Source organism: Alistipes onderdonkii (assembly GCF_025145285.1).
Taxonomy (GTDB): domain Bacteria; phylum Bacteroidota; class Bacteroidia; order Bacteroidales; family Rikenellaceae; genus Alistipes; species Alistipes onderdonkii.
Genome location: NZ_CP102251.1, coordinates 2,534,065 through 2,995,437, shown reverse-complemented (window position 1 = coordinate 2,995,437; position 461,373 = coordinate 2,534,065). Strand labels below are relative to the sequence as shown.

Here is a 461,373-nt window from a genome sequence, read left to right as displayed (position 1 = left end):
TTTCAAACTCTACACGATCTACCTCGAACGCCACAAGCAGTAACCCGCCACACATACCAATTACCATGAAACAGACTTTGCGAAGCCTTGCCGGGGGAATTATGCTCCTCGGCATAATGCTGACCGCAGAAGCGGCAGCGGCATCTACCGCCGCAGGCAAGCCCGTCCGTGACTCCGCCGCCCCCGCCGTCGGCGAAGCGGTCACAGTCTATACCGAGGGGGAGGCCGGCTATGCAGGATTCCGCATCCCGGTTATCATCCGCACGGGCGACGGTACATTGATAGCCTTCGCTGAGGCGCGTCGGCACGACAAACGCGACAGCGGCGACATCGACCTGGTGATGCGCCGATCAGAAGATGACGGACACACATGGGGCCCGATCACGACGGTCTGGGATGACGGCAGCAACACCTGCGGCAACCCGGCACCCGCGATCCTCAGCGACGGGCGGATCGTCATGCTCGCAACCTGGAACCGCGGCTGCGACCGCGAACGGCAGATCGAAAACCACACAAGCGTCGATACCCGGCGCGTTTTCGTGCTCCGCTCCGAAGACCACGGACGAACCTGGAGCCATCCCGAAGAGATCACCTCCGAGGTCAAGGCCCCGGAGTGGACATGGTACGCTACCGGCCCGTGCCACGCCATCGTCAAGCGCCGCACACCCCACAAAGGGCGTATCGTCGTGCCGGCCAACCACAAACGGCTGGGAAACGACGGACGGGTCGAATCCTACTCGCAACTGCTCTTCTCTGATGACGAAGGTCTCACATGGCAGTTGGGAGCCGTTTCACAGCGAGGCGGGAACGAAAGCACGGTCGCCGAACTCGCAGACGGCTCGCTGCTGCTGAACATGCGTCACTACGAACGCGGAGACAGCCTTCGGCTTTACGCCGTAAGCCGCGACGGCGGGACGAGTTGGTGCTGCCAGGGAGAGCATCCCGAATTGGTCGAACCGCGATGCCAGGGGAGTTTGCTGAACCTTACACGCGGCGAACGCCCCACCCGACACCTACTCTTCTGCAACCCACACGACCCGCGCCGCCGCCATAACCTCTCGCTGTGCGAGAGCCGCGACAACGGCCGTACATGGATCCATCTGACAACCGTCTGCCCCGGCCCTGCGGCCTATTCCGACCTGGTACGGCTCGACCGCAACCGCATAGGCGTGCTCTATGAAAACGGCGACGAAGACGACCTCTACCGCCGCATCTCATTCACTATCGTCACGCTCCGGCCATGAATCCCCGAATCCTTTTTCTCCCGGTCGTGTTGACCGCTGCCGGCACGGCATCGGCCCGGCACATTCAGACGCCGCCCAACATTGTCGTCATCCTGGCCGATGACCTCGGTTTTTCCGATCCGGGATGCTTCGGGGGCGAGATCGAAACGCCCGTACTGGATCGGCTGGCGGCCGAAGGCCTGCGGCTCACACAACTCTACAATTCGGGTCGCAGTTGCCCCTCGCGAGCCTGCCTTCTGACAGGACTCTATCCCCATCGGGTCGGTATCGGCGAAATGGTGCGCGAACATCGGGAAGCATGGCCCGAAGCTTACCGGGGCTATCGCCAGGACAACAACCTCACCATCGCCGAAGCGCTCCGCGCAGCAGGTTATCATACCGCCATGGCGGGCAAATGGCACATGGGAAAGGCGTATACCCCCGTCGATTGCGGCTTCGACGACTTTTACGGATTCCTCAACGGCGCCATGACCTACTGGAATCCAGAACGTTATGTCCGACTACCCAAAACGGCACCCCAGCGGGATTATGCCCGGGATGAATTTTACGCCACGGATGCCATTACCGACTACGCCATAGATTTCGCGGCACAAGCCCGCGAACGGAACAAACCGCTCTTCCTGCATGTGGCGTACAACGCCCCGCATTTCCCGCTACAAGCTCCCCGCGAACGCATCGATCATTACATGGCGGTCTATCTGAAAGGCTGGGATGCAATCCGAGAAGAACGCGAGGTACGTTTGCGCCAGCTGGGATTGTTGTCCGACGAAGAGCGAGCCGCAGGCCGGGGCGAAGTGCCGGCAAGCCAGTTTATCGACCGCACCCGCCCGATTCCGGCGTGGGACACGCTTTCGGAAGAACAGCAACACGACTTAGCACGCCGTATGGCTATTTATGCAGCCATGGTCGACATCATGGATCGCAATATCGGCCGCCTTATCGAAGCACTGCGCGACAACGGGCAATTGGAAAACACACTTATACTCTTTCTCTCGGACAACGGAGCCTGCGCTGAATGGCATGAGTTCGGATTCGACGGCCGCAGCGGCACGAACTACCACATCCACACCGCCGATGAACTTGCCGGCATGGGACAGCCCGGTACCTATCACCACTACGGCACCGGCTGGGCCAATGTCTGCTGCACCCCGTTTCGCCTCTACAAGCATTTCGCACATGAAGGCGGAATATCATCTCCGAGCATTCTATGGTGGGGCGACCGGGTGAAGCACCCGGGCGGCATCGACCATCAGCCCTGCCATCTCATCGACATCATGGCGACCTGCCTCGATGCCGCAGTAATAGCATATCCCGAGCAGTACGAACAACGCCGGCTGGCACCTACGGAAGGGATCTCGCTCCTGCCCCTTGCTCAGAGGCGGTCGCTTCCCGACCGTCCGATCTTCGCCGAACACGAGGGTAACCGCATGGTACGCCTCGGACGATGGAAACTCGTGGCTTCCTACTACAACGGACAGCAGTGGGAACTCTACGACATCGCGCACGACCGTACCGAACAGCACAACCTATCGGCCCGGCATCCCCGCAGGGTCAATCGGATGGCGCAGCTCTATTTCCGATGGGCCGACGCAAACGGCGTACTACCTTATCCGCAGTTGATGAACGAATACGGCGGACTGGAAATGAAGATTTACAACAAGCGATAAAAAGGTACTACTGCGCAGCCTGCAGCGCAGCGATAAACCTGGGCCACAATACCCACAGGTTCTCGGTCTGCAACCAAAGTTCGCGCGCCTGTGCCTGCACGGAGGGACGTTCGCCCTCGATATCCCGCAGGTAAGCATCGTCGGCAGGGTGCTCGGCGGCCGTAAATTCCCGGAAGAAAGGCGCAAACCGCGTCTTGAAATGCAGCAACTCCCCTTCGGGAAGCGTCCCTTCACGACGGAATGCCGACCAGAGCAGCAATATCCCGCGGCTGGCACATTTGTCCGAAACGTCGTTTATCACTTCGTCGAACAGTTCCTGCTCGTCCATCGCCAGGTAATCGAACGCCAAGAGTTCGCTCCCCTCGAGGTGGTCTTCGGGATCCAGCTCCAGGAGCATCTCCAGCAGCGCCGCAGACATCTCGAAATCGTTGATCAGAAAGTGGTCGATGGCCGAGGCACGGATCAGTTCGAGCGCAGACTGCGAATTGCGGTGGCTCCATTCGAGGTTGATCTCTTCGTCTTCGGGCAGCAACCCCGCAAGTCGCTGGAATGCCTGGTAACGTTCATTGCAGGCATCTTCGACATTCCCCGCGGCCTCCAGCTCACGGGTGTGTGCCAAAACCCTGGTGAAATTATACGGCCCGTCGCCGACGATTTCGAAAGTCTGGTCGGGCGTGGGGTTAAGATATGCTTTTTGCATCGCGGCGCATTTTAAAAATCATGGTTATCAGTATAGCGAGTGTCAGCGCGCCGCCCAGCAGGTAGGCCGCTGCCCGGTCGCGCATGCCGCACATAAGCGGCGATATAAAGACATAGGACATGCAGACATAGGTCATGACCAGCGCCGGCAGGAGCCCCACCCAGCGGTTGCGGCCCCGTTTGTTCAGGTAGGCCGTAATCATCCACAGCGTGACCATCGCCAGTGTCTGGTTCATCCATGCGAAATAGCTCCACATGGCCTCGAACGGCAGGCAGAAAATAATGACCAGCCCCGCACGCGCCAGCCTGCTGACGCCCCACCCGGGTAGGTGTCGGCGAAACGGTACGCCAACGCCGGGAAGCATGGTACGCCTCGGGCGGTGGAAACTCACGGCTTCCTGCCACAACGGACAGCCATGCCCAGGGTACAGCCAACGGGAAAAGGAGAAAACCACGGACGAAGCCCAGCATGCCGGACTTCGGTGCCTTCAGCGACGCCCTTCCCCATCGCGGTACGACCTTTGCAGCACTCTTCCCAAAAAAGAACCGATGAAAAACACCGTCCAACACCATCCGTCCCGCAGACAAGAGGCCGCTCAGGCTGCCGTAAGGCAACCGCAAGGCATGCAGGGAATCCCCGTCACCCAGATCACCCCCGACGACATACTCGCCGAAGGCGGCCCCATCACCCCCGCCACCGAAGACGGGTCGCCCACGCAGCGGCAGATAGAGCAGGACGTGGTGACCGTCAACCCCTCGGCAGACAGCATGGAAAGCCGGGGTTGAATTTCCCGCCGGGGCTTCCCCGGTTGTTTTTACAGGTTTCCGGCGGTGCTTTCCGGACGGGAACCGGATCGAAACATCTATCCCCGAGGCCGAAAAATTTGAGAAAACGGGCGTAATTTTTTATATTTGTGATGACAACCCACGTACCCAACACATTCAGTCGCAAATATACAATATTCAGTCCGCAAGTGCGGCATCGGGAATATGACAATCGAAAAACTGGACGGAACCTCCCCGCGCCTTTACACACTCGTCGCACCTCTGGTCATGCGGCGCAGCGTATTGCGCCAGAACAACAACTATCCGTTCTGGACTTCGCGTTCGCATACGTGGTTCGTCGCCTGGGAAGGTGAAAATGTCTACGGATTCGTGCCGGTGGAGATTACCGACAACGGGATCGCAAGGATCAACAACTACTATGTCTCGGGCGACGACCCGCAGCTGCTCGCGCGGTTCCTGCGGGAGGTCGTCCGGTATTATGGCCGCGACTATACGATACGTTCCGTCACGCTGATCCGCCATGCGGAGATATTCCGCACCGAGGGGTTCGCCGCAATCCGGGAGTGGAAGCAATACGTCGCGATGCAGTACGACAATAAACGTCCGCAGCCATGAACGTCTACGAGCGGACACAGCAACGGCTGAAAACCGTATTCGATCTCTTCGACAACGTCTACGTCTCCTTCTCGGGCGGCAAGGACAGCGGCGTGCTGCTCAACCTGTGCATCGACTACATACGGCGGCACCATCTGAAACGCCGCATCGGGGTATTCCACATGGACTACGAGATACAGTACCGCGACACGGTCGACTATGTCAACCGGACGCTGGCCGCGAACGCCGACATACTCGACGTCTACCGGGTCTGCGTGCCGTTCAAGGTGCTGACCTGCACCTCGATGTTCCAGCAGTACTGGAGGCCGTGGGAAGAGTCCAAGCGGGAACTGTGGGTGCGAGAGATGCCTGCGGACTGCCTCACGCACCGCGACTTCCCGTTCTTCAGGGACGACATGTGGGACTACGAATTCCAGAATTGCTTTGCCGAGTGGCTCCACGCCCGCAACCGGGCGGCACGCACGTGCTGCCTGATCGGCATCCGCACGCAGGAGAGTTTCAACCGCTGGCGCACCATATACAGCGACCGCAACCACCACCGATTTTCGGGCAAGCGGTGGATACGCCAATGGGTCGGCGGCGGAATCTGCAACGCCTACCCGCTCTACGACTGGCTCACGACCGACATCTGGACGGCGAACGGCCGGTTCGGCTGGCCCTACAACCGTATTTACGACCTCTTCTACATGGCCGGCGTACCGCTGGAGAGCCAACGCGTAGCCAGCCCTTTCATCTCGCAGGCGATTTCGAGCCTGCATCTCTACAAGGCCATCGACCCGGACACGTGGGGCCGCATGATCGGCCGGGTCAACGGCGCCAACTTCGCGGCGCTGTACGGCCGGACGGCCGCCGCCGGCTGGCAATCGGTCAAGCTGCCGAAAGGGATGACCTGGGAAGGTTACATGCACTTCCTGCTCTCGACGCTCCCGGAGCGGACACGGAGCAACTACCTCGAAAAGCTCTCCGTAAGCATCCGTTTCTGGCGCGAGAAGGGCGGGTGCCTCCCCGACGAAACCATCGCAAAGCTGCAAAGGGCGGGAATCCGGATTGAAATCGGCGGCAAGAGCGCCTACCGGACGGACAAACGTCCGGTGCGCATGGAATACCTCGACGACATAGACCTGCCCGAATTCAGCCGGCTGCCGACGTTCAAGCGGATCTGCATTTGCATCCTGAAGAACGACCATGCCTGCAAATACATGGGATTCTCGCCGAACAAAAGCGAGACGCAGCGCCGAAATAAAATCATGGAAAAATATGAATCGTTACTGCAACCCTCCGACAAAAGCAACGTACCGGAGCCCTGTCTATGACGTCAGGGCCGTGCCGGTGGAGAAAGTCGTGGCGAACAGCTACAACCCCAACGTCGTAGCCCCGCCCGAAATGAAACTGCTGGAGCTGTCGATCTGGGAGGACGGCTACACGATGCCGTGCGTTTGTTATTACGATGCCGAAAAGGATCTCTACGAACTGGTGGACGGCTACCACCGCTACCTGGTGCTCAAGCGGTCGAAACGCATCTACGAGCGGGAACGGGGCCTGCTGCCCGTGGCGGTGATCGAAAAAGACCTCTCGAACCGCATGGCCTCGACCATCCGCCACAACCGGGCGCGCGGCACACACAACGTAGAACTGATGAGCGAAATCGTCGCCGAGTTGACGCGGGCACAGATGTCCGACCAGTGGATCATGCGCCACATCGGCATGGACCGCGACGAACTGCTGCGCCTGAAACAGATCACGGGGCTCGCTGAGCTCTTCGCAGACAAGGAGTTCAGCCCCGGCGACACCGAGGAAGAGGCTGTGGAGCCCGCAAGAATCATGCGCTGAGCACCGCGTCACGACGTATTCGGGACGGTGGAGGGGAACCGGCACGGGATACGGCACGGAATATCCGCACCAGGGCGTGCGGCGCCGCACGCCCCCGCACACAGCCGGATTCGAAGCCCTGCGAAGGAGCATCGCCGCTCCCCGGGCATGGAGCGAATGCCAGCGGGCAAGGCCGCAGGAAAAGGAGCCCGAAAAAAGTTCCGTAACCGGAGCCGGCGGCCTCACGTCGTCCCGGCGACAGCGACAGGGCGCTGCCGCCGGCAGCAGGGGGAACCGGCAGCAGGGGAAAGGCCGCCCGCGAATTTGCGCCCCGGAACATATTATGCGGACATACCGGAGGTTTGGAATAGTTATTGATGACTTTCGCACCACAATACAAAGTTCCGAACCCCAAGATGTTAAAGGAAGGATTTCTTTTCACGTTCATATCCGCCTTCATGGCGTTGTTTCCGGTGGCGAACCCCGTCGGTGCGGGCTTCCTGGTCAACGGGCTTCTGTCGGGGCTGGACGATGAAGACCGCAAGTCGATCATCCGGAGGATCATCACCGACTATCTGCTCGTCGGGCTGGGCAGCCTGGCCGTCGGGCATTTCGTGCTGACGCTCTTCGGGCTCTCGCTGCCGGTAATCCAGCTGGGCGGCGGGCTGCTGATCTGCCGCACCGCCCTGCAATGGCTCAGCGACTCGGACTCCTCGGTGGGGCACGCGCAGGGCAAGGATGTCAATCCGCTCCACAAAATAGCCCTCGAATCGCAGGTCTTCTACCCGATCACCTTCCCGATCAGCATCGGCCCGGGCAGCGTCTCGGTCATCCTGACGCTGATGGCCTCGGTGAGCATGAAGGACGGCTGGGCCAAAGGGCTGCTCTCCTATGCGATCATCGCGCTGGTAGTCGTACTGATGTGCCTGATCCTCTACCTGTTCCTGTCGCAGGGCGAGCGCATCATACGGAAAATCGGCACCAGCGGCAGCATCGTCATCAACAAGATGGTCGCCTTCTTCACCTTCTGCGTCGGCGTGCAGATCGTCGTGACGGGCATCGCCAAATTATTCCACCTGCACATATAACCGAAAACCGAGCCGGCAATTGACGCGCCCGCACGAAGTTGTCCGGCAGGCAACCCGTAAAAACGATTTATTTTTCTTATTTTGCGGGCCGAAATAAACTATGTAACTATGTCATTCTGGTCTCGACTCTTCGGCCCGGATCACAAGCCCCGGATGGGCGGGTTGGAGATTTTCAAATACATCGGCCCGGGACTGCTCGTCACCGTGGGGTTCATCGACCCCGGCAACTGGGCTTCAAACCTGGCCGCAGGCGCACAATACGGATACACGCTGCTATGGATGGTGACGCTCTCGACCGTGATGCTGATCGTATTGCAGCACAACGTCGCACACCTGGGCATCGCCACGGGCCTCTGCCTGTCGGAAGCGGCATCTGCATACCTCAAACCTGCATGGTCGCGCCCGTTGCTGGGTTCGGCCGTGCTGGCGTCGATCTCCACCTCGCTGGCCGAAATCCTGGGCGGGGCGATCGCATTGCAGATGCTATTCGGCGTACCGGTGCGCATCGGCGCGCTGCTGGTGCTCGTGTTCGTGGTCGTCATGCTCTTCACCAACAGCTACCGGCTGATCGAAAAATGGATCATTGCCTTCGTCTCGATCATCGGGCTGTCGTTCATCTACGAACTGTCGCTGGTAACGATCGACTGGCCGCAAGCCGCCCGGGCATGGGTGACGCCCTCGTTCCCCGAAGGTTCGATGGTCATCATCATGAGCGTATTGGGCGCAGTGGTAATGCCCCACAACCTGTTCCTACATTCGGAGGTGATCCAGAGCCGCCAGTGGAACCTGAGCGACGACGCGGTCATCCGCAGGCAACTGCGCTACGAGTACGCAGACACGATCTTCTCGATGCTGGTGGGCTGGGCGATCAACAGCGCGATGATCCTGCTGGCCGCAGCGACCTTCTTCGTGACAAAAACACCCGTGGAGGAGTTGCAGCAGGCCGATTCGCTCCTGCAACCGCTCCTGGGGCGAAGCGCGACGCATATCTTTGCCGTCGCCCTGCTCTTCGCGGGGATCTCCTCGACGATCACCTCGGGAATGGCCGCGGGCTCGATCTTCGCCGGGATATTCAAAGAGCCCTACGACATCAGGGACAACCACTCCCGGACGGGCGTGATGGTTTCGCTGGTCGCCGCATTCCTGATCATCCTGCTGATCGGCGACCCGTTCAAAGGGCTTATCTACTCCCAGATGATACTCAGCATCCAGCTGCCCTTCACGGTCTTCCTGCAGGTACACCTGACCTCTTCGGAGCGTGTGATGGGCAAATACCGGAACTCGCGGTTCACCAAATACCTGCTCTACGGGATCGGGGCCGTAGTGACCGTCCTGAATGTGATGCTGCTCGTCAGCTTCTTCCGGTAGGCGCGGCACGGCGTCCGGCGAGGATATGCGATATATGCCCTCCGGCAACGGCTGTGGCAGCCGCGAAGGTGCCGCCCGGGCAGCAGGGTGAAATCAAAAAAGACGATTGAGACCTCGAATAAGCCCGTTTATCGGGGGAATTGCCGTTGTGCAATCATCGGATTTTTAGTAACTTGCCCCGATTTTACGGGCTGCCCGTAAAACCAAGGATGCCATCATATGCCAACGTCTTGCATTACAAGATATTACGACATACGACACTATTTTAATGCTGAAAAAGATCATCAAATATACGCTCCGTGCGCTGCTCGTTGTCCTCGTCGTCCTGATACTGGTTCCCGCCCTGCTCTACATACCGGCCGTACAGGATTTCGTTCGGAAGCGCGCGGTCGGCTATGCCTCGCGGGCGCTCGGGATGGATTTGTCCGTCGAACGTCTCCGGCTCTCCTTTCCGCTCCGGTTATCGGTGGACAACACGCTGCTGGTCGACAAGGCCGATACGCTCCTCAGCTGCGGCAGGCTCTCGCTGGATGTCGCCCTGTGGCCCCTGGTTCGGAAAGAGGTCGTCATCCGGAGCTTCGGGCTGGAGCGGGTCGCCGCCCGCTACAAGGATTCGCTGGCGGGCATGGACATGCGCCTTTCGGCGGGCCTGTTGTCCCTGGATGCGGCCAAGGCCGACCTCTCGGCAAATACGGCAGGCATCGCCAGCCTCGTCCTGTCGGATGCCGATGTCCGGCTGGACATAACGCAAGCGGCTCCGAAAGAGGAAGCGGACAGCACGGCCGCACTGCCGTGGACGATCGGCATCGGGAAACTCTCGGTGGACAACCTGGCTTTCGGGATGCGGACGGCACCTGCCGTATCGGAACTCTCCGTCCGCCTGGCCGAAGGCACGGTGGATGAATGCCGGGTGCGGCTCGACAGCCAGCAGGTATCCGTGAAAAGCGTACTGCTGAACCGGGGCGGCTACTCCTACCTGACAGGGCCGGCAGTGCCCGGAAAAGAGAAACAGGAGGCAGCTCCCGCCCCCGGCGGCAGCACGCCGTCGCTCCCCTGGACGGTTCGGGTCGGCAGCGTCGTGCTGACCGGCAACCGGGCGGAATACGGGCTGCTGAACCATCGTCCCGCAGCGGGATTCGACCCGTCGTTCATCGTCCTCTCGACGCTCGACCTGGCGGTCGATTCGATCTACAACCGGGGTGCGGACATAGCCCTGCAAATCCGCCGCATGGCGTTCACCGAGCGCAGCGGGCTCACGGTGAGCGACATGACCGGGGACATCGGCATGGACGCCTCGGGCATATCCCTTGCCGGCGTCACCCTGAAAACGCCCTTTTCCCGGATCGAGGCCAACATCTCCGCCGGGGAGGGGATTCTGGCACTGGCTCCGGATTCGCCACTCAAGGCAGCGCTCACGGCCGACGTGAACACCAAAGACCTAAAATACCTCTATCCGGCGCTGATACCGCCCGTGCTCGACGGACGTATCGTCAGCCTGGCGCTCACCGCAGCGGGGACGCTGGGCGACATCGGAAAAGCCGGGCTGGACATCTCCTCGCCCGGACACGTCGCATTCACGGCGGACGGGGCGGCGAGAAATGTGCTCGATCCCGGCCGCATGGAGGCTTCCGCACGGTTCGAAGGCGATTTCAGGGATATGGCGTTCCTCGAAGCGCTGTTGCCCGACTCCGCCCTGCGGCGGCGCATAGCGATTCCCGACCGCATCCGGCTCCACGGAACGGCCGGCGCAGACAAAGGGGCGTTCTCGGCCGCTTCGACGCTCTCGGCCGACGGCGGGGAGATAGCCCTGCAAGGCCGGCTGGATACCCGCAGCGAGGCCTATGGCATCGAATTACGGTGCGACAGCTTCCCGTTGAACAGGTTTTTGCCGGCCGATTCGCTGGGCCTTTTAGACCTGGCGTTGCAGGCCGGGGGCAGCGGATTCGATCCGCTCCGGGCGCAGACCCGGGGGAACATCCGCCTGCAGGTTGACCGGGCGGAGTTCCGCGGCAGGGATTTCGGAGGCGTGGAGCTGAACGCAAACCTCGAAGGAGGACAACTTTCCGGCCGCCTGTCCGACCGTGACGAGGCGCTGCGGCTGTTGCTGCTGGTCTCGGGCACGCTGACCGAACGGAAACAGGAAGTCAGGCTCACGGGCAACGTCTTCGATTTCGACCTGGCAGAGCTGGGAATCTCCCCGCAGAAAATCGGCGGGTCGTTCGCGCTGGAGGCCGGGGCGTCCGCCTCGGACGCCGGCAGCTACACGGCCCGGATATCCCTGGACAGCATCGAGGTCAGAACCCGGCACCGCACAGACCGCATCCGTCCGACGAGCCTGTCATTGAGCTCCGACACGACGGCGACGCGGGCCAAACTGGCATCCGGCGACCTGTCGCTGGCATTCGTCTCCCCCGGGCCCGTGGACTCGCTGGTTCCGGCCCTGACGCGGAGCGCCGACATACTCGCACGGCAGATACGGGCACAAAGCGTCGACATGGAGGCCCTGAAACCCGCATTGCCCGATTTCAGCCTGAGTGTCACGGCCGGACGCGAAAATATCCTGAATAATTTTCTGAAAACAAAAAAGGTGTCGTTCGGCGCGCTGGACATCGAAGGCGTGAATTGCGACTCCCTGCCGGTATCCCTCCGGATAAAGGCGGAGAGGCTGGCCTGGGGAGGCGTCGTCCTCGACACGCTGACGGCAGGCATCGCGCAGGACGGCCGCCGGCTGGATTATTTCCTCCGCACGGCGAACGTCCCGGGGAACCTGAACAACATAGCCCTCGCAGGGCTGTACGGCCATGTGGCCGGAAATAGGGGCCAGGTAAACCTCTGCCAGAAAAACCGGGCGGGACGCGAGGGGTTCCGCTTCGGGCTGGATGTCGAATGGAACGACAGTCTGGTCAGGGCGGGCGTAACGCCGCCCGACCCGGTATTCGGGTACGAACCCTGGACGGTAAACCCCGGCAATTACCTCGTTTACAGGTATGGCAAAAGCATCGACGCCGACCTCGACATGAGGCACGGCGACCAGCGGTTCGCAATCCGGACGGTTCCCGGAGAGGGGGCGTCCGACGACATCCGGCTGGATATCGCCGGCCTGAACATCGGTTCCGCACTGGGGCTGCTGCCCTCCGCCCCGCCCGTCGACGGGATATTGGGTACGGACATGACGCTGGGCATGACGCCCGACAGCCTGACCCTGCGCGGCGACCTGTCCATCGCGGAGCTGTCGTACGACAAACGGCGGTTCGGCAACGTCGACTTCGGACTCTATTACAAGCAGGATCAGGGACATATGGCCGATGCGCGGCTGACGCTCGACGGCGCCGAGGTACTGACCGTCCGGGGAGATTACCGCGCAGAGCGCGAAAGCCCGCTCGACCTCACGGCGACGATCCCCGGATTCCCGTTGCAGCAGGCCAACGTATTCCTGCCCGACGACCTGATCCGCCTCCGGGGCCGGTTGCAGGCGAAAATCCACGCAGGAGGCGCCGCTGACCGGCCGAGGCTGGACGGGGGCGTACACTTCGCACAGACCGAAATCTGCGTGCCGATGATCGGCACGTCGTTCCGGTTGTCGTCCGACACGATCCGCATTGACGACAGCCGCGTCATATTCGACGATTACACGCTCCTCGCCCCGAACAGCAAGCCGCTGACGATCGGCGGCGAGGTCGACCTGGCCGATTTCAGCCGCATGACGGCCGATCTCGCGCTCCGGGCGTCGGATTTCCAGGCGGTCGACGTAGCCCGGAAAGAGGGGACGTCGGTCTACGGAAAGGCCTACCTCGACCTGGACGCGACGGCCAAAGGCCCCCTGGACGAACTCGTCGTCCGCGGGAACGTAGCCCTGCTGGGCGGCACGGACATCAATTACGTCATGCAGGACTCCCCGATGGACGTGAAGGAGCGTCCGCAAAACATCGTGACGTTCGTCTCGTTCCGGGAACTGGACTCCCAGGGACAGGAAGAGACATCGCAGGCAATACGCATCGGAGGTATGGACGTACTGGTGAATGTCAACATCAACAACGACGTACAGGCGGCCGTAGACCTTTCGGCGGACGGCAACAACCGGATCGACCTGAAGGGAGGCGGCAACCTGACCTATACCATGAATCCGCTGGGCGACGTCCGCCTGTCAGGAAAATATGTGCTTTCGGGCGGAAGCGTACGCTACAATCCGCCCATCATCTCCCAAAAAATCTTCAAGATCACGCCGGACAGCTATGTCGAATGGATAGGGAACATCGCCGACCCGGCTTTCAACATCACGGCCGTGGAGACCGTACGTGCCAATGTCTCCTCGGACGGGCAGGACAACCGTGCGGTGAATTTCGATATCTCCATCAACATCCGCAATTCGCTCGACGACCTGGAGGTCAGCTTCGGGCTTTCGGCCCCCGAAGACCTCACCATGCAGAACCAGTTGAATTCGCTCACGGCCGAGCAACGGGCCAACCAGGCTATGAACCTGCTGATATACAACACCTACACGGGCCCCGGAACCACGGCGAAGGTCAGCTCCGAGAACCCGCTCAACTCGTTTATCCAGAAGGAGCTGAACCAGTGGGCGCAGAACAACCTGAAGGGCGTAGACCTGAGCTTCGGCATCAACTCCTACGGCGAGGACGACCCCAACGGCCAGCGCACCGACTACTCCTACCGGTTGTCCAAAAACCTGTTCAGCAACCGCGTGCGCGCCGTCATCGGAGGCAAGTTCAGCACGGATGCCGACCCGTCGCAGAACCTCAAGGAGAACCTGATCGACGACATTTCGCTGGAATACATGCTGACCAAGCGCGACAACATGTATCTGAAAGTATTCCGCCATACCGGGTACGAAAGCATCCTCGAAGGCGAAATCACCGAAACGGGCGTGGGCTTCGTGATCCGGAAAAAACTGCTGAGGCTGGGCGACCTGTTCAAGTCGACGAAACCCAAAGCGAAAAAACAGAAACGAGATGAGGCCGGCACACATTAGAAATACCTGCATCCTGGTTTGCGCCGTGTTGTCGGTAGCGGCCTGCTCCACCACCCGCCGGCTGGGGTCGGACGAGGTGTTGTATACGGGCGTGAAGAAAATCCGGATCGAACCCGACTCGGGCGTCGTGCTCTCCGCCGCAGCCGAATCGGCCGTGAAGGAACCGCTGTCGGTCGCCCCGAACAACCCGCTTTACAGCCCCTATATCCGCACCCCGCTGCCGATCGGGCTGTGGGCCTACAACTATCTCTACACACCCAGGGAAAAGGGATTCAAATACTGGTTATTCAAACGGCTGGCCAAACAGCCCGTGCTGATCTCGAAGGTGCAGCCCCGGCTCCGGACGAAGGTCGCGGAACAGGTGCTCGAAAATTACGGTTATTTCGGCTCGCACGCCGCAGACTCCCTGCTCTACCGCAAACACGGGCGGAAGGCAAAGGTGTACTATACGCTCGGCATAGCGCCGCCCTGGCACTATTCGAAGATCGCCTACCCGGAGGTGGACAGCGGCATGGAACATCTCATGGACAGTCTCCGGGCCACGTCCCTGCTCCGCGTGGGGGCGCAGTACAACATGGACAGCCTCACGCTCGAACGCAAACGGATCTCCCAGCTGCTGCGCAACAGGGGATATTACTATTTCCGTCCCGAATACCTGGAATACCTGGCCGATACGACTTCCGGTCTGCGGCAGGTCGACCTGCGCCTGAACCTCAAGCCCAACCTGCCGGAGGTGGCGCTCAAGCCCTACCGGGTGGGCGGCATCACGGTGCGGCTGACGAACATCAAACCCGGCCCGACGGACACGCTCCGCCTGCGCAATGCGACGGTCATCGCCCAGCGGCCGATGAAAATCCGCCCCAGGATCCTGTCCAGGGCCCTCACGCTCCGAAGCGGGCAGCTCTTCACGGTAGATGCCCAGAACCGCACGCAGACCGACCTCAACAAGCTGGGCATTTTCCGTTCCGTCAACCTGAGCGTCACGCCGCTCGACTCGCTGCGGGGCTCCGACACGCTGGACGTCGCCATCGACGCGCAGTTCGACTATCCGCTGGAAGCCGCCCTGGAAACGGACGTAACCTCGAAGTCGAACAGCTTCATCGGCCCCGGCATCACCTTCAAGGTCAGCAACAACAACCTGTTCCGGGGCGGCGAAGTCCTCGCCCTGAAACTGAACGGCTCGTACGAATGGCAGACGGGCAACAAAAACTCCGGCGGCCGTTCCTCACGGCTCAACTCCTATGAACTGGGACTGAATGCGAACCTCAGCATTCCGCGGCTGTTGCTGCCGTCGTTCATCACGCGCAGGCTGAAATACCCCGGGAGCACGACGTTCCAGCTCGGGGTCGACCTGATGAACCGCCCCAGCTTCTTCCGGCTGATCGCGTTCAGCGGCTCGGCGGGATACAATTTCCAGACCTCGCCTTACAGCCGCCATTCGCTGACCGTATTCAAACTCACCTACAACAAGCTGCTGCACACGACCGAAGCCTTCGACAAGACGATGGACGAGAACCCGGCCATCGCCATGAGTTTCCGCAACCAGTTCGTACCGTCGATCAACTATACCTATACGTTCGACAAGACCTACGGCAGCACCGGCAACCGCCGCTTCTACTGGCAGAACAGCGTCACCTCGGCCGGCAACATCCTCTCGGGCGTGCTGAGCCTGTTCGGCGAAAAACAGCCCCAGCACCTGTTCGGGAACCGCTTTTCGCAGTTCGTCAAGGAGGTGAGCGAAGTGAAGTTCTACCACCGCATCGGGCGCCGGAACAACTGGCTGGCGACGCGGCTGCTCGTCGGCGTGGGATATGCCTACGGGAATTCCGAGGTGATGCCCTACAGCGAGCAGTTCTACATCGGAGGCGCCAACAGCATCCGCGCCTTCACGATCCGGTCGCTCGGGCCGGGCAGCTACCGTCCCCCGGCCAACGACCGCAACGGCTATCTCGACCAGACGGGCGATTTCAAGCTGGAGGCCAACATCGAATACCGCTTCGGCATCATGGGACGCCTGAACGGCGCCGTTTTCCTCGACGCCGGGAATATCTGGCTGCTGAAAAAAGACCCCAAACGCCCCGGTGCGGAACTGAAATGGAAAGGGCTGCTCAATGAAATCGCGCTGGGCACCGGATTCGGGTTGCGTTACGACATCAGCTACCTGGTCATCCGTGCCGACCTCGGAATCGGCATCCACACCCCCTACCCCAATCCCGACAAGACGGGGTATTACAACATCTCCAGCTTCAAGGACGGGCTCGGGTTCCACCTGGCGATCGGCTATCCGTTCTGAGGGGAGGGGATACGGATACGGCGAGGGCGGCTGGGTATTCTCAGCCGCCCTCGCCCACACCAGTCTTCCGTCCTATCGGGAACGGATTTCCCGCCGCATGAATATCGAGTAGGAAACGGCAAAGCAGACGACGGTCGCGGCAATCAGTCCGGTCAACTGCGCCCACACAACCTTGATGCTCTCGCCCAGAGGCAGCGGACTGGGAATAGCCCCGTCCAATTGCTCCATCGTCAGGGGGCCGAGGCTCCGCACCGAAGGCATGAGCAGCGTCGAAGTGGCATCGTTGAACAGTTCGCTCGGCGCCAGCCGCATCAGCCCCAGGATAAACCGCTGGTAGCTGAGCTGGTGGTAGACCGGAGCCATCTCGGAGGGGCTCAGCGCCCGGGCGACCACGCTGACGATCATCGCATAGAACACACTGAAAAAAAGCCACACGGCGATGGATGCCAGCGCAGAGGTAGCCGCCTGGCGGAAACAGAGCGAGAACAGGATCGCCACCGTAAGCCAGAATGCCACGTAGAAGATCCCGGTAATGATGTACAGGATGATCCTCCAGAACTCCCCGGGGGTCGGAGGAATGCCGATGGCAATCAAGCCGCACCCCATCACCAGAAAGCCCAGTGCGAAGAGCAATACCCCGATGACGATCAGCGCAGCCACGAACTTGGCGTTGATGATACAGTCGCGGTGGATGGGCTGCGACAGCATACGGCTGAGCGTCCCTTTGTTCTGCTCTGAATTAACGGCATCGAAGCCCAATGCGATACCGAGCAAAGGCCCCAGGAAATTGATGAAAAATACGAACGAAGGGAGCGTCCCGTCCGACACCGTGAAGAGTTTCAGGAAGAGGAAGGAGCTGTCCGGATCGTCGGGCTTTATCGCGGCCGCGATATTCGTAAGCGCCGTATACAACGACCCCGCGCAGGTGAGCACGATGATGCTCACCAGAATAATGAACCGCAGGCTGCGCACATGGTCGGCGATCTCCTTCCGGACGATCGTCCAGAACGGGGAATGCACTTTCTGGTCAGTCATGCTGCCCACCCCCTTCCGTAAAATAGCGGTTGTAGACATCGGCCAGATCGCGGTTTTCGCGCCGCAGTTCCTCCAGGCCGATCTGTGCCACGAGCCGCCCCCGGTTGAAAAGCCCGACGCGGTCGCAAACCTTCTGCACCTGCTCCAGGTTGTGCGAAGAGAACAACACGGTCAGTTGCCCTTCGCTGCTGAGCTGTTTTATGAGGGCGATGAACTCCTGCACCCCGGCGGGGTCGATCCCCGAGGTAGGTTCGTCCAGGATGACGATCTGCGGTTGCTTGATAAGCACGTCCGCCAGCCCGAGCCGCTGGCGCATGCCCCGGGAATATTTCCCGGCCTTCTTCTCCATCTGTTCGCCCAATCCGACGCGCTCCATCAGCCGCACGGCCCTGCTGTGCGCCTCGTCGCGCGCAATCCCGTTCAGCGCGGCCGTATACATCAGGTTCTCCACACCGGTCATGTCGTCGTAGAAGCCGACATCCTCGGGCAGGTAGCCGATACGCCTCTTCACCTCGATCGGGTTGTGCGTAGCGTCAATCCCGCAGATGCTGACATTGCCCGACGTCGGTTCGGTCAGTCCGAGCATCATGAGGATGGTAGTCGACTTGCCCGCCCCGTTGGGCCCGAGCAAACCGAAGACCTCCCCCTTCGCCACCGACAGGCAAATACGGTCTACTGCCGTGAAAGCACCGTATTTTTTCGTCAGGTCGGTCAATACGATTACCTCTTCAGCCATGGCCTACCTCCTTCCGTATTTGCGGAAAAGACAATAGACCCCTCCCACGGCAGCCAGGATGACAAGCACGCCGACCCATCCCCAGAACAGGGGCGTCTTCACCGAAATCCGGAACTGCGCATCGGCAGTCACCTCGGGGGTCTTGGCATCCATCACGACCACGTAATCGCCCGGGAGGGCTTTCGGCGAAGCCTTGAGCTCGGCCGTGACGTTGGCCGCAGCCCCGGCCTTCAGCGACGCGATCTTCGACGGCTCGAACGAGAGTTCCCACCCGGCGAGTTTGCGCGAGGAGAGCTGAATGTCCTTCAGCTCCGACGATCCGGTATTGACGACCTCCAGGTCGATACGGCGGGTATCGCCCGCCGTGATGTCGGCGCTCAACAACCCCTTGGGTGTAGTCACCTCCATCTGGAACGTCCCCGTGATGGCGACTTCGAGTGTCAGTTCCGCGGAGGTGGAATTGGTGACGGCACGCACGGGGATTTTATAGGTTCCGGCCTCGGCATTGGCCGCGGGCGTAACTTCGACGGAGATATTCTGGCTGGCATTCGCATCGACCTGCGCCGAGGTCGCCTGCTTATAGTTGGGCTTGAACACCACGTTCCAGCCCCGCGGGGCATCGGCCATCAGCGCATAGAGCTGCCGGTCGGCGGTCTGGTTGCGGAGTGTGGTGCTGAAGGTGAAATTCGATTTGGAATTGCCCTGCATGTTGGGCTGATCGGTCGTGAATTCGCTCTGGTAAGTCCCCTGTTTGGAGACCACGATGGTGAGCGGCAACCGGGCTTCGCCCGCCGAGAGATGGAACTTATAGCTTCCCTTGTTGATCTTCAGCGGGACGTTGACGGTAAGGGTGAAATTCTTTTTTTCGTCGGGCAGGACGGCCATCTGCTCGATATTCCAGCCTCCGGACTTGATGTCGTATTTCCAGGAGGAAGGAAGGCCGCCGAGCGCAATGTTCTCGGTTCGGATTTCATGGCCGTTGTTGATCAGGTCGACGCTGTAATTGATGGAAGCTCCCGGCGATACGACGATCTTCGTATAGGGCGAATAAAGCACCACGCCGGTCGAGAGGGAATCGGCTGCGGCATGTGCCCCGGCCGCGGGAAAGGCTCCCAGAAGAACTGCAAAGAACAACAAATAATTAGTTCGCATAGTCATATAAAATTTGGTTAGTATAAAAAAATTAAATATGAGAGTCGAATCTGAGCTGAAAAGCGCGGGTTAATTATTTGTCTTGATGGGGTTAGATGTGTTTTGGTTATCGTTTGGTATCCGGGGATCAGGCTGCGGGACGGCGGTTACGACAGGGTTTCGCCGCAGTCAAAGGCAAAAAAAGCCCCTGTATCGAAACAGAGGCTTTTATGTGTTCCCGTACAAGGCATCAGAAAACGAACTTCTCGAGTTTCATCTCGCTGAGCTGGTGCAGGCGCGGTACGAGGGTCGTGAAATGCGACGCCTGCTCGTGCGCAGCCAGCGCCTTGGCGTCGCTCCACGTCTCGCAGATCATCAGCACGTCATTGCGCGTAGTGCTTTCGAACAGGTCATAGGCAACGCAGCCCTCGTCCTTGAGCGAAGCCGCCACCAGTTCCCTGGCCGTATTTACCACTTCCTCGCGGTTGGAATCCGTCGTACGGATAAAAACATTCAATCGTATCATTTCTTTACTATTTAAGTTTATAAGGCTTTCACGGCCTCGACGGCCGCATCGTAATCGGGTTCCTCGGTAATTTCGGGCACGAGCTGGGTGTAAACCACCTTCCCCGCCTTGTCGATCACCACCACGGCACGGGCGAGCAACCCGGCCAGCGGGCCGTCGGCCATCAGCACGCCATAGGCGCCGGCAAAACCCGCAGCACGGAAATCCGACGCGGGAACGACGTTGGCGATGCCCTCGGTCGTACAGAACCGGGACTGCGCGAAAGGCAGGTCTTTCGACACGGCCACGACGACCGTGTCGGGCAGCGAAGATGCCAGCTTATTGAATTTTCGCACCGAAGTCGCACAGACGCCCGTATCGAGGCTGGGAAATATGTTCAGCACGACGCGCTTGCCTTTCAGGTCGCTGAGTTTCAGCGGGGAGAGGTCGCCCCTTACCAATTCGAAATCGGGAGCCTGGACGCCGGCCCGGATGAATTCGCCGTCGATATGCACGGGCGTGCCCTTGAATTTTGTCGTTGTCATGGTCTTTAATTTTTCTGTCGTTTCATAAAACGTAAAACCGGCAGGTTTATTGTCCGTCCGGCAACATGCCGCCAACGGAAACCGTACCCGGATGCCGCACCACAAATTTAATTCCTTTTCGGGAAGATTCCAACGGCTATTTCATATTCTTTTCAGGTTTACCGCCCAACTTTGCAGCGACTTAACCGGGTAAGAGCATATTTTTTGTATTTTTGCCCGAACCCGGCCGAAACAAAACGAAACAAACAGACAGACAGACAAGACCGACATGAAAAAGACACTCCTTCTGCTCCTGCTAACGTGCAGCTGCGCAATCGCTGCAGCACAGGAACGCTCGCCGCTGAGGCAAACCGAATTCATCTCCGCCGATTCGCTCGAAGACGAACACGAACTGTTGGAGCGCGTACGCAACATGCCCAACCTCGAAGTCGGCAAGGGCATCACGTTCCGCCCCAAAAGCAACTGGTTCTCGCTGACAATGCGCTTCCGGATGCAGAACATGGTGGGACTCTCGTTCGACAAGGATTTCACGCTCACGAAAACCGATGCGCAGGTCAAGCGCCTGCGCCTGCGCTTCGACGGGTACATCTATTCCCCGAAACTGGTCTATTCGGTTCAGCTGGGATTCACCTCCTACGACACGGAACCGCTGCCCAACGGCAATATGAACATCGTCCGCGACGCAATCGTCTACTACGTCCCGAGTCCCAAGTGGAACATCGGGTTCGGGCAGACCAAAATCAAGGCCAACCGGGCGCGCATTAACTCTTCGAGCGCCCTGCAATTCGTCGACCGCAGCATCGTCAACAGCGAGTTCAACCTCGACCGCGATTTCGGGTTCTTCGGCGAATACAACATGCGCGGGGGCGAGGGCTTCAACCTCTCGGCCAAAGGTTCGGTGACGCTGGGCGAAGGCCGCAACTGGGGCAGTTCGTCCAACGGCGGGCTCGCCTACACGGGACGGCTGGAGCTCTACCCGCTGGGGCGGTTCAAGTCGAAAGGCGACGTGATGGAGGGGGATTTCGAAGGCGAGGAGCAGGTCAAGATACTCGTGGCCGGAGCCTACTCCTACAACCACAAGGCATCGCGCCTGAAAGGCCAGCGCGGCGCCATCATGCCGGACGACGCGACCCGCAACATCGGCTCCTATTTCGCGGATTTCATCCTCAAATACCGGGGCTTCGCATTCTATACCGATTTCATGGGACGCAGCTGCGACCGACCGCTGTTCGACCCCCAGAGCAACGCCTTCGTATACAGCGGGCAGGGGCTCAACATACAGACCAGCTACCTGTTCGACAAGAAATGGGAGGTCGCCCTGCGTAATTCGACGCTCTTCCCCGAGCACGAGGTACAACCCTTTGCGGGGTACAAGCGCTGGAACCAGACGACCGTAGGCATCACCCGTTACATCATCGGCCACAGCCTGAAAGTACAGGCCGACATGTCGTACAACCACCGCAGCGAATCGTTCGACCCCGACTACAACCGCTGGGAAATCCGCTTCCAGCTGGAGCTGGGGCTCTGACCCGGCAACAGGAAAATACGAAAACTCCCGGCTGTTGCCGGGAGTTTCTGTTTCGGGACAGGAACCCCGTTACAGGATTTTCAGCGCGATCCGCGCGCACGCCTCGGCATCGGCCAGGGCATGGTGGTGGTTGGCAAGGTCGAAACCGCACGCCGCCGACACGGTATGGAGCTGGTGGTTGGGCAGGCGGCTGCCGAACGTCCTGCGCGAGGCGCGGCACGTACAATAGAACCGGTAGCCGGGGTAAGGCATCCCGTACAACTCGAACACGGCGCGCAGGCACCCCTCGTCGAAGGGCGAGTTGTGCGCCACGAGCGGCAGCCCCTCGATGCGGGGTGCAATCTCGCTCCATACGGCCGCGAAGTCGGGCGCCTGGGCCGTATCCTCGTAGCTGAGGCCGTGGATAGCCGTGGTAAAACGGCTGTAAAAATTAGGACGCGGGCGGATCAGGCTGTAAAGCGTGTCGACCACCTCGCCGCCACGCACCACGACGACGCCCACCGAGCAGACGCTCGTACGCCGGCCGTTGGCCGTCTCGAAATCTATGGCTGCAAAATCTTTCATCGGTCAGGAGTGAATATCCGGGGCAAAGATACGGATTTTAACGCTTCCCGGTATCGCCGGCAACGAAAAAACGGCCGCCTTTCCGAGGGCGGCCGTCGTTTCTGCCGGAGCGGGTTATTCGGTATACTCGTCGTCCGACGTGTCGGGCGTAACCCACGAGTCGGCCGGCGTCAGCTGCTCGACTTCCGCCTCCGTCAGGAAGGCGTCTTCATCGAACATGATGTCGTCGAAATAGTTGACCGTGCACTGGTAAGCGCCGTAGTTGTATGTCCAGTCCTTGGAGTAGATGCCGAAGATGGCCATGATATCGCCTTTCGCGCCGTCGCGGACGACGGGATACTGGGCGAAACGCGAATAACCGCTCGTGCGCACCGTATAGACACCCTTCTTGTTGGTCGTCGAAGGCAGGGTGCTGTCATAGGTGAAAAGCACCGAACCGTAGAGGTTCGTACCAGCATTGCTGAACGCCCACCGATACCAGACCTTGTTCATCACCGGGCGGATGTCGGTATACATCCACGCGGGATAGATGTTCGACCCTACCGTCCCGTAACGGCACGTAACGCCGCGCAGGATCACCAGGCGCCCGAAATACTGCTGCCCGTTCTGGCCGAAGAAATCGTCGCAGTTGGCCTCGGTGATCTCGAGGATCTCCTTGCCCAGCTCCAGCTGCGTCTCCCCGCCGAGGAATACGCGCTTGCGGATCTCCGTCGGGTCTTCGATGTTCGAGTTGGCATAGAATTTATGTTCGCCCACCTTGTTGTAGGAATCGGTAGGCCCCTCGCCCAGCGACAGCATCATGCGGTAGTTGCCGATATAGAGGCCCGAGACCTTGACATAGACCCAGTTCGAGGGGATCGTACCCGTGGCCTTGTCGAAACGCCCCATCGGATAGGTAAAATAGAGCCCCGTGGTGAGCTTCACCTCGATGGCACCCGAATCGTCCACCAGGTAGAGCGACTTGTAGACGTTGCCCTCCTCGTCGCTCGACTGCACCTTGCCCTTGATGTAGTAATCCAGCCCGTCGGGCGACTGGCCGATCTGTACGTACTTCGTATCGCCCCAGCTCGAGTTGCTGCCCGTACCGCCGAGCGACTTGTGCTCATCGAGGAACATCTGTTTCACATCGGCGATGGAGATATGCTTCATCCCCGCGAAATCCTCGTCGGTATAGACTTTGGCAGGCTTCGGCGCATCGAAATCATTATAGCACCCCGTAACCGCGAACATCACGGCCAGCACGGCGCATAACTGAAATATCTTTTTCATAATCGTCATATCGTATTAGAAGCGGAAATATACATTCAGGTAATAGGTCGTCCCCAGCAGGTAAAAGTACTTCGAATCGAACGGCACGTAATACTGGATCGGCTGGGCGGCCGCACCCTCCTTGTTCACATAGGTACGGCGCGAAAGGCGCATCTGTTCGTAACCGCCCGTACGGATCGTCTGATCGTTGAGGATATTCTTCACCTCGAGGCTGAAGCCCAGCTGGTAGATGCGGTGGATGTACCAGTTCTTGCCGACGCTCAGGTTGAGCGTATAGGCCGAGTCGAATTTCTCCTGCTCGCGCAGGTTCATCAGCGCCGTGTATTTCACGGCGCCGGGGAGCTGTGCCGCCTCGTCGGGGCGCAGTACCGTGGCATAAGCGGCACGGGTACGGCGCGCGGGGTTCATCGAGAGGTAGATACGGTCGTAATAGTTGAAATCGACCGAGGCGAACCAGTTGCGCGGGCCGCGGTAGCTCAGGCCGAGGTTGAGCGCCGTCTGGGGCGTGCTTTCGACGTAGAGGTCGTCCCAGAGCACCTTGTCGCCGCGGAGCACCTCCTCGCTGTTGTCGCGCGTCTGTGTGAAGTTGGCGTCCGACGTATAGCGGTAGTCGCCCAGGCTCAGGGCGCCGTTGAACGAGATGCCGCCCCAGATGGGAACCACGACGCCCACTTCGAGGCCGTAGTAACGCTTGTCGATGCCGCTCATGGCGAAGTTGGTGAACGACGACTGCGTATCGTCATAGTACGAGATGACCTTCGACTGGTCGGCGACCGAGGTATAGTAACCCGAAACGCGCGCCGTGATCCACGGCAGGTTGAGGTTGTACGACAGGTCGACGCCGAGTACCTTCTCGGAATCGAGGCCCGGCGTAGTCGTATTGCGGGTACGCGCCGAAACGAAAGCGTCGCGGAACTGCGGGGGATTGACCATGTAGGCCACATTGGCGTCGATGGCATGCGCACCCGAGAAACGGTACGAGAACTCGCCCTTGAGCTTGTAGGTCAGGTAGTCGAGCGTCTTCGATTTACCGAGCGAGTTGTTCGCGAAGAGTCCCTTGCGCAGCCGGCCGTCGCGCCACATGGCCGTATAGCCGACCTCGCCGCCGAGGCTCATCGTGAAACCGCCGAACGAGGCGTAATACTGCGCCCAGACCTGTGCCTGGCGCAGGTTGGCGTAGTAATCGTAGCTGAACTTGTCGCCTTCCCCGACGCGGCGGGCCTCGCCGTGCTTGAGGTAATAATCCAGGTCGTTCTGCGAAAGCAGCGGGTTGTAGTTGCCGTTGTCGCGCAGGGCGAACTTATCCACGTCGAGCCAGTAGTCGGCGCCGAGCAGGTCTTTCACCTGGTCGTAGTACTCCGTGCGGTTGATACGCGCCGTCAGGCCTCCGCGCAGCACGGACTGGTTGCGGAACGTATGGGCGATGTTGGCCGCGAAGTTGAAATCGCGCTGGTCGGTATGGCGTTCTTCGATCATGTAGATGCCCGAAGCCCCGGACTTGTTGCGGTTGTAGTTCATGCGGAACATGTTGTCGTAATCCATCAGGCTCTTGCTGGGGTCGGTGATCCACTCGCGCATCGAACGCAGCGCAAGGTCGTTGTACGTCCCCAGATCCGAACTCTCGATGCCCTCGGACAACTGGAGGATACGGTTCGTGTAGAAGCTGGGCAGGTAACGGTAGTAGTCGGGGCGCGGGTCGGGGCCATCCGTCCACGTCAGGGCCGAATAGCCGTTCTTGCCGAAGCGGAACGAAGCCGCGGCGGCAAGTTTGGTATTCGACGAAATGTCGAACCCGTAGTTGAGCATCACGATCGGCTCGTGGTAATCGCGCACGCGCGAGTTGCGCAGCTTGCCGTCCTGCTTGCCCACATTGGGGTTGTAATAGTTGTTACTCAACAGGTCGTAGGCTTCCTGCGTCGACGCCTGCTGCGCTCCGCGCTCGGTCGGTGCGCCCAGGATGGTCAGCGCCAGGTTGTGGCGATCGCCGCCGAAACGCTTTTCGACCGATGCGAAGTAACCGTAGGCATTGTAGTACACCCCGTCGACATAAGAGTTGCCGCCCTGGCGGGTCGAGAACGAGAAGGCGTACGACCATCCGTTGTCGAGCAGGCCCGAAGCGTAGGAAACCATCGCGCGGAAGCGGTACATCGAGTTGCCGTTCACGACGCTGGCACGGAAGCCCTTGCGCATCTGCGAAGCGCGCGCATTGACATTGGTCGTGCCGCCGATGCCGTCGATGCCGTAGCCCGACGAGCGCAGCCCGGCGGTATTCTCCTGGTTACGCGTGGCGTCGTTCAGGCCGCTCCACAACGACCAGGGGCCATAGCCCGTCATGGCGTCGTTGAACCGGATGCCGTTCAGGTAGATGCTCGAATACTGCGAATCGTAACCGCGCACGTTGAAACGCATCTCGCTGAATTTATACGAGGCGATGTTGTTGAAGACATCCTTCGACGACGAAAGCGACGAAGGCAGCGACTGCCCGTCGGCCGCCGTATCGGAGTCGAACTCCGCGAACACGGCGTCGTCGATGACATACTGCACATCGGGGGACATCACCACCGAATTGAGGTTCTTGACCATCTTGTCGACACGAACCGCCAGGTCGAGGTTCTCGAACTCGGGGGCTTCGAATTTCAACTGGTATTCCCCTTTGGGCAACTGGTCGATATTGAAATTACCGTGGTTGTCGGTCATGACGGTGACGCCGAGCGGTTCGACGACCACCTTGACATTGCTCAGTGCGACACGGCCGTCACGCGAGACGACCTTGCCTTTGACGCCCCCGTCCTGGGCATACGCCCCGGCACAGGCCAGCGTGAGCAGGATAACAAGTAAAGCTCTGATCTTCATAATTACTTTGTTGGGTTATTTACCGATGTAAATGAATACGGGAAGGTGGTCGCTGTATCCCCCCTGGAAATTGTTGCCCACGAACGTACGCAGCGGGTAGCCCTTGTACTGGCCTTCCTGCTGGAACAGATAGGGGACACGGAAAATATTGCCGTAATATTTCCCCTTGGGGGCACGCTCCAGCTTGAGCGAACCCGTCGAGCCGGTAGCGAGGTTCTCCGACACGACGATATTGTCGAACAGGTTCCACTGGTCGCGGTAGGCAAGCGAACCGATGCCCGCCTTCAGCATGTCGATAAAGGGATTGTAGTATCCGCCCGGTTGGAGCTTGCGGATGTTGCCTTCGGCGCCGAGCACCTCGGTGATACTCTTGTCGGTGGCGTCGTCGTTGAAGTCACCCATCATCACGACCTTGGTCGCGGGGTTGATCGCCAGCACCGAGTCGGCGGCATGGCGCATGATCTCGGCGGCGCGCTCGCGCTTGGGTGCCGAAGCCTCCTTGCCGCCCAGGCGCGAAGGCCAGTGGGCCACCATGAAATAGAACGGTTCCCCGTCGATCGTCCCCCACATCGTCACCACGTCGCGCGTGCGGAAATTCGGCAGGCTCTCCATCGTAAACGGAATCGGGGCGCTGCCCTCGAGCTTGAACACGTCGGGACGGTAGTAGAACGCCACGTCCACGCCGCGGGCATCGGGCGAATCGTAGTGCACGATGCGGTAATTGGCCGGGGCGAGTTTGGGCGTAGCGATCACGTCCTCCATGACATTGCGGTTCTCGATCTCCGAAACACCGATCACCACCGGGTAGTCCTTGTTGATGGCGGCGATGTCAAACAACACGCGCGAAAGGTTATTGATCTTTTTGGTGTACTTGGGCGTATTCCACTTCTTGGGCCCCTCGGGCGTAAACTCCTCGTCGTAAATCTCCGGGTTGCGGATCGTATCGAAGAGGTTTTCGAAGTTGTAGAAAACGACCTTGTAGGGTTTCTGGGCGAAGCAGGCGACGATCAGCGCTGCGAAAAGCCCGGTAAAAAGCAGTTTCTTCATATAGTTCAGATTAATTTATACCCCAGTCCGAGGGATTGTTCTGTGCCTTCACGTCGGCGGCAATGGCCTCGTCGAGCATCGTAAAGAATTTATAACCCGTTTTCTCTTCGATGTCGGCAACGCTCGTGATATATTGTTTTATATTCCCGGTCGTGGTTGAGGAATTTTCAGCCCAATAACCGATTGCCGCCAATTGCGATGCATCGGTAATCTGGTCGATCCGCTTCCCCGTCCTGCCGCTTTTGGTACGTAGCAGCACCTTCCAGCAATACTGTGGAATCGCGACCCGATTCCCCTCTTTATCCGTCGTATATCCCTGTACCCCATAAGTTCCCGTAACATTGTACAAGGTATCGGGATATGAAATATATTTCAGGGTAAGATCTTCCAAATCCCCCCACGACCCGCTATTAAAATCAGGATCCTGAGGCATAATATTGGTCGAATAGAACGTCTGCTCATTCAATAGCGAAGAATAGCTGACATAACGATGGTAGGACATACACTGATGCCCGCGGATAGGCCGCCCATTATATGAACCGCGGCTCAAATCGACCTGAAATTCCTCCGGCACTTCAGGATCGTATTTCCATGCATTAGAACGCTCATATTTTCCAACCCGGTAACAGGAATGGATCGGATAGGCGACCCAGTTGGCGATACGTTTCTTCGTGTCGTAGCAAATCGTAAAGTTACGTGCCGTCACGGTCGAAGAGAGCGGCGCATAATGTGTTACGTAACGGTAGTCGGGAGCTTCGACATAGGCGGGCAATTCCGCCCACGCATGATCCATCGATGCCGGAACCGAGTAGTCCGCCTGGTCGATCGTCAACGTGAATTCGTGTCCGCCGTCGAAAACGACATCGACCGCAGCCCGGCGCGAAGCGCCCGTTTCGTTTTTGTCCAGGTAGAGGTAAATGACCTCGCTTGCGGCGACCAGCTGCGCCGATTTGGTCGTGGCTTGCGTCCTGCGCGACGTCCAGCACCAACTGCCGCCTTCGGTCACGGTGACGGTATAAGCCGTACCCACGGGCCCCGTCAGCACGAGCCGAGGGTCGGTCGCATAGCCTTTGGCCGCGAGCGTGGCCGTCTCCGTATCGAGGAACAGCGCGGAAATATTCGCCGGGGTGGTGTCGTCGGAGGAAGCGCACCGCCCGAAAACCAGCAGGAGCGCCCCGAGCACCATAGCCCGTCCGAAAAGTTTCAATAACCCTTTTGTCAAAATCATGTAGGAATTTGCAGATAAAAATGTCAGGTAGAAAATCCGACAATCATCCCCGGCGGAAGCCAATCCGCCGGGGATGGATTATAGGAAAACACCTACTTTCTTATTTTGAATAAGTAACCGTGATCGCAGTAATACTTACCGCTCCAAGAGTCGGGAATATCGAAAACTGCGTAAGGTTCTTAGCACTGAGGTTGTCAATTACAAACGTAAACGGTTCGTTATTATTTACATCAGACGGAGTCTCGTTGCTGATTGCTATAGCATCCTTCGCAAGTTGCTCTTTCATCTTATCAAGTGTGTCTTTTGTATATGTGTACCCAACCGGAAAAATACCGATAGCACGTCCTTTATAAGGCTCACGAATGGTCACCTCAATCTTCTCAATCGTCCCATCAACGGCAGGAATCTGCACGAACGATCCAAAAGCCGACTTGTCTTTTACATTAATCTGTAAACATTCCTTTCCGCTGCTACCACCAGCTGCTTTACCCGACCATTCGCCGAAAGTATTCGTATATGTAAATTCGGCATAGGCTCCACTTTTCCCGCCGATAGCGATAATATCGTCCAACGTAAGGGTAATCTGCTGGCCGTCCCCGCCCGATCCGGATTTCCCGGCCTGCGAAATCGCAACGGTTTTGGTATCCACAGCGGCACCGGCCTTCATCAGTTTGATGGTCAGCGTGGCGGTGATAGCCTGCTCCGTCATGTTTTCCTTGGGCGTCACGGTTACAACCATCCCGTTTACGGAGGTCGTGAACTGCTCCGATTTATCCGTAGCGGCTTCGATCGTGCAGTCGTCGGCATTGGCAGCCGTGACGGTCACGGTCTTGGCATTGTCCGTCGCCGCGAAAGAAAGCGACGTCGGGTCGAGCTTGGTAATCTTCGGTTCAGCGGGTGCATCACCATCCTTTTCGACCGATACGGCAATCGTGCTAAGCATCTTACTCTGGTTGGTCATACCTAACGTATAACCCTTGACAATAACAACCTGTCCATTAAGGGAAGCATCGACAAAACCATCGGCGGGATATGCCAGAGAGCCCTGCAGATCCGTACCTTCGACAGCTATATTATAGTAATACCCGTCTATCGTAAGCGTGCCCGAATATTCGATATATTTAATAACGGGAGTGGCTGCCGCATAGGCATCGAAAGCGGCTCCGTCGAACTTTTCGGGAGTAGGCTGTGTGAAGGAACCGTCAGATACCTTTTCTATTACCAAGTCGGTTTCAGAGAACTGTACCAACTTACTGTAAGTAGTCGTCTTGCCGGTCACCTTGACAGTCTGGCCAATCGTAGCGGAATAATCTACCACAGGCTTATTATCTTTCCATCCAAGATAGACCAGAATCTTCCCGCTATTGTCCTGAATCAGGAAACTACGTCCGTTAATCGCCACGACTTGTCCCTGCGTAGTATAGGTCGCGCCTACCGAACCCGCAATGACTTCAGCAATGGTCTTCGTTTCAGTTACAGGAGGAGTAATATTGTCCAGGTCGACCTCCGTACCACCGATGCCCTCGAAAAGTTTCACGTCGTCGATACGGTGTGCGGATGTAAGATCCGAAGTAAATTTAATGTAAAGTTCCGAAGGCACCTGTTTCAGCGTGAAATTGGCCGTCGCCAAAGCCCAGGTACCGTGGTTAGAGTGCTCGTCGTCCCCGACAGGGCGGTCATAGGTAATTTCCGCCCAGTTTTCACCGTCTTTGCTCAGATATACATGGAACTCCGAAGTCTTGAAGGCATTGTCCTTATCTTCAAAAATACTACGGTATGAACCGAACGTAAGTTGAAGGTTCTTCTGGGTAGATTCAAGTGCGATTTTCTGAATCTCAAAAACACCGCTCGTTCCGAAAAACATATTGTTGACACCGGAAGCGTCGTCCTTGTACTTCGAATGGCTATCGTTCGAAGGCGAATTCGAACGAACACTTATACCGCTCGTTTTATAAGCAACATTGTCGGCACCCGTACCAGTCTGATTCTTCCAGCCCTCGAATGCATCTGCGAAGGGGAACTTACCATCTGCCCCCTTTTGAGCCTGCTCCTTATCGAAATCGTTAGCATAGATAGCATCGCCCGTGGGGGGGGGTGTAACCCCGCTGCCGTACTGTTTCACGGCTACGGACGACTCGGCCTGGCCCCATTTGCCGAATTCGGGGTGGATAAGCGTGAAGGAGATTTTGCCTTCGCGCAGGTTCGTACCGGCGGGCAGCTCGGAAACCGTAACGGAGATCGTTCCGTTGCCTTTGCCGCTCATCGGGGAAATGGTAGCCCAATCCAGGTTACTTGCAGTAACCGTCCATTCGCAGTTCGCCGTGATGGCAACGGTCTGCGTCGTCGCCGTCTCATCGGTGAAATCAAGCGCCGTCGGATCCGCCGTCAACTTCGGCGTCAGCGACTTGTCATCGTCGTCGGAGCATCCCGTAAATGCCGTGGCAGCCACAAGGAAAAATGCACCGAAGACCAACCTAAAAAGATGTTTACTCATAAAAATAGTTTTAATTAGGTGATTATAAACTAATATCCGTTTGCAAAAATAACTTACGATTCTTCCGTTTTTTAAAGGGGAAACTATTACAAAGATAACTTTTATTTCAAAAATACAAAAGGATTTCGGCATATATTTACTGTTAAGGTTCCGTTACATAGCAAAAAAACGTTCCATGCTGCCTCGGAAAGGACAACCCGTGCGGCATACAGCCTCGCCAGCACCCAAATCAAGGCATCGGCGGAGGCTTCCGTCCGGAACCGGTACCCCCCCCCGGCACACCTTCGGCCAGGCAAAAAAAATTCCGCCCCGGAAACCGGGACGGGCGAAGTTTCAAGGCTGGTTGGCGGATTGCATCGGCAGGAGTCATAAACCGACATCGTTTCCGATGCTGCAAAATTACCCTGCGGCTATTTCATCGTTGCGACAGTCCCGTTACAATCCCGGGAATATGGCATTACACGCACGTTGCAGCAGCCGGCAAAGCCGCTCGACCACACCACCCAGCCACAAAAGCAGCCTGCCCGGACTGTAAACGTCCGGGCAGGCCATGCCGAATAACGGGTTCGGCAACGATTGCAATACGACAGCGGCCGATCCCACACAGCGGCCGCGCAGGGATCACGCCCTATTCCCACTCGATCGTTGCGGGCGGTTTCGAGGAGATGTCGTAGACGACGCGGTTGACCCCTTTGACTTTATTGATGATGTCGTTCGACACATTGGCAAGGAACTCGTAGGGCAGGTGCACCCAGTCGGCGGTCATGCCGTCGGTCGAGGTCACGGCACGCAGTGCGACGCAGCTCTCGTAGGTTCGCTCGTCGCCCATCACGCCGACGCTCTTCACGGGGAGCAGGATAGCCCCCGCCTGCCACACCTTGTCGTAAAGCCCGGCATCGCGCAGGGCGTCGATGTAGATTTTGTCCACGTCCTGCAGGATTCCGACCTTTTCGGGCGTGATGTCGCCCAGGACGCGGATCGCAAGGCCGGGCCCCGGGAAGGGATGGCGCCCGATCAGCTGCTCGGAGATCCCGAGAGAACGGCCTACGCGGCGCACCTCGTCCTTGAAGAGCAGGCGCAGCGGTTCGACGATCCCGAGGTGCATCTTCTCGGGCAGCCCGCCGACGTTGTGGTGCGACTTGATCGTCGCCGAGGGGCCGTTGACCGACACCGACTCGATCACGTCGGGATAGATCGTCCCCTGCGCCAGCCAGCGCACGTCCTCGATCCGGATCGCCTCGTCGTTGAATACCTCGACGAAATCGCGGCCGATGATCTTGCGCTTGGTCTCGGGATCGCTCACGCCGACCAGGTCACCCAGGAACTTGTCGCCGGCCTTCACGCCCTTGACGTTCAAGCCCATGTTCTTATACGACTCGAGCACGTCCTCGAATTCGTTCTTGCGCAGCAGGCCCGAATCCACGAAGATGCAGTAGAGGTTCTTGCCGATGGCCCTGTGCAGCAGCACGGCGGCCACCGACGAGTCGACGCCGCCCGAAAGTCCGAGCACGACCTTGTCGTCGCCCAGTTTCTCCTGCAACTCGCGCACGGTGGCCTCTACGAAACTCTCCGAGGTCCACTCCTGCCTGCAGCCGCAGATACCCACGACGAAATTCTTCAGCAGGTGCGTGCCGTCGGTCGAATGGTAAACCTCGGGGTGGAACTGGATGCCCCAGGTCTGCTCACCCTCGATGCGGAACGCAGCCACGCGCACCTCCTCGGTGCTGGCCACGACCTTGTAGTCAGCCGGCACGGACGTGATCGTATCGCCGTGCGACATCCACACCTGCGTGGTCGCAGGCAGGCCGCGCATCAGCGGGTCACCGGCATCGCCCACCGTAAGCATCGCACGGCCGTACTCGCGGCTGGGCGCAGGCTGCACCTCGCCGCCGAAGGCCGATGCGAGGAACTGTGCGCCGTAGCAGACCCCCAGCAGGGGCAGTTTGCCCTTGATGGCCGAAAGGTCGGGGGCAGGGGCATGCTCGTCCCTCACGGAGAAGGGACTGCCCGAGAGGATCACGCCCCGCACCGAAGCATCCGGCACCGGAATCTTGTTGAAGGGGTGGATCTCGCAATAGACATTCAGTTCGCGTACGCGCCGCGCGATGAGCTGCGTATACTGCGACCCGAAGTCGAGAATCAGGATTTTTTCCATAATATAACGTAAGTCCGACGAATCTGGGTTCATCAATTTCGGAAGGTTTACAAGCCATGAAACTCGCCGGACTCACTCTACGGCGTCTCCGACGCCGGTTCCAGGCTTAATATCCCTCTGAATCTCCCTTTGGCAAGGAAGACCCCGAATCCTTATTATTTTCTTTTTACCGGACGGTTGTAGCTTCCCGCAAGGCGCATCTCCGCGGCGAAAGCCTCGCTCCCGACTTCGCGGATGCGTTCTATGCAACCTCGGCGGTCTGAGCGAAAAACGACCTGAAAAATCCCGGCGATGAAATTATTGAACTTTCCGCAGGTATCCAGCGGCACCAGCGTGCATTCGGCGCAACTCTGCCAGCCGTTCTCCCGGCAGCAGGAACGAACCTTGCACCACGCGGCCTTTTCGTTATCGCGGCACCCCGGACAACTCCCTTTCCGGAATTTCCGGCATGAACCGCAAAAAAGCCCGCAGGCCGCGATCCCGGGATCGGAACTATTCACCGCGGGAATAATTGGGCGTTTCACTCGTGATAGTCACGTCGTGCGGGTGGTTCTCCGTAACGCCGTTCGAGGTGATGCGGATGAACTGCGCACGCTGCAAAGCCGCGATATCCCTGGCACCGCAATAACCCATGCCCGAACGGATGCCGCCGATAAGCTGGAAGACAGCCTCGCTCAACGTGCCCTTGAAGGGTACGCGCGCCACGATCCCTTCGGGAACGAGCTTATTGATATTGCCCTCGCAGCCCTTCTGGAAATAGCGGTCGGCGGAACCCGCCTTCATGGCGTCGATCGAGCCCATGCCGCGGTAGGTCTTGAACTTACGGCCGTTGTAGATGATCGTCTCGCCGGGAGACTCCTCCGTGCCGGCGAACATCGAGCCGATCATCACGCAGTCGCCGCCCGCAGCCAGCGCCTTGACGATGTCGCCCGAATAACGCAGGCCGCCGTCGGCGATAACCGGAACGCCCGTATCTTTGGCGGCCGACGCCGCGGCATAGATGGCCGACAACTGGGGAACGCCCACGCCCGCGATCACGCGGGTGGTGCAGATCGAGCCGGGGCCGATGCCGACCTTGATGCCGTCGGCGCCGTTCTCGATCAGGAACCGTGCGGCCCCTGCCGTGGCGATATTTCCGACCACCACGTCGAGCGACGGATAGGCGGCCTTGATCTCCTTGAGCTTATTGACGATATTCATCGAATGCCCGTGCGCGGAGTCGAGCACCACGGCATCCACATCCTCCTCGACGAGCGCCTTCACACGATCCAGCGCATCGGGCGTGATGCCCACGCCGGCCGCGACGCGCAGACGGCCTTTGGAATCCTTGCAGGCGTTGGGATGATCCTGCACCTTCGTGATATCCTTATAAGTAATAAGCCCCACCAGATGGCCTTCGTCGTCGACCACGGGGAGCTTTTCGATCTTGCAGTTGAGCAGCACCTCCGAGGCGTTGGACAATTCGGAGCTATGCGTGGTGATGAGGCGGTCGCCGGGGGTCATCACCCCCTCGATACGGCGCGACATGTCGCGCTGGAACCGCAGGTCGCGGTTGGTGACGATACCGATCAGCTTCCGATCCGCGTCCACGACCGGAATACCCCCGATCTTGTTCTCTTTCATCAGGTTGAGCGCATCGCCGACCGTATGGTCTTTCGAGATGGTCACCGGGTCGTAAATCATGCCGTTCTCGGCCCGCTTCACCCGGCGCACGTGGGCGGCCTGCTCGGCGATGGACATGTTCTTGTGGATCACGCCGATCCCGCCTTCACGAGCCAGCGCAATAGCCATCGGCGCTTCGGTAACGGTGTCCATGGCAGCGGACACAATGGGGATGTTGAGTTTGATATTTCGCGAGAAACGGGTCTGGACACTGACCTCTCGCGGCAACACTTCCGAATAGGCGGGTATAAGCAGCACATCGTCGAACGTAAGTCCTTCGGGCTGAACCCTTTCATTGATAAAAGACATAATGAACGTGGATTTTTGTTGCTCGCAAATGTAGTGATAATTTTCGAAACGGCCTAATATCCGGGGCAACGCGACGATTTTTTTTATCAACAATTTATCAAAGCCGCCGGGTGCGGGCGAAATCCGGAGCCCCCGGGACAACGCCCGGCCGGCCCCGCGACAGGTAAATACACACGCCTGCGTCCGGGACAGCCCCCGGCGCTCCGGGCCGGGAAGCCGCCCGCGCAGTCCCGTACAAGCCGGAGGGGACGCCCCGCGCCCGGAATCCCCGGACAGCAATCGGGGGCATCCTCCCGCCGACCAATTCCCGGACAGGAAAAATCCCCGGCCTCAGGGTCGGGGATCGAAATTATTCCGTCACGGCGGCCTGCGCACCCGGCGGGGTCAGTACTGCTCCTGCCCGTTGGGGAAATCGCATGACTTCACGTCCGCGATATACTGCGACACGGCGTCCGACATGACAGTATACAGGTCGGCATAGCGGCGCAGGAAGCGCGGCGAGAAACCCTTGTTGATGCCCAGCATGTCGTGGATCACCAACACCTGCCCGTCGCAGCCGTTACCGGCCCCGATACCGATGGTCGGCGCGGAGATTTCGGAGGTGACGCGGGCGGCCAGCGCCGCGGGAATCTTTTCGAGCACGATGCCGAAGCACCCCGCATCGCTCAGCAGGTGGGCGTCGCGGACGAGTTTCGCTGCCTCGGCCTCCTCCTTGGCACGCACGCTGTACGTCCCGAATTTATGGATCGACTGCGGCGTCAGCCCCAGGTGCCCCATGACGGGGATTCCGGCCGAAAGGATGCGGTTGACCGATTCGAGGATCTCTTCGCCGCCCTCGATCTTCACGGCATCGGCCTCGGTCTCCTTCATGATGCGGATGGCCGAGTCGAGCGCCACCTTCGAATTGCCCTGGTAGGTTCCGAACGGCAGGTCGACGACGACCAGCGCACGGCTGACGGCACGCACGACCGAACGCGCATGGTAAATCATCATATCGAGGGTAATGGGAAGCGTGGTTTCGTAACCGGCCATCACGTTGGCCGCCGAGTCGCCCACGAGGATCACGTCGATACCCGCGGCGTCGACGATTCTGGCCATCGAATAATCGTACGAAGTCAGCATGGCGATCTTCTCGCCGCGCTGTTTCATCTCCGTCAGACGGTAGGTGGTCACAGCCCTGACAGTACTTTCTACAGACATAGTTTACTACGAACCCAATGGATTTATTCAACATTTCATTTGTTCGCAAGGTTCCGGTATGGAATCCATCGGATTCGTATTACGGCGTAAAAACGCCGATTCCATATCGACAATCCCTCCAAACCTCCCTTTGAAAAGGGAGACTTATCAACACCTGTAAACCGGGGTGATAGCGCAAGCCGGGTGCAAAGCCAAATTCATCTGCTTTGCCGGGGCGCAGCTAAACCGCGGTTCAGCGCGGCAAAGTTAACGCTTTGGCCGGATTTGGCAAAAAAAATCCCATAAAACGACACCGCCTGAGACCGAAACGTTGATCGAATGCTTCGTCCCGGCCTGAGGTATCTCGATCGCGCCGTGGCACATGTCCACGGCCTGCTGCCCTACGCCCATCACCTCGTTGCCGAACACGAGCGCATATTTCGCGCCCGGCTCCGCCCGGAAGTCGCCGAGCATCACGGCGCCTTCGACCTGCTCGACGGCATAGACCCGGTAGCCTTCGGCGCGCAGGCGGGCGATGCACTCCTCCGTCGTCTTGTGATAAGTCCACGGCACGGTCAGTTCGGCGCCGAGCGCCGTCTTGTGGATGTCGCGGTTGGGCGGCGTCGCGGTGATGCCGCAGAGGGCGATGCGTTCCACGGCGAAAGCATCCCCCGTGCGGAAGAAAGCCCCTACGTTCTGCAACGAACGGACGTTGTCGAGCACCACCGCGACGGGCATTTTCTCCATCGCGGCGAACTCCCCGGCCGAGGGCCGGTTCAGCTCTTCGTTGGTGATTTTACGCATAACGTATGCAAATGAGTGATTTCGGGGTCAAAAGTAGTCAAATAATAAATATTTTACCTATTTTTGGGGTCTCAATTCAAAAGAATTATGTCACTCAAAAAAGTCTTGATGCTGTCGTTCGCCGCCTTTGTCGCGGGAGGAAGCCTCAGCGCACAGAATCTGATCGTCGGCGCCGACTTCGCGACCCGCTTCGACAACCGGGAATACGCCAACAACGATTTCAACGAATCGCAGACGCTCTTCAGCGCCCGCCTCACGCCCCGCATCGGCGTGGAATGGATGGAGAAAAACCGCCTGGTGGTCGGTGTCGACCTGTTGCAGGACTTCGGCAACGACACCCGGTTCCTGACCAAGGCCCGCCCTATCGTATACTACCAGTTCAACAGCAAGAACGTACAGGCCAACGCCGGTATCTTCGACCGCAAGGAGCTGCTGGGCGACTATTCGAGGGCGTTCTTCAGCGACTCGACGGCGTTCTACCACAACCGCCTTTCGGGTTTCCTCGGGCATTATAAATCCACCGAGCGCGAGAATACCTATGTAGAAATGGCGATCGACTGGGAAGGCATGTATTCCGAGCAGTCGCGCGAAATGTTCCGCATCATCTCGGCGGGACGCTATACGCTCGAGCGGGGCTTCTACTTCGGTTATGCCTTCTCGATGTTCCATTTCGCAGGTTCGAAGCTCAACGAGAACGTCACGGACAACCTGCTGGTAAACCCCTATGCGGGCTGGGGATTCAACGCCTACTTCGACTTCGACATCAAGGCCGGGTTCCTCTTCGCCCCGCAGCGCGGCCGCAGCGTAGACCACAACTGGAAAAAACCGTGCGGTGCACAGATCGACTTCGTGCTGACCAAGTGGGGCGTGAAACTTGAGAACAACCTCTATCTGGGCGAAAACCTGCAACCCCTGCGCAACATCGCGGTCGGCGAAGACATCCCCGTCACCTACGGACAGGACGGGCTTTATGCCGGCGAGCCTTTCTACGCGACGACAAAAAATGTCTATAACCGCACGTGGGTCGGCTACGACCGCCGATTCTTCAAGGGCACGCTGGCCGTCGAGGCGGGCATGGTGTTCCACTACGACGGCACGGGCATGGGCACACAGCAGGTCGTGAAGCTCTCGGTGGACATCCAGAAGCTGTTCAACATCGGCCCCAAGGCAAAGAAATAAAGCATACAACAAGCGAAACATACACATATGGCAAGCGAAACAAACGAAACACGGGAGAAGTCGCTGAACTTCCTCGAAGAGATCATCGAAGAGTCGATCGCCAAGGGCGAAACGCGCGTCCAGACCCGTTTCCCGCCCGAACCGAACGGCTACCTGCATATCGGACACGCCAAGAGCATCTGCATCAACTTCGGGCTGGCACGGAAATACGGAGGCAAGTGCAACCTCCGTTTCGACGACACGAACCCCGTCAAGGAGGATGTGGAGTATGTCGATTCGATCAAGCGCGACATCCAGTGGCTCGGGTTCGACTGGGCCGTCGAACGCTATGCGTCGGACTATTTCGACCAGCTCTACGACTGGGCGATCGTACTGATTAAAAAAGGGTTGGCATACGTAGACGACCAAACGCAGGAGCAGATCCGCGAAAACCGCGGTACGGTTTCCGTACCGGGCACTCCGTCGCCGTGGCGCGACCGTTCCGTGGAGGAAAACCTCGACCTGTTCGTCCGCATGAAAAACGGCGAATTCCCCGACGGGGCCAAGGTGCTGCGCGCCAAGATCGACATGGCGCACCCCAACATGCTCTTCCGCGACCCGATCATGTACCGCATCATCCATGCCGAGCATCACCGCACGGGCGACAAGTGGTGCATCTACCCGATGTACGACTATGCCCACGGGCAGAGCGACTCGATCGAGCAGATCACCCACTCGATCTGCACGCTCGAATTCGACGTGCACCGTCCGCTCTACGACTGGTTCATCCAGGCGCTGGAGATCTACCCTTCGCACCAGTACGAATTCGCCCGGCTGAACCTCACCTACACGATGATGTCGAAGCGCAAGCTGCTCAAACTCGTGCAGGAAGGCGCCGTGATGGGCTGGGACGACCCCCGCATGCCGACGATCTGCGCACTGCGCCGCAAGGGCTATACCCCGGCCTCGGTGCGGAACTTCGCCGAGATGGTGGGCGTAGCCAAGCGCGACAACGTGATCGACCTGGGCAAGCTCGAATACTGCGTGCGCGAAGACCTGAACAAGATCGCAGAGCGCCGCATGGCAGTGCTCAACCCGCTGAAGGTGGTCATCACCAACTACGAGGAAGGCAAGACCGAGCTCTTCACGGCGATCAACAACCCCGAGGACGAATCGGCCGGCACGCGGCAGGTGCCCTTCTCGAAGGTCATCTACATCGAGCGCGACGATTTCATGGAGGAGCCGCCCAAAAAGTTCTTCCGCCTGGCACCCGGCGGCGAGGTGCGCCTGCGCTATTCGTACCTGATCAGGTGCGAGGAGGTCATCAAGGATGCCGCGGGCAACATCACCGAGCTGCGCTGCACCTACGACCCGATGTCGGGCGGAGGGTCGTCGAGCGACGGCCGCCGCGTGAAGGGTGTCATCCACTGGGTATCGGCCAAAGATGCCGTGGAGGCCGAAATCCGCTTGTTCAACCCGCTCTTCACGAAGGAGAACCCCGACGACGTGGAGGAAGGACAGACCTGGGAGGACAACCTCAACCCCGAATCCATGGTCAAGGTCACGGGCTACCTGGAGCCGTCGCTGCGCGACATACCCATAGGGCAGGCCGTGCAGTTCGAGCGCGTAGGCTACTTCTGTCCCGACACCGACTCGACACCCGAACACCCCGTGTTCAACCGCACGGTGACGCTCAAGGATTCGTGGGCGAAAATCAACAAGTAGGAAAACACCGAATACTGTTTAAAATAAGACCTCCCGGCAAAACCGGGAGGTCTTATTTTAGGTTATTCCACCGGAAGGCATATCTCCGTCCTGAGTTTTTCCGCCGGGTCACATCATCCGCCCGAAGGTCTTTCGCCCCAAAAGGTAACGCAGGACTACGGAACCGCGGTAAACCTTCCCGGCGACCGTTCCCCTGCACTGCTGCCGAATCTCCTTCCGCTTGCGCGACAGGCTGCCGTGCCAGCGGAGGAAATCGCGCCAGGCGCGGAATACGGCACGGAAATTATCGCCCCGCCCCTGTGCCAGGTACGACAATGCAGCCATCAGGTCGAGCACGGGGCGCACGACGGCCACGACGGCACGCTGTACGGGAGAAGCACACTTGTAGAGCATCGCCAGGTTATTGCGATGGTTGTAGAACACCTTGGTCGGGGAATCGGTCGTCAGCGTCCCGCCGCCGAGGTGGTAGACCGTACTCCCGGGCACGACCCGCACGCGGTAACCCGCGAGCTGCATGCGCCAGCAGAGGTCGATCTCCTCCATGTGGGCGAAGAAATCGTCGTCGAAGCCCCCTAATACGCGGAACACGTCGGCACGGCAGCAAAAAGCCGCTCCGCTGACCCAGAATACGTCGCGGGCATCGTCGTACTGCCCCTCGTCGGCTTCGACCCGCTTGAGGATACGCCCCCGGCAAAAAGGATAGCCCAGGAAGTCGATAAAGCCCCCGGAAGCCCCTGCGTACTCGAATCTCGTACGGTCGAGCCACGAAACCAGCTTGGGCGAAACGACCGCCACGTCGGGCTCACGCTCCAGGACGCCGAGGATCGGCTCCAGCCATCCCCGGGGTGTCTCGACATCGGAATTGAGCAACAGGTAATAATCCGCCTCGACCTGCGCCAAAGCGCGGTTGTAACCGCCCGCAAAACCGTAATTCCGGTCGAGGCGCACCACGGCGACGGTCGGGAACTCCTCCGCCAGCACCGCCAGCGACCCGTCCGTCGAACCGTTGTCGGCGACGACGACCCCGACCCCGGCGGGAGCCGCGGCCACGACGCTCGGCAGGAAGCGGCGCAGATGTTCCGCGCCGTTCCAGTTGAGTATGACGATTTTAACGATTGGCATTCGTGCGTTTGTGTTTCCAGCGGCGGTGCGACCACATCCAGAGTTCGGGATGCTCGCGGATCATGGCTTCCAAACGTCTAACGTAGCGTTCCGTGATTTCGTATTCGGCGACCTCCTCCACACCGTCATAGATCGGTTCGAACGACATCTGGTAACGTCCCCGCTGTAAGCGCTCCATCCGGACGAAATAGACCGGCAGGTTACAGCGCAGCGCCAGTTTCTCCCCGCCGTCGAAGAAGATCGTATCCTGGTTGAGAAAGCGGAACCAATGGCTGTCGGGGCGGCGCGGCGGGTTCTGGTCGGCGATAAGCCCCATCACGAGGTTCTTGCCCTCGATGCCGCGTTCCCGGTTGCGCAGGTAGAAGCGCAGCGAATCCTTCATCGCCACGGTCATCGAATTCTCGTAGTTGCGCAGGCGCTGGTAAAGGCATTCCATCACTTTGCTGCGCAGCGGGTGGTAAACGGCCACGAGCATCTGCGAGCGTTCGTAAAGCCCCCAGTAGGAGCAATACTCCCAGCAGCCGAAATGGGCCGTCATGGCGATCCAGTCGCGGCCGTGCACCTTCGCATAATGTTCCTCGAACCCTTTTACGGTGAGAACCGTACGGCCTTTTTCCTCGCCCATGTGGGCCATATTGACCGTATCGACGAAAATCTCGGCAAGCGTACGGTAAAAACTGCGGCAGACGGCCGCCCGTTCCTGCTCGCTTTTTTCGGGGAACGAGTTCCGCAAATTGGCCTTCACGACCTTCATGCGGTAGCGCAGGCAATAATATATGATGAAAAAGAGCAGGTTTTCAACAATGTAGTATTTGAACCAGTAGGGCATCATGGCAAACACCCGCGCCCCGAGCCACAGGGACTCCAACCATACCTTTTGTACGAAATTCAGCTCTGTACGTTTCATCCGGCAAATCAGCGGTTACGGTTCGACGAAAAGTTTTACGTTGGCGACCTTGGTGCGGATTCTCAGCCAGTTCGCAAGTGTCGTCCGGTCGATGGAGTCGGAAGGGACTTTCGGCGTGACCACGCAGACGAGCGTCGTATCGAGCGGCGTGCCCGAAACGTCGAACGTAATGCCCTTCATCAGCGATATGGCCCTGACGTTCGTGGTCATGGCGCCCACCTCGCGCGAAATGTCGTCCACCTCGACATTCGTGACACGGTAGCGTTTCAGCTGCGCAGCCATCTCGCCGATGCGCCTGTTCTTCTCTTCCAGGAGTTCGAGGTAACTCTGTTGCAGCGACGCCACGTCGATCTTGTCCGTGGTGTTCGCCTGGCGGACGACCAGCTCGGCCTTGTCGAGCCCGAAGCTGCGCATCTGGGTGCGGGCGTTCTCGATCGTCCCGTCGTCGAGCGGCTCCCCCAAGAGCAGCAGTTCGATCTGCGACGGATGCCCGCGGTGCGCGTAACGCTTATTACACTCGATCACGCGCGTATGGGGGAAATTGAATACCTGCGAGACATATTTGTCGGCCGCCGCTTCGAAAAGCGACACCCTGACCATGTGGAACCCGATGACGACGCTCGGGATGAAGGTCACCAGCGTGATGACCATCATCAGCCGCTTCACGTTGCGCTCGCGCACCTTGTCGATGAACGCCTTTTTCTCGTATTTCAGGAACCGCACCATGGCATAGGTCGCCAGGGCGATGAATACCGAGTTGATGAAAAAGAGGTAGAACGCCCCGAAGAAGAAGCGCATCTGCCCCGTGGCAAGGCCGAAGCCCGCGGTACAGAGGGGCGGGATCAGCGCCGTAGCGATCGCCACGCCCGGGATCACGGTCGACGTGCGATCCTGCCGCGTCTGCGCCACGATGCCCGCCAGACCGCCGAACAATGCGATCAGCACGTCGTAGGTCGTCGGCACGGTGCGTGCCAGCAACTCGCTGCTGTTCGACGACAGGGGCGACACCAGGAAATAGACCGTCGAGGTGACGATCGCCACGACGAACATCAGCGCATAATTGCGCAGCGACTTTTTGAGCAGTTCGAAATCGTTGATACCCAGCGAAAGGCCGATGCCCATGATCGGCCCCATGATGGGCGAGATGAGCATGGCGCCGATGATCACGGCGGCCGAGTTGACATTCAGGCCCAGCGACGCGATCATCGTCGCAAAGATCAGTACCCACAGGTTGACCCCGCGAAATACCACCCCCTTGGAAATCGACGCCACGACCTCGTCGCGCTGCGCCTTGTCCTCATCGAGGCTGAAACGCCCCCGGAGGAATTCGCGCATCTCCCCCAGCCATGCCGAGAAAGAGCGTTTGACCCGATGCGTATCGTTGTTATTCATCATATCCGATCTTTTGTTCGTCGCCGTCCCCCTGCGTTTCCCGTCCGGGCTTGGGTTTTCCGGCCAGCACGATCACGAATTCGCCTTTGGGTTCGGTCGTGCGGAAATGCTCCAGCACCTCGGCGACAGTGCCCCGCACGGTCTGCTCGAACTTCTTGGTCAGTTCGCGCGATACGGACACCCGGCGCCCGGGGCCGAACACTTCGGCAAACTGTTCGAGGCATTTCACCACCCGGTAGGGCGATTCATAAAATATCATCGTACGCTCCTCGTCGGCGAGCGCCTGCAACTGCTTCGCCCGCCCCTTTTTCTGGGGCAGGAACCCCTCGAAACAAAACCGGTCGCACGGGAAGCCGCTCTGCACAAGGGCGGGGATGAGCGCCGTGGCACCGGGCAGGGTCTCGACCTCGATGCCGGCCTCGACACAAGTCCTGACGAGCAGGAACCCCGGGTCGGAGATACCGGGTGTCCCGGCGTCCGAAACCAACGCGGCATTGCGTCCGGCGGCAATCGACCCGGCCACCATCTTGACCGTGGCGTGTTCGTTGAACTTGTGGTGCGAATGGAGTTTTTTCTCGATACCGAGGTGTCTGAGCAGGAACGACGTAGTACGCGTATCCTCGGCGAGGATGAAATCCACCTCACGCAGCACATTGACCGCCCGCAGCGTGATATCGTCGAGGTTCCCGATCGGCGTAGGTACGATATAGAGCTTGGCCATGGGGCTATGCGAATTTACGTTCGAGCAGTTCCATCAGGAACTTCGCGCCGTCGGAATTGGCATTCCAGGCATAATTCTCGGCAATGTAGATCATGCAGTCGTCGAAATCGCCGAAGGCATCGAGCTTGTCGAGCGCCGCTTCGTAAGCCCGGGCATCGCCGTCGAACAGGTCGCGGATCATCAGGAACTTGTCGTTGATGCCGATGGCACGCCTGAGGTCGGTGACGGGCTCGCTGCGGCGCAGTTCCGAGGCCATGTCGCGCGGCGGCACAATCGTATCGGCCAGCGTCTGTTTGTCATGGTTGATCACTTCGCCCAGTACGGCCCCGTTATTCGGCGCCCCGTTCCCTGCAAGGGTAATCTCCTCGAAATCGGGCTCTTCGTCGTCATCCCCGGTGTCGGACACGGGCGCCGGACGCTGCGGCACGGACGCCGCATACGCACCTTCGGCAGGGGCCTCATCCCCGGCGAACATACGCGGAGCCCCGGGAGCCGAAGCGCCAGGGCCGGATGCCGGTTCCGGGCTGTCGGTTGCCGGACTGTCGGTTGGAAGCTGCGGCCGCCCGGCCTCGGGTTTTGCGGCGTCCCCCGCGGCAGGTGCCGGAGCAGGCTTTTCGGCCGTCGGCCGTGCAGCCGTGGGTTCGGGATTGTAAAGCGACATGATTACCCGCTGTTTATGGCGGTGGCGCTGGGTCTCCTCTTCGATGCCGAACAAGGTCGGCGCGATCGGCTGCGGCGCTGCCGCAGGATGCGCCCCCGCTCCGGGAGCCGGGTGGGTAACGCCCGTTTCCGCCCGTGCTCCGGCAATTGCTTCCGGTTCGGGCATCCCCGAGGGTGCTTCCCGGTGTGCGGGCTCGTCCCGGGGATCGGTTGGCTCTTGCGGCCCGGATGCCCCCGGCACACGGGCAAACTCCTGCGAGCCGGAATCCCCATGCGATTCGGATGCCGCCGCAATATTTTCAGCCGGCACTTCCTTGCCGGCGCTATTTCCAGTCGATTCGGGCGCAGGGATTTCTTCCGCAGCCGGGGTTTCAGGATCGGGAACCAGCCCGGCAACCGGGAGTTCAGCCTCCGCAGTTTGCCCCGCAGCCGGTTCCGCCGGAATTTCGGCAGGTTCCGCAACACCCCCGGCCGGCTCTTGTCCGTCCGCCGGCACGGAATCCTGCACAGATTCGGCCACCGTTTCCGCCGCCGCGGTATCGCAATCGGGGAAAGCTGCCCCGGGCTCCGCCACGGGCAGACCGGCCTGGGGCGCAATGAACCCGGATTCGGGTTCCGGCCCGGATCCGGAGAGCGACGGCAATTCGGGTTCCGCCACGGGCAGCGGCTCGATCGAAAGCACTTCGCCCAGGTCAAGGCTGACCGGGATCTCCGTCGGGACGGCCTCCTGCCGGACGGCATCGGCCGCAGCGGGTTCCTCCTCCGTACCGAAACGCACAGCCTCGTAGAGTGTCCGCAATTTATCGAGTGCGAGATCCCGCTCGAGGGAGCCGATCTCCTGGGTGGCATTCCAGCCTTCAACAATTTCCGAGAGCTTGCGCAATTCGCTCCGCACGTATTTCAAATCCATAATCCGCACACTTTTTGCCTCCAAAGATAGCAAAAATTTACGAACACACCGTGCAAAACCCGAGATAATATCCCCGAGGGCCTGCGGTGCCGCTGCGGGGCACAAAAAACGGGGATCGACACTCAGCCGATCCCCGTCCGTATGCGGGCGTCGCCCTACTCTCCGAAAATGTGCCGCGCATAATTATACCCGCAGGCATCGTAGATCCGCGCCAGGCGGCGGACACGGTGCAGATAGCCGGCATAATCCTTCCGGTCGAGGCTCCACCCCACTTCGGCCAGCGCGCTCAGGCGCGGCAGAAGCATATATTCGGCATGGGGCCATGTCGCGATATACTCCGTCCACAGGTTGGCCTGCACGCCCAGAATACAAGCCTGCTCGGCAGGCGTGAGCTGCTCGTAAGGATCGAGTTCGTAGACCTTCTCCACGGGTACGTACCCGCCGATGGCAAGGGGTTCGCGGGCCGTATCTCGCGTCTGGTAGTAATCCAGGTAGCAGTTCGTGGTCGGCGCCATGATGGCATGGTTGCCCTGCCTGGCGGCTTCGATGCCCCCTTTCGCACCGCGCCACGACATGATGGTCGCCGTCGGGGTGACATCGCCTTCGAGTATCTCGTCCCAGCCGATCAGGCGGCGTTTGCGGGCATTCAGGAACTTCTCGACGCGCGCCGTGGCGTAGTTCTGCAACTGGCGCGGGCGCCTCAGCCCTTCGGCCTTCATGCGCGCCTTGCAATGCGGGCACTTCTCCCACATCACCGTCGGGCATTCGTCGCCGCCGATATGGATGTATTCCGACGGGAAAAGGCCGACGACCTCTTCCAGCACCCCCTCGATGAATTCGAAGGTCGTCTCCTTGCCGATGCAGAACACCCTATCGTCGATGTCCCAGGTCTGGCGCACCTCGTATTGCTCGCCCGTGCAGCCGAGCCACGGATAGGAGGCCAGCGCACCCACGGCATGTCCGGGGAATTCGATCTCGGGGATCACCGTGATAAAACGCTTCGCGGCGTAGTCCACGATGTCGCGGATCTCGTCCTGCGTATAGTAACCGCCATAGGGCGTTTCGTCGAACTTGCAGTTTTCGTCGTACTCGCCGCCCGGGTCGCGGCCGATCAGCGTACGGCTGCGTACGGAACCCACCTCGGTCAGCTTCGGGTATTTCTTAATCTCGATACGCCACCCCTGGTCGTCGGTAAGGTGCCAGTGGAACACGTTGAGCTTATGCAGGGCCATGATGTCGAGCGCCTCCTTCACTTCGTCGACCGTGAAGAAATGGCGGCAGACGTCGAGCATCATGCCCCGATAGCCCAGGCACGGTTTGTCCTCGATCGTCACGACGGGCAGCTCCACGGCCCGCACGTTGGCCGCACCGTAAGCCGCAGCGGGGATCAGCTGGCGGAGGGTCTGCACCGCATAGAACGCCCCGGCTGCGCTTCCGGCAACAATCTCCGCACGCCCGGGCGTAATCTCCAGGCGGTAGCCATCCGCCGGCATCGCCGCGCCGCACGAGATATTCAGCGCCCCGTCGAGGGGCACGTCGGCATGCCGCACCCGCAACCCTTTGCCGAACACCGGTTCCAGCACTTCGTCGAGCGCCCCGGTCACACAGGCCAGACTGTCGTCGCCGGACAGCAGCACCGCTTCGGTCGAAGCGGTCAGCAAAAAGGTTCCCTGCCCTTTCACGACACGTTCGGGGAGCGGCACCACCGCGACTTCATCGTCGGCGGGGATTACCTTACCGCAGCCGCAGAGGGCGGCACAGAGGACAACGAGGGGTATAAGTCTCTTCATATCGGGCTTGTTTTAAATGGGGTTGCTCAGGAACACAAGGTAAAAATAAGGCAAAAAACGGACAAATCAAAACCCCGGCCCGTTATTCGCACGCCGAAGCCCCCAGCAGCCCCACGTGTTCGACCGACGAACAGCAGATATGGAGCCGTTCGACCGTCTTGGCATACGGGAACTGTTTGAGTTGCTCGTACATCGCCTCCCGGAAAAACCCGTAGGCATGGGCGATGCTCCCGCCGAAAACGATCGCTTCGGGGTCGTAGGCATAGAGAATCATCATCACCAGCCGCCCGATGTGCCCGCCGAATTCGTGCCACAGCGCCAGCGCCGCGGGATCGCCCGCCAGGGCACGCTCGTAGGCTTCCTTGCCCGTCGTGCCGCGGCCTACGAAGAAACGGCTGCTGCAATAGTATTCGTAGTCGCGGTCGAGGTACGGGATGCTCCCGATCTCCCCGGCGCCCGTATCGTGCCCGCAATAGAGTTCGCCGCCGATCACGATCCCCGCGCCGACACCCGTGCCGAGCGCCACGCACACCACGTCGCTGTATGCGCTCGCCTCGCCGAAGCGGCTGACGCCCAGAGCAAAGCAATTGCAGTCGTTATTGACATATACCGGGACGCCGAACCGTTTTTCGAGCAGATCTTTGAGGTACACCTCGCGCCACGACGGGATGCCTACGACATTGTAGACGATCCCGCGCGCCGCATCCACGACCGACGGCACGCCAATGCCGATGCGGGCGACGTCGGGGGTGATGAGCTTCCCGATGAGCGAGGCAATATGATCCACGACCTCCCCTTCGGGGCGGTCGGCTTTGCAGGGTTCGGAGAGCAACCGCACGATGCGGCCATCCTTCACCAGGCCGGCGCGCACGTTCGTGCCGCCCAAATCCACACCAATCCTCATCGCGCAATCAGTTGTTATTTCCGACTTTCGCGACTTTCCCGCCGCGGAATTCCACATGGTCTGCGATCCGGCCGTCGCGCTCGTGTATCCACGTCTCGAAGCCTCGCTCGCCCTCGGTCAGCACAAGGATGCGCACCCCCGGCCGCAGGTTGTTGTAGGTCGTATCGTCGCCCGAAAAACGGCCGTAACCCAGAGCGATGCCCTTCTCGGCCACCACATAGTCGATGTCGTGGTCGTGTCCCACGAAGGTGCCCATCACATCGCCGCACTCGACCATCGCGGCGAACATGCCGGGGTTCAGCGCCCCGGGGCATTCATCCTCGGCGGCACGGCCGACATGCGTATTGTCGGGGTTCCGCCATGCAGCGACGTATTCGGGCAGGGCGATATGGAAAAACGCCAGCGCCGGCAGCGGCTTCCCGCCGTTGGCCGCGGTATAGGCGGCGCTGCGGGCGCGGAACCAGCCCACCTGCTCCTGAGTAAACCAACCGTAGCCGTCGATAGACGGGATTGTTGAATAATCGTGCGAATCGAGGCAGTAGAGCAACGCCGCAGGTTTCTTCGTCCCGGCGATCTCCAGCACCACGTCGGCCAGTTCGCCCCCGGCGCCGAGCGTATTGAGCGTGCCGGCATACGAGGTGACGATGCGGCCGATCTCCGCGCGTGTGAGATCCTGCTCGGCGTCGTGGTTCCCCAGCACCACGCAAAACGGCAGGTTGCGTTCCGCGACGGGCTCCAACACGCGGTGCCACGCTTGGGCGGCGGGCTTGCCCGTCACCACGTCGCCCGTGAAGACCACCAGGTCGGGATGCTCCGCATCGAGGATGTAGCGCATCTGAGCGATGGTTTTTTCCGCCTGCGCCCGGCGGTAAGGCGTACCGAGGTCGAGATGCACGTCGGTGAACTGTGCGATCCGGAATTTGCCGTCCCGGCCGAAATGCAGGGCGGGCGCCTGTGCCTGTGCCGAACACCACAAGGCGACGGCACACATAAGAGTCGTTATCTTTTTCATAGGTAGGTTAGGTTCCTTAGTTTAGTTTCACACTGCCGCTTTTCTCCACGCGGACGGTGCGGCTCTGCCCGTCGCCCCACGTCACCGTCAGGTCGAACGGCACGTTGGTCGTAACGCTCACCGCGGGCACGTCCCCGGCTGAATTGCGGCCTTTGACCTTCAGCCCCACGACACCCTCGGGGCCATAGGGATAGCGGTCGATGCCGTGGGCCTCGGTATGGTTGATGTCCCACACGATACGCCCCTCGGAATAGTCGGATTTGATGCCGAGGATATACTCGATGAACACCGCGATCGGCGGCAGCCCCGCCCAGCCCACGAAGTCCTTGCGGGCCATGAACCCGGGTTCGATCTTCTCCGGGGCATAGTACTCCCAGAAAGTCCCGGTATTCTTCCACACTTCGAATACGGCGTTGAAATGGTTTTCGGCCACCTCCAGCGCAAGGTCATGGTAGCCCTTGCGGTAGAGGCCGTCGATGACCATGTAATTGGCACCCGGCCATACGCCGCCCTGCCAGTAACGGCCCGTCGGGTTGTATTTCGGGTGGTCGGCCGAGAGCGATGGCACGCGGTGCGGACGGTCGAATTCGGCCGTGTCCGCCAGGTGCGCCACCATGCGATCCATCCGCCCCTTGTCCAGCGCGTCGGCCTGCAGGGCCCAGAAGGCGCCGATCCCCTTGGTCGTGCAGAGCGACCCGTCGCCGTAGCGGTCGTAGAGGAAACCCGTCGCGTCGTCCCACAGGTGCTCGTTGACATAGGCGCGCAGCCGTTTCATCTCGTCCTCCATGTCCTCGATCTCCTGCCAGCGTTCGATGTGGAAACCGATGTTGAGCAGCGACTCGTCGACCAGCATCTGCTGCAGGTTGGTATCGAGCCAGACCATGTGGCCGTGCGAGAAGATCGGGTTGTATTCGGGCTTCACGCGGGGCATGTTGTCCATGCCCGTCCCCCATCCGCTCGACCAGTAGGTGCCGTCGGGCCACGTGCGGTTGAGCCGCCACCACTTGGCATAGGCGCACAGGGCGGGGAAAACCTTGTGCAGGCGGTCGATGTCGCCGAACTGGCGGTAATACATCAGTTCGACCCACGGCAGCAGGTTGGGCCCCGTCGAGGTGGGATCGTAGCGCTCGAAGCAGTCGGAGCCGTCGGCACGGATCTCGCGGCAGATGAACCCGTCGGGATGCTGCTTGGCGTAGAAGTTGTCCAGCGTGCGTTGGAACGGGAAAAAGCGGTAACCGTAGCGGGCGAACATCATCATGAACGAAGCGTCCCACATGAAGATATTGCCGTTGTAGGCAATATCGAGGTAAGGCGACACGAACCCGGAGCCCTCCTGCGGCTGGCGGATGTTGCCCACGGCGATCTGCCAGGCATGCCAGTACATCTCGACCTCCTTTTCATGCCCTTCCCACACGGGCGAGGGCAGGATCTTGCGCGCCTCGGCGAACGTCCGGGGTTTGATGTGTTCGGGTTTGGCCGTGCGGAACTCGTTCTCGGCCACGAATACCTCCTTTACATAGGTATTTTTGTAGGGCAGCTTGTAGGGCCCCGATTTGAGGTCTTGCGCCCCTGCCGTGCCCGCTGCGAAGACCAGCGACACGAATGCCGCGATTTGTTTGCGTAGCGTCATAGTATGCGGTTATTTTATCAGTGATTTTATCCTGCGTGCAATCTCGGTATTCATGTAGGTGCCGCAGAACTTGTCGGCGCCCGGGCCGTAGGCGAATACCGGAAGCATGGCGGGCGTATGGTCGTCGGAAACATAGACGCCCGTCACACGCCCCGTATGCTCGTCGCCGTCGACCACCACCAGGCCGCCGGTTTCATGGTCGGCCGTGACGATGACGAGCGTCTCGCCGTTCGTGTCGGCGAATTTCAGCGCCTCGGCAACGGCCAGGTCGAAGCTCAGTGTCTCGATGACCGAACCGGGCAGGCAGCGCGAGTGCCCCGCATAGTCGATCTTGGCGCCCTCGACCATCAGGAAAAACCCTTCGCCGCCGCGTTCCTGCAATTTGGCGATCGAAGCGCGCGTGGCATCGGCCAGCAGTGTCAGGTTGGCCTCCTCGGCCGCATCGTCCATCGCCTCGTCGATGCAGATGACCTTGCCCTTCGCGGCATCGATCCCATCGACTGAACGCACGAAATCGTATTGTTTCTCCAGCTCCCCGACCAGGTCGATCCCGTCCTTGCGGCGCGTAAATTCACGGATGCCGCTGCCGCAGAGCAGGTCGATGCGCCCGTCCATGAGGCAGCGGGTCAGCTCGTCGGCATTGTCGCGCTCGACCGAATGCCCGTAGAAGGCCGTCGGCGTGGCATCGGCAATGTTACCCAGCGTCACGACGCCCACGGGCAGCCCCCTGTCGTGGAAGAAATCGCTCAGCGAGGGATAGGGCACGCCCTCCGGGCTCATCGAGATATGGCGGTTATCGTGGCGTTCGCCCGTGGCCAGGGCGCTGCCGCCGGCAGCCGAGTCGGTCGTGAAGGCATCCAGCGCATTGTTCTGTTGCAGGCCGATATATTTCATCTGCAGGGTCGACAGCCCCTTGTTGGCATAGAAAGCCGCCACGATCTGCGACAGCCCCATGCCGTCGCCGATCAGGTAGATCACGTTGCGAACCCGTCCCCGGCCCCCGTCGTTGCGGTAAGTCGGGGTGTAGACGTCGATGCCCTTGGAGAGTTGCAGCTTGTCGTTCTGGAAGCCCCGGAAATCGCGCGTGGTCTTGTCCAGGCGCTTGGTGCCCGTCACGCCTTCGGCGGCCGTGCGGCGCTCGCCGATCTGGAAATTCTTGTTGCCGAAATCATCGAAGAACGCGGCGCACACCTCGGGATGGTCGGTATTGAGGTAGTCGATACCCATATCATAAAAGGTATAGTAAACCGTCGTCCCTTCGGGGGCGCCCCAGAAACGCACGGGTTTTCCCCAGGCATGTGCGCGGTCGATGACCGTCTCCAGTTCCGCACGCTCGGCCGGGATGATCGAGCCCTTGCCGTTCCACTGCGAATAGTTGCTGAAATCGGCGCTTATCAGGGCGATGCGCTCCAGTTGCGCGGGCGTATAGTCGGCATCCCACACCCCGTCGAAACGGATATAGGAGGGATATTTGCCGAAATCGGCCGGTGCCGGGACACGCCCCGTGACGACGATCCGCACGGCCTCGGGGTTCACCGCCGGGTCGAACACCTCGGGATAGCGGCCCAGCAATGCCGCAACGGCCTGTAAAGTCGGTTCGGTAGCAGACTTGAGCTCGACCATCAGTTGAAGGTGTTCGCCGGAATCCTTCCATGCACGCCCGCCGTTACGCCCGAAGAGCGTCACCAGCGGTTCGACGTAGAGCGCCTCGAAGGTCATCCCGGGCGAAAGGTCTTCGACCTCGTGCCCCACGAGCAGCTTGCCGCCGTGCAGGAACACGTCGGCCTCGATGGAATAGACCTGCTGGGCGTACGCCTGCCAGAAAGGGGCACGGCGGCAATAATCGTTGTGCGAATGGATCAGGATGGGGCGCTCGGCCACAGCCGTGGCGCAGGTGCACAGTGCTGCGAACAGCAGCCAGCTTTTGAGTATCTTTTTCATTGCGGGATGTTATTTTTCGAATTTGACAATGGCCATCACGGGGGCATGGTCGGAGACATAACCGCCACCGAGCGTATCGGGCAGCACCTCGTAAAGGTCGGCGGCGATGCCGTCGCTCACGAAGATGTAGTCGAGCAACGGGCGTTCGGCCTCGGGTATCTGCCCGAAGTCGGAAAAACTCCACTCCGTGCCGGATTTACGGGCGGCGACCTGCTTCACGTCATGCAGCACGCCGTCTTTCTGCACGTGCGCCACGACCGACGAGCCGGGCTCGGAATTGAAATCGCCCGTCAGGATCACAGGCCGATCCCCGCGCAGCGCTTCGATGCGCTCCCTGAGCAGGTTCACGCCTTCGTCGCGGGCGACCTGCCCTACATGGTCGAGGTGGGTGTTGACGAAGAGGAACTCCCTGCTCCCGTCCCTGTCATGCAATACGACCCAGGTTGCCACGCGCTCGCAGGCGCCGTCCCACCCTTTCGAGCCTGCGACGTCGGGGGTTTCGCTCAGCCAAAAAGTCCCGGATTCGAGGGGCGTAAAACGATCCCGCCGGTAAAATACGGCACTGAACTCGCCCGCCTCGGCACCGTCCTCACGGCCGACGCCCACCGCAGCATAGCCGGGCAGCAAACGCTTCAGGTCGCCGAGCTGGTTGGCAAGCAGCTCCTGCGTACCGAAAACGTCGACGCCGTGCGAAGCGATCACCTCGGCGACCCGCCCGCGGCGGAAACGCCAGTTGTCCGCCCCGTCTTCGGGGTTGTCGTAACGCATGTTGAAGGTCATGACGCTGAGCGTCGTGGCCGAACCGCAGGCAGTGAACGCCGCTGCCGCCAGAAGATAGAACAATCGTTTCATAACTTTATAGTTTAATCACCGGGACAATTGGGAAATTCGACGCACAGACGCTCCGCGGGGATCTGCTCGAAGAGAGCCGCTCCGGGCGCCCTCCAGCCCCAGGAGAGATCCTGCCCCTCGTAATCCTCGAAATACATGAGCGTATAGGGATGCAGACCCGCTTCGAGCGCCACGCGCCCGGTCGCCATGACCGAAGCGTGCGACCCGTCGTTGTCGACCACCTTCCGGTCGCCGATCACGAGCACGCTGCCGTCGTCGCTCTTGGTCATGAACTCCCACACGCCCCGTTCGGGAATGCGGATCCAGCCGTTGAAAATATATCCGAAATGGTCTTCCTGCGGGGCATCGGCAATCGACGGCTCGGGCATTGTCCCGGACGCCACGAGCTTCCCCCGGCGAATCTCGTCCACATGCGAGAACACGCCTTCGTAACAGGCATAGGCGACGCCCGGACGCATGGCCGCGCCCGCTCCGGACAGCCCTTTGCGGAATACGGCCTTCTCGGCTTGGAGCGTCAGCGTACGGCTCGGTGCGGCCCCGGGTTTGAATCCCCGCGCCTTGAGCGTCAGCGAGCGGTCGACAACGACGGGCCCGGCATAGAGCGCCGAGGTTTCGTCCGGCTCCGAGCCGTCGAGCGTATAGCGGATTTCGGCCCCGGCCGTCGTCGTGGCCAGGGCGACGGCCACAGGCTCGGTGAAGAGGCTCACGTTCTGCGTGGTATAGGGGATCGAAACGACCTGGCCGCGCGTGAGCGAATAGGGTTCCGCGGCAGCCTCCGTACCGCGCGTGAAGTCAGGACGCTGCCGGAGCGTAAAGTGCAGTTCTCCCCCCTGCATCAGTTGTTCGTAGGTGATGAAATTTTCGGTCACGGGCACTCCGTCGAGCGTCACCGAAGCGATATAGGTATTGCGGCGGGGGTTGTTTGCCGTAACGGTCAGCGTGCGGCCATTGGCCAGGCGCACGACGGCCTTCGGGAATTGGGGGGCGGTCAGCGCAAACTGGTTCGAGCCGGGGCAGACGGGATAGAAGCCCAGGCTGGAGAAGATGTACCACGCCGACATCTGGCCGCAGTCCTCGTTGCCGATGATCCCCGCAGGCGTCGGGGCGTACATCCCGTGCAGCAGGCTGCGCGTGAGCTCCTGTGTCCGCCACGGCTGCCCGACATAATTGTAGAGGTAGGCCATGTGGTGGCTGGGTTCGTTGCCGTGGGCATACTGCCCCATGAGCCCCGTCACGTCGCTTACGTCGAGCTGCATCTCGTCCGATTCGAGCGTAAAGAGCCGATCCAGTTCACGGACGAATGCCTCGCGGCTGCCGAAAAGCCCGGCGAGCCCGTTCACGTCGTGCGGCACGAAGAAACGGTAGTGCCACGGCGTGGCCTCGGTATAGTCGCGCCCCGTGGCGAACTCTTCGAACGGCTCAGACCAGTTGCCGTCCGTCCCGCGGCCGCGGAAGAAACAGGTCGACCCGTCGAAGACATTGGCGTAGTTGAGCGCCCGCTGCGCATACTCCCGGGCGACGTCGTCCCGGCCCATGGCCCCGGCCATGCGGGAGATCGCCCAGTCGTCGTAGGCATATTCCAGCGTGCAGGAGACCGACTCGCGCTTGATATTGGAAGGTATAAACCCCTGTGCCACATAGTAATCGGAACCTTTCTTATTGATGTTCGACGAGCGGATCATCGCATCGAGCGCCTTTTCGGCATCGTATCCGCGGATACCTTTCAGGTAGGCGTCGGCAATGACCGACGCGGCATGGTAGCCGATCATCGTCCCCGTCTCGCCCGACGCGAGCGGCCAGATCGGAAGCTCGCCCGTTATGTCGTACATGTCGAGCATACTGCGGATCATGTCGTTGACTAACGTCGTATCCACCAGCGTCTGCAACGGGTTCCACGCGCGGAAAGTGTCCCACAGCGAGAATGTCGAATAGTAGGCACCGCCCTGCGGCATACGCGCGATGCGCTGGTCGTGACGACGGTACTCGCCGTTGACATCGCTCATCAGATTGGGCGTCAGCTTGGTATGGTACTGCGCCGTATAGAAATTGACCATTTCGTCGCGCGAACCGCCCTCGACGACGATGTCGCCCAGCGCTTCGCGCCACAGCGCGGCGGCACGCGCATGCACGGCATCGAAATCCAGCTCCGGCACCTCGGCGACGCTGTTGAGACGGGCATTCTCAGCGCTGACCGACGACAACCCGACGGCTATCGTAAGCGTTTCGGTCTCCGGCGCAAAGGTCAGCACGGTCTGTTTGTCGCCCAGCAGCCGCACGTCGGCGAAAGGCTCCGAAAAACGGGCGGAGAAAAAGACATACTGGTCGGGCACCCACCCCTGCGTGCGGCGCATCCCGGCGATCTCATCGGGCGCCGTCGTCCGCAATTCGCGCATGTCGACCCGCTCCTCGGCGATCGTGTACATCAGGTCGACGACCACCTGCCGCGGCCCCTTGCCCGTAAAGGTATAGCGGTGCACGCCCGTACGGGGCGCCGCCGTAAGCTCCACCCGGATATTTTCACCGGGTAACTCCACGGCATAATAGCCGCAGGAGGCCTTCTCGTCCCCGTGCGAAAAGAAATAGGGCTGCAGGACGCAGGCGCCGTCGTGCAACACGATTTCGCGCGTGGTGGGATGGAACAGGATGTCGGCCAGGTCGGCACACCCCGTACCGCTGAGGTGCGTATGCGAAAAACCGTCGATGGTCGTATCGTCGTAATGGTATCCGGCGCAGGCGTCCCAGTCCCCGGCACGCGTGTCGGGGCTGAGCTGCACCATGCCGAACGGCGTCGTTGCGCCCGGGTAGGTATGCCCGTGGTAGCCCGTGCCGATGAACGGGTCTACATAATCGACCGGGCCGGCCGGCCGCGGCGCGCACGCAAGGAGCCCGAGGGCCAGCAAGGCGAAGGTAAGTTTTTTGGTCATGGCAGTTTCGGTGTATGCGCCCCGTCCGTAAAGCGTTCCATCAAAGATAAGGATTCCGGGGCGGTATTGCAAACCCCGGCAGCCGTATCTGCGCAGCATCGGAACCGGTCGCAGTTTAGGTTATACAAATATAAGAGAAGAGAAGCGTCCCGTCCGTGGCTATTTGCGCTTTTACATCCTCACATCGCGCAGAACCTTCCTATCCGGCGCCGAAACCCCGGCAGGAGTGCCTTTTCGCCCGAAATTCCGTCCTGGGGCAGAAAATTCCCGAAAAAAAGCTATCTTTACCCTCGAAGAGACCCAACCAGACCATGGCACGCGTAATTTTCCTGACCGATTTTTCCGAAGCCTATGCCCGCGAACTGCTGCTCGGCATGGCCCGCTATGCGCACGACACGGCGCAGGCGTGGAGCCTTTGCCGGCTGCCGTTGTCGATACGCGACAAGTTCGGCATAGAGGCGGTGGTCGAATGGGCCGTGCGGATGAAGGCCGACGCCGTGATCGGGCAGTTCTACAACACGGACAACGTCGGTCTGTTCCGCGAAAACGGCATCATCGCCATCGCGCAGGATTTCAAGAAGCGTTTCACGACGATCCCCAACATCACCGGGCCGCACCACCTTGCCGGCCGCATGGCCGCGGAGTATTTCCTGAAAAAGGGGTTCCGCAACTTCGCCTTCTACGGGACGCGGGGCATCGACTTCTCGGACGAACGCTGCCAGGGTTTCCGCGAGACCATCGAGCAGGCGAACCCCGATTTCACCTTCTCTTCGCTGCGCAGCGGAGCCCAGAACGACCTGTGGTACTACGACACGGCGCAGCTCATCACGTGGCTGCAATCGCTGCCCAAACCGGTGGCTATCATGGCCTGTGACGACAACCAGGCGTACCATATCACCGAAGCGTGCCTCCAGATCGAGGGGGGGGGAAATTCGCGCATCCCCAACGACATAGCCATCCTGGGGGTAGACAACGACGAGACGATCTGCAAGCTCTCCGCCCCGAACCTTTCGTCGCTCAGCCAGGGCGTCGAGCAGGGCGGCTACGACGTGGCACGGCTGATCGACCGGCTGATCCGCAACCCCGAAGCGGAATGGGAAGACGTCATGGTGATGCCGCTCAACATCATCACCCGGCAATCGACGGACATCTATGCCAACAACGACCCGCACATCGCCGAAGTATTGCGCTACATCCATGAGAATATCAGCCAGAAGATCACGGTGGACGACCTGGTGAAACTGGTGCCCCTGTCGCGCCGCCTGCTCGAAACCCGCTTCAAGAAGGGCATGGGCACCTCGATCTACGATTACATCATCCAGACACGCATCGAAAAGATGATGCAGCTGCTGTGCGAAGGGCTGAGCGTATCCGAGGCGGCCGCCGAGCTGGGTTTCTCCGACATCAAGAACGTCTCGCGCACGTTCCGCCAGCTCAAAGGCCTCACCCCGTCGGAATACCGCAGCCAGGTTGCCCCGAAAAGGCGTTAGCACCGTCCCGCAAACAGGTGTCCCGCCCCGGGCATTGCGCACGGAGATCAAAATTCAGGCATATCGGCCGTTTTTTGCGGAGGATTTACTATCTTCGGGGCAAATTAACCGTTCAAACTGAATTTATGTCCTTAAAACCGCTATTCCTATTCGCATGCACCCTGTGCGCGCTGCCGCTCATGGCACAGAAAAACTACACGCTCACCTCGCCCGACGGCACGCTGCAGGCCACCGTCGCCGCCGGCTCCGACCTCCGGATCTCACTCTCGGCCGACGGCGAAACGCTGCTCGCCCCGTCGCCCGTCTCGATGACGCTCGGCGGCGGCGAAGTGCTGGGCAGCAACCCCAAAGTCACCAGGGCCAGGAAAAACACGGCCGACGCACGGATCGCCTCGCCGTTCTACAAGAAGAGCAGCGTCCGCGACCACTACAACGAACTCGAGCTTACGATGCGCGGCGATTACGGGCTGGTAGTCCGCCTTTACGACGACGGGCTGGCCTACCGTTTCACGACCCGGAAAAAGGACGGCATCCTGGTCGAGAACGAGCAGGTCGCCTATACCTTCCCGGGCGATTATACAGCGTACGCCCCCTATGTCGGACACAAGCGGCTGCTCGATTTCGAAGGGCAGTTCCGCAATTCGTTCGAGAACACCTACACCCGTCTCCCGCTGACGCAGCTCGACCCCCGCAAACTGATCTTCCTGCCCGTGCTGGTGGAACTTCCCGGCGGCCGCAAGATGGTCATCACCGAGGCCGACCTGCAGGGTTATCCGGGCCTCTTCCTCAACAACTCGACGGAGGCCCCCGTGCTGAAGGGCGTGTTCGCCCCCTATCCCAAAAAAGAGGAACAGGGCGGCCACAACCAGTTGCAGATGCTGGTCACGGAGCGCGAACCCTATATCGCCGCGACCGAAGGCACCCGGTCGTTCCCGTGGCGCGTAATGGCCGTATCGAAGGACGACAGCCAGCTGCTCGACAACGACCTGGTCTACCGCCTCGCCCCGGCCTCGAAGATCGCCGACACCTCGTGGATCAAACCCGGCAAAGTGGCCTGGGAGTGGTGGAACGCCTCGAACCTCTACGACGTCGATTTCAAGGCGGGCATCAACAACGAAACCTATAAGTATTATATCTGGTTCGCCTCGCAGCACGGGATCGAATACGTGATCCTCGACGAGGGATGGGCCGTGAACAAACAGGCAGACCTGATGCAGGTAGTGCCGGAGATCGACCTGGAAGAACTGGTCGAATACGGCCGCGAGCGCAATGTGGGCATCATCCTTTGGGCGGGCTACTACGCCTTCGAGCGCGACATGGAACGCGTCGTGAAACATTACGCCGACATGGGCGTCAAGGGTTTCAAGGTCGATTTCATGGATCGTGACGACCAACGGATGGTCGATTTCCTGCACCGCGCCGCCGAAGTCTGCGCCGAACATAAGATGCTGCTCGATTTCCACGGCGTATTCAAGCCCACGGGGCTCAACCGCACATGGCCCAACGTTCTCAATTACGAGGGCGTGTTCGGCCTCGAACAGCTGAAATGGTCGGCCGAATCGACCGACATGGTGAAATACGACGTCACGATGCCGTTCATCCGCATGGTCGCCGGGCCGATGGACTATACGCAGGGAGCCATGCGCAATGCCTCGCGCGGCAACTACCGCCCGGTGCACAGCGAACCCATGAGCCAGGGCACCCGCTGCCGCCAGCTGGCCGAGTACGTGGTCTTCGAGTCGCCGATCACGATGCTCTGCGATTCGCCGTCGAACTACATGAAGGAACCCGAGTGCTTCGCTTTCATGGCCTCAGTCCCGACCGTATGGGATGAAACGATGGCCCTCACGGGTTCGGTGGGCGAATATATCGCCATCGCCCGCCGCTCGGGCGACACGTGGTACATCGGCGCCATGACCGACTGGACACCCCGCGAACTGGAGCTGGATATGTCGTTCATCGGCAACGGCAACTACGACATCGAGAGTTTCGCCGACGGCATCAACGCCGACCGGGCAGCCCGCGACTTCAGGAAGACCGTATCGGAGCTGCCGCAGGATCGCAGGCTGAAGATCCGGATGGCCCCGGGCGGAGGCTATGCGGCCCGCATCTACGCACGATAAACCAGACTGCCCGCAATGAAAAGGCAGCGGCCTGCAAAGCGGAAAATCGCAGGCGGAACCGTGCGAAACACCCTGCCTGCGATGACAATATGAAAAGAATTTCGTATCTTTGCGGGGTTATTGAAATCTAACGACAACTAAAATAGAATGGCTTTACAATGCGGCATCGTAGGTTTGCCCAACGTGGGTAAATCGACCCTTTTCAACTGCCTGTCCAATGCGAAGGCACAGGCGGCGAACTTTCCTTTCTGTACCATCGAGCCCAATGTGGGCGTCATCACGGTTCCCGACCAGCGGCTTGTCAAACTGGCGGAGATCGACAATCCCAAGCGGGTGATTCCGACCACGATCGAGATCGTGGACATCGCCGGGCTGGTGAAAGGGGCGTCGAAAGGCGAAGGGCTCGGCAACAAATTCCTGGCCAACATCCGCAACACGCACGCCATCATCCATGTATTGCGCTGCTTCGACAACGGCAACATCACCCATGTGGACGGGTCGATCGACCCCGTGCGCGACAAGGGCATCATCGACACGGAGTTGCAGCTCAAAGACCTCGAAACCGTCGAAAACCGCCTCGCCAAGACGCAGAAGCAGGCCACCTCGGGCGGCGACAAGAACGCCAAACGCGCCGTTGAGCTGCTCCTGCAATACAAAGCCGCACTCGAACAGGGCAACAGCGCCCGCACGGTGGAACTGGAGAAGGAAGACCGCAAGCTGGTCGCCGACCTCAACCTACTGACCGACAAACCGGTGCTCTACGTCTGCAACGTGGACGAGAAAAGCGCCGTGACGGGCAATGCCTATACCGAAGCGGTGAAGGCGGCCATCGCCGGCGAAAAAGCCGAAATGCTCGTCGTCGCAGCAGCGACGGAGGCCGACATCGCCGAACTGGAAAGCTACGAGGAGCGGCAGATGTTCCTCGAAGACCTCGGCCTTGAGGAATCGGGCGTGGCTCGCCTGATAAAATCGGCCTACAAATTGCTGAACCTCGAAACGTTCTTCACCACGGGCGCCGACGAGTCGCGGGCCTGGACATACGTGCGCGGCATGAAAGCCCCGCAGACGGCAGGTATCATCCACACCGACTTCGAAAAGGGATTCATCCGCGCCGAGGTCATCAAGTACGACGACTACGTGGCGCTGGGCTCGGAGAAAGCGTGCCGCGACGCCGGTAAAATAGGCATCGAGGGCAAGGAATACGTCGTGCAGGACGGCGACATCATGCACTTCCTGTTCAACGTCTGACGTCCCCATCCGGCACACCGAAACGCAGCGGACACCCGCAATAAGGACACCCCGGACATGGACACGTTGTGCAGCATACTGTTCTCCCGCCGGACGCAGGGAGTGCTTTTCGGCCTGATCCTCGCCGCTGCGATCCTGCGTAACCGCACGATGTGGATTATCACGGCGGCAATCGTGGGAACAGCCTGCGCGGGCATGGCAATCGTCGCGGCCGCCGGGCTGCGCAGGTGCGGCAGGGCGTGGCGCGATTTCCCGGATACGCCCGAATACGACGCCTACGCCCGGCACAGGGAAGACGAACTGAAACGAAACGACAAAAACAAAATAGAATCATAACATGGCAAGACCCGTAAGAGTGCGCTTTGCACCGAGCCCCACGGGGCCGCTGCATATCGGCGGCGTCCGCACGGCCCTTTACAACTACCTATTCGCCCGCAAGATGGGCGGCACAATGATCCTCCGCATCGAGGACACCGACTCGCAGCGTTTCGTACCGGGCGCCGAAGAGTATATCCTCGAATCGCTCGAGTGGTGCGGCATCCGGATCGACGAAGGCGTCGGCGCGGGCGGCCCCCACGCCCCCTACCGCCAGAGCGAACGGCGTGAGATATACCTCAAATACGCCCTGCAGCTGGTCGAAGCCGGGTGGGCGTACTATGCGTTCGACACGGCCGAAGAGCTGGACGCCCTGCGCAGGGAGGCCGAAGGACGCGGCGAGGCATTCGCCTACAATTACACCGTGCGCGAAAAGCTGGCCACCTCGCTGGCGCTGCCCGCCGAAGAGGTCAGGGCGCGTATCGACCGCGGCGACCAGTGGGTGATCCGTTTCAGAATGCCTGAAAACGAAGTCGTCGAAATGGACGACCTGATCCGCGGCCACGTGGAGGTCAACACCTCGACGCTCGACGACAAGGTGCTCTACAAATCGGCCGACGCACTGCCCACCTACCACCTTGCCAACATCGTCGACGACCACCTGATGGAGGTCTCGCACGTCATCCGCGGCGAGGAGTGGCTTCCTTCGCTGCCGCTGCACTACCTGCTATACAAGGCATTCGGATGGACGGCGACGCAGCCCGCGTTCGCCCACCTGCCCCTGCTGCTCAAACCCACGGGCGGCGGCAAGCTCTCGAAACGCGACGGCGACAAGATGGGATTCCCCGTATTCCCGCTCTTCTGGAAATCCCCCACGACGGGCGAGACCGCGCACGGATACCGCGAGGATGGCTATTTCCCCGAGGCATTCATCAACATGCTGGCGCTGCTGGGGTGGAACCCCGGCACCGAACAGGAGATTTTCTCGATGCAGGAGCTGATCGACAATTTCTCGCTGGAACGCGTTTCCAAGTCGGGCGCACGCTTCCAGCCCGACAAGGCAAAATGGTTCAATGCACAGTACATGCACCATAAGAGCGACGCCGAACTGGCCGCGCTCTACCAGCCGATCCTGCGCGGGCACGGCATCGAGGTCGCGGACGAGGTCGCAGGCCGCGCCGCCGGCATCATGAAGGAGCGCGCCACGTTCATCACCGACCTGTGGGATCTGACGTCGTTCTTTTTCGTGGCCCCGGCCGAATACGAGGAGAAGCAGACCAGGAAATACTGGAAGGGGCAGAACCCTGAAATCCTGCGCGAACTGCGCAGCGTACTGGCCGCGATCGACGATTTCTCGCTGGAAAATACCGAGCGGATCATACACGGCTGGATCGAGCAGAAAGGCTACGGCATGGGGCAGGTGATGAACACGCTGCGCCTGGCCCTGGTCGGCGCCGGCAAGGGCCCCGGCATGTACGACGTGACGTCGTTCATCGGCAAGGAGGAGACCCTGCGCCGCATCGACCATATCCTGGCAACCTTAAAACCCGCAGAATAATATGGTAACTATCGAACAACACGTATGGGGCATGACGCCCGAAGGAGAGGCGATCATCCTCTACACGATGCGCAACGACAAGGGCGCCGAAGTGAAGATCTCGAATTTCGGGGCGGCGATCGTCTCCGTGACGATGCCCGACCGCGAAGGCCGCATGGCCGACGTGGTGCTCGGTTACAAACACCCCGAAGGCTACTTCTTCGACGGGGCCGCCTCGGGCAAGAGCGTCGGCCGCTGTGCCAACCGCATCGCATCGGGACGCATGACCATCGAAGGCAAAGAATACTCGCTGGAGGTCAACAACGGCCCCAACCACCTGCACGGCGGCACGAAAAATTTCGCCAACCGTCTTTGGGAAAGCCGTGTCGAGACCAACCGCGTCGTCATGTCGCTCCTGTCGGAGGACGGCGACCAGAATTACCCCGGCGAGCTGAACGTCGAAGCCGTATTCGATTTCGACGACGACAATGCCCTGGAAATCACCTACCTCGCCAAGACGGACAAAACGACGGTCGTGAACCTCACGAACCACGTCTATTTCAATCTCGCGGGCGACGGAAGCGGTTCGATCCTCGACCACGAACTGCGCCTGAACAGCTCGAAGGTGCTCGAAATGAACGACAAGCAAATCCCGACCGGGAAATTACTCGACGCAGCGGGCACCCCGCAGGACTTCCGCCAATTCAGGCCCTTCCGCCCCGGCATCGGCTCGGAGTTCAACCACATCCGCGATTTCAAGGGGTACGACCATCCTTTCGTCATCGACGGGTGGCAGCCCAACATCCTGGGCGAGGTCGGCGAACTGCGCGAAAAAAGTTCGGGGCGCTGCGTAAAGGTACTTTCGTCGCAGCCCAGCGTGATGGTCTACACCGGCAACTGGCTCGCAGGCGGATGCCCCGAAACCAAGACCGGCGGACGTTACGACGACTACGACGGCGTGGCGATCGAATGCCAGAACTACCCCGACGCCGTGAACCACCCCGATTTCCCGTCGCCGCTGCTCAGACCCGGCGAACTCTATTGCCAGAAGATCGTCTTCCGGTTCGGCACCTTTTAGGCTGTCCCGGCAAAGCGAAAATCCCGGTTTCCGGGCGCACGGCCTCGCACGGCCTTGTGCGGCTTCGTGCGGCCTTGTGCGGCGCCGGTATGCAGTCTGCGTTACCGCATACGGTTCAGACAGCATTCCTTATCATAACAACCAAAATTGGATCTGTTAAGCTTTGCTCCAGGCTGATCGGGGTGGCAGGGCAGGATCAAGCGTAAAAAAGCAGGGCTGCCGAATCGGCAGCCCTGCACCTAATATACAACACGACCGCAGCGCACACAACTCGCTGCGGGTCGAATTGAAGCGTGTTTTTTCGTGCAGGAAACCGGAAACAAAACCGTTGCCCCCGTCCCCCATTCTCCTTCAAAAAAAGATGTGACGACCCGATTTATCAGGTCGTCACATCTTTTCGCCCCACCCCTGAAAAAGTCGGAAGGGAGGGCTTTCCCGGGGAGCGGATTATTTTACGCCGAAGAGTTTCCCTTTCAGCGAAAAATTGTCATACTCGGCCTTGAGCGAAGCCATCAGGTCGCATACCGACTGGATCTTTTCGGCCCGCCATGCGTTGGCGCCGCAGAAGGCATAGCCGTTCTGCAATTTCCCCTTGAAGGCGTTGTAGAGCGCCAGCATGATGCAGTAGGGGCTGTGCGTCACGTCGCACGTCTTGATGCAGTCGAACGGGCAGTTTCGGGGGCGTTTCAGGCCCTCCTTCACCCGGTCGAGGAACGAGCTGTGGATGGCCCGGCCCGGCATGCCCACGGGGCTCTTGATGATCTCGATATCCTGCTGCGTGGCGTCGAGGTAGCTCTGCTTGAAGGCCGGGTCGGCATCGCACTCGTCGGTCGTGACGAAGCGGGTGCCCATCTGCACGCCCTCGGCGCCCAGCGACATGATGCGGTAGATATCCTCGCCGGTGTAGATACCGCCGCCGGCGATGACGGGGATATGGCAGCCGTGCTCGGCCTCGAACGCATGTACTTCGGCGACGATTTCGGGAACGATGCTCTCGAGCGCATAGTGCTCGTCGACAAGCTGCTCCTCCTTATAGCCGAGGTGGCCGCCCGCCTTGGGGCCTTCGACCACGATGGCGTCGGGAATGTACTTATATTCGGCAAACCATTTCTGGCACAGCAGTTTCGCGGCGCGCGCCGACGATACGATGGGTGCCAGTTTGGTTTTGGCTCCTTCGGTAAGGAACGACGGCAGGTTGAGCGGCAGCCCGGCGCCCGAGAAGATGATGTCCGCCTTCTCGGCGATGGCGGTTCTGACCATGTCGGCGAAATTGGACATGGCGACCATGACGTTCACGCCGACGATGCCTTTCGTGGCCTCGCGGGCCTTTTTCAGTTCCTGTTTCAGACCCCAGATCGAGGCCGTACGGTAATCTTTCGAATAGTCTTTGTAAATCACTCCCAGGCCGGCCGACGAAATGACGCCGATGCCGCCCTGGTCGGCAACGGCCGAAGCCAGTCCTGCGAGCGATATGCCTACGCCCATACCGCCCTGCACGATGGGGACGGGAGCGAGCAAATTTCCGATTTTCAATGCTTTCATGTTAAATTGGGATTAGTGCAAACTAAATAACCATGGAGCCAAAGGTACGAAAAATCGGGGCGATTGGTTCCGCACGGGAAGATAATTTAACGCAGGCTTCACATTGCGCAGCCGCAACGGCAGTCTTTTCGGGGCGAGGAGTTCCGGTCGGGCGGTCGTCCAGAAGTGCGAAACGGCTTTTTTTACAGCAAAAAAACGCGGATTTTTGCTTTTTTTTCTAACTTAGAACCGCAAACACCACAAAACCACTAACCTTCAAATCGACAAGTATGAAAAAACTTCTCTTTCCGGTTCTGGCCCTAATGCTATGTATTCCGACCCTCTCTGCCCAAAGCAAGGGAGACAAATATGTCGGCGGAATAATCGGAATAACGACGACGTCGATCAGCATCGACGGCTCCTCCGCATCGCAGACGACATTCGGATTTGCGCCCGAATTCGGTTATTTCGCATCCGACAAGCTGCGTATCGGCGGCTCGATCGGATACCAACTGATTTCGGCTAACGGCGAAACGACGCACGGGCTGACGGCAGGCCCCAGCCTTGCCTATTACGTCAGACTATGCGACCGCTTCTACTACACGCCGCAGCTGGCGGTGGGATTCGCGTTCGCATCGACGGACGGAACCAGCGGATACGGCTTCGATGCAGGGTTGTCGCTCGGAGCGTTCGAAATCAGGCCGTCGTCCCATATCGGATTGTCGATCGGTCTCCTGACATTGGACTACAGCTATCTGTCGTATTCGGGAACGGGTGTGAACGGGGTCTCTTTCCAGCTCGGAATCAGCCCGACGGTCGGTTTCAAATATTACTTTTAGACCGCTAAAACCCGATCCCTGCCTACAGGAACCGGACACCTCTCACCCGGGCGCGGTTGCGGCCGGGGGCTTCGCGCTCGACGATACCGGTCACCACGTCGGCGGCATCGTGCCAGCGATTGGCGCGGAACCGGCGGCGATAGGTCGTCAGGTGGGCGTATAGCTCCGGCCAGCGCAGGTTCCAGCCCCGGGGAAAGCGCACGAGGTGCAGCACCGTGGCCGAATTGGAGAGGATACGCGCCTCCTTGTTGGCGCCTTGGTGGAACCATTCGATGCGCACGGAGGGTGCCAAAGCCTGCACCGAGCGTGCAAAACCACGGCCGCCGTTATTGCTTTCTATGGCCGCCTGCCGCGTATCGGAGCGCAGGAGCATCCCGGCCACGAGCGGCTCGGTGACCTCCATCGGTTCACGCGAATAGACGGCATCGGTGATGTAGACCACCCCGTCGGCATCGACCGCATACGAGAGCGAGCAGAGGTAGTCGTCGCCCGTATCGGCCGTATCGGTATAGTTGGCGCGGCGGACAATCTCGTGCGGCAGCTGGTCGTACTCGGCGAAGTTCAGCCCGTAGAGCAAACCCTCGCGGGACGAGGGATGCCCCTGGTACATACTTTCGAATTGCAGCGGGTCGAGCCGCCGTTTGGCTTCGAGCAACGCACGCCCCTGCTGCCCTTCCCACAACGCCTCGCCAGGGACACGGGGGTCGACCTCGGTAGGCGGCGAGGTTTTCAGCGCCTCGAAATTCAGATGCAGCCATGTGTCGGGGGACAGCCCGTCGAGCTGCGCCCAGCGGGTGAACTCGACGACGGGTTCACGCGCGGCGAGCGTGCCGATAAGGTCTTCTTCGTGCCAGCGTGTGAAGACGATCAGTTCGCGCGAGGCGTTGTGCATGCGCGTCCGCACGACCGAGGTATACCACTCCCAGCAATTGGCGCGGACGATGGGCGAATTGGCTTCGAGGGCATCCTTGTAGAGGTCGTCGAGGATGAAGCAGTCGACGCGGTTACCCGTGAGCGCCCCTTCGCGCCCGACGGAGAGCAGCCCGCCGCGGCGGCCGATGACCTCCACTTCGTCGGCCGTACGGATATAACCGGGCGGCTTCGCCCCCTGTTTGATGGTCGTGGCGGGAAAAAGCGCGGCATATTCGCGCGATTCGATGATACGTTGCACGCGGCGGTTGAATTTCGAAGCCAGCGCCCCGGAATAGGAGGCGATCGCAACGCGCAGGTCGGGATCGAGCCCCAGCACGTAGGCCGGAAGCAGTGTCGTCGCGCCGACGCTCTTGCCGTGCTGGGGCGGCATGGTGACGATCAGACGCCGGATGCGCCCGGCGGCAAAAGCCTCCAGCACACGGTAATACGCCCGGTGGAAGGGTTGCAGCTCGAGGAAGGGATAGACTGCCAGCGCGAATGTGCCGAACGAAGGGGGCACACCCGCAGCGGAGGAGGGAGCCCCGGACGACCCGGCTCCATCCGTGCAGACCGCCCCGCACCCGGGCACGGCGGGCCGGCCGGCAATAGCACCTTGGGCGGGGGAAGCAGGCCGGACGGGCGCGGCGGAAATATCGGGCGCGACGGGCTGGCCGGGTGTGCCGGGTGTGCCCGGTGTGCCGGGCAGATCGCAAGGATCGGGCTGACCGGAGAGTACAGACTGGACGCAGGAAAGGGGCTGGCCGGGCGCGGCGCGAAGGCCGGGCACAGCGGAAATGTCGGGTGCGACGGAAATATCGCCGGGAACGGACTGATCGCAGGGAACTGATTGGTCACTGGGAACGGAAGATCCGGTGGGAACTGGCTGGTCGGGTGCGACAAACTGGACGCTGGAAAGGGGCTGGCCGGGCACGGCGCGAAGGCCGGGGAAATCGGGATCGAGGATGGCGGCAGGTACGAAAACCTCTGCGGAAGGAATTTCCGCAGAGGCCGGGTCGGTTTTAACAGACATTGGTTTGGTTTTTGAACCCTATGCGCGGCGCCGCGGCGGGAGGTTCGGAAGAAAATGACGTTCCGGCGGCTGCGCCGGGCCCGGAGGGATGGCCGGAACGGTTGGGGCGGACTACACGTAGCGCTTCAGCTCGGAGAAATCGAAATCGTTGAGCACTTCGCCCCCGGCTTGCGTGGTGTGGAATTCCCACCAGACAGGCACGAGATCCGTAACGGGGTGCCGTACCCCTTCGGGCAGCGAAACGCGGCCGCGGTAGACGATGACCGACGCCGTGAGGCGGCAGTCCGTATCGCCGAAGCGGAACGCAAGTGAACCCGAAAAATAGTTCCCGCCGTCGATGGCGTCCGACAACCGTGCCGCCGCCTCATGGTAAAGTTCAGATGAAACCGAATACATAGTTGATAATTAGCAAGATTTTTGCAAATAAATTTGCAGGCAGAAATAAATTGTTTAACTTTGCAGGACAAAGATAGGTTAAAATATTGAATTTCCAAATAAAATATTCAATTTTTTAATATAAAATTTTCCGATTAAAAGCTATGAACGAACGGGTAAAACTGATACGGAAACAGTTGGGGATGACGCAAGAACAACTGGCACAGCGGCTTGGCATCGGCAAGGCGGCCCTCTCGATGATCGAGACCGGGAAGGCGGGTCTCTCGGCACGCAACCGGAACATCCTGGTTCAGGAATTGAACGTAAATCCTGAATGGCTCGAAGGCGGCAAGGGCAACATGTTCAACGCCGAACCCGACCTGACAGCTTACATGCACCGCACGGACAATTCGCTGCCGTTGCAGAGCGTGCCTCTCTACTCGATCGAGGGCACGGCGGGGCTGGTACCGCTGTTCGCCGACCAGGCGCAAGCCAAACCCGTGAATTTCATCCACATTCCCAACCTGCCCAAATGCGACGGCGCCATATATATCGTAGGGGATTCGATGTACCCGCTGCTCAAAAGCGGCGACATCGTACTTTACAAACAGCTGGGCGACATCAACGACATCTTCTGGGGCGACATGTATCTGCTGTCGATCGACATCGACGGCGAGGAGTACGTGACGGTGAAATACATTCAGAAATCCGACCGCGAGGGGTATGTGAAACTCGTGAGCCAGAACCCGCACCACGCAGACAAGGACGTGGCAATCAACCGCATAAGGGCAATCGCGCTGGTCAAGGCCAGCATCAGGATGAACTCGATCCGGTAGCGGGCCCGGACAGGGGCGGACAAGCCCCGAAACAGAGGCGGAAGCAGGCACGACGAACGCACACGCCTGCTTGCGCCTTTATCATGCAATGCGGGCAATGCCCTGCGGCTGCCGCAGCGAGCAGGCCGCAGCGAAGCGACTCAGAACGGGGCGCACGCCCGCCCGTCTCTCCCGGGAAACTGTCCCGGCGGCAGCGCACGACGAACGTCGAGGCAAACCCGCTGCCGGACGCCGTACTGCAAAAACGGCACAGCAGAAGCGGGAAGGGCGGAACCCGGAGCCGGGAGCCTGCCACGAAAGAAGATGGATCGGCATCCCGAATCCAAAAAAATTCGTATCTTTCGGAAATAAAACAGACCCGACATGGAACTATCCGATAAAAAATTCGCGGTGCTGATCGACGCCGACAACATCTCGCACCGGAAAATCAAGGACATACTCGACGAAATCGCCAACTACGGCACGCCGACGATCAAGCGTATCTACGGCGATTTCACCGACCCGAAGTTCGCGGCATGGAAAAGCGTGCTGCTCGAGAATTCGATCACCCCGATCCAGCAATACGCCTACACGACAGGCAAGAACGCGACGGATTCGGCGCTGATAATCGACGCGATGGACATCCTGCACAAAGAGTCGGTCAACGGATTCTGCATCGTGTCGAGCGACAGCGACTACACCCGCCTGGCAAGCCGCATCCGCGAATCGGGACGGGAGGTGCTCGGTTTCGGAGAAAAGAAAACCCCCAAGCCGTTCATCAAATCGTGCGACAAATTCATCTATGTAGAGATACTCGGACAGCCCGCACCGGCACCGACAACGGCCGTTACGCCGGCAACGGCGCCGGCAGCCAAAGCTGCGGCACCGAAAAAGCCCGCGAAAAAACATCAGGGGCGCAATGCACCCGAAACAGACATGCCGGAAGCAGCCGTCGCGGAACACGTTGCTGCGGAGGCTGCCCCCGCAGAACCCGCCGCTGCGGAGAAGAAGGCCGCCCCGGCTCCGGATACGGCACAGCCCCAGCCGATCATTCGTCCGATCGACGAGGATTTCAAAACACTGCTCGCAAACACGATCGAAGACGCCGCCGACGACAGCGGTTGGGCCTTCCTCGGAATCGTAGGCGGGGTACTCACCAAGAAGATGCCGGATTTCGACCCCCGCAATTACGGGTACAAAAAACTGTCGCTGCTGGTAAAATCCCTTTCGAAAATAGTCGAGATCGAAGAGCGCCCGTCGGAAAATAAGGAGCTGAAACTCGTTTACGTCCGAAACCGTATCCGGTAGACGTCCAAGCCTGCCCGCCCCGGCAACCGAACCACGCGGGGATCACGGGCGCCCATGCAAAATACGCCGGACAGGCCCCCCGCAAGATTTTCCGGGCCACTATCCCTGCAGGATTTCCCGGCCGGATGCGGCATAACAAACACGTTACGGCAACGAGGCCGCTGCAACGCAATTTTGCAGCGGCCTTTCGTATAACCCCCAATGCGGGTTGCGTGCCCGGAACGGGGGCTGCCCGGATGCTGTCCGGGGCGGGACAGGGCGCATGGGACGGCACGGGAAGTTCGGCGAAGGAAGCGACATAAAAGCGGCGGGAAGAGCCACGGGAACAATGCAAGACCAGCCGAAACAGCAGAAAGAACAACGGCAGGAACAGCGGCGGGGCAAGATGGGAACAGCGGCGGAAGCAACAGCAGGGAGAACGGAAGAAGGCAAATTACAGCGAAAAATCCGGAGCAGCACTTACAATCCGGAAGCAGCATTCGCAAAAAATTTTAATAATAAGGCCGCTATCAAATCGCAACCAAATTCACAAATCCGGTAACAAATAAAACACAAAACGAGCCGCCAAAAGCAGGATTATCAGCAACACGGAGGCGCAAAGAGAAAAACCCGGCGGATACGGGCTGCAAAAAAGTCACCCGTCGTGAACAATTTGACAATAAATTTATATATTTGTGATATTGTTTTCAAAACCCTACTAATCCGAAACAAGACATGGACAAAACCAATGTACGGGAGTTGCAGGATGTCGTGATCCGCTTTTCCGGCGACTCGGGCGACGGCATGCAGCTTACGGGCACGCTTTTCTCAGACACCTCGGCGCTGCTCGGGAACGGGATCTCGACCTTCCCCGACTACCCCGCCGAAATCCGCGCGCCGCAGGGTACCGTGGCGGGCGTATCGGGATTCCAGGTTCACTTCGGCAGCCACCGGGAGCTGAATCCCGGCGACTACTGCGACGTGCTGGTAGCGATGAACCCCGCAGCGCTCAAGGCCAACCGCAAATGGCTCAAACCGGGTGCGACGGTCATCATCGACGGCGATTCGATCACCGAAGACCACCTCAAAAAGGCGTGCTTCGCCACGCTCGACCCCATCGCCGAGCTGAAACTCGACGAGTACAACGTAGTAATCCCCGGCATCACCACGATGACACGCGACGCGCTCCGGGAGACCGGCCTCGACAACAAGAGCGTGACCAAGTGCAAAAACATGTTCGCACTGGGTATCTGCTTCTACCTGTTCGACCGGCCGGAGGCTTACGCATTCAAATACATCGAAACCAAATTCGCAAAGAAGAACCCCGCCATCGCCGAAGCCAACAAGCTGGCCATCCAGGCGGGATACAATTACGCAGCCAATACGCACCAGTTCGCAAACACCTATACCGTAGCGCCCGCACCGCTCGAAAAAGGCACCTACCGCTCGATCAGCGGCAACGTCGCCACGGCATGGGGACTGTGCGCCGCAGCCGAAAAGGCCGGGTTGCCGCTCTTCTGCGGCTCGTACCCGATCACCCCGGCCACCGTAATCCTCGAAGAGCTGGCCAAGCGCAAAGACCTCGGGGTGAAGACCGTCCAGGCCGAAGACGAAATCGCGGGCATCTGCACCGCCATCGGCGCAGCTTTCGCCGGCAACTTCGCCGTGACGACCACCTCGGGCCCCGGCCTGTCGCTCAAGAGCGAGGCGCTGGGACTGGCCGTGATGACTGAGCTGCCGCTGGTGGTGGTCGACGTACAGCGCGGCGGCCCCTCGACGGGACTTCCGACCAAGACCGAGCAGAGCGACCTCTCGCAGGCGCTCTACGGCCGCAACGGCGAGTGCCCCGTGATCGTCGTGGCGGCATCGTCGCCCAGCGACTGTTTCCACTACGCATTCGAGGCCGGGCGCCTGGCCATGGAGCATATGACCCCCGTGATCCTGCTGACCGACGGGTTCATCGCCAACGGCTCGGAGCCGTGGCGCATCCCTGCGATGAAGGACTACCCGGCCATCACCCCGCCGATCGTGGACGAGGCCCCCGAAGGCGGTTTCATGCCCTACGTGCGCAACGAAAACCTGGCCCGCGGCTGGGCATTCCCCGGCAAGACGGGACTGGAACACCGTGTCGGCGGCCTTGAAAAGGACTGCGTAAAGGGTTGTATCTCGCACGACCCGTCGAACCACCAGAAAATGGTGCGCACCCGCGCCGAAAAGGTGGCGAAAGCCGTCGACGACATCCCGGCACAGGCCGTATGGGGCGCCCCGGAAGGCGACCTGCTGGTGGTCGGCTGGGGAGGTACACGCGGACACCTGCAAAACGCCGTCGACCAGATGCGCGCCGAAGGCAAGCGCGTTTCGCTGTGCCATTTCAACTACATCAACCCGCTGCCGCACGGCGTACGCGAGATATTCTCGAAATTCCGCAAGATCGTCGTCTGCGAGCTGAACGAAGGGCAGTTCGCCAACTACCTGCGCCAGAGTTTGCAGGAGTTCCGCTACGAACAGTACAACAAGTGCGAGGGCCTGCCCTTCACGGTTGCAGAGCTTTGCCAAAAATTCGAATCCTTATTGAAATAACGCCATGGCAGAATACAAATACACCCCCGCGGATTTCAAAAGCGACCAGGAGGTACGCTGGTGCCCCGGATGCGGCGACCACGCCATCCTCAGCGCCGTACAGCGCGCGCTGCCCGAGATCGCCGACGCGACCGACACGCCGCACAACCTTTTCACGTTCGTGTCGGGCATCGGCTGCTCGTCGCGGTTCATCTATTATATGAAGACCTACGGGTTCCATTCGGTGCACGGCCGCGCCAACGCCGTGGCCACGGGCGTCAAGGTCGCCAACCCGCGCCTCAGCGTCTGGGTCACCACGGGCGACGGCGACTCGCTGGCCATCGGCGGCAACCACTTCATACACGCCATCCGCCGCAATGTCGACCTGAACGTCATACTCTTCAACAACGAGATCTACGGCCTCACCAAGGGGCAGTACTCCCCCACCTCGAAGCTGGGCAAGATCACCAAGACCTCGCCCTACGGCACGGTCGAAAAGCCGTTCAACCCCGGCGAACTGGTGATCGGCGCCAAAGGCACGTTCTTCGCCCGCTCGGTCGACATGGAGGTGCAGCTTTCGAAGGAGTGCATGGTGGCCGCAGCGATGCACAAAGGCATGTCGGTGATCGAAGTCCTGCAAAACTGCGTGATTTTCAACGACAAGACCCACGCTGCATTCGCCGCCGACAAGGCTACGCGCGCCGAACGTACGATCACGCTGCGCCACGGCGGGAAAATGCTGTTCGGGGCCAACATGGAGAAGGGAATCGTCTTCGAGGACATGAAGCTCAAGGTCGTGACCGTCGGCCAGGACGGCTACACGCTGGACGATGTGCTGACGCACGACGCCCACGAGCGCGACACGACGCTGCACTCGATGCTGGCGGCGATGAAATATCCCGAATACCCCGTTGCCCTGGGCGTGATCCGCGCTGTCGAGGACGCCACGGTTTACGACCGCGAGGTGGCCCGGCAGGTCGAGGAGGTCAAGGCACAGAGCAAGATCCGCTCGGTGGACGAGTTGCTGCATTCGGGCGCCACGTGGGAGATCGAATAACGGACACGACACTGACCGGGGAGCCATCCCGCATATGGGAAAGCCGGCGCTTCAGGCGCCGGCTTTTTCCATGGGGCGGGACAAACAAACGGCAACCCGGAGGAAGGATCGCCCGACACCCTCCTGTATGCCGCAAGCCCCCCCCGCCTGCCGGCACGAAAGCCCCGGACGGCGCAACACCAAGGATGGGGCGGCTCGCCCCAAAGACAGGACAGCGCAACATCAGGGCTGGAGCGGCGCAACCCCAAAAACGGAACCTCGCAACGTCAGGGATGGAGCGGTGCAACCCAAAAAACGAAATCGCGCGACATCAGAGCTGGAGCGGCGCAAGCAAAAAAACGGAGCGGCGCAACGTCGGGTACGAAGCAATGTAACCCCATAGACAGGACGGCGCAACCTTCACGGAGCTCGGTATCTTTCGAAGCCGGAAATCAGCGTCCCGGCAGACGGTTCGGCCATACGCACGGAGCAATATGCAGGGAGACGGCACAGGCCGCACGGGCTTGCAAAGGCAGCGGCGGCAGAAACCTCACCGCGCATTAGCATCCCATACGGACGTAGGTACTACCCGCAAAGACGCGGCAACAGTCTCATAATCCACGTGGCAGGCGAAAAAACGGCTGCGGACGCCTCCGGCCCTACCCTTTATCCGAACGGTAGCAATGGCAATTCAACAGTTGATTTTTTGCGTCCGCTATTTGGAAATAAAAAAATTTCCGTTATCTTTGCACCCACAACGGGGGATTAGCTCAGTTGGCTAGAGCGCTTGCATGGCATGCAAGAGGTCACCAGTTCGACCCTGGTATTCTCCACAACCCCGGTAAGGATGGACACAAGTCCATCCTTATTTTTTTATCGGAATCCGTCCCCTGCATCCACAAATATCCCCTCTATCATCCTGCAGCGACCGGGCGCAGACTGGGCGCGGCACCATCCGGATACGGACAAAACCGCGGGCAGGCTCGGCTCAGGCAAAAAAAGCAATCGGCCACAAAAAAAACGCAATCACCAGTAATACAGGACAATGACAGGCAACGAACGAGGCTTTTGAAAAAAATATCCGCCCTGTACCGACATTATCGGGAACATAGATTTTGACAATTCGGATATTTTACGTTTATTTGCATGAACATATTGACAAATATCAGAACATATACAAGATACAAAGGGGAACATAGCGGGTCGAACAGGGTAAAAATTCCCCTCAGGAATGACTCAGGGGAAAGCCCCCCGGGAAAGGCCTGCGCCGATGCCCGCAGCAAATCGCCCTACGCGCCATGCTATACGCCGATCCCGGCACGGCTATAATCCGGGGATAACACAAAAGCCCGAACGACATGAAATTACAACTCGACCCGAACTCTTCCAAACCGCTGCACCAGCAGGCCGAGGATCTGCTGCGCCGGATGATCCAGCAGGAAGAGTACCGCAAAGGCAAACTGCTTCCCAACGAGGTGGAGCTATCCAAAGAACTGAACATCTCGCGCAACACCCTGCGGCAGGCCATCAACCGGCTGGTGTTCGAAGGGCTGCTCATCCGCAAGAAAGGATACGGGACGACCGTGGCGCCCCAGAACGTGATGAGCAACGCCCGCAACTGGATGAGTTTTTCGCAGGAGATGCACGCACAGGGCATGGTCGTGCAGAATTTCGAACTGCACATCAGCCGCAAGACGCCGCCCGCCGAGGCTTCCGAGTTTCTCAATGCCCCGGAAGGAGCCAGGCTGCTGTGCCTGGAGCGCCTGCGCGGACGCCCGAACCTGCCGTTCGTCTATTTCATCTCCTATTTCAACCCCGCGATCCCGATGACCGGAGAAGAGGACATGGCGCTCCCGCTCTACGAAAACCTCCGGAAGAATTACGGCATCGTCGTCAAGACCTCGCGCGAGATGGTATATGCCCGCAGCGCAAACGCGGAGCTGGCCGAAAAGCTCGACATCAACGAAGGGGAGCCGATCCTCGTCCGCAAACGCTTCGTGCTCGACGTAAACGACACCCCGGTGGAATATAACATCGGCTATTACCGCGCCGACAGTTTCACCTACTCGATCGAATTCATCAACGGCTGACAAATACTACAACCCAAATGAACAAGTCACTCCACAAATTACTGCCCGTCCTGTTCGGTTTCTTCGTCATGGGCTTCTGCGACGTGGTCGGTATCTCGACCAGCTATGTCCAGCAAGATTTCGGGCTCAGCGAAACCCTCGCCGGATTCATCCCCTCGATGGTCTTCATCTGGTTCCTGCTGCTTTCGATTCCGGCGGCCCTCGCCATGAACCGCCTCGGCCGCAAGAACATGGTACAGATCAGCAACGGCATCACGGCCGTCGGTATGCTGATCCCGTTCGTACACTACAACCTTGCCACGTGCATGACGGCATTCGTGCTGCTGGGCATCGGCAATACGATCCTCCAGGTATCGCTCAACCCGCTGCTCACCAACGTGGTCAAGGGGGACGCGCTGACCAGTTCGCTGACCGCAGGCCAGGTCGTCAAGGCCGTCTCGTCGTTCTGCGGCCCCTTCATCGCCGCATTCGCCGCCGGCACGCTGGGCAACTGGCAATACCTCTTCCCGATCTTCGCGCTCATCACGCTGCTCTCGGCCGCATGGCTCATGTGCACCCCCATCCGCGAAGAGGCCGAAGCGCCGCAGGCCTCGCCCGTCGGTGCGACGTTCGCCCTGCTGAAAGACCGCACGGTACTCCTCCTCTTCCTCGGGATCGTCTTCGTCGTCGGCGTCGACGTGGGGATGAATACCGTGGCGCCCAAGCTGCTGATCGAACGCGGCGGTTACCCCGTCGAGCAGGCCGGACTCGGGTCGAGCGTTTACTTCGTCTGCCGCACGGTCGGTGCGCTGATCGGTTCGATCCTGCTGGTGCGCATGAACGACGTGCGTTATTTCCGCATCCACATCTTCGCGGCCATCGCCGCCATGGCCGTCCTCTACTTCGTACAGGGTACCGTGGGAATGCTGGCGCTGGTCGGACTGATCGGCTTCGCCTGCTCGAGCATCTTCTCGGTGATCTACTCGACGGCGCTGAAATGCCATCCGGAAAAAGCCAACGAGATTTCGGGGCTGATGATCACGGGGGTCTGCGGCGGCGCCGTCATCCCGCCCCTGATGGGCTTCACGACCGACCTCCTGGGCAGCCAGACCGGTTCGCTGCTGGTCATTTCTGCCTGTATGCTCTACCTGGCAGGCTGCGCCCTCGCCCTGCGCAGGTTCGCCGCGAAATAGACGGACGCCACGCACCTCATGTATATACATTAAACAGAAAACCATATAACCCAAAGGCGGCCGCAACGGCCGCCGGCAAACATCAACGATGAAAAAACACCTGCACAAACTGATCCTCTTCTCCGCGACGGCCTGTCTGTCGGCATGTACGGCCCAGGAGCCGCTGACGGACTACGTCGACCCGCGCATCGGCACCGCACATTCGCGGTGGTTCTTCTTCACCCCGGCGGCCGTACCGTTCGGCATGGCCAAACTGGCTCCGACGACCGACGGCCACCTGGGGAATCCCAACGGCTGGGAAGCCGTGGGCTACGACTCACGCCACACCTCGATCGAGGGCTTCGCCAACTTCCACGAGTTCCAGGTCGGCGGCGTGGTGGTGGCTCCGACGGTCGGCGAACTTCAGACCGTACCCGGGCCGCTCGACAACCCCGACGCGGGCTACCGTTCACGCTTCGACAAGAAGGACGAGGTGGCGCGCCCCGGCTACTACTCCGTGCTGCTGAAGGATTACGGCGTCAAGGCCGAACTGACGGCCACCGAACGGGTCGGGTTCCACCGCTATACCTTCCCGGCAACGGAGGAGGCGAACCTGATCTTCAACATCGGGACGCGCATGGGCGAAAGCGGCCCGGTGCGCGACGCGTCGGTGACCTACACCGACGACGGACGTATCGAGGGCTGGGTGGTGACCGAGCCCGCCTATGTCGACATTTACCAGAAAGGTGCCACGGTGACAATGTATTTCAGCGCCGTACTCGATGCCGAGCCTGCGGCCTGGGGCGCGTTCAGCGGCGAGCAAACCTTCGTGGGGGAGCGCAGCCGCACAGGCGCCGGAGCAGGGCTCTACCTGCGTTTCGACACCCGCGAGCGTCAGCAGGTGGGGCTGAAGATCGGCCTGTCGTACACGTCGGTGGAGAACGCGCGGCTGAACCTCGAAAAGGAGGCTGCCGGCAAAGATTTCGACCGGGTGCGCCGCGAGGCGAACGACACGTGGGAAGAGGCGCTGGGCCGGCTTCGCGTCGAGGGCGGCCTGCACGATGACCGCGTGAAGTTCTACACGGGGCTGTTCCACGCCCTGCTGGGACGCGGCCTGGCCAACGACGTGAACGGGGCCTATCCGGCCAACGACGGCACGGTCGGACAAATTGCCCTCGACGGTGCGGGCAGGCCGGTGCACGACTATTACAATACCGATGCGATCTGGGGCGCCTACTGGAACCTCACGCAGCTGTGGAGCATCGCCTATCCCGAATACTATGCCGACTGGGTGGCAAGCCAGCTGCTGGTCTACAAGGACGCCGGATGGCTCGGCGACGGCATCGCATGCAGCAAGTACGTCTCGGGCGTAGGCACCAACTTCACGGGGCTCGCCATTGCCGCGGCCTACAACTGCGGCATCCGCAACTTCGACGTGGCGCTGGGCTACCAGGCCGCCCGCAAGAACGAGCTGGGCAGCGAAGGCCGCCCGGCCGGCGCGGGCAAACTGGACGTGGGGAAATTCGTCAGTCAGGGCTATTCGCCCTACCTGCCCGAACTGGGCATGCAGACCACGCCCGACGGCTCGGGATTCGCGGCATCGCATACGCTCGAATACTCGTTCAGCGCCTATGCCGTCGCGCAGATGGCCCGCCAGTTGGGCCATGAGGCCGATTACGAGCAGCTCAAGAAGCTCTCGGGCGGGTGGGAGCTGCTTTTCGACCCCGAAACCAAGTACATCCGGCCGCGGGATCGCAGCGGTGAATTCATCGCCGACTTCGACCCCTATGCGGCATGGGCCGGATTCCAGGAGGGCAATGCCGTGCAGTACACCTACTACGTGCCCCACGACATCGACCGGCTGGTCGAGATGGTCGGCCGCGAGGAGTTCAACAACCGCCTCGACAGCACGTTCCTCATCTCGCGCGAGAGCGTCTTCGGCGGCGGCAAGACGATCAATGCCTTTGCGGGAGTCCATGCCTATTACAACCACGGCAACCAACCGAACCTCCACATCTCGGCGCTGTTCAACTTCTCGGGCAAACCGTGGCTCTCGCAGAAATGGATGCGCACGATCTGCAACGAATTCTACGGCACGGAGGAGATCCACGGCTACGGCTACGGGCAGGACGAAGACCAGGGACAGCTGGGGGCATGGTACGTCATGGCCTCGATGGGGCTCTTCGACGCGAAGGGGCTCACCGCCCCCGACCCGACGTTCCAGATCGGCAGCCCCTTGTTCGACAAGGTGACGATCCGCCTCAACCCCGATTACTACACGGGCAAGGAGTTCGTGATCGAAACGACGGGCAACACGCCGGAGAATTACTATATCGGTTCGCTGGAACTGGACGGCAAACCCTTGCAGAGCGTACAGCTTCCCTTCGCCGAAGTGGTCGGCGGCGGCACGCTGCGGGTGAACCTCGCCGCGGAGCCCAACACCCGGCTGAACAAATAACTACGAAAAATATACCGTCATGGCACAATCGGCACATAATCGCTACGCCCTGGGCGTGGACATCGGCGGCAGCCATGTCTGCTCGGCGGTGGTAGACCTCGCCACGGGGCAACTGTGCGGGGAACCGCACACGGACAAAGTCGACGCGGCGGCCGGGGCCCGCACGATCGCCGGGGCCTGGGCCGCGAACATCCGGCGCACGGCCGCGGCATCGGGCATCGGACGCATCCGGTGCGCAGGCTTCGCCTTCCCCGGGCCGTTCGACTACGAGCGGGGCATTTCGCTGATCCGGGGCGTGCGGAAGTTCGAGCGCATCTACGGGCTCGACGTCGCGGCGACGCTCTACCCGCTGCTGCGGGAGTGCGGCACGGAGGAGTTCCGCTATGTCAACGACGCGGCGGCCTTCGCGCTGGGCGAATGCCTCGGCGGGGTCGCGGACGACGCCGAACGCGTAGTGGCGCTGACGCTCGGCACGGGCGTCGGGTCGGGCTTCGTGGCCGGCCGCAGGCTGGTGACCTCGGGCGACGAGGTGCCCGCCAACGGCTGGGTATACTGCCTGCCGTTCGAAGGGGGCATCGTCGATGAGGCCTTCTCGACCCGCTGGGTATGCGGCCGCTACCGGGAGCTGACCGGGCAGGAGATAAGCGGCGCACGCGAAGCTGCCGAACGCCATGCGGAAGACCCCGCGGCACGGCGCCTGTTCGACGAATACGGGGAGCGGCTGGCGGCATTCGCAGCCCCCGTGGCGGAACGCTTCCGCGCCGACATGCTGGTGCTCGGCGGGAATATCTCGCGGGCCTACCCGCTGTTCGGGCCCGCCATGGAACGCCGGCTCGAAGCCGACGGCCACCGGATCAGGATAGGGCTCCCGGCCCGGCCCGACCATGCCGCCCTGATCGGCGCAGCATCGTTATTCATATAACCAAACAATAGTTATGTCTCTTTTAAGGAAAACAACACAGAACCCACTTCCGGTATGCAAACCGGAAACCGGAAAAAACCAATACGACATCTACCCGACACATGACCTCGGGGCGGATAAGATTTTCTGCGACTACACGTCGCTGGCACGGCGGCTGGCCGGGCAAAAGCAGGTTGTCGTCGACGGCTATGTCGGCGTACGCTTCGACCTCTTCCGGCAGGAGCTGAACCGTGCGCTCACGCAGCTGGGCATCCGCCCCGTGTGGTGGAGCGTCGACGCGGCCCTGCGGCCGCAGGAGGAGATCGAGCGCCTGGTCGCCCCCTATCTGGGCGGCGACGACCCGATCTTCGGCTTCCGCACCCCGCTGCGGCTGGAGGAGTTCTTCGACGGGGAAAAACTGCGGGCGATCGCACCCGACCCCGAGGCGGAGATGAACATACTCGTCGGCACCGGCGCCGCGCTGGCCGGCTGGCAGGGCGAGTTGGTCTATATCGACATCCCGAAGAACGAGATCCAGTTCCGCTCGCGTGCGGGCAGCATCGCCAACCTGGGGGCCACGCAGCCCGAACCCCCGAAAAAGATGTACAAGCGGTTCTATTTCGTCGACTGGGTCGTACTGAACCGCCACAAGAAGGAGCTGCTGCCCCGCATCGGCATAATCGTCGACGGGCAGCGCGAAGGGGAGATCACCTGGGCCGAGGGCACCGACCTGCGCCGCGGCCTGGAGCACCTCGCCGCAAACGGATTCCGCGTCCGGCCGTGGTTCGAACCCGGGGCGTGGGGAGGCCAATGGATCCGCGAACACATCGGCGCACTACCCCACGACGTGCCCAACTACGCATGGTCGTTCGAGCTGATCGTACCGGAAAACGGGCTGATCTTCGGCAGCGACGGCAAGATGCTCGAAGTGTCGTTCGACATGGTGATGTTCCAGGGCGGCGAGCAGGTCGTCGGCAGCGCGTGCTACGACGCATACGGCGACGAATTCCCGATCCGCATGGACTACCTCGACAACTTCGACGGCGGCAACCTTTCGATCCAGTGCCACCCGCAGCGGGAATATATCCGCAGGAATTTCGGCGAGGTACTGACTCAGGAGGAGACTTACTATATCCTCGACACGGCACCCGGGTCGGTCGTATACCTCGGGTTCAAAGAGGATATCGACCCTGCGAAGTTCGAACGGGCGCTGACCGAAAGCTTCGAAAAAGGCACGGAACTCGACGTGCCGCGCTACATCAACGCCGAACAGTCGGCGCGGCACGACCTGTTCCTCATACCGCCGGGCACGCTCCACAGCTCGGGACGCAACAACCTCGTGCTGGAGATCAGCACCACGCCTTACATCTTCACATTCAAGATGTACGACTGGCTGGCGCTCGACCTCGACGGGAAACCGCGCCCGCTGAACATCCGCCGCGCAATGGAGAACCTCTGCTTCGACCGCAAGGGCGAAACCGTGAAACGGGAGCTGGTGTCGCACCCCGCGCTGCTCGACAAGGGGGCGGACTGGGAACTGTGGCACCTGCCCACGCACCGCAACCACTCCTACGACGTGCACCGTTACAAGCTCAACACCTCGGTGGAGGTCGCAACGCAGGGAAAATGCCATGTCCTGAACCTGGTCGAGGGCGAAAGCGCCGAGGTCGAAACCGCGGGCGGCAGCCGCTTCCGTCTGAGCTATGCCGAAACGCTGGTAATTTCGGCGGCGGCAGGCTCCTACCGCATCGTCAACACCTCGGGGCGCGAGATCATGGTCGTGAAGGCTTTTATGAAATAACGGGTATATTCCCGGGCTGCGGGCCGGAACAGGAACCGGCGAGACGATATTATTCGTATATTCATGCAATACGAACCTTAACGTAAGCACATCGCGATGAAAAAAGAGCTGTTAACCCTGTTTTGCGTGGCGGGAATCTCGTTCCCGGCACTCGGCGGCACCTACAATATCGCCCCGAAAGCCCGCGCCACGGCATCGTCGTCGCTCAATGCCGACGGCGATGCCTCGAAAGTCAACGACGGCTACATCCGCCTCGACAATGCGGGCGAATGGGTATCGGCAGCGCAGATGCCCTACTGGCAGCAATTACCCTACCCCTGGATCCGGCTCGACTGGGACGAGGAGGTCACCCTCTCGCGCATCGTCCTCTACGACCGGCCGACGGGCGATGCGCATACGGCAGGCGGCGACCTCTTTTTCAGCGACGGCACACGTATCGGAGTAGTCGGGATCCCGGACAACGGGGAGCCCAAGGTCGTGGAATTCGCGCCCAAACGGGTCAGATGGGTGAAATTCGAGGTCAACGACGCCGTGGGTTCCCATGTCGGGCTCTCCGAGATCGAGGCATTCCCGCCCGCCGAGGCCGGAGGCGATTTCGTCTCGCAGGTCGACCCGTTCATCGAAACGACCAAGGGGCGCTATTTCTTCTTCATCACGGGCAACCAGCCGTTCGGCATGATCGGCGCCGCACCGCTGACCCGCAACCGCAACCAGTACGGCGGGGGCTACAACTACAATTCGACCGAGGTGCTCGGCTTCCCGCAGATACACAACTGGGTGCTGGCCGGGCTTACACTCATGCCGACGACCGGCAACGTCGATCCCACCCTCGGCGAAGGGCACTGGAAATCGCACTTCCGGCACGAGGGCGAAATCGCCCAGCCGGGTTACCACCGCCTCTTCCTGGAGGATTACGGCATCTGGGTCGAGCAGACGGCTACTGACCGCACGGGGTTCTACCGCCTGACCTTCACCCGGGACGCCGAAGCCGGCATACTCCTGAACCTGGGCGGCTATCTGGCGTCGACGACCATGTGCAACGCCCGCGTGCAGCGGGTCGGAGAGCACGAAATCGAGGGCAGCTTCGACACCTACGGCCGCCACTGGGGCGGCCCCGAGAACGTCAGGGTTTACTTCGTCGTCCGTTTCGACCGGCCGTTCGACCGACTCGACGGATGGGTCGGCACACGCCGTTATTCCGGAATCGACTCGCTCGAAGGCTCCTCCGAAATCACCAGGCGCCACCCGCGCGAAGCGCTGAGTTACCTGGACTCCCCCACATCGGGCGTCGCGGCACATTACGGTGTCCGTACGGGCGACCGCATCCATGTCCGCACGGCCGTATCGTACGTCAGTACGGAAAATGCACGGGAGAACCTCACGCATGACGCCACGACCTGGGACTTCGACGCCGTGCGCCGCGCGGCACAGGACGAATGGAACGAATGGCTGGGACGCATCGAGGTAAAAGGCGGCACGCAGCAACAACGGACAAAATTCTACACCGACCTGTGGCATGTCCTGCTGGGCCGCCACAAGATCGACGACGTGAACGGCGAATACCCCGACCTGACGGACGGCCAGCGCGCAGGTTCGTTCACGCGCGACATCCGGGTCAAGACCCGTACGCTCCCGCGCGATGCGGCAGGCCGCGTCGTGCATCACATGTATAATTCCGACGCCTTCTGGCTCACGCAGTGGAACCTCAACGTCCTGTGGGGGCTGGGATGGCCCGAAATGCCCGACGAAATGTCGGCCTCGCTCATCCGCTATGCCGACAACGGCGGGCTGATTCCCCGGGGGCCCTGCGCCGGAGGATATACCTACATCATGTCCGGATGTCCGGCCACGCCGCTCATCGTCTCGGCCTATAACAAAGGGCTGATGCGCAAATGCGACCCGATGCACGCTTTCCGGACGATGCAACGCAACCATATGCCGGGCGGCATGCAGGGAATCGGGGAATTTTACCTCGAACACGGCTACCAGCCGAAAAACGCCGGGATGACGATCGAGTCGAACTTCCAGGATTGGGCGCTCGCACAAATGGCCGTGCGTTTGGGACTGGAGGATGAGGCCGCCTACTTCGGCAACCGATCCCACGGATGGCGCAAGCTATACCGCCCCGACCAGCAGTTGCTCTTCCCCAAGGACGAGCAGGGCCAATGGCTGCACGACGATCCGCTCAGGGGCACCGGCTGGATCGAGGCCAATGCCTGGCAGGCCACCTGGGGCGTATCGCACGAACTACCGACCCTCGCAACGCTCATGGGCGGTTATGACAAATTCTGCGGGAAGCTCAATTATGCATTCGAGCAGGCTGCGCCGCAGGATTTCGTGTTCGGCTACGGACAAGGCTACGTCAGCTACGCCAACCAGCCGGGATGCTCCAACGCACACGTATTCAGCTGGGGCGGGAAACCCTGGCTCACGCAATACTGGGTTCGCCGGGTGAACGAACAGGCTTACGGGGGCACCACGCCCGACCGGGGGTATGGCGGGCACGACGAAGACCAGGGACAAATGGGCGGCGTGAGCGCACTGATGTCGATCGGGTTGTTCAGTACGCGGGGCACGGCCGCTGCCCGCCCCGTATACGAGATCACCTCGCCGGTCTTCGACGAGGTGTCGATCCGTCTCGACAAGCGTTATTACCCGGCCGACCGTTCCGACCGGTTCGTCATCCGCACCTACGGCAATTCGGACAAGAACTGTTATATCCAACGCGCACGCCTCAACGGCCGGGTGCTCAACAACTTCTGGTTCCCGCACGAAGAATTCGCACGCGGCGGCCTGCTCGAGCTATGGCTGGGGCCCGAGCCCAACACCCGCTGGGGAACCGGGAAACTCCCCGAATAGCGGCAGGCATATTCCCCATCGGCGGCGCATCCGTTGTCCGGATGCGCCGTTACTTTTTCCGAACGTCCCGTCCGGGAAGGGGTCGGAGACAATGGGAAAGCAGGGACAACGGAAGGAGCCGGAACAATGCGGGTATCGCAACGCCAGAAATGCCAGACAACGCCGCACGCCACGCGAACCGGCAGGCGGGGGCAACCTGCCGAACAGGCGGCGGGCAGCGGGCGTCACACAGCAGAAAGCAGGCAGCAGGCGACGGGCAGCAGGCGGCAGGCGGCACACGGCAGAAAGCGGGCGGCGGGCGGGCAGCAATCCGTCGGGCAGGCGGCAGCATCGCGCATCGAGAAGATTTCATGTACATACAAACAGCCCGCAACGGCCGCACGATGCACACACCGGCACGGCGGCAGCCCCGGGCACAGGGAATCGGAGATCGCTTCGGAACCGTGCAGACTCGGCTCCGGCAAAAATCATGCAGGCAAACAGGTACTATCCACAGAGATACCGGAAATCCTCCGAATAAGGGAAATACAGCGGATGTTCACAAATTATCATAAAAAAAGAGCTGAAAAAAGTTGTATTTTAAAAATCTATGTATAAATTTGCAGTAGACGTTAATGTTCATACATTATTAAAAATGTTCAACTATTAATCAACCAACCCAAACCACACTAACCTAAACTACTGAACCATGCAACATTTCTATCCAATCATCCATGCCGGCCGGCGACCCCAGCACAGGCTATCGGGCATTATGAGAGGCGGTTTTGTCCTGGTGCTGTCGGCCCTGATGTTGCCGGCGGCGGCAAATGCGGCCGCGGAAAGTTCCGCAACAGCAACTGTCAACCCCCAAAATACAGGGGGGGGGAAATCCGGCGTACGGTATCGGGCATCGTCGAGGACACGCACGGGGCAGCCGTTGCGGGCGCTTCCGTCGTAATAAAAGGATCGTCACGCGGCACGCTGACCGACAACGCGGGACACTACGCACTCGAGGGGGTGGAAGACGGCGACTTGCTGGAAATATCGTTCCTCGGCATGCTGCCGCAGACCGTCAAGGTGGGAGCCGGACGCACTTCGGTGGACGTAGTCCTGTCGGAGGACATGATTGGTCTGGAAGATGTCGTCGTGACGGGCTACACCACGATGAAACGCAAGGACATCACAGGTTCCGTCAGCTCGATCTCGGCAGACCGTATCGAGCGTATCCCGGCCTACAACATCACCACGGCGTTGACCGGCATCGCCGGGATTAGGATGGACGGGGGTTCGATCCGCATACGCGGCACCCGCTCGCGCAATGCCAGCAACGACCCGCTGATCGTCCTCGACGGCATTCCCTACGACGAAACGCTGTCCTCGATCAACCCCGGGGACATCGAGTCGATCGACGTGCTGAAAGACGCGTCCTCGACGGCCATCTACGGCGCCCGCGGCGCCAACGGCGTTATCCTGATTACGACCAAACAGGCCAGACAGGGCAAGACGACGGTAACCTACGACGGGTTCGTGGGTGCAGGCGTCAACAACTGGGGTTCGCTCGACGTAATGGACGCCGACGAATACGTCGCATTCCAGCGCGAGGCGAGCCGTGCGGCAGGCACCTGGCACAGCGAAGCCGACGACGCAAAGGCGTTTTTCGGGATCGAACTGGCCAACATGGGCAAGGTCGACAATGACTGGATGGGAAAGTATTTCAACAAGAAACGCCTGTGGACAAGCCACTCGCTGACCATTTCGGCGGCAACGGACAAAAGCGCCTACAAAATCGCATTCAACTACAAGAACGAAGACAGCCGCTACAAAAACGCGGGGCACGACCACTTTTACCTGACCGCAGACCTCTCGCACAAGGTGCTGCCGTTCCTCAAGGTAGGACTTTCGAGCCGCGCATACTACATCGTCAAGAACGACAAGCCGGATATGTTCAACCAGTTCCTGCACATGTCCCCGCTCACACAGACCCGCAACGAGGACGGCAGCTACAACGTCTACCCCTTCGGCGACCCGTTCGTGAAGAACCCCTACATGAACGAGAGCGACGACGTATATAAGGACAAGACCGAGGAGTGGAAACTCTTCCTGCGCTTCTTCGCCCAGATCGACCTGGCGAAGGGGCTCACGTTCAATACCAACTTCGCATACAGCCCCGCCTTCTCGTCGCGCGGCTATTACTACGACAACCGCTCGGTATCGTATACCGACGAGCGCAACGTGGCCTTCATGCACAACAACCGCAAGGCCGACTGGGTCTGGAACAACGTGCTCAGCTACAAACGCCAGTTCGGCAGGCACAATATCGACCTGACGGCCGTCTATGAAATGCAAAACCGCCAGACGGTCAACGCATCCATGTCGGGCAAAGACCAGGAATCGCCCGCCTACCTGTGGTACAACATGGGACGCCTGACCGATTCGAAAAGCCTGTCCTCGGGCTTCGTCCGCAGCCAGATGGTTTCGGTCGTCGGGCGCGTGCAATACTCCTACGACGACCGGTACATCGTCACCGCGTCGTTCCGCGAGGACGGTGCGTCGCAGCTCTCGCCGGGGCATAAATGGGCTTTCTTCCCTTCGGGGGCCATCGCGTGGCGCATTTCGGAAGAGCCCTTCCTCAAGGACGTGGAGTGGATTTCGAACCTCAAGCTGCGCGCCTCGTACGGCATGACGGGCAACTACTCGATCGCGGCCTATGCCACGGCAGGTACGCTGCACGGCAAATACGCCAATTTCAACGGCGGTGAGCTGCACCGCCCGGGGCTGGAGCCCGAAACCCGCCCGACGCCCGACCTGGAGTGGGAGCGCAACAAGATGCTCGACATCGGCCTCGACTTCGGGTTCCTCAAGGGACGTATCCACGGTACGATCGACTATTACGATTCGAAGAGCTACGACCTGCTCTACCTCAAGGTGCTGCCCTATACTTCGGGCTTCAACCGGGCGTGGACGAACATCGGCGACACCCGCAACCGCGGCTGGGAGGTAAGCCTCTCGACCGTCCCCGTGGAAACGAAGGACTTCCACCTGGGGGTGAACCTCTCGTATTACCGCAACAAGGAGGAGCTGGTACGCCTGCAGGATCCCAAGATGAAGGAAGACATCAACAACGGCCTGTTCGTAGGCTATCCGGTCAACGGCGTACACTATAATTACAAACAGGTAGGCATCTGGCAGGAAAACGAAGCCGACCTGGCTGCGATCTACGGACAGAAACCCGGCGAGGTCAAGGTCGCCGACCTGGACGGCAACGGCAAGATCGACGGCAACGACCGCACGATCCTCGGCACGACACGCCCCGACTGGGTCGGCGGGCTGCAGATCAATGCGGAGTGGAAGAACATCGACTTCTCGGTCGACGTATACGGCGAGTTCGGCTCGCTGGCCCACGACGGCCGCAGCACGAGCGAATGGGCGAACCAGCTCGGGCGCTGGAACACCTACAAGATCGACTACTGGACGCCCGAAAGACCCTCCGACCGACATCCACGCCCGGTCGAAGGACAGTCGATCAAATACCTCGACGCCACGGGCTACTACAAGAACAGCTACGTGAACATCCGCAACATTACGCTCGGCTACACCCTGCCCCGGGCATGGATGGGGCGCGTGGTGAAGAAGACGCGCTTCTATGTGACCATGAACACCCCGTGGCGTTACAGCCAGTTCCAGAACACGGGCGGCATCTCGTGGTGGGAGTCGTTCTATATCTTCGGCGCGAATGTCCAGTTCTAACTTAAAATCCGAAAACCAGACCATGAAAAAGATACTCATCCTGTTTGCGGCGGCACTTACGATAGGGCTGACCGGATGCCAGAGCTTCCTCGAAGAAGAAACCTACGGGTCGACGACCGAGATATTCAAGGAGGAAAACGGCATCAAGGCGCTGGTATACCAGAGCTACACCAAGATCAACAACCTCTACGGCGGCGACGGACAGTGGCCGCTGATGACCGAACTGGGGACGGACATCTACCTGCGCGGCAAGAACCAGGGCGATGTGGGCCTGTGCGACTACTACGGGCTCGACGCCACCAACGGCAATGTGGCATGGCTGTGGAACCACTGCTACAAGGCGCTGTTCAACATCAACCTGTTCTTCGAAACGATCGACCAGACGCCCTTTGCCGACGAGGACGAAAAGAGCCAGTTCAAAGCGGAGATGTATGTCATGCGGGCCCTGTTCCTGTGGATCGTCACCGAGACGTGGGGCGACAGCTACCTGCCGATGACAACCGACGAGACCGAGGGCACCGAAGCCCGCCGTTCGCCCCGCGCGAAGTTCTACGAAGAGATCATCGGCGCACTCGAGACGGCCATCGGGCTATTCCCCGACACGCGCACCACGGAATCGGGGCGCATCGACATGCCCGCAGCCAAGGCGCTGCTCGCACGCATGTACCTCTACAACGAACAGTGGGACGAGGCCGCAGACATGGCATCGCAGGTGATCGGCCACTACGGGCTGGAGCTCTGCCCCTCGCTCAAAGACCTGTGGGCCGACGACAAGACCAACAACGAATTCATCTGGACGACGGAATTCACCGAGGACGACGCCTTCCGCCAGGCCAACGGCTACTGGTCGTGGTATGCCATGTATATCGACCGTTTCCCGGGCGTGCAGACCATGCTCAAATGGACGGGCTACGGCGGCTGCCAGGCGATCCCCTCGACCTACTTCATGGATCTGTTCGACCGCGACGCCGACAAACGCTGGAGCGACCTGCACCAATGGGTATGGTATTACAACGACCCGGCCGACGACCGTTCGGCCTTCCCGCTCAACCAGTGGCGCGAATACATCGACACGGCGCTCTACCTCTGTCCCGACGTACTGCCCGTCGAGGAACACAAGCGCATGGAAAAGACCTTCACGGTATTCGACCGCAACGACATGTTCGACGCCGACGGCATCCCGCAGGATCGCTGGACGTTCATCGGCATGACCAAGTTCTACGACCACACCCGGCCGGGCAACATGTCGGAGCTGTCGGATCGCAGCTACCCTGTGATCCGGCTGGGCGAACTTTACCTGATCCGTGCCGAGGCGCGTATCCGGAGCACGGAGAACCGCGACCTGAAGGGTGCCGCCGAGGACATAACCCAGCTGCGCAAACGCGCCGTCAACCACGAAAAGCCCGAATACGAAGAGGCCATGAAGGTCACCGAAGAGGACATGACGCTCGATTTCATCCTCGAGGAACGCGCCCGCGAGCTCTTCGGCGAGTGGCAGCGGCGGCTCGACCTGAAACGCTTCGGCAGGCTCATCGACCAGGTGAGGATCTACAACCCCGATGCAAAGGACAACATCAAGGAGTACCACGTCGTACGCCCCATCCCGCAGACGCAGTTCGACGGCATGCCCGACTGGAGAACCCTGGGACAAAACGAAGGATATTAAACACCTAATGCAGTAAACGACCATGAAAACCATACTGAAAAAATTCGCAGCCTTCCTCTGCGCGGCACTGGTATTGTGCGCATGCAGCGACGACGACTATTCCGAAGCACATCAGACGCTCATGGCATTGATCCGCCAGGCGGAATCGCTCGTCGAAGAGTCGACGGAAGGGATCGAAGAGGGCGACACGGCCCCCGGATCGAAGAAGGCATTGCAGGCCCGCATCGACCAGGCCTATTACATCATGCACAACACCTCGCGGGACGAAGGCTACCGGAACGCCTGCAAACAACTCGAAGAAGCGATAAAAGCCTTCCGGGAGAACATCGTCAAGGCCGGAATCCCCTATTTCAACGCCGGGTCGAAGATGAACCTCGGGCCCGCAGGCGACTGGGATCTCACGGAAGAGCTGACGTGGGAGATGAAAATACGTTTCGACGAATTCGCGGCGGGCGACCAGAACGTCATCTCGTGCGAACAGGGCAAGGGTGCCATCATGATCCGCAACAACGGCGCGAACCTGCAGTTCTACGTCAACGACGGGAGCTGGAAGGGCGGCACCTGCTGCACGATCGAGCTGAACAAGTGGTACCACATCACAGCCACGTACAAGGCCAACGACAAGATGCACTTCTATCTGGACGGACGGCTGGTAAAGAGCTTCGCGTGCGGCAAGGCCATCGTGGAGCCGACCTGCAACCTGCAGCTGGGCACCGCCCCCTCCTACTCGAACCGCTACATGCGCGGCAACATCCAGCACGTTTCGATCTGGGCGGACGTCCGCACCGAGGCCGAGGCCGCAGCCGATGTGGCATGCGACTTCTCCGGGACTGAGGAAGGGCTGAAAGCCTACTGGCCGCTGACGCTCAACGTCGGCTCGGAGATCACCGACATGACCGGCAGGCATGTGGCAAAAATGACCGACGTAAAATGGACTGACCCCGAATAACCCAAAAATTCCGATATGAAAAGACACAAGCATTCCATCCTCGCCGTATTGGCGGCCCTGCTATGGGGCAGCCTGTCGGCAACACCCTACCGGCCCGTATGGGAAATCGGCCGCAAAGACGGTTCGGCCGCCGAGTTCGCGTTGTACGACGGCGCGTATTCCGACCTTCTGGGCCGGTTCCCCGGCGCGGCGGCCGCGTACGACGTAGGGCGCAGCACACCGGGAGAGATCCCCTACATCCTGCCCGGGCCCCAGGACGGATGGGCCGGCAACGGCAACGGATCGCTGCTGATCCGCTTCGGGGCCGATGCGCAAGCCTCCCGGGCGGAGATGCGGCTGACACTCTACCTGGTCGAATCGCAGGCCTCGTCACCCCCGACGATCGAAATCTCCGCAGGCGGGTTCCGCACCTCGGTGCAGGCGCCTGCCGGGGACGACATCAACTACCCGGATACCAAACGCACCTCGGCACGCGGCCTTGCGATCGAGGCCCTATTGCCGGCCGGGACATTCGGCGCCGGGGAAAACCTCCTCACGATCCGCAATGCCGGCGGCAGCTGGCTCGTCTGGGACGCCATCGTCCTCGAAGCCGACCGCAGCGTGAAATGCACACGCCCCGGCGACGGCATCGCACTCATCGGAAGCCACTCGCAGCCGGGGCTGATTTACGGCCGCACCGAAGAGGAGCTGCTGCACCCGGTGACGCTGACCCTCGTCAACTGGGGCAAGCCCCAGCGTGTCGGATGGAACTACGACGGCAAACCGGGCGGGACGGTCGCACTGTCACGCGGCATAAACACCGTCGAGGTCAACATTCCCGAAGGGTACGAAGGCCGCACGGTGGATTTCGAAGTGCATCCCAACCGCGGGAAAGCCCTGTCGGCGGCGGTGGAAATCGCCCCGGCGGACAAATACACCGTCTACCTGGTGCAGCACACGCACACGGACATCGGCTATACCAAACCGCAGACCGAAATACTCACCGAGCACCTGCGCTATATCGACTATGCCGTAGAATACTGCGACCTGACGGCCGACTACCCGGACGACGCGAAGTTCCGCTGGACATGCGAAGCCTCGTGGCCCGTACGCGAATGGTTGCGCATACGTCCCAAGGCACAGGTGGACAAATTCATCAGGTACGTCAAGGCAGGGCAGATCGAGGTGACGGCCATGTTCTTCAACATGTCCGAGCTGTCGGGCGAGAACAATTACAAGACGTTCCTCGAGCCCGTGGCCCGATTCCGGGAATTGGGGCTGCCGGTCGAAACAGCCATGCAGAACGACGTGAACGGCATCGCATGGTGCCTGGCGGATTACCTGCCCGACCTGGGCGTGAAATATTTTTCGATCGGGTCGAACAACCACCGCGCCCTCGTCCCGTTCGACCGTCCGACACTCTACCGCTGGGAGTCCCCGTCGGGCAAAGGACTGCTGATGTTCCGCAGCGACCATTACCATACCGGGAACTCGTGGGGCATCCACACGGGCGATATGGCCCGCCTGGAAGACGGCGTATTCGGGTACATCCGCAACCTCAAACGCACGGGTTACCCGTTCCCGGTCATCGCCGTGCAATACTCGGGATACCTGACCGACAACTCGCCCCCGTCGATGCGCGAGTGCGACCTGATCCGCGCATGGAACGAACGCTACGCATGGCCGAAGCTACGCAGCGCCACGGCACACGAATTCCTCGGGCGCATCGACTCCCAGTACGGCGACAAGCTGCCCGTATACCGGGCCGCCTACCCCGACTGGTGGACGGACGGGTTCGGGTCGGCGGCACGCGAGACGGCAGCCTCACGCAAAACGCAATCCGACCTGGTCGCCATCGAAGCGATGCTCTCGATGGCCCAAATGGAGGGGACAGGCCAGAGCGGCGGGACACACGAAGAACTGCGCCGCATCCACGAAAACCTGCTCTTCTACGACGAGCACACCTTCGGGGCAGCGGAAAGCATCTGGAATCCCGGATGCGAAAATTCACAGGTGCAATGGGCTGAAAAGGGCTCCTACGTATGGGAGGCGCTCAAAAGCACCCAACTGCTCTATGAAGATGCCATAGGCCGCCTGCAAGGCACCCTCTACCGCTCGACGCACCCGACGCTCACGTTCTTCAACCCGCTCGGCTGGGAACGCTCGGAACTGGCGACAGTCTACATAGACTTCGAACTGATCCCGGCCGACCGCGAGTTCCGGATCGTCGATGCAGCCGGGAAAGCCCTGCGCGTACAGCCCATCCGCTCGCGCCGCGAAGGACGCTATTACGCCATCTGGGCGGAAGGAATCCCCGCCATGGGTTACAAGACCTTCGAAATCGTACTCGGCGACGGCAAGGCCGCGGCACCCCGCCGCACGGAACTCCGGGACAACAGCCTCGAAAACGATTTCTACAGGATCGTCTTCGACCCGGCTTCGGGGACGATCGCCTCGCTCTACGACAAGGAGCTGGGACGGGAGATGGTCGACCCGGACTCGGAATGGAAGCTGGGGGCTTTCGTCTATGAATCGCTCAACGGCGACCGCCGCCAAATGGAACGCAAAGTATTCGACAATTACCGGCGCTCTTCGCTCTCCGACGTGCACTGCCCGGGCGTAACGTCGGGCGATATTTACCAGAGCGTCCGCTTCACGGGCAAAGCCGAGGGATGCGACGAAAAATTCGGCGTGCAGGTCGAAGTACGCCTGTATAACGACGTGAAACGCGTGGAGCTCGGCTACGATTTCATCCGCAACCCCGAAACCGATCCTTCGGCGATCTACGTCGCCATGCCGTGGCTGCTGGAAAATGCGAAACTCACGTTCGACGTACCGGGCGGCGTAGTCCGTTCCGGCGAAGACCAGATCCCCGGCACGAGCGCCTCGTGGAACACCGTGCAGAATTTCGTCGCGGCACGCAACGACGACGCCCAGATTCTCGTAAGCGGCAGCGAGGTACCGCTCTACCTGCTCGGGAAACTGCTCGACGACCCCTATGGCCAGCCCCGCACCTATGAAAAGCCGCATGTCTTCCCGTGGCTGATGAACAATTACTGGACGACGAATTTCCGCGCTTCGCAGGAAGGGGAATTCAAGTGCGGGTTCGTCATCAGCTCAACCCCGGACACCTCGAACACGGCCGCATCGCAGTTCGGCTGGAGTGCACGCATCCCGCTCTGCACCCGCGTCATGCCGGCCGCCACGAAGGCCAACGGCAACACCCGCGACCGCTCATTCCTGCGCAGCGGATGCAGCCATGTGCTGATCACGTCATGCACCCCCGCAGCCGGCGGAGAGGGCATCCTGGTCAACCTGCGGGAAACCGACGGGCAGGCAGGCACCCTCACCCTGCTCGACGCCTCGGGACGCGAACTGCCCTTTACGGCGGCCGATGCGACAGGGCACCCGCTGGACGGCCGAAGCGTCACTTCGCTGGCTCTGAAACCCTATGAAAACCGGTTCGTACTCCTGAAATAGGCCGGAAAAAGGCTACGGCGGGGAATTTCCACCCGAACCGCCCTCCGCAAAGACAGGCTGCATCCGATTCCGGTGCAGCCTGTCCTGTATCCAAGGCTTTTACAGGCAGGTATCCGGCTGTTCACGCTCCGGCAACAGCCAAGGCAATACCACTGTCCACCACCCGCCTAAAGGTCAATGTATTTTTCGATGTGCGATTTTCAGGTTCACAAAAACAGAGATCGGAGCGACTACAATAAGATCGATACCATATATTGCTCCTGCCCCCCAAAGGCTGCCAGGCAATAATAATAGATTGTCAAAAATGAATTTTATTGTGAACGAAACTAAAAAGATAAATCCGATTTGTCCCCACAAAGCAGCACGCGCACTTTCTGTTCGGTTATAAAACCGGTATAAAGACTTACACGCAAAAAAAAGAGCAAGAGAGAATACAAGAAAAATAATATAGTATATTGCAGGGGCAAGACTACTAAACAAATTCCCAACTAAAACTACGGGCAACCATGATGGATAACTAAGAATCGTACTTACAATTGCAAGAACGGTAATAGCAGTATCATTCAACTTTTTCATTTTATAGTTAATTTGAGGTGATAGGTACGCCGGCTGTAATACATTTTTGTAAAAAATCATATAACTCTTTTCCAGTTATCGAATGACCAGATGGAGATCCGAATCCATCTGTATGATAATTCTCATCTTTTATATTATTTATTTTCTTTTTACCCTTACTGCTCAAAAAATCACGAGTAGACCCGAATTGACGCCCCAACACACCTTGGGGATGTGAAAAACCAGAAGGCTGGTGCGCTGCAATATAATCCACAAAACCGATACGATCCTGGTAACCCGCATCGATCAGTGCCTGCGCAATACCGGCCGCATATGCAGCACCCTGACTGTGCCCAACCAGTTTTATCGTTTCGTCATCCGTCAATTCAACTTCCCCGGCAAGTATTTGCTGAACAAGTTTACGTCCGGCCTCAAGTCCCATGTTATAGCGTTTTGAGGCACTGCCGCCTGGTAAAGTTGTGCGGCCCTGCGTATATAAGGCATTCTGATCGTTATACGTATCTATATACAATTCATTGACCGATCCCCAATCATAATAATCCTTTTTGCTGAAATCTCTATTCGGCGCGGCGCTGGCCATCATAACAGATTTCATTTGTGACGGGAGCGAATTACTGAGCATCATAGTCCCTATTATTGCCGAAGTAACAGAACGATTGGGCTCAAATCCACCGACAAAGATGATTAAGCGTCCGTCCGCGTCAATGGCATTTATGGGATTGTTTGCACAGTAGGCATAGGAACCGATATGATAATACAGCTCCGACAATTGATCTGTGCCAAGCCATACGGCACCGTCCGAATCGTACTGACGGGCTCCGTAGTCCAGGTAGGGATTGTTCAGAAATGCCTGAGCCTCGTTGCCGTTGTAGCGGTAGCGGTTGTCCGACAGCAAGCCGTCGTCCCAACGACTGCCGAAGGGATAGTAATCGTTGCGTTCCAGCACTTCGCCATCGCCGTTGACTACCGCACGTACGCTGCCAAGATGGTCGGTCACGAAATAACGGGCTTCGACACCCGTAGCTGTCGCAACAAAACGACCACCCGTGAAGGCACAACTCTCCATCGTCAGGGCTGCGCCATGCTTGGTATATATCAAAGAACCCGAGTAGTAAAGACCGTTGCCCGAGGAGTCCGTCGCCGAGAACTTAGTGCCATCCGAAAGATACGAATATTTTGCAACAATCGTATCGCCATGCATTACTTTTTCGATCAGGTTCAGGTCATTATAGCGGAGGTTCAAACCCGTATGGGAATCGTAAAGCACATTGCCCGCGGAATCGTAGACATACCCTACACCGCTGTAGATCGTGTCGCGAGGGATAACAGGCACGGCAGGATCGGGGGTCGGATCGGGATCGCCAAGAGCGGCAGAGGAAGCAGGTGTTATCCAGGAAGAGGTTGCAGGAGACGAAGCCGATAAATCGTCGAGTGCCGTCAACTGGTTCCCATTATAACGATATACGTAATAATTTTTCAGAATTCCATGCTCATAGCGTTTCAGAAACTTAATATTACCATTGTAATCATACGACATGTAATCTTCGACAAACTGATTATCAAACTCCCCATTAATATACTGATCGGTATCCGTCAGGCGGGAGTGGCTATCATAGGTGAAGGCATACGTGTTTTCGTCGGACTCTCCACCCTGCCGCCATGTCCATTCCGAAATATTACCCGCGTAGCTGGGCGTAGTCTCTCCATACTGAGGATCATAATAGCGCAGATGCGTATCGAACAGCGGGCTGCCGCTGTCCGTGACCTGCATATCCGTCTGCCACCCCTGAAGATTATATGCCATCGTCGTATTCAAACCTCCGTTACGCGTTGTTTTGCCGACCAATTTCCCAAGGTCGTCATACTCATAATCCACAGCCACGGAATTCTCGTAATTTAAAGCCCTGACTTCGCGGATCAAGCGCCTGCGGTTGTCATAGACATATGAGGCAGTCACCATATCTTCATCGGCACCGGCATAAGGCTGGCGAAGTTCTTTGTAGCGCACGACATTTCCCACAAGATCGTAATCGTAGGACGTACGGGAAATCCCGCCTTCGGGATTACGTTCGACGACCTGCATGAGCCTCTTTTTATAATCGTAGAAATAAGTGCGCTCCACATACCGGGGTTCCCCGGCATCGTCACCCAGCACGGCGAGTTTCTCATAGGTTTTCAACCCCTTCGGATCCTGAAGGCCCGCCAGACCCAGTCACCCCCGACCCTGTTCCCATAGATCCGGTACTCCCTGTCGATCCCGAAGACCCGCTCCTCCCGGTCAACCCCGAAGAGCCTTACCGCCCCGTAACATATGATCCGGCCGTCACAAACCTCGCTTTCGGCGTCACCGAACCGCACGATACCGAGCGTTATATTTACGACGAATACCGGCTGGATTCTCCGGCATTCGGCACACATGCGTTCCTTCCCGTCGCCGAGGTGACCGACGAAACCATCCGCAGTACAAACGTCCGCGGGCTGAAAACGCATGAGGAGATTTTCGAAACATTCGACAAATCCGTATTCTCCCCGGCCAGGAAAGCCCCCCTGTCCGCACGCCGGACATTCTACTACGATGCCCGCAACCGGGTAATCCAGTCGGTCGAAACCACCCCGCTCGGTTACGGTTTGCGCATCAGCTACAAATACGACTATTCGGGAAATATCCTGATCCGCGACGAGCAACATAATATTTCCGAAGGCGAACCTCTGAATCTCCGTTATGCCTACACCTACGACGGGCGGGGCAGACAACTGCGCGAGGTAGTTTCCATAAACGGCAAGGTCTGCGCCGACGTTGCGTCCGCATACGACGAGTTGGGACGCCTGCAAACAAAAACCGCCGGAAACGGCTTGGAGACCGAACACAAATACAACATCCAGGGCTGGCTCTCGGGAATCACGCACAGAATCAAAGCCCCATCGGTAAACCTGCAAACCGGGGATACGCTCTGGATTCACAATATTATCTTCACCGAACAACTCAATTATTTCAAACCGCAGGCCGCCAAACCCCTGTATTCGGGAAATATCGCGGAAATATCCTGGAACCGGGGACGTGACGTCATGGGGGATAACACCTATGCTTATTCGTACGACATGCTGGGGCGCCTGACCGATGCCGAGTTGTATAAACGCGAACCGTCCGAAAATTTTCCCGGATTTTCCCCGCTCAGGGACAACACCTTTACCGAGCGCAGGATGGAATACGACCTGAACGGGAACATACGGAGTTTCGAACGCTACAACGGCGATGAAATTCTCAAGTATAAATACCTCCTCGACGGCAACCAACTCGTCCGTGTAAAACACTATCCCGGCACAAAAGACTCGGAGGGAAAGGTAGCCTTCGGCATTGAGGAGGCAGACAATCCCTTCGAATACGACGCGATGGGAAATCTGGTATATGACGGTCAGAATCAACTGAAAATCTCATACGATTTCCTCAACCTGCCGCAAAAAATCGCACCTGCGGAGCTGCATTCGCAGGCGGGAAAACTGTTTTTAGCAAATTATTGTTATCTTTGGAATGGCGAGAAGGTCGCCTCGACTGACGTCCGGGGTAACGGATACTTGTATATCGGAAGCGTCCGTTACAGCTTAGACTCGGCAAAGCCCGCATTCGAGAGCGCTCCCTTTGCCATGGGACGCATTGGCTGACTGGGTGAAGAATACGATACCCGCTATTTCCTGAACGACCATCTGGGGAGCGTGAGGGCGATCGTAAACCAGAACGGGGTCGTTACTGCTGAATACGACTACATGCCATACGGCATGCAGCATAAAAACAGTTCTTTGGCAACGTCGGACGGTAACACGTTCCGATACAACGGAAAAGAATTCCTGTCCAGGTTCTGCGTCGACCTATACGACTCGCAGGCCAGATTGCAGGGTATGAACGCACGGTTCAACTCGATAGACCCGCTCGCAGAAAAATATTTTCCGGTCAGTCCGTATACTTAACAGCTCCGGATACTTTCACAGCCTCCGGAGCGGTTCTATTATACCCGCCCGGGTCGAACGCGACCTGAATCACGGCCTGAACGGGAACATGCGGAGCTTCGAGCGGTACACGGCGACAGACTGTACAAATATGTCTACCATTTAGACGGCAACCTGCTCGTCCATGTAAAAAGCCACCCGGGCCCGCAAGACGAACCCGGGTGTTTCAGCGATCGGGATATACCTACCGGGTACTGAACTTGTAGACACAGACATGGTGGTAGCGCTGGCCGGGGCCGAGCACCGTCGAGGGGAAGCCGGGATGGTTGGGGCTGTCGGGGAAGTGCTGGGTCTCGAGCGCCAGCGAAGCGCGGCGGCCGTAGGATTTGCCGCCCTTGCCGACCAGGGAGCCGTCGAAGAAATTACCGCCGTAGAACTGAATGCCCGGTTCGGTCGTCCAAACCTCCATATAACGCCCCGCAGCGGGTTCATAGACCGTAGCCGCCAGCTCCAGGTCATGGGCGCTCCTGCGCGACAGCACCCAATTGTGGTCGTAGCCGTGGCCGTGGCGGAGCTGTTCGAAATCGGCATCGAGGCGCGACCCGATCGGTGCCGGACGGCGGAAATCCATAGGCGTGCCTTCGACGGGCATCAGGCGGCCGGTGGGGATGAGCGTCGAATCGACGGGCGTGAAGAAATCGGCTGCGATCATCAGTTCATGGTCGTTGATCGGCGGCCCGCCCGCCCCGTGCAGGTTGAAGAACGAGTGGTGCGTGAGGTTGACGACCGTACGGCGGTCGGTCGTGGCCTCGTGTGTGACGACGAAGCTATTGTCGTCGGTCAGCTCGTAGGTCATCGTAACCTTCAGGTTCCCGGGGTATCCCTGATCGCCGTCGGGCGAGAGGCAGGCCAATACGATCTTCTGCGGCGTCACCTCGACGACATCCCACACAACCATGTCGAAGCCCTTGGCACCGCCGTGCAGGCTGTTGGGGCCGTCGTTCAGGGGCAGCGTATACTCCTTCCCGTCGAGCGTAAAGCGCCCTGCGGCGATACGATTGCCGTAACGGCCGATGGTGGCGCCGAGGAACCGCTCTCCGGTTTGATCGACGTAAGCGCCGAGATTGTCGTGCCCCAGCACGATGTCCGCGAAATTGCCGTCGCGGTCGGGCACCCATAATTCGACGACGCGGCCGCCGAAATTGGTCACCGTCATCTCCAGCCCGCGGGCATTCCTCAACGTGTAAAGGTCGGTCGCCTTGCCGTCCACCGTGGAGCGGAAGGCGGCACGCGAGACCTGCGAATGCCGCGCGGAGCCGCATCCGGAAAGCATTCCTGCCATAAAAAATACGATTAATAAGTTCTGTTTCATTTTATTCGGGTTCGGGAGCCCCCGCCCGGGGCCGACGGCGCCTGCCGCCGGGCAGGGTGCTGTCAGTCGGTTACGACGGGGATGCGGATCAGCGTGAACGAGTGCGCCGGGAAGGCATAGGTGAACCGGTCGCCCCGCGCCTGCGCCTCTTTGGTCACGGTTTTCACGGCCTGACGGGTCATCGAGTTCTCGGCCTTGATGTCGGGGCCGTTGACCTCGTATACCGTCGCCTTGCCGTCGAAACGTCCTGTCTGGCAGAGGATGTCGGTCGTGATGGCCTGCTCCCGGTGGCGGTTGGTGACGTTCACGATCACTTCGCCGGCCTCGTTGTCATAGGCCGCCGATACGTCGAGGTAAGGGATCCGCTCCCTGCCCAGCGCATAGGTGTCGCAGTCGACGAAGGTGTCGAGAGACGTGCCGTGGCAATGCGTGGCGAAGAGCTGCAACGGGTAGAAGATCGTCTGGTACCACGAACCATCCTTGGTGGAGAAGATCGGGGCGATGACGTTGACCAGCTGCGCCATGTTGGCCATCTTGACCACATGGGCGTTGCGGACGAAGATGTTGAGGAAAGTCGATACCACCAGCGCATCTTCGAGGTTGTAGACCTCCTCGTTGCCCTCCTCGCCCTTGGCGCGGTACCATACGTTGTACTCGTCGAAGGCGATGTAGATCGGATCCTTGCGTTCGGCCTTGGTCATCGCCTCGGCGATCAGCCCCTCGGTGATGCGGATAGCCTTCTCGGCGAAGCGCGTCGTGGCCATGAACTTGTAATAATCGTTGCTCCGGTTCTCGACGTAGTTGTGCAGGGCGATGTAGTCGGCGTGATTCTTCAGGTACTCCAGCACGGTACGGTTCCAGTCGATCCAGTTGCCGTTGTAGTCGCTCGACCCGGCCACGACAAGTTTGATGTCCCGGTCGATCCACTTCATCAGTTTGGCCGTCTCGAGGGCGAACTTGCCGTAATCCTCGGCGTTCTTGTGCCCCATCTGCCACTGGCCGTCCATCTCGTTGCCCAGGGCCCAGTATTTCACCTTGTGGGGTTTCTCGTAGCCGTTACGGCGGCGCAGGTCGGACCAGTAGGTGCCTTTCTCGACATTGCAGTACTCGACCCAGTTGCGGGCTTCGTCCATCGTCCCCGTGCCGAGGTTCACGCAGAAATAGGGCTCGGTGTCGGCACGGCGGCACCACTCGACGAACTCATCGGTGCCGAACGCGTTGCTCTCGCGGAAGCCCCATGCCAGGTCGATGCGCGTCGGGCGCCCGGCCTGCGGGCCGATGCCGTCCTCCCAGTGGTAGCCCGAGACGAAGTTGCCGCCCGGCCAGCGCACCAGCGATGTGCGAAGCGCCCGCGTCGCTTCGAGCACGTCCCGGCGGTAGCCCTTCTCGTCCGAAAGGGGCGATCCGGGCTCGTAAAGCCCGCCGTAGATGCAGCGGCCGAGGTGCTCGACGAAGTTGCCGTAGATATTCCGGTCGATTTCGCCCTTTTGGCGTTCGATGTCGACCTTGATTCGGGCATTGCCCGTTTTCCCGCGCGCCCAAAGCCCGCCGGGGATCAGCACGGCGGCCACGAGCGCCGCCAGCATGGTTCTTTTCAGATTCATAGTCTTCGGTTTTTCAGGGTTATTCATCCAGCACCACGATCGTATAGGAATAGGGCGCTATGTCGACAGTCTGCGCAGCCCGGGCCGGCAGTTCCCGCCCGACGGGGGCGATGCGGCGCGGCTCTTCGGGGGTGTTCACCGCGTCGAGGTCGCCCGAGAGCGAAACCATGCGGGCTTGGGAAACCTTCCCCATCCCGTCCACACGCAGGCCCACACGCAGCGGCTCGGCACCCGTATTGGCGATATGGAGCACGACGCTCCCCGCCTCGCGGCTGCGGGTTGCCGTCACGTCGAGCACCCCGTCGGCGCCCTCGACCCCGCAGCCGACCGTCAGGGGACGGTGGTGTGCCGCAGCCATCTGCTGCGCATAATAGGGGGGCATCCCCCACACCTGGGACGGGGTGAAGAAAACCTGCCCCTGATCCCAGCCGTTGTCGTTTTGCCGGTAGGGTTGCAGGGCATTGGCCGCGCAGGAGGTCAGCACGAAGTCGCCCATGCGGCGCACGGCGTTCTGAAGCGTGACGTGTCCCAGCACGCGCTGCATGTCGTGGCGGTTGCCGTTCTCCTCGAAGATGGCGCATTTCATCGTGGTGGAGGGGTTCCACCTGAGGAACAGCTCGCGCATACGGCGCAGTTCGGCCTCGACCTCCCGGCCGCTGGCGAGCTGGTCGGCCCACGGATGGTAGTCCCAATAGTCGGCTTTGCCGTCCAGGGCACGGAACGTCCGTTCCATGCTCGGCGAATCGGCACGCCACCACGCCGTGGAGATCAGTTTCACCGACGGGTCTTTACCCTTGATGGCGTCGTGCAGCAGGTTGAAGCGCTCGACATAGTGGTCGTATTCGTCGGCACGGTCGCCGTTGAAGAGCACCTCCTCGTTGCCGATGCCGATATATTTCACGCCGTAAGGCTCGGGGTGGCCGTTCTCGGCACGCCGGCGCCCCCACTCCGACGTCACCGGGCCGTTCAGGTACTCGATCATGTCGGCCATATCCTGGGGCGTCTCTTCGATATTGACCGCAAAGGCCGCCGTGAAGCCCGCCTTCTCGCAGAATTGCAGGAAATCCTCGATGCCGAAGCCGTTGGTCGACCAGCGGTACCAGTGCCCGTGGTAGGGCGGCCGCTTGTCACGGTCGCCGATCATCTTCTTGAAGCGGTAACCGGAAATGTTGATCATCGTACCGCCGTAACGCAGGAAGGTCAGCCCCTGGTCGACCATCGCCTGCCCGATGTCACCCCGCAGCGGCAGGCTGCGGAAGCGGTCTTCGCCCGTGGACATCAGCGTCACCTGATCGGCCTGCACCCTGCCGGGGCGGTCGAGGTAGAGGGCGAAGCGGGCATCCCCGTCCGCTGCGGCGGCAGTCAGTTCGAACGGAAATTTCTTCCAGGCCGCACCGATGCCCGTGATACGCTGCGAGGCATATTCCTTCGTGCCGTCGGCACTCTGCAACGCCACGACCACATCGCCCGACCCGCGCAGGTAGAGGCGCCCTTCGAACGTCTGCCCCTTGCGCACGGCAATGCCCCAGCGGTTCAGTCCGGCATTGGCGATGCCGACGGTTCCCGTCCCGGAGACGAATTCCACGCTCTGCGAGCATGCGCCGTTATAGGCGTCCCCCGCCTCGTGGCGGTAGGCAGCCACGGCACCGCCCGTCGAAAAGGCGTCCCACTGCCGGCTGACCTGCACGGCCGGCGTCGTGCGGAACACGAGTTTGCGCGACGCACCGTCGGCCGTAACCTTCACGTTGCGGAACCGTGCCTCGGAATTCCACGTACGCAGGGCGACCCTGCCCCTGGCCAGCACGGGATCGTCGTCCTCGGCACGGAGCACGCAAGCCCCGTTCAGGAAAACCTGCAACGTGCGGCCGTCGGTCTTGAATCCCAGCCTGTTCCATTGTGCGGGGTCGCACGACACGGCAGCATCGGCGATCGGCGTGAAATTGTTCTTATGCTTGCCCAGCACGACCTTACGGCCGTCGGCCGCAAGGCTTATCTCGTAGCCGTGGAAATTGTCGGCGCCGTTGCCCGGCTCCGAAACCCCGGCCAGCAGGCCGGCATTGTCGCCACCGCCGCCGCGGGTGAATTTCAGTTCGGTCTCGACCTCGCCCGCAGCCATCTCCAGCGGGTCATAGACCAGCTTGGCGCCCGCATGAGCGGCACAGAGCAGCTCGTCGCCGACAACCTGCCACTCCCCTTCGTAGGCCGAGCAGTCATCGAAAAGGGGGTTGGGCACGGGCTCCTCGAAACTCTCGCCGAAGATCCGCTGGTCGTAAAGGCCTCCGTAAATCTCGTGGTTGACGTCTTCGATGCAGGCCCCGTAAAGCCAGGGGGTGACGCTGCCCTCGACTTTCGACGCATCGACCGTGATCGTGGCGTCCGTTGCGCCGCCCGCACAGGCGGCGGCCATGGCGGCACACAAGGCCGCAAGGGGAATTTTTTTCAGGAAACGGTTCATATGTCCGGGTTTTTATTTTACCAGTTCTTTCTGTATCTGTTCGAGCGATTTGTCCTTGGTCTCGGGGAGCTTTATCGCAAAGATAAGGCTGCCGAGGGCAATAAGCGCGAAAAATCCGAAGATATAGGTGCCGCCGACCGAAAGGAAGACGGGGAAGAACCACGACAGCAGCGCCGACCACACCCAGTGGGTCATGCTGCCCAGCACCTGCCCCTTGGCACGCACCGAATTGGGAAAGACCTCGGAAATGACCACCCAGATCGTAGCGCCCAGCGACACGGCGAAAAAGGCGATGTAGCCCATCAGGCAGACAAGCATGTAGTAACCTTCGAAGCGTTCGAGCCAGAACCCGCGCGCCACGAGCACCAACGAGACGAACATCCCCACGGCACCTACGCCGATGAGCTTCTTCCGCCCCACCTTGTCGATGAGGAACATGCCCAGCATGGTGAACGTGAGGTTGGTGATGCCGATCATGATCGACTGCATCATCGCCCCCTCGCGGAAGACGCCCGACATCTCGAACAGGCGCGGCGCATAGTAGAGGATGGCGTTGATCCCCGTGAGCTGGTTGAACGTCGAGATGAGGAACGCCAGCAGGATGGGGATGAAATATTTTTTCCGGAAAAGCCGCTCGCCCGTATCGCCCGCCCCGGCGAGCGAGGCGCGGATCTCGGCCATTTCGGCTTCGACATTCTCGCGCGTGGTGCGTTCGAGTACACGGCGCGCCTCGGCGTCACGGCTGCGGATAAGCAGCCAGCGGGGGCTTTCGGGCACGGTCATCAGCAACAGGCCGAAGGCCAGTGCCGGGACGGCCTCGATGCCCAGCATCCACTGCCAGTCGTGGGGAATCCCCACGATCCAGTAATTGGTCAGGTAGGCGATGACGATGCCCAGCACGATGTTGAACTGGAAGAAGGCCACGAAACGCCCGCGCCAGTGCGACGGGGAGATCTCGGCGATATACATCGGCCCCACGACCGACGAGGCGCCGACGGCCAGCCCGCCCAGGAAGCGGAAGAACATGAACGAATACCAGTTGACGATCACGGCACTGCCCACGGCCGAGATCAGGTAGAGCCACGCGATCACTTTCAGCGAGCGCAGGCGCCCGTAGCGTTCGGCTGGGCCGCCGCAGACCAGGGCGCCGACGATGGTGCCGATAAGCGCCGTGGCGATCGTGAAGCCGTGCGCGAAGTCCGAGAGCGCATAGATCCCCTGGATCGCCTTTTCGGCACCGGAGATCACGGCCGTGTCGAAGCCGAACAAAAGGCCGCCGAGCGAAGCGACGAAGGCGACATAAAACATGAAGCCTTTAACGGATGTTTTCATATCAGGTCGGATTAGTTGGTTTTCAGTTTCGGTTCACGCCGGTTCAGAGGCCGAATTCGATCCGGTTGATCACATGGTTCTGGTAACATTCGTCCAGTTCGACGAAATAGCCGCTCCAGCCCCAGACGCGCACGATCAGGTTGCGGTGCCGCTCGGGATGCACCTTGGCGTCGAGCAGCTTTTCGCGGCTGACGGTATTGAGCTGCAACTGGTGGCCGCCCAGGGCGATGTAGGTCTTGACGAGCATTCCCAGTTTGCGGACGCTCTCCTCGTTGTTGAAGACCGACTGGTCGAACTCGAGGGTCAGCGGCCCGCCGTTGACCACATCCTCCAGACGCGGTTTGGTGAAGGATTTGATGACCGATACGGGCCCGCGCTGGTCGATGAACAGGCTCGGCGAATAGTTGGCGGGGATCATCTCCCCGGCACTACGGCCGTCGGGCGTGGCACCGAGGCCTGCGGCATGAAAAACATAGTACATGGCCGTACCGGTGCCGGCGCGGTAGATGCCGCCCCGCTCGTTGCGGCGCCCTTCGAGCGCACGTGCGAACGATGCGAGCAGGTCGCGCCCGATGGAATCGGCATAGTCGTCGTCCTGCCCCATCTTGGGAGCCTCCCGCCGCAGCAGGCGTTGTAATTCGGGTGCGCCGCGGAAGTCGTCCTCCAGCGCCGAGAGCAGCGTCGGGGCATCGAAACGGCGCTCCTCGAAGTAGAATTTGCGCAGCGCCGCCAGCGAGTCGGCCGCCGTGGCAATGCCCGTGCCGTGCAGGCCGTAGTTGTTGTAGCGCGAGCCGAGCGAAATGTCCTGCGCCCGTTCTATGGTGCCGTCCATCAACAGCGACATCATCGGTGCGGGGGCGATGTAGAGGTTGCGGTGCTTGCGGCAGATGGCGTCGGCCTTTTCGGCGATCTTCCGCTCTACACGGCCGTAGAAGGCCGCATAATCGGGGCATTGCTCCAGTTCGGGCAACACCTCGCGCACGCAGCCGATGAGCGACACGGCGTCGATGTTGGGGATGTCCATCGCATGGTTGGGGATGATGAACTCCCAGCAGGCGGCCACGACATAATTGCGGGCGTCCTGCTCCGAGTACCCTTTCTTCATGAGCCCCGGGACGATCACGTCGTCGTTGCTGTACTGCGGGAATCCCAGCCCCTTGCGGGTGAGCTGCGACCCCAGGAAGAAGATTTCGTCGGGCGTATCCGCGTCGACGCGGATGTTGATCTTGGGGTCGATCAGCTCCAGTTCGCAGCTGGCCCGCAGGCACATCTCCGAGAGGCGGTTGAAAAGGTAGTCGCCGTTTGCGGCGCGGCCGCCCAGCACCATGCTCTGGCCGTTGTCGCCCTGCTGCATACCGGGATAGAGGTCGCTGTCCTTGTTGCATGCGAGGAAGAACTCTTCCACCAGGTCGAACGCCTCCTCCTCGGTCAGCACGCCGCTGTCGATGTCATGGCGGAAATAGGGATACATGTACTGGTCGAAACGCCCCAGCGTATTGTGGTAATTGCCGGCCTCCCAGATCGCGAAATGGAGGATGCGCAGCAGTTGCAGCGCCTCGCGCAGCGACCGGGCGCCGCGCGTACGCACGGCCTCGAGCACTTGGGCCGTATCCGCCTGCCCCGCCTCGCGGGCATGGGCGGCGTAACGCCCCGTAAGCTCCTGCACGGCCTCGATGCAGAGCGCCACCGCCCCCAGGAAGATACGCTGTTCCTGGTCGAGCGAATCGTCCGCCAGGCGGGAAGCGATTTCGGCCTTCCGGGCATCGAGCCCGAGGCGGATGGTGGTTTCGTAGTCGGGCGATATGTTGCAGACCGTCCCGCGCTCGTGGATGTAGTGCGACGCCTTGATCCCGTCCCACTCCTGCGGGGTGAAGATTTCGGGCACTTCGGTAACGGTGCGGGTGAATACGATCTTCTCGCCCGGCAGGATCACGGGCTCTTCGGCACGCATCAGGGCGGCGAGCATCTCCGCCGAGCGCCTCACGGGCGGCATTCCGGCCGCTGCAAACCCGATATTGAGGTTGTCCAGCCCGAGCCGGGCCGGGGTACGGCGCAGGACATGGTGCTCTTTGCGGAGGATATAGCCGCGCAGGTTTTCGATTCTGGGATTCATTGTATGAGTGTTTTAAGATTGTAGTCGCTGAAAACGTCGTGGACACGGGGCTCCGCCCCGGTATCGAAACCGGGGGCATACGTCCGGCCGATCATGGCATACTTCGCCCCGGCGGTCTTGTGGTAGCGCAGGATCTCGACCCGCTCCAGCCCCGGGGCATCCTTAATCAGCAGGCAGGTCTGCAACATGTTCACCCGCGTATCGTTCACCCCGGGAATCAGCGGGATGCGGACGACGAACGGCCGACCCGAAGTGCACAGCCATGCCAGATTGCGCAGGATGGGGGCATTGTCCACCCCCGTCCAGCGGCGGTGCTGCACCGGGTCGGCGTGTTTCACGTCGAACAGCACCAGATCGGCGTGCCCCGCCACCCGGCGGAAAACATCCGGCGCGGCATAGCCGCTCGTCTCGACGGCCGTATGCACCCCCGCGGCCTGCAACGCGGCAAGCACCTCTGCCGCAAATGCGGCCTGCAGAAGCGGCTCGCCGCCCGTGAGCGTCACACCGCCGCGGTTCATGGCATATACCGCCTTGTTGCGCAGCAGTTTGCCGGCCAGCTCCCCCGAGCAGATCGCGTACCCGCACATCGTGCGGCCGTCGCGGCGATCCATATACTGCGGCTCGGGGGAAATGCCCTCGGGATTGTGGCACCAGGCACAGCGAAGCGGGCACCCTTTCAGGAAAACGGTGGTGCGGATACCCGGCCCGTCGTGTATGGCGAACTCCTCGATGCTGAAAACGATCCCTTTCTCCATTGCGCTGTACGATCTTTTGGGCAAATATAAATAAAATTTCGTCATACTGGTACGAACTGGTATGATTTTTTTTTATTTTTCGTACCGGTTCGTACCGATATTACCCGATTTTACGTATATTTGCACGACATTGCGTGTGCAAAGCCATGAAAAACAACGAATCGAAATACAAACAGGTCGTCAACTTCGTCATCGACGGCATCGCCGAAGGGAAGCTCCAGAAGGGGGACTGGATACCCTCGATCAACGAATTCCGCGAGAATTACCACCTCTCGCGCGACACGGTATTCGCCGGGCTGAGCGAACTCAAATCGCGCGGCATCATCGCCTCGACGCCCGGCGTGGGCTACTACATCGCCTCGGCGCGAATCCCCTCGGAACAGAATATTTTCCTGCTCTTCAACGAATTCAACGAATTCAAGGAAGACCTCTACAACTCGTTCATGGAGCACGTCGGCAAAGGCGTAAGCGTAGACCTCTATTTCCACAACTACAACCGCAGGGTCTTCGACGCGCTGGTAACCGACGCCAACGGCAAATACACCACCTATATCATCATGCCGGGCAAGTTCACCGGCATCGGGCCGCTGCTCGAAAGCCTCTCGGGGCGGGTGTTCCTGCTCGACCACTTCCACCCCGAACTGCTGGGCAGGTATTCGTCCGTGGCGCAAAACTTCGAAAAGGACACCTACGAGGCGCTCTGCCACGGGCTGCGGCATATCCGCAAATACGAACGGCTGCTGATGGTGCAGCACGAAAAAAAGGAGCCGCAGGAGCGCTACGACGGACTGGTGCGCTTCTGTGCGGAACACGGGTTCGGGCACGAATACCTCGCCTCGATCCGCGACCGCGAAATCCGCGAAGGCGACCTGTTCATCCTCGTCAGCGACCGCGACCTGGTGACGCTGCTCAAACAGGCCGAGCGGCAGCAGATGATGCCCGGCCGCGAATTCGGCATCATTTCGTACAACGACACGCCGCTCAAGGAGATCCTCGCGGGCGGGATCACCACCCTCTCGACCGACTTCCGCCAGATGGGGCTGACGCTGGCGCAGCTGATCTCCCAGAAAGGCATCCGCAACATCGAGAACCCCTGGATGCTCAACATCCGGCGCTCCCTGTAAAACGGCAGCGGGCTGCAATTCCGGGCACCCTGCGGGCGAAGCGGCGGACTGACGGGCTGACGGGCAAATGAGTCGGCGGACTGGCAGACCGATGAGCTGACGGGCTGGCAGACAGAAGGACTGATGAGTCGGCGGACTGGCAGACCGATGAACCGATGGGCTGATGGGCAGGCAGACTGCCAGCCGTGGGAAAAGGCTTGGGCACACGCCCGAAAAACAAACATCCCGCACATCATATGTCCGGGATGTTTTTATTTCTTTGCCCTGCGCAACTCTTTCGCCCTGCGCTGCGCCTCCTGCGCTTCGGCCCGCTGTTCCAGCACCTCCTTGCGGGATCGGAACTTTTCCCGCCCCGACAAGACCCGCTCTTCATAACGCCGCTGTCTGAGCCTTCCCAACCAGTCGGGCGCCAGCACGACCGAGACATACCCGATCGCCTGTCCCGCGCAGTAACACCCGACCTGCGCCCACAAATTCCCCTCGAACGCCCCGACGGGCAGCACCCGGTATTCCAGCCAGGGAAACAGGGCGAACATCACCAGCAGCATGGCTGCATCGAGCCGTTCGTTGCGCGACCACCCAAGCCTGCGCCACCCTAAGAGGATAGCCAGCAGGTTGATGCACAGCATGGAGGGAATAAGCATCCGGGGCGTAAGCAGCGACACCCCGGGACGGAACAGGATGACATAAAGGCCCGGCACAGCGGGCAAGACGAGCTGTGCGGCAAACAGCCCTATTTTCATTCGTTCGGTTTTCATAGAGATACGGAGATCGGGGCACCCTCCGATACGGCACATCGAATATAGGAAAAAATCCCGGACGGTGCAAATCGCCGTCCGGCTTTTCGTCCGGCAAAGCGAAACAAAATCCCGGCGAGCGAATCGCCGGGATCTGCCTGTGTCCGGCAGGCTCCAAGTCACCGGATACCGGACATATCTGTCCCTCTGGAAGGGATTTGCGGAACGGATCCTGAATTCCCGACGGAACAGGGAACCTCCTCCGCGGGAAGCCTACCCTAACTTCATGACATCGTCGATGCCCATGTCCTTATAGGTGGTTGCCAGCTCCTCGCTGCGGTCGGAAATGACCAGCAGCTTGTCGCCCAGCTTGAGTTCCGTCTTACCCTGCGGCACGAAATACTCGCCGTCGCGGCAGACCATCATCACCAGCGTATTCTCGGGGAGGGTGATGTCCTTGAGCGTATGCCCGCTTTCGAGCATCGTCTCGTTGACCTCGACCTCCGTAAGCGCCGACTTCATGTCCTGGTGCATGTCGACGCTGAAGGCCGACTCGCGCTCCTCATAGGCCAGCCCCAGAAGGTTGGCCATGCCGCTCACCGTAGTGCCCTGCACCAGCAGCGAAATGATCGTCCCCAGGAAAACCACGTTGAACAGCAGCCCGGCATTCTCCACATGCGCCATCAGCGGATAGATGGCGAAGAGGATAGGCACGGCGCCGCGCAACCCGACCCACGACACGTAAAGCCGCGCCTTGGTCGTAAACTTGCGGAACGGGAGCAGGCAGGTGAAGACCGTCAGCGGACGCGCCACAAGGATCATGAACGCCCCGACCAGCCCGCCGAGGATCAGCACCCGGGGTTCGAGCAGTTCGTTGCTGTTCACGAACAGGCCCAGCGTGAGGAACATCACGATCTGCATGAGCCACGTGAACCCGTCGAAGAAGACGGTCAGCGGCCGTTTCTGTTCGAGTTTATGGTTGCCGATAACCAGACCCGAAAGGTAGACGGCCAGGTAGCCGTTGCCCTTGATCAGGTCGGTGAAGGCGAACGAGAAGAAGATGAATGCCAGCAGGAGTACCGAGTAGAGCGAATGGTTGGCCAGTTTGATGCGGTTGATCGTCCATACGGCCAGCCGCCCGATCAGGTACCCGGACAGGGCGCCCACGACCATCTGCACCACGAAAAAGACTACGCTCATACCCAGGCCGACGCCGGACGAGGTATTCGACACGACGCTGATGAGCAGGATGGTCATCATGTATGCCATCGGGTCGTTCGAACCGCTCTCCAGCTCCAGCAGCGGGCGCAGGTTTTGCTTGAGCCCCTGTTTCTTGCTTCGCAGGATGGAGAAAACCGACGCCGAGTCGGTCGAGGACATCGTGGAGGCCAGCAGCAGCGCCAGCGCGAACGGTATTTCGATCCCCAGCCACGGAGCCACCAGCCACACGAAACCGGCCAGCACGAACGCCGTCATGACCACACCGACCGTAGCCAGTACGACGCCCGGGCCGATGATGGGTTTTATCTCCGAGAACTTCGTGTCCATACCGCCCGTGAAGAGGATAATACACAAGGCGATCATACCCACGAACTGGGTCATCTCGACCGAACGGTACGAGATGAAATTCAAACCGAACAACATGCCCACCCCGAGGAACAGCAACAGCGCGGGGGCCCCGAAACGATACGCGACCTTACCGGCCATCACCGCCACGAAGAGCAGCAATGCGCCTACCAATACTACATTTTCACCACTGATGTCTATCATTCTTCTCCGTTTATGTTACGTTATGCTTTATCTACTATGTTCAGCCTGGTCAGCGGCTTGTACTCCAGGTCGGCGTACTCGAACGCCTGCATGGCTGCAAAACTGTTGTCGGGCGTACGGTAGAGGGCCACCGTGAGCGCCGGGACATTCGCGCGTGCCAGCCCCAGCAGCCGGTCTACGGCGCCGTCCTCCACCGACTGCACCACATCGGCACGGACGCCCCGGTCGAAGTAGAGCTCCTCGAAAACGAGGTAGCAATGCTTGTCCTTGTGGAAGGGCACGCCCCCCGAGCCGAAGAGCTGGATCGCAGCCATGACCATCCCCGAGAGGATCAGCAGCCCGCCGATGAAAACGATCGCCGAACGCATGTTGTTCGTGAGCTCCGCCCCGTACATATTGTTCACTACCACCAACGCAACGCCGGCGATGAACAGCACGGCAGCGCGCAACTGGGACTTACGGCGTTTTACCACAACGCCCCCGGGCAAGGCGTACATCGCCTCGCAAATTTTATTCCTATCCATATCTTTTTCATTATTAATCGTTTGTATTTCCTTTGTAAACCGGTAAAATACAACACGCTAAATAATGAGCCGGCGCAGGCGGTAGACGTAGTAGTCTACGGCATGCAGGCCGACGGACAGGTCAGAAGATTTGAATTCCGAGGTTACTTTCACGACACCCGCCTCGAACCGGTTCGCCGCAAAACGGTCGGCGTTCTGGCCGGTTTCGGATCCGCCGCGTTGGGAAACGGGCACGACCGGGGCAGGAGATACTTCCCCCGCCACGCGGGACAAATTCAGGTCGGCATTGTACTCGCGCTCGCAACGCCATTGGTCATGGGAAGCGCGGTCGACCGAAATCGTGACGGCGGCATGCTCCGCAACGGACGCAGGAATCCCCCTGCCGCCCGTTTCGTAGAACAGGCAACACAGCAAGCCCGACAGTATGATCGCGATTTTACGCATGCCTGAATTTCGATCGGCAACAAAGATAAAAAAAATCCGGCAAACATCACGCCTCTGCGGGGCAAAAAGAACTTATTGGGGGATAAAAATATACGTAATCGTCCCTTGCTGGCGTGCCGGGGCGGAATCGTCGATGTTGAAACGCGACCTGCGGGCCGAACCGAGCGCCGAAGAGCGCATGCACTCGTCCCCGCCTTCAACCACCCGGGCGTTCGTCACGTCGCCCGCACGGTTGACCGTAATCTCGACCACCACTTCGCCGCCGCCTTCGCATTTGTAGGCCGGGACGGCCAAGTAGCGGGACGTCCGCACCGGGTCGGTCAGCGAAAAGGAAACCGTGACGCGCCCCTTGACCTTGCGATCCTGGTGCTCGGAATCCTCCCCGGCGCCGCGGCGCTGGCGGATGGCGCGCTCCTCGGCGAGCCCCTGTTCGTAAGCCTCGCGGTTGGCACGCATGCGCTCCTCGGCCGCAGCTGCGGCATCGTTGAGCGCCGCGGCATTGGTACCGCGGTCGTCCCTGAGCTTTTCGTTCAGCGCGTTTTCGTTCGAAACCTGGTTCTGGATGCTCCGCCAGTCGATCGGGTCTTTCTCCTGCCGTTCGCGCGCCAGCCGTTCCAGCCTGTCGCGCTCCTGTTCCAGCTCGGCCAGCGTCTGCAGGTCGATATACATCCCCTGGGTATGGGGCTTGCGGCCGACGACGATCTTCGACGAAACGAAGGCGATCATCAGCACCAGGTAGGCGATGAGTGTCACGCACAACCCGATGCGGTGGTCGTACGTCCACGAACCGGCATCCTGCTTCCGTTTCTCGAAAGGCAGGCGCAGGCGGGGGCGTTTGACTCGTTTTTCCGGTTCCGGCGTCGGCATGGCGTGTTTCCTGTTTTTTCCGCACAAAAATACTGTTTTTTTCCGAAATATCCACCCCCGCCCGCGGCGATGTCGCTATAAACCCTTACTTTTTATAATAACCGCATACGTACTTTTTATTAAGAAAAAATTTTTATCTTTGCGCGTAAATAATCGGAAACACTGCTTATGTCAACAAAACAACAAACGCTGAAGGCCCCGATCTCATTCTCCGGCAAGGGCCTCCATACGGGCGTCAAGGTAACCATGACCGTCAATCCCGCCGAAGTCGACACGGGGATCGTATTCCGCCGCACCGACATCGAAGGGCAACCCATAATCCCCGCACTCTGCGACTACGTCGTAGACACTTCGCGCGGCACGACCATCGAATCGGGCGGCCACCGCGTAAGCACCATCGAACACATCATGTCGGCGCTCTGGACGCTGGGCGTGGACAACGCCGTCATCGACATCGACGCCCCCGAGACCCCCATCATGGACGGTTCGGCCTGCGCCTATGCCAAGGCCATCACCGAAGCGGGCGTCGCCGACCAGGACGCCGAACGCAAATTCTACCACGTGACCGAAAAGATGGTCTATACGATCCCCGAGAAGGGCGTGGCCATCATCCTCTACCCCGACGACGAGTTTTCCGTCTCGGTACACGTGGACTACAACTCGAAGGTCATCGGCAACCAGTACGCCACCTTCAACCCGGGCGACAACTATGCCGAGAAAATCTCGCCCTGCCGCACATTCGTCTTCCTGCACGAACTGGAGCCGCTCATCAAGATGAACCTCATCAAGGGCGGCGACCTGGACAACGCCATCGTCGTGGTCGAAAACCCCGTCCCGGCCGACCAGCTGGAGCACCTGAAAAAGATCTTCGACAAGCCCGACATCGAGATCAAGGCGGGCTACCTCAATAACCTCGAACTGCGCTGCAACAACGAACTGGCGCGCCACAAGCTGCTCGACCTGCTGGGCGACTTCGCACTGCTGGGCGTCCGCATCAAGGGCCGCGTCTGGGCCACCCGCCCCGGGCATTTCGCCAACACCGAGTTCATGAAGCAACTCAAGCACACTATCCGCAAAGCCGGCGAGAAACCCCGTTTCCAGTACGACTGCCGCAAGCCGCCGCTCCACGACATCAACGACATCCGCCACATGCTGCCCCACCGCCCGCCGTTCCTGCTGGTAGACCGCATCTTCCACCGCGACGCGACGGACGTGGCCGGTATCAAGAACGTCACGATGAACGAACCCTTCTTCGTGGGGCATTTCCCCGAAGAGCCCGTCATGCCGGGCGTGCTGATCGTCGAAGCGATGGCGCAGTGCAGCGGCATCCTGGTGCTGGGCGACGTGCCCGATCCGGAGAACTACTCGACCTATTTCATGAAGATCGACGGCGTGAAATTCAAGCGCAAGGTCGTCCCCGGAGACACGCTCCAGTTCGAAATCCACCTCATGGAGCCTATCCGCCGCGGCGTGGCCGTCGTGGAGGCGAAGGCCTTCGTAGGCGAAACCCTCGCATGCGAAGCCGTCCTGATGGCCCAGGTCGTTAAAAACAAAAACAACAAGTAAGCGATGATCAGCAATCTGGCATACATCCATCCCGACGCCAAAATCGGGAACAATGTTACGGTGGAACCGTTCGCCTATATCGCCGGCGACGTCGTGATCGGCGACGACTGCTGGATCGGGCCCGGCGCCGTGATCCACGACGGGGCGCGCATCGGCAAAGGATGCAGGATACATACCGCAGCCTCCGTCTCCTGCCTGCCGCAGGATCTGAAATTCGCAGGCGAGGTCACGACGGCCGAGATCGGCGACTACAACGACATCCGCGAGTATGTGACCATCAGCCGCGGCACGGCATCGCGCGGCAAGACGGTCGTGGGCGACCACAACCTGCTCATGGCCTACGTCCACATCGCCCACGACGACGTGGTCGGCAGCAACTGCGTCATCGCCAACCGCGTGTCGCTGGCCGGCGAGGTCGAGATCGGCGACTGGGTGGTGATCGGCGGCCATGCCGCCATACACCAGTGGACGCGCATCGGCGACCACGCCATGATCCAGGGCGGGGCGCTGCTGGGGCAGGACGCCCCTCCGTTCGTCATCGTACGCAACGACACGATGCGCTTCGCGGGCATCAACAAGATCGGACTCTCGCGCCGCGGCTTCACCCCCGAGCGCATCGGCGAGATCCACGACGCCTGCCGCATCCTCTTCCAGAGCGGCCTGAACTACATGTCGGGGTGCGAGGAGGTCGAGAAGCAGGTCCCCCAAAGCAAGGAGCGCGACGAGCTGGTGAGGTTCATCCGCGAATCGAAGCGCGGCATCATCAAGCCCTACGAAAGCGTATCGAAAGAGGAGTAAAATTTCCGTATAAATATTGGTATATTAGAAATTTTCACTATATTTGCAATGTCGAAAGACAAAGCAAGTGGTAAGGGGACGGGGAGTCCCCTTATTTTATACATATTCACGACCGGTATTCAGCTATGATCGACACAAAAAAGATAATCGAGGCGGCGGAGCGCAACCTGCAGGGGACGGACATGTTCGTCGTGGGATGCACCTGCACGCCCGGCAACGACATCGAGCTGCTCATCGACAGCGACACCTCGGTGGCCATCGACGCCTGCGTCAGGCTCAGCCGCTCGATCGAGGAGGAATTGGATCGCGACGAGGAGGATTTCTCGCTGACGGTGGCTTCGGCCGGCATCGGGTCGGAGCTCAAAAGCCTGCGCCAGTACCACAAGCTGGTCGGCAACACGGTCGAGGTGCTGCTCACCTCGGGCATCAAGGTGCTGGCGAAACTCGACGCGGCCGATGACCAGGGCATCACCCTCTCCTACGAGGAGAAGCAGGCCGTCGAAGGCAAGAAACGCAAGCAACTGGTGACGGTGACGCGCCGCTACGGGTTCGGCGAAATCAAGTCCGCGCGGGAGTGGCTGGATTTCAAATAGACACTCGCGCCGGACAACCCCGGACAAACTGCGGGGAGCCGCAGGCAAAAACAAGCATAAACTGAAAACAAGATAAACGACACAATGGACAATCTCAATCTTATCAGCAACTTTGCCGAGTTCAAAGAGCTGAAGAACATCGACAAGAGCACGATGATCGGTGTGCTGGAGGACGTTTTCCGCCACGCACTGCAGAAACAGTACGAGACGGACGAGAATTTCGACGTCATCATCAACCCCGAGAAGGGCGACCTGGAAATCTGGCGTAACCGCACCGTCGTCGAGGACGGCGCCGTCGAGAATCCCAATACGCAGATCGCCGTGTCGGAGGTCAAGGCCATCGACCCGACCTACGAGATCGGCGACGAATATGCCGACGAGATCAAACTCGCCTCGTTCGGCCGCCGCGCCGTGTTGTCGCTGCGCCAGAACCTGGCATCGCGCATCCTCGACCTGGAGAAGGCCAGCCTCTACGAGAAATATTCGGAGAAGGTCGGCGAGATTGTCACCGGCGAAGTTTACCAGGTGTGGAAAAAGGAGGTGCTGATCCTCGACGACGAGGAGAACGAGCTGATCCTGCCCAAGGCGGAGCAGATTCCCAACGACTTCTACCGCAAGGGGGACACCATCAAGGCTATCGTCAAGTCGGTCGAGATGAACAATAACCAGCCGCGTATCATCCTTTCGCGCACGGCCAACCAGTTCCTCGAACGCCTCTTCGAACAGGAGGTTCCCGAGATCTTCGACGGGCTGATCACCATCAAGAAGATCGTCCGCATCCCGGGCGAACGCGCCAAAGTCGCCGTGGAGTCCTACGACGAGCGCATCGACCCGGTAGGCGCATGCGTCGGCATGAAGGGTTCGCGCATCTACTCGATCGTCAAGGAGCTGCGCAACGAGAACATCGACGTGGTGAACTACACGGCCAACCCGTCGCTGATGATCCAGCGCGCGCTGAACCCCGCCAAGATTTCGAGCATCACCATCGACGAGGAGAAGATGACCGCTTCGGTCTACCTCAAGCCCGACCAGGTGTCGCTGGCCATCGGCAAGGGCGGCCTGAACATCCGCCTCTCGAAGATGCTCACGGGGTATGACATCGACGTATACCGCGAGGTCGAAGAAGAGGACGTGGCCCTCACCGAATTCGCCGACGAGATCGACGGATGGATCATCGACGCCCTGAAGAACGTCGGCTGCGACACGGCCAAGAGCGTGCTGGAGCTGCCCGTAGAGGAGATCGCCGCGCGTGCCGACCTGGAGCTGGAACAGGCACAGAAGGTCGTCGAAATCCTGAAGGCCGAATTTGAAGAGTAACATAAGCAAGAAAGGAAAACACAAGATATGGGTAACGAAAGAAAATTAAGGCTCATTCAGGTTGCAAAGGAGTTCAAGGTGGGACTGAATACCATCACGGACTTCCTGCAGAAGAAGGGCATCAAGAGCGACGGGTCGCCCAATACGCTGGTCGACGCGGAGACCTATGCCGTTCTGGAGAAGGAGTTCGGGGCGAACCGCGCCGCAGGCAATGCACGCGAGTCGATCCGCGAGCGCATCTCCCTGAAGCAGACGACCATCACCCTCGAAGAGGCTAAGAAGCAGGAGCGCGAGGAGGAAAAAGAGGTGGTCATCAAAAGCAACGTAATCAGCGTCAAGGACGAAATCCAGCAGCCGAAGTTCCTCGGCAAGATCGACCTGTCGCCCAAACCCAAGGCTGCGCCGGCACCCGCCCCGAAGGCGGAAGCGGAAAAACCCGCCGCACAGCATCCTGCGGCCCCCGCAGCACCGGCACCTGCCCAGGCGCCCAAGGCTGCCGCACAGCCCGCACCGGCCATGCCTGCGGCCCCGGAAGCCCGGCCGTCGCAGGCAGCCCCTGCCACACCGGCAAGCCCCGCCGCACCCGCAACGCCAGTGCATGCGGCGCCTGCTGCTCAGGCTGCCCAGGCTGCGCCCGCTGAACCTGCGAAACCCGCCGCACCGGCCACGCCGGCACCCGCAGCGCAGGCTCCCGGGCAACCGGACGCCAAGCCCGCAGAAACCCCGGCACCCGCGCCGGAACCGGCCGCTCCCAAAGACAACATCTTCCGTCCGGAGACCGTGACCCTTACCGGGCCGCAGGTACTCGGCACGATGGACGTGTCGGGATTCGTGGCCGGCGGCAAGCACAAGCGCAAGCGCCTGCAAAAGGAAAAGGTCGACGTCAGCAAAGCCCCGAAGGGCAATGCGCAGGGCGGCGGCAACAAGCAGGGTGGACAAGGGGGCCAGGGCGGCCAGAACCGTCCCGGACAGGGCGGGCAAAACCGTCCCGGTGCCCAGAACCAGCCCAAACCGGGCGAAGGCCGTCGCAACAAAAACAAAGGCAAGGCCGCACCCAAGCCGATCGTACGCCCCGAAGTGAGCGACGAGGAGGTTTCGAAGCAGGTAAAGGACACCCTGGCACGCCTGACGGCCAAGGGTGCCAAAAGCAAGAGTGCCAAATACCGCAAGGATAAACGCGACGCCGTTGCCGAGCGTATGAACGAAGAGTTCGAACGCGAGGAACAGGAACGCTCGACCCTCAAAGTCACGGAGTTCGTGACCGTGAGCGAGTTGGCGACGATGATGAACGTGTCGCCCACGCAGGTCATCACGGCCTGCATGAACCTGGGACTGATGGTCTCCATCAACCAGCGCCTCGACGCCGAAGCGCTCGTCGTGGTCGCCGAGGAGTTCGGCTACAAGGTCGAATTCGTCTCGGTCGAGATCCAGGAGGCCATCAACGACGAGGGCGAAGACAAGGAGGAAGACCTCGTGCCCCGTCCGCCGATCGTCACGGTCATGGGACACGTCGACCACGGTAAGACCTCGCTGCTGGACAACATCCGCAAAACCAACGTCATCGAAGGCGAGGCCGGGGGTATCACGCAGCACATCGGTGCGTACAGTGTCGAGCTCAACGGCCAGAAGATCACGTTCCTCGATACGCCGGGCCACGAAGCCTTCACGGCCATGCGTGCCCGCGGTGCCGCCGTAACGGACGTCGCGATCATCATCGTGGCGGCCGACGACAGCGTCATGCCGCAGACGATCGAGGCCATCAACCATGCGCAGGCCGCAGGCGTGCCGATGGTCTTCGCCATCAACAAGATCGACAAGCCCAACGCCAACCCCGACCACATCAAGGAGCAGCTCTCGCAGATGAACTATCTGGTGGAGTCGTGGGGCGGTAAATACCAGGATCAGGAGGTTTCGGCCAAGAAGGGCCTTAACCTCGACAAACTGCTCGAAAAGGTGCTGCTCGAAGCCGAGATGCTCGACCTGAAGGCCAACCCCAACAAGAAGGCGCAGGGCACGGTCATCGAATCGACGCTCGACAAGGGCCGCGGGTACGTCTCGACGATCCTCGTGCAGAGCGGTACGCTCCACGTGGGCGACGTGATCCTGTCGGGCACCTACACGGGCCGCGTGAAGGCCATGTTCAACGAGAACGGCAAGAAGGTCGATTCCGCCGGCCCCTCGACGCCGGTACAGGTGCTGGGACTGAACGGCGCACCGCAGGCCGGCGATACGTTCAACGTGATGGAGGACGACCGCTCGGCACGCGAAATCGCCAACAAACGCGAGCAGTTGCAGCGCATGCAGGGCATCATGACCCAGAAGCACGTGACGCTCGACGAAATCGGCCGCCGTATCGCCATCGGATCGTTCAAGGAGCTCAACATCATCGTCAAGGGCGACGTGGACGGCTCGATCGAGGCCATGTCGGGCTCGCTCATCAAGCTCTCGAAGGAGACCGTGCAGGTCAACGTCATCCACGCCGCCGTGGGACAGATCTCGGAGTCGGACGTGCTGCTGGCCGCCGCTTCGAACGCCATCATCGTCGGCTTCCAGGTACGCCCGTCGGCCTCGGCGCGCAAGCTGGCCGAGAAGGAGGAGATCGAAATCCGCCTCTACTCGATCATCTACGACGCGATCAACGACATCAAGGATGCCATCGAGGGCATGCTCGAGCCCGTGATGAAGGAGGAGATCGTCGCTTCGGTCGAGGTACTGGAGATCTTCAAGATATCGAAGGTCGGCACCGTGGCCGGCTGTATCGTCCGCGAAGGCAAGCTCCAGCGCAACACCCCGATCCGCGTCATCCGCGACGGTATCGTGATCTACACCGGCAAGCTGGGTTCGCTCAAGCGCTTCAAGGACGACGTCAAGGAGGTTACGGCCGGCCAGGACTGCGGCCTGAACATCGAATCGTTCAACGATATCCGTGTCGGCGACATCGTCGAGGGATACGAACAGGTCGAGGTGAAACGCAAATAGCAACGCCATGCTGAAACGTCTGACCGTTTTGCTGTTGTCGCTCTGCACGCTGTGCGGAGCGGCATCGGCCATGCAACCCGGGGAGGGTACCACCGCAAAGGAACAGAAGGCGCTGCAAAAAGCCCAGAAAAAGAAACTCCGCCGGGAAGCGCGGCATTTCGAATCCCTGCGCAATGAAGCCATCGAGAAATTCGCTCGCGGGCACCAGCCCTCGGAGATCAGCACCCCCTCGTTCGTAAACGACTTCTGCATTTCGAACGTCATCTGCGCCGGGGACAACATCACGGGCAACGTGATGCTGCGTTTCGACATCACACCCCTCTACGGGGGGTTCCGCCTCTATATGGGCGGCGAGCGCAACGGCACGGCCGCCTTTGCCAAAGGCGCGGCCTATCCTTCGTCCGACCACTACGGCCGGGTCTACACGATGCGCGGAGGACACCCCGAACACGTCGTCGTCATGTTCTACAACATTGCCCCGGGTATCGACACGCTCGATCGCGTGGACATCAGCATGGGCCTTGCCCTGAATACGCTGAACATCATCACGATGCGTAACGTACCGATTTTCTGGACTTACACGGACAAGGCCATCAGGAACTTTGTCCGCGAAAAATCGGCGAAAGGAAACGCTAACCAAAACCAAAATACAAACTTAAAGTAAAAATGACTACCCAGATCAAATTTACGACCGCCGAAGAGGCCGTCAAGGTTATCAAATCGGGCGACCACATCCACCTGAGCTCCGTGGCTTCAGCCCCCCAATGCCTGATCAACGCCATGTGCGCACGCGGCGAGGCCGGCGAACTGAAGGATGTCCACATCCACCACCTGCACACCGAAGGCCCGGCACCCTATGCCGACGAGAAGTTCGAAGGCGTATTCCAGCTCGATTCGTTCTTCGTGGGCGGCAACGTCCGCAAAGTCACCCAGAGCGGCTATGCCGACTATATTCCGATTTTCCTGAGCGAGACGCAGCGCCTCTACCGCTGCGGCGCAGTACCCTGCAATGTGGCGATGATCCAAGTGTCGACGCCCGACAAGCACGGCTTCGTATCGCTCGGCACGTCGGTCGACGCAACGCTGGCCGCCGTGGAGACCGCCGAGCACGTGATCGCCGTCGTAAATAAATATGTCCCCCGCGCATTCGGGCAGGCCATGATCCACTCGTCGAAGATCGACATCTTCGTACAGGATGACAAACCGCTGATGGAGGCGCACTTCACGCAGCCGAACGCCACCGAAGAAGCCATCGGCAAACACTGCGCCGCCCTGATCGAGGACGGTGCGACGCTCCAGATGGGCATCGGCGCCATCCCGAACGCCGTACTGGCGCAGCTGGGCAACCACAAGAACCTGGGTATCCACACCGAAATGTTCGCCGACGGCGTACTCCCGCTCGTGGAGAGCGGCGTCATCAACGGCGAAGCCAAGAACATCGACAAGGGTAAGATGGTATCGACGTTCCTGATGGGTTCGCAGCGCGTCTACGACTTCATCGACGACAACCCCGCCGTGCTGATGATGGACGTGGGCTACACGAACGACCCCTATATCATTTCGAAAAACGACCGCGTGACGGCCATCAATTCGGCGCTGCAGGTCGACATTACCGGCCAGGTATGCGCCGACTCGCTGGGCACGAAGTTCTATTCGGGCGTCGGCGGCCAGATCGACTTCGTATACGGCGCATCGCTGTCGAAGGGTGGCAAGGCCATCATCGCCATGCCTTCGGTGACCAACAAGGGCATCTCGAAGATCGCCCCCGTACTGTCGCCCGGCGCAGGCGTCGTCACGACGCGCAACCACATCCACTGGTTCGTAACCGAGCACGGGGCGGTAGACCTCTACGGCAAGACGCTGCAGGAGCGCGCCCGCCTGATCATCTCCGTAGCCGACCCGTCGGCACAGGAGGAACTCGACCGTGCCGCCTTCGAGCGTTTCGGCCCGCACCACCACTATGTGAAAGGTTACATGAAAAAGTAATTTTTTTCACATCCGCGAGGCGCCCACTGCAATAGTGGGCGCTTTTTTTGTATCTTTACTCAAACAAAAACGCCCGCACATGAAAAAATATACGTTTTTCCTGCTGCTCATCCTCCTGACAGGCTGCGCCGCGTCCCGCAAGGCCCATGTCAGCGCAACACCCGACGGAAAACAATACGTCGTAATCCTTTCGATGGACGCCTTCCGCTGGGATCTGGCCGGCCGCAGCCATACGCCGACACTCGACTCGCTCGCCCGGGCGGGAACCTATGCCGAAATATATCCGGTCTACCCCTCCAACACCTTCCCGAGCCATTACGCCATGGCCACGGGACTGCATCCCGACCACCACGGGGTCGTGAACAACAATTTCTACGACCGGAAGGCCGGGCGCAAGCTCTCCGTGTTCGACGCGGAGGATGTCCGCCTGCCGGGGTTCTGGAGCGGCGAACCGATCTGGAACACGGCGGAAAGACAGGGCCTCACGGCCAACATCTTCATGTGGCCGGGCAGCGAAGTCCCGATCGACGGACGCCAGGCGACCGTCTGGACTCCCTATTCGTCGAAACCGACCTACTACGAACGCGCCGACTGGGTGATCGACGCCATGACGCGCCCCGAAGCCGAGATCCCGGAGCTGGTGATGTGGTATTTCGAGGAACCCGACGCCACGATGCACACCTACGGCCCCGAGTCGCCCCAGGCAGTCGCCCAGGCCGAACACATCGACTCCGTCCTCCGTTATTTTTTCCGTGAGATCCGGCGTTCGCCCGTCTTCGAGCGTATCAATTTCATCGTCACGGCCGACCATGGCATGGCCGCGCTTTCGCCGGAGCGCTACATCAACCTCATGCCGCTGCTCGACACTACGCAGGTCATACGCACCGTGCCGGGCACCCCGTTCGGGCTGGAGGTGAAAGAGGAGTACGCCGACACGGCGCTTAGGATACTCCGCAGGACGGGGCACATGAAGGCATGGCGGCGCGAGCAGATGCCCCGGCGTTTTCATTACGGCACCCACCCCACCCGCCTGACGAACATCATCGTCATCCCCGAGACCGGATGGACGCTCGACTACGCGGCCGAAGCACGCCCCGTACGCAAACGCGGCACGCACGGCTTCGACAACCGGGATCGCGACATGCACATGGTCTTCTACGCCTCGGGGCCCGCGTTCCGCAAGGGCTACCGGCAGGGCTCGTTCCAGAACCAGAACATGTACCTCATCCTGTGCAGGCTGCTGGGCATCGAGCCTGCGCCCAACGACGGAGAGTGGAAAGAAATAAAGCGGATGTTTCGTGATAAATGATAATAAATCTCTATATTTATGACAGCCAATGAAAGTAAGCACACCTAAGAGCAGACAAGACCTGCATATTAAAAGACACGACCGGGTACTCGAAGTTGGGCCCGGCAATCGTCCTACGTTCCGAGCGGACGTACTCGTGGAGAAGTTCCTCGGCGACGACACCCACCGCTGCGGCGGCCTGCGTATATTCCCCCACCAGCAGCTGGTCAATGCAGCGGCCGAAGCCCTGCCTTTTGCAGACAAGGAATTCGACTACGTAATCTGCAACCAGGTGCTCGAACACAGCGACGACCCGGCACAGTTCCTGCGCGAAGTAACGCGGGTCGGTAAAGCCGGCTATATCGAAACCCCGAGCCTGCTCGGAGAATGGCTTTTCCCAAAAAAATCGCACCGGTGGGTTGTGCTCAACATCGGCGACAAACTGGTTCTCTACGACAAACAGCGCGTACCCGGCAACTATGCCAACGATTACGGAGAACTGTTCCTGAACTACCTGCCCTACCAGTCGCTCCCCTACAAACTGCTTCCCTTCACCGAAGGGGAACTGATGCACGTGCGCTACGAGTGGAAAGACGGCATAGACTTCCTGATAAATCCCACGGACGAATATTACAGCAAGTTCTTCCTCAGGAAATGGGATCGTGAAATGGTCTGCACACTCTTCCCTCCCCGCGGATTCGTGACGGAACTGAGACGCACGCTCCGCGCCGCCGCCCACGTCATAGGCGACAAACTGCGCCGGTCACAGGAACGCAGTTCCCTCTCGCTGGAAGAATACAAAGCCCTCCATCCCGGGGATTTTAAATACCCGGGGGGGGGAAACCCGCCCGTCACAGGGATACCCGGGCATATAAGTGATATTAGCTACGAAAAACATCCGCTAATCCCGGATGGTTTCCGAGGATTTACAAAACAATGCTGTAACCTAATAAGTTACGGCGTTGTTTTTTTATGAGGTAATGATTTAGAAACGCAAGTCTTGAATAAACTTACATCGAGGTTCATCCTGTCAAACAACTCTATACAAATATAGTGAATATCTGATAAAAAAGCAAATAGAATTTTTATCTCTCTATTTTCCGATTTATGGCGTACATCAGCGTCACCGCCGATCATTTTTTCCTTTGAGCGGACTGGATCGGTCTGGAGCGGACATGGGGATCGTTTTCTGAAGGCTTGGATTATCTTGCACATCCTTAACGCAGAAATCACCTAAACCCTCAGCATTATGGATTGCGTCCTTATGGAAACGAGCGCCTATAAAGAGTTGCAGGCGCACCTTCAACGTCTTCTGGAGCGAGTGTCTGCGCTCCATTCCCTCTCCGCCCAACCGACAACTGTCCGGTGGCTTACGGCCGAGGAGGTCTGCAAGGCCTTGAGCATCACCAAGCGGGCCTTGCAATACTACCGCTCCGCCGGCATTATCCCTTATACAGCATTAGGGAATAAAGTACTGTTCCGGGACGACGACATCCGGCATCTCCTGGAAAAGAATCTGATAAAAAGCCTGTAGCATGCCCGAAGAGATCATCACCCGCGACAGCGCCGCGTTCAAGGAACTGTACCGCGACATCGTCAAAGCCATCCGGGCTGTCGATATTCTGATCGACACGCACCGCCCGACCATCGGAAATGAACTGTACCTGACCAGTGAGGAGATTTGCAGCATCTTCAGCATCTCGAAACGCTCCTTGCAGAATTACCGGGACAACCGCCAAATCCCTTATACTACTCTTGGTGGAAAGATTCTTTATCCACAGTCCTCGCTTTATAAACTGCTGGAACAGCATTATATGAAAGCGCAGCGCTGATGTAGCCTGTATAAGGGGAAGATCAAATCACTCTTCCCCTCCTTTTTTGGACGTATAACTGATATAGTTGCTCGGATGGATCACGCATATCTGCCCATCCGGTGTCCCGAAATCAATGAGGATCGGATATTTGTAAAGCGGAAGATAGTATTTCTTTCCGAAGGACTTGCGGATTGCCTCCGCAGCCAGCAGGATTCCCGATTCGGCCGTTATGGGACGATCGTATCCGGGATATAGTCGCATGATCTCCATGCGGCATTTATTGATGTCGTCGAGCGTAAAGACCTCTCCGCGGATGATGCGCAGCAGACGCAAGGTAAGTTCGTATTCGCGGGACAGATTTCGACGTTGGTCGTCGTTTGTAGCTTCCTCCAACTCTTTCTTCAACCGTTCGGCTTTTTCTTCGAATGTGGCCATATTTATAGTTCTTTTTGTGTAATGATTCTGTTGTCGGCAAGGGGCAGTAAAATTCCGAGGCCTTTGCCGTCATTCATCCTGCGGCAGAAAATCCCGGACGTATTTCCTGGCCGTGTAAATGTCGCGTTCGATGATCAGTCCGAACGGCAGACGAAGGGATGCCAGCTCGGAGAGCATCAGGCAGCCCCACTCCCATTCGTGGATATGACAATAACCGAACAGGCGCCAGTCGTCGCCTTCGCGTTCGGCTTCGGTGATGAGCCATGTGCCCGAGCCGCAGGGGTTGAAATACTTGACGAGGACTTCGGCATCCATTCCTTTCCCATCCTGTGAGTGGATAGGATGTTTCTCGAATTTCGAGATGATCTGTTTTGTGAGCAGTGTCATAGAGAATAAAATTTCAGACTGCCCGGAACGCCCGGACAGCAAGAGCCGAATAGCCGCCGTAAGCGACAAAGACAAGGCATTGCCTTGACGTGTCGCTTACGGCGGCTATTTTGCTGGACGGGTCGGCGTAAGATATATGGTGATTCAATATTAAGACGACGATGATTCACTCCGCAAAACTTGCTCGTTTCGTTCGGATTCGCTATATTTGGATTGATGTAATATATCCGAGATCATTAACAATCCTTATACATTTCTACAATGCCTTTACGTGCTTATATAGAAGACAAAGAAATTGTTTCCATCGATCTTAATGACGAAGAATGGAGTGCTTTGAAAGCCCGTCTTAAGGCCAAAAAAACCGTCTTGATACTGCCGTGTTGCGGACAAGAGGGCTTTTTGAGAACGAGCAGCAAAGGCCTGAAGCATTTCGTTCATCTGAAATCTGCAAATCCATGTGATTGGAAACCCGAGTCTGCAGAGCATCTCAAAGCGAAAGTCGCTATCATGGAGGCATGTCGGGAGCAAGGATGGGATGCCATCCCCGAATTTTCCGAAGCGGATTGGAGGGCGGATGTTTTGGCTGTACAGGGAGGTAAAAGGATTGCTTTCGAGGTTCAATGGAGCCGGCAGACTTATGAAGAAACCCGCCTCCGGCAGGAACGGTATAAGGCATCGAACGTAAGAGGTTGCTGGTTTTTCCGCATAGCCCCCAAAGAAATGTCGGATTATGACAAAACTTTAGTTGCAGACAAAGAGACTCCTGCGTTCAAAATATTCAAGGACGAAAATTCAAACATACTTGCCCAAGTAGGGAAAGTTCAAATGCCGTTAAAAGCATTGATAAGTAATTTACTGGCGCGTAAGTTGAAATTTTGCGAGCATATCAGATCAGCGCCCAAGCAGAAGGTTACTATCATCTTTTTTGAAATGAAATGCTGGAAGTGCGGGACGCTGCAATACTGCTATACGGTAGAGCCAAGTCTGAAGAGCGTCTGCAACTGCGATTTCGATGTGGAGCGGTCTTCGTGGGACGATCATGATATAGACAAGCATCCTGGGGTCTATGCCGCGGTACAAGATTTCTTACAGACGGAAGAGGGGCGACAACTCAAGGTCGGCCTGGTAAAAAAACGGTATAGCCGGACGGTTGCCGATAGCTACCTATCGCACGGCTGTTATTATTGCGACGCTATTTTCGGCGATTTCCATCTCATAGAAGAAAAGTTGTATGCTTTCACTGGAGTCTATATTATTATTGACAATGCCTTGATGTCAAAACCTATATGGTGGATTCTCCGTGTGTTCCATCACGTCCTCCTTTCTTTATTGGGGTTATACTTCGGTTCTTTCCGTTGCGGGCGGAACTTTTTCCGCCCGACGTTTACTGCTTCCTCAAGGTGGGCAATGCTCCGGTGAGTTCGTAACGCCACTCTGAACCTGCGTTCTGCAAGGCGGTGTTCATGGCATCGACGGCTTTCTGCCAGGTAACGTCAGTGCCGTCTACCTTCGTGACTTCGGTGTCGGTGCCTACCTTATTGTAGCCGATGCCTTGTTCCTTATTATTCTTCCAGTAGCAGGCGGTCACGGTGGTGGAGTTATATCCACAAAAGCCGCCGATATACACATTGACGGTGCTACTACCTGTACTGGTTACGTTGCCCGTGGCATAGCTGGCAAGGATGCGGCTTCCTCCGTTGAATCCCACCGCACCGCCGACATCGATATTATTTATGGGGGCTATTTCTAAGGTCACGTTGCCCGTGGCATAGCAAGCGGTCATGGTGGCATTCGAATTCGTCTGACCTGCCACGCCGCCGACATCGACCGTTCCCTTCACTGTGGCCGAGGAACTGCATCCGGTGATGGAACCGCCCCATTGAGCCCCCACCACACCGCCGACGTACACCGTGCCGCTGACGCTGCCCGACACCGAGCAGTTTTCAATGGTGCCCCAGCTATATCCTACCACGCCGCCAGTACAGCCAAACATGTGATTGCTTGTTATCTGTATGCCTTCCATCACCACGTTCTTCACCATACCAGCTCTATTGAGATAGCCGAACAGACCCACAAATTGGTCATTTGTCGTAACGGTCAACCCCGTGATGGTATGGCCGCCGCCGTCGAAAGTGCCTTTGTATGAGTTATCGAAGCTTGTGCCTATCGGCGTCCAGCCTTTGCCCGTCAGATCAATGTTTTTGTCGAGGGTAATGTTAATGTCGGTCTTACCTCCGTTCACTAATTCGGCTACATTCATCAGGCCATCGGCGGAGGTCACGGTGTAGCTGCCGTCGCTCTCTATGGTATAGCCCAGGTCTTTTGCCGCAGCGAGGGAGACGGTGTAGGTATATTCACCGCCCGCCTGCCAGTCGGTAGCATTCTTCATCTTATAAACGAAGGTTTTGCCGTTAGTGAAGGTGCACGTAATGAAGGTCCTGCCAGCTGCCACACTTTGCGGGGCTACGAGGGCGATGTAGGTGTTGCTGCCCTTGTCATACGGGGTGATTTTATCTGGATTGTCATTCTCGGTGGAGAGACCCGTCAGCTGCACGGATGCCAGCCCCTCGGTGTAGTCCGTCAGAACGACGGTCACCCGCGCCGTGCGGTGGGTGAAGCGGAGCGTGGGGCTACCATAGGTCACCGTCTGTCCGTCGGCTACGATGAGGTCGCTGCCCTCGAAGTCTTTCCGGGCACTTTGGTTGGCTTTTACCTTCACAGCAGAAGGGGTTGTCTCGCCCTCGGTGTAGGGCCACCACGCTGTGACGGTGATGTCGTTGTGGTTGGTCCAGTAGTACGGGTCGGTGGAGGTCAGCGTGGCGCTGGTGGGGTCGGCGGTGGAGGGCGTCACGTCGTACGTCTTCACCATGCCGTCCATCAGCACTGCCACGCTCTGCACACCCTCCCAATTGCCATCCGCGGGGGCACGGGTGCCGGCGATGGCTTTCGCGGCGGGATTCAGCCCCGTGGCGGTGAAGACGATGGGTGTGCCTTCCGCCCCTTCCGGCAGAAAGCCCGCTTCGTCCTGCGTGCAGGCGGCGAGTGAGAGGGCGAGCGCTGCAAGTGCAAAAAATCTTATCCTCATAATATCTGTTGTTTTATTACTCTGGTTCTTTCCGTTGCGGGCAGAACTTTTTCCGCCCGACGGTTTACTGCTTCCTCAAGGTGGGCAATGCTCCGTTAAGTTCGTAACGCCACTCTGAGCCTGCGTTCTGCAAGGCGGTGTTCATGGCATCAACGGCGTTCTGCCAGGTAACGCCAGTGCCGTCCACCTTCGTGGCTTCGGGGACGATGCCTTCCTTATTATAGCCGATGCCTTGTTCATGATTGTTCTTCCAATAGCCGGCGGTCACGGTGGTGTAGTTATCTCCCAAAAAGCCGCCGATATGCACATTGCCAGTGCCACTACCCGTACTGGTTACGTTGCCCGTGGCATAGCAGGCAAGGACGCTGCTTCCTGCGTTGAATCCCACCAGACCGCCGCCAAGGATATTATTTATGGGGTCTATTTCTATGGTCACGTTGCCTGTGGCATAGCAAGCGGCCATGGTGGCACCCGAATTCGTCTCACCTGCCACGCCGCCGACCTGGACCATTCCCTTCACTGTGGCGGAGGAGCTGCATCCGGTGATGGAAGCCTCCCATTGAATACCCACCACACCGCCGGCGCATATCGTGCCGCTGACGCTGCCCGACACCGAGCAGTTTTCAATGGTGCCTCCCCAGCTAAATCCTGCCACGCCGCCGGCATAGCCCAACCTGTGATTGCATGTTATCTGTATGCCATCCATCACCACGTTCTTCACCGTGCCAGCTTTACCGAGCCTGCCGAACAGACCCACATATTGGTCATTTGTCGTAACGGTCAGCCCCATGATGGTATGGCCCCCGCCGTCGAAGGTGCCGGTGTATGAGTTATAAAAGTTTGTGCCTATCGGTGACCAGTCTTTGCCCGTGAGGTCGATGTCGGCGGTGAGGGTGCAATTTATCGATCTGTCTTTTTGTGCGGCTTCGTTCCATGCCAGCAGGCCGTCGGCGTTATAGACCGTGTAGGTATTGGTGTTGCTATCGTAGATGTAGCCCAACTCGGCTGCACCACTCTCGCCGCCGCCGTCAGCCCAATCACCGATGGTGCAACCCTCTAATGTCAAGCCAGTGGCGTTCACCTTAACGGTATATTTATAGCGGTTGCCCGCTTCTAATACGACGTTGTTCTGTGGACGGAAGTAGAAGGTGCCGCTGCCGAGTTCCACCCGGATGAACGGCTTGCCTGCCGCAACGGTCTGCGGGGCGGTCAGTGCCTCGTAGGTGTTGCCGCTTGCGTTGTAGGTCTTGATGGCGGTCGGGTTACCGTTATCGGCGGACAGGCTCACGAGGCTCACCGTGGCACCGTCCACGCTCGTGAATCCCGTGCCGGGCTTCAGTTCGATTGTCACGCGTGCCGTGCGGTGGGTAAATTCAAGAGTCGGGTTGTTAAATTCCACCTTCCGGTTCTCAGCAGAGATGAAGTCGCTGTTTTGGAAGTCAGCCAGTTTGCTTTGGTCTTCGGCCACCTTCACGGCAGGCATCTGTGTGATGTCGGCATTGTTGAAGGGCCACCATGCCGATACGGTAATCGGGTCGCGGCTGGTCCAGTAGTACGGATCGTTCTCGCGTGAAAGCGTGGCACTCTTGAAATCGGTAGAAGCCGTTACGGTGTATTCCTTTACCGCATCGCCCATCTTGAGTGCCACGGAAGTGACGCCCTGCCAATCGCCGTCCACAGCGGCACGAGTGGAAGGGGCTGCCAGCGGCGTTGCTTCTACGGACAGTCCGGTGGCACGGATGACGACGGGGTATTCACCTTCGGGCAGACGGTTATCGTCAGCAAGTTCGTCCTGCGTGCAGGCGGCGAGGGCGAACAGCAGTGCGGTGGCTGCGGGGATAAATAATCTATGTCTCATAATTCTTTATTCTAATCGATTAATTATTAAAATCCTACAGGTCAGCACCCACATCTCCACCGTCTATATCGTTCCACTTTGCAATGGTGGCTTCGCTGACTTCAAGGACTTTGTTGCGTACCTTGACGGTATAGGTATAGTTGTTGCCCGCCAGCAGTGCGCCTTCGGGCATGGTGAGTGTGGCATGATATTCCTGACCTTTGTAATTCACAACCAACGGCAGGGATGCAACTGTCTGCGGGAAGAGGATGATCGATGACGTGAGATTGCCGTCTGCCAGATTCATGGCCAGTTCTCCGGTCTGTACTCCGTTGTCTGCGGTGGCAATACCGTCGGCCGTGTTGAACGTACCGGTGAGTAACAATCCGTCCAGCGTGTAACGTTCAGGCTTGACCACGCTGAAATCCACGCCGTCGCCCGCCTCGAAGGTAAGGGTTATCCGGCTCATGCGGTGGTGGAAGGAGTTGTCTTCACCGCCTTTGGCGGTTTTGTCGGTAAAGCTTACTACCGGGTTGTTTTTGTCTCCCGTGGCTCCTGAAGCAAAGAGGAAGTCGATGGCAGGCTTGTTCTGCTGCGCCGTGGCATCGGTCGTGGCTGCGAGGATGCCTCCCGCCGCGTTGTACGGATAGTAGGCGCGGAAAGTATGGGTCTTTGTATCTTCGATATAGATAACCTTTCCTTCTGCCTCAAATTTCCCGTTTTTCAAGATGAAAGGCACGTTGCCGTACTGGGTGTCGTTGCCGATGTCGGTGATGCCGATACGGTCGCCGTTGTCCCAGGTGGTTCCGCTGGCGCGGGTGGCGGGGGCGATGTTGGCGGTAAACTGGGCGGCCACGGGGGCACCGTTCAGGTTCTCGTTGTCGTTGTTGCAGGCTGCCAGTGCGAGGGCCAGCGTCGCAAGTGCAAAAAATCTTGTCTTCATTATATCTATAATTTTATTAGTTACAAATCGGCATTTACATCATCACCTTTCACTTCTTCCCAGCCGTTGATTTCGGCTCCGTCCACTTCCATGCCTTCGGGAGTCTCAACCAGCGTTCCGCCGAGGGTCAGCGATGCGCCCTTTCTGGTGTTGAACTCCTTGAGAGCTTCTGTGAGGTCGCTTTTTAGCGTGGTGGGGGTCGGGTTGCCGTCGGCATAGCGGATTTCAGCCGTCAGCAGTTGTTCCGTACCAGTCACACCCAGCAACCGCACCGTGGCTTTCCACTTGCCGGCATCGTCACCTTCGGTTATCTTGGTGAAGGGCAGCACGACGTTTGAAGCGGCTCCGTAGGTATCGGTAGCGAAGTCGAGTGTTCCGGCTGCACCCGTCAGATGGGCAACAATCTCCGTGATGCGTCCAGCGGCATCACCCGTAGGTTCGACGACAAGCGTCAGTTCGCGTACCTGCTGCTTCATTGCGGCGGTCAGCGGATAGTCCTTGTCTTTCTCGATGGTCACCTGTTTCGTATAGGTGAAGAACCATCCAGGGGCATTGTTCACAAAGGCATCCGTGCCTGCCCGGTTTCCCGTGGCTGCGGCAATGGTGGCGGTGGTACCATTTACCGTGATTCCTTCAGCCGGGTTCCACACCGCAAGGGTGTAGCTGCCCGGAGCAAACAGATGGTCGGGGGCATGGGTGGCGGAAGTCTCCGTACCCGTATAGTCGCCCATGGTGACCGTCCATGTGGCAGGGATGTCGATACCTTCACCGCGGGCCGACCAGTCGGCTGTCACCGCAATCTTCCCGTAGTCGGGGTGCGGCGTGTCATAGAGCGTGTCCTTCACGCAGGAAGAGAGCAGCACGGCGGCTGCCATTCCCATCATATTTATATATTGTCTTGCTTTCATATTCTATTCCTCCGTGTTAGAATAACTTCCATACCAATGTCACACCGGCATTGATGGGGCCCCACCAATCTTTTGTCTCGTTGCCGCGGCGTACACGTACACCGTCGATGACTTCATATTTTTCGAAATCGGCATTCAGGTAGCCCAAACCGAGGTTGAAATCAAGAGCCAGTGCCTTGTTCAGCCGCAGCTGGTAGCCGGCGGTGATGCCGCCACCCATCAGGTCGCCCTGCTTGCCTGTTTCGGAGAGCTTGTAGTTGAACTGTCCGGCCTTGAACAGCGCGCCCAGATACCAGGCTTTCTTCTCACCCATATAGTAACGCACTTCCGGAGCCACTTCCCAGAGTGCATAGCGGCGGTCTTTATCATTCCAACTCCAAGAAGTCCACGAGCCGTTTACGGCAATGCCCCATGACGGGCAGATGCGCCATTCAAGTCCTAAATCTGGTGTTAGGGTAGCCCAGCGCAGCAGGTTGGCACGCAGGGAGAGATGATAATCAGTTGTGATTTTGGTTTCCGACGGCGTGTCGGCAAGTGTATTTTGTTGAGCGGCTTTCTCGGCTTCTGCCTTTTCAGCGGCAAGTCGGGCTTCTTCCGCCTTGCGCTGCTCTTCGGCAAGCCGTTCCTGTTCGGCACGCTTCTCGGCTTCCAGTCGTTCGGTTTCCGCCTTGCGTCGTGCTTCCGCATCCGTCGCGGCAGTTCCCTTTACCGGTACCGTCAGGCGCACGGTGACAAAATCACCCTCAGTCGCATGGTTGCGGGTAATGAAATTCTCCTCTTTTATTTCCGCACGAATAATCAGTTCGGATTTCACACGGTTGGCACGGATCTTCGCCGTGGCAAGGTTCTCGGCTTCACTGCCCAGTGAATTACAGTAGCCGTCAACCAATAGCGGCAGCTTGCCGTCAAGAATTGTGGTTTTGTTGTTTTCGATACATTCCAACAGACGGGCAAGTTCCGTGTCATTGCCATTCCAAGGCACGTAGAACATGTCCTTCTGCGGAACGAACCGGAAGGTGTAGGTCGTGTCTGCTTTCTGCTGCGCAATGACAGGAAAAGTTACCGTCATCAGCCACAGAAACAGGGTGAGAAAAGTGATTTTTCTGCTCATATAAACTTGAATTTATTATCTTTGTCTTCTCCAAAGGTAATAAATGCCATTCAGCGCCCAAAATATTACAAAAACTTTTTCTGTTGAAATACAGCGTTTTATAAAAATTGTCGTTTGAGCACTTTTCAAATTGTCGTTTGAGCACTTTTTTGTCGAATTAGCACTTTTTGAAAATGGGCTTCTGAGACCTTTTTCATCGGCTTTTTACCACACAAATTATTCCAGATTTGCTTTTTTCCACTTGGCAGGCGTACATCCTTCCTTCTCGGTAAATGATTTGATAAAGTTACTGCGGGAAAGAAAACCGGAAGACTCAGCCAGCTTCTGTATATTGATTTCCGGATGCTCCTTCAGTATGTTTTTCGCATACTCCAACCGGAGACCGGTTATCCATTCGCGGAATGTCATTTTATACGTAGTCTTGATATAAGCGGAAAGATAGGTACGGTTCGTATGAAGTATTTCGGACAGTTCTTTTATGGTAAGTCCCTGCTGGACATAGCCGTCTGTCTTTATCCAGTTGTCCACCTTCTCTATAATTTCTGTATAGGACACTGGAACTTCCTCTTCTGAAACCATTTCGGGTTCAGTTCCCGAATTTGTCAGAAGTTCTTGTTCAGATTGTATATCCTGCTCAAACGCATTTTCCACCTGTTCATAGAACAGCAGGTAGTTCTGATAGCTGTAGAAAAGATAGCTGTAGAACGGTATTGACGACAAAATCCAAATAAAAACATATTTGTTAGGCAGGAATGTCAGCAATCCGCATCCGACACCGAAGATAACAGTCCAATAGGTAAAGGTGGACAGCCATTCTATATATGCCCCTATATCATCTGCATGCGTGTCATCGAAAATCCTGACGGCTCTGCGGTATGCGACAATGACCCTGCGGGCCAGCACAAGCCCGTAAATCACCAGCCATGCTGCCAAAGCCAGCAATGCAACATTCTGCACGGCGCCACCCGGCAGCAGCAATAATAACTAAAACTATTCGGCGTAGAGCGTATTTCCAACTTTCAGATACTTGCAGATACTTTTGAAAGAGACGAAACCATCGACATCGCCAATCTGTTCAAAGACTGTTTCGGCATTTGGAATCAGGAGGACATTCCGGTAGAGGATATAGTCCTTTCATACAGTGCTCTCGACGGTCGTTTCCTGAAATCGGTTCCGCTGCATCATTCGCAAACCATCCTTACCGATACGGAAAATGAATTCAGAATAAGCGTCCGGCTTCGAATTACAAACGATTTCGTGATAGAGTTACTCTCCAGAAGCACTTCGTTAACCGTTATAAAACCCGCTTCATTACGCCGCAGAGTCGCGGAAATATATGAAAAAGCATTGCATCGCAATATGGACAAATAATATGCAACAGCCCGAAAAGGGGACACTTAGTTAGTATTATGTTTCGATATTTTTGTTATCTTTATCTTGTACTGCCTGTTGCAGGCAATGCAGACATACATAACACGGGAAAGTGTTTGGCTTTATTCTCAGGTAACGAATCTGACAATTCAAAACAAGTAGAGAATAAGCTGATATCCTTACGTCTCAAACAGGCGTGGGCTGTTGCTTATTTATACTTGTGGGCTTTGTCAGAGCCTGTTACCTTAATTCCACACTTGAACCAATAGCGTGGAAGGAGTTGCTCTTTACAGTTATCGCCGGTTGTCAGCTGCAAACAAGGAGGATGGACGGGGAGTCAGGGCGGGCAACGAGATTGCCAAGCATTTTGCCGGTAACAACGTGGACGTCATCATCTATGCCGTGGAGAAGTCGCTTGACAGCTACAAGTTCAACCTGCTGCACTGCAAGCAGACGTTCATCTCGCAGTTGAAGTCCGGCGCGTTGGGAGCGCGTACCATCGACGAGGGGGCTATGGACGAGAAGTCGGGCATGAACTTCTCGGAGTACATGGCGTTGCTCTCCGGCAACACCGACCTGCTCGACAAGGCGAAATTGGAGAAGAAAATCGCATCGCTCGAAGGGGAACGCAAGTCGTGGGGCAAGGGCAAGCGCGATTCGGAGTTCAAATTGGAAGCCAAGACGGGGGAACTTCGCAACAACACGGCGGTCATCAATGCCATGACGGAGGACTGGAACCGTTTCCTTTCCGTCGTCAAGACCGACAAGGAGGGCAACCGCCTGAATGCGGTCAAGGAGGACGGCGTTTCTTCTTCGGATGAGAAGGTTATCAGAAAGCGTTTGCAGGAGATAGCCAAGAACGCCACGACGGGCGGACTGTACAATCCTGTCGGAGAACTTTACGGTTTCCCGATAAAGGTGGTCAGCGAGAGGATGCTCAAAGAGGGGCTGGAGTTTACCGACAACCGCTTCGTGGTGGAGGGGAACTACAAGTACACCTACAACAACGGGCATCTGGCGATGGCTGACCCGGTGGCCGCCGCACGCAACTTCCTGAACGCACTGGAGAAGATACCCTCCACCATTGACCAGTACAAGGCGAAAAACGAGGCATTGGAGAGGGATATTCCGCAGTTGCAGAAAATAGCGGGCAAGGTATGGAAAAAAGAAGATGAACTGAAACAGTTGAAGTCCGAACTTGCCGCGCTCGACCGCAAGATACAGTTGGAGCTTGCGCCGCCCGTGCCCGAAGTCGCCGAAAAGGAGAATGACGGGCAGGAGGTCAAGCCGGATACGGAAGGTGTACGGAACGTACCGTCACAACCAACCGAAGATGCTCCGCAGATACGCAGCCCGGCGAATGACCGAAGTCCGTCTGGGAATTTCATTGCCGATCATATCGTTATCGGACGGGCGGGATTCGTATGCAAACCGAAAGGAATAAAAATGTGAACAAGTGTGCGGATATGTGTGGCAGGATTAGGGATATATCATCCCTTTTCCTGCCTTTTTTCATCAATATGCCATAGTGGCAAGGGAAATAGGGTGTTGAAAGTAAATCGTCACGGCAAATCCGCCATATTTTCAGTATTTTTGCTAATTTTGCAATAAAATAGTTAGGCATAAAAAATGGAACCATCTATATACAGTTATTCACTTTGCATTGCGCTACCGTTGATGTCGTTCTTCGGCTTTTATTTTTTGCTGGCTTCAACCCCGGGAAAAGCCATTTTCAATAATTATCTGCGTTCCCGGCGAATTATGGGGGTAGCCATACTGTTACTTGCAGCCAACTATTCGGTACATTTCTTTTTTGGAATCAGGTTCAAGAATACCGATGCCGCCATCCTGATGAACCTGTCCACCTATTTTTTGTGCTACTGGCTGTTCAGTTCGGCCCTCACCACTCTGCTTGACCGCTTTTATATCACCAAACGTAGGTTACGGACACATATCTGTCTATGGATACTGTTTTCCATCCTTTCCGGCATCGTTCTGCTGTTGTTACCCAAAGGTGGTTTACAGACAACGGCGATGTTTGCCTTGGCCGCATGGTTGGTTATCTATGGGCTGTTCCTGACCCGTAGGCTTCTCCGGGCCTATCACAGGGTCATCCGCATTTTCGATGACACCCGTGCGGACGATATCGGTGCCTATATCAAATGGCTCTCCATTTTCACCTACTGGGCTATCATATTCGGTGTGGGATGCGGACTGCTTACTTTCCTGCCTGATGAATACATCTATATCTGGATTCTGTCATCGGTACCGTTCTACATTTATCTCTTCCTTTGCTATCTGAACTATCTGCTGTTTTACGAACAGGTGGAAAACGCGATGGAGGATGGCATGACTTCTGAAGAGGAAGACCTGTGTGACACACACAAACCGGGAACAGGCACAGAGGCAGGATACCCCTTTTTCCATGCCGAAATAGCGAAAAAAATCAAAGGTTGGATCGATGCGGACGGTTATATCCGGCCCGGCCTTACCATAAAGGAGCTTTCAGATGTGCTTCATACCAACCGCACCTACCTGTCCGGGTACATCAAAACTACGTATGACATGTCGTTCCGCGATTGGATTACCGGACTTCGTATAGAATATGCGAAACGTCTGCTTGCGCGATATCCGAGGTTGACGATAGCCGACATCTCCGAGAAATCCGGTTTTTTGTCACCAAGCCATTTTATAAGGCTGTTCAAGGAAAATGCAGGCTGTACCCCTGTTAAATGGAAGAAAACAGAGGCAGAATAATACGGTGTGTGTGGATGGGGAAAATAGCCCAAGCGACAAAAAATAGCCTGAACGACAAAACCCAAAACGTTCTAAATCACAAAGATGTGCGATTCTGACAATTGAGACATTTTTTATAGGCAAGAATCGGGCTGAATTTAAATCTTTTCGCTTATTTTGTATGTCAAGTCTGGATTGGAAATTTAAAAAGCATATAAAAAATGAGCAAAAGAATCCTATTCTTCATTTTGTTTTCGTGGCTGGCATCGGCAGCTTTTCCGGCTTTTGCGCAGCAGAAAACAGACACAGTTTACACCTTCCGCTTCGTGCCGCAGAAGGACATGTTCTATGTGCCATGGAACGGTAATGGTCAAGAACTTACGCGCCTTCTAGAGTGCATCGAAAGTAACAAACCGGACATAGTGGAGGGACGGCTGCCTCTTTACGTGGACGGATACTGTAATTCCGGCAAGTCGGAACGGGCAAGCCTTGCCATTGCGAAGATACGTTCCAACCGTGTGAAATCAGAGTTGATTACCCGGAAAGGACTGCGTGAAAACAACTTCATCACCCGTAACCATGCCTCGGATGGCGACTTCGTGACGGTGCGTATCATACTGCCGAAAGAGAAAGTGCCGGCTATTGTGGAGGATACACATCCCGGTTACGAGGAAGAAAAGGAACAGTCACTCCGTGAAAACGACAAGGCTACAGAAACAATCCAAGACGCAGAGGAGACAAAGGCATCCTTCGGACAGGAAAATCAGCCTGAATCCGTACTGCCGGCATCATCCACAACTTTGGGATTATCACTGCGTGCCAACCTGCTGCGTTGGGCGACGTTCACGCCCGACCTCGGCATCGAGTGGCGCATCAACCCGTCATGGGGAATATCCGTGAACGGATCGTGGACTTCGTGGTCGTGGAATGAAAAGGACAGAAGATACGCCCTTTGGGAAGTGGCTCCCGAATTCCGCCATTATATAGGTAAGGAGAAGCGTGGCTACCTTGGGGTAATGTTCAAGACCGGGCAGTTCAATTATAAGCTCTCCGCGACAGGTAAACAGGGAGACCTTACGGGTGGAGGCATCACCGGAGGCTACCAACTGAAATTGAACAATGCCCTCTCGATGGACTTCTCCTTAGGGTTGGGCTATATCCATGCCGACTATGACAAGTATGTGGTCATCAACGGCGTGAGGGTAAGGCGCGGCAGCGAAACAAAGAACTGGTGGGGCCCCGTCTCGGCGGGTGTCACCCTGGTGTGGAACATCTTTTAGCGGAAAGGAGGAACAATGAATACAACGACAATCATACGACAGATAAAGGAATATATGGGAGCATACGGAAAGGCTTATGCCTTATTATATCTAATAGGTGCGGTGACCATACTGACCTCGTGCGTGAAGGACGACCTCTATGACACGCCGCACCCCGACCGTGGGGCGGTGGTCGTAACCACGGACTGGAGCGGAAAGAGCACCGAGGCGGACATACCGCAGGCATACACACTGCGCATCGGCGGGAGGGAACAGAACGTGAGCGCGGCGACCAACGTGTTCGACGCGCTGCTCGCGCCCGGTGGCTACGGTCTGACGGTGTACAACTCCCCGAAGGGGGTTAGTATCGACGGAAACAAGGCAACGGTGAATCCGGTGGATCTGACGGGTGCAATAGAGCCGCACCCCGGCTACCTCTTCGCCTCGCACCAGGACATCAGCGTCGTGGCGGACGACACCCTGCACGTCACCGCCCCGATGAGACAATACGTGCGCAGGCTCGACATCGAACTGACCGCCACGGAAGGCGACTACAGCCGTGTACAGTCGGCTACGGCAACGCTCTCCGGCGTGGCTTCGGCAGCGGATATGGCAACAGGCGACCGGAGTGTAGCGGCACAAGTAACAAACGCTTTCAGGCAGGACGACAACAAGTTCACAATCTTTTTCCGACTGCTCGGCATCGTCCCGACGGAAACGCATACGCTGACGGTGGACATCACTTTCAACAACGGTGACACGCAGCGGGTAGTGAGCGACCTTACCGAGGCCATAAGGGACTTCAATAACGGCACCAAACCGGTTAAACTCACGGGTAATCTGCTTTTGCCCGTAGAGGCCGGGGTAACGGGCGCAACCATCACGGGCTGGAACGAGGTAGAAAGCGGCAATGGGGATGCTAACTGACGATAAATATTTTAATCAAAAAAACAAGATTATGACAATGAACATGAGGTTTTTCATTATTGCAGCAGCGGCAACGCTATTGGCTGCGTGTACACAAGAGAACGAGGTACAGAACAATCCGGAGGAAGCACGAATCACGGCAGGCGTGAGCGGGCCGAAGACCCGTGCTGTGGACAACGGGTGGAACGCCGACCGAATCGGCGTGATGGTGGTGGATGCCCCTGGCACGACCACGACCATGGGCGGCAAGTACAAGAACGTGGGATACGCGACCACGAGCACCGGCACCAACGCGGACTTCACCCCGATGACGGCGGGTGGCGGCATCTTCTTCGAGGACGCTTTCCTCGAGTTTACTTTTGCCGCCTACGCGCCTTACGCATCGGGCGCAAACGCCTCCACCCTGCCTGGTACAGACGGGAAGATTACGGTAAATACAAGCAACCAGCCCACGACCACGGAACAGGAGAAGGTGGACTACATCCATGCCACGGGAGCCAAGGCCGATAAAGACAGCCCGACCGTCAGCTTCACGGACAACACCGCCGCGGGCGGCAGCGACTGCTCCTTCAAGCACAAGATGGCCCGTCTTATCCTCAAGGTGCAGGTGTCGAACACCGACGGTTTCGACGACACTGCCGTGCTGGAATTCGCCGACTACAAGCTGGGCGGCCTGGTTCACGAGGGAACGTTCGATGTGAAGACCGGTACCGCCGCGACCGCGGGCAGCGTTGTGAGCGACTGGATGTTACGCCAGTGCACCGGTGCCCCGAAGACGGCCACGGACAAGTGCGTGGCAACCTTTGACGCCGCCACGGGCGTGATGACTTTCACCATGATCCTGCTCCCGCAGACACTCGCCAACGCTTTGGTGCTTGAGATATCTCCCGATGACGGGGAATACCAGAGCTACTCCAACAAGGACATGATCAAACCCGCGTTGGAGGCCGGTTATTCTTATACCTACACCATCACGGTGAAGAAGACGGGGCTGACCCTTAGCGGAAGCACCATCGAAAACTGGAACGACGGTGGTAGCCACGCGGGTGATGCAAAAATGTAGTGTGTCTGAAAGCCACTGCCGTGCATCAGGCGTAAGACGGAGGCACGCCATATATAATAAATGGTGCGGCAGCCCGCGTCGCAACGGGCAGTGGCACAAAACGAAATAAATAAAGACAATATGAAAATAATAAGGAACATAGCGAGAAGGCCGTGGCCGCGCATCGGCGGCTGGTTGCCGGTTATGATGCTCATCTGTGGGGTGCTCGCTTCCTGTAGCAGTGAGGATGAAAGCACCGCGCCCCTGCCCGACGGCAAGTACCCGCTGCAACTGACGGCGGAGGTGGCGCAGCCGCAGACCCGCGCCGGAGGTAAGGATGCGTGGACGGGCGGCGAGGAGATTAGAGTGTCACTGGAAGGCGTGTTTGGTAACAAAACATACGTGATGGACGCATCGGGCAATGCAAGCCCGAAGGATGCCGATAATGCCTTCTATTGGAAGAACACCGATGAAGCCCGCGTCAGTGCATGGACCCCGGACATAGAACCGGAAACGGATATTTCCGACCAAAGTGGCGGGTACGCCGCTTTCGATGTCCTGTACGCCAGTGCCATAGGGCGTTATGACCAAGCCATAAATCTCCGTTTCATCCACCGCATGGCGAAAATCGAAGTAATTCTCAAAGCTGGCGAAGGCATTACGGAAGAGGAGTTGGAGGGTGCGACCGTCACCATTTTCGGAGACCCGCTAACGCACTCAACCGCCGGCTTGGTATCACCGGGTGACCAATCGGACGGCGAGATAAAGCCCTATTACGATGCCGCAACGAAGAAATACGAGGCGTTAGTGCCGCCGCAGGATATGACGGGCAAGCCGCTCATCCGAATCAGCATAGGCAGCAATGACTTTACCTACACTCCCGAAACAGAAGCTGCCGGCAAATTTGGGTTTTTCGGTGGCAAGCGGTATGCCTACACCATCACCGTGAAAGCCAACGGCATTGATGTGCAGTCGGTGACCAGTGGCACGTGGGTTGCAAATGGCGAGGAGAACGTCACCTCCAAAAGGGTAAAGCAAAGATTCACGGCGGATGAACTTAAAATCGGTGACTACTTCTACTCCGACGGTACGTGGAGCGACGGCGGATTGCGCAAAATCTATGCTGACGGCAGCATGCATATAGACTATTATAAACCCGTCCCTTTACGTGGCAAGACAGTCGTCGGCATTGTTTTTCAGACGGACAAGAGCCGTATCGGTAAAAAGGAAAAGGAGAAGTTGGGCGGTGAAAACAAGGCGCATGGACTGGTTATGGCCGTTAAAAACGCAAACGCAGCAGAGAAAGTCATATGGAGCAACGAATCGAGGTACTTGGATTTTCTGAATGACTGCGTATCCAAATCCAATAATTATTCTGACATCAGCGGATACGGCAATTGTGAATCTATCCGTAGTTTAGAGGGCAACTTCGACAAGTATCCCGCATTACAGGCTGTTGATGGTTACAACACGACTTGCCCTGTCCCCACGACCACGACCGGCTGGTATCTTCCTTCCTCTGGCCAGTGGTGGGACATACTGCAGAATCTGGGCGGTTGTCCGGCTTTGGCGGATGGATATCAGCAAACCTCGTCAGACATCAATGAATTCTTCTGGTCGAACCAAGGAAATGTTCCCGACGCTTTGAATAAATGGATGTGGGGTATCGACGGTTGGGACAAATTCTCCTATTACCATCAGTTTTGGTCGTCTTCGAAGTTCAAGGGCAACACAATGCGGTATTGGGTAGCAAATTCTGATGATGGATGGATAAGCTGCCGATGGGGTAATGTTAATTTCCAGCTCTATGTTCGTCCCGTCCTTGCTTTCTAATCTGTTTAATCCATTAAAAATATGAAGATACAAAACATATACCACCTCTTGCAAGCCGCATTGCTCCTGCTGCTTGCCGCCTCCTGCACGCAAGAAGAGTTCCCTGCCGCACAAGACAAGGCGCGGCAACTCACCATCTCCGTTACCGACGGGGGATACAATACATCGGCTGTGGACGGTAAAATCACCCGTGCCGTGGAGAACGGCTACACCACCGAGTTCACCGAGGGCGATGCCTGCGGACTTTTCATGATCCGCGGCTTATACTCGGATAAGAAGATGATTTATTCCAACGTGAAACTCACCGCAGAGAGGGATGCCGCCACGGGAAGCCTCGTTTGGAAGCCCGAGGCCGGTACGACACTTGAGGGAGGGCTGTCGGACGAGGAATACTACCTCTACTACCCCTATAAAGCGGACTTGGACGACACGGTCATAAGCAATCTGTTAGAACTCGCAATTACGAAACCCCAATTACCCTTCTTCTATCCGCTTGTTAATCGCTGGCCGGTGGAGGTCGACCAAAGTTCGTATGCGGATTACACCGCTTCCGACCTGATGACAGCTTCTTGCACACCCACATTGGAAAATGGTAAACTTCGGCTCGATTTCGTCATGGCTCACGAATTACCCTTGGTCGTTATCGAGATGCCGAAGACCGTATATAAGTTTACCGATGCCCGGATTCCCGACTACACCGTGCCTTCTGCCGCCACGTTCACAAGTGCTGCCGAGCCGCTGCGCATGGCCGATGGTACATACCGCTACTTGGTGCCCCCGTCCATGCCTGCTATCTGGGGAAGTTATGACGATGGGGACAGGGAGTTTACCATCAACACGTCCGCACCACACCCTATCAAAGGGGAATACAAGAGATACAAGGTGGACGGCGCAGTGGAAACCATAAGGAACTACATTTTGCAGGTCGGTGATTTCTTCCTCGCCGATGGCAACCTGATGCCGAATTATGCCGAAGCAGACGAAGTACGGACAGTCAATGTGGTAGGCATAGTTTTCCAAACCGACCCGAAGCGTATCGGTCAGGCAGAAAAAAATAAGTTGGGCGGCAATGTCCACGGTCTTGTCATGGCTGTGAAGAATGCTACGACATTCCAATCGTGGGGACTATTTGGTACAGACGAGGATCTGGCGAAATGCGAGACGAAAGCCCGGAACTACAGCGACATCAGTGGTTACGGCAATTGCGAGCATATCCGCGCCAATCGCGGAAACTTCGACCGTTATCCCGCCTTCAAGGCCGCCGACGGCTACAACACGACCTGCCCGGTTCCCACGACTACTACCGGCTGGTATCTTCCTGCATCAGGTCAGTGGTGGGACATCCTGCAAAATTTGGGCGGTTGTACGGCTTTGGCAAAGCCGGATGAACAAGCCTCATCGCAAGACGATGATTTCGGTTGGTCAGGTCAAGGCGATGTTCCCGCTGCTTTAAACGCATGGATGGAGAAAATTGCCACAGACAGCAAGGATAATTTTAGAAGCGGTAGGTGGTTTTGGTCGTCTTCGGAGTACTCGGAATTCTTCGCACGGTACTGGTACGTGCAATCCAATGGTCGCGTGGGCTGTTACTGGGACCGTAAGGACGGCAGCAGCGTCGGTGTGCGTCCCGTCCTTGCTTTCTGAGGAACCGGTGTACTGACGACTGTTTCCAAAAGCTGTTAGGACAGTATTCGGATAAAGAAAGGAGGAAGTGTTGTATGCTCTTCTTTCTGTTGGGATAAGAAGAATAGAAAGATATTGTTGAGTTTTGTTGCAGGTCGAGCTTGCAAGGTCTGCCGTGGTGAGAATTTGCTTTTTTAAAGGATAAGAAGTGATACGTATGGAAAAGAAACGAATGCCATTGCAGCATAAAATCATTTTCGGATATATCATCTTAGTGGCGGTCATAGGCAGTATGATCGCCATTTTGATATATGAGCGGCGGCAGATGCGGGAAGTGGAAGGCAGCGTGGCACGGCTGTGGAGGATGTACGAGGACATACACATCGCCCATCGCCACGTCACCGGGCTTGCCCTGCAAGGCGAGGCTGCGGCAGGATGGAGTGATGCGGAAAGGGACAAATACCATACGCATCGCATGAGAACGGACAGTATGCTCGGCGTACTCGGACAACGGTACTCTACAATCATACCTGGCGGCGAAATAGACACTCTGCGTCGCTTTCTTGCCGAAAAAGATACAATACTCGTGGCGATAATGGAAACTCATAGGGAACAGTGGAAGAGGGCTGCCATGGGCAAGCGGCTGGCAAAAGATCTACCCGGAGCGGTGAAAGAAGCTACCCGCAGAGGCAGTGAAAAAACGGAAGTACTCATCGCAACGGTCGCAGAATCGGAACTCTCCGGCAGCGTCATCACCGAGCCCGGCTAGACGGAACCAGCAAAAACGAGGCTTACCGTCCTGTACGACCGTATCCCGAAACGCTGTACGACCAGCGGGAGAGGAAACTCAAAAAAATGGTTCTCCTCGAACAGTCGAGGAGAACCACCTATCAAAAGTACAATATTCTATCTTCTCTCACCTCTTTGTGTTTACTTTTACGAGAGTAGCAGCGCATTTTTATCCGCTTTACGTTTATCTGCCCGGCAGTTTGCAGATCCTGTCAGGAATTTGCGCGTGTACGCCTTGGCGTCGGATATTCATCTGTCTATTGCCTTTTTAGCCGCTTTCTTCGTTTTAGAAAGTCTTGGTGGAAACACCATCAAAATAATCCTGGAAGATGATAGGTCCTGTGATTGTGCGCTTCGATGTATAGACGAACTTCCGCACAGGACGGAACCACTCGGCATCCACATACAGAATCTGGCCGGTGTACGGCTCCAAAATCGGAAGGGATTTCGATGACCCGCCCAAACGCGGTCCAGTAACCCAAACCCTCTCACCCGGGGCATAGGTATGGTTGGTACTCATTTCTTGGTGAGGTATATAACAGACATTGCCAAAATAGGATCTGCCGTCACCTTCGCCCCACGACCTTGCCTGATACCAGCCGAGCTGGTGGGCGTGCGTGCACTTCTCGGTCAGGTCTATGGCTTCTTCGATGGAGCAGGTCTTCTCTGGAAAGAGGGTACCGCCGGAAGAAGCGTTCATAAGCCCGAGAGCCTCCATAAATGCCATGGCTTCCTTGGCCCAAGGGGCAATGCGGATGTGATCGGAGTATTTATCCAACCCAGAAACGAACTCCGTATATGAGTATACTCCGCACTCTTCTATATACCTAAGGGCACGGTACATCACGGCGGCCATCTCTTGGCGGGAGACAGGGGAGTCGTCTGCCGGGGCTTTTCCGCCAAGAGCCTTGTCCAGGCCAATGGAGGACGCCGTGGCCTCGCTGCCGGTAAGTTCTTTCACGAGATGCTCGGCCAGCGAGTTGAGCTGGCGGTGATTCAGGGGAAGTGTATAATCATTGCCAAGGACACTTTCATCCAAGAGGTTGTCATTGAGGGCGAAGTTCACACTACTCTGGAAGGCAGGACTCATCTTTGAGTCCGACTTTTTTTTGAGAATGAACATCCCCGGCTGTGCCGTGGTCTTCAGAAGGGCACTCTCCTCGAACTGTTTTGTCATGTCGGCCATGGCGTCCCTATAGCTCTCGTATGTTCCCTCTGTGCCGCTTGCCTGCCATTCTGCTTTGGTTATGTGCCTCTGGTCATAGCCTTCGGAGTGTCCGCACCAGATGCAACTGTACCACCATACATGCTGCCCGGCGGAGTTGACTCCGACATAAGCCTGGTCATCAGCAACAGGCTGATCATACTGATGAGCCCGGACCTCCCACGTTGGCCTGTTCATACTGAACACGTGTTTGTCATTGTGTTCGCACTTTCCGCAGATTTTGCAGGAATAATAATATTCCGGCCAATTGCTACAGGTGCCGTACCTGAAAACCTTGTCTGCCGCAGCTACCTTGTCGGTGAATACGTGGCTTGTGCAGAACGGTTTGGCTGCCGTCGCACCGGCTCCCTGTGCGGAGTGCACGTCGCCGGAGTAGGTTTTCAGCGAGAACAGTGTGCGGAAACTCCAGGTCGGACGGCTGAACATCGCCCTTACATCGGCTACAGCAGTCTCCGGGATAAAGAGCGTGGCACGCTGGGTATGGAAGAGGTAACTGAACTCGGGGCAGTAGATATCGCTGTGTTCCGGTGTATAACCCTGCATTACTGCGAATATGGCGCGTATGAACTTTACCGCATCGACTTTGTCGCTGAGCCAGACTTCCCTGATGTTGAATGGGCCTTGTATGGTATTGTTGACGTCCGATGCCACATCTCCATATATGCGCTCGTCATCGGTATCTACGATTACCTTGGTGACAAGCATATTCTTATGCCCGATGAACTCATCTCCGAACTCGCGCATGGCACGGAACGCCGCGTGATACGTATTATTGATGGTTATCACGTCAAGCGGGCTCACATCCGGGCAAGCAGCATCGGCCTCGGCGATTGAATACGCTTTCTGCGATGCGCGGTATGAGTCCTTGTTGAGCTCATAGTCCGTTGGGCTGCTCTGTGCCAGATCACGCATCGAGCCTTTTCCACCGGCTCCAACAGGCATGGATACCTCAATGTCGATGAAGTAAGGAGCGCTGCGCTCGACCTTGGCCTGCACTCCGTTGACTGTGGCGCTGATGCGGCTGCCGTCGATGTAGTAGTCGTTGTCCTTGAATATGTAATCGGTGTCGTACTTGCCCGAAGGATCTACCATGAACTTGATCCGGGCCTTGTATATGAACCCGTCCTTGAAGAACATGTCCCCTTCATCGTCCTCGCGGAAATCCCCGATCCAGTCAATCTCCTGGACTTGGATGCCGCCCGTGGCGGCAAGGTCTCCGAACTCGGTCTTCGCAGATGTGAACTGCATCTCGCGTGCATCGAAAAGCGACATCCCCGGGGTCGGAACCTGTATAGTGAAATCCACTGACTTGATCTTCGGCTTGCTCTGGGCCGAACTATCCAAAGGCAGCAGCAGTGCCGCCACTGAAAGTAGAAATAATATCTTTTTCATGACTCTACTTGCTGCCGTCTACGAAGATGAACCCTTCCGGGAAGACATATTCGTTGTTTATGTACTTGACTTCCAGTAACGGACATTCCGTGAATTCTTGATAGGTCTCCATAAGGAAATTCTCCTTCAGGCTGGAGTTCAGCTTGACAGTCTTGAGCGCTTTGCATCCGGAGAAGCAGAACCCTTCGAATTCCTTGACATTGGAGAGGTCGAGCGAGGTGATGCCGCTGTCCGAGAATGCGCTGTTGCCGACCTTGGTCACGCTCGCCGGGATATCCACATTCTTGAGGTTCTTGCAGCCACTGAACATGGATGAATAAATTTCGCTCAGATTCTCCGGAAGCATCACTTCTGTGAGATTGACGCAGCCCTCGAACATATCGTAACTCATCAGTCCGACGCGGCGTGGGAACTTGACGTTTTTCAGATTTATGCACTTCTGGAAACAGCCGTGGACTTCATCCATGACATCGTTTTCGAAGACTACTTTCGTGAGGTTCTTGCAGCCGTAGAAAGCCGAACCCTGAACTATCTTGACCGAGGCCGGGATTACTATTTCAGTTATAGGAGTCTCGCGGAATGCCGAATTGGAAATCTCCGTCAACGTGGACGGAAGTTTCACGGACTTGATGGCGGTGCCGGAGAAAATATTGCCACGCATTTCCGTCACCGGATATTTTTTACCGTTGTATGTGACATAGTCCGGGATCACGATGTTCTTGCCGGCAACGGCCGTCTTCGCCACTTCCGAGATGAATGCGTGGGATGCGCCGCCGTTGTTGGAGTTGTGCAGGACATACAGGACTCCCTCGATGTCAACCGTAGCACCTGCCCCGACCTCCTCAATCACTTTCCCGGTCTGGCCGGACGCTGATGTCGTGATGCTTTTTTTGTTCGGCTGCGGATCCCAGACGGTCCAGTTGGCTTTGTGGGCGTTCTCATAGCCTCCGTGAGCATTGAAATATGCCTTGGTCTCATCACTGATCCACTTGTCTTTAAGTGTGAAGAGCGGAGTGAGGGATGAGCGGATCAGGGTTTTGTACTCGCGAGAGTCAAGCACGGAGGCGATTTTGTTGTGGATGCCGTTGATGACCCACTGGTAAGTGTCGGCGCCGTATTCTTCTTTGGCTTCGTTGTATTGCTCGACCATCTTGTTCAATGCGCCCACGCGAGCCCAAAGTTCGCCCTTGACGATCTCATCGTATCTCCAATGTGCCGGGGTGAGGGTTTTGATGTAGCCGTCGGCAAAGCAGTCGTCGAGCATCAGAAACTCGGCTACAAGGCTCTGGTTGTCGAGCTCATAGACATTCGGCTGTTTTTCACTCCAGTTCACCTGATCGGATGCCTCTCTCGGCGGCATCACCGGCTTTACCGATTTGATCCCATACGTTGCCTCGACAGGGTATCCGAGTGGCGCAAAAAGAGCAGTGTGGGTCTCCGGCAACCTGACGGTGGGAGCTTCGTCTTCAGCGTTCTTATTGTTGTCCGGCCCCACCATGGCGTCGTGGCGCTTTTGGAGTTCGCTGTCGAGACTTGAAGTGTTACCGGACTTTTCCGGAAGTTTTTTGGGCGCTACTTCCTGTTTGACTTTCTGTTCTATCTTCTTTGCGGCGTTCTTGAGTCTTTCCTTGAAAGACTGCGCAGATGCGCATGGCGCTCCGGAGAGGACAACCAGACTAAGAATAAGAAGTGTACGTGGAATAAGAAGTGTACGTGCGTTCATAAAATATTTGGTATTTAAAAATCCGTTGGCGGAATTAGATTGATAAAAAGATTTATGTATAAAAAGTTGTGCATATTGTTGATATTTAGCAAATTAAAACTTTTCAATAGAAAATATAGTAACACAATATTAGCAAAAAATCCTAACCCATACAAGCAAATAGTCGGCAATTTGGTCAATGAATCAGGGAATATGTCAAGAAGAGGAGTAGTTCTCAGACCTTGAAATAGAGGCATTGAACATGACATCAAAGGCTGTTGGCATTGACAGTGAGTCATTGTTGTTTGCAAAGTTACAGGAATATAGTATTGAAATTCACAATCTTATATTCCGCAGACAATACAATGACAGACGTAAAATTACTTTGTCCCTATGTAATACAATCCGGGAAAGAATAGCCGCAGAAATAGATGGAGGCGAAGATTATTTCTGCATTGATTCAAAACCGATAGAAGTATGTCGTTTTGCTCGTTCCAAGCGTTGCAGAAGGATGATGACGGATAATGAGTTATAAAGGTATGGAAACGGAAATGACATCCACCATGCCGCAGGAAATATACAACCAGCACCTGATGCAGCGTGGAGGAAAATAAGCTTGGGAGGCTATGGCGAATTCCGACCTTAAAATATCCGACCTTGACGAACATGCCGTCATGGGCGCGGTACCTGGGGGCATCAAATGCGGACGTTTGCCCGAAGCGACCATAAGGGAGGATTTGCCGACCATCCTCGAAAAATTCAACCTGTTGCATGAAGGAAAACTTAACAACGCTTCTGCGGTTTTGTTCGGACGTGATTTTTATTATTATCCCCAATGTCTGCTTCGTCTGGCGTGTTTCAAAGGTACGACAATATTGGTATGAAGTAGTAATTTCGTTATTGGATATCGAGGTGATATTTTTTCTCGTGCAATAATTTTATTATTTTTATGCTAGTTATTTGAGATTGTGAACGCCAACGCAAGCAGCAGCAAGTGGAATCGTTGCCTTTTCGTTGCCTCGTCCTATTATATATAAAAAATACAACAGCCCAATTTTTCAGACTATTGCCTTTTTTTAAGGGTCCTAATAGGGTGCCTTGTATCTTATATTCCCTGCCCCTGTGTCGGTAGCGACCAGCGCAGCCAAGGTGTCGGAGAGGTAGGGCGTTGTGGCGCGGGGATGCAAAAATAGCCCTGGAAACCCGAAAAAACGAAGTTTTTTATTTGCTTTCTCGGATTATTTACTATCTTTACTTCAGTTATTTGAGGTGGTGAATATCGGCGTAATATGCGGAAAACAGAGCCGTCGCCTGATCGTTACCTTATCCCATCATAAACCGTGCAAATTTCTAAAGTCCAACCAACTGTATGGATTTAGGGCTAAACCATATAAGAATTGTGTGATAGGTTAAATGTGAGCATATACTCTTTCCCTATGAAATGCCACCCAATCCGTCGCACTACGGATATGGGTGAAGATTATTCTCACAATCGGGACTATATTGGCAAATATTGGAATCGCAAGTATATTCGGGCTATTCAAGCTGTTCTTAATAGTACAAAAGGTAAAATAGGCAAGGGAACATCTTTTTTCAGGAAAGCCTTTGGCGAAAATATCGAAGAGTACCATAAACTCCTTGAGATACCTGAAACCATGATTATTTATCGCTATTTCTTCGAATGGCTTGGGCTTGAAAATGGAGGAAAGAAAATGACTATTGAAATCTTAGGAAATGATTCAATATGCAATGCGTCAACACATTCATGGTGGAAAGCCTTTTGTGATTGCAAAAAATGTATCACCCAAAGAATGGGAAATGACATTGAATATTATTCACAGAAACGATTTTAGCAAATCATACTTACCGGAAACCTTTACATTGATACATTATAGGATATTACGTCAATTATCGACAAGCTATTATCGAACCCAATACGGATCTATATAAACTCAAACAAGTATACAACCAGAATCCGCTAAAAGAATTAAAGCGGAATCAGAAAATAAAAGGAAAGTAAAACTATGTAATACTGTCTGGTATTATAAATGCATGACAAAAGAAAATAAAAGAAAAACCGTCTTACAACATGCTGTAAGACGGTTTTAGTGAGGTCTGAAGCAGACGCACCAGCCCTCGCCGTGGATCAACGACTACGGGCAGTTCTCCATCATGCCTGTACGCGGACGCGACAAGGTCGATGAAGAGAGCCGTCAGAGCTGGTTTTCGCACCAGTCGGAGGAGGCACGCCCCTACTATTATTCGGTATACCTCGCCGACCACGACATCAAGGCCGAGATCGCCCCGACCGAGCGGGCTGCGATCATGCGTTTCACGTTCCCCGAATCGGACGAGTCGGGCGTGGTGATCGACGCTTTCGACCGCGGATCGTACATCAGGGTCATGCACGACAAACGGACTGTCGTGGGATACACCACGCGCAACAGCGGAGGTGTGCCCGACAACTTCAAGAACTGGTTTATCGTGCGCTTCGACCGGAAGATCCGGGATTTCCAGATCTATGACGGGGCGAAACCGGTCGAAGGCGAACAGTTAGTCGGCGAACACGCCCTCGTGCGGGTAGGTTTCGTAACCCACCGCGGCGAGCAGGTAATGGCACGCGTAGCCTCGTCGTTCATCTCCGAAGAGCAGGCCGTACAAAACCTCGGGGAGCTGGGAAAAGATGATTTCGAAACCGTGAAGGCCAAGGCGCAAGCACGCTGGGACGAGGTGCTCGGACGCATCGAGGTTGCGGGAGGAACCGTAGATCAGTACCGCACGTTCTATTCGTGCCTCTACCGTTCGACCTTGTTCCCGCGTAAGTTCTACGAGATCGACAAGAACGGCAATATCCTGCATTACAGCCCCTACAACGGTGAGGTACTGCCGGGATACATGTATACCGACACGGGATTCTGGGACACCTTCCGCAGTCTGTTTCCGCTGCTCAATCTGGTCTATCCGTCGGTCAATGCCGAAATTCAGGCCGGGCTGGCAAACGCTTACCGCGAGAGCGGATTTCTGCCCGAATGGGCTTCGCCCGGACACCGTGGGTGCATGGTCGGAAACAACTCGGCGTCGGTCGTTTCGGATGCCATCCTGAAAGGTGTCACCCCCGAGGAAGACATTGCGACGCTCTACGAGGCGATGCTCGCAGGACGCCGGAAGGTACACCCCACGGTGAGCTCCACGGGGCGCCTCGGACACGAGTACTACAACACACTGGGATACATCCCCTACGATGTGGGCATCAACGAGAATGTCGCACGCACGCTCGAATACGCCTACGACGACTGGTGCATCGCGCAGGTGGCGAAAAAACTGGGAAAAACGAACGACGCTGCGATGCTGGAAAAGGCTTCGCAGAACTATAAAAACCTGTTCGATCCCGAAACGCGCCTGATGCGGGGCCGCAATGCCGACGGGACGTTCCAGACGCCCTTCAGCCCCTACAAGTGGGGCGACGCCTTCACCGAGGGAAACGCGTGGCACTACACATGGTCGGTGTTCCACGATGTCGAGGGACTGATCGACCTGATGGGAGGACGCAAAGGATTCACGCGGATGCTCGACTCGGTCTTCGTCGTGCCGCCCGTCTACGACGACAGCTACTACGGGTTCCGCATCCACGAAATTACTGAAATGCAGGTGGCCGACATGGGCAACTACGCCCACGGAAACCAGCCTGCGCAACACATGATTTATCTGTACGACTACTGCGGGCAACCCGCCAAGGCACAGTGGTGGGCCCGCGAGGTGATGGACCGGCTCTATTCGCCCAAGCCCGACGGATACTGCGGAGACGAGGACAACGGGCAGACATCGGCATGGTATGTATTCTCGGCCTTGGGATTCTATCCCGTATGTCCCGCCTCGGACGAATACGCAGCAGGATCGCCGCTGTTCAAGAAAGCGACCATCCGCCTCGAAAACGGAAAGACCGTGGAAATCGAAGCCCCGGAGAACTCTCCGGAAAACAGGTATGTCGGAAAGATGCGAATCAACGGCCAAGTCTCCCAACGACCGTTCATTGAATACGCCGAAATCGAAGATGGAGCGAAGATACTCTTTGACATGCAGGTTCGAAAGTGATGTTTGTCTCTAAGAATATGAATCTTGCGGACTCCATATTGACAATGGTGTAGATAATAAAATTACAATAAACCGGAACGTAATGTTCCGGTTTATTTTCTATGAAACATGTCCGAAAAGGTGACGGTCTAAAAGCAATTCCAAATTTACAAAGCTGTTCCAGGTTCACTCAAACTCACCCTTGCATAGATATTGGCCGGATCATTCTTTTCTCTATAATAGCTTACACCATATACCTTGTTACATTCCATTCCGATCTCATATAACCAATCATCCAAAGTATAATCCCGATAGAATTCAGAGTTCAGATTCTCCTGCCCATCCGGATTCAATATTTTCTCAATATCCGCACGGCTAAACTTACCTGCCTCGATCCATATCCAAGCGTTTACAAACTCTCCGACTCGGGGAAGAAAGGGGTAATTCCAATCTACATCAACTTCGAGCCAATCTCTAAAATAACGATGTTCCATGCTAAACTTGATATGTGCGCCCATAATGTAGATTTTGAAGTGTGAGTGCCAAATACGTAATACAAATATAGGATTTTTACATCACTCTGCAAATGCTATCGAATTCAGTTTGGCTTATTCTTGGAAATGCAGTTTTATTTCAATGCGGCACAATATGTTGAGAATCTGAATATTTTTTTATCATGAAACAAGGCTGTGATAAGGCTGCAGTTGTGCTGTCTACTTGTTGCAATGACATTAATCTTAACGGACTTAGCTCTGAAGTGTAGAGTAAACTGTCATTCGTCCTGTCTGCCGTTGTTGCAGACCGATTTTGATATTGCTCAAAATCCTGAATTCAGACGAATACTCCCAACCATGCGAAATCTCAATTACATTATCTGCGAAATCTTCGTTTTTTGCGATGTTGTATTTGGCGTTGCTGTTCTTCATAAGCCTGCGTGTCGGCCAAATCCAATACCGTATCGACAATGCCAGAAATAGGATTGGCGGCATGGTTTTGCACTTCATGTTTCTGTTCCGCCTGTCGTTCTGCAACCTGTTGCGTCTCTTTCGGAGCCGGATACAATTCATTGAAAACATTGGCCGAAAACTCTTTTCCCAGCACCGATCCGTTGGCAACGATGCCTGCGTTGTGGTCGATGAAGGTCGCACCGTAAATCCTTCCCACGGGATTTATGCGGAACACGACATCGATACCGTCCGCTTTCAACAGTTGCCGAAACTCTTCCCTTGTATTGTCCGGGCTCATGGCGTCTTTGACTGTTTGCCGCAGCCGGTCGAGTGTCCCGTCCTGCTTCAACGCGCTCTTCGACCGCTCATAATACTTTTGAAGGGCCTTATAGCCGACATCTTTTCCGATACGGCTCGATTTGAACGGCGTGCCGATACCGTAGCCATCGTCGGTCATGGCACCGTAAATCACTCCGGCATAGTCCCGTCCGTCGACGGTTCCCGTACGTTCCTCGACCGAAACATTGAGCAGCTCCAACAGGGTGCGGAATTCTCCATACGACGAGCATTTGTAATTTCGCAGACACGACCGGGCGACGGACGAAATCTGTTGCTTGACATTCCCCTCGGAATAATTCACCTTCCGCAGGCCCTCCCTGTCCGTCAGTCCCTGTCCCTTGACGCTCGGATGCAGACCGTATTTCCGCTCCAAGTCACGCAGAATCTCCATCGAGCGCCGGGCCTCGAAATCGTGCGGGAGTTTGCGGCCCTGCTCATCGACACGCAGTGACACGATATGGAGATGCTCTCTGGAAATGTCCTTGTGCTTGAAAACGATATAAGGCTGTTCGCCGTAACCCATGCGTTCCATGTACTCACAGGCGATTTTCCGGAGCTGTTCGTCTGTCAGCCTGTCCTCCGGTGAAGGGTTCAGCGAGGCATGGAAAACCGTGTTCGTAGTCCTGCGGTTGGCTTCGAGATACGGCATGAAGCTCTCCATGCAGGCGTCAATGTCAAGGCGTCCGCATTTATCGTATGGTTCGAGCATCTTCTGCCAGAGGAGCACTTCGGCTTCATCCTTATCCACTTTCTCCTTGTTATAGCGCAAAGCCCCACCGGGCGAGGAGCCCGATCTTATATTCGCAACCACTCCTTAGCCTGTTTTGCGAGGTTGAGAATCTCGATACTGAGGGCTTTCAGTTCGCGGGTTCGCTGCTCCAGCATAGCGATCTGATGCGGGATAGCAACGTTGGAAAAGTGCGCGTTGATGGCTTTTACGATCTGGTTATAGTTGTTCCCGAGCTTTTGAAATTGGAAATAAAAGTCGTTCAGCCGGGCGATGAACTGCACCTTCGAAGGGTCGCGTTTGACGACGACGAACTCCTCGTTGAAGATTCTTTTGACGATAAACCGGCTGCGGTTATGCTCCAATCCTGCCTTACAAAGCATCTGCTTAAAGCGGATATTCTCTTCCGTGGTGAGTTTGAAATTATACCTGTGGACTCTGGGATCTGTCGTTGTCGGGCGTCCGATCCTCTTTTTCGTGGTTGTCATCAGTCTGGTAGTTTAAGTGGCGTGACTCGGGAACGCCACCCAGCCTCGCAGAGCGAGCACCTTTCGTATGCCGAAAAACTTTTCGGCATACAAAGGTACAGCTCGCTGTTGTCTGGCGACAACAAAAATCCGCGCCGGAGAATCTTTGAGAGAAGTTTTGAAAATCCTCCGTTACGGCTTCTGGGGTGGGTCTGTTCCCAGTGCAATATTACAACCGTTTCGGGGCAAAAAAAAGCCATCGGTGCGGACTGGAGCGGACTGGAGCGGACATCGGAACCGAAGCGTTTTACCCTGTTGTATATTGCGGCAGGATTGATTATTCGGGCAACTACGCGAATCGCAAAATAAGTATCGGTTCAGACGGATACCCGAATCTTTAACCGAGTATCTGCGCAAAGGAACGAAAGGGCGGCAGACCGAATAATCATCCAATTATTCGTCCAAATATAAGGTAGTATATATAAATGATTTGACAGACGCATAGTTACCCAAACAACCATTTAAACACACAAGCAATGAAACAAGCAAGCATTTCGATCTGCAATCAAAAAGGGGGCATCGGGAAATCGACATTTACGATGTTACTCGCCAGTCATCTGCACTACACATTAGGCTATGACGTGCTGGTCGTAGACTGCGACTATCCCCAATGGTCCGTTCAGGCGCAACGTGAGCGGGAACTGTCGCTCATCGAGCATGACGATTACCACAAGCTGTTGCTGGTACGTCAATTCAAAGCGACGGGCCGCAAGCTCTGGCCTGTGCTGAAATGTATGCCGCCTGAAGCCCCCGAAGAAGTCGAGCGGCTGCTGCAAAGCGGCTACCATCCCCGTATCATTCTCTACGACTTGCCGGGAACGGTCAATGCCGAAGGTGTCATTCGGCTGCTCGCGTCGCTGGACGCTGTCTTTGTGCCCATGAAAGCCGACAAGGTCGTCATGGAAAGTACGCTCTCCTTTGCCCGGAGTCTCACCACTAACCTTGCCCAAGATCCGACCCTTACTTTACAAAGCGTCTATCTTTTCTGGACGATGATAGACCGTCGTGAACGAACGCCGCTTTACGATCGATACGAGGCCGTTATCCGCAAGCTCGGGTTGTCGCTTATGACAACTCACATTCCTTACCGCTCGAAGTTCAACAAGGAGCTGCTTGCGGACAATACAGGAGTCGGCCGCTCGACACTTCTGGCTCCGGCGCGAACCTTTGCGTGTGAGGCGCAACTCGAAATCCTCACAGAAGAAATTCTTACACTCCTCAAAATCCGATAACAATGGCCAAGAAACCCAAAATCGAAGTAGACGAAAGTCTTGTAAAACAGGTGATCGCAGGGCAGTTACCTATCACTACAAAGGTCACACGGGTAATTCCGGAACAGATCCCATCCGGAACCGCTACGGACGCAATTCCCGCCGAACCGCCCTCTGTTCCGGAGATCGACACAGAAAAGATTCCGGATGAAACCCCGTCTGTGCCCGCAGCACAAGAGCCACGCCGTCGGAGAACACCACCCTTGTCCGATTATGAACGAATGTTTCTCACTCCTGTGGAATACGGCATCCGAGCCACACTTTATGTCAATGCATCGACGAAGCGTAAGATTCTGGAGATACTTAAAAGAATCGGAGGTGAACGATTATCCGCGACATCATATGTGGATAATATTCTACAGCACCACATCGAAACTTTCCGTGACGATATAAACCGGCTCGATCGTAAGCGGAATTTTGAAAAACTTGTTTAACAATGACTTAAAAATTTCTAATTATGCTTTACAGCTTTTTATCCGAGTCCGGTGTCCTCGACATTTCATTACTCGCTCTTGGCACAGGCATTATCGTTTTGTCAATCTTAGGGCTGCTGCACCTCGGGAAGCGACGAGGTCATAATAAAGCCGGACACTTTTCGGAGCAACCTGACGATTGTGCAATGCCTGCCGTGCAAACGGAAAATAGCGATGGATGGCCCTCGATGGAACAACCTCAGACAACTGAACTTGTATCCGTTGTCGCTGCACCTGAAGATTCTTCAAATCCCGATTCTCCGCCTTCCGAAACGGTCGTATCCGAAAAGCAGGATGTGAAGCCGGAGCGTGTTCCCGTACCGGACATACGATGGCGACATTCGATGACATTGCCCGACTACAAAAAAACATTTCTTGTCCGGGTGGATTACGACCTCCGCGCCTCGCTTTATGTCAGTGCCCCTACGAAACGGAAAATCCTTGAAGTCCTGAAAAAAATCGGCGGCGAGCGACTGACCGCAACATCTTATGTAGATAATATCCTACGGCACCATCTCGAAATGTTCCGCGACGAGATCAACTGCATACATCAAGAACAGAATTACCATAACATCGTCTAAATTCTTTCTGCCATGAACAGCATAATTCTTATTGCCGCCTGCGCCGTATGTTTGGATCAGTTGTTTTTCCGGGGGCGGCTCGCGTCATATGTCGTCGACAATCTGAAAGGCCCGAAGAAAAAACACACCGGGCATAACGCTGCCCCTCACACGCCGAATGCCGGTACTGCACCCCGTCAAACTCCTGAAATTCTCGTGTCAAAATCCTATCGGTGCGGACTGGAGCGGACTGGAGCGGACATCGGCACCGCCCCGGCAGGCGGAGACGCTATATTTGCCCCGGCTTCGGAAGAGAAGTCCGCGATGCAGGGGTGGAACACCCTTGTCGTGCGGCCCTCGATCGGCGAAGACGGCGAACTCTCGGAGCCCGAAGCGCCCGCCGGCGCCCGATTCCCGCTTCCGGCTCTCCCCGCCAGAGCAGAACTCCGTGACGCGGAGGTTCATGCGATGCTCGGAGAGCTGGACTTCGGAGAGAGCGCCGTCATGGGCGATGCCACGGCCGAGGAACGGCAGGCCATCGCCAACTTCGACATCCGGGCCTATGCTTAATTAAAAACGACCTACGACATGAAATGGAATAACGAATACGGCTGACGCCTTTTCCGCAGCAGGAAATACGATGTATCCGGTCGCAGAATGCTCCCAAAGCAGGCTGCGGCCTTTTTCACACCCTTAACCAAACTACTTGAACGATGAAAAAAAGAGCAATTTTCATGATTTTCTCCCTGTGCTCCGCACTCGCCTGCTTTGCACAGGGCAACGGCATGGCCGGCATCAGCGAGGCCACGAACATGGTAACGTCCTATTTCGACCCGCTCACGAAACTGATCTTCGCCGTCGCGGCAATCCTCGGACTGGTCGGCGGCGTGCGCGTCTACTCGAAATTCTCGTCGGGTGACCCGGACGCTTCGAAATCCGCCACGGCGCTGTTTCTCTCATGCGTCTTTCTGGTGATCGTCGGTACGGTCTTACGTTCGTTCTTCCTCTAAACGATGGCGGAATACCAAGTGAACAAGGGAGTCGGCCGTCAAGTCGAGTTTCAGGGCGCGCACGTAATGGTTCTTTGGCAAATGCGTCGATAGCAAGACGTTAGGCAAGTGTTCGATAGCCTATCATCGATCGGCTTATCCGAAAGGGAAACCGGACGGGGAGTATAGCCTGCCGATAAACTGATAAGTCATACAGTTACCAAGTATGCGACTGAATCAGGAGATGAAAGATAGATACGAGGATAAAGTCTGGATTGATTGAACGATAGTCCAAGTGGCACAACTCGAAACTGTGGCGGAAGGTAACTACAGACGCCATACTGTAACACACTCGATTCGACCTTGGAGGGTTGGGTGCAGAACAGGTTACAGCACAACTGCGATAAGCAGAAACGGATGAAAGTCGTATCCGACAATCTATCAAAGCTATGTTGCCGAAGAATTAAACGTGGATTGCCTAACCCGGAATGCCGAAAGGCTATTAGGTTTCAGACCTATGAAAATCCGGTATGGCAACGGAGCCACCGTAGTAGTCCGAGCGAGGGAAAGCCTCGTACATGGCGAAGGGTGGCAGCTAACATTTTTAATACAAATTAACGGATAATGTGTGAGACATTATGAGAAATCCAGAGAGAGTATTAAACAGTCTGTCAGAGCACAGCAAAGTTTCGAGCTACAAGTTTGAACGGCTCTACAGGGTTCTATTCAATTCGGAGATGTTTCTCCTCGCCTACCATAATATACAAGGTAGGCAGGGAAATATGACGGAAGGTTCCGACGGTAAAACTATCGACGGAATGAGCCTGAAACGGATTGAAAATTTGATTGATGCGCTCAAAGATGAGTCGTACCAACCAAAACCGGCAAGAAGGACGTACATCCCGAAGAAAAACGGGAACATGCGACCTCTCGGCATACCGTCTATCGACGACAAATTAGTGCAGGAGGTATTGCGAATGCTGTTGGAAGCAATTTATGAAGGTAGTTTTGAGAACACCTCGCACGGCTTCCGACCCAAACGCAGCTGCCACACCGCACTGATACAGGTGCAGAAGAATTTTACTGCGGCCAAGTGGTTTATCGAGGGCGACATTGAAGGATTCTTCGATAACATCAACCATGATGTACTTATCGGAATCTTGAAAGAACGTATCGCAGACGACCGCTTTATCCGGCTAATGTGGAAATTTTTGAAAGCTGGCTACATCGAAGATTGGACATTTCATAGAACATACAGCGGAACACCGCAAGGTGGCATCATTAGCCCGATACTGGCTAATATCTATCTCGACAAGCTGGATAAGTACATGAAAGAGTATGCCTGTCAATTCGATAGAGGCGACAGACGGGCAATGAACCTTGAGTACAAACGGTATTCCAGGAAAATTTGGTGGCTCGGCACAAAGCTGAAGCAAACCAAGGATAAAGATACTCGGAAGGAACTGATTGACGCGATTAAGCAACATCAGAAAAACAGGATGCACTTACCCTCTGTCGATGAAATGGACGAGGGATATAGACGGATTAAGTATGTGAGGTATGCCGATGATTTTATTATCGGAGTGATTGGCAGTAAATCGGACTGTGAGGCCATCAAAGAGGATATTAAGAATTTCCTCGGCGAGAAACTGAAATTGACGCTCTCCGAAGAAAAGACCTTAATCACGCACGGCAATAGAAAGGCAAAATTCCTCGGCTATGAAATCTATGTCCGACCATTCACGGATAAGACGTTAAGAGGCGAGAAATCGGGAGTACTTATTAAGGCTTACGGCAAAAAGGTAGTGTTGGAAGTGCCAATGTCCACAATGCGGGATAAACTTCTCTACTACGAGGCGATGGAAATTCATCAATTCGAGGGTAAAGCGAAATGGAAACCCACAAGCCGGACAAAGTTGCTACATCTGGACGACCTCGAAATACTGGATGCCTATAACAGAGAAATCCGAGGTTTTGCAAACTATTTTTCTATCGCAAATAACAGTTCACACCTGAATTCTTTCAAGTACATCATGCAATACAGTCTGTATAAGACTTTTGCACGAAAGTACAGTACGACAGCCCGAAAGATTATCGCAAAGTATCGACATCACAAAGATTTTGCGGTTTTCTATGAGGACAAGAAAGGAGGAAAGAAGATGCGGGTATTCTTCAACGGGAGCTTTAAGCGTAAAACAACCGCGATGGACGCGAGTTGTGATTATGTAGCCAACACGATTTTCAATACCACTGTATCAAGCCTTATACAAAGGTTAAAAGCGGGTAAGTGTGAATTGTGTGGCGCAACGGAAAACATTGAAATACACCACGTCAAAAGACTCAAAGACTTAAAAGGCAAAGAGCCATGGAAAATCCAAATGATTGGACGTCAGAGAAAGACGTTAGCTGTATGTATTCCCTGTCACAACAAGATACATCACGGGATAATAGACTGAATATGTTAGTGGAGAGCCGTGTGCGCCGAGAGGTGCAAGCACGGTTCGGAGGCGAGTTCTTGGAAACCTACCGTAGAAATACGGCAAGGCACCGGGTTCTTAGCCTACGGCTCACAGCGCAGTACCTCGTGCTGTTCGTCGCAGGGCTTCTGGGCGTCTTCGTCTGCTTCGCCGGAATGTACATGAGCGGCGTCCCGCAGGGCTTCTGCATCCTCTTCGCCCTCGCAGCCGGCCTTGCCGTCACGGGCGGCACCTTCTACCTGAGCCGCCGTTTCGGCCCCTACGGACTTCAAAAGCTCATGGCCTCGCGCCGGCATCCGCGGCGCATCATCCATCGTCGGGCCATCCGGCGGCTGCTACGCATTCGTATCCCTCGAACCGTAAAACCGTAATCCTATGCGCGGAACCTTGAAAACCTCGACCTTGGAATCGAAATTCCCTTTGCTGCGCGTCGAGAACAACTGCATCATCTCCAAGTTCGCCGACATCACCGCGGCTTACCGCGTCTCGCTGCCCGAACTCTTCACCCTCACGGGCGAGGAGTACGAAGCGCTGCACGGCGCATGGCTCAAAGCCCTGAAGGTGCTGCCGGACTACACCGTCGTCCACAAACAAGACTTCTTTATCGAAGAACGATACACGGCGCCGGAGGACGGCTCCGAGCGGAGCTTTCTCGCCCGCTCTTACGAGCGCCACTTCAACGAGCGGCCCTACCTGCACCACACGTGCTACCTGTTCGTTACGAAGACCACACCCGAACGGATGCGGCAGACGAGCGCCTCGTCCGTTTTGTGCCGGGGTTTCATCGTCCCGCGGGAAATGCGCGACACGGACGCTGTGACGCGCTTTCTGGAAGCCGCGGAGCAGATGGAACGCATCCTGAACGATTCGGGCCTCGTGCACGTCGAGCGGCTAACGGAAACGGAGATCGTCGGCACGGCGGACGACGCCGGGCTGCTGGCCCGTTACTTCGCCCTCTCGGACGAACAGCGTCCGGTCGTCAACGAGGATATCCGTCTCGACCCGGACGTGATGCGTATCGGGGACAAATACCTCTCGATGCACACGCTCTCCGATCTGGACATGCTGCCGCAGAGCGTGGCGACGGATTTCCGCTACGAACGCCTCTCGACCGACCGCTCGGACTGCCGCCTTTCCTTCGCGGCGCCCGTGGGGCTGCTGCTCTCTTGCAACCATGTCTACAATCAGGTGATCTTCCTCGACGACCACGACGAAACGCTCAAGCGGCTCGAAGCCTCGGCCCGGAACATGAACTCGCTGGCGGCCTATTCGCGCTCGAACGCCATCAACCGGGAGTGGATCGAAATGTACCTCAATGAGGCGCACTCGCAGGGGTTGCGCTCCGTACGCTGTCACTGCAACGTCATGGCATGGGCCGAGAGCGAAGCGGAGTTGAAGCGCATCCGCAACGACGTGGGCTCGCAGCTCGCGCTGATGGGATGCACGCCGCATCACAACACGGTGGACGTGCCGGTGCTGTTCTGGGCGGCGATTCCCGGCAACGAGGCCGACTTCCCCGCCGAGGAGAGTTTCTACACCTTCCTCGATCAGGCGCTCTGCCTTTTCAACGAGGAGACCAACTACCGCTCGTCGCTCTCGCCCTTCGGAATCAAGATGTCCGACCGCCTGTCGGGCATACCCCTCCATCTGGACATCTCGGACCTTCCGATGAGGCGCGGCGTCATCACGAATCGGAATAAATTTATCCTCGGACCGTCGGGCTCGGGCAAGAGTTATCTGACGAACCATCTGGTTCGTCAGTACTGGGAGCAGGGTTCGCATATCCTGCTGGTCGACACGGGCAACTCCTACCAAGGGCTCTGCTCGCTGATTCACGCCAAGACCAAGGGCCGCGACGGGGTGTATTTCACCTACACCGAGGAGGCGCCCATCGCCTTCAATCCCTTCTATGTCGAGGACGGAGTGTACGACGTGGAGAAGCGCGAGTCGCTCAAGACGCTGCTGCTGACCCTTTGGAAACGCGAATCCGAGGAGCCGACGCGCTCGGAGGAGGTGGCGCTCTCGAACGCCGTGAACCTCTACCTCTCGAAGCTCCGCACCGACCGCTCCATCGTCCCCTCGTTCGATACCTTTTACGAGTTCGTCGAAACCGACTACCGGCGGCTTCTGGAGCAGAAGCGCGTGCGGGAGAAGGATTTCGACCTCGAAAACTTCCTGAACGTGCTGGAACCTTACTATAAGGGCGGCGAGTACGACTACCTGCTGAACTCCGACAAACAGCTGGATTTGCTGGACAAACGTTTCATCGTCTTCGAGCTGGACAACATCTCCTCGAACCGGACGCTGCTGCCGGTGGTGACGCTCATCATCATGGAGACCTTCATTTCGAAGATGCGGCGGCTGAAAGGAGTCCGCAAGATGATTCTCATCGAGGAGTGCTGGAAGGCCCTCACCTCGGCCAATATGAGTGCATATATTAGGTATTTGTTTAAAACCGTTCGCAAGTATTTCGGCGAGGCGGTCGTGGTGACGCAGGAGGTGGACGACATCATCTCGTCGCCCATCGTCAAGGAGTCGATCATCAACAACGCCGACTGCAAAATCCTTTTGGACCAGCGCAAATACCTCTCGAAATTCGACGGCATACAACGTCTGCTGGGGCTGACGGACAAGGAGCGGGCGCAGATTCTCTCTATCAACCTCTCGAACGATCCTAAACGCCGCTATAAAGAGGTCTGGATCGGACTCGGAGGCGTGCAGTCGGCGGTCTATGCCACTGAAACGAGTGCGGCAGAGTACCTGTGTTACACCACCGAAGAGTCGGAAAAGATGCAGGTAATGGAGCTTGCCGAGAAGCTCGGCGGCGACATCGAAGCCGCCATCCGCCAGCTGGCACGCGAGCGTAAAACGAACACCGAATCTTAATTCTTCCTGTTATGAAACAGTTGCTTTGGATATGCGCCGGTATCCTGCTGACATTGGCCGCCGTGCTCGGAGCTTTCCGCCTCTTCTACGATTACGAATACCGCAAAATCCGTCCCTTGTGCGGCGAATGGCATTCGACGCTCGACGATACGCGGCTGGTGATCGAGCCGTGCGGTGATAAATTCCGGATCACCATCACGCACCGCAGCACGTCCGAAACGCACCTCCTATACTACAAGGATTGCGTCTATTATACGGCCTACGGCGGATGCCGGGTCGATCTCTTTTACACGCCCCCGGCCGATGCACTGCTCCTCGTGCCGGGCGACGCTTTCAAACGAACCTCAAAACTCAAAAACAATGAACAGTAACCAACCGACACCTGCGTCGGCCGTAGCGGCCCTTCAGCAGGAGATCAGAACCCGCACCGAAGTTATCCGCACCTTGGCGGACCTTCGGGAACAACTCGACGCCGACCGTATCTGCGGAGCGTGGCTCTCGGCGGAAAACAACCTCTCGGCCTCGATACGCCGCATCGGCGAGGGCATGTGGCGCATCCTCGTTTTCGACCACGCGCTCTGCTACAAACGCCTCGTACAGGACGGCATCATCTCACTGCGCCGTCACCGCCTCTGGCTCGGGGCCGATGACGGTAACCGCGTGATCTACGATGCTTCCACCGAGACACTCACCATCGGCTGTTACGGACGTTTCGTTCCGGAGGACTGCATCCGGCGGCAGGAAGACGACGCAATCAGTGCCGAAGCGTGCGACTTCAACGAACCGGCCGAATAATGGAGCGTCATTCGGTATTTCCGGGCTGCCCCAGCAAGCAGGGGCAGCCCTTCGGCGGACTCCGCCTACAATTATACGTCCTCAAATCCGACGGTTATGGAATGGAAAGATAGGATCGCGCAGTTATTCCGCCGCAAACCGGACTGGGAAAGGGAACATCGACGCACGCTCATTGCCCGTCATGCTGAAAACCTGCTCCGGGAACGGGATATACGCAGTATGACGGATCTCGTGCGACGGCACCGGAAATCGGATCTGACCATTGCCGGAATCGGGCTGACAATGAATACAGCGACATCCCGCTTTCTCAGGACGCCCGAAGATGCGGCCGGAAAAGATATGCTGGAGCTGATGGAGGCCCTGCGCGGAACGCCGCTTGCGAAAAAGATCGGACGGCGCCTCGCGGACGTTCCGGCAGACACCGCCCACTCCCTGCACGGCCTGCTGGCCATGCACACCTTTCTTTTGGATGCCTATCTGGAGCAGCATCCCGACAGCGGGCTCCGGCAGCCGAAGATAGACGAGGTGCAGGCAGCGGCGCATATCGTAGACCGGCAGTTTCGCGCCGAGACATTCCGCGAGCTGCGCCATCTGGCAGAAACGAGCGGACGTTATATGCCCTCCTGTTACGTCGTACGCCTCTACGACTGGGACGCCGACATGGAGCGGTTGCAAGAGATGCGCGGGCGGCTGGACGGCCCGGCATGTCCGGAAGAGCCGCAACAGGTTCAGCAGCTCCGGGAGTGGATATGGAAGGCCGAGAACCGCATGGTGCGGAAAGCCGAGAGGATATTGGAAAGCGATCCGGAAATTCCCCTGCGGCAAACTTACATCGAGAAACTCGATGCCGAGTTGCAGACGTTGGGATGGTTCGCACGCTTCCCGGAAAAGATCGACAGCCCCTACACCAACCGGCAGCTGCTCGACAAATACGGTATCGAACCGGATAATCCCCGCGAAAAGCAATTCCGGCAGGTCGAAAAAGCCTTCCGGGAATTGGATGCACGGCTCGTACGTATAACCGGGCGGCAGCCCTATGCGGACAATCTGTTCGACTTCCTGCGGCAGAAAGAAGCCAAGCAGGAGAAACATGCTTCCGGGGTACGGCGTCAGGAGATCGTCCCAGTACGGAAAGAAAGTACCGAGCCGCAGGCTCTGGGCCGTCGGATAAAACGATGATGTCCGCCTTCGGGCAAAATATCCTAAAAAATACATTCAATTCAATGAAGCAGAAAATCATTATGCTGTGTCTGTGCCTCGTCTGCACGGGCCTCAGCACATACGCCCAGTGGGTCGTCTCGGATCCTACGAACCTCGCGCAGGGCATCGTCAACTCCACCAAGCAGGTCGTCGAAGCCGCCAAGAACGGCCAGACCATGTTGCAGAGCTTTCAGGAAACCGTGAAGATTTATGAGCAGGGCCGCAAATACTACGACGCCCTGAAATCCGTCAGCAACCTCGTCCGCTCGGCCCGCAAGGTGCAACAGTGCATCCTGCTGGTCGGCGAAATCTCGGACATCTACGTAGACGGGTATCGTCGGATGGTCGGCGACGAGAACTTCACGCCCGCAGAGTTGGCTGCCATCGCCGCAGGCTACGCTAAAATCATCGAGGAGTCGGCCGGGGAATTGAAAGAGTTGCAGGATATCGTGAATCCTACGGACATGTCGCTGACGGACAAAGACCGTATCGACGTGGTGCAGCGTGTCTACGGCGTTTTGCGGCGCCACCGCGACCTGGCGCGCTACTACACGCGCAAGAACATCTCCATATCCCTGCTGCGGGCCGCCCGGAAGCGGGACATGGAGGGTGTGCTCTCATTGTACGGAACCGACGAACAACGTTACTGGTAGCCGACGATGGTACACATGCTTTCCCTTACGGACAATCTGCATACGATTCTCCGGGTGCTTTACGACGACATGATGGCGCTGTGCTATCCGATGTCGCAGGTCGCAATGGCCATCGCAGGGATCGGGGCGCTGCTTCACATCGCCTACCGCGTCTGGCAGTCGATGGCCCAAGCCGAACCGATCGACCTCTTTCCCCTTATGCGGCCCTTCGCCATCGGCATCTGCATCCTGTTCTTCCCGACGCTCGTGTTGGGAAGCCTGAACGGCATACTTTCACCCCTGGTAAAGGCGACGCATTCGCTGATGGTCGGGCAAACACTCGACATGGAACAATGGCAGGAGCGGCGTGAGCGGCTCGAACTCGAAAGCCGCGAGCAGATGCCCCCGGACAGCTACTATGCCGAAGACGAGGAGATGGAACGCGAACTGAATGAACTGGGACTCGACGACCAGACGCAGCAGGCCCTCGATCGTATGAATGAACAGCGTTCCTCATGGTCGGTCAAAGGGATCATCTTCAAATGTCTGGCGTGGGTACTCGAACTGCTCTTCGCCGCGGCGAGCGTTATCCTCGACGTGCTGAGGACCTTTTACCTGATCGTCCTCTCGCTGCTCGGCCCGATCGCTTTCGCCATCTCCGTGTTCGACGGTTTTCAATCCACCCTGACGCAATGGCTCACGAAGTATGTCTCGATTTACCTGTGGCTGCCGATCTCGGACCTTTTCTCGGCGATCATCGCACGTCTGCAAACCCTTTCGATGCGCCACGACGTCGACCTGATGGCCGGAGGCTACAACTGGTATGTGGACTGGTCGAACAGCCTGAATCTGATCTTTATGCTCGTGGCCGTGTGCGGATATCTCTGTATCCCCTCGATCGCCTCGTGGGTCGTGCAGGCAAACGGATTCGCCGCCTACAACAAAACCGTCTCGAAGATGACCTCGCTCGTAAGCGCCGGAGCCGGATGGACGGCCGGCAAAGCATGGGCCGGAGCAAAAGGCGCCGGCTCGGCGGCATTATCGGGCGGTAAGGCCGTGGGGCGTGGTATCATGAACGGCGCCCGGCTTATTTTCCGAAAATAAAATGACTCGTTATTATGGAATTCAAGTGTTTAACGAACATCGAAACATCCTTTCGGCAGCTGCGCATGTACGCTTTCGTCTTCGCCGGAATCTGCGCCGTCGTAACCGTGGCGGCAGTCTGGATGTCCTACTCCTTCGCCGAGCGGCAGCGGCAGAAGATCTACGTGCTGGACAACGGCCGCTCGCTGATGGTGGCGCTCTCGCAGGACCTCGCGCAGAACCGTCCCGTCGAAGCCCGCGAACACGTGCGGCGCTTCCACGAGCTCTTCTTCACCCTCTCGCCCGACAAGGCGGCCATCGAGTCCAATGTCGGACGCGCCTTGCAGATGGCCGACAAAAGTGCCTTGTCCTACTACAAGGTCTTGCAGGAAAAGGGATTCTTCAACCGCCTGATCGCCGGAAACGTCTCACAGATGGTAAAAGTGGACAGCATCCGCTGCAATTTCGACCGCTATCCCTACGAGGTTACGACCTTTGCCCGGCAGCGCATCCTGCGCGAAAGCACCGTCACGGAGCGGTCGCTCGTCACGACGTGCCGTCTGGTGAACGTTTCCCGCTCGGACAACAACCCGCAGGGCTTCATGGTCGAGGCGCTGAACATCGTCGAAAACAAAGACCTCGCGACCTATGACCGCTAAACCGCACTCCCTGCGCTGCCGCATCCGCTGGATGCGGCGGTCGCTGCGACGCCGGCATGACGCGCTCGCACCCCGCATCCGGGAGCGGATCGTACTCGCGGCGCTCGTCCTGCTGCTGCTCCTTTACCTTTGGCTCCTGTTCGCTATGGACATGGTACCGGAGCTGGAGATCGGGCATCCCGAATTATTACATCCAAAACCGTAAACGTTATGACAGAAAACAAGAATCCGGGAAACGACCCCTCGGCGGAGTTCGAACGGCTGCGCAAGCGCAAGGTGCTGCTCTTCGCGGCGATCCTCGGATGTATATTCCTCGTCGCGATGTGGCTTATATTCCGACCTGCGCCCGTCAAGCCTCAAGAAGGGGCCGCGGGGATCAACACGTCGGTTCCGGACGGCAAGGCGCAGGCCACCGTCAGCGACAAACGCAAAGCCGCGGAACAGCTCCGCAGCGAGGAGCAGCAGCAGAGACGCATGATGACACTCGGCGACAACTCGTTCTCGCTGCTGGACGACGGGCTCAAACCTGCCGAGGAGCCTGCACCGGCGGACAACCCCGCACTGCGGGCCTCCGAGGCCAACCGGGCCATGCAGCGGCAGGTGCAGGGCTTCTACGCCGCTCCGCAGCGCAATACCGAAGTCGAAGCCCTGAAAGAGCAGGTCGCAGCCCTGCAATCCCAGCTTGACGCTGAACGGCAACAGCCCGATCCGCTGGAGCTGGCCGAGGAGCAGTACAAGCTCGCCCGGAAATATCTCGGTGGCGGAACGGCCGTAGGTGAAGAAGCTGTTGAGCAGGCAAAGCAGCGGAAGGATTCGCGCCTGTCGGTCATGCGCCCCGTTCGGGAGGGTGAGGTCGAAGCCTCGACGCTCGACCCTCGGGCGGATTTCACCGTCGAGCGCAACCTCGGGTTTCTCACGGCGGCAGGTGGTGTCGCGCATGCCGATATTCCAAGCGTCAAGGCCTGTGTCGCTCAGACGCAGGTTATACGTGCCGGGAGCACCGTGCAGTTGCGGCTGCTGGAAGCCGTGCGTATCGACGGAGTGACCATCCCCCGTAATACGCCGCTATACGGTCTTGCGACAATCTCCGGAATGCGGCTGCAAGTCACGGTGTCGTCCGTCGAATACGGCGGGCGGATCTTCGCCGTCGAAGCCGTGGCTTACGATTTCGACGGACAGCCGGGGCTCAACGTCCCGAACTCCCGCGAGCGGACGGCCCTCAAAGAGGCGCTGGCGTCTGTCGGGCAGACAGCCGGCACGAGCGTAAACGTCACCCGTTCGGCCGGGCAGCAGGTCCTTTCGGAGCTGGCGCGCGGAGGATTGCAGGCTTCGTCGCAGTATGTCGCCGGGAAGCTCCGCGAGGTGAAGATAACCCTCAAAGCCAACCATCAGCTATTATTGATTTCAAAAGAATAGAACACACATGAAAAGAGACCTTATTTATCTGACCCTGATTGTTTCCGCAATCTGGGCCGCACACGCTACGGCGAAGGCCGTGCAGGACGAGCCGCAGCAGATCGAACCCCGAAAGATCGAAGCGGGATTCACCAAGACTGTACACATCCTCTTCCCGTCGCCCGTCACGTATATCGACATCGGCTCGATGGACATCATAGCAGGCAAGGCCGACGGGGCCGAAAACGTCGTGCGGGTGAAGGCGGCCGTGCGGAATTTCGCAGCAGAAACAAACCTGACGGTCATCACCGAAGACGGCGGATTTTTCACGTTCGATGTCCACTATGCCGAGAACCCGGTTGTCTCGACCCTCAATCTTACAGTGCAGGAACCGCAGACGGAAGGTGTGAAGAAACCGGCTGCCGCAGACGATCCGCAGCCGACGGCTTCCGAGGGCCTGGTGCTGCTGCGCGAAGTAGGCCGCGAAAAGCCCGCAACCGTAAAACGCATGTTGAGCGACATATACCGCCAAAACCGTACGGACGTGAAGGGCATTCGTGCGAAGAAGTACGGCATTGAAGTCGAAGTGTTGGGGATTTACGTGTTCAATGACGTGATATACATTCACACCTGCATCTCGAACGACACGAACATCTCCTTCGAGGTGGATGCGCGGCGGTTCATCGTAGCGGATCGCAAACTCGCCAAGCGTACGGCACAACAGCAGACATCGCTCGAAATCCTGCGCGTATGCAACGATCCGGCAGTTGTAAGGGGGCACCAGCGTCAGCGGACGGTATTCGCGCTGCCCAAGCTTACGATCCCCGACGACAAGGTGCTTTTGCTGGAAATCGTCGAGAAAAACGGAGCCCGCCATCAGATGGTGGAGATACCCGCAGGGGAATTGTTGGATGCGAAACTCCTGTAAAGAGACAGGCGGTCGAACCCGATGCGGAAGTTTTTATGCAGCAGTGGGAATATTTCGAATCCGTGCGGCGATCTTACAGGAGCACTTTGCAAGAGGATATTCAGACGTGGTTCCGCACGCTGCGGCTCTGAAAGGCTGTTCGTTTCCGAACAATCAGACACCCCGGTACGGTTTTCAGACCGTACCGGGGTGTCTTTCATGCAGCTTGAGGAAACTCAATATTCATCTTCGTTGAAGAAGAAATCGTCCTTGGAGGGGTAGTCGGGCCAGATGTCTTCGATAGATTCGTAGATTTCACCCTCGTCTTCTATCTCCTGCAGGTTTTCGAGCACTTCGAGCGGCGCACCCGAACGTACTGCATAGTCGATGAGTTCATCTTTCGTTGCGGGCCAGGGGGCATCTTCGAGTTTCGATGCCAGTTCAAGTGTCCAATACATGATTCGGTAAAGTTTTATCTCTCTGAATTTTCCGGAAAAACAAGGCTTTTCCTTACAGGGATGCAAAGGTAAAGCAAAAAAACGATGCCCGCAAACGGAACGATCCCCACGGCCTACATTCCGGACGTTCGAATGTCCTAACATCCGATTTCTACGGATGTGTCCGGCGTATAGGACTATGCGGTATCCCGGGGAGAAGAACCGAAAATCGCAACGAGAATTCCGATCCCCGCAAAGGTTCGTGAATCCGAACCGGAGATATGTCGCCGCCCGAGGTATCCGGGAAGACAGCATGCCGTCGTACAGCCGCCGACGGACTTTTTCCAGACACTGACAGCGTCGTAAAGAATTTCCGCAATGTAAAATCGGATATTATCCGGTATAACCTATATGGAATTTTCGTATCTTTATGGAAACCTAAAACCTATCGAACCATGAAATTCTTCATCGACACAGCCAATTTGGAGCAGATTCGCAAGGCGCATGAACTGGGCGTTCTGGACGGCGTAACGACCAATCCTTCTCTGATGGCCAAAGAGAACATCCGGGGTACGGAGAACTGCAACCGTCATTACGTTGAAATCTGCAACATCGTCGAAGGGGACGTGAGCGCCGAGGTCATAGCCACCGACTTCGAAGGAATGGTGCGAGAGGGTGAGGCGCTGGCGGCACTGCATCCCCGCATCGTCGTGAAACTGCCCTGCACGGCCGCAGGAATACGGGCCGTAAAATACTTCGCGGCGAAGAATATCCGGACGAACTGCACGCTGGTATTCTCCGTGGGGCAGGCGCTGTTGGCGGCAAAGGCCGGAGCGACCTATGTGTCTCCGTTCGTGGGACGTCTCGACGACATTTCCGAAGACGGCGTGGCATTGGTAGCCCACATCGTGAAGGTCTACCGCACCTATGGTTACAAAACGCAGGTGCTGGCCGCTTCGATCCGTCATACGCAGCATATTATCCAGTGTCTCGATGCGGGGGCCGATGTGGCGACATGCCCCCTTGCGGCAATCGAAGGGCTGCTCAGACATCCGCTGACGGACAGCGGGCTGGAGAAGTTCCTCGCAGACCATGCACGCCTGAATGCCTGACGGGTCACCGGCAGCGATAAAACGGCAACGCCCCGATTCGAACATCCGAATCGGGGCGTTGTGGCAATCATTTCTTTTCCAAAAGCCGCTGGAAGGCGGGAGAAGGCTTAAATGCAGGAATGTCGTGTGCCGGAATTTTGATCGTCGTATTCTTCGTAATGTTACGCGCCGTCTTTTCTTTGCGATGCTTAATCAGGAACGTACCAAAACCGCGGAGGAAAACGTTTTCCTTGCGGATCTGTGCGGCTCGCACCTCTTCCATGAAACCTTCCACGACGGCTAAAACGGTCACGGCTTCGACGCCCGTTTCCTGGGCGAGTTGCTTTACGATATCTGCTTTGGTCATTTTTGTAAGTTTTTGTCCGACAAAGATAAACAAACTTCCGAACTGAAAAAAGCCCATCGACAATCCGATGATTATACCAACAGGTTTATTGTATTGCCGCAGAACGGCGCATCGTGATATTAGAAAATAAAAATCCGGGTTCGGACATTTTTAACATGGATACGGATTCATCTCTTCCGGCCCCGTTTCATAGAGGTCGTATCCTTGTCCTCCGCTACGGGAAGTTTCTGTTCTTTTAACGGCCACTGCGAAAAAATATGCTCTTGGCGGACTGTCATCTCTTTCAGTCGTCGGGCGATCTGCTTCCAGTCGTATTCGAAATTCAGCATGACGATATCCTCGCCGAAGTCGATATCATCGAAATATGTGAGTGCCTTGAACGGGCGGATGACATTTGCCTGCGGAAATTTTCGTTCGTAGCATTTGAGCATCTCATAAAACGGGATGCGGGTGGACAGACAGGCGATATCCACGAAATCTTTGAGCCGCGAACCGTCGTCGGCTATCGCAGACAGCTTCATGGCGACGATATCCTCGATGCTGTATAAACGGATTCCGGATTCCGCATAGGGCTGCCGGAGATATGCATATTTGTGAGCTATGCAGTCGATCTTAACGCCGTCGATCATGCCTTTCAGCGTGTCGGGGCGCCTGAAGGCCGTTTGGAATCCGTATCGCTGCGAAAGAAACGCTTCGAGTTCCCCGGCGTCGAACGACTCCGGAGTGAACAGATCCAGATCGACACTCACACGATGCCCCAGATATAAGGCCAAAGCCGTACCTCCGGCCAGATTGAACGCCGCAAGCCGGGGCTCGGTCTCCAACTGTTTCAACAACCCAAGTGTCTGCGGCGCAACTGTCTGCGTGTGTAACATCTCAATTCCTCTTTTTTAAGGCCGAAAGCCGTACATACGAAATTCATATCCTGCGCCGAGAGTGTCGGAACCTCTTTGATGATTTCCCGGAAGCCTTCGATGCCTCCGTAGAGGTCGAACGCCGCGAAGTAGTCCCGGAGCCATCCCCGCTCTATGATGCGCTGCACGACGACCTTACGCGAACGCTGCCAGTCGAACTGCGTCAAGTCATAGTCCCAAAGTAATGTCTTTGAGACCTTGCAGCAGCCTTTATTTCGGATATAGTCATCGAATATGGTCATGAGCCGGAGTTCGTTTCGTTTTACAAAGATACGGATAAGCCGAGAGTAAACCAAAACTTGTTTTGAGTTTACCGAGGCGGAGTATCTTCGGCGAAGCCAAATATACGAATTATCCTGATGATATGCAATTTCCGTGCTTTGTCCGGCACACGTCTTCAAGAGTTGTGTCTTGTCGCTCGTCATTCGTCGCAGCAGACACGGGACAAATCGGATATACACTCCCCGACGAAGGTCGGATACGGTGGTACGGACATCTCCGAACCGATTGTCCCTGTCTGCAGCATAGCGCAAAATTTTCATACGCATAAATAACCGGTTTTTCAGGTGTGGGTCGCCCAGCCGTGAAAGGGACGGTCGATAAAACAGCACGACCGATCCGGACATCCATGATAAACCAATCCGCCGACAACGCCCAGACTTCCGTCGGGATAGCGTTCCTTGAAGAGGAACGAATAGGGCGCGAAGTCCCTGTAAAGTTCGATCTGGCACGGATGATGGGGATTTTGCTCCCAGCGTTCGAGCCGTTGCAGACACTCTTCGAGCGTCTTGTCGCCGATACTCTCGGCGTATTGCACTACCTTATCGTAGTGCTCCTGACACATGATTTTCATAATAATCAAATCTTAGAATTTTGTTTATTTCCCCATTTCGGGGTGTTGTTCCAGAAAGACGATCCGCTGTCGGATATACCGCAGCAGCGGCTCTCCGTCGCCGACAGATTCCATAATGTTGTTCGTTCCGCCAATATCCTTCAGCACTTTCAATGAGAAAGAATTGTGTATCTGCCCCGAATCGAACTGCAAGTCGTGTCCGGACTCGGTAAAGGTGATGCAGACAGGTCTTCCCCGCTTCGTTCTGCCGAAAACCGTGATAGCACCACGCAGGTCTGTCGGATAGAACCCGTCGTTGTTCTCCCAGTCGATCTCAGGAGTCAGGCGGGCGATCTCCGCCATGACCGGCCGAAGCAGCCCTTCCGTCCAATGCGGATCATTCAACCGCTCCCGTTCTTGCTTCAGATGTTCAATCTCCCGATCGATCTCCTTGCGGCGCTTGTCGCACTGCGTTTTATGCAGGCGGTAGCGCGTAATGATATTCTCAATAGCATTATATTATGCATACCAACTGCACCGCAGGGGCTGCCCGTCCCATTTCCACGCAGTACGGTATGAGTCGATGCGGATATAATTTTTCGACAGACGGTGCGTATGGGTCTTGCCCTTGAAAACATCGGGCAGCGGGACGGTCGTTCCGCACATATAGCCGTCTTCGGTAGTTCGCTGGTCGAGCTGCCGCAGGTCTACCGCGCTGCCGCGGATCGCTATGACCTGATAGAAGTCGATATTGGTCTGCTCCCAGCCCCACGACGAGTAGAGGATGTCGCCGACGCGCAGCGAACGTCGGAACTCCTCACTCGACCGCGCTACGGCTTCGTCATGGCGCCGGAAGCGCTCGGCCTCCTGCCGGATACGCTCCATAGCCTTGTCGTATTCTTCCGGGGTGTGGGCCTTGTAGACATACCGGGGGGGGCGCTTCATCCCCGGTGTCCATGCCGCGATACAGCGGCCGTTACGGCCCTGAAACCGGACAAGCGAGATGTTATAGATCAATTCGGGAGCGAAGCCCGTCCCCTGCGCGAGACGCGCGGCGTTCTTGTTGATGCGATAGGTTTTCATTGTATTTCGGATTTAGGGTTCGTTTCTTCTTCGACGATTTGGAACTTGTCGGGATTCCAGCCCTTTGCGAACAGCGCGGCCTGCGCGTCGAGGACGCTCGGAAAGATGCGGCGCCTCTGCCGCGAAAAAGAGATGTATCCGACATAAATACGCCGCACAGGGCTTCTTTGATATTCGAGGTGGCAGCGGCACGGAACGGGCCGATAGTGCAGGAAGCCCCGCATGCGCAGCAGCAGGCCACGTTCGTACTCCTTGTCCTCGCGGCAGCGTTCCCACGCCTCGTATTTGTCGATGCCGTCGGTCAGCAGCGTGTAACCGACAGCCCGGTCATAGCGGGTTCGGCCCTGCCAAAGGCCCTTGAAAAAAAGCGACAGCAGTTCCAGTTCGAGCGTCGGACGGCCTTTCGTGCGCAGCGTTTCTGTCAGGGATACGACCTCGTCGTAACGGAAGTCGAGCGGGCGGATGTTGTTCGCCGCCATGCGCACCATCACCCGCAGGTCGGGGGTAATAGTGATACGTGTTATAATCTGATAGCTCATAATGATATGCAATTAAAAGACCGCAGCTTTAGGGCTGCGGCCTGATTTGACAATACGTGAAGTGTCGTGTTATTTCGGATTGGTCGTGTCCCGGAGCTTCAATCCGAAATCGCCGCAGGCCGTACGCAGATCTTCGCTGAACTTGCTGCTCTCGCAATAATAATCGCCCATCCGTCCGGCCAACTCCTGCAGATCGCTGTCTGTAATCGTCGCAGTATCGTATCCGTGTCTTTCGAGTACCGCACGGTTCAGAAAGGCGATGTCGAACTCCGCATTCGGATCGTCCTTGTTCGGAACGCTTTGCAGCTTCTCAGCGGTGAACCTGTAAATCTCGTCGAGGAACTCCTTCTCCGTCCAGTCCGTATCCTCATGCTGCCGGGAGAACTCGTCGCCCCAGGCAATGAGCGTCGCGGCCGTATCGCGGGAGTTGTCCGAGGGCCGGAATTTCCTGCGCCCAGCTTCATAGGCGATATCGACCAGCACCTCGGCATAGTCGCGCAGGGACACATTGCCCGGAAGCGCTGTGGACTGCCTTTTCATAAAGGCAGTAATGGCCTCGGCATAGATCCGAAGCTGCAAACGGTCGCGCTCCGCGGCGGCTTCGTCGCGGTTCAGCCCGAATTCCGGGGATTCATGGCCATCGAGGAAGTTCTGCAATTCACCCAGCCGGAAAACGTCGTAGCGCGTAGGATATTCCGGCAGGCAGCGTTCCACAAAATCTTCCGTAAGATCGCTTGTCGTCTGCGGCGCAGCTTCGGCGGACGGGATGAAATCGTATTCTTCCAGCCATTCGACGATGCCTTGCAGGGTATCGCAGGAGAGATTTTCAAGCGCAAGCGGGAAATCATCTCCATCCCCGCCGTCCATCAGGCAGACGGGCGTCAGCCCGTCCTCACAAAATTCGAGGGAGATTACATTGCGACAAAGGCCGTCGTGTTCGATTGTAAGAGGCGACTCATAATACTCCTCGTAGGCGAGGCCGTCCGTATCTGCCAGCCGCTCGCGGTCTATCGCATCGGCCTGATAGGTTCCCATGCGCCCTTGCCGGCTGGCGATGACCGAGCGGATCACACCGATCTGATAAGTGCGCAGTTTTTCGAGTGTTTCTTTGTTTTTAATAGTCATAGAGAATCAAGTTATTTATAAGAAAATTCCGGTCTGACGAAATAGCAGACCGTGGTGTGCCGCCCGTGATCCTTGACGAGTTTTACGGGTTGGGGCGCGTTGTAGATGCGCCGCTCTGTAACGGGAGCATCGAGCACATCCCACCCCTCTTGCGATACGGCGGTCTGCTCATCCCGATAGCACCAGACGATGACGGATTTCGGGCCGGGAGCCGCAAATACGGTTCCTTCGTAATCGGAGAGAAAACGTTGGAACTCCTCCTCTGTCCGGAACGAAATGCAATCGCCCCAGTAAAGATCGCTGCTTCGGCACTCCGTATCCTTGTAAAGGCTGATCTTGCGCCATTTCTCGGTCGAGAAATCGCCGTAAAGCGATTCCGGTTCCCGGTATTCCCACAACGGCACCTCGGCGCAGAACCGGACGACTCCGTTGCCGCAGGCGCCGCAATGTCCCCAAGCACAGAAATCCCCCGGCACAGCACCGGAAGGCTTCAGCTCTTGCGGCATCACGGCTGTAAAAGGCCCGCCGCTGACCGCGCAGCCGATGCCGCCGGCTGTCGCCCACACGAAAGGCACGTAAGGGCACAGGCAGATCGAGCGCGTTCCATCTTCACGGACAGCCTCGATCAGGGCATTGCCGTGGAAATCACCGTGGCGCGTGGTATAGCGCACCCGGTCGCCGACCTGCGGGACACGTGGGTTGCGGGTACGTTCGATATGACGCACCAAAGCATTGGCGGCATCTACATCCGCCTGCGTCAGGTGGTGTTCATGGTCGTAAAGCGTATTCATCGACAGCAGCGTTTCGCAGCTGTACCGATCTTCGGCTTTGGATTGTTGCATATTGCTGATAATGAAAGCGCCGCGGCCTTTCGGCCGCAGCGCAGGTTAAACGATCTGTTTTACGTGTTTTAGGCCGCTTCGGCCGGAATCGCTCCCGGGGTTTCCGGCTCCTGTTCGCAGGCCAGCCGTTCGGAGATCATCCGCGCGGCACGGTTCACGTCCGTGAGGATGTCGAACAGGTAGGTCGGCTCTTTATGGAACTCCGCCAGCCAGTCCTTGATATAGGCGGCGCTCTCCTCGCGGGGCGTCGTGGCAAAGCCCAGCATCGCACCGCACAAAGCCGCCGTAAGTTCGGCGACCAACTCTTCGCGGATGTAGTCGGCATCTCTGTAGCAAGCGCCAAAAGGACGGTTCAGACGCTCCGCATGCCCCGTACTGTGCGTGACCTCGTGAAGAAGCGTGGTCCAAAAGGCCGCACTCTCCGGAAACTGCCGTTTTTCGGGGCAGACGATCCGGTCGAGCGTCGGCGAATAGGACGCCCTGTTGCCGGATCTGAGCAGGATGGGACAGAGCCACGACTGCTCCGCCAGCATCCGATCGAGCACCTCGCATGTCAGACCGTCCGAGTAGTCTTTCTGTTCGGTCGGTGTCGTAAGCGAGGAATATCGCTCCGGATGCCGCTCCTGCATATCCGTCTGGTCGATGTTGAAGACCGGGTAATAGCGCATCACGGGCAGCACGTCGTATTGCCGCCGCTGCTCCTGCGGCAGGCGGTAGTATTCCGCCAACTCAATCTTCTTACGGGTCTCTTTGTGGCGGATATAGAGTTTCCAGAAGAAGACCGGAAACGAACCGGAGCCTTTGAGGATATTCAACCCCTCTTCCTTGGCTTGTTTGAAGGTCATAAAGAGCGGCGTACGGTAGCCTGCGATCTCCGAGAGGAACAGCAGCATCAGGATATTCCCGCCCCGGTAGGGCGTGCCGCGCAGGTTGCGCGGGAGTCCGTGCGCAAGATCGGCGATCCACGGCTTGCGCCACGTTTCGGTAAGCGTTTCCATCTTCTTTATCATCAGCTCCGTCAACTGCGGAGCGATCTTTTCAATCAGATTCTTGTTCATTGTTATAGTAATATAAAGACGGAGCAGGCATGACCTGCTCCGTCGGTTGGACATTTCGTTCGCGCTACCGTTATGCCGCCGTTTTCATCTCCTCCGGCATCCGGGTATCGGGTTCGATATCCGGGTCCATCGGAATAATCAACGGCTCCGGCGACGGCTCTGCGTCGGGCATCTCGTCCGGCAGCAGATCCGGGAGTTCCTCGGGCTCGAAGTCCGGAGCCTCCCGCATCGAGACCGCCATCTCCTCGGCCTCGGCCTTCGCCTGCAAGGCGTCAATCTGCTCCTGAAGCCGGGCTTTGCGCTTTTCGTATGTTTCCAGATACTGTTGTTGAACGGCTTGGCTCTGTTCCGCAAAGTTCAGATCTGCAAAGCGGCACATCATTCCCGTCAGGAGCGTTTCGTCCGTACAGCGGTACTCCGGAGCCGCCGAACGGAAGTAGTCCACCAGAAACGCACGGATCAGCGCCGCCTGCTGCTTGGCCGTAATGCGTCCCGCAGCGGCGAACTGCTCCTCGTCGGTCAGGTAAGAGCCCTCCTTGGGCCGGAAACCGCACTGACGGAGTTTCGAATCGCTCATTACGCGCTGCATCACGGCGTAGTAGAACATCTGCTGCTCCTCTTTCTGCAAGGGCTTGTTAGCAACCTTCACATCGAGGAAGACACGCTTCATATCGGTCGTGATATGTTCGTAGCAGATTTCCCGGTAGCGACGCTCCTGTTGGAGCAGTCCCTCCAGCGGCGATGGCGGGACGACGGAGACAAAAACTTTGCGTTCATTGGACTGTCCCTCGTTTATTGTCACTTCCCGCTCTTCGTCCTCGATCTCTTCGTAGCGGAACTCGATATCGAGGTTGCCGATGATGGCGTATTTGCGCACCCGTCCTTCCGAGATGTCGAACTCCAACCGCTGAGTTTCTTCGGCAAACGCCGCCATTTCGGCTTCGTACTCTTCCTGAGCCTCGGAGAACTCCTCTTCCGATTCGAACTCTTCGGCCTGCGGAGCGTCGGGCATCTGAGGGCCTTTGTCGTAGTGATAAACGCTGTATTCCAGCTCTTCGACGTGATAGCCCTCCTGTTCGAGCGCTTCGAGCACCGCGACGGGCGTCGCGCCGTTCGTCGCCAGCGTCGTACGCGGATCGTCCTTGAGGAGTTTCACGGCCTTCAGTACGAGGTACTCGTCATTCTTGCGGAGCATGCACTCGCGGTTCTGGCAGCCTGCGCAGCCGTCTGCACATTCGTCCTTGAACAGCACCTGATTGGCCGTGTTGTGCTGGCAGGAAAGGCACTCCGTCTTATCGAAGTTATAGCTTTCCAGCTTGGTCATGTAACGCTCGTAGAGACGCCGGGCGATCTCCTTGATCCGCGCCGTCTTCCACGAGTTGTAGCACCCCTCGGCGAAATGATCGTCGTAGACCTCCTGCTGGATGTCGGCCGGATATTTGGCGATCTCCGTAGCGACGCCCACCGAAATCTCCTCCTTGTCGAGCATCCCGGCCAGGGCATCGATCAGCTCGCAGAGTTTCAGTCGCGAGCGGATGTAGGCTTCCGACTTGCCGAACTTGCCCACGAGGCTCTCGATCGTATGCCGTCCCGACTGCAGGGCCCGCTTGTAGGCGGCGGCCTCCTCGCGCGGCCGCACGTCCTCGCGCTGCAGGTTCTCCGTGATGGCGGCATCCTCGGCCTCGGCGTCCGACAAATCCCGTACCAAGGCCGGGATGAATTTCAGATTCGCCATGGCCGCGGCCCAGTAGCGGCGCTCGCCGTAGACGATCTCGAAGCCCTCGTCCTTCGGACGCACGCAGATAGGCTGCAGTACGCCCGACTGTTTGATGCTCTCGGCAAGTTCCAGCAGCGTATCCTCACGGAAGTTCTTGCGGGGATTGTAGGTCGAATTGACGATCTTGTTCAGATCCAGCAGCCGGACATCCGTCTCGGGATGGACTGCCGGTTGTTCGGCAGGACTGGTTTCTGCGACAGGATTCACAGCTCCGATATCCGTTGCCTGCGGTTCGGCGGGTTTCATGTCGGGACTCCCGGCTGCAACCGGGTCTTGCGCTTGCGCCGCAACGGCCTCGGAAACGGCCGGCGTCCGAACTGCGGTCTTACCGCTCTGCTTCGATTTCGAATTTGCTTTCGCAGTCTGCATAACATGTAACAGTTTTTACCGTGTGTCTCACGTGTTTTCTGCTCGCACGAATTTTATTGTTTTTATCGCGCAAGCAATGAATAATATGTTATGAGGCTTTATATCCCGAACGGATCGGTTGCCTCGGGAAGAGTCATAAGCCCGCGGCGCAGGCGCAGGGACGGAAAAATACCGCAGCCCCGGCGAGGATGATTTTTCCGCCCCGGAGCCGGAGAGGGAGGCCCGGCCGACCGGCCCGGGATTATCTTTCCCGGGGCAACCGGCAGGATAGGTAATTTCCATTTATCTTTGCCGTGACAAACATCGGAAGCAGCAGCTTCGATGTCATATTGAAACCCGTCATTTCTGGGTATAATCGGATCGAAGCATCCGGCAATATCCTGCATTCGGTCGGATTCATCTCCGTTTCCGGTATATATCTCCGGAAAATTTGCCGGTTCCATACGAACTGTTAATTTTGTAATAGATTCAGTTTATCGGAATGCGTAAATCGGTATTCATACTGCTAACGGTTTTCATGGCCTGCCTGCTCTGCAAGGAGTCGGAGAATATGCCGGGCACCTCTCGGAAATTCATGGATGAAACATTCCTAAACCGTGGGGAGGAGAATTTACTTGCCAGGCAATGGCAATGTGAATATATCTATTCCGATTTAAGTTTCACCAGTGTCTTGCCGGAGGCCAAAAAGACACGCTCGACCGTATCCATGTTCCGGCACGGAGCCCATGGGCGCTTGCGTGCCACGGTTTTATCAATGTGTTGCGTCACATACGGGATTTCGGGCGTCGCAGGACTCGCAGCAAGGGTACACGGAAAAGGTTTCGTGGCCGGCCTACATGCCGTAGACTATTACGTCTATCGCCTGCACCGGCTCATTATTTAGCCATATGGCAAGAAGACTCGCAAAGGCCGGGTAAAAACATGGAATGTCCGGAAAACGGGAAAGTTGTATGTCCTGTTTTCGGGGGAATAAAATGCCCGGCTGTCTCGCGCTCGAAATTCGTTTTTTATACGTGTCGCCCCGATGCATATACGATAAATATCGCTCCGGACGGCTCTGTTCTTTCGGAGAATCCTAAAGATGGAGATTTACGATGTACCGATATGCTGACGCGTTCCGTTGTTCACGACGGAATTTTTTATGTTTTGAAGAGAGCTGTCGTGATCTCACACAACGGCCTGTACGGGTAGATGAAAAGTGTCTTTGGAGGGAGTTTTCGGTATTCCCATATGACGGTATAAACACTCCGGACACCGTTTCCCAACAGTATCCGGAGCTGACAAAATTGTGCTTGCGGTATTTTGCACAGGATAAAAATACGGATTCTTTTCGAAAGCAGCAAGCCGTGCCCCGGTTTTTCAGCTTCCGGCGGTTCATCCTCGAGAATTTGCGTTTCTTATATCGCCGCCCGTTTTAGCAATTTTTCCCGCGGGCCGATATTCGGTTTGTATATTTTAATAGACCGAAAATAATTATTTTGGAGTCCTGAAAAACATAATCTCCGAAAGCTGTATGGTAGAATTGGATAAAAGCCAAAAGAAAATTGCCCGAACACTCATAAGCCGGGCCTTGGAGCGTGAATGCTGTACCTTTCTGGCGAAACTCAAACGACTCCTGCAGGATGAAAAAGCGCAGTCCTGCCATGAGAAATATTTGGAAATATATAAGAGCATACAGACATTCGACAAAGATATAAGTCGTCAGTATGACGGTCTGAACGGCTCCCGCTATGCTTTGACGGTATTCAGCCTTTTCTATAACGGAATCCTTACGGAGAAGGATCTCTCGGAATTCGACGACAGAACCCGGGAAGCGTTCTTGGAGCACAGACGGCAGTGGAATCTGGAGTTGTAAGCCGGCAGCACGGACATATACCGCATATGAACCCGGCATGCAGAACCCGAAGGAGCCTCGCAGAAAAATTCTTTCGGGAATGGAATGCCGTGCACCGAGGGAACCGGCCGAAAAAAATAGCATCACAAAGCTGTTTTTGTGAAAAAATATCTATTTTTGGATCGTGTTAAACTACTAAATTCCATACGACCATGAATGAACTGGTAAAGACTATCGACGAGCTGTATGCGGCATTCAAGACCGACGCAGAGCTTCAGGCGGGAAAAAACAACAAAGCTGCGGGACTGCGCGCCCGTAAGGTGTCGCTGGAGCTTGAGAAGAAACTCAAGGAATTCCGGAAAACGTCGCTTGCGGCAGCTGCCAAATAGCTCGTTTTCATCGCATGACGCAGGGTGTTCTTTCGAAGGACACCCTTTTTTGTCCCGGCGGTTTCGGCCTTACCGGCGGAGGAAATGACGGCAGCCCTGTCGAAGATTCAGCCCCGGAGTTTCCCGTCGGTCGTCAGGGAGGGATTCAACCGCTCCCGAAGGCTCGTATTGCGTTTCAGCACGGACACGTTGCGGACGGCATAAGCCAAGGCTTTCGCAGCACCGATCAGCACGCAGATCTTTTTGGTTCGGGTGATACCCGTATAGATCAGGTTGCGCTGGAGCATCACATAATGGGTCATCAGCACCGGCATGACCACGATCGGATATTCCGACCCTTGGGCCTTGTGGATCGTCGTGGCGTAGGCCAGCGTCAGTTCGTCGAGTTCCGTGACATCGTACTCGACCTTCTTGCCGTCGAAATCCACCGTCAGCATCCTGTCCTCCGTATCCACCTCACGGATATAACCCAGATCGCCGTTGAACACCTCCTTAGCATAGTTGTTGCGCAACTGCATCACGCGGTCGCCCTGTCGGTAGGTGTAGCCTCCGCGGCCGAGGCTCGGCCCCGAAGGATTCAATGCCTGCTGCAACAGCAGGTTCAGGTTCGCGGCGCCCACGACACGGCTGTCATTGTCGAAATATCGCACGGCCAGTGCCGCCATCTGGCGCGCCGTACGGTCGGGGATCAGGTATTGCGAAGCATAGACGCCCTTGCGGCGCTGCCTTTCGCACATTACGTCATAGGGCCAGTTATCGACGCCGTAGAGGAATGGCAGGTCATTGTGCTGCTGCCAATAATCGAGAATCTCCGGCAGCGTATCCGGCCAGTAGAAATTGCGCCGCAGATAGTAATTCTGAAGCGCATAGCGTTTTGTGATTCTTTCAAAGATTTTCATTGGATCAGGTTTTAGGGTTACTCTTCTGCCGCTGCGCCGCAATCCAGTCGGGATTCAGCGTCATACGCCAATCGGGATCGCCATTGCGGTAAGCGAGAAGTTGGGCTGCGTAATCGTGAGCCTCACGGGAATTTTGGGCCCGATAATGAAACATCCATTTCTGACCGCATCGGGGACATTCCCAGACGACCATCGTACCGGCAGAGGTCTCGGCAAGGCCCAGCATACAGGGCACTACGTTATAGTGCGGCGGTTCGAAACCACATTCATAACAGGTATAAATACCGCGGTTATAGCGTCCCTGCGGCGGAACGCGCAGGGACAAAGGAATATCGATCATATAAGTATATGGTTTAGGTGTTCGTATCTTCAGGCGAAGCCGCGACTCCGTCCTCTTGGCAATAGTCGAATTTCATCAGCTTTGCGACACGGGCGTACTCCTTATCGTAATACGTATCGTATTCCTTTTGATATTCCTCCTTGTAATGGGTTCCGCCGTCGGGATCGTCGGGGTCATCGGCTTCGACGAATGTTTCGAAAGGTGCACCGTGTGCGTTCAGCAGCCGTCCGACGGCCAGATCGCAGGCAATATCCATAATCGACGCGTTGATCGCGTCCTTATGGTTACGGTAATATTCGTGTAAATTCATGGTTTCGTTCATTAAAATGTTCTTGGTTTGAGTTATTGTATTTCTGCGGACATCAGGTCGGTGTCCGCAATGCAGATCGGGTTTGTTCCGGGTATTCATTGGGCAGACTCTTTCCGGATTCGGATTTGCTCCTCTGCGAATTGTCTGTTCCACCACGCCTCGCAGGCATCGACAAGCATTTGATACTTCTCTTCGGAAGGTTGTCCATGATGCAGTTTCCGTCTGCGGCCGAGTAAATCATAACCGTAGGATCTCCATTATTGTTTTCTATATCCAGTGGATATTCCGTTCCGGGAATTTGATAAGCAACATCTTCCTGATAGGTCGGATCGTTTGACAGTTCGTCGAGTTGACCGTCTGCACACAGCTCCTTGATCTTCTGGACTGCCGTTTCGAGATTCTCGGCTTCAAAACTGAAATACCGGCAATCTATGACAGTAATTTTTTGATTCCGATAAAATTCATAGCGTTTCATTGCGCGATTATTTGAGGTTAATACTTCGACACTTCCAGTCCTTTTTTCGTCATGCTCATCGAGAAGCCCGCCTCATGGAGCTGTTTCAGTACCGAAGCGTTGCTCTCATGGATAAGAAGCGGATAGACTTGGGAGTAGTTGTCGGCGATCGGTGTGTTGAACGACACCGTGATCCGGTTGTTCCGGGTGATGATTTCCAGCGCACGCCGGAAATCGGATTCCTGCATCTTCATTTGAATGTGTCTTTAACGTTTTTTGAATACGGGACGTAGTTCGCACGGAAAAACTTCGGCTTCCGAAGCCGAAGAACAAATCCGGATGATGTCATCGTCAGAGGGTTCCTCCACGTCGTCATTACCCGAACAGACGACACAACAACCGGACATTTCATAGTCGGGATCGCTCCGGAAGACACGCTGCCCGGGGTGAAAGACCTGCACGCGCGGCAGCTTCTCCCCGTCGAGGGTCTCCGGAAGAGCGATTACTTCCCGAACTGCAAGCCGGGGATGTTTGTCGAAATGCCAGTCTACCTCGGATTCTTCGCCGAGAGTCGTTTGAATCGCACTCAGAACCGTTCCGCATTGTTCGGAAACAAGACGTGCGGCTTCCTTGCCGGAAGCCGCACGCAGGGTAAAAGCCCCGTGGAAGGTATAACAGACCTTCAGTTTGAATTTTCGTCGCATAATGTTTAAGAGTTATTGTTTTCAGACCATTCGTCGACTGTCGTCGCGTCATAGATGCCGTACCGGCGTATTTCAGCGGACGCCTGTCCTTCCCGGAGCAGGGGCTGCCGGGAGACGAACGTTCCGGTGAAGTTTGCCAAAGCCAGCGGAACGAGCCACTGAAAATCGCTGCCACGGCCGCCCATAACCTCGCACGAGTGAAAATCGGCGGGAAGGGTTTCGGAATCGAGCCGAGATATGGTGAAAAGAGCCGGGATGCCGTTGATCTCAGCGTCGCGGAAATCCCTGATATCCGCGAAAGGAATGGATGATTCGTATGCCATGATATGGAAATGACGCCGCCCGCTCGTTGCGGAGCAGGCGGCAGGTTATTAAAGAAAGATTCGGTACCACGCTCCGAGCAGGTAGACGTTACCTTCCACATAGAGCGAGTATAAGTCCGTAGAGACAATCCGCAGGAACAGAGTCCTGTCGCCGTGCAGTTTCCCGATCTGACGCCGGAACGCCTCGGCGGGAAAGGGTTTGCGCGAGATGAACCGTCCGCGGATCTCTGCCTCCGAGGGGAGGTATTCGTACAAGCGGTAATTGAGCGCCAGCCAGCGAAGGATTTTGCGGCGGGTTTTCGCATCGTCCGTCCGCAGTGTGAAACGGTTGAAACAAAGATTGTTCATCGTAAATCGGAGTTAGTTCAGTGACAAGGCCTGACAGAAATAGTCCGTATAATCGAAGTCCAGTCCCAGCCCAGAACAGGCCGTTTCAAGATCGCCGTAGCACAGAGCCCCGGCATCCCGCAGTTCCCGCAGGTTGCGAAGTTCCGCGGTCAAATATTCCTCGGCGCGACGTTCGCCGCAGCGGCACGCAGTGCAGATATTTTCGATAATAATGTTTCGTTCCATAGTCGTTTAAGGTTTAGGTGTGAATTTATTGTCGGAGAGTGCAAGGAAATCGTCGAGCGTGCGGCACCGATAGTCCAAAGAGATCTTTTCGCTGTAATCCGTCTGCCGGATATCGAAAGTATAGGTCAGGCCGTTACGAATGATCTGGCCGTGACTTTTGTCATGAACCCAAACCACATCGGACAGAGCCTCCAACCGGTTGCGGTACCCGGTCATTTTGCGTTCGTTCTCCGCATCGATCCGTTCGAGATTCCGGAAACCCTGCGTGAGGTATTCCACCCAGTCGTCGATCTTCTTTTTGGTGAAGACCCCGATACGGTTCGGAGCGGTTTGTTTGTCGAAAGCCTTGCCGTAGGAGTAGTTGTCCGCATATCGGAAGAACGACCAATCGAATCGGAGGTCGTAATAGGGTTTTGGATAGAAATATTGGCGGACGAGAAACAGGATGCCGTTTCTTCGGAAACCGGTGCACGCCTCCTCGAAATAGTTTTTCAGGCTGTCCTCGGCATGTGTAACACGGTAGAACAAGGCTGCCTCCGGAACGAACTCCTGCACTGTTTCCAATACGGCCGATGCGCTTTGAATAGCCCGCTCTACGTTATCCTCGGCATTGGCGAGCAGCAGCTCGTCGAAGGTCGACTGATCGATCCACTTTCTCATCGCCGGGCCGCCTGCCTGCGGCAGGATTCAGTTTCCCGCAGGTCGTCGTTCAACGTCGGAATAAGGATCGTACACTCGGCATCGGGTCGTCCGAGGAAACATTTCACCTTTACCGATGCCTCCACGCCGTCCCGGGCGTAGGTCTTGAAACGGTAGTCGTAACCCGCCACCGCAATCTCGAATTTCTGATTCTTCATATTCGAAATGGATTTTAGTTTGACATAAGGCCGGCAGATACCCGTTATGAAAAGTGAGAAGCCGGCTTCGGGGCGGGATATTCAGCGACGGCACGGACAAGGCAAATTTTTGAGGGGCGATACGACCCGAAGGGTGGAGATCGTGCCGCAAAAATTTGACGCCGGAACGTGTCCGGCGCTATCTTGCCCCGAGGCCGGCGTTCACAAAGGGATTTTTAATTATTATTCGCGCTGTCTCAAAACAAAAAGAGACTGCTGCGGATGCAGTCAGTCCCTTTCAGCACGAACGGATCAGCGCACCTCGAACTGCGGTATCCGGGAGAGGGTCTTCCGCAACTTCCGGCGGTAGAAGTGTTCCGTAAGCGCGATCAGCTCGTAGGCATCGTAGAACATCTGTCCGTTGACGGCACGGGCGCGGATCATCCGCTTTTTACGGCATTGTTCGAGTTGGTGGCAATCCATACCCAGCACCTCGCAGACCTTGCGGGCCGAGAGGAACATCGGGCGGTCACTGTGGCTCAACAGGTGTTCGAAGAGCAGCGTGGATTGTGTCAGCATGAAATGCGTGCGGAGCAGTTTCTCGAAATACATGGACTCCACCAGATAATAAGATCTTTCTGTTGTTTCAGACATAGTATTATGTGTTAAAGATTATGGATAGCTTTTCTCAAAGACTTTTTCTGCTTATGTTCCATTTCAACACGCTCTATGAAGCGGTTGATTTCAGCCGTCGAAAACATTAGACGACGACCGAAATGGAAACCGACAAGCTGACCCGAAGTGCGATAACGGCGCAGTTGACGATCGCTCATCTTCAAAAGGTCGCATACTTCGTCGACTTCCAGAATAGGCATCCCGCAAAGCATATTACGGTGGCGTTTCATAAAGGAGACATCCTCGCGGATCTCTCGGACGATTTCCAAAATCTCATCGAGTCGTTCCATAATCGGGTTGCAGTAGGTTTTCGCCGCAAAGATGCAATGACCGAATGATGAGTTTATACAAGTATGTAAATACATAATATATTTATATACTTTATCGCAAAGTGTCTACACGGAGAATTTCGTTGCCAGTTTCTCCCGGAGCATGGTAACCTCACGGTCGATCATCGGCGGGGTGACTTTCGCATAGATTTGAGTGGTGGTGATATTTTTATGTCCCAGCATCTTCGAAAGCGTCTCCAGACTCACGCCGTTCGACAGGCAGATCGTCGTGGCGTACGTGTGCCTTGCCAGATGGAACGAGAGTTGTTTGTCGATGCCGCACTTCCGGGCGATGTTTTTCAGGCTGTCGTCGATCGAATCGAGTGTAGACATGGCAAAAACACGTCCGTCGCCGGTCAGGCCCCGGTACTTGTTCAGGATGAACAACGCATACGGCAGAAGTTTGACAACGTATCTGGTTTCGGTCTTCTGGCGGTTCCCGCTGATCCACCACTCGCCCTGCGCATCCTGCTCTATCCGGTCATAGGTCAGCGAGGCCATATCCGCATAGCAGATGCCCGTGAAGCAGGAGAACAGGAACATATCGCGGTTATAGTCCTGACGCTTATACCGCAGCTCGGTAGTCATCATACGCCGGAGTTCATCTTCCGTTAAAAAACTACGTTCCGGATTCGGAGCCGTATATTGATAGAGGGAAAAGGGGTTGCGAGGCATCCAGCCGTTGTTGAACGCGATTTTGACAACGTATTTCAGGCATTTGAGATAACCGCTGACGGTCGTAGGCTTGAGCCCCAGATCGGATTTAAGGTAGACGTGGTATTGCTCGATGAACGACTGTTCCAATTCTGCCAAGGGCATATCGCTCACGTTATACTCCTTACGCATGAAAGTCCGCAGATGGTCGATGGATTTATAGTAGCGGTTCCATGTACCGTGGCAGCGGTCGATGCCGACACGTTTCTTGAGGTCGCCGGTGAATTTCTCGAACGCTTCGAGAAGCAGCCGGTATTTCTCGCCGAAGCCGAGATAGGCATTCTTGACCTTTTCGGCCGTAACGTATGACTCCCGGTCACAAATTGCTTGATAGTGTTTGCCGATCTGGGTGCGGATGTTGTCCAGATGACGGTTGATGCGATCCGCTTCGAGACTACGGCCTTTGGCGCGGCCACCGCTGACCTCCCAAAGCGTTTCCGGGACGGAGAGCTTCGCGCTGAACTGCGCGATGCTGCCGTTGACCGTGATGCGACCCATGACAGGGACGACTTTCTGATCTTTGTCTTTGTTCCTTTTAAGGTAGAACAGAACCTTGAACGTGCTACGCATAAACTCTGCTTTTTAGGGTTGCAAAAATAATTTCAGCAGAGTCGTATGTCAAGATGAATAGAGATGCAAGAAACTGAAAATCACGTTTCTATGAATAATAGAGCAAAAGAAACGAGGTAACGATTTGGAAACCGAAACCTCGTTTAACATTACCTTATTCTACTTTTTTTCTAAAACAAAGGTACTGAAGAAAAGTGTATAATTATTTGATTATCTTTTGCTTTACACTTTTTTATACCTCTGTTTTTTATCCCCGGAACTTCGAAAATGTTTTTCGTATATTTGTATGTGCAATCCCAAATTCCAAAGCCTATGAGAAATTAACGCGCGTATTTTAACCCTTCCACAAGAACTGTTCATGCCGTCCACGCACTAAAAGCGCCGGCAAATACATATAAAAAGCGTTAGCTTTGTACCTTGCTTTCTGAAAATCTGGAAAATTTTAAGAGCAACCGAGGAATGAAGTTTGACGCTCACGTTTCCAACGTGGGCTTCATTCTGTATTTGGTTGCACAGGTTATTCCAGAGCCTCAGAGAGCAAATCAGAGTTTTGTCCCACGTTTTTTATATCTCCACACCCCACAACTCCCACTTAAATATGCCGAGGGACAGGCATCCTGATAATTGTTATGAACAACTATCTCCTGCTGATCGGCATCAGTTGCGTACCTGCCGTAACGGGCATGTGCATCACGCTGCCGCTCTGGCGTCTGAGGCACCTGCGCAACCAAACGATCCATACGCTCGGGCTGACCGTTCTTTTCCTGACCCTGGCAAGTTGCCTGCTGCCGGTAATCACGGGTGAAAATTCGGGTACCGGATTTGCGGCAATCGCCCTGAGCTGCATAAACTTTTTTCTTTTCCGGCACTACGAACGTCTGCTCTACACCTTACGCTGCCCGGGTTGCCGCCACGCGACCCTTCGCGGCCGCGCGGTAAACCGCCGGACTTACCGGCTTCACTGCAAACGGTGCGGACTTTATACCGACTGGCATGAATAACCGAGTGTATGAATAAATTTCATATCATATACATCCAAAACATGCTTATACCAAAGTATCCGCCAGGGGAGTTGGCGGAATACTGGGGCTTATAATTCGATATAGTCGGCCAATCCGGTAAGACTGGTTGGACAGGGGAAATGCAAATTGAAAAGGCGGCAAAAGGAGAGCCCCGCGATTGACAATATCCCGAATTAAAACGCCTCGAACAACAAAGGGCAAAAGGCAGCATCCGCAGGTACAACGCGCCTCGTACCCGGATCGGCCGTGTCGCCCTTTCGGGAAGGTCTTCGGATCTTCCCGATTTTTTTTGCGGACGCAGTTGCCGCCCCGCTAAGCGTAGTTTGTTTTTCCTGCAGCAGCAATGCGGGGACAGGATACAAGAAGCCCCGCATCGAGTCCGCTCCCTGACAAGAAGCAACTATGACCACCTGCATATTGTGCCCGGATTCGAGGATTCGAGGGTTCAAAAGTTCCCGGCCACCGAAGCCCCCGTTTTTCCGTCAGCCGGTTCCGTCGTCGGCCAGCCATACCAGGAAGGGCGGGCAGCAGAAGCCCAAGCGCCCGGAAGATCCGAAAAAGACACCACGCTCAAACGGGGGCTCCTTCGCAATGGGAGGGCTGTGCCAGGCATCCCAACAGAACACCCCGCGCCACACGGAAGAATAAGGCACAGGAAGGCATAGGGAAAGGGACAAGCCTGGGCGCAAGGCGAGCAATTACCCCACGCGGAAAAGGGCATAAAAAAAGGTCAGACCTTACGATCTGACCTTGAAGAGGCGGCTACCTACTCTCCCACGGGAAAACCGCAGTACCATCGGCGTTAGTGAGCTTAACTTCTCTGTTCGGAATGGGAAGAGGTGGAACCTCACTGCTATAACCACCTAAAAGAACGTTTTCGATAAACCGGGACAAAGCAAATCAGTTTGTTTTGTCGTGTGGAGAAAAAGAAGGACGAAGTCCAACATGCTCCATGCTATCGAAGTAGTGCGAGCAGCCTTTTAGTCGCTGCAATCCGTCGCACCCGGTATAAGTTGACATACTTCGGAGATGAGATAAAGAATCTTGTAAAAAAGCCTCTCGGGTAATTAGTACTGCTCGGCTTTGACATTACTGTCTTTACACCTGCAGCCTATCAACGTAGTCGTCTCCTACGCCCCTCAAGGGAAGACTTATCTTGGGGATGGCTTCGCGCTTAGATGCTTTCAGCGCTTATCCAGACCGAACGCGGCTACTCGGCGGTACACTTGGCAGCATAACCGATACACCGGAGGTTCGTCCAACTCGGTCCTCTCGTACTAAAGTCAGAACCCCTCAATCTTCCTACGCCCGCAACAGATAGAGACCGAACTGTCTCACGACGTTCTGAACCCAGCTCGCGTGCCACTTTAATCGGCGAACAGCCGAACCCTTGGGACCTTCTCCAGCCCCAGGATGTGACGAGCCGACATCGAGGTGCCAAACCGCCGCGTCGATATGAGCTCTTGGCGGCGATCAGCCTGTTATCCCCGGAGTACCTTTTATCCTTTGAGCGATGGCCAGTCCACACAGAACCACCGGATCACTATACCCTGCTTTCGCACCTGATCGACTTGTTGGTCTCACAGTCAAGCACCCTTATGCTATTGCACTCTACGCACGGTTACCATTCGTGCTGAGGGTACCTTGGGAAGCCTCCGTTACTCTTTTGGAGGCGACCACCCCAGTCAAACTACCCACCAAACGGTGTCCCCTCTCGAGGGTTAGAACTCAAGTACACAAAGGGCAGTATTTCAACGTCGACTCCACGAACACTGGCGTGCCCGCTTCGTAGTCTCCTGCCTATCCTACACATTGTGTACCCAAATTCAGCGTTAAGCTATAGTAAAGGTTCACGGGGTCTTTTCGTCCCGTTGCGGGTACCCGGCATCATCACCGGGACTACAATTTCACCGAGCTCACGGTTGAGACAGTGTCCAGATCGTTACACCATTCGTGCAGGTCGGAACTTACCCGACAAGGAATTTCGCTACCTTAGGACCGTTATAGTTACGGCCGCCGTTTACTGGGGCTTCGATTCAATGCTTCTCTTGCGATGACATCCCCTCTTAACCTTCCAGCACCGGGCAGGTGTCAGGCCCTATACGTCTTCTTTCGAATTTGCAGAGCCCTGTGTTTTTGATAAACAGTCGCCTGGACCTCTTCGCTGCGCCCACCTCGCGATGGGACCCCTTTTCCCGAAGTTACGGGGTTAATTTGCCTAGTTCCTTAACCGTGATTCACTCGAGCACCTTAGGATACTCTCCTCGACCACCTGTGTCGGTTTACGGTACGGGTGACATATACTATAACTTAGAAGATTTTCTCGGAAGTCGACTTGGGTGCACTATCAAATTGCCCGTAAGCTCTCTGTACTGTCAGGTTTCAGCAAGGACTAACTCTTAATCTGCCCCTATACCTAAGCCCTTTAACCACCTATTCCGTCAGGTGGCGGCACTTACGTTCCTTCGTCTCTCCATCGAGGTATATGTCAGTATCGGAATATTAACCGATTATCCATCGAGATCACCGTTCGGCTTACCCTTAGGACCCGACTAACCCTGATCCGATTAGCGTTGATCAGGAAACCTTGGTCTTGCGGTGTGCGGGTTACTCTCCCGCATTATCGTTACTCATGCCTACATTTGCTTTTCCATACACTCCACCAAACCTCACGGTTCGGCTTCAACGCGGAATGGAATGCTCCCCTACCGCACTTTCGTGCCCAGAACTTCGGTGGTATACTTGATGCCCGTTTATTATCCACGCTTTGCCGCTCGACTAGTGAGCTGTTACGCACTCTTTGAATGAATAGCTGCTTCCAAGCTAACATCCTAGCTGTCTCTGCAGCAAAACATCGTTAGATCAACTTAGTATACTCTTGGGGACCTTAGTTGCTGGTCTGTGTTGTTCCACTCTCGTAACCGGACATTAGCACCCGGTCGCTCACTGCTGTAAATCATACTACTGGCATTCGGAGTTTGTCAGGATTTGGTAGGCGGTGAAGCCCCCGCATCCAATCAGTAGCTCTACCTCCAGTAGACTCTCAATTACAACGCTGCCCCTAAAGGCATTTCGGGGAGTACGAGCTATTTCCCAGCTTGATTAGCCTTTCACCCCTACCCTCAAGTCATCGAGAAGCTTTTCAACGCTTATTCGTTCGGTCCTCCAGTTGGTTTTACCCAACCTTCAACCTGCTCAAGGGTAGATCGCAAGGTTTCGCGTCTACAACCACTGACTAAACGCCCTGTTCAGACTCGCTTTCGCTTCGGCTCCGTGCATCCGTGCACTTAACCTTGCCAGTGATTAGTAACTCGTAGGCTCATTATTCAATAGGCACGCCGTCACGGCACGAAGCCGCTCCGACAGGTTGTAAGCGTATGGTTTCAGGTTCTATTTCACTCCCCTGTTCGGGGTTCTTTTCACCTTTCCCTCACGGTACTGGTTCACTATCGGTCTCTTGGGAGTATTTAGCCTTACCGGGTGGTCCCGGCGGATTCAGACAGGATTCCTCGTGTCCCGCCCTACTCAGGATACTGCTATCGCCTGACGTGCTTACCTGTACGAGTCTTTCACTCTCTACGGATGAACTTTCCAGAACATTCCAGTTCACAGTCATTTGAATATTGCAGTCCTACAACCCCACAGTTGCCGTAACAATTGTGGTTTAGGCTGTTTCCCGTTCGCTCGCCGCTACTTAGGAAATCGATGTTTCTTTCTTTTCCTCCTCCTACTAAGATGTTTCAGTTCAGAGGGTTGGCCCACTTTCGTGTGACAGGCCTTCTGCCTGCCGGGTTGTCCCATTCAGAAATCCTCGGATCAATTCTCGTTTGCAAATCCCCGAGGCTTATCGCAGCTTACCACGTCTTTCTTCGCCTCCAAGAGCCTAGGCATCCCCCATACGCCCTTTATTACTTTCTTACATTTCCGATAACCCCTATTGTAGTTATCGGAACTTTATCTCATCTCCTTAAATATGTCAATGAACGTCGCAAATTTTCATTTGCAGTGAACAGCACTCGGTTCGAACCTACGCCTAAAGCGGTGCTGTTGTGACGTTTCTTTGAAGTGAGCAGCTAAATTACCTTTGAAACAAGGCTCCAGAAAGGAGGTGTTCCAGCCGCACCTTCCGGTACGGCTACCTTGTTACGACTTAGCCCCAGTTACCGGTTTTGCCCTAGGTCGCTCCTTGCGGTCACGAACTTCAGGCACCCCCAGCTTCCATGGCTTGACGGGCGGTGTGTACAAGGCCCGGGAACGTATTCACCGCGCCATGGCTGATGCGCGATTACTAGCGAATCCAACTTCATGGAGGCGGGTTTCAGCCTCCAATCCGAACTGAGATAGGCTTTCGAGATTGGCATCCCCTCGCGGGGTAGCGACCCTCTGTACCTACCATTGTAACACGTGTGTAGCCCCGGACGTAAGGGCCGTGCTGATTTGACGTCATCCCCACCTTCCTCTCGGCTTACACCGGCAGTCCCGCCAGAGTGCCCAGCTTGACCTGATGGCAACTAACGGTAGGGGTTGCGCTCGTTATGGGACTTAACCCGACACCTCACGGCACGAGCTGACGACAACCATGCAGCACCTAGTTTCCTGCCCCGAAGGGAAATCCTGTTTCCAGAATCGTCAGTAACTTTCAAGCCCGGGTAAGGTTCCTCGCGTATCATCGAATTAAACCACATGTTCCTCCGCTTGTGCGGGCCCCCGTCAATTCCTTTGAGTTTCATTCTTGCGAACGTACTCCCCAGGTGGATAACTTATCGCTTTCGCTTAGTCACCGACTGTGTATCGCCGACAACGAGTTATCATCGTTTACTGCGTGGACTACCAGGGTATCTAATCCTGTTTGCTCCCCACGCTTTCGTGCCTCAACGTCAGATATAGTTTGGTAAGCTGCCTTCGCAATCGGTGTTCTGTATGATCTCTAAGCATTTCACCGCTACACCATACATTCCGCCTACCGCAACTACTCTCTAGTCTAACAGTATTAGAGGCAGTTCCGGAGTTAAGCCCCGGGATTTCACCTCTAACTTATCAAACCGCCTACGCACCCTTTAAACCCAATAAATCCGGATAACGCTTGAATCCTCCGTATTACCGCGGCTGCTGGCACGGAGTTAGCCGATCCTTATTCGTACGATACTTTCAGTCACCTACACGTAGGTGAGTTTACCCTCGTACAAAAGCAGTTTACAACTCATAGAGCCGTCTTCCTGCACGCGGCATGGCTGGTTCAGACTTGCGTCCATTGACCAATATTCCTCACTGCTGCCTCCCGTAGGAGTCTGGTCCGTGTCTCAGTACCAGTGTGGGGGGTTAACCTCTCAGTCCCCCTATGTATCGTTGCCTTGGTGAGCCGTTACCTCACCAACTAGCTAATACAACGCATGTCCATCTATAACCACCGGAGTTTTCAACCCGGAGAGATGCCTCTCCGAATATTATGGGGAATTAGTACCAATTTCTCAGTGTTATGCCCCTGTTATAGGTAGGTTACATACGCGTTACGCACCCGTGCGCCGGTCGCCGGCAATTGAAGCAAGCTTCAATCCCGATGCCCCTCGACTTGCATGTGTTAGGCCTGCCGCTAGCGTTCATCCTGAGCCAGGATCAAACTCTCCATTGTATAAAATGTTTTGTTTTTAAATCTTTAGCTCAAATCTCAAAGGTATTGTTTGAAATTCACTCTCTCGCGAGAGTGGAAAACTTTTAGCTGCTCAAATACTTCAAAGAACGCTGTTCAAATATATCGCTATAAAGAACAATTTCTTTCTTTTTGCCGGGTCTGTCCTTTCGGCCTTCCCCGTTGTTCCGACCGCCGATTTTTCAGCGGAAAGTGGTGCAAAGATAAGTCATCTTTTTGAAACCACCAAATCTTTTCGAAAGAATTTTTTCAGAAATTTTCAGAACCTTTTTTCTTATCGTTTCGAACCGTATTTCTTATTCGAAGCGGGTGCAAAGGTAAGTCATTTTTCCGAATCTCCAAAAGATTTTGGAACTTTTTTCAAAATTTTTCAGAACCTGTTTTTTCCGCCCCGGAGCAGTATTTCTCTCTCGAAGCGGATGCAAAGATAAGGGCATTCCGGAGTTATTTCCAAATAATTCCGGGACTTTTTTTCGACAATTTCACCACCTTTTTTACACACGGCTATCGGTCAGCGAGTTAGTTGTGAAAAATTTTTAATATATTTGCAAAAACGAACGGCGGAGACTATGAAACAGGCTTTAATATATATAGGTATGCTTCTGCTGGTCATTTCCTGCGGCCAAAACCGCGATCGCCTGCACACGGGCGACCTGCTCTTCCAGGCCGGAAAAACCACGGAGATGACCGGGGCGATCACGGCCGCGACGGGCGAAGAAGGGCCGCTGAATTTCTCACACGTGGGGATCGCCGTCGTAGGCGGAGGAGCTGATTCGGTGCTCGAAGCCACGACCGACGGCGGCGTCCGGCTCACATTACTGGCGGAATTTCTCGGACGCTCCGCAAAAATCGACGGACACCCGGCAGTAGTTGCCATGCGGTTGAAGGACACGGCCGGCATCGCGGCTGCCGTCCGCCGTGCACGCAGCTTCCTCGGAGTCCCCTACGATTATTCGTTCCGGCCCGGAAGGGAGAAACTCTATTGCAGCGAACTGGTGTGGGAAAGCTACCGCGCCGAAGACGGCACCCCGCTTTTCACGGCGCGGCCGATGAACTTCCGCGCCGCGGACGGAACCCTGCCGCAATTCTGGGCCGACCTGTTCGACCAACAGGGCGAGCAGGTTCCCGAAGGGCTGCCCGGCACGAATCCCAACGACATGGCACGCGAGGAGCTCCTCGAAGAGGTGCACCGTTATTTCTGACCGATGGGCACCGGCACACACCACCATGACACGGCGTTCTCGATCGTCAAGGCCCTCGGCATCGTAGCGGTGGTGATTTCACACGCCGCGATCCTGACACCGCTGGAAACCTTCACCTACTATTTCAACACGGCCGTCTTCTTTTTCGTCGCGGGCTATTTCTTCGAAGACGGACAGACCGCCGCCCCGGGGCGTTTCATAGGCCGCAAGCTCCGGCGCCTCTACCTGCCCTACGCCGTCCTGGGCACGCTCTTCGTGCTGCTGCACAACCGATTCCTGGAGTGGCACCTGATCGCCTACGACTTCAGCGCCCGGGAGGCCATCCTGCCCTACGACACCCCGGAACTGCTCCGGACGCTGGGAAGGGTATTCCTGTTCCTGCACCACGAGCAGATGCTGGCGCCCTTCTGGTTTCTGCAAGGGCTGTTCCTCGGGCTGATGCTCTTTTTCTGCATCACGCTGGCGACCCGGAAACTCGCACCGACGCAGGCCGGGGCAGAGCGGCTGCGCGGGGGCTCCATCCTGTTCCTGTTTACGGTCGCCATGCTGCTCGCCCGCCATCCGTCGGGCATTCCGGGCGAGTGGATCGCCGTCAGGACATTCGCCATTACAGGGATAATCTATCTCGGAAAACTCTTCCGCATCTTCCGCGCGCGGATCCCGCTGGACGGGCGCATCGCAACGCTCTGCCTGGTCATCCTGCTCGCGGCGGCAGCCGCAGGCTGCCGCGTCAACCTCGGCGGGAGACTTTTCGCAAACCCGGTGTTCTTCGTCGTGCTGGTATGCTCAGGATGCTACCTGCTCGTCACCGCCGCAAGCCGCCTCGCGGCATACGGCAACTGGCTGACACGTATGCTGGACTATACGGGACGGCACACGATGGCGATCATGCTTTGGCACGTCCCCGTTTTCAAACTGGTGATACTCTTTCAGATGTGGGTTTGCCACTACCCGCTCCGCAGCCTGGCCTGCCACCCGGTCATTCCCACGGGATCGCCCTGGTGGTGGATACCCTATACCCTGGCCGGGATTGCCGTGCCAATGGTTTTCTGCGTGCTGTACGACCGGCTCAGACGATCCGTTCGACGGTAATGTCGGGATTCTCGCGCAGCAGGTCGATATAGCGGTCTTCATCGGCATTTCCCTTGGCACGGATGACCAGGGTGGCCCGGTAGACGATGCCGTCTGCGCCGCGCTGCGCCTCGACCTCATAGGAGATCACCGCATATTCGCGGCTCTGCAATTCGTTGAACATGTCGTCGACCGCAGCCCGGCTCGCAGCCGAAAAGATCACCATCGTCCTGCGGCGCCCCAATCCCCCGAACACGAGTGTGAGCACTTCCAGCGCGAAGAGCGTCAGCAGAGTAGCCGCAGCCGCCACGATATACATGTGCGCCCCGGCCGCAAGCCCGATGCCCGCCGTGGCCCAAAGGCTCGCCGCCGTCGTAAGCCCGCGCACCAGCTGCCGGTGGATGATGATCGTACCCGCCCCGATGAAGCCGATGCCGCTCACCACCTGCGCAGCGATGCGGCTGGGGTCGAGCCCCACGCCTGTATGCGTCAGGATGTCGGCGAAACCGTACTGCGACACGATCATCATCAGCGCGCTGCCCAGCGCCACCAGAAAATGGGTACGGAAACCCGCATCCTTGACCCGGTATTCGCGGTCGAGGCCGATCACCGTACCGCAAAGGCCCGCCACGCACAAGCGTATGATAAAATCCCACTCCATCTCCATCATCCTGCGGTTTTTGATTTGCAAATCCAAATATACGGAAAATTATCGGGAACGCAAACCGCCCGGGGACACAGGCGGCAGGCAGCCCGGCGTTTCCCTGCAATAACTGCGCAACGGGAATAAAAAGAGGGAGATTTTTCAGCCCCGCGATTGCGGTATGCCGAATTTTTGTTATCTTTGCAGGCTAAGTTTAACTAATTAACTATTTACGACAATGCCGAAAATGAAAACCAATGCCGCTGCGAAGAAGCGTTTTACCTTCACCGGCACAGGAAAGATCAAGCGTAAACACGCTTATCACAGTCACATCCTGACCAAAAAGACGACGAAACAGAAGCGTAACCTCTGCTACTCGGGTACGGTTTCTGCGGCCGACGAGGCCAAAATCAAGAACCTGCTGGTCAAGTAACCGACCTGCGGAATTTATTAACCGGAGCGAATCAGCCCCGAAGAACGCGGGAGAACCGCGTCGCTGACAGCTCTTCAAAAACTTTACAAGTATGCCACGTTCAGTCAACGCCGTTGCATCACGCGCACGTAGAAAAAAAGTTTTGAAACTTGCCAAAGGTAACTTTGGTTCAAGGGGAAATGTTTGGACCGTTGCGAAAAACACGGTCGAAAAGGGTTTGCAGTATGCATATGCACACCGCCAGCTCAAAAAGCGGACATTCCGCTCGCTGTGGATCATGCGTATCAACGCCGCAGTCCGCGCACAGGGAATGACCTATTCACAATTTATCGGCAAACTCAACGCCAAGGGCATCGCACTGAACCGCAAGGTTCTGGCCGACCTGGCGATGAACGAGCCAAAAGCATTCGAGGCAATAGTTAAAGCAGTTAAATAAACCCTTCTGCGAAGGGTTTGCAGCGGCGGACACCTCGGTGTCCGCCTTTTTTGGCATCACAGCGAAACAAGCATGGAAAACTGGAAAAAGACATTCGGGATCATCTGGAGCGGGCAGCTCGCCTCGATCCTCAGCAGCTCGGTCGTCGGCTACGCGATCATCTTCTGGATGAGTATCGAGACCGGTTCGGCCGAGGTGCTGGCGCTGGCAGCAATTGCGGGTATGCTGCCCCAATCGCTGCTGGGCCCGGTCGTCGGGGTCTACGTCGACCGATGGGATCGCAAACGCACGATGATCCTGGCCGACAGCTTCATCGCGTTCTGCACGCTCATCCTGGCCGTGCTTTTCTGGTTCGACGTGGCGCAGATGTGGCATATCTACATCCTGCTGGCCTGCCGCTCCGTGGGATCGGCCTTCCATTCGCCATCCATGCAGGCTTCCGTGCCGCTGCTGGCTCCCGAGGCCCAGCTGACCCGGGTGGCGGGCGTCAACCAGATCATCAATTCGCTGTCGAACATCATCGGCCCGGCATTGGGCGCCGTGCTCATCAGCTTCACGGGCATCGGCAATATCCTGCTTCTGGACGTCGCCGGCGCCATCATCGCCTGCACCTCGCTGCTGTTCGTACACATCCCCAATCCCGTGCGGAGCACACTCAAACCGAATCTTTGGAGGGAGTTCCGCGAGGGATTCAGCGCCATCACCGCCGTACCGGGAATGGCATGGCTCTTCACGCTGACGATCCTCGTGCTCTTCTTCATCATGCCCGTCGGCGTGATGTTCCCGCTGATGACCCTGCAACATTTCGGCGGCAGCACCTATGACATGAGCCTCATTGAGATCGTATGGGGCGGCGGCGCGCTTGTCGGCGGCGCCATCATGGGCGCACGCGTCTACCGGGTCAACCGCATCGTCCTGATCAACCTGATGAACTTCATCGTCGGCGTATCGTTCACGCTGTCGGGTATGCTTTCGCCGGGGGCCTTCGCTCTCTTCGCCGTGCTCTCGTGCATCGAGGGCATCGCGGGCGGCATCTTCAACGCATCGTTCGTGGCAGTCGTACAGACCCGCATCGACGCGGGTGTCCTGGGGCGCGTGATGTCGCTCTATTACAGCTTCGGGTTGCTTCCGTCGGCTATCGGACTGCTCGGTACGGGGTTCCTGGCCGAACAGGTCGGGCTCACCACGACCTTCGTCATCGCAGGACTGGTGATCTGCACGCTCGGACTCACGGCTTTCTGCATCCCCTCGGTCATGCGGCTCGACAGGCAGTCAAAAAGCGCGGAGCACCAGACACAGGCAACAGACGGGAAGTAAATCCCGGTCAAGCCACGGGGCGACAGCAAGAAACCGTATACCCGGGCATCACCGGGGCAAGCGCCCGACAAAACACGCCCGGAAACCCTGCCGCTCGGCAAACAGGCCGCCCGGAAAATAAAAAAGCGGTGCGAATTTTCGCACCGCTTTTACTTTTGCCGCTATGGCTCAGATCGTCACCGTATTCCCGTTGTAAGTAATCGTCGTCAGCAATTTCTTACCGTCGGCGCTCACGGCATACTGCACCGTCACTTTCGGTGAGGGGAAGGCAGTAAAATCATACCCGCCGGTCATCATCGCTTCGATCTTACCCTCCCTGATGCTCGACTTCGTATAGTACTCGACATTCGAGAGCGTCATGCTCAGCTCCAGATGCGTTGCATTGTCCATCGTATAGAACGAAGGGCCGTAAAGCAATCCCTCTTTCACGACGAACTTCTCGCCCACGCAATCCGAATAGGTGAAATTCATGTTCTCGGGCTTCAACGTCATGCGGCCGCCCCAATTCGAAGTGAAATTGCTGCCCGAATCGAGGTAGCAGGCCTGGTTCGCAATGCTGATCGCATAGGCTCCGTTCTCATCGTTGTAGAGCTGCGTGGAACCGCCCACCAGCGAAGCCTTTACCGACGCATTGCCGTTGGTGGCCGTCAGCACCAGTTTTTCGTCGAACGTCACCGTCCAGACCTTTCCGGCCACGGCCTCTTCGAGCAGCGGGGCCTCGCCCGTGTCGATCAGCACGGCACCCTCGCGCGAATAGCCGTCCAGATCCATATATGCAGGATTGAAGGTGATTTTGTAACCGGTGGTCGTCTTTTCGATCGTCGAAGAAGTACCGAGCAACTTGCTCTTGATGGAGACGCCTTCGATTTTCACGTCCTCGAGTTTTTCCACCCCCTGCTTGTCGGCTTCGGCCACGAGCATCGCCATACGCATACCTATGTTGGCCTGCTCGGTCGCCATGGAATACTGGCTGGATGTCCAGTTGTAGATGTTGATCCCCTGCTGAACCGGTTGCAACTTCTTATAGGTGTCGTCCTCGTTGATACACCCGGTGAAAACCATCGACGCTACCGCCGCCGCCACAAACAAAATTTTTTTCATCATATGTAATTTTAATAATACTTTACTCTTATAAACGTCCCGATTCGTAAAATACTGCGCCAAGGCATAAAAAATATGCAAATTATTCTATTTTCATCCGGCAACCCGGACGGACAAACTCCGGCAGCGAGCCTGTCACACGCAACGTACCAACCTCAGCGAACGGCTCTTCCGCCCCGCACCCCTGCCTTCCGGGAGAGGCCGCACACCCATCCGCCCTCCAAGCCGTTTTTCCGGCATCGGACTTCGCCCTCCACCGCCGCGACCCGGCCGGCCGCCCCGGGCACCTCCGGGGGGGGCAGGGTTCCTCCCATCCGGCCCGGGCGTCGCGTCGGGATGTCCGGGTTTTGAACCAGGCGATCCGTCCCCGGCTGCTGCCGTCCGCCTGGCACGCGGAACGCCATCTTCGGCACCCGGCGTTTCTCCGCAACCTTGCAGATGCCTGTTTCCTGTCCGCAGCCTGCGCCGGGACGCCCGCCGCTATAGAGTACGCCGGAACCGGTACGAAAAACATCCCGGAAACCGTCCCTATCGTTTTTTCGGGTTCGATTGCGGCTCAAAGGTACGAATATTTCACTTTTTTTCATTATATTGGCATTGTAATGTATAATATTTGAGCATGAACCCAAAATTCTTATTGCTTATGTCGTTCCTATCGTTTTTCGGATGCGGAAAGAAAGCTCCCGAATACCCTGCCGACACGCTGACTACGCGCGACGGCACGCAAATCACGCTCACCTTTTTCAAACACGCCTCGCTCGCGATCGAGGCCGGGGGAAAATACATCTACGTAGATCCCGTAAGCGGCTATGCCGACTACGCCGCCCTGCCCAAGGCCGACGTGGTGCTCATCACCCACTCGCACTACGACCACCTGGACGTGGCAGCCGTCGAAGCGATCCAGACCCCGCAGACCGAGATACTCTGCGACCGCACGTCGGCCGAGGCGTTCGAGATGAACTGCTACACGATGCGCCCGGGCAGCGTCGCCACGCCGCGCGATTACCTGAAAGTCGAGGCCGTGGCCGCTTACAACACGACCGACGGGCACCTGCAATTCCATCCCAAAGACCGCGAGGACTGCGGCTATATCCTCACCCTCGGCGGCTCGCGCATCTACATCGCCGGCGATACCGAACCCACGCCCGAATTGAAGGCGCTGAAGAATATCGACATCGCCTTCCTGCCGGTCAACCAGCCCTACACGATGACCGTCGACCAGGCCGTCGAAGCCGTCAAGGCGATCCGGCCGACGATATTCTACCCCTACCACTACGGCGAAGTCGAGGAAAAGACCGACATCGACCGTCTCGTACGGGAGTTGGAAGGCGTGACCGAGGTGCGTATCCGGCCGATGGAATAAGGCCGCCCGGCCGGCAAACGGCAGGCGTCCGGGCTCCGGCAAACCGTTCCGCCCCCGGTGCGCCGCACGGCCCCCGGCAAAACCAAAAGGAGTATCCCCCCAAAAGAGGGATACTCCTTTTTCCATCCGGAAAAGCCGGGTTATTTGCACTCCCTGCCGACGATATTGCGCTCGACGACAAACGAAACGATCAGTCCGACACCGCCGAAGCAGAGAACCGACCCGCCGTAGACGATGCTCCGCATTTCGTACGAAGCATCATAGGCACACCAGTTCAGCAACATGAAGGCGAAGAGCAGCCCGAAACCGATGCCCAGTAAAAGGCAACCGGCCTTCAGGGTTCCGGACACCCCGCCCGACACGGGACGCACCGACACGGGAGCGCCGATCCTCACACCCATCGGTACGAACTTCAGGTAGTCGATCAGGGTATTGCCGTCCATTTTATCAATAATCATGCGGCGCTCGCGACGGCACACGAGCAATTCGAAGAACTTGTAGATTCCCAGCGTAATCACGCCTACGACCAAGGGGACAAAAATAAAATCCATCATAATTTTTAAAAGTATTAAAGATTACCAATTCGTTTTTGCGATCTTTGCCTTATTAGACGCAACTCCGCGAAAAAGGTTACAAGTTCCGGAAAAACGGCGTCGGCATGTAACCTTTCCAGGCAAAATGCGTCTAACCAGATAGCAATGCAACAACAGGAGGAACTGGAGCTGATCCGACGGATCGTAAACGGAGAAACCGATCTGTATGCCATCCTTGCCCGGCGGTACGGGCGGGTGGTCTACACGCTGGTTTCCCGCATCGTCGGCTGCGCAGAGGATGCCGAGGAGCTGGCTCAGGACGTTTTCCTCAAGGCGTTCCGCAACCTGCACAGGTTCAACGGGCACAGTTCGTTCCCGACCTGGCTCTTCCGGATCGCCTACAACACGGCGGTCTCCGAGACACGGCGCCGCAAACGCGAATGGGCCTGCATCGACCAGGCGCGGCTGGCGAACCTGCCCGACAGCGAAGCCGAGCGGATGGATGCCTGGGAGGGAAGACAGGAATACCTCGACGCACTGGCCCGTGCCGTCGGAGAATTGGAGCCCGAAGAGCGGGCGCTCGTTACGCTCTTCTACTACGAGGAGTACTCCGTAAGCGAATGCGCCGGGATCACGCAGATGTCGGAGTCCAACGTCAAAGTCCGTCTTCACCGCATCCGCAAAAAACTGTATATACTGGTAAATACGCTACTGCATGGAAACGAAACATAACATAATCCGCCGTGCGCTGGAGCAAGCTCCGGGCACGCAGTTGCCCGAAGGGTTCTGCGTACGCCTCATGGAACGGCTGGAACGCGAATCGGAACGGCGCGAGCGGCGCGAAACATGGTTGCTGGGCACGGCGGGCGTATTCTGCCTGCTGGCGGTGATCGCCGGACTCGCCTGGTATTTATGGTACGAACCTGGCGTCGGGCTGCATCTGCCCGACATGCCCTCACTCCCCGACAGACCCGCGTTGCCCGGCCTGGGCTCCATGCAACTTCCCGAACCGGATTTCCCGGCCGAAAGCAGGCGGCTGTCCCTGTTCTACGTCTTTATCGCCGCGACGTTCCTCGCCCTCGCAGGGCTCGACCTCTGCCTGCGCAGGCGCAGGCACAATGCCGCGAAAACAAACGCACACCCGCACCGATAAACCGGGCACACCGGCAACCGGGCGGATTCCGGGCATGCGGAACACTCCCGGCCGTCGTTCGGCATGCACCGACCCTTATCGGCTGCCGTACGATACCAGACGGCAGACCCACCGCAGAGAATGGACAGCGATCAGCAGACGGCCGACGGCGGACAATGGGCAGAGGGCTGTGAGCAAGGGGCACCAGTGGGCTGTGGGCACCGAACGGCGGGCAGTGAATAGCGGATCGGGGGAAACCGACGGCTGCACAGGAGCCCGCCCACCGACCGAAACAAAAGGGAGGACAATATTGTCCTCCCTTTCCGATAACAAAACCCGCCGGCGTTATTTCTTCGTGTCGGCTTTTTTCGGTTCGGCCTTGACTTTGATCGAAGCAAAACCCTTGACGATATTATCGTCGCTGTTTTTCGTGGAATCGTAGACCACGGTCACCTCCTTCTTGGGCAGGTCGACCTTCACGTCCTTGACGCCCTTGCCGAGCGAGGGGACATTGTTCATGATCTTCTTGACACAGTGTTCACAGTCGATGTCGGTCGTGAAAACCGTCGTCACCGTCTTTTTGTCGGCAGCCTTCTGCGCTGCACACATGCCCACACCCATCACGAGTGCAAGGCACAGCATTAAAATTTTCTTCATCCTGGTGTTTATTTAAAGGTTAATCAATACAAATTGAACCGCAGGCCGATATAGAATTTGCGCCCCATCAGCGGCCCCCATACGTTCATCGAGTTGAAACCCGTCGAATAGGGGTTGTCCGCATTGAGGATCGGGTCGTGCTGGCGGTAGTCGGCGATGTTCTCGCAACCGGCATAGATGTCGAACTTGCCGACCTTGCGGCTTATCTGGGCGAAGAACATCGGGTAGCGCGGCGAATACTTGTCGTCGGCCAGGTCGCCCGTCTGCGTCGGGATGCGCGCAGGGCCGTTCAGCTGTGCCGTCGCGTCGAACACCCAGCGGCGGAATTTCGTGGCGTACTGGATATTGAGCAGCGTCTTGTACTGGCTCACCAGCGGCCGTTCCACGCGGGCGGTCTTTCCGTCGGGGCGGTCGATCGTCATCTCGCTGTCCGTATAACGGAACGTGGCGAAGATGTCCAACCGTTCGACAGGCGTCCACGAAAAGTCGATCTGGTAGGTATCCGTATAGGAACGCTTGTCCGAATTATAGAGCACGATCTGGTCGGCGCTGTACTCCTGGTCGGCGATCACCGAATTGTAGAACTGCGTGCGGAAATAGTCGAAACTCAGCGTTGCGTCGCCGGGACTGACCAGCCCGAAGGTCTGCGTGAGGCTTCCGCCCACCGTAAGTGCCTTCTCCAGCCGGTTGAAACCGTCGAAATCGGGGATTACGATCTGCCGTCCGGTCGCCAGCATACCGATGTTGTCGGTGATGACATTGGTCGAACGGTATCCCAGGCCGGCCGAGCCGCGCAGCGTGGTCGAGGGGGTGATGTTCCAGCGGATATGCCCGCGGGGCGTCACGAAGAACTTGTCATAAAACGCATTGTAATCGCCGCGGATACCCGCCACGACCGAGAACTTGTCCTTGATCGAATAGGTATACTCGGCATAGGCACCCACTTCCTGCTCGTTGCGGTCGAAGTCGTAGAGCGTAGCCGGAGCCGCCGCAATCCACGGGGTGTTGTTGGCAAAACTCTCGCGGTAGTACTGCAAATGTCCCTGTGCACCGACGATCAGCGACGACCGGTAGGTGAAATAGTGGTTGTACATGAGGTTCAGCGAGAGCGTATTCTCATTGCCGCGGTAGTCGTTCAGCCCGAAATAGGCGTTCTCGTTGAAGTGGTCGAAATCGGCCACGAAAGCCAGGTTCGAACGCATCTCATCCTGCTCGTCGGCATCGTAGACCGACGGGCCGACGGGCATACCTATTTTAAAATAACCGTTCGCGCCGCGGTTGCGGATCTTCGAACCGTAGAGGGGCATATCGGCGCCCGTCTCCTTCCAGTCCCAGTTCTTCTCCATCTCGTCGCGCATCGAATTCTTGTAGTCGAGCATACCGCCCAGGCGGTTCTCCTGTACGAATTTCCATCCCCAGCGGATCTGCGTACCGTTATCGGCCGCATAAAGCCACTTGTTGGCCACGTTGATCTGGTCGGAAATCGGCAGGTCGCGGAATCCGTCGTCGTTGTGATCCATCTTGCGGACGTCGGTATCCATCGAACCGTGGAGCAGGATGACGCTCGACAGTTTCTTGTCCTTCGTGACGGGGAACGCCGTCGAGATGTTGGCCTCGGGGCGCAGTTCGTCGTCCAGATAGAGGTTCACGAACAGCCTCTCGTCGTCCGTCGGCTTGCGGTGCTCGAGGTTGATCTGCCCCGTGATGGCCTCATGCCCGGCAGTCACCGACGCCACGCCTTTCGATACCTGAATCGAATTGAGCCACATGCCGGGCGTGTAGCTCAGTCCGTAGGGGGCGCTCAGCCCGCGCATGATCGGGCGGTTTTCGTCGAGTATCTGAGTGTAGGTACCTGCCAGGCCGAGCATCTTGATCTGCCGTGCGCCCGAAATGGCATCGCTGTACCCGACGGTCACCGACGCCGAGTTCTCGAAGCTCTCGGCCAGGTTGCAGCAGGCCATCTTGCAGAGGCCCGCGAACGAGATCATCTCGCCCTTGACGATGCCGTCACGCTTGACGAAGTTGCCGCTCAGGTTACCCTCGACCACCACGTCCTCCAACGCTACGCCTTCGGAAGCGAGTGTGAATTCGATACGCTCCGCACCGCCTGCCACACGCAGCGTGTCGTTCACATATCCCAGATACGAGGCGACCAGATTGTCGTAACCTTTTACCCGGTGGAGCAGGAACGCCCCCTGGGCATCGGTGCTGGCACCGATCGTAGTACCCTCCCAGTAAACCGAAGCGCCCACCAGCGGCTGGTTGTCGGCGTCGCGGACTACACCCCGCAAATCCTGTGCGCAGAGGGTACCGCACACGGCAAGGGAAGAAACAGATAAAATGATTTTGTTGATTTTCATTACATTCCGTTATTGGTTAAAACTATTTGCGGGCGGATGCGCGCAGCATCCGTCCCAAAAAGGTTTTAAGCCAATGCGGGAGGGGCACGAAGCCCTGCGGAGCGCACATGGCCCCGCATGACGAAAGGAGCGCCGCGTTCGGGAAGCGTCTCCCCGAAAAGCTTGAGGTCGGCCGCAACCGGAGCCTCCGCAACCAATGCGGGCGGCAGGTCGGTGACCGTGCAGCGGATGAATTTCTCGTGGTTATCGGAAGAGGAACCCGTATAGAGTTCGATTTCGGTCGAATGGTGGTTGCCGCAGCAGGGAGCCTTCAGCGACTCGCCGGCACCCGCGGCATCGGCGCCGTGCTGGCAGTGGTGGCAGCAGACATGCGACGACATCGTGACGCACTTGCACGAAAGCGACACATACGCAGGGCCGCCCCACGCCGTCAGGTAGATGGCGAGCAGCAACAGCGATATGAGTCTTTTCAATTTCATGCTACCTTTCAAGTTTTCCGTCCGTACGCCGGACACGTGCCGCCGGTTACTCCAGCACGCCGCATTCGGCGAGCTTCGCAGCCCAGGCCTCGGCATCGCGCTGTGCGGTGGCTTCGTCCACGTCGTAACGCTCCAACAACAGGGCGGCTGCATCCCCGGTGGTAAAGTCCTTGCCGCCGAGCGCCTCCCAAAGATAGAGCGACGAATCGTTGAGCGCCAGAATACGGGTCATGTCGGCACCGCAGCGGCCCGGCATGATGATCACATGCTCCCCCGCCATCTCGCGCACTTTGAAATTTTCGCTTATCTTCATTTGTCGAACGTCTAATCCGATGCAAAAGTATAAAAAATTCCGGGAAACACCTAATTTTTCCTACCTTTGTATTCATGGAAAGGGCAGCGGACAAGATATACGACGTGCTGAAACGCTACTGGGGCTTCACCGAATTCCGCCCCGTACAGGAGCGTATCATCCGTTCGGTGATGGACGGGCGCGACACCCTGGCCCTGATGCCCACGGGCGGCGGAAAGTCGCTTACCTACCAGATCCCCGGACTTGCGCAGGAGGGGCTGTGCATCGTCGTGACGCCCCTGATCGCCCTGATGAAAGACCAGGTCGACCGCCTGCGGGCACGGCACATCCCGGCCGTGGCGATCCATTCGGGGCTCTCGCCGCGTGCAATCGACATCGCGCTGGACAACTGTGTCTACGGCGACGTCAAGTTCCTTTACGTCGCCCCCGAGCGGCTCGCGACGGAAGCCTTCCGCCTGCGCGTCGTGCGCATGAACGTATCACTCGTGGCCGTCGACGAAGCCCACTGCATCTCGCAGTGGGGCTACGACTTCCGCCCTTCGTACCTGCGTATCGCCGAGCTGCGCGAGAAGTTGCCCGGTGTCCCGGTGCTGGCGCTCACGGCCTCGGCCACGAAACTCGTGGCCGAAGACATCATGCGCCACCTGCGGTTCGCCGAACCGCATATCCTGCGGAGCAGCTTCGCACGTCCCAACCTTTCGTACAGCGTCCGCCACACCGACGACAAGAACGGGCAGCTGCTGCGCCTGGTACGTAACGTCCCCGGCTCGGGCATCGTCTACGTCCGTACGCGCGAAGGCACCGAGCAGGTCGCCGACATGCTGCGCAGGGAGGGTATAACGGCCGCGGCCTACCATGGGGGCATGGGGCATGCCGAACGCTCGCTGCGGCAGGAGGAGTGGGTCTCGGGCAGGACGCGCGTGATGGTCGCCACCAACGCCTTCGGCATGGGCATCGACAAACCCGACGTGCGCTTCGTCGCCCATTACAGCATGTGCGACTCGCTCGAGAGCTACTACCAGGAGGCCGGCCGAGCGGGCCGCGACGGCATGCGGAGCTACGCCCTGCTGCTGGTCTCGTCGGACGACGGCGAACGCATCGTGCGGCGTTTCGAGCAGGAATTCCCGCCGCTCGAAAAGATCAAGGACATCTACGAACGGGTCTGCTCCTACCTGCAGGTCGGCATCGGCGACGGTGCCCAGGCGTCGTTCCTGTTCAACATCCACGACTTCTGCGCCCGCGAGCACCTCTACTCCGGCACGGTCGTAAGCGCCCTGAAGCTCCTGCAGCAAAACGGGTACATGACGCTGACCGACGCACAGGAGAACCCGGCGCGGATCATGTTCTGCGTGAGCCGCGACGACCTCTACAAACTCCGCGTGCAGCGCGACGAGCTGGATCACTTCATCCGCACGCTGCTGCGCCTCTACAACGGGGTCTTCACCGAATTCCGGCAGATCGACGAGGGCGAGATCGCCACCTGGAGCGGCTATACCGTACAGCGGGTCAAGGAGCTGCTCAAACGCCTCTGGCAGTTGCGCGTGATCCGCTACGTCCCCTCCAACCGCTCGCCGATCCTCTTCATGGACGAGGAGCGGCTGCCCCGCGCCGACCTCTACATCGCCCCCGAGACCTACAAACGGCGGCAGGAGCTGATGCGCGAACGCTTCGAACACATGCTCGCCTACGCCGCGAACGAGACCCGTTGCCGCAGCGCCGTTCTGGAAGGGTATTTCGGTGAAGGCGCCCCTGCGGCATGCGGCGTATGCGACATCTGCCTCGCACACAAACGTGCCGGGAAGCAGCAGGCACAGGGCTGCGCCACGCCGTCGGCCGACGGCGGGCTGCGCGAAAAACTGCGGCAAAGGCTATCCCGCGGGGCAGCCGACCCGCACGAACTGGCCGCGGAATTCCCCGGGGAGGCACAGCAGATAGGCCGGGCGCTGCGCGAATTGCTCGACGAAGGCATCGCCGGCACGGGCAGGGATGGAAAAATCGGGTTAAAATAGGGCCGCAACCGCCCGCGGGGATGTAAAAAATCGCCCCGCATGCCGTTTTCCGGAAATAATTCCGTATTTTTGTGAGAATGTTCCACGGCATGACTACGACAAACAACTTTACGGATAAGATCAGCAACGAGGAGGCCGCAGCGCTTCCGGCCATCGAATTCAGGGGCGAAATACGCATCGTCGACAACGAGCGCGACATCGTCCCCGCCTGCAAATTCCTGATGAAACAACGCGTCATCGGTTTCGACACCGAGACCCGCCCGTCGTTCCGGCCGGGGGTGACGTTCCGCGTGTCGCTGCTGCAACTCTCCACGCCGCAGCTATGCTTCCTCTTCCGGCTGAACAAGATCCCGCTCGCCAAGCCGATCCTGCAGGTGCTCGAAAGTCAGGATATCCTGAAAATCGGCGCCGACGTCGCGGGCGACCTGCGCTCGCTGCGCCAGATACGCCATTTCCGCGACGCAGGGTTCGTCGACCTGCAAACGATAGCCCCCCAATGGGGCATCGGGGAGAAGAGCCTGCGCAAACTCTCGGCCATCGTGCTGGGGCAGCGCGTATCGAAGGCCCAGCGGCTGAGTAACTGGGAGGCCGCGACATTCACCGACAAACAAAAACTCTACGCCGCGACCGATGCGTGGGTCTGCACGGCGATCTACGACCGACTGCTTCACACACCCAAAATCAAACATCCCGAATTATGACACCTCAAGTATACCTGCGCAAAGGCAAGGAAGAATCGCTCATGCGCCGCCACCCGTGGATTTTCTCGGGCGCCATCGACCACATCAAGGCCGAAGACGAATCGGAAATCACGGAAGGCGCCCTGGTCGAAATATACACCCGCACGGGCGATTTCATCGCCCTGGGACACTACCAGATCGGCTCGATCGCCGTGCGTGTGCTTACATTCGACAAGGAACCGATCAACCAGGACTGGTGGAACCGGCGCATCGCCGTGGCCTACGACGTGCGGCGCACGCTCGGGCTCACGGACAACCCCGACACGGACTGTTACCGCCTCGTCCACGGCGAAGGCGACGGGCTCCCGGGGCTGGTCGTGGATATCTACGGCACGGTGGCCGTCATCCAGTGCCACTCCGTCGGCATGTACCTCGCCCGCCAGGACATCGCGCGGGCGATCCTGGCTGCCTACGGCGACCGCATCACGGCCATCTACGACAAGAGTTCGCAAACCGTGCCCTTCAACGCCAAGCTGGGTGCTGTGGACGGCTACCTGTGGGGAAGTTCCGACCATTCGGCGCACGTGGTGACGGAGAACGGCGAGAAATTCCTCGTCAACTGGGAGCAGGGGCAGAAAACCGGGTTCTTCCTCGACCAGCGCGAAAACCGGGAGCTGGTCAAACGCTACTCGAAGGGGCGCACGGTGCTCAACACCTTCTGCTACACGGGGGGCTTCTCGGTCTATGCCATGGCCGGTGGCGCCGAGAAGGTCTGCTCGGTGGACTCTTCGGAACGCGCCGTCGTGCTGGCCACGGAAAACATGAAACTCAACTTCGGCCCGCAGGCCAACTTTACGGAAACGGCCGCCGATGCCGTGGAGTACCTCAAGGACATCGAAGACAAATACGACCTGATCATCCTCGACCCGCCGGCCTTCGCCAAGCACCACAAGGTGCTGGGTAATGCCATGCAGGGCTACAAGCGCCTCAACGCCCGCGCCATATCGCAGATACGCCCCGGCGGCATCCTCTTCACGTTCTCCTGCTCGCAGGCGGTGTCGAAGGAGCTGTTCCGCACGATGATTTTCTCGGCCGCGGCCATCGCGGGCCGCAACGTGCGCATCCTGCACCAGCTGACGCAGCCCGCCGACCACCCGGTGAGCATCTACCACCCCGAAGGCGAGTACCTCAAGGGACTGGTGTTGTATGTAGAATAAGGAAAGACCGCCCCGAACGGACATGGAAAAAACCGCACACCCGACCTACGCCCACTGCCCGATCCGCCATATCGTCGACCGCTTCGGGGACAAGTGGTCGCTGCTGGTACTCTACAACCTCCATACGAGCGGGTGCCTGCGTTTTTCGGAAATCCACCGCCGGACGGCCGACATCTCGCAGAAGATGCTCACATCGACACTCCGCAAGCTGGAACAGGACGGGCTGCTGTCGCGCAAGGTCTACCCCGAGGTGCCGCCCCGCGTGGAATATGCGCTCACGCCCCGCGGCGAGTCGCTCATGCCCCACCTCACAGCGCTTATCGGGTGGGCAGAGGAAAATTTCGACGCCATCCTCGAAGAGCGGGAACGGGAAAAGATATAGCGACGGCCAGGGCCCGCCCGGCAAATCAAGCGAATACCCGCGGACAGCCCCCTGTCGTCAGCCGTCGGCAAAACGTTGTCAGCCGACAGCAAAATAAGGACGCTCCCACAACGAGCAACGGGAAACGCCCATCCGCGGAACCGGGCGCCCCGCAAGCAAGACAGGGGAGCCAATCGCCCCCCCCGGAAATGCGCCCGCAAAGGCATCGGCTGGCGACAACGAGATCGGCATCCGGCACATACCCTCAACAAAAAAAAGTCCCTTCCGGGACTTTTCCTATTTTACCTTTTCATAGACATACACTTCGTGCAGTTCGCTGTCGTACCCCGGGTAGAAACCCCTGACCATTCCCAGCACGATGCGCGAACCCCGGTTCGAAAGTACCAGCAGCTCATCCGTCGCAGGGTCGACGGTCAGCCCCTCGATCTCGCCCGCGCGCCGGAAATCGGACATCATACGGAACGGCAACACCGCAGCATAGCTTTTCCCGTCGCGCAGGTCGGCAATATAGAGGTTGTCCGGCTCGTCCAGGTCGGCATCGCCGTCGTCGGCCGAAATGAGCATCTGCCCGCCGGCCATATATATCCCCTGCTGCCACTGCGGCACCGGGCGCAGGTGGACTTTGCGCACATACTTGCCCGTCGCCAGGTCATAACCGTACAGGTAGCGCCCGTCGACCCAGTCGGCCATCCAGACCATATTCCGGTCGCGGTCTACGGCCAGCCCGCACACCTCGACCTGCCCCGAAGCCGGTTCCCAATCGATCGACCGCTTCCACGTCAGGTCGTCGGCATCGTACACGGCGATCTGGATATTCTCACCCTTGCCGTCTTCGAAAGTCTCGATGCCGGCATAAATCTCACCGTTCCATACGTCGATATCGCCGATATGGTTCGCGGCGAGCGGCAACCCTTCGAACGGCTGCCCGTTACGGGCGACCAGCCGCCCCTGCTTGTCGTACTTGTAGAGCACCGTGCTGCCCGAAACATAATAGTAGTTCGAGTCAGCGGCGATCCCCTGCCGGCCTTCGACCGGGAAAACCCGCGACAGGCGATACTCCCCGCCCAGTGTCTGCGCCCGGAGTGCGGTTCCGGCCGCCAACAGGAGCAATACAAAAAAAGTTCGTTTCATCGTTATCTGCAATACTATTTGGCAATCATATACTTGATACGCCCGGCCTCACGGCCCGGATTTTCGTTCCCCACTCTGCGCCCCTGGATTTCCGTGCTCCAAATCCTGCGCCCCGGATTCACACCCGGCTTCGTACCCCGGCAGCTGTCGTGCCCCCTCTCGGGCCGCGCCCGAAACTCCGTCTCGCCCCGAGGCAACTTCGGCCTTGCTGCCCGGATTTTTTCATCCCCCGGCTACGCGCCCCGGCAGCTGTTATGTACCGCCCCGGCTGCGCCCGCGGCCCGCTCCTCCCCTGAGCGCTTCCCGAGGAGACTTCTGCCTCGACGCCCGGCAACACCTGAAAAGGCCGCCGCCGCGTAGTCGGGATATACGATCGCAAACCCGACGGAGCAAAAACGAGGCCGGAGCCGGAAACCCGCATCGCAGGAACCGCCTCCGGCCTATTCATATCGCGTATCGTCGGGCTTCGCGGAACCGCGCGGGCCACCGGGCTTCACGCATCGGCCTGCGCCGTATCCGGCAATCCCCGCTGCCGGCCCTGCGCCGGTGCGAACCGTTTACTTGCGTTTGGTACGCTGCTGCGCCTCCTGCTGGCGGAGGAGCTCCTCGTAGCGCTGCTGGAACTTCGACTTCTTGCCCTTGCTCCGTTTGGCGGCATTGGCCTGCATGACGGCATGGATCTTATCGTCGTCGACCATGCGGCGGATCAGCAACGTCTGGCCGATGGTAAAGAGGTTCGACAGCAGGTAGTAGTAGCAAAGGCCGCTCGAATAGCTGTTGAACCACAACAGCATCATGATCGGCATCATGTAGACCATCATGAACTTCATACCGGCCATCTGGGGCTGGGACGAAGCCGTCTGCTGGTAGTTGAAATACGAATACCCGAACAGCGACACGGCCATCAGCAAGGCGAAAAGGCTCACATGGTCGCCGTAGAACGGGATCGAGAACGGCAGGTTCACGATACTGTCGTACGACGAAAGGTCGTCGGCCCAGAGGAACGGTTGTTCGCGCAGCTCGATCGAAGCCGGGAAGAAACGGAACATGGCGATCAGGATCGGCATCTGGATCAGCATGGGGATACATCCGCCCATGGGATTGATGCCCGCTTTCTTGTAGAGCTCCATCGTCGCCTGCTGTTTTTTCATGGCGTCCTCCTTCTTGGGGTATTTCTTGTTGAGCTCGTCCACCTGCGGTTTTATCAGGCGCATCTTTGCCATCGAAACGTAACTCTTGTACGTGAGGGGCGAGATGACGAGTTTCACCAGGATCACCAGGATCAGGATGATGATGCCGAAGCTGGCGATATAGTTGCGCAGGAAGTCGAAGACCGGGATCACGCACCAGCGGTTCACCCAGCCGAAGATACCCCATCCCAGCGGGATCAGGCGCTCCATGTGCAGTTCCTCGCCGTCCGCAGCGACGACCTTCTTGAGGATGGCGTATTTGTTCGGGCCGAAATAGAATGCGAAATCATACCCTTCGGTCTGCACCGTATAGGGCACGGTCATCTGCGCCGAAAAACTCTTCAGCAATTCCGAACCGGGAGCCGCCGTATCGAACGCCAGATTGGCGTTGGTGACATTTTGCGGGGCGATGAACGCCGACGAAAAGAACTGCTGCTTGAAAGCCACCCAGTTGACCGATGTGGAGATGCTCTTCGACTTGGATTTTTCGCTCATCCCCAGATCCTCGATCGAGCTCTCGCCCGGGAACCGGTACGAAATCGTCGTGTACATGTTCTCGTTCTGGAATCCCTTTTCGTTCTGGTAGGAATTGTTCGACCAGTCGATACCGATCGACGCCTGGTTGGCCATCTGCGGCGCCATATTCACCAGCCGCACGTTGAAGTCCACGAGGTAGTCGCGCTCGGGCACCTGCTTATTATATATAAGGTACTCATATTCGAGCCAGGCATCCGCTGCCACGGGCAGGCGCATCACCACCCTCCGGGCATCGCCTTCGACCTGCTCGGGCTGCGCCCGGAAGACATAGTCCATCGTGTTGACCTTGACGTTGTTCAACCCGTTCTTCACGTAGAACGAAAGGTCGAACCTGGCACTCGCGGGATCCATCAGCTCGATCAGCTGGTCACGCTTGCCGCGGGGTGCATACTTGGTATAATCCTTGAGCGTCACGCCCGTGATCCGGCCGCCGCGGGTCGAAAAGGTCACGATCATCACATCGTTCTCGACGGTAAACTCCTCCGCCTCCGCGTCACGCGCACCGGCGAGGTATTCGCCCAGCGCAGCGACCTGCTGCCGGCGTACGGCATCGGCGGCATTTGCCGCAGCCTCGGGCGCAGCCGTATCCGAAGCCGCCACGGCCGTACTGTCGGCTACGGGGACTACGGGGCGCGTCGCAGCGGCCACAGAATCCTGATAGGCCTGATACGCGGCCATTTCCTGCTGATATTTCTCTTGCTGTTTGGTATTGAAATAGGCGAACCCCAGGAAAAGCGCCGCCACGACGACAATACCTAAAATTGTTTTTTTATCCATTTAAAAATGTTTCGTTCTTTCGCTGTGATAAGTGTTGTTACTATTTCTTCCCGGCATATTCGAGCGCCGCTCCCACAAATGCCACGAACAGCGGCGAGGGGCTCAACACCGTACTCTTGTACTCGGGATGGTACTGCGTACCGACGAACCAGGGATGTCCCTCGACCTCGACGACCTCGACCAGCCCCGTGTCGGGGTTGATGCCCACGGCCTGCATACCGGCACCTTCGAACGCAGCCATATAGTCGTTGTTGAATTCGTAACGGTGACGATGGCGCTCCGAAATATGGAGTTTGCCGTAGGCCGCCGCGACTTTCGAACCCCTCTTCAGCGTACAGGGATAAGCGCCCAGACGCATCGTGCCGCCCTTGGCCGTCACCCCCTTCTGCTCTTCCATCAGGTCGATCACCGGATGGGGCGTAGACTCCATCTCGCTCGAGTTCGCATCGGCGATGCCCAGCACGTTGCGCGCGAATTCGATCACGGCGCACTGCATGCCGAGGCAGATTCCCAGGAACGGGATCTTGTTCTCACGGGCATAGCGCACGGCGACGATCTTGCCTTCGATGCCACGGTTGCCGAAGCCCGGAGCCACGAGGATACCGGACATCCTGCCCAGCTTCTCGGCCACATTCTCAGCGGTGATCTTCTCCGAATTGACATAGCGCAGCTTGACCTTGCAGTCGTTCACGGCGCCTGCGTGGATGAACGATTCGCAGATCGACTTGTAAGCGTCGGGCAATTCGGTATATTTGCCGACCAGCGCGATCTCGATCTTCTTGGCCGGGTGCTTCACCTTCTCCACGAAGGCCGTCCACGCCGCCATGTCGGGTTCCTTCTCGGCCGGCAGGTTCAGTTTGTCGAGCACCACCTCGTCGAGGTGCTGTTCGTGCATCTTCAGCGGCACTTCGTAGATCGTCGGCACGTCGATCGACTCCATCACGGCGTTGGCGTCGACATTGCAGAACAACGCCACTTTGCGGCGCAGGTTGGTCGACAGCGGATGCTCCGTGCGCAGCACGAGGATGTCGGGCTGCAACCCGTTTTCGAGCAGGGCCTTGACCGAATGCTGCGTGGGCTTGGTCTTCAGCTCGCCCGAAGCGGCCATATAGGGGATCAGCGTCAGGTGCACGAGGGCCGTGCTCTTGTAGCCCAGCGAATAGCGCAGCTGGCGTACCGATTCGATGAACGGCAGCGACTCGATGTCGCCCACCGTACCGCCGATCTCGGTGATGATCACGTCGTAAACTTTCTTCTGCGCCAGCATCTGGATACGGCGCTTGATCTCGTCGGTGATATGGGGGATGACCTGCACGGTCTTGCCCAGGTACTCGCCCTTGCGCTCCTTCTCGATCACGCTCTTGTAGATCTTTCCCGTCGTGACGTTGTTGGCCTTCGACGTGGGCTGGTTCGTGAAACGCTCGTAGTGCCCCAGGTCGAGGTCGGTCTCGGCGCCGTCCTCGGTCACGTAGCATTCGCCGTGTTCATAGGGGTTCAGCGTGCCGGGGTCGACGTTGATGTAGGGGTCAAGTTTCTGGATGGTCACCGAATAGCCTCGGGCCTGCAGCAGGCGGGCGATCGAGGCCGAAATAATACCCTTGCCGAGCGACGATGCGACACCGCCCGTAACAAATATGTACTTGGGTTTGGAAAGTTTCATTACTGACTATATCTATTTATTTTCGTTGTGCTCCTGGTTCTCCTCCTGTGCCTGGCGGTCGATGAGCTTCACCTTCTCGATCGCGGCGGCCATCTCTTCGCGGGCGCGGTCGATCTTGGCCTTCACATCGGCGACGAGCGCCTCGGCGTTCTTCGACTTGGCGAAGAAACCGATGTTGTTCTCCAGCAGGCCGATCTCCTGTTCGAGCTGGCGCACCTTATTGTAAAGGCGCTCGCGCTCCGAACGCAGGCGGTTGCTGCCCGCCGATTTGAGCGTCGAGACCTTCTCGCGGAAACGGTTCATCGAACGGTCGCGCTCCGAACCGCGCAGCGTGTTGAACAGCGCATCGACGGCGGCCTTGTATTTCTTCTGGATGGCATCCTTCTGCTTGATGGGCACGAACCCGATCTCGCCCCAGCGGCGCTGGAACTCGCGGATCACGTCGTATCCGCCGGCCTTGACGTCGGCCGCGGCCATCTCATCGAGCAAGGCGAGTTTCTGCCGGAGGTTCTCCTCGTGCTCGCCGTCCACACTGGCAAAATGCGAAGCCTTGCGCTCGAAGAACTTGTCGCATGCGGCACGGAAACGCTTCCAGATCGCATCCGAATGACGGCGCGACACGGCACCGATCTCCTTCCAGCGGGCCTGCAGGGCGATCAGCTCGTCCGTGGCCTTCTTCCACTCCTCGCTGTTCATCAGCGACTCGGCGGCCTCGCATATCTCGGTCTTCAGCTGCAGGTTGTGCTCCATCTCGGCCTTCACCCCGGCATAGAACTGCCGCTTGGCCTCGAAGAACTTGTCGCATGCCGTGCGGAAACGCTCGTAGATACGGTTGTTGTCCTTCTTGGGTGCGAAGCCGATGGTTTTCCAGGTCTTCTGGATCTCCAGCAGGCGGTCGCTCGCACGGTTCCACTCCTTGCGGGTCGTGAGCGGCTGCGCGGCCAGCTCCTCGGTGGCGGCACAAAGCTCCGTCTTGAGTTCGAGGTTTTTGACCTGCTCGCCCTTGAGCGATTCGAAATGCTCCTGATGCTGTTTGTTGATACGGCTCGACGCCGCCTTGAAGCGCTCCCAGAGCACCTCTTTATATTCATTGGCTACGGGGCCCGTCTCGCGCCACTCGTCATGCAGCTTCTGCAGCTTGTGGAACGCCTCCACAACCGAAGGCTCCAGCACCAGCGCTTCGGCCTGCTCGCAGAGGGCGATCTTCTGCTCGTAGTTCTTCTTCAGGTCGAGGTCGCGCAGCTCCTTGTTGATTTTGATGAAGCTGTAGAAATTCTCGACATGCAGGTTGTAGGTCTCCCACAGGTCTTTGACGTTCTGCTGCGGCACGATGCCGGTCTCCTTCCAGCGCTGCTGCAATTCGCGGAACTTATTGAAGGTATGGTTGAGCGTCTCGTCCGAATTGACCAGTTCCTTGAGCTCCTCGATGATCCCGAGCTTGACCTGGAGGTTCTTCTCCTTCTCGGCCTCGAGGTTTGCGATGAACTCGTCGCGGCGATGGCGGTACTCCTTGAACAACTCCTTGAGCTGTACTTCGGCGCCGTCCACGGCCGGTGCGAAATCCTCTTCGCTGCCCCCCTCCTCGACGAACTTGCGGCGTGCGGCCTCGACCTCGGCGCGGCGGATGCGGTAGAAAGCGATCTTCAGCGCCTCCACATCCCGGCGGATCGACTGCACGGGCTGCTCTTCGAGCATACGCATAAAGAGGGCTACCAGCTCTTCCTTGCCCTTCCCGGCAAACTTGTCCTCGGCGGACGGCGCTTCCTGGGCCAGTTGGTCGGCAGCGGCCTCTTCAGCCGTCTCGCCCTCCAGTTCCAGCCCGGCATCCTGCGCGGCGAGCGCCGCCTCCTCGTCCGCGAAATCCACTTCGGCACCGGCCGGCACGGCCTCCTCGCCGGATTCGGTCTCCACCGCCTCGGCAACGGGCTTGATACGGGCACGCTTCGCACGCGGCGCGGCCTCGGGTTCCGCCACGGGCTCCTCCGCCGCAGGCGCTTCAGCCACGGGCACCTCTGCCGCGGGCGTTCCCGCAACGGATTTTTCCGTCTCGGGTTCTTCTGCCGCGGGTGTTTCCACGACGGGTTCCGCCTCCGCTGCTGCGGAGGCCTCGGTTTCAGGGACTTCGGAAGTCACTTCGGAAGTTACGGTCTGCACATCTTCAGCAGCATCGCTGACTCGCTCCTCGGGAGCAGGAAGATTCGGATTTTCAGTAGCCATCTCAGTACACGTTTTTGATTTCCATATATACGGAAGTATATAAATCTCGCAAATATAACCATTTTTCCCGGGCTACCGAACGATTTAGCCGGAAATTTGCTAACTTCGCCCGAGATATGAGCGGCACGCAACCGCGCCCAATTGCCGCGTGCGATACAAAACCTGTCAACCGGAACCATGAGCCACCGCATCCTGCTTGTCGACGATGAAATCGACATCCTCGAATTCGTGAGGTACACCCTCCAGAAGGAGGGCTACGAAGTATTCACGGCGCAGAACGGCGCCGAGGCGCTGAAGGCCGCCGCCGAGTGCCGTCCGCACCTGATCCTGCTGGACATGATGATGCCCGTCATGGACGGTGCGCAGACCTGCCGTGCCATCCGCCAGGATCCGCAGCTGCGCGACACGATGGTGGTATTTCTCTCGGCGCTGGGCGAGGAGGATCAGCAGCTTACGGGCTTCGGCGTCGGGGCGGACGACTACCTCACCAAGCCGATCAAGATGAAGCTGCTGGTCAGCCGCGTGCAGGCCATCCTCAAGCGGATCGACGCCGAAACCGCGCCGGCGGAACCTGCCGCGGCAGGCATCGCCGTCGACCGCGAGCATTACACCGTGACGCGCGACGGCCACGAGATAGCCCTTCCGCGCAAGGAATTCGCGCTGCTCGACCTGCTCTATTCGTCGCCCGGGAAGCTCTTCTCGCGCGAAGAGATATATACGAAGATCTGGGGCACCGAGGTGGTCGTGGGCGACCGCACCATCGACGTGCACATCCGCAAACTGCGCCAGAAGATCGGCGACGAACGCATCGTCACCATCAAGGGCGTGGGCTACAAATTCGAACCCTGAGCCGGGCCATTCCCGGCGAATGAAACGCATATGGACACACAGAACAAATACCGGCGCATCGTCATCAAGGTGGGCAGCAACGTGCTGACCCGCGACGACGGCCGTCCCGACACCACCCGCATCTCGGCCCTGGTCGACCAGGTGGCCCGGCTCCACCGCGCGGGCACCGAGGTCATCCTGGTTTCGTCGGGAGCCGTGGCCTCGGGGCGCAGCATCCTCGGGCAACGCGCCGGGAAGCTCGATTCGGTCTCCGCACGGCAGCTCTTCTCCGCCGTGGGGCAGGTCAAGCTACTCAACCGCTACTACGACCTCTTCAACGAATACGGCATCGTCTGCGGGCAGGTGCTCACCACCAAGGAGAGCCTCTCCACACGGCGGCAGTACCTCAACCAGCGCAACTGCATGGAGACGATGCTCGCCAACGGCGTGCTGCCGATCGTCAACGAGAACGACACCATCTCGGTCACCGAACTGATGTTCACCGACAACGACGAGCTCTCGGGGCTCGTCGCGGCCATGATGAACGCCGAAGCGCTCATTATCCTGAGCAACATCGACGGCATCTACGACGGCTCGCCCGCCGACCCCGCATCGCAGGTCATCCGCCGTGTGAAACCCTCGGAAGACCTCTCGCAGTACATCGACCCCGTACGCTCGTCGCGCGGCCGCGGCGGCATGGCCACCAAGAGCCGCGTCTCGTCGCGCGCCGCGGCTGAAGGCATCGAGGTCATCATCGCCAACGGCCGCCGCGACGGCATCCTCACCGACCTCGTACTGGCCGCAAAGGATGTGCCCTGCACCCGGTTCGAACCGGCTCCGAGGGCAGCCTCGGGCGTCAAGAAATGGATCGCCAGCAGCGAAGGCTTCGCCAAGGGCGTGCTGCGCATCGACCAGGGCGCCGCCGAAGCCGTCCGCGCCAGCAAGGCCGCCAGCATCCTCGCCGTGGGCGTCACAGCCGTCGAGGGCGACTTCGAGCGCGACGACCTGGTGCGCATCCTCTCGCCCGACGGGGCACAACTGGCCGTGGGACGCATCTCGTGCGACAGCGGCACCGCCCGCCGCAACATCGGACGCAAAGGACTCAAGCCCCTCGTCCACTGCGATTACCTCTACATGGAATAAACGATTATGGACTACGAATCCCTGTTCAAGGCCGCCCGGAAGGCCGGGACGGCGCTGGCCGACGTCGAACCCGAACGCCTCGGCCGCATCCTGCAACACGCCGCAAGGCTCCTGCGCGGGCATACGCCCGCATTGCTCGAAGCCAACGCCCGCGACATCGAGGCCATGCCCGCCTCGTCGCCCATGCTCGACCGCCTGCGGCTGACCCCCGAACGCATCGACGCCATCGCCTCCGACATGGAGGCCGTTTCGCACCTGCGTTCGCCGCAGGGCGAGGAACTGGCGCGCTGGACGCGCCCCAACGGCATGACCATCGTCAAGCGCCGCGTACCGTTCGGCGTGGTCGGCATGGTCTGCGAAGCCCGCCCCAATGTCACGGCCGACATCTTCGCGCTCTGCGTCAAGACGGGCAACGCCTGCGTCCTGAAAGGGGGCAGCGACGCCCGCCATTCCAACGAGGCGATCGCGGCGCTGCTGCACGAAGCACTCGCAGCCGAGGGCATCGACGAAAACACCTTCACGCTGCTCCCCGCGGGGCACGAAGCCGTGGGGGCGCTGCTGAGCGCCGTGGGCTATGTCGACGTAGTCATCCCGCGCGGCGGGGCGGGGCTGATCCGCTTCGTCCGCGAGAACGCCCGCATCCCGGTCATCGAAACGGGCGCCGGCATCGTCCACACCTATTTCGACATCGACGGCGACCTCGAAAAGGGACGTGCCGTGGTCTGCAACGCCAAGACGCGCCGCGTGAGCGTCTGCAACGCCCTCGACTGCCTGGTCATCCACCGCGGCCGCCTCACCGACCTTCCGGAGCTGTGCGCACCGCTGGCCGGGGCGCATGTGACGGTCTACGCCGACGAAGAGGCTTTCGCCGCCCTCGACGGGCACTACCCCGCCGGGTTGCTGGAACATGCCGCCGAAGAGCATTTCGGCACCGAGTTCCTCGACTACAAACTGGCCGTGAGAACCGTCGCGTCGCTCGACGGGGCGCTGGCGCATATCGCCCGCTACTCGTCGCGCCACAGCGAAGCCATTGTCACCGAAAACAAGCAGGCCGCCACGCAGTTCACGCGCAGCGTCGACGCCGCATGCGTCTACGTCAACGTCTCGACCGCCTTCACCGACGGCGGGCAGTTCGGCTTCGGCGCCGAAGTGGGTATCTCGACGCAGAAACTCCACGCCCGCGGCCCGATGGGACTGCCCGAACTCACGACCTACAAGTATATCGTCTCGGGCGACGGACAAATCCGCCAACCTTAAATCCCGATACGACAAAAAAACCTCAAAAAACGGCAGGAAAAATAACAATCCGTAAGCATTTTTTCTGTAAATTTGCATATCCTTAAAATTTGGTGTATATTTAACTTATGATTCGTGAACTTCTGGCCGTAGGATGCGGCGGCGCTGCCGGCAGCATCGTCCGCTACCTGCTTTGCGGCGGAATCATGGCGGGACAGACGCTGCTGGGATTCCCGGCGGGTACGTTCACGGTCAATGCCGCGGGTTCGCTGCTGATCGGCATCCTGCTCGAAGCGACCAGCTCCGAGACGCTCGGATGGCTGCTCATCGTGGGTTTCTGCGGCGGGTTTACCACTTTTTCGACCTTTTCGGCCGACGCGGTGCGCCTGCTGCGCGAGGAGTGTTACACGGCGGCGGCGACCTATGTGGGGCTGAGCGTGGCGGTATGCATTGTTTTTGCAGCCGCCGGCATGTGGATAGGAACGACATTTAGAAATTAACTATAAAGAGAAATGGTAATTTTGGTATTGAACTGCGGCAGCTCGTCGATCAAGTATCAGGTGATCGACATGGAAGCCGCATCGAGCAAACTGCTCGCGAAAGGAATCGTGGAACGCATCGGCCTGCCGGAAGGCGACCTCACCCATAAGCCCGTCGGCAAAGAACCGTTCGAGCTGCACCGCCCCATCCCCGACCACACCACCGGCATCAAACTGGTGCTCGACGCGCTGACCGACCCCGCACACGGCGTCATCGGCTCGCTCGACGAGGTGAAGGCCGTCGGCCACCGCGTGGCGCACGGCGGAGAGTTCTTCCCCGAGAGCTGTATCGTGACCGAGGAGGTGAAATCCAAGATCCGTTCACTGTTCGAAATCGCACCGCTGCACAACCCGGCCAACCTCGAAGGCGTGCTGTCGATCGAGAAAGTCCTGCCGGGCGTCCCGCAGGTCACCGTCTTCGACACCTCGTTCCACCAGACTATCCCGGCCGTAAACTACATGTACGCCCTGCCCCACGCCTATTACGACAAGTACCGCGTACGCAAGTACGGCTTCCACGGCACCAGCCACAAATACGTGGCACAGACCGGTGCCCGGCTCGCGGGCCTCGACTTCGAGAATTCGAAGATCATCACCTGCCACATCGGCAACGGCGCATCGGTCACGGCCGTGCTCAACGGCAAGTCCCATGACACGTCGATGGGCTTCTCGCCCGTGGACGGGCTGGTGATGGGTACCCGCTGCGGCAACGTCGACCCCAGCGCCATCACCTTCATCGGCGAAAAGGAGGGCATGTCCTACGCCGAGGTGAACGAGATGATGAACAAGAAATCGGGCGTTTTGGGGCTCACCGACCTTTCGAGCGACATGCGTGACATCGACCGCGCCTACGACGAAGGGAACCCCCGCGCCATCCTCGCCCGCGACATGCACTACGGGCGCATCCGCAAATTCGTCGGGGAGTATGCCGCCGAAATGGGCGGCGTCGACCTGATCGTCTTCACGGGCGGCGTGGGCGAGAATTCGTGCGAGATGCGCGAGACGGTCTGCACGGGGCTCGAATTCATGGGCGTCGAGTTCGACCGCGCAGCCAACAAGGGCGCCCGCGGCGTGGACAAAATCCTTTCGAAACCCTCCTCGCGGGTCAAGGTCGCCGTCATCGCCACCGACGAGGAACTGGTCATCGCCACCGACACGTACAATCTGGTAAAATAAATAAAAGCACAACACCACAATGATCCAACATCTTACAGAAATCGTCGACGAGGCGAGAAAAAGGGGTAAAAAACGGCTGGCCGTAGCCTACGGCCAGGATTCGCATACGCTGGAAGCCGTCTACGAAGCCTACAAGGAAGGTATCGTGGAGCCCACGCTGTTCGGTGAGAAGAAAGTCATCGAGCAGGTATGCGCCGAAAACGACATCGACATCAAGGCATTCAACATCGTCGACGAGGCCAGCGACGTCAAATGCGTGCAGCAGGCCGTGGCCGCCGTCGTGGCGGGCAACGCCGACGTGCTGATGAAGGGACTTGTCTCGACCGACAAGTACATGCGCGGCATCCTCAACAAGGAAGCCGGGTTGTTCCCCCCGAAGGGCGTGCTGAGCCACGTGTCGATCGTCGAGATGCCCTGCTACCACAAACTGCTGGTCATCTCCGACGTCGCGGTCATCCCGCTGCCCGACTTCAAACAGAAGATCAAGCAGATCGGCTACCTTGCAAAAGTCGCCAACCTGCTGGGCATCGAAACCCCCAAGATCGCCTGCATCGCCCCCTCCGAGCAGCTGCTCCCCAGCGTCATTTCGTCGACCGAAGGCGCCCTGCTCGCCAAAATGGGCGACCGTGGACAGCTGGGCAACGTCATCATCGACGGCCCCCTGTCGCTCGACGTAGCACTCTACAAGGATGTCGCCGAGCACAAGAAAGTCAAAGGTTCGTCTGTAGCGGGCGACCCCGACTGCCTGCTTTTCCCCAACCTGGAGTCGGCCAACGTCTTCTTCAAGTCGGTGACGCACCTCTGCGGAGGCGAACTGGCCGCCATGGTCGCAGGCACGAAGGTGCCCTGCGTACTGACCTCGCGCGGCGACACGAGCAAGACCAAACTCTACTCGATCGCACTGGCTTGCCTGGCCGTAAAACAATAGGCACACACCTACACCAACCTACCAACTACTAACCGGAACCGAATTTATGGGCTTCAAAATCTTAGCGATAAATCCCGGCTCTACGTCCACCAAGGTCGCCCTCTATGACGAGGAGCGGCCTTCGTTGGATCTGACCCTGCGCCACACGGCCGAACAGATCGCACGTTACGCCAACATCATCGACCAACTGGACTGGCGCCGGGAAATGATACTCACGGCGCTGTCCGAACACGGGTTCGACATCATGCAGCTGTCGGCCGTCATCGGACGCGGCGGGCTCGTACGCCCCATCCCGGCCGGCGTATACGAAGTCAACGAAGCCATGCGGCGCGACCTGACGAACGCCACGATGGAACACGCCTCGAACCTAGGGGGATTGCTGGCCGCCGAGATCGCCGCCATGGCGGGCGTCAAAGCCTACATCGCCGACCCGGTGGTCGTCGACGAGATGGAGGACGTGGCACGCCTGAGCGGCCATCCCGACTGCCCGCGCAGATCGATCTTCCACGCACTCAACCAGAAAGCCACGGCACGCCTGCACTGCGACCGCATCGGCATCGTCTACGAAAAGGCAAACCTCGTGGTCGCACACCTGGGCGGGGGCATCTCCGTCGCCGCGCACAAACAGGGACGTGTCGTCGACGTCAACAACGCGCTCGACGGCGACGGCCCCTTCGCACCCGAGCGGGCGGGCAGCCTGCCTGCGGGCGAATTCGCCGACCTATGCTTCTCGGGGCGTTACACGCGCCGCGAAGTCCAGAAAATGCTGGCCGGCCAAGGCGGGCTCGTCGCGCACCTGGGCACCAATTCCATGATGCAGGTCTCGGAGCGTATCGCGCAGGGCGACGAAAAAGCCCGGCTCGTGGCCGAGGCCATGTGCTACGGCATCTCGAAGCAGATCGGCGCCATGGCCGCCGCCATGTGCGGCCGGGTCGACGCCGTCATCCTCACCGGGGGCATCGCCCACAACGAGTTCGTCGTGCGGTACATCGAACAGCACTGCTCGTTCATCGCCCCCGTTTCAGTCTACCCCGGCGAGAACGAACTCGAATCGCTGGTCGCCAACGCACTGGTCGTCCTCCGCGGCACCATCGTCCCGAAGGTCTACGCCTGACGGGCAAAGGAGCTGCGCACGCGAGGGAGCCGCCCATGCGGCAGCGACCGCCAAGGCAGCAACTCCCGGACACCGCATACGCCGTGCGAAACGGCGAACCGCGCGCCAAACAGAAACCGGGCTGCAAAACGGAACCGCGCCGCAACAGAAACGTCCGCCGGATCAATATCCGGCGGACGTTTTTCCTGTGTATATCCGGCAGTGACGGCCAGCCCCGGCAGCCGGCCTATTTGCGGATGAACTGGCGCCTGGCCAGTGCGACCACCTCGCGGAAGGCTTCGAGCCGGAACAGTGCAGAAAGCAGGACGTAGCTGACCACGCCCGCGGCGACTTCGGCCAGCAACCGCAACAACGCATTGCCCGGCACCGCCAGCGCCGTAACCCGCACGAGAGCGTACATCGCCCCGGCCACGAGCAGCATCGGCAGCACCGTGCGCACGAAGCGTCCTGCGCCGAATGACGTGAAACGGGTCGTGGCGAAGAAGTTGATCGCCATCTCGCAGAAGGCGATCACCACCAGCCCCCAGATGACGGCCTGGACGCTGACCGGAATCGTCACGGCGAATACCACCGACATCATCACCTTCTTGGCGACCTCCAGTTTTACGATCAGCGCACCGCCGCTCTTGACTTTCAACACATTGTAGGCCACCAACCCCAGCGGGTAAAAAAGCCCGGCCAGGCATACCGCTTCGAAATAAGGCACCGTCGCCATCCACTCCCCTCCCAGGAAGACGGCGAACATGTCCTCGGCGATGGCCGACAGGCCGAGCATCACGGGGAACATGGCATAGGCCACGACCATGACGATCTGCCGGTAACTTTCGGCCAGTTTCGGCGCGTCGTCCTTGATCTTGGCCAGCGCCGGGAAGGTCACGTTCTGCACGGCCTGCATGGCCGAAGTCGCCGGCTGGTCTTTCAGCTTGACGGCCTGCTCGTACGAGCCGAGTGTCTCCTGCGGATAGAGTTTCCCGAGAAATATCTGGGGCACCTTGTTATAGAGGGTCGAGATGAAATCGGTAGCCAGCAGGCTGAAACTGTACGGCGCCATTTCGCGCAGCGGCCGCCGGCTGCACTTCCCGCAGGGACGCCAGTCGCTCAGCCACCACAACAGCAAGGCCCGCACGGAGGCCTGCAATACGCGCTGCACCACGATGCACCAGATCCCGAACCCGGCCAATGCGAGGCCGATGGCCACCATCCCGGCGATGAACCACGAGGCGAAGGTGACCTTCGAGAGCAGTGCGAAGCGGAATGTCCGGACAAAAATCGTATTCTGGATCGCACATGCGGCGCTCAGCGGCAGTTGGAGGAAGAATACCGGTGCTATCCGCGTGATTTCCGGCATGTCGTAGAACCGCGCGATGCTCCCCGCCAGCGCTACCAGCACCCCGTAAAGCACGAGCGCAACCCCGACGTTGAAGGCGAAGACCGATTTGTAATCGTCGGCCGTAGGTGTCCCCTTGCGGATCAGCGCCTGCGAAAAGCCGCTGTCGGCAATCACGATCGCCACGGCAAGGAAGGCCGTCGGGATCGCGATCACACCCATGATGGCGGGGTTCAGCAGCCGCAGGATCGTAAGGCTCACGGCCAGCTGGAGAAGCATCGTACCGACTTTCTCGGCCATGCTCCACGCCACGCCGCTGGCTACCTTATCCCTGAGCTGCCCGTCCACCGCCTAAGATTTTTGCGCGGCAACGATCTCTTCGTTACGCTTGCGGATATTGAGGACATTGGCGATCTCGACGTACGACGCACCGCCGTCGGGGCCGAAACTGCCGCCCACGATTGCCAGCAGGTCCTGCCCGTCGAGCTTCTGGTGCTGTTCGATGACCTCCAGCGCGTCGATCAGGAAGTGGTACCTGTCCTTCAGCTCCTGGTTGCGCAGGATCGGCACCACGCCGTACGACAGGGCCAGGATACGCTGCGCATGCAGCTGATAGCATACGGCCATCACGGTTTTCTGCCCGCGGAATGCAGCCAGGTAACGGCCCGTACGGCCGGTCTTGGTGTCGAGCACCACATATTTTATCGGCAGGTTGGTCGAGGCACGCACGGCCGAACGTGCCAGCTGCGCCGTGATCTCGTGGTTCACCGAGACCATGTCCATGTCGATCATCGGTTTGAAATGCGTCTCGTCGCGTTCGATCTCGCGGGCGATGCGGGCCATCGTTTCCACCGATTCCACGGGGAAGTCGCCCATCGCCGTCTCGTCGCTCAGCATCACGGCGTCCACGCGCTCGTAAATGGCACTCGCCACGTCGCTCACCTCGGCGCGCGTCGGACGCGGGCTCTTGACCATCGAATAGAGCATCTGCGTGGCGATAATTACCGGGCGCTTGGCGCAAATGCACTTCTCGACGATGCGCCGCTGGGTATTGGGAATCGCCTCGGCAGGCAGCTCCACCCCCAGGTCGCCGCGCGCCACCATGATGCCGTACGACGCCTCGATGATCTCGTCGATGTTGTCGAGCCCTTCGCGGTTCTCGATCTTCGAGATGATCTTGATCTTGCTGCCGTGGGCATCGAGGATGTCCTGCACGGCCTTGATATCCTTGGCGCTGCGCACGAACGAGTGTGCGATGAAATCCACGTCGTTCTTCACGGCCCACTCGATAAACCGGCGGTCTTTCTCCGTCACCGAAGGCAGGTTGATCGACACCGACGGCACGTTGACGCTCTTGCGCGAACGCATGGCGCCACCCACGACGAATTCGCAGGTCAGCTCCTCGGCGGTCTTTCCCACGACACGGATCTCCAGTTCGCCGTCGGCGATCAGCATCCGCGCCCCGACGGGAATGTCATCCACGATATTGGGGACGTTCATGTAAACCACCTTGCGGGTCGTCTTGTCGCTGCCGTCCGAGCCGCGCACGGCGACACGGTCGCCCGGCCGGAAATTGATGCTGTTACCGTATTCGTCGGCGATCGTCGTGACACGGATTTCGGGGCCCTTCGTATCTATCATGATCGGGATGGCCGGGTTAACGCGGTGTACGGTCTCGACAATATGCGTAGCGCCCTCTTCCGAGACATGCGCCGAATTGACACGAACCACGTCCATACCGGCATCGAAAAGGTTTTTCACGAACTCTTCGGTGCAACGGAAATCCGACATTGTTGCGACGATCTTGGTTTTTTTCATTCTATACATAAAAGTATGATGCTAAAATATTAGTATTTCGACATTTCACGTTACGCCCGGTGCCCGCTCCTGCACACGCTCCGCGCGAACAGCCGGGGAGGGGCCTTCCGCACGCACTCCCTCCCCCACCGGGCCGGGGAATGGGGCGCTCCGGGAAGCCGGGGCTTACTCCCTGCCGCGGAGCAACAGGGCCTCGACGCCCAGCCGGTAGGAATCCAGCCCGAAACCCATGATCGAGCCCACGGCCACGGGAGCCAGGAGCGAGACGTGGCGGAACTCCTCGCGCGCGAGGATCGACGAGATGTGCACCTCGACGACCGGCACCGACACCGCCGACACCGCATCGCGCAGCGCCACCGACGTATGGGTATATCCGCCGGCATTGAGCACCACACCGTCGTAGGTGCCGTCGGCCTGCTGTACGGCGTCGATCAGCTCGCCTTCGAGGTTGGACTGGAAATAACCGAACCCGACGGCCGGATAGAGTGCTTCGAGCTCCCCGAAAAAGGTTTCGAAAGTCCGGGTGCCGTAGACCCCGGTATCGCGCCGCCCCTGCAAATTGAGGTTCGGGCCGTTGAGAATCAATATCTTCATCTTCGAGACTGTTTGACACGCACGGCACACCCGGGCGCAATCCGCAGGCAAAGATAGTGATTTTAAAGAATTTTTAATACCTTTGTTCGACATCGCCCGTTAAATAATGATTTCAAACGCCGCCCACGCCCCTGCTGCGGCTCGCACAGGCTTCGTTCCCGTCCCCAGGCGGGAACTCCGCCCCCGGGGCGGCAGCCGCACGTGAAAAACCCGAAAACCCGCACCGGCCGGCGGGGCGCCGCGGCCGGACACACCCGAGAACCATGACCGAATTCGGATTCATAGACCACATAAAAGAACTCTTCGCCGCCCTGCCCGACAACGGGTTCGAAGGGATCGGCGACGATTGCGCCGTACTCCCCGTCGGGGAGGGCGAATCGCTGGTCTTCACGACCGACATGCTCGCCGAAGGCGTCCATTTCCTGCGTTCCGCAACTTCGCCCCGCGAACTGGGGCGCAAATCCCTTGCCGTAAACCTGAGCGACGTCGCTTCGATGGGCGCCCGCCCGGTGGCCACCCTGCTGTCGCTGTCGCTCCCGGCCGACACGGCCGGTACATGGGCCGAAGAGTTCATGCTCGGCTACCGGGAACTCTCCGAAGCGTTCGGCGTCACGCTCGCCGGGGGCGACACGACCCGCTCGGCGGCAGGCATCACGATCAATGTCACGGCCATCGGCCGCATCGCCGACGCACACATCAAGCGCCGCAGCGGGGCACGCCCCGGCGACGCGATACTCGTCGCCGGAGAACTCGGACTTTCGGGCGCCGGACTGCATGACATCCTCGCCGGACGCTACGACACCCCCGCCGCCGCAGCCCACCGTAACCCGCAGCCCCAAGTGGCCGAAGGCATCTGGCTCGGCGCACGCTCCGAAGTACACGCCATGATGGATCTCTCGGACGGGCTGGCCTCGGATATCCGCCACATCATGGAGCGCTCGGGGGTAGGCGCCGCGATCGACATCGGCCGTATCCCCCTCGCCCAAGGGGCGGACGTCGAAACAGCCGCCTGCGGGGGCGAGGATTACAAGCTCCTGCTCACGGCCGACGCGGCGGCCGCCGACAGGCTCGCCGCCGATTTCCGCGCACGCTTCGGCACGCCGCTCCACCCCGTCGGCCGCATCACGGACAGCGGCAAATTGCAGTGGCTCGAAAACGACCGGCCCCGGGCCCTGGACTGGCACGGGTTCACGCATTACTGACCGGGCGCCGCCAACGGCCGCCTACCCGGATTTTCCGGACAGGCAGGGAAAGCCGCATCCCGGCAGGCCCGGCTGTAACACAAAAAAACGGCAGCCCGCCGGGTCGCCGTCAAGTCATACGGATCGGAAAATCACTCCTTGATGATGTACACATGCTCGTCGCTGCGCTGCATGTGATAGTTTTCGCGGGCATACTCCTCCAGATAGTCGTCGTAGCGCAGGCGCTCCAGCAGCGTGCTGTCCTGTTCGATCCTGGCCCGGTAAAACTCCCGCTCCCGGTTCAGGGCGTTGATCTGCCGCTTAATCTTCACCGCATGCAAAAGGTTCCGCCCCACCACGAACAACGTGACGACGACGATGACCGCCGTGGCGGCGATCCAGAACTTTTTGCCTACTTCGAAGCCCATCAGGGTATGTGCATGTATTTATGGGTCTGGATCGAGATATTCCATTTCGGATGCGCCTTCGCATACTCGACGATCGCGGGCATCATGCGCTCCGCAACGCTCCACTCGGGTTGCAGGTAGAGGATGCACCCGGCTCCCACCCGTGCGGCATTGCGCTCGGCCCATTCGAAATCGGCCTCGTCCCCGACGATCACCTTCAGTTCGTGCGCCTTCCCGAACGCCTCGTCCAGCGGCGGTTGCTGCCGCTTGGGCGACAGACACACCCAGTCGAAATACCCCGAGAAGGGATGCGTCCCCGACGTTTCGAGGAATATCTCCAGCCCCTTGCCGTGCAGTGTTTCGGTCAGCACCCCCAGCGGATAAAGCAGCGGTTCGCCGCCCGTGATGACGATCGCCTGCGCAGGACACGCCGTAGCACGGTCGATCACCGTCCGTACGTCGGTCGGGGGATAGAGCCTGGGGTTCCACGTGTATTTGGCGTCGCACCAGCGGCATCCCACGTCGCATCCGCCCAGGCGGATGAAATAGGCGGGTTTCCCGGCATGGAAGCCCTCGCCCTGGATCGTGTAGAAATCTTCGACCAGAGGCAGCTTGCGCCCGCCGTCGAGCAGTTCGCTATCGGTCTTGGAATCCATCTATTCGGTAACCACGTAAATATCCTTCAGGCTGCGTCCCAACTGGTCGTAGTCCAGGCCGTAGCCCACGATGAACTCGTTGCCGATCTCCATGGCGCGGTACTTGATCGGCAGTTGCTTGCGGTAGGAACCCGGTTTGAAAAAAAGCGTGCAGACTTCGATGCTCGCAGGGTTATGCGACTTCAGCTCGCCGATCATGTGCTCGATGCTCTCGCCCGTGTCGACGATATCTTCGACGATGATCACATGGCGGCCTTCGATGCTGTTATTCAGCCCGATCAGGTTCTTCACACATCCCGTCGAGCAAGTGCCTTCGTACGAAGCCAGCTTCACGAACGACAGCTCGTTGTTGAACTCGATTTTCTTGATCAGGTCGCTCATGAACATGAACGAGCCGTTCAGTACGCCCACGAACAACGGCGTCGGCTTGTCGCGGTAGTCCTCGTTGATGCGGCAGGCTACGGCGGCCACGGCCTCGTCGATCTTGGCAGCGGGGATCATGATCCTGAACTTTTTGTCGTGAAGTTTGATGATATCCTCCATTTCAGTTACGGTTATTTGTGCAAAAATAACTATTTGCCTGCAAGAAACGAACGATTCCGACAAAAATAATCCGAAATAATGCAAAACCCCGGAAGGCCGTCGCCCGTTTCCGGGCCGGCAGCAGGCCGGATCGACAACGCATAATTCCGGCAGGAGGCAAGAAAAAACCGTCCCATGCAGAGAGGACGGCCTTTCAATATTACACCTAATCGTACTTACGGGATATTGGGTGTATCCCAGACTTTGGTTTGCGTGCAGCTGATCCGAAGTGTTTCACTGCCGCAGCGCATCCTGAATTCCCCCTCCTCGAGCCTCCATCGGCCGTCATGCCCGACGAAAGCCAGGTCGCTGGCCGGAACAGCGAACGTCACCGTACGGGATTCGCCCGGTTCGAGCGCAACCTTCTCGAAATCACGCAGGCGGATTACATCCGGTGTAAGGCTGGCAACCAGGTCGCTCGAATAGAGCATCACGGCCTCCTTGCCGGCCACTTCACCGACATTGGCCACATCGACCGTGAAGGTCAACACATCGTCGGCACCGAACATGCGGCGGTCGACACGGAAATCGCTATATGCAAATTCCGTATAGCTCAGCCCATACCCGAACGGCCACTGCACATCCATCACAGCATCGTAATTGTATTCGCCCGCCATGGCGGCCATATTCTCGCAAGGCTTGTAATCGTAGGTCGCCAATGCGCCGACCATGCGCGGATAAGTGAACGGCAATCGGGCGCTGAAGTTTGCATCCCCCGCAAGCAGGTCAGCCAGGGCATCGCCGCCGTAATTGCCCGGCAGCAGGATGTCGACCACGGCCTGCGCAAGCGGCTCGATATCGCCTATAACGCGCGGGCGGCCTTCATTGAGGATCAACACAAGCGGCTTTCCGGTCGCCGCAAGGGCCCACACCAGTTCCTTCTGGTTCTGAGAAAGGTTCAGGTCATCCATGTTGCCCGGCGTTTCGCAGTAGGAATTTTCGCCTATACAGGCAATAATCACATCGGCTCCGGCTGCCGCCGACACGGCCTTGTCGATCCCTGTCACGCATTCTTCCTGCCAGTTGTCATAGCGGGACGGCGCATACTCCACACCGGGGACATAGTCCACATGGTCGAATTTATTGCATAAAGCCTCATAGATGGTATTGTAATCTCCGGCAAATTCATCGCAGCGGTCGCCCTGCCACGAATACGACCATCCTCCGTTGAGGCAGCGCATCGAATTGGCATTCGGCCCCGTGAGCAGAATCCGTGCAGACCGCTCCAGCGGCAGCAGGCCGTCCTCGTTCTTGAGCAGTATCTCCGACTCCACGGCAGCCTGCAATGCCACGGCGGCATATTCGTCGCTGGCGAATTCCGGGAAATCGCCGGTATCCCAAAACGGTTTTTCGAAAAGGCCAAGGCGGAATTTCAGGCGCAGCACACGGCTCACCGCATCGTCGATGCGCTCCATGGAGACCTGCCCCTCCTCGACAAGTTCCCTGAGATAAATACAGAAATCCCAACTCGACGGTACCATTGACATATCGATACCGGCATTGACCGCAATGCGCACGGCATCTTTACGGCTCGCAGCAATATGGTCGCGCTCGCAAAGGTTGTAAATATCATTCCAGTCCGTCACGATCAGACCATCCCAGTCGAGCTCCTCCTTGATCCATCCCGTGAGTAACTCCCGGTCGGCATGGAACGGCATACCGCCGTTGCTGGCCGAGTTGACCATCAGCGACAGCGCCCCGGCCCGAATGCACTCCATAAAAGGAGCAAAATACTTCTCCCTCAACACATTGCGAGTCACCGAAGAGGGTGTGCGATCCTTGCCCGACACGGGTACGCCATAGGCCATGAAATGCTTGATGCAGGCCGCGACATGGCGGTCGTCGACACGGTTAGGATCCTCCCCCTGAAATCCGAGCACCGACGCCACGGCCATCTGCGAATTGACGTAAGTGTCCTCGCCGTAACTCTCCCACATGCGCGGCCAGCGCGGATCGCGCCCCAAATCCATGACCGGGGCAAAAGTCCACGGGATCGCACATGCCCGGGTCTCATAAGCCGAAATTTCGGAGCACCTGCGCATGAGTCCGCGGTTGAACGACGCCCCCATATTGATGCCCTGCGGAAAGAGGGTCGCCCCCTGCGTATAGGATGCGCCATGTATCTGGTCAACCCCGTAGATACAGGGAATCCCCAGTTCGTCGAGCGAGCGTTGCTGGATGCGATTGATAAACCTGATCCACACCTCGCGGGGTTGTCCCACACCGAAGGGAATATTCAGGATCGACCCAACCTTATAGCGGCCGATCACCGTATCGAGCAGCGCCTCGCTCAACACCGGGTGCTGCGGGTCGCTCTGGTCGATCACCACCCCGGCCGTCAACTGGCACATCTGCCCGATCTTCTCTTCGAGGGTCATCTTTTGGAGCAGCTCCCCGATGCGGGTTTCTATCTTTTTATCGGGCGCTATGGCCGGGGGTATCCGGGTACATGCGGCCAATCCGCCCAGCAAGCCCAGAAACAAAATCGGAATTTTCTTCATTCTACCGACATTCATTTTTTAACATATTTCACTTTTATGCCGTTTCGCTCCCGCCCCAGTGCGGTTCCCGCACATCGGAAGCCGATCCAATCAGCGGTTCGTCGAAGCATATACCTCGGGAGTTTCCAGGTAGGCATAATAATTCTCCACATTATGGCACGCATCGACATAGAGCCCGGCAATGCTGCCGGCAGGTTTCCCTCCGACAAACAGGGCCGCCTTCACGGTCGTCCCGGCCTCCACGACGAACGGGCTGGAGTAGATGTCCGACCCGGCCGTCGGGTCGCTGCCGTCGAGCGTATAACGCACTTCGGCCGGATATTTTTCCGTATCCAGCGTAACCCGGGCCTTGCGGCCCTCCCTGACGATGCGTGCCGTGATCTCGACATCGTTGCTAAGCGTGAAGGCATTGACCCCACGGGCAAGCAAGCGGGGGATCTGGCTGTTGACACGACGGCGGAAGTCCGCCCACAGACGGCGCTCCCGGGGTGTCCATCCCAATTCGGCAATGGCGAGCAGGCGCGGAAACATCATGTATTCCAAATGCTCGGGAGTACCTATGAACTCGGCCCATGTGCACCCCTGCACCCCGATAATATGCGATGCAGCATTCGGGCGGATGTGCTCGACCGAATCCGGGGCCACATATTCGCCTTTGACAAGCGACTCGTTGGCCGCAGCCCTTTCGGGCGTATCCGGGACAGGTTCGAAGCTATACATTTTCTTGATGGGCGAGAATCCGCTCATCGCCCGCGGCTGCGTGTGCGGATTAGCCTGGTACCAGTCGAAATAGATGATTTCGCCCGGAGACATGACCGCGTCGTACCCGCGGTTGGCGGCTTCGATAGCCCCCCTCTGTCCGCGGTACGAAATCGCAACGGACGTAGGCCGCAGATTGTTCCGCAGTATCTCGTCCCACCCGACCATCACCCGGCCGTGTTCGGCAAGGAATTTTTCGGCATGCTCGATCAGGTAACACTGCACTTCGTCCAGGCCTCCCAGCTCCTTGGCGAGCAACTGGCATTTGGGGCAGGTTTTCCAGGCGACCTTGCGGGCCTCGTCGCCGCCGATGTGTATCCGCCGGGAAGGGAACAGCTCCATGACCTCGGTCAGCACACCGTCCATGAATTCGAAGGTTGCGGGATTGCCCACGCAGAATTCGCCGCTCGTATAGGGTTTTCCACTGCAACACAATTCCGGATAGCCGATGAAAACCTCGTCGGAGTGCGCCGGGAATTCGATCTCGGGAATCACCTCGATATAACGGGCCGCAGCATAAGCCACGATCTGGCGAATGTCATCCTTCGTATAATAACCGCCATAGGCCCCGGGCGTCCCCTCCGGAACGTAGCGCCTGTCGCCGAATTCCCACCACTTGAGCCAGTCGGCCTCCGCCCGGAAAGCCCCGAACCGGGTCAGCAAAGGGTACCTGTCGATCTGAATGCGCCAGCCGCCGTTGTCGGTCAGGTGCAGGTGGAAGACATTGAGCTTGTAACGTGCCATTTCATCGAGTATCTTGAAAACCTCTTCTTTGGCAAAGAAATGGCGCGAAACGTCGAGGTGGATACCCCGGTAACCGAAACGCGGATTATCGGTAATCTTCACACACGGGATACCTTTTGCCGTGAGCAGCTGCAGCAGCGTCTGCCGGGCATAGAACAACCCGGCAGAGTCGACCGCGGTAATCCGAATGCCGTCGCTGCGGACTTCGAGCCCATACCCCTCGCGTGAAAGGTTCGGCGAAGAGGTATCGAGTTCACAAACGACCCTGCCGTCGGCGACACCCCGGACGAAAGACACGCTGTCGGTCTGGAAATAGCCGCCGGTAAAGGTCATCTCCGCGGGCAGGGGAACAAGGTCTGCACCCGGCTGCGGATCGTGGCATGCCACCGCAAAAAGCAGGCTCGCGACAACGGAAATCTCTGAAATGAATCTCATATACGTACGAAATAGAAATTATACTCCCTGCCGGGGAGCCCGGTTGTCCGGGCTCCGCCTAAAAGGGTTGGAATGAATAAAATGGATCAATTAATTATTTGAACGATATCCAGGTGTGTTCCCAGGGTTCGCTCGAAGTATCCTCCAGGACGATCTCCTTACCGAAGGAGGTAATCTTGCGCGAATTATAGATCAGGTTGTCGAAATCTATGCTTGTATAGGTGTTGTTGACGTTTATCCGGGAAGGCTGGCACCCGAGCCCGTCGAGGATCGTCACGTTGCGGAAGACCACATTCTTCATCTCGCAGGACTCGCCCTTGTTGACTTGGCTGGTATAGATCGGGGTGCCCGAAGAATGGATATTATCCACTACGCAGTCTTCGAAGAGCACGTTGTCGATCAGCGCCGGCCCTCCGGCTTCCGAAAAATCGCCCAGTTCCTGCATAATGGCGAGCGCCTGTCCGCGGGCAGCCTCCAGCACGGTACAGTTGCGGATCTCGATATTGCGGATATCGCCCGATGCCCACCATACGTTGCCGCACTCGGGGCCCACGACGATGCCGCGGGCATAGTCGCCCCAGATGATGCAGTTGGTGATCCTGATGTCGTGGACATTGCCATAGGGATCGGCATTGGAACGCACCTTGAGCGTGATGCAATCGTCGTAAGCACGCAACATGCAATCGTTGATCGTGGCCCCGGTGACCGTACACAGGTCGATACCGTCGCCGTTGAGATCCCAGTGGATCATATTGATGTTTTCAATGGCCACGTTATCGGTATTCATGACGCGCAGGCACCAGCTCGGGGCATCGATCATCGTAACGCCTTCGATCCGGAAGTCCGTATAGCCGCCCTCGTGTTTGTTCCCCTGCACGTCGATCATCACATCGGCGTTGGAAAACTCCTCGCCCCAATGGCGCATCTTCTCGCCGGAGATGACGCCCCGGCCTGCAATCGTCACGCCGTTGCCCCTGACCTGTATGTTCTGCGGATAGAGCACCGCCCCTTCGTCGACATAGAGCGTTTGCCCCTCGGTCAGGACGATAATGCCTTCCGTATGCTCACCGGGGCCATAGTAGCTCACATTGCCGCCCGACACCGCAGGCTTCCGTGTATCGGGACGGCTCGGCATGAGGAACAGGTTGTGGTAGCGGTCGCCGTCGAACTCGACCGACACCTTGCGTTTCTCATACGCCGGAAGCGTGAATTCGACCGTATTGCTGCTGGCGCTCTCCTTGGTCGTAATCCCGTACGCCGACGGACGTACGGCCACACGCGAAAATCCGCTGCGTTTTTCGACCTTCACACGCACGGCATCCGCAAAATCGTGGGTAAAGAGCGCATAACACATCGTATCGCGCAGTTTCTTGGAGTTGTCCCAGTCGTTCCATATTTCCTCGTGATGGTTCGGGGAATCGGAACAAAGGGCATTGCGCACCTCGACGGTCTGCCAGCGGCGATCCTTGAGCACGTATACGTTGTAATAGGGATTCGCGTCCCTGAACTTGTCGTCGCCCGGCAGCACCGGGAAGAATTCGCCCTTCGTCAATTCACCGCCCTGTTCACCGTAGGCCGCAACGCGGTAAGCCACATCGTACGTGAACTCCTCTTCCAGTTTCGAGAAGTCTATCTCCAGGTCGATCGTCTGCCCTGCAGCGACACCCTCCCGCAGCATCATGTAACCATCTGCTTCCGAATTGGGGAACCTGACCTTGAACCCCAATTTCCAGGCCGCTGTCTGCCGGGCCATCGGGAAGATGTTGAACTCCGCCCCCGCGCGGCCTACCTCGACCTGTTTTTCCAGCGCCTCACCGAAAGGTTCGGTCTTTCCCGAAGCGATGTAAAGCGCATCGGTCATACGCGGAAGGGAGAGTACGACGGATCGCAGCGTATCGGGGGCATTTACCAGTACCACCTTCACGGACGAGGTAAGCGGTTTGAGCGTAAAACCCTTGCTTATCTGCTGCCGCGTCGCGCATTGCATCCAGATCGCAGGGATTTCGGCGTCGATATCCTCCACACGCAGGATATACTCGGTCGAGTGCGCCCCGGTGGAGGTGTTCGTAAACGAGAGGTTGTCCTGCGAGGCGAATGCGAGCGCCGTCGCCCGGTTGCCGGATGTTTCGATCCCCCGCAGGGCAGCCTGGCTGGGAGCCATTTCCACCTCCGTACAGCGGTTGTCGTCGAAGCAGAAGATAGCCTGCGGCCAGGAGGCGATCCCGTCAGGAGTATACCCGTCCTGAGTGTTGTAATCGGGATTGAAGGCAAACGTATCGTCCTCGGCGCAGGATGCCGAACAGAAGATCGCCGCAAACGCGAATGTCGCCCAAATCTTGTTTTTCATCGTATCGTATTTTTATCGGTTTGACTATTTCCAACCGTCGTTTTGGACGAGGTTGTGATTTTTGAAAAGCTCGGCATCCGCAATCGGATAGAAATTCATCCTGTCCTCCCAGCCGCGCTGCTGGATCACCGACCGCATATAGCTGAACGAGCCATCGTTCTGCGGAGTAATCGTAAGCCCATAAACCTTCGTCGTTTCGGCACCGATCTTCCAGCGGCGGATGTCCCAGAAACGATGCCCCTCGAAGGCCAGTTCCACACGACGCTCGTTGCGCAGACGCTTCACGAAGGCCGCATAATCCGTTTCCGTAATCCCCGGCATATTGTACCGGGCACGGACTGCGTTGAGCGCCTCGCGTGGTGAGAGCGTATACTCCACCTCCCCCTTCATGCCCGTAAAATCGGGGTTCTGCGTAGCGGCAGCCAATGTCTCGGCATAGTTCAGCAACACCTCGGCATAACGGAAGAAGGGAAAGATGTGCTGATAACTCATCTCGCTGCCCGTCACGAAACTCGTCGCCTCGACAATGTGTTTGCGCAGGTAGTACGAAGTCGGTGTAGCACCGTCGAGCGGCCGGCCATTACGGCCGCCGACATACGACTGGACGGGCTGTCCCTTGAACGTCGCCCCGTTGTATATCAGCGTCCTGGCAAAGCGCGGATCGCGTGCCGACGCAACGAACATCCGCGACCGCATCGACTCGTCGTTCCAGTCGAACGGTTCGCCCGTCGCCATATCGAATGCCTCGGCGAGGTTCTGCGACGGGCAGACGCCCGAATTCCCGCCTTCGAAGCCTACCGGGAAATTGGCCGCCTCGAAATCGCTGCTCACCGGGCACCACTTGCCGAAGATCAGCCCCTGCGCATCGGCATTGTTCGTGGTTTCCTCGCTGACAAGCTTGTAAATACCGGCATCTATGAGCTCCTTGGCCGCGGCCGCGGCTTCCAGGTAACGGCCTGCATCACCGCCGGGGTTGTTGAGCGGACTGGCGGCATATAGCAGCATACGCGCCTTGAGCGCCATCGCCATGCCCTTTGTCACACGGGCGACTTCACCCTTTTCCGTCCCCAGATAGGTCTTGGGCAACGACGGGATTACGGCATCGCATTCCGAGACGATCCATCCGGCGGCATCGTCGTATGAGACCGGAACGAGCGTATTGACCTCCTGCATCGTGAACGAACGGTCACCGATCACGATCCGGTTATAGCGCCGGAGCAATTCGAAATGGAAATAGGCACGCAGGGCCCTCACTTCGAACGGATAGTTCTTGAGCTCCGCCAGATTCGTCTTGTAATTGTCCTGATACTGTGCCTCGGGGAAATCATCCGGGCAGTTGTCGAGGAAATAGTTGGCCGCGGCAATAGCCGAATAGAGCGAAGCCCAGCGGTCGTCGATCAGGTTCGTTCCGTTCCAGCTCCCGTCGTAAAAACGTTTGATACCGCCCGTAGACCAGGCGTATACCGCATCGTCGGTCGCAGCGTCGATCATCGTACCTTCGACATCCAGCAACCCTTCCTGCACATACGAGTAGACGTTCGTCGCACTCTGCTTCACGCGGTCGAAGGTCGAGAATTGATATTTCGTCGTCTGGTACACCGACTCGTCGAGTTCCAGGAAATCGCTGCACGCAGCCATCAGAAGCGTGCATCCGGCGAATAAGATCAGGTATTTTTTCATCGTTGTGGCGTATTTAGAATATGACGTTCAGGCCGATCTGGTAGCTGCGTGACGAGGGATACCCCGTGCTGACGTATTCCGGATCGAGAATACCGACATGGTCGACCGAGAAAAGGTTCAGACCGCGGAAATAGAAGCTGCATTCGCGCATACGCAGCTTGCGGGCAATCTTCGACGGCAATTTGTAGTAAGCCTGCAATGTACGCAACTTCAGGAAATTGCCGTTTTCCGTCCATAGTGAACTTTGCGTGTAGTTATTCCCGTTTGCCAATGTGGTCAGGCGCGGATAGCGGCCTTCGGTATTGAAGCGTGACCAGCGGTGCTCCATATAGTACTCCGAAACGTTGCGGTCGTTGCCGTACAGCGGCTGGTAGATGCTCGACAGCGTCGTCTCCAGCGTCGAATGGGCGACACCCTGGAAATAGGCGCTGACACCGAAGCCCCTGTATTTCAGCTCGACGCTGAAGCCGTAATAAATCTCGGGTACCGCGGCATAGAGCTGGTAGGTGCGATCGTAGTCGTCGATCCTGCCGTCCCAGTTCAGGTCGCGGTATTTCACGTCGCCCGGGCGTACCGTATTCTGGTACGAGGAGACCGGAAGCCCCTCCCGGAGCGAACCGTCGGCATTGAAATCGCCGTCCTGGTACATCCCATCGGCCACCAATCCGTAGAACGTCCCTACCGGCTGCCCTGTAATACGCATATAGTCAAAAGGTTTGTATTCCTCTTCCTTGTTGAGTATCTTATTGCGGGCATAGGCGATATTCCCCCGCACGGCATATCCGAAGTCGCCTGTGCGGCGGCGCCATCCCACCGCCAATTCCCCGCCATAGTTGCGCACCTTACCGGTAAAGACGTCGGGCACGCCGACTCCCAGCACGCTGGAAACGGTACCCGCGGCCGACGTCCGGATGTTATGACGCATGTTGCGGAAGAAATCCACCTCAACGCTCAAGCTTCCCAGCAGGCTGAGTTCCAACCCGACATTGGTTTTATAGTCGCGTTCGGGTTCGATCCCCGCAGACGGCAACGCCCCTTGCGCGAGGCTGTTCGACGAAGTGATCCCGGCAAAAATATAACTGTTGCCCGGGCCGTTGAACTGCTTGTCCATGTCATACGACAATCGCGCGTCCATACCCACAATGCCGAACGACGCGCGCAGTTTCAGCAGGTCGACGACACGGCTGTCACGCAGGAACGCCTCGTTCGAGATGATCCATGCGCCCGACACGGCAGGATAGAAGCGGTACTTGTCCCCGTAGGGCATACGGCTGCTCCCGCCGTAAGTAGCGACGGCATTGACCACGTAGCGGTCGTCGTAATTGTAGCCGGCGCTGGCGATATAGTCACGGTACATGTACGTATTGTTGGCTCCGCGGTAACGGGATTTGTTCTCGCTGAAAATCAGACGCCCCGTCACCGTATGTTTTCCGAAAGAACGGTCGTAGAGCACCTTGGCCCACACCGACGCCCGCATGACCGAATAGGAAAGGAAGCTGTCGAATGCCAGTTCGGTATCGTTCCCCTGCGGAACGAATGCCAGGGAAGCGGCATTGCCGTCCGCATCGAAGACCGTCGAGGTATTCGAATAGGCGTATTTGCGTGAGTGCGCATCGGTAATCTCCGCGGAATTGTCATAGGCGACACGCACCTGTACCGAAAGTCCCGGGGTAAGTGCCGACAAGTCCTGATCGATCGTCAGGTCGGCGAACAGCGTACGTTGCAGCAGCGTGTTGTACCCGCCCGCGGCCTTGTCGGCCAGGGGATTGGCGAACAGCTGGCTGCGGGCCCAGCCCCCGCCGGGAACCCGGATCGGGAACGCCGCCGACGGCGTGTCGTACATATCATCGAGCGCGACGCCCGCATTGGGCAGTTGGTATTGCATCAGCCGCCCCATCAGGTTCATCCGTGCGGTCGTGGTTTTCGTGATCGCGGCCTCGAGGTTCGAACGCAGCTTGAGGGAGTACATCTCGATCTGGGTCGAATAGCCATCGTTCAGGTCGGTATTATCCAGCATCCCGCGGTTGGAGTTATAGTTGGCCAGCACGAAATAGCGCATACGGCCGCCGCTCCCGTCGAACGAGAGGTTCAGGTCGTGGTTGAAACCCGCATTGCGGAGTACAGCCTTCCGCCAGTCGACATTGGGCAGTACATCGGTGCGCTCCCCCCGCACCATCGAACGGATGTCGCGCTGCGTATAGCGGGGTGCAAGCCCGTCGTTTTCCAACGCCTCGTTGACAGCCGTCGCATAGGTTGCGGCATCGGCCATATCGGGAACCCGGAACGGGGTCTGCACGCTGAAATTGTAGTCGATGCGGGTACGCAGGCCGTGGTCGCCGCCGCGCCGGGTCGTGACGGCGACGATACCGTCGGCGCCCCGGTTACCGTAGAGTGCCAGCGATGCGGCGTCCTTCAGCACGGTGATGCGCTCCACTTCCTCCCGATCCAGGCAGGCCGCATCGCGTTCGATGCCGTCGACCAGTACGACCACACTGTTCCCGCCGAACGAACCAACGCCGCGCACATTCAGGTCGGGCGCCGAGTCCCATGGCAGGTTCTCGCCCTGGCGCACGCCGAGTCCCGGAATCAGGCCGTAAAGGTTGCTCATCAGGTCGGTACGGCCGCCCGCTTCGATTTCACGTGCCGCAGCGCCGGCGAGCGATGCCGACGCGGAGCCTTTGCGGACGCGCTCGTCATAGCCCACATCGAACAGCACGTCATCGTCCGTCAGGCGGATATGCATCTCGCCACCGCTGACGGCTACCGTGCGGCTCATGCGGTTCAGAAGGGTCAGCGTCATGCGGTCACCCTCCCCGGCATCGACCTCGGCCATGCCGTCGGCGCCCGTAACCGCCACGGGGGTTCGCCCGCGGCCGAGCGTCACGGCAACCTCGCCGAGCGGCTTGTCCCATGCATCGGTCACATACACCTTGACGCGCTGCGCCTGTGCCAGCGGACAAACGGCAGCCAGGAACAGCAGTATGATTGATATCTTTTTCATTGTATGCTCTCTGTTTGTTTAACCATGTATGTCTACCATCCGGCATTCTGAGTCAGGCCGTACCCCTTGTTGACTTCGTTCGAAGGAAAGGCGCTCAGATACCACTTCGGATCAAAGCTGTTCTTCCAGGCGCGGTCGGTTTCGGGAATCGGCTCAGAGAAATTGAACCGGAAATTCGAGGAATCCGTTCCGTCCAGGATCGTCACCCTGATCCCGTAAAGCGTCTGCCGGAAAATATCGGCACGTTTCCAGCGCACGATGTCGAACCAACGGATCTCCTCGAAGGCGAATTCCCGGGCCCGCTCGTCGAGTATCTCCTCGCGCAGCTCGGCATCCCCGGCAAGCGCACATTCGGGATAGGACGGCAGCACCTTGCCGCGGTGCAGGCGGTGCAGCAATTCGTCGGTCATGGAGGGCAGCCCCACGCGGTTGCGGGTTTTGTCGAGCCACTTGCAGGCCTCGTCCTTGCGTCCCGTCTCATTCAATGCCTCGGCATAGGCCAGGTAAACCTCGGCCAGGCGCATATAGGAGTAGTTCATCGGTTTGTCGTAGAACGTCGCACGGTTATAGTCCCAGAGGTATTTACGGTTGCAGAAACCCGTTGCGGCCCGATCCTTGGCATAGTTCACCAAATCCTCGCTGCCACCGCCTTCCCACATCTGGGCCACACGGTCGCGGAACGGGCCGCCGGGCACCATCACCGACTGGTAGAGGCGCGGATCCCGGTTCGAGAAAGGATTGTCCGTCACCGTTCCGGTCGAATTGTGCGTCCGGATCCATTCGGCATAAGGCGCCGGTTCCCCGTTCGAGAAAGGGAATTTATCGACATAGTTAAGCGTCACGCAGCCACCGCCGTACCCCTGGGCGTTCGCTCCGTTGAAATCGGTCGAAATGCCGAAGTAATAGGCATGGTAAGTATCGCCGTAGGTACGCTTCGACCGCCCGGTGGCAATCAGTATTTCGCCGTTGTAACGGTCTGCATAGCACGCACCGAATGCCTTTCCGTAACCTTCGGCTGTCTTTTCGGTCGCTTCGACGAGTTTATAGGGATTGCCGTTGTTGGCATTCTCCGTGATGAACTCTTCGCAAGCCGTAACCACGCGGTTCCAGCGCTGGGCATCGTAATTGCCATACCACGCCACTTTCCGGACACTCTCCTCGGCGATCTTGCCGATATTGCCCAGTACCGGTTGTTGCGGCTCGGCATAAGGCTGATTCGCATTGAACAAGGGGCTGGCCGCATAGAGCAGCACACGAATCTTGAGCGCCAGCGCCGAAGCCTTCGTAAAACGCCCGTCATCGGCCGGGTCGACCGTCCATGGGAGCTCCCGGGCAGCCTGTTCGCACAGCGCGACGATGTATTCGACCGTCTCTTCGAAAGTCCGGCGCGAATAGTCTATATCGGCCTCCTTACCCGCCTCGACGGCTGTCTTGAGCAAGGGAACCCCACCGAAGTGGCGCAGCAATTCGTGGTACTGGCACGCAATGACCATTCGGGCCTCGCCCTTGCGCCGAATCTTTTCCGCCTCGCTCATGTCGGGCACACGGTCAACATGCTCGATGTAGAGGAACGCCTTGCGGATACCCGTCCACGTCACGTCCTGCTCGGGGTTGAACCCCATCTTCGTACCGCTCGACTCATTCTCGGTCTCGGCGTCGTATGCGCCCCCGTAATACATGCTGTAAACGCCGCCCCACGAACAATGCGTGTTGATGATATCGGTCAGGGCATCGAGGTTGTCCCATGCCAGTTTGTTACCGGCATTCTGGTGTTCGTACGACCCGCCGTTCACGCTGGGATTGTGCATCGTGAGCCCGCAGCGCAACGTGGCATAGGCCGAATTGAGGGCCCGGTCGGCATAGAGCTTCGACGAGAAGATCGTGTCGACGGTCACATCGCCGCCGGGCGCTTTCTCCAGGAACCCGTCCCCGAATTTCAGGTCGCTGCAATTGGTCAGTCCCGACACGAAACCGCCCAGGATCAGAATGGATATTATCGTCTTTTTCATAGTGGAGTGTCGATTAGAATGTGATGTTTACACCGAAGTTGAAAATGCGCACGTTCGGGTAGGAATCGATATTCGAACCGCTCGTCGCTCCCTCGGGGTCGATATCGATGTCGTTGAGCTCCGAGAAAAGCGTCAACAGGTTGTACCCGCTGAAATAAACCTTCAGCGACTTGACGCCGACCTTCCGGAATGCCGGAATATCCCTGAACGTATAACCTATTTCGGCAACCTTCAGCCGCAGGTACGAGCCGTCCATCAGCCACAGGTCGGAATCCTCCAGGTAGTGCGACTTGTTGAGGAAGGTCAGCCGTGGAAAACGCGCATCGGGGTTCTCGGGCGTCCAACGCCCGTCGGCCAGGAATTTGAGCAGCGCACGGCCGTTTGTACTGCCGAAAGCATTACGGTATTCGCCGCTGAGCATACGCGAGGCATGCAGGCCGGCCGTCCACTGCATCGAAATTTCGAAATTCTTGTACCGGAATCCGCCCAGCAGGCCGAGCACATAGTCCGGACGCTGACTGTAACCGAAGTAGGTCTTGTCGTTGCCGTCGATCTTGCCATCTCCGTTGAGGTCTTTAAAGAGCGCGTCGCCTGGGCGGGGTGATCCCAGCGACATGACGGGTAGCAGCGGCTTCCCCTCCCCGTCGGTTTTCAGGGCTCCGTCGGCATCGAAGTCGTCGGCTCGCAGGAAACGATCGAACCTGTACCCGTAGTTCAGTCCCGTGCTGCGTCCGGTCTGAGCCATCCAGGGATAGTTGGGCATGACTTCGTCCATAAAAATAATCTTGTTCTTCGAGTAGGAGACGTTGCCCTGTACCCACCAGTCGATCTTCTCGGCACGCGAATTCCAGCCCAGTGAGATTTCATAGCCCCGGTTATCGACCTCGCCCAGATTGATCAGCGGCAGCTCGATGGCGACGATCGACGGCAGCGTATTGCGGGTCGAAAGAATGTCGTAGCGGTGTTCGAAAAAGTAGTCGGCCGTCAGGCTGAGGCGCGCACCGAACATTTTGAGGTCGATGCCATAGTTCTGCTTGCGTACTTTTTCCCACGTCACCTCGGAGTTGCCGACCGTATTTTCGACCGCATCGGGCAGCATCGTCATACTTCCGCCCATACCGAACTGGTAGCTGCCGTAGCCGTTCTGCCATACGGCATGGTTGCCCGTCCACGAGCCGTCGAGGTAGAGGAAACGGGCACCGCTGTACTTGTCGTTCCCGACCAGTCCGAACGAGGCCCTCAACTTCAGGAAGTCGACGGTTTGCTGGTTCTTCATGAAATTCTCCTCGGAGACGATCCAGCCCACAGAACCTGCCGGGAAGAACCCGTAGCGCTTCTTCGGGGCGAAATTCTCGGAGCCGTTGTAACCGGCGTTGAAATCGACCAGATAGCGGTTCTTGTAAGCATAGGTCAAACGCCCCACATAACCCACATAGGCGGTTGGGATGTCGGTATACTGACCCGGGTAGTAGGTCTTCGACTGGTTGTAAAGCAGCAGTGCCGACACCGCGTGGTCACCGAACGTACGCTGGTAGCCGAGGCTCGCCTCTATATACCAGTTGCGTGATTTGCCCGACCCGTCCTCACCATAGGTCATCGGCTCGCGCATACCCGTCACGCCGTCGGTCTGGTAGACGATCGTATTGTCGAACCTCGGGTCTGAGACATCCATTCCGGGTTGGGTGATCGTCCCCAGATAAATCGGCGTATAGGAACTGTTCGTACCGGTCGGGGCGCGTTTGGTCGCCAGGTAGTAAGAGGTATTGTATGCTCCTTTCACATTGAGGGTCAATCCCTTGGTAATCACATCGAGGTTCTGGGAAAGCGCAAGGTCGAGGTTCAGTTCATTCTGGGTCGTTTTGCGGTAACCCCAGTTGTAGTAGCAGTCCAGCCCGCTCGTGAGTTCCGTAAGCGGGATGTAGTTGTTCTTGTAATTGTAGATGTACTTCCCGTCGACGAAACCCGGACTTGCGAACGGCGTACACCACATGATATTCTGCCAGAGCGAATAGGTCAGCGGTTCGCGTTTGTCGCTCACGCGCCCGCCGATATTGACTTTCAACTGAGTCGTATTCGTAATGTCTACGTCGATGTTCGAGCGGTAGTTAAAGCGCTGATAATTGTAATTCGGGTCATAACTCTCGTCGAAACGCTTCATCATGCCGTCCTGATCCAGGTAACCCAACGACACGAAATAGCGGATGCGGTCGCCGCCGCCCGACAGGGTCGCATTATGTTGTGTCTGCCAGGCGACGTTCTTGAAGATGTATTTGCTCCAGTCCACATCCGGGAACATGATCGGATCGGCCTTCGTGCGGAACATTTCCGTTACGAACGGCGAAAAGGTGAGCTGGTCATCCTTAATGCCGGGATTGTCGGAGCGCTGGGCCTCGGAATAGAGCGTAGCGTAAGTATAACTGTCGACACCGGTCAGGTGTCGCAGCGACTGAGTCAGTCCGAAGGTCGAGTTCCATGAAATCTGTGGCTTGCCCTTCGTACCGCGCCGCGTCGTGACCAGAATGACACCATTGGCGCCGCGAACCCCGAATACGGCCGTCGACGATGCATCCTTGAGGACGGTCACACTCTCGATCTCGTGCGAGTCCATCTGGAAAAACGAACGCTCGACACCGTCCACCAGGATAAGCGGCTTCGACGCCTCGTTCGAAAGCGATCCCGTACCGCGGACATAAATGTCGGGGTCTTCGGCACCGGGCTGTCCGGAAATCTGTACCGACGAAATGCCTGTCACGGCCCCCGCAAGGGCACTGCCGGCACTGCCGCTCGGTGACTTGAGCAGGTCTTTGGTATTGATCGAGGCGATGGCGCCCGTCACCGACACCTTTTTCTGTTGCCCGTAGGCGATGACCTGCACCTCCTCCAGCGCCTGCGCCTCTTCCTTCAGGCGGATTTCATTGTCCGCCGCAGCCACGAGCACCGACTCCCTGGGCTGGTAGCCAATATAGGAAACCGACACGAGCGGTTGATAGCGGACGGGAATCGTGATCCGGAATTCACCCTCGGAGTTGGTCGTCATACCGATTTGCGGGGCGTCCTTGACAACAATGGCGACACCGGCGAGCGGTACGGAACTTCTTTCGTCGACCACACGGCCCTTATACGTTACCGACCGGCTGCCGCCCTGGATGGCCTGCAAGCCCGCCGCATCCGGCTCTCCCGCGCCGGCGGCAAGTGCAAACGCCGGGAACATCAGGCAGACGGCGATCAGATATATGGTTTGCTTCATGATTTGCGAGTTGTTACTGTTTGACATCTATGGCGATTGCATATTGCGCGGCCTGGTCGGCCTTTCCCACGACGACGTTTCCGCCCACCTTGAGCGTCGGCGTGAAACCGTCATCCAAGTAGTTGCTTCCGGCCACGTAGAACACGTCTTTCCAGCCCATCTTGTAGAGCAGCCACGCAGCCTGGCAGGTTCCCGTCCCCTCGGACACGGCGGCGACACCGAGTTTGTTGTCATAGGTCAGCCCGATGTACGAACGGCTGCGCGTGCCGTTCCAGGCTTCGCCCAGGGCCGTTTCCCATCCGGTATCGTTCCAATACATCTCCAGGCGGGTCAGCAGATGCCCCTCGCGTACCAACCACGGGTGTCCCGACGCCGCGGAGACCACATCCCACGGAGTCCCCGAGGCAAGATACCCGTCGCGTCCCGCCTCATCGACCCATTGGGTCATCCTGACCAGTTCGCCGTCGCGGATACCCGCATTCCAAAATTCAACGTGCCCGTCCTCGTAGAAACCGACCGTCCCGCGCCAGTCGCCCTCGGAATTGCGGTCGGAGAGCACTTTCCCATTGTAGTAAATCATCGTGCTCTCCTTGGTCATCATCCCGGTGAGTGCGACCAGCGAGGCCACGTCGTCCATGACCACCGAGCGGGCATCGTTGCTGACCATATAGGCTTTCGCCTTGTCAATGTCGATCGTGGCGAAGGCGAATTCGATTCCCTCGATCGTTTCGGTCGGGCGATTTGCGGCCCAGTTGCCGATAAAGGCAAGGTAAACGTCCAGGTCACCGGCACCGGGATCCCAGCTCCATGGGGTTTCGGATGTTGCCGCACCGCGTACGGGTACGCTGTTGACCGTAGTTGCCTTATAGACATTGAGGAACGGATAGAGCTGCTGGTCGACATAATTGCCCGTGACCTCGCTAAACCCGTAGACGATCGGTTTGTCCATCACTTTCGAATAGTCTATCCTGACGTTGTAGATGCGCTCTTTGCCATCCATCTCGACTTTCAGTTGCCGGGTAAGCGACTCCGTGAAATCGAACGTCGTAGACGAGGCGATCGAAGCTCCCTCCATCAGGGCACCTTCGGCAAAATCGAGTTCGATTTCACCCCGGTTCATACTCCGCTCATAAGTGATCGTAAGCGTCTTGCCCGATACGGAAACGCAGCCCCCGATTCCCGAAGCAGTCACCTTCGTAGCATCGGTGATCGGAAATGCCTTCGACGAAATCGTGAACCACACCTTGACGATCCGGTTATCGGGTGCCCGGAAGTTCAGCACCGGATAGGTATCCAGGTCGGCGGCGGTAACGTCCGTCGGGAAAATGACCGAATAGCCCTCGTTGAGCTCGACGTCGATCCGGGCATGTGAGAAATCCTCGGCCATATCGAATCTCAGGGCCAGGTTTTTATCATCTATCCGCTCCGCTGTGACCGTCTCGCCGTCGACGGTCACGCGGATTGACTTATAGGGCAGACCGCCGGACGAGACCGTCCGATCGTCGGAACAGGAGCAGAAGGACAGCGCCGCTGCGACGAATACGGCACTCATGTAATTCTTGTAGAAATCTGCTTTCATAGATTAGGGTTTAGTTGGTTTATTCGGAAAAAAGGGAAAGGGATCGGACACTACGGTTCATCCGGGATGGCTGCATCATGTCATGGCATTGTTTTTTAGGTTAGTTTTCGGTTCCGACAGCCCCGTCCAAAGGGCTTTTGCCGGATACGAAAATACTCTGCCCCGACGGCTTCGAGGTTGAAATTTTACCGTAAAACGGCTCTGACGCAAATCGGCCGGCTGCAACAGCCGACCGACACAACGCAGGCAATACAATGCATAACAACACATTACACAAACACCTCCGGAAAATATCCGGGTTATACGATTTTTTCACCCTTGCCATCGAGTTGTTCGATGAATTCCTTGGGACTGACGCCGAACTTTTTCCGGAAACAGGTGCTGAAATACTTCGGGTCGTTGAACCCTACGGCATAAGCCAGATCGGCGATCCGCATGTGGCGCTGCTGTTCCAGCAACCGGTAAGCCGCGCGCAACCGTATGTCGACCATAAACGCGGTCGGAGTAAGCCCTGTCAGCGATTTGAGTTTCTCGGTGAGGACGGTACGCGACGTGTTCATCTCCCGCGTGAAATCGGCCTGCGAAAATTCGCCGTCGTCGATATGCGCATTGACGCACGCCATAGCCCGGCGCATGAAATCTTCGTCCATCGAGGTATATTCCAACGCTTCGATCTCAAAGACAAGCTGGTTGCGGAAATGCGAACCTTTGCGCTCCTGCTTTCTGAGCTGGTTCACGATCTGTGCATGGAGCAGCTTGAAGTTGAACGGCTTGGTAACATAACCGTCAGCCCCCGAGTCATACCCTTCGATACGGCTGTCGTCCGTGTTTTTGGCCGTCAGAAGGATGACAGGGATATGGCAATATTCGAACGTCCCCTTGATCTTGGCGCACAACTCGATCCCGTCCATCCCGGGCATCATGATGTCGGAAACGACCAGATCGACCGGTTTTTCGGCCAAAAGTTGCAGTGCCTCTTCGCCTCCGGATGCCATTTCGATGTGGAAATAAGCCGCCAGCAAGTTGGACACCAGCACCCGCAGTTCCTCGTTGTCATCCACGATCAGAATCGTATACATCCGCCCGTCTCCGGCAACCGCCTCGTCCGGCCGCATGGACGGCAACTCCGCCGATCCCGGCATCAAATCCGCCGAATCGGGCCCTGGCACCGATTCGTCGACCTCTTCCCCGGAGTAGGCGTCCCGGCCTATGGGCAATACGACCCGGAAACAATTTCCCTCCCGTTCGCTGCTCGAAACCCGGATATGCCCCTTGTGGATATCGGTCAGATCCTTCACCAGCGACAACCCGATACCCGTACCGATGGTATGGAACTTACGGTAATTACCGTCGTAGAAGCGCTTGAAAAGCCCGTCGATAGTCTGCTGGCTCATGCATTCACCGCTATTGGCGATCATTATACCGACAAAACCGGGGCTTTCCATCCCCACACGGATTTTTATTTCCCCTTCGTCGGGTGTGTATTTGGCAGCGTTGGAAAGCAGGTTGTAGACGATCTTATCGAGTTTGTCGGAATCGAACCAGCCTTCGATACGGTCGGCAGAACTCTGGAAGTAGACCCGAAGGCGCTTTTTCGATACCAGCGGGGCGAATGCCTCGACACATTTGCGAACGAATGCCGCCACATCGCCTTGCGAAACCCGGATCTTCAGGTTACCACTCTCGACCTTGCGGAATTCGAGTATCTGCTGGATGAGGCGCATCAGACGCGTCGCGTTGACCGAGATTACGTTGTAGAGCGCCTCCCGGTCTGTGGAGGTGCTGCGCAGGCTGTCAAGCGAGGTAATGATGATCGTCAGGGGCGTCATCAGCTCGTGGGTGACATTGGTAAAGAACTGCAATTTCGCGTGGTTCAGCTCCTCGGTTTTCCGGCGTTCGAATTTCGAAATGCGGATTTCATGCTGCATACGCAGTCGGTAGCGCAGGAAGCGGATCGCGCCGTAGGCCACCCCCGCAAGGGCTGCGAGATAGAACGCCACGGCCCACCACGAGCGCCAGGGTGCCGGCAGGATACGCACCTTCAGCACCCGCTCGTTGCTGCTCCAGACACCGTTGCCGCCCGCCGCCTGCAAATGGAAGGTATAAATGCCCGCAGGCAGGTTGTTGTAGGAGGCGAAGCGGTGCTGTGAATCGACCAATACGTACTCCTTGTCGAACCCGTCCAGCTTGTATTTGAAGATGTTGTCCCTCGGATTGGCATAGGAAAGCATCGAAAATTCGATATAGAAATTGTTTTGCCGGTGGGTCAGCGTCACCTCATCTGCATAGTCGATCTCCCGGGAGCTGATATGCTCCCGCTCCTTTTCCGGCATGGTACGCAGGGACTGGTTGTGAACCCGGAAATCGGTCAATACGATCGGAAGTTTCGACTGGTGGGGCTGGATGCGGTTGCCCGTAAAGATGCGCAGTCCGTTCGAACCGCCGAACGCCATGCGTCCGTATTCGACACGTGCCGATGCATTGCGGTTGAAGAAGAACGATTGCAGGTCTGCCGTAATAATATAGGTGTTGATATGCTCGGGAGTACCGTTTTCGTCGGGCGAGAACGAGAACACGGCATCGTTGGTCGTAATCCACATGCGGCCGTTCTCATCCCTAGCAATGTTGGTGATCCCCTTTTTCTCGATGTTGGGAAATGCCGTGACCGCCTTGAAACGATCCTCCGAGGGCGAATATACCGCCAGTCCGTCGGCAATCGTCCCCGCCCAGAGGTTACCCGCATCGTCCGTACCGAGGCAATAGACGTTATCGGCCGTCATCCCCGCCCCGCGTCGATACTGGATCCAGTCACGTCTTTTCGTATCGACACGGATGATCCCGTCGCCGTTGGTCGCAATCCATACGACCCCGCCGCCGACGCAGCAGATATCGAATATGCGCGTCGATGCGAAGGGCGTCTTCCGCCCCAGCCACATGTCGAGCGTCGAGAGCTGCCCGGACGCCGATTCGATATAAATTCCCGACCTCGAACCGATCCACAAATTCCCGTCCGGATCCTCCCGCAGCGCGAGCACGCAGTCGTCGGCAAACAGCGGCAGCGTATTCCGGTTGATCTGGCGCACGCGATGGCGTTTCTCGTCGTAGCACCATACACCCGAACTCCACGTCGCAAAGCACAGCTCCGAAGTGGCGTTCCTCCTGATTATGGCATTGACGGTCGAAGTATAAGGCAGCACACACAGGTCGGGATGCTCCCGGTAGCTGACGATACGGCCGCTGCGGGTATTATACCTGATCAGCCCGAAATCGAGCAGCCCGAGCCAATATTCGCCCTCGCCGATGTAATACATACTCCGTACGGAACTGGTGTTGAAGCGGGCACGCACCGGATCGAGCCGGTTGAATTCGAATTTCATGCCTGCGGTCTGTATCTTGCAAACACCGCCGCCCAGCATCCCGATCCACATAAGGTTGTCCCGGGCCCGCATAATCGAATTGACCTCGTTGTATGGCAGGTCGCCCACATCCTCGCCGGGTTTGAAATTCTGGAACGAGGGCCGGTGATCCGGGTCATGCAGGATACTCAGTCCGCTGCGGGTTCCCACCCACAGCGTGTTCTGCGTAATATCCTCTTCGATGGCATAGACAATGTCGTCGAGCAGCGCCGTATCGTCGTCTTCACGGTGCATGTAACGGGCATATTGCATCCGCCCGGGAGCATAGGGGTTTATCAGGCGGATCAGGCCCGCGCCCCAGGTGCCCACCCAGACATTCCCGCCCGCATCGCAGAAGACGACATGCGCATGCCGCAGGATCTCGTCGTCATACGTGTAGGTACGCTCTTCGCGCAGATCGTAGCGCAGCAATCCGCTGCCGTAGGAAGCGATCCACAGGCTGCAATTGGCATCCTTGACGACCGAAGTGATGTCCGTGACGGGCTTCCCATCGGCATTGCGCATCGTAACCGGACGGAAATCATGTTCCGAGGCATTTTTCCGGAACAAGCCCTTGTCGCTTCCGACCCAAATCCCGTTGCCCGTATCGCAGATGATGACCGAGATGTTGCAATCGCCGACCTGCTCGCAGCCCGTCGTCGAAATCATGCCCGTCTTCTTGTCGAGCCGAAACAGTCCGCGCTCAGTCCCGATCCAGATCGCCTTGTCGCGGTCTTCGGCCACCACATTCACGAACGAATTGAACGCCACGCCCGAAACGTCGTGCATACCGTAAGTGACCACTCCGTATCCGTCATAGCGGGCCAGACCGTTATAGGTCGGAATCCAGATATACCCGTCGGAATCCTGATAGAGTTTGCGTACTTCGCTCGACGGCAGGATGTCGGAAGGGATCGGCACGAACCGGATTTTGGAATAGGGTTCGGCAGACACGTACCCCACCGTGGCCAGCATGGCAAGCACAGTTGCAAAAAGGCGGGAAAGTATCAGGTTCGGACGCATGGACGGTAGTTTTCGGAATTCTAAATTACACATTTTTTCCTCATCCGCAACGCCGGATATCCGATTTACCTCCGGGAAAAGCACGGAAGAGAGGCTTTCCGGTAAATTTTCAACCTCCGACGGAGTTGACCGCCTTACTTTTACTCAACCGGAAGAGAATCCGGTAAAATTCGTTGTCCCCGCAAACCTTCCGGGCCGAAAACGGATTTACCCTGCAACCGTAGGCTCCTCGAACACCATTGCCCATCGACGGACAGCCCCCGTGAATCCGATTACGTCCCGGTATTCATCCGCAAGTCTGAAAACGGCAGTCGCTACGACTTCGGTCTCGACCGGCGAGGCGTGACCGGCAAGTCCCGGATCCGGGAAAAAACGGTAAGGGCTCCCCCCCCCTTCACAAAAACAGCCACCTTCTTTTCCGAAGGTGGCTGTTTCGCATTGCGGGACGTCGTTATACCAGTCCAGAGAAGCCCATGAAGGCCATGGCGAGGATACCGGCCGTGATCAGCGCGATAGGCACCCCCTTGAATGCCTTAGGCACGTCCTCGAATTCGAGCCTCTCGCGGATGCCGGCGAAGAGCACCAGCGCCAGGGCGAATCCCAGCGCCGTAGCCACCGAATAAGTGACGCTCTGCAAGAGGTTGAACTCCTTTTGGATCATCAGGATCGCCACGCCCAGCACGGCGCAGTTGGTCGTGATCAGGGGCAGGAAGATACCCAGTGCCTGATATAACGAAGGCGAGAGTTTCTTGAGCATGATCTCGACCATCTGTACCAGCGCGGCGATCACGAGGATGAAGACGATCGTCTGCATGTAGACGATGTCCAGCGGCACGAGCACATAAGCCTGGATCAGCCAGGCCACCACGGCGGCGATTGCCATGACGAACGTTACGGCAGCGCCCATACCCATCGAGGTCTCGACCTTCGACGACACGCCCAGGAACGGGCAGATGCCGAGGAACTGCGCCAGTACGACGTTGTTGACGAAGATGGCGCCGATGATGATTGCGAAATATGAAAGCTCCATAACTATTTCTTGGCTAATTTATTAAACAATACCATGAGGTACCCCAGCACCAGGAATGCCCCCGGTGCGAGGACGAAGATCAGCGGCATGTAATCGGCCGTTCCGAGGCTGATGCCGAAGATCGCGCCGCTGCCCAGTATCTCGCGCACGGCACCTACGGCCGTCAGGGAAAGCGTAAAGCCCAAACCGATCCCGACACCGTCGAGCACCGAATCCAGCGGCGTATTCTTCGAGGCGAAAGCCTCGGCACGCCCCAGAATAATGCAGTTCACCACGATCAGCGGGATGAAGACGCCCAGTGCCTCGTACAGGGGCGGCGTGTAGGCTTTCATCAGCATTTCGACCACGGTCACGAACGAGGCGATCACGACGATGAACGCCGGGATGCGCACCTTGTCCGGAATGATGTTCTTGATGAGCGAGATCACCAGGTTCGACATGATCAGCACGGCCATCGTCGCCAGCCCCATGCCCATGCCGTTTCCGGCCGAGGTCGTCGTACCCAGCGTGGGACACATGCCCAGCACCAGCACGAACGTCGGGTTGTTCCTGACGATGCCGCTCAGAATGATGTTCAGTTTATTCATTTTGCCCTCCTTCCTGAGCCGCCGGCCCGTTGGTTTGTTCCTCTGCCGAATCTCCGGCCGCAGAAGTCGCTCCCGACGATACGTCTGTCGGCGCCGTACCCGTCGCTACGCTCTTGTAAGCCATCCAGGCGCGGTTGATCGCATCGACATAGGCGCGCGAGGATATGGTCGCGGCCGTCAGCGCGTCGACGTCGCCGCCGTCCTTCTTCACGGCCAGCTTGCCGTCCACGAGCTTCATCGTTTCGAGTTTCTTGCCCTGGATGCTCCCCAGCAGCACATTTTCCTTGTCGGCCATCTTCGTCCCGAGCCCCGGGGTCTCAGCCTGCCTGAGCACGTTGACGTTGACCACTTCACCGTCGGGCGTGAAGCCCACCATCATGCTGATCGCGCCGCCGAAACCATTCTTGGTCATCGACTCCACGGCGTAACCCGCGACCTGTCCTCCCTTGGTTGCGGTGTAGACCGTGATCGGCATATCGTCGATCGTCAGCGCTTCGGGTGCGGTCTGGTCGAACGGCGGAAGCACGACCTTCAGCGCCTCGACCTTCGCCGCCTGCTCGGCCTGGGCGATCGGTTCGGCCGTAATCATGTTCACGGCGCCCACACCGGCCGAAGCCACGAGCGTGATGCCGAACAGTACGGCCGTCATATTCACAAGTGTACTTTTCATACTGCGTCACCTCCTATTTAACGCCGAAGCGCTTGGGTTTGACATATTTGTTGATCAGGGGCACACAGGCGTTCATGATCAGTATCGCGAACGACATACCCTCGGGATAGGCGCCCCACAGGCGGATGCACATCGTGATGGCGCCGATACCGATGCCGAAGATCACCCCCCCTCTGACGGTCATCGGCGAGGTCGAATAATCCGTCGCCATGAATATCGCGCCCAGCAGGGCTCCGCCGGCCAGTACATGGAACAGCGGGAGCTGCCACAGCACCGCCCCGGTACTGCCCGAAGCGAGGGCCACGACAAACGCGAATACGGCCATCGTACCGAGCACCGACACGGGAATCTGCCACGTGATGACGCGGCGCCAGAGCAGGTATACGAAGCCGCAGATCAGGGCCAATGCCGCCACCTCGCCCAGCGAGCCGGGCATATTGCCCAGCAGCAGTTCCTGCACACCGAGCACGTCGGGGGCGGCGCCGTGTTTCACGGCCGCCAGCGGCGTAGCGCCCGAAAGTGCGTCGAAAGCTCCGTTCGCCGGCATCGGGAACGAAGTCATCTGCACCGGGTAGGCGATCAGCAGGAACACACGCCCCACCAGCGCGGGGTTGAACGGATTTTTGCCCAGCCCGCCGAAGGTCATCTTGGCGATGGCGATGGCGACGAATGCGCCGATCACGACGATCCACCAGGGAATCGAGGCGGGCAGGTTGAAAGCCAGCAGCACGCCCGTCACCACGGCCGACCAGTTCCCGATTGTCAGCGAGCCGCCGACGAGGAACCGCTGGATGAGGTACTCGAACAACACGCAGCACGCCACGCTGAGCGCCGTGACACGCAGCACGTCCACCCCGAACACCACCGCCGAGACGACCAGCGCGGGCATCAGCGCGATCACGACGTCGCGCATGATCCTGGCCGTCGACTGCGAAGTCTGCACGTGCGGTGCGGGAGCAACAACAAGTTTGTTTGCCATAATATCTTTCTGTTTTTCCATTTACTTTTTCGGTGCCGCGGCACGTGCGCGGATAATGCCCATGACAGTCTGTTTCCCCAGGCGCACCCAGTCCAGCAGCGGCAGGTAAGCGGGGCACGAGGCCTGGCAGCAGCCGCACTCGATGCACGAAGTGATCATCTGCGCCTCGACTTCCTCCCAGCCTTTCTTCTGGGTCATCTTCGAGAGATAATAGGGTTCGAGCCCCATCGGGCAGGCAGCCACGCACTTGGCGCACTTGATGCACTGCGAGGCCTCGCGGCGCTGGGCGTCGCGGCCGCTCATGACGGTGATGCCCGAGCACCCCTTCGTCACGGGCGAGGCGAGGTTGACCATCGCGCGCCCCATCATCGGGCCGCCGTTGATGACCTTGCCCGCATCGGCGGGAAGCCCTCCGGCCGCCTCGATCAGCGCCTCGACGGGCGTACCCATGCGGGTCAGCAGGTTCTTGGGCTCCCGGACGCCTTTGCCCGTGATCGTCACCACGCGCTCGATCAACGGCTTGTGCTTCTGCACGGCCTGGTAGACCGCATAGGTCGTCGAGGCATTGCACACCACGGCACCCACGTCGATCGGGAGTGCGGGCGGGGGCGGCACCTCGCGCCCCGTAATGGCCGCGATCAGCTGTTTCTCACCGCCCTGCGGGTATTTCACCTTGAGGGGCACCACCTCGATGCCCTTATACCCTTGGGCCAGACGGCGCAGGTGCGCAATGGCGTCGGGTTTGTTGTTCTCGATCCCGATATAGGCTTTCTCCACGGCGATGGCCTTCATCAGTATCGTCACGCCCACGAGCAGCTCCTCGCCGTGCTCGAGCATCGTACGGTGGTCGGACGTAAGGTAAGGCTCGCACTCTACACCGTTGATAATCAGCGCCTCGGCCTTTTTCCCGGGAGGGATCGAGAGTTTCACGTGCGTGGGGAACGTCGCGCCGCCCATGCCGACGATGCCGGCGTCCTTGATCCGGGCGACGATCTCCTGTGCGGAGAGCGTGCACTCCCTGACGATCGTCTCCGAGCGGTCGATCCCCTCGGCCCAGTCGTCGCCCTCGCGTTTGATCGTAATCATCACCTGGCGCAGCCCCTGCCCGTTGGGCACCATGTCCACGGCCGTTACCGTCCCCGAAACCGGGGCGTGGATATTGGCCGACATAAAACTGCCCGCCTCGGCGATGAGCTGCCCCGTCACGACCTTGTCGCCCTTGGCGACCTTGGCCACGGCGGGGGCGCCGATGTGCTGTGCGAGCGGGATCGTCACCACGTCGGGCAGCGGAAGCACCTCGATCGGTTTGGCGCCGCTCAGTTTATTTTCCGACGGATGGACTCCGCCTATTGGAAATGTCTTCATATCTTGTGTTTCTCTGATTTTTCGGTTGGGTTTCTTCCTTCATCTCCCATGCCCGGCACGGCGTCACCCGCCCGGCATTACGGAAACATCCGTTTATTCGGCTTCCGGGGCTGCCCCGCCAGTTTTCGGAGCCTCCGCCGCATTCCCGGTTGCCGCTGCTTCCTGCACAGCGGGGGATGCCGGTGCAACCTCCTTCTCAACAGCGGGTACAGCTTCGCTTACAGGAGCTTTCGGGGCTACGGAAGGCGCACCCTCTGCGGCCGCAGGTGCGGCCTTCGGGGCGGCTTCAGGCACCGGTGCGGTTCCCTTCGCATCGGCGGGCGCAGCATCGGCGGACTTCGGGGCCCGGGCAGCCTGGGCTGCCGCAGGAGCCTCCTTCGCGGCCGCAGGTGCGGCTTTCGGGGCAGCCGGTGCCTTCGGTGCCTTGGGCAGCGGATCCATGCCCGCCAGCACGATGGCGCCTGTCGGGCACTCGTTCACGCACTTACGGCAGAGCTTGCACTTCTGCGGGTCGATATAGGCGAGGTTGTTTTCAATGGTGATGGCACCGAACGCACAGACCTTCTGGCATTTGCCGCATCCGATGCAACCCGCCTTGCAGGCCTTCATCACCACGGCGCCCTTGTCCTTCGACACGCACGACACATACACCGCCCGGTTCTTCGGCCACTTCTTGCGCAGTTCGATAATCATTTTGGGACACGCCTTCACGCAGGCCCCGCAGGCCGTACATTTGTCGGGGTCGACTTCGGGAAGCCCCGTCGCGGGATTCATGCGGATCGCATCGAACGCACACGAGACGACGCAGTCCCCGAACCCGAGGCAGCCGAATGCGCAACCCGTCTCGCCCACATAGAGCGACGACGCCACGGCGCACGACCTGGCACCGTTGTACTCGTTGGTGCGGGGGCGCTTGTCGCAGGTGCCGCCGCAGCGCACGGTGGCCACCTGCGGCTCCTTTTCCGGTGCCGACTTGCCGAGGTAGGCCGCAACAGCCTTCATGCAGTCGCCGCCGCCCACGGGGCAGAAGAGCGCCGAGATGTCGTCCTGTTTCACGAGCGCGTCGGCCATGCCGCGGCACCCGGCGAAGCCGCAGCCGCCGCAGTTGGCGCCCGGCAGCATCTTCTCCACCTCGTCGATCCGGGGATCTTCCTCGACCCTGAATTTTTGGGCCACGAAGTAAAGGATCACCGCGGAAAGCACTCCCAGCGCACAAAGCGTCAGGATTGTGTAAAGTAATACTTCCATCAGTAGTGTTTGGTTATTGAGAAATGAATTGTGTGTTCGATTTTATGCCTGAAGAGCCATAATACGCAGTAATAGACGACCACGGCTCCCAGAGCGGCAAGCGCGCCGCGGCCTTCGCTCCAGCCGAGCACCGCAACGGCGGCGACCAGCACGGCCAACAGCACGGCCAACGCCCCGACATAGGCCAATATAACGGCGACAGCGCCCGCACTACGACGGACGCCGACCATAACCTTCTCCCCCGCGGCATAATGCGCCGCGTCGGGACTCTTCACGACCACGATCTTGTCCTGCGCTTCGGCCAGGCCGCACGCTTCGCGGGCCTTGCAGCTACCGCAGGCACTGTGGGAGGTGATCCTCACATAGACCGTGTCGCGTTCCGTGCGTTCCACCACGCCGCTATGTTCAATCCGTGAAGCCACCGCCCTCAATCGCCGTATTTGTTGGTAAGCGGCATAAGGCGCTCGTGCCCGAACGAGCACATCGACAGGCGCAGTACGGGCGGGAACTGGTAGCGCTTCTTCTCGTTGCGCATGATCATGGCGTGGATCTTCTCCACGACCTCGGAATCGAAGCCCGCATTGACGATCTCCTCGCGGTGCTGCCCCTCCTCGATCATGCGGTAAAGGATCGCGTCCACCACTTCGTACGGCGGCAGGATGTCGCTGTCCTTCTGCCCCGGGTGCAACTCCGACGAGGGTTCCTTGTCGAGGATATTGCCCGGGATGGGATCGCCCTGCGTGCGGTTGATATAGCGCGCCAGGTCGTACATCTCGCTCTTGTAGAGGTCGCCCGTAGGGCTGAAAGCACCCGCCGTATCGCCGTAGAGCGTACAGAGTCCCAGCGCATTCTCGCTCTTGTTCGACGAGTTGAGCAGGATGTAGTCCGCCTTGTTCTGCACGGCCATCAACAGCACCGTGCGGATACGGGTCTGGATATTCTCTTCCGTGGCGTCGAACTCCCTGCCGCCGATGACCGGCTTGAGGGTATTGACCACGCTGGTGTATATTTCCGTGATGGGAATTACGTTATATTCGATGCCGAGGTTCTCGGCCAGCTTCTTGGCATCTTCGACCGAATGGTCGGAAGAGAACTGCGAGGGCAGAAGCAAAGCCCGGATATTTTGGCGTCCCAGCGCGTCGGCGGCCAGGCAGGCCACCACGGCCGAGTCTATGCCGCCAGAAAGGCCGATGCAGGCCTTCTTGTAGCCGTTCTTCACGAAGAAGTCGCGCAGGCCGCACCGGGCCGCCTGGTAGACCATCCGCGTACGGTCGTTATAGGTCGAGGGGATCGTAACCGGCTCGCCGGCCGCCTTGGTGTCGAAGATCTGGAAATCCTCCTCGAAGTGCTTCATCATCAGCACCAGTTCCCCGCGGTTGTTGAACGCCCCCGACGTACCGTCGTAGACGATGTCCGTCGAACCGCCGACCTGGTTCACCAGCACGAGGTTCTTGCCTTCGACGAACGACAGGTGCCGCATCATCTCGTAGCGGTAGGTCATCGTCCCCCGGCCGTACTTGCGGGCGTTGATCGAGATGACGGTCTCGACCGACTTGTCGAAGTCATGCTCGCGGCTCAGGTCGTCGCCCACGATGATGGCGCACTTGTGGCCCTTGATCGTCGCATATTCGAACCCCTTCGAAGGGACGAGGAAGCCCATTTCGCGGCGTGCGGTGATATATTTCTTACCCACGTAGCGCAGCACTTTGCGATCCTGGATCAGCGCCGCGGCGCTGATGGTGCCTTCGCGCGTCAGGATCGGGAGTCCCACGATGGCCGCGATACCGTCGCAGCACGATGCTATTTCGACCAGTGCATCCTCGCACAGTTCGAGGAAGGTGGTTTTACGCAACAGGTCGAAAGCCGGGGTTCCGCTCACGGCCTGTTCGGCAAAAATGACCAGGTCGGCACGCTGCGCTTTCGCTTTGTTGATCGAATCGATGATTTTCGAGGCATTGCCGTCGATATCCCCGATCGTATAGTTCAACTGGGCAAGGGCTATTTTCATCTATCAGTAATTTTAGTAGGCAAATTACAACGTCGCAAAGTTAAGGATTATTTATAAAAATAGGAAGGATTTTCGGTGTTAATAAATTAACATTTCCCAATTTACAAAAAAATTTAAAAACCCCGAAACCCCGGCACTCTGACCTGTCCCGGCCGCAAACCGCCCGGCAGACACCATTCCCCAACCTCCCGGCGCACAACAAGCCCCCACCCGGCCGCTCCCACCCAGCCCCGCAAAACCGCCTGTCCGGCCGCTATTCCCGCAGCCGGACAGCACACGCCGAGCCCCTGCCCGGCAGGCTTTGCGCGGGAGGGCAAAACGCCCCGTATCACGGCCGCGCGTATCGCCGCGCACGCGCAACCTGCAAAAAAAAATCTTTTTGCACCCGGATTTCTGCCTGAGATACAACATTAGTTACCTAAATGTTAGCAACATACGCCAGCGTACCGTCTTGCACGAACGCTGCATTCTCCTTACCTTCGCAACGGCAATACAGGCAACACGATTAATAAACGCTTTAATAATCCGTAAAAAATGAAAAAGGTAGAAAAAGTGGCCTCGGGCGCGAATTTCGCAGCCGTGACGGTCGGGAAAACCGAAGAGTTGAACCAGTACACGCTGCCGCTGGCACCGGGCGTGGAGATCCCGGGGAAAGTGTTCGTAGGCGGCGACCTGCAGGCCACCGGGGCCGAGATGTCGTTCCAGCAGTTCGCACCGGGCGGCAGCGTCGGGTTCCTCCACACCCACAAGACCCACGAAGAACTTTACATCATCCTCGGCGGCCATGGGGAGTTCCAGGTCGACGGGCAGGTCTTCCCCGTAGGCGAAGGAAGCATCGTACGGGTTTCGCCCGCAGGCAGGCGCTCGCTGCGCAACACGGGCGACAGCCCGATGACGATGATCTGCATCCAGTACAAAGCCGCCTCCTTCGACGCGGGCGACGCCACCGACGGCGAAATCCTCCCCGACCAGGTCGTCTGGTAGGCAGCCCGGGCTCTTGGCTCTTGGCTCTTGGCTCCTGGCTCCTGGCTCCTGACTCCCGGCTCCTGGCTCCCGGCTCCCGGCACGACAAGGCGAACAACCCCGGAAAACCGACGCGACGCGCATACGGCAAGGACGGTTAATCCAGGGGCACAGGGGGCATGAACGCCCGAATGCTACGGCGGACAAGAGCCCGGGACATGGTTGCCCCAATGCAAAGCGGGCCGGAGTTTACACTCCGGCCCGCTTTCCTAAATTTTCCACAGGGCTACTCCATCCCCTCTTCGGGATCGGCCACGAGAATACGTCCGCAATATTCGCAAACGATCAGTTTCTTGCCCTGGCGAATCTCCACCTGGCGCTGCGGGGGAATCCGGTTGAAGCAACCGCCGCAGGCATCGCGCTTCACGGTCACGACGGCCAGGCCGTTGCGCACGTTGCGGCGGATACGGCCATAGGCCGACAACAGCCGCTCGTCGATCTTGGCCTTGACCCGGTCGGCCTGTACTTCGTACTCTGCGACCTGGGGTGCGGTTTCGGCTTCGATCCCTTCCAGTTCGTTCTTCTTGGCAGCCAGGTCGGCGGCACGGCCTTCCGCTACGGCTTCGGCCTCCTCCAGCTGGAGTTTCTTGGCTTTCACACCGGCGGCGTACTCCTTGAGGCGCTTCTCGGCCAGTTCGATCTCCAGTTCCTGGTACTCGATCTCCTTGGTAATGGCATCGAACTCGCGGTTGTTGCGCACGTTGTTCTGCTGCTCCTTGTAATTGCCGATGAGGATCTTGGCCTGGTCGACCTCGCGCTTGCGCTGCTTGGTGAGCGTGTTCAGCTCCTCGATTTCGGCATTGATGTTGTCGATCCGGGTTTTCAGGCCGGTCATCTCGTCTTCGAGATCCTGAACCTCGAGAGGCAGTTCACCTTTCACCTTGTTGATTTCGTCGATCTTGCTGTCGATCTTCTGCAATTCATAGAGTGCGATGATCTTCTCCTGCATCGAATAGTCAACGTCGGCAGTTTTCTTCTGTGTTGCCATATAATGTACTTGTATAGTTTAGACTTAAACCAAATAGTTCACCGGATTGCGAGAGCTTTCACTCTTGCGAACCGCAAAGGTAATCAAATTTTTCGACAAAATATCAAATAAAATCTGAATTGCGCAATATTCGCTTTCAAAATGGCCTATATCCGCTACGGTGAGGGCCTTATCCGGCGTCATGAAGTCGTTGTACTTCATATCCGCCGTGACGTAAATGTCGGCCCCCGCACGGCGCGCGTCGCCGATCATCGAAGCCCCCGCACCGGTGCAGACCGCCACGCGCCGCACCTCGGGCGAAGCGATGTCGCTGTGGCGCACGACCCGAACGCCCAGCACGCGCTGCATGCGGCGCATGAACTCCACCGTGGCGACCGCCGCAGGCAGCTCGCCCACCACGCCGAACCCGACCTTTTCGTCCGCCTGCGCGGGTTGGAGCACGCGCAAATCCCCCACGCCCAGCATCTCGGCCAGCCGCCAACTCATCCCCTCGGGGGCGCTGTCCAGGTTGGTGTGGCACGCATAGAGCGCAATGCCGCCGCGGATAGCCCGCTCGACGCAGCGCTGCACCTGGTCTGCCGAATTGAAGCGCTTGAGCGCATGGAAAACGATCGGATGGTGCGTGATGACCATGTCGCACCCTTCGCGTTCGGCCTCGGCCATCACCTCGTCGGTGACGTCCACGGCCAGCAGCGCCCTGTGCACCTCGTCGTCCGGGCGCCCCACGATCAAGCCTGCGTTGTCGTACGATTCCTGCCATGCGAGCGGTGCGAAACGCTCGATGACATCGGTCACTTCCCTGATTAGCATAGTATCCTGATTTGTCTGGTTATCATTTTTTCCGCCCCGGCGGGGCCATCCGCCCTGCGGCCGCGGCACTGCGCTTTCCGCCTTGCAGCGCAGCCTTCCCCAAGGGATGCGGCGCCCGTTGCGCCCCTAAAAGAGCGACTGTTCGTAAAAGGCGAAGAGCTCCTTGTGTTCCGGCTCCTCCTTTTTGCGGCGGGGCTTGCGCGGACGTTTCGACGCGGGCTGCCCGGGTTCGGCAGCCCCCTGCGCCGCGGCATCCTCCGGGACGATCTTCACCACGGGTTTCGCCTTGCGGCGGGGCACTGCCGCTCCGGCCTCCGCCGCCGGGACTTCGGCATCCCCGTCGGCGAGGAGTTCGCCCTGGCCCGCCTTCAGGTCTTCACGCACCTCGACCAGCAGCGCACGGATGCGTTGCAGGCGCTCCATCAGCTCGGCATCGCGCTGCACGCCGCCCTCGGCCGCAGGCTTCTGCTTCAGGGCCTTCTTGGCGCCCTCGAGGGTCATACCCCGCTCCTTGACCAGGTGGTAGATCAGTTTGAGGTTCTCCACATCCTGCGGCGAGAAGAGACGGTTGCCTTTCTTGTTGCGCTTGGGGCGGATGACGCTGAACTGCGACTCCCAGTGGCGGATCAGCGACGCATTGACGTCGAACATCTCGGCCACTTCGCCCATCGAATAAAAAAGTTTCTCGGCCATATCTATCGTTTAATAATTCGCAATGTATTGGGGTACATGTTATTCACCCGGTTACCGATCCGCTTCGCAAACCCGAGCGCCCGCCCGCGGGCACACACCAGGTTCACCCCTTCGGAAAACGCCCCGGCGGCGACCCCTTGCCTGCGCAGGTAACACAGCGCCTGCGCCTCGTCCAGCTCCGCAGCGGGCACCGCCTCGCGGTTCAATCCGCAGAAGAACGCCAGCGCCGGATCGGGCCGCAGGCTTCCCTTGAAGAGCTGCCCCATCGCCACGCCCGCATAGATCACGGGCAACGCTTCGCCGAGCGCCTTCACGGCCTCGGCCTGCGCGACGTAATATCCGTAGCAGGTATCGCCCACCGCCGCGAAGCACATCCGCTCCGGCGTGCGAACCCAACGGCGCAGCTCCGCCGCGGACGCCTTGTCCACCTGCGCAAATACCGTGCGCCGCGCCTTCGGGGTGCGGCAACGGCCGCCGGCATCATAAGCCTTGCAGGCCACGGCGGCGAAAAAACCCTCGCCGCGTGCCCGGTGGGGATAGAACCGGTAGGTGCGGAAAGCCCCCACCCGGCCGCAGACGATCCCCCACGCCCCGTCGACAGCCATGTCTTCCGCCTCTGCGACCTCGTCGCCCGCCCATGCGAGCATACGCTCCAAAGCGCCTTCGTCCTCGTCGCGGTTGAAGGTGCAGGTGCTGTATATCAGCCTGCCACCGGGTTTGAGCGCACGCCATGCTTCACGTAATATCCCGTCCTGCCTTGCAGCACAGAGCTTTACATTCCCCTCGCTCCATTCGGCGCGGGCCTGTGCATCCTTGCGGAACATCCCTTCGCCCGAGCAGGGGGCATCCACGGCCACCATGTCGAACCACGCCTCGAAGTCGCCCAGTTGCCGGGGTTCGCAGGTCGTCACGGCGACATTGCCCGTACCCCACTTGCGGACGTTGTCCGCCAGTACCTGCGCACGGCGGCGGTCGATCTCATTGGCGACGACCAGCCCGCCGGGCCCCGCGAGCGAGGCATAGAGCGTCGTCTTGCCGCCCGGGGCAGCGCAAAGGTCGAGGATTCGCTTCCCCGCAACCCCCTCTCCGCCCATCAGGCGCCCCACGAACTGCGACGACGCCTCCTGCACGTAATATGCCCCGGCATGGAAATCGCTGTCGAAGGTGAACTGCGGCCGCACCGCCAGGTAATACCCGTCGGCGCACCAGGGTACACGGCCGTCGGCGTTTTGCAAAACCGGAAGCGGGGCGGGCACATCCGTCCCGGAGCTCCCCTGCGACGATCCGTATCCTCCCGGTGCCGCCCCGGTGCCGTCCTGCACCGCTCCGGGTTCGGCCGCACCGGCACATTTGGCAGGGTTCAGCCGCACGGACACGGGCGGCTCGGTATCGAGTGCGGCGCACAGCGCCGCCCCCTCTTCCGGCCCCAGCTCCGAAAGGACGCGTGCGGCGAATTTCTCAGGCAGCGTCATGCGTCGCTATCTGTTTTCGAGCGCATCGAGGCGCGCACATATCTTCTCCAGCACCGTAGGGTCGGAGACGAAATCCTCATGGTCTTTGTCGACGACCAGCACATCGCCTTCGTAGATGTTGTCGATCCAGTTGTTATACTTGTCGTTCAGACGCTTGAGGTATAATTCGTCGATGTTCATCTCGTATTCGCGTCCGCGCTTGCGGATCTGCGAAATGAGCGTCGGCACGCTCGCCTTGAGGTAGATCAGCAGGTCGGGCTTGGGGATGAGCGTGGTCATCAGCCGGAACAGTTTCATGTAGGTTTCGATGTCGCGCGAGGCCATCAGCCCCATTTCGTGGAGGTTGTCCGCGAAGATATGCGCATCCTCGTAGATCGTGCGATCCTGGAAGATCGCCCCCGAATCGCGGTTGTCGGCCAGCATGTCCATCGTCTGCTGGATGCGGCTCCCGAGGAAATAAATCTGCAAATTGAACGACCAGCGGTTCATGTCCTCGTAGAAATCGCCGATGTAGGGGTTGTTGCACTCCTCGAGGTAGGCTTTGGCGTTGTAACGCTCGGTCAGAATCCGGGTCAGCGTGGTCTTCCCGCTTCCGATATTGCCTGCAATGGCTATATACATATTATACGATATTTGTTTTACATTTTAAATACTGCCCGGCCGCTCCGGACGGCCGCCGGAGTGCTCCGCAGCGGTGCATCACGGCATTACGCCGCAGCAACACACGCCGTCACTTCGCTTCCCCGCCGAACGCCAGTATCTCGTCGGCCACACGGCGGTCGTTGACCAGCCGCGGCACCTTGTTCTTGCCCCGGGCACGCATCCACGCGAGGAAACGGCCGTGGCCGACGACCGTCAGCCGCTGCCGCTCGAGCGTCGTGCGGCGTTTGGCGTCGTAGTCCGAATTCACGGCCCGCAATTCGCGGTCGAGCGCCTCGGCGAAATGCTCGCGGCTGTCGGGCTCGCGCTCGAACTCCAGGATCCATTCGTGGGCGCCCCGCTCGCGCAGCGACATGTAGCACGGCGCCACGGTATATTCCCCGACCACGGCCCCCGTTTCGTTGCAGGCGGCCAGCAGTGCGCGGTCGGCGTTGTCGACGATCAATTCCTCACCGAAGACATTGATATACTGTCTCGTACGCCCCGCGAAACGAATGCGGTAGGGATTCGTCGAAGTGAATTCCACCGTATCGCCGATCTCGTAGCGCCACAGGCCGTTGTTCGACGTGATGAGCATGGCGTAAACCTTGCCGCATTCCACGCCTTCGAGCGGCACGACGGTATCCCCGCTGCGGAACTCGAAGAAATTGCCGTAGTCGAGCATCAGCAGCATGTCGCTCCGCGACGGGTCGTCGGCCAGCGCGAAGAACCCTTCCGAGGCGTTGTAGGTCTCCATGTACTGCATCCTCTCCGAAGGGATCAGCGCCTCGAACGAACGGCGGTAGGGGGCGAACTCCACGCCCCCGTGGGCGAACATGCAGAGGTTGGGCCACACTTCGAGCAGGTTCTCCCGCCCCGTATAATCCAGCACGCGGCGCATCATCGCCAGGTTCCACGACGGCACCCCGGCGAAGGCCGTGATATTTTCGCCCGTGCACTCGCGGCAGATGGCCTCGACCTTGCGGTCGAAATCGGGGATGATCGCCGTGGCGGTGCGCGGCGCCCGGAACCAGCCGCTCCAGAACGTCGTTTCGTGGATCAGCACCGCCGACAGGTCACCCACAAGGTTGCGCCCCTCGCGGCTGCACGACCCGCCGAGGGTCAGCGTCTTGCCGTCGAAGACCTTCGTTTTCGGGTTGTTGGCCGCGAATACCGTCGCCACGTCCCGCATGCCGAGCGTGTGGTTCCACCAGAGCGACTCCTCCGTGACGGGGATGTACTTGCTCCGGTCGGAAGTCGTGCCCGACGAGCGGGCAAAGAGCTTCACCCGCCCCGGCGCGGTGACGTTACGCTCCCCGGCCAGCATCTTTTCGATATAGGGTTTGAAAGTTTCGTAATCGAACGTCTCGACCATCGACTGGAACTGCTCCACGCTGCGGACATGCCCCAGGTCGTACCTCCATCCGAATTCCGTCCCGCGCCCGCGGCGCAGCAACTGCCTGAAGATACGCTCCTGCGTCTCAGCAGGACGGCGCCGGAAACGGTCGATAGCCCGCTCGCGCTGCGAAAACCAGGCCTTGAATAATATGCTTCTAAACGACACTTGTCTGTTCGGTTTCATTTTCCGCCGGTGTGCGGGGCCCGGCGCACGCCGGGCCCGACAGCGCCGTCGTCAGTTAAAAAAGTATCCCACTTTGCCCACCGACGCAGGCATGGCGAAGACCACCACGCGGTCGTAGGGGTTGATTTCCATGTTGTCCACGGCGATGAAGACCTTGTCGCCGCGCACGATGCCGCCGATGATCGTGTCCTCGGGCAGCCCCAGGTCTTTGATGCGGCTCTTCACGGCCGGCGCATTGGGCTTGACGATGAATTCCAGCACCTCGGCGTCGCTGCCCGTAAGGCACTTGATGGCCTGCACGTCGGTCGACATCGTGAAGCGGAAGATGTTCGACGCCGTCACCAGTTTCTTGTTGATGATCGTGTCGATGCCGATCGACTCGGCCAGGTTGATGTAATTGAGGTTCTCGACCTCGGCGATCACCTTCTTGACGCCCATGCGCTTGGCGAGCATCGCCGCGAGGATGTTGGTCTCGCTGCGCCCCGTCACGGCCACGAAGGCGTCCATGTTCGAAAGCCCCTCTTCCATCATGGCCTCGGTGTTACGGCCGTCCTCGTTGATGATGAGGGTCCTTTCGAGCATCTCCGCCAGCCGGTAGGCCTTCTCGGCGTTGTAGTCGATGAGCTTGATGTTTACCTCGTCCTGCAACTCCGTGGCGATGCGGATGCCGATGCGCGACCCGCCCAGAATCATCATGTTCTTGATCTCGATGTTCGACTGTCCCGAGAACTCCATGACCTGTTTCACGGCATCCTGGCGGGCGATCACATAGATCGCGTCGCCCTCCATGAACAATTCGCCGCGGCGCGGGATGATCGTCTGCCCGCCGCGCGTGATGGCCACCGTGCGGTAGCTCAGCGGGGCCTCGTCGTCATCGAACCCTTCCAGCGGCTTGCCCACGAGGGGCGAGGTCGGCTCCAGGTGAAAAACCACCAGCGAGAGCTTACCGCTCGAAAAATCGACGAACTCCGTGGTCGAGGTATGCCCCAGGAGGTTGATGACCTCGCTGGCCGCAACCTTCTCGGGGTAGAACAGGTAGTCGATGCCCATGTCGATGAACATCTCCTTGTTGTTGGGTTCCAGGTATTCGTTGTTGTCGATGCGGGCAATGGCTTTTTTGGCCCCGAGCTTCTTGGCCAGCATCGCCGCCACGACATTGTCGTTCTCCACGTGGTTCACGGCGATGAACAGGTCGCACTTGCGCACCTGCGCCTTGCGGAGCACGGCGAAGGTCGTCGAATCGCCCTCGACCGAAATCACGTCGGCAAGGCTCCCCACGTCGGAAAGCAACTTCTGGTCGGCGTCGATGATGGTAATGTCGTGGCCGTTGCCACTGAGCATTTTCGCCAGATGGCTCCCCATCTCGCCCGCACCCGCTATCACGATTTTCATAGTATTGCGTCTGTTGTCGTTTCGTTTCAGCGCCGCCCGCCGACAGGATAAGGCAGCATTTTTGCAATTTATCTTACAAATGTATACATTTGTGGCCGAAAGCCAAAATTTCAGCACATAAAAATACCTATATCGTCATGCCAACGTGGTTAATCGTTTTCCTCTTCGCCCTCGGCGCCGTAGCCCTCTTCGTAGTGGGCATGTCGCTGACGCTGATAATCAAGGGGCACCATATCGACTCGGAAATATCGACCAACAAGAACATGCAGCGGCTGGGCATCAAGTGCGCCGTGCACGAAACGCGCGAAGCGGACGGCAGCGCCGGCTGCTCCGATACGCATTCTGCCGCGGGCTGTTCGGGCAACTGCTCGGCATGCGACATCGAACAGACAACGAAAAAAGAGGAGTGACGCTCCTCTTTTTCATATCAATCGCTCTCCTTGAACCTTATCAGGATGTGCTTATCAAGGTTGATCCATGACATCCGGTCGTATTGGGCACTATTCCTGAAAAATACGGTTTTCAAGACGGGCGAATTGTCACAGACCAGGCTTTCCAAATATTGCAACCCGCTCACATCGAGCTCCTCCACATCGCAGCCCGACATCCTCACGTATTTCAAAGCAGGATATCTCGACAAATCGACAGCTGCCACCGGCAGGTTCCTCAAATCCAGATTATACAAGAGCCCGTTCCGGGCAAAAGAATCCAGCGAGCGCAGTTTGCACGCCCCCTTATCCGCACACACCAACTCACACCAGTACAAATTGATAAGATAACTAAAATCAGAGAGGGATTCGAACCCGCTGCAATCGGTATCGAACAACTCCCGGACATAAACCGCCTCATGGCGGGAAATCCGCCCGTCCCCGTTCTTATCAAAATTCCTTGCGGCCAGTGCCGCCTCTACCGCCGCATCGGCAAAGACAAGGTTTTCATCTCCGGCCACCTCCAAAACGACATCGTCGTCACCAAATATGCCCGGTGCCTGCCGCCAATCCAGCGAGATCCGCATCCCCGCATTGCCCTCACACCAAATCATAGTAATATCCCCGCACGGCCTCACATCAAGCGCGGAAATCCCGTTATTCGCACAATCTATGGATTTCAAGCCGGGAGTTTCGGAAAAGTCCAGGTTGCAAAGCCGGTTATTCCGGCAAAGCAAAAAGGTCAACACAGGTAAATTTTGCAAATCGAGTTTTTCCAGGTTATTGGCCGCACAATCGACACGGCTTAGGTTCCGGAGACCATCCACAACGAGTTCTTCGAGTTTGTTCCCCGCACAACACAAAGTCCTGAGTTCCGCATTCCGGCTGACATCGAGTCGCACCAGATTCCCCCCGGCAGATTGGTTACAATATAAAGACTGTAATCCGGTAAAGTATTCGATCCCGTCCAGCGACCGGATATCCTTATCGTCAAAATCCAGCGACACCACATTTTTGATTTCACCGACCGTAAGTACACCATCCCCGTTACGGTCGTACGTCCGCAGGCAAAATGCCCCGAATGCGTCATCGCCGAATACGGCCACCGTATCATCGGTCATGGCGGGCGGCTTTACTTTTTCCTTCGAACAGGATACGCCGAGCAACAATCCCAGCATACAGAACAGGGAGATTTTTTTCATGGGAGGCAAGCTTTGACACATCTAAATTAACAGTTTTTGCCCGAAAGTGCAACTATTCCAAGTAAAAACAGCACAACGGGGCAAGCACACGAAAAAAGGCGGAAACAAATCCGCCCTGACTTACCGGTTCCGCATTGCTGCGGCGTCAAATCTTGCAGTACTTCGACCGGCAGACGAACCACGGGTTGCGCAGGTCTTTTTCGTTGTAGCGCAGCACCCCGTCGTCGGGCAGCGTGCGCGTCCGGCCGCCGGCCTCGGCGAGGATCAGCTCCCCGGCCGCCGTGTCCCACTCGTAGGTATGCGTCGTGCGGACATAATAGTCGACCCGCCCCTCGGCCAGCAGGCAGAACTTATACGAACTGCCCTGTTCGACGATCTCCAGGTCGGGGTGCGCCTCGCGCAGGCGGGCGATATGCTCGGCGGTCTCGGGCGTCTGGTGCGAGCGCGACACGGCCACACGCAGGCGGGGATGCGGACGCACGGCCTGGCTTTCGAGCGGCAGCCGCGTCCACCCGGTGACGATCTCATCGTAGGTATATTCCGCCCCGGAATCGGGCGCCACATGCTCCTTGACATACGAGCCTGCATCCCGCCCCGCGATATACAGCTTCTCGAAATAGGGCACGTAAATCACCGCCCCCATGCAGACATTGTTCTCCATCAGGGCGATGTTGACCGTAAATTCATTGTTCCCCTTGATAAATTCGACCGTCCCGTCGAGCGGGTCGACCAGCCAGTAGAGCTCCCAGTTGCGGCGCTCGTCGTAGAGCATCTCGCGCCCCTCCTCGCTCAGGATCGGGATGCGCGTCGGGCCCAGGTATTCGCGGATGGTTTTGTGCGCCAGCCGGTCGGCGAGCGTGATCGGCGTCTTGTCGTCTTTGAGGCTTATATCGTAATCGTCGAGGTTTTTATAGACATTCATTATCGAGGCACCGGCCCTGACTGCCGCATTGATGAGCGGCGGCAGCAGGTACATCCTCACCTTGTCGTTTATCATCGTAGCTCTTTTTTTGAGTTCGGAAACTTTGGTTGCCATGGTAAAGGTAACAAGAATTTATGACATTGTGAAATTTTTAACAGCTATTTCACACCGAACCACCCCGGGCAGCTTCGGCGCAAGATAAAACCTCCGGTGCGGGCCGCCCGCCGTCGCCGGGCGCCAGCGCGGCGCCATGCGGCACCGTCCGCTGCGCCCCTGCCTAAACCATGCCAGAGCCGACTGTGCCGAAAAAAATTCGTGCGGGGTGTTGCTTATAAAATAAATATGCGTATATTTGCACTCCGAATTATGTTCAAATACATATTATCGCATTAAATGTACGTTATAGTAGAGATTGCAGGTCAGCAATTTAAAGCTGAGAAAGGTCGGAAACTTTATGTCCACCGTCTTCAGGGCGAAGAAAATTCGTCCGTAAGTTTCGACAAAGTCCTGCTCACAGACAACGACGGTCAGGTCAAAGTAGGTGCACCTGTAGTGAAAGGCGCCTCGGTGAAGTGCAAGATCCTGAAGCATCTGAAGGACGACAAAGTCCTGGTCTTCAAGAAAAAGCGCAGAACGGGATATCAGAAGTGCAACGGCCACCGTCAGTATCTGACACAGGTCCTTGTCGAGGAAATTGTTGCATAACCTTTAAAACTGAAGAGAAATGGCACACAAGAAAGGTGTAGGTAGTTCGAAGAACGGCCGCGAGTCGGAAAGCAAGCGACTCGGCGTCAAACTATTCGGTGGGCAGTTCGCAAAGGCGGGCAACATTATCGTTCGTCAGCGCGGCACGGTTCACAACCCCGGTGAAAACGTGGGTATCGGTAAAGACCACACGCTCTTCGCCCTTGTAGACGGCACCGTCGAATTCTGCAAGAAAGGCGCAGGCAAATCGTACGTGAGCGTAACTCCCCTGAGCGAGTAAACGTTCCATAAGAAACACCCACAAGCGGCTTCCCCTTTCGGGAGGCCGCTTGTGTTTTCCGGCACCCTGCCGTTCTCGGCGGCAAACACCTCCGGCTCCAGATTTTTGCATAATTTTCCCTATCTTTATCCTGTAAAACACGTACTACCCATGAATAAGCTCCTCCTTTTATCCCTTTTCTGCATCGTCTGCGCCCTGCCCGTAGGCGCACATGCAGTCAATCCGTCGGCCGAGTACCCGGCCGCGGGCGAAAACGGACACCCCCTGCCCCGGCGACAGGCGGATGCCGCCCTCAGGGCAGCCGTACGGCAGTACCTGTCCGAAGTAGAAAAAGCCGGGATCGAACAGCACAGCCTGATGATTCTCCACCACGGAGACGTGGTCGCAGAGAGATGGATGCACGAAGGCGCACCCGGAAAGCCCCAATACGTCTATTCGGTCAGCAAGACCGTCAATTCGCTGGCTGTCGCCATCGCTATCGGCGAAGGACGGCTCAGCCTCGACGACAAGGTCATTTCGTTCTTTCCGGACAAGCTGCCGGACTCGGTGAGCGGGAACCTGAAAAATATGGAGGTGCGCCACCTGCTGAGCATGTCGTGCGGGCACGACCGCGACCGCCTCGACCTGGTGCGTTCGAGCGACGAGGACTGGGTCGGACAGTTTCTTTCCTACCCGGTCGTCCATGCACCCGGCAAGGTCTTCGTATACAACAACCTCGCATCCTACATGCTTTCGGCAATCGTACAGCGGGTCTCCGGCCAAAAGGTCTGCGACTATCTGACGCCCCGGTTGTTCCGCCCGCTGGGCATCGGCGGGATCAAATGGCAGGAATCGCCGCAGGGCATCAACTGCGGCGGCTGGGGACTTTTCCTGAAAACGGAAGACATGGCCAAAATTGGCCAGCTCCTGCTGCAAAACGGCATGTAGGAGGGCAAACGGATTCTCCCGGCATGGTGGGTCGGGGAAGCCACCCGGGAGCAGGTGTCGAACATCAGTCCCGGTACGCCGGCCGACCAGGTCGCCACACTGCGTGCCACAAGCCAATGGGCCCAGGGTTACGGATACCAGTTGTGGCGTTCGCTCGACGGTTGTTACCGGGCAGACGGTGCCTACGGGCAATATATCGTCGTAGCCCCCCGGCAGGATGCCGTGGTCGTCGTCACGGAATATACGGATCGGGGCGGGACACAGCTCGACCTGATCTGGAAATATCTGTTGCCGGCTCTCGACTGAGCCAGCGCGGCACCCTTACGGCTACAAATAGAAACGGGCAGGATTTACCATCCTGCCCGTTTCATTTCCCGGTAAACGGGACGGGTTTATTTCTTCGCAGGCTCTTTTTCGACGGCCTTGAACACGGCCAGTGCCTTATGGTCGTCGAAGAGGGTCAGCTCCGCCCCCTTGATCTCGAATCGGTCGACCTCGTCGAGCATCTTGACGAAGGCATCCTCGTACTGCATGTCTGGGCAGGCCATGCGGGTCATGCCCAGGTTTTTGAGTTCGAGCTCCTTGCCTTTGAGCTCATACTTGCCGAAGAAACGGTTGCAGTTCGTACGCCCTGCGACCATCGTATCGGCGGCGTTGAACTCCAGGGTGAAGAAATCGGCCTCCTTGCCGACGGCCGCGGCAGGGATCGCCTCCATCCTGGCGAGTTTCCATGTCGTGCCTTCGAGCTTCTTGTCCTGGCCGGCGCTCCCGCAGGCGGCCATCATCATGAGCAGCGCTGCGGCTGCAAAATACTTTTTCATAACGTACCTGTAAGAATTAATAACATGACGGCCCCTGCAAGAATCGCACAAAACCGCCTCACGCCTGCAAAATTACAAAATTAACCGAATAATTGGTTAAGCACGGCGGCCAAACGGTAGCCCGCCTTGAGGATTTGCTCCTCGGCGAACGGATGTACCGTGTTGAGCAGGTCGCGGGCCTCGTTCTTGGTAAACTTCTGGCCGGGCTTCGTCCACTCGTAAATCACGCGGCAATCCCGGGCGCTCTCTTCGAGCCAGTCGCGGGGCGTCCCGGCAACGACGGCACGAATCTGCTTCTTCGTAAGGCGATCCAACTGGTGACGATACTCCACGTACCCCCAGCGATGGTTCAGGTCGAGCACCCCGCTGTCCCAAAAACTATGGAATTCGCTGGGCCTCCCGTTCAGGTCGAACTTGAAATTCTTATACCAAGGGTATTTCACGTGCACGGGGCAATGCATGTCGCCCACCAGGTGCACGAGGTATTTGATCGACACCAGCACCGTCGAATCGTCCAGGCTGCGGTAATCCTTCAGCCTGGCGATCGCCTCCTCGATGCACTGCACCGCATCGCCCTTTGCGTTGGGAACGTACTTTCCGTCGGCGTCGACCGTATCGCCGTGCCAGCCCGAAGTCACCTTGTAAGCCGGCGTATGGCGGTACACATCCATCCACGAGGCATAATAGACGATCGAACGGCCGTCGAGGTATTTCTCGATGTTCTTCCTGGCCTTGGGCGTCAGGTTGCACTCGGCGATATAAGCGATGGCGTCATGCCCCGACTTGCCCCAGCCGAATGCCGTACCACAATAGCAAAGGAGCATTGCAGCCAACAAAAGAAAACTTTTCTTCATAATTGATTCATTTTAGGTTACCGAAAGCAAAAATAGGAAATATTATTCGGACAGACAAGATTACAAAAGAAAAAAAGCAGATTGCGGAGTTTCCGCAACCTGCCTGGAAAGGGTTTGTTATCGTGTCCGCCTATTTCGTAAGGCCGATGCCGATCTCGATGGATTGGCTCTGGTTGAAGAGCGCATCGAGCAACGAGTTGACCAACGCCTTTGCCGGGATCTTCATCGGGTCGGATTCGGGGTCGAGCGACACCTCGATATCCCCGTCGGGGAGGAAAGCATCGACCAGCGAAGTAATCAGCGGCATGTAAGGCATCATCATCTCCTTGTCGACCTTCAGCGTCGTAACGCCGTCCTTGACCGCGTACTTGAGCGGGATGGCATAGTAATCGTCGGTCGCTTCGATCCCCAGGCCCGGATACTGCGCCAGCAGGGCGTCGATGATCTGGGGCAGGTTCATTTCGAGCTCCGCCTGGCCGATATAGGTCAGGTACTCCTTGTCGATGGCGAAATAGACCTTGCCGTCCTTGGTGTAATAGGTAATCGCATCGACAGGCAGCACCTCCAGCGTCTCGGCATTGGGGAATTCGACCTCGGAGCCAAACGTAGGGCCGGCATTCATGTCGAACCCGAGCATGTCGCGGTAACCCGCGCCGATCGTCCCGTCGTCCTTGAAATCGAAATAGGTGAGGCCGCCGCCATACATCATCCCCACGAGCTGGTTGGCCAGACCGGTGACGGTGGTAACGGGCATGATAAATCCGGGGAAAAGGAAACCCATGTCGATCTGCGGCACCTTTTCCGGATCCATATCAGCATATACGGGGTTGATGAAGAAATTAGCGATCGGATTTTCGGGATCGGGAACATAGGGCGTATACCGGCCCACCAGATCCGACGAGAACACGGCCTTCTGGCTGATGGAAACGGTCACCGACTCGGCGCCCTTGGCGCTCAGGACGACATCCGCCGTACGTGCATCGCCCGTATTCCGCGCCACGGTGACCACCACGTCGCCGTCGTTCACTTTCGCGGTGATCCATCCGGTTTCGGCACCCTTGTAGTTCACATCGACCTGGATCGCGCCGACCGTACCGTCGGTTTCCACCTCGAATCCCTTCGAATAGGCTCCGCTCGTAAATTTCAGGGCGCCGGTTTCCACACTGAGGGTACCGGTAACCGGGCCGTCGCCCTTGTTGTCGCTGTCGCTACATGCCGTAAACGCTACCGTGGCAGCGCACATGACGAGCACACAGGTAATTTTGTGCACAAAATTTTTCATAAGTGAGATACTTGTTTGTAATTCAAATGTGTGCAAATTTATCCTCTCAGGTCTATATGGACAAATAAATTCACTCGGGGGGGGGGATTTCAAAAACGAACGCGCGTTTTTTCATCACGAAGCATTTTCCGGATATACAAAAAGGGCCGCGGCACAATGCCGCGGCCCTCCGCATAACGTATAATATAATTAGTATTCCATCTTCGCAAGGCGCTGGTAGCCGTTGTAACGCCATTTGGCGTTCTCCTCGGCGGCTGCGAACAGCTCGTCGGCCTCGGCCGGGAACGACTTTTTGAGCGAAGTGTAACGCACCTCCTTCATCAGGAAGTCGCGGAACTTCGACCAGTCGGGCTCCTTCGAGTCCATCACGAACGGGTTCTTGCCCTGCTCCTCGAGCTGCGGGTTGTAGTGCCACAGGTGCCAGTAACCGCAGGCTACGGCCTCCTTGCCCACGGTCTGCGTGCGCGTCATGCCGCCCTTGATGCCGTGGTTGATACACGGAGCATAGGCGATCACGAGCGACGGGCCGGGATAGGCCTCGGCCTCCTTGAGCACGTTGAACAACTGCATCTGCGAAGCGCCGATCGAAACCTGCGCCACGTATACGTAGCCGTAGGTCATGGCGATGGCGCCGAGGTCTTTCTTGCGGATACGCTTGCCGGCCGAAGCGAACTTGGCGACGGCACCCACGGGCGTCGATTTCGACGACTGTCCGCCGGTATTCGAGTAAACCTCGGTATCCACGACCAGAATGTTCACATCCTGGCCCGATGCCAGCACGTGATCGACACCGCCGAAGCCGATATCGTACCCCCAGCCGTCGCCGCCGATGATCCACTGCGACTTCTTCACCAGCCAGTCCTTCATCTCCAGGATATCCTTGCAGTAATCGCAGCCGCAGGCCTCCATCATCGGGACGAGGCGCGCCGAGACCTCGGCCGATTTGGCCGACGAACCGCGCGAAGCGATCCACTCCTGCATGACGCCCTTCAGCTCGTCGGAGCATTTCGTACAGTTGGCAATAGCCTGCTCCATCGTATTCTGGATACGGTCGCGGAGTTTCTCGACACCGAGGTGCATACCCAGGCCGAATTCGGCGTTGTCCTCGAAAAGCGAGTTCGCCCATGCCGGGCCCTGGCCCTTGTCGTTGGTGCAGTACGGGGTCGACGGTGCCGAACCCGAATAGATCGAGGTACAGCCCGTGGCGTTGGCAACCATCATCTTGTCGCCGAACAGCTGCGAGATAGCCTTGATATAGGGGGTCTCGCCGCAACCGGCGCAGGCGCCCGAGAACTCGAACAGCGGCTGTGCGAACTGGAGGTTCTTCACCGACTTGGTCTTGTCGACGACCTGCTTGTAGCCGATATGCTTGGTGATGTAGTCCCAGTTCTTCTGCTGGGGCATCTGCTCCTCCAGAGGACGCATTACCAGCGCCTTCTCCTTGGCCGGGCAGACGTCGACGCAGTTCGAGCAGCCCGTACAGTCGAGCGGCGAGATCTGGATGCGGAACTTGTACTCCTTGGTCTCGCCCAGCCCCTGCTTCCATTCCACGCCCGATGCGGCAGCCTCGGCCTCCGTCGCGAGGAACGGACGGATCACGGCGTGCGGGCAGACATAGGCGCACTGGTTGCACTGGATACAGTTCTCGATCTTCCACTCGGGAACATTCACGGCGATGCCGCGCTTCTCGTAGGCGGCCGTGCCGTTCTCCCACGTACCGTCCTCACGGCCCGTGAAAGCCGATACCGGCAGGTCGTCGCCCTTCAGCCCGTTGATCGGCTCGACGATCTTGCGCACGAATTCGGGACACGAAGCGTCAGAGACGTGTGCGAAGCCCTTGTCGTCGATCTGCGCCCATTCGGCCGGCACCTCGACCTTGACCACGGCGTTGCCTCCGGCGTCGACGGCCGCATAGTTCATGTTGACGATGTCCTCGCCCTTCTTGCCGTAGGATTTCAGGATGGCATGCTTCATCTCGTCGACAGCCTTGTCGAACGGGATGACGTTGGCGATCTTGAAGAATGCCGACTGCATGATGGTATTCGTACGCGAACCCAGCCCAAGCTCGGCGGCGATCTTCGTGGCGTTGATGATATAGAAATTGATCTTGTTCTTGGCCAGATAGGCTTTCATATGGTCGGGCAGCGTAGCGCAGGTGGTAGCCGCGTCGTGCACCGAGTTGAGCAGGAACGAACCGCCGGCTTTCAGCCCTTTCAGCACGTCGTACTTGTCGACGTACGAAGGCACGTGGCAGGCCACGAAGTCGGGCGTGGTGACCAGGTAGGGCGAAGTGATCGGCAGGTCGCCGAAACGCAGGTGCGACGAGGTGTAACCGCCCGACTTCTTCGAGTCGTACGAGAAGTATGCCTGGCAATATTTGTTCGTCGTGCCGCCGATGATCTTGATCGAGTTCTTGTTGGCGCCTACCGTACCGTCCGCCCCCAGGCCGAAGAACAGCGCCTCGAACGTACCGGGCTTGGCGAGCGAAATCTCCTCGCCCACGGGCAGCGAGCGGAAGGTCACGTCGTCCACGATGCCCACCGTAAACTGGTTCTTGGGCTCGTTGGCCCCGAGGTTGGCGAACACGGCCAGCATCTGCGCCGGCGTGGTGTCTTTGGACGAAAGGCCGTAGCGGCCGCCGATGATGAGCGGTTTGCGGTCGGCCGGAATATCCTTGCAGTTGGCGAATGCCTCGACGACATCCAGGTAGAGCGGGTCGCCGTTGGCACCCGGTTCCTTCGTTCGGTCGAGCACGCAGATGCGCTTCACCGTTTCGGGCAGCACCTCGCCCAGGTATTTCACCGAGAACGGGCGGTAGAGGTGTACCGTCACGACGCCCACCTTCCCGCCACGGGCGTTCAGGTAGTCGACCGTCTCCCTGAGGGTTTCCGTCACCGAACCCATCGCCACGACGACATGCTCGGCATCTTCTGCCCCGTAGTATACGAACGGCTTGTACTCGCGGCCGGTGATCTTCGAAATCTCGCGCATCGCCTCGGCAACCATGTCGGGCACGGCGTCATAGAAACGGTTGGCGGCCTCGCGGGTCTGGAAATAGATGTCGGGGTTCTGCGCCGTACCGCGGGTGACGGGATGCTCGGGGTTGAGCGCCCGCCGGCGGAACTCAGCCAGCGCATCGCGGTCGAGCATGGCGGTCAGGGCGGCCTCGTCGATCAGCTCGATCTTCTGGATCTCGTGCGAGGTACGGAAGCCGTCGAAGAAGTGCAGGAACGGCACGCGCGATTTGAGCGACACGATATGCGCCACGCCCGCCAGATCCATCACCTCCTGTACCGACGAGGTGGCCAGCATGGCGAACCCGGTCTGGCGGGTGGCCATGACGTCCTGGTGGTCTCCGAAAATCGACAGCGACTGTGCGGCCAGCGCACGCGCCGAGACGTGGAACACGCCCGGCAGCAATTCGCCGGAGATCTTATACATATTGGGGATCATCAGCAGCAAACCCTGCGACGCGGTGAACGTCGACGTCAGGGCACCGCTCTGCAGCGAACCGTGCACGGCGCCTGCGGCACCGGCTTCGGACTGCATCTCGACAACTTTCACCGTTTCGCCGAAAATATTCTTGCGACCCTGGGCGGCCCACTCGTCCACGAGTTCGGCCATGGTCGACGACGGCGTGATGGGATAGATCGCCGCAACTTCCGAGAACATGTATGCAACATGTGCCGCAGCGTAGTTACCATCACAAGTGATAAATTTCTTTTCTGCCATTTTGTTAAAATTTTAGATGATATTGTGTGTTTTTCCTGGATTCGGGACAAAATGCGTTGCAAAGATAACAATTCCGGCGGAAAAACCAGTCCGATTTTCTGACAAATCACCCGGTTTTTTCACCATTCGGAATGTTATTGGAATAACAACCTCGTTGTTATTTTTTTAACAGCGAACTCACGGATAATCACCGAGTTGCCGAACTTATTATCCGATAGCGGATTACCCGGCACGCCCCCTCTGACGCAATCCGGACAGGCCCCGCAGGCATCCGGAGCGCCATCCCAGCCGGCAGGGCAAATCCCGGGCCGGAAAAACGGCGGATTTTTTCTCCCGGGCGCGGCACGGCGGAAAAATATAGGTAAAAATTTGGCCGTCAACAAATTTTACGCGGCGAAACACTGGGAAATAAAGGCCTATGAATAGGTTGTTCGGGCGCGGGGATTGCAAATCGGGATTTTTTTCCTAATTTTGTTCCATAATTCGTTCTTTACATATCATCGTGTATAAACGATAGTATTGGGGCTCTAAAATCTGGTAAATTTTTTGTTATCCCACAATACAGGTCGTACCCAGAAGGGTGCGTGCTGTGACTTGTGGGATAGAGGCTGACCAGAGCCATGGGCCACAGGTTCGGCACCACTCTTCCCGTTTTCTGCCGAAGCGTTTTCCACACGCAGCGGCAGGGTAATGGATTCACAATCCCCAAACTTCATAGTCTTCGAATCCATCTTCAAATGAGGCGTCACTTAATTTTCCTGCCGCTGCTTTTTTTATATCTTTGCATCCATGATCGAATACAAGAAGAGAACACTGGCCAACGGCCTGACTATCGTCGTCAACCGGGATAAGGCTTCGAAACTCGCCGCAGTAAACATATTATATAAGGTCGGGGCGCGCAACGAGAACCCCGCGCGCACGGGTTTCGCCCACCTGTTCGAACACCTGATGTTCCGCGGCACGCGCGAAATTCCGAATTTCGACCTGCCCGTGCAGATGGCCTGCGGCGACAACAACGCCTTCACCAACAACGACTATACGGATTTCTACATCACCCTCCCCAAGGACAATATCGAGACCGCACTGTGGCTCGAAAGCGACCGCATGGAGGGGCTGGACATCACCCCCGGAAAACTCGAGGCGGAGAAACGCGTGGTGATCGAGGAGTTCCGCCAGCGCTACCTCAACCAGCCCTACGGCGACCAGCCGATGCTGCTGCGGGCGCTGGCCTACAAAGTACACCCCTACCGCTGGGCGACCATCGGGCTCACGCCCGACCACATCGCCGGGGCGACACTCGACGACGTGCAGGCCTTCTACCGCACCCATTACCATCCTTCGAACGCCATCCTGTCCATCTCGGCCGACTTCGACGAGGAGCGCATGCTCGACCTTGCCGAAAAGTAGTTCGCCCCGCTCGCCGACCGCACCGTGGCCTCCCAGCCCATCCCCCGGGAACCGGATCAGGAGGCGCCGCGCCGGGAGGAGGTCGAACGCGACGTGCCCGCCACGACCCTGTCGATGGCCTTCCACATGGGCAGCCGCACCTCGCAGGATTTCTATACCGCCGACCTGGTATCCGACCTCCTGTCGGGCGGCGACTCGTCGCGGCTCTACAAACACCTGGTGCAGGAACAGCGCCTGCTGGCCTCGGTCAACGCCTACATTTCGGGCGACATCGATCCGGGATTGTTCGTCTTTACGGGGCAACTGCTGCCGGGCACCGCTCCCGAACAGGCCGAAGCGGCTTTCCGTGCCGAAATCGAAGCATTACAAAGCATCCCGGCATCGGACTACGAGGTCGAGAAGGTCAAAAACAAGTTCGAGGCCAACACGCTCTTCGGCGAGCTGAACGTGATGAACAAGGCGATGAACCTGGGCTTCTACGAGATGCTGGGCGACCTGCCGTTAGTCAACGGCGAGGTCGCGGCCTACCGTGCCGTCACGACCGGCGACATCCTCGCCTTCAGCCGCCGCACCTTCCGCCCCGAAAACTGTTCCACCCTTATTTACAAAGCGAAAAAATGACACAACCACCCCTCGTAATACCCTCCGACGTCGAGGTCGCACAAGCCGGGAAGAGCCTGCTGGCAAACGGCTCGGCGCTCTACACGCTCGCCTCTGACGACTTCGAAGTGCTGCGCATCACCTTCGTGTTCCGCGCCGGCTCGGCCATGCAGCGGGTTCCCTTCTCGGCATCGGCCGCCGCCAACATGCTCGCCGAGGGGACGCGCGACATGACGGCGCACCAGATCGCCGAACGGCTCGATTACTACGGCTCGTACTACGACGTCAACATCGACCGCGACTATGCCTACATCAGCTTCTGCACGCTCTCCAAATTCTTCGACGAAACGCTCGCCGTAGCCGAACAGATACTCCTGCACCCCGTTTTCCCCGAAGAGGAACTGCGCACCTACTGCGCCAAGCGCAAGCAGCGGCTGGCCGTAGAACGCACGAAGGTCGACACCCAGGCCCGCGAGGCTTTCGCCCGCGCCCTTTTCGGGCCCTCGCACCCCTACGGCATCTCGGCCGACGAAGCCCAATACGATAAACTCACGCGCGGGGATGTAGCGGCGTTTTATGAAAGCCACTACACGGCGGACAACGGGTTCACGATATGCAGCGGGCGCATCGGCGACCACGAACGGCAGGCCGTCGCGGCGCTGGCGGAACGGTTGCCGCGGCGCAAACCCGAAGCCGGCATCCCGTTCCCGGCACCCGTGACGCAGCACGAAGCGCGGGTCGACCATCCGGGCGCCGTACAGTCGTCGATCCGCATCGGAAGGCTGCTTTTCCCGCGCCAGCATCCCGATTTCCTCGGCATGCAGGTCGTGGCATCCGCCCTGGGCGGTTATTTCGGTTCGCGCCTGATGCAGAACCTGCGCGAGGAGCACGGCTATACGTACGGCGTGGTGGCCGCCATGGTCAACTTCGAACGGGAGGGCTATTTCGCCGTAGCGGCACAGGTCGGGACGGAGGTCACGCAGGAGGCCCTGCGCGAGATTTACGCCGAAATCGAACGGTTGCGCGCCGAGCCGATGCCCGAGGGCGAACTTTCGCTCGTGAAGAACATTATGGTCGGTGAGATGATGCGTATCCTCGACGGGCCGTTCGGCATTGCCGACGTTACGATCGAGAACATCCTCTGCGGCCGCGACCATACCGTCATCAACGAGAACATCCGCCGCATACAGGCCATGACGCCGGCCGACGTGCAGCAACTGGCTCGGAAATACCTCTCCCGCGAAGAACTGGTGACGGTCATTGCGGGAGACCTGAGAAAATAGACGCCTGCGCATTGCGGCTGCGGAGCAATACCCCGCCCGCCGAACGGCATGAAAAAAGCACCGGGCTCCCGGTGCTTTTCCATTTCCGCCTCCAGTACACACTGTCCGCCCTTCCCTGCCCGGCATCCGACGACTCGAACCCGCACCCAAACTGCGGTATCCGACGTCCACGACCCGCCGCGATTATTTCCGGTTGGCCGCGACCCAGTCGGTCAGCTGCACGAAATCGGCGACCGAGAGCTGCTCGGCGCGCTGCGTAAAAAAGGGATGTTCTGCGCCGCCGAAATCGCCGAACACCGCCCGCAGCGAGTTGCGGATCATCTTGCGGCGCTGGCCGAATGACGCTTTCACCACCTTCACGAACAGCGCCTCGTCGCAGCCGAGCCGTCCGACGCCGTTGCGGCGCAGGCGGATAACGGCGCTTTTGACCTTGGGAGGCGGGTTGAAAACCGTTTCGTTGACCGTAAAGAGGTATTCGATGTCATACCAAGCCTGCAACAACACGCTCAGGATGCCGTACTCCTTCGACCCCGGAGGCTCCGCGATCCGTACGGCGACCTCCTTCTGGATCATACCGACGCATTCGGGCACCAGGTCGCGGTTCTCAAGCACCTTGAAAAATATCTGCGAGGAGATGTTGTAGGGGAAATTCCCGATGATCTTCAGTCCCCGCGGAAAACGCTCGCGCAGGTTCATCTTCAGGAAATCGCCCTCGATCAGCCGCGGTGCGAACTCGGGGAAATGCGCATGGAGGTACCCGACGCTCTCCGGGTCGATCTCGGCGCCGTAGGTGGTAATGTCGCCGCGCCTGAGCAGGTACTGCGTCAGCACCCCCATCCCGCAGCCGACCTCCAGCACGTCGCAGGGGACTGCGCCGCCCCGTTCCTCTTGCGCGGCCGCCGGCGCACCGGCAGCGGCCGTATCCGCCGCGAGCCGGGCATCGGCACTTGCAGCTACACTCCTCCGGGTTTCCGCATCGGCATCGGCAGTTCCTGTCGCCTTCGTCCGGGCTTCTGCCCCGGCATCGGCACTTCCAGCCGCCATCGTCTGGGCTTCTGCCCCAGCTCCGGCATATCCAGCCACCCTCGTCCGGGTTTCCGCATCGGCACATCCATCCGCACCCGTCCGGGCATCCGCCGCGGCCCCGGCCCCCGGTCTTTCGCCCCCCGAAAGCGCATCGCAAATCTTGCGCGCGATATTGAGGTCGACCAGGAAATGCTGTCCCAGCGCCTTTTTTGCCCTTACTTCACTCATCTTCGTCTTTCAGTAATTCGTAATAACAGCCGTCTACGAACGCCCCGTTCTTGAAAAAAGCCTTGCGGAACGTCCCGACATGCCGGAACCCGGTTTTCACCAACACCCGCTGCGATGCGGGATTGGTGGCATAAGCCGCGGCAAAGATACGAATTATCGGGGTATTTGCGAACATCCACTCCACGGCCTGCCGGACGGCCGCCGTCATCATGCCCCGCCCCCGGCAGCGGCTTCCGAGCCAGAAGCCGATTTCGGCGCCGAAGCGTTCGACATCCGTCCCGGGCACGAACCCCACGCCGCCCACGGCCTTGCCGCCTGCCACGACGGCGAAATCCACCGGGCAGGGTTTCCCGGCCGCCGCGGCAATGAACTCCCGGGCGTCCGCCAACGTATAGGGATGCGGGAAAAGGTCACGCACGTTGTTCCACAGCGTGATGTCGTCGGCATTGGCCGCCAGCGACGCCGCATCCGCCGCGCGCCATGTGCGCAGCATCAGAATATCGTCCTTGTAAATTACCATCTCACCACCTTTACCCCGGCAACGTTCCGCCCCACCATCCGCAGCGTGCCCCGCCCGCCGTACCCGCGAACGGATCCCCGGACGGAACCGCGAACGGAACCGCCGGGCAACGATGTCCGGCGGATGAAGGTCAGCGTTTCGACCGGCGGGATTTTTTCTTTTCCTGCCGCTCCCGGGCACGGCGTTCGAGCCGCACGCGGCGTTGCGTCAGGCGGAACGTATAGAGCAGCCCCACGAAACCCACGCCGAGCAGCGTGATCCAGAACCACACGGCAATGCCGCGCTCCATATACTCCAGGGCGTAGATTATCCCGGCCACCGCCACGATCATCATCACGAGGCGGACTATCTGCATCACATTGGTTTTCATATCAGTCTTCGTTTTGCGTATTTTTGCGGCCCATGCTCCGGGCGCGGACGGCCAGAATCCCCGACGCACCGATCAGTACGAGCGGCACGTACCAGATATCCCGCCCGTCGTCGGACAGTATCCGCCACAGCGAAACGACGCCGCACACGAAGAAAAACACGGACATGATCGTCAGGAACCGTTGCATGGCACACATAGGTTACGGTATTTTGTATTTGTTCACCTCGTCGAGGTGCTTGCGCTTGCGCTTGTGGCATTCGTTATACACCATCCCAACGCCTGCAAGCACGAACAATACGGCCACGACGAGGTCGAATATACAATTGCTGTTCGACAAGGCCCAGAATATATTGACTCCGAGCCACACGAGCGTCACGATCATGAAAATCACGGCAACAGTAAAAGTCTTTTTGTTCATAGGCGTATTATTAAGTTAGTGTCAATCCTCGGAACAGTGACGCAACAGCCGTGGGATGGCAGGTGTACAGAGGGCGTCAGTTGCCCTGCTCGCAGATGAATTTGATACGCACCAGACGTATCTCCTCCTCCGTATAGTCGGCCCCCAGTTCGTCGATGGCCGCATCGAGCGAATCGCTCTGGGCGTCCTCCTTGAAATAGAGGTAAATGTCCTCGATCTTGTCCTCGTCCATAAAGTCCCTCAGATAGTACGAGATGTCGAGCTTCGTACCCGAGTTGACGATGCCTTCGATCTCGGTCAGCAGTTCGTCGAAATCGAGGTCTTTGGCACGGGCGATGTCCTCGAAATCCATCTTCCGGTCGATGGACTGGATGATGAAGATCTTGTTGCCCGACTTGTTGCCGACCGACTTGACGATCATGTCCTGCGGACGGATGATCTCCTTCTCCTCGACATAGGCCTTGATGAGCTTGATGAACTCCTCGCCGAACTTGCGGGCCTTGCCCACCCCCACGCCGGTGATGTTTTGCATCTCCTCGATGGTGATCGGGTACTGCACGGCCATGTCCTCGAGCGACGGATCCTGGAAGATGACGAACGGCGGCAGCCCGTGCTGCTTGGCCACTTTCTTGCGCAAATCCTTGAGCATCGCAAAGAGTTCCTCGTCCGCCGCGCCGCCCTTGCCCATCGGGACGACGGCCTCGGCCTCCTTCTCCTCCTCGTCATAGTCGTGGTCGAGCGTCACGGTGACGGGGAAGGGCATGGCGATGAAATTCTCGCCCTTGCGGTTCACCGAGATCAGCCCGTAATTCTCGATATTCTTGTCCACCAGCCCCAGGATCAGCGCCTGGCGCAGCACGGCGCCCCAGAAACGCGCGTCGTGCTCGGCACCCGCCCCGAACCACTTGCTCTTGTTGTGGCCGTAGCTCTTGATGAGCGCCGTGGTCTTGCCCGTGAGCACGTTTATCAGGTAGTCGGCCTTGAACTTGTCGCCGATGTCGCGCAGCGCCTCGAGCGCCATCTTGAGCGCCGCCCGCGCGTCGATCTTCGGCTTGGGATTCCGGCAATTGTCGCAGTTGCCGCAGTTCTCCTCGGTATACTCCTCGCCGAAATAGTGCAGCAGCGTCTTGCGGCGGCACATCGAACTCTCGGCATAGGACACCGTCTCCAGCAGCAGCAGCTTGCCGATCTCCTGTTCGGCGATGGGTTTGCCCTGCATGAATTTCTCTAGCTTCTGGATGTCCTTGTAACTATAAAAGGTAAGGCAGTAACCTTCGCCGCCGTCGCGGCCGGCACGCCCCGTCTCCTGGTAATAGCCTTCGAGCGACTTGGGGATGTCGTAATGGATGACATAGCGCACGTCGGGCTTGTCGATGCCCATGCCGAAAGCGATCGTGGCGACGATCACCTCGACCCGCTCCATCAGGAAGTCGTCCTGGTTGGCGGCGCGTGTCGCGGCGTCCATGCCCGCATGGTAGGCCAGCGCGCGGATACCGTTGGCCACGAGCAGTTCGGTCAGCTCCTCGACCTTCTTGCGGCTCAGGCAGTAGATGATGCCGCTCTTTCCCTCGTTCTGCTTGATGAAGCGGATGATATCGCGGTCGACGTCCCCCTTGGGGCGTATCTCGTAATAGAGGTTCGGCCGGTTGAACGACGACTTGAACACCGAGGCGTCGGACATGCCGAGGTTCTTCTGGATGTCCAGCTGCACCTTGGGCGTCGCCGTCGCCGTCAGGGCGATCAGCGGCGCAGCGCCGATTTCGTTGATGATCGGGCGGATGCGGCGGTACTCGGGCCGGAAGTCGTGTCCCCACTCCGAAATGCAGTGCGCCTCGTCGATGGCGTAGAACGATACCTTTATCTTATGCAGGAAGGCCACGTTGTCCTCCTTGGTCAGCGATTCGGGGGCGAAATAGAGCAATTTCGTCTTCCCGGCCAGCACGTCGGCGCGCACCTGCGCGACGGCCGTCTTGTTGAGCGACGAATTGAGGAAATGGGCGATGCCCGACTCGGCCGAGAAGGTGCGCATGGCGTCCACCTGGTTCTTCATCAGCGCGATCAGGGGGGAAATGACGATCGCCACGCCCTCCATGAGCATGGCCGGAAGCTGATAGCAGAGGGATTTCCCGCCGCCCGTAGGCATCAGCACGAACGTATCCTTCCCCTCCAGCACATTGCGGATCACCGCTTCCTGGTTCCCTTTGAACGACGAAAAGCCGAAGTACTCCTTCAGCTTGTCATGCAACAGGGACGATTCAAATTGTTTCATTTCGCCGTTTCTACTCTAAAATCAGAAATTTCAATGTAAAGTTAAAAAACTTTTCGGAAAAAAGCATAACTTTGTAAAAATTTTATAGCGAGAGAACGCAATGCGCCTATACACCAGCGAACTTGTCAAAAAATATAAGGCCCGCACCGTCGTCGACCACGTCTCGATCGACGTCAACCAGGGGGAGATCGTCGGACTGCTCGGCCCCAACGGAGCCGGCAAGACCACGACTTTCTACATGATCGTGGGACTTATCAAGCCCAACGAGGGGCGCATCTTCCTCGAGGACGACGAAGGCAAGGTCGCCGAACTGACCAAGGAGCCGGTCTACAAACGCGCCCAGATGGGCGTGGGCTACCTGGCACAGGAGGCATCGGTCTTCCGCCGCCTGTCGGTCGAGGACAACATCCGCGCCGTACTCGAAATGACCGATTTCTCGAAGGAGTACCAGACCGAGCGCGTCGAGTCGCTGATCGAGGAGTTCCGCCTGCAAAAGGTTCGCAAGAGCCTCGGCATCCAGCTTTCGGGCGGCGAACGGCGCCGTACGGAGATCGCGCGCGCGGTGGCCATCAACCCGGCGTTCATCCTGCTCGACGAGCCCTTCGCGGGCGTCGACCCCATCGCCGTGGAGGACATCCAGTCGATCGTGGCGACGCTCAAGCACAAGAACATCGGCGTCATCATCACCGACCACAACGTCGACGAGACGCTGGCCATCACCGACCGCACCTACCTGCTCTACGAGGGCAAGATCCTCAAGACGGGTACGGCCGAGGAACTGGCCGCCGACCCGATGGTTCGCAAGGTCTACCTGGGCCAGCATTTCGAGCTCAAGAAGAGCCACCAGCTGACCCAGCAGATGAAAAACCGCAAGGGACAGCAGGCGCAGCAGGCCGGGGAGGAGACCGAAACACAGGAATAGAGGCGAGGATTTTAATTTCAGGGTGCCGGCCAACCCCGGTGCCCATAAAAGCATATAACCTACACAATGGACAAGACGGTTCCATTGGGCCGCGTTAAAGGCACGCTGACGCCGCCCTGTTCGAAAAGCTATGCACAGCGTGCCCTGGCGGCATCGCTCCTCTGCGGGGAGACCTCGGTGCTGCGCAACCTGGAATTCTGCGACGACACGCGCTCGGCGCTGCGGTGCATCGAGACGCTCGGCGCCCGCGTAAAGCACGTGGACGCCTCGACCCTTTCGATCGAAGGCGGGCTGCATCCCCGCGGGAAGGTGCTGCACGTCGGCGAATCGGGGCTCGCCACACGGCTTTTCACCCCCATCGCCTCGCTCTGCGGGATGCCCGTCACCATCGAAGGCCAGGGCACCCTGCTACGGCGTCCCATGCACATGATGATCGACCCGCTGCGCCGCCTCGGCGTCCGGGTACGGGACAACGACGGTTACCTGCCCTTCGAAGTGCGCGGCCCGATCCGGGGCGGGGAGATCGACGTCGACGGCTCGGTTTCGTCGCAGTTCATCACGGGGCTGCTGCTGGCGCTCCCGCTCTCGCAGCACGACACCACGCTCCACGTCCGCAGCGCCGTCTCGACCCCCTATCTGGACATGACCGTCGACACGGCGGCACGCTTCGGCGTGGAGATCTGCCATAACGACTACAAGGAGTTCTACATCGAGGGCGGACAGCGCTACCGCCCGGCCTTTTTCAGCATCGAGGGGGACTGGAGCGCCGCAGCCATGCTGCTCGTGGCGGGCGCCGTCGCGGGCGAAGTCACCGTGAAGAACGTCTCCATGCTTTCGAAGCAGGCCGACACGGCCATCTGCACGGCACTCGTGCGGGCCGGGGCCGCGGTCATCAACGACGAGGACTCCGTGACGGCCTCGCACCGTCCCCTGCGCGCCTTCGAATTCGACGCCACGCACTGCCCCGACCTTTTCCCGGCACTCGCAGCGCTCGCGGCGGCGGCCCAGGGCGAGAGCGTCATCCGCGGCACCTCGCGGCTCGAACACAAGGAGTGCAACCGTGCGGACGCCATCCGCGAAGAGTACGCCAAGGCGGGCATCGAGGTGGACACCTCCCAGGAGGACATCATGCGCATCCGCGGCGGCAGAATCCGCCAGGCCCGCGTGCAGAGCCACGGCGACCACCGCATGGCCATGTCGATGGCCGTCGCAGGACTGCTCTGCGACGGGGAAATGACCATCGAAGGCGCCGAATGCGTAGCCAAGAGCTACCCCGGATTCTTCGAAGACCTGGAAAAAATCAGAATCTGAACGCCATGAATATTTTCGGACACAATTTCAGGCTCGCCATCTGGGGCGAGTCGCACGGCCCGCAGATCGGTATCTCGATCGACGGGGTTCCCGCAGGTATTCCGCTCTCGGCGGAAGATTTCGAAGCCGACCTCGCACGCCGCCGCAGCGGGGCCCGCGGCACCACGCCGCGCCGCGAGCCGGACATCCCGCAGATCGTATCGGGGCTTTACAACGGCATGACGACGGGGGCGCCGCTCACCATCGAATTCGCCAACACCGACACCCATTCGCAGGATTACGCCACCGTAGCCCGCCACTACCGGCCTTCGCACGCCGACCTGGTGGCCTACCACCGCTTCAACGGGTTCAACGACCCGCGGGGCGGCGGCCATTTCTCGGCACGCCTGACCGTGGCGTTCGTCGCCGCGGGCGTCGTCGCCAAGAAGATGCTCCCGCCGGGCATCGCCTTCGACACGCGCATCACCGAGATCGGCGGATGCACCGACCCTGCGCGCTTCGACGAGGTGCTGCGCGCGGCGGCGGCCGACCGGGATTCGGTCGGCGGAATCATCGAATGCCGCGTACAGGGCGTCCCGCTGGGACTGGGACAACCCTTCTTCGATTCGGCCGAAAGCCTGATCGCCCACCTGTTGTTCGCCGTCCCGGCCGTCAAGGGGGTCGAATTCGGCAGCGGCTTCGCCGGGGCGCGCATGCGCGGTTCGCAGAACAACGACCCGCTGCTCGACGTCGAAGGCACCACTGCGACCAACAATGCGGGCGGCATCAACGGCGGGATCACCAACGGCAACGAGATCGTGGTACGCGCGGCGGTCAAGCCGACCCCAAGCATCGGGCGCGAACAGAATACCTACAACCTGGCGACGGACAAGGTCGAGCCGCTCACGATCCGCGGCCGCCACGATGTCTGCGTCGCCCTGCGCGGGGCCGTGGTCGTCGAAGCCGCCGTAGCCATCGCGCTGGCCAATTTCATCCGGCACTGATGTCCGCCCCCGAAACCCCCGCCCCATACGCCCCGCAGCCGCTGGACGCGGCAGAAGGCCACGGCAACCCGCCCTCGCAGGCGGCACCGGAGGGCACCACCCGCCGCGGGCTCCTCGACAAACTCACAGCCCGTCTCACGGGACTTTACGACGCCCGCGAGGCACGGAGCATCGCCCTGATCGCCCTCGCCGAATTGGCGGGGCTTCCCCTATCGGCCTTGCTGACCGACCCCGGCGCACCGATGGCAGCCGACGGGTTCGAAGCGATGGCCGCACAACTCGCCGCCGGCCGTCCCGTGCAATACGTGGTGGGGCACACGGAATTTTACGGGCACTGCTTCACCGTACGCGAAGGGGTGCTGATCCCCCGCCCCGAAACCGAGGAGCTGGTCTCCTGGGTGGTACACGACGAACGCAGGGCCCGTGCCCTGCTCGACGTGGGCACCGGCAGCGGCTGCATCGCCGCGAGCCTGGCGCTCGCGCTGCCCGGAGCCGAGGTTTGCGCGGCCGACCTGTCGGACGCGGCGCTGGCGATCGCCGCCGAGAACTGCCGCACGCTCGGCGCCCGGGTCACACTCCGCAAGGCGGATGCGCTCGGCGGCCTGGACGAAGCCTTCCCGGGGCCGTTCGACGCGATCGTCTCGAACCCGCCCTACGTGCCGCAAAGCGACCTTGCGGCAATGCACGCCAACGTCCGCGGGTACGAACCCCCCGAGGCGCTGTTCGTCCCCGACGACGACGCACTGCGATTCTACCGCGCCATCGCCCGCGCCGGGCGGCGGATGCTCCGCCCCGGCGGGAAGCTCTATTTCGAGATCTACGAACGCTCGGCCGGGCAGATGCGCCTCCTGCTCGGCGAGGAGGGATATACGGACACCGAGGTGCGCGAAGACCTCAACGGAAAACCCCGCATGGTATGCAGCCGGATGAAATAAGGAAAAAGAAGGTCAAGACACCCGAGCAGGCACTCGCTGCGCTCATGCGGCTCTGCGCCCGCGCCGAAAAATCGCAGGAGGACGCCCGGCGGCTGATGCGCGGCTGGGGACTCGCGGAACGCGACGCCGAGGGGGTGCTGGCCAAACTCGTCCGCGACCGCTTCATCGACGATGCCCGTTACGCCGGGGCTTTCGTGCGCGAAAAACTGCGGCTGAGCGGCTGGGGCGAATACAAGATCCGCACGGCCCTGCAACGCAAGCGCATCGACCGGGCGCTGATCGACGCGGCACTCGCCGAAGCCGACCGCCCGGCGATGGGCGAACGCCTGCGCCGGCAACTGGAACGGAAGGCACGAACGGCGAAATATTCGACACAATACGAACTGAAAACCAAACTGATACGTTACGGGCTTTCGCTGGGCTACGACTACGAAACGGTCGTGGAGGCCGCCTCGGGGCTCGTGACGGACACGGAGACATGCGACGAATTCTGACACTGCTGATATTGGCCGCCGCCTGCCTCGGGGCCCGGGGACAACACCCCGCCCCGGAGGAGTACATATACCCGATCCGCGACGTCGAAGGGCTCTACTCGGCCAATTTCGGCGAGATGCGCCCGGCGCATTTCCACGCGGGCATCGACATCAAGACCGACGGTGCCGAGGGCAAACCCCTCGTGGCCGTGGCCGACGGCTACGTCTCGCGCGTAAGCCTGGGCGCCTACGGCTACGGGCGCGCCGTCTACCTCACGCTGCACAACGGCACGACGGCCGTCTACGGCCACCTGCAACGCTTCCGCAAGGACATCGAGGAGCGCGTGCGCGAAGAGCGCCACGCCCGCCGCTCGAACAGCATAAACCTCTGGTTCGGCCCCGACACCTGGCCCGTGAAGCAGGGCGACGTGATCGGTTATTCGGGCAACAGCGGCTCGTCGATGGGGCCGCACCTCCACTACGAACTGCGCGACACCCGCACGCAGCGGCTTTACAACGTCGTAAGCGCCGGGATCATCCGCCCCGACGACGACCTCCCGCCGCGCATCATGCGGATCCACTACATTGAAGTCGACACCGTGCAGGGCATCCCCGTGCACAGCCGCCCGGAGAGTTATGCCGTCGTCCGCAGCGCCGGGGGCAGCTACCGCCTGACGCGCGAAGAGCCCGTCGGCACGGGGCGCAAAGGCTACTTCGTCGTCGAGGCCAGCGACCGCCGCAACGGCGTGGGCAACACCTTCGGCCTGTGGCGCCTCGCCCTGTCGGCCGACGGCAAGCCCCTTTTCGAATACCGCATGGACGGTTTCGAGCAAGCGCAATCGCGCTGCTGCGATGCCGTGAGCTACTACCCGCTGCAACTCACCTCGCGCAACGAGGTGATCCGCGCTGCGCAGCTGGCCCAATCCCCCGCCTGTTTCTACCCCGTCATGGAGGAGCGCGGAATCGTCCGCACCGAAGCGGGACAGACCCGCCGCATCCGCATCGAGGCATGGGACGACTGCGGCAATCGCTCGCAGCTGGAATTCGACATCCTCGGCCGGACGGCAAGCTTCCGTGCCGAAGCCGACAGCGCCGCCACGGCGCTCACCCCCGAGCGGACGGGCATCGTCCGCCTCGGGCGCGAAGTCACGGCACGCATCCCCGCCGGAGCGCTCTACGAACCGGTTTTCTGCCGCGCGGAACGCTGCCCCGCCCCGGCCTCGGATTCGACGCTCATCGTCCTCTCGCCCGGCTACCGCATCCTCCCGGCCACCACGCCGCTGCACCGGGCGATGACGGTCAGCGTGCGGGCGTTCGTCCCCGAAAACCTGCAACCCCACACGGTGCTGGCCGCCCGCAACGTCAAGGGGCGCCTTACCTGCATCGGCGGGAAATACGCCGACGGTGCCGTCACGGCCACGACCCGCACCACCGGAGAACTGTTCGTCGTGGCCGACACCATCCCGCTGCGCATCCGCCCGCTCTTCACCGAAGGGGCAGACCTCACACGCGCTTCGGGCATGCGCTTCCGCGTGGGCGACAACTTCTCGGGCATCGCCTCCTGCACCCTGCTCATCGACGGCAAATGGGTTCCCTGCGACCGCCTCCCGATGCAGGGCACGCTGATCCACCTGTTCGAGGAACCCCCGGCCCGCAAAAGCCACAGCGTCCGGCTCACCCTGACCGACGCCTGCGGCAACACGGCCTGCTGGGAAGGAACAATTCGCCGGTAATCCTATTTGTTTTCCGGAAAATTTTTTTATATTTGCACTCGTCCCAACTGTAAAAACAATGACAGATAACAATCCCGACGCACGTAAGCCGCTGATACTTATTGCGGAAGACGTTGAAAGCAATTACAAATTGCTGGAAATAATACTCAAAAAAGAGTATGAGCTGCTATGGGCGAAAAATGGCAAGGAGGCCGTCGATTATGCATTGGAGCGTCACCCCGATGCCGTGTTGATGGACATCAAAATGCCTGTAATGGACGGTATCGAGGCGCTCAAGGAGATACGCCGGCATACCACCCAGCTACCCGTCATCATGCAGACCGCCTATGCCTTCGATACGGATCGCCGCATCGCCGAGGAAGCAGGATGCAACGGCTTTATTACCAAGCCGGTAATGCCCAGGGAACTGAAAATGTATCTGGATATGAGCCTGAAAAAGGCATAAGGTCTCGCATAATTTTCCACAGAACGGAGCCGGACTTTTTGTCCGGCCCGTTTTTTTTTACTACCTTAGTCCCAATTTTGCGTTACACCCACATGTCCCCTGTCCGCCTGCTTACATGCATCTACTGCGTCGTCTTCGGCGCAGGCGTATCTCTTATGGCCGCGCCGTCCTCCGTCACGGACAGCCTCCAGGGCAGGCTGGCGCATACGTCCGATCCCCGCGAACGGGTGCAGTTACTGCTCAACCTCAAAGACCTGAACGAGGACACGCACCTCAACCTCCCCTATTCCATCCAGCTTTTCCGCGAAGCGGCGGACATCCGCGACACCTACGCCATGTCGGTGTCCGTCATCCCGATCCTCAGCCGGTATTCGATCTATGTCGAAAAGGAAGATACGCTCCGCTATTACGTACAGGCGCTCCGCGACCTGACTCCCGGCACCCCCGAAGAGGGTGCCGACGCCTATGCCGAAATGTGCATCGGGTTCTACCGCCTGGGGCACCAGTACGACCTTGCGGAGAACCTCAGGCTGGCACATGAGGTTTACGACTGGAGCAACACCCCGCCCGAAGAGCCCGAGAACATCTACCAGCGCACCAAACGCCTGCTCCTGCGCGGCTACGCCAACCTCACGCTCTGCTACCACGAGGGCGGAAACCGGCGGGCCTATATCCCACAGACCGACACGTGGCGCGAAGCCTACGAGCTGACGGAGCAAATGCCGAACCTCAATATCCGCAGGTGCTTCGCCAGCATCATTTACTACGTGCTGAGCGGCGCCTACAACCAAAGCTACCGCTACGACGAACAGGTCGCGCTCACCAACGACCAGATCGCACTGCTCGACCGCTACTATTCCGCCGACAGTACCCTCGGGCGGCGCCCCTACCTCTATAAGGACAACAGCTACGTGCGGCCTTACCAGCAGCTGATGCAATGTGCGCTCAATATCCGCCGCAACGACTACGCCGCCCGGTACTTCAACGAGTTCCGCAGCCGTATGCTCGCGGCCGAAGGGGAAAACCTGCTGCGCAACAAAAGTTACCTCTACGAAATGGGCTACCTCTGGAAAGCCAACACCGGCGCCTATGCCGAAAGCATCCAGTATTCCGATTCGCTGATCCGCCTGATCGAGAGTGGCAAGGGCTATTTCAGCATGCTGCCCAACAAGGTCTACCAGGCCTACCGCGACCGCAGCATCCTGCTCACCAAGGCCAAGCGTTACCCGGAGGCTTTCGAGGCCTTCGAGCACACGATGCAGGTGCAGGATTCGATCCTCACCGCCGAACGCCGCGAACGCCTCGAAACGATCCGCCGGCAACACGACCTGGACAAGCGCAAGCTGGCCGAAACGCGGGCCCTGATCCGTAACCGCGCCGCCACGAGCCTCTCGATCGTGGTCATCGTGCTGCTGATGTCCGGCACGGGGATCTACCTCCTGCGGTCGCTGCTGCGCAACCGCAGGCTGAAGGCCGACATCCTCCGCCACAGCCGCAAGGCCCAGGAGAGCGAACACATGAAATCGGTCTTCGTAAACACGATCTGCCGCGGCATCGGCCCCGCATTCGACGCCATCGACACCGCAGCCTCGCGTCTGATGCTGTCGGACATCGACGCTGCCGAGCGGAACGCCTGCTGCGAATCCATCCGCGTCAACGCCGACCTGCTGCTTTCGGCGCTCGACAACATGCTCGAAGCCGCCAACCTCGACAGCCTGACCGAGGCCCTGCGGCTGGAGGAAACCAACATCGACGAAGTGTGCCGCGCCGAACTGCTCGCCGCTTCGCGGCTTAGCTGCAATCCCGGGGTGGCCTTCACGATCGAAGCCCCGGAGAACCCGGCCACCGTCCGTACACACGCCAAATACTTTTCGTTCGTGGTGCGCGCGCTGCTCGACAACGCCCGCAAATTCACCCGGGAAGGCTCCGTCACGCTCCGCTATGAAATAGACCCGCGCCACAACCAACTGCGGGTTACGGTGACCGACACGGGCTGCGGCATCCCGCCCGAAAAACGCAACGACATCTTCGGCATGCCCTCCGACGATTCGAAGGCGACGCCGGGGCTGAGCCTCGCTTTATGCCGCCTGATCGCCCGGCACCTCTCGGGCAACATATCCCTCGACGAGGCATATACCGCCGGTGCACGTTTCATCTTCACAATCCCCGCCAAGCCATGAGCACGCGCCGACCGATACTCTTCCCGGCAATATGCCTGGCGCTCGCGGTTTTCTGCGCCGCAACGGCGCAGCCGCTGCAACCCGAGGGCGACAACGAATTCGGGGGTACGCCCGGCATGCACCTTTTCCTGCAAAGCAGGTTCATCCGTACGCACCAGGCCGACCGGCTCCACTTCGCCCGCATGCGCCACTACCGCGAAGGTTATCTCGATGCCGTCGGGCACGGGGAGTACGCCAGGGCCCTGGCCTTCTCGGATTCGCTGATCCGCACCGCCGAACACCACCCCGTGGCCGGCGTGCACTTCACGGATTGCTACAAGGAACGGGCGGACATGTTCCGCAGGCTGCACCGCGACTCCGAGGCCTGCATGGCCTATGCCCGTGCCGTGAAGGTACGGGATTCGCTGCTGCGGCTCGAACAGAGCAAAGTCATCCGCGAGAAGCAGGAGTCGTACGAACTCGACCGGATGGCGCTCGACGCGGCGCTGCTTACGGCCCACCACCACAAAACTGCCCTGGCCTACGTTTCGCTGGCACTGCTGGTGATCGCTGCGGTCGTCGGTGCGATCTATGTCGGCAACCGCCGTACCCGGCGACTGCAGAAGGAGTTACTCCTGCAAACGAAGCACGCCCACGAAAGCGAACTCAAAAAGGCCGCATTCGTCAACTCGGTCTGCCACGAAGTGCGTACGCCGCTCAACTGCATCATGGGATTCTCCGAGCTGCTCTGCGCCGAGGAGATCACCCCGGAGTCGCGCGCCCAATACTGCGAAATCATCCGGGACAACCGCCGCCAGCTGCGATTCCTGTTCGACGACATGCTAGAGGTGGCCTACCTCGAAAACCTGCACGCGCCGCTGCCGTGCCAGTATACGAACCTCTGCGCCGTATGCCAGGCGCAACTGCGGATCATGAAGGTGAGGTACCCCAAGCCTGGCATCGTTTACAAAGGCGCGATCCCGGTCGCGGAGATTGCGCTCAACACCAGCGACAAATACCTGACGATACTCATCTCGGCACTGCTCGGCAACGCCTATAAATTCACGCAGGAAGGCACGATCAGCCTCGAATGCGACCGTCTGGGCGACGACCGCGTCTTCGTCGCCGTCGCCGACACGGGCTGCGGCATCCCGCCCGAGAAGCACGGCTATGTCTTCGAGCGTTTCACCAAACTCGACCCCTTCAGCCAGGGCAACGGCCTCGGGCTCTACCTCTGCCGCCTGATCGTCACCCACCTGCACGGGGAGATATACATCGACTCCGGATACACGGGCGGGACGCGCATCGTCGCCATCCTGCCGCGCAGGTAACCCCGCCTGCATCCGCTGCCCCACACCCGCTGCCCGGCCGTGCGGGGCACCCGTCCCCGGCTCGCCGTGTTTTTTCCGCCGGCTTTCAGCGCCCCCACCGTTCTGCCGGATCCCCGGCCCTCTGATTCCCCGATTCCACAGTCCCCCGTTCCTAACGATCCCGCCTGCCCGGCCCGGCAGCATCCCGGCCATACCGTCTCTCCCTGCTCCGCATCCCGCCCCGAACCTCTCGGTTCGCCCGCGCCATCCTCCGCACGCTTTATCAGAAATGAAAAGTCGTTTATCAGGATTCGTTACCGCCCGAAGCGCATAACCTTTACCTTTGTAAAGCAAACACAATCCGGAACGACCATGAAAACCAAACCCTCCGCAATCAAAAGCCTGCTGGCGGCCGCCCTGGCGGCATCGTGCCTCGCCAGCTACGCCGCAGCCCCCCAGAAACGGGAAATGAAATTCGAGAAGCTCCGAAAGGAATTCGCCGATCCCCCGCGGGCATTCCGCCCGGCGCCCCTGTGGGTCTGGAACACGCGGGTCACCCGCGCCGACATCGACCGGATGCTGGGCGACTTCAAGGCGCAGGGCTTCGGCGGCGCCTTCGTCCACCCGCGGCCGGGGCTGGTCACCGAATACCTCTCCGACGAATGGTTCGACCTTTATAAATACAGTGTGGAAAAGGGGAAAGAACTGGGGCTCGACATCTGGATCTACGACGAAAACTCCTACCCGAGCGGCTTCGCAGGCGGACATGTTCCTGCACAGATGCCCGAATCCTACGACCAGGGCCAGGGGCTCGCGCTCACCAAAACCGCACTGCCCCCGGCCGATGCGGGAAAATACTTCCTCTGCCTGAAAAAGGAGGGCGGCACGTTCCGCGACATCACCGCCGACACGGGCCGCTACAAAGACGTCCCGGGCGAATACTACCTTTACGAAAAGACCTATTACGGCCGTTCGGGCTGGCACGGGGGTTACTCGTACGTCGACCTCTTGGTCGAGGGCGTCACCGAAAAGTTCCTCGGCATCACCATGGAAGGTTACGAAAAGACCTTCGGCAAGGAGCTGGGCCCGGTCATCAAGGGGCTTTTCTCCGACGAACCGTGCATTCCCAGTTCGGGCGGCGTGCGCTGGACGCCCGACCTGTTCGAAGTGTTCCGCAAACAGTGGGGCTACGACCTGGCAACTTCGCTGCCCCTGCTCTCCGAGCAAACGGGCGACTGGAAACAGGTACGCCACAACTACCTCGAAACGCTGACGCAAATGTTCGTAGACCGCTGGGCGAAGCCCATGTCGGCCTATTGCGACCGCAAGGGCATGCTTTGGACGGGGCACTACTGGGAGCACGACTGGCCGAGCATGTACCAGGGCGGCGACAATATGGCCATGTACGCGTGGCACCAGATGCCCGCCATCGACATGCTCTTCAACCAGTACAACGACCAGAGCCCGCAGGCGCAGTTCGGCAACGTCCGCGCCGTGAAGGAGCTGCGCAGCGCCGCCAACCAGACGGGGTGCGTACGCACGCTGAGCGAAACCTACGGCGGCGGGGGCTGGGACGAGACGTTCCGCGACTTCAAGCGGCTGGGCGACTGGGAATATGCGCTGGGCGTGAATTTCATGAACCAGCACCTCTCGCACATGACCATCGCCGGCGCCCGCAAATACGACTATCCCCCGGTCTTCACCCGCCTCTCGCCATGGTGGGAGGACTACAAGGTGCTGAACGACTACTTCGCCCGCCTGTCACTCGTGCTCAGCCAGGGCGAACAGATGAACGACATCCTCGTCCTGGAACCAACCACGACGATCTGGCTCTACTACTCCTATGTCATGAACGACCCCCGCTGCATGGAGATCGGCAGCGCATTCCAGCGTTTCGTCACCACGCTCGAAAAGGCGCAGGCGGAATACGACCTGGGCTCGGAGCACATCATCAAGGACCGCGGTTCGGTCAGGGGCGGTAAATTCGTCGTCGGAAAACGCGCCTATGCGAAGGTCGTGATCCCGCCCATGACCGAGAACCTCAACGCCGGGACTTTCAGCCTCATCCGCCAATTCGTCGAGGCGGGCGGGCAACTGGTGCTCTTTGCCCAACCGACGCTCGTCGACGGGCGGCCCAGCCCCGAACTGGCGGATTTCCTCGACCGCAACGCCTCCCGGATACGCCGTTACACGGCTCTGGACGGTAAGGCAATCGCCGAATCGTTCGCAGACGACAGGATCCGTTTTTACAACGTCAGGGGCAACGACCTCTACCACCAGCGGCGCAGCTACGAGGACGGGGAGCTCCTGTTCCTGGTCAACTCCTCGCTAAGCGACACCGCCACGGGCAGCGTCGGCCTCCCGGCCGGGGAGCTGGTCGAGCTGGACGCCGTCACGGGCGACATGCGTCCCTACCCGCACACCGCCGACGGGAAGAGTGTCGGGGCGGACTTCAGCCTACCGCCCGCCGGGAGTCTCCTGCTCTTCGCCCCGGCTTCGGGCCGGAGCGCCCTTGCACGCACCTCCCGGGCGGCATCCGGCACCGAGCGTCCCACGGCAGAGAGCGTCAAGCTGGAGCCCGCCGGCCCGCTGGAGGTCACCCGCCTGAAGGACAACGTCCTCAACCTCGATTTCTGCGACCTGACGGTCGACGGGCGCACCGAGCGCAACCTCTACACGTTCGAGGCGTGCAACAAACTCTTCAACCATTGCTACGGGACAGGCAACCCGTGGGACTCGGCCATCCAGTACAGGCAGACTATCGTCGAACGCGACACGCTGACCACGGGCGACATCCGCGTAAGCTACCACTTCGTCGTGGCCGGGGACTTCGACACGCGCGGCATGAAGCTGGTCGCCGAACAACCCGGCATCTGGAACGTGAAGTTCAACGGCACGCCCGTCGAAGCCGCGGCGCCCGACACGCTGCTCGACAGCCGCTTCGGGATCTACCCCGTAGGCAATCTGGTGCGGCGGGGAACGAACACCGTCGAACTGAGCGTCTCGCCCATGAGCATCTATGCCGAAATAGCCCCCGTCTACCTTTTCGGCGACTTCGCGCTCGAATCGGCCGGGGCGGGATGGATCGTCCGCGAACCCGCCGGGAAACCGGCCTTGGGAAGCTGGAAACGGCAGGGGCTCCCCTTCTATTCGTGGGACATGGCCTACGGCCGGGACTACGACATCGACGACCCCGCGGCCGGCTACACGCTCCGGCTGAGAGCCTGGGAAGGGACGCTCGCACGGGTCTGCGTGAACGGCCGCAAAGCGGGCATCATCGCCTGGCAGCCCTATGCGTTCGACCTCACGCCCTACCTGCGCAAGGGACGCAACCGCGTCGAAGTGCATGTGGTGGGCAGCCTGAAAAACCTCTTCGGCCCCCATTACAGCGCCGACAAGGGCATCGCAGGCCCGTGGCACTGGAACAATGTGCCCAAACAGCTGCCCGGCAGCGACTATGACCAGCGGGACTACGGCCTGCTGGAAGATTTCGAAATCGTCATGACAAAATAACGGATCACAAACCATGAAAATAGGATTGATCGCAGTAGGGCTGAACACCTACTGGCACCAGTTCGGCGGACTGCGCGAAAGGCTCGACGGCTACCGGAACGCCATAAAGGAAAAAATGGAAGCCTACGGCGGGCAGATCGTCGCCGACGCAGGCATGGTCGACGACGTGGACAAGGCTCACGCAGCCGCGGCCCTTTTCAGGCGCGACGAAGCCGAAGTGCTGTTCATCTTCATCTCGACCTACGCCCTTTCGTCCACGCTCATCCCCTTCCTCGGGGAGGGCATCCCGGTCGTGCTGCTCAACCTGCAACCCGCCCCGGCCATCGACTACGCCCGCCTCAACGGCATGTCCGACCGCGGGGAGATGACGGGCGAGTGGCTTGCCAACTGCCAGGCCTGTTCGCTGCCCGAATTCTGTTCGGTATTCAACCGCGCCGGCACCAAATACGACGTGGTGACGGGCTACCTCGACGACGCGCAGGCCTGGGCCGAGATCTACGGGTGGATCGACGCGGCGAAGGTCGCCTGCGGCATGCGCCGCAACCGCATGGGACTGCTGGGCAACTACTACGGCGGCATGGTCGACGTCTACTCCGACCTCAGGCTGCAGAGCACCGTCTTCGGCACCCATGCCGAAATCCTGGAGATGTGCGAACTGCACGAATTCCGCCGCTCGGTGACGCAGCGCGAGGCCGACGCGAGGGTCGCCGCGTTCGGCGAGGCGTTCGTCATCGACGAGGGCTGCACGCGGGAGGAACTCGAGCGCGCCGCACGCACTTCCGTAGCGCTGGACAAGCTCGCCGAGGCGCACCGGCTGGGTTCCCTGGCCTACTACTACGCGGGGGCGGCGGGCAACGCCTACGAGGACATCGTCACTTCGGTCATCGCCGGCAACACCCTGCTGACGGGGCGCGGCATCCCCGTCGCGGGCGAATACGAGGTGAAGAACGTGCAGGCCATGAAAATCATGTCGCTGCTGGGTGCCGGGGGCTGTTTCTCGGAATTCTACGGCATGGACTTCACCGACGACGTCATCCTGCTGGGGCACGACGGCCCGGCGCACTTCCTGCTCGGCGAAGAGAAAGCCCGCCTGGTGCCGCTTCCCGTTTACCACGGCAAACCCGGCAAGGGGCTGTCGATCCAGATGTCCGTGAAACACGGCCCGGTGACGCTCCTGTCGGTGGTCGAAGGACGCGACGGGATTTCGTTCCTGCTGGCCGAAGGCGAATCGGTGCCGGGCCCCGTGCTGAACATCGGCAACATCAACAGCCGTTACAGGTTCCCGCTTCCCGCGCGGGAATTCATCGACCGCTGGAGCAAGGCGGGACCTTCGCACCACTGCGCCATCGGTGTGGGACATGTCGCCGGAGCGATCCGCAAATACGCCGCGCTGCTCGGAATCCCGGTGACGGTCGTCTGCTGAGGAGGTTACCGCCCGGGCTGCCTCCGCTCGCGGCGATACTGCTGGGGCGGGACGCCCTCCCTTTTGCGGAAGAATGTGGAAAAGTGGCTCGGGGTCTCGAACCGGAGCCTGTATGCGATCTCCGCGACGGTGAGCTCCGTCGTATCGAGTAGCTCTTTGGCACGCAGGAACCGAATCTGCGAGAGATATTGCGCAGGCGAGGCACCGGCATACTGCCGGAACATCTTGCGGAACCACGAATAGCTGACCGACAGGCGTTCGGCGATCCCCTGCGGCGTGAGACCGCCCTCGACCTCGCGTTTGATGAGGGCGCGCGCCTCGTCGATCTTGCGGATGGCCATCGAGTCGTTGAACAGAAGGTTCCGGTGCTTGTAGTAGACCGAACCCAGCAGGAACTGCACGATCCCCGCCGCGACCTGCTGGTAACCGGCCTGTTCCCGGAGCGCATAGCCGACGACCTCCTCGTACATGCCGATGATCGTCTGGCTGAATCCCAGCCCGAAAAGCGGGTTGCGCGGCGAAAAGAACCCGTTGGCGACCTGCGCATCGACGCTGCCGCCCCGGAATCCCACCCAATGTTCGAACCACCCGGTAGCCCTGTCGGGCTCGTAGGTATGCCACTCCCCGGGGAAGAGCAGGATCATCGTCCCGGCCCTGATCCGCTGGCGGCGGCACGAACGGGACTCGAAATAGCCTTCCCCGCGCGATATGTAGACCAACTGGTACTCCTTCAGGACACGCCCCTTGCCGGGGTCGAAAATATGGGATTCGGGATGCTGCGCCTGCGGGTAGGAACTGTGCGCCGCGACCGCCTGGTACCCGGCCGTCGTGACGACCAGCCCCCACGCCTCGTCGTTGCGGCTGATGTTGAGATACTTTATGTTGCAGCCCGGTAGCGGTTCCATGCCTGAAAATATCGGATTCGACCCAAATTTACGAAAAAGTCCGCAGGACGCCAAACCCGGCGAAGGAAGATGCGGGCGGGAAAACGAAAAGGGAGCCCGGATTCGATTCCAGCGCTCCCTTTTCCGGGTGATTCCGGCGCGGTTCGAACGCGCGACCCGCAGCTTAGAAGGCTGCTGCTCTATCCAACTGAGCTACGGAACCATCGGCAAAACCGCACCCTGCGGTGACGATTTGCGCCGCAAAGATAGGAATTTTTTTCACAACAGCCCCCGGCTGAACGAAAAATATCACTTCCCGCAGGGGTGCAACGGCCTGCAACCCCGCGGGAACCCGGTTAGGGGCACGACCCTGCACAGCCACAAGCCCGCCCTTTTTCCGGCAGTTCCCGCCGCAACCCGCCATGCACCGTATCCGGCAGAAAAACAGCCTGTCGCACCGATTTTTCGGCGAATTATTTTGCCGGGCGGAATATTTTGTCTACATTTGCAGGCTTAAAAGCCCAAAGTGGGTGAGCGTTTTTTAATTAATTACAACAAAATTTTATAGCAAATGGCTGTTAAAATTCGTCTGGCACGCCACGGTAAGAAAGGTTTTGCTTTCTACCACATCGTTGCCGCAGATAGCAGAGCGCCACGTGATGGTAAATTCATCGAAAAGTTGGGAACCTACAACCCCAACACGAATCCTGCTACGATCGACCTCGACTTCGAGAAAGCATTGGGTTGGTTACAGAAAGGCGCACAACCTACGGATACTTGTCGGGCCATCCTCTCGTACAAGGGCGTATTATACAAGAAGCACCTGTTAGGCGGTGTCGCCAAGGGCGCATTCTCGGAGACCGAAGCCGAAGCCCGCTTCAACAAATGGCTGAGCGAGAAGGCCGGCAAGATCGAGGCCAAGAGCAACAAGCTCGCCACGGATGCCAAGTCGGCCGAGAAAGCACGCCTGGCTGCCGAAGCCAAGATCAAGGAGGAGCGCGCAAAGGCCATCGCCGAGAAGCAGGCAGCTGCCGCAGCTGCTGCCAAAGAGGCCGAGGAGGCCGAGGAGGCTGCCGCCGCCGAAGCTGCCGAGGCTCCCGCAGAGGGCGCAGCAGAGGCTCCTGCCGCAGAATAACACCAGGAAAGCTTCTTTCCGGAATCCCGGTAAATTTCCCGCAACGGGAGGTTTACCGGTTTTTTTCATTACTTTTGCAGATAGTTCCCACGCGGGCGCATCCCGTGCGGGAATCGTCCGGCAAGGCACAGCGAGGCGCTGCACGGCACGACAAGGCGGCAGCACAGCGGGGCCGGGTGTAACGGAGCACCGGGATACCCGCTTCCCCCGTTCCGCACCGCGATACGGACATAAGAGAAAAAAAACGAACCGATATGAGCGTTACTATTCCCGCAGGCAGGATCAACAGGCTTTTCGGCACCGACGGCGGTGTGATGCTGTCGCTCTATGCCGATTTCCCGGAGGAATTCGGTACCGGCACCCCGCTGCTGGTCACGATCGACGCCCTCGAGGTGCCGCTCTACTGCGAGCGCTTCGAACGCCGCGGCAGCTCGGGCGCCGTGGCCTCATTCGCCGATTTCGACACCGAGCGCCGGGCTCAGGAGCTCGTCGGGCTTGAATTCCGTATCGAATGCGAAGAGGAGGAGGACGACGAATTCTATCTGGAAGACCTGATCGGCTTCGCCGTGACCTGCACCGAAGCGGGCGCGGACGGCGCAAAGGGAGCGGCCGCCTTCACGGGTTCGGTCACGGACTACTACGACAGCGACGCCAACCCGCTTTTCGAATTGGAGATCGGCGGCCGCACGGTACTCGTCCCCGCCGCCGAGGAGTTCATCGCCCATATCGACTTCGAGGGGCGCACGATGAAACTGGTGCTGCCCGAAGGGCTGCTCGACCTGTAACACCCATGAAACCGCTACGCCCGACAAACACCCGCCGTATGCCCCGCTTCCTGCACCGCTGGCGCATAGCATTGGGACACATGGCATGGTGGAGGTTCGCCGTCCTGCTGCTCGTCATGACCTTCGCCGCAAAACTGCTCGCGCTGCTGCTGTTCGGGCTCACCGCGGGCATCGACGACGCCGATATGGATTCCGACCGCGCCGAACGCATCGGTTGGTTCGTCGCCGTAATCCTTGCGCCGTTGTTCGAAACGCTGATAGCCCAGGCGTTGGTCATCCGGCTCGTACGTTGGGTTGCCCCGGCATCATTCCTCCTGCCGATCGCCGTTTCGGGCATCCTGTTCGGCTGCGGACACACCGCGAGCCCGATCTATGCAGTCTGCATGCTCTTCGTCGGGCTGGTCTGGGCTTTCGCCTACTTGAGCCGACTCGAACGGCGCGGTTTTGCACAGGCGTTCTGGCTGGTGGTCGCGGTGCATGCTTTGAATAACTTAATCGCTTTTATCCCATAATATGGCACGTGTCGTAATCGGACTTTCGGGCGGCGTGGATTCATCGGTCGCCGCCTACCTGCTCAAACAGCAGGGGCATGACGTCGTGGGGTTGTTCATGATCAACTGGCACGACACGACGGGAACGCTCGAGGGCGACTGCCCGTGGCACGACGACCGCGTCTTCGCCGAGCTGGTCGCAAAAAAACTGGACATCCCGTTGCACGTCGTCGACCTCTCGGCGGACTACCGCACCCGCGTGGTCGATTACATGTTCTCGGAATACGAAAAGGGACGCACCCCCAACCCCGACGTGCTGTGCAACCGCGAAATCAAATTCGACGTCTTCCTGCGCGAAGCGTTCCGGCTGGGCGCCGATTTTGTCGCCACGGGACACTACTGCCGCAAGGCCGAGGAGACGCTGCCCGACGGACGGACAATCTATAAACTCCTCGCGGGCGCCGACCCCAACAAGGATCAGAGCTACTTCCTCTGCCAGCTCTCGCAGGAGCAGCTGCGCTACGCCCTGTTCCCCGTCGGCGACCTGCTCAAACCCGAGGTGCGGCGCATCGCCGCCGAACAGGGATTGGCCACGGCCAAACGCAAGGATTCGCAGGGCATCTGCTTCGTGGGCAAGGTCGACCTTCCGGCCTTCCTGCAACAGAAGCTGGCCTCGAAAAGGGGTAACGTCCACGAGATACTCCCCACGTGGCCGAAATACGGCCCCAAGGCCCGAATCCCGGCGGGCACACCCGATGCCGGACAGGCAATCCCCGCCCCGGGCGGACAGCACGCGGCCGACGTACCCCCCACGACCGAACAGCTTGCGGCACTGGCCGCCCCGTGGCGCTACACCGTCCGCGACGGCAAGAAAATCGGCGAGCATGGCGGGGCGCACTTCTACACCATCGGCCAGCGCAAGGGGCTCGGCATCGGCGGGCGCAAGGAATCGTTGTTCATCCTCGCCACCGACACCGTGCAGAACGTCATCTATGTCGGCGAGGGCGACAGCCACCCCGGCCTGTGGCGACAGGCACTGCATATCTCCCCCCGCGAGATACACTGGGTCAACCCCGCGCGCACGATGCCGGCAGGCCAAAGCGCCCGCTTCAGCGTCCGCATCCGCTACCGCCAGCCTTTGCAGGAGGCCACGCTCTTCGTCCGCGACCAGGGAGCCTACATCCTCTTCGACACCCCCCAGCGGGGCATCACACCAGGGCAGTTCGCCGCATGGTACGACGGCGACGAGCTGGTCGGTTCGGGGGTGATCTCGGAATAATCCCGCTCCAGCCCGGATTTTCACCTGAAACGCCAATAATCCGTATTTCAGGAAAAGTCGGGTTGCTTTCAGCAACGCAGTCATGTACCTTTTGGTGGCAAAAGGTACCCAAAACCATCCGCATGCCGTTTTCGCGGGAGCAACTGCGGAGCCTCGCTGAACGGGCACGAAAGACTGCGCTTTTCGCACGCCCGTTCCGGGCGCTCGGCGCCGCAGCCGCTCTTTATCCGCTGCAAACGAAATGCGGAAAATCCTGCTGTCCGGAATTCTCGCTGTGCGGCAAAAAAACAGAGAAACACGATAACAAAGATTCCGACTTGATGCCGGAGCCGTCGGCGGACGGCGGACTAAAAGCGCGAGAAACGGGGCAGGTTTGCTTGCAAACCCGCGATTAGGCGCCCGTTTCCAGCGTTAGGACGCCAAGAGCAGGCGAGGCATCCGTCGGAGAGTTTTTGGTACTTTTTGCGGAAAAAAGTACATGGCGGAATTTGCAAAAAAACTCTTGGAACCAAAAGAATCGTATACATTTCCCCTCCAAAGATACCAAAAACAAAAATTCCGGCACAAAGGCCGTAGTACACCGGCTTAATAACTACCTATACATAGGCGAATTTAAGTTATAACTATACTTTCACAATGGCATAATTTTTAGTTTTACATCATCTAAACAGATGCTTGTGAAACCGAAAAGTGCTTTCGACATATACGTCAGTGCCGCAGTTCGCAAAGAGCGGATGGCTCAACGTGTTTCACAGGCCACATTGGCTTATGGTATAGGAGTAAGCGACGGATTCATTTCACAAGTTGAAAGCCCGAAAAATCCTTCAAAATACAACCTCAACCATATCAACGAGATCGCCCGGTTCCTGGGCTGCTCGCCGCGCAAGTTCCTGCCCGAGGAGCCGTTATAACCCCGGCCTATGTCGCTGCGCCGCATCATAACCGTCCTCGCCGCAACCGGCCACGCACGCCTCGTCCCGGGCAGCCGGGCTTTACGCGCCTTGCAACGGCTGCCACGCATCATAACCGCCCTGCTGCTCTTCCTGGCAGGCATCCCCGCCCATGCACAACCGCGCACGGGCATCGTCTACTGGGATCTCGACCATCTCTACGACACTGTCCCCGCCCTGTTCTACAATGACACCGACTACACGCCCTCGGGACGCCTGGCGTGGGACACGGAGCGCTACCGCCGCAAGATACGCCATACGGCGGCCGTCATCGACTCGATGCGCATGCCGCTCGTGGCGCTGTGGGGCGTCGAGAACGAAGCCGTCGTCCGCGACATCGCAGCCGCCTGCAAGGGCGATTACAGCTACCTGCACCGTACGCTCAATTCCCTCGACGGCATGGATTTCGCACTGCTCTATTACGGCGACCTCTTCGAGCCCCACTACGACGAGCCGGGGCGCCGCTACCTCTACATCGAGGGCCTCCTCTACCGCCGCGGCAAACCCATGCGACGGGGATCCGGACGCGTCGTCCGTCCCACGCGCACCGACACCATAGGGCTCGTGCTGTGCAGCGACACCCGCATGGCCGAATGGGTCGTCCGCGACCTGCGCGAAGAGCGCCCCGGGGTGAAGCTGCTCGTCGCGGGACGCACCTCGTCTCTCGCCCCCGGAGCCTTCGGGCTGCGCGACGCACTGGAGCGCCCGGCACGGCTCGGGCGGGGCAACGTCCGCCGCCGGGGCGGCTGGCAGATGCGCGATCGCATTCTGGCCGACACGGCGCTCCGCACCTCGGCGGGCGATGTCTATGCGCGCCGTTATCTGATTGACCCCAAGACGGGTACCCCGCTTCCGACCTACGAAAAAAGGCGGTACAGGGGCGGTTACGGCTACGCCCTGCCGGTATTCGTTTACTTGGAGTAGATTTTTTTGGAATTCCGGAAAAGTTTTTATATATTCGCATTCCCAACGGCGAATATGAATTCTTTGACGAGGCGGTAACAGGAATGTCACCGCAATTTTCGTCTGTGAAAAGCGGCAAGTTGACAAAAAATTTATAAATTTATATACCAATTAAATTAACCAAGAAAAATTATGGCAGACGTTAAACGAGTCTACACCTTCGGCAACAAGGAAGCCGAAGGCAACGGCAAAATGCGTGAGCTGCTCGGCGGCAAGGGTGCGAACCTCGCGGAGATGAACCTCATCGGCATCCCCGTCCCCCCGGGCTTCACGATCACCACGGAAGTATGTTCCGAATATTACGCCCACGGCAAGGACGCCGTGATCCAGATGCTCCGTCCCGAAGTGGAGAAGGCGATGAAAAATATCGAGAAGCTCACCGGGATGAAATTCGGCGACAAGGAGATGCCGCTGCTGGTGTCGGTACGCTCGGGAGCCCGCGCTTCGATGCCCGGCATGATGGACACGATCCTCAACCTGGGTATGAACGACCAAGCCGTGGAAGCCGTCGCCAAGCGTACGGGCAACCCCCGTTTCGCATGGGACTCGTACCGCCGTTTCGTACAGATGTACGGCGACGTGGTGCTGGGCATGAAACCCGAATCGAAAGAAGACCACGACCCGTTCGAGGTAATCATCGAGGAGCAGAAACACAAACGCGGCGTGAAGAACGACACCGACCTGACGACCGACGACCTGAAGGAGCTGGTCAGGAACTTCAAGGCTGCCGTCAAGAAGCAGACCGGCGAGGACTTCCCGGCATGTCCCTGGGATCAGCTCTGGGGCGCCGTATGCGCCGTATTCGGTTCGTGGATGAACGACCGCGCCATCCTCTACCGCAAGCTCAACAACATCCCCGCCGAGTGGGGAACGGCCGTGACCGTTCAGGCCATGGTATTCGGCAACATGGGCAGTAACTCGGCGACGGGCGTAGCCTTCTCGCGCGACGCCGCGACGGGTGAAAACCTCTTCAACGGCGAATACCTCATCAATGCCCAGGGCGAGGACGTCGTGGCCGGCATCCGCACCCCGCAGCAGATCACCCTCGAAGGGTCGAAGCGCTGGGCGGCCGCACAGAACATCTCCGAGGAAGACCGCCGCACGAAATATCCCTCGCTCGAAGAGGTCATGCCGGTGGTTTACAAGGAACTCGATGAGATCCAGCACCACCTGGAGCAGTATTTCAAGGACATGCAGGACATCGAGTTCACGATCCAGGACGGCAAGTTGTGGATGCTCCAGTGCCGCAACGGCAAACGCACCGGCGCGGCCATGGTCAAGATCGCGATGGACATGCTCCGCGAAGGGCTGATCGACGAACGCACGGCCGTGCTTCGCTGCGAGCCCGCGAAGCTCGACGAGCTGCTCCACCCCGTATTCGACAAGAAGGCCATCACCAATGCACAGGTCATCACCAAGGGCCTTCCCGCATCGCCGGGCGCCGCGACGGGCCCCGTGGTATTCTTCGCCGAAGATGCCGAGAAAACCCTCGCCCAAACCGGTCAGAAAGCGATCCTCGTGCGCATCGAAACTTCGCCCGAAGACCTCAAAGGCATGCTCGACGCCGCCGGCATCCTCACCGCCCGCGGCGGTATGACCTCGCATGCGGCCGTCGTTGCCCGCGGCATGGGCAAGTGCTGCGTATCGGGCGCCGGGGAGCTGGAAATCGACTATAAAACCCGCACGATCAAAGTCAACGGCTTCACCGTCAAGGAGGGCGACTGGATCTCGCTCAACGGTTCGACGGGCGAAGTTTACCTGGGACAGGTAGCCACGATGGCCGCCGACCTGAGCGGAGACTTCGGCCAGCTGATGGATCTGGCAGGCAAATACGCCGTGCTGAAAGTCCGCGCCAACGCCGACACGCCGAAGGATGCCGCACAGGCATTCGGATTCGGCGCCGAGGGCATCGGCCTCTGCCGCACGGAGCACATGTTCTTCGAGGGCGACCGCATCAAGGCTTTCCGCGAGATGATCCTCGCCGACGACGAGGCCGGACGCCGCGTGGCACTGGCCAAGTTGCTGCCCATCCAGCGCGGAGACTTCGAAGGCCTGTTCAAGGCCATGAACGGCTTCCCCGTGACCGTCCGCCTGCTCGACCCGCCCCTGCACGAGTTCGTGCCGCACGACGAGAAAGGCCAGAAGGAGATGGCCCGTGAGATGGACGTCCCCCTCCAGAAGATCGTCGCCAAGGTCGAGTCGCTGGCCGAGTTCAACCCCATGCTGGGACACCGCGGCTGCCGCCTGGGCAACACCTACCCCGAGATCACCGAGATGCAGGCACGCGCCATCATCGAGGCGGCCATGAATGTCCGTGCGCAGGGCATCCCCGTGCACGTCGAGATCATGGTTCCGCTCGTGGGCAACCACAAGGAACTGCGCTACCAGAAAGGCATCATCGACTCGACGGCCGAACAGGTATTCTCGGAGCGCAACGACAAGATCGACTACATGGTCGGCACGATGATCGAGGTTCCCCGCGCAGCCGTGACCGCCCACCAAATTGCCGAGGTCGCCGAGTTCTTCTCGTTCGGCACCAACGACCTGACGCAGATGACGCTGGGCTTCTCGCGCGACGACATCGGCAAGTTCCTGCCGATCTACCTCGACAAGGGCATCCTGAAGAACGACCCATTCCAGATCCTCGACCAGAACGGCGTGGGACAGCTGATTCGCGAGGCCGTATTCAAGGGCCGCGGCAAGCGCCCGATGCTCAAGTGCGGCATCTGCGGCGAGCACGGCGGCGAACCTTCGTCGGTCGAATTCTGCCACTACGCGGGCCTGAACTACGTGAGCTGCTCGCCGTTCCGCGTGCCCATCGCACGCCTGGCGGCCGCCCACGCAGCCCTCAAGGAGAAATAAGCCTTCACCCGGCAACCGCCGGAACACCCATACCAGCGAAAGCCTGCGGCGTGCATGCCGCGGGCTTTCGTTTTTAGCGACAAAAAAGTCCGGTTCGTTGAAAAATTTTTGCCGTGGCGGATAAATTTTGTATATTTGTTCTAGTAAACAGTATTATTCGCAACTTTTGTTAAATTAAAGCAACAGACATGAAAAAGATTTTTCTTACGGTGATCGTCGTGCTTTTAGCAGTAACGACGGTTTCGGCACAGTACAAGGGCGACTGGGGAGTTGGCCCCAAAATCGGGGTATACACGAATGCGGGTGCCGACGGAGCCATCTTCGGTATCGGTGCGGCCGGACAGTACAGCATCACCGACAACTGGCGTGTAGCTCCCAGTATCCTGGCCCTTTGCAAGACGGGTTGCTCGGTGGATATCAGCGCCGACGTACAATACCTGTTCAACATCGCCCCCGACTGGCATATCTATCCGCTGGCAGGTATCAGCGCCAACGACATCGGCGACTGGTCGTGCGGTATCAACCTCGGCGGCGGCGCGGACTTCTCGATCACCCGCAACTGGGACGTTTCGGCCGGCTTCAAATGGATGATCCAGACCGCCAAGGATTATGTACCCGGCTTTGTGAAGCGCAGGAACCCCATCGTTATCAATATCGGCGCAACGTACAGGTTCTAAGCCCCATCCCGAGAGGAAACAAAATCCCGACACTTATTCGTAAGTGCCGGGATTTTTCATGTCCGCAGCCCCGATCCCGGCTATCCCGTGCCGGCTGAATAGCTTCCGCCGGATACAGGAAGCGACGGCGGAAGTTGCAAAAGTGTGATCCGCAAAATCCGAAAAACACATATCACGGCACGAGTGTTGTACGTCGTTCAGGCGACAAGGCAGCGCATCGGAGAGGTCGTCCCCAGCCGGGATGGGATCCTGTGACTAATTGACAACCACTTGATTATTCATATAAAATTAAACTGAAAGCCATGAAAAAAATTCTTCTGATCGCAACCGCGGCATTGTTTGCCTGGACGGCGTCCGCCCAGGACAACAACTACCGCAACACCCGTGACAACAACCGCAATGCGGCCCAGGCAGGCAATTACCGCAGCACGCCGGAAAATTACCGCAGCGCCGTGGGTCCGCGCGTAAACTTCTATACCAATACGGGCGACGCATCCGTCGGAATCGGTGCCTACTACCGATACAGTTTCGATTCCCACTGGCGTATCGAACCGTCGATCTATGTCCTGACGGAAAAGGACAGTTCGGTCGACATCAATTTCGACGCCCACTACGTATTCCGCATCGCCGACTGGTGGGGCGTCTATCCCCAGGTGGGCGTTGTCGCCAATGACATCAAGGACTGGGCATTCGGCATGAGCGTCGGCGGTGGTTTCGACTTCAACGTCGCGCGCCGCTGGAACATCTCCGCAGGTCTGAAATACGAACCCATGTTCGACAGCGGCCGCAGCAATCCGCTCGTCGTTTTCGTAGGCGCAGCATACAGGTTCTGACAGAGGCCGTTCCTGACGCAGACGGGCCTGCCTGACAAGTCCGCATTTTACGATTTCACCCCCGCCAGAACAATCTCTGGCAGGGGTGCGTTTTATCTTGGGAGCTTGTCAGGCAGCCTCTTTCCTGTTTCGCCATGCGGAAAAACCGCCGGCTCCCCGCGGCCGCACCGTTACGGAGCCTGCCGGCCGGGCGAACGTCCCGTTTGCCTTTGCATGGCCGGAACAACTTTTCCGCCGGACGGAACCTGTTGCGCAGCCTGCGGGCCGCCCCTGCGGGCGCATGGCCCCGGCATACGGGTCATTTGGTCTTATACGCGCAGCGGTATTTGCCCTTTGCCAGGTTCATCAGCTTTCCTTTCAGCAGGTTGCGGCGCAGGGGCGAAATCCGGTCTGTGAAGACGATGCCCTCGATGTGGTCGTATTCGTGCTGGATGACCCAGGCCTTCAGCCCGTGGAACTCTTCGTCGTGCTCGACGAAATCCTCGTCCATATAACGCATCCGGATCGCCAGCGAGCGGGGCACGTCGGCATGGATGCCGGGGAACGAGAGACATCCCTCGTTGTAGGTCTTCTTCTCCTCCGACAAGGCATAAATCTCGGGGTTGATAAAGGCGCGTTTGTAGTCCGCGCATTCGGGATCGTCCTCGCCCCAGGGTGTGCAATCGACAATGAAGAGGCGGATATTCTTGCCGATCTGCGGTGCTGCCAGCCCGACGCCCTCGGCTTCGCCGAGCGTCAGGAACATATCTTCCACGAGTTTCTTCACCTCGGGATAATCGGGCGTGATCCGCTCGCAGGGCTTACGCAGCACGTCCGAACCATAAATTACTATCGGATAAATCATTTGTTAAACTCCATATAACTCTGTAAAATAATCGTGGCCGAGATCTTGTCCACCAGCGCCTTGTCCCGGCGCGCCATCTTGCCGATACCGCTTTCGAGCATCGTGCGGTGCGCCATCACCGAGGTGAAACGCTCGTCGTGGAAGACGACCTCCTTGTCGGGCCAGGCCTTCCGCAGGCGCACGGCCAGCGGCTCGATGAAACGCCACGTTTCCGAAGGCGTGCCGTCCATGCGCGAGGGCTTTCCCACCACGATGGTACTAACGTCCTCCGAGGCGAAATATTTTGCCAGCCACGCCTCAAGTCCCTTCGTATCGACCGTATCGAGCCCCCCGGCGATCAGACGCAACGGGTCGCTCACGGCAATCCCCGTGCGCTTCGTCCCGTAGTCTATGGCAAGTATCCGTCCCATGCACTAAAGGTTCAAGCCGGATTCGCCGCCCATATAACAGTAGTTCCTCAGCAGCCAGCCGGCCAGCATTCCGGCCGCCAGGCAAAGCAGCAGCGCCCACCAGGGGAAACGCCGTTTTTCACCCTCGACGATGCTGTCGGAATCGAAAATATTGAACCGGCCCATAATCGCCCCGCTACAGGTTCATTTTCCGGAACAGCTTGCGGTACGAGCACTCCTCTTCGACGAGCGAAGGCAGCGACTCGATCATGACGCGCTCCTGCTCCATCGTATCGCGGTGGCGCACCGTCACGGTACCGTCCTCGAGCGTCTGCCCGTCGACGGTCACGCAGAACGGCGTACCGATGGCATCCTGGCGGCGGTAGCGCTTGCCGACGGAATCCTTCTCGTCGTAAACGACGTTGTAATCGTATTTGAGGTCGTCGACGATCCGCTGCGCCACCTCGGGCATGCCGTCTTTCTTCACCAGCGGCAGCACGGCCACCTTCACGGGCGCCAGCGCAGCCGGCAAACGCAGCACGACGCGCGAATCGCCGCCATCGAGCTGCTCCTCGGTGTAAGCCGCCGACATCACCTGCAGGAACATGCGGTCGACACCGATCGAGGTCTCGACGACATAGGGTACGTAGCTCTCGCCTGTTTCCGGGTCGAAATACTGGATCTTCTTGCCCGAGAATTTCTGGTGGTTGCCCAGGTCGAAATCCGTACGCGAATGGATGCCCTCGACCTCCTTGAAACCGAACGGGAAGTTGTATTCGATGTCGGTAGCGGCATTGGCATAGTGCGCCAGTTTGTCGTGGTCGTGGAAACGGTAGCGGTCGTCGCCGAAGCCCAGCGCACGGTGCCAGGCCATACGGGTCTCCTTCCACTGCTGCCACCACTTCATCTCCTCGCCGGGGCGTACGAAGAACTGCATCTCCATCTGCTCGAATTCGCGCATACGGAAGATGAACTGGCGGGCCACGATCTCGTTGCGGAACGCCTTTCCGATCTGCGCGATTCCGAACGGCAGTTTCATGCGGCCGGTCTTCTGCACGTTCAGGAAATTGACGAAGATACCCTGTGCCGTCTCGGGACGCAGGTAGATCGTATTGGCACCCTCGGACGTCGAGCCCATCTGGGTCGAGAACATCAGGTTGAACTGGCGCACCTCCGTCCAGTTGCGCGTACCCGAAATCGGGCACACGATCTCGCAGTCGACGATGATCTGACGCAGTTCATTCAGGTCGCTGGCGTTCTGGGCAGCCACGAAACGCTTGTGCACCTCGTCGCGCTTGGCGAGGGTTTCGGCCACACGGGGCGAAGTCTCGCGGTACTTCTCCTCGTCGAACGACTCCCCGAAGCGCTTGCGGGCCTTTTCGACCTCTTTTTCGACCTTTTCATCCTGCTTGGCGAGCCAGTCTTCGATCAGCACGTCGGCGCGGTAACGCTTCTTCGAGTCCTTGTTGTCGATCAGCGGGTCGTTGAACGCACCGACATGGCCCGAAGCCTCCCACGTGCGGGGATGCATGAAGATCGCGGCGTCCAGCCCCACGATATTCTCGTGCAGCTTGACCATCGAATCCCACCAATAACGCTTGATGTTATTCTTCAGCTCCACGCCGTTCTGGCCGTAGTCGTAGACGGCGCCGAGCCCGTCGTATATCTCGCTCGAGGGGAATACGAACCCGTACTCCTTGCAGTGCGCCACCAGTTTTTTGAAAAGTTCTTCCTGCGTCATTTTATCTTGTTTTTAAATTATTTTCCGAATTACAAAAGTACAAAATAATTGGGAACTACGTCTTTCCGTAGCGAATTTATTTCTATATTTGCCACGGCGGCCTGCCATGGGCCGCCGACATAAGAGACAAAAAAGTGCATCGGCTTTTTTCTTCCGGCAGAAAATTGGACACTTTCCCGGACGGTAAGGAACGAAGGTTGATGCTCTCGCTGTTTTTCAGCGCGGGCATATTCTACCATTCTACCGTTCGGGTCGTCCAATACCTCTGCCGTGGATGTAGGATCGAGTCCGCGCTTTTGCGTCCCGCCCCGATGAAACGACCCAAACAAATGACGGGAACGATGAAACTTCTGATTGCGCTCATTGCCATCGCTATCATAGCAATATGCGGCAATGCCGGAAGTAAGAAATAGTGCTACACCAGCCCCGCGCGCAGGAACGAGAAATCGCCTTCGCGCGCTATGATTATGTGATCCAACAGCCGGATGTCGAACAGTGCCGCAGCCTGTGCGACACGCTCGGTGAGCACCTTGTCCTGCGGACTGGGCGCCGCAGCCCCCGAAGGGTGGTTGTGGATCAGCACCAGCTGCGTGGCGAGCAGTTCCAACGCCCGTTTGACGATCAGCCGGTGGTCGACGACCGTTCCCTGCACCCCGCCCTGGCTTATGCGCTGGCGCTCGATGATGCGGTTGGAAGAGGTGAGGTAAACCGCCCAACACTCCTCATAGGCAAGCGTTTCCAGCTGCGGGCGGAACAGCGCCACCACATCGTCGCTCGTCGCAATGACATCCGCTTCCGCAGCCCGCGACGCCGCGACGCGGCGGCCGAACTCGGCGGCAGCAAGCAGCAGGCGGGCACGCCTGAGCCCCAACCCGCCGACCATCCGCAGGCGGGCCGCATCTTCCGACGCGATACGCGCGAGCGCACCGCCGCAGGCCGCGAGCAACGCCCCGGCCGTCTGTTCGTCATCGGTCAGCACGGCCAGCAACTCCGCATCGCTGAGGGATTCGGCACCCCGTGCCGCCATCTTATCGGTTATCGTCTTCATAGGGGAAATATCGGGTGGGAAATCGGGTGTACATCGCGCGGTATGCGGAAAAGTTATCGGACACAAGACCGGGCCGCATATCGTAAGTATCCGGCCGGCCCAGGGCATCGACCGCCTAAGAGAGTTCCGGACATCGGCAAGTAAGGTGTGCCAGGGTTGTTCCGGCATACGTGCATCGGCCGCCGGGACACCAGCTACGGAAGCCGGGCAATCGGCTTCCGGGTTCTACCAGCTGCCAGTTGCCGCAGCATCGGCCGCCGGGACACCAGCTACGGGAGCCGGGCGATCGGCTTCCGGGTTCTACCAGCTACCAGCTGCCGCAGCATCGGCCACAGAAACCCCCTGATGCCGACATGGAATCCGGAGGTTCGCAACCCGGGCCGCTCCGCCCCAATGCCCCTGGCTTCGGCCGCCGAGTATAACCAAAAGTTATTGCGTCAGCCGGTCGACCCTGTCCAGCAGCGACGCGCACTGTTCGTCGGTCATATACTCCGCCACGGAGAATGCGGCATGCTGCTCGGCCTCTTTCTTCGAATCGCCCGAGCCGTGCCCCACCTCTATACCGTCGACCAGCACCGTGGAGTAAAACACGGGGTGGTTCGAGGAGTACCCCTTGTCGTTGCCCGTGCGGAATACGATCTTGAGGTGGTTCTTCTGGCACCACTCGATCAGCCGGCTTTTGAAGTCGGTCTCCGACTCGGTCAGTTCGTCGAGGTTCAGGGCCTGGAAATAGATCCGGTTGATCAGCAGCCGGTTGGTGAACTCATACCCCTGGTCGAGGTAGACGGCACCTATCATCGCCTCGAAGGCATCGCCGTAGATATGCTTCTGGCTGATGCTCGTACTGGCGTTCGAGATGACATGCCGATCCAGATCGATCTTTACGGCCAACTCGTTGAGCGACTGCCTCGACACGATCTTCGACCGCAGCTGCGTGAGGAACCCCTCGTCCCGGTCGGGATACTCGATGAAAAGGTAGTCCGAGGTAACGGCCTCTATCACGGCGTCGCCCAGGAATTCGAGCCGCTCGTTGTTGATCGGGCGCCCGTCCTCCAGAACCAAAGAAGCTGACTTGTGAATCAAAGCCAGCTTGTAAAGTTCGATGTTGTTCGGGATAAACCCGAACATATCATCGACAATCTTGTAATACGCCTTATCCCGCCCGAAATTCCTTCTAAGGGGGCGCAGTATGAAATCGAACACGGGCCCGGACGGTTTTAAGGTAATCAGATCTTACGGAAAATGACCGTGGAGTTATGTCCGCCGAAACCGAACGTATTGCTCAGGGCACACCTCACTTCGCGCTTCTGCGCCTTGTTCAGCGTGAGGTTCAGGTTCGGGTCGATCTCCGGGTCGAGGTTCTCGCAGTTGATGGTCGGAGGAACCACGCCGTGCGTGATGGCGAAGATGCAGGCCAGGGCCTCGGCAGCCCCGGCAGCACCCAGCAGGTGACCGGTCATCGACTTGGTGGAAGAGATATTGACGTTATAAACGTGGTCGCCCAACACACCGGCGACAGCCTTCAGTTCGGGGATGTCGCCCGCGGGGGTCGAGGTACCGTGGACATTCACATAATCAATATCTTCGGGTTTGATGCCGGCGTCCTTGATGGCGTCGCGCATCGACTTCATAGCACCCTTCCCTTCGGGATGAGGGGCGGTGAAGTGGTAAGCGTCGGCAGAAGCGCCGCCGCCGATGATCTCGCAGTAGATCTTGGCACCGCGGGCCTTGGCATGTTCATACTCCTCGAAGATCAGGGCTCCGGCGCCTTCGCCGATCACGAAACCGTCGCGATCCTTGTCGAACGGACGCGAAGCGTGCTGGGGATCGTCGTTGCGCGTGGAGAGCGCCTGCATGGAGTTGAACCCGCCGACACTCGGCTCGTTGACCGCAGCTTCGGAGCCTCCGGCCACCATCACGTCGGCCTTCCCGTAGCGGATGGCGTCGAACGCGGCGATCATGCCGTGGTTCGAAGATGCGCACGCCGACACCGTGCAGTAGTTGGGCCCCATGAAGCCGTACTTCATGGAGATGAAACCGGCTGCGATGTCGGAGATCATGCGGGGAATAAAGAACGGGCTAAACCGCGGGGTTCCATCCCCTGCGGCCCAGCCCAGACACTCATCGAAGAAAGATTTGATTCCTCCGATGCCCGAACTCCAGATCACCCCCACCTGTTCCTTGTCGACGGCCTCGAGGTCGAGCGCCGAATCCTCGACGGCCTGCGTGGCCGCGATCAGGGCATACTGGGTGAAAAGGTCGTACTTGCGTACTTCCTTACGGTCGAAATAGAGGTTCGAGTCGTAATTCTTTACTTCACAAGCAAACTTCGTCTTAAACTTCTCTGCATCGAAATGAGTAATCGGTGCGGCACCGCTGACTCCCTTCTCCAAATTCGAAAAATACTCTTCAATATTATTACCGAGCGGGTTGATCGTACCGATGCCCGTAACAACTACTCTTCTTTCTGTCATAAATTTAAGGCTATAAGAGGCTGTGAATGCTCTTTTTATAAATTATTTCTTGTGCTCTTCGATATACTTGATAGCGTCGCCAACGGTAGCGATCTTCTCAGCGTCCTCGTCCGGAATCTGGATATCGAAAGCCTTCTCGAACTCCATGATCAGCTCTACGGTGTCGAGCGAATCAGCACCCAGATGGTTGGTGAAGCTTGCTTCGGGTACAACCTCCGATTCCTTGACACCCAGTTTGTCGACGATGATCTCGACAACTTTTGATTGAACTTCTGACATAATTTTAATTTTTTAGTTAAACAATTATTTGGAAATAGTTCTTTCGTATTTCCGGGGTAATTTTGCGCAAAAGTAACACTTTTTTTATTACTTTTGACAAAACAGACCTTTTTTTTATTCACAACTTTTTCGACATTTAGCACATTTTTTAAATTAACCGATTCAAAACCATAGGCTTATGAAATTGCTTCTGATCTCGAATTCGACCAACGCCGGGGAGGAATACCTCCGTTACCCGATGCCCGAAATCGGGCGTTTCCTGCAGGGCGTCAGCGAAATCGTATTCGTCCCCTATGCCGCCGTGACATTTTCCTACGCCGAGTATGAAAAAAAGGTGCAGGCACGCTTCTCGGAGCTGGGTATCCGCGTGCGCTCGGTACACCGGGCCAAAGACCCCGCACGCATGGTACGCGAGGCAGAAGCCCTGTGCGTCGGGGGCGGCAACACCTTCGCGCTGGCAAAAAAGATGCAGGAACAGGGGCTTATGGCCGCCATCCTGCGTAAAATCAAGGCCGGGACTCCCTATGTCGGCTGGTCGGCGGGCAGCAACGTGGCATGTCCCACCATCTGCACCACAAACGACATGCCCATCGTCGAACCGCAGTCGTTCAAGGCCGTCGGGGCCGTAAAGTTCCAGATAAACCCCCACTACCTCGACGCCAACCCCGAGGGGCACGCCGGCGAGACGCGCGAGCAGCGCATCCTCGAATACATCGAGGCCAATCCGCGGCGCTGGGTCGCCGGGCTGCGCGAAGGGTGCATGCTCCGCCATGCGGAGGGGAAACTCGAACTGATCGGCAAGCGCCCGATGCGCATGTTCCGCAAGGGCACGGAGCCCTTCGAAGTACAACCGGGCAGCGACTTGTCGTTCCTGCTCTGATTCCCGGCCGGAAGCGGTTCCGGCCAATAAATATATTTATATATAGGTATGAAAGTTCTGATAGCGGGCATGGGCCTCATAGGCGGCTCTTTTGCCCTCGCGTTGCGCGACCGCGGCATAGCGGACGAAATACTCGGCACAGACAGTTCCGGGGAGAACGCCGCCGAGGCGCTGCGGCTCGGGCTGGCCGACCGCATCGTGGCGTTCGAAGAGGGCATCCCGCAGGCCGACCTCGTGGTGCTGGCCACCCCCGTCGATACGATCCCCCTGATGGCCGTAAAAGCCCTCAACCGCGTGGAGGGGCACCAGGTCGTAATGGATCTGGGCTCCATCAAGGCCGAATTGTGCGAGGTGATCTCGATGCACGCCCGCCGCGGGCGCTTCGTGGCCGCCCATCCGATGTGGGGCACCGAATACAGCGGGCCGCGCGCCGCCCAGCACGGTGCCTTCACGGGGCGCAACGTCGTGCTTTGCGAGGCGGAGCGGAGCGACCCCGACGCGTTGGCGACGGCCGAGCGCATCTTCCGCACGCTGGAGGCGCCCGCCGTCTACATGGACGCCGAGGAGCACGACCTGCATGCGGCCTACGTGTCGCACATCTCCCACATCACCTCGTTCGCGCTGGCGCTGACCGTGCTCGAGAAGGAGCGCGAGGAACGGCACATCTTCGACCTGGCGGGCGGCGGGTTCGAGAGCACCGTGCGGCTGGCGAAAAGTTCGGCCGCCACGTGGGTGCCGATCATGCTGCGCAACAAATACAACCTGCTGGACGTGCTGCGCGAACATATCCACCAGTTGCAGATCATGCGCCGGATGATCGAGCGCGACGACGCCGAAGGGCTGAAGGCCGCCTTCGAGCGGGCCAACTCGATCCAGCGTATCATCCACTGACGGGCATGGGCACGACGGCCGAAACGGGGCGCGCGGGCGAACGCGCCGCAGTGGAGTACCTGCGCGGGGCAGGATACGAAATCTGCGCCCTCAACTGGCGCAGCGGCCGCTACGAACTGGACATCGTGGCCCGCAAGGCGGGAATCGTGCATTTCGTGGAGGTCAAGACCCGCAGGGCCGGCTCCCTGACACCGCCCGAGGCTGCCGTCACACCGCAGAAATTCCGCGCACTGACACGGGCGGCCGTGCGTTACCTGGCCGCAACGGGCGGGCAGGAAGAGGCGCAGTTCGACCTGGCGGCCGTGGACGTGATGCCCGACGGACGCATGGAGGTGCGCCTGGTGGAGCGGGCGATGGAATACAACTGGTAATTTTGCATTTCCGACAAATTATACTACCTTTGTCGCACTGAAAATGAAAGCCCTGCGTACAGGGCCGGAAAAACCCGGGCCCACCCGGCGAAAGTTAACGTATAGTACTTCAACACCGCAAACCGTAAACACCGATGTGGTTATATAATTTCGGTCTGACACTCTATGTGTGGCTCATCCGGCTGGTCGCACCGAGGCATCCGAAGGCACGGCTATGGATAGACGGGCGCAAAGACCTCTATAAACGCATGGCCGAGACCATCGACCCGACCGACCGCATCGTCTGGGTGCACGTCGCGTCGCTCGGCGAATTCGAACAGGGGCGGCCCATCATCGAACGCATCCGCAAGACCCATCCCGAATACAAGATCCTGCTCACGTTCTTCTCGCCTTCGGGCTACGAAGTCCGCAAGAATTACCAGGGTGTGGATTACATCTTCTACCTGCCGATCGACACGCCGCGCAACGCCCGCCGGTTCCTCGATGCGGCGCATCCCGAAATCGCAATCTTCGTAAAATACGAATTCTGGCTCAACCTGCTGCGCGACCTGCGCCGCCGCAAGGTGCGCACCTATATCGTCTCGGCCATCTTCCGCCGCAACTCGATCTTCTTCCGCCCCTACGGCGGCATGTGGAGGCAGGCGCTGGAGTCCTTCGACGTGATGTTCGTGCAGAACGAAGAGTCGAAAAAGCTGCTGGCCGGGCTGGGATTCGACAACGTGATCGTAGCGGGCGACACGCGTTTCGACCGCGTGGCCGAAATCGCCGCCGCAGCCAAACATATCGACATCATAGACCGGTTCAAGGGGGACAAACGCCTCTTCGTGGCGGGTTCGACCTGGAACCCGGACGAAGAGCTGCTGATCCGCCTGATAAACGACAACCCCGACGTGAAATTCATCGTGGCTCCGCACGAGATGGACGAAGGCCGCATGGCACGCCTCGCGGCCGAGGCCAAGGGCGGGACGCTCCGCTACACGCAGTGCACGCCCCACACGGCCTACGGGTCGAAGCAACTGCTGATCCTCGACACGGTGGGGATCCTGGCGTCGGTCTACGGCTACGCGACGTGGAGCTATATCGGCGGCGGGTTCGGCGTGGGGATACACAACACGCTCGAAGCGGCGACATTCGGGCTTCCGGTGGCATTCGGCCCCAACTACGCGAAATTCAAGGAGGCACGCGACCTGGTGACGCTCGGCGCCGCCCGTTCGGTGAAAAACTACGACGAACTGCGCACGTGGTTCATCCCCTTGCGCGACAACGAGGATTTCCTGCTGAAAACAAGCCGTATAGCCAAAGACTACACCACCCGTCACCAGGGCGCCACGAACATCATCGTCAAGACCATCTTCCATTAGCCGTCCCCAAAGAGGGGACTATCGGTGGCCCCCCCCGGAAAGGCCGCGGAAAAAGCCACGGAAAAGCCGCGGAAAAAGCCACGGAAAAGCCGCGGAAAAAGTCGCGGAAAAAGTCGCGGAAAAAGTCGCGGAAAAAGTCGCGGAAAAAGTCGCGGAAAAAGTCGCGGAAAAAGTCGCGGAAAAAGTCGCGGAAAAAGTCGCGGAAAAAGCCACGGAAAAAGCCGCGGAAAAGGTTGCCCGGCAAGCCGGCTTAAAAAATCACCCTCGTCAGAAATGCTTCTGACGAGGGTGATTTTCATTCCGGGGAACCGGCGGGCAGCCCCTTTATTTTTATGCCCGGCACGGGGCATGTCATTCATAGAGCGACTTGCAGTAGTCGCGCAGGGTCTCCCAGGGATAATAGGGGCCGCCGCCGATCGGCAGTTCGGCATCGCGCTCGTTGTGCAGCACCCGCACCCGCACGTCGCCGGTCTCGGGGTTGCGGAAGAAGATGAACTGCACGTTGGTCGCCATGGGCGATACGCGGTGTATCTGCCACACCCCGGCAGCTTCCTCGGCTGTCCATACGCGCCCGGAAGCCTCCCTGACGCCCAGGAGCGCCACCAGCGGAATGACGTTCACGTCGTGGCCGAAACGCAGCGAGGCCGAGAGGTTCTCCTCCCCCGCGACGACCCGTTCGGCAGTCTCCACGATATTGCGCAGCAGCGGCTTGGCATCGGCGATGATCGGGTCGCCGAAGCGCTTCGACGGGCCGAACATCACGTAGCGGCGGAAATTCTCGGCTTCCCAGGCGGCGTATATCTCCTCCTCGGTGAAGAGGTCGTAGAGCGAGATGCCCAGGTATTCGACGTCCTGCATGATGGCGGCCTGCGCCAACAGCTGGTTCATCAGTTTCGCCGGCCTTTTCACCTCGCGTTCCACGAAGGCGGGGTCGGAGAAGAGCGACGCCATCAGACGGGCGGGATGCGTGCGGGCATCCTGCAGGCTGTCGGCCACGGCACCGGATGCCTTTCGCTGGGAATTCAACCCTGCGCCGTTGCTCATATAAGGGATGTAGCGCTGGCTCGATTCGCGGGTCATCCGGATTTCGGGGTTCAGCTCCTTGAGGCGCTCGTTGAAGGCCGCCATGCTCAGGATGCAGCGCGGCACGAGCGTCGAACGGCTCTGGACAAAGCATTCGCGGCCGTCCCCGGTCGAAAAGACCTCGGGATAGGCCTTATACATGCGTTCGGCGATGCCCCGGTGTTCCGCCACGCCGCGGGGCGAGAGGTCGCCGTAACGATCCCGGGCATCGGCTGCAATGACCTCGACCTTAGCCAGCAGGTCGCGCCCCTTCGGGGTCAGCACCCCGGCCGAGTCGGCTTTGCGCAGGATACCCAGCGGCTCGGCATAGATCTTTTCCGAAGTATGCCAACGGCTGCCGTGGCGGCCATAGTGGCTGATGTAGAAGGGAACATAGCCCTTCGGGGCGGGTACGGCGGGGCCGGGCAGGTACTCGTACGAGTGGTAAATCCCGCCCGCGCGTTCGGGCATGGCGGCGATCTGCTCACGGGCGGTCTGGGCCGTGGCGCCCCAGAGGCCGAGCAGCAGGAACGCCGCAAGGAGCCTCATTTTCATGGTCAGTTTATTCATAGTCAGCATTTATGTGTCATTATTCCCAGTACGACCCTGTCGGTCTCGTTCATGCCGTCGCGGCCGATGGCCGTGAGGTTGCGGATGCACTTGTCGACATCCTCTTCGATGATTCCCTCGACGGGCGTCACGCAATGGCCGTCCATCGCCATCATGGCCGAGATCACAGCGGTCGAGACGCCGCTCGTGAGCTTCATGGAGCAACTCGGCTTGGCTCCGTCACAAATCATGCCCGTAAGGTTGGCGATCATGTTTTTCACCGCCGCCGCGACCTGCCCGTAGTCGCCGCCCATCAGGTAGGTAATGCCGCAGCTCGACCCCGTGGCGGCCACCACGCAGCCGCACAGGGCTGACAGGCGGCCGAGGCTCTGCTTGATATAGATCACCGTGAGGTGGCTCAGCACCAGCGCACGGATCGTCTGCTGTTCGGTGGCTGCGGTCTGCTCGGCGTAGACCACCACGGGAAGCGTCGCCGCGATGCCCTGGTTGCCGCTTCCCGAGTTGCTCATCACGGGGATCATCGCCCCGGCCATGCGGGCGTCGCACGCCGCGGAGGTATAGGACAGTATCCGCGAGAAGATGCTGTCGCCCATAATCTTCCGTTCTCGCTCGCAACGGAGCGTACGCCCTACGCAGTGGCCGAACTCCCCGGCGAAAGCCTGCTCGGCGGCGGCCTTGTTCAGGCGGCGTGTTTCGAGGATGAAGCGCAGTTCGTCGAGGGGCGCCGTCGTGGCGAACTCCCACACGCGGTGCAGCGTGAGGGGTACTTCGCCCCCATCCTCTTCGGCCGCCGAGGCCGTACGTTTGTCGAGCGTCACCTCGCCGTCGCGCTCGAGGTATACGAACGAGGTATGGCCGCCCGCGATCACCGCCGTGGCACAGTGCCCGGCGCCCCGGGCCTCGACCTCGATATAGAGTTTCTCGGCGATACCCTCCTTCAGGTCGATACATACGCGCTTTTCGTCGATATACCGGCGGCCCTGCTCCACGGCCCCGGGCGTCACGTCGCGCAATACCTCCAGCCGGTACTCCGAACGGCCGACGAGCGCCCCGAGCGCCACGGCGATCGGCAGGCCGATCATCCCCGTACCGGGGATCCCAACGCCCATGGCGTTCTTAAGGATATTGGCGCTCAGGCGCACGGCGACCTTTTCGGGACGCGAGCCGAGCAGTTCGGCTGCACGCGCCGTGCACAGCGCCACGGCGATCGGTTCGGTACACCCGATGGCGGGCACCACTTCGCGGTTGATGAGGGCGATGATACGCTTTCGTTCGTTCTGGGACAACATGGATGTTTTTTTACGGATGTTACAAAGATAACTATTTTTCGCTATTTTTGCATCCGACAAGCAAGACGCCGCCATGGAAAATCCGAAAAAACGCAACTGGAAAGTTCTCACGAGCGAATACCTCGCCCGCAAACCCTGGTTTACGGTACGCCACGAGAGCATCGAACTGCCCGACGGGCGCCGCATACCCGACTACTACGTCTTCGAATATCCCGACTGGGTGAACGTCATCGCCATTACGAAAGAGGGGAAATTCGTCTTTATCGACCAGTACCGCCACGGGCTGGGCGAAACGGACTATGAAATCCCGGCGGGCGTAGCCGAGCCCGACGACGCCTCGATGCTGGCCGCGGCACAGCGCGAACTGGCCGAGGAGACGGGGTACGGCGGCGGCCAGTGGCGCGAGCTAATGGTCGTGGCGCCCAACCCCTCGACGCAGAACAACCTGACGTACTGCTACCTGGCGACGGGCGTGGAACGCCTGGGCGAACAGCACCTCGATGCTACGGAGGACATCCGCGTGCACCTGTTCTCGGGCGCCGAGGTGCGCGACCTGCTCGAAAGCGGCCGCATCCGGCAGGCACTGATGGCCGCACCCCTGTGGCGTTACGCCGCGGAGTACGGCCTTTAGCCCCGAGGAAGACGGCCGGAGATACGGCCGTACCACGCTATTCGCAGGATGGAGCCCCCCGCCGGGTAGGTTTTTCCGGATTTGCGCGGAATTTGCAGGGTGAGGGGAAACGGAAAACAAAACCTGCACACCATGTATCTATCCATCGCCATCAAACTGCTGGTCGGAATGCTGGGCGTGATCTTTTTCCTGCGCATATCGGGGAAGACCCAGATGGCACAGCTCACACCCCTCGATTCGGTAAACTCGTTCGTACTCGGGGCGCTGGTCGGCGGCGTAATCTACAACCCCGACACCCCGGTATGGTATCTGGTATTCGCCTTCGCGGTGTGGACGGCGGCCAACGTCTCGCTGCGCTACCTGATGCGCTTCCACCGCATCCGCAGGGCGATCAAGGGCGACTCGGTGATGCTCGTCCGCGACCGCCGGCTGGTGATGCGCGAATTCCGCCGCAACGGGCTCGAAATGGAACAGTTCCGCACCATGCTGCGCGAAAACGGCATCTTCTCGATGTTCGACGTCGACGACGTGCGTTTCGAAACCAACGGGCGGATAACCATATCGCGCCGCAACGAACCGCCAGAATCGTACCTGCTCGTCAACGGGGGCAAGGTCATGGAAGACGCACTCGAGCGCAGCGGCAAGGGCAAGCGGTGGCTCCTGCGCCACCTCCGGCAGGCGGGGTACCCCGATGCGGAAAAACTTTTCTGCGTGGAGTGGACACCGGGACGCGGATTCTATATCGTCCCGCTGGAGGAACCCGACGGCCGGGATGCGGCAAAGGAGACGCTTTCGGCAGACTAAGGACGGAACAGCCGGAAACGGCCTTCAGGACAACACCGGGGAACGCGCCTTAGACAGCCCGTGCGAAAGGCCGTGACCGAACCCAGGACGGGACGGTGACAAGCTGGAAACGGAAGACCGGACGAGCCCCGGCAACAGCCCCGCAACAGCCCGTGCGAAAGGCCGTGACCGAGCCAAAGCCGGGACGGGCACAAAGCCGGGGCGCGCCATCCGACCGGCCATAGCCGCACCTGCGGACAAATAAAAAAGGGACGGCCTAAAAGCCGTCCCTTTTCCATTCCGGGGGCACACCGCTATTTGCCCACCGTCTGCGCCAGCGCAAGGAAGTAGCGGCCGGGATCGAGGCCGAGGGCCTCGAGCAGCTCGGCCTCGGGGGCGCTGCCGCGCGTGATCGACTTCAGGCCATGGCCTGCGGCGTAGAGGTTGACGTTCTCGGCATAGCCTGCGGCATCCTGCCCGCAAAGGTAGCGGACATGCCCGGCGGGGATATTCTTACCTTCATAGACCGACATGTCGGCCACATAAACCAGGTTGAGCGGCGCCGTAAACACGAACGGCTGCGCCCCGGCAAGGTTCCGGTGGTCGCCCTCCGTCACGCGCACCAGTTTCTGCCCCTTGGCATCGTAGCTGTAAACGCCCTCGGGGAAAAACGCATAAATGCGGATGGGATACAACGCCAGTGCCGAAGGTGCCGTGAGCCGTCCGTCCTGCGGGCGGTTGATGCCGCCAGCCGCCCACATTACGCCCGACAACTCCTCGAGCGAAAGGGCTTCGGGAGCATATTCACGCGAGGAGCGGCGGTTCTGCAACGCCTCGTTGATCGTCATGCCCGATTTCGGGTCGGGCTTCAGGAGTGCGATCTCCGGCCCGTGTTTCACTTCGGTCTTCGTTTCGGGAACCCGCGCCTGCTCCCCGGCCGTCTGCGTACCGCCGCATGATGCGAGCAGCAGCGCCGCACATGCAAAAATCTTCGTAGTCATCTCTTCTCAATTTTACAGGTTTCATGGCAAATATAAAAATTCAACCGGAAAAACGTTATCTTTATACCGAAAAAAATCTGCCGGGAACATGAAAACGACAAGCATTTACACCCTCTTTTTCTCGCCTACCGGGACATCGCGGAAAATCGCCGCGGCCGTGGTGCAGGGGATGACAGAAACGGAAGGGACAGCCACAGAAGAGTCTGCCGGACACAACGCGGACGCGGCGCAGGCACCCTCTTCCGGGCAAGTCCCGGGAGCGGGCCCCGCAGCGGCGGCGGCACCGGAACCTGCCGCCGGGAACGGGGGCGAAACGAAAAGCATGCACGGGGAACCGACAGTCACGGCCATCGACCTGACCCATCCCGCCGGGTACCCCGCCCCGCTGCCGGGCGAAGCCGTCGCCATATTCGCCGTGCCGGTTTACGGAGGGCACGTGGCGCCCGCAGCCCTGGAACGCCTGCGGGAGATCCGCGGCGAAGGCACCCCGGCCGTCGTTCTGGCCGTCTACGGCAACCGCTCGTTCGGCACGGCCGTCGCAGAGCTCGCCTCGTTCGTCGCGGGACGGGGATTCGTGCCCGTAGCGGCAGGGGCATTCGTCGGCGAGCATTCGTACAGCACGCCCGAAACCCCGATCGCACAGGGACGCCCCGACGCACGGGATCTGGCTGCCGCCAGGGCATTCGGGGCTCAGGTGCGCGAAAAATTAGCAAAAACAGAGCCTTCCCCCGGCAAGAACCCGGAAACGGCATCCGACACCGCAGCAACCACCCGGGCAACCCAAACCGGCAGCATGGATGCAGCCAAGGCCCCCGCAACGGGCGCCCTTGTCCCCATCGACCCCGCGAAACTGCGCGAACCGCGTACGCCGCTCCTCCCGAAGCTGCGCTTCATCCGGTTCGTACTGGGATACCGCCGCCGGCAGAAACGCCACCCCGTCGTCCTGCTGCCCGAGGGAGATGCCGCACGCTGCACGCAATGCGGCCGCTGCGTCGCACTGTGCCCCACGCAGGCCATCGCACGCGGCGACGAGCTGCACACCGACCCGGCACGCTGCATCCGCTGCTGCGCCTGTGTGAAAGGGTGTGCCTTCGGTGCCCGCACATTCCGCACGCCTTTTGCAGCAGCCCTCGCCCGGAATTTCGTGCGGCAGAAACCGCCCGTGACCTTATTGTAACCCTTACCACCGCATGATCGAACACCTCCCGCAGCCCTCGCCCGCAGAGCTGGACGCACTGACCGCCCTCTGGGAGGCCTCCGTGCGGGCGACGCACGATTTCCTCGGCGAGGAGGACATCCCCTTCTTCCGGCAGATGGTTCGCAACGAAGCGCTGCCGGGTACAATCCTTTATGTCATAAGGGAATCCGAGGCCGGAACCAATCGATCGGGCGATGCATGCGGGAGCGGCGGCGCATACGCCGGGGCAGAGAAGACCGGAGGCTGCCGCAGAAAATCCGGCGGGGCAGGAAAATCCGGCGGGGCAGGAAAGTTCGGCGGGTTCACCGCCTTCGCAGGCGTCGCCGGCGATATGCTCGAAATGCTGTTCGTCGCCCCCGGGGCGCGGGGCAAGGGATTTGGCCGGCAACTCGTGAACTACGTCACACGGCACTGCGGCGTGCGGCGGGTCGACGTCAACGAGCAGAACCCGCAGGCCGCGGGTTTCTACGAACGGATGGGATTCCGCACCGCCGGGCGCGACGCGGCCGACCCCTCGGGCCGGCCCTACCCCATCCTGCATATGGAACTCGGACACGCCCCGCACACCGGACTCGTGAAGATCCCGAGCCTGCCGACCGACCGGATCGGCATCGGTTTCCGGGCGGAAGTGCCCGGCACGGATACGGAAAAACAGCCCTGACGGAAAGTGCCGGCCGGCAAGCCCGGTTGCTACGATTTCACCCCTGCCGGAGATAGCTCCGACAGGGGTGATTTCCATTTTCGGGGAGCGGGCCGACAGCCCGCCCGGCACCATCGGCGGTGAAAGGCGGGATTCCCGGACAGGGAGGGGGGGGGCTATCGCATGTATCCCGTAACGGTCAGCGGGGCATCGCCCACCTCGGCCGTGATCTCCGTCGTTTCGCCGCGGGCGTTCTCGTAGCGGAACGTATAGGACTTGCCTTTTTCCAGCAGGAACCTCAACGCATCGTTCATGTCCTGCCTCGGCCCAGCCGTGCGGCCTCCGCCCATCTGCTCGGCACCGCAGAATACATCGACATTGGCCGCCACGCGGGCGTCCGAGCGTCCTTCGTGCGCCGCACTGTCGTACATCACGAAAGTCACCGTCGTATGCCTTCCCTGCGCCACGAGGGCCTGCTCGTAGGATGCATAGAGGTTGCGGTAACGCTGCGAGACATCGACCCCGTGCACGTCGCGCGAACGCTCGTTCCACACCATCGGGAACCAGTCGCCGGTCGGCCGGAACGACACGGCGAAGATGCCGTGCGTACGGTCGTCGAGCGCCCGCCCGGCATCCGAAAGGAACCAGGCATGGTCGAGCCCCGAGGGGTAATATTCCGTGAAATACCAGCGGCCGTCGATCCATACCTCGACCCAGCTGTGGTTGCCGCGGTCGTCGTGCCATGCGGGCGTCCCGGCGAAACGCGCCGGGATTCCCGCCGCGCGCAGGGCGTCGACCAGCAGCACCGAAAGCCCCGTACAGGAAGCCATATGCTGCCGCATCGACTCGGCAGGGCTCTGGTTGGTCTTTTCGCGGGCGGTGTTGTACTCCACCCCGACGTCGGCCGCGATATTCCGGTTCACGGAGTCGATCGCAGCGCGGATGTCGCGGCAAAGCGCCACGCGCCGGGCGAAGCGCGGGTAGAAATCCGCCCGCCAGCTGTCGCGCACCTCGTCCACGGCGGCATAGGGCAGCACCTCGTTCAGGAAGACGGAATCGGGCAGCGCACGTGTCCAAGGGTAGTCCCGGCGGGCACGGTAGGCATATTCCACATTCTCGCGCAGCAGGTCGAGGCGCATCGTGTCGCGGTCGCCCCGGGGCATGTGGGCGATCAGAAAGGCCATCCCTTCGCGCTGCTCGCGCGGGGTTTGCCGCAGCAAATGCCGCAGGCTGTCGGCGCGCGGGCAGCCGGCCAGCGCGGCATCCAGCAGCGGTTCGTATCCGGCGGGGACACCGCAGCCGTAACGGCCGCAGGCACAGAGACACGCCCCCAGCAAAAGGAAGATGATGCGTTTCATGGTTCGAGCAGGGTAAGTATTTGTCGGATGAGCCGTTCGTCGGCACAAAGAAGATCGTATTCGGAAACATCGCCGCAGCCGCCCATCGAAACATGCGGGTTGCGGAAAACCATGCCGCCCGGACGCACGCTGCGGGCGCTGAAATGCACGGCATCGACGCCCGTGGCCGCCAGCTGCCGCACATTCGAGGGGTTGACGCCGCTGCCGGCCATCAGTTCGATGCGCCCGGCGGCCTGCGCCACCAACGCCCGCAGCGTGTCGATGCCTTCGACGGCCGTATTGCGGCCCCCCGAGGTCAGGATCCGGCGGCATCCGGCAGCCACCGTCGCTTCGAGCGCCTCCTCCAGGTCGCACGCCATGTCGAACGCCCGGTGAAAGGTGGTCTGCATCGGCCCCGCCTCGGCGACCAGGGCAGCCGTACGCTGCACGTCGACCCGCCCGTCGGGGGTGAGCACGCCGAAGACCACGCCGTCGGCGCCACATTCGCGGGCGAAGCGCACCTCTTCGAGCATTTGGCGGAATTCGGTATCGGAATAGAGGAAATCCCCGCCGCGGGGACGCACCATCACGCTGAGCTGCAACCCTCCGATACGGCGCGCCATACGGATGGCGGCAGCCGAAGGGGTCGTGCCGCCCTCGTAAGGGGAGGCACACAATTCCACGCGCGTGACACCCGCACGGCGGGCAGTCTCGCACGCCTCGACGCTGTAGGCGCAAAGTTCGGTCGTCATACGACAAAGGTAAAAAATCCGCACCGGAAAAACAAGCCTGCGAAAACGGCCGGCTGCCGCGGCAGAAAAAGGTACGGGAAATCCCGACCGGCACATGGCACACGGCGTACTCCCCGCTCCCGGGGCAGGCGGTCAGCGCAGCACGACGGTGACGGACATCGGCCCGTGAGCGCCGAACACCAGCGCCTGTTCGATGTCGGCAGTCTTCGAAGGGCCCGACATGAAACACCCGTAGGCGAAGTCCCCGACTTCGGGGCGCACGACGGCTTCGTGCATCGTATCGACCAGCGCATCGCGCGGGATGACGACCATCAGCGCCGTGGCGCCGAAATAGAGCGCCTTGTGGCGGATGTCCTGCGGGATCCACACGGCACCGTTCTCGGCGACGCCGAACGCCCCCGAAACGACCCCCAGATCTATGTCGACCAACTCGCGCGGGTCTTCGACCCGGTCGGGATTCACCGTGGCGAGCGTCACTTCGGGCAGTGCCGAAGCGACACTCTTCGCATCGGGGTAGCAGCGGCGTACGACCTCATCGAGCGTCGTTGCCCCGTCCAGCCATACGGCCTCGCCCCCGGCCGCCCGGAGCCGCTGGGCGAACATCGCCGCAGGGTCGTCGAAATGCTGGGGTTCGTAGCCGAAGTCGGGGTATGCGTATTCGGGCATTCCCGCCGCGGCGATCCGTTTCAGTATGTTTTCCTTGCTGTTATTCATCTTTACTCGTTTTTCCGGATTTTACCTCGCCCCGCTTCCACAGGGCATTGAACGTCTTGGGGGCGAACGGCGGCATGTCGCGGCCCGGGGCGCTCCACGGATTGAACCGGTTGTTGAGCACGGCGTGCGGGAGATGTTCCGCGACGCGGGCCAGCGCGATGCCGCCGTAGAATCGTCGTCGCCCTCCCATGATGAAGTCCATGCCTTTGACCGTCAGTTTCTTTACCGGGTCGGCCAGATGCATGGGCGCCAACTCCTGCCGCCATGCGTAAATCTGTTCCCCGAGGTCGATCATCGCCGGGCATACGTCCGAGCAGGAGTAGCACAGCGAGCAGGCCGAGACATTGCCGTGGTGGAGCTTCGGCGAACGCAGCATCGACAGGTTGATGCCCAGCGGCCCGGGGATGAAATAGGAGTAGGAATAGCCGCCCGAGCGCCGGTAGACGGGGCAGGTATTCATGCAGGCGCCGCAACGCAGGCATTTGAGCATGTTGCGGTGCGCGGCATCGGCCAGCCACTCCGAGCGGCCGTTGTCCACGATCACGACGTGTATCCGTTTGCCCGGTGCAGGCTTGCGGTAGAGCGACGTGTAGGAGGTGACGGGCTGCCCCGTCCCCGAACGCGCCAAGAGGCGCGTGAAGACCGCCAGCGCCTGCATGTCGGGGATTACCTTCTCCAACCCCATGATGGCGATATGCAGGTCGGGGAACGACGTTCCCATGTCGGCATTCCCCTCGTTGGTACAGACGGCCAGCGTCCCCGTGGAAGCCACAGCGAAGTTGACGCCCGTCATGGCGATGTCGGCACCGAGGAATTTGGGCCGCAACTGGCGGCGAGCCTCGTGCGTCAGGTAGGTGGGATCGCTGTTGCCGTGCTCGGTGCCGAACTCGCGTTCGAAAAGCTCGCCGACCTCCTCACGGCGTACGCCGATGGCGGGCAGCACGATGTGGCTGGGCGGCAGCTCCAGCAACTGCATGATCCGCTCGCCCAGGTCGCTCTCGACGGCATCGACGCCCCGCTCGCGCAGGTAGGGCGTAAGCCCGCACTCCTCGGAGAGCATCGACTTGCTCTTGATGAGGTTCCGCCCGCCGTGCTCCTGCACCAGGCGCCACACCGTGGCGTTCATCTCGTCGGCATCGGCGGCCCAGTGCACCGCCATGCCGTTGGCCGTGGCGTTGCGTTCGAACTCTTCGAGGTAATGCCCCAGATGGCTCAGCGTATGGCGCTTGATCTCGGACGACATGCGCCGCAGGTCTTCCCATTCGGGCACCGTGCGTGCCATCTTGTCGCGCTTTTCGCGTACGGCGTAAAGCGCCTTGTCGTGCCACGCCGTGCGTTCGGCGTCGGCGATGAATTTCGCGGCGGCTTTGGAGTGGGTGCTCATAACTTCGAATTGAGGATTTCAACGGCATGGATGGTGCGGATCGGGAGTTTGTCGTGGTCGATAACCCCCTGCATGTGCATCAGGCACGAAGAGTCGGCGCCCGTAATGTATTCGGCACCCGTAGCCATGTGGTCGCGCACCTTGTCGCGCCCCATGCAGACCGACACGGCGTTCTCCTCGACGGAGAACATGCCGCCGAAACCACAGCATTCGTCGCGGCGCGACGGCTCGGCGATGTCGATGCCCCCGACCAGCGAGAGCAGGTCGCGCAGCTTCGACATATAGGGCACGTTCAGCTCGCTGGGCGATGACAGCCCCATTTTGCGCACCCCGTGGCAGGAGTTGTGCACGCTCACCCGGTGCGGGAAACGTGCATCCAGCTTCGCGGGCTTCACCACGTCGTGGATGAACTCGCAGATCTCCCAGATACGCGAATCGACGCAGGCATGCTCGCGGTAATTGTCCAACAACCGCGGATAGCCCTCGCGCACGAAAACCACGCAGCTGGCCGAAGGCCCGACCACGTAGTCGTACTGCGCAAAAAGCGCATCCATGTGTTCTGCCAGCGCCCGGGCGTCCTTCTCGAACCCGGCATTGGCCATCGGCTGCCCGCAGCAGGTCTGTCCGAGGGGATAATCCACCTCGCAGCCCAGCCGCCCGAGCAATTCGTACGACGCACGCCCCACCCCGGGGTAGACGGCGTTGATATAACAGGGTATGAACAATCCTACTTTCATGTACGTTGGTTTAGTCTGCTGTCGCGTATGCACCCCAAAGATAGCGGATTTATGGATGTCTTGTCCGCCTGTGGCCGTTTTTATGTATAAAAGGGTTATTATTATGCCGGGATATGCCACAAAAAAAGGAGTACCCGTTGACGGTACTCCCCCTCCCACTTGGGCTATGCATGCCTCTATTTCACTTCGATCTGGCGCGTGGCGGCGGCGAGTTCCTCGACCTTCTTCTTGGGGATGTCGATGGTCATCACGCCGTTTTCGACCTTGGCCGAAATTTTCTCGCGCTCGATGTTGTCGGGCAGCAGCAGGCTCTGCTGGAACTGCGTATAGGAAAATTCGCGGCGCAGGTAGGTACCCTTGCGTTTCTTGTCTTCCTCCTTCTCCTCGGATTTCTTCTCCAGGGAGATGATCAGCTCGTTGTCCTCGTTGATGTGGACTTTGAAATCCTCACGGGTCATGCCCGGAGCGGCGACCTCCACTTTGTACTCGTCTTCGTCTTCGATGATGTTGACGGCAGGAGCCGTGGCGTTGCGGCGCTCGGCGAGCCAGTTGTTATCCAGAAATTCGTTGAAAATGCTCGGCAGCCAGTTCTGATTCGTTCTTGCAGGTGTCATAATCTTGTCCTCCTTGTTTTATTTTGGTTTAACTTTGTTTTCTTTCGCTGCCCCTTCCGGAGCGGTTTCACCCGTAAAAGGTCAAATCCTGTGCCAGCCGCATGAAAATGAAAAAATGTCATAAATTGTCACAAACCCTGTAATTCCGACATGACAAACCGGCAAAAAAATCTTCCGCCAGCAACGGAACAGGCGGCTTTTTCGCAATTGCCGAAAAAAGCGTACCTTTGCCGCATGGATTTCGCACGGATATTGACCGAACGCTACGCACTCTCGGACGAGGGCACGGGTCTGCTCATGCAATCCGCCACGCTGACGCAACACGCCCGCAAGGAGGTCATCATCGAGGAGGGGCAGCGCGACCCGGACGTCTGCTTCGTGGCCGAGGGTTCGGTGCGCACGTATGTCATGCGCGAGGACAAATGCGTCATCGTCTCCTTCTCGTTCGAAGGCGACCCTGCAACGGCGACACTCGGCACACAGCCCGGCGGGCTATCGCGCCAGACGATCGAAACGATGGAGCCCACGACCCTGGTACGCATCCCGCGTGCCCGCATGGACGCCCTCTTCGCCGGGAATGTCGAGCTGGCCGACTGGGGACGGCGCATGGCCGAGGAGCAGTTGCGCCGCCACGAGGACTATTTCGCCGACTATGCCTGGCGCGACAAACGCGAACAGTACGGCCTCATGTTGCGCAAATATCCCCAGCTGATGCAGCGCATCGCCCTGAAAGACCTCGCGGCCTACCTCTTTCTCACGCCCCAAAGCCTGAGCCGCATCCGCGCCGGGGTCAAATGACACGGAAATTACCATAAGATAACTTTTCCCGGCGCAGAATGCCTTACTTTTGCACCACCTCAAAAAAAAGAGGTGCAACTATGTTACGCGACAGTATCGATTACAAAGGCACGGCGGTCGGCAAACTCTTCCGCCGCTTTCTTTTCCCCACGGTCATGGGGATGGTCTTCTCGGCGGTGTTCGTCATCACCGACGGGATATTCGTAGGCCGCGGCATCGGCAGCGACGCACTGGCGGCAGTCAACCTCACCGCCCCGCTCTTCACGCTCGGCACGGGGCTCGGGCTGATGTTCGGCATGGGCGGCTCGGTGGTGGCGTCGGTGAACCTGGCACAGGGCAAACGCCGCGTGGCCCAGATCAACATCACGCAGTCGCTGGTCATACCGGCCCTGCTGATCGCGCTGCTCAGCGCCCTGCTGATCCATTGCCACAAACCGTTGCTGCTGCTGTTGGGCACGCCGCCCGAGCTGATGGTTCCCGCGCGCGAATACCTCGTGTGGTTCACGCTCTTCCTCGCGCCGCTGGCCGTCTTCAACATCCTGATGTTCATCGTGCGGCTCGACGGCGCGCCCCGGTTCGCCATGGCGTGCAACATCATGGCGGCCTGCATAAACATCGTACTCGACTACCTCTTCATCTTCGAATTCGGGTGGGGGCTCGCAGGCGCGGCCATCGCAACGGGCATCGGCTATATCGTAGGCTCGGGCGTGATGCTGCGGTACATGCTGCGCAGCAGCCGCACGCTGCATTTCGTGAAGCTCAAAACCAGCTACAAGAGCCTGCGCCTCACGGCCCGCAACCTGGGCTACATGACCTACATCGGGTTCCCGGCGCTGCTGAGCGAACTGGCGATCTCGTGCCTGATGATCGTGGGCAACTATACGTTCATCCGCTACATCGGCAAGGACGGCGTGGCGGCGTACAGCATCGCCTGCTATATCTTCCCGATCATCTTCATGGTCTACAACGGCATCATCCAGTCGGCACAGCCGATCATCAGCTACAACTACGGCGCAGGGTTGATGCGGCGCGGCAGGGATGCGTTCAGGATGGCCCTCGGCTCGGCGTTCGCCTGCGGGCTGGCGGTATTCGGGTTCACATGGCTGTTCAGCCCGTGGATCGTGGGGCTGTTCCTGACGCCCGACGCCCCGGCCTATGCAATCGCCGTGCGCGGCCTGCCGCTCTTCGCCGCCGGGTATCCCTTTTTCGGAATCAACGTCGTCACGATCGGCTACTACCAGAGCATCGAGCGGGGACGGCTTGCGACGGGGCTCACCGTACTTCGGGGCATCGTGCTGATGGCTTTCTGCTTCCTCGTGCTGCCGCGGCTGGCGGGCGTCGCGGGGATCTGGCTCGCGGTACCGGCGGCCGAACTGGCCGTGACGCTGCTCCTGCTCGTACTGCTGCGCATCGGCTACGGGATGAGGCGGTAAATGGAGAAACGCGAACAATCCCGGCCCGCATTTGAATAGATGCAGGCCGGGATTGCCGTTTCACGCCCCGAACCCTTGCAGGCAGCAGGCGCCTGCCCCGGGCGTACGCACTGCGCCCCGCGAAAACAACCGTAACATCAGGATCACTCCCGGCGGTATTTCTCCATGAATTCGGTGGGCAGCATCCCGAACTGCGCATGGAAGCACTTGGCGAAATAGGAGGTCGAAGTGAAGCCCACCATATAGCATATCTCCGTGACGCGCAGGTCGTTGGGTTTGGAAAGCAGCTCGGCGGCCACCCTGAGGCGCGTGGAACGCAGGAACTCGTTGGGCGTAGTGCCCGTCAGCGACTTGATGCGCGAGAAAAAGAGCGTACGGCTGACATTCACGGCTGCGGCGATGTCCTCGACCGAAAGATTCGAATTGGAGATGTTATCCATGACATACTGGTTCACCTGCGCCATGAAACGGTTGCCCGAAGGGCTCGCCGCATCCCCGTCCATGACCAGGTAGGGCATCTTCGAGAATTTCAGGCGCAGCCGGCCGCGGATGCCGACAAGCGCCCGTATCTGGCAGTCGAGGTAGTCCACCGACAACGGCTTTTCGAGGTAGGCGTCGGCACCCGCCTCCAGCGCACGCACCTTCGCCGCCGAAGAGGAGTCCACCGAAACCAGCACCACGGGGAGGTGATCCAGCGCCGGGTCGTTGCGGATCGCCGCGCAGAGCGCCACGCCGTCCATCCCTTTCATCGCCACGTCGCTCACGACGGCCGCGATGCTCCGGCTTCGGAGCAGGTCGAGCGCCTGCCGCCCGTCCGTCGCACAATGGATCGTATAGCTGCCGGAGAGATGCCGCACGAAAAAGTCCGCGAAGTCGGCATTATCCTCGGCCAGCAGGATGTCGGGCAGCCGCTTCTGCACCTCGGGCTGCACGGCCGCCACGGCCGGCTGCCCGGCAGGCACTCCGGAATCGCCATCCGACCCGGGGACGGGACGGGGTGCACCGAGCGGAACCGTCACCGTAAACTCCGTCCACTGCCCCACGGCACTTTCGACCCCGAGCACGGCGCCCATCCGGGTCGCCAGGCTCTTCGCCACGGCGAGCCCCAGCCCCAGCCCGCTGCCGGAGACACACTTGTCGGACGTATAGAAAGGTTCGAATATCCGTGCCTTCTCCGCCCGGTCTATCCCCGCGCCGTCGTCGCGGACACGTACCCGGAACACATCGCCGGGCACCTCCCCGCCGGGGCCTTCGAGCGTCACGTCGATGCGGCTCTCGGCGAACTGGTAGGCATTACCGAGTATCTGGCCCACGATCTTCGAGAAGTGGTCGCAGCACATCTCGGCCGTGAGGGCTTCGCCGGGCAGCCCGAGGTGCACCGCGATACCCCGCCGCGGGACGGCATCCCCCACCGCCGCGACCACCGTCCGCAATACTTCCCGTACGTCGACGCGCTCCGGAACGCAGGAGGCGGCATGCTCGCCCTCCTCCGCGCTTTTCAGGTTCAGGATCTGGTCGACCAGCGTCCGCAGCCGCTCGCAGTTCTTGCGGATGATGTCCACGTCGTCGCGGAGCCCGGGCAAATCCCCGGCGCGCTTGGCGATCTCCTCGACGGGCGCGGCAATCAGCGCGACGGGCGTACGTATTTCGTTGGCCACCTCCGTGAAGAGGCTGACCTTGGCCTCGAGCAGGTCGAGCTTGTTCTTGCGGGTGATCGAGGCGATCTGCTCGCGGTGCGCGCGGCCAATCCTGCGGCGCAGCCACAGGCCGCCGCCCGCCACGGCCAGCAGAGCCAGCACGCCGTAGGCCACGACCATGGCGCGAGCCATCCACCACGGCGGCAGCACGAGGATCTCGACCACGGCCTCCTCGCCGAACTGCTCGCCGCCGGTCGAGGCGCTCACGACGAAGCGGTAACGGTTCGGCGGCAGATTGGTGTAGGAGACATGCTGCACCCCGGCCCCTTCGTCCAGACCGGTGGTGATCCATTTGTCGTCGAAATTCTCCAGCCGGTAACGGTAGACCGTCCTCAGCGGCGAGGAGAAGTTGAGCGCAATGAAATCGAGGCTGAACGACATCTTCCGTCCGCGCAGGCGCACCGAGCGCTGGCAGTCGATGGTATTGGACAGCAGTCGTCCGTCCACGGGCACGCTGCGGTTGAAGAGCTTGAAATCGGGGAAGACGACGCTGAGTTTGGCCGAATTCTCGCGGCGCGTGAAATCATAGGGATAGAACTTGTTGATGCCGTTGTTGCAGCCGATGTAGATATGCCCGGTCGAGGACTTGATGCCCGAATTGGCATTGAAGATATTGGCCAGCAGTCCGTCGTCGGAGGTGAACTTGTAGATCGACTGCGGGCCGTTCCCGGGGCTGTATTTCAGCAGCCCGCGGTTGGTCGTGAGCCACAGTTCGCCGCCGTTCTGCACGATCTGGAACACGGCGCAGTTGCCGTAGGGCAGCATGTCGAACTCCCTGGAGAGCGTGTCGGCCGCGATGTCGTAACGGCAAAGCCCGCAGCCGTGGGTGCCGATCCACAGGTTGTCCCCCTCGACGGCCAGGCAGCTCACGAAATCGGAAAGCCCGCCCCCGGAATCGTGCGAACAGAGGGCGAACCGGCCGTCGTCGAACCCGTAGCGGATCAACCCCTTGCCCAGCGACGCGAACCACAGGTGCCCGCGGGCATCCTCGCAGATGTCCACCACGTCGCTGTTATGTCCCAGGCCGAATGCGCACGTGATGGTCTGCGAAACGTCGTCGTAACGGCAGATGCCCATTTTGGTGCCGATCCACAACTGCCCCCGCGAATCGCGGAAAACCGAATAGACGTCGAGATTGTCGAGTCCCGTGCCGGCCTGCGTGAAGTGCTTCATCTGCCGCGTGCGCAGGTCGATGCGGTAAAGCCCGTCGCCATACGTCCCGACCCACAGCCATCCGCCGTCGATGGTGAGCGCATGGATGTTGAGCGCCCGGTCGCGCGGGTCGACCGCCACGGGCGTATAGCTGCCCGTACGCGGATTGTAAAGGCTCAGCCCCCCGTCGTCGCTGCCGATCCAGATATTCCCCTCGGGATCCTCGCAGAATTTGCTGATGATATGCCCGCACCCCTCGCCGGCCTCGATGAGCGTGAAAAGCGAACTGAGCGGCGAGAGGTAGTTGATGCCGCCGAAATAGGTTCCGATCCACACGCCGCCGTCACGATCCTTGAGGATGGAGTGGATGAATTTGTCGTTGAGCCGTCCGTTCCGGTTGGTCGTGCCGTTGTCGACATGCTCGAAACTGCGGTTCTTGGTATTGAAATTCACCAGGCCGTGATCCGTCCCGAGCATGATTATCCCCGGGGCGTATTCGATCATGCTCCGCACGCGGCCGTACGCCTCGCCGTCCTCCGGGCGGTTGCAGGTGAACGTCAGCCGCGAAAGTTCGAACTTGTAGAGCTCGCAGGCATACCCTGCGATCCAGATGTCGCCGAACGAATCCTGGCACATGGTACTGATGCGCGAAATCGGCTCGCGCGTGAGCGTGTCCTCGACCCGGAAGGTGGAGAAACGGTTGTTCTCGGGGTTGTAGCGGCTCAGCAGCGAACCGCCGCCCGAAGCCACCCAGATGTTGTTGTCGTGGTCGAGCAGGATCTTCACGATGACGTCGGACGAGAAGGCCTCGGGGTATTTCGCGGCGTTATAGTGTTCGAACGTGCCGCTCTTGAGGCTGTAACGGTAGAGGCCGTCGCCGAGCGTCCCGATCCACATGTTGCCCGCGACGTCCGCCGCAAGCGAATAGACCAGCAGGTTGCGGCGCTCCCGGCCATCGCTGCCCAGGATGGGCAGGTGGACGAACGACTCGTCCTTCGAGTCGAAGATATAGACCCCGTCGCTGGTTCCGACCCATATGCGGTCGCCGTTGGGGAACCCTTCGCCGCAAAGACTGTAAATACAGTTGTTTTCGAGCGTATTGCGGCGGCGGTAATCGGAGCGGTAGTTGGTGAAATCGTAGGAGTTGAACCGGTCGAGGCCGTCGGCCGTGCCGACCCAGACATACCCCTTGTCATCCTGATAGAGGCACTGGATGGTGTTCGACGACAACCCGCTGTTGTCGGTATAATACCTGAATTTGTGCTCCATACCGCTCCCGGCACGCAACACCAGACACATAGCGACCGCACATACCGCACATTTCACCCTCGATTCCATAGCGCCGACCCTTTAGAGAACTTTATAATCTTTATCATTCCATCCCGTAAAACCGACGCAACCTTTCCCGGGGCGGAAGCATCCGATGGGAAAAATACTTTCTTTCCTTAATATATACAAATACAAGGCATCATTATACCTATTTCGGGCAGCAGAAATGCGCCGTCCGGCTCCGAAGCGGAAGGCATTATCCGTCGGGGCACCGCCCCTACGCGCCGCAGTCCGCCGCCCCGCCCCGAAGACATGACGCCCCCGGGCGGACGGCCGATGCCGTCCGCAATGCAGGCGCAGGATAAGGGGCGCTATCCCCGCAAACAACGGGGAGTACCCGGAAATCAGCCGGGAGGGGGGGGGGAATTCGGGATGCATGGCCGCCGGATGTTTACCTGATCTGACCGATGTCGTCCAGCGGCCAGTCGTCGGTGCGGAACGGAACAAGGGGCTGCCCCATCGTCGTCATGACATTGGCTTCGGGGCAGTAATTGCGGAAGGCGTAGCGCACCGCCACCGGGTCGGACACCCGGTCGGAGCTCACTTCGATCCGGTTGTCCCAATATTTGAAATTCGCAACGGCAGGGTGGAAAACCCGGTCTTCGCCCGCAATCTCGAAGCCGCCCGGACGAAGATAGCCGTCCGGGCCGAAGGCCACGAAGCTGTCGACGCCGTTTTGGGCCCGGACGGGCAGGTTGTCGAAAGTCAACACCAGTTTATTGCCGTCGCGCTCCATCGACTTGTATACCGGCGCCGGGGCGGGCAGCCCCGTCACCCCGTAATCGTTCGCCAGGGCGAGGAACGCCAGCCGCTCCCCCACTTCGCGCTTGCGCGCCGGATGGATGCAGGTCGGGTTGCCCAGGTCGGTCGTGGCGGCGATCCCCGAGTGCGGGATTTCGGCCAGCGCCCGGTACTGCGCCTCGATCACCAGCGGCAGCGAACGCAGCTCGTCGCCCTCGTAGCGGTAAGGCGCCAGCTGCGTATAGTAGAACGGCATCTTCCCGTCGCCCCAGGTTTCCCGCCAGAGTTTGACGAGCGAGACCTGCAATGCCTTGTAATCGTACCAGTTCTTGCGGTTCGACTCGCCCTGGTACCAGATGAACCCTTTGGCCGTATAGCGGCAGACGGGCAGGATCATTCCGTTGTAGAGCCGCTGGGGAATGCTGTTGTCGTAGGTTCCCGACTTGGCAACGGCGTGGTCGATGCCCGGCGTCGCGTCGATGGCCTCGACGGTCATCCACGCCTCGATGGTCGAACCGCCCCAGTTGGAGGTGATGAGCCCGACCGGAATGCCCAGCGCCTTGTAGAGCATACGCCCGAAAAAATAGCCCACGGCGCTGAACTGGCCGACGGAGGCGGGCGTCGCGGTCTGCCAGGCCGCATCGCAATCGTCCAGGGGCGTCTTGGACGAGACCCTGGGGACGGTGAACATCCGAATGCCGGGGTACATGCCCGCATCGGCGATGGCATCGACCGCCCCTTCGACGGGTTGGAACATGAATCCGCTCACGGGCATCTCCATGTTGGACTGTCCCGAGCAGACCCACACCTCGCCCACGAGGACATTGTCGAGCACGAGCGGTTCGCCGTCGCTGAGGGTCACGGTATAGGGGCCTCCGGCTTCGCCCGTGGGGAGCTTCAGCGCCCAGCGGCCCGAGGCATCGGCCCGGGTTTCATGCGTGCGGCCGTCCCACGAGGCAGTGACCCGTACCCGGCTGCGTGGCGATGCTTCGCCCCAGAAATTCACTTCGGCATTGCGTTGCAACACCATATTGCTCCCCAGCACGGCGGGGAGTTTCACCCGCGCCGGGAGCTGCACGGCCAGCAATAGCGCCAGCACGACGGAAAAGAGCCGTTTCATCGGAAAAAGTCGTTTATTTTTTATCGGTCTGTTTCTTATCGACGACCACGCGGTCGCAATTCCGCGTGATGAAATTGCGCTTTTCGTCGAGTACATAGGGATAATCGTCGGTGTATTCGATGACGTTGTCGCGCGTGAACACGAACCCGTCGACACAGTAGAGGTTGACGATACGCGGGTCGAACACGCGGAAGGTATTGCCCTCGACCCGGATGTTGCGGTGGTAGCGGCTGGTCTCGCGGTCGGGGATGCCGCTGCCCACGGCAATACATGCCGAGCCCCAACCGGGACTGCCGTAGTTGCCGTTCTCGAAGAGGTTGCGGCGGATCACCACGTCGCGCACGCCCGACTGCTCGTACCAGTAGTTGGCGTCGCCTTCGATCAGGATGGCCGCCCCGGCGATGTGGAAGTAGTTATCCTCGATGACCATGCGGTTGCGCGAGCCCAGCAGCAGGCCGCGCGCCCGGTTGCCGCGCATGCGGCAGCCCTTGATGAGCACCTCGGGATATTCATCGTCGGCCGCCACGACATGCATGGGCTCGACCCCGTCGGGGAGCGGCTCGGTGAAGGTGACTTCGGTGTAAACCTTGTTGAGGCGCCTGACGGACTTCACCGTCCGGCGGGCATAGGTCTCCACGTTGTTGTTGTCGACCAGTTCGAGGGTCATCCCCGGCACGATGAAATCCACGCCGTACTGCCCCGAGTTGCGCCAGCGGAGCAGCAGTTTGTCGGCGCCCCCGACCTTTTCGACGGCCATGTACAGCCCGTGGATATTCGTCGCGTCGTCCTTCTGGTTCTCGAACGTGCAGTCGATCATGCGGATGTAGCCGCCGCAGTTGACGTAGTGCGTGGCATCGGCCGTAATGCTGATCATGCGTCCCTTGCCGGGCGAGGGGACGATCACCAGCTTGCGAAGCTCGATGTCGCGGCTGCGCTGCGCGATCACACCCATGCCGCCGCAGTGGTAGAGGTTGACGTCGCGGATGGCAACGCCCCGGCAGTCGGCGAGCGTGAAACCGGGGTTGTAACGCGCAGCCGCGCCGAATACCATCACGTTGCCGACCGTGGCGGTCAGGTCTTTGCGCAGGATGCGGATGTTGCCGTTGGCGCATTTTTCGGCCGGGATCGTCCGGTTCGACAGCCAGTAGTCCGTGGCACGGAACGCCGGTTCGCGCCGCACGGCGTCGAACTCCAGCAGGTTGGAGAAGGGGTACACCGTACCCTCGGCATCGCGGAAACGCAGGCAGCCGTTGACGATGTCGCAGAGGTAATCTTCGGGGAACTCGATTTCCAGCCAACCGTCGCCCTTCGCCACAACGGTGCCCTCGGAATTGAACGTACGGGTGAAGTCGATCGTCAGGTCGCGCACCGTAATGTTCTCACAGTCTTCGAGGCTGAACGGCGAGATGAAGCCCGTGAAGAGCAGTTCGGTGCCGTTGCCGTCGATCTCGAAGTCGCGCATACCCACCAGGTCGAACGCAATGCGCTTGAGGCTCTCGTCGTTGTTGCTGATGAACTGGTACTTTTCGACCGCCCGGTCGGGACGCATGCGGAGCTGGCCGCCGGGCAGCACGAGCCGCGAGGCGCCGACCTCGGCACAGTGTTCCAGCGCGGCCCGCACGGCGGGCACGGCATCCGTCCCGGCAGCGCCGGGCGCAAGGAAATCTTTCAGGTAGACGGTTTTTTCCGCCGCAGGTGCCGCATATACGGCCAGGATGGCCAGCAGGGCGGCGCAGCATTTTCTCAGGGTTCGGTTCATAAGGGTCGTATTTTTCGGATAGAGTTATTTGTTATCAGCCGGTTCGATCTTCAGCGCGAAGCCGCCGCCGGGCGCCACGGGTATTTGCAGCCGTGTCGCGGAGGTCACCCGTTGCGTGGAGAGCGCATAGCGGGCGGGCTCCGCAGCCGAGCGGCCGTCGTCGGCGAGCAGCGTGGCCGTATACTCCCGCCCGGGGTCGAGCAGCGACAGGTCGACATCGAGCGTGCGCGGCGTCCAGCCGGTAAGCCCGCCCACATACCAGCAATCCTGCCGTTTGCGTGCCGTGACGATATATTCGCCGATTTCGCCCGCGAGCACCCGCGTCGTATCGAACACGACGGGCAGCGAAGCGATGAAGCGCGTGTAGGCCTCGTCGGCCATGTAGCGCGTCGGAGAGTCGCAGAGCATCACCAGCGGTGCGTCGAAGACCACGTAAGCCGCCACCTGGTGCGCCCGCGTGCCCTGGCTCATCGGGTTGCGGTAGTCGATCCGGAAGCCTTCGCGCGTGGCATTGCGGTAGGCGCCGGGGGTATAGTCCACCGGGCCCTGCACCATACGGATGAAGGGGAAGGTCACGTCGTAGAGCGGCATGTCGGGATTGCTCCACTTGAGTTCCTCCAGCCCGAAGACGCTTTCGAAATTGATGATATTGGGATAGGTGCGGTTCTGACCCGTGGGTTTGTAAACGCCGTGGATATCGAGCACCAGGCGGTGCGCGGCGGCGACCCGGGCAAGGCGGTAGACCAGCTCGACGGCCTTCTGGTCGTCGCGGTCGATAAAGTCGACCTTGAAGCCGCGGATACCTAATCCGGCATAGTAGCTGCACGCCTCTTCGAGCTTGGCGTCGAGCACGTTGCCCACGACCCACAGCATCAGCCCGACACCTTTGGCGTCGGCATAACGCACCAGTTCGGGCAGGTCGATCTGCTCGACCACGGACATCACGTCGCCGGCCTTCGGATCCGACCACCCTTCGTCCAACACGACGTATTCGAGCCCGTAGTCGGCCGCGAAGTCGATATAGGCCTTATAGGTTCGCGTGTTGATACCCGGCTCGAAGTCCACGCCCGTCAGCCCCCAGTCGTTCCACCACTCCCAGGCCACCTTGCCGGGCTTCACCCACGAGCAGTCGCCGATACGGTTCTCTGCGGCGAGGGCATAGACCAAGTCGTTGGTCGGGAGTTCGCGGTCTTCGTCGGCCACGGCGAGGATACGCCACGGATATGTCCGCGTGCCCTCGACGCGGGCGATATAGTCGTGGCGCGTGGCGACCTTCTCCTGGCAGCGGCGCTCGTGAAGGTAGCAACTGTCGGGCACGGCGGCAAACAGCCCCCGCAGGCCGCCCGCCGAGGGCGTCAGGAACATGCCGGGATAGGCTTCCAGATCGGCTTCGCAGACCAACACGCGGCCGGCGGCGCCGCAGTCGGCGGCCAGCGGCAGCAGGACGGGTTTTTCCGTCCCCAGCGCGTTCAGGCGGCACTTCTCATACTGGCTCTGGTAGGCGTTGCACAGGCCGTCGGAATAGGCGGCGAACAACCCGGGGTCGCCCGCGAAATTGAACTCGGCCACTTCACCGGCCACGGTTCGTTCGCCCGGCAGATGCGTTTCGATACGGTAGGCGCAACCCTGGTCGAAGACCCGGAAAGTCACGGCATAACCGCCTTCGAAGGTAAGCCTCAGCTGGTTGTAATGCTCCGTGAAGCGTGCCTGCCGGTAGAAGGGAGCCTCGACGACCCGTTCCACCGTTTCGCGCCGCGCATCGGTCACCTTCGCACCGCGTCCCAGCACCGTACCGTCGGCGAAGTGCAGCCCGATGGCCGAAGGCAGCAGCACGGGCGTACCGTGGCGGGTCACGGTATAGGTCAGCGAGTCGGCCGCACGGATCCCGACGCAGAGCGTCCCGTCGGGCGAGGCGACTTTGAAATCAGTCCCGGGGCCGGACGAGCAGGCGGCCGCGAAGGACAATGCAAACGAAATGGCAAAGCAGCGGAAAAGGTTCATAGGTAAATCGGATTGTTAATCGGTTAGTTTCACCCGTATCGTCGCGCCGGGTGCCGCGCGGTATATTTTCGGTTTTGCGCCGGGCCGGGCCACCGTAATGCGGAGCCTGCCGTCCGCCACGCGCGCGACCGTGATGTCGAAATCGGAGCCGAACGCCCGGATATGGCGCAGGGACATGCTCTCCCAGGCAGCGGGCATGGAAGGCGTGAGGTCGAACGACCGCAGCCCCGTGGGGCGGATGCCGAACAGGCCCTCGGTGATGATGCGGCAGTAGAGCCCGCTCTCGGCCGAAAGGTGGCGCTGCGAGCCTTCGGGCCACGCCTCGATGGGATAAGGCACATGGTCGCCCAGCAGGCGCCGCTGCGAATAGCGGTGCAGCAGTTCGGTCGCACGGTCGGCCTGCCCCACGTTGTAGATCCCGCGCAGGGCGTAGAGCGTCGAGCGATCCCAGAACGTCGAGCTGCCCTGCTGGGTCAGCAGGCCGTCGTCGGTCATCAGCTCGGGGCCGAGCAACGCCCGGACGGTGCCTTCGCTGCGCTCCTTCAGCCCCACGATCAGCGGCATGCAGATCCACGAGCGCAGCAGCGTATTGCCCGCATAGTAGCGGTAGGTGTCGTACCCGCCGACCTCGCCGCCGAAGTACGCGTCGATAGCTCGGGCGAGCGCCCTGGCCTGTGCGGCATAGCGGGCGGTCTGGGCGGATTCCACGCCCAGCTCGCGGCCGAGCGACACGGCCGACAGCAGTGCATCGTAATAGAGCGTCGAGGTGCAGAGGTTGGCATCGCCGGTGGGGAAACGCCCCTCCAGTTCGTCGGTGTCGGAAGCCACGACGCCGTCGGGCGTAAGCTGGCGGCGGCAGTATTCGAGGCACCACTCGACGAGCGGCCACAGCTCGGCGGCCTCGGCACGGTCACCGCGCGCAAGGGCGTAGCGTGCCGCCCCGCAGGCGATCATCGCGGCGTCGCCGCGGTCGCCCGCGCCGTTCCAGATGTCGTCGCCCTCGGCGATGACCGAGCTGGGCAGCGGTTCGTATGCGGGGTTCATGAAGCGGGCGAAATGGCGGAACGAGTTGAGCGCCGAGGCATTGCCCACCCCGTAGCCCAGGAAGGGGAAGAAGGGGTTGACGTATTCGGCCTGGTCGTTGGCCCAGATGGCCGCATAGTAGGATTCGCCGCCGGGGGCGTGCATGTAGCCGCCCTTGGTCGCAACGATGCTCTCGGCAGCCCGCAGCTTGGCATAGCGGAATTGGGTGTCGATCACCGGGTCGGGGGTTTCGAGCACGAGGTTCGCGTCGATGCACTCCCTGACGAACGCCATCCGGGCGGCCAACTCGGCCGCCACGTCGGGGTGCAGAGGCTCTCCGCCGCCCGGGTAGGCCTGGAACACGGCGTCGAACGCGAGCGAGTCCCCCGCGGCAAGCGTAAAGGTGCCGCTGCCCGCGATGTCGCCCCGCACGACATAGCTGCCCGTGACGCCCTTGGCCGGATCGGTCGTCACGACCTGCGAGAATTCGGGTACGGAAACCGTCAGCGGCTTCGCCCCGACGTTACGCAGCGTGTAGCGCTCGCACATGAGCGGCAGCGTGCGCGAAGGGAAGATCGTACGCGTCATCTCCACGACGGGCTCGGGTTTCATGTCCCGCGCCGAACCGACGTTCATCTTGCCAACGCCCCAGCGGCTCCGCACCTCCAGCGCACCGTCGATGGCCACCTGCCCGACCCGTTCGTCCTGCAAGGCCAGGCCGTCCACGCCCAGCAGCGAAGGGATGTCCGCGGCCATGCGGTACATCAGGCTGGCGTGGGTGTTGTTGGGCAGGGTGCGCAGCAGGGGGAAGACGAGCGAACGCTCCTGGCGGAACGCCCCGCGCGAGTCGACGCCCCAGCGGAGCACGAAGGCCATTCGCTCGCCGCTCATCTCGATGTGGTCGTCGTGCGGGATGTCGCTGCCGACCTTCCACACGATGCCCCGCCCGTCGGGGGCGATCTGCCAGCGTTGTCCGCATACGGCAACTGCGGACAGCATGAAAATGCAAGTCAGTAAGGTTCTTCCTGTCATAGTTCGGTGTTTTGTGATTAAGAGCCCTAAAGATAGCAATTATTCGTCAATTCCTACGGCGCGAACCAGCCCGCAGCCGCGTTTGAGCCGCAAGCGGAGCGTATGCTCCCGCTGACCGGCAAAACGGGCGTTCTGCAACTCGTAAAGCGGCAGCCAGCCATAGGCTTTCACGCCGTCGTATTCCGCTTCGACCAGGCAGTTGCAATAGCGCACGCCGAACTCCTGCTCGGGTTCGAAAATTCGCGCAACGGGAACCGTACAGCGTCCGCGGCGGTCGGTCGCGGCCTCGGCCTGCGGCTCGGCGGTCACCGTATAGGTGTACCATCGCACGGGATAGAACCGCACGACAGCCCCTTTGGCCGGGCTTGCGTCGGCATCCGCCACCTCGACCCGGATACGGTCGGGCAACACGCCCGCCACCAGGTCGTCGATGTCGACATTGCGGTCGGCGGCATGGTTGATCATGCGGACGGCATAGTCGCTCCAGAGCTCCTCGCCATAGGGATAATTCATGATGCACCGCACGCCGGAAAACGCCTGTCCGTTGACGGGGTTCTTGTCCGCGTCGACCTTCATGGCATAGATGTCGGGGACGCCCCGCGCATGGCCGAACTCGTGGATGATGCCGTCGATGGCGTTCTTCTCGAACGGGCTGTTGAAACGGTCGTTGTGCGTGCGCGAATGGTAGATGGCCTGGATCCCGTCGCCGTACCAGCCGCCGCCCGTCTCGCGGGGATCGGATTTGTAACCGTCCATCACCACCAGATAATCGTGGTCGGGATGGGGCTTGCGGATCTGGTCGGCCGACACGCCGTCGTAGATGTAGAAGGCGTCCCAGTCCACCACGAAATCGTAGACCGCACGCAGCTGCGCCCCGTAGTTGAAAGCACGATTGACGCGCCGGAACATATCTTCGGTCAGTTGCACGACCCGGTCGCGCCCGCCCAGCGAATCGACCGATTCGCGGTCGATGCCGACCTTGACGCGGAAGGTATAGACCGGTTGTGCGGCAGCGCGGAACGCGGCGGCCACGACCAGGGCCAGGAGGGCTGTTCGCAAGGTATTCATCGGCATCAGTTTCTAAGCGATTCCTCGATCAGGGCCAGTTCCCCGGGCGTATAGGTCGCCGCCACGACATCTTCGCCCGCGGCCTTCGAAACGTAGGAGAGGAAGAAGAGGAATTTGTCGTAGGGCGTCTCGAGCCCTTCCTGCCCCGAGTCGCCGAGCGCGTAGAGTTCGCGGAACGCCTTTTTGTAGACGTCCCACCCGTAACGCTCCTTGATGCGCAGGAAGGTGTAATGCAGGGCATCGCCGTTGTTCTTGGGGATGCCGGCGCCGATGGTTTCGTCGTAGAAAATCTTGTAGTAGTTGATTACGTCGGCACCCCGGTAGCAGATGTCGCGCTGCGACATCGTACCGTCGCACGCTTCGAGGGCATAGGACATGCGGAAATTGGCGAAAATCTCGTCGTTCCAGTTCCAGCGTCCCGTACCCGAAATGTTTCCCTGCGAGAAGACATGGCCGATCTCGTGGATGATGCCGAAGCCCCAGTCGCCGAACTCGACCGTGCGGTCGAGCAGCTTCGATACGGCGACGTGGCTGTTCCACAGGATCGGGTTGCCGGCCAGCGCCCAGTAACCGGGTTCGATGCCCGGCGTGTTGAGGATCATGATTTTGCGCCCGTCGAAGGGCACGTCACCCACCAGGTCGCGGTAAGCCTCGTACGTGCGGTCGAGCTTCGAGAGCCAGGCGTCGATGTCGGCATCGGAGACGGTCACCTTGTCGCGGTCGAGTTTCAGCACGATGTGTTCGCCCTCGCGGGTATAGAGGGCCTCTTCGGGCGCCGGTGTGACCTTCACGTTGTCGTACCACACCGTCCCCGAGGCTTTGCCTCCGTTGTAGGTGCCCCAGGGGAATCCCAGGCCGCAGCAGACGACGGCTTCGCCCTGCCGGTCGGGCACGAAATCCATATACACTTCCGTCCAGTCGTTGGTGCCGTAGGCGAACTCCGAGGCATTCCACGACTGTTCCAGCCCCTCGGGGTCGAGGTAGAGCACGGCGCCGCGGCCGTCCTGCACGCTGTCGCACTTCATCAGCGCACTCAGGCGGTAGAGCTTGCCGGGATGCAGCCCCGTAAGTTTGTGTTTGATGGCCAGGGCGGTCTTTTCGGCGCTGGCGATCTTCACGCATCCGCCGCCGTCGGCACCGCCGCCGGGCAGGTATTCGACCGTGCCGGGCACCTCCCCGGCATTATGGTTCCAGTAGCGCGCGAACCTTTCGGGCCGGTCGAAATTGTCGGAGAATACCTTGACCTTCGAACCGAAGGCGCACAGGCACAGCACGCACGCCGCGATGGCGGCGAGTAGAAATACCACTCTCTTCATTTTTCGCATTGGGTATTAATTGCCGCCCGGCAGAGGCGACGCATCGCCCCGCGACGGGATACGGCGGTTATTATTGCAACTGTTTGCGGATCGAAGCCAGCTCGGCCTCGGTAAAATACTGCGTCTTGACATCCACATCGCGCCCGGTCAGCCGGGTAGCGTGCTTGGAAAGGAGCGAAAGCAGGTATTCGAACTTGTCGTATTTGCCCGAGGGTGCCCCGCCCGTGGTCGTCAGTTCGCGGAAAGCGGCCTTGAAGGGTTCCCAGCCGATGCCGCCCGGGCCGGCCAGGCGTCCGAGCATGTAATGGATGCCGTTGTCGTTGACCTGCGTGTAGACCGTATTGTCGTAATCCTTCTTGTACATGTCGAGGATCTCGCGCCCGGTGTAGACCCGTTCGTCCATCCAGACCTTGCCCTGGTTCTGTTCCAGGCCGTACTGCATCCGGAAATTGGCGAACATCTCGTCGTTCCAGTTCCAGCTCGAATTGCCCAGGTTGAAGACGTGCCCCAGTTCGTGCATCAGGCCGAAGCTCCAGGTGCCGTGCTGCGCCAGCTCCTCGAAGGTCGAGGTGACGGCCGAATAGTTGCTGCTCCACAGGATGGGATAGCCCGCCAGCGCCCAATAACCGCTTTCGAGCCCGCGCGACGAAAGGATCGCCAGCTTGCGCCCCTCGTGCGGGGTCGCCCCCACCAGGTCGGCATACGACTCGTACATCCTGTCCAGGTTGGCGATCCACTCGGTGATCTGCGACGCCGAGGCGTAGACCTGCGAGGGTTCGACGAAGAGGCGGATATGCTCGCCTTCCTGCATGAAAAGTTCGTCGGTGACCTTCACCACGCTCACGTTGTCGAAGTAGGCCGTGCCGGTCGAATAGCCGCCGTTGGTCGTCCCGCCGTAGCGGAACCCCAGCGCGCAGACGATCTCGGCAGTCCCGTCGTCCTGCGAAAGGAAGTCGAAATGGAGCGACGTCCAGTTCCTGAGGTTAGTGCCGTAGAGGAATTTCGAGGCGCCCCAGAACTGCTTCTGGGACATGTCGAACAGGATGGCGCCGCGCCCTTCGTCCTGCGGGATGTCCGAATACTTGACCTTGGCGTACATGCGGTACATCTGGTCGGGTTCCAGCCCCGTGAGCTTCTGTTTGATGCCCACGCCGCAACGGCCGTTCTCGGGGAACTGCTGGATCTTGATGCAGCGGCTGTCGTTGACGCCGGCACCCTCGACCACCTCGACCGTCACCTTGCCGCCGTTGTGGAAATCGACGCGCGTCCAGCCTTCGAGCCCCTTTTCGAAGCCGCTGTTGACGACCTCGACGGCATTGGGATCCACGACGGGCGGCACGGGAGGTTCGGGCCCGGGCTCGCCGTCACCGTCGCCGCCGCATGACCAAAGCGCCGCGGCCGACAGGACTACGCACAAAAAGAATCGCATTTTTTTCATAACCGGTATATTTAAAATTCAATCATTTCAGGGTTTTCAGCGCGGCGATCTGTGCCGGAAAGGTTACAGGCCGGAGCAGCCCCCTGTCAGCAGGGCAGCGGTTGCCGATGGCCGGGGGATACCCTGTGTACCCCCGGCCATCGGCCCTGCCAGACCGTCAAAGGTCTGCACGATTGGACAGTACCACTTCGATACCGAATCCGCCCGTCGCGCCGTACGCACCGTCCATAACCCGGAGGTTGAAATAAATATCCCCCGTGTCAGTGTCCAGATAACTGCCGGAATCGACAATCTGGTCATAACCGTCAGCTCTTTCGTTGGGACGATCCGAGAAATCGACGAGTACCCGCCGATTGGGATGTCCTGCGACCGTTTCGTCCGAAATATTGAAGTAAATCAGGCCGCCTGTCCACGTCTGGTTGTAATTGATGATGTACTTCTGCTTCTTCGCATTCCGCGACTCAGCATAGCCGTCCTGTCCTGCGATGAAAATAGCCGGTTTCAGAACGCGGTTGCTTTTTTCTTCGCCCCATACTTCCTTGTCGTAGGTGCCCTTGAGCGTCTTGTTCACCTCGATGTAGAATGTCGACGGGCCCGTTACGATCGTGCCGTCCACCAGTTCGCTGCTCTTGAAGGTCAACGGAACCATGTATTTATCGGCGCCGTCGTAATCCAATTCCGACAGATCGAGCTCGAACGAGAGTTCGCCGTATTGGCTGCCGGCCTGAATTTCAGTCGGGGTAACGACCACCTTGGCGGCATCCAGCGTCTTGAATGCAGTCCCGTGCTCCGTGTTGTAGGTTTCGACCTTCTCCGGTTCGAATACGAAGTCGACAGGCTGGCCGACAGTCATCGGGGAGTTCATCTGTACCCTGATTTTTCCCTTGCCCGACGTTTTTGCGAGGTCAGCGACGTTCGTTACCCATATTTTGAGTTCGGACATCTGAATCAAGACATAAACCGGCTCCCGCTGGACGACCGAATAGTCGTCGGAATGCATTTCGAGCGGCAGCAGGTAGGTGCCCTCACCGCCGATTGCAGCGCAATCGAATTCGATGCGGCTCTCGATTTCCAGCGTTTCCGTATCGAAATCCGATTCCTTGATTTTATAATACTGCTCGGGCAACAGCTGGTAAGAGGTGCCGTGCTCCTCGTTATAGGCATCGACTTTCGATGCATTGACCCGATAGCCGATTTTCGCCACCTCCAGCGTGTTGAAATTGGCCGTGGCGTTCAGCGTAATTTCCTGCGGCAGCGGAATGGTCGGAATGAACTCCAGCTGCGGCATCTGTTCGGGCATCTCCACCTGCACAATCGGCTCGACGATGCTCAAACGCAACAGCGCCTGCATCATCGAACCGCCGTCCTCGACGGGCGTGGAGGCATTGGAAATACGGATGGGGAGCAGCATGTTGTTAGCCGCAGCCATGCCTTTGGCCGCAATCAGGGCTTTGGGATGTATCCGCACGGAAATATCGACGGACTTGACCGTACTTGCAAGTTGCGCATTCTTCGGAATGTCGTAGAACTGTGCTTCCAGCAGTTTATAGTCGGTGTTGTACAATTCGTTGTATTCGGCGAGCAGCGTTTCGTCCACCACGATATCCAATTCCAGTTCTTTCGACAGACCGGCAGTTCTCGAAACATTGATGACGGTTTCGTAGTCGTCATAGATGGATATGGTATTGACCGTGTACAGCCCGTTCTGTTCAAAAACCGGGTCGGGCAGAATATTTATGTCCGAATACTCCACGTCGCAGCCGGTGAAAGGCAGCGCCAGGGCCGCGAGCGCCAGTATCTTAAAAAACTGTTTCATAGCGAATTTTCCATTTTTAAGTTTAACATGTGTCCGGCTGCGGCCATCAATAGTAGGGCGCCTGCACCAGCTGCGTGTTGAGCATGACCTCCGACGACTTGATGGGCAGGAAGTAGTGCTGGATGTCGAAGCGCTTGTTGGCCACCTTGGTCAGGGTGAAGAACGCCGGGTCGGTGGCACCCGTACCGCGCGACATGTCCAGCCCGTATTCGTCGTGGTTGAACTCGCCGTCGGGGCCATGGGCCGTGAACCAGCGGCGCACGTCGAAATAGCGGTTGCACTCCCACGCCAGCTCGATCTTGCGCTCGTGGCGGATCATCTCGCGCATCTCGTCCTGCGAATAGCTGCCCTCGTAGGCCGGGATGCCGGCACGGGTGCGGATTTCGTTGAGGTAATAGAGCGCTTCGTCCTGCCGGGAGGTGCCGTAGTACTCGTTCAGGGCCTCGGCGTAATTGAGGTAGACCTCACCCAGGCGGATGATGGGGAAAGGCACGTTGAGCATACGCGTCGCCTCGCTGGTCTGCTTGTTGCTGCGGTAATCCAGCGGGAGGTTCTTGCGCACGGAGAATCCCGAGGTGTTCTTGTCGCCCGGGGTGCTGCCGTTGCCGCTCAGCCCCGAGTACCAGAAATCGACCACGCCGTAACCGTCGGCATCCTGGTAGCTGTCGGTCTTGTTCTCATAGGCGTACGACAGGCGCTGGTTGGGGAAGTGAACCGAGGCATAGAACCGCGGCTCGCGGTCGACGAACATCCAGAACGTATTGGCGATGGTGCCGTTGCCGGCTTCGGCCGAGAACTTCTTGGAGGCGAACCACTCTTCGAGCGGGCGGCTCGGGCTGCCGTCGGCCATGAAGAAATCGTTGATCATGCCGATGGCCAGCGAATAGCGGCCGTTCCAGCCGTACCAGCGCGCCGGCAGGGCGCACATGCCGTACCACTGCACCGAGTTGGGGTGCCCCCAGATGATCTCGGTATTCTTGCCGGCGCCCCAGGTGGTCGTCACGGCGCGGAGGTTATCCACGATCTCATCGAACGTAGCGTCTGCGGCCGGTTTGAGCAACTGGTATTCGGTCATGTCGATGACCGTCTTGGCGGCATCGGCGGCATCCTTCCACAGCTCCTTGTCATAGGTCTGGGGCATGAGCACTGTGCCGTCGTGATTCGTCCAGTTCTTGTAGGCCGAATTGCCGTTGAAGAGCGGGCTGGCGACCATCAGCAGCATGCGCGACTGAATGGCCCGGGCGGCACCGATGGTGGGGAGCCCCAGCGTGAATTTCTCGTCGCGGGCGGCGGGCATGCCGTTTTCACAGGCCCAGTCGATCTCGCCGTTGATCCAGCGGACGCATTCGCCGAGCGTGTTGCGCGCCTGCGAAGCCCCGATCTGGTCGGCCGAACGGCTGGTCTCCACGATGGGGATCGGGCCGTAGAGGCGCAGCAGCAGGTAGTGGTAATAGGCACGCATGAAGCGGGCTTCGGCACGCATCGTGCGGCGGTCGATCTCGCCCAGTTCGGCGCACTTGTCCACGTTTTCGAGGAACAGGTTGCAGTGGCGGATGGCCTGGTAGTAACGCACGAAGAAATAGAGGTTGTAGCCCGTATAGCCGTAGTAGTTGTCGGGGCTCATCTTCCCCTCGGCGATATTGCGCACGTGCGATTCGAGAATGTAGGCCGATTCGTCGGTGCACCAGAAATAGGGAATCTGGCCGCTGTAATGCATCTCCTGCACCATGAAATCGTCGCTGTAAATGCGGTTGTACCACTTGGTGGTCTCGATCTTGGACGAGAAGATCTTGTCCATCGAGTTCAGGTCTTCGGGATCCTGATCCAGATAGTTGGCGCAGCCGGTAAACAAAAGGAGCGACGCGAGCATTAAATATACGATATTCTTTTTCATTCTTTAGGCTGTATTAGAAGGTTAAATTCACACCGACGAAAACCTGGCGCTGCATGGGATAGGCATCGGCACCCGTCTCGGGATCCCAGTAGTCGGAGATAAATTTGCTGACCGTAAACAGGTTCACACCCGTGGCATAGATGCGCAGCGAGCTGCACCGGAGCTTGCTGGCCCAGGCCGAGGGCAGCGTATAGCCGATCTCGACATTCTTCAGGCGCAGGTAGCCGCTGTCGCGCTGCCACCAGGTCGAAGTCTTGTAGTTGTTGGCATCGGCGCCGTAGGAGAGGCGGGGCGAGAAGGCGTGCGGATCGGGGTTGTCCACCGTCCAGCGATCCTTGAACATGGTCATCACGTTACCCATGAACTTCGGGCCGCGGTCTGCCTGGAACGGGTAGAAATACCAGCCGCCGCTCAGGTAGGAGGAACGGTTGGTTCCGCCCTGGAAGAGGAACGAGAAGTCGAAGCCCTTGTAGTTGAGCGACGCACCGAAACCGTAGACGATCTCCGGCATCGCGGGGTTGCCGATCCACGTCATGTCGGCCTCGGTGATCTTGCCGTCGTCGTTGAGGTCTTCGTAGCGGATGTCGCCGGCACGCAACTGCTGCTTGTCCAGGCCGAACTGCGTATAGTAGTCGGGCATGTTGTCCAGCTCCTCCTGCGAGAAGAGGTGCATGGCACGGTAGCCCATGGTCAGTCCGTAACGCACGCCGCGCTGATCCTGCCACGGATAGGCATAGTACTTGCCGTCGTCGATCACCTTGTTGCGGGCAAAGGTGAAGTTTCCGCGGACGGAGACGGTGAGGTCTTTGCTGAAACGCTTGACGTATTCGGCCGAAACCTCGAAGCCGCGGTTCTCCATCAGACCCATGTTGGCGTAGTTGGTATAATCCTTGGGAAGCCCCGAAATCTCCGAGAACTGGGGTGCGAGGAAGATGTTTTCACGCCGCTCGTAGAAGAAGTCGGCATTGATTTTCAACTCGTTGAAAAACCCGGTTTCGATACCGACGTTGTATTTGGTCGACACCTCCCACGTCACGTCCTGATTGGCCATGCGACCTTCGCCGATACCGCCGGCCCCTTGGTCGAAGTTGACGCCGAGGTTACCGTAACCGTTGGCGCCGCTGTTGATCGTAGCCAGGTAGATGAAACGCGTACTGGGGATCTGGTCGTTGCCGACCTGCCCGACCGACGCACGGATCTTGAACCACGTCAGCACCTCGCTGTTGCGCAGGAAGCTCTCCTCGGAGGCCACCCAGCCGATAGCCACGGCGGGGAATACGCCCATGCGCTTGCCCTTGGCGAAGTTCTCCGAACCGTTGAAACCGATGTTGGCCTCGATCAGGTAACGCTTGTCGTAGGCATAGGTAAGACGGCCGGCAAGGCCGAGCGAACGGTTGGGCAGCGACTTGAGGTAATCGCTCGTAGCCTCCTGCAACCGGTAATCCTTGGCGAAGCCGAGCAGCAGGCCGCCGACCTCGTGCTTTTCGCCGAACGTCCGGCTGTAATTGATCGCCGCCTCGACGTACTGCGTACGGGAACCGTTGCCGGACTGTTTGTAATTCAGGTACTCCTGTTTCTGGTCGGCCTGCCACTCGGTGCGGATCAGTTCGCCGTCCTGGTCGCGGCCCGTGGCCTCGAAGAAGTTGATGTTGCGCGCACGCTCCTCCACCGAATAATTCACGGCGTCGTAGGCGTAGCTCACCTTGGCCGAAAGGCCCGGGGTGATGAACGAGAAATCCTGGTTGATCGTCAGGTTGGCGCGAAGCGTATTGCCGGTGGTCTTCTTCCAACCGCGCTGCGTGAGCATGTTATAGGGGTTGTTCAGGCCGTCGCGGCCGGCCAGTTCGCCGTCCTTGAAGCGGACGGGGAAAGCGTTCGGCGCCGCGTTGATGATGTCGCGGTAGATGGCAGCCGATCCCTCGACGGGCTCCATGTTCTCGGTCACGTTGCCCTGCACGCCCAGATTCACCACCGTGGTCTTGGTGATGTCCATGTCGACGTTCGAGCGGAAGTTATAGCGTTTGTAGTTGACATTCTCGCCGTAACGGCCGATCTTGTCGCTCACCCACGAATATTTGCCGGGTTTGACGGCATACTGCCCCTCCTGGTTGTAGAAGGAGAGGGCCGTGAAGTAGCGGGCGAACTTGCCGCCGCCCGAGATGTTGGCGCTCACCTTCTCCGAAAGAGACACCTTTTTCATAAGGAGCTTCTGCCAGTCGACATCGGGATAGACCTCGGGGTCGGTCTGCATGCGCATGGCCTTGATCTCGTCGGCGCCGTATTTCAGTGCCGCCGAGGCATTCACGGCATCCACCGCCTCGTTGAACATTTCGGAGCGGGTAGCGGCGTCGACGAACGACAGGCGTTTGCTGGCGAACGAGAAACCCTGCTCGTAACGCAGGTCGATCCGGGCCGGGCCGTCGAAACCGCGGCGCGTGTTGACAAGGATAACGCCGTTGGCACCGCGTACGCCGTATACGGCCGTGGCGCTGGCGTCTTTCAGGACGCTGAACGACTCGATCTCCAGCGGGTCGACGTCGTTGAGAGGACGCTCGATACCGTCGACCAGGATCAGCGGATCGGGACTGCCCGTAAAGGTGGCGATACCGCGGATCCAGAACTGGGCGTCGTCCTTGCCGGGCTCGCCCGAGGTTTGCAACGCGACCACACCCGCCAGGTTACCGGCCAGCGTCTGGCTCAGCGACCGTACGGGGACGCGCAGCTCCTCGGGCCGGATCGTGGAGATGGCCCCCACGACCGATTCGCGTTTCTGGGTACCGTAGCCCACGGAGACGATTTCGACGCTCTCCATGCCGATGGCCTCGGGCTTGAGCGTGATCGTCACCGACCCGGCACCCTTCGACGCCACCTGTTGCGCCTCGTAGCCGACATACGATACCACGAGCGTGACGTTGCGGCCCGTATTCTTCAGGTTAAAGGTGCCGTCGACATTGGTCGCCGTGGCGATCGTGGTGCCTTTGACCATGACCGTCGCACCGATGACCGGCGCACCGGTCTCATCGAGCACACGTCCGGAGATGCCGGTGGCCTGCGCCCACAGCAACGACGCAGAGAACACGGCTGTCACAAGTAATAGTGCTTTCCGGGAAAAACGGTTAGTAGAAAAACTCATACACACTAATTTTAAGGTTAAAAAATAGGTTCGGTGGGTATCCCGGGGGAGGCCCCGCAGAAGGGCTGTCCCGCTGAAAACGAATTTAGGACGGGGCATCGGGATAAAAGTCCGCAGGGCACAACCAGGGGTCTGGAGTTACGATTTTTGCCTATTATGTACGATTTTATCCCGGATTTTTTTGCCGGATTCGCACGGGGCATGGTAAAAAAGGCTGCGGAAGGCATCCCGCCCGGGCGGAAGGAGGGATAAAAAAGCCGTACGGCGGAAATTCCGCCGCGCAGATATCCCCCGGGCAGTAGCGTATCACGGCATTTTATCCTATATTTGCCGTATGGACGAAAAATTAGTGTTCCGGCGCGCCCGCCCCGCCGACGCGGCGCGCATCATGGAGATCATCCGGCAGGCGCAGGCGCAGATGCGGGCACTGGGAAGCCTGCAATGGCAGGACGGCTATCCGGCAGCGGCCGATATCGGACACGACATCGCTTGCGGCTACGGATGGGTCTTCGAGAAACCGGAGGCGGAAAAGAGCCCCGAAGCGCGGGGAAGCGACGGCACGGGGGCTGCGGGTTTCCGTCCGGAAACGGCTGCCGCGCGGAAAATAACGGACACGGGGGAGGCCGGCGCAACGGGATCCGGCGCCGACGAAACGGCAGCGACGACGGAAGAGGCGACGGAAGAGGCGACGGAAGCGACGGAAGAAACACGCAAAGCGCGGGAGATGCGGGAGACGCAGGCAGCAAAAGCGGCCGCAGCCCAAGCCCAGGGCAACGTCGTCGCCTACGGCGCGGTGGTATTCGACGGGGAACCGGCCTACGACGCCATCGAAGGGGCCTGGCTCACCGACGGGGACTATGTCGTACTGCACCGCATGGCGGTGGCCGACGGCGAGAAAGGCCGCGGGGTGGCGACGGAGTTCATGCGGCGCGTCGAAGCGATGGCGTGCGGGCGCGGCACGGGCAGTATGCGCGTCGACACCAATTTCGACAACCGTTACATGCTGCGTATGCTCGGGCGGCTGGGGTTCGTCTATTGCGGGAAGGTACGCTACCGGAGCGGCGAACGGCTGGCATTCGAGAAAACCCTCGGGACATGAGGACATAAAATGAGGGAACCGGCCGCATGGCCGGTTCCCTCTTCAGGATGAGTGCGTCACTATGTCCTGAAACAACTCCCCGGGTGAAATATCATAATAATCACAAAGGTCAGCCAAGGTCGACAGCGTGATATCGGAACATCCGGCTTCGATCCGGCCGACATTCAGCCCGGTATCGAAACGCACGACTTCCTGAATCAGGTTACGCCTTCGTCTGGCTTTCGCCAGCCTGTCAGCAACCTGCCCGACAAAAAAGTCATTTCGTCGCTGCCTTTTCATAGTGCAAATTACCGCATTTATACCCTGATTTATAACTACAAATAAGTAGTTGGCAGGATGATACCGCTTCCACTGAAGTCCTGAGACGGATAATCCGCCGATTTCAGCCCGAATGCACTATAATCGCATCGTCCCGGAATATCCTGCAAACGATGACCCGGCCTTCACCCGGTTATAATGGACCATAAAAACAGGCCGTGCGAGATAACGCAGCAACCTGCCGTACCTTTCGGAATCCCCACTTCATATACAAATATACACAATAAGCGACTATTTGCTCCCTGTGAAGGGGATTCAAAATCCGGTTATTCGGCACAATACACAAAAAAAGCGGGCTGCACCTTGCAGTCCGCCTTGCCGGCACGGCAATCCCGCCCGGGAAAGGAGGTTATTCCTCCTCCTGGTAATAGACCTTGTAGAACTTGCCCTTTTCGTCCTCGCCCTGCTCCAGCAGGTTGCGGTTGCCGTGGACATAGATATGGAAATTGCGGTCGAGCTTGATGACGCTCTTATAGGCGCGCGCCTGTTTCCTGACGGCGGAATCGGAAATGGCGAACTCATCCTCGATACGGATCTCGCGATCCTGCTCGTACTCCTGTTTGTAGCGTGTGAAGCTCTCCATGACCTCGGGCTGGCGGATCACCTTTTCAGAAAAGTCGTCGAGCGAAAAACTGTCCTGCTCCCTGAAGTATTTCATCGTCTCGTTGAGCATCTCGGCCTGGTCGGCCTTCGACACGTCGAACTCCGCAGGAAGGTGCCTGGTCACGTATTTCTTGCACATGGCCAGGATGTTGTGCGTGTTGTGATAGTTGTCCTGCCGCGGGCGGACATGCAGGAAATCGTCGATCCAGTAACGCGCTTCCGCCCGGTTGGTGTTGTCCACGACGCAGACGGCGAAGCCTTCTTCGCGCTCGGTATCGAACACGAGGCACCCCTTGTCCAGTTTGTTGACGTCGATCCCCTGGCAGGAGAAGATATGCAGCTGCCCGTCCTGCTCCCCGACATCGAGGAACGTACCGCGGGTTTCGGACTTGAAAAGCCCGACGGCATCGACCGCATCGCCCCCGAAGCGGCAGCCGGTGAAATAGGCGACGTAAAATTCGCCGCCCTTGATCTGCGGGTGGGTACCCGCCTCGTAAAGGTGCCGGGCAAGGTTCACGGAGTTGTCGTAGAACGTCTCCCGGTCGTCGAACACCTTGCAGACGAAATTATAGACTTCGTTGCAGGCCAGGTCGGTTTCGTGGTGGAGGTTGTAGTACTCCTCGGATTTGAAACCTCCGGCGAAATAGGTGGTCAGGATCTGCATCAGGCCCGTGTCGCCGACCTGCCCGGACAATGCGGGGGAGACGAGCAGGGGCTCGTCCTTGGCCTTGTTCCCGACGATATGCACGGCCAGCGCCGCGATCCGGGTATCTTCCGTATATATCATGGTTGTGAACGGTTATTCGTAAAACGCAGGGCAAAGGTGGCAAAATTTTCAGCCCCGGCCAAGGAATACGGCCGTTATTTCCCGTGGCAGGCAGCTTGCACTCCCGATAATTTGCCTATTTTTGCAGGACGACAAATACCTGAAACCATGGAAAACAGAATCACTTCGCTGTTCGGCATACGCTACCCCATCGTCGCGGGCGGCATGATCTGGTGCAGCGGCTGGCGGCTGGCCGCAGCCGTGAGCGAAGCAGGCGGACTGGGGCTGATCGGCTCCGGCTCGATGACCCCCGACCTGCTGCGCGAGCATATCCGCAAATGCCGCGCGGCGACCGAAAAACCGTTCGGCGTGAACGTCCCGCTGATGTACCGCTACGCCGAAGAGATCATGGGCGTCATCATGGAGGAACGCGTGCCCGCGGTATTCACTTCGGCAGGCAGCCCGAAAACCTGGACGGCCCGCCTGCACGAAGCGGGATGCAAGGTGGCGCACGTGATTTCGAGCACGAAGTTCGCCCTGAAAAGCCAGCAGGCAGGGGTCGATGCCGTGGTAGCCGAGGGCTTCGAGGCCGGCGGCCACAACGGACGCGAGGAGACGACGACGATGGTGCTCGTACCCCAGGTGCGGCAGGCCGTGGCGATACCGCTGATCGCCGCGGGCGGCATCGCCACCGGGCGCGGTATGCTGGCGGCTTTCGCACTGGGCGCCGAGGGCATCCAGATGGGAACGCGGTTCGCGCTTTCGGAAGAGAGTTCGGCCAGCGACGCATTCAAGAAACTCTGCATCGGGCTGCAGGAGGGCGACACGATGCTCGCGCTGAAGAAGCTCAGTCCGACACGCCTGATCCGCAACGGCTTCTACCGTGCGGTCGAGGAGGCGGAGAACAGGGGTGCGACGGCCGAAGAGTTACAGCAGCTGCTGGGACGCGGACGCTCGAAACGGGGCATCTTCGAAGGCGACCTGACAGACGGTGAGCTGGAAATCGGGCAGGCAGCCTCGCTGATCCGCGAGCTGCCGACGGCGGGACGGATCGTCCGCGAAACCGTTGCGGAATACGAGGCCGGGCTGCAGGAACTTGTAAGGCAAGCCGGGCAGGGAGCGGCCCCTGCGACCGATGAGCAAGGGTACGCCCGGTAATCCGGTGGGTTCCCGCCGGGTCGGTTCCAGAACCGGCATCCAGACTCCGGATGCCCCGCAAGTAAGGTCGAATGAAAATGGTTTATTATCGATCCAGACCTCCGGAATCGGAGCAGCCAAGGATGGAAATGGCAAGCCCCCGGCAATATTTTCAATCAGCCCCTGTCCGACAGGACTCGGCAGGCAGGAGTACAGGACATTTGTAGGTGCCCAGGATCAGCCTGGAACTGCAATAATGCGCAAAAATTCGGAGAATATTTTGCACGTTTGGAAATTTTGTTTACCTTTGCACCACGATAATACGGGAAAGAAGTACTTCCGACCGCAATTATCGGGATGGTGCCATAGCTCAGTTGGTAGAGCAAAGGACTGAAAATCCTTGTGTCCCCGGTTCGATTCCTGGTGGTACCACGAAGAAAAACAACCACTTACAGCGATGTAGGTGGTTTTCTTTTTGTCCTTTCCGTAGCGGTTTTATGCACGTTTAAACAGGTTGTTTAAACCGTTGTTTAAACCATGAGGCCACAATCGAGGTCGTTTGCTACAAGTCCAAAGTATTGGCTAACAATGAATCACCGCTAATGTTACGAATCACGAAAGACCGTAAACTGAAATATTCCAGTATCGGTGTTTCGGTCAATCCTGCATTGTGGGATTTCGAGAAAAACAAACCGCGTCGTAATTGTCCTAATCGGTTGCAAATCGAACGTCTTATTGCTGGCAAGTCGAAGCTGCCTAACGGGCAAAGATGATCGAATTGCAGTCCGAGAGTAAAGAGTTTACGGCAATATCATTACATGAACGAGTATCGGATAAAGCGATAAAACGCACGGTCGGCAAGGCGTTCCAATCTCAAATCGAGAATTTGAAACAAGCGGGGAGAGGCTATCCAGACTCGCACCGAACGGTACGGACATAAAAAAACCCGGAAGCGTCACGACTTCCGGGCCCAGAAATGAGTATTAACCACTAAAGCGGCTTCTGGTGAACCGCATGATGCAGAGTTCTGCCTGCCTATTGTACAGGGTTCTTCAATTCGAACTTTTCGTAGAATGTACCGAACGAACCGGCACTTACGATATAACGGCAGTTGAAATAGTAAGTTTTGGTAGCCGCATCGTAATAGCTCGAGGCATCGGCATTCGACGAGGTGATGTAGACGGCGCCGTAATTGCTGTCGTCGGCGCCGATGTACTGCTCGGGGACGGTAATGTTACCCTCTTCGTCACAAATGAAGTTAAGTTCGATGTCTCCGCCCCAGTTCGGGATTTTATACATCGTAGTGCCTTCTTTCTGGTAAAGTTCGAGCCCGGGATCGACACCCGAGAACACGCTGTTGTAGGTATAATCGCCCGTACCCAGCAAATTCCACTTCACGACCTCCACATTGATGCCGAACAACGGACTGCCTTCTACCACTTTGTAGGGATCGGCATACTGCTCGTCCTCGATGGCCAGGCGCAGCGAAAATTCTCCGGATGCAGCTTCGTTGAGCGTGATCGACAACGTCGCGGTATCCTCGCCTGCGGCGAATTCTACGGAGGAAGGAACTACGAACAGGTCGCCCGTCTGAAATGCCGTGACGGGAACCGAAGCCGCCTGGGCGGTCTGCAAACGCATCACCGTGAGGTCGATCGTCGTGCCGGTCAGATCCTCGGGAGCTATTTCGTATTCGGACTCATTGAGTTCGGAGAAATACACCTGCATGCAATCCTCGGGAACAGAGGGCGCAGGCTTATAATCATCATCGTCCGAGCAGGCTGCAAAACCCAGCGAGAGTATCGCCACAGCCAGCATGTAGGCTAAATTACAGTAATATTTCATGTTGTTCTCTTTTTTCGGTTAGACACTGCAGTTATTCGATGACGTTTTCGACCGTATCCGACGGATCGGGGTTGTTCATACCGATCAGTGCGGGGTTGCTCGACCACTCGGTACGCGGGATCTGGCAGTTCCACCACGGAGCCCGTCCGTCGACCACGAAGCGGTAGCTATCCTCCTTGCAGTTGGAGTTGGCCAGGTCGATACCCAGCGCCAGGCGCTTCTTGTACCAGAACGGAATGCCTTCGCCCCAGAACTCGATGCGGGCCTGCAGACCGATCTCGTTCTGGAAGGCTTTGAAATCGGCCGACTGGCAGTTGTAGGACGCATAGCGGTAGGTCTGCATGAAACTGTTGAGCAATGCGATACCGTTCGAGAGGTTCGAAGCCGCGGTAGCCTCGGCCTCGATCAGGTACATCTCCTCGACGCGCATGAGCGGGTGATCGACGGCATTACCCACCGTATAGGTCGTATAATTGCCCTGTCCGGGACGGAACTTGATGGCAACGAGCGAGCCGGGCAATTTGGTCGACGCCGCGGAGTTGGGGTCGAAGAACTCCTTGTAGTCCGGACGGCAACTCTTGTACTCGTAGTAGTCGAACAGCCCGGGATCGAGCCACGAGTGCTTGCGGAAGTCGTCGTCGCTGATCAGCGCATAGAGCTTCGAGTTGATAGCGCGCCCCACGCCCTTGCCGCCATAGTTCGTCCACTGTTCCTCGCCCGACATGTGAGCCATGAAGGAATAGAGGTTGTGAACCTGTTCGGAGGTCTGGGAGGTACACCACATCCAGGCTGAGTTGGAGGTTGCGCTGTTGAAGCCGGTCGTGGGGTCTTCCCACTGCTCCTGCGTCAACGGCGTATAATTGCTCTGGTCGATGGCTTTGCGGGCATATTCGGCAGCCTTTGCGAAAGCGCCGTCTACACCTGCGGAGCCGCGCTCGAGCCATGCACGGGCGCTGATACCGTATACGACGCTCAGGTCGGGCATGGTCTTCACCGTACGGGTGTAGTCGGCCAACATGCGCTCGGCACGCTCCAGGTCGGGGAAAATCACCTGGTCGTAAACCTCGTCAACCGTAGCGCGGGGATTACTTTTCGACTGTTCCTCGGTCGTATTCTCAGTGACGATGCAGCACGCCAGCCCCTTGATGTTCTCGGGGATCGTATAGTTCTTGACCTGTGAGCCCGTGCACTCCTTGGCCTCGAACAGACGTACCAGATCCAGGTAGAATTGCGCCCGGAAAGCGAGCGCGATACCCAGATAGGCTTTCTGCTCGTCGTTCATGTCCTCCTCGGCGACCGCCGAGAGGGTGGAGATCACGTCGTTGCAGCTCTTGATCCAGCTATAATAGTTGTACCAGAACTGGTAGCCCGTCACATAGTCCTCGCTGAGGGCCACGTTGGTCATCCAGTTGGCGAACCAGTCGTAGCCCGAATTTCCGGCCACGACCATGTCGCCCGTCATGCTGGTCAGCGATACGTTGATCGCGGGGTAACCGAAATCCCAGGCCTGCGCGTAATTTTGACCGTAAAGAACCAACTGTGTGGGAATTGCGTTCACCATGGCCTGGAGCGCCGTAGTCGATTGGGCCACCTGGCCGGCCGTCGCACCGTTCGTGGGAAAAGTTTCCTTGATACAGCTGCTGAACGACAGCGAAGCCGCCGCCAGCGCCGAAACGGTTATATTTTTCAAATATCTTTTCATAAAATCTGATTTGTATGTACCCGTCAAAACTTAGAACTGAATGTTTATACCGCCCGAAATCGTACGGATAGGAGCATAGTTGGTGTAACCCGTGGTACCCGTGAAGCTGTAACGCGGATCGAATCCCTCGCGCTTCGACCAATAGTAGACGTTGTCGCAGGCCAGATAGACGCGGAGCCGCTCGACACCGAATTTACGGGTGAAGGAAACCGGAAGCGTATAACCTACCTGGATATTCGAAATGTTGAGATAAGAGGCATCCAACAGGAACCGGTCGGACAAGCTGGTGCTGGTGTCGTCGCCGTACTGGAAACGGGGAACCGACGCCGACGGATTTTCCGGGGTCCACGACTTGGCGATATCCTTATGGATGTTGGTGCCGCCCATCGAACCGTAAGGCGATGCCATGGCCGCAGCGTAACCCGAGTCGTAGCTCTTGCCGCCGATCTGGTAGGCGAACGCAGCCGAGATGTCGACGCCATAGAACTCGAAGGCCGTGGTGAAGCCGCCGTAGAGGTCGGGTAGGGACGATTCGCCCAGGTAGTTCGTAGCTTCGGAATAGGTCGTCGTGGTCGTGCGGCCCGTCACGTTGCCTTTGGCGTCCTTGACGTCCTTATACCACATCGAAAGACCCGTTTCCTGATCCACACCCGCATATTTGGGGATATACCACGTATAGTAAGACAAGCCTTCGCCCACGAATTTGTTGCCGTCGATATAGCCGTCATACCCTTCGACGGTCGCATTCTTACGCTCGGAAGCCAGCTTGGTGACCTTGTTTTTGTAGTGGGACATGTTCAGCGTGAGGTTCCACCGGAAATTCTTCGTCTGGATCGGGGTTCCGTGCAGGTCGATTTCGAAACCGCTGTTCCGCATGTCGCCGACATTGGCGTAGTAGCCCGAATAACCCATCGAAGGAGCTACCGAGAACCAGAACAGCATGTCCGAAGTCTTGCGGTTAAAATACTCAACGGTACCGCCCAGGCGGCCGCGGAAGAGTTCGAAGTCCACACCGGCGTTGATATTGGTGTTGGTTTCCCAGGTAATCAGTTCGTTACCTTTCTGCGAGAATACGATGGACATGTCCTCGCCCGACGGTTCGATCGAATAGTAGTCCACATAGAGGTAGTTCGAAATATTGTCGTTACCCTGCGAACCGACCGAAGCCTTGAGTTTGAGCATATCCACCCAATCGGCTCTGAACCACGATTCGCGGTTGATCAGCCACGCGGCGCTCGCCGACCAGAAATTACCCCAGCGGTGGTCGGGGTGGAAACGCGACGATGCGTCGCGGCGGTACGATCCGTTCAGGACGATGCGGTTGTCGTATTCGTACTCGACACGGCCGAAATAACCTTCGTTGTTGTATTCCGTCGTATAGGAGGCGGCGTTCTGCGTATCCACGACTGCACCGTTGAGCTCGTTGTTGTCGATCGAGAACATGTTCTGCTTGGCGCCGCTGAGCGTATAGCTCTTCAGGTTGTAGAATTCATGGCCGATCATCGCGCTGAAGCGGTGCTGCGTGCCGAACGTGTGGTTGTAGTTGAGCATCTGCTGCGCATTGACCTCGTAGGTACGCTGGTGCCCGACGACGACGCGGCCGGTACCGGCGAATTGGCCGTAGAAGGGATTCGTCACCGTATTGGAACGGGCTTCGTCGAGGTTCGTACCTATATTGACCGTCGCAGTCAGGTCGCGGTGCAGCTTGATGTCGGCGAAAGCCGTACCCGAGAAAGCGTTGCCGTTGGTGAGGGCGCTGTTCAGGCGGATGGCCTGCAAGGCATTGGAGTTGGGCAGGAACGGACGGTTCAGTCCGGCATTCATGCCGTCGCCGTAGTCGTACATTTTATACCCGTTGTCGTCCCTCATGATATTGCCGTTGCCGTCGCGCACGTAGACGGGGTAGATCGGGGCGATCTGGTTCGCAATGGCGAACACGTTGGTCGTACCTCCGGAGCCCGACTCGTCCTGCAGCGCCTTGCTCTCGTAGTGCGAATAGCTGGCGTTGGCCCCGACTTTCAGCCATTTCTTGGCCTGGTAGTCGGCGCGCAAACGGGCTGAGTAACGCGTAAAACTGGAATTGGCTACGATACCCTCGTTGTCGAGGTAACCCAGCGACGCATAGAAATTGGCGCGGTCGCTCGCGGCCGAAATATTTACATTGTATTCCTGACGCAGCGAGGTGCGGTAGGCCTCGTCCTCCCAGTCGTCGGGCCTCAGCCAGTAGTCCTGGCCGTTGTAAATGACTTTGCGGCCCAGCGTGGCGTTGGGGTTGATCTTGCCGTTCGTACCGATGAAATATTCGCCGTCGGGAACCGTATAAACCTGGTAGCCCAGACCGCCGGCGTTGCTGCTGGTGAGCAGGTTGTTGGCACGCATATGTGCCTGGTCGGCCGTACCGCTGGCCAGATAGTAGTTATACAGCGACTTGTAGTAGGTTTCGTAGTAATCCCCGGGATTATCTATATAATCGTAGAGCCGCGTGGCGCGGGAATTGACACCCCATTTGGCATCGAAGCTCACGACCGCCTCCCGGCCCTTGGCCCGTTTGGTGGTGATCATGATGACACCGTTGGCACCGCGCGCACCGTAGAGGGCGGTGGACGCCGCGTCCTTCAGGACGGTCAGCGTTTCGATATCCGACGTGTTGAGCATGTTCAGATCTCCCGAGTAAGGCACGCCGTCAATCACATAGAGCGGAGTCACGCCGGCCGAAATCGACGAGAGTCCGCGGATGAGAACCGTAGGTGTCGAGGTGGGATTACCCGACGAACTGGCTACCTGCACACCGGCTGCGGCACCGGCCAAAGCCTGTGCGACGTTCGAAACCTGGCGCTTGGCAATATCTTCGGCTTTCACGACGGTGGCCGAGCCCGTAAAAGCCTCTTTGGTCGTCGTACCGAACGCCACGACGATCACGTCGTCGATCGCCTGTGCGTTTTCTTTCAGCGTCACTGCGACATTGGTTTGCCCAGCAATCGCGATGGTTTCCGTATCATACCCGATGAACGAAACGACCAGTTTTCCGTTTGCAGGGGCTGCAAGCGAAAAGGTGCCGTTCGTACCTGTCGTGGTACCGATATTCCGGCCCTCGACCATGACTGTGGCTCCAGCCACCGGAGCACCGGCGGCATCGGTAACTGTACCGGAAACCTGCTGATTCTGAGCCATTGCAACGGCGCAAATCCCCAAAACAGCAATTAACGATAGTACAATTTTTCTTACCATAAGCGTTAATTTTAATTGGTTTTTTAAAATAAAAAGTTATCATTGTGCGTTAATTTATACAACACCATGATATTCAGCGCACAAGGTCTTTTCTGGCGCAAAATCGGCTAATCCAAACGTAATAGACTGATTAAAAGGCATTTGAATCTCCATAAATGCCATGTCGGATTGTAGCAGTGTTACTACAAAGTAACCGCTTCGCACAGGCTAACATCTGTACAATAAGATATTTAGACCGAATAATACGTTATTCGGGGGTTACTTAATCATTACCTTTAATGCGGTTTGCATATTGTTATTAGGTTAAACACAAAAGGTTATTTGAGCAATGAGAAACACGTTTAATGTATTGTTTTACATCAAGAAAAACGCGCCTCTCCGGAATGGGAACGCCCCGATCATGGGACGCATCACGATCAACGGGGAGCGGACGCAGTTTTCCACGCGCCTCTCGGTCGCACCCGAACACTGGGATGTCGGAATGGGGCGTGTCGCCGGGCGGAGCAATGCCGCAGGCAGGATCAACGAACAGCTTTCGAATATCCACTACCACATCGAAAGGTGTTACAACAAGTTATTCTACGAACAATCGTTCGTAACCCCCTTGATGGTCAAAGAGATGTACTTTGGAGCCAACCTCCGTCAGGAGACCGTGCTCGCCTTTTTCAGGCAGCACAACGAAGAATTCAACCGTATGGTCGGCATCAGCCGCAGCAAGGCCACATATTATAAATATAGGTGCGTCTGCAAGCATCTGGCAAACTACATCTGGGACAAGTACGACCGGAAAGACCTGATGTTCAAGGAGCTCAACCGGGAATTTCTCACGGGCTTCCACGCCTATATCGCAAAGGAAGCCGGGTATAAAAAAAAACACGATCTGGATTTACATGATCGCCCTGAAACATATCCTCATGCTGGCCCGCAGCAAGGGATATATGGACAAGGATCTCTTCGCAAATTACAAATTACAGAGCGAATTCGTAACACGCAACTACCTGACCATGGAAGAGATAACCCGTATGATGCAGTACGAGAGCGAAGACCTCACCTTACAACTTGTCAGGGACACGTTTTTGTTTAGTTGCTTCACCGGATTGTCCTATGTCGACATCCGAGGCCTGGTGCCGCAGAATATTCAGAAAATAAACAAACAGCTGTGGGTCAACACGACACGTCGTAAAACAGGGGCGGAGGTCAATGTGCGGCTGTTTACCGTCCCGTACAATATCCTGTTGAAATACATGCCCGCATCGGGCTCCGGACGGATATTCGACCTTCCGAGCAACGGGTGGTGCAATAAATGCCTCGACAAGATCGTTGCCGAAGCGGGGATTCCGAAAAAGATCACGTTCCATGCGGCCCGGCACACGTTTGCCACGACAATTACCCTTTCGCAGGGTGTCGCCATCGAAACAATCAGTAAATTACTGGGACATAAAAACATACGCACAACGCAGATCTATGCGAATATCACCCATTCGCATATCAGCGGAGAGATGGAACGCCTGTCAAAACGTATCAACTCGCTGTGCCCCGACTGGACGCCGTCGGGCATGCCGAACGAGTCGGAAAGGCTCTACTAAGTCACTTTTTTCACCCCTTGCATCCCCTTCCGGCTGGGGAAAATCCCGAAATCAACAAAAAACGCTTCGAAATGGCGATTGCAAATTGTAATCGCCACAGGCCTTATACGCGAAAAATCGTAAGCCGTCAACCACAATTTGAAAGATAGCTGTAACCGTGTTAATTTTTTTTAATAATTTATTTGTAAATGAGTTAGCAATCCGTTATCTTTGCTTGTGAACTTTTTATTTTAAAATTAATTTAAAATTAACGCTTATGGTAAGAAAAATTGTACTATCGTTAATTGCCGTTTTGGGGATTTGCGCCGTTGCAATGGCCCAGAACCAGCAGGTTTCCGGTACAGTTACCGATGCCGCCGGTGCTCCGGTGGCTGGAGCCACAGTCATGGTCGAGGGCCAGCATATCGGTACCACGACAGGTACGAACGGCACCTTCTCGCTTGCAGCCCCTGCAAACGGGAAACTGGTCGTTTCGTTCATCGGGTATGACACCGAGACCGTCGCGATCGCCGGGCACACCCATGTTTCGGTGACGCTCAAGGAGAATGCACAGGCGATCGACAATGTAGTCATCACGGCCTTCGGTGAAATCAAGAAGAAGGATTTTACCGGTTCGATCGCATCGGTTTCGGCCGGTGAAATATCAAAGACCACCGTTGCTTCCGCTTCGCGAATGCTGGAAGGTGCCGTTACCGGTGTGCAGTCGTACAGCTCTACGGGACAGCCCGGTGACGACGCTTCGATCATCATCCGCGGTATCGGTTCGATCAATGGAATCCAGACCGCACTGATCGTCGTCGACGGCGTGCCTTATTCGTCGGCGCTTTCGACGATCAACCCGCTCGATATCGAGTCGATCGTCGTGTCGAAGGATGCCGCTGCCAATGCGCTGTACGGTTCGCGTGCCGCAAACGGCGTGGTTTTCGTCACCACGAAGAAGGGAACGCGCAACCAGAAGGCCAACATCATGTTCGAAGCCAAGTGGGGTTGGAACCAGCAGGGTATCAAAGAGCATGAGACCATGCAGAACCCCGGCGACTATTACGAATATGTATACGGCGGGCTTTATAACTACCTTGAGGCGAATAATCCGGGGGCGAGCCATGCTGCGCTTGCCAATGCGGCGAACTCCAACCTCATGCCCGTGCTCGGAAACTACATGGCCTATAAGATTCCCGACGGTACGACGCTGATCGACCCCGCCACGGGCAAGCTCAATTCCGACGCGAAACTGCTCTATGCCGACAACTACGACGACTACCTGTTCACCAAGCAGTTCCGTCAGGAATACACGCTGAGCATCAGCGGCGGCAACGACAAGATGGACTACTACGTTTCGGGCAGCTTCCTCGAAGACCCCTCGTATGTAATCATGTCGGGATTCAAGCGTTACTCGGGCCGGGCCGCCTTCAATGCACAGGCCACCAAGTGGCTGAAGGTCGGGACGAACCTTTCTTATTCGCGCCGCGACATCGACAGCCCCGGCTATTCGGGTGCCAACACGGGTAACGTGTTCCTGTGGACGATGTGGCAGAACCCCACCGTGCCGTACTACGCCCGCGACCTGGACGGTAACATCCGCTACAATGCCGACGGCACGAAGATGTACGAACAGGGCAACGGCACGACCCTTTCGCCCTACGGTGCGACGCAGGATCAGTTCAACTCGTTCAACAACTTCGCGCACCCCGTGCAGTCGATGAGCCGCGATATCAACAACTCGGTTCGCGACAACCTCTACGCCAATTTCTACGGCGAGATCGTATTCCTGAAGGATTTCAAGTTCACGGCCAACTTCACGCTGGACAACGTGTACCGGATGGATACCTTCTATTATAACAATGAATACGGTACGGCTGCCACGCCGACCAACAACGGCCTTGTCGAGAAATACAACGATAACTATTTCTCGTACAACACCCAGCAGATGCTCAACTGGAACAAGACCATCAAGGAGAACCACAACTTCGACGTACAGATCGGCCACGAGTTCGGCAAGACCGACCAGCGTGTCGTGGACGCCTACAAGAAAAATATTTTCTACCCGGGCATCCCCGAACTGGGCAACGCCGTTTCGCAGTATAGCAACGGCTCGACCTCGAGCACCGTGGTGACCGCCATCGAAGGCTATTTCGCACGTGTGAACTATAACTACGCCGGCAAGTATTTCTTCTCGGGTTCGTACCGCTACGACGGATCGTCGCGCTTCAAGTACGACAAGTGGGGCCACTTCTGGTCTGTGGGCGCCGCATGGCGTATCAAGGGCGAGAGCTTCATGGACAACGCTACGTGGGTCGACGAACTGAAACTGCGCGTCAACTACGGTGTGGCCGGCAACCAGCTTTCGGCTTCGTATCCCTACACCAACCTCTGGACGATCGGGGAAACCAACGGCCAGATCGGCATTACGCAAGCCAGCACGGGTAACCGCAATCTTTCGTGGGAACGCAACTACCAGATCGACCTGGGTATCGACTTCCGCCTGTGGAACCGTTTTTACGGTACGGTCGACTACTATAACCGCCGTACGCACGACCTGATCTGGAACCGTCCGACCCCGTCGTCGACGGGCCTTGCGAGCCGCCTGGAAAACGTCGGTATCCTGGCTAACCGCGGTTTCGAAATCGACCTGGGCGTGGACATCCTCAAGCATAAGGATCTCTACTGGAACTTCGCGGTCAACGCCTCGTTCGCACGCAACCGCCTGATCGACTATCCTTCGGAGCTGGGCAACCCGGCGTTGGGCGGCGACTACATCAGCGGTAGGTTCCTGCGCGGCAAAGGCAAGTCCTACTACAACCTCTACCTCTTCAAGTTTGCCGGCGTAGATCCCGAAACCGGCCAGGAGACGTTCTGGAAAGATGTCGTGGACGGCGAAGGCAAGGTTACGGGCCGTGAAAAGACCTTCAATATCAACGAAGCCACGCAGTATGAGATCGGCGATGCGCTGCCCGACGTGACGGGTGGTTTTCGCACCTCGTTCCGCTGGAAGAACTTCGATTTCATGCTGGCTGCGGCTTACCAGATCGGCGGCCGCCAGTGGGACGGCAACTCGGCCAACGTATATAGTCCGGGACGTGCCGGTTTTACGGTCTCGCAAGACCTCGTGGGCAACACCTGGACGCCGGAGCATACCAATGCCAAATTCCCCAAGCTGATGTTCAACGGCACCTGGAATTTCGTAGGTTCGAACTGCGACTACCTCTACCGCGATGCTTCCTACTTCAGCCTCAAGACGATCAACGTCGGCTATACGCTGCCCAAGCGCTGGACGTCGAAGATCTGCATCGAGTCGCTGCGTGTCTTCTTCGCCGCCGACAACCTCTACTTCACCTCCGCGCATACGGGCTTCGACCCGCGTACCGCTTACGCAGGACAGAACGCATTCGGGTTCCCGCAGGCGAAGACCTTTACTTTCGGTATTACGATGAACTTATAATAAACGAGATATTAGCGTATGAAAAACATAGTATATTACATCGCAATAGCTACGGTGCTCCTGTTCGCATCCTGTGCGAGCGAGCTCGACACCGAGCCTTCGGGCAGCCAGGTGTCGGATGAGCAGCTGGGCGAACTGATCAAGGAGAATGCCGACCTCGTGCTCGCCCCCATGATGCAGGGAGCCGTCAACTACATGCATACCGGCAACCGCCAGGCAACGACCAACGACCGCGGATTCATGGTCTGGAATCTGGGTATGGATTTGCAGGGCAACGATATGGTGCTCACGAAACTGACCAACTGGTTTGCCGACGAATATATGTTCGAAAGCATCCGCGCCCAGACCAATGCCTATACGGCAGACCGCTGGTACTGTTACTACAAGATCGTCTATCAGTCGAACCAGATCCTCGACCTGATCCCCGACGATGTTACGGGCAAGGCGCTGGTATATAAGGCTCAGGCGCTGACCTACCGCGCGCTGGCTTACTATTACCTGATGTGCGTTTACCAGGACGACTACATGCACGGCGGCAAGGATAAGGCGGGTGTCCCCCTCTATCTGACCGTCGAGGGTGCCAAGGGACGCACCCCGTCGACCGAGGTTTACAGCACGATCACGACCGATTTGCAGAACGCCATCGCGCTGTTCGAGCAGGAAGGCTACGATCCCAAGAGTTCGACGGCGGACATCGACCAGACGGTTGCGAACATGGTGCTGGCGCGCGTGGCGCTGACCACAGGCGATTACACCACGGCAGCCAATGCTGCCGGGGCGGTGATTTCGGCAGGCTACTCGCTCATGAACGAGGAGCAGTATACGACTTCGGGTTTCCAGAGCACCTCGCTTCCCGAGACCATCTGGGGCTACACGTGGGCTGCTTCCACGTCGCTCGGCAACCGTTCCTTCGCATCGTTCATGTCGATCACGGCCGTGGACAATGCCAACAACAAGGGTATCTACATGGCTATCGACGACCAGCTCTACAATCAGATCGCAGCTACCGACTACCGCAAGAAGAATTTCAATGCGACCGAGACCACGGTCGGGGAGTTCACCTATCCGGCCTATTCGAACGTCAAGTTCAACACCCCGACCTACGAGGCTGACGAAATCTACATGCGCCTGTCGGAGGCATACCTGCTGAAGGCCGAGGCCGAAGCCCGCGGCGGCAACAGTTCCGCAGCCCAGCAGACGCTTTACGACCTGGTGTCGAAGCGCGATTCGGGTTATGCAAAGTCCTCGAATACGGGCGAAGCACTGCTGAAGGAGATCTTCCTGCAGAGCCGTATCGAACTCTGGGGTGAGGGGCACGAATTCTTTACCAACAAGCGCTTCAACGTCGGTGTAGACCGTACGGCATCCTCCAACCACACGCACAAGCTGGTCAAGGCTGCCGGCAAGGAATTCACCTACCAGATTCCGCTGTCGATCGAGCTGAACAGCAATCCATACATCAATGCGGCCGACCAGAATCCGCTTTAGTGGTTAATACTTATTTTCTGGGCCCGGAAGTCGTGACGCTTCCGGGTTTTTTTATGCCCGTACCGTCCGGTGAGCAGTGTGCGTATTGATAGCCCCTCCCTGTCGCTGCCGGGATTCCGGCAGGGGGGCTTATGATGCCCGGGATAGCGTTACGGCATCCGGAGTATTGCCGCGATGCCCGGCGGAATTACCCGGATAAATCCTGATACGGGTTCCGGCAACTGTAATCCATACGGATTTTTTGGATTATATTGAGTCATATTATTCCATCCCGTTGATTTTCGGGGAATCGCAGGGCATTACCAGTCGTTTCCCGGTTATGTATTGGTAACTCAAGATATATGGCAAGCAGTCGTTAATATGCTGTAAATTAATTTTATACACCGCACCCTCAGGTAACTTTCAAGTTACCGCGCCTTTTCAAAACCGGATCGCAATCTCGCGTTCACTCAACTATATATATGATATTCAGTATCTTACCAGAATCGTAAAATCCTGCTCACAGGCTGTTGAGTTTTTATTTTAAAATTAATTTAAAATTAACGCTTATGGTAAGAAAAATTGTACTATCGTTAATTGCTGTTTTGGTGCTCGGCGCATATGCATTCGCCCAAAACAAGCAGGTCTCCGGTACAGTTTCTGACGCAAACGGGAATCCCGTTGCGGGCGCTACTGTCATGGTAGACGGTACTTCGATCGGTACTACGACCAACGCGGCAGGCCAGTACTCACTTTCGGCTCCGGCTGACGGCACCCTTTCGGTGACGTTCATCGGATATGTGGGGCAGCAGCTCCCTATCGCTGGCAAATCGCGCATCGACGTGACTATGCACGAAGATACACAGGCGATCGACGACGTGATCGTCGTGGCGTTCGGTACCTCCAAAAAGGAGGCGTTTACCGGTTCTGCGACCGTCATCAAGGCGGACGACATCGCCAAGTCGCAACAGTCGAACGTCGCCCAGTCGCTGGCCGGTAAGGTTGCCGGTGTCCAGATATCCAACGAATCGGGTAAACCGGGTGCCAACCCGATCGTCCGCATCCGTGGTTTCAGTTCGATCAACGCCGAGAAAGACCCGCTGTGGATCGTGGACGGAACTCCCTACGAAGGAGACCTGAACAACCTGAACCCCAACGACATCGAGTCGATGACCGTCCTGAAGGACGCCGCATCCAACGCCCTTTACGGAGCACGTGGTGCCAACGGTGTCATCATGATCACGACCAAGAAGGCCCGTGGCCAGGAAGCTACCATCTCGGTAGATGCCAAGTGGGGTGTGAACTCACGCGCAATGGAGTCCTATGATTATATCAAAAGCCCTGCGCAGTACTACGAAACCTACTATTCGTCTCTCAGCAGCTACTACCGCTCGCAGGGTATGAGCGAGAGCGCCGCACACGCCATGGCCAATAAGAACCTCGCCGCTTCGAAAAACGACGGCGGTCTGGGCTATATGGTTTACAGTGTCCCCGACGGCCAATCGGTTATCGGCACCAACGGGAAACTCAATCCCAACGCCACGCTGGGTAACCATATGTTCTACAACGGCCAGGATTATCTGCTCACGCCCGATGACTGGGAAGACATCGCTTTCCGCTCCTCGATGCGCCAGGAATATAACGTCAGTGTATCGGGTGCTACGGATCGCAGCACGTTCTATGCTTCGTTCGGCTACCTGAACAACGAAGGTATCACGGAAAATTCGAACATGGAGCGTTACACGGCACGTCTGAAGGCAGACTATCAGGCCAAGAAATGGCTGAAGGTCGGTGCCAACGCCGGTTACGCAAACTTCACCTACAATTCGCTGAGCGGTGACGGCCAGGGCAATTCGTCGGCCAACATCTTTGCGTTCACTACGTCGGTAGCTCCGATTTACCCGCTCTATGTCCGCGACGGGCAGGGCAATATCATGAAGAACGACGCCGGCATCACCATGTACGACTACGGTGACGGCATGAATGCCGGACTGACCCGTCCGTATATGCCCAATGCCAACGGACTGTCGGATTCCCGCCTGAACACCAACCGTTCGGAAGGCAATGCCTTCAACGGCACGGGATTCTTCGACATCCTGTTCCTGAAGGATTTCAAATTTACGTTCAATGCGGGAATTTCGCTCGACGAAACCCGCCAGACGACCGTACAGAACCCCTATTACGGACAGTTCGCAGGGGAAAACGGTATCATAGGCAAATACCATACGCGTGACTTCTCGCACAACCTCCAGCAGATCCTCAACTACACGAAGGTCATCGGCAAGCACAATATCAACGTGATGCTCGGCCACGAATACTACCAGCGCAGGCAGTACCTGCTTTACGGCAGCACGGCCAACATGTTCTCGCCCGACAACGACGAACTGGCCGGTGCCGTGATCGACAAGCAGGGCGCAACATCGTATGTCACCACCTATAATAATGAAGGCTATTTTGGGCGCGCACAGTACGATTACGACGGCAAATACTTCGCCTCGGCCTCATACCGCCGCGATGCCTCGTCGCGCTTCCACCCGTCGCACCGCTGGGGTAACTTCTGGTCGGTAGGTGCCGCATGGATCGTTAACAAGGAGAATTTCATGTCCGGGACGCACAGTTGGCTCGACATGCTGAAGGTCAAGGCCTCGATCGGTTCGCAGGGTAACGACAAGATCGGTAACTACCGCTATGTGGATACCTACCGCCTCGCCTCCTCGAACGGCGAAATGTCCGTGGCATTCCTGCAAAAAGGTAATCCCAACATCACCTGGGAGACCAATACCAACTTCAACGCCGGTATCGAATTCGGCGTGCTCCAGAACCGCATATCGGGTAGCATCGAGTATTTCAACCGCAAGACGACCGACATGCTGATGGCATTCCCCACGGCTCCGTCGCTGGGTTACTCGTCCTACTATGCCAATGTCGGCGACATGTCGAACAAGGGTATCGAGATCGACCTGAACTTCACCCCGATCCGCAGCAAAAACGTGCAGTGGGACATCAGCGTGAACCTGACGCACCTCAAGAACAAAATCACCCTGCTGCCGCCCGAGCGCCGCACTTTGCAGGTCGACGGCTACAACGGTTACACCAGCGGCATCTATTTCTACGGACAGGATCTGCCGATGTATACTTTCTACATGAAGAAATACGCAGGCGTCTCGGAGGACGGACGTTCCATGTGGTATAAGAACGAGGGCGATACCCGGACTACCACCACGGAATACTCGGAAGCGGACGATTACCTCTGCGGCAATGCGATCCCCGACCTGTTCGGCGGTTTCGGCACGAGCGTTTCGTTCTTCGGATTCGATTTCGGCATCAACTTCAACTACCAGATCGGCGGCAAAGTCTACGACTCGGGGTACGCAGCGGCAATGAGCGTTCCGACCTCGACCGGCAGCATCGGCGTGAACTGGCATAAGGATATGCTCAAAGCGTGGACACCGGAGAATCCGAATTCGAACATTCCCCGTCTGCAATACGGCGATCTGAATGCGACCGATACGTCCGACCGTTTCCTGACCGATGCCAGCTACCTGACTCTGCAGAACATCAACTTCGGCTATACGCTGCCGTCGAAATTCACCCAGAAATTCGGAGTCGGCAAGTTGCGCATCTATCTTGCCTGCGAAAACGTCTTCTATTGGTCCAAGCGTAAGGGACTGGATCCGCGTTACGCCGACAATACGGACAGCCAGGGTGTTCTGGGTACTGCCAACGCAGCGACCTACTCTCCGATCCGAACCATCTCGGGTGGTATCAATATTCAATTCTAAATCCATAACCAGCTAATTATTCGGATATGAAAAATATACTGAAAATATCTATAGCGGCTCTTGCCTCGGCAGCACTGCTCAGCGGGTGCATCAAGGAGACGTTCCCGACGGACAGGGCTACGTCCGACCAGCTCGCCGGGTCTTCAACAGCCCTCGAAGCTATGGTGAAAGGTATCCCCACCGCATTGATACAGCCGAGGTCTCTTTCTGCCTATGACAAGATGCACTGGAACTTCGCGCTGCCGGCCATCCACCTCGCTACGGACTCTGCGGCCGGTGAGATCGTCATAACGGGCGATACGGGCTACGACTGGTTCAGCCAATGGGGTGCCAATAACTCCCTCGGCGACAACTATGCAGTCGGCGACCTGCCCTGGAAAAACTATTACACATGGATCAAGGCGGCCAACGATATCATCAGCACCATCGACCCGGAAGCTCTCACGACCGCGACCAAACATGTCCTCGGCTTTGCCTACGCATACCGGGCCTCGTTCTACCTCGACTTGGTACGCATCTATGAATTCAAGGAGAACAAGTATACCTCCGGCGATGGAGTTGTCGGCCTGGCAGTGCCCATTGTGACGGAAACGACGACCGAAGCGGAAGCCAAAGCCAATCCCCGCGCTACGGCGGCCGAGGTGTACGAAAAAGTAATCTTCCCCGACCTCGAAAAGGCGGCGGCATACCTTTCCGATTACTCGGCGGCAGATCCCTATACGCCCAGCCTGGCAATGGTCTATGGCCTCCAGGCCCGTGCATATCTGGAGCGCGGAACTTCCGACAACGACTCCGAGGCTTACAAGAAGGCTGCCGAATATGCCCGTAAGGCTATCACAACGAGCGGCTGTACTCCCTTGACCCAGGCACAGTGGGAAGACCCCACGACCGGCTTCAATAGTGCGACGGCCAACAACTCGTGGATCTGGGGCCTGCCGATCACCAGCGACAACGTCACCAACCTGATGAATTTCCAGGCCCACATCGGCAACGAGGAGTCGTGGGGCTACGGACACCAGGTGGGACGCGCCATCGACAAGGAGTTCTATACCAAAATCGACAACAAGGATTTCCGCAAGCACTCGTGGCTCGATCCCGACCGCAACTTCTACGCGTACAAGAGTTGCCGCCCCAACGGCAGTGCATATTTCGCTACGCTGAAGGATTACGTCAACATCAAATTCCGTCCCGCACAGGGAGCTTACAGCGACTACAAGATCGGCGGTGCTACGGACATCCCGTGCATGCGCGTCGAAGAGATGTATCTCATCGAAGCCGAAGCTACGGCCCAGAGCAATCTGGTCGCAGCTCGTGAGTTGCTCAATACGTTCATGAAATACCGCATTACCGACGGTTCGTACAGTTGCACCGACCGTACGCCGACGCTCAAGAGTTTCATCGAGGAACTGATCACGCAGAAGCGCATCGAGTTCTGGGGCGAAGGTATCATCATGTTCGACCTGAAACGCCTGGATATGCCGATGAAGCGTGGTTACAAAGGCACCAACTCTCCCTCGGATTACCGTCTGAATACCGACGGCCGCGCTCCCCACTGGAATTTCGTCATCACCCGTGGTGAAATCCAGAACAATCCCGCCGTAGTCAACAACCCCGACCCCTCGGGTAAGATTCCGGTTTGGACAGAATAGGTATCCGGAGAATGCAAAATTTGCTTTAATTCCAAAGATCGAATAGTATGAAAACAATCAAATATTTATTGTTCGCGTTCATAGCACCCTTCGTATTGGCAGGATGCTCGGACGACATCAAATATACTCCCGGAGAAGGCGAAGATCCGGACTGCTACGGCGTATATTTCCCCTCGCAGGAATATGCCACAGACAATGAACGCGATCCGGCAGAGCCTACGACCCTGCCGTTCACGGCCAAGCGCAAGAACTACAAGGATGCGATCACGGTTCCCGTGGAAGTCACCGGCACTCAGGACGGCATCTTCACTGTTTCGGAGATCAAATTCGAAGCAGGACAGGAGGAGACCGAATTTACCGTGGATTTCCCCAATGCCGAGATCGGCAAAACCTACGAATGTTCCATCCGCGTGACGGACAAGAAATACGCGCAGCTATACGGGGAATATTCCAACGGGCTCGATTTTAGCGTCACCCGCGTACAGTGGAACCTCGTGAAGGGTCCCAACGGTGAAACCAAGGGCACGTGGCGCGACGATTTCTTCACGGCGATAATGGGCTCGAACATAAAGGAAAACGGTGTCCCCAATGCAGAAAAGGCAGTCGAGATTTACGAACGTGCCGACATGAAGGGGTACTACCGTATCCAAAACATCTACGACGAAGCCTACATGGCCAAGATCGTCGGTGTAAGGTACTCCAACGTACCCTCCGTTCCTACCTATACCATCATCGACGCACGGGATCCCGAAAAAGTATGGTTCCCGGTACAGCCGACTGGTTTTGAGATCAACGACGTCGGATACGAAGACAACGGCGCATTCGTGATCGTTTCGTTCTGCCAGGAGAATTATCCCACCATGGCTTCCGCCACGATGTACGGTACGCTGGAAAACGGCGTCCTCACCTTCCCGCCGAAAGCGATCCTTCTGACGACACCTTCGCTATGGGAAGCAACCAGCTACTTCAAGGCCAATACCGAAATGACCCGCCTGTTATTCCCGGGTGCAGTAAGCTACGATTACTCGGTAGCCTTCGAGAAGTCGGCGCCCGCAGACGGCAAGGTCGCCATCACGGCTACGCTCGGCAGCGACGTCGACAAGGTGAAATATGCCTTCTTCGAGGGTGCGCTCAGCGAGTCGCTCGCTGCGGCCAAATCGGGAGATATCGACGCAGGTACGACCCCGAGCGAGGAGATCACGGCTTCGGGTACGATCACCGCCGTCATGGAAAAGACCGGTATCTACACCATCGTCGGCAACTCTTATGACGAGAAAGGCAACCTCCAGAAATACGGGTACGTATCGTTCGGTTACGTCAAGGCCGGGGAGGAAAAACCCGTCGTGATGAGCGTCCGCACAGAGCTTACGTGGGAGAAAGAGTCTGAAGGCCACACCCCCGAAAACTCGATCAAGGGGATCCTGTTCGGCGAGGAGATCGCATCGGGCTACATCGGCCTGTTCACGACGGCTTCGACCCAGGGCATGAACGAATCGCAGCTGATCGCCGGTGTCAAGGCATCCGGCAAGGCATTGACCGCCGAACAGCTCGAAAAGATCAACGATACGGGCTACGCTCCTTTCTATGTTGGGCTGTCAAAGGGTACGAGCTACACACTGCTGGTATACGCCGACAACGGTTACAACGGCAAACTGTTCGCCGTAGAACAGACTACTGCCGGCAAGGCAGATCCGCTGCAGCGTAAATATACCATTGACGATCTTTATACCTTCTCTAATAAAGCCCAGCTCTTCAAAACATGGGATCTGTGGGGCATAAACAATGACGGCTCCGGCAAAACGAATCGCTCGAAGATCGGCCAGGTCGTATTCTCGGAAAACGAGACCGACGATACCAGCAATCTGGATGCAATCAATGTTGCGGGCCTCTCGCTCGGAGCCAATAACGAAGACACGGTTGTCTGGGAGTGGTACAACGGGATCATCTATGTTCTGAAAGGGCAGCCCATGGGCACCATTCCGTACCAGGGAGCGACGCTCTATCTCAAGTATTACATTCTGGACAAAGAAACGAGCATGGGTGCGGACACAATCGACGGCATGATGGTCGGAGGTGTCACGGAAGACGGGTACCTCGCCCTGATTTGTAGCCCCGACTTCTCAGACAAGTATAATTTCGACACCATATTGGTCAGGGCGTACACGGATGCCAACTATACGAACTCGATCGGCAACTGGGAAAGCTATACCTCCCCGCTGATGGTACCGGCGACCGGTGGCAACACGGGAGCAGCTGCGCCGCGCAAGGTTGCTTCGGATAAGATGCTGACCCTCTCGAAGGAAATTTCCATCAACCCCTCGAACTACGTCGAACTGCGCGGCCGCGAACGTGCCCACGCCCTGATCGACGAATTGTTCGGCAAGCCCGTCAACCGCGGCGCGAACCCGCTCGAAGGTGAGGTGTCCGTTCGGATCGCAACTCCCGCGATGAGTTCATTCTCCGAAGGTTTTGTACCCCGGGCAAACAGCCTGCAAAGCGGAGGCATGGAGAAAATGCCCCTGAAAAAAATGGCTAAATAATTTCAGTCGTTCACCCAATTAGTGATCAAGAGCGGTCTCCCCTTCCATCGGGGAGGGGAGACCCTCAAAAAAATAACTCGGATTATGATTGATAAAAAATTACTACTCATTGCAGCGCTTCTGCTGGCGAGCTGTACGTCCGACCTTATGACCGAAGGTAGCGACGGCGGTTCGCAAAACACCGCCGCATCGCATAAGATCGTCAACACCTCGGTCAATGCCGAGGCCGGAAGCCTGCTCGTCTATTTCGACGACGCAGCCATCGGCAGCCTCGAACAGGCCGCCGAAGCCGCCGCCAAGACACGGTCGGTCGCTACCCGCGCGGGTATCGTCTCCGTGGATGAAATACTTTCGGAGCTGAACGTCAGCTCCCTGAACCGCCTGTTCCCGGTAGACACACGCAACGAGGAGCGCACACGTGCGGCCGGCCTGCACAGGTGGTACGAATTGCAGTTCGACACCGAAGTCGACCTGGATCTCGCCGCACAGAAACTGTCGGCCGTAGCCGAAGTGGCGAACATCCAGTTCAACACGAAGCTCGAAAAAATGTGGGACGGCAAGGCCACCCCGCTCCGTTCGGATGCGCCCGCCATGTCGGCAGGCACACGTTCGATCGTATGGCCGTTCAACGACCCGGAATTGAAGCGCCAGTGGCACTATATCAACAAAGGCGACAAGGCCGTGGCACAGACCGCGCGCGAAGGTGCGGACATCAACGTGGAAGAGGCATGGAAACTCACGGCCGGAGATCCCAAGATCATCGTAGCCGTAGTCGACGAAGGCGTGAAATATACGCACCCCGACCTGGCTGCGAACATGTGGGTCAACACCAGGGAGATGACCGGAACCACGGGCGTCGATGACGACGGCAACGGTTACGTGGATGATTATTACGGGTACAATTTCGTTACGAACGGCCCCATCTCCTGGGATGTGGTCGACGCAAAGGGCGACGGCGACTCCGGTCACGGGACGCATACCGCAGGCACGGTAGCGGCGGTCAACAACAACGGCATCGGTGTCTGCGGAGTAGCGGGCGGCTCGGGCAACAACGACGGTGTACGGATCATGTCGTGCCAGGCCCTGTCCGGCACCGCAGCAGGTTCGGGCACGACGGCCGTCATGGCAAGGGCATTCAAATACGCGGCCGACAACGGTGCTTCGATCATCCAGTGCTCGATGGGTATCAAGGGCGGTGGCTACACCTCCGACGACCAGTACGCCAAAAATGCCAAAGCGGAGCACGACGCACTCGCCTATTTCATCGCCACGTCGAACTGCGACGCGATCGACGGCGGTCTGGTCATCTTCTCGGCCGGCAACGACGCACTCGACCGTGCCGGGTACCCCGGGGCGTTCCGCGATTATATTTCGGTAACCTCGTTCTCGCCCGACTTCCTGCCTGCAAGCTACACCAACTACGGCCCCGGCTGTAACATCTCGGCGCCGGGCGGCGACGCTTACATTGCAAGCAATTCGACCGCTACGGTACTTTCGACGATGCCTTCGGAAATGAACGAGGGTTCGGACTACGGATACATGCAGGGAACCTCGATGGCCTGCCCGCACGTGTCGGGCGTGGCAGCACTCGGACTCTCCTATGCGCTGAAACAAGGCAAGCACTACACCCGCAACGAGTTTATCAGCATGCTCCTCACCTCGGTGAACGACATGGAACGGTATCTCGACGGCACAAAGGAGTCGAACGGCACGATGTACCTCGAAAACTACCGCAAGCAGCTGGGTACAGGCGCAGTAGACGCTTATCAACTGCTGATGCAGATCGAAGGCACGCCGTGCCTCAAGGTCGGCGTAGGGGCTGAAGAACTCGTTCCCCTGACGCAGTTCTTCGGTGGCAGCGCAACGAACCTCACCTACACCGGTGTTTCGATGTCCGCAGCCGACATGGCCAAATTGGGGATCGAAACCTTGCCCACAATGGCCTACGGCAAACTGAAGATCAAGTGCACCAAGTCCGGCGTAGCGAAGATTACGGTTACGGCAATCGGCGGCGGCGACAAGGTCGGTACAGGTACCGTGATGGGCGGCATGACGATCACCAAGGAGTTCGCCATCATCGCCCGCGGCGTACAGGCCGGGAACGGAGGTTGGTTATAATACGAATTACGATAACAGCAAAAAGATCATGAGAAAGACTATCTATATTCTCTTTGCCATACTCGGCATGAGCCTGTTCGCAGGGTGCGACGACGACAAGAAAGATAACAACACGCCGTTGGCCAAGCAACTCGTCGGAGAATGGCGCCTGACCTCATGGACAGGCCAGGCTCCGCAGGTGTTCGACGCCTACATCGCATTTGACGGAGGGTCGTTCACCATCTACCAGAAGATCGAATCCGTAAAGTACCAGAAATACACGGGCAGCTACTTGCTCAAAGGCGATGTACTTTCGGGAAATTACAGCGACAACACTCCCTGGGGAAGCTCGTACACGGTCACGGCAGACGAATCGTCCAACACCATCACGCTGACCAGCACGGCCGACACCGGCGACGTGTGCGTATACACTCGTGCGACGATTCCGGAGTCGGTAAAGAACGACGCGGTGAGCATGCAGGGCGTACGCTCGGATTTCTTCCGGTTGCTCTAAGCCCCGGCTTGTAATATTTCCAAAGCCTTCGGTAAATGCCGAAGGCTTTTTTTCATACATATACCAAACTAATGCACAGCAAGTTAAGCAATTAAAAGAAGAAGCTCGCGCGGCCAACGCCGCAGGCACCCGGCCGGCCGGAAAGCCCTCAGTGCAGCCGCCCCATCACGCGGGAATTGTTTTTTTCGGAAACAGATTTTACGCATATCCGAAAAAACGGTTATCTTTACGCAAATTTTTAATACCGGACGATAGGGAAAATCAGGCATGCAGGAAGGCCCGCGCCGTTCCGCTTTGGCATATTTTTCACTATCTTTGAAACAAATACGTCACGAACCATGAACATCACCGAAATTTTGCCCGGCATCCATTACGTCGGGGTCAACGATCGCACAACCACCCGTTTCGAAGGTCTCTGGTCGCTCCCGCAGGGGGTTTCATACAATGCCTATCTGGTTGCCGACGAGAAGGTCGCACTGATAGATACCGTCGAAGAGGGCTTCGGCAGCCGTCTGACAGAGAACATCCGCGAGGCCATCGGCGACCGCAAGATCGACTACCTGGTCATCAACCACATGGAACCCGACCACTCGTCGTCCGTGCGCGCACTGCGCATGCTCTACCCCGACATCCAAATCGTGGGCAACGCCAAGACGCTGCAGATGCTCCAGGGATTCTACGGCATCGACACCGGGACGCTCGAAGTCAAGGAGGGCGACAGCATATCGCTCGGCTCGAAAACGCTCTCGTTCTACATGGCGCCGATGGTACACTGGCCCGAAACGATGGTGACATGGTGTGCCGAGGCCGGCACGCTCTTCTCGGGCGACGCCTTCGGCACGTTCGGCGCCATCGACGGCGGCATTACCGACTCGCAGATAGACCCGTCGCGCTACTGGGACGAAATGCGCCGCTACTACGCCTGCATCGTCGGCAAATACGGAGGGCCTGTACAAAAGGCGCTCGCGAAGGTACGGGGCCTGAACCCCACGACCATCTGCTCGACCCACGGCCCCGTATGGCAGCGCGAGATCCCGCAGGTGATGGACGTCTACGACCGTCTGAGCCGCTACGAAGGCGAACCGGGCGTGGTGATCGCCTACGGCTCGATGTACGGCAATACGGAGCAGATGGCCGAGCGCATAGCCCGCGAACTGGCCGCCGAAGGTGTGGGCCCGATCTTCGTCCACAACATGTCCTACGCCGATGAATCCATCGTCCTGCGCGACGTATTCCGTTACGACACGCTCATCGTGGGCGGCCCGACCTATAACGGAGGGCTCTACCCGCCCGTGGCACGCCTGCTCGACCTGATCGCGGCACGCTGCGTCCCGCAGCGCAACTTCGGCTGGTTCGGCTCCTTCTGCTGGGCGAGTGCCGCCGTACGCTGCCTGGGCGAATTCGCACAGAAGATGAAGTGGGAGGCGATCTGCGAACCCGTGGAAATGAAGCAGGGTTTCTCGCCGGCATGGCACGAGGCATGCCACGCGCTCGCAGCGCGGATCGCCGGGTGCATGCACCGCTAAACCAACCAAAAACTTGGACATAATATGATGAAAATCGCAGTCGTGGGTACGGGTTATGTCGGCCTCGTATCGGGTGCCTGTTTCGCAGAAATGGGGCTCGATATTACGTGCGTCGACGTCGACAGGAAAAAGATCGACGCCCTGAACAACGGCCTCATCCCGATTTACGAGCCGGGGCTCGAAGAACTCGTCAAACGCAATGTCGAGGAGGGGCGCCTGCACTTCACGACCGAGTTGACGGACTGCCTGGACAAGGTGGAAGTAGTCTTCTCGGCCGTCGGCACACCGCCCGACGAGGACGGTTCGGCAGACCTGAAATACGTGCTCGAAGTCGCCCGTGCGTTCGGCCGCAACATCAAGAAGTATACGGTGCTCGTCACCAAAAGCACCGTACCCGTCGGTACGGCGCAGAAGGTCAAGGCCGTGATCCGGGAAGAGATAGACAAACGCGGCTGCAAGATACCGTTCGACGTGGCCTCGAACCCCGAATTCCTGAAGGAAGGCGCGGCCATCAAGGATTTCATGTCGCCCGACCGCGTGGTCGTAGGCATCGAGAGCGAACGGGCGCGCAAGCTGATGACCCGCCTGTACCGTCCGTTCCTGATCAACAATTTCCGGGTGCTGTTCATGGACATCCCCTCGGCGGAAATGACCAAATACGCGGCCAACGCCATGCTGGCGACCCGCATTTCGTTCATGAACGAGATCGCCAATCTCTGCGACCTGGTAGGGGCGAACGTCGAAATGGTGCGCAAGGGCATCGGATCCGATGCCCGCATCGGCAGCAAGTTCCTCTACCCCGGCTGCGGCTACGGCGGCTCGTGCTTCCCCAAGGACGTGAAAGCCCTGGCCCGTACGGCCCAGGAACACGGTTATACGATGCAGGTCATCGAGGCGGTGGAACGGGTCAACGAAGGGCAGAAATCCATCCTGTTCGGCAAACTGCAACGGGCACTGGGCGACCTGCACGGAAAAACCATCGCGATATGGGGCCTCGCGTTCAAGCCCGAAACGGACGACATGCGCGAAGCGCCGGCACTGGTGGTGATCGACCTGTTGCGTAAGGCGGGCGCCACGGTTCGGGTCTACGACCCCGTGGCGATGGAGGAAGCCCGCCGCAGGATCGGCGACGAAGGGGTGCATTACGCAGGTTCGATGTACGAAGCTGCAAAGGGCGCCGATGCCATCGCACTCGTCACGGAGTGGAAACAGTTCCGGATGCCCGACTGGCCGCAATTGCTCACGCTCATGCGCGACAACATCCTGGTCGACGGCCGCAACATCTTCGACAAGGAAGAGGTGCTCAACGCCGGGCTGCGCTACTACGGGATCGGGAAATAGGCGGCGGGAAATAACCCGCCGCAGGGCATCCGGCCGATGCCGCGCCCTGCACCGCAATAAGCCCCGGAGCTTCCGCTCCGGGGCTTTTACCGGCAGACGGGACGGCAGTCCGCATGCCGAAAATGAACCACACCCTGCAGGAAAAGGCCAATCACCGCCCGATAATTCGGTGTATTTTTGTGGTGCCAAAACCATAAAAGCACATGGATAAAGATAATTCCAAAACATTCCTGCTCGTCCTGCTGGGGCTGCTGACCGCATTCGGGCCCTTCGTCACCGACATGTACCTGCCGGCGCTGCCCGCCATGGCGGACGATTTCGGCACCTCGTCGTCGATGGTACAGCTGGGACTGACCACAAGCATGATCGGGCTGGCCTGCGGACAGCTCTTCTTCGGGCCGCTGAGCGACAAATACGGCCGCCGCACCCCGCTGCTGACGGCCATGTGGCTGTTCCTGGGCTCGACAGTGTTCTGCATCTTCGCCGCAGACATCGAACAGTTCGTGTTTCTGCGCTTCGTGCAGGGCATCGCGGGGTCGGGAGGCATCGTGATCTCCCGCTCGGTGGCGACGGACAAATTCTCAGGCCGCGAACTGGCCAAGATGCTCGCCCTGATCGGAGCGATCAACGGCATAGCCCCCGTGGCGGCACCGATCGTCGGCGGAACACTCACCGGCATCATCGGCTGGCGGGGTATCTTCACGATCCTGCTGGGACTGGGCATAGTGCTGCTCGCGGGCAGCTTCCGTTTCAGCGAATCGCTCCCGGCAACCAACCGAAGCACCGTGGAGTGGGCGGATATACTCCGCGGGTTCAAAACGACGCTCCGCAACCGCCGCTACCTGTGCTATATCTTCCAGTTGGGGTTCGCCCAGGGCATATTGTTCGCCAACATCGCTTCGTCGCCCTTTATCGTGCAGCAGCACTACGGGTTCACGCCTTTCCAGTTCAGCATCTGCTTTGCGGTCAACGCCGTCGCCATCGGGGGCGCAGCCGCACTCTCGGTCAGGTTCCGCCGCCCCGAAAACGGCACCAGCACCGGTTGTGCGGGGATGATCTTCTTCGCCGTGGCCGAAGCCATAGCCCTCGCCGCGGGCTGCAACTTCTGGGTTTACGAGTTGCTGATGTTCGCGCTCCTGTTCGCCATGGGGCTAACCTTCACGACTTCGACGGCACTGGCGATGGAAAGTGCCCGGGAGAATGCGGGGACGGCGTCGGCACTGCTGGGCGCCGTATGCTTCGCCTTCGGCGGGATCGTCTCGCCGCTGGTCGGGATCGGCGACATACTTCTCTCGACGGGCACCGTGTTCGTCGTCTGCGCCGTCTGCTCATGGCTCTGCATACGCCTCGCGATGCGCCTCGCCTCGCCCCGCCACGGCTCGCGGCTGCCTGACAACGGAACGGGCCGGCTCCCACGCATGGGAACCGGCCCGTTATCTGTCCCGGACAACGAATCACCTGCGGACTTTGACAATGATCTTGCGCACATCGCCCTCGCCGATCATCGGCGCATGGCCGTCTTCGGGGAAGAGGATCGTGAACTGCCCCGGGCGCAGCGTATAGAAGGTCTGCGGCTCATCGTCGAAGAACTGGATATCCTTCCCGGCATCGAATTCGCCCAGCGGCTTGCGCAGGTCGGCACGCTCGCTCCACCCGAAAGTCTCCTGCTCGCCGCGGATCAGCACCTGGATGTCGATATAGGCGTCGTGTATTTCGAGTTTGGCATCCGCCGGTTTTTTCAGCGCAGGTTCCATTACGTTGACATAGATGTCCTTGCCGTCGAGTTCATGGATCCCCGGCTCCATCGTTTCCCAGTCGGTCGAAGCGATGAAGCCGAAGGCTTTTTCCAGACGCGGGCTCACCGGATAATAGAGCGCGCTGTTCTTCAAAGAGTCGAAAATCATAGTTTATCGGATTAGTTATTCAGTAGATTCTTTTGGAGACGCACCACGACGGGCAGGTGATCCGAATATTCGACCAGAGGCACCTCGTAGGAAACCGGGTCGAAACTGTCGGAGCAGAGGACATAGTCGATGCGCAGCGTATTGAAGAAGCCGCGGAAAGTATGCGAATAGCCCGAACCGCTCTTGCTGAAAGCGTCGTTCAGCCCCCCGGCCATCGTGCGGTAGACATAGGACATCGGCGTATCGTTGAAATCGCCGCAGACGATGCACCGCGCACGCGCGTCGGCGATGACATCGGCAATGCTGTCGACCTGTGCGGCACGCAGGATGCTGTTCTCGCGCAGGCGGCTCACGATGCTGCGGATCTTGACTTCGCGTGCCGTGTCGGAGATGAAATCGCGGTTGGTGATATATTCGTTGTCGGCCGCCTTGATCGCCGTCGAACGCAGGTGGTTGTTGAACACGCGCACCGTATCGTCACCGATCAGCAGGTCGGCCCAGACCGACGTATTGGGGGTCAGCACGATGCCCGAGCGCAGGATACGGTATTTGCTCAGGATGAAAAGCGATGCCCCGTACAGCGAATCGGGAGCCTGCGTACGGCCGAAGGCCGCGCTTTCGTATTTCTCGTCCAACAGGGCGAAATCGTCGGATTTCTCGGCCAGGCGGGCATTGAACTCCTGCATGCAGACGATATCGGGATCGTATTCGCCGATCAGGCGCACGATGTCATCGACATTGCTGGCTCCGCTTTCGCCGAAGAAACTGCGCACGTTATAGGTCATGACCTTGAAAGCCCGGCGGTCGTAGCTCTCCTCGCCGTAGCTGCGGCGGAATTCGGGCTTATAGAAGAGCGAAACCTTGAAGAGACCGATGACGACCAGCGCCAGCATCGTCCCGGCGCGGAGCAGCCGCCAGCGGATGACCCAGTAGAGCGCCAGGATGACCGTAGCGACGTAGATCGCCGGGGCGGCAAGCCCCAGCAGGGGAAAGAACCAGACCCCGGCGGGGTTCACATAAGGGACGAAATAGGTGACGGCCATCGTGGCCCCGACAACGACGGTCAGGAGCGTCATCACCAGGTCGAGCAGCCACATGAGCAGGCTGCGGTGCGGTTTCTCCCCGCGCCGGCTGCCGTAATCGTTCTTATAGAATTCGCCGGACATCGGCTCAGAAGCGGATTATGCCGCGCTGCTTCCACCAGTGGAGCAGCAGGAAACCCCAAAGCATACCGCCCACGTGGGCGAAATGCGCCACATTGCCTACGCCGCGCCAGCCGAGGAAAAGTTCGATGACGCCGTAGATGATGACGAACCATTTGGCCTTCATCGGGATCGGCGGGATCAGCAGCATGATGACCGCATTGGGGTGCATGACGCCGAAGGCGAGCAGCAGCCCCATCACCGCGCCCGAAGCACCGACCAGCGACATGGGCAGCTCGCCGAACGCCAGCGCCGTGAAATACTGGATCAGCGCCGCACCGATGCCGCAAACCATGTAATAGGTCAGGAAACGCTTCGACCCCAATTCGTATTCCAACGTACGCCCGAACATCCACAAGGCGAACATATTGAAGAAGATATGCTCGAAATTGGCATGCACGAACATGTAGGTGACGAACTGGTAGGTGTGGAACAACGGCGCTCCCAGCCACAGGGCGCAATACTCCATGATGGCGTTATGTGCCGGTTGGATCAGGGCCGTAGCCATGTAGACCAGGGCATTGATGATTATCAGGTTTTTCACCACCGGGGGTGTCTGAAAATAGCTGTTCATTGCGTAAAATTTTTACAAAAGTACGTTTTTCCACCGGATTATCCCAGTTTGGTACGGATATCTTCGGGGGTTATTTCTGCAGTTATGGCTTTGCCCGAGGGCGAGAAACTGAAATTGCCCGTAGCGGCGAGCTGGGCGAGCAGTACGGCGGCTTCGTCGCGCGACATATTGCGGGGAATGCCTTTCGCCCCGCCGCGCGCCATGACGGCGGCGATCTTCTCGCGGCGCTGATCCGCGAGCGACACGGGCGTCGAAAAGGCTTGCAGCAGGTCGTAGACCATCTGGTCGACGGCATCGGCCGGCATATCGGCCGGAGTGCCCTTCACCTCGATCGTCCCCTCCCCCGCAAAGTCGATGTCGAATCCCAGCGACGCGAATTCCACGGCGTTCTCCTCGAGCAGCGCATATTCGTCGCCCGACAACACCAGCCGCTCGGGAAAAAGCAGTTGCTGGCTCACGGAAGACCCGTTTCCGAGCATCTTCAGGTAATCCTCATAAAGAATGCGCTCGCGGGCACGCCGCACGTCCACCACGACGAACCTCCCGCCCAGCAGCGCGGCGAGGTACCCGCCGCCCAACGGCAGGGGATCGGTAAATTCCGGACGCCCCTCGACCGCCAGCCGCTGCTGCCCGGCCGTAGCCCCGGAAGGGATGAACTCCAGGGCACTCGTCCCGAACCCGGCGCCGGACTCCACCTCGAAACTGCTCCCCGAAACGAAATCCTCGAACCCGTCGGCTGCCGAGGAAGGGATGGTGAAATCCTCCCCCGCCGGCGGGGTTTGCGGAAGGGTAAATCCGCTGCCGGCGCTGCGCAGCCCGCCGGGCAGGCTGCCACCGGACGCACTGTCCCCCGACTTGCCGCCGCCCATACCGGCGCGCGGGGCGAAGCCCGTCCCGGCCGTATCGGAAAGCGTCTGTCCGCGATCGTCGTACGGGACATCGAAGCCCGTGAAATCGACATTGGGATCGGGTGCCGTAGGGTCGATATACTCCTCGCGGAACGGATTGTAGTCGCCGTTGGACATGGCGCGGGGCTCGCTGTAGACGGCCCCTTTGCTCAATGCCGGGATCTCGACGATGCCGTCGCGGTCGAAATCCATCAGCGGCACGGCCCCCGTCTTGGCGAGCGTCTCGCGCACGGCGGCGTTGATGATCTGCCAGACGGCCTCCTCGTCGGCGAATTTCACTTCGGTCTTCTGCGGGTGGACATTGACGTCGATGCGCGAAGGGTCGATCGTCAGGTAGAGGAAATAGGAAGGCGAACTGCTCTCGGGGATCAGTTTCTCATAGGCCTTCATGATGGCGCTCGTGAGGTACGAACTCTTGAAATAACGTCCGTTGACGAAGAGGTACTGCTCGCCGTTGCGCCGCTTGGCGGCAGCCGGACGGCCGATATAGCCCCCGATGCGGGCGATCGAGGTGTCGGCATCGACCTCCAGCAGGTTCTGCTTGATATGGCGTCCCACCACGTCAACGATACGTCCCGCCAGCGACGTGGCACAGAGCGTATAGACCGGAGCGTCGTTGGCGTAAAGTTCGAAGGCGATATGGGGGTTGCACAGCGCAACACGCTGGAATTCGGCCTTGATCTGTGCGGCCGAAGTCGTACTCTTGTCGAGGAAACGGCGGCGGGCGGGCACGTTGTAAAAAAGGTTGCGCACGAAGAACTGCGCCCCCACGGGACACATCACGGGAGTCTGCCCGGCGAACTGGCCGCCGTTGATTTCGGTCTGGGTACCCACCTCGTCGCCCTCCTGCCGCGTGCGCAGTTCGACCTGCGCCACGGCGGCGATCGAAGCGAGCGCCTCGCCGCGGAACCCGAACGTATTGAGGGCGTAGATGTCTTCGACGGAAGTTATCTTGCTGGTGGCATGGCGGTCGAAGGCCATACGCGCGTCGATGGGCGACATGCCCGAGCCGTCGTCGACGATCTGGATCAAATCCTTGCCCCCGTCACGGAAGTTGACCTTCACGGTACGGGCGCCGGCGTCGATGGCGTTCTCCATCATCTCCTTGACCACCGATGCGGGACGGTTGACGACCTCGCCCGCAGCAATCTGGTTGGCGACGACTTCGGGTAATAATCTGATCTTATCTGCCATTTATTCCTGATAATCGTTGGGAACCACCGTGATAGGCTGCTCCTGCCACTCTACGTCGGAAATACCCGTCTGGTCGAGCCCGTTGCGCGGAGCGGATTCGGTGGCAGCGGATTCGGTCTGTGCCGGCGCCGTACGGGCGCGCAGGAACACATCGGCGAGCTTCGGATAAAGGATGTAGATGAACAGCAGGACGATAACTGCGGCACCGGCCATCTTCCAGATGCGCATACGACCCTTGTCATCCTCCTTGGAACGGCGGGCGGCACGGGCATCGCGCTGCGTACGGATATATTGTCCGGGACGGTACTCACGATCCCCGTCTTCGACCCTCTCGCCGCGAAGTTCGGCACGGCGCTGCTCGCGCGCCTCCTTTTCGGGATCGTAGTAGCGCGGTATGTAGTTGAACTTGTTGGCGTGTCTCTTGAACGGGGTGAAACCTAACATGGCGTGTCCTCCTAATTATTTTTGGTAAAGATACGAATTCTCCGGCAATTTTATTGCCTGCAAAACCCTTTTTTCCGCCTGCGGCGCCCGTAAAGTCCTGCCGAGGATGCGGTGCCAGACGTCCGATGCCCCGCAGCAGGGGAAAACCCCGGCAGCGGTGCGGGAGGGGAAACACCCCTCAAACAGGCTGGTAACAGGCGCAATGGCCCCGGGAAAGGCGGCGGGGAATACGCCCGCAAGCCTCCGTGCACCGCAGCGGAAGAGGCGCTGCGAACGACGGCGGAATGCCGTGGCCCGCAAAGTCCCCCGACATCCCGCCGCATATGCAAACCGCTGCTTCCCTACCGGAAGAAACTCTTCATCCGCTCGAAGATATTCTGGTTCTTGACCGATTCGGCATGCTGGAAACCGGGCTGCTGCGCCAGCTGTTCGACCAGCCGCTTCTCCTCGGCACTAAGCTTCGAAGGGATCGTGATGTCGACCACGACCAGTTCGTCGCCGCGGCCATAGCCGTTGACGTCGGGCAACCCCTTGCCGCCCAGGCGCAGCACCTTGCCGGCATGCGTTCCCGGGGCGATCTTGATCTTGGCACGGCCATCGACCGTCGGCACCTCGACCGTACCGCCCAGCAGGGCTGTCGTAACGGTGATATTGAGGTTGTGGATCAGGTCGTTGCCGTCACGCACCAACTCGGGATTGGACTCCTCTTCGATCATGACCTGCAGGTCGCCGTTGACGCCTCCGTGACGGGCGGCATTACCCTTGCCCGTGACGGTGAGCACCATCCCCTCGCCCACGCCGGCCGGGATTCGGATCTCCACGACCTCCTGACCGCGGAGGGTTCCCTCGCCCTTGCACTTGTCGCAGGGTGCGGTGATGACTTTGCCCGTACCGCCGCACGTGGGGCAGACGCCCTGCGTCTGCATACGGCCGAAGAAGGTGTTCTCCACACGCGTCACATAACCCGTACCGTTGCAGGTCGAACAGGTCGAGTAGGAGTTGCTGTCCTTGGCCCCCGTACCGCCGCACTTATCGCAGGCGATGGTCTTGTTTATCTTGAGTTTCTTGGTGACGCCGTTGGCGATCTCTGCGAGGGTCAGCCTGACCTTGATGCGGATATCCGATCCCCGGTTCACGCGCCGCCCGCCGCCCGATGACGACGACGAGCGGAACCCGCCACCGAAATGTCCGCCGAAAATATCGCCGAACTGCGAGAAGATATCCTCCATCGAGAAACCGCCGCCGCTGAAGCCGCCGAAGCCGCCTGCCCCGCCACCCGCGGCGCCGCTCATCCCGGCATGGCCGAACTGATCGTAACGGGCACGTTTGTCGGGGTTCGACAGCACATCGTATGCCTCGGCCGCCTCCTTGAATTTCTCTTCGGCCTCCTTGTCACCCGGGTTTTTATCGGGGTGGTACTGGATGGCCGCCTTGCGGTAAGCCTTCTTTATTTCGTCAGCGTTAGCGTTTTTCTGGACGCCCAGCACTTCGTAGTAATCCCTCTTTTCTGCCATGACATTATTCTCCTACAACAACTTTTGCGAAACGCAGCACCTTATCACCCAGCATATAACCCGTCTGGACAATGTCGACGACCTTGCCCTGCATTTCCTCTCCGGCAGCGAATTTAGCCACCGCCTCGCAGAGGTCGGCGTCGAACTCCTTGCCCTTGACGTCGATCTCGGTGACCCCTTTCTGGCGGAGCGTATCGGTAAATTTCTGTGAAATAAGCATCACGCCGGCACGCAGCGCCTCGATGTCGTCGCTCTTCTGCATGGCATCGACGGCACGCTGCACGTCGTCGCGCACGGGGAGCATCGCCAGCAGCACGTCACGACCGCCGGTCTGCACCAAGTCCATCTTCTCCTTGAGCGTACGCTTGCGGTAATTATCGAATTCGGCCTGCAGGCGGATGAATTTATCCTGCCACTCGGCCAGCGCCGCCGTCAGATCCGATCCCGCTCCGGCCTTGTCGCCGCCTTCGGCAGCGTCTGCCATTGTGTCAGTCCCGTCCTGCGAATCGTCTGACACATTGGCACAGGGTTCGCCGTCGCACGAAGGGTAACCTTCACCGGGAACGAATCCTTCGTCACCGTCAACAGCCTCATTATAAGTTTTTTCCTTTTTCATATCTCGTGTTTTTCAGATTTTCCGTCTTATATTCGAACAAATTGTATACCAACCGCCGGGCCATGCCTACCCGATGATAAAAATCGCCGGGCGCCTGTTCATTTCCGGCAGCCGCACCGACCGCCACTCGCGCACGGGGAGCGTACGGATATATTCGCCGGGAGCGGTAATGTCCATCGCCAGCGTCAGGCGCGTCTCGGGGGCAAGGGTTTGCAGGAGCTGTTCCATCAGCTTCACATTGCGGTAAGGCGCCTCGATGAAGAGCTGCGACTGGCGTTCGGACTGCGCACGGCGTTCGAAGCGACGGATCGCCTGCACCCGTTCGGGCGGCTTGACGGGCAGGTAGCCGTTGAAGGCGAACGACTGCCCGTTGAGCCCCGAAGCCATGACGGCCAGGATGACGGACGACGGCCCGACGAGCGGCACCACGCGGATACCGTGGCGGTGGCACGCCTCGACGACCAGTGCCCCGGGATCGGCGACGCCCGGCACGCCCGCTTCGGAAACAACCCCCGCCGAGCGGCCCTCAACGAGCGGTTTCACCAGCTCTTCGACCTCACGCCCGGCGACGGTATGTTCGTTCAGCTCGCGGAACTCCAGCGTGTCGATCGGCCGCGCGATGCCGGCCTTCGACAGGAACCGCCGCGCCGAACGGGTGTTCTCGACGATGAAATAGTCGAGCGAATCCATCACGGCACGGTTCGCCGCAGGCAGCACGTCCCACGGTGCCGTTTCGTCCGAAATCGGACACGGGATCAGATAGAGCGTTCCGTACATCTTATTTCAGTTTTTCGAGTTTGGCCCGGAGTTCCCGCTCCCGGCCGGCGGCCTTCGTATACAGCACCGCAAACCAGACGCTCAGCGCCATGACACCGGCGATCACCACCCCGAAAACACCGCTCAGGAAGAATGCGCTCACGACCAGCCCCGCAACCGAAAGCACCAGCGGGGATTTGCGGACATTGCAGCCGATAGCCACATAGCCGCCCGCCAGCACGAGCATCACGATTCCGACCATCAGTCTCACCCCGTTTCCCTGGGCGTTGACCAGTTCGACCACGCCGCTGGCGAGCGCCAGCAACGCCGCGGCGAACATGGCGCTGCGAGCCTTGCCCAACTGGTCGAGGGCCGATTCGGATTCGAGCTGTGCCGTCAGCAGCCGCGCCCCGAGGCACTCGGCGGCCTCATCGCGCCCGGCGGGGCAACCGCAGGAGGGACACGTTCCGGTTCCGGAAGCGATTTCACCGCCGCAATCATAGCATTTCATAACGTTATTCTTTGAGGTAAATCCGTTTTACGCGCCCCGAAACCGAGGTCATGATCTCATAGGGAATCGTATCGAGTACGCGGGCCATCGTTTCCAGGTCGTTGCCCGGCTCGGGCGAGAAGACCACGACTTCGTCGCCTTCCTTCACGCCGGGAATCCCCGTAATGTCGACCATGCAGCTGTCCATGCAGATGCGTCCGACGATGGGGACGGGGCTCCCGGCCACCAGCACCGACCAGCGGCCGCAGCCCAGGTGGCGGTCGAGCCCGTCGGCATATCCGATGGGGATCGTCGCCGTCGTAGTTTCGCGCGTGAGTTTCCCGGCCCGTCCATACCCTACGGCCTCGCCCGCAGACAGGTGCTTGACCTGCACGATACGCGTGCGGAGGGTCGAGACGGGACGCAGCATCCCGTTATGCCGGTAGCCGAAGCCGTAAAGCCCCAGCCCGAGGCGGCACATGTCGAACTGCGCCTCGGGGAAGCGTTCGATGGCGGCCGAATTGGCCGTATGGCGGATGACCGGATAGGGCAGCGAGGCGGCGACGCGGGCGCTCATGCGGTCGAACAGGGCGATCTGCGCCCGGGTATAGGCATCCTCTTCGGGCATGTCGGCACAGTTGAGGTGCGAGAAGACCGAGGCGACCTTGACCTGCGGGGTTTCCGCCAGCGCCCTGCACAGCGCCCCGACTTCGTCGTCCGTGAATCCCAGCCTGTGCATACCCGTGTCGAGCTTGATATGGATCGGGTAACGGCTCTCGCCCGCATGCACCACGGCCCCGGCGAAGGCGCCGAGCGAATGGAGGCTGTATATCTCGGGTTCGAGGCGGTTGGCGATCATCTGATCGAAACTGTCGGCATCGGCGTTGAGCACCACGACGGGCATCGAAATGCCCCGCTCGCGCAACAGTACCCCTTCGTCGGCGAACGCCACGGCCAGGTAATCGACGCCCTGGTGCTGCAACAGTTGCGCGACTTCGAAATCGCCGGCACCGTACGAGCCGGCCTTGACCATCGCCACGAGTTTCGTACCGAAGCTGAGCTTCGAACGGAAGAAATTGAGATTGTGCGTCATGGCGTCGAGGTCGACCTCCAGCACCGTCGTATGGCTGCGGCGCGCGAGGGCGTGCGCCAGTTTCTCGAAGCGGAAATCGCGGGCGCCTTTCAGCAGGATGGCACGCCCGGCCACGGCCCTGCGGTCGATGCGCGCGATGCACTCGTCGGTCGAGGCGTAAAACTCCTTGTCGCAGCCGAACAGACCTGCATGGCGTTTCAGGCGCGGGCCGATGCCGATCAGGAAGTCGACGCCCGCCCGTGCGACCATCCCCGCGACACGGCCGTAGAGCTCGCCGTCGGAAAGCCCGCTCTGCGAGATGTCCGACAGGACGAGCGTACGGCGGCGGTTCAGCGCCACGCCGTGCAGGTAATCGAGCGCCAGCGCCAGCGAATTGAGGTCGAGGTTATAGGCGTCGTTGATCAGGATCGAATCGTTGATGCCCTCCTTCACCTCGAGACGCATGGGCACCGTGGGCGCCGAGGCGAACGACGGCGCGGGATAGTGCATCGCGGCGCAGAACGCCTCGACGATCTGGGCATTGCGGCGCGATGCGGCGTTGCCGATGACCGACTCCGGCACCTCGGGGAACGACGCGGCATCGAGGGGCTTGCGGTCGGCGAAACGCGCCGCGACCATGCCCCCCAGCGGCTCGTAATAGCTGTGGTAGATGATTTTCGAGGCATTGCGGGCCAGCACCATTTTCTCGTCGCACTTCTGCTCGAGATTGAGGAAATTCTCCTGATGCGCGTCGCCGATCGAGGTAAAAACAACCACGTCGGGACGGATGATGCGTTCCAGCCGCTCCATCTCGCCGGGCTTCGAAATGCCCGCCTCGAAGACCGCCAGCTCCTCGTCGCCTTCGAGCATCAGCACCGAGAGGGGCACGCCCAGCTGCGAATTGTAGCTTTTCGGCGAGCGGTAATATTTCATCCCCGCGGGCAGTTCTTCGGCGATCCACTCCTTGATGACGGTCTTGCCGTTCGAACCGGTGATGCCGACGACCGTACCCTTGAATTGCGCACGGTAGTGCGCCGCAAGGCGTTGCAGGGCGTCGATGGCGTTGTCCACACGCACGAAGCCGCAACCGGCGGGGCACTCAACGTCACGTTCGACGAGGAACGCACGCACGCCGCGCGCCGACATCTGGGCGACGAAGCCGTGCGAGTCGTGGTTGGCACCGCGCATGGCCACGAACATCGGGCAGCAGCCCAGTTCGCACGACAGCGAGCGGCTGTCGGTGACGACCGACCGCACTTCGGCATCGCAGCCTGTAAATTTCCCGCCGACAACGGCGGCTATTTCCGAGAGTTTGTAGTTCATCCTGTATCTTATCCGTTTTTCGCCGGGCGGATGGCATCCGGGGCTTCACGAAACCGGCGGGGCAGGAACATACGCGGAGTATGCGGCTGCCGCGAGCGGAAGCGCCGGAGGCAGCCGTCCTCACGAAAGGTCAAATGTCACGATCGTAATTCCCGCCCCGCCCCGGTCGGCATGCTCGTCGCGGGCGCTTTCGACCTCGGGCACCGTGCGCAGGTAGCGGCGTATCTCCTCCTTGAGAGCCCCCGTGCCCTTGCCGTGGAGGATCGACACCGACCCCACGCCCACCATCAGGGCGTCGTCGATGAAATCCTGCACGGCGTCCAGCGCCTCAGCGGCACGCATGCCCCGCACGTCGATATGGTCTTTGAAGCTGAGCTTGCGGGCCGAAATGTCGGCCGACACCACCGTCCGCGCCGTCTGCGGGCGTGTCGCCTCGCGGAACTCGCTGTTCGAGACCACGGTCAGCATCTTCCGGTCAACCGTAGTCAGTATCTGGCCGAAGGCAACCTGCGCCTTGCGCCCCTTGACCGACTGCACCACGCCGACCATATCCTGTCCGGCCATGCGGACTTTCGACCCGGCCTCCACCTCGCGCGGTTTCGGAGCCTCGGCAGGGGCAGCCCCCGCCGCCTGCGCCTCGCCCCGCTGCGCCTTGCGTTCTTCACGCCGCTGACGGCGGCGCTCGATACGTTCGATCTCGCGGGCGACCTCGGCGTCCTTGTCCGCCGTGTCGGCCTTCGCCACCGCGTCGCGGAAATCGTCCAGTTCGCGGCGCGCAAGGCGCGTCAGCTCCTTTTCGGCCTGCGCCTCGCGGATCGTCCTGATCGTATTCTCGATCTGCCGGTTGGCATCGGCGATCAGCTGCTGCGCCTCCAGCTTGGCCTTTTTGAGTATCTCCTGCCGCTCGGCCCTGATCTTCGACAACTGCCCGGCATAGGTCTGCTCCAGCTCCTCGACCTTGCGGTCGGTCTGGCGGATGCGGTCGCGCTTCTGTTCCCAGTAATGCTTGTCGCGGGCGATCTCACGCAGCTGCTTCTCGATGTTGATATGGTCGCTGCCGGCCTTCTCGCCCGCCGCGCGGATAATATCCTCCGGGAGCCCGATCTTGCGGGCGATCTCCACGGCGAACGAACTGCCCGGCTTGCCCATTTCGAGGCGGAACAGCGGGCGGATATTCTGCACGTCGAACATCATGGCGCCATTGGCGATGCCCTCGGTATTCGACGCATAGTACTTGATATTGGCATAGTGGGTCGTGATGACGCCGTAGCACCCTTTGGCCAGCAGGCGTTCGAGGATGGCCTCGGCGATGGCTCCGCCGATGACCGGCTCGGTACCCGACCCGAACTCGTCGATCAGCACCAGCGCCGACGACGAAGCCCCCGAGAGCATGTTCTTCATGTTGAGCAGGTGCGACGAATAGGTCGACAGGTCGTCGTCGATCGACTGCTCGTCGCCGATGTCGATGAAGATCGAACGGAACACGGGCAGTTCCGAAACCTCCGATGCCGGGACGGGAAACCCGCACTGGAACATATACTGCACGAGGCCGGTGGTCTTGAGGCAGACCGACTTGCCGCCCGCATTGGGCCCCGAAATGACAAGGATATGCTTGCGGCGGTCGAGCTGCATGTCGAGCGGTACGACCTCGCGCCCCTGCGCCCGCAGGGTTTGCTGCAGGAGCGGGTGGCGGGCATTCTTCAGCACCAGCCGGTCGTCGTCCGAGATGATCGGTTTCACGCAGCCGTTCTGCGATGCCCAGCGTCCCTTGGCACGCAGCATGTCGATCTCGGCCAGGTAGTCGCCCGACGCGGCGATCAGCCCGGCATCGGGGCGCACCGAATCGGTGAACTCCGAGAGGATGCGGACGATCTCGCGCCGCTCGGCATATTCCAGTTCGCGCAGCTCGTTGTTGATCTCCACGACCTCGACCGGTTCGACGTAGAACGTACGCCCCGTGGCCGATTCGTCGTGGATGAAGCCCTGCAACTTGCGTTTGTTGGCCGCGGCGACCGGGATCACGGCCTTCCCTTCGCGGATCGAGATCTGGGCGTCGGCATCGACGATACCGGCCCCCTTGGCGGCGGCGAGCACCGCCTGCAACCGCTTGGCGGCCTGCCCTTCGCGTTCGCGGATGGCACGCCGGATCTCCAGCAGGGCCGGCGAAGCATTGTCCCGGATATTGCCGAAACGATCGACGATGGCGTCGATCCGCTGCACGATCCCGGGGAATGCCTCGACGCCGCGGCTGCGGGCATACAGCGCCGGATATTGCCCTTCGCGGGCGAGGATGAACGCAACGACGCTGCCGACGAGGCTCAGCGCCCGGTGCAGGGTCACCACCTCCCCCACGTCGAGGAACGTCCCCTCGACACGCAGTTTGGCAACGACATGGTCGACGTCGGGATATTCCCCGCCGGGATAATCGTGCTCCATGTCGAGCAGCAGGCGCATCTGGTCGGCAAGTTCCAGCCTCCGCCCGATCTCGCGCGCCGAGGCCGAGAAAGTCTCTTCGGCGAGCTTCCCGCGGGCGGCACGCATGGTGCAAAGCGCTGCAACCTGTTCCCGAAGCCGGTCGAAGCCGATCTTCTGCTCGAAGTTTGCAGGATAAATCATCTCTATGTCGGGTTGATGGGCTACTGCAGCCGCTTGAGCGAATCGCGCTCAGCCTTGGCAGCAGCCTTGGCGGCCTTCCTGTCGGCACGCTCCTTCATCTTTTCGGGGTTGCGCCCGAAGAGCGAGAGGTGGACGTAACGGCCGGGGTATTGTTTGACATCGGCCAGCAGCGCCGCGAGGTTGTCGCTGGCCTTTTCGAGCGAATCGTACAGTTCGGGGTCGCTGATGAGCTTGCCGACCGTGCCTTCGCCCTGCGCGATGCGTGCCACGAGACCGTCGAGATGCTCCACGGCCTGCGAAAGCTTGCGGGCAAACTGTTCCTCGGTGAGCTGCGAGGTGAAACGATCCACGTCGCCGATGATGCTGTCCACGCGCCCGGCATTCTCGCCGAGCATGTCGGAGAATTTCGAAAGGTTGTCCAGTGCGCTCTTCAGGCTGTTTTTCTCCGCCGAGAGTATCTCGGCCATGTCGCCCGTCACGGAGTTCAGGTTGCCGAGCGTCCCGGCGATGTTGTCCGCATTGGTTTCCATCAGGCCGTTCAGGTTTTCGAGCGTGCGCGAAAGGTCGGTGGTGAGCTGCGAAACCTTCTGCTTGAAGAAATCCAGCTCGGAGCCGGCCATGTCCATCAGATCGCGGTCGCGGCTCGAACGCAGCGTATCGCCCTTCTGGAGGTAGGTGTCGGCCGTGCCGTAGGTGATTTCGATCGCCTTGGCGCCCATCAGTCCGTTGCTGAAGATTTTGGCCTCGGAATCGGACGGAATGCGGTATTGGCGCTTGATCGTGAATTGCAACACGACCTTGTCGCTGCGGGCGGGATCGAACGAAAGCCGTGTCACGGAACCGATCTTCACGCCCTTCATCATGATCGGCGACGCGTTCTGCACGCCGTTGATCTGGTCGTAGGCCGCATAATACTCGACGTTCCGGCTGAAAATGTCGAAACCTTTCAGAAACCGGATTCCGGCCCAGGCGACGCCGATCATCGCCACGGCGAATATGCCGATCTTAACTTCCCTTTTCATAGCTCGTTTATTTTCATTTCACAATCTGCGTGCCCCGGCAGCTCACGACGAAGGCATCGGGGAAAACCTTGCGTACTTCGGCCAGCCGTTTCTGGGCTGCGGCACGGGTGTCGTACTCGCCGACGCAATATTTATAGCGGAACCGCCCCTCGGCGGTATACTGTTTCACCTTGTTGCGGTAGGATTTGAAACGTGCGGACGAGGTCGGCACGGTCTGCGCGCTGGCCAGCACCTGCACGGTATAGCGCAACGGCCGGGCAGCTTGGTTAGGGGCAGCTTCGGCCCCGGCCGGTTTCTGCGGTTCCGGCTTTTGCGCCCCGGATTTGCCCGCAGCCTTCTGCGGCTCCGCCTTTTCCGGGGTGGCGGCCTTCCCGGCAGGCTTCCGTCCGGACTTCCCGGCAGGCGTATCGGATGCCTTGTCCTGCTCCGCAGGGCGCACGGGCTCCTTCCCGATGACGACCTGCGTTTCGGGCTCTTTAACGGGCTTCGGAGAGGCCGCGGCCTCCTCCCCGGCTCTGCGCGTTTCGAGCACATAGGCCGAATAGTCCTTCACGCCCTCGTAAATCGAGCGGGCGATCTCGTCCTGCCCCTTTTCCGACTTCATATAGGCCATCTCCTGGGCGTTGGACATGAAACCGATCTCGGTCAGCACGCCCGGCATGTCGGTGGCATAGAGCACACGCAGCAGCTGGGGTTTGATGCCCCGCGAATGGCGCCCGGCCTTCAGGTAATTATTCTGGATACAGCGCGCCAGCGCCATGCTGTACTCGCCGTAGGTGAATTGCAGGTTCTGGATATATGCCCGCACGATGGCCGCCGTCCGCTCGTCCGACATGTCGATCAGGTCTTCGCGGTTGTTCTCGAACAGGGCGTTCTCGTTGTAACGCTGCTCCTTGGGGCTTTCGCCCATGATGAGCGTCTCGACACCCCGTGCCGCCGAGGATTTCGCAGCATTGACGTGGATCGAAACGAAGAGGTCGCCGCCGGCCTTGTTGGCGATGTCGGCACGCGCCTGGAGGTCGGTTGCCAAGTCGGTGCCCAGCGCCTTGTCCGTCTTGCGGGTATAGACCACCTTCACGCCCGGCATCCCCTCCTCGATGAGCTTCCCGAGTTTGAGCGCCACCTTCAGCGTGAGGTCTTTCTCGTAGACATTGCCGTAGTGCGCCCCGGGGAATTTCCCGCCGTGTCCGGCATCGATGACCACAACTTCGACCCCGTGCGCAATATTCCCGGCCGTGGCACCGTTCATTAGAACGGTAACGGCCGCAAACGCGAATAACAGGAACAGTCGTGTGCGCATATTTAATGGAGCCAAATGTGAGCTTTCTGTAATTTTTTACCTATCTTTGTCGCGCCTAAAAAACCCGGCGGGAGTGCATCGAGGCCCCGATCCAGGCGTTTTTGCCGACATGTCGGCAAAGGTACGAAAAATTATTGGGATTTTGGATAGAATCAGGGTAAAATATCTGTTTTCGGCGGCGGCACTCCTACTCTTCGCCCAGTTGGTGTTCGGCTCGTCCGTACCCCGGGGAATGCTTGCCTCGGCAGCCGAAGACAGCCTCCGCCAACGCCTGTCCGATTCCCTCCAGACCCATTCCGAAGCCGCGGCCGAAGTGCCGGAAGCTGCGACCCAAAGCCGCCGCGACCGCCGCGAGCAGGCACGCGCCGCCCGGGAACAGGCACGCCGCCGCGCCGCATTCGAAGCCCTGCCGCAGGAGCAGCGCGATTCGCTCTTCGGCGCACAGCTCGATTCGCTCATCACGCAGAAAGGCGACTCGCTCGAAGGCCGCGGGGCGGACACCATCGCCCGCGACACGGTGAAAGAGAAAAAGCCCCAGAAACCGGGGGCGTTCCTCGACGACCCGATCACGGGCAAGAACAAGGACTCGCTGGTCTACGACGTGCGCAACAAGATGGTCTACATTTACAACGAAGGCGACATCACCTATCAGAACAGCAACCTCAAGGCCGACTACATGCAGATCAACATGGACACCAAGATGGTCTATGCATACGGCAAGCCCGACTCGCTCGAAGGCAAACCGATCGTCACCAAACCCGAATTCTCCGAGGGCGACGCATCGTACACGATGGATACGATCACCTACAACCTCACCTCGAAGAAGGCCAAGATCAAGGGCGTGGCGACGCAGCAGGGCGACGGCTGGCTGGTCGGAGGCAGCGTGAAGAAAATGCCCGACAACACGGTCAACATCCAGCACGGCAAATACACGACCTGCGACGAGACCGACCACCCGCACTTCTACCTGGCGATGACCAAGGCCAAGGTCATCCCCGGCAAGAAAGTCGTCACGGGGCCGGCCTACCTGGTCATGGAGGACGTGCCGATCTACTTCCTCGGCATCCCCGAGGGCTTCTTCCCGATCAACATGGGTCCCAAATCGGGTCTGCTGATGCCCACCTACGGCGAGGAATACTCCAAGGGGTTTTTCCTGCGCGACATGGGTTACTATTTCACGCTGGGCGACTATGCCGACCTGGCCGTACGCGGCGGTATCTACACGCTCGGTTCGTGGGAGGCGTCGGCCGCATCGCGCTATATCAAACGCTACAAGTACAGCGGCAGTTTCAACATGCAGTACTCGAACATCAAGACGGGCGAAAAAGGCGAGCCGGACTATATCAAGCAGAGCAACTTCCGCATCCAGTGGACGCACTCCCAGGATCCCAAGGCCAACCCCGGGTCGACCTTCTCGGCATCGGTGAACTTCGCCACGAGCGGTTACAGCAAATATTCGGCGACCAACCTCAACGACATCCTCTCGACGCAGACCAACTCGTCGATCGCCTACTCGAAGAACTGGGCGGGAACCCCCTTCTCGCTCTCGGCGAACATGTCCATCTCGCAGAACTCGCAGAACAAAAGCCTCTCGGTAACGCTGCCGACCGTGGTTTTCAACGTCTCGCGTTTCTACCCCTTCAAGCGCAAGGAGCGCATGGGCAAAGAGCGGTGGTACGAAAAGATCTCGATGCAGTATACGGGCAAGATGACCAACTCGGTGACGACCACCGAGGACAAGATCTTCTCGAAGGAGACGCTCGACAACATGAAGAACGGTATCGAGCACAACATCCCCATATCGGCGTCGTTCAACCTGTTCAACTACATCAACATCTCGCCGTCGGCGACCTACAACGAGAAGTGGTATTTCAAAAAAGTCGAATTCGACTGGAACCCCGTCACGAACAAGGTGGACACGCTGCCGACGCAATACGGGTTCTACCGCCTCTACAACTACAACTTCAACGTCTCGGCATCGACGACCGTATACGGCATGTACGACTTCACCAAGAAGCGCAAGGATCGTAAGATCCAGGCCATCCGCCACACACTCACCCCTTCGATCGGATTCGCCTATACGCCGGACTTCGGCGACCCGAAATACGGCTACTACAAGACGCGGCAGACCGACTCGACAGGACGTTTCACCACCTATTCGCCCTATTCGGTCAACGCATACGGCGTCCCCAGTTCCGGACGGTCGATGTCGATGAACTTCTCGCTGTCGCAGAACCTCGAAATGAAGGTACTGTCGAAGCGCGACACCTCGGGCGTGAAGAAGATCAAGCTGATCGACGAGCTGCGCATCAGCGGGTCGTACAATTTCCTGGCCGACTCGATGGGGCTCTCGACCATCCCGATCTCGTTCCGCACGACGATCTTCAAGAATTTCGGCATCAACCTCTCGATGACGCTCGACCCCTACCGGCTGACCCCCGACGGCAAACGCTACAACAAGCTCTTCTTCCCGGGGCGTATCGTCTCGACGGGCTGGTCGTTCGGCTATACGTTCAAATCGCGCGAAGACCGCTCGCAATCGGCCATCAACGACATCACCAGCATCCCGCCCGAATACATGAACCCCTACTACGACCCCTACGGCAACATGGATCCCGTACTGCGGCGGCAATACATGTCGCAGATGTACTACGATTTCTCGCTGCCGTGGAACTTCGGGTTCAACTATGCCATCAACTACAACATATCGACGGGCAATTACCCGCCCAAAGGATACAAGAAGAACGTCACGCAGACCGTCAGCTTCAACGGCAGCCTTACCATAACGCCCAAGACCGGCATCACGTTCCAGGGCGGTTACGACATCAAGGCGAACAAACTCACCACCTCGTCGATCTCCATCTCGCGCGACCTGCACTGCTGGCAGATGTCGTTCTCGTGGATACCCTTCGGGTTCCACCGCAGCTGGAGCTTCAACATCGGCGTAAAGGCGGCATCGCTTTCAGACCTCAAATACGACAAGAGCCAGTCGATGTACGACAATATGTACTAAATCCCGATCCCCGGCTCATCCACCCACCCTTTCATCCCAGACAATCCGGCTACCGGCTGCGGCAATGCGGCACGGTCGTCGTTTCCCGCCGTCGGCACCGGCAACAATACGCCAAACAGACAAAACCCGGCAGGAAAACAGACGTTTGTGTATATATTTTGACCGGGAACCGGAATTTCACAATTTTTTAACGGGAATAGACTATTTTTTTGCTATATTTGATACGAAAATGTTTCAACCAAAAAAATTTAGCCTTATGAATTACAATCTGTCCACCAGCAAGGGGGGGGGGAAATTCGACCTATCTTCCGCCCGTAATTGAGACGATCGACATCGAGACTGAAAAAGGGTTTGCAACATCGCCCACCCCACCCGACGTCTATGACGATTGGGGCAGCGGCGGCGGTGCAGGAGGTATCGGATCGGGAAGCGAACACGAACTCTAATACCGCAGCCCTATGAAAAGTCTCTCTAAAATCACACTGTTTGCAGCTCTCACCGCTGTAACAGCTACAGCCTGCCAAAAGGAAGACAGCAGCATCGACACCCCTTCCGGCAAACTCGTCAAGATGACTTTTACGGCCGGAAACCCTGAGTTCAAACCGGAAGTCCGCACCGAGATCGACGGATTGACTCCTTATTGGTCTGTCGGCGATCAGATAGGCATCAGTACCGACGGGACGAAGTCCAACTACCCCTTCACAAACGATGCGACGGAGCGCGCCGCAACAACGACTTTTTCCGGGAACGCGAACATTTCATCAACGATTTACGCTTATTATCCATTCACGGCCAACGGAATCGACAAAGTAGGAGATAATACGGGTGCAAAAGTCGATCTCCCGGCAAACCAAACCCCGACAGCCAGTTCGTTCGACGGCAAAGCCGACATCCTGGTCAGCAAACCGCTTACACTCGATTCCGAGGGACAGCAAGTCGCCAATCTGGAATTCAGACGATTGAGCGCCATCGTCAAAGTCGTACTCAAAGACCAATCCACAGGCGCAAAACTGGCCGACCAGCACGTATCGTCATTGTCCATTACGACCGATGGCGACAACACACTGGCAGGCCGGGTTGTTGTAGACCTCTTGAACTACACGATGTATGCACCCTATTATAACGGCTCCAACACCGTAACGGCGACCTATACGACAAATACGGAATACGTTATCAACGGTGTCAGCGGCACCTATTTAAGCGTATATCCGCGATTGCTGGCTGCGGGGTCGAAATTGGTCGTCGAAGCAGCGACAGAAGGGTATGTCATCAAAAAAGAGATTGTCCTGTCCAATGAAATCGATCTGGAAACAGGAAAGATCACCACTTTGAATGTCAATCTTTCAGACGAACACATCACAGCCGCGGCAACCGGTCTGAGCCTGCCGTTTACCGACGATTTCAGTGACCTGACAGGAAACTCCGCAACAAATATCCTGTCCCGCAAAGACAAAAACGGAAACAACTTGTATGTGGCGAACTCCTATGTTTATCAATACAACTCCCCGCATGGCCTACGCATGAGTTCGAGCGACAACTCCGGGTATATCGTCACCAGCGAACTGGATCTCTCCGCACCGTTCTCAGTACTGATTTCGGCCAAAGTCTGGCCGAAAGATACTTCCGGAATCAAAGTAACCGCCGGAGAATCCGCGGCAATCACGACCGCAGACCTGACCGAGGAGTTCAAAACCTACCTGCTGAAATTCGACGCACAAAATTCGAAAACGAAAATCAGGATCGAGCCCTCCGCCGCAAAAGAAAGAATAATTATCGAAAGCATACAGATCGCTCCCGGCCATGACATCACCCTGCCTCCGGTACTGAAAATCACATCGGAAACGACCTTGTCCGTTCCTGCGGAAAGCGCTACCAAAACCATCAACTATACGGTTGATAATCCCACAGACGGGGTGTCGGTCGTCGCATCATCGAACGTTTCCTGGCTCAATTCATTCGTTTATGACGTCGACGGCGTTTCTTTCACGATAGACGCAAATCAGGGCGAGGAACGTTCCGGCACCATCACATTATCGTACGAAGGCGCCGAAGCGCAAACCGTAAGCGTCACCCAGACAAAACCGGGGGCTGTAATGTGGGAAACCGAGACTTTCGAAAATTACACCGTGCCCAGCACTACCAGTTATGGTTCCAGCGGCACATTCAATGGAGTAACCACTGGAACCCCGCAATGGAGCTATAATGGCTGTGGTAATCCTAATCAGGCCAACACTGACAAAACGGCGCTTGCCAATGCCGGAGTCGTGGTAATAAACGACAAATATGCAGCCATCGGTAAAAACGGCTCGATGTCCGTAACGATCCCAGGAGGTATTACAGCCCTTAAATTCAATGCATTGACCTCAAGCAAGGGTTCGGCAACAGTCACCATAACAGCCAATGGTGCCACGGCAGCAAGTATCACTATTCCGGGAAACAGTAAAAGCGCATTCGAAATACCGACAATCGACTGTCAAGGTTATGACGCCACTATTACCATAAAACAAAATAATCAGAACAGAACGACGATAGGCGACATAACCTGGCAACCGGCGAATTGAACTCCGGGCGGGGAAGGAGGCGATCCTTCCCCAGACCCTACTCCGGGAACAGGAACAGCGGCATTAGGAAAATCGTGGGCGGAACTGCCCGCAGCGAACACTTCGGTGACCGAGATATGCCACTACATCACCGACGTGGCGGCGACGGGCAACGGTTCCTACCCGCGCAATTTCGCAATGGGTTATGACAAGGCGAAAAAGGCGGCCCTATGGGCAGCATATCCGCTGCACGCCTATTATACAGCCCCGAACGCTTCGAAAGAGAGGGCCTACTCGGCCGACCCGTCGCTGGGAAAGACCGAGCAGATGGTGGGCGGCGTGGGAGCACCTTACAACAAGGGACACCAAGTCCCCAACGCCGACCGGAAAGTGAGCAACCTGGCGAACAAGCAGATTTCCTACTATTCGAACATGACGCCACAGCTCGCTACATTCAACAGCGGTGCATGGGGCACCCTGGAAAACAGAGTCCGCGGATGGATGTGCGCCGATACGCTCTATGTGGTAACGGGATGTTATTTTGACGGGACAGAGGGTACGACGACCGACAACGGCGGCAACCCGTGCCCCGTACCGACGCATTATTACAAGGTATTGCTGCGCACCAAGCAGGGCACCACGGGACAACCCGTAACCACGCTTGCGGCCGACGAACTGCAATGCATCGGATTCTGGTACGAGCAAACCACAGACAAGGCCCAGACACCGGACGGTTGTGCGGTATCCGTGGCGGAGATCGAAGCCAAATGCGGGTTCGAATTCTTCGTCAACGTGCCGAACGCTCCGAAAAGCGGCTACTCCCCGGGGGAGTGGGGCCTTTCGGGCAACTGACACCGAGCCGCAAAGGAGAAGCGGCCTCTGCTGTGCAGGGGCCGCTTTTTTTTGTATCCCGGCGACAACCGGCGCTATCCGGCCGCATTCGAGTGGAGGGGCAGAGGCGGGGACGGACAATTCTGCAGCAAGAGGGCAGAAGAGAGGTTTCCACTGGAAGCAACCGGATAAGACAGCCAGGCGGAGCAACCGCGGCAAAAGCCCCCGGGAAAGACAAAGGAGCGAGAGGCCGCGGTTCCATAGACAACAGCCGGATCAAGCGGACAGATGAAGCGAAGAAACAAAGCCCCCGAAAAAAGCGACTGAAATTTCCCGGGCACGGCTCCGGGAAGCCCTGCAAGCCTATCTCCGTTCCAAAGGGGAAGGCGTGCGGTCGATATAATTCGGGTAGCGGAACTGCGGCATCCCGAGCGCCATGACGGCACAGATACGGCGACCGGCGAGCCCCAGCATCTTGCAGAGCCCCTTTTTCTTATCCTGCCGCACGGCGGTCAGCACGAAGCCCATATATATCTGGCTCACCCCGAGCGCTTCGGCCATCAGCGAAGCGTTCTGGTAGGCGAGGTTGGCATCTTCGGCGCCGAACCGGCTCTCTTTCGGCGCATGGATCAGCAACACGGCCGTCGCACCCCGCAGGATACGGTCGTTGCCCTCGGCATATTCGCGGCGCATTTTCCGGAAAACGGGGATATAGCGGTAGACGTCGGGCAACAAACGGCTCAGCCACGGGCGCACGAGCGGGTGGGAAAGGCGATCCGCGAGCTTGCCGAACACGCCGAGCGTATATTCGCTCATACGGCGCAGCAGCACAGGGTCGGTCACGAGCGTATAGCCCAACTGCCGGGCGTTGGTGGCCGTGGGAGCGAGGTCGGCGGCCGCGACGATCCGGTCGAGCATCTCCTGCGGCACGGGACGCTGCGACAGCGCCCGGTTCGAGCGCCTCGCGGCCATCAGCAGTTCGACCTGAGCGGGTGTGGGCATGGCCGCATAATCGACCGGGTGTACCCTCCCGGACGGGAATTCCGCATGCAGCACCGCCCCCGTCGGGCAGGCCGCGACACAGTGCCCGCAGACGATGCAGTTCCCGGGTTTCGAGAGCGCCACGGGGCCGCCCGCCTTCTCCTGTACGAAAATCTGCGAAGGGCACACCTTCACACAGCGGCCGCAACGGATGCAGCTCGCACCATCCACACGGATCGTATCCATATCTTCCGAAATTTTAAGTACCTTTGTGTTCAATTACAAACCGCCATGTATCCTGTCATCACTAAACATTTCAGCGAACTCTCCGTCCGGGAATACCACCGTATCGTGCAGGCACGCGAGGCCGTCTTCTTCCTCGAACAGCACATCACGGAACCCGATGCCGACGCCGCCGACCCGCAGAGCGTATTCATGTGGATGGAGGACAACGCCCGCGTAGTCGCCTTCCTGCGGGTCATCCCGGCGGGGATCGCCTACGACGAAGCCTCGGTCGGCCGCGTGCTGGTCGATGCTTCGTACCGCCGCCGCGGACTGTGCCGCAGCCTGATGTCCGAAGCGCTGCGCTATATTGCCCGGACATGGGGCCCGCAGCCCATCCGCATCTCGGCTCAGGAGCACCTGGCCGGATTTTACGCCACCTTAGGGTTCGCACCGGTCTCGGGCACCTATTTCGAAGCGGGTATCCCGCACGTCAAAATGCTCCGCCCGTAGCCCGGAAACGGACAAAAAAATTCCGGCGGCGAGAGGTTTCCCCACGCCGCCGGAACCATACCTATATTAATGGTTCACCGAGACCATCTCTTCGGGGTTGTGCTTGTATTTGAACACGAACGCGAAGACCACGGCCACCACGAGGGCATAGCCGGCGAAGATATACCACGAATCGGGCCAGCCCCAGGCATCGACGACGGCACCGGCGGCATACGAACCGAAGAACGCACCGAAGCCGTTGGTCATAATCATAAAGACACCCTGTGCCGAGGAGCGGATCTCGCGGCTGGTCTCCTTCTCGACAAACAGCGAACCCGAGATATTGAAGAAATCGAATGCCACCCCGTAGACGACCATCGAAAGGATGAGGAACGCGGCACCCGAGCCCGGGTTGCCGACGCCGAAGAACCCGAAGCGGAGCACCCACGCCAGCATCGAAATGAGCATCACTTTCTTGATACCGAAACGCCGCAGGAAGAACGGGATCAGCAGGATGCAGAACGTCTCGGACATCTGCGACAGCGAGAGCAGGATCACCGAATGCTTCACGATCGCCGAATCGGCATACTGGGGCATCGAGCCGAAGCTTTGTATATAGGAGTCCCCGAAGGCGTTGGTTATCTGCAACGCGGCGCCGAGCAACATCGAGAAGACGAAGAAAATGGCCATGCGCTTCTCCTTGAAGAGCGTGAACGCACGCAGCCCCAGCGTATCGACCCACGACCTGGCCTTGACATTGCGGTCGACGGGGCAGCCGGGCAGCGAGAACGAATAGACGGCCAGCAGGAACGACAGCACCGCCGAAACATAGAGCTGCCACTCGGTCAGCTTGATCTGCACGCCGCCGATATGCGTCAGGTCGACGAACCACATCGCGGCGATGAAGCCTACGGTACCCCACACGCGGATCGGAGGAAAATGTTTCACGGTATCGAGCCTTGCCAGGTCGAGGGCATTGTATGCCACCGAATTCGACAGGGCGATGGTCGGCATGTAGAACATCACGCTCAGCAGCATACAACTGTATAAAGGCGCATAGGCCGTTTGCGAAGCTGCGGCAATCAGGAACCCGCCGCTCACCAGATGGCAGATGCCGAGCAGCTTCTGCGCCGGGATCCATCGGTCGGCAATGATACCCATCACTGCGGGCATGAACAACGACGCAACACCCATCGTGGCAAAGAAACTTCCGATTTGCAGCCCTGTGAAGTCGAGGCCACCGCCAAGGTAGGCGCCCAGCGAGATGAGCCACGAACCCCAGATGGCATACTGGAGGAAGTTCATGACGATAAGGCGGAATTTAATTCCCATAATTCTCTGATTTTAGGTTGTTTTTATTTACAAGTTCATTCGGTCGGAAAATGATTAAAACAAATGTACTAATTTTTTTTGTGAATTTTCTTTGCAATTGAAAAATAAAGTTCTACTTTTGCATCACCAAAACGTCATTGAGCTATGGTGTAATGGTAACACAACAGATTCTGGTCCTGTTATTCTTGGTTCGAATCCAGGTAGCTCAACTGAAAAAGCGAGGAAGTTTCCTCGCTTTTTTCATTCTTCCCCACGCTTGTCCCTCGAACAGCTTGTTTCGAATTACGAAACAAATAAACCGGGCTTATTCGGGTTTCAGCAATACCATCCACACCTGAAAATTCATTTTCAAAATCCGAGCCGTACTGAAAAACAGGTATCAAAATCAGACAATCAATATGCACCGATACCCGTTTTCCGTCTTGTTTTACCCGGCGCCTTACCCTACTTTTGTATTGCACAGGAGATATGAAGAATTCAAGTGGGATTGTGCAAGGGGCGGGTTACACCCGCAAAAGTGACGCAAGTGGAAAATCCGTCAGGATTTGAAGCACAGGATAGACACCAAGGAGCTAGACGCAAGGTTCCGTTTATTCCTGGAAGACTTCGGGGGAGGGTTCTAAGCCCTCCCTTTCCAATTCTGCCACGATAGCACGCTGCCGCTTGAAGAAATGGATCCGCTGCAATTCCCCGCTGCATGATATCAACGTCGCAAACCGGCTCAGGGCCAGCACCCAGCGTTTGGTGTGCTCGAACATGTCCGGATCGGAGCTGCGCAGCGAGTTGATCGAGAACGCCTCGATGCAGCTCCCTCGGTAATGCCGTGCCGAAAGGTAGCAATAAGTCGCTTCGATATCCATATCCGAAATATAGACCGACACCGGCTGCCCGCTGCGGAACTGCCCGGAGACACAAATCTCTTCCAGTTCGTCGAGCATCTGCAGCAACTCGGCTTTCAGCACCTCGACGCTTTCGTCCGTGATCAGGTGCATGTTGCGGAACGCGCAGATGGCGTTGACCCAGCGTTTGGTACAGCTTCCGTCGAATACCAGGGTCGTGGAGGGCATTTGCTGCGCTTCGTGCACCAGGTCGCGGTAACTCTGCAAAAGCACCTCCGGTGCTTACAGGTCTTCGAACTTGGCCCCCGAGCAGTCGATGAGCCCCTGCTGGTAGAGCCATTTGAAAAGCCTGAAATTGGTCAGGTTCAGATAGCGCATATAAAGCATCCGCGGAAACGAATTTCCGGCGATGGCCTGTTCGGCATCGTCGTCGGACGAAACCTCGCGGTAAAAAAGGGTATCCTGGTCTATAACCCCCGTATAATCTTCGAGCGCCGTATGGTAATCGCTGAAACTCAACCGGAAAAGCACATTTCCGAAATCCACGGCCCCGACCGTACGGTCGAGCGAAAAATTCATCTGCGCCGAAAGTACGCCCGCCTCCCCGAAGGTGAAAGGCACTTCGCCGCGCAGCCGGCGGTAAGCCGCCTCGCGGCCGATATTGAGCTTGTCTGTCAGAACGGTCGCCGCATTGGTGTATTCCGGGGTACTATTTTGTATAGCACCGATCAGTGCCGCATTAAGTTTTTCCAGAGGCATAGTGCAAGTGTGTATTAGCGTAATAAAATTCTCAATCCCAACCGCAAATTTAGCAAAATATTCATCATTAGGAACATTTCCGGGCAAAAGAAATGCACCATAAAAGGGAACCTCCGGCCGGAGGTTCCCTTTTTTTATCGGGTATGGGAATACGGTTATTTGCCGAGCCCCATTTTCTCGATCAGCGCCCTGGTTTCGGGTTTGTGGCCGCGGAAGCGCACGTAGAGTTCCATCGGATGCTCGGTACCGCCCTTCGAAAGGATATTCTCACGGAACGAGCCGGAGACCTCGCGGTTGAAGATGCCCTTCTCCTTGAAGAGCGAGAAGGCATCCGCCTCCAGCACCTCGGCCCACTTGTAGCCGTAATACCCCGCAGCATAGCCGCCCGAGAAGATATGTCCGAATGCCGGGGCCATGGCCGTACCGGGAACGACGGGCAGCACCTGCGTCGGAGCCATCGACGCGACCTCGAACTGCTCGACGTCGCCCTCGAAAGGCTCGGTGATCGTATGCCATGCCATATCGGTCATGCCGAACGAAAGCTGGCGCACGTTGGAATAGGCCGCCAGGTAGTTCTGCGCGGCGACGATGCGGTCGACCACCTCGGCCGGGATCGGCTCGCCCGTCTGGTAATGCACGGCCCACAGGTCGAGGAACTCCTTCTCAGTAGCCCAGTTCTCCATGATCTGCGAAGGCAGCTCCACGAAGTCGCGGTAAACGTTCGTTCCGGTCTGCGACTCGTACTTGCCCTCGCCCAGCATACCGTGGAGCGAGTGGCCGAACTCATGGAGGAAGGTTTCCACCTCGTCGAAGGTCAGCAGCGAAGGGGCCGTTTCGGTAGGCTTGGTGAAGTTCATCACCAGCGACACCAGCGGACGGGTCTCCTTGCCGTCGACGATCTTCGTGCCCCGGAACTCGGTCATCCATGCCCCGGAACGCTTCGATTCGCGGGGGAAGAAATCGAGGTAGAGTACCGCCATGAAACGGCCGTCCTGGTCGGTCACGTCGTAGGCCGTCACGTCGGGATGGTACACCTCGATCTTGTCGTTGGGCGTGAAGTTCAGCCCGTAGAGCTTGTTGGCGAGCATGAAGACGCCCTTGCGGACGTTTTCGAGTTTGAAATAAGGTTTCACCAGCTCGTCGTTGAGCGCGTATTTCTCGTGCTTGTACTTCTCGTTGTAATAGCCCCAGTCCCACGGCATGAGCTGGCCTTTGAACCCGAGCGAAGCGGCATAGTCGGCGACGGTCTTATAGTCCTGGTCGGCATAGGCCTTGGTCTGGGAGAGCAGCTCGTCGAGGAAGGCCATGACCGTCGGGGTGTTCTCGGCCATGCGGCGTTCGAGCACGTAGTCGGCATAGCATTTATAGCCCAGCAGGTTGGCGATCTTCAGGCGCAGGTTGGCAATCTGTTTGACGACCGGCGTATTGTCGTTCTCGCCGCCCAATGCGCGCGAATTGTAGGCACGCCAGAGTTTCTCCTTGAGCGCACGGTTCGACGAATAGGTCAGGAAAGGCACATAGCTCGGTGCCTGCAACGTCACCGTCCAGCCCTTTTCACCGCGCGCCTTGGCATCGGCTGCCATACCCTCCTTCACGAAGTCCGGCAGTTCGGCCACGACCTTCGGGTCGGTGATGTTGATCGAGAAGGCATTGGTCGCAGCCAGGGCGTTCTGGCCGAATTGGAGCGTCGCGGCCGACAGCTCGGACGAATACTTGCGGTAGAGCTCCTTGTCCGCGTCGGACAGGGCGGCCCCGTTGCGTGCGAAACTCTGATAGGTATCCTCGAGCAGCTTCTTGTCCTCTTTCGAGAGGCCGCGGCCGGGTTTCCCGTAGACGGCCTTCACGCGGGCGAAGAGCTCGGGGTTGAGCGAGATGTCGTTCGACAGTTCGGTCAGCTTGGGCTGCACGCGCAGTGCGATTTCCTGCATTTCGTCGGACGTGTCCGCTTCGAGCAGGTTGAAAAAAATACCCGAAATACGATCCAGCAGCGCACCGTGGCGCTCCAGGGCCACGATGGTATTGCCGAAGGTCGGCTTCGAGGGGTTGCCGACGATCGCGTCGATCTCGGCACGCGAGCAGGCGATGGCCGCGTCGAACGCAGGCTCGTAGTCCGAGAGTTCGATCTCGGAGAACGGCGGGGTCTGGTGGGGCGTATCCCACTCGGCCAGCAAGGGGTTCGAAGTATCTAATTCGGGCATCTGCGCCTTGGGGATCGAATTGTCGGCACACCCGGCCGCCATCGCAGAAAAGGTCATGATGATAAATGCTTTTTTCATGTTATTGCAAATATTGGGTTAATTTTAAGGATGGGGGCTATTCCTGCCGTATTTCCGGCTGAAGGAGCGCTTCGCCTTCGTCGGCGGGTTCCGGCTCGGGTTCGTCCCAGAGTCCGCGGCTGCGCAACATCGCCCGCTTGTCGGGATCGGCGCCGCGGAATGCCCGGTAGAGCGACATGCCGTCCTCCGAACCGCCGCGCGAAAGCAGCTTGGCGCGGAAATCGGCGGCGATCTTCTTGTTGAACAGGTCGCCGCTCTCGCGGAAGGCTTCGAACGTATCCTTGTCGAGCACCTCGGCCCAGGTATAGAAATAGTAGCCTGCCGAGTAGCCGCCGTCGAAGATATGGCTGAAATAGGGGTAACGGTAACGGGGCTCGATCTGCGGGATCAGGCCGCGTTTCTCGTTGAGCGCCTGCCGCTCGAATGCCATCGGGTCGAACGGTTCGTATTCGGTGACCGAATGGATATCCATGTCGGAAAGCGACGCGGCGATCAGTTCCGTGGTGGCGAAACCCTGGTTGAAGAGTTCGCTCTTGCGGAGTTTGTCGACCAGGTATTTCGGGATCACTTCGCCCGTGCGGTAATGCACGGCATAATGCTTCAGCATCTCGGGTTCGAACGCCCAGTTCTCCATGACCTGCGAAGGCAGTTCGACGAAATCGCCCTCGACCTCCGAAAGGCCGCGGTATTTCACGTCGTGGAACAGGAAATGGAGCGCATGGCCGAATTCGTGGAAGAGCGTTTCCGTCTCGTCGAGCGTCAGCAGCGCGGGCGTATTGCCCACCGGGCGCGTGAAGTTGCAGACAACGCTCACCACGGGAGCCACGCGCTTGCCGTCCTTATAGGTCTGCTCGACATAGTTGCCGCACCAGGCGCCCTGGCTCTTGCCGTCGCGGGGGAAATAGTCGAAATAGAGCACGCCCAGGTGCGAGCCGTCGGCGTCGAGCACCTGGTAGGCGACTGCATCGGGATGGTATAACGGCACGACGACCGGCTGGAAGGTGATGCCGTAGAGGCGGTTGGCCAGGTAGAAGATGCCGCCCTGCACGTTCTCGAGCGAGAAGTAGGGACGCAGCATCTCCTCGTCGAGGGCATAGTTCTGCTTGCGCAGCTTCTCGGCGTAATACCACCAGTCCCACGATTCGAAGGTCGCACCGGGGATGTCTTTCTGCAACAGCGTGTCCATCTCGGACAGCTCGCCCTTGGCGCGCTCGAGCGCCGGCTCCCAGATCTGGTCGAGCAGGCCGTAAACGGCATCGGTCGTCCCGGCCATCTCGTCCGCCACGACATAGGCGGCGTAGGAAGGATAGCCCAGCAGGTGAGCCTTCTCCGTACGCAGGCGGATGAAATCGTTGATGAGCTGCTTGTTGTCGTATTCGTCGCCGTTATTGCAACGGTTCAGATAAGCCTTATAGATCTTCTCGCGCAGGTCGCGCCTGGTGGAATAGGTCAGCAGCGGGATCAGGCTGGGCTTGTGGAGCGTGAAGACCCACTTGTCGCCCTTGCCCATCTGCCTGGCCTTCTCGCGGGCGGCGTCGCGGATGCCTGCCGGCAGCCCGTCGAGTTCGTCCGACTTGAGTTCGAGCACGAAATTGTTGTTTTCGGCGAGGATGTTGTTCCCGAATTTCACGGCCGTGAGCGACAGCTGCCCGTTGATCTCTTTCAGGCGGGCCTTCTGCTCGGTGCCGAGCAACGCCCCGGCGCGCACGAAGGAGTCGTAGGTCTTCTGCAACAGACGCATCTGCTCGGTGTCGAGCCCCAGCGCCGCACGCCGGTCGTAAACCTCCTTCACGCGGGCAAAGAGCTTGTCGTCGAGACGTATCTTGTCCCTGTGCGCGGCCAGCAGGGGCATCGCCTGTTCCTGGAGGGCCTGCATGCGGTCGTTGGTCTCGGCGGCACACAGCATGCCGAACACCAGTTCGGCCTGCGCGAGCATCTGCCCGGCATTGTCATAGGCAAGGATCGTATTTTCGAACGAGGCCTCGTCCTTGTTCGAGGTGATGGCGTCGATTTCGGCCTCGTGCAACGACATGCCGCGTTCGAAGGCGGGCATGAAATGCTCGGGCAGGATCTTGTCGAACGGCGGCACGCCGTGCGGCGTATCCCATTGGGTGAAAAACGGGTTTTCCCCGGCTGTTTTCCGGGAATCGCATGACGCAAGTGTCATAAGCAGCAAAAGTGTGGTGAATAATCCTGCAATACGTTTCATCTATCGTGTTATTTTGTGTAACTTTGCAATCGCCGACGGCGGAAGCACCTTCGATGCGTCCGCATAGTGATGCAAAGTTAGTAATTTATAACAGGTATGCAACTTTTTTACGCCCCCGACATCACGCCGCCCCTCTATACGCTGAGCGAAGAGGAGTCGAAACATTGTGTCCGCGTGCTGCGTCTGGGGCGCGGCGATACCCTCCATATAACTGACGGAAGGGGCAATTTATTTTGTTGCCAGATCACCGACGACAACCCGAAACGATGTACGGTTCGCGTCACCACGACACAGGCGCAGTGGGAACCGCTCCCCTACCGGCTGGTGATGGCCGTGGCGCCGACCAAAAACGCCGACCGCTTCGAATGGTTCCTCGAAAAGGCCACCGAGGTGGGGGTCAGCGCCATCGTCCCGCTCGAAACGGAACACAGCGAACGCCGCGTCTTCAAACCCGAACGCGCGGGGAAGGTCATCACGGCGGCGATGAAACAGTCGCTCAAGGCCTACCGCCCGGAGCTGCACCCGCTTACGCCGTTCCGCGAGGCCGCAGCCAGGCCGTTCGAGGGGCGGAAATTCATCGCCCACTGTGCCCCGGCGCTGTCGCCCGCAGGCAAAATCTACCTGCCCGCGACGCTCCGCAAAGGCGAGTCGGCGCTGGTCTTCATCGGCCCCGAAGGCGATTTCTCGGACGCAGAGATCGCTTTCGCGCATGCCAACGGATTCGAGGAGATCACCCTCGGCACGCAGCGCCTGCGCACCGAAACCGCAGCCGTCGTCGCCACGGTCATGGCGTCGGTGGCCAACGCCGGACAATAAAACGGCCGGGCAGGGAGCATAGCCGCCCCCGGAACCCCGTCCCTGCGACAGGGCCGCCGCACACGCCGGATTAAGTAAAGAACACGGAAAACATGCAACGACTTCGTACCATTTTCGCCTCCTTCTTCAAGATCGGGCTTTTCACCTTCGGCGGGGGATACGCCATGCTGCCGCTCATCGAGCAGGAGCTGATCGCCAAGCGCGGCTGGATCGAGCACAAGGAGTTCCTCGACCTGCTGACCCTCGCACAATCCGTCCCGGGCCCCATCGCCATCAACACCTCGGTGTTCGTAGGCTACAAGATGCGGGGGCTGAAAGGTGCCGTGGCGGCGCTGCTGGGCAGCGTCCTGCCGTCGTTCGTCATCATCCTCGCGATCGCGCTCCTGTTTGCCGACATCCGCCACAACCCCGTTGTGGACGCCGCATTCAAAGGCATGCGCCCGGCCGTGGTGGCACTGATCGTCGTGCCGGTGATCTCGCTGGCGCGGGGGATGCACTGGGCCCTATTCGCGGTGATCGCCGCGTCGGCGCTGGCCGTATGGTACCTGGGCTGGTCGCCGATCTATATCCTGATCGCAGCGGCCGCCATCGGCATCGCATGGACATTATTCATCGCTAAAAAAGCAGGCAAATGATCTTCTGGCAACTGTTCGTAAGCTACCTGAAAATAGGGTTCTTCGGCTTCGGAGGCGGCTACGCCATGCTCTCGCTCATCCAGAACGAAGTGGTCGTGCAGCACGCCTGGATGACCAATGCCGAATTCGCCGACATCGTGGCCGTCTCGCAGATCACGCCCGGGCCCATCGCCATCAACTCGGCCACCTATGTGGGCTATACGGTCGGGGCGCAGGCCGGCAACGCGTGGTGCGGCATCCTGGGGGCGGCGCTGGCGACGTTTGCCGTATGCCTGCCGTCGCTCACGCTGATGCTGCTCATCACGCGCTTCTTCCTTCGCCTGAAGCAAAACCCCATCGTCGAAGGCGCCATGAAGGGGATGCGGCCCGTGGTGATCGGCATGATCGCCTCGGCCGCACTGCTGCTGATGTTCCCGCACAGCAAAGCGCCCGACGAACAGAACTTCATCGACGGCTGGAGCTGGGCGCTGTTCGGCGGCGTCTTCGTCGCCTCGGTCAAAAAAGTGAACCCCATCCTGCTGATCTGCCTCTCGGCCGCGGCAGGCATCCTGATATACTACGTATTCTGAGCATCCCCGGAAGGAAAACAACCCCGCACCCATGAAGAAACCCCTCAAAAAACGGATCAAAAAGTGGAAAATCGGCGACTACGCGCGCCAGTTCTCGATCGTCACGGGCGGCGTACTGCTGACCCTGTGGCTGACCGCCCGGATCACCGAAGCTGCGAAACAGCGGGAGGTACGGCAGGCCATGCAGCTCGTCGCATCCGAACTGCACGACAACCTGCAGGTCGTCCGGGATTACAAGTACACTTACAGCAAAGACAAATGGGTGGCACGGCGCCTGCTGGAAGCGGATTTTTCGCTCGCAGGATTCCCGTCCGACACGGTCGAAACCTATTCGCGCTACATCACCGGCGGCATGGGCAAGCCCTACCGCCTGTCGAGCGATGCGTTGGAAATGCTCAAGACGACGGGCATCGCCTCCCATATCGCCGACAAGCAGACCCTCATCGACCTGCTGCGCTGCTATAAGGAACTCGCGGCGTTCGACGACTACATGCAGCTGTACTACGACCAGCGCATGCAGGCCATGCTACCCTCCCAAATGGAGAATCTCCATTGGAATTCATCCTACCGCGAAGGATTCGAGAAAACGCTCGCCGACAAAACGGTACGAAACTGGATCGGGGTGATCCCCAGGGCCTTCGACGACTGGTTTTTCGGAGAGCACGAGGAGAAACTCGAAAACATGATCCTCCTGCTGGAGGGGCGTTACGGGAAATCAGAACATGGCGACGACGGCGCCTCCGGCCAGTAACAGGATCAGGAAGGCGCAGAGGAACAACAGGCCGAGGATGGCCACGAACGTGCCGACGCAGCCCCAGCGCTGGCCGCCGTACGGCAACGGGTCGGTCAGCAGGGTGATGATAAGCCCCACGAGCGGCGTGAAGATCAGGCTCACGAGGAATGCCAGCCCGAAGCCGATGCGCCGGCTGCTGCCGATGATGCCCACCAGGACGGACAACAGGCAGCCGCTCAGCAGGCCGAACAATACGATCAGAATACTCATGGTTCCAAGTTTTTAACGTGTAAAACGGTAGTACGTACCGAGCGGCAGCTGCTTGCCCGCCCGGTCGGTAAAACATAGTTCGCCGTACTGCTCCGTACGCGGTGCACCGAACGCCTGCCGCACGGCCGTACGGGCCAGCGTGGACGAAAGCCCCATCGAGTAGAGGTTCAGCACGAGGAACGCTCCCTGCGGCTCCAGCAACCGGGCACAGCACTCGAGCATCTCGCAGATGTTGTCCTCGAGAATCCATTTCTCGCCGTTGGCACCCCGCCCGTAGGCCGGGGGATCGAGGACGATGCCGTGGTAACGGTTGCCGCGGCGGACTTCGCGCTGCACGAATTTCAGCGCATCCTCGACGATCCACCGGATGCCGTCCAGTCCGCTCAGCTCCATGTTCTCGCGCGCCCAGGTGACCACCTGCTTCACCGAATCGACATGCGTCGTATCCGCCCCTGCGGCACATGCCGCGAGACTCGCCCCGCCCGTATAGGCAAAGAGGTTCAGCACGCGCGGCGTGACGCAACACCCCGGGCCGGTGGCAGAGTGCCCGTCCCGGCCCGATCCGGCGCCTGACGGCACTGCAACATCGTGTGCCGGCAGGGAACTCCCGGCCGCAGCCGCGCCGGAAATATCCGCAGGAAACGTCCCGCCCGAAACCAGCGCCCGGCAATTATCGTAGATGAAATTCCAGTTGGCGGCCTGTTCGGGGAAAATGCCGACATGCTTGAACGAGGTGAGCCCCAGGCGCATACGAAGCGCCATATCCTTGTATTCGTAGGCCACCGTCCAGCGCGGAGGCATGCCGGGGCGCAGGCGCCACTCGCCGCGTTCGTCGCTGCGCACATCGCGCAGGAAGGCCGCGTCGGCCATGCGGCGCCACTCCCCCTCGGGGAGCGAGCGCCGCCAGATGGCCTGCGGTTCGGGACGGCGGGCAACGTATTGCCCGAAGCGTTCGAGCTTCTCGAAATCCCCCGTGTCGATCAGTTCGTAATCCCCGAACGAGGGTGTCAACTGTCCTTGCATGCTTATGGTTACTTTACCGTCGGCTTCAGCATGAAGCGGAACGTATAATCGCCGTAGGGCACCCGGAACTGCTTTTCGGGCAATGCGCCCCAGCTGTCGATACAGCCCAGGCCCGATTGCAGCAGGTCAAAGTTCACGAACGTGGCATCGCGTGCCACGAGCGTCCCGGAATGCTGCTGCGGCGGAAAATTCGATACGTCGAGGTCTGCCGTGGCGTACGGCAGCGCCGAGGCCGAGAACGGCGCATCGGCAAGGATCGTCAGCCCCGTACCGGCGCTGTCGGCCACCGTCCACCAGCGCAGGCCGCCCTTGGTGCCGGACTCCTGCGGACGCACGTATTCATCGTGGTACTGGTCGGCGACACGCTGCTCGTAAAGCCCCAGGTCGGCCGACGAAAGGCGGTCGGCATAGTTCTCGTGCGCACCGCGGCCGTAATAAACCACACGGTCGTAACGCGCCGGCATCGTGAGCGTCATACCGAAGCGGAACAGGTTGGGCACCTCGGCCGTCTTGTCGGCGGTCATCCGCTCGGAGACCTCCATTTCGCCCGCACCGTTGATGCGGTAGGTCAGCGCCAGCGTAGCTTTCACGGCGGGCAGTTCATAGAGGGCCTCCACGACGGCCACCCCGTCCTCGACCGCAGCGTCGAACTTCGTAAGCCGCAGTTCGGGGTTCTTCCATACAGCCTGCCGCTGGTGCAACTTCGCCCCAAGGTCGTTCTCGGTCGGGGCACGCCAGAACTGCGGGCGCAGTTCGGCCCCTTCGGCCATCAGCTCACGGCCGTCGACCGTATAGGCAGCCAAGAACCCGTCGCGCGAGAAGAACATCTGCCACGTATCCCCTTCGACGCGCACACCGCGTTCCCAGCGGGTCACCTCTACGGGACGCGCCGAGGCCGCAAGGCCAAAACCGGCCTTACAGTCGTACTCGCGTACGACGAACTGCTGTCTGGCCGCCGTATGGCCGATGTCGAGCAGCGGCTGCTTCTCTTTGAGTTTATAGGCCACGTTCACCAGGATTTCCTTCGCCTGCGGGCAGAAATCGGCTGCAGTGAATCCCAGCTCATATGCACGGCGCTGCTGCGGGGCGACATCGAGGTCGCCGATGCGGCCGGCCTTCACCACACGGCCGTCGGCAAGCAGCTGCCACTCCATTTCGTAGGCATCCAGCCCGATGAAGAAATTTTCGTTATAGACCTCGACCCTGCCCCGCGCAAGGTCGACGGGCGTAGTCCAGATGCTCTGGTACTGGCACTGCACCTCGTAGGCATGGGGGTGCCACGTGCGGTCGGGGGCGATGATACCGTTGCAGTTGAACGAGTTGTCCGTCGCATCGTAGTCGTTGAAATCGCCGCCGTAGAGGAACGACACACGGCCGTCGGGCTCGTAGCGGACAAGCCCCTGGTCGACGAAGTCCCAGATGAAACCGCCCTGGTAGGAGGGGTATTTGCGCACCAGTTCCCAATAATGGTCTAGGCCCCCCATCGAATTTCCCATGGCATGGGCATATTCACACTGGATGAGCGGTTTGGAGGGGTTGTTGCGAGCATATTTCTCGCATTGTTCATAGCCCCAGTACATGGGGCAGATGATGTCAGTGAAGGCCCCGTCCTGATCGTACACGGCACGTTCGTAATGCACCGGACGCGAAGGGTCGTACTCCTTGATCCAACGGTAGCATGCCTCGAAGTTGGGGCCCATGCCCGCCTCGTTGCCCATCGACCAGATGATGACCGAAGGATGGTTCTTGTCGCGCAGCACCATGCGCCGGTTGCGTTCCATGTGTGCCTGCGCATAAGCCGGCGCCTTGGCCAGCGTGTTGTCGCCGTAGCCCATGCCGTGCGACTCGACGTTGGCCTCGTCCACGACATAGATGCCGTAGCGGTCGCACAGCTCGTACCACTGCGGGTCGTTGGGATAGTGGCTCGTGCGTACGGCGTTGATATTCATCTCTTTCATGATGCGGATGTCCTCGATCATCCGTTCGCGGCTCACCACATAGCCGCCGACGGGATCCATCTCGTGGCGGTCGGCGCCCTTGATCAGCACGGGCTGCCCGTTCACGAGCAACTGTGCGTCCCTGATCTCCACGGAACGGAAGCCCACGGGCTGCGTCACGGTCTCGGTCACGCCCCTGCCGTCCGACACGGCGATCTCGAGCGTATAGAGGTTCGGGGTCTCGGCCGACCATTTGGCCGGGTCGGCAACCTCGAAGACATACCCGCCTTTGCCGCCGGCAGGCTGCAATCGATGTTCCGCCACGACACCGCCCGCCGCATCGCGCAGCGTCAGACCGACCGATTTCACACGGGGCGTGGTTTCCACCTCGACGCGCAGCGTGGCGTCCTTATATTCCGAATCCAGCACGGGCGTGATACGCACGTCTTCGAGGTGCGCCTTGTCGCGGGCAGTCAGCTCCACGCCGCGGGCAATGCCCGCGAAGCGCCAGAAGTCCTGGTCTTCGAGGTAGGTGCCGTCCGACCAGCGGAACATCTGCAAGGCAATGAGGTTTTCGCCCGGCTTCACGAACTTCGTGATGTCGAACTGCGCGGCCAGCTTGCTGTCCTCGCTGTAACCGACGAAACGTCCGTTGACCCAGACATAGACGTTCGACGTGGCGGAACCGATCGAAAGGAAGATGTCCTTGCCGCCCCACGATGCCGGGATGTCGAACGTGCGCCGGTAGGAACCCACATGATTCTCGGCATCGGGCACATAGGGCGGATCGTTCCTGAAATTGCCGCGCCAGGCATAGCCGATATTCACATAGACGGGGTCGCCGTAACCGTTCAGCTCCCACATCCCCGGCACGGGCATGCTGCCCCACGCCGCATCGTCGTAGTCGACGGCCCCGATGCCGGACGGACGCTCCGAAGCGTTGCGTACCCAGTGGAATTTCCATACGCCGTCGAGCGACAGGCGCTCGCCCGCGGCGAACGACGAGCGCATCGGCAGGCGGTTGATTTCATTGACGGCAGGATCCTGCCATTCACGCCCGGTCTGGGCGCCGGCAGCCAACACGCCCGAAAGCGCTGCCGCAAGGATCAAAAGAGTTTTTTTCATCATGGAGTTATCGTTTAGGTTTCATAATTTCGTCTTGGTACAGTCCACCAGGCTCATCTCGCACCGGTCGCAGTCGAACTCCAGCCGATAGCGCGAACCGCCGCGTTCGAGCCACAGTTCGCCCCGCAGGCGGGGATGCTCCTTCAGGCACTCGCCGATCTCGCGGCGGATGCAGTAGGCCGAACGCATCACGCGGCGCCCCGCCGTCGAAGCCGCAAGATCCAGCCCCCGTTCGATCCGCCCGACCCCGTGGTCGCGGTAAAACGCCTCAGCGAGGCGGTTGGTGACATTTTCCTCCGCCGAAAGGCATTCCGCAGGATATTCCGCCCTGCCTTCGGGCAATATCCGGTGTCCGATGCCGCGCTCCGACCGGGCCTTCGACAATGCATCGAGCCCCTCGCGGCGCAACTCCGCAGCCAGCGACGCCGGGACGAACCAGTCGCCGCCCCGCACTTCGGCCCCGCGCACGGCAAAAACCGTATCGCCGCCCTTCACCGCCTGCGTCCGCAATGCCGCGGTATTGGCCGCGGCATTTTTAGCCCGTTCCAGGGCGACGCTGCGTGCGGCCGAAGCCGTCACCCCCTCACAGTCGGTATAGCTGAACCTGACACCCCCTACCGTCGCTTCGACCAGCACCGAGGCGGGGATCACGCGGCGCGTACGGCTGCGGGCGAGGAGCTGGTTGAAACGGTGGTCGTAATTGCGGTAGACCTCCGTCCCGGGCACAATACCTTCCATGCGGTTGGGCGTCACACAGTCGCCGTCGGCGGCGTTGACATTGGTGCCTGCGAACCCCCGGTCGGTGAGGAAACAGATGCCGTCACCCGCGGCGAGCAAACCGCCCCGATCGAGACGGAACCTGTTCTTTTCGACCCGCACCACACGGCCCACATACTCGCCCACCGCCTTCGGCGTATCGAACGACGCCACGCCCGGCCGCTTGCCCGCGAAGAAATATTCCGACTCTCCGCGCGTGAAGCTCTTGGCCGTATCGGGCGTGAAATCCGGGATGCTCTCCCCGGCTGAAGCCCGCCGCAGATGCGGCCTCCCGGCCAGCGCCGCGTCGACCTCGCGGCGGTAGTAGGCCACGACGTTCTTTATATAACCGACATCCTTGAGCCGCCCTTCGATCTTGAACGAAGTGACGCCCGCGTCGAGCAACTCGCCGATATGCGCCGAAAGGTTCAGGTCGCGCACCGACAACAGGTGTTTCCCGGCGATATAGGTACGTCCCCGGCCGTCGGTCAGGTCGTAAGTCAGGCGGCACGGCTGGCTGCACGCCCCGCGGTTGCCGCTGCGGTCGGACACCGACCGCGAGAGGAAACAGCGGCCGCTGTAACCGACACAGATCGCCCCGTGGACGAAACATTCCACCTCGGCCGCGGTCGCAGCGCAGATGTCCCGTATTTCGCCGAGCGAAAGCGCCCGTTCGAGGATCACCCGGGCGAACCCGCACTCGCCCAGGAAACGCGCCTGGGCAGGTGCCATATTACACATCTGCGTCGAAGCATGCAACTCGACCGGCAGGTTCATGCGCCGCAGCGCCATGTCCTGCACGATCAGCGCATCGACCCCGGCCGCGATCAGTTCGCGGGCCTGCCGCTCGGCGGCCTCCAGCTCGTCGTCGTAGATCAGCGTGTTGAGCGTGGCATGCACCCGCACTCCGTAGCGGTGGGCATATTCCACCACACGGGCGATCTCGCCGGCGCTGTTGCCCGCCGCATAACGGGCTCCGAACTTAGCCCCGCCGATATACACGGCATCTGCACCGTAGTCCACGGCGGCGACGGCCGACTGCAAATCTTTGGCGGGAGCGAGTAGTTCGACGGATTTCAACGCATTATTTTTTGCAAAATTAACAAAATCCGCGACAAATGCGGACTTGCGGCCCCGAAAAACTTGCGGCCCCGAAAAAATAGTTTTTATCCCCGGCACAGCATGATGACAAAAAAATATCTGTTACAAAATAGACAGCATGTCAATATTTCACAACTCAACACAACCCACCCCAAGCACCCGGCTTAAAACAATGCAAATATTTACACGACAAAATATTACATCACAAACACCCCGATCAAAGACACATAACTAGGATAAAATTAAAAAGTTTTTGCACCCATTCAGCATACTATTATTGTTTTTTCCTTATATTGCAGGCCTGTTCGTTTGGTTTCCCTTAAATTAAACATGCAATATTTTACAAGAACACACAAGTCCACCCGCCAACACTCAGGCAAAATTATACACTTTACCCAAAATTAATAATTTATGAGAAGATGTTTTACACTATTGATCTGTCTGATCGCCTTCGCAGCGAGTAGTTGCGACGATAAGACAAAGGAAGAGATCGCAGATGTGATCGTTCTCTCCCGAAGTAGTGTCGCGTTCGCCACGGAAGGCGGAACGACCACCATCTCGGTAGCAAGCCCGTCGGAATGGACGGCGACCTGCCCTGACGGTTGGGTGACACTGCATCCCGAGGGCGACTACCTGACCATCTCCGTGGGCAGCAATGCCACCCCCGACATCCGTAATGCGAAAATCACCGTAAAGTCGGACGCAGACCAACATGAGGTCGACGTCCGTCAGGCCTATGCGCTCGAAACGGTGCTCCTGTCAACCACCGCCCCGAAGGAAATCTCGTTCGATTCCGAAGGCGAAGACTACATCTTCACGGTCATAACCAACGGCGAATGGACGGCAACGTGTGACGCCGAATGGCTGTCGATCGACTGCAACAAGGTCAACAGCACCGTAACGCTCTCGACCTCGGGCAACCCCGATGCACACCGCACGGCGACACTGACGGTCAGTTCGTCCAACGGCAAGGACACCAAATCGTGCGAGGTGACGCTCGCACAGGATTCACATGCCGAGAATCGCTATTACAAACTCCTGGGATACTACGGGCTTTTCGCGCAGAACTGGTATTACGGCGGCTCACCCCTGGGCGTGAGCGGAACGGGGACATTCTGCACCGTGGAACAGAAGGAGTACCGCAAAAGCGTCTACATCAAAGACCTTTTCGTCAAAGGGACGGTGGTCGAGGCAGCTTATGACAAGCAGACCGGGGCCCTGACCATCGAACTGGGCAAAAACTGCCTCCAGGTACAGCTATCCGCCTCCGTCACCCGCACCTACTACCTGATGACGATCAACATGAACACCGGTTCGTTCGTCGGCGGTTCGCTGACCGGTACGCTGGGCGAAGGCTACAACGACGATGCGGAAGAGATGCGCAAGGCAATCCTGCTGAGCGGCTTCGACAGCGGTTACTCGACCCTGGGCCTGATCGGCTACCAGTCGCAGCAATACGTTTCGTTCAGCGACGTCTACTACGCCACCGGCTCGATGTACCTCGTGCAGTGGGACGACCCTTCGGCCACGACGAACGTCACCCGGGCTGCCGCAGCCGTCACGTCCCCGGCAGATAGTTTCCCCGTCTATCCCGAAATCAACAATTAAACAGCAACACGCATGAAAAAATTCATCTACATACTGGCGGTTTCCATGCTCGGCATGATGGGTTGCTCGGAGGATACCATCACCTATATCAATCCGACACCCGGCGAAGAACCGTCCGAAGTCATCGCGGAACTGGGCATTTCGTCGAAGAACACCTGGTTCACCCCGGCCGACGGACTCAACGCCGCCATCGGCTTCAAGAGCTTGGGCGGCGAGGTCGTCGTAGATATCCAGACCAACGTGGCTTGGAAATACACGGCCACCGGCGCGGAATGGCTCACCATCGAAAAAGACGACGTGGCCGACCAGCTTATCCTGAGCTGCGAAAGCAACAAGGTCGAAGAGAAGCAGAACTCGACGGTCACCGTGACGGCCGGCGACAAAACCGCGACGATCACCGTTTCGCAAAATGCCTACGGCACGCTCGAAATCTCCGCTTCGGAAAACAACTTCCAGATTCCGGCACGCGGCAAACTGACCGCCTCGTTCGAGGTTTTGTCCACCGACGAAGACTGGGTTTACGAAACCAAGGCCTGCCCGTGGCTGCTCGTCGAACGCGACGGCAAGAACGTTACGGTTACGCTCGACCCCAACGAAGAAATAGAAGACAGGGAGACTACCTTCGAGCTGATTGCCGGCAAGGGGGGGGGAAACCCGGTCTCTGAAACAATCCGCGTCACGCAGGACCGTGCCGCATTCATCAGCACATCGCTAAAAACCGTCCCGTTCGCGGCCACTCCCACCAAAGCCAAGGAACTCAGCGTAGAATCCAATTTCGAATGGGAATACACCCTCACCGAAGGCAGTGACTGGCTCACTGTAAAACGCACGGAAGAGGGTCTGGAGGTCTCCTCCATAATCAATCCCGATGCATCTTCGCGCTCCGCCACGATCACCATCACGGCGGGTGACGGCAAGGCCAACATGGCCGAACAGACGATCACCGTTTCCCAGACGGGCTTCGACTTCGATGCATTCATCATCGGGCTCAACGTAAGTGCCGTAGACCTGCGGGCACGCCTGCCCTTCGACAAGGCGATCAACGCCACGATCGACTGGGGCGACGGCACCATCGAGGAGAATGTCACCACGGCGTTCCCGCAGCACACCTACACCGATCCGGACTACTATGTCGTTTCGGTCAAAGGCACCGTGCCCTCGCTCAACAGCACCAATCTCAATCTGGGTTACAACTATGCCCAGACCAACCAGATCACCGAAATATTCAACTGGGGACGCACCGGGCTCACGTCGATGGCAGGGGCCCTGAAACAGTGCACGTTCCTGACTAAAGTGGCCACGGATCAGACCGAGGCGTTCGCCCAGGTCACGACTTTCTACGAAGCCTTCAACCACTGCGACATCCTGGAGGAAATCCCCGACGGGTTCCTCGACCATGCCGTCGAGCTGAAAACAGCCGAAAGCATGTTCCAGTTCGCATATGAGCTCAAAAAAGTTCCGGCCGACCTGTTCCACAAGGCTGCGAAGCTCGAATCGGTACGAAACGCCTTCGCATATACGTCGCTCGAAGAGGTCGACGAGGATTTCTTTGCACACAACCCCGAACTGAGCAACGTCACGGTTTGCTTCTCGAACACCAAGCTCAAGACCGTCCCGGAAAAACTGTTCGCCAAGAACCCGAAGATCGACGACTTCAGTTCGGTATTCACGGGTATCCTCACCCTCGAAACCATCCCGGAAAACATCTTTGCCAACCAGCCCGAGTGCGACAGTTTCTACTATACGTTCCAGGGCTCGGGCCTGAAATCCATCCCTTCAAAGCTCTTCGCCAACAACAAGAAGTGCACGGACTTCCGAAGCACGTTCAACGCCACGAAGATCACCTCGATCCCGGCCGAGCTCTTCGCCGGATGCTCGAAGGTGACGACCTTCATGACCTGTTTCAGCGGATGCTCCGAGTTGCAAAGCATTCCGGGCGCACTGTTCTCGAACACCGGGGCGTTCGACACCGTCACGACCACGGCATTCAACAACATTTTCAAGGGCTGCACCTCGCTGACCGAGATTCCGGCCGGACTGTTCGACGGCTTCACGAAAGTCACGCAGTTCAGCGCCTCGTTCTCGGGTTGCACCTCGCTGGCAAAACTGCCTTCCGACCTCTTCGCAACCAATACGAACGTCACTTCGTTCGCCAACGCATTCCAGGATTGCTCCGCGCTGAAGAGCATCCCCGAAGGGCTGTTCAGGGGGCTGACCAAGGTCACCTCGTTCTCGAGCCTGTTCGCCGGCTGTACGGCACTCGAAGAGATCGGCGGCAATATCATCAACGGCTGCACCTCGTGTACGAGCATCGCCTCGATGTTCAAGGACTGCACCCAGCTGAAAACCGTATCGCCCGACGCATTCGCCGGAGCCCCCAAGATCACCAGCGTCGGCAACCTGTTCGAGAACTGCACCGCACTCGAAAGCGTTCCGGGCGACCTCTTTGCCCAATTGCCGGCTCTCAAGACCGCGACCAGCCTCTTCGCAGGCTCCGGGCTGAAAACCGTACCGGCCGAACTGTTCAGCCGCAACCCGGAGATCACGGCATTCGGCAAGGTATTCACCAACTGCGCAAACCTCGCCTCGCTGCCCGACGGCCTCTTCTCGGCGAACTCCAAGGTCACGGTTTACTCCAACGCCTTCGAAGGCTGCACGGCACTCCAGCAGGTCGGCGTACTCTTCGGGGAGAGCACGGCTGCGGTCAAGTGCGATCTCCTGTTCTCGAAATGCCCGGCGCTGAAAGCCATCCCCGCAGGCATGTTCGACGGACTGGCCAAGGCATCGACTTTCGACCAGGCCTTCATAGACTGTTCTGCTCTGGAAACGATCCCCGAAGGGATGTTCATGAAAAACACCGACGTAACGACGCTTACCAAATGTTTCCAGAACTGCGTGATGCTGAAAGCCGTTCCGGCCCGGATGTTCGGGGCGACGACCAAGACCAAGACGCTGTCGTACCTGTTCAGCGGCTGCACGAGCCTGGAGAGCATCGCCCCCGATGCATTCAGCGGGCTGAAAGCCCCGTCGACCACCTTCATGTATGCCTTCGAGAAGTGCACCTCGCTGAAGGAGATCCCCGACGGGCTGTTCAGGGAGAATACGACGATCTCGACCTGGACCGGCATATTCCGCGATTGCACCGGATTGCGCAAGGTCGGCTCAAATGTCTTCAACTGCGCGGGCAGCACGACGTTCGGTTCGGTATTCTACGGTTGCACGGCATTGGAAACGGTCGGCGAAAACCTTCTCGTCAGCGCGGGCAAGCTCACCGGAATTACAAGCATGTTCCGCGACTGCTCGTCGCTCAAGGGCATCCCGGTCGACATCTTCGACGAATGCACCGTACTCAAGAGTGTTACGAACGCCTTTTCGGGCTGTACGTCGCTGAGCGGGGAATCGCCCTATACGATCGTCAACGGAATAAAATACCACCTCTACGACCGTACCACGGAGAACAATCCGGCTTCCGGCCTCACGGCGCTCACCAGCACCGCAGGATGCTTCAAGGGCTGCACGCAGCTGAGCGACTACGCCCAGATACCCGACGCCTGGAAACAGTAACACGTAAAATCTTCAGAACATGAAATATATCATATCATATTGCATCGCAGTGCTGCTGACGATTTTACTGGCAGGCTGCACCGAAACCACCAAGATCGGGCCGGAAACCCCCGACGGGCCGGCTTATGTGGAGGTGTCGAGCGACAAACTGATCTTCGACGCCGACGGCGGAAGCGTTTCGATCGTCGTGGCGACAAATGCCGCGGCCTGGGATTACACCAGCACGGGCGACTGGTTCACCGTCACCCGCAAGGAGGACAATACCCTGGCCGTCGAGACGTCGATCAATGCCGGCCCCGAAACGCTCACGGGCAGCATCGTCGTCAGCGGCGAGAAAAACGGCGACCAGGTCAGTGCGACCGTTTCGCTCGTCCAGCGTGCCGAGCGGAGCATCAACCTCAGCGCCGAAGGCACTTCGAACTGCTACATCGCCCACACCGGCAAAGCCTATAAATTCGACGCTTCGGTCAAGGGCAACGGCAAGGGCGACGGCCGGAGCGACTACATCGCGGCCTACGGCACCGGAATATCCGGCGTGGCGGCTGCAGAACTGCTATGGGAGTCGCGCAACGACGGGGACAAGACCATGTCGCGCGAGATCATCGACGGGGCGCCCGTCTACAAGGAGGGTTATGTGGCCTTTGCGACCGGACGCTCGCAGGGCAACGCCGTGATCGCCGTGAAGGACATCAACGGCAATATCCTCTGGAGTTGGCATATCTGGGTCTGCGACGACGAAATCACTGCGCATGACCACATCAACCCGGCCAACGAAGTGGTGGCACAGATCATGGACCGCAACCTCGGTGCGCTGAACAACGAGCCGATGGACGTCGACAACCGCGGCATGTTCTACCAGTGGGGGCGCAAAGACCCCTTCATGCCGGCGCGTTCGGCCTACCATGCGGATACCGACAGCAACAACATCCCGGCCTACAACGAAACCAACTATGAGGTCGGCAACGGCTCGGGTTCCTGGATATTCAATGCGACGACGCTGCCGCTGACCACGCCCCCGGGAAATATCCCCAATGCGATCCAAAACCCGATGACCTACCTGCAACCCTATTACAGCGACCACTACAACTGGTACTGCGCAAGCAAGGACGAAAAGGTGACCCACTCGGGCCTGTGGGGCCCCGAGAAAACCATCTTCGACCCCTGTCCCGTAGGTTACAAGGTTCCCGGCAGCAACCTCTGGGGAATCCCCAGCGGCAACACGAGCCTGCGCAACGGGGGCCCGGTCGAGGACTACGACGAGAACGGGGTGAGCGACAAGTGGGACTGGAACAAGGCCGAAGACTGTGGCCGCCGCTGGAAAAACACCGGCGACTACTACCCGATGGTCGGCAACGTCTATTACCTTTCGATCAACAAGACGACGCACAACTACACGGGCGGCCAGGCATTTTACTGGACTTGCCAGCCCACCCCCGTGACGACCAGCGCCGACTGCTACCGCCAGGATTTCAACGACAACTGGGCCATTTACCAGACCGGAGCGCATGTTTACTCGGCACAGGTACGCTGCGTAAAGGAGTAAAACATTAAAATACGATTATTCATGAAACATATATTTAAATCGCTACTCCTGGCCGCAGCCGTACTCGCATTGGCAGCGTGCGCCAAGGAAGAAACGGGGAGCCACGGCGGTGAGGACACCGCAGGGCCCGTCATCGTAAACGCCTCCTCGGCGGCCATCGACGGCGAGATCATCCTCAAATTCAAGAACGAAGCATCGGGCATCGTAGAAAAGACCCGTGCCGCGGGCGCCGTACCGGCAGGCAGCGGCATCGACGAGATCGACCGGGTGCTCACATCGGTCGGCACCGTCAGGTTCGAACGACTTTTCCCGGCGGGTGGACGCTTCGAGGAACGCACCCGCAAGGAAGGGTTGCATCTGTGGTATTATGCACAATACGACCCGTCCGTCCCAACGTCCGAGATGGCCAGAATGCTTTCGGCCTGCAAGGACATCGCCATCATCGAGTACTCGCTGCCGGCCGTAGCGTCGGATTACATGCACACCCCCGCCCCGACCGGGGATCCGAGCCCGACGCGTGCCGTCAGCGACGAGGTGCGCGACATACCGTTCCCCTTCAACGAGGACGAGCGGGCACAGCTCATGCAGTGGCACTACAACAACACGGGCAACGTCTACGCGCAGCAGACCCGTATGGGTGCCGATGCCAACGTCTACGCCGCATGGCAGCTCGCGACGGGCAATCCCGACGTGATCGTCGCCGTGATCGACCAGGGCGTGAAATACGACCACGAAGACCTGGCCGCTAACATGTGGGTCAACACGGGCGAAATCCCGGGCAACGGCATCGACGACGACGGCAACGGCTACGTCGACGACATCTACGGGTTCAACTTCACCAACAATTCGGGCGAGCTGAACTTCTCGCAGGAACTCATGCACGGCACCCACGTGGCCGGTACGATCGCCGCGGTCAACAACAACGGCATCGGTGTCAACGGCATCGCGGGCGGCTCGGGCCGGAACGACGGCGTGAAGATCATGTCATGCGAGATACTCGGCAAATCGGAATCGGGCTCCTCGGGCGCAGGTCTCTCGGGGCAGATCCGCGCATTCAAATACGCGGCCGACAACGGCGCCGTGATCTGCCAGAACAGTTGGGGATACACCGCAGGGACAATCTCCGAAACCGACTGGAAGAACGGCACCTATTCGGCGCTGACCCGCGCCATCCAATATTTCAACAAATATGCGGGGCTGGATGAAAACGGCAACCAAACGGGCCCGATGGCCGGCGGCATCGTCGTTTTCGCTGCGGGCAACGACGCCTCGAACGAAAACTGCTACCCCGCCGCCGATGCCAATGTAGTGAGCGTGGGAGCCCTGAGTTACCTCGGCACCCCCTCCTACTATACCAACTACGGCAAATGGGTTTCAATGTCGGCACCGGGCGGCGACCTCATGCTCAGCAACGCCTACGGCGGTGTTTACAGCACGAGCGTCGCTGCGGACGGCGGCTCCGCTTATGAAGGCATCCAAGGCACGTCGATGGCCTGCCCGCACGTATCGGGAGCCTGCGCCCTGGCTATCAGCTACTATTACGGAGCCGAAAAGCGCAAAGGGTTGACGGGCGAGATGCTCCGCCAGGCATTGCTGAGCAGCACGCAACCCGTAGACCGCTTCTGCACAGGCAACTACGCCGGATACGAAGGCATGATGGGCATCGGGCGCCTCGACGCCTACAAACTGCTGCTGACCATCGCCAAAATGGACGGCATCCCGGCACAGAAAGTAGCGGCCGGTGCCACGGTGAGCCTCGACCTGCGCGACTATTTCCTCTCCGCCAACATCCTGGGCTACACCGTCTCCGACCCCGGCGTGATCGGAGTCTCGCTCCAAGGCGGCGTGATGCAGATCAAGGGGCTCCGGAAAGGAGAGGCTACGGTCATCGTTTCGGACGGCGCCGCTATCCGTAAGCCGGTCGAAGTGACCGTCGAATGACATATTCACTAACGCAATAGAGAAACAGAAATATGAAAACCTTTTACAGATACGCGGCCCTGGTCGCGGGAAGCCTTCTCGGACTGTGTGCATGCTCGTCGGACGACGACGTGGCCGACGCGTCCGGCAAAACCCCCGTCGCACAGCCGCAGGTTATTGTCAGCGAGCTGACCACCACGGGCTTCAAGATTCGCTGGGAGGCCGTAGAGGGTGCAGGCGCTTACGTCTACACGTTCAACGGCAGCGAAGAGACCTCCACCGATGCCTGCCAGCTCTCGTTCGGCGACCTGGAGCGCCAAAAAGAATATGTCGTCGCAGTCAAGGCAACCCCGAAATTCGCGGATGAAAATACGGAATCGCCCTATACCTACGTCCACGTAGTGACCGACGACCTCGAGCAGCTTCCCCGGCCGAAGATCACGCTCGGCTGCGCCTATGCCTCGAAGACGCTCATCACATGGACGGAAGTCCCCGAGACGGCACTCTACGAGTATACCATCGGCGGGCAGACCTACACCACCACCGACCGCATGGTCACGCTGGGCAACCTGTCGAAAGACCGGGACTACACGTTCAGCCTCCGCGCCATGACGGGCGATGCGACGCGCTTCACCAACTCGGAGCCCGCCGAGCTGCCCTTCAGAACCTCGGCCGACGACATACCGGCGATCCTAATCGCCCCGACCCTGGTCATCTCGGATGCCGTCGAGTTCAACGTCTATGCGTCGAGCGACGAGACTTATTTCTACGACGTCATCCCGGCTACGCTCTTCGTCAAGAACACCCCCGAGGAGATCATCGCAGCCTATCAGGAGTATGCGCTCGAATACGCGCAGCAGCAGGGCATCAGCATCCAGCTGGCCATGGCCTCGCTGCTCAAGTCGGGTACCCAGACCATCCAGGTCAAGGGACTCACGCCCGAACTTAGCTACGTGGCGTTCGCCTTCGGCATGAATCTCAAGGGACAGATCACGCGGGGACTTTCGTCCGTGCAGTTCAAGACCACGTCCGACGGTTATTCCGACGGCCCGAATTACGGCGGCAGCGACTGGTTCAAGCAAAGCTTCTACATCACCAACGCCTATGCCGGATTGACCGGCTACGGATGGACGAACTCCGTATGGACGCTCTGGCAGGGTCAGGACGTGACCAGCGTCCGTTACCGTACGCTCACGACCAAGCTATTCAGCCAAGTGTTCCCCGATGCCAACGACAAGCAGAGCATCACCGCATTCCTCAAGGACGACGATTACAGCTACCCGGTGGAAGAATCCCTGCTCACGATGGTCAACAGCACCACCGGCTACAACATGGTTTCCGCGGCCAACATGGGAACGTCCTACACGCTGCTCTCGCTGGCAACCTCGTCGGGCGGAGACGAAACGCTCTGCGTCAACTCCGTCACCACGAAGACCAGCACCTCGTCGGCCACCTGGTTCATGGCGCGGCCGGTCAAGGACGAGCACTACGGCCCGACACACAACACCATCGCCGGGGTCATGCAGGGCGTATCCGTTTCCTCGGCTCGATACGCCATCTTTCCGCAGACCGCCATCGCTGAGATTGCCGAGTCGAAATACCCGCAGCTGATCGAGGAGTACGGTTCGGACATCAAGGACGAATTCATCCCCTACATCAACGGCAACGGCTTCGCCATCGTCTTCGAGCAGAGCAACGGCATCAAGCCCTCGACGACCTATGTGTTCATGGTCACGGCAAAGAACAGCGTCGGCGACGCCCTCACCAAATACGGTTCGGTGACGACCGACGCAGCTCCCGACGCCTCGACGCAGGCGGCTACCCGCAGCGCCGCACCGCTCAGATCGCTCGTCGGCAGGCCGATCGACAACCCCGGAAAGTTCATCTTCCCGATGGAAAGTTTCACGCTGCCCGCAGACGCACGTCCCGAAGGCGACCTCTGGACAATCATTCACAACAAGCAGATTTTAAAATAAGAGTACACGTATGAACAAGATAGCAGCAATTCTCTGGTGCATGGTGTCGCTTGTGTGCATGGCGTCGGCCTCGGCGCAGAATGCCACCGTCAGCGGCATGGTAACCGGAGCCAACGGCGAACCCGTCATCGGGGCCAATGTCGTCGTGGAGGGCACTACGCAGGGCGCCAGCACGGACATCACGGGACACTACACGCTTTCCAACGTCCCGTCCGACGCCACGCTCCTGATCTCCTACATCGGCTACAAACCGGCCAAGGTACAGGTCGCAGGCCGCACCCAGGTCGACATCGCAATGCAGGAAGACGCCGCCCAGATCGAAGGCGTCATGGTCGTAGCCTACGGCACGGCCAAGAAGGAGTCGTTCACCGGCTCGGCGGCCGTAGTCAAGGGCGACGAGTTGCAGAAGCGCGTGGTGGGCAACATCAGCAAATCGTTCGAAGGTACCGTAGCCGGCGTCCAGGTGGCCTCGGGCGGCGGCCAGCCGGGCGAAGGCGCCTCGGTCATCGTACGCGGCATCGGGTCGATCAATGCCGTATCCACGCCGCTCTACGTCGTGGACGGCGTGCCTTACGACGGCTCGCTGAGCTCGCTCAACCCGAACGACATCGAGTCGATGACCGTCCTCAAGGACGCATCGGCCGGTGCGCTCTACGGATCGCGCGGTGCCAACGGCGTGATCGTCATCACGACCAAGAAGGGCAAAAACGACCGGGTACGCATATCGTACAAGGGTAACGTCGGCATCGCCTCGCGCGCACTGAACCGTTACGACCTGGTGAACATGAAGGATTACGTCGAAATGAGCTACGAAGCGCTGCGCAACAGCGCCCAGTACGGTACGGGCATGGATTTCGAAGGTGCCAGCCGCTATGCGGCGAACAACCTCGGCCAGCAGATCGGCGGGCTGAAAAACCCCGAGTATTACAACCCCTACAAAAACTACACGTGGGAAACGCTGATCGACCAGACGACGGGCAGGATCCGCCCGGACGCCAAGGCCGCGTGGAATGAGAACTGGATGGACGAGATCAGCGACGAATCGGCCATACGCACCGAGCACATCATCTCGGTGAACGGCGGGTCGGAGCGTTCGAACTACCTCGTATCGCTGGGCTATTACAAGGAGGACGGTATTCTCCAGAATACCGACTTCAACCGTTACACGGGACGCGTGAACGTCGATACGCAGGCCAAGCACTGGTTCAAGATCGGGATGAACGCCAACTTCGCACACAGCGAATCGGACTACCTGAGCTTCACTGACACAAGCACCTCGAACGTCTGGTACACGGCGCAGTTCATGGCGCCCGTCTATCCCGTCTACCTGAAGGACATGGCCGGCAGCAACGTGCTGGACGCGTCCGGCAACCGCCAGTACGAATACGGTTCGGAGGACGACAACGGCTTTGCCAACCGCCCCTCGGCACAGGGTTTCAACTCGAAGGCCGAGCTCTACAACAACAAGTCCTACAACACGCGAAACTCCCTTTCGGCCCGTACCTATGCCACATTCGGCACGACCAGGGAGGACGCCAAACTCTACGGACTGAAGTTCTCGCTCAACATGGGTACCGACTTCAACGACTACCAGGGTACGGTCGTATACAACAAATACCACGGCAACGCAGCGACGCAGGGAGGTATGATCGGCAAGACCAATACCCGCACGATCAGCTACACGTTCAACCAACTGCTCACTTACGACCGCACGTTCGGAGACCACTCGGTCAACGCCCTGCTGGGCCACGAATACTACCGTTACAAATACAACTACGCCAAAGGCGAGAAGACGGGCATCGTGGACGGCATCGACGAGCTCGACCCTGCGGTGACGACGACCCAGAACAGCAGCTATTCGCACAACATGGCCATCGAGTCCTATTTTTCGCGCCTCAACTACGGTTACAAAGACCGCTACTACATCGACGCCAGCTGGCGTACCGACGGCTCGTCGCGTTTCTACAAGAGCGACCGCTGGGGACATTTCTGGTCGGTCGGCGCATCGTGGCGCATCTCCGAAGAGCAGTTCATGGAGGGTGCCCGCTCGTGGCTGGACAACCTGACGCTGAAAGTATCGTACGGCGTGCAGGGCAACGACAATCTGGGAACCTACTACGCCTGGCAGGGAAACTACGACTACACCTGGGCCAACGCCTCGGAAGCCGGCGCCATGCGCAAGACCCTGGAGAACAAGTCCGTCACCTGGGAGAAGAACGCCAACCTGAACACGGGCATCGAAGCCACGATGTTCAACGGCCGCCTCGCCCTTTCGGTCGAATACTACACCCGCAAGACGACCGACATGCTGCTCGAGTACCCGATGGCACTCTCCACCGGGTTCAAGAACTACAACGCCAATGCGGGTTCGATGCGCAACCAGGGCCTCGAAGCCACGATCCGCGGGACGGTGCTCGACAAGCCCAATTTCCGCTGGGACGCAACGGTCATGGGCTCCTTCAACCGCAACAAGGTGCTGGGGCTGACCGGCGGCCAGGACGTCATCACCTCGGGGCTCCGCGTGATCGAGGTCGGCAAGCCGATCTACACGTTCTACCTTCCGAAGACGGCGGGCGTAGACCCCGCAACGGGCAAGCAGCTCTACTACGCCTACTGGACGCAGTCGGTCGACGACAACGGCAAGCTGACGAACGTACGCTGCGACGAATACATCACCGACAACGTCTCGATGGCTTCGCTGAGCAAGTATTACCACGGCAGCCGCGAGCCGAAGCTCTTCGGCAGCATCGGTTCCAACTTCACGATCTTCAAGAACATCGACTTTTCGTTCCTGACGACCTATTCGATCGGCGGATATGTCTACGACGGGCTTTACAGCGGGACGATGAACGTGCAGTACGCCGGTAACAACTGGCATAAGAACGCCAAACGCCGCTGGCAGAAACCTGGCGACCGGACAGACGTGCCGATGCTCGAGGTCGGCGGCAGCTACGCCACCTCGGACAACTCGCTCATCAGCGCCTCGTACTTCGCCATTAAGAACATCACAATCGGCTACACGCTGCCCAAGCGCTGGCTGGGCAAACTGGACATCGAGTCGCTGCGCATCTACGCCACATTCGACAACATCGCCATGTTCAACCACATGGACGGCATGGATCCGCAGTACAACTTCACCGGAAACGTGGCTTACAGCTACGCCCCGTCGCGGGTGATCGCCTTCGGCCTCGATTTGAACTTTTAACCAAGGGAGGAAACAAGTATGAAAAAAATATTTTATAGCATTATTTCGTTCGTGACGCTGACGATGGGTTCGTGCAGCCAGTCGATGCTCGAATTCTCCCCGACCGACTCGGGATCGGCCGAGGAGTTGCTCAAGGCGGCTTCGACGGCCATCACTTCGGTCAACGGCGTTTACCGCTCGATGTGGACGGCCGGATGGTCTACGACGGGCAATACCCACCAGTGTTTCGGCATCGCAGCCTACAACCTGGCGCTCGACGTCATGGCCGACGACCTGATCATGCAGTCGCAGGGCAACGGCTGGTTCTGGCACGACCATACCTACAACATGAAGTCCAACTACACCAGTTCGATCTTCCGTTCCTACGACGTATGGTACGCCAATTACAGGTGGATATCCAATGTCAACTACATCATCGACGCAGCCCCGGCGATGGAGGGCAGCCAGGCCGACGTGGCCTATGTCGTGGGACAGGCCTACGCCATCCGCGCACTCTGCTACCTGAACCTGGCGACCTGGTTCTCACGTGCGCCTTACGACCCGATGAACGGCCGCCAGCGCTGGACGGAAGCCTGCGTACCGGTCTACACCACGGGCACTTCGATCGACACCGGCGGACAGCCGCGCGCTACGCTGCAACAGGTCTACGGCCTCATCGACGAGGATATCGACAAGGCGATCGGCTACCTCGAAACCGGCAGGGAGAGCTCGCTGTCGACGGGCAACAAATCGCACATCACCCTCTACGTGGCGCTGGGCATCAAGTCGCGCGCCTGCCTGGTGGAAGGCGACTGGGACGGAGCCTATGCAGCCGCAAAGCGCGTGATCGACGAAGGCGGCTATGCGGTCGGCACCAAGAGCGACCTGATGGGCGGCATGAACTCGCTCAACAGCTCCAACGTCATGTGGGGAGCGGGCATCCAGGTGGCAGACCAGGCCGGCGGTTATGCCAGTTTCTTCGCCCACATGGACAACCAGGACGGCCAGTATGCGAAATCGGCGGCCAAAGTCATCAACAAACAGCTTTACAACCGCATGAACCCGACCGATGTCCGCCGCGACTGGTGGGATCCCAATGACAAGGACGCCCCCTATGTAGGCAGGAAATTCGCGTTCAGCAACGTCGCGTCGTGGCTGGGTGACTATATCTACATGCGCGTCGAGGAGATGTACTTCACGGCGGCCGAGGCGGCGCTCCGCTCGGAGAACCTGCCGAACAACGTACAGGTCGCCCGCGACCTGATGAACACGGTCATGGCCGAACGCGACACGCGTTACAACGCCAACAACCGCAGCGGGCTGAACCTGGGAGCCACGACCACGACATGGACGGGATCATTACTCGAGGACATCCTCATCCAGCGCCGCATCGAGCTTTGGGGCGAATACGGGCGCCTGTTCGACGTCCGCCGCCTGGGACAGGGCATCGACCGCCGTGCGGACGACGGCTTCTCGGAAGAGTGCCTCTCGGGCATGAGCCGCCGCAACGTCGACCTGACCAAAGCCGACACGTACGACTGGGTGATGACCATCCCGCAGGATGAGATCAACGCCAACCCGAATATCAACGAGGAAGACCAAAACCCGTGATAACGCATTGTTAAGAAGTGATTAATCCATGCATACTATGAAAAACATATCGAAATATCTGGGTGTGGCACTCCTGCTGTTCGGCGCGGCCTGCAGCAAGACGCAGGAAGGCACCTACTACAACCCCAACAAGGACGACTCGAAAGAGATACACTTCATCCAGTCGTCCATCGAAAAGGAGTTTGCACAGGCTGCCCAGAGCGGCACCATCGACGTGCAGATAGCCCGCACGGGCAACCGAGGCTCCTACACGGTATACCTGGCGCAGAAGACCAGCGACCTGAACAACCTCACCCGGTTCAAAGTACCATCCAAGGTAACCATTCCCGACGGGAAATACTCGGTGACCGTCCCCGTGGAGGTCGACCTATCGAATTTCATCATGGGCTCGAACTACAAAACGACGCTCCTGATCTCGAAACGCGAAGTCAACCCCGGCGACGACGGCGCGCAGGTTTCGCAGTTCAGCGACAAGGTGGCCCTTTCGGCTTCGTACGAGCTGACCTGGGAGCCCTACATGCGCATCGGCAGCGATGGCGGGCAGGTGCAGCAACTCGCCACTTATCACTACTCGCTCTATTACACCGGACGCGACTCGGGGCTGGAGGTGGAAAAGGCCGTCGGAGCCAACATCTTCCGCCTGAAGGACTGGGCCAGCGGCGTGGCGTTCAAGTTCATCCTCCACGACGACAACACCTGCACCGTCCCGGGACAGTCGATCGGATATTTCAACTCGAACTACAACGAGTACGTCTATGTGGCCGACATGGCCGAGTACACGGGCAATGAGAGCGCCTACGCCTCCTACCCCTGCACGTTCGACGGTAAGGACACCTTCTCGTTCTACCTGATCTACTATGTGTCGTCGGGATACTTCAGCCAGGGCACCGAAAAACTCGTCTTCGAAAGCGAACCCGACACGACGCCGATCGTGGACATCGAGTTCCAGGGCATCGAGACCACGGCCACAGGGTTCCGCGCCCCGAAGCTCTACTTCTCGCCCAACAGCTACACCAAGTTCTACAAGGCTTCGGTCGTGGAGGGCGACATCACGGCTGACACGCAGCGTCAGGACGAGATCCGCCAGCAGCTCATCGACGACAAGCTGGAGGGCGTCGTCCCCACCGTGACGCTGTACAGCGAAGACGCATCGGTATGGAACGTCCCCAAGGGAAACTACACCGCCGTCGCGCTGGCCTACGACTCGATCGACAACCCGTGCAAGCTCTACTCGCAGCGCTTCACGTGCGACCCGGAGAAAGAATACGGAATCAAGGTCAACGAATTCAAGTTCTACGCACCGACCGACAACCTGAATTACTCGCCCTACAACACGCTCATCTGGGAGATGCAGACAAGCAACGTGGCCACGATGAAATACCTCTGCGTCAAGACCGACATCGCCGATTACCTGTGCGAGGCACTCGGGATGACCCTCGAAGAACTCACTGCTGACCGCGGGTACGACATCGCCGAGGAGATGATCGCCGAGCTCAACTCGGAAGAAGGACGCGCCACGGCGTTCAACACGCTCGACCAGGGCAGCACGTATGTTCTCGCCCTGCTGATGACCAACTCGTTCGGCGATACGGCGTTCGTATCGAAGACCGGCTCGACACAGGGCTATTTCGCCTCGGATTTCGACCAGACGAAGACCATGGCGGACTTCCTGGGCGCATTCAATGCCACGGCGACCATAACGGCCGGTTCGAACGACACGCAGGGCAACTACCGTATCGACATCACGCGCGTCAACGACCGCGACGTCCTCATCAAGGGCATGTCCGACATGCGCGACTTCGCACCCGAACTGAACGGCTACTACGACAAGGAGAAGCACATGCTCATCGTCGAGACGCAGGCGGCCGGCACATACGGGCAGAACTACGCACGCCTCGGGTTCTCGGACGGGCTGATGATTTACTGGGGCGACAACAGCCTGGCCATCGGCTACATCGGAGACAAACTCTACTGGGCGGCAAGTCCTTACTCGAAGAACGCCATCAACAGCTACATGTTCCTGCTCTTCAGCACGCCGCAGGCAAGCAGTTCGAGCTACCTGCGCGAATATGTGGGTTCGCGGAGCTATTCGGCCATCAGCATGGTACCGCTCAAACAGGCGTCCGCGGCGGCAAACGCCGCCCCGGCACAAACGCAGTCCATCGAAGTGGACGGACAGCGGTTCACGACCTACCTGCTGAGCGAAGACCTGCTTCCGACGACGATCAGGCCCGCCGCCAAAGCCCAGGCACCG

356 protein-coding genes, 4 tRNA genes, 3 rRNA genes and 13 pseudogenes (2 of these 376 cut by a window edge) are annotated in these 461,373 nt (G+C 58.7%); 176 read left to right on the top strand and 200 right to left on the bottom strand.

Translation table 11 applies throughout. The features are described 5' to 3' along the window. The 3 genes in view from NQ559_RS12130 to NQ559_RS12120 are tightly spaced (at most 22 nt apart) and all read left to right on the top strand, a layout consistent with a single transcriptional unit that may run on beyond the window. A protein-coding gene (locus NQ559_RS12130; protein WP_018696973.1) for a FadR/GntR family transcriptional regulator crosses the window boundary here: on the top strand, positions 1-43 show its 3' portion. 674 nt of this gene lie to the left of the window's left edge; the window shows 43 of its 717 coding nt (coding positions 675-717); the start codon falls outside the window, past its left edge; it ends in the stop codon at positions 41-43. Between the two features lie 22 nt (positions 44-65). Then, complete coding sequence (locus NQ559_RS12125) at positions 66-1,244, top strand: sialidase family protein (RefSeq protein WP_244062009.1); 1,179 nt, start codon at positions 66-68, stop codon at positions 1,242-1,244. After that, positions 1,241-2,911: an arylsulfatase gene (locus tag NQ559_RS12120; protein ID WP_018696975.1), complete on the top strand. Its 1,671-nt coding sequence runs from the start codon at positions 1,241-1,243 to the stop codon at positions 2,909-2,911. Before NQ559_RS12125 ends, NQ559_RS12120 begins: the two co-directional genes overlap by 4 nt. A 7-nt stretch (positions 2,912-2,918) precedes the next feature. On the opposite strand, the gene NQ559_RS12115 is transcribed toward NQ559_RS12120, so the two are convergent. Beyond that, the gene (locus NQ559_RS12115) at positions 2,919-3,611 is read right to left on the bottom strand and encodes a tetratricopeptide repeat protein (RefSeq protein ID WP_244062008.1); all 693 of its coding nucleotides are present in this window, start codon (positions 3,609-3,611) and stop codon (positions 2,919-2,921) included. Next, positions 3,592-3,975 (bottom strand): carbon starvation CstA 5TM domain-containing protein, encoded by a 384-nt coding sequence (locus NQ559_RS12110; protein WP_018696879.1) that lies wholly within the window; start codon positions 3,973-3,975, stop codon positions 3,592-3,594. The genes NQ559_RS12115 and NQ559_RS12110 overlap by 20 nt, the downstream gene beginning before the upstream one ends. 184 nt (positions 3,976-4,159) lie before the next feature. On the opposite strand from NQ559_RS12110, the gene NQ559_RS12105 reads away from it, so the two are divergent. The 8 genes from NQ559_RS12105 to tamL all read left to right on the top strand — a co-directional run bounded on the left by NQ559_RS12105 (position 4,160) and on the right by tamL (position 16,556). Beyond that, complete coding sequence (locus tag NQ559_RS12105; RefSeq protein ID WP_154654060.1) at positions 4,160-4,396, top strand: hypothetical protein; 237 nt, start codon at positions 4,160-4,162, stop codon at positions 4,394-4,396. Between the two features lie 204 nt (positions 4,397-4,600). Continuing rightward, entirely contained in the window at positions 4,601-5,011 is a 411-nt protein-coding gene (locus tag NQ559_RS12100) for a hypothetical protein (protein ID WP_018696877.1), read from the top strand. Beyond that, a complete protein-coding gene (locus NQ559_RS12095; RefSeq protein ID WP_018696876.1) occupies positions 5,008-6,324 on the top strand; it encodes a DUF3440 domain-containing protein in 1,317 nt (438 codons plus the stop codon). Before NQ559_RS12100 ends, NQ559_RS12095 begins: the two co-directional genes overlap by 4 nt. Next, positions 6,269-6,841: an IbrB-like domain-containing protein gene (locus NQ559_RS12090; protein ID WP_026318567.1), complete on the top strand. Its 573-nt coding sequence runs from the start codon at positions 6,269-6,271 to the stop codon at positions 6,839-6,841. Before NQ559_RS12095 ends, NQ559_RS12090 begins: the two co-directional genes overlap by 56 nt. A 395-nt stretch (positions 6,842-7,236) precedes the next feature. Further along, positions 7,237-7,908 (top strand): MarC family protein, encoded by a 672-nt coding sequence (locus NQ559_RS12085; RefSeq protein ID WP_018696874.1) that lies wholly within the window; start codon positions 7,237-7,239, stop codon positions 7,906-7,908. A 108-nt stretch (positions 7,909-8,016) separates the two neighbouring features. After that, on the top strand, positions 8,017-9,276 hold the full coding sequence (locus tag NQ559_RS12080; RefSeq protein WP_026318566.1) for an Nramp family divalent metal transporter: 1,260 nt from the start codon (positions 8,017-8,019) through the stop codon (positions 9,274-9,276). A gap of 268 nt (positions 9,277-9,544) precedes the next feature. Further along, entirely contained in the window at positions 9,545-14,263 is a 4,719-nt protein-coding gene (locus NQ559_RS12075) for a translocation/assembly module TamB domain-containing protein (RefSeq protein ID WP_018696872.1), read from the top strand. Then, positions 14,244-16,556 (top strand): translocation and assembly module lipoprotein TamL, encoded by a 2,313-nt coding sequence (gene tamL, locus NQ559_RS12070; protein ID WP_026318565.1) that lies wholly within the window; start codon positions 14,244-14,246, stop codon positions 16,554-16,556. The genes NQ559_RS12075 and tamL overlap by 20 nt, the downstream gene beginning before the upstream one ends. 72 nt (positions 16,557-16,628) lie before the next feature. Here tamL and NQ559_RS12065 read toward each other — a convergent pair whose 3' ends face one another. The 5 genes from NQ559_RS12065 to tpx form a co-directional block, all read right to left on the bottom strand. Beyond that, positions 16,629-17,591: an ABC transporter permease gene (locus NQ559_RS12065; protein ID WP_018696870.1), complete on the bottom strand. Its 963-nt coding sequence runs from the start codon at positions 17,589-17,591 to the stop codon at positions 16,629-16,631. After that, positions 17,584-18,327 carry an ABC transporter ATP-binding protein gene (locus tag NQ559_RS12060; protein WP_018696869.1) on the bottom strand — a complete coding sequence of 248 codons (744 nt, stop codon included), beginning with the start codon at positions 18,325-18,327 and terminating at the stop codon, positions 17,584-17,586. The genes NQ559_RS12065 and NQ559_RS12060 overlap by 8 nt, the downstream gene beginning before the upstream one ends. Before the next feature lie 3 nt (positions 18,328-18,330). Next, the gene (locus tag NQ559_RS12055) at positions 18,331-19,485 is read right to left on the bottom strand and encodes a COG1470 family protein (protein WP_026318564.1); all 1,155 of its coding nucleotides are present in this window, start codon (positions 19,483-19,485) and stop codon (positions 18,331-18,333) included. A gap of 223 nt (positions 19,486-19,708) precedes the next feature. Further along, positions 19,709-19,984 (bottom strand): putative quinol monooxygenase, encoded by a 276-nt coding sequence (locus NQ559_RS12050; RefSeq protein WP_026318563.1) that lies wholly within the window; start codon positions 19,982-19,984, stop codon positions 19,709-19,711. Between the two features lie 17 nt (positions 19,985-20,001). Then, positions 20,002-20,508: a thiol peroxidase gene (tpx, locus tag NQ559_RS12045; RefSeq protein WP_018696866.1), complete on the bottom strand. Its 507-nt coding sequence runs from the start codon at positions 20,506-20,508 to the stop codon at positions 20,002-20,004. 268 nt (positions 20,509-20,776) lie between these two features. Between tpx and NQ559_RS12040 the strand changes: the two genes are divergently transcribed. Beyond that, a complete protein-coding gene (locus tag NQ559_RS12040; protein ID WP_018696865.1) occupies positions 20,777-22,036 on the top strand; it encodes a porin in 1,260 nt (419 codons plus the stop codon). A gap of 69 nt (positions 22,037-22,105) precedes the next feature. On the opposite strand, the gene NQ559_RS12035 is transcribed toward NQ559_RS12040, so the two are convergent. From NQ559_RS12035 to NQ559_RS11985, 11 genes are all read right to left on the bottom strand, one after another. Then, complete coding sequence (locus tag NQ559_RS12035) at positions 22,106-22,600, bottom strand: 3'-5' exonuclease (RefSeq protein WP_018696864.1); 495 nt, start codon at positions 22,598-22,600, stop codon at positions 22,106-22,108. Positions 22,601-22,714: 114 nt separating this feature from the next. Next, complete coding sequence (locus NQ559_RS12030; RefSeq protein ID WP_026318562.1) at positions 22,715-23,869, bottom strand: DUF5689 domain-containing protein; 1,155 nt, start codon at positions 23,867-23,869, stop codon at positions 22,715-22,717. 15 nt (positions 23,870-23,884) lie between these two features. After that, positions 23,885-26,722, bottom strand: a complete 2,838-nt coding sequence (locus NQ559_RS12025; protein ID WP_018696862.1) for a TonB-dependent receptor — start codon at positions 26,720-26,722, stop codon at positions 23,885-23,887. A 15-nt stretch (positions 26,723-26,737) separates the two neighbouring features. After that, positions 26,738-27,769: an endonuclease/exonuclease/phosphatase family protein gene (locus tag NQ559_RS12020; RefSeq protein ID WP_018696861.1), complete on the bottom strand. Its 1,032-nt coding sequence runs from the start codon at positions 27,767-27,769 to the stop codon at positions 26,738-26,740. Between the two features lie 10 nt (positions 27,770-27,779). Beyond that, entirely contained in the window at positions 27,780-28,997 is a 1,218-nt protein-coding gene (locus NQ559_RS12015) for a DNA/RNA non-specific endonuclease (RefSeq protein WP_083923883.1), read from the bottom strand. 100 nt (positions 28,998-29,097) lie between these two features. Beyond that, positions 29,098-31,491, bottom strand: coding sequence for a BACON domain-containing protein (locus tag NQ559_RS12010; RefSeq protein WP_018696859.1), 2,394 nt, complete (start codon positions 31,489-31,491; stop codon positions 29,098-29,100). Positions 31,492-32,119: 628 nt separating this feature from the next. Beyond that, positions 32,120-33,649 (bottom strand): glutamine-hydrolyzing GMP synthase, encoded by a 1,530-nt coding sequence (gene guaA, locus NQ559_RS12005; RefSeq protein ID WP_026318561.1) that lies wholly within the window; start codon positions 33,647-33,649, stop codon positions 32,120-32,122. A 152-nt stretch (positions 33,650-33,801) separates the two neighbouring features. After that, a complete protein-coding gene (locus NQ559_RS12000; protein ID WP_018696857.1) occupies positions 33,802-34,146 on the bottom strand; it encodes a DUF3795 domain-containing protein in 345 nt (114 codons plus the stop codon). Then, complete coding sequence (gene guaB / locus NQ559_RS11995; RefSeq protein ID WP_018696856.1) at positions 34,139-35,617, bottom strand: IMP dehydrogenase; 1,479 nt, start codon at positions 35,615-35,617, stop codon at positions 34,139-34,141. Before guaB ends, NQ559_RS12000 begins: the two co-directional genes overlap by 8 nt. 384 nt (positions 35,618-36,001) lie before the next feature. Continuing rightward, a complete protein-coding gene (gene panB / locus NQ559_RS11990) occupies positions 36,002-36,817 on the bottom strand; it encodes a 3-methyl-2-oxobutanoate hydroxymethyltransferase (protein ID WP_026318560.1) in 816 nt (271 codons plus the stop codon). 246 nt (positions 36,818-37,063) lie between these two features. Then, positions 37,064-37,600, bottom strand: coding sequence for an RNA methyltransferase (locus NQ559_RS11985; RefSeq protein ID WP_018696854.1), 537 nt, complete (start codon positions 37,598-37,600; stop codon positions 37,064-37,066). Positions 37,601-37,687: 87 nt separating this feature from the next. Here NQ559_RS11985 and NQ559_RS11980 point away from each other — a divergent pair, with 87 nt between their 5' ends. After that, positions 37,688-38,779 carry a lipid A deacylase gene (locus tag NQ559_RS11980; protein ID WP_026318559.1) on the top strand — a complete coding sequence of 364 codons (1,092 nt, stop codon included), beginning with the start codon at positions 37,688-37,690 and terminating at the stop codon, positions 38,777-38,779. Positions 38,780-38,806: 27 nt separating this feature from the next. After that, a complete protein-coding gene (locus NQ559_RS11975; RefSeq protein WP_018696852.1) occupies positions 38,807-40,483 on the top strand; it encodes a glutamine--tRNA ligase/YqeY domain fusion protein in 1,677 nt (558 codons plus the stop codon). Between the two features lie 108 nt (positions 40,484-40,591). Here the strand turns inward: NQ559_RS11975 and NQ559_RS11970 are convergent, their stop codons facing one another. The 12 genes from NQ559_RS11970 to NQ559_RS11915 all read right to left on the bottom strand — a co-directional run bounded on the left by NQ559_RS11970 (position 40,592) and on the right by NQ559_RS11915 (position 57,248). Further along, complete coding sequence (locus NQ559_RS11970) at positions 40,592-41,605, bottom strand: glycosyltransferase family 2 protein (protein WP_018696851.1); 1,014 nt, start codon at positions 41,603-41,605, stop codon at positions 40,592-40,594. Further along, the gene (locus NQ559_RS11965; protein WP_018696850.1) at positions 41,592-42,512 is read right to left on the bottom strand and encodes a lysophospholipid acyltransferase family protein; all 921 of its coding nucleotides are present in this window, start codon (positions 42,510-42,512) and stop codon (positions 41,592-41,594) included. Before NQ559_RS11965 ends, NQ559_RS11970 begins: the two co-directional genes overlap by 14 nt. Before the next feature lie 15 nt (positions 42,513-42,527). Further along, positions 42,528-43,907 (bottom strand): TIGR00341 family protein, encoded by a 1,380-nt coding sequence (locus NQ559_RS11960; RefSeq protein ID WP_018696849.1) that lies wholly within the window; start codon positions 43,905-43,907, stop codon positions 42,528-42,530. After that, a complete protein-coding gene (rsmI, locus tag NQ559_RS11955; RefSeq protein ID WP_018696848.1) occupies positions 43,897-44,625 on the bottom strand; it encodes a 16S rRNA (cytidine(1402)-2'-O)-methyltransferase in 729 nt (242 codons plus the stop codon). Before rsmI ends, NQ559_RS11960 begins: the two co-directional genes overlap by 11 nt. 4 nt (positions 44,626-44,629) lie before the next feature. After that, positions 44,630-46,195: a DUF8457 domain-containing protein gene (locus tag NQ559_RS11950; protein ID WP_018696847.1), complete on the bottom strand. Its 1,566-nt coding sequence runs from the start codon at positions 46,193-46,195 to the stop codon at positions 44,630-44,632. A 155-nt stretch (positions 46,196-46,350) separates the two neighbouring features. After that, positions 46,351-47,985 carry a beta-N-acetylhexosaminidase gene (locus NQ559_RS11945; RefSeq protein WP_018696846.1) on the bottom strand — a complete coding sequence of 545 codons (1,635 nt, stop codon included), beginning with the start codon at positions 47,983-47,985 and terminating at the stop codon, positions 46,351-46,353. An 82-nt stretch (positions 47,986-48,067) separates the two neighbouring features. Then, a complete protein-coding gene (locus tag NQ559_RS11940) occupies positions 48,068-48,889 on the bottom strand; it encodes an ROK family protein (protein WP_026318558.1) in 822 nt (273 codons plus the stop codon). 7 nt (positions 48,890-48,896) lie between these two features. Further along, positions 48,897-49,901: a metallophosphoesterase family protein gene (locus NQ559_RS11935; protein WP_026318557.1), complete on the bottom strand. Its 1,005-nt coding sequence runs from the start codon at positions 49,899-49,901 to the stop codon at positions 48,897-48,899. A gap of 16 nt (positions 49,902-49,917) precedes the next feature. Beyond that, on the bottom strand, positions 49,918-51,531 hold the full coding sequence (locus tag NQ559_RS11930; RefSeq protein ID WP_018696843.1) for an MGH1-like glycoside hydrolase domain-containing protein: 1,614 nt from the start codon (positions 51,529-51,531) through the stop codon (positions 49,918-49,920). Positions 51,532-51,540: 9 nt separating this feature from the next. Further along, the gene (locus NQ559_RS11925; protein WP_018696842.1) at positions 51,541-53,472 is read right to left on the bottom strand and encodes an alkaline phosphatase; all 1,932 of its coding nucleotides are present in this window, start codon (positions 53,470-53,472) and stop codon (positions 51,541-51,543) included. A gap of 9 nt (positions 53,473-53,481) precedes the next feature. Further along, the gene (locus tag NQ559_RS11920) at positions 53,482-54,324 is read right to left on the bottom strand and encodes an endonuclease/exonuclease/phosphatase family protein (protein ID WP_026318556.1); all 843 of its coding nucleotides are present in this window, start codon (positions 54,322-54,324) and stop codon (positions 53,482-53,484) included. Positions 54,325-54,335: 11 nt separating this feature from the next. Next, entirely contained in the window at positions 54,336-57,248 is a 2,913-nt protein-coding gene (locus tag NQ559_RS11915; protein WP_018696840.1) for a GH92 family glycosyl hydrolase, read from the bottom strand. A gap of 311 nt (positions 57,249-57,559) precedes the next feature. On the opposite strand from NQ559_RS11915, the gene NQ559_RS11910 reads away from it, so the two are divergent. From NQ559_RS11910 to NQ559_RS11885, 6 genes are all read left to right on the top strand, one after another. Then, positions 57,560-58,738, top strand: coding sequence for a DNA-binding transcriptional regulator (locus NQ559_RS11910; protein ID WP_018696838.1), 1,179 nt, complete (start codon positions 57,560-57,562; stop codon positions 58,736-58,738). Between the two features lie 125 nt (positions 58,739-58,863). After that, positions 58,864-60,861: a retaining alpha-galactosidase gene (locus NQ559_RS11905; RefSeq protein ID WP_018696837.1), complete on the top strand. Its 1,998-nt coding sequence runs from the start codon at positions 58,864-58,866 to the stop codon at positions 60,859-60,861. Positions 60,862-61,008: 147 nt separating this feature from the next. Then, positions 61,009-62,109 carry a redox-regulated ATPase YchF gene (ychF, locus tag NQ559_RS11900; protein WP_018696836.1) on the top strand — a complete coding sequence of 367 codons (1,101 nt, stop codon included), beginning with the start codon at positions 61,009-61,011 and terminating at the stop codon, positions 62,107-62,109. Positions 62,110-62,166: 57 nt separating this feature from the next. Continuing rightward, complete coding sequence (locus NQ559_RS11895; protein ID WP_018696835.1) at positions 62,167-62,445, top strand: hypothetical protein; 279 nt, start codon at positions 62,167-62,169, stop codon at positions 62,443-62,445. 1 nt (position 62,446) lies between these two features. Further along, positions 62,447-63,982 carry a glutamate--tRNA ligase gene (gene gltX, locus NQ559_RS11890; RefSeq protein ID WP_026318555.1) on the top strand — a complete coding sequence of 512 codons (1,536 nt, stop codon included), beginning with the start codon at positions 62,447-62,449 and terminating at the stop codon, positions 63,980-63,982. A 1-nt stretch (position 63,983) separates the two neighbouring features. Continuing rightward, positions 63,984-65,039, top strand: coding sequence for an aldose epimerase family protein (locus tag NQ559_RS11885; protein WP_026318554.1), 1,056 nt, complete (start codon positions 63,984-63,986; stop codon positions 65,037-65,039). Positions 65,040-65,486: 447 nt separating this feature from the next. On the opposite strand, the gene NQ559_RS11880 is transcribed toward NQ559_RS11885, so the two are convergent. After that, positions 65,487-66,581, bottom strand: a complete 1,095-nt coding sequence (locus NQ559_RS11880) for an NAD(P)H-dependent flavin oxidoreductase (RefSeq protein WP_026318553.1) — start codon at positions 66,579-66,581, stop codon at positions 65,487-65,489. Between the two features lie 269 nt (positions 66,582-66,850). Between NQ559_RS11880 and NQ559_RS11875 the strand changes: the two genes are divergently transcribed. Further along, a complete protein-coding gene (locus tag NQ559_RS11875) occupies positions 66,851-67,399 on the top strand; it encodes an outer membrane beta-barrel protein (RefSeq protein WP_032134308.1) in 549 nt (182 codons plus the stop codon). 22 nt (positions 67,400-67,421) lie between these two features. Here NQ559_RS11875 and terL read toward each other — a convergent pair whose 3' ends face one another. After that, a complete protein-coding gene (gene terL, locus NQ559_RS11870) occupies positions 67,422-68,831 on the bottom strand; it encodes a phage terminase large subunit (protein ID WP_018696830.1) in 1,410 nt (469 codons plus the stop codon). Positions 68,832-68,924: 93 nt separating this feature from the next. Between terL and NQ559_RS11865 the strand changes: the two genes are divergently transcribed. Then, the gene (locus NQ559_RS11865; RefSeq protein WP_018696829.1) at positions 68,925-69,158 is read left to right on the top strand and encodes a hypothetical protein; all 234 of its coding nucleotides are present in this window, start codon (positions 68,925-68,927) and stop codon (positions 69,156-69,158) included. Between the two features lie 294 nt (positions 69,159-69,452). Here the strand turns inward: NQ559_RS11865 and NQ559_RS11860 are convergent, their stop codons facing one another. Beyond that, complete coding sequence (locus NQ559_RS11860; RefSeq protein ID WP_018696827.1) at positions 69,453-69,737, bottom strand: hypothetical protein; 285 nt, start codon at positions 69,735-69,737, stop codon at positions 69,453-69,455. A 143-nt stretch (positions 69,738-69,880) separates the two neighbouring features. Here NQ559_RS11860 and NQ559_RS11855 point away from each other — a divergent pair, with 143 nt between their 5' ends. From NQ559_RS11855 to NQ559_RS11785, 15 genes are all read left to right on the top strand, one after another. Beyond that, the gene (locus NQ559_RS11855; protein ID WP_018696826.1) at positions 69,881-70,552 is read left to right on the top strand and encodes an XRE family transcriptional regulator; all 672 of its coding nucleotides are present in this window, start codon (positions 69,881-69,883) and stop codon (positions 70,550-70,552) included. A gap of 363 nt (positions 70,553-70,915) precedes the next feature. Beyond that, on the top strand, positions 70,916-71,839 hold the full coding sequence (locus NQ559_RS11850; RefSeq protein ID WP_018696825.1) for an NYN domain-containing protein: 924 nt from the start codon (positions 70,916-70,918) through the stop codon (positions 71,837-71,839). Between the two features lie 714 nt (positions 71,840-72,553). Next, positions 72,554-74,398: a 2-oxoacid:acceptor oxidoreductase subunit alpha gene (locus tag NQ559_RS11845; protein ID WP_018696823.1), complete on the top strand. Its 1,845-nt coding sequence runs from the start codon at positions 72,554-72,556 to the stop codon at positions 74,396-74,398. Between the two features lie 4 nt (positions 74,399-74,402). Further along, complete coding sequence (locus NQ559_RS11840) at positions 74,403-75,434, top strand: 2-oxoacid:ferredoxin oxidoreductase subunit beta (protein WP_018696822.1); 1,032 nt, start codon at positions 74,403-74,405, stop codon at positions 75,432-75,434. A 738-nt stretch (positions 75,435-76,172) separates the two neighbouring features. Continuing rightward, positions 76,173-76,246, top strand: a tRNA-Ala gene (locus NQ559_RS11835). 525 nt (positions 76,247-76,771) lie between these two features. Then, complete coding sequence (locus NQ559_RS11830; RefSeq protein ID WP_018696821.1) at positions 76,772-77,503, top strand: GntR family transcriptional regulator; 732 nt, start codon at positions 76,772-76,774, stop codon at positions 77,501-77,503. Between the two features lie 17 nt (positions 77,504-77,520). Continuing rightward, positions 77,521-78,675 (top strand): MFS transporter, encoded by a 1,155-nt coding sequence (locus NQ559_RS11825; protein WP_018696820.1) that lies wholly within the window; start codon positions 77,521-77,523, stop codon positions 78,673-78,675. Between the two features lie 88 nt (positions 78,676-78,763). Beyond that, a complete protein-coding gene (locus NQ559_RS11820) occupies positions 78,764-81,112 on the top strand; it encodes a GH92 family glycosyl hydrolase (protein ID WP_018696819.1) in 2,349 nt (782 codons plus the stop codon). A 19-nt stretch (positions 81,113-81,131) separates the two neighbouring features. Then, positions 81,132-82,034, top strand: coding sequence for an ROK family protein (locus tag NQ559_RS11815; RefSeq protein WP_018696818.1), 903 nt, complete (start codon positions 81,132-81,134; stop codon positions 82,032-82,034). 13 nt (positions 82,035-82,047) lie between these two features. Next, a complete protein-coding gene (locus tag NQ559_RS11810; protein ID WP_018696817.1) occupies positions 82,048-83,814 on the top strand; it encodes a class I mannose-6-phosphate isomerase in 1,767 nt (588 codons plus the stop codon). Positions 83,815-83,910: 96 nt separating this feature from the next. Further along, positions 83,911-86,673 (top strand): GH92 family glycosyl hydrolase, encoded by a 2,763-nt coding sequence (locus NQ559_RS11805; RefSeq protein ID WP_033395310.1) that lies wholly within the window; start codon positions 83,911-83,913, stop codon positions 86,671-86,673. 867 nt (positions 86,674-87,540) lie between these two features. Then, positions 87,541-90,399 (top strand): SusC/RagA family TonB-linked outer membrane protein, encoded by a 2,859-nt coding sequence (locus NQ559_RS11800; RefSeq protein WP_083923881.1) that lies wholly within the window; start codon positions 87,541-87,543, stop codon positions 90,397-90,399. 22 nt (positions 90,400-90,421) lie between these two features. Next, positions 90,422-92,065 carry a RagB/SusD family nutrient uptake outer membrane protein gene (locus tag NQ559_RS11795; RefSeq protein WP_018696814.1) on the top strand — a complete coding sequence of 548 codons (1,644 nt, stop codon included), beginning with the start codon at positions 90,422-90,424 and terminating at the stop codon, positions 92,063-92,065. A 22-nt stretch (positions 92,066-92,087) separates the two neighbouring features. Further along, entirely contained in the window at positions 92,088-93,014 is a 927-nt protein-coding gene (locus NQ559_RS11790; protein WP_018696813.1) for a LamG domain-containing protein, read from the top strand. Positions 93,015-93,029: 15 nt separating this feature from the next. After that, a complete protein-coding gene (locus NQ559_RS11785; protein WP_018696812.1) occupies positions 93,030-96,473 on the top strand; it encodes a glycoside hydrolase family 38 N-terminal domain-containing protein in 3,444 nt (1,147 codons plus the stop codon). A gap of 174 nt (positions 96,474-96,647) precedes the next feature. Here the strand turns inward: NQ559_RS11785 and NQ559_RS11780 are convergent, their stop codons facing one another. Together NQ559_RS11780 and NQ559_RS11775 are read right to left on the bottom strand one after the other, a co-directional pair. Then, positions 96,648-97,049, bottom strand: coding sequence for a hypothetical protein (locus tag NQ559_RS11780; RefSeq protein ID WP_154654059.1), 402 nt, complete (start codon positions 97,047-97,049; stop codon positions 96,648-96,650). A gap of 7 nt (positions 97,050-97,056) precedes the next feature. After that, a complete protein-coding gene (locus NQ559_RS11775; RefSeq protein WP_154654058.1) occupies positions 97,057-99,228 on the bottom strand; it encodes an RHS repeat protein in 2,172 nt (723 codons plus the stop codon). Between the two features lie 260 nt (positions 99,229-99,488). On the opposite strand from NQ559_RS11775, the gene NQ559_RS11770 reads away from it, so the two are divergent. After that, positions 99,489-100,709, top strand: a complete 1,221-nt coding sequence (locus tag NQ559_RS11770) for an RHS repeat domain-containing protein (RefSeq protein ID WP_018696809.1) — start codon at positions 99,489-99,491, stop codon at positions 100,707-100,709. A gap of 526 nt (positions 100,710-101,235) precedes the next feature. Here the strand turns inward: NQ559_RS11770 and NQ559_RS11765 are convergent. The 6 genes and pseudogenes from NQ559_RS11765 to NQ559_RS11740 all read right to left on the bottom strand — a co-directional run bounded on the left by NQ559_RS11765 (position 101,236) and on the right by NQ559_RS11740 (position 110,622). Next, the gene (locus tag NQ559_RS11765; RefSeq protein ID WP_026318550.1) at positions 101,236-102,363 is read right to left on the bottom strand and encodes an aldose epimerase family protein; all 1,128 of its coding nucleotides are present in this window, start codon (positions 102,361-102,363) and stop codon (positions 101,236-101,238) included. A 62-nt stretch (positions 102,364-102,425) separates the two neighbouring features. After that, positions 102,426-103,967, bottom strand: coding sequence for an alpha-N-arabinofuranosidase (locus tag NQ559_RS11760; protein ID WP_018696806.1), 1,542 nt, complete (start codon positions 103,965-103,967; stop codon positions 102,426-102,428). 19 nt (positions 103,968-103,986) lie between these two features. After that, a complete protein-coding gene (locus NQ559_RS11755; protein WP_018696805.1) occupies positions 103,987-106,422 on the bottom strand; it encodes an alpha-L-arabinofuranosidase family protein in 2,436 nt (811 codons plus the stop codon). A gap of 12 nt (positions 106,423-106,434) precedes the next feature. Then, positions 106,435-107,769 (bottom strand): annotated as a pseudogene (locus NQ559_RS11750) (sugar porter family MFS transporter); the annotation flags it as partial. 28 nt (positions 107,770-107,797) lie between these two features. Further along, on the bottom strand, positions 107,798-109,867 hold the full coding sequence (locus tag NQ559_RS11745; RefSeq protein WP_018696803.1) for a pyruvate formate lyase family protein: 2,070 nt from the start codon (positions 109,865-109,867) through the stop codon (positions 107,798-107,800). After that, the gene (locus tag NQ559_RS11740; protein WP_154654057.1) at positions 109,864-110,622 is read right to left on the bottom strand and encodes a radical SAM protein; all 759 of its coding nucleotides are present in this window, start codon (positions 110,620-110,622) and stop codon (positions 109,864-109,866) included. The genes NQ559_RS11745 and NQ559_RS11740 overlap by 4 nt, the downstream gene beginning before the upstream one ends. A 146-nt stretch (positions 110,623-110,768) precedes the next feature. Here NQ559_RS11740 and NQ559_RS11735 point away from each other — a divergent pair, with 146 nt between their 5' ends. Next, positions 110,769-111,746, top strand: coding sequence for a GntR family transcriptional regulator (locus NQ559_RS11735; RefSeq protein ID WP_018696801.1), 978 nt, complete (start codon positions 110,769-110,771; stop codon positions 111,744-111,746). Between the two features lie 251 nt (positions 111,747-111,997). Here NQ559_RS11735 and NQ559_RS11730 read toward each other — a convergent pair whose 3' ends face one another. From NQ559_RS11730 to NQ559_RS11710, 5 genes are all read right to left on the bottom strand, one after another. Then, the gene (locus tag NQ559_RS11730) at positions 111,998-112,504 is read right to left on the bottom strand and encodes a hypothetical protein (RefSeq protein ID WP_026318548.1); all 507 of its coding nucleotides are present in this window, start codon (positions 112,502-112,504) and stop codon (positions 111,998-112,000) included. A 252-nt stretch (positions 112,505-112,756) separates the two neighbouring features. Next, entirely contained in the window at positions 112,757-114,253 is a 1,497-nt protein-coding gene (locus NQ559_RS11725; protein WP_026318547.1) for a potassium/proton antiporter, read from the bottom strand. 20 nt (positions 114,254-114,273) lie between these two features. Beyond that, a complete protein-coding gene (locus tag NQ559_RS11720) occupies positions 114,274-114,777 on the bottom strand; it encodes a hypothetical protein (RefSeq protein WP_026318546.1) in 504 nt (167 codons plus the stop codon). Positions 114,778-114,834: 57 nt separating this feature from the next. After that, entirely contained in the window at positions 114,835-115,221 is a 387-nt protein-coding gene (locus NQ559_RS11715; protein WP_018696797.1) for a hypothetical protein, read from the bottom strand. Between the two features lie 72 nt (positions 115,222-115,293). Continuing rightward, positions 115,294-116,088 (bottom strand): TonB family protein, encoded by a 795-nt coding sequence (locus tag NQ559_RS11710; RefSeq protein ID WP_018696796.1) that lies wholly within the window; start codon positions 116,086-116,088, stop codon positions 115,294-115,296. A gap of 168 nt (positions 116,089-116,256) precedes the next feature. Between NQ559_RS11710 and NQ559_RS11705 the strand changes: the two genes are divergently transcribed. The 11 genes and pseudogenes from NQ559_RS11705 (at position 116,257) to NQ559_RS11655 (ending at position 128,447) form a co-directional block, all read left to right on the top strand. Then, positions 116,257-117,654: a bifunctional UDP-3-O-[3-hydroxymyristoyl] N-acetylglucosamine deacetylase/3-hydroxyacyl-ACP dehydratase gene (locus tag NQ559_RS11705; protein ID WP_018696795.1), complete on the top strand. Its 1,398-nt coding sequence runs from the start codon at positions 116,257-116,259 to the stop codon at positions 117,652-117,654. Between the two features lie 3 nt (positions 117,655-117,657). Continuing rightward, positions 117,658-118,452 (top strand): acyl-ACP--UDP-N-acetylglucosamine O-acyltransferase, encoded by a 795-nt coding sequence (gene lpxA / locus NQ559_RS11700; protein WP_018696794.1) that lies wholly within the window; start codon positions 117,658-117,660, stop codon positions 118,450-118,452. A gap of 125 nt (positions 118,453-118,577) precedes the next feature. Further along, entirely contained in the window at positions 118,578-119,045 is a 468-nt protein-coding gene (gene rimP, locus NQ559_RS11695; protein WP_018696793.1) for a ribosome assembly cofactor RimP, read from the top strand. Between the two features lie 84 nt (positions 119,046-119,129). Then, entirely contained in the window at positions 119,130-120,362 is a 1,233-nt protein-coding gene (gene nusA / locus NQ559_RS11690; RefSeq protein ID WP_018696792.1) for a transcription termination factor NusA, read from the top strand. Positions 120,363-120,389: 27 nt separating this feature from the next. Beyond that, complete coding sequence (gene infB / locus NQ559_RS11685) at positions 120,390-123,341, top strand: translation initiation factor IF-2 (protein ID WP_018696791.1); 2,952 nt, start codon at positions 120,390-120,392, stop codon at positions 123,339-123,341. Positions 123,342-123,348: 7 nt separating this feature from the next. Beyond that, entirely contained in the window at positions 123,349-124,005 is a 657-nt protein-coding gene (locus NQ559_RS11680) for a hypothetical protein (RefSeq protein ID WP_018696790.1), read from the top strand. Between the two features lie 2 nt (positions 124,006-124,007). After that, a complete protein-coding gene (locus tag NQ559_RS11675; protein WP_018696789.1) occupies positions 124,008-125,327 on the top strand; it encodes an acetyl-CoA hydrolase/transferase family protein in 1,320 nt (439 codons plus the stop codon). A 79-nt stretch (positions 125,328-125,406) separates the two neighbouring features. Beyond that, a complete protein-coding gene (locus NQ559_RS11670; RefSeq protein WP_018696788.1) occupies positions 125,407-126,636 on the top strand; it encodes an alkaline phosphatase family protein in 1,230 nt (409 codons plus the stop codon). Positions 126,637-126,664: 28 nt separating this feature from the next. Beyond that, positions 126,665-127,426 (top strand): annotated as a pseudogene (locus NQ559_RS11665) (class I SAM-dependent methyltransferase); the annotation flags it as partial. A gap of 438 nt (positions 127,427-127,864) precedes the next feature. After that, entirely contained in the window at positions 127,865-128,149 is a 285-nt protein-coding gene (locus NQ559_RS11660) for a helix-turn-helix domain-containing protein (protein WP_018696786.1), read from the top strand. 1 nt (position 128,150) lies between these two features. After that, a complete protein-coding gene (locus tag NQ559_RS11655) occupies positions 128,151-128,447 on the top strand; it encodes a helix-turn-helix domain-containing protein (RefSeq protein WP_009598269.1) in 297 nt (98 codons plus the stop codon). 27 nt (positions 128,448-128,474) lie between these two features. Here the strand turns inward: NQ559_RS11655 and NQ559_RS11650 are convergent, their stop codons facing one another. Together NQ559_RS11650 and NQ559_RS11645 are read right to left on the bottom strand one after the other, a co-directional pair. Next, on the bottom strand, positions 128,475-128,864 hold the full coding sequence (locus NQ559_RS11650) for a hypothetical protein (RefSeq protein WP_015546615.1): 390 nt from the start codon (positions 128,862-128,864) through the stop codon (positions 128,475-128,477). 69 nt (positions 128,865-128,933) lie between these two features. Continuing rightward, positions 128,934-129,251, bottom strand: coding sequence for a DUF2958 domain-containing protein (locus NQ559_RS11645; protein ID WP_018697505.1), 318 nt, complete (start codon positions 129,249-129,251; stop codon positions 128,934-128,936). 261 nt (positions 129,252-129,512) lie between these two features. On the opposite strand from NQ559_RS11645, the gene NQ559_RS11640 reads away from it, so the two are divergent. After that, positions 129,513-130,670, top strand: coding sequence for a competence protein CoiA (locus tag NQ559_RS11640; RefSeq protein WP_083923909.1), 1,158 nt, complete (start codon positions 129,513-129,515; stop codon positions 130,668-130,670). On the opposite strand, the gene NQ559_RS11635 is transcribed toward NQ559_RS11640, so the two are convergent. The 6 genes and pseudogenes from NQ559_RS11635 to NQ559_RS11610 all read right to left on the bottom strand — a co-directional run. Next, complete coding sequence (locus NQ559_RS11635; RefSeq protein ID WP_018697508.1) at positions 130,636-132,336, bottom strand: fimbrillin family protein; 1,701 nt, start codon at positions 132,334-132,336, stop codon at positions 130,636-130,638. The two genes, NQ559_RS11640 and NQ559_RS11635, sit on opposite strands and share 35 nt — an antisense overlap. A gap of 64 nt (positions 132,337-132,400) precedes the next feature. Beyond that, on the bottom strand, positions 132,401-134,194 hold the full coding sequence (locus NQ559_RS11630) for a fimbrillin family protein (RefSeq protein ID WP_018697509.1): 1,794 nt from the start codon (positions 134,192-134,194) through the stop codon (positions 132,401-132,403). Between the two features lie 34 nt (positions 134,195-134,228). After that, positions 134,229-135,116 (bottom strand): fimbrillin family protein, encoded by an 888-nt coding sequence (locus NQ559_RS11625; RefSeq protein WP_018697510.1) that lies wholly within the window; start codon positions 135,114-135,116, stop codon positions 134,229-134,231. A gap of 20 nt (positions 135,117-135,136) precedes the next feature. Further along, entirely contained in the window at positions 135,137-136,024 is an 888-nt protein-coding gene (locus tag NQ559_RS11620) for a FimB/Mfa2 family fimbrial subunit (protein WP_026318683.1), read from the bottom strand. Between the two features lie 16 nt (positions 136,025-136,040). Beyond that, complete coding sequence (locus NQ559_RS11615) at positions 136,041-137,135, bottom strand: DUF3575 domain-containing protein (RefSeq protein WP_026318684.1); 1,095 nt, start codon at positions 137,133-137,135, stop codon at positions 136,041-136,043. Between the two features lie 216 nt (positions 137,136-137,351). Further along, a pseudogene (locus NQ559_RS11610) lies at positions 137,352-138,119 on the bottom strand (helix-turn-helix domain-containing protein); the annotation flags it as partial. 24 nt (positions 138,120-138,143) lie between these two features. On the opposite strand from NQ559_RS11610, the gene NQ559_RS11605 reads away from it, so the two are divergent. The 9 genes and pseudogenes from NQ559_RS11605 (at position 138,144) to NQ559_RS11565 (ending at position 148,695) form a co-directional block, all read left to right on the top strand. Beyond that, positions 138,144-138,506 (top strand): WYL domain-containing protein, encoded by a 363-nt coding sequence (locus tag NQ559_RS11605; RefSeq protein WP_083871083.1) that lies wholly within the window; start codon positions 138,144-138,146, stop codon positions 138,504-138,506. Positions 138,507-138,827: 321 nt separating this feature from the next. Next, positions 138,828-139,958 (top strand): annotated as a pseudogene (locus NQ559_RS11600) (DNA methylase); the annotation flags it as partial. Between the two features lie 177 nt (positions 139,959-140,135). After that, positions 140,136-141,263: pseudogene (locus NQ559_RS11595) on the top strand (helix-turn-helix domain-containing protein). 200 nt (positions 141,264-141,463) lie between these two features. Then, positions 141,464-142,522 (top strand): DUF3575 domain-containing protein, encoded by a 1,059-nt coding sequence (locus tag NQ559_RS11590; RefSeq protein ID WP_018697516.1) that lies wholly within the window; start codon positions 141,464-141,466, stop codon positions 142,520-142,522. A gap of 15 nt (positions 142,523-142,537) precedes the next feature. Beyond that, the gene (locus tag NQ559_RS11585; protein WP_026318685.1) at positions 142,538-143,428 is read left to right on the top strand and encodes a FimB/Mfa2 family fimbrial subunit; all 891 of its coding nucleotides are present in this window, start codon (positions 142,538-142,540) and stop codon (positions 143,426-143,428) included. Positions 143,429-143,459: 31 nt separating this feature from the next. Then, on the top strand, positions 143,460-144,491 hold the full coding sequence (locus NQ559_RS11580) for a fimbrillin family protein (RefSeq protein WP_026076624.1): 1,032 nt from the start codon (positions 143,460-143,462) through the stop codon (positions 144,489-144,491). Positions 144,492-144,611: 120 nt separating this feature from the next. Continuing rightward, positions 144,612-146,303, top strand: a complete 1,692-nt coding sequence (locus tag NQ559_RS11575) for a fimbrillin family protein (protein ID WP_018697519.1) — start codon at positions 144,612-144,614, stop codon at positions 146,301-146,303. 21 nt (positions 146,304-146,324) lie between these two features. After that, a complete protein-coding gene (locus tag NQ559_RS11570; RefSeq protein ID WP_018697520.1) occupies positions 146,325-147,947 on the top strand; it encodes a fimbrillin family protein in 1,623 nt (540 codons plus the stop codon). 196 nt (positions 147,948-148,143) lie between these two features. Next, positions 148,144-148,695, top strand: coding sequence for a hypothetical protein (locus NQ559_RS11565; protein WP_019151205.1), 552 nt, complete (start codon positions 148,144-148,146; stop codon positions 148,693-148,695). A 306-nt stretch (positions 148,696-149,001) separates the two neighbouring features. Here the strand turns inward: NQ559_RS11565 and NQ559_RS11560 are convergent, their stop codons facing one another. Both NQ559_RS11560 and NQ559_RS11555 read right to left on the bottom strand, forming a co-directional pair. Further along, positions 149,002-151,332, bottom strand: a complete 2,331-nt coding sequence (locus NQ559_RS11560) for a hypothetical protein (RefSeq protein WP_033395497.1) — start codon at positions 151,330-151,332, stop codon at positions 149,002-149,004. A 4-nt stretch (positions 151,333-151,336) separates the two neighbouring features. After that, positions 151,337-152,692, bottom strand: a complete 1,356-nt coding sequence (locus tag NQ559_RS11555; protein WP_229091962.1) for a leucine-rich repeat domain-containing protein — start codon at positions 152,690-152,692, stop codon at positions 151,337-151,339. Between the two features lie 417 nt (positions 152,693-153,109). Between NQ559_RS11555 and NQ559_RS11550 the strand changes: the two are divergent. From NQ559_RS11550 to NQ559_RS11535, 4 genes and pseudogenes are all read left to right on the top strand, one after another. Then, positions 153,110-153,539: pseudogene (locus NQ559_RS11550) on the top strand (transposase family protein); the annotation flags it as partial. A gap of 13 nt (positions 153,540-153,552) precedes the next feature. Beyond that, positions 153,553-153,906: pseudogene (locus NQ559_RS11545) on the top strand (ATP-dependent DNA helicase RecG); the annotation flags it as partial. Positions 153,907-154,470: 564 nt separating this feature from the next. Continuing rightward, on the top strand, positions 154,471-154,887 hold the full coding sequence (locus tag NQ559_RS11540; RefSeq protein WP_240048071.1) for a hypothetical protein: 417 nt from the start codon (positions 154,471-154,473) through the stop codon (positions 154,885-154,887). A gap of 259 nt (positions 154,888-155,146) precedes the next feature. Then, positions 155,147-157,114, top strand: a pseudogene (locus NQ559_RS11535) (GH92 family glycosyl hydrolase); the annotation flags it as partial. A gap of 158 nt (positions 157,115-157,272) precedes the next feature. Here NQ559_RS11535 and NQ559_RS11530 read toward each other — a convergent pair. The 3 genes from NQ559_RS11530 to NQ559_RS11520 form a co-directional block, all read right to left on the bottom strand. Then, positions 157,273-157,623: a hypothetical protein gene (locus NQ559_RS11530; protein WP_018697584.1), complete on the bottom strand. Its 351-nt coding sequence runs from the start codon at positions 157,621-157,623 to the stop codon at positions 157,273-157,275. A gap of 352 nt (positions 157,624-157,975) precedes the next feature. Next, the gene (gene mobB / locus NQ559_RS11525; RefSeq protein ID WP_259802596.1) at positions 157,976-159,202 is read right to left on the bottom strand and encodes a conjugal transfer protein MobB; all 1,227 of its coding nucleotides are present in this window, start codon (positions 159,200-159,202) and stop codon (positions 157,976-157,978) included. Beyond that, complete coding sequence (locus NQ559_RS11520) at positions 159,187-159,606, bottom strand: plasmid mobilization protein (protein ID WP_087401837.1); 420 nt, start codon at positions 159,604-159,606, stop codon at positions 159,187-159,189. The genes mobB and NQ559_RS11520 overlap by 16 nt, the downstream gene beginning before the upstream one ends. A 515-nt stretch (positions 159,607-160,121) precedes the next feature. Here NQ559_RS11520 and NQ559_RS11515 point away from each other — a divergent pair. The 17 genes from NQ559_RS11515 (at position 160,122) to traN (ending at position 174,993) form a co-directional block, all read left to right on the top strand. Beyond that, a complete protein-coding gene (locus NQ559_RS11515; protein ID WP_009596771.1) occupies positions 160,122-160,877 on the top strand; it encodes a ParA family protein in 756 nt (251 codons plus the stop codon). A 2-nt stretch (positions 160,878-160,879) separates the two neighbouring features. Then, positions 160,880-161,350, top strand: coding sequence for a DUF3408 domain-containing protein (locus NQ559_RS11510; RefSeq protein ID WP_014774760.1), 471 nt, complete (start codon positions 160,880-160,882; stop codon positions 161,348-161,350). A 23-nt stretch (positions 161,351-161,373) separates the two neighbouring features. After that, the gene (locus NQ559_RS11505; protein WP_018697576.1) at positions 161,374-161,970 is read left to right on the top strand and encodes a DUF3408 domain-containing protein; all 597 of its coding nucleotides are present in this window, start codon (positions 161,374-161,376) and stop codon (positions 161,968-161,970) included. Between the two features lie 195 nt (positions 161,971-162,165). Further along, positions 162,166-162,519, top strand: a complete 354-nt coding sequence (locus NQ559_RS11500; protein ID WP_244061998.1) for a hypothetical protein — start codon at positions 162,166-162,168, stop codon at positions 162,517-162,519. Positions 162,520-162,662: 143 nt separating this feature from the next. Then, positions 162,663-162,959: a DUF4134 domain-containing protein gene (locus NQ559_RS11495; protein WP_014774763.1), complete on the top strand. Its 297-nt coding sequence runs from the start codon at positions 162,663-162,665 to the stop codon at positions 162,957-162,959. Positions 162,960-163,576: 617 nt separating this feature from the next. Next, positions 163,577-165,394 carry a group II intron reverse transcriptase/maturase gene (gene ltrA, locus NQ559_RS11490; RefSeq protein WP_014774764.1) on the top strand — a complete coding sequence of 606 codons (1,818 nt, stop codon included), beginning with the start codon at positions 163,577-163,579 and terminating at the stop codon, positions 165,392-165,394. 2 nt (positions 165,395-165,396) lie between these two features. Beyond that, positions 165,397-165,786, top strand: coding sequence for a DUF4133 domain-containing protein (locus NQ559_RS11485; protein WP_018697533.1), 390 nt, complete (start codon positions 165,397-165,399; stop codon positions 165,784-165,786). A 4-nt stretch (positions 165,787-165,790) separates the two neighbouring features. Continuing rightward, positions 165,791-168,301 carry a TraG family conjugative transposon ATPase gene (locus NQ559_RS11480; RefSeq protein ID WP_018697534.1) on the top strand — a complete coding sequence of 837 codons (2,511 nt, stop codon included), beginning with the start codon at positions 165,791-165,793 and terminating at the stop codon, positions 168,299-168,301. A gap of 11 nt (positions 168,302-168,312) precedes the next feature. Continuing rightward, on the top strand, positions 168,313-168,672 hold the full coding sequence (locus NQ559_RS11475) for a DUF3876 domain-containing protein (RefSeq protein WP_018697535.1): 360 nt from the start codon (positions 168,313-168,315) through the stop codon (positions 168,670-168,672). Then, positions 168,662-169,096, top strand: coding sequence for a hypothetical protein (locus NQ559_RS11470; protein ID WP_018697536.1), 435 nt, complete (start codon positions 168,662-168,664; stop codon positions 169,094-169,096). The genes NQ559_RS11475 and NQ559_RS11470 overlap by 11 nt, the downstream gene beginning before the upstream one ends. 96 nt (positions 169,097-169,192) lie before the next feature. Beyond that, positions 169,193-170,275: a hypothetical protein gene (locus NQ559_RS11465; protein WP_026318693.1), complete on the top strand. Its 1,083-nt coding sequence runs from the start codon at positions 169,193-169,195 to the stop codon at positions 170,273-170,275. 44 nt (positions 170,276-170,319) lie between these two features. Continuing rightward, entirely contained in the window at positions 170,320-170,949 is a 630-nt protein-coding gene (locus tag NQ559_RS11460; protein WP_018697538.1) for a DUF4141 domain-containing protein, read from the top strand. A 6-nt stretch (positions 170,950-170,955) separates the two neighbouring features. Next, the gene (traJ, locus tag NQ559_RS11455) at positions 170,956-172,032 is read left to right on the top strand and encodes a conjugative transposon protein TraJ (protein WP_018697539.1); all 1,077 of its coding nucleotides are present in this window, start codon (positions 170,956-170,958) and stop codon (positions 172,030-172,032) included. Positions 172,033-172,046: 14 nt separating this feature from the next. Next, complete coding sequence (gene traK, locus NQ559_RS11450) at positions 172,047-172,670, top strand: conjugative transposon protein TraK (protein WP_018697540.1); 624 nt, start codon at positions 172,047-172,049, stop codon at positions 172,668-172,670. Next, the gene (locus tag NQ559_RS11445; protein ID WP_014774770.1) at positions 172,660-172,875 is read left to right on the top strand and encodes a hypothetical protein; all 216 of its coding nucleotides are present in this window, start codon (positions 172,660-172,662) and stop codon (positions 172,873-172,875) included. The genes traK and NQ559_RS11445 overlap by 11 nt, the downstream gene beginning before the upstream one ends. A 5-nt stretch (positions 172,876-172,880) precedes the next feature. Further along, positions 172,881-174,086 carry a conjugative transposon protein TraM gene (gene traM, locus NQ559_RS11440; RefSeq protein ID WP_018697541.1) on the top strand — a complete coding sequence of 402 codons (1,206 nt, stop codon included), beginning with the start codon at positions 172,881-172,883 and terminating at the stop codon, positions 174,084-174,086. A gap of 7 nt (positions 174,087-174,093) precedes the next feature. Continuing rightward, positions 174,094-174,993, top strand: coding sequence for a conjugative transposon protein TraN (gene traN, locus NQ559_RS11435; protein WP_018697542.1), 900 nt, complete (start codon positions 174,094-174,096; stop codon positions 174,991-174,993). 215 nt (positions 174,994-175,208) lie between these two features. Here traN and NQ559_RS11430 read toward each other — a convergent pair whose 3' ends face one another. After that, on the bottom strand, positions 175,209-175,430 hold the full coding sequence (locus NQ559_RS11430) for a DUF2795 domain-containing protein (RefSeq protein WP_009596288.1): 222 nt from the start codon (positions 175,428-175,430) through the stop codon (positions 175,209-175,211). Between the two features lie 434 nt (positions 175,431-175,864). Between NQ559_RS11430 and fsa the strand changes: the two genes are divergently transcribed. Then, positions 175,865-176,521 carry a fructose-6-phosphate aldolase gene (fsa, locus tag NQ559_RS11425; protein ID WP_014774785.1) on the top strand — a complete coding sequence of 219 codons (657 nt, stop codon included), beginning with the start codon at positions 175,865-175,867 and terminating at the stop codon, positions 176,519-176,521. A 67-nt stretch (positions 176,522-176,588) separates the two neighbouring features. Here the strand turns inward: fsa and NQ559_RS11420 are convergent, their stop codons facing one another. The 12 genes from NQ559_RS11420 to NQ559_RS11365 form a co-directional block, all read right to left on the bottom strand. Continuing rightward, a complete protein-coding gene (locus NQ559_RS11420; protein WP_009596283.1) occupies positions 176,589-176,867 on the bottom strand; it encodes an HU family DNA-binding protein in 279 nt (92 codons plus the stop codon). A gap of 167 nt (positions 176,868-177,034) precedes the next feature. Continuing rightward, the gene (locus NQ559_RS11415; protein ID WP_026318694.1) at positions 177,035-177,742 is read right to left on the bottom strand and encodes a nucleotidyl transferase AbiEii/AbiGii toxin family protein; all 708 of its coding nucleotides are present in this window, start codon (positions 177,740-177,742) and stop codon (positions 177,035-177,037) included. Continuing rightward, positions 177,697-178,023 (bottom strand): DUF6922 domain-containing protein, encoded by a 327-nt coding sequence (locus NQ559_RS11410; protein WP_014774786.1) that lies wholly within the window; start codon positions 178,021-178,023, stop codon positions 177,697-177,699. Before NQ559_RS11410 ends, NQ559_RS11415 begins: the two co-directional genes overlap by 46 nt. Before the next feature lie 320 nt (positions 178,024-178,343). Then, positions 178,344-178,634, bottom strand: a complete 291-nt coding sequence (locus tag NQ559_RS11405; protein WP_018697545.1) for a DUF4120 family protein — start codon at positions 178,632-178,634, stop codon at positions 178,344-178,346. A 24-nt stretch (positions 178,635-178,658) separates the two neighbouring features. Continuing rightward, on the bottom strand, positions 178,659-179,018 hold the full coding sequence (locus NQ559_RS11400) for a hypothetical protein (protein ID WP_018697546.1): 360 nt from the start codon (positions 179,016-179,018) through the stop codon (positions 178,659-178,661). 114 nt (positions 179,019-179,132) lie between these two features. Further along, positions 179,133-179,696, bottom strand: a complete 564-nt coding sequence (locus tag NQ559_RS11395) for a hypothetical protein (protein ID WP_259802576.1) — start codon at positions 179,694-179,696, stop codon at positions 179,133-179,135. Further along, the gene (locus NQ559_RS11390) at positions 179,693-180,235 is read right to left on the bottom strand and encodes a hypothetical protein (protein WP_014774788.1); all 543 of its coding nucleotides are present in this window, start codon (positions 180,233-180,235) and stop codon (positions 179,693-179,695) included. The genes NQ559_RS11395 and NQ559_RS11390 overlap by 4 nt, the downstream gene beginning before the upstream one ends. Before the next feature lie 69 nt (positions 180,236-180,304). Further along, complete coding sequence (locus tag NQ559_RS11385) at positions 180,305-181,360, bottom strand: hypothetical protein (protein WP_018697547.1); 1,056 nt, start codon at positions 181,358-181,360, stop codon at positions 180,305-180,307. 11 nt (positions 181,361-181,371) lie between these two features. After that, positions 181,372-182,202, bottom strand: a complete 831-nt coding sequence (locus NQ559_RS11380) for a DUF4121 family protein (RefSeq protein ID WP_018697548.1) — start codon at positions 182,200-182,202, stop codon at positions 181,372-181,374. A 68-nt stretch (positions 182,203-182,270) separates the two neighbouring features. Next, a complete protein-coding gene (locus NQ559_RS11375) occupies positions 182,271-183,260 on the bottom strand; it encodes an ArdC family protein (RefSeq protein WP_018697549.1) in 990 nt (329 codons plus the stop codon). Positions 183,261-183,330: 70 nt separating this feature from the next. Then, positions 183,331-185,406 (bottom strand): ParB/RepB/Spo0J family partition protein, encoded by a 2,076-nt coding sequence (locus NQ559_RS11370; RefSeq protein ID WP_018697550.1) that lies wholly within the window; start codon positions 185,404-185,406, stop codon positions 183,331-183,333. Positions 185,407-185,504: 98 nt separating this feature from the next. Beyond that, complete coding sequence (locus NQ559_RS11365) at positions 185,505-185,849, bottom strand: hypothetical protein (RefSeq protein ID WP_154654086.1); 345 nt, start codon at positions 185,847-185,849, stop codon at positions 185,505-185,507. A gap of 1,070 nt (positions 185,850-186,919) precedes the next feature. On the opposite strand from NQ559_RS11365, the gene NQ559_RS11360 reads away from it, so the two are divergent. Continuing rightward, positions 186,920-187,261: a hypothetical protein gene (locus NQ559_RS11360; protein ID WP_015545962.1), complete on the top strand. Its 342-nt coding sequence runs from the start codon at positions 186,920-186,922 to the stop codon at positions 187,259-187,261. Between the two features lie 191 nt (positions 187,262-187,452). Then, on the top strand, positions 187,453-187,629 hold the full coding sequence (locus tag NQ559_RS11355; protein ID WP_009597166.1) for a BF3379 family histone-like protein: 177 nt from the start codon (positions 187,453-187,455) through the stop codon (positions 187,627-187,629). A gap of 107 nt (positions 187,630-187,736) precedes the next feature. Here NQ559_RS11355 and NQ559_RS11350 read toward each other — a convergent pair. The 14 genes and pseudogenes from NQ559_RS11350 to NQ559_RS11285 all read right to left on the bottom strand — a co-directional run. Then, positions 187,737-188,252: pseudogene (locus NQ559_RS11350) on the bottom strand (ATP-binding domain-containing protein); the annotation flags it as partial. A 280-nt stretch (positions 188,253-188,532) separates the two neighbouring features. Beyond that, on the bottom strand, positions 188,533-188,868 hold the full coding sequence (locus tag NQ559_RS11345) for a hypothetical protein (RefSeq protein WP_229096103.1): 336 nt from the start codon (positions 188,866-188,868) through the stop codon (positions 188,533-188,535). Positions 188,869-188,881: 13 nt separating this feature from the next. Then, the gene (locus NQ559_RS11340) at positions 188,882-189,178 is read right to left on the bottom strand and encodes a hypothetical protein (RefSeq protein ID WP_026318695.1); all 297 of its coding nucleotides are present in this window, start codon (positions 189,176-189,178) and stop codon (positions 188,882-188,884) included. A 52-nt stretch (positions 189,179-189,230) separates the two neighbouring features. After that, the gene (locus NQ559_RS11335; RefSeq protein ID WP_018697553.1) at positions 189,231-189,653 is read right to left on the bottom strand and encodes a hypothetical protein; all 423 of its coding nucleotides are present in this window, start codon (positions 189,651-189,653) and stop codon (positions 189,231-189,233) included. 17 nt (positions 189,654-189,670) lie between these two features. Next, a complete protein-coding gene (locus tag NQ559_RS11330) occupies positions 189,671-189,886 on the bottom strand; it encodes a hypothetical protein (RefSeq protein ID WP_018697554.1) in 216 nt (71 codons plus the stop codon). Positions 189,887-189,898: 12 nt separating this feature from the next. Then, positions 189,899-190,336, bottom strand: coding sequence for a hypothetical protein (locus tag NQ559_RS11325; RefSeq protein ID WP_018697555.1), 438 nt, complete (start codon positions 190,334-190,336; stop codon positions 189,899-189,901). Between the two features lie 5 nt (positions 190,337-190,341). Then, entirely contained in the window at positions 190,342-190,659 is a 318-nt protein-coding gene (locus tag NQ559_RS11320; RefSeq protein WP_014775032.1) for an LPD28 domain-containing protein, read from the bottom strand. 48 nt (positions 190,660-190,707) lie between these two features. Continuing rightward, the gene (locus NQ559_RS11315; RefSeq protein WP_244062002.1) at positions 190,708-191,007 is read right to left on the bottom strand and encodes a hypothetical protein; all 300 of its coding nucleotides are present in this window, start codon (positions 191,005-191,007) and stop codon (positions 190,708-190,710) included. A gap of 12 nt (positions 191,008-191,019) precedes the next feature. Further along, positions 191,020-191,232: a hypothetical protein gene (locus NQ559_RS11310; RefSeq protein WP_009596292.1), complete on the bottom strand. Its 213-nt coding sequence runs from the start codon at positions 191,230-191,232 to the stop codon at positions 191,020-191,022. Between the two features lie 6 nt (positions 191,233-191,238). Continuing rightward, positions 191,239-191,892 carry a hypothetical protein gene (locus NQ559_RS11305; RefSeq protein ID WP_018697200.1) on the bottom strand — a complete coding sequence of 218 codons (654 nt, stop codon included), beginning with the start codon at positions 191,890-191,892 and terminating at the stop codon, positions 191,239-191,241. Next, positions 191,889-192,089: a hypothetical protein gene (locus tag NQ559_RS11300; protein ID WP_018697201.1), complete on the bottom strand. Its 201-nt coding sequence runs from the start codon at positions 192,087-192,089 to the stop codon at positions 191,889-191,891. Before NQ559_RS11300 ends, NQ559_RS11305 begins: the two co-directional genes overlap by 4 nt. Before the next feature lie 291 nt (positions 192,090-192,380). Then, on the bottom strand, positions 192,381-192,722 hold the full coding sequence (locus tag NQ559_RS11295) for a hypothetical protein (protein WP_051087704.1): 342 nt from the start codon (positions 192,720-192,722) through the stop codon (positions 192,381-192,383). 11 nt (positions 192,723-192,733) lie between these two features. Continuing rightward, positions 192,734-193,033 (bottom strand): helix-turn-helix domain-containing protein, encoded by a 300-nt coding sequence (locus tag NQ559_RS11290; protein ID WP_082426838.1) that lies wholly within the window; start codon positions 193,031-193,033, stop codon positions 192,734-192,736. Between the two features lie 105 nt (positions 193,034-193,138). Continuing rightward, the gene (locus NQ559_RS11285) at positions 193,139-194,356 is read right to left on the bottom strand and encodes a site-specific integrase (protein WP_018697204.1); all 1,218 of its coding nucleotides are present in this window, start codon (positions 194,354-194,356) and stop codon (positions 193,139-193,141) included. Positions 194,357-194,985: 629 nt separating this feature from the next. Here NQ559_RS11285 and NQ559_RS11280 point away from each other — a divergent pair. Beyond that, positions 194,986-195,357, top strand: coding sequence for a hypothetical protein (locus NQ559_RS11280; protein WP_018697572.1), 372 nt, complete (start codon positions 194,986-194,988; stop codon positions 195,355-195,357). Between the two features lie 774 nt (positions 195,358-196,131). Here NQ559_RS11280 and rrf read toward each other — a convergent pair. The 3 genes from rrf to NQ559_RS11265 all read right to left on the bottom strand — a co-directional run bounded on the left by rrf (position 196,132) and on the right by NQ559_RS11265 (position 201,007). Continuing rightward, positions 196,132-196,245 (bottom strand): 5S ribosomal RNA (gene rrf / locus NQ559_RS11275). Between the two features lie 179 nt (positions 196,246-196,424). Continuing rightward, positions 196,425-199,296 (bottom strand): 23S ribosomal RNA (locus NQ559_RS11270). A gap of 183 nt (positions 199,297-199,479) precedes the next feature. Further along, positions 199,480-201,007: ribosomal RNA gene (locus NQ559_RS11265) — 16S ribosomal RNA — on the bottom strand. Together the 16S, 23S and 5S rRNA genes form the textbook arrangement of a ribosomal RNA operon. 587 nt (positions 201,008-201,594) lie before the next feature. Here NQ559_RS11265 and NQ559_RS11260 point away from each other — a divergent pair. Together NQ559_RS11260 and NQ559_RS11255 are read left to right on the top strand one after the other, a co-directional pair. Beyond that, positions 201,595-202,227, top strand: a complete 633-nt coding sequence (locus NQ559_RS11260) for a YiiX/YebB-like N1pC/P60 family cysteine hydrolase (RefSeq protein ID WP_026318217.1) — start codon at positions 201,595-201,597, stop codon at positions 202,225-202,227. 3 nt (positions 202,228-202,230) lie between these two features. Beyond that, positions 202,231-203,319 carry an acyltransferase family protein gene (locus NQ559_RS11255; RefSeq protein WP_018695049.1) on the top strand — a complete coding sequence of 363 codons (1,089 nt, stop codon included), beginning with the start codon at positions 202,231-202,233 and terminating at the stop codon, positions 203,317-203,319. On the opposite strand, the gene NQ559_RS11250 is transcribed toward NQ559_RS11255, so the two are convergent. After that, positions 203,297-203,965, bottom strand: a complete 669-nt coding sequence (locus NQ559_RS11250) for an MgtC/SapB family protein (protein ID WP_026318216.1) — start codon at positions 203,963-203,965, stop codon at positions 203,297-203,299. The two genes, NQ559_RS11255 and NQ559_RS11250, sit on opposite strands and share 23 nt — an antisense overlap. Before the next feature lie 214 nt (positions 203,966-204,179). Between NQ559_RS11250 and rpmI the strand changes: the two genes are divergently transcribed. The 3 genes from rpmI (at position 204,180) to NQ559_RS11235 (ending at position 206,127) form a co-directional block, all read left to right on the top strand. Next, on the top strand, positions 204,180-204,374 hold the full coding sequence (gene rpmI / locus NQ559_RS11245) for a 50S ribosomal protein L35 (protein WP_009598828.1): 195 nt from the start codon (positions 204,180-204,182) through the stop codon (positions 204,372-204,374). A 91-nt stretch (positions 204,375-204,465) separates the two neighbouring features. Then, positions 204,466-204,810 carry a 50S ribosomal protein L20 gene (gene rplT / locus NQ559_RS11240; protein ID WP_022333332.1) on the top strand — a complete coding sequence of 115 codons (345 nt, stop codon included), beginning with the start codon at positions 204,466-204,468 and terminating at the stop codon, positions 204,808-204,810. A 72-nt stretch (positions 204,811-204,882) separates the two neighbouring features. Then, the gene (locus NQ559_RS11235; RefSeq protein WP_018695045.1) at positions 204,883-206,127 is read left to right on the top strand and encodes an MFS transporter; all 1,245 of its coding nucleotides are present in this window, start codon (positions 204,883-204,885) and stop codon (positions 206,125-206,127) included. 168 nt (positions 206,128-206,295) lie between these two features. Here NQ559_RS11235 and NQ559_RS11230 read toward each other — a convergent pair whose 3' ends face one another. Further along, positions 206,296-207,228 (bottom strand): hypothetical protein, encoded by a 933-nt coding sequence (locus tag NQ559_RS11230; protein ID WP_154653990.1) that lies wholly within the window; start codon positions 207,226-207,228, stop codon positions 206,296-206,298. 643 nt (positions 207,229-207,871) lie between these two features. Between NQ559_RS11230 and NQ559_RS11225 the strand changes: the two genes are divergently transcribed. Continuing rightward, positions 207,872-208,591, top strand: coding sequence for an MBL fold metallo-hydrolase (locus tag NQ559_RS11225; protein WP_018695042.1), 720 nt, complete (start codon positions 207,872-207,874; stop codon positions 208,589-208,591). Between the two features lie 140 nt (positions 208,592-208,731). Here the strand turns inward: NQ559_RS11225 and NQ559_RS11220 are convergent, their stop codons facing one another. Continuing rightward, positions 208,732-209,145 carry a hypothetical protein gene (locus NQ559_RS11220; protein ID WP_018695041.1) on the bottom strand — a complete coding sequence of 138 codons (414 nt, stop codon included), beginning with the start codon at positions 209,143-209,145 and terminating at the stop codon, positions 208,732-208,734. Between the two features lie 144 nt (positions 209,146-209,289). On the opposite strand from NQ559_RS11220, the gene NQ559_RS11215 reads away from it, so the two are divergent. Both NQ559_RS11215 and NQ559_RS11210 read left to right on the top strand, forming a co-directional pair. Next, a complete protein-coding gene (locus tag NQ559_RS11215; RefSeq protein ID WP_018695040.1) occupies positions 209,290-209,856 on the top strand; it encodes an RNA polymerase sigma factor in 567 nt (188 codons plus the stop codon). Beyond that, entirely contained in the window at positions 209,840-210,277 is a 438-nt protein-coding gene (locus tag NQ559_RS11210) for a hypothetical protein (protein WP_018695039.1), read from the top strand. The genes NQ559_RS11215 and NQ559_RS11210 overlap by 17 nt, the downstream gene beginning before the upstream one ends. Positions 210,278-210,601: 324 nt before the next feature. On the opposite strand, the gene NQ559_RS11205 is transcribed toward NQ559_RS11210, so the two are convergent. The 4 genes from NQ559_RS11205 to NQ559_RS11190 form a co-directional block, all read right to left on the bottom strand. Continuing rightward, positions 210,602-210,913, bottom strand: coding sequence for a heavy-metal-associated domain-containing protein (locus tag NQ559_RS11205; RefSeq protein ID WP_026318214.1), 312 nt, complete (start codon positions 210,911-210,913; stop codon positions 210,602-210,604). A 23-nt stretch (positions 210,914-210,936) separates the two neighbouring features. Next, positions 210,937-213,273 carry a TonB-dependent receptor gene (locus NQ559_RS11200; protein WP_018695037.1) on the bottom strand — a complete coding sequence of 779 codons (2,337 nt, stop codon included), beginning with the start codon at positions 213,271-213,273 and terminating at the stop codon, positions 210,937-210,939. Positions 213,274-213,338: 65 nt separating this feature from the next. Continuing rightward, on the bottom strand, positions 213,339-213,752 hold the full coding sequence (locus NQ559_RS11195; protein ID WP_018695036.1) for a hypothetical protein: 414 nt from the start codon (positions 213,750-213,752) through the stop codon (positions 213,339-213,341). A 46-nt stretch (positions 213,753-213,798) separates the two neighbouring features. Then, positions 213,799-214,065 (bottom strand): PqqD family protein, encoded by a 267-nt coding sequence (locus tag NQ559_RS11190; protein ID WP_018695035.1) that lies wholly within the window; start codon positions 214,063-214,065, stop codon positions 213,799-213,801. Positions 214,066-214,139: 74 nt separating this feature from the next. Between NQ559_RS11190 and NQ559_RS11185 the strand changes: the two genes are divergently transcribed. The 4 genes from NQ559_RS11185 (at position 214,140) to NQ559_RS11170 (ending at position 218,353) form a co-directional block, all read left to right on the top strand. Next, the gene (locus NQ559_RS11185; protein WP_018695034.1) at positions 214,140-216,074 is read left to right on the top strand and encodes a RecQ family ATP-dependent DNA helicase; all 1,935 of its coding nucleotides are present in this window, start codon (positions 214,140-214,142) and stop codon (positions 216,072-216,074) included. An 89-nt stretch (positions 216,075-216,163) separates the two neighbouring features. Beyond that, positions 216,164-216,775, top strand: a complete 612-nt coding sequence (locus tag NQ559_RS11180; protein WP_026318213.1) for a 3'-5' exonuclease — start codon at positions 216,164-216,166, stop codon at positions 216,773-216,775. Continuing rightward, a complete protein-coding gene (locus NQ559_RS11175) occupies positions 216,772-217,971 on the top strand; it encodes a class I SAM-dependent rRNA methyltransferase (protein WP_018695032.1) in 1,200 nt (399 codons plus the stop codon). Before NQ559_RS11180 ends, NQ559_RS11175 begins: the two co-directional genes overlap by 4 nt. A 22-nt stretch (positions 217,972-217,993) precedes the next feature. Continuing rightward, entirely contained in the window at positions 217,994-218,353 is a 360-nt protein-coding gene (locus NQ559_RS11170) for a winged helix-turn-helix transcriptional regulator (protein WP_018695031.1), read from the top strand. A 276-nt stretch (positions 218,354-218,629) separates the two neighbouring features. Here the strand turns inward: NQ559_RS11170 and NQ559_RS11165 are convergent, their stop codons facing one another. The 4 genes from NQ559_RS11165 to NQ559_RS11150 form a co-directional block, all read right to left on the bottom strand. Further along, the gene (locus NQ559_RS11165; protein ID WP_026318212.1) at positions 218,630-219,484 is read right to left on the bottom strand and encodes a YncE family protein; all 855 of its coding nucleotides are present in this window, start codon (positions 219,482-219,484) and stop codon (positions 218,630-218,632) included. A 557-nt stretch (positions 219,485-220,041) separates the two neighbouring features. Continuing rightward, positions 220,042-221,988, bottom strand: a complete 1,947-nt coding sequence (yidC, locus tag NQ559_RS11160) for a membrane protein insertase YidC (protein WP_018695028.1) — start codon at positions 221,986-221,988, stop codon at positions 220,042-220,044. A 40-nt stretch (positions 221,989-222,028) separates the two neighbouring features. After that, on the bottom strand, positions 222,029-223,648 hold the full coding sequence (gene pyrG, locus NQ559_RS11155) for a CTP synthase (protein WP_018695027.1): 1,620 nt from the start codon (positions 223,646-223,648) through the stop codon (positions 222,029-222,031). A gap of 12 nt (positions 223,649-223,660) precedes the next feature. Further along, a complete protein-coding gene (locus NQ559_RS11150) occupies positions 223,661-225,781 on the bottom strand; it encodes a DUF349 domain-containing protein (protein WP_026318211.1) in 2,121 nt (706 codons plus the stop codon). A 261-nt stretch (positions 225,782-226,042) separates the two neighbouring features. Here NQ559_RS11150 and NQ559_RS11145 point away from each other — a divergent pair, with 261 nt between their 5' ends. The 7 genes from NQ559_RS11145 (at position 226,043) to buk (ending at position 232,829) form a co-directional block, all read left to right on the top strand. Beyond that, complete coding sequence (locus NQ559_RS11145; RefSeq protein WP_018695025.1) at positions 226,043-226,714, top strand: response regulator transcription factor; 672 nt, start codon at positions 226,043-226,045, stop codon at positions 226,712-226,714. 30 nt (positions 226,715-226,744) lie between these two features. Next, positions 226,745-227,836 carry a glutamate 5-kinase gene (gene proB / locus NQ559_RS11140; RefSeq protein ID WP_018695024.1) on the top strand — a complete coding sequence of 364 codons (1,092 nt, stop codon included), beginning with the start codon at positions 226,745-226,747 and terminating at the stop codon, positions 227,834-227,836. A gap of 6 nt (positions 227,837-227,842) precedes the next feature. After that, a complete protein-coding gene (locus NQ559_RS11135) occupies positions 227,843-229,093 on the top strand; it encodes a glutamate-5-semialdehyde dehydrogenase (RefSeq protein WP_018695023.1) in 1,251 nt (416 codons plus the stop codon). A 107-nt stretch (positions 229,094-229,200) separates the two neighbouring features. Next, complete coding sequence (gene crcB / locus NQ559_RS11130) at positions 229,201-229,572, top strand: fluoride efflux transporter CrcB (RefSeq protein WP_018695022.1); 372 nt, start codon at positions 229,201-229,203, stop codon at positions 229,570-229,572. 12 nt (positions 229,573-229,584) lie between these two features. Continuing rightward, positions 229,585-230,787, top strand: a complete 1,203-nt coding sequence (locus NQ559_RS11125; RefSeq protein WP_018695021.1) for an acetate/propionate family kinase — start codon at positions 229,585-229,587, stop codon at positions 230,785-230,787. 19 nt (positions 230,788-230,806) lie between these two features. Continuing rightward, positions 230,807-231,715, top strand: coding sequence for a phosphate acyltransferase (locus tag NQ559_RS11120; protein WP_018695020.1), 909 nt, complete (start codon positions 230,807-230,809; stop codon positions 231,713-231,715). Between the two features lie 46 nt (positions 231,716-231,761). Next, a complete protein-coding gene (buk, locus tag NQ559_RS11115) occupies positions 231,762-232,829 on the top strand; it encodes a butyrate kinase (protein ID WP_018695019.1) in 1,068 nt (355 codons plus the stop codon). Positions 232,830-233,055: 226 nt separating this feature from the next. On the opposite strand, the gene NQ559_RS11110 is transcribed toward buk, so the two are convergent. From NQ559_RS11110 to aroQ, 3 genes are all read right to left on the bottom strand, one after another. Continuing rightward, on the bottom strand, positions 233,056-234,504 hold the full coding sequence (locus NQ559_RS11110; protein WP_018695018.1) for a lipopolysaccharide biosynthesis protein: 1,449 nt from the start codon (positions 234,502-234,504) through the stop codon (positions 233,056-233,058). 3 nt (positions 234,505-234,507) lie between these two features. After that, complete coding sequence (pyk, locus tag NQ559_RS11105) at positions 234,508-235,983, bottom strand: pyruvate kinase (protein ID WP_026318210.1); 1,476 nt, start codon at positions 235,981-235,983, stop codon at positions 234,508-234,510. Between the two features lie 156 nt (positions 235,984-236,139). After that, positions 236,140-236,568 carry a type II 3-dehydroquinate dehydratase gene (gene aroQ / locus NQ559_RS11100; RefSeq protein ID WP_018695016.1) on the bottom strand — a complete coding sequence of 143 codons (429 nt, stop codon included), beginning with the start codon at positions 236,566-236,568 and terminating at the stop codon, positions 236,140-236,142. 263 nt (positions 236,569-236,831) lie between these two features. Here aroQ and thiL point away from each other — a divergent pair, with 263 nt between their 5' ends. Further along, the gene (gene thiL, locus NQ559_RS11095) at positions 236,832-237,770 is read left to right on the top strand and encodes a thiamine-phosphate kinase (RefSeq protein WP_018695015.1); all 939 of its coding nucleotides are present in this window, start codon (positions 236,832-236,834) and stop codon (positions 237,768-237,770) included. Positions 237,771-237,901: 131 nt separating this feature from the next. Here the strand turns inward: thiL and NQ559_RS11090 are convergent, their stop codons facing one another. The 20 genes from NQ559_RS11090 to NQ559_RS10995 form a co-directional block, all read right to left on the bottom strand. Continuing rightward, the gene (locus NQ559_RS11090; protein WP_018695014.1) at positions 237,902-238,177 is read right to left on the bottom strand and encodes an FtsB family cell division protein; all 276 of its coding nucleotides are present in this window, start codon (positions 238,175-238,177) and stop codon (positions 237,902-237,904) included. Further along, positions 238,177-238,812, bottom strand: coding sequence for a 7-carboxy-7-deazaguanine synthase QueE (locus NQ559_RS11085; protein ID WP_018695013.1), 636 nt, complete (start codon positions 238,810-238,812; stop codon positions 238,177-238,179). The genes NQ559_RS11090 and NQ559_RS11085 overlap by 1 nt, the downstream gene beginning before the upstream one ends. Continuing rightward, entirely contained in the window at positions 238,813-239,355 is a 543-nt protein-coding gene (hpt, locus tag NQ559_RS11080; RefSeq protein ID WP_018695012.1) for a hypoxanthine phosphoribosyltransferase, read from the bottom strand. 215 nt (positions 239,356-239,570) lie between these two features. Beyond that, positions 239,571-241,895: a glycoside hydrolase family 3 N-terminal domain-containing protein gene (locus NQ559_RS11075; protein ID WP_018695011.1), complete on the bottom strand. Its 2,325-nt coding sequence runs from the start codon at positions 241,893-241,895 to the stop codon at positions 239,571-239,573. Positions 241,896-241,985: 90 nt separating this feature from the next. Beyond that, a complete protein-coding gene (locus tag NQ559_RS11070) occupies positions 241,986-243,833 on the bottom strand; it encodes a beta-N-acetylhexosaminidase (protein ID WP_018695010.1) in 1,848 nt (615 codons plus the stop codon). A 94-nt stretch (positions 243,834-243,927) separates the two neighbouring features. After that, positions 243,928-246,180, bottom strand: a complete 2,253-nt coding sequence (locus NQ559_RS11065) for a glycosyl hydrolase family 28 protein (RefSeq protein WP_018695009.1) — start codon at positions 246,178-246,180, stop codon at positions 243,928-243,930. Between the two features lie 24 nt (positions 246,181-246,204). Next, positions 246,205-247,860 carry a RagB/SusD family nutrient uptake outer membrane protein gene (locus tag NQ559_RS11060; RefSeq protein ID WP_018695008.1) on the bottom strand — a complete coding sequence of 552 codons (1,656 nt, stop codon included), beginning with the start codon at positions 247,858-247,860 and terminating at the stop codon, positions 246,205-246,207. A gap of 13 nt (positions 247,861-247,873) precedes the next feature. Then, positions 247,874-250,861, bottom strand: a complete 2,988-nt coding sequence (locus NQ559_RS11055; protein ID WP_018695007.1) for a SusC/RagA family TonB-linked outer membrane protein — start codon at positions 250,859-250,861, stop codon at positions 247,874-247,876. A gap of 32 nt (positions 250,862-250,893) precedes the next feature. Further along, positions 250,894-252,870, bottom strand: coding sequence for a RagB/SusD family nutrient uptake outer membrane protein (locus NQ559_RS11050; protein WP_018695006.1), 1,977 nt, complete (start codon positions 252,868-252,870; stop codon positions 250,894-250,896). A gap of 13 nt (positions 252,871-252,883) precedes the next feature. After that, positions 252,884-256,117, bottom strand: coding sequence for a SusC/RagA family TonB-linked outer membrane protein (locus NQ559_RS11045; protein ID WP_018695005.1), 3,234 nt, complete (start codon positions 256,115-256,117; stop codon positions 252,884-252,886). Positions 256,118-256,130: 13 nt separating this feature from the next. Next, complete coding sequence (locus NQ559_RS11040; RefSeq protein WP_018695004.1) at positions 256,131-257,696, bottom strand: hypothetical protein; 1,566 nt, start codon at positions 257,694-257,696, stop codon at positions 256,131-256,133. A 299-nt stretch (positions 257,697-257,995) separates the two neighbouring features. Then, positions 257,996-262,114, bottom strand: a complete 4,119-nt coding sequence (locus tag NQ559_RS11035; RefSeq protein WP_018695003.1) for a hybrid sensor histidine kinase/response regulator transcription factor — start codon at positions 262,112-262,114, stop codon at positions 257,996-257,998. A gap of 451 nt (positions 262,115-262,565) precedes the next feature. Further along, on the bottom strand, positions 262,566-263,144 hold the full coding sequence (gene rsxA, locus NQ559_RS11030; RefSeq protein ID WP_018695002.1) for an electron transport complex subunit RsxA: 579 nt from the start codon (positions 263,142-263,144) through the stop codon (positions 262,566-262,568). A gap of 2 nt (positions 263,145-263,146) precedes the next feature. Next, positions 263,147-263,731, bottom strand: coding sequence for an RnfABCDGE type electron transport complex subunit E (locus NQ559_RS11025; RefSeq protein ID WP_018695001.1), 585 nt, complete (start codon positions 263,729-263,731; stop codon positions 263,147-263,149). Further along, positions 263,724-264,401 (bottom strand): RnfABCDGE type electron transport complex subunit G, encoded by a 678-nt coding sequence (locus NQ559_RS11020; RefSeq protein ID WP_229065184.1) that lies wholly within the window; start codon positions 264,399-264,401, stop codon positions 263,724-263,726. Before NQ559_RS11020 ends, NQ559_RS11025 begins: the two co-directional genes overlap by 8 nt. A gap of 13 nt (positions 264,402-264,414) precedes the next feature. Further along, complete coding sequence (locus NQ559_RS11015; protein WP_026318209.1) at positions 264,415-265,380, bottom strand: RnfABCDGE type electron transport complex subunit D; 966 nt, start codon at positions 265,378-265,380, stop codon at positions 264,415-264,417. A 21-nt stretch (positions 265,381-265,401) separates the two neighbouring features. Then, positions 265,402-266,745 (bottom strand): electron transport complex subunit RsxC, encoded by a 1,344-nt coding sequence (rsxC, locus tag NQ559_RS11010; RefSeq protein WP_018694998.1) that lies wholly within the window; start codon positions 266,743-266,745, stop codon positions 265,402-265,404. A gap of 93 nt (positions 266,746-266,838) precedes the next feature. Next, the gene (locus tag NQ559_RS11005; protein ID WP_018694997.1) at positions 266,839-267,993 is read right to left on the bottom strand and encodes an RnfABCDGE type electron transport complex subunit B; all 1,155 of its coding nucleotides are present in this window, start codon (positions 267,991-267,993) and stop codon (positions 266,839-266,841) included. After that, positions 267,993-268,415: a SoxR reducing system RseC family protein gene (locus NQ559_RS11000; RefSeq protein WP_026318208.1), complete on the bottom strand. Its 423-nt coding sequence runs from the start codon at positions 268,413-268,415 to the stop codon at positions 267,993-267,995. The genes NQ559_RS11005 and NQ559_RS11000 overlap by 1 nt, the downstream gene beginning before the upstream one ends. A gap of 5 nt (positions 268,416-268,420) precedes the next feature. After that, complete coding sequence (locus tag NQ559_RS10995; RefSeq protein WP_026318207.1) at positions 268,421-270,001, bottom strand: NAD+ synthase; 1,581 nt, start codon at positions 269,999-270,001, stop codon at positions 268,421-268,423. Between the two features lie 534 nt (positions 270,002-270,535). Here NQ559_RS10995 and NQ559_RS10990 point away from each other — a divergent pair. After that, positions 270,536-270,985, top strand: a complete 450-nt coding sequence (locus NQ559_RS10990; protein WP_018694994.1) for a cupin domain-containing protein — start codon at positions 270,536-270,538, stop codon at positions 270,983-270,985. Between the two features lie 265 nt (positions 270,986-271,250). Here the strand turns inward: NQ559_RS10990 and NQ559_RS10985 are convergent, their stop codons facing one another. The 7 genes from NQ559_RS10985 to trkA form a co-directional block, all read right to left on the bottom strand. Then, positions 271,251-272,012, bottom strand: coding sequence for a zinc ribbon domain-containing protein (locus NQ559_RS10985; RefSeq protein WP_026318206.1), 762 nt, complete (start codon positions 272,010-272,012; stop codon positions 271,251-271,253). A gap of 24 nt (positions 272,013-272,036) precedes the next feature. After that, positions 272,037-272,822, bottom strand: coding sequence for a Nif3-like dinuclear metal center hexameric protein (locus NQ559_RS10980; RefSeq protein ID WP_018694992.1), 786 nt, complete (start codon positions 272,820-272,822; stop codon positions 272,037-272,039). A gap of 126 nt (positions 272,823-272,948) precedes the next feature. After that, entirely contained in the window at positions 272,949-273,515 is a 567-nt protein-coding gene (locus NQ559_RS10975; protein WP_018694991.1) for a MerR family transcriptional regulator, read from the bottom strand. A 2-nt stretch (positions 273,516-273,517) separates the two neighbouring features. Then, on the bottom strand, positions 273,518-274,987 hold the full coding sequence (locus tag NQ559_RS10970; protein WP_018694990.1) for a methyltransferase RsmF C-terminal domain-like protein: 1,470 nt from the start codon (positions 274,985-274,987) through the stop codon (positions 273,518-273,520). Between the two features lie 6 nt (positions 274,988-274,993). Further along, positions 274,994-275,608: a deoxynucleoside kinase gene (locus NQ559_RS10965; RefSeq protein ID WP_018694989.1), complete on the bottom strand. Its 615-nt coding sequence runs from the start codon at positions 275,606-275,608 to the stop codon at positions 274,994-274,996. A gap of 109 nt (positions 275,609-275,717) precedes the next feature. Then, the gene (locus NQ559_RS10960) at positions 275,718-277,190 is read right to left on the bottom strand and encodes a GH3 auxin-responsive promoter family protein (protein ID WP_018694988.1); all 1,473 of its coding nucleotides are present in this window, start codon (positions 277,188-277,190) and stop codon (positions 275,718-275,720) included. Positions 277,191-277,259: 69 nt separating this feature from the next. Further along, complete coding sequence (gene trkA, locus NQ559_RS10955) at positions 277,260-278,600, bottom strand: Trk system potassium transporter TrkA (protein WP_018694987.1); 1,341 nt, start codon at positions 278,598-278,600, stop codon at positions 277,260-277,262. A 137-nt stretch (positions 278,601-278,737) separates the two neighbouring features. Between trkA and NQ559_RS10950 the strand changes: the two genes are divergently transcribed. Beyond that, positions 278,738-279,010 carry a hypothetical protein gene (locus NQ559_RS10950; protein ID WP_026318205.1) on the top strand — a complete coding sequence of 91 codons (273 nt, stop codon included), beginning with the start codon at positions 278,738-278,740 and terminating at the stop codon, positions 279,008-279,010. A 17-nt stretch (positions 279,011-279,027) separates the two neighbouring features. On the opposite strand, the gene NQ559_RS10945 is transcribed toward NQ559_RS10950, so the two are convergent. Both NQ559_RS10945 and NQ559_RS10940 read right to left on the bottom strand, forming a co-directional pair. Continuing rightward, positions 279,028-280,230, bottom strand: coding sequence for a leucine-rich repeat domain-containing protein (locus NQ559_RS10945; protein ID WP_032135016.1), 1,203 nt, complete (start codon positions 280,228-280,230; stop codon positions 279,028-279,030). Positions 280,231-280,375: 145 nt separating this feature from the next. Then, complete coding sequence (locus NQ559_RS10940) at positions 280,376-281,227, bottom strand: 3'(2'),5'-bisphosphate nucleotidase CysQ family protein (RefSeq protein ID WP_018694983.1); 852 nt, start codon at positions 281,225-281,227, stop codon at positions 280,376-280,378. Positions 281,228-281,545: 318 nt separating this feature from the next. Here NQ559_RS10940 and rplU point away from each other — a divergent pair, with 318 nt between their 5' ends. The 4 genes from rplU (at position 281,546) to NQ559_RS10920 (ending at position 283,370) form a co-directional block, all read left to right on the top strand. Then, positions 281,546-281,857: a 50S ribosomal protein L21 gene (gene rplU / locus NQ559_RS10935; RefSeq protein ID WP_009598864.1), complete on the top strand. Its 312-nt coding sequence runs from the start codon at positions 281,546-281,548 to the stop codon at positions 281,855-281,857. A 19-nt stretch (positions 281,858-281,876) separates the two neighbouring features. Continuing rightward, complete coding sequence (gene rpmA / locus NQ559_RS10930; protein WP_009598768.1) at positions 281,877-282,137, top strand: 50S ribosomal protein L27; 261 nt, start codon at positions 281,877-281,879, stop codon at positions 282,135-282,137. A 150-nt stretch (positions 282,138-282,287) separates the two neighbouring features. After that, the gene (locus tag NQ559_RS10925; protein ID WP_018694982.1) at positions 282,288-283,064 is read left to right on the top strand and encodes a serine hydrolase domain-containing protein; all 777 of its coding nucleotides are present in this window, start codon (positions 282,288-282,290) and stop codon (positions 283,062-283,064) included. A gap of 54 nt (positions 283,065-283,118) precedes the next feature. Beyond that, positions 283,119-283,370 carry a hypothetical protein gene (locus NQ559_RS10920; RefSeq protein ID WP_018694981.1) on the top strand — a complete coding sequence of 84 codons (252 nt, stop codon included), beginning with the start codon at positions 283,119-283,121 and terminating at the stop codon, positions 283,368-283,370. 86 nt (positions 283,371-283,456) lie between these two features. On the opposite strand, the gene NQ559_RS10915 is transcribed toward NQ559_RS10920, so the two are convergent. The 4 genes from NQ559_RS10915 to nifJ all read right to left on the bottom strand — a co-directional run bounded on the left by NQ559_RS10915 (position 283,457) and on the right by nifJ (position 289,753). Beyond that, positions 283,457-283,885: an META domain-containing protein gene (locus NQ559_RS10915; RefSeq protein ID WP_026318204.1), complete on the bottom strand. Its 429-nt coding sequence runs from the start codon at positions 283,883-283,885 to the stop codon at positions 283,457-283,459. Positions 283,886-283,965: 80 nt separating this feature from the next. Next, positions 283,966-284,739, bottom strand: coding sequence for a S1/P1 nuclease (locus NQ559_RS10910; RefSeq protein WP_026318203.1), 774 nt, complete (start codon positions 284,737-284,739; stop codon positions 283,966-283,968). A gap of 130 nt (positions 284,740-284,869) precedes the next feature. Continuing rightward, entirely contained in the window at positions 284,870-286,021 is a 1,152-nt protein-coding gene (locus NQ559_RS10905; RefSeq protein ID WP_026318202.1) for a BACON domain-containing protein, read from the bottom strand. Between the two features lie 189 nt (positions 286,022-286,210). Beyond that, positions 286,211-289,753, bottom strand: a complete 3,543-nt coding sequence (gene nifJ, locus NQ559_RS10900) for a pyruvate:ferredoxin (flavodoxin) oxidoreductase (RefSeq protein ID WP_018694977.1) — start codon at positions 289,751-289,753, stop codon at positions 286,211-286,213. 789 nt (positions 289,754-290,542) lie between these two features. Between nifJ and NQ559_RS10895 the strand changes: the two are divergent. Both NQ559_RS10895 and NQ559_RS10890 read left to right on the top strand, forming a co-directional pair. Beyond that, positions 290,543-291,781, top strand: a pseudogene (locus NQ559_RS10895) (M16 family metallopeptidase). Further along, on the top strand, positions 291,778-293,043 hold the full coding sequence (locus NQ559_RS10890) for a M16 family metallopeptidase (RefSeq protein ID WP_018694974.1): 1,266 nt from the start codon (positions 291,778-291,780) through the stop codon (positions 293,041-293,043). The pseudogene NQ559_RS10895 and the gene NQ559_RS10890 overlap by 4 nt, the downstream one beginning before the upstream one ends. A gap of 183 nt (positions 293,044-293,226) precedes the next feature. On the opposite strand, the pseudogene rsmA reads toward NQ559_RS10890, so the two are convergent. The 6 genes and pseudogenes from rsmA to recQ all read right to left on the bottom strand — a co-directional run. Beyond that, positions 293,227-293,901: pseudogene (gene rsmA / locus NQ559_RS16030) on the bottom strand (16S rRNA (adenine(1518)-N(6)/adenine(1519)-N(6))-dimethyltransferase RsmA); the annotation flags it as partial. Between the two features lie 388 nt (positions 293,902-294,289). Beyond that, positions 294,290-294,817 carry a GNAT family N-acetyltransferase gene (locus tag NQ559_RS10880; protein ID WP_018694972.1) on the bottom strand — a complete coding sequence of 176 codons (528 nt, stop codon included), beginning with the start codon at positions 294,815-294,817 and terminating at the stop codon, positions 294,290-294,292. Between the two features lie 130 nt (positions 294,818-294,947). Next, the gene (locus tag NQ559_RS10875; protein ID WP_018694971.1) at positions 294,948-295,187 is read right to left on the bottom strand and encodes a hypothetical protein; all 240 of its coding nucleotides are present in this window, start codon (positions 295,185-295,187) and stop codon (positions 294,948-294,950) included. A gap of 1 nt (position 295,188) precedes the next feature. Further along, entirely contained in the window at positions 295,189-295,383 is a 195-nt protein-coding gene (locus NQ559_RS10870) for a hypothetical protein (protein ID WP_018694970.1), read from the bottom strand. Positions 295,384-295,386: 3 nt separating this feature from the next. After that, positions 295,387-295,605, bottom strand: coding sequence for a hypothetical protein (locus tag NQ559_RS10865; RefSeq protein ID WP_018694969.1), 219 nt, complete (start codon positions 295,603-295,605; stop codon positions 295,387-295,389). Between the two features lie 76 nt (positions 295,606-295,681). Beyond that, positions 295,682-297,874 (bottom strand): DNA helicase RecQ, encoded by a 2,193-nt coding sequence (gene recQ / locus NQ559_RS10860; protein WP_026318201.1) that lies wholly within the window; start codon positions 297,872-297,874, stop codon positions 295,682-295,684. 100 nt (positions 297,875-297,974) lie between these two features. On the opposite strand from recQ, the gene lptB reads away from it, so the two are divergent. From lptB to NQ559_RS10805, 11 genes are all read left to right on the top strand, one after another. Then, positions 297,975-298,796 carry an LPS export ABC transporter ATP-binding protein gene (lptB, locus tag NQ559_RS10855; RefSeq protein ID WP_018694967.1) on the top strand — a complete coding sequence of 274 codons (822 nt, stop codon included), beginning with the start codon at positions 297,975-297,977 and terminating at the stop codon, positions 298,794-298,796. Positions 298,797-298,862: 66 nt separating this feature from the next. Further along, the gene (aroA, locus tag NQ559_RS10850; RefSeq protein WP_018694966.1) at positions 298,863-300,107 is read left to right on the top strand and encodes a 3-phosphoshikimate 1-carboxyvinyltransferase; all 1,245 of its coding nucleotides are present in this window, start codon (positions 298,863-298,865) and stop codon (positions 300,105-300,107) included. Positions 300,108-300,112: 5 nt separating this feature from the next. Further along, complete coding sequence (gene aroC / locus NQ559_RS10845) at positions 300,113-301,090, top strand: chorismate synthase (RefSeq protein WP_018694965.1); 978 nt, start codon at positions 300,113-300,115, stop codon at positions 301,088-301,090. Then, a complete protein-coding gene (prmC, locus tag NQ559_RS10840; protein WP_018694964.1) occupies positions 301,090-302,025 on the top strand; it encodes a peptide chain release factor N(5)-glutamine methyltransferase in 936 nt (311 codons plus the stop codon). The genes aroC and prmC overlap by 1 nt, the downstream gene beginning before the upstream one ends. Further along, entirely contained in the window at positions 302,007-302,519 is a 513-nt protein-coding gene (locus tag NQ559_RS10835) for a regulatory protein RecX (protein ID WP_018694963.1), read from the top strand. The genes prmC and NQ559_RS10835 overlap by 19 nt, the downstream gene beginning before the upstream one ends. Further along, a complete protein-coding gene (locus tag NQ559_RS10830; RefSeq protein WP_026318200.1) occupies positions 302,504-304,231 on the top strand; it encodes a M23 family metallopeptidase in 1,728 nt (575 codons plus the stop codon). Before NQ559_RS10835 ends, NQ559_RS10830 begins: the two co-directional genes overlap by 16 nt. Positions 304,232-304,289: 58 nt before the next feature. Continuing rightward, positions 304,290-304,676 (top strand): response regulator, encoded by a 387-nt coding sequence (locus NQ559_RS10825; RefSeq protein ID WP_018694961.1) that lies wholly within the window; start codon positions 304,290-304,292, stop codon positions 304,674-304,676. A 92-nt stretch (positions 304,677-304,768) separates the two neighbouring features. Then, on the top strand, positions 304,769-306,856 hold the full coding sequence (locus tag NQ559_RS10820) for a sensor histidine kinase (protein WP_248605643.1): 2,088 nt from the start codon (positions 304,769-304,771) through the stop codon (positions 306,854-306,856). Continuing rightward, the gene (locus tag NQ559_RS10815; RefSeq protein ID WP_018694959.1) at positions 306,853-308,166 is read left to right on the top strand and encodes a sensor histidine kinase; all 1,314 of its coding nucleotides are present in this window, start codon (positions 306,853-306,855) and stop codon (positions 308,164-308,166) included. The genes NQ559_RS10820 and NQ559_RS10815 overlap by 4 nt, the downstream gene beginning before the upstream one ends. A 351-nt stretch (positions 308,167-308,517) precedes the next feature. Beyond that, positions 308,518-311,658 carry a glycosyl hydrolase gene (locus tag NQ559_RS10810; RefSeq protein ID WP_018694958.1) on the top strand — a complete coding sequence of 1,047 codons (3,141 nt, stop codon included), beginning with the start codon at positions 308,518-308,520 and terminating at the stop codon, positions 311,656-311,658. Positions 311,659-311,671: 13 nt separating this feature from the next. Beyond that, entirely contained in the window at positions 311,672-313,081 is a 1,410-nt protein-coding gene (locus NQ559_RS10805) for an L-fucose/L-arabinose isomerase family protein (RefSeq protein WP_026318199.1), read from the top strand. Between the two features lie 5 nt (positions 313,082-313,086). On the opposite strand, the gene NQ559_RS10800 is transcribed toward NQ559_RS10805, so the two are convergent. Both NQ559_RS10800 and NQ559_RS10795 read right to left on the bottom strand, forming a co-directional pair. Then, positions 313,087-313,986: a helix-turn-helix domain-containing protein gene (locus tag NQ559_RS10800; RefSeq protein ID WP_018694956.1), complete on the bottom strand. Its 900-nt coding sequence runs from the start codon at positions 313,984-313,986 to the stop codon at positions 313,087-313,089. A 128-nt stretch (positions 313,987-314,114) separates the two neighbouring features. Continuing rightward, positions 314,115-314,188 (bottom strand) — tRNA-Arg (locus NQ559_RS10795). A gap of 348 nt (positions 314,189-314,536) precedes the next feature. Between NQ559_RS10795 and NQ559_RS10790 the strand changes: the two genes are divergently transcribed. The 9 genes from NQ559_RS10790 (at position 314,537) to NQ559_RS10750 (ending at position 323,940) form a co-directional block, all read left to right on the top strand. Beyond that, complete coding sequence (locus NQ559_RS10790; protein ID WP_026318198.1) at positions 314,537-315,100, top strand: 30S ribosomal protein S16; 564 nt, start codon at positions 314,537-314,539, stop codon at positions 315,098-315,100. 254 nt (positions 315,101-315,354) lie between these two features. Beyond that, complete coding sequence (rimM, locus tag NQ559_RS10785) at positions 315,355-315,885, top strand: ribosome maturation factor RimM (RefSeq protein ID WP_018694954.1); 531 nt, start codon at positions 315,355-315,357, stop codon at positions 315,883-315,885. A 38-nt stretch (positions 315,886-315,923) separates the two neighbouring features. Beyond that, on the top strand, positions 315,924-316,397 hold the full coding sequence (locus tag NQ559_RS10780) for a CPBP family glutamic-type intramembrane protease (RefSeq protein WP_018694953.1): 474 nt from the start codon (positions 315,924-315,926) through the stop codon (positions 316,395-316,397). 1 nt (position 316,398) lies between these two features. After that, the gene (gene mnmA, locus NQ559_RS10775; protein ID WP_018694952.1) at positions 316,399-317,655 is read left to right on the top strand and encodes a tRNA 2-thiouridine(34) synthase MnmA; all 1,257 of its coding nucleotides are present in this window, start codon (positions 316,399-316,401) and stop codon (positions 317,653-317,655) included. A 671-nt stretch (positions 317,656-318,326) separates the two neighbouring features. Further along, positions 318,327-318,566: a helix-turn-helix domain-containing protein gene (locus tag NQ559_RS10770; RefSeq protein ID WP_018694950.1), complete on the top strand. Its 240-nt coding sequence runs from the start codon at positions 318,327-318,329 to the stop codon at positions 318,564-318,566. Between the two features lie 9 nt (positions 318,567-318,575). Beyond that, a complete protein-coding gene (locus NQ559_RS10765) occupies positions 318,576-319,529 on the top strand; it encodes an endonuclease/exonuclease/phosphatase family protein (protein ID WP_018694949.1) in 954 nt (317 codons plus the stop codon). Positions 319,530-319,700: 171 nt separating this feature from the next. Next, positions 319,701-322,430: a pyruvate, phosphate dikinase gene (gene ppdK / locus NQ559_RS10760; RefSeq protein ID WP_018694948.1), complete on the top strand. Its 2,730-nt coding sequence runs from the start codon at positions 319,701-319,703 to the stop codon at positions 322,428-322,430. A 188-nt stretch (positions 322,431-322,618) separates the two neighbouring features. Continuing rightward, positions 322,619-323,107 (top strand): outer membrane beta-barrel protein, encoded by a 489-nt coding sequence (locus NQ559_RS10755; protein ID WP_018694947.1) that lies wholly within the window; start codon positions 322,619-322,621, stop codon positions 323,105-323,107. Positions 323,108-323,409: 302 nt separating this feature from the next. Further along, complete coding sequence (locus NQ559_RS10750; protein ID WP_018694946.1) at positions 323,410-323,940, top strand: outer membrane beta-barrel protein; 531 nt, start codon at positions 323,410-323,412, stop codon at positions 323,938-323,940. Between the two features lie 298 nt (positions 323,941-324,238). Here the strand turns inward: NQ559_RS10750 and def are convergent, their stop codons facing one another. The 8 genes from def to NQ559_RS10710 form a co-directional block, all read right to left on the bottom strand. Beyond that, positions 324,239-324,784, bottom strand: coding sequence for a peptide deformylase (gene def / locus NQ559_RS10745; RefSeq protein ID WP_018694945.1), 546 nt, complete (start codon positions 324,782-324,784; stop codon positions 324,239-324,241). Then, the gene (gene ruvX / locus NQ559_RS10740) at positions 324,781-325,194 is read right to left on the bottom strand and encodes a Holliday junction resolvase RuvX (protein ID WP_018694944.1); all 414 of its coding nucleotides are present in this window, start codon (positions 325,192-325,194) and stop codon (positions 324,781-324,783) included. The genes def and ruvX overlap by 4 nt, the downstream gene beginning before the upstream one ends. 3 nt (positions 325,195-325,197) lie before the next feature. Then, a complete protein-coding gene (locus tag NQ559_RS10735; RefSeq protein ID WP_018694943.1) occupies positions 325,198-325,359 on the bottom strand; it encodes a hypothetical protein in 162 nt (53 codons plus the stop codon). 10 nt (positions 325,360-325,369) lie between these two features. Then, positions 325,370-326,914, bottom strand: coding sequence for a glycine--tRNA ligase (locus NQ559_RS10730; protein WP_018694942.1), 1,545 nt, complete (start codon positions 326,912-326,914; stop codon positions 325,370-325,372). A 415-nt stretch (positions 326,915-327,329) separates the two neighbouring features. Next, the gene (locus NQ559_RS10725) at positions 327,330-327,962 is read right to left on the bottom strand and encodes a JAB domain-containing protein (protein WP_018694940.1); all 633 of its coding nucleotides are present in this window, start codon (positions 327,960-327,962) and stop codon (positions 327,330-327,332) included. A 429-nt stretch (positions 327,963-328,391) separates the two neighbouring features. Then, positions 328,392-329,090: a ribonuclease III gene (rnc, locus tag NQ559_RS10720; RefSeq protein ID WP_018694939.1), complete on the bottom strand. Its 699-nt coding sequence runs from the start codon at positions 329,088-329,090 to the stop codon at positions 328,392-328,394. 98 nt (positions 329,091-329,188) lie between these two features. Then, positions 329,189-330,436: a beta-ketoacyl-ACP synthase II gene (gene fabF / locus NQ559_RS10715; protein ID WP_018694938.1), complete on the bottom strand. Its 1,248-nt coding sequence runs from the start codon at positions 330,434-330,436 to the stop codon at positions 329,189-329,191. A 42-nt stretch (positions 330,437-330,478) separates the two neighbouring features. Next, positions 330,479-330,715, bottom strand: a complete 237-nt coding sequence (locus tag NQ559_RS10710) for an acyl carrier protein (RefSeq protein ID WP_018694937.1) — start codon at positions 330,713-330,715, stop codon at positions 330,479-330,481. Positions 330,716-330,893: 178 nt separating this feature from the next. Here NQ559_RS10710 and pepE point away from each other — a divergent pair, with 178 nt between their 5' ends. The 4 genes from pepE (at position 330,894) to NQ559_RS10690 (ending at position 334,218) form a co-directional block, all read left to right on the top strand. Next, positions 330,894-331,595, top strand: a complete 702-nt coding sequence (pepE, locus tag NQ559_RS10705; protein WP_018694936.1) for a dipeptidase PepE — start codon at positions 330,894-330,896, stop codon at positions 331,593-331,595. A gap of 48 nt (positions 331,596-331,643) precedes the next feature. Continuing rightward, a complete protein-coding gene (locus NQ559_RS10700) occupies positions 331,644-332,486 on the top strand; it encodes a prephenate dehydrogenase (RefSeq protein WP_018694935.1) in 843 nt (280 codons plus the stop codon). A gap of 5 nt (positions 332,487-332,491) precedes the next feature. Further along, complete coding sequence (locus NQ559_RS10695) at positions 332,492-332,857, top strand: YraN family protein (RefSeq protein WP_018694934.1); 366 nt, start codon at positions 332,492-332,494, stop codon at positions 332,855-332,857. Between the two features lie 134 nt (positions 332,858-332,991). Further along, positions 332,992-334,218 carry a 3-deoxy-D-manno-octulosonic acid transferase gene (locus tag NQ559_RS10690; RefSeq protein WP_018694933.1) on the top strand — a complete coding sequence of 409 codons (1,227 nt, stop codon included), beginning with the start codon at positions 332,992-332,994 and terminating at the stop codon, positions 334,216-334,218. Between the two features lie 351 nt (positions 334,219-334,569). On the opposite strand, the gene NQ559_RS10685 is transcribed toward NQ559_RS10690, so the two are convergent. Together NQ559_RS10685 and NQ559_RS10680 are read right to left on the bottom strand one after the other, a co-directional pair. Continuing rightward, positions 334,570-335,859 carry a histidine-type phosphatase gene (locus NQ559_RS10685; protein ID WP_018694932.1) on the bottom strand — a complete coding sequence of 430 codons (1,290 nt, stop codon included), beginning with the start codon at positions 335,857-335,859 and terminating at the stop codon, positions 334,570-334,572. After that, positions 335,853-337,139 (bottom strand): L-cysteine desulfidase family protein, encoded by a 1,287-nt coding sequence (locus NQ559_RS10680; RefSeq protein WP_018694931.1) that lies wholly within the window; start codon positions 337,137-337,139, stop codon positions 335,853-335,855. Before NQ559_RS10680 ends, NQ559_RS10685 begins: the two co-directional genes overlap by 7 nt. 73 nt (positions 337,140-337,212) lie before the next feature. Here NQ559_RS10680 and NQ559_RS10675 point away from each other — a divergent pair, with 73 nt between their 5' ends. Both NQ559_RS10675 and NQ559_RS10670 read left to right on the top strand, forming a co-directional pair. Next, entirely contained in the window at positions 337,213-337,770 is a 558-nt protein-coding gene (locus NQ559_RS10675; protein WP_018694930.1) for an NUDIX hydrolase, read from the top strand. Positions 337,771-337,902: 132 nt separating this feature from the next. Then, positions 337,903-338,574 carry a DUF421 domain-containing protein gene (locus NQ559_RS10670; RefSeq protein WP_018694929.1) on the top strand — a complete coding sequence of 224 codons (672 nt, stop codon included), beginning with the start codon at positions 337,903-337,905 and terminating at the stop codon, positions 338,572-338,574. Between the two features lie 293 nt (positions 338,575-338,867). Here NQ559_RS10670 and NQ559_RS10665 read toward each other — a convergent pair whose 3' ends face one another. Beyond that, on the bottom strand, positions 338,868-339,554 hold the full coding sequence (locus NQ559_RS10665; protein WP_018694928.1) for a SagB/ThcOx family dehydrogenase: 687 nt from the start codon (positions 339,552-339,554) through the stop codon (positions 338,868-338,870). Between the two features lie 88 nt (positions 339,555-339,642). Here NQ559_RS10665 and NQ559_RS10660 point away from each other — a divergent pair, with 88 nt between their 5' ends. Together NQ559_RS10660 and NQ559_RS10655 are read left to right on the top strand one after the other, a co-directional pair. Then, complete coding sequence (locus NQ559_RS10660) at positions 339,643-340,731, top strand: 4Fe-4S dicluster domain-containing protein (RefSeq protein WP_018694927.1); 1,089 nt, start codon at positions 339,643-339,645, stop codon at positions 340,729-340,731. Positions 340,732-340,744: 13 nt separating this feature from the next. Further along, a complete protein-coding gene (locus tag NQ559_RS10655; RefSeq protein WP_018694926.1) occupies positions 340,745-341,413 on the top strand; it encodes a GNAT family N-acetyltransferase in 669 nt (222 codons plus the stop codon). 155 nt (positions 341,414-341,568) lie between these two features. Here NQ559_RS10655 and NQ559_RS10650 read toward each other — a convergent pair whose 3' ends face one another. From NQ559_RS10650 to NQ559_RS10625, 6 genes are all read right to left on the bottom strand, one after another. Further along, complete coding sequence (locus NQ559_RS10650; protein WP_018694925.1) at positions 341,569-342,750, bottom strand: transglutaminase-like domain-containing protein; 1,182 nt, start codon at positions 342,748-342,750, stop codon at positions 341,569-341,571. Beyond that, positions 342,747-343,481, bottom strand: coding sequence for a copper homeostasis protein CutC (locus NQ559_RS10645; protein ID WP_018694924.1), 735 nt, complete (start codon positions 343,479-343,481; stop codon positions 342,747-342,749). Before NQ559_RS10645 ends, NQ559_RS10650 begins: the two co-directional genes overlap by 4 nt. A gap of 132 nt (positions 343,482-343,613) precedes the next feature. After that, positions 343,614-344,195: a LutC/YkgG family protein gene (locus tag NQ559_RS10640; protein WP_018694923.1), complete on the bottom strand. Its 582-nt coding sequence runs from the start codon at positions 344,193-344,195 to the stop codon at positions 343,614-343,616. After that, positions 344,188-345,579: a lactate utilization protein B gene (locus NQ559_RS10635; protein ID WP_018694922.1), complete on the bottom strand. Its 1,392-nt coding sequence runs from the start codon at positions 345,577-345,579 to the stop codon at positions 344,188-344,190. The genes NQ559_RS10640 and NQ559_RS10635 overlap by 8 nt, the downstream gene beginning before the upstream one ends. Beyond that, positions 345,576-346,316 carry a (Fe-S)-binding protein gene (locus tag NQ559_RS10630; protein ID WP_018694921.1) on the bottom strand — a complete coding sequence of 247 codons (741 nt, stop codon included), beginning with the start codon at positions 346,314-346,316 and terminating at the stop codon, positions 345,576-345,578. The genes NQ559_RS10635 and NQ559_RS10630 overlap by 4 nt, the downstream gene beginning before the upstream one ends. A gap of 176 nt (positions 346,317-346,492) precedes the next feature. After that, positions 346,493-346,930 carry an Hsp20/alpha crystallin family protein gene (locus NQ559_RS10625; protein ID WP_018694920.1) on the bottom strand — a complete coding sequence of 146 codons (438 nt, stop codon included), beginning with the start codon at positions 346,928-346,930 and terminating at the stop codon, positions 346,493-346,495. 234 nt (positions 346,931-347,164) lie between these two features. On the opposite strand from NQ559_RS10625, the gene NQ559_RS10620 reads away from it, so the two are divergent. Together NQ559_RS10620 and NQ559_RS10615 are read left to right on the top strand one after the other, a co-directional pair. Beyond that, complete coding sequence (locus NQ559_RS10620) at positions 347,165-347,728, top strand: Crp/Fnr family transcriptional regulator (RefSeq protein ID WP_018694919.1); 564 nt, start codon at positions 347,165-347,167, stop codon at positions 347,726-347,728. Positions 347,729-347,808: 80 nt separating this feature from the next. After that, a complete protein-coding gene (locus tag NQ559_RS10615; RefSeq protein ID WP_018694918.1) occupies positions 347,809-349,161 on the top strand; it encodes an MATE family efflux transporter in 1,353 nt (450 codons plus the stop codon). A 143-nt stretch (positions 349,162-349,304) separates the two neighbouring features. Here the strand turns inward: NQ559_RS10615 and NQ559_RS10610 are convergent, their stop codons facing one another. The 11 genes from NQ559_RS10610 to NQ559_RS10560 all read right to left on the bottom strand — a co-directional run bounded on the left by NQ559_RS10610 (position 349,305) and on the right by NQ559_RS10560 (position 371,680). Then, positions 349,305-353,348: a hybrid sensor histidine kinase/response regulator transcription factor gene (locus NQ559_RS10610; RefSeq protein WP_248605642.1), complete on the bottom strand. Its 4,044-nt coding sequence runs from the start codon at positions 353,346-353,348 to the stop codon at positions 349,305-349,307. A gap of 382 nt (positions 353,349-353,730) precedes the next feature. Beyond that, positions 353,731-355,200 (bottom strand): sialate O-acetylesterase, encoded by a 1,470-nt coding sequence (locus NQ559_RS10605; RefSeq protein ID WP_018694916.1) that lies wholly within the window; start codon positions 355,198-355,200, stop codon positions 353,731-353,733. A 13-nt stretch (positions 355,201-355,213) separates the two neighbouring features. Then, the gene (locus NQ559_RS10600; protein ID WP_018694915.1) at positions 355,214-356,959 is read right to left on the bottom strand and encodes a right-handed parallel beta-helix repeat-containing protein; all 1,746 of its coding nucleotides are present in this window, start codon (positions 356,957-356,959) and stop codon (positions 355,214-355,216) included. Between the two features lie 24 nt (positions 356,960-356,983). Further along, positions 356,984-358,960, bottom strand: coding sequence for a glycoside hydrolase family 97 protein (locus NQ559_RS10595; RefSeq protein ID WP_018694914.1), 1,977 nt, complete (start codon positions 358,958-358,960; stop codon positions 356,984-356,986). Between the two features lie 15 nt (positions 358,961-358,975). Further along, on the bottom strand, positions 358,976-361,015 hold the full coding sequence (locus tag NQ559_RS10590) for a hypothetical protein (protein ID WP_390612380.1): 2,040 nt from the start codon (positions 361,013-361,015) through the stop codon (positions 358,976-358,978). A gap of 39 nt (positions 361,016-361,054) precedes the next feature. Next, positions 361,055-362,083, bottom strand: coding sequence for a hypothetical protein (locus NQ559_RS10585; protein ID WP_147637574.1), 1,029 nt, complete (start codon positions 362,081-362,083; stop codon positions 361,055-361,057). A gap of 5 nt (positions 362,084-362,088) precedes the next feature. Next, entirely contained in the window at positions 362,089-363,399 is a 1,311-nt protein-coding gene (locus NQ559_RS10580; RefSeq protein ID WP_022332819.1) for a M60 family metallopeptidase, read from the bottom strand. A 70-nt stretch (positions 363,400-363,469) separates the two neighbouring features. Continuing rightward, positions 363,470-364,837 carry a M60 family metallopeptidase gene (locus tag NQ559_RS10575; RefSeq protein WP_018694910.1) on the bottom strand — a complete coding sequence of 456 codons (1,368 nt, stop codon included), beginning with the start codon at positions 364,835-364,837 and terminating at the stop codon, positions 363,470-363,472. A 157-nt stretch (positions 364,838-364,994) separates the two neighbouring features. Continuing rightward, positions 364,995-366,653 (bottom strand): DUF1735 domain-containing protein, encoded by a 1,659-nt coding sequence (locus NQ559_RS10570; RefSeq protein ID WP_018694909.1) that lies wholly within the window; start codon positions 366,651-366,653, stop codon positions 364,995-364,997. A gap of 46 nt (positions 366,654-366,699) precedes the next feature. Then, positions 366,700-368,547 carry a RagB/SusD family nutrient uptake outer membrane protein gene (locus tag NQ559_RS10565; RefSeq protein WP_026318194.1) on the bottom strand — a complete coding sequence of 616 codons (1,848 nt, stop codon included), beginning with the start codon at positions 368,545-368,547 and terminating at the stop codon, positions 366,700-366,702. Between the two features lie 13 nt (positions 368,548-368,560). Continuing rightward, the gene (locus tag NQ559_RS10560) at positions 368,561-371,680 is read right to left on the bottom strand and encodes a SusC/RagA family TonB-linked outer membrane protein (RefSeq protein ID WP_227412394.1); all 3,120 of its coding nucleotides are present in this window, start codon (positions 371,678-371,680) and stop codon (positions 368,561-368,563) included. A 334-nt stretch (positions 371,681-372,014) separates the two neighbouring features. On the opposite strand from NQ559_RS10560, the gene NQ559_RS10555 reads away from it, so the two are divergent. Beyond that, on the top strand, positions 372,015-372,779 hold the full coding sequence (locus NQ559_RS10555; RefSeq protein ID WP_026318193.1) for a GNAT family N-acetyltransferase: 765 nt from the start codon (positions 372,015-372,017) through the stop codon (positions 372,777-372,779). Between the two features lie 42 nt (positions 372,780-372,821). Here NQ559_RS10555 and NQ559_RS10550 read toward each other — a convergent pair whose 3' ends face one another. Beyond that, the gene (locus tag NQ559_RS10550; RefSeq protein WP_018694904.1) at positions 372,822-373,058 is read right to left on the bottom strand and encodes a helix-turn-helix domain-containing protein; all 237 of its coding nucleotides are present in this window, start codon (positions 373,056-373,058) and stop codon (positions 372,822-372,824) included. 388 nt (positions 373,059-373,446) lie between these two features. Further along, entirely contained in the window at positions 373,447-374,487 is a 1,041-nt protein-coding gene (locus NQ559_RS10545) for a nucleoid-associated protein (protein WP_018694903.1), read from the bottom strand. A 147-nt stretch (positions 374,488-374,634) separates the two neighbouring features. Between NQ559_RS10545 and NQ559_RS10540 the strand changes: the two genes are divergently transcribed. From NQ559_RS10540 to NQ559_RS10530, 3 genes are all read left to right on the top strand, one after another. Further along, positions 374,635-375,624 carry an NAD(P)H-dependent flavin oxidoreductase gene (locus NQ559_RS10540; protein WP_018694902.1) on the top strand — a complete coding sequence of 330 codons (990 nt, stop codon included), beginning with the start codon at positions 374,635-374,637 and terminating at the stop codon, positions 375,622-375,624. Between the two features lie 338 nt (positions 375,625-375,962). Beyond that, a tRNA-Phe gene (locus NQ559_RS10535) sits at positions 375,963-376,035 on the top strand. Positions 376,036-376,205: 170 nt separating this feature from the next. Further along, entirely contained in the window at positions 376,206-376,376 is a 171-nt protein-coding gene (locus tag NQ559_RS10530; RefSeq protein WP_244061861.1) for an Arm DNA-binding domain-containing protein, read from the top strand. Between the two features lie 262 nt (positions 376,377-376,638). Here NQ559_RS10530 and NQ559_RS10525 read toward each other — a convergent pair whose 3' ends face one another. Genes NQ559_RS10525 through NQ559_RS10515 form a run of 3 tightly spaced genes read right to left on the bottom strand, consistent with a single transcriptional unit; the run spans position 376,639 to position 382,378 of the window. Then, positions 376,639-377,448, bottom strand: a complete 810-nt coding sequence (locus NQ559_RS10525; protein ID WP_018694901.1) for a hypothetical protein — start codon at positions 377,446-377,448, stop codon at positions 376,639-376,641. 31 nt (positions 377,449-377,479) lie between these two features. After that, the gene (locus NQ559_RS10520; RefSeq protein ID WP_026318192.1) at positions 377,480-379,150 is read right to left on the bottom strand and encodes a RagB/SusD family nutrient uptake outer membrane protein; all 1,671 of its coding nucleotides are present in this window, start codon (positions 379,148-379,150) and stop codon (positions 377,480-377,482) included. A gap of 30 nt (positions 379,151-379,180) precedes the next feature. Next, on the bottom strand, positions 379,181-382,378 hold the full coding sequence (locus tag NQ559_RS10515) for a SusC/RagA family TonB-linked outer membrane protein (protein ID WP_026318191.1): 3,198 nt from the start codon (positions 382,376-382,378) through the stop codon (positions 379,181-379,183). A gap of 328 nt (positions 382,379-382,706) precedes the next feature. Here NQ559_RS10515 and NQ559_RS10510 point away from each other — a divergent pair. The 12 genes and pseudogenes from NQ559_RS10510 to NQ559_RS10455 form a co-directional block, all read left to right on the top strand. Beyond that, positions 382,707-383,189, top strand: a pseudogene (locus NQ559_RS10510) (site-specific integrase); the annotation flags it as partial. Between the two features lie 79 nt (positions 383,190-383,268). Continuing rightward, on the top strand, positions 383,269-383,964 hold the full coding sequence (locus NQ559_RS10505) for a site-specific integrase (protein WP_018694897.1): 696 nt from the start codon (positions 383,269-383,271) through the stop codon (positions 383,962-383,964). Between the two features lie 256 nt (positions 383,965-384,220). Further along, positions 384,221-387,403: a SusC/RagA family TonB-linked outer membrane protein gene (locus NQ559_RS10500; protein WP_083923810.1), complete on the top strand. Its 3,183-nt coding sequence runs from the start codon at positions 384,221-384,223 to the stop codon at positions 387,401-387,403. A gap of 18 nt (positions 387,404-387,421) precedes the next feature. Then, the gene (locus NQ559_RS10495) at positions 387,422-388,891 is read left to right on the top strand and encodes a RagB/SusD family nutrient uptake outer membrane protein (RefSeq protein ID WP_033395121.1); all 1,470 of its coding nucleotides are present in this window, start codon (positions 387,422-387,424) and stop codon (positions 388,889-388,891) included. A gap of 548 nt (positions 388,892-389,439) precedes the next feature. Then, entirely contained in the window at positions 389,440-392,652 is a 3,213-nt protein-coding gene (locus NQ559_RS10490) for a SusC/RagA family TonB-linked outer membrane protein (RefSeq protein WP_026318189.1), read from the top strand. Between the two features lie 26 nt (positions 392,653-392,678). Beyond that, on the top strand, positions 392,679-394,301 hold the full coding sequence (locus NQ559_RS10485; protein ID WP_026318188.1) for a RagB/SusD family nutrient uptake outer membrane protein: 1,623 nt from the start codon (positions 392,679-392,681) through the stop codon (positions 394,299-394,301). A 47-nt stretch (positions 394,302-394,348) separates the two neighbouring features. Then, the gene (locus NQ559_RS10480; RefSeq protein WP_018694892.1) at positions 394,349-396,841 is read left to right on the top strand and encodes a hypothetical protein; all 2,493 of its coding nucleotides are present in this window, start codon (positions 394,349-394,351) and stop codon (positions 396,839-396,841) included. 84 nt (positions 396,842-396,925) lie between these two features. Then, the gene (locus NQ559_RS10475; protein WP_018694891.1) at positions 396,926-398,959 is read left to right on the top strand and encodes a S8 family peptidase; all 2,034 of its coding nucleotides are present in this window, start codon (positions 396,926-396,928) and stop codon (positions 398,957-398,959) included. Positions 398,960-398,987: 28 nt separating this feature from the next. Next, a complete protein-coding gene (locus NQ559_RS10470) occupies positions 398,988-399,452 on the top strand; it encodes a lipocalin family protein (RefSeq protein WP_018694890.1) in 465 nt (154 codons plus the stop codon). A gap of 338 nt (positions 399,453-399,790) precedes the next feature. Next, on the top strand, positions 399,791-400,978 hold the full coding sequence (locus NQ559_RS10465) for an FprA family A-type flavoprotein (RefSeq protein ID WP_018694889.1): 1,188 nt from the start codon (positions 399,791-399,793) through the stop codon (positions 400,976-400,978). Positions 400,979-401,005: 27 nt separating this feature from the next. Next, positions 401,006-402,319 carry a UDP-glucose dehydrogenase family protein gene (locus tag NQ559_RS10460; protein ID WP_026318187.1) on the top strand — a complete coding sequence of 438 codons (1,314 nt, stop codon included), beginning with the start codon at positions 401,006-401,008 and terminating at the stop codon, positions 402,317-402,319. Between the two features lie 203 nt (positions 402,320-402,522). Then, positions 402,523-403,677, top strand: a pseudogene (locus NQ559_RS10455) (multidrug effflux MFS transporter); the annotation flags it as partial. Positions 403,678-403,773: 96 nt separating this feature from the next. Here NQ559_RS10455 and NQ559_RS10450 read toward each other — a convergent pair. The 13 genes from NQ559_RS10450 to NQ559_RS10390 all read right to left on the bottom strand — a co-directional run bounded on the left by NQ559_RS10450 (position 403,774) and on the right by NQ559_RS10390 (position 419,254). Then, positions 403,774-404,223, bottom strand: a complete 450-nt coding sequence (locus tag NQ559_RS10450) for a NanQ anomerase/TabA/YiaL family protein (protein ID WP_032135054.1) — start codon at positions 404,221-404,223, stop codon at positions 403,774-403,776. Between the two features lie 11 nt (positions 404,224-404,234). Continuing rightward, positions 404,235-405,389 (bottom strand): endonuclease/exonuclease/phosphatase family protein, encoded by a 1,155-nt coding sequence (locus tag NQ559_RS10445; RefSeq protein ID WP_018694886.1) that lies wholly within the window; start codon positions 405,387-405,389, stop codon positions 404,235-404,237. 4 nt (positions 405,390-405,393) lie between these two features. After that, on the bottom strand, positions 405,394-405,999 hold the full coding sequence (locus tag NQ559_RS10440; protein WP_018694885.1) for a rhomboid family intramembrane serine protease: 606 nt from the start codon (positions 405,997-405,999) through the stop codon (positions 405,394-405,396). 38 nt (positions 406,000-406,037) lie between these two features. Continuing rightward, complete coding sequence (gene mutL / locus NQ559_RS10435; RefSeq protein ID WP_018694884.1) at positions 406,038-408,101, bottom strand: DNA mismatch repair endonuclease MutL; 2,064 nt, start codon at positions 408,099-408,101, stop codon at positions 406,038-406,040. Next, a complete protein-coding gene (locus NQ559_RS10430) occupies positions 408,102-408,545 on the bottom strand; it encodes a hypothetical protein (protein ID WP_018694883.1) in 444 nt (147 codons plus the stop codon). 341 nt (positions 408,546-408,886) lie between these two features. Further along, complete coding sequence (dnaJ, locus tag NQ559_RS10425; RefSeq protein ID WP_018694882.1) at positions 408,887-410,059, bottom strand: molecular chaperone DnaJ; 1,173 nt, start codon at positions 410,057-410,059, stop codon at positions 408,887-408,889. 4 nt (positions 410,060-410,063) lie between these two features. Continuing rightward, complete coding sequence (locus tag NQ559_RS10420; protein WP_018694881.1) at positions 410,064-410,675, bottom strand: nucleotide exchange factor GrpE; 612 nt, start codon at positions 410,673-410,675, stop codon at positions 410,064-410,066. A 66-nt stretch (positions 410,676-410,741) separates the two neighbouring features. After that, a complete protein-coding gene (locus NQ559_RS10415; RefSeq protein WP_018694880.1) occupies positions 410,742-411,452 on the bottom strand; it encodes an SAM-dependent methyltransferase in 711 nt (236 codons plus the stop codon). A gap of 1 nt (position 411,453) precedes the next feature. Next, the gene (locus NQ559_RS10410; RefSeq protein WP_018694879.1) at positions 411,454-411,942 is read right to left on the bottom strand and encodes a hypothetical protein; all 489 of its coding nucleotides are present in this window, start codon (positions 411,940-411,942) and stop codon (positions 411,454-411,456) included. 4 nt (positions 411,943-411,946) lie between these two features. Then, on the bottom strand, positions 411,947-414,316 hold the full coding sequence (gene alr, locus NQ559_RS10405; RefSeq protein WP_018694878.1) for an alanine racemase: 2,370 nt from the start codon (positions 414,314-414,316) through the stop codon (positions 411,947-411,949). 120 nt (positions 414,317-414,436) lie between these two features. Beyond that, positions 414,437-416,932, bottom strand: a complete 2,496-nt coding sequence (locus NQ559_RS10400; RefSeq protein ID WP_018694877.1) for an endonuclease MutS2 — start codon at positions 416,930-416,932, stop codon at positions 414,437-414,439. 20 nt (positions 416,933-416,952) lie between these two features. After that, a complete protein-coding gene (locus tag NQ559_RS10395) occupies positions 416,953-417,954 on the bottom strand; it encodes an MlaD family protein (RefSeq protein WP_018694876.1) in 1,002 nt (333 codons plus the stop codon). Between the two features lie 13 nt (positions 417,955-417,967). Further along, positions 417,968-419,254, bottom strand: coding sequence for an N-acetylmuramoyl-L-alanine amidase (locus NQ559_RS10390; RefSeq protein ID WP_018694875.1), 1,287 nt, complete (start codon positions 419,252-419,254; stop codon positions 417,968-417,970). A 142-nt stretch (positions 419,255-419,396) separates the two neighbouring features. Between NQ559_RS10390 and NQ559_RS10385 the strand changes: the two genes are divergently transcribed. The 3 genes from NQ559_RS10385 to NQ559_RS10375 all read left to right on the top strand — a co-directional run bounded on the left by NQ559_RS10385 (position 419,397) and on the right by NQ559_RS10375 (position 425,659). Beyond that, positions 419,397-422,267 carry a putative LPS assembly protein LptD gene (locus NQ559_RS10385; protein WP_018694874.1) on the top strand — a complete coding sequence of 957 codons (2,871 nt, stop codon included), beginning with the start codon at positions 419,397-419,399 and terminating at the stop codon, positions 422,265-422,267. A gap of 458 nt (positions 422,268-422,725) precedes the next feature. Beyond that, complete coding sequence (locus tag NQ559_RS10380) at positions 422,726-424,828, top strand: BACON domain-containing protein (protein WP_018694873.1); 2,103 nt, start codon at positions 422,726-422,728, stop codon at positions 424,826-424,828. A 105-nt stretch (positions 424,829-424,933) separates the two neighbouring features. Next, on the top strand, positions 424,934-425,659 hold the full coding sequence (locus NQ559_RS10375; RefSeq protein WP_018694872.1) for a DNA/RNA non-specific endonuclease: 726 nt from the start codon (positions 424,934-424,936) through the stop codon (positions 425,657-425,659). Between the two features lie 342 nt (positions 425,660-426,001). On the opposite strand, the gene NQ559_RS10370 is transcribed toward NQ559_RS10375, so the two are convergent. Further along, the gene (locus NQ559_RS10370; RefSeq protein WP_018694871.1) at positions 426,002-426,865 is read right to left on the bottom strand and encodes a nitroreductase family protein; all 864 of its coding nucleotides are present in this window, start codon (positions 426,863-426,865) and stop codon (positions 426,002-426,004) included. A 45-nt stretch (positions 426,866-426,910) separates the two neighbouring features. Between NQ559_RS10370 and NQ559_RS10365 the strand changes: the two genes are divergently transcribed. Then, on the top strand, positions 426,911-427,354 hold the full coding sequence (locus NQ559_RS10365; protein ID WP_018694870.1) for a GNAT family N-acetyltransferase: 444 nt from the start codon (positions 426,911-426,913) through the stop codon (positions 427,352-427,354). Positions 427,355-427,420: 66 nt separating this feature from the next. Here the strand turns inward: NQ559_RS10365 and NQ559_RS10360 are convergent, their stop codons facing one another. Next, positions 427,421-428,665 carry a nucleoside permease gene (locus NQ559_RS10360; protein ID WP_018694869.1) on the bottom strand — a complete coding sequence of 415 codons (1,245 nt, stop codon included), beginning with the start codon at positions 428,663-428,665 and terminating at the stop codon, positions 427,421-427,423. A gap of 138 nt (positions 428,666-428,803) precedes the next feature. Between NQ559_RS10360 and NQ559_RS10355 the strand changes: the two genes are divergently transcribed. After that, positions 428,804-428,874 (top strand) — tRNA-Gln (locus tag NQ559_RS10355). A 381-nt stretch (positions 428,875-429,255) separates the two neighbouring features. On the opposite strand, the gene NQ559_RS10350 is transcribed toward NQ559_RS10355, so the two are convergent. The 4 genes from NQ559_RS10350 to NQ559_RS10335 form a co-directional block, all read right to left on the bottom strand. Next, complete coding sequence (locus NQ559_RS10350; RefSeq protein ID WP_244061868.1) at positions 429,256-429,777, bottom strand: hypothetical protein; 522 nt, start codon at positions 429,775-429,777, stop codon at positions 429,256-429,258. Positions 429,778-429,786: 9 nt separating this feature from the next. After that, entirely contained in the window at positions 429,787-430,263 is a 477-nt protein-coding gene (locus tag NQ559_RS10345) for a hypothetical protein (protein ID WP_018694867.1), read from the bottom strand. 155 nt (positions 430,264-430,418) lie between these two features. Next, positions 430,419-432,503: a M3 family metallopeptidase gene (locus NQ559_RS10340; RefSeq protein WP_018694866.1), complete on the bottom strand. Its 2,085-nt coding sequence runs from the start codon at positions 432,501-432,503 to the stop codon at positions 430,419-430,421. 73 nt (positions 432,504-432,576) lie between these two features. Then, positions 432,577-434,748, bottom strand: coding sequence for a M3 family metallopeptidase (locus tag NQ559_RS10335; protein ID WP_026318185.1), 2,172 nt, complete (start codon positions 434,746-434,748; stop codon positions 432,577-432,579). 96 nt (positions 434,749-434,844) lie between these two features. Here NQ559_RS10335 and NQ559_RS10330 point away from each other — a divergent pair, with 96 nt between their 5' ends. From NQ559_RS10330 to NQ559_RS10315, 4 genes are all read left to right on the top strand, one after another. After that, positions 434,845-435,564, top strand: coding sequence for a 16S rRNA (uracil(1498)-N(3))-methyltransferase (locus tag NQ559_RS10330; RefSeq protein ID WP_018694864.1), 720 nt, complete (start codon positions 434,845-434,847; stop codon positions 435,562-435,564). A gap of 92 nt (positions 435,565-435,656) precedes the next feature. Continuing rightward, positions 435,657-436,199, top strand: coding sequence for a chromate transporter (locus NQ559_RS10325; protein WP_018694863.1), 543 nt, complete (start codon positions 435,657-435,659; stop codon positions 436,197-436,199). After that, positions 436,196-436,768 (top strand): chromate transporter, encoded by a 573-nt coding sequence (locus tag NQ559_RS10320; RefSeq protein WP_018694862.1) that lies wholly within the window; start codon positions 436,196-436,198, stop codon positions 436,766-436,768. Before NQ559_RS10325 ends, NQ559_RS10320 begins: the two co-directional genes overlap by 4 nt. 31 nt (positions 436,769-436,799) lie before the next feature. Beyond that, a complete protein-coding gene (locus NQ559_RS10315) occupies positions 436,800-437,519 on the top strand; it encodes a hypothetical protein (RefSeq protein ID WP_018694861.1) in 720 nt (239 codons plus the stop codon). Here the strand turns inward: NQ559_RS10315 and NQ559_RS10310 are convergent. Genes NQ559_RS10310 through NQ559_RS10295 form a run of 4 tightly spaced genes read right to left on the bottom strand, consistent with a single transcriptional unit; the run spans position 437,484 to position 443,692 of the window. Then, the gene (locus NQ559_RS10310; RefSeq protein ID WP_018694860.1) at positions 437,484-437,771 is read right to left on the bottom strand and encodes a hypothetical protein; all 288 of its coding nucleotides are present in this window, start codon (positions 437,769-437,771) and stop codon (positions 437,484-437,486) included. The two genes, NQ559_RS10315 and NQ559_RS10310, sit on opposite strands and share 36 nt — an antisense overlap. 12 nt (positions 437,772-437,783) lie before the next feature. Continuing rightward, entirely contained in the window at positions 437,784-438,794 is a 1,011-nt protein-coding gene (locus NQ559_RS10305; RefSeq protein ID WP_018694859.1) for a class I SAM-dependent methyltransferase, read from the bottom strand. Between the two features lie 8 nt (positions 438,795-438,802). Further along, positions 438,803-441,856, bottom strand: a complete 3,054-nt coding sequence (gene lacZ, locus NQ559_RS10300; RefSeq protein ID WP_026318184.1) for a beta-galactosidase, LacZ type — start codon at positions 441,854-441,856, stop codon at positions 438,803-438,805. Between the two features lie 21 nt (positions 441,857-441,877). After that, the gene (locus NQ559_RS10295; RefSeq protein WP_018694857.1) at positions 441,878-443,692 is read right to left on the bottom strand and encodes a peptidase U32 family protein; all 1,815 of its coding nucleotides are present in this window, start codon (positions 443,690-443,692) and stop codon (positions 441,878-441,880) included. Between the two features lie 432 nt (positions 443,693-444,124). Here NQ559_RS10295 and NQ559_RS10290 point away from each other — a divergent pair, with 432 nt between their 5' ends. The 8 genes in view from NQ559_RS10290 to NQ559_RS10255 are tightly spaced (at most 37 nt apart) and all read left to right on the top strand, a layout consistent with a single transcriptional unit that may run on beyond the window. Beyond that, positions 444,125-445,321: a BACON domain-containing protein gene (locus NQ559_RS10290; RefSeq protein ID WP_083923809.1), complete on the top strand. Its 1,197-nt coding sequence runs from the start codon at positions 444,125-444,127 to the stop codon at positions 445,319-445,321. A gap of 12 nt (positions 445,322-445,333) precedes the next feature. Next, complete coding sequence (locus tag NQ559_RS10285; RefSeq protein ID WP_018694855.1) at positions 445,334-448,885, top strand: BACON domain-containing protein; 3,552 nt, start codon at positions 445,334-445,336, stop codon at positions 448,883-448,885. A gap of 19 nt (positions 448,886-448,904) precedes the next feature. After that, complete coding sequence (locus NQ559_RS10280) at positions 448,905-450,428, top strand: BACON domain-containing protein (RefSeq protein ID WP_018694854.1); 1,524 nt, start codon at positions 448,905-448,907, stop codon at positions 450,426-450,428. A gap of 21 nt (positions 450,429-450,449) precedes the next feature. Continuing rightward, the gene (locus NQ559_RS10275; RefSeq protein ID WP_018694853.1) at positions 450,450-452,369 is read left to right on the top strand and encodes a S8 family peptidase; all 1,920 of its coding nucleotides are present in this window, start codon (positions 450,450-450,452) and stop codon (positions 452,367-452,369) included. A gap of 32 nt (positions 452,370-452,401) precedes the next feature. After that, positions 452,402-454,324: a hypothetical protein gene (locus NQ559_RS10270; RefSeq protein ID WP_018694852.1), complete on the top strand. Its 1,923-nt coding sequence runs from the start codon at positions 452,402-452,404 to the stop codon at positions 454,322-454,324. A gap of 10 nt (positions 454,325-454,334) precedes the next feature. After that, positions 454,335-457,529, top strand: coding sequence for a SusC/RagA family TonB-linked outer membrane protein (locus tag NQ559_RS10265; protein ID WP_154653989.1), 3,195 nt, complete (start codon positions 454,335-454,337; stop codon positions 457,527-457,529). A gap of 18 nt (positions 457,530-457,547) precedes the next feature. Then, positions 457,548-459,119: a RagB/SusD family nutrient uptake outer membrane protein gene (locus NQ559_RS10260; protein WP_018694850.1), complete on the top strand. Its 1,572-nt coding sequence runs from the start codon at positions 457,548-457,550 to the stop codon at positions 459,117-459,119. A 37-nt stretch (positions 459,120-459,156) separates the two neighbouring features. Further along, positions 459,157-461,373, top strand: partial view of a hypothetical protein gene (locus NQ559_RS10255; protein WP_018694849.1) — the 5' portion only. It continues 75 nt past the right edge of the window; 2,217 of the gene's 2,292 nt are visible here — the first part of the coding sequence; it begins with the start codon at positions 459,157-459,159; its stop codon lies off the right edge, out of view.

Coding starts and splice junctions, on each gene's coding strand:
- NQ559_RS11745 (WP_018696803.1), bottom strand. CDS start 109,867: ATGAATCCCAGAATCGAAAACCTGCGCGGCTATATCCTCCGCAAAGAG.
- NQ559_RS10650 (WP_018694925.1), bottom strand. CDS start 342,750: ATGAAACGCATCATCTTCCTTTTGCTGGGGGCGTGTCTCTGTGCCTGC.
- NQ559_RS10560 (WP_227412394.1), bottom strand. CDS start 371,680: ATGAGTTTTTCTACTAACCGTTTTTCCCGGAAAGCACTATTACTTGTG.
- NQ559_RS10555 (WP_026318193.1), top strand. CDS start 372,015: ATGGACGAAAAATTAGTGTTCCGGCGCGCCCGCCCCGCCGACGCGGCG.
- NQ559_RS11430 (WP_009596288.1), bottom strand. CDS start 175,430: ATGTATTGGACACTTGAACTGGCATCGAAACTCGAAGATGCCCCCTGG.
- ychF (WP_018696836.1), top strand. CDS start 61,009: ATGGCTTTACAATGCGGCATCGTAGGTTTGCCCAACGTGGGTAAATCG.
- NQ559_RS11085 (WP_018695013.1), bottom strand. CDS start 238,812: ATGGATTCCAAGACCGATAGCGAACTGCTCGACGGCGGGCGCAAGCTG.
- NQ559_RS10290 (WP_083923809.1), top strand. CDS start 444,125: ATGAGAAGATGTTTTACACTATTGATCTGTCTGATCGCCTTCGCAGCG.
- NQ559_RS11300 (WP_018697201.1), bottom strand. CDS start 192,089: ATGAAGAATCAGAAATTCGAGATTGCGGTGGCGGGTTACGACTACCGT.
- NQ559_RS10430 (WP_018694883.1), bottom strand. CDS start 408,545: ATGTTAGGTTTCACCCCGTTCAAGAGACACGCCAACAAGTTCAACTAC.
- NQ559_RS10915 (WP_026318204.1), bottom strand. CDS start 283,885: ATGAAAAAGTATTTTGCAGCCGCAGCGCTGCTCATGATGATGGCCGCC.
- NQ559_RS11855 (WP_018696826.1), top strand. CDS start 69,881: ATGAACGAACGGGTAAAACTGATACGGAAACAGTTGGGGATGACGCAA.
- NQ559_RS11520 (WP_087401837.1), bottom strand. CDS start 159,606: ATGACAACCACGAAAAAGAGGATCGGACGCCCGACAACGACAGATCCC.
- NQ559_RS10440 (WP_018694885.1), bottom strand. CDS start 405,999: ATGAACAGCTATTTTCAGACACCCCCGGTGGTGAAAAACCTGATAATC.
- NQ559_RS12025 (WP_018696862.1), bottom strand. CDS start 26,722: ATGAAGATCAGAGCTTTACTTGTTATCCTGCTCACGCTGGCCTGTGCC.
- NQ559_RS10515 (WP_026318191.1), bottom strand. CDS start 382,378: ATGGTAAGAAAAATTGTACTATCGTTAATTGCTGTTTTGGGGATTTGC.
- NQ559_RS10485 (WP_026318188.1), top strand. CDS start 392,679: ATGAAAAATATACTGAAAATATCTATAGCGGCTCTTGCCTCGGCAGCA.
- NQ559_RS11070 (WP_018695010.1), bottom strand. CDS start 243,833: ATGAGATTCATTTCAGAGATTTCCGTTGTCGCGAGCCTGCTTTTTGCG.
- alr (WP_018694878.1), bottom strand. CDS start 414,316: ATGAACTACAAACTCTCGGAAATAGCCGCCGTTGTCGGCGGGAAATTT.
- NQ559_RS11190 (WP_018695035.1), bottom strand. CDS start 214,065: ATGAAGATAAGCGAAAATTTCAAAGTGCGCGAGATGGCGGGGGAGCAT.
- NQ559_RS11740 (WP_154654057.1), bottom strand. CDS start 110,622: ATGGAGAAAGGGATCGTTTTCAGCATCGAGGAGTTCGCCATACACGAC.
- rsxA (WP_018695002.1), bottom strand. CDS start 263,144: ATGGAGCTTTCATATTTCGCAATCATCATCGGCGCCATCTTCGTCAAC.
- NQ559_RS11765 (WP_026318550.1), bottom strand. CDS start 102,363: ATGAAACAGAACTTATTAATCGTATTTTTTATGGCAGGAATGCTTTCC.
- NQ559_RS12050 (WP_026318563.1), bottom strand. CDS start 19,984: ATGATACGATTGAATGTTTTTATCCGTACGACGGATTCCAACCGCGAG.
- NQ559_RS10585 (WP_147637574.1), bottom strand. CDS start 362,083: ATGAATACCTTGCGAACAGCCCTCCTGGCCCTGGTCGTGGCCGCCGCG.
- recQ (WP_026318201.1), bottom strand. CDS start 297,874: ATGAAACAATTTGAATCGTCCCTGTTGCATGACAAGCTGAAGGAGTAC.
- NQ559_RS10310 (WP_018694860.1), bottom strand. CDS start 437,771: ATGAGTATTCTGATCGTATTGTTCGGCCTGCTGAGCGGCTGCCTGTTG.
- NQ559_RS10820 (WP_248605643.1), top strand. CDS start 304,769: ATGTCCCCTGTCCGCCTGCTTACATGCATCTACTGCGTCGTCTTCGGC.
- traJ (WP_018697539.1), top strand. CDS start 170,956: ATGGTACACATGCTTTCCCTTACGGACAATCTGCATACGATTCTCCGG.
- NQ559_RS11135 (WP_018695023.1), top strand. CDS start 227,843: ATGGACTACGAATCCCTGTTCAAGGCCGCCCGGAAGGCCGGGACGGCG.
- NQ559_RS11355 (WP_009597166.1), top strand. CDS start 187,453: ATGAATGAACTGGTAAAGACTATCGACGAGCTGTATGCGGCATTCAAG.
- rplT (WP_022333332.1), top strand. CDS start 204,466: ATGCCACGTTCAGTCAACGCCGTTGCATCACGCGCACGTAGAAAAAAA.
- rimM (WP_018694954.1), top strand. CDS start 315,355: ATGAGCGTTACTATTCCCGCAGGCAGGATCAACAGGCTTTTCGGCACC.
- mnmA (WP_018694952.1), top strand. CDS start 316,399: ATGGCACGTGTCGTAATCGGACTTTCGGGCGGCGTGGATTCATCGGTC.
- NQ559_RS11710 (WP_018696796.1), bottom strand. CDS start 116,088: ATGCCGACGCCGGAACCGGAAAAACGAGTCAAACGCCCCCGCCTGCGC.
- gltX (WP_026318555.1), top strand. CDS start 62,447: ATGGCAAGACCCGTAAGAGTGCGCTTTGCACCGAGCCCCACGGGGCCG.
- trkA (WP_018694987.1), bottom strand. CDS start 278,600: ATGAAAATCGTGATAGCGGGTGCGGGCGAGATGGGGAGCCATCTGGCG.
- NQ559_RS11330 (WP_018697554.1), bottom strand. CDS start 189,886: ATGAAGATGCAGGAATCCGATTTCCGGCGTGCGCTGGAAATCATCACC.
- NQ559_RS10520 (WP_026318192.1), bottom strand. CDS start 379,150: ATGAAAAGATATTTGAAAAATATAACCGTTTCGGCGCTGGCGGCGGCT.
- NQ559_RS11935 (WP_026318557.1), bottom strand. CDS start 49,901: ATGAAAAAGATAACGACTCTTATGTGTGCCGTCGCCTTGTGGTGTTCG.
- NQ559_RS11660 (WP_018696786.1), top strand. CDS start 127,865: ATGGATTGCGTCCTTATGGAAACGAGCGCCTATAAAGAGTTGCAGGCG.
- NQ559_RS11895 (WP_018696835.1), top strand. CDS start 62,167: ATGGACACGTTGTGCAGCATACTGTTCTCCCGCCGGACGCAGGGAGTG.
- rsxC (WP_018694998.1), bottom strand. CDS start 266,745: ATGAAGACATTTCCAATAGGCGGAGTCCATCCGTCGGAAAATAAACTG.
- NQ559_RS10805 (WP_026318199.1), top strand. CDS start 311,672: ATGAAAATAGGATTGATCGCAGTAGGGCTGAACACCTACTGGCACCAG.
- NQ559_RS11875 (WP_032134308.1), top strand. CDS start 66,851: ATGAAAAAACTTCTCTTTCCGGTTCTGGCCCTAATGCTATGTATTCCG.
- NQ559_RS11880 (WP_026318553.1), bottom strand. CDS start 66,581: ATGAAAGCATTGAAAATCGGAAATTTGCTCGCTCCCGTCCCCATCGTG.
- tpx (WP_018696866.1), bottom strand. CDS start 20,508: ATGACAACGACAAAATTCAAGGGCACGCCCGTGCATATCGACGGCGAA.
- rpmI (WP_009598828.1), top strand. CDS start 204,180: ATGCCGAAAATGAAAACCAATGCCGCTGCGAAGAAGCGTTTTACCTTC.
- NQ559_RS10925 (WP_018694982.1), top strand. CDS start 282,288: ATGAATAAGCTCCTCCTTTTATCCCTTTTCTGCATCGTCTGCGCCCTG.
- NQ559_RS10545 (WP_018694903.1), bottom strand. CDS start 374,487: ATGATATATACGGAAGATACCCGGATCGCGGCGCTGGCCGTGCATATC.
- NQ559_RS11735 (WP_018696801.1), top strand. CDS start 110,769: ATGAAAAACAACGAATCGAAATACAAACAGGTCGTCAACTTCGTCATC.
- NQ559_RS10275 (WP_018694853.1), top strand. CDS start 450,450: ATGAAACATATATTTAAATCGCTACTCCTGGCCGCAGCCGTACTCGCA.
- NQ559_RS12080 (WP_026318566.1), top strand. CDS start 8,017: ATGTCATTCTGGTCTCGACTCTTCGGCCCGGATCACAAGCCCCGGATG.
- NQ559_RS11370 (WP_018697550.1), bottom strand. CDS start 185,406: ATGCAGACTGCGAAAGCAAATTCGAAATCGAAGCAGAGCGGTAAGACC.
- NQ559_RS11410 (WP_014774786.1), bottom strand. CDS start 178,023: ATGACCATATTCGATGACTATATCCGAAATAAAGGCTGCTGCAAGGTC.
- fsa (WP_014774785.1), top strand. CDS start 175,865: ATGAAATTCTTCATCGACACAGCCAATTTGGAGCAGATTCGCAAGGCG.
- NQ559_RS11850 (WP_018696825.1), top strand. CDS start 70,916: ATGGAACTATCCGATAAAAAATTCGCGGTGCTGATCGACGCCGACAAC.
- NQ559_RS11290 (WP_082426838.1), bottom strand. CDS start 193,033: ATGGAACGACTCGATGAGATTTTGGAAATCGTCCGAGAGATCCGCGAG.
- NQ559_RS10735 (WP_018694943.1), bottom strand. CDS start 325,359: ATGGGCCGGTTCAATATTTTCGATTCCGACAGCATCGTCGAGGGTGAA.
- NQ559_RS11185 (WP_018695034.1), top strand. CDS start 214,140: ATGGAAAGGGCAGCGGACAAGATATACGACGTGCTGAAACGCTACTGG.
- NQ559_RS10630 (WP_018694921.1), bottom strand. CDS start 346,316: ATGAAAGTAGGATTGTTCATACCCTGTTATATCAACGCCGTCTACCCC.
- NQ559_RS11065 (WP_018695009.1), bottom strand. CDS start 246,180: ATGAAAAACAAGATTTGGGCGACATTCGCGTTTGCGGCGATCTTCTGT.
- NQ559_RS11390 (WP_014774788.1), bottom strand. CDS start 180,235: ATGAGCTATCAGATTATAACACGTATCACTATTACCCCCGACCTGCGG.
- NQ559_RS11680 (WP_018696790.1), top strand. CDS start 123,349: ATGCTGAAACGTCTGACCGTTTTGCTGTTGTCGCTCTGCACGCTGTGC.
- NQ559_RS10370 (WP_018694871.1), bottom strand. CDS start 426,865: ATGGATACGATCCGTGTGGATGGTGCGAGCTGCATCCGTTGCGGCCGC.
- NQ559_RS12090 (WP_026318567.1), top strand. CDS start 6,269: ATGAATCGTTACTGCAACCCTCCGACAAAAGCAACGTACCGGAGCCCT.
- lpxA (WP_018696794.1), top strand. CDS start 117,658: ATGATCAGCAATCTGGCATACATCCATCCCGACGCCAAAATCGGGAAC.
- NQ559_RS10905 (WP_026318202.1), bottom strand. CDS start 286,021: ATGAAAAATTTTGTGCACAAAATTACCTGTGTGCTCGTCATGTGCGCT.
- NQ559_RS11120 (WP_018695020.1), top strand. CDS start 230,807: ATGATCCAACATCTTACAGAAATCGTCGACGAGGCGAGAAAAAGGGGT.
- NQ559_RS11585 (WP_026318685.1), top strand. CDS start 142,538: ATGAATACAACGACAATCATACGACAGATAAAGGAATATATGGGAGCA.
- NQ559_RS10615 (WP_018694918.1), top strand. CDS start 347,809: ATGTTACGCGACAGTATCGATTACAAAGGCACGGCGGTCGGCAAACTC.
- NQ559_RS11950 (WP_018696847.1), bottom strand. CDS start 46,195: ATGGATTTGAAATACGTGCGGAGCGAATTGCGCAAGCTCTCGGAAATT.
- NQ559_RS11230 (WP_154653990.1), bottom strand. CDS start 207,228: ATGAAAAAAATTTTGTTTGTGGCGGCGGCGGTAGCGTCGATGGTTTTC.
- NQ559_RS10470 (WP_018694890.1), top strand. CDS start 398,988: ATGAGAAAGACTATCTATATTCTCTTTGCCATACTCGGCATGAGCCTG.
- NQ559_RS10525 (WP_018694901.1), bottom strand. CDS start 377,448: ATGAAATATTACTGTAATTTAGCCTACATGCTGGCTGTGGCGATACTC.
- NQ559_RS11960 (WP_018696849.1), bottom strand. CDS start 43,907: ATGATGAATAACAACGATACGCATCGGGTCAAACGCTCTTTCTCGGCA.
- NQ559_RS10690 (WP_018694933.1), top strand. CDS start 332,992: ATGTGGTTATATAATTTCGGTCTGACACTCTATGTGTGGCTCATCCGG.
- hpt (WP_018695012.1), bottom strand. CDS start 239,355: ATGGAGGATATCATCAAACTTCACGACAAAAAGTTCAGGATCATGATC.
- NQ559_RS11295 (WP_051087704.1), bottom strand. CDS start 192,722: ATGTCTGAAACAACAGAAAGATCTTATTATCTGGTGGAGTCCATGTAT.
- fabF (WP_018694938.1), bottom strand. CDS start 330,436: ATGACAGAAAGAAGAGTAGTTGTTACGGGCATCGGTACGATCAACCCG.
- NQ559_RS11675 (WP_018696789.1), top strand. CDS start 124,008: ATGACTACCCAGATCAAATTTACGACCGCCGAAGAGGCCGTCAAGGTT.
- NQ559_RS12030 (WP_026318562.1), bottom strand. CDS start 23,869: ATGAAAAAGATATTTCAGTTATGCGCCGTGCTGGCCGTGATGTTCGCG.
- NQ559_RS11325 (WP_018697555.1), bottom strand. CDS start 190,336: ATGCGACGAAAATTCAAACTGAAGGTCTGTTATACCTTCCACGGGGCT.
- NQ559_RS10325 (WP_018694863.1), top strand. CDS start 435,657: ATGCAACGACTTCGTACCATTTTCGCCTCCTTCTTCAAGATCGGGCTT.
- NQ559_RS10910 (WP_026318203.1), bottom strand. CDS start 284,739: ATGAAGAAAAGTTTTCTTTTGTTGGCTGCAATGCTCCTTTGCTATTGT.
- NQ559_RS11020 (WP_229065184.1), bottom strand. CDS start 264,401: ATGAAAAGTACACTTGTGAATATGACGGCCGTACTGTTCGGCATCACG.
- NQ559_RS11210 (WP_018695039.1), top strand. CDS start 209,840: ATGGAAACGAAACATAACATAATCCGCCGTGCGCTGGAGCAAGCTCCG.
- NQ559_RS10865 (WP_018694969.1), bottom strand. CDS start 295,605: ATGAACAAAAAGACTTTTACTGTTGCCGTGATTTTCATGATCGTGACG.
- NQ559_RS10380 (WP_018694873.1), top strand. CDS start 422,726: ATGAAAAGTCTCTCTAAAATCACACTGTTTGCAGCTCTCACCGCTGTA.
- NQ559_RS11645 (WP_018697505.1), bottom strand. CDS start 129,251: ATGACACTGCTCACAAAACAGATCATCTCGAAATTCGAGAAACATCCT.
- NQ559_RS10665 (WP_018694928.1), bottom strand. CDS start 339,554: ATGACTACGAAGATTTTTGCATGTGCGGCGCTGCTGCTCGCATCATGC.
- NQ559_RS10360 (WP_018694869.1), bottom strand. CDS start 428,665: ATGGGAATTAAATTCCGCCTTATCGTCATGAACTTCCTCCAGTATGCC.
- NQ559_RS11510 (WP_014774760.1), top strand. CDS start 160,880: ATGGCCAAGAAACCCAAAATCGAAGTAGACGAAAGTCTTGTAAAACAG.
- NQ559_RS10985 (WP_026318206.1), bottom strand. CDS start 272,012: ATGGCAACACAGAAGAAAACTGCCGACGTTGACTATTCGATGCAGGAG.
- NQ559_RS11810 (WP_018696817.1), top strand. CDS start 82,048: ATGTCTCTTTTAAGGAAAACAACACAGAACCCACTTCCGGTATGCAAA.
- traK (WP_018697540.1), top strand. CDS start 172,047: ATGGAATTCAAGTGTTTAACGAACATCGAAACATCCTTTCGGCAGCTG.
- NQ559_RS10460 (WP_026318187.1), top strand. CDS start 401,006: ATGAAAATCGCAGTCGTGGGTACGGGTTATGTCGGCCTCGTATCGGGT.
- NQ559_RS11220 (WP_018695041.1), bottom strand. CDS start 209,145: ATGATGGATTTTATTTTTGTCCCCTTGGTCGTAGGCGTGATTACGCTG.
- NQ559_RS10730 (WP_018694942.1), bottom strand. CDS start 326,914: ATGACGCAGGAAGAACTTTTCAAAAAACTGGTGGCGCACTGCAAGGAG.
- NQ559_RS11340 (WP_026318695.1), bottom strand. CDS start 189,178: ATGAATTTACACGAATATTACCGTAACCATAAGGACGCGATCAACGCG.
- NQ559_RS11590 (WP_018697516.1), top strand. CDS start 141,464: ATGAGCAAAAGAATCCTATTCTTCATTTTGTTTTCGTGGCTGGCATCG.
- NQ559_RS11930 (WP_018696843.1), bottom strand. CDS start 51,531: ATGACGCTACGCAAACAAATCGCGGCATTCGTGTCGCTGGTCTTCGCA.
- NQ559_RS11910 (WP_018696838.1), top strand. CDS start 57,560: ATGGCACGCGTAATTTTCCTGACCGATTTTTCCGAAGCCTATGCCCGC.
- NQ559_RS10315 (WP_018694861.1), top strand. CDS start 436,800: ATGAAGAAACCCCTCAAAAAACGGATCAAAAAGTGGAAAATCGGCGAC.
- pepE (WP_018694936.1), top strand. CDS start 330,894: ATGAAATTGCTTCTGATCTCGAATTCGACCAACGCCGGGGAGGAATAC.
- NQ559_RS11615 (WP_026318684.1), bottom strand. CDS start 137,135: ATGAGCAGAAAAATCACTTTTCTCACCCTGTTTCTGTGGCTGATGACG.
- NQ559_RS11415 (WP_026318694.1), bottom strand. CDS start 177,742: ATGTTACACACGCAGACAGTTGCGCCGCAGACACTTGGGTTGTTGAAA.
- NQ559_RS10285 (WP_018694855.1), top strand. CDS start 445,334: ATGAAAAAATTCATCTACATACTGGCGGTTTCCATGCTCGGCATGATG.
- NQ559_RS10610 (WP_248605642.1), bottom strand. CDS start 353,348: ATGGAATCGAGGGTGAAATGTGCGGTATGTGCGGTCGCTATGTGTCTG.
- NQ559_RS10395 (WP_018694876.1), bottom strand. CDS start 417,954: ATGAAAAGGGAAGTTAAGATCGGCATATTCGCCGTGGCGATGATCGGC.
- NQ559_RS10495 (WP_033395121.1), top strand. CDS start 387,422: ATGAAAAACATAGTATATTACATCGCAATAGCTACGGTGCTCCTGTTC.
- NQ559_RS11260 (WP_026318217.1), top strand. CDS start 201,595: ATGAAACAGGCTTTAATATATATAGGTATGCTTCTGCTGGTCATTTCC.
- crcB (WP_018695022.1), top strand. CDS start 229,201: ATGATTCGTGAACTTCTGGCCGTAGGATGCGGCGGCGCTGCCGGCAGC.
- NQ559_RS11630 (WP_018697509.1), bottom strand. CDS start 134,194: ATGAGACATAGATTATTTATCCCCGCAGCCACCGCACTGCTGTTCGCC.
- pyrG (WP_018695027.1), bottom strand. CDS start 223,648: ATGAAACTTTCCAAACCCAAGTACATATTTGTTACGGGCGGTGTCGCA.
- NQ559_RS11255 (WP_018695049.1), top strand. CDS start 202,231: ATGGGCACCGGCACACACCACCATGACACGGCGTTCTCGATCGTCAAG.
- NQ559_RS11045 (WP_018695005.1), bottom strand. CDS start 256,117: ATGAAGCAAACCATATATCTGATCGCCGTCTGCCTGATGTTCCCGGCG.
- NQ559_RS10345 (WP_018694867.1), bottom strand. CDS start 430,263: ATGCCTCTGGAAAAACTTAATGCGGCACTGATCGGTGCTATACAAAAT.
- NQ559_RS10780 (WP_018694953.1), top strand. CDS start 315,924: ATGCCCCGCTTCCTGCACCGCTGGCGCATAGCATTGGGACACATGGCA.
- NQ559_RS10790 (WP_026318198.1), top strand. CDS start 314,537: ATGGCTGTTAAAATTCGTCTGGCACGCCACGGTAAGAAAGGTTTTGCT.
- NQ559_RS11205 (WP_026318214.1), bottom strand. CDS start 210,913: ATGAAGAAAATTTTAATGCTGTGCCTTGCACTCGTGATGGGTGTGGGC.
- NQ559_RS11755 (WP_018696805.1), bottom strand. CDS start 106,422: ATGAACCGTTTCCTGAAAAAAATTCCCCTTGCGGCCTTGTGTGCCGCC.
- NQ559_RS10330 (WP_018694864.1), top strand. CDS start 434,845: ATGCAACTTTTTTACGCCCCCGACATCACGCCGCCCCTCTATACGCTG.
- NQ559_RS11090 (WP_018695014.1), bottom strand. CDS start 238,177: ATGGGCTTCGAAGTAGGCAAAAAGTTCTGGATCGCCGCCACGGCGGTC.
- NQ559_RS11305 (WP_018697200.1), bottom strand. CDS start 191,892: ATGAGAAAGTGGATCGATCAGTCGACCTTCGACGAGCTGCTGCTCGCC.
- NQ559_RS12065 (WP_018696870.1), bottom strand. CDS start 17,591: ATGACTGACCAGAAAGTGCATTCCCCGTTCTGGACGATCGTCCGGAAG.
- NQ559_RS10680 (WP_018694931.1), bottom strand. CDS start 337,139: ATGTTGTCCCAGAACGAACGAAAGCGTATCATCGCCCTCATCAACCGC.
- NQ559_RS10260 (WP_018694850.1), top strand. CDS start 457,548: ATGAAAAAAATATTTTATAGCATTATTTCGTTCGTGACGCTGACGATG.
- yidC (WP_018695028.1), bottom strand. CDS start 221,988: ATGGATAAAAAAACAATTTTAGGTATTGTCGTCGTGGCGGCGCTTTTC.
- NQ559_RS11320 (WP_014775032.1), bottom strand. CDS start 190,659: ATGGCATACGAATCATCCATTCCTTTCGCGGATATCAGGGATTTCCGC.
- NQ559_RS11655 (WP_009598269.1), top strand. CDS start 128,151: ATGCCCGAAGAGATCATCACCCGCGACAGCGCCGCGTTCAAGGAACTG.
- NQ559_RS10700 (WP_018694935.1), top strand. CDS start 331,644: ATGAAAGTTCTGATAGCGGGCATGGGCCTCATAGGCGGCTCTTTTGCC.
- NQ559_RS10365 (WP_018694870.1), top strand. CDS start 426,911: ATGTATCCTGTCATCACTAAACATTTCAGCGAACTCTCCGTCCGGGAA.
- NQ559_RS11180 (WP_026318213.1), top strand. CDS start 216,164: ATGACTACGACAAACAACTTTACGGATAAGATCAGCAACGAGGAGGCC.
- NQ559_RS11385 (WP_018697547.1), bottom strand. CDS start 181,360: ATGACTATTAAAAACAAAGAAACACTCGAAAAACTGCGCACTTATCAG.
- NQ559_RS11380 (WP_018697548.1), bottom strand. CDS start 182,202: ATGCAACAATCCAAAGCCGAAGATCGGTACAGCTGCGAAACGCTGCTG.
- NQ559_RS10655 (WP_018694926.1), top strand. CDS start 340,745: ATGATCGAACACCTCCCGCAGCCCTCGCCCGCAGAGCTGGACGCACTG.
- NQ559_RS10970 (WP_018694990.1), bottom strand. CDS start 274,987: ATGACGCTGCCTGAGAAATTCGCCGCACGCGTCCTTTCGGAGCTGGGG.
- NQ559_RS11620 (WP_026318683.1), bottom strand. CDS start 136,024: ATGAAAGCAAGACAATATATAAATATGATGGGAATGGCAGCCGCCGTG.
- NQ559_RS10770 (WP_018694950.1), top strand. CDS start 318,327: ATGCTTGTGAAACCGAAAAGTGCTTTCGACATATACGTCAGTGCCGCA.
- NQ559_RS11195 (WP_018695036.1), bottom strand. CDS start 213,752: ATGAAATTGAAAAGACTCATATCGCTGTTGCTGCTCGCCATCTACCTG.
- NQ559_RS11005 (WP_018694997.1), bottom strand. CDS start 267,993: ATGGAAGTATTACTTTACACAATCCTGACGCTTTGTGCGCTGGGAGTG.
- NQ559_RS10750 (WP_018694946.1), top strand. CDS start 323,410: ATGAAAAAAATTCTTCTGATCGCAACCGCGGCATTGTTTGCCTGGACG.
- NQ559_RS10755 (WP_018694947.1), top strand. CDS start 322,619: ATGAAAAAGATTTTTCTTACGGTGATCGTCGTGCTTTTAGCAGTAACG.
- def (WP_018694945.1), bottom strand. CDS start 324,784: ATGATTTATCCGATAGTAATTTATGGTTCGGACGTGCTGCGTAAGCCC.
- NQ559_RS11495 (WP_014774763.1), top strand. CDS start 162,663: ATGAAAAAAAGAGCAATTTTCATGATTTTCTCCCTGTGCTCCGCACTC.
- NQ559_RS11915 (WP_018696840.1), bottom strand. CDS start 57,248: ATGACCAAAAAACTTACCTTCGCCTTGCTGGCCCTCGGGCTCCTTGCG.
- NQ559_RS11035 (WP_018695003.1), bottom strand. CDS start 262,114: ATGCGTCCGAACCTGATACTTTCCCGCCTTTTTGCAACTGTGCTTGCC.
- infB (WP_018696791.1), top strand. CDS start 120,390: ATGGGTAACGAAAGAAAATTAAGGCTCATTCAGGTTGCAAAGGAGTTC.
- NQ559_RS11985 (WP_018696854.1), bottom strand. CDS start 37,600: ATGCGTAAAATCACCAACGAAGAGCTGAACCGGCCCTCGGCCGGGGAG.
- NQ559_RS10565 (WP_026318194.1), bottom strand. CDS start 368,547: ATGAAAAAGAATATCGTATATTTAATGCTCGCGTCGCTCCTTTTGTTT.
- NQ559_RS10670 (WP_018694929.1), top strand. CDS start 337,903: ATGTATCTATCCATCGCCATCAAACTGCTGGTCGGAATGCTGGGCGTG.
- NQ559_RS12020 (WP_018696861.1), bottom strand. CDS start 27,769: ATGAAGAAACTGCTTTTTACCGGGCTTTTCGCAGCGCTGATCGTCGCC.
- NQ559_RS10620 (WP_018694919.1), top strand. CDS start 347,165: ATGGATTTCGCACGGATATTGACCGAACGCTACGCACTCTCGGACGAG.
- NQ559_RS11945 (WP_018696846.1), bottom strand. CDS start 47,985: ATGAAGAGACTTATACCCCTCGTTGTCCTCTGTGCCGCCCTCTGCGGC.
- proB (WP_018695024.1), top strand. CDS start 226,745: ATGGACACACAGAACAAATACCGGCGCATCGTCATCAAGGTGGGCAGC.
- NQ559_RS10990 (WP_018694994.1), top strand. CDS start 270,536: ATGAAAAAGGTAGAAAAAGTGGCCTCGGGCGCGAATTTCGCAGCCGTG.
- NQ559_RS10530 (WP_244061861.1), top strand. CDS start 376,206: ATGTTACGAATCACGAAAGACCGTAAACTGAAATATTCCAGTATCGGT.
- NQ559_RS11040 (WP_018695004.1), bottom strand. CDS start 257,696: ATGAAAGCAGATTTCTACAAGAATTACATGAGTGCCGTATTCGTCGCA.
- NQ559_RS12105 (WP_154654060.1), top strand. CDS start 4,160: ATGAAAAACACCGTCCAACACCATCCGTCCCGCAGACAAGAGGCCGCT.
- NQ559_RS11015 (WP_026318209.1), bottom strand. CDS start 265,380: ATGGCAAACAAACTTGTTGTTGCTCCCGCACCGCACGTGCAGACTTCG.
- NQ559_RS10945 (WP_032135016.1), bottom strand. CDS start 280,230: ATGAAAAAAATCTCCCTGTTCTGTATGCTGGGATTGTTGCTCGGCGTA.
- NQ559_RS11650 (WP_015546615.1), bottom strand. CDS start 128,864: ATGGCCACATTCGAAGAAAAAGCCGAACGGTTGAAGAAAGAGTTGGAG.
- guaB (WP_018696856.1), bottom strand. CDS start 35,617: ATGTCTTTTATCAATGAAAGGGTTCAGCCCGAAGGACTTACGTTCGAC.
- NQ559_RS11705 (WP_018696795.1), top strand. CDS start 116,257: ATGTCAACAAAACAACAAACGCTGAAGGCCCCGATCTCATTCTCCGGC.
- NQ559_RS11485 (WP_018697533.1), top strand. CDS start 165,397: ATGTTAGTGGAGAGCCGTGTGCGCCGAGAGGTGCAAGCACGGTTCGGA.
- NQ559_RS10575 (WP_018694910.1), bottom strand. CDS start 364,837: ATGAAAAAAATGCGATTCTTTTTGTGCGTAGTCCTGTCGGCCGCGGCG.
- NQ559_RS10570 (WP_018694909.1), bottom strand. CDS start 366,653: ATGAAACAGTTTTTTAAGATACTGGCGCTCGCGGCCCTGGCGCTGCCT.
- NQ559_RS10420 (WP_018694881.1), bottom strand. CDS start 410,675: ATGAAAAAGGAAAAAACTTATAATGAGGCTGTTGACGGTGACGAAGGA.
- thiL (WP_018695015.1), top strand. CDS start 236,832: ATGACCGAATTCGGATTCATAGACCACATAAAAGAACTCTTCGCCGCC.
- NQ559_RS11395 (WP_259802576.1), bottom strand. CDS start 179,696: ATGAAAACCTATCGCATCAACAAGAACGCCGCGCGTCTCGCGCAGGGG.
- NQ559_RS10810 (WP_018694958.1), top strand. CDS start 308,518: ATGAAAACCAAACCCTCCGCAATCAAAAGCCTGCTGGCGGCCGCCCTG.
- NQ559_RS11925 (WP_018696842.1), bottom strand. CDS start 53,472: ATGAAAAAGATACTCAAAAGCTGGCTGCTGTTCGCAGCACTGTGCACC.
- NQ559_RS10645 (WP_018694924.1), bottom strand. CDS start 343,481: ATGACGACCGAACTTTGCGCCTACAGCGTCGAGGCGTGCGAGACTGCC.
- NQ559_RS11625 (WP_018697510.1), bottom strand. CDS start 135,116: ATGAAGACAAGATTTTTTGCACTTGCGACGCTGGCCCTCGCACTGGCA.
- NQ559_RS11580 (WP_026076624.1), top strand. CDS start 143,460: ATGACAATGAACATGAGGTTTTTCATTATTGCAGCAGCGGCAACGCTA.
- mutL (WP_018694884.1), bottom strand. CDS start 408,101: ATGGCAGATAAGATCAGATTATTACCCGAAGTCGTCGCCAACCAGATT.
- NQ559_RS11060 (WP_018695008.1), bottom strand. CDS start 247,860: ATGAAAAAATACCTGATCTTATTCGCCGGATGCACGCTTCTGATGGCT.
- NQ559_RS12115 (WP_244062008.1), bottom strand. CDS start 3,611: ATGCAAAAAGCATATCTTAACCCCACGCCCGACCAGACTTTCGAAATC.
- lacZ (WP_026318184.1), bottom strand. CDS start 441,856: ATGAAAAAAACTCTTTTGATCCTTGCGGCAGCGCTTTCGGGCGTGTTG.
- ppdK (WP_018694948.1), top strand. CDS start 319,701: ATGGCAGACGTTAAACGAGTCTACACCTTCGGCAACAAGGAAGCCGAA.
- NQ559_RS12100 (WP_018696877.1), top strand. CDS start 4,601: ATGACAATCGAAAAACTGGACGGAACCTCCCCGCGCCTTTACACACTC.
- NQ559_RS11475 (WP_018697535.1), top strand. CDS start 168,313: ATGAAACAGTTGCTTTGGATATGCGCCGGTATCCTGCTGACATTGGCC.
- NQ559_RS10830 (WP_026318200.1), top strand. CDS start 302,504: ATGCGACGAATTCTGACACTGCTGATATTGGCCGCCGCCTGCCTCGGG.
- NQ559_RS11175 (WP_018695032.1), top strand. CDS start 216,772: ATGACACCTCAAGTATACCTGCGCAAAGGCAAGGAAGAATCGCTCATG.
- NQ559_RS11570 (WP_018697520.1), top strand. CDS start 146,325: ATGAAGATACAAAACATATACCACCTCTTGCAAGCCGCATTGCTCCTG.
- NQ559_RS10765 (WP_018694949.1), top strand. CDS start 318,576: ATGTCGCTGCGCCGCATCATAACCGTCCTCGCCGCAACCGGCCACGCA.
- NQ559_RS11365 (WP_154654086.1), bottom strand. CDS start 185,849: ATGGAACCGGCAAATTTTCCGGAGATATATACCGGAAACGGAGATGAA.
- NQ559_RS10875 (WP_018694971.1), bottom strand. CDS start 295,187: ATGAAAACCAATGTGATGCAGATAGTCCGCCTCGTGATGATGATCGTG.
- NQ559_RS11405 (WP_018697545.1), bottom strand. CDS start 178,634: ATGAAAATCATGTGTCAGGAGCACTACGATAAGGTAGTGCAATACGCC.
- NQ559_RS11840 (WP_018696822.1), top strand. CDS start 74,403: ATGGCAGAATACAAATACACCCCCGCGGATTTCAAAAGCGACCAGGAG.
- NQ559_RS11940 (WP_026318558.1), bottom strand. CDS start 48,889: ATGAGGATTGGTGTGGATTTGGGCGGCACGAACGTGCGCGCCGGCCTG.
- NQ559_RS11170 (WP_018695031.1), top strand. CDS start 217,994: ATGGAAAAAACCGCACACCCGACCTACGCCCACTGCCCGATCCGCCAT.
- NQ559_RS11345 (WP_229096103.1), bottom strand. CDS start 188,868: ATGATCGATATTCCTTTGTCCCTGCGCGTTCCGCCGCAGGGACGCTAT.
- NQ559_RS11530 (WP_018697584.1), bottom strand. CDS start 157,623: ATGGGCGCACATATCAAGTTTAGCATGGAACATCGTTATTTTAGAGAT.
- NQ559_RS11920 (WP_026318556.1), bottom strand. CDS start 54,324: ATGAAACGATTGTTCTATCTTCTGGCGGCAGCGGCGTTCACTGCCTGC.
- NQ559_RS11125 (WP_018695021.1), top strand. CDS start 229,585: ATGGTAATTTTGGTATTGAACTGCGGCAGCTCGTCGATCAAGTATCAG.
- NQ559_RS11480 (WP_018697534.1), top strand. CDS start 165,791: ATGCGCGGAACCTTGAAAACCTCGACCTTGGAATCGAAATTCCCTTTG.
- pyk (WP_026318210.1), bottom strand. CDS start 235,983: ATGTATAGAATGAAAAAAACCAAGATCGTCGCAACAATGTCGGATTTC.
- NQ559_RS10590 (WP_390612380.1), bottom strand. CDS start 361,015: ATGACAGGAAGAACCTTACTGACTTGCATTTTCATGCTGTCCGCAGTT.
- NQ559_RS10695 (WP_018694934.1), top strand. CDS start 332,492: ATGGGCACGACGGCCGAAACGGGGCGCGCGGGCGAACGCGCCGCAGTG.
- NQ559_RS11025 (WP_018695001.1), bottom strand. CDS start 263,731: ATGAATAAACTGAACATCATTCTGAGCGGCATCGTCAGGAACAACCCG.
- NQ559_RS11560 (WP_033395497.1), bottom strand. CDS start 151,332: ATGAAAAAGATATTATTTCTACTTTCAGTGGCGGCACTGCTGCTGCCT.
- rsmI (WP_018696848.1), bottom strand. CDS start 44,625: ATGGCCAAGCTCTATATCGTACCTACGCCGATCGGGAACCTCGACGAT.
- NQ559_RS10660 (WP_018694927.1), top strand. CDS start 339,643: ATGAAAACGACAAGCATTTACACCCTCTTTTTCTCGCCTACCGGGACA.
- NQ559_RS11515 (WP_009596771.1), top strand. CDS start 160,122: ATGAAACAAGCAAGCATTTCGATCTGCAATCAAAAAGGGGGCATCGGG.
- NQ559_RS10550 (WP_018694904.1), bottom strand. CDS start 373,058: ATGAAAAGGCAGCGACGAAATGACTTTTTTGTCGGGCAGGTTGCTGAC.
- NQ559_RS12010 (WP_018696859.1), bottom strand. CDS start 31,491: ATGAGTAAACATCTTTTTAGGTTGGTCTTCGGTGCATTTTTCCTTGTG.
- NQ559_RS11055 (WP_018695007.1), bottom strand. CDS start 250,861: ATGAAAAAGATATCAATCATACTGCTGTTCCTGGCTGCCGTTTGTCCG.
- NQ559_RS10410 (WP_018694879.1), bottom strand. CDS start 411,942: ATGAAATGCTATGATTGCGGCGGTGAAATCGCTTCCGGAACCGGAACG.
- NQ559_RS10450 (WP_032135054.1), bottom strand. CDS start 404,223: ATGATTTTCGACTCTTTGAAGAACAGCGCGCTCTATTATCCGGTGAGC.
- NQ559_RS10280 (WP_018694854.1), top strand. CDS start 448,905: ATGAAATATATCATATCATATTGCATCGCAGTGCTGCTGACGATTTTA.
- rplU (WP_009598864.1), top strand. CDS start 281,546: ATGTACGTTATAGTAGAGATTGCAGGTCAGCAATTTAAAGCTGAGAAA.
- aroC (WP_018694965.1), top strand. CDS start 300,113: ATGAATATTTTCGGACACAATTTCAGGCTCGCCATCTGGGGCGAGTCG.
- NQ559_RS11445 (WP_014774770.1), top strand. CDS start 172,660: ATGACCGCTAAACCGCACTCCCTGCGCTGCCGCATCCGCTGGATGCGG.
- NQ559_RS11540 (WP_240048071.1), top strand. CDS start 154,471: ATGAAATGCCACCCAATCCGTCGCACTACGGATATGGGTGAAGATTAT.
- NQ559_RS10600 (WP_018694915.1), bottom strand. CDS start 356,959: ATGAACCGAACCCTGAGAAAATGCTGCGCCGCCCTGCTGGCCATCCTG.
- NQ559_RS11420 (WP_009596283.1), bottom strand. CDS start 176,867: ATGACCAAAGCAGATATCGTAAAGCAACTCGCCCAGGAAACGGGCGTC.
- NQ559_RS10710 (WP_018694937.1), bottom strand. CDS start 330,715: ATGTCAGAAGTTCAATCAAAAGTTGTCGAGATCATCGTCGACAAACTG.
- NQ559_RS11825 (WP_018696820.1), top strand. CDS start 77,521: ATGAACAAGTCACTCCACAAATTACTGCCCGTCCTGTTCGGTTTCTTC.
- rimP (WP_018696793.1), top strand. CDS start 118,578: ATGATCGACACAAAAAAGATAATCGAGGCGGCGGAGCGCAACCTGCAG.
- NQ559_RS11555 (WP_229091962.1), bottom strand. CDS start 152,692: ATGCCGCCGAGAGAGGCATCCGATCAGGTGAACTGGAGTGAAAAACAG.
- NQ559_RS11315 (WP_244062002.1), bottom strand. CDS start 191,007: ATGAACAATCTTTGTTTCAACCGTTTCACACTGCGGACGGACGATGCG.
- NQ559_RS11225 (WP_018695042.1), top strand. CDS start 207,872: ATGTCGTTCCTATCGTTTTTCGGATGCGGAAAGAAAGCTCCCGAATAC.
- tamL (WP_026318565.1), top strand. CDS start 14,244: ATGAGGCCGGCACACATTAGAAATACCTGCATCCTGGTTTGCGCCGTG.
- NQ559_RS10415 (WP_018694880.1), bottom strand. CDS start 411,452: ATGTACGGAACGCTCTATCTGATCCCGTGTCCGATTTCGGACGAAACG.
- traN (WP_018697542.1), top strand. CDS start 174,094: ATGAAAAGAGACCTTATTTATCTGACCCTGATTGTTTCCGCAATCTGG.
- buk (WP_018695019.1), top strand. CDS start 231,762: ATGGGCTTCAAAATCTTAGCGATAAATCCCGGCTCTACGTCCACCAAG.
- NQ559_RS10940 (WP_018694983.1), bottom strand. CDS start 281,227: ATGATAAACGACAAGGTGAGGATGTACCTGCTGCCGCCGCTCATCAAT.
- NQ559_RS11975 (WP_018696852.1), top strand. CDS start 38,807: ATGGCAAGCGAAACAAACGAAACACGGGAGAAGTCGCTGAACTTCCTC.
- nifJ (WP_018694977.1), bottom strand. CDS start 289,753: ATGGCAGAAAAGAAATTTATCACTTGTGATGGTAACTACGCTGCGGCA.
- NQ559_RS12120 (WP_018696975.1), top strand. CDS start 1,241: ATGAATCCCCGAATCCTTTTTCTCCCGGTCGTGTTGACCGCTGCCGGC.
- NQ559_RS11720 (WP_026318546.1), bottom strand. CDS start 114,777: ATGGATAGGAATAAAATTTGCGAGGCGATGTACGCCTTGCCCGGGGGC.
- NQ559_RS10870 (WP_018694970.1), bottom strand. CDS start 295,383: ATGTGTGCCATGCAACGGTTCCTGACGATCATGTCCGTGTTTTTCTTC.
- NQ559_RS10640 (WP_018694923.1), bottom strand. CDS start 344,195: ATGAATAACAGCAAGGAAAACATACTGAAACGGATCGCCGCGGCGGGA.
- NQ559_RS11285 (WP_018697204.1), bottom strand. CDS start 194,356: ATGCGTAGCACGTTCAAGGTTCTGTTCTACCTTAAAAGGAACAAAGAC.
- dnaJ (WP_018694882.1), bottom strand. CDS start 410,059: ATGGCAGAAAAGAGGGATTACTACGAAGTGCTGGGCGTCCAGAAAAAC.
- NQ559_RS11250 (WP_026318216.1), bottom strand. CDS start 203,965: ATGGAGATGGAGTGGGATTTTATCATACGCTTGTGCGTGGCGGGCCTT.
- NQ559_RS11375 (WP_018697549.1), bottom strand. CDS start 183,260: ATGAACAAGAATCTGATTGAAAAGATCGCTCCGCAGTTGACGGAGCTG.
- NQ559_RS11360 (WP_015545962.1), top strand. CDS start 186,920: ATGGTAGAATTGGATAAAAGCCAAAAGAAAATTGCCCGAACACTCATA.
- NQ559_RS11640 (WP_083923909.1), top strand. CDS start 129,513: ATGCCTTTACGTGCTTATATAGAAGACAAAGAAATTGTTTCCATCGAT.
- NQ559_RS11460 (WP_018697538.1), top strand. CDS start 170,320: ATGAAGCAGAAAATCATTATGCTGTGTCTGTGCCTCGTCTGCACGGGC.
- NQ559_RS10980 (WP_018694992.1), bottom strand. CDS start 272,822: ATGCTAATCAGGGAAGTGACCGATGTCATCGAGCGTTTCGCACCGCTC.
- NQ559_RS12095 (WP_018696876.1), top strand. CDS start 5,008: ATGAACGTCTACGAGCGGACACAGCAACGGCTGAAAACCGTATTCGAT.
- NQ559_RS11790 (WP_018696813.1), top strand. CDS start 92,088: ATGAAAACCATACTGAAAAAATTCGCAGCCTTCCTCTGCGCGGCACTG.
- NQ559_RS10890 (WP_018694974.1), top strand. CDS start 291,778: ATGACACAACCACCCCTCGTAATACCCTCCGACGTCGAGGTCGCACAA.
- rpmA (WP_009598768.1), top strand. CDS start 281,877: ATGGCACACAAGAAAGGTGTAGGTAGTTCGAAGAACGGCCGCGAGTCG.
- NQ559_RS11165 (WP_026318212.1), bottom strand. CDS start 219,484: ATGAAACGAACTTTTTTTGTATTGCTCCTGTTGGCGGCCGGAACCGCA.
- NQ559_RS11815 (WP_018696818.1), top strand. CDS start 81,132: ATGGCACAATCGGCACATAATCGCTACGCCCTGGGCGTGGACATCGGC.
- NQ559_RS12055 (WP_026318564.1), bottom strand. CDS start 19,485: ATGACTATGCGAACTAATTATTTGTTGTTCTTTGCAGTTCTTCTGGGA.
- NQ559_RS12040 (WP_018696865.1), top strand. CDS start 20,777: ATGAAAAAGACACTCCTTCTGCTCCTGCTAACGTGCAGCTGCGCAATC.
- NQ559_RS11885 (WP_026318554.1), top strand. CDS start 63,984: ATGGTAACTATCGAACAACACGTATGGGGCATGACGCCCGAAGGAGAG.
- NQ559_RS10505 (WP_018694897.1), top strand. CDS start 383,269: ATGATCGCCCTGAAACATATCCTCATGCTGGCCCGCAGCAAGGGATAT.
- NQ559_RS11830 (WP_018696821.1), top strand. CDS start 76,772: ATGAAATTACAACTCGACCCGAACTCTTCCAAACCGCTGCACCAGCAG.
- NQ559_RS10445 (WP_018694886.1), bottom strand. CDS start 405,389: ATGTCCGGCGAATTCTATAAGAACGATTACGGCAGCCGGCGCGGGGAG.
- NQ559_RS10635 (WP_018694922.1), bottom strand. CDS start 345,579: ATGAGCACCCACTCCAAAGCCGCCGCGAAATTCATCGCCGACGCCGAA.
- NQ559_RS11980 (WP_026318559.1), top strand. CDS start 37,688: ATGTCACTCAAAAAAGTCTTGATGCTGTCGTTCGCCGCCTTTGTCGCG.
- NQ559_RS12125 (WP_244062009.1), top strand. CDS start 66: ATGAAACAGACTTTGCGAAGCCTTGCCGGGGGAATTATGCTCCTCGGC.
- NQ559_RS10975 (WP_018694991.1), bottom strand. CDS start 273,515: ATGGCCGAGAAACTTTTTTATTCGATGGGCGAAGTGGCCGAGATGTTC.
- NQ559_RS10500 (WP_083923810.1), top strand. CDS start 384,221: ATGGTAAGAAAAATTGTACTATCGTTAATTGCCGTTTTGGGGATTTGC.
- NQ559_RS10950 (WP_026318205.1), top strand. CDS start 278,738: ATGCCAACGTGGTTAATCGTTTTCCTCTTCGCCCTCGGCGCCGTAGCC.
- NQ559_RS11970 (WP_018696851.1), bottom strand. CDS start 41,605: ATGCCAATCGTTAAAATCGTCATACTCAACTGGAACGGCGCGGAACAT.
- NQ559_RS11860 (WP_018696827.1), bottom strand. CDS start 69,737: ATGTATTCGGTTTCATCTGAACTTTACCATGAGGCGGCGGCACGGTTG.
- NQ559_RS11905 (WP_018696837.1), top strand. CDS start 58,864: ATGTCCTTAAAACCGCTATTCCTATTCGCATGCACCCTGTGCGCGCTG.
- NQ559_RS10800 (WP_018694956.1), bottom strand. CDS start 313,986: ATGGAACCGCTACCGGGCTGCAACATAAAGTATCTCAACATCAGCCGC.
- NQ559_RS11760 (WP_018696806.1), bottom strand. CDS start 103,967: ATGAATCTGAAAAGAACCATGCTGGCGGCGCTCGTGGCCGCCGTGCTG.
- NQ559_RS11725 (WP_026318547.1), bottom strand. CDS start 114,253: ATGATAGACATCAGTGGTGAAAATGTAGTATTGGTAGGCGCATTGCTG.
- nusA (WP_018696792.1), top strand. CDS start 119,130: ATGGACAATCTCAATCTTATCAGCAACTTTGCCGAGTTCAAAGAGCTG.
- NQ559_RS11470 (WP_018697536.1), top strand. CDS start 168,662: ATGAACAGTAACCAACCGACACCTGCGTCGGCCGTAGCGGCCCTTCAG.
- NQ559_RS10340 (WP_018694866.1), bottom strand. CDS start 432,503: ATGGCGGCCGGGTGTGCCGACAATTCGATCCCCAAGGCGCAGATGCCC.
- NQ559_RS10465 (WP_018694889.1), top strand. CDS start 399,791: ATGAACATCACCGAAATTTTGCCCGGCATCCATTACGTCGGGGTCAAC.
- NQ559_RS11805 (WP_033395310.1), top strand. CDS start 83,911: ATGAAAAAAGAGCTGTTAACCCTGTTTTGCGTGGCGGGAATCTCGTTC.
- prmC (WP_018694964.1), top strand. CDS start 301,090: ATGTCCGCCCCCGAAACCCCCGCCCCATACGCCCCGCAGCCGCTGGAC.
- NQ559_RS10320 (WP_018694862.1), top strand. CDS start 436,196: ATGATCTTCTGGCAACTGTTCGTAAGCTACCTGAAAATAGGGTTCTTC.
- lptB (WP_018694967.1), top strand. CDS start 297,975: ATGCGCCTATACACCAGCGAACTTGTCAAAAAATATAAGGCCCGCACC.
- NQ559_RS11310 (WP_009596292.1), bottom strand. CDS start 191,232: ATGGAACGAAACATTATTATCGAAAATATCTGCACTGCGTGCCGCTGC.
- NQ559_RS11785 (WP_018696812.1), top strand. CDS start 93,030: ATGAAAAGACACAAGCATTCCATCCTCGCCGTATTGGCGGCCCTGCTA.
- NQ559_RS10675 (WP_018694930.1), top strand. CDS start 337,213: ATGGAAAATCCGAAAAAACGCAACTGGAAAGTTCTCACGAGCGAATAC.
- NQ559_RS11565 (WP_019151205.1), top strand. CDS start 148,144: ATGGAAAAGAAACGAATGCCATTGCAGCATAAAATCATTTTCGGATAT.
- NQ559_RS11145 (WP_018695025.1), top strand. CDS start 226,043: ATGAGCCACCGCATCCTGCTTGTCGACGATGAAATCGACATCCTCGAA.
- ruvX (WP_018694944.1), bottom strand. CDS start 325,194: ATGGGACGGATACTTGCCATAGACTACGGGACGAAGCGCACGGGGATT.
- NQ559_RS11715 (WP_018696797.1), bottom strand. CDS start 115,221: ATGCGTAAAATCGCGATCATACTGTCGGGCTTGCTGTGTTGCCTGTTC.
- NQ559_RS11635 (WP_018697508.1), bottom strand. CDS start 132,336: ATGAGGATAAGATTTTTTGCACTTGCAGCGCTCGCCCTCTCACTCGCC.
- NQ559_RS10685 (WP_018694932.1), bottom strand. CDS start 335,859: ATGCTGACTATGAATAAACTGACCATGAAAATGAGGCTCCTTGCGGCG.
- NQ559_RS10995 (WP_026318207.1), bottom strand. CDS start 270,001: ATGAAAATAGCCCTTGCCCAGTTGAACTATACGATCGGGGATATCGAC.
- NQ559_RS12085 (WP_018696874.1), top strand. CDS start 7,237: ATGTTAAAGGAAGGATTTCTTTTCACGTTCATATCCGCCTTCATGGCG.
- NQ559_RS10605 (WP_018694916.1), bottom strand. CDS start 355,200: ATGAAACGGCTCTTTTCCGTCGTGCTGGCGCTATTGCTGGCCGTGCAG.
- NQ559_RS10540 (WP_018694902.1), top strand. CDS start 374,635: ATGGAAAACAGAATCACTTCGCTGTTCGGCATACGCTACCCCATCGTC.
- NQ559_RS10490 (WP_026318189.1), top strand. CDS start 389,440: ATGGTAAGAAAAATTGTACTATCGTTAATTGCTGTTTTGGTGCTCGGC.
- NQ559_RS11845 (WP_018696823.1), top strand. CDS start 72,554: ATGGACAAAACCAATGTACGGGAGTTGCAGGATGTCGTGATCCGCTTT.
- NQ559_RS11670 (WP_018696788.1), top strand. CDS start 125,407: ATGAAAAAATATACGTTTTTCCTGCTGCTCATCCTCCTGACAGGCTGC.
- NQ559_RS12015 (WP_083923883.1), bottom strand. CDS start 28,997: ATGATTTTGACAAAAGGGTTATTGAAACTTTTCGGACGGGCTATGGTG.
- NQ559_RS10265 (WP_154653989.1), top strand. CDS start 454,335: ATGAACAAGATAGCAGCAATTCTCTGGTGCATGGTGTCGCTTGTGTGC.
- NQ559_RS10480 (WP_018694892.1), top strand. CDS start 394,349: ATGAAAACAATCAAATATTTATTGTTCGCGTTCATAGCACCCTTCGTA.
- NQ559_RS10400 (WP_018694877.1), bottom strand. CDS start 416,932: ATGATTTATCCTGCAAACTTCGAGCAGAAGATCGGCTTCGACCGGCTT.
- NQ559_RS10965 (WP_018694989.1), bottom strand. CDS start 275,608: ATGTATATAGCCATTGCAGGCAATATCGGAAGCGGGAAGACCACGCTG.
- NQ559_RS12035 (WP_018696864.1), bottom strand. CDS start 22,600: ATGAAAGATTTTGCAGCCATAGATTTCGAGACGGCCAACGGCCGGCGT.
- ltrA (WP_014774764.1), top strand. CDS start 163,577: ATGAGAAATCCAGAGAGAGTATTAAACAGTCTGTCAGAGCACAGCAAA.
- NQ559_RS11780 (WP_154654059.1), bottom strand. CDS start 97,049: ATGAAAAAGTTGAATGATACTGCTATTACCGTTCTTGCAATTGTAAGT.
- NQ559_RS11050 (WP_018695006.1), bottom strand. CDS start 252,870: ATGAAAAAGACGATAATATCCATTCTGATCCTGGGCGGTTTCGTGTCG.
- NQ559_RS10335 (WP_026318185.1), bottom strand. CDS start 434,748: ATGAAACGTATTGCAGGATTATTCACCACACTTTTGCTGCTTATGACA.
- NQ559_RS11795 (WP_018696814.1), top strand. CDS start 90,422: ATGAAAAAGATACTCATCCTGTTTGCGGCGGCACTTACGATAGGGCTG.
- NQ559_RS11730 (WP_026318548.1), bottom strand. CDS start 112,504: ATGAAAACCGAACGAATGAAAATAGGGCTGTTTGCCGCACAGCTCGTC.
- NQ559_RS11965 (WP_018696850.1), bottom strand. CDS start 42,512: ATGAAACGTACAGAGCTGAATTTCGTACAAAAGGTATGGTTGGAGTCC.
- NQ559_RS10475 (WP_018694891.1), top strand. CDS start 396,926: ATGATTGATAAAAAATTACTACTCATTGCAGCGCTTCTGCTGGCGAGC.
- NQ559_RS11200 (WP_018695037.1), bottom strand. CDS start 213,273: ATGAAAATCAACAAAATCATTTTATCTGTTTCTTCCCTTGCCGTGTGC.
- NQ559_RS10835 (WP_018694963.1), top strand. CDS start 302,007: ATGCAGCCGGATGAAATAAGGAAAAAGAAGGTCAAGACACCCGAGCAG.
- NQ559_RS11505 (WP_018697576.1), top strand. CDS start 161,374: ATGCTTTACAGCTTTTTATCCGAGTCCGGTGTCCTCGACATTTCATTA.
- NQ559_RS12075 (WP_018696872.1), top strand. CDS start 9,545: ATGCTGAAAAAGATCATCAAATATACGCTCCGTGCGCTGCTCGTTGTC.
- NQ559_RS10725 (WP_018694940.1), bottom strand. CDS start 327,962: ATGAAGACGATAACCGATAAGATGGCGGCACGGGGTGCCGAATCCCTC.
- traM (WP_018697541.1), top strand. CDS start 172,881: ATGACAGAAAACAAGAATCCGGGAAACGACCCCTCGGCGGAGTTCGAA.
- NQ559_RS11465 (WP_026318693.1), top strand. CDS start 169,193: ATGGAATGGAAAGATAGGATCGCGCAGTTATTCCGCCGCAAACCGGAC.
- NQ559_RS11280 (WP_018697572.1), top strand. CDS start 194,986: ATGAACAACTATCTCCTGCTGATCGGCATCAGTTGCGTACCTGCCGTA.
- aroQ (WP_018695016.1), bottom strand. CDS start 236,568: ATGAAGATATTGATTCTCAACGGCCCGAACCTCAATTTGCAGGGGCGG.
- NQ559_RS10825 (WP_018694961.1), top strand. CDS start 304,290: ATGACAGATAACAATCCCGACGCACGTAAGCCGCTGATACTTATTGCG.
- NQ559_RS12110 (WP_018696879.1), bottom strand. CDS start 3,975: ATGCTTCCCGGCGTTGGCGTACCGTTTCGCCGACACCTACCCGGGTGG.
- rnc (WP_018694939.1), bottom strand. CDS start 329,090: ATGTTCGGGTTTATCCCGAACAACATCGAACTTTACAAGCTGGCTTTG.
- NQ559_RS10270 (WP_018694852.1), top strand. CDS start 452,402: ATGAAAACCTTTTACAGATACGCGGCCCTGGTCGCGGGAAGCCTTCTC.
- NQ559_RS10625 (WP_018694920.1), bottom strand. CDS start 346,930: ATGACACCTGCAAGAACGAATCAGAACTGGCTGCCGAGCATTTTCAAC.
- NQ559_RS11820 (WP_018696819.1), top strand. CDS start 78,764: ATGAAAAAACACCTGCACAAACTGATCCTCTTCTCCGCGACGGCCTGT.
- NQ559_RS11235 (WP_018695045.1), top strand. CDS start 204,883: ATGGAAAACTGGAAAAAGACATTCGGGATCATCTGGAGCGGGCAGCTC.
- NQ559_RS10815 (WP_018694959.1), top strand. CDS start 306,853: ATGAGCACGCGCCGACCGATACTCTTCCCGGCAATATGCCTGGCGCTC.
- NQ559_RS10880 (WP_018694972.1), bottom strand. CDS start 294,817: ATGGTAATTTACAAGGACGATATTCTGATGCTGCGCACATGGCGCGCG.
- NQ559_RS11075 (WP_018695011.1), bottom strand. CDS start 241,895: ATGAAGAAAATTCCGATTTTGTTTCTGGGCTTGCTGGGCGGATTGGCC.
- aroA (WP_018694966.1), top strand. CDS start 298,863: ATGGACAAGACGGTTCCATTGGGCCGCGTTAAAGGCACGCTGACGCCG.
- NQ559_RS11335 (WP_018697553.1), bottom strand. CDS start 189,653: ATGAAACGCTATGAATTTTATCGGAATCAAAAAATTACTGTCATAGAT.
- NQ559_RS11215 (WP_018695040.1), top strand. CDS start 209,290: ATGCAACAACAGGAGGAACTGGAGCTGATCCGACGGATCGTAAACGGA.
- NQ559_RS10390 (WP_018694875.1), bottom strand. CDS start 419,254: ATGCGCACACGACTGTTCCTGTTATTCGCGTTTGCGGCCGTTACCGTT.
- panB (WP_026318560.1), bottom strand. CDS start 36,817: ATGTCTGTAGAAAGTACTGTCAGGGCTGTGACCACCTACCGTCTGACG.
- NQ559_RS12060 (WP_018696869.1), bottom strand. CDS start 18,327: ATGGCTGAAGAGGTAATCGTATTGACCGACCTGACGAAAAAATACGGT.
- NQ559_RS10305 (WP_018694859.1), bottom strand. CDS start 438,794: ATGCAAGGACAGTTGACACCCTCGTTCGGGGATTACGAACTGATCGAC.
- NQ559_RS10595 (WP_018694914.1), bottom strand. CDS start 358,960: ATGAACCTTTTCCGCTGCTTTGCCATTTCGTTTGCATTGTCCTTCGCG.
- NQ559_RS11575 (WP_018697519.1), top strand. CDS start 144,612: ATGAAAATAATAAGGAACATAGCGAGAAGGCCGTGGCCGCGCATCGGC.
- NQ559_RS10580 (WP_022332819.1), bottom strand. CDS start 363,399: ATGAAGAGAGTGGTATTTCTACTCGCCGCCATCGCGGCGTGCGTGCTG.